Annotated in this window: 387 protein-coding genes, 19 tRNA genes and 7 pseudogenes (2 of these 413 only partly in view); 223 read left to right on the plus strand and 190 right to left on the minus strand. The window is 67.0% G+C overall.

Features of this window, described 5'->3' with window-relative positions:
* Positions 1–146: the beginning of a sensor domain-containing diguanylate cyclase gene (locus tag IEQ11_RS08100; protein ID WP_191821884.1), read on the minus strand. It extends 1,579 nt beyond the left edge of the window; only the first 146 of its 1,725 coding nucleotides appear in the window; its start codon is at positions 144–146; the stop codon falls past the left edge of the window.
* A 309-nt stretch (positions 147–455) separates the two neighbouring features.
* On the opposite strand from IEQ11_RS08100, the gene leuS reads away from it, so the two are divergent.
* The 6 genes from leuS to rsfS all read left to right on the plus strand — a co-directional run bounded on the left by leuS (position 456) and on the right by rsfS (position 7,114).
* A complete protein-coding gene (gene leuS / locus IEQ11_RS08105; protein WP_228464637.1) occupies positions 456–3,158 on the plus strand; it encodes a leucine--tRNA ligase in 2,703 nt (900 codons plus the stop codon).
* A gap of 416 nt (positions 3,159–3,574) precedes the next feature.
* Positions 3,575–4,228, plus strand: coding sequence for a glutathione S-transferase family protein (locus tag IEQ11_RS08110; protein ID WP_191821886.1), 654 nt, complete (start codon positions 3,575–3,577; stop codon positions 4,226–4,228).
* Between the two features lie 174 nt (positions 4,229–4,402).
* Complete coding sequence (locus tag IEQ11_RS08115) at positions 4,403–4,867, plus strand: LPS-assembly lipoprotein LptE (protein ID WP_232526338.1); 465 nt, start codon at positions 4,403–4,405, stop codon at positions 4,865–4,867.
* Positions 4,868–4,892: 25 nt separating this feature from the next.
* Positions 4,893–5,939 (plus strand): DNA polymerase III subunit delta, encoded by a 1,047-nt coding sequence (gene holA, locus IEQ11_RS08120; protein WP_036109881.1) that lies wholly within the window; start codon positions 4,893–4,895, stop codon positions 5,937–5,939.
* 34 nt (positions 5,940–5,973) lie between these two features.
* Positions 5,974–6,627 (plus strand): nicotinate-nucleotide adenylyltransferase, encoded by a 654-nt coding sequence (gene nadD / locus IEQ11_RS08125; RefSeq protein ID WP_191821887.1) that lies wholly within the window; start codon positions 5,974–5,976, stop codon positions 6,625–6,627.
* Positions 6,628–6,679: 52 nt separating this feature from the next.
* Positions 6,680–7,114: a ribosome silencing factor gene (gene rsfS, locus IEQ11_RS08130; protein ID WP_036109887.1), complete on the plus strand. Its 435-nt coding sequence runs from the start codon at positions 6,680–6,682 to the stop codon at positions 7,112–7,114.
* 209 nt (positions 7,115–7,323) lie between these two features.
* Here rsfS and IEQ11_RS08135 read toward each other — a convergent pair whose 3' ends face one another.
* Entirely contained in the window at positions 7,324–8,085 is a 762-nt protein-coding gene (locus tag IEQ11_RS08135) for a Bax inhibitor-1/YccA family protein (RefSeq protein WP_157753884.1), read from the minus strand.
* A 224-nt stretch (positions 8,086–8,309) separates the two neighbouring features.
* Between IEQ11_RS08135 and IEQ11_RS08140 the strand changes: the two genes are divergently transcribed.
* The 4 genes from IEQ11_RS08140 to IEQ11_RS08155 all read left to right on the plus strand — a co-directional run bounded on the left by IEQ11_RS08140 (position 8,310) and on the right by IEQ11_RS08155 (position 8,751).
* Positions 8,310–8,386 (plus strand) — tRNA-Pro (locus IEQ11_RS08140).
* A 41-nt stretch (positions 8,387–8,427) separates the two neighbouring features.
* Positions 8,428–8,504: transfer RNA gene (locus IEQ11_RS08145), tRNA-Arg, on the plus strand.
* 39 nt (positions 8,505–8,543) lie between these two features.
* Positions 8,544–8,620: transfer RNA gene (locus tag IEQ11_RS08150), tRNA-His, on the plus strand.
* A gap of 55 nt (positions 8,621–8,675) precedes the next feature.
* Positions 8,676–8,751, plus strand: a tRNA-Lys gene (locus IEQ11_RS08155).
* A gap of 66 nt (positions 8,752–8,817) precedes the next feature.
* Here IEQ11_RS08155 and IEQ11_RS08160 read toward each other — a convergent pair.
* Positions 8,818–9,555, minus strand: coding sequence for a hypothetical protein (locus tag IEQ11_RS08160; RefSeq protein WP_191821888.1), 738 nt, complete (start codon positions 9,553–9,555; stop codon positions 8,818–8,820).
* Positions 9,556–9,565: 10 nt separating this feature from the next.
* Between IEQ11_RS08160 and IEQ11_RS08165 the strand changes: the two genes are divergently transcribed.
* A complete protein-coding gene (locus IEQ11_RS08165) occupies positions 9,566–9,856 on the plus strand; it encodes a hypothetical protein (protein WP_191821889.1) in 291 nt (96 codons plus the stop codon).
* On the opposite strand, the gene IEQ11_RS08170 is transcribed toward IEQ11_RS08165, so the two are convergent.
* Complete coding sequence (locus tag IEQ11_RS08170; protein ID WP_191821890.1) at positions 9,853–10,596, minus strand: hypothetical protein; 744 nt, start codon at positions 10,594–10,596, stop codon at positions 9,853–9,855. The genes IEQ11_RS08165 and IEQ11_RS08170 overlap by 4 nt on opposite strands.
* A gap of 17 nt (positions 10,597–10,613) precedes the next feature.
* The gene (locus tag IEQ11_RS08175) at positions 10,614–10,877 is read right to left on the minus strand and encodes a hypothetical protein (protein WP_191821891.1); all 264 of its coding nucleotides are present in this window, start codon (positions 10,875–10,877) and stop codon (positions 10,614–10,616) included.
* Between the two features lie 81 nt (positions 10,878–10,958).
* Between IEQ11_RS08175 and IEQ11_RS08180 the strand changes: the two genes are divergently transcribed.
* The 4 genes from IEQ11_RS08180 (at position 10,959) to IEQ11_RS08195 (ending at position 13,429) form a co-directional block, all read left to right on the plus strand.
* Entirely contained in the window at positions 10,959–11,618 is a 660-nt protein-coding gene (locus IEQ11_RS08180; RefSeq protein WP_191821892.1) for a hypothetical protein, read from the plus strand.
* A gap of 204 nt (positions 11,619–11,822) precedes the next feature.
* Complete coding sequence (locus tag IEQ11_RS08185; protein ID WP_191821893.1) at positions 11,823–12,530, plus strand: hypothetical protein; 708 nt, start codon at positions 11,823–11,825, stop codon at positions 12,528–12,530.
* Positions 12,531–12,617: 87 nt separating this feature from the next.
* Positions 12,618–13,292 carry a hypothetical protein gene (locus IEQ11_RS08190; RefSeq protein WP_191821894.1) on the plus strand — a complete coding sequence of 225 codons (675 nt, stop codon included), beginning with the start codon at positions 12,618–12,620 and terminating at the stop codon, positions 13,290–13,292.
* 55 nt (positions 13,293–13,347) lie between these two features.
* A tRNA-Ser gene (locus IEQ11_RS08195) sits at positions 13,348–13,429 on the plus strand.
* 182 nt (positions 13,430–13,611) lie between these two features.
* Here the strand turns inward: IEQ11_RS08195 and IEQ11_RS08200 are convergent.
* A complete protein-coding gene (locus IEQ11_RS08200) occupies positions 13,612–13,878 on the minus strand; it encodes a hypothetical protein (protein ID WP_191821895.1) in 267 nt (88 codons plus the stop codon).
* Between the two features lie 230 nt (positions 13,879–14,108).
* Between IEQ11_RS08200 and IEQ11_RS08205 the strand changes: the two genes are divergently transcribed.
* Positions 14,109–14,552, plus strand: coding sequence for an SRPBCC family protein (locus tag IEQ11_RS08205; protein ID WP_191821896.1), 444 nt, complete (start codon positions 14,109–14,111; stop codon positions 14,550–14,552).
* A gap of 330 nt (positions 14,553–14,882) precedes the next feature.
* Here IEQ11_RS08205 and IEQ11_RS08210 read toward each other — a convergent pair whose 3' ends face one another.
* On the minus strand, positions 14,883–15,113 hold the full coding sequence (locus IEQ11_RS08210) for a hypothetical protein (RefSeq protein ID WP_148650280.1): 231 nt from the start codon (positions 15,111–15,113) through the stop codon (positions 14,883–14,885).
* A 977-nt stretch (positions 15,114–16,090) separates the two neighbouring features.
* Here IEQ11_RS08210 and IEQ11_RS08215 point away from each other — a divergent pair.
* Positions 16,091–16,318 (plus strand): hypothetical protein, encoded by a 228-nt coding sequence (locus IEQ11_RS08215; RefSeq protein ID WP_157753886.1) that lies wholly within the window; start codon positions 16,091–16,093, stop codon positions 16,316–16,318.
* A gap of 298 nt (positions 16,319–16,616) precedes the next feature.
* Here the strand turns inward: IEQ11_RS08215 and pip are convergent, their stop codons facing one another.
* Positions 16,617–17,579, minus strand: coding sequence for a prolyl aminopeptidase (pip, locus tag IEQ11_RS08220; protein WP_191821897.1), 963 nt, complete (start codon positions 17,577–17,579; stop codon positions 16,617–16,619).
* Positions 17,580–17,839: 260 nt separating this feature from the next.
* Between pip and IEQ11_RS08225 the strand changes: the two genes are divergently transcribed.
* The 12 genes from IEQ11_RS08225 (at position 17,840) to rlmH (ending at position 29,516) form a co-directional block, all read left to right on the plus strand.
* Positions 17,840–17,925, plus strand: a tRNA-Leu gene (locus IEQ11_RS08225).
* 406 nt (positions 17,926–18,331) lie between these two features.
* Positions 18,332–19,633, plus strand: coding sequence for a trigger factor (tig, locus tag IEQ11_RS08230; protein WP_191821898.1), 1,302 nt, complete (start codon positions 18,332–18,334; stop codon positions 19,631–19,633).
* A 203-nt stretch (positions 19,634–19,836) separates the two neighbouring features.
* On the plus strand, positions 19,837–20,463 hold the full coding sequence (gene clpP / locus IEQ11_RS08235; protein WP_036110091.1) for an ATP-dependent Clp endopeptidase proteolytic subunit ClpP: 627 nt from the start codon (positions 19,837–19,839) through the stop codon (positions 20,461–20,463).
* Between the two features lie 204 nt (positions 20,464–20,667).
* Complete coding sequence (gene clpX / locus IEQ11_RS08240; RefSeq protein ID WP_036109996.1) at positions 20,668–21,957, plus strand: ATP-dependent Clp protease ATP-binding subunit ClpX; 1,290 nt, start codon at positions 20,668–20,670, stop codon at positions 21,955–21,957.
* Between the two features lie 660 nt (positions 21,958–22,617).
* Positions 22,618–25,050 (plus strand): endopeptidase La, encoded by a 2,433-nt coding sequence (lon, locus tag IEQ11_RS08245; RefSeq protein WP_036109999.1) that lies wholly within the window; start codon positions 22,618–22,620, stop codon positions 25,048–25,050.
* Between the two features lie 239 nt (positions 25,051–25,289).
* On the plus strand, positions 25,290–25,562 hold the full coding sequence (locus tag IEQ11_RS08250; protein WP_036110003.1) for an HU family DNA-binding protein: 273 nt from the start codon (positions 25,290–25,292) through the stop codon (positions 25,560–25,562).
* A gap of 61 nt (positions 25,563–25,623) precedes the next feature.
* Positions 25,624–25,698: transfer RNA gene (locus tag IEQ11_RS08255), tRNA-Val, on the plus strand.
* A gap of 91 nt (positions 25,699–25,789) precedes the next feature.
* Positions 25,790–25,866, plus strand: a tRNA-Asp gene (locus IEQ11_RS08260).
* A 115-nt stretch (positions 25,867–25,981) separates the two neighbouring features.
* A tRNA-Asp gene (locus tag IEQ11_RS08265) sits at positions 25,982–26,058 on the plus strand.
* A gap of 384 nt (positions 26,059–26,442) precedes the next feature.
* Positions 26,443–28,434, plus strand: a complete 1,992-nt coding sequence (locus IEQ11_RS08270; RefSeq protein WP_096414068.1) for a SurA N-terminal domain-containing protein — start codon at positions 26,443–26,445, stop codon at positions 28,432–28,434.
* A 138-nt stretch (positions 28,435–28,572) separates the two neighbouring features.
* Positions 28,573–28,869 carry a hypothetical protein gene (locus IEQ11_RS08275; protein WP_191821899.1) on the plus strand — a complete coding sequence of 99 codons (297 nt, stop codon included), beginning with the start codon at positions 28,573–28,575 and terminating at the stop codon, positions 28,867–28,869.
* Between the two features lie 176 nt (positions 28,870–29,045).
* Positions 29,046–29,516 (plus strand): 23S rRNA (pseudouridine(1915)-N(3))-methyltransferase RlmH, encoded by a 471-nt coding sequence (gene rlmH, locus IEQ11_RS08280; protein ID WP_056109240.1) that lies wholly within the window; start codon positions 29,046–29,048, stop codon positions 29,514–29,516.
* A gap of 600 nt (positions 29,517–30,116) precedes the next feature.
* Here the strand turns inward: rlmH and IEQ11_RS08285 are convergent.
* The 3 genes from IEQ11_RS08285 to IEQ11_RS08295 all read right to left on the minus strand — a co-directional run bounded on the left by IEQ11_RS08285 (position 30,117) and on the right by IEQ11_RS08295 (position 32,160).
* Positions 30,117–30,782 carry an energy transducer TonB gene (locus tag IEQ11_RS08285; protein ID WP_051547814.1) on the minus strand — a complete coding sequence of 222 codons (666 nt, stop codon included), beginning with the start codon at positions 30,780–30,782 and terminating at the stop codon, positions 30,117–30,119.
* Positions 30,783–31,222: 440 nt separating this feature from the next.
* Positions 31,223–31,411 carry a hypothetical protein gene (locus IEQ11_RS08290; protein WP_036113626.1) on the minus strand — a complete coding sequence of 63 codons (189 nt, stop codon included), beginning with the start codon at positions 31,409–31,411 and terminating at the stop codon, positions 31,223–31,225.
* A gap of 2 nt (positions 31,412–31,413) precedes the next feature.
* Complete coding sequence (locus tag IEQ11_RS08295; protein WP_036113752.1) at positions 31,414–32,160, minus strand: SIMPL domain-containing protein; 747 nt, start codon at positions 32,158–32,160, stop codon at positions 31,414–31,416.
* A gap of 184 nt (positions 32,161–32,344) precedes the next feature.
* Here IEQ11_RS08295 and IEQ11_RS08300 point away from each other — a divergent pair, with 184 nt between their 5' ends.
* The 4 genes from IEQ11_RS08300 to tldD all read left to right on the plus strand — a co-directional run bounded on the left by IEQ11_RS08300 (position 32,345) and on the right by tldD (position 40,641).
* Positions 32,345–32,914 carry a Maf family protein gene (locus IEQ11_RS08300; protein WP_281439923.1) on the plus strand — a complete coding sequence of 190 codons (570 nt, stop codon included), beginning with the start codon at positions 32,345–32,347 and terminating at the stop codon, positions 32,912–32,914.
* Positions 32,915–33,026: 112 nt separating this feature from the next.
* A complete protein-coding gene (gene rng, locus IEQ11_RS08305) occupies positions 33,027–34,520 on the plus strand; it encodes a ribonuclease G (RefSeq protein WP_036113641.1) in 1,494 nt (497 codons plus the stop codon).
* A gap of 162 nt (positions 34,521–34,682) precedes the next feature.
* Positions 34,683–38,789 carry a YhdP family protein gene (locus IEQ11_RS08310; RefSeq protein WP_191821901.1) on the plus strand — a complete coding sequence of 1,369 codons (4,107 nt, stop codon included), beginning with the start codon at positions 34,683–34,685 and terminating at the stop codon, positions 38,787–38,789.
* Positions 38,790–39,198: 409 nt separating this feature from the next.
* The gene (gene tldD, locus IEQ11_RS08315; RefSeq protein ID WP_036113658.1) at positions 39,199–40,641 is read left to right on the plus strand and encodes a metalloprotease TldD; all 1,443 of its coding nucleotides are present in this window, start codon (positions 39,199–39,201) and stop codon (positions 40,639–40,641) included.
* Between the two features lie 233 nt (positions 40,642–40,874).
* On the opposite strand, the gene yjgA is transcribed toward tldD, so the two are convergent.
* Positions 40,875–41,447, minus strand: coding sequence for a ribosome biogenesis factor YjgA (gene yjgA, locus IEQ11_RS08320; protein WP_036113661.1), 573 nt, complete (start codon positions 41,445–41,447; stop codon positions 40,875–40,877).
* A 131-nt stretch (positions 41,448–41,578) separates the two neighbouring features.
* On the opposite strand from yjgA, the gene pmbA reads away from it, so the two are divergent.
* From pmbA to IEQ11_RS08340, 4 genes are all read left to right on the plus strand, one after another.
* Positions 41,579–42,976, plus strand: coding sequence for a metalloprotease PmbA (gene pmbA / locus IEQ11_RS08325; protein WP_425479594.1), 1,398 nt, complete (start codon positions 41,579–41,581; stop codon positions 42,974–42,976).
* Between the two features lie 322 nt (positions 42,977–43,298).
* Positions 43,299–44,852 (plus strand): DUF1800 domain-containing protein, encoded by a 1,554-nt coding sequence (locus IEQ11_RS08330; protein ID WP_191821903.1) that lies wholly within the window; start codon positions 43,299–43,301, stop codon positions 44,850–44,852.
* Position 44,853: 1 nt separating this feature from the next.
* On the plus strand, positions 44,854–45,990 hold the full coding sequence (locus IEQ11_RS08335; RefSeq protein WP_191821904.1) for a DUF1501 domain-containing protein: 1,137 nt from the start codon (positions 44,854–44,856) through the stop codon (positions 45,988–45,990).
* A 324-nt stretch (positions 45,991–46,314) separates the two neighbouring features.
* The gene (locus IEQ11_RS08340) at positions 46,315–46,674 is read left to right on the plus strand and encodes a DUF4870 domain-containing protein (protein ID WP_096414077.1); all 360 of its coding nucleotides are present in this window, start codon (positions 46,315–46,317) and stop codon (positions 46,672–46,674) included.
* A gap of 260 nt (positions 46,675–46,934) precedes the next feature.
* On the opposite strand, the gene ispA is transcribed toward IEQ11_RS08340, so the two are convergent.
* From ispA to tilS, 3 genes are all read right to left on the minus strand, one after another.
* Positions 46,935–47,831 carry a (2E,6E)-farnesyl diphosphate synthase gene (ispA, locus tag IEQ11_RS08345; protein WP_191821905.1) on the minus strand — a complete coding sequence of 299 codons (897 nt, stop codon included), beginning with the start codon at positions 47,829–47,831 and terminating at the stop codon, positions 46,935–46,937.
* Positions 47,824–48,099 carry an exodeoxyribonuclease VII small subunit gene (locus IEQ11_RS08350; protein ID WP_191821906.1) on the minus strand — a complete coding sequence of 92 codons (276 nt, stop codon included), beginning with the start codon at positions 48,097–48,099 and terminating at the stop codon, positions 47,824–47,826. Before IEQ11_RS08350 ends, ispA begins: the two co-directional genes overlap by 8 nt.
* A 434-nt stretch (positions 48,100–48,533) precedes the next feature.
* Positions 48,534–49,838, minus strand: a complete 1,305-nt coding sequence (tilS, locus tag IEQ11_RS08355) for a tRNA lysidine(34) synthetase TilS (protein ID WP_191821907.1) — start codon at positions 49,836–49,838, stop codon at positions 48,534–48,536.
* Positions 49,839–49,945: 107 nt separating this feature from the next.
* On the opposite strand from tilS, the gene IEQ11_RS08360 reads away from it, so the two are divergent.
* Positions 49,946–51,007, plus strand: a complete 1,062-nt coding sequence (locus tag IEQ11_RS08360) for an NADH:flavin oxidoreductase/NADH oxidase (protein WP_191821908.1) — start codon at positions 49,946–49,948, stop codon at positions 51,005–51,007.
* A gap of 60 nt (positions 51,008–51,067) precedes the next feature.
* Here IEQ11_RS08360 and IEQ11_RS08365 read toward each other — a convergent pair whose 3' ends face one another.
* The 17 genes from IEQ11_RS08365 to IEQ11_RS08445 all read right to left on the minus strand — a co-directional run bounded on the left by IEQ11_RS08365 (position 51,068) and on the right by IEQ11_RS08445 (position 72,620).
* Positions 51,068–51,889: a transglycosylase domain-containing protein gene (locus tag IEQ11_RS08365; RefSeq protein ID WP_096414081.1), complete on the minus strand. Its 822-nt coding sequence runs from the start codon at positions 51,887–51,889 to the stop codon at positions 51,068–51,070.
* Between the two features lie 18 nt (positions 51,890–51,907).
* Positions 51,908–52,867: an acetyl-CoA carboxylase carboxyltransferase subunit alpha gene (locus IEQ11_RS08370; RefSeq protein ID WP_036113689.1), complete on the minus strand. Its 960-nt coding sequence runs from the start codon at positions 52,865–52,867 to the stop codon at positions 51,908–51,910.
* 210 nt (positions 52,868–53,077) lie between these two features.
* On the minus strand, positions 53,078–56,596 hold the full coding sequence (dnaE, locus tag IEQ11_RS08375) for a DNA polymerase III subunit alpha (protein ID WP_191821909.1): 3,519 nt from the start codon (positions 56,594–56,596) through the stop codon (positions 53,078–53,080).
* Between the two features lie 871 nt (positions 56,597–57,467).
* Complete coding sequence (locus IEQ11_RS08380; RefSeq protein WP_148650284.1) at positions 57,468–58,097, minus strand: hypothetical protein; 630 nt, start codon at positions 58,095–58,097, stop codon at positions 57,468–57,470.
* Positions 58,098–58,373: 276 nt separating this feature from the next.
* Positions 58,374–58,949: a ribonuclease HII gene (gene rnhB / locus IEQ11_RS08385; RefSeq protein WP_057923489.1), complete on the minus strand. Its 576-nt coding sequence runs from the start codon at positions 58,947–58,949 to the stop codon at positions 58,374–58,376.
* A 112-nt stretch (positions 58,950–59,061) separates the two neighbouring features.
* Complete coding sequence (gene lpxB / locus IEQ11_RS08390; protein ID WP_228464635.1) at positions 59,062–60,294, minus strand: lipid-A-disaccharide synthase; 1,233 nt, start codon at positions 60,292–60,294, stop codon at positions 59,062–59,064.
* An 8-nt stretch (positions 60,295–60,302) separates the two neighbouring features.
* Positions 60,303–60,797: a hypothetical protein gene (locus IEQ11_RS08395; protein ID WP_191821911.1), complete on the minus strand. Its 495-nt coding sequence runs from the start codon at positions 60,795–60,797 to the stop codon at positions 60,303–60,305.
* Between the two features lie 10 nt (positions 60,798–60,807).
* Positions 60,808–61,596 carry an acyl-ACP--UDP-N-acetylglucosamine O-acyltransferase gene (gene lpxA / locus IEQ11_RS08400; RefSeq protein WP_191821912.1) on the minus strand — a complete coding sequence of 263 codons (789 nt, stop codon included), beginning with the start codon at positions 61,594–61,596 and terminating at the stop codon, positions 60,808–60,810.
* A gap of 19 nt (positions 61,597–61,615) precedes the next feature.
* Positions 61,616–62,071, minus strand: coding sequence for a 3-hydroxyacyl-ACP dehydratase FabZ (gene fabZ / locus IEQ11_RS08405; RefSeq protein WP_036113701.1), 456 nt, complete (start codon positions 62,069–62,071; stop codon positions 61,616–61,618).
* Positions 62,072–62,258: 187 nt separating this feature from the next.
* A complete protein-coding gene (gene lpxD, locus IEQ11_RS08410; protein WP_191821913.1) occupies positions 62,259–63,287 on the minus strand; it encodes a UDP-3-O-(3-hydroxymyristoyl)glucosamine N-acyltransferase in 1,029 nt (342 codons plus the stop codon).
* A gap of 26 nt (positions 63,288–63,313) precedes the next feature.
* Positions 63,314–65,788, minus strand: coding sequence for an outer membrane protein assembly factor BamA (gene bamA, locus IEQ11_RS08415; protein ID WP_036113770.1), 2,475 nt, complete (start codon positions 65,786–65,788; stop codon positions 63,314–63,316).
* A 128-nt stretch (positions 65,789–65,916) separates the two neighbouring features.
* Positions 65,917–67,281, minus strand: a complete 1,365-nt coding sequence (gene rseP / locus IEQ11_RS08420) for an RIP metalloprotease RseP (RefSeq protein ID WP_191821914.1) — start codon at positions 67,279–67,281, stop codon at positions 65,917–65,919.
* A gap of 7 nt (positions 67,282–67,288) precedes the next feature.
* Complete coding sequence (gene dxr / locus IEQ11_RS08425) at positions 67,289–68,527, minus strand: 1-deoxy-D-xylulose-5-phosphate reductoisomerase (RefSeq protein WP_191821915.1); 1,239 nt, start codon at positions 68,525–68,527, stop codon at positions 67,289–67,291.
* A 286-nt stretch (positions 68,528–68,813) separates the two neighbouring features.
* Positions 68,814–69,686 (minus strand): phosphatidate cytidylyltransferase, encoded by an 873-nt coding sequence (locus tag IEQ11_RS08430; protein ID WP_036113709.1) that lies wholly within the window; start codon positions 69,684–69,686, stop codon positions 68,814–68,816.
* On the minus strand, positions 69,683–70,453 hold the full coding sequence (gene uppS / locus IEQ11_RS08435) for a polyprenyl diphosphate synthase (RefSeq protein ID WP_191821916.1): 771 nt from the start codon (positions 70,451–70,453) through the stop codon (positions 69,683–69,685). The genes IEQ11_RS08430 and uppS overlap by 4 nt, the downstream gene beginning before the upstream one ends.
* A 171-nt stretch (positions 70,454–70,624) precedes the next feature.
* Complete coding sequence (gene frr / locus IEQ11_RS08440; protein WP_036113716.1) at positions 70,625–71,182, minus strand: ribosome recycling factor; 558 nt, start codon at positions 71,180–71,182, stop codon at positions 70,625–70,627.
* A gap of 286 nt (positions 71,183–71,468) precedes the next feature.
* Positions 71,469–72,620 (minus strand): cation diffusion facilitator family transporter, encoded by a 1,152-nt coding sequence (locus IEQ11_RS08445; RefSeq protein ID WP_281439925.1) that lies wholly within the window; start codon positions 72,618–72,620, stop codon positions 71,469–71,471.
* Between the two features lie 193 nt (positions 72,621–72,813).
* On the opposite strand from IEQ11_RS08445, the gene IEQ11_RS08450 reads away from it, so the two are divergent.
* On the plus strand, positions 72,814–73,200 hold the full coding sequence (locus IEQ11_RS08450) for a BlaI/MecI/CopY family transcriptional regulator (protein ID WP_036113719.1): 387 nt from the start codon (positions 72,814–72,816) through the stop codon (positions 73,198–73,200).
* A 1-nt stretch (position 73,201) separates the two neighbouring features.
* Positions 73,202–75,436 carry a M56 family metallopeptidase gene (locus tag IEQ11_RS08455; protein ID WP_247024762.1) on the plus strand — a complete coding sequence of 745 codons (2,235 nt, stop codon included), beginning with the start codon at positions 73,202–73,204 and terminating at the stop codon, positions 75,434–75,436.
* 228 nt (positions 75,437–75,664) lie between these two features.
* Here IEQ11_RS08455 and pyrH read toward each other — a convergent pair whose 3' ends face one another.
* Positions 75,665–76,387, minus strand: a complete 723-nt coding sequence (gene pyrH, locus IEQ11_RS08460; RefSeq protein ID WP_036113722.1) for a UMP kinase — start codon at positions 76,385–76,387, stop codon at positions 75,665–75,667.
* 338 nt (positions 76,388–76,725) lie between these two features.
* On the opposite strand from pyrH, the gene IEQ11_RS08465 reads away from it, so the two are divergent.
* From IEQ11_RS08465 to IEQ11_RS08475, 3 genes are all read left to right on the plus strand, one after another.
* Positions 76,726–77,418 carry an AIM24 family protein gene (locus IEQ11_RS08465; protein WP_036113729.1) on the plus strand — a complete coding sequence of 231 codons (693 nt, stop codon included), beginning with the start codon at positions 76,726–76,728 and terminating at the stop codon, positions 77,416–77,418.
* Positions 77,419–77,506: 88 nt separating this feature from the next.
* Complete coding sequence (locus IEQ11_RS08470; protein ID WP_191821918.1) at positions 77,507–77,902, plus strand: SH3 domain-containing protein; 396 nt, start codon at positions 77,507–77,509, stop codon at positions 77,900–77,902.
* Positions 77,903–77,944: 42 nt separating this feature from the next.
* Positions 77,945–78,352 carry an integron gene (locus IEQ11_RS08475; RefSeq protein WP_191821919.1) on the plus strand — a complete coding sequence of 136 codons (408 nt, stop codon included), beginning with the start codon at positions 77,945–77,947 and terminating at the stop codon, positions 78,350–78,352.
* 494 nt (positions 78,353–78,846) lie between these two features.
* On the opposite strand, the gene tsf is transcribed toward IEQ11_RS08475, so the two are convergent.
* The 3 genes from tsf to IEQ11_RS08490 form a co-directional block, all read right to left on the minus strand.
* Positions 78,847–79,728: a translation elongation factor Ts gene (tsf, locus tag IEQ11_RS08480; protein ID WP_046656141.1), complete on the minus strand. Its 882-nt coding sequence runs from the start codon at positions 79,726–79,728 to the stop codon at positions 78,847–78,849.
* A 173-nt stretch (positions 79,729–79,901) separates the two neighbouring features.
* Complete coding sequence (rpsB, locus tag IEQ11_RS08485) at positions 79,902–80,753, minus strand: 30S ribosomal protein S2 (protein ID WP_036113735.1); 852 nt, start codon at positions 80,751–80,753, stop codon at positions 79,902–79,904.
* A gap of 481 nt (positions 80,754–81,234) precedes the next feature.
* Positions 81,235–82,149: an MBL fold metallo-hydrolase gene (locus IEQ11_RS08490; protein WP_191821920.1), complete on the minus strand. Its 915-nt coding sequence runs from the start codon at positions 82,147–82,149 to the stop codon at positions 81,235–81,237.
* Positions 82,150–82,248: 99 nt separating this feature from the next.
* Here IEQ11_RS08490 and map point away from each other — a divergent pair, with 99 nt between their 5' ends.
* The 8 genes and pseudogenes from map to IEQ11_RS08530 all read left to right on the plus strand — a co-directional run bounded on the left by map (position 82,249) and on the right by IEQ11_RS08530 (position 90,038).
* Positions 82,249–83,025 (plus strand): type I methionyl aminopeptidase, encoded by a 777-nt coding sequence (gene map, locus IEQ11_RS08495; RefSeq protein WP_036113789.1) that lies wholly within the window; start codon positions 82,249–82,251, stop codon positions 83,023–83,025.
* Entirely contained in the window at positions 83,022–85,724 is a 2,703-nt protein-coding gene (gene glnD / locus IEQ11_RS08500; RefSeq protein ID WP_191821921.1) for a [protein-PII] uridylyltransferase, read from the plus strand. Before map ends, glnD begins: the two co-directional genes overlap by 4 nt.
* Before the next feature lie 53 nt (positions 85,725–85,777).
* Positions 85,778–86,614: pseudogene (gene dapD / locus IEQ11_RS08505) on the plus strand (2,3,4,5-tetrahydropyridine-2,6-dicarboxylate N-succinyltransferase); the annotation flags it as partial.
* Positions 86,615–86,681: 67 nt separating this feature from the next.
* Complete coding sequence (locus IEQ11_RS08510; RefSeq protein ID WP_191821922.1) at positions 86,682–87,137, plus strand: hypothetical protein; 456 nt, start codon at positions 86,682–86,684, stop codon at positions 87,135–87,137.
* The gene (locus IEQ11_RS08515) at positions 87,134–87,622 is read left to right on the plus strand and encodes a hypothetical protein (RefSeq protein ID WP_191821923.1); all 489 of its coding nucleotides are present in this window, start codon (positions 87,134–87,136) and stop codon (positions 87,620–87,622) included. Before IEQ11_RS08510 ends, IEQ11_RS08515 begins: the two co-directional genes overlap by 4 nt.
* Positions 87,623–87,675: 53 nt before the next feature.
* Positions 87,676–88,035: a Spx/MgsR family RNA polymerase-binding regulatory protein gene (locus IEQ11_RS08520; RefSeq protein ID WP_191821924.1), complete on the plus strand. Its 360-nt coding sequence runs from the start codon at positions 87,676–87,678 to the stop codon at positions 88,033–88,035.
* Positions 88,032–89,192, plus strand: coding sequence for a succinyl-diaminopimelate desuccinylase (gene dapE, locus IEQ11_RS08525; RefSeq protein WP_247024764.1), 1,161 nt, complete (start codon positions 88,032–88,034; stop codon positions 89,190–89,192). Before IEQ11_RS08520 ends, dapE begins: the two co-directional genes overlap by 4 nt.
* A gap of 519 nt (positions 89,193–89,711) precedes the next feature.
* Positions 89,712–90,038, plus strand: coding sequence for a hypothetical protein (locus tag IEQ11_RS08530; protein WP_247024766.1), 327 nt, complete (start codon positions 89,712–89,714; stop codon positions 90,036–90,038).
* Here IEQ11_RS08530 and IEQ11_RS08535 read toward each other — a convergent pair.
* Entirely contained in the window at positions 90,014–92,425 is a 2,412-nt protein-coding gene (locus tag IEQ11_RS08535; RefSeq protein WP_191822799.1) for a penicillin acylase family protein, read from the minus strand. The two genes, IEQ11_RS08530 and IEQ11_RS08535, sit on opposite strands and share 25 nt — an antisense overlap.
* A 326-nt stretch (positions 92,426–92,751) precedes the next feature.
* Between IEQ11_RS08535 and IEQ11_RS25870 the strand changes: the two genes are divergently transcribed.
* Both IEQ11_RS25870 and asnB read left to right on the plus strand, forming a co-directional pair.
* Positions 92,752–92,877, plus strand: coding sequence for a hypothetical protein (locus IEQ11_RS25870; RefSeq protein ID WP_281439926.1), 126 nt, complete (start codon positions 92,752–92,754; stop codon positions 92,875–92,877).
* A 165-nt stretch (positions 92,878–93,042) separates the two neighbouring features.
* On the plus strand, positions 93,043–94,728 hold the full coding sequence (gene asnB / locus IEQ11_RS08540; protein WP_046656150.1) for an asparagine synthase B: 1,686 nt from the start codon (positions 93,043–93,045) through the stop codon (positions 94,726–94,728).
* An 85-nt stretch (positions 94,729–94,813) separates the two neighbouring features.
* On the opposite strand, the gene IEQ11_RS08545 is transcribed toward asnB, so the two are convergent.
* The 4 genes from IEQ11_RS08545 to IEQ11_RS08560 all read right to left on the minus strand — a co-directional run bounded on the left by IEQ11_RS08545 (position 94,814) and on the right by IEQ11_RS08560 (position 98,860).
* Positions 94,814–95,281, minus strand: coding sequence for a hypothetical protein (locus IEQ11_RS08545; RefSeq protein ID WP_191822800.1), 468 nt, complete (start codon positions 95,279–95,281; stop codon positions 94,814–94,816).
* 538 nt (positions 95,282–95,819) lie between these two features.
* Positions 95,820–96,296 carry a hypothetical protein gene (locus IEQ11_RS08550; protein WP_036113923.1) on the minus strand — a complete coding sequence of 159 codons (477 nt, stop codon included), beginning with the start codon at positions 96,294–96,296 and terminating at the stop codon, positions 95,820–95,822.
* 232 nt (positions 96,297–96,528) lie between these two features.
* Positions 96,529–97,656 (minus strand): polysaccharide deacetylase family protein, encoded by a 1,128-nt coding sequence (locus tag IEQ11_RS08555; RefSeq protein ID WP_191822801.1) that lies wholly within the window; start codon positions 97,654–97,656, stop codon positions 96,529–96,531.
* Between the two features lie 37 nt (positions 97,657–97,693).
* Positions 97,694–98,860, minus strand: coding sequence for a tetratricopeptide repeat protein (locus tag IEQ11_RS08560; protein ID WP_191822802.1), 1,167 nt, complete (start codon positions 98,858–98,860; stop codon positions 97,694–97,696).
* Positions 98,861–99,119: 259 nt separating this feature from the next.
* Here IEQ11_RS08560 and IEQ11_RS08565 point away from each other — a divergent pair, with 259 nt between their 5' ends.
* Genes IEQ11_RS08565 through IEQ11_RS08575 form a run of 3 tightly spaced genes read left to right on the plus strand, consistent with a single transcriptional unit; the run spans position 99,120 to position 101,522 of the window.
* Positions 99,120–100,937, plus strand: coding sequence for a monovalent cation:proton antiporter-2 (CPA2) family protein (locus IEQ11_RS08565; RefSeq protein WP_096414105.1), 1,818 nt, complete (start codon positions 99,120–99,122; stop codon positions 100,935–100,937).
* Positions 100,938–100,980: 43 nt separating this feature from the next.
* Positions 100,981–101,382 (plus strand): hypothetical protein, encoded by a 402-nt coding sequence (locus IEQ11_RS08570; protein WP_191822803.1) that lies wholly within the window; start codon positions 100,981–100,983, stop codon positions 101,380–101,382.
* Positions 101,379–101,522, plus strand: coding sequence for a hypothetical protein (locus IEQ11_RS08575; RefSeq protein WP_191822804.1), 144 nt, complete (start codon positions 101,379–101,381; stop codon positions 101,520–101,522). Before IEQ11_RS08570 ends, IEQ11_RS08575 begins: the two co-directional genes overlap by 4 nt.
* Positions 101,523–101,542: 20 nt before the next feature.
* Here the strand turns inward: IEQ11_RS08575 and IEQ11_RS08580 are convergent, their stop codons facing one another.
* A complete protein-coding gene (locus tag IEQ11_RS08580; RefSeq protein ID WP_191822805.1) occupies positions 101,543–102,478 on the minus strand; it encodes a TolB family protein in 936 nt (311 codons plus the stop codon).
* Positions 102,479–102,503: 25 nt separating this feature from the next.
* Positions 102,504–103,124 (minus strand): CGNR zinc finger domain-containing protein, encoded by a 621-nt coding sequence (locus IEQ11_RS08585; protein WP_191822806.1) that lies wholly within the window; start codon positions 103,122–103,124, stop codon positions 102,504–102,506.
* Positions 103,125–103,301: 177 nt separating this feature from the next.
* On the opposite strand from IEQ11_RS08585, the gene IEQ11_RS08590 reads away from it, so the two are divergent.
* Entirely contained in the window at positions 103,302–104,261 is a 960-nt protein-coding gene (locus tag IEQ11_RS08590; protein WP_191822807.1) for an MBL fold metallo-hydrolase, read from the plus strand.
* 84 nt (positions 104,262–104,345) lie between these two features.
* On the opposite strand, the gene IEQ11_RS08595 is transcribed toward IEQ11_RS08590, so the two are convergent.
* Together IEQ11_RS08595 and IEQ11_RS08600 are read right to left on the minus strand one after the other, a co-directional pair.
* The gene (locus IEQ11_RS08595) at positions 104,346–105,722 is read right to left on the minus strand and encodes a trypsin-like serine peptidase (protein ID WP_191822808.1); all 1,377 of its coding nucleotides are present in this window, start codon (positions 105,720–105,722) and stop codon (positions 104,346–104,348) included.
* A 474-nt stretch (positions 105,723–106,196) separates the two neighbouring features.
* Positions 106,197–107,576, minus strand: a complete 1,380-nt coding sequence (locus IEQ11_RS08600) for a trypsin-like serine peptidase (protein ID WP_191822809.1) — start codon at positions 107,574–107,576, stop codon at positions 106,197–106,199.
* Positions 107,577–108,029: 453 nt separating this feature from the next.
* Here IEQ11_RS08600 and rnr point away from each other — a divergent pair, with 453 nt between their 5' ends.
* The 5 genes from rnr to IEQ11_RS08625 all read left to right on the plus strand — a co-directional run bounded on the left by rnr (position 108,030) and on the right by IEQ11_RS08625 (position 113,648).
* Positions 108,030–110,513, plus strand: coding sequence for a ribonuclease R (gene rnr, locus IEQ11_RS08605; protein WP_191822810.1), 2,484 nt, complete (start codon positions 108,030–108,032; stop codon positions 110,511–110,513).
* 575 nt (positions 110,514–111,088) lie between these two features.
* The gene (gene rlmB / locus IEQ11_RS08610) at positions 111,089–111,850 is read left to right on the plus strand and encodes a 23S rRNA (guanosine(2251)-2'-O)-methyltransferase RlmB (protein WP_191822811.1); all 762 of its coding nucleotides are present in this window, start codon (positions 111,089–111,091) and stop codon (positions 111,848–111,850) included.
* A 1-nt stretch (position 111,851) separates the two neighbouring features.
* Positions 111,852–112,571 carry a DUF3592 domain-containing protein gene (locus tag IEQ11_RS08615; RefSeq protein ID WP_191822812.1) on the plus strand — a complete coding sequence of 240 codons (720 nt, stop codon included), beginning with the start codon at positions 111,852–111,854 and terminating at the stop codon, positions 112,569–112,571.
* 153 nt (positions 112,572–112,724) lie between these two features.
* Positions 112,725–113,036 (plus strand): quaternary ammonium compound efflux SMR transporter SugE, encoded by a 312-nt coding sequence (gene sugE / locus IEQ11_RS08620; protein ID WP_036113894.1) that lies wholly within the window; start codon positions 112,725–112,727, stop codon positions 113,034–113,036.
* 168 nt (positions 113,037–113,204) lie between these two features.
* Positions 113,205–113,648 carry an acetyltransferase gene (locus IEQ11_RS08625; protein WP_036113891.1) on the plus strand — a complete coding sequence of 148 codons (444 nt, stop codon included), beginning with the start codon at positions 113,205–113,207 and terminating at the stop codon, positions 113,646–113,648.
* A gap of 81 nt (positions 113,649–113,729) precedes the next feature.
* Here the strand turns inward: IEQ11_RS08625 and IEQ11_RS08630 are convergent, their stop codons facing one another.
* The 17 genes from IEQ11_RS08630 to IEQ11_RS08710 all read right to left on the minus strand — a co-directional run bounded on the left by IEQ11_RS08630 (position 113,730) and on the right by IEQ11_RS08710 (position 130,359).
* A complete protein-coding gene (locus tag IEQ11_RS08630; RefSeq protein ID WP_036113979.1) occupies positions 113,730–114,341 on the minus strand; it encodes a glycoside hydrolase family 19 protein in 612 nt (203 codons plus the stop codon).
* Positions 114,342–114,514: 173 nt separating this feature from the next.
* Positions 114,515–115,390, minus strand: coding sequence for a hypothetical protein (locus IEQ11_RS08635; RefSeq protein ID WP_191822813.1), 876 nt, complete (start codon positions 115,388–115,390; stop codon positions 114,515–114,517).
* A gap of 178 nt (positions 115,391–115,568) precedes the next feature.
* Positions 115,569–116,216: a ribonuclease T gene (gene rnt / locus IEQ11_RS08640; protein ID WP_191822814.1), complete on the minus strand. Its 648-nt coding sequence runs from the start codon at positions 116,214–116,216 to the stop codon at positions 115,569–115,571.
* A gap of 217 nt (positions 116,217–116,433) precedes the next feature.
* The gene (locus tag IEQ11_RS08645) at positions 116,434–117,213 is read right to left on the minus strand and encodes an HvfC family RiPP maturation protein (protein ID WP_191822815.1); all 780 of its coding nucleotides are present in this window, start codon (positions 117,211–117,213) and stop codon (positions 116,434–116,436) included.
* A 3-nt stretch (positions 117,214–117,216) separates the two neighbouring features.
* Positions 117,217–118,086, minus strand: coding sequence for an HvfB family MNIO-type RiPP peptide maturase (locus IEQ11_RS08650; protein WP_191822816.1), 870 nt, complete (start codon positions 118,084–118,086; stop codon positions 117,217–117,219).
* Between the two features lie 49 nt (positions 118,087–118,135).
* Entirely contained in the window at positions 118,136–118,570 is a 435-nt protein-coding gene (locus IEQ11_RS08655) for an HvfA family oxazolone/thioamide-modified RiPP metallophore (RefSeq protein WP_191822817.1), read from the minus strand.
* 227 nt (positions 118,571–118,797) lie between these two features.
* On the minus strand, positions 118,798–119,301 hold the full coding sequence (locus IEQ11_RS08660; RefSeq protein ID WP_200899887.1) for an RNA polymerase sigma factor: 504 nt from the start codon (positions 119,299–119,301) through the stop codon (positions 118,798–118,800).
* 520 nt (positions 119,302–119,821) lie between these two features.
* Complete coding sequence (gene phoU / locus IEQ11_RS08665; RefSeq protein ID WP_046656171.1) at positions 119,822–120,532, minus strand: phosphate signaling complex protein PhoU; 711 nt, start codon at positions 120,530–120,532, stop codon at positions 119,822–119,824.
* 148 nt (positions 120,533–120,680) lie between these two features.
* Positions 120,681–121,496: a phosphate ABC transporter ATP-binding protein PstB gene (gene pstB, locus IEQ11_RS08670; protein ID WP_046656172.1), complete on the minus strand. Its 816-nt coding sequence runs from the start codon at positions 121,494–121,496 to the stop codon at positions 120,681–120,683.
* Between the two features lie 34 nt (positions 121,497–121,530).
* Entirely contained in the window at positions 121,531–122,436 is a 906-nt protein-coding gene (gene pstA, locus IEQ11_RS08675) for a phosphate ABC transporter permease PstA (RefSeq protein ID WP_191822818.1), read from the minus strand.
* Entirely contained in the window at positions 122,436–123,407 is a 972-nt protein-coding gene (gene pstC, locus IEQ11_RS08680) for a phosphate ABC transporter permease subunit PstC (RefSeq protein WP_036113863.1), read from the minus strand. The genes pstA and pstC overlap by 1 nt, the downstream gene beginning before the upstream one ends.
* A 436-nt stretch (positions 123,408–123,843) precedes the next feature.
* On the minus strand, positions 123,844–124,929 hold the full coding sequence (pstS, locus tag IEQ11_RS08685; protein ID WP_046658918.1) for a phosphate ABC transporter substrate-binding protein PstS: 1,086 nt from the start codon (positions 124,927–124,929) through the stop codon (positions 123,844–123,846).
* 527 nt (positions 124,930–125,456) lie between these two features.
* A complete protein-coding gene (pstS, locus tag IEQ11_RS08690) occupies positions 125,457–126,476 on the minus strand; it encodes a phosphate ABC transporter substrate-binding protein PstS (protein ID WP_425494665.1) in 1,020 nt (339 codons plus the stop codon).
* Positions 126,477–126,739: 263 nt separating this feature from the next.
* The gene (locus IEQ11_RS08695; protein ID WP_191822820.1) at positions 126,740–128,032 is read right to left on the minus strand and encodes an OprO/OprP family phosphate-selective porin; all 1,293 of its coding nucleotides are present in this window, start codon (positions 128,030–128,032) and stop codon (positions 126,740–126,742) included.
* Between the two features lie 146 nt (positions 128,033–128,178).
* Positions 128,179–128,811, minus strand: coding sequence for an endonuclease III (nth, locus tag IEQ11_RS08700; protein WP_228464855.1), 633 nt, complete (start codon positions 128,809–128,811; stop codon positions 128,179–128,181).
* A 307-nt stretch (positions 128,812–129,118) separates the two neighbouring features.
* Positions 129,119–129,502, minus strand: coding sequence for a hypothetical protein (locus IEQ11_RS08705; RefSeq protein ID WP_425494680.1), 384 nt, complete (start codon positions 129,500–129,502; stop codon positions 129,119–129,121).
* A 74-nt stretch (positions 129,503–129,576) separates the two neighbouring features.
* On the minus strand, positions 129,577–130,359 hold the full coding sequence (locus tag IEQ11_RS08710; RefSeq protein WP_046656175.1) for an enoyl-CoA hydratase/isomerase family protein: 783 nt from the start codon (positions 130,357–130,359) through the stop codon (positions 129,577–129,579).
* Positions 130,360–130,593: 234 nt separating this feature from the next.
* Between IEQ11_RS08710 and IEQ11_RS08715 the strand changes: the two genes are divergently transcribed.
* From IEQ11_RS08715 to IEQ11_RS08730, 4 genes and pseudogenes are all read left to right on the plus strand, one after another.
* The gene (locus IEQ11_RS08715; RefSeq protein ID WP_046656177.1) at positions 130,594–131,280 is read left to right on the plus strand and encodes an FKBP-type peptidyl-prolyl cis-trans isomerase N-terminal domain-containing protein; all 687 of its coding nucleotides are present in this window, start codon (positions 130,594–130,596) and stop codon (positions 131,278–131,280) included.
* A 193-nt stretch (positions 131,281–131,473) separates the two neighbouring features.
* A pseudogene (locus tag IEQ11_RS08720) lies at positions 131,474–132,330 on the plus strand (NUDIX hydrolase).
* Positions 132,327–133,178, plus strand: coding sequence for a sulfurtransferase (locus tag IEQ11_RS08725; RefSeq protein WP_191822822.1), 852 nt, complete (start codon positions 132,327–132,329; stop codon positions 133,176–133,178). The pseudogene IEQ11_RS08720 and the gene IEQ11_RS08725 overlap by 4 nt, the downstream one beginning before the upstream one ends.
* Before the next feature lie 377 nt (positions 133,179–133,555).
* The gene (locus IEQ11_RS08730; protein ID WP_191822823.1) at positions 133,556–134,902 is read left to right on the plus strand and encodes a substrate-binding domain-containing protein; all 1,347 of its coding nucleotides are present in this window, start codon (positions 133,556–133,558) and stop codon (positions 134,900–134,902) included.
* A 158-nt stretch (positions 134,903–135,060) separates the two neighbouring features.
* On the opposite strand, the gene IEQ11_RS08735 is transcribed toward IEQ11_RS08730, so the two are convergent.
* Together IEQ11_RS08735 and IEQ11_RS08740 are read right to left on the minus strand one after the other, a co-directional pair.
* Positions 135,061–135,819: an enoyl-CoA hydratase/isomerase family protein gene (locus tag IEQ11_RS08735; RefSeq protein WP_191822824.1), complete on the minus strand. Its 759-nt coding sequence runs from the start codon at positions 135,817–135,819 to the stop codon at positions 135,061–135,063.
* Positions 135,816–137,378 (minus strand): DUF4139 domain-containing protein, encoded by a 1,563-nt coding sequence (locus IEQ11_RS08740; protein WP_191822825.1) that lies wholly within the window; start codon positions 137,376–137,378, stop codon positions 135,816–135,818. The genes IEQ11_RS08735 and IEQ11_RS08740 overlap by 4 nt, the downstream gene beginning before the upstream one ends.
* Before the next feature lie 37 nt (positions 137,379–137,415).
* Here IEQ11_RS08740 and IEQ11_RS08745 point away from each other — a divergent pair, with 37 nt between their 5' ends.
* Positions 137,416–137,916: a copper chaperone PCu(A)C gene (locus IEQ11_RS08745; protein ID WP_082723851.1), complete on the plus strand. Its 501-nt coding sequence runs from the start codon at positions 137,416–137,418 to the stop codon at positions 137,914–137,916.
* Positions 137,917–138,260: 344 nt separating this feature from the next.
* On the opposite strand, the gene IEQ11_RS08750 is transcribed toward IEQ11_RS08745, so the two are convergent.
* The 4 genes from IEQ11_RS08750 to IEQ11_RS08765 form a co-directional block, all read right to left on the minus strand.
* Positions 138,261–138,653 carry an acyl-CoA thioesterase gene (locus IEQ11_RS08750; RefSeq protein ID WP_228464857.1) on the minus strand — a complete coding sequence of 131 codons (393 nt, stop codon included), beginning with the start codon at positions 138,651–138,653 and terminating at the stop codon, positions 138,261–138,263.
* A gap of 347 nt (positions 138,654–139,000) precedes the next feature.
* Positions 139,001–141,928: an excinuclease ABC subunit UvrA gene (gene uvrA / locus IEQ11_RS08755; RefSeq protein WP_046656183.1), complete on the minus strand. Its 2,928-nt coding sequence runs from the start codon at positions 141,926–141,928 to the stop codon at positions 139,001–139,003.
* A gap of 414 nt (positions 141,929–142,342) precedes the next feature.
* Complete coding sequence (locus IEQ11_RS08760) at positions 142,343–143,266, minus strand: OmpA family protein (protein WP_191822827.1); 924 nt, start codon at positions 143,264–143,266, stop codon at positions 142,343–142,345.
* A 509-nt stretch (positions 143,267–143,775) separates the two neighbouring features.
* Positions 143,776–145,854 (minus strand): S8 family peptidase, encoded by a 2,079-nt coding sequence (locus IEQ11_RS08765; RefSeq protein ID WP_191822828.1) that lies wholly within the window; start codon positions 145,852–145,854, stop codon positions 143,776–143,778.
* A gap of 1,317 nt (positions 145,855–147,171) precedes the next feature.
* Here IEQ11_RS08765 and rplU point away from each other — a divergent pair.
* From rplU to cgtA, 3 genes are all read left to right on the plus strand, one after another.
* The gene (gene rplU / locus IEQ11_RS08770) at positions 147,172–147,492 is read left to right on the plus strand and encodes a 50S ribosomal protein L21 (RefSeq protein ID WP_036113830.1); all 321 of its coding nucleotides are present in this window, start codon (positions 147,172–147,174) and stop codon (positions 147,490–147,492) included.
* Positions 147,493–147,504: 12 nt separating this feature from the next.
* The gene (rpmA, locus tag IEQ11_RS08775; protein ID WP_036113826.1) at positions 147,505–147,765 is read left to right on the plus strand and encodes a 50S ribosomal protein L27; all 261 of its coding nucleotides are present in this window, start codon (positions 147,505–147,507) and stop codon (positions 147,763–147,765) included.
* Between the two features lie 187 nt (positions 147,766–147,952).
* Positions 147,953–149,020, plus strand: a complete 1,068-nt coding sequence (gene cgtA / locus IEQ11_RS08780) for an Obg family GTPase CgtA (protein ID WP_036113824.1) — start codon at positions 147,953–147,955, stop codon at positions 149,018–149,020.
* Positions 149,021–149,336: 316 nt separating this feature from the next.
* On the opposite strand, the gene rpsT is transcribed toward cgtA, so the two are convergent.
* Positions 149,337–149,606: a 30S ribosomal protein S20 gene (rpsT, locus tag IEQ11_RS08785; RefSeq protein WP_036113822.1), complete on the minus strand. Its 270-nt coding sequence runs from the start codon at positions 149,604–149,606 to the stop codon at positions 149,337–149,339.
* Between the two features lie 137 nt (positions 149,607–149,743).
* Between rpsT and murJ the strand changes: the two genes are divergently transcribed.
* The 6 genes from murJ (at position 149,744) to IEQ11_RS08815 (ending at position 157,257) form a co-directional block, all read left to right on the plus strand.
* Entirely contained in the window at positions 149,744–151,372 is a 1,629-nt protein-coding gene (gene murJ / locus IEQ11_RS08790; RefSeq protein WP_096414131.1) for a murein biosynthesis integral membrane protein MurJ, read from the plus strand.
* Between the two features lie 164 nt (positions 151,373–151,536).
* Positions 151,537–152,523: a bifunctional riboflavin kinase/FAD synthetase gene (locus IEQ11_RS08795; RefSeq protein WP_191822829.1), complete on the plus strand. Its 987-nt coding sequence runs from the start codon at positions 151,537–151,539 to the stop codon at positions 152,521–152,523.
* A gap of 86 nt (positions 152,524–152,609) precedes the next feature.
* Positions 152,610–155,423, plus strand: a complete 2,814-nt coding sequence (ileS, locus tag IEQ11_RS08800) for an isoleucine--tRNA ligase (protein ID WP_228464859.1) — start codon at positions 152,610–152,612, stop codon at positions 155,421–155,423.
* A gap of 96 nt (positions 155,424–155,519) precedes the next feature.
* Entirely contained in the window at positions 155,520–156,032 is a 513-nt protein-coding gene (gene lspA / locus IEQ11_RS08805) for a signal peptidase II (RefSeq protein ID WP_191822836.1), read from the plus strand.
* 121 nt (positions 156,033–156,153) lie between these two features.
* Positions 156,154–157,104 carry a 4-hydroxy-3-methylbut-2-enyl diphosphate reductase gene (ispH, locus tag IEQ11_RS08810; RefSeq protein ID WP_036113812.1) on the plus strand — a complete coding sequence of 317 codons (951 nt, stop codon included), beginning with the start codon at positions 156,154–156,156 and terminating at the stop codon, positions 157,102–157,104.
* Positions 157,105–157,181: 77 nt separating this feature from the next.
* Positions 157,182–157,257, plus strand: a tRNA-Thr gene (locus IEQ11_RS08815).
* A gap of 255 nt (positions 157,258–157,512) precedes the next feature.
* Here IEQ11_RS08815 and IEQ11_RS08820 read toward each other — a convergent pair.
* Entirely contained in the window at positions 157,513–158,169 is a 657-nt protein-coding gene (locus tag IEQ11_RS08820; protein ID WP_191822831.1) for a hypothetical protein, read from the minus strand.
* A gap of 11 nt (positions 158,170–158,180) precedes the next feature.
* On the opposite strand from IEQ11_RS08820, the gene IEQ11_RS08825 reads away from it, so the two are divergent.
* The 6 genes from IEQ11_RS08825 (at position 158,181) to IEQ11_RS08845 (ending at position 162,948) form a co-directional block, all read left to right on the plus strand.
* Positions 158,181–159,026, plus strand: coding sequence for an LOTUS domain-containing protein (locus tag IEQ11_RS08825; protein ID WP_228464853.1), 846 nt, complete (start codon positions 158,181–158,183; stop codon positions 159,024–159,026).
* A gap of 162 nt (positions 159,027–159,188) precedes the next feature.
* Positions 159,189–159,389: a RebB family R body protein gene (locus tag IEQ11_RS25980; protein WP_425494666.1), complete on the plus strand. Its 201-nt coding sequence runs from the start codon at positions 159,189–159,191 to the stop codon at positions 159,387–159,389.
* 8 nt (positions 159,390–159,397) lie between these two features.
* On the plus strand, positions 159,398–159,613 hold the full coding sequence (locus IEQ11_RS08830) for a hypothetical protein (RefSeq protein WP_191822833.1): 216 nt from the start codon (positions 159,398–159,400) through the stop codon (positions 159,611–159,613).
* A 300-nt stretch (positions 159,614–159,913) separates the two neighbouring features.
* Positions 159,914–160,201: a hypothetical protein gene (locus tag IEQ11_RS08835; protein WP_148650303.1), complete on the plus strand. Its 288-nt coding sequence runs from the start codon at positions 159,914–159,916 to the stop codon at positions 160,199–160,201.
* A gap of 600 nt (positions 160,202–160,801) precedes the next feature.
* Positions 160,802–162,214, plus strand: a complete 1,413-nt coding sequence (gene radA / locus IEQ11_RS08840) for a DNA repair protein RadA (RefSeq protein ID WP_036113938.1) — start codon at positions 160,802–160,804, stop codon at positions 162,212–162,214.
* A 125-nt stretch (positions 162,215–162,339) separates the two neighbouring features.
* The gene (locus IEQ11_RS08845) at positions 162,340–162,948 is read left to right on the plus strand and encodes a hypothetical protein (protein ID WP_191822834.1); all 609 of its coding nucleotides are present in this window, start codon (positions 162,340–162,342) and stop codon (positions 162,946–162,948) included.
* A gap of 427 nt (positions 162,949–163,375) precedes the next feature.
* On the opposite strand, the gene IEQ11_RS08850 is transcribed toward IEQ11_RS08845, so the two are convergent.
* The 4 genes from IEQ11_RS08850 to IEQ11_RS08865 form a co-directional block, all read right to left on the minus strand.
* Complete coding sequence (locus tag IEQ11_RS08850) at positions 163,376–163,804, minus strand: glutaredoxin family protein (protein WP_052756164.1); 429 nt, start codon at positions 163,802–163,804, stop codon at positions 163,376–163,378.
* 77 nt (positions 163,805–163,881) lie between these two features.
* A complete protein-coding gene (locus IEQ11_RS08855) occupies positions 163,882–164,103 on the minus strand; it encodes a hypothetical protein (protein WP_046656193.1) in 222 nt (73 codons plus the stop codon).
* Positions 164,104–164,371: 268 nt separating this feature from the next.
* On the minus strand, positions 164,372–164,581 hold the full coding sequence (locus IEQ11_RS08860) for a hypothetical protein (protein ID WP_096414138.1): 210 nt from the start codon (positions 164,579–164,581) through the stop codon (positions 164,372–164,374).
* Positions 164,582–164,629: 48 nt separating this feature from the next.
* Positions 164,630–164,842, minus strand: coding sequence for a hypothetical protein (locus IEQ11_RS08865; RefSeq protein ID WP_046656196.1), 213 nt, complete (start codon positions 164,840–164,842; stop codon positions 164,630–164,632).
* A gap of 348 nt (positions 164,843–165,190) precedes the next feature.
* Between IEQ11_RS08865 and IEQ11_RS08870 the strand changes: the two genes are divergently transcribed.
* A complete protein-coding gene (locus IEQ11_RS08870) occupies positions 165,191–166,915 on the plus strand; it encodes a hydrogenase maturation protein (RefSeq protein ID WP_200899821.1) in 1,725 nt (574 codons plus the stop codon).
* Between the two features lie 125 nt (positions 166,916–167,040).
* Here the strand turns inward: IEQ11_RS08870 and IEQ11_RS08875 are convergent, their stop codons facing one another.
* The 7 genes from IEQ11_RS08875 to IEQ11_RS08905 all read right to left on the minus strand — a co-directional run bounded on the left by IEQ11_RS08875 (position 167,041) and on the right by IEQ11_RS08905 (position 174,503).
* A complete protein-coding gene (locus tag IEQ11_RS08875) occupies positions 167,041–167,415 on the minus strand; it encodes a hypothetical protein (protein ID WP_247024770.1) in 375 nt (124 codons plus the stop codon).
* 425 nt (positions 167,416–167,840) lie between these two features.
* Complete coding sequence (locus IEQ11_RS08880) at positions 167,841–168,059, minus strand: hypothetical protein (protein ID WP_148650305.1); 219 nt, start codon at positions 168,057–168,059, stop codon at positions 167,841–167,843.
* A 274-nt stretch (positions 168,060–168,333) separates the two neighbouring features.
* Entirely contained in the window at positions 168,334–169,908 is a 1,575-nt protein-coding gene (locus IEQ11_RS08885) for a DHA2 family efflux MFS transporter permease subunit (RefSeq protein WP_096414139.1), read from the minus strand.
* Between the two features lie 349 nt (positions 169,909–170,257).
* Complete coding sequence (locus tag IEQ11_RS08890; protein WP_036111613.1) at positions 170,258–171,451, minus strand: HlyD/EmrA/EmrK family protein; 1,194 nt, start codon at positions 171,449–171,451, stop codon at positions 170,258–170,260.
* Positions 171,448–172,962, minus strand: a complete 1,515-nt coding sequence (locus tag IEQ11_RS08895) for an efflux transporter outer membrane subunit (RefSeq protein WP_191822869.1) — start codon at positions 172,960–172,962, stop codon at positions 171,448–171,450. The genes IEQ11_RS08890 and IEQ11_RS08895 overlap by 4 nt, the downstream gene beginning before the upstream one ends.
* A 3-nt stretch (positions 172,963–172,965) precedes the next feature.
* Positions 172,966–173,424 carry a MarR family winged helix-turn-helix transcriptional regulator gene (locus IEQ11_RS08900; RefSeq protein ID WP_036111610.1) on the minus strand — a complete coding sequence of 153 codons (459 nt, stop codon included), beginning with the start codon at positions 173,422–173,424 and terminating at the stop codon, positions 172,966–172,968.
* A gap of 287 nt (positions 173,425–173,711) precedes the next feature.
* Positions 173,712–174,503, minus strand: a complete 792-nt coding sequence (locus IEQ11_RS08905) for a cytochrome C assembly family protein (RefSeq protein WP_036111606.1) — start codon at positions 174,501–174,503, stop codon at positions 173,712–173,714.
* Positions 174,504–174,673: 170 nt separating this feature from the next.
* Between IEQ11_RS08905 and ffh the strand changes: the two genes are divergently transcribed.
* The 7 genes from ffh (at position 174,674) to IEQ11_RS08940 (ending at position 180,590) form a co-directional block, all read left to right on the plus strand.
* Positions 174,674–176,041 carry a signal recognition particle protein gene (gene ffh / locus IEQ11_RS08910; RefSeq protein WP_191822868.1) on the plus strand — a complete coding sequence of 456 codons (1,368 nt, stop codon included), beginning with the start codon at positions 174,674–174,676 and terminating at the stop codon, positions 176,039–176,041.
* Positions 176,042–177,238: 1,197 nt separating this feature from the next.
* Positions 177,239–177,496: a 30S ribosomal protein S16 gene (gene rpsP, locus IEQ11_RS08915; RefSeq protein WP_036111600.1), complete on the plus strand. Its 258-nt coding sequence runs from the start codon at positions 177,239–177,241 to the stop codon at positions 177,494–177,496.
* Between the two features lie 47 nt (positions 177,497–177,543).
* Complete coding sequence (rimM, locus tag IEQ11_RS08920; protein ID WP_191822867.1) at positions 177,544–178,059, plus strand: ribosome maturation factor RimM; 516 nt, start codon at positions 177,544–177,546, stop codon at positions 178,057–178,059.
* Between the two features lie 78 nt (positions 178,060–178,137).
* Entirely contained in the window at positions 178,138–178,974 is an 837-nt protein-coding gene (trmD, locus tag IEQ11_RS08925) for a tRNA (guanosine(37)-N1)-methyltransferase TrmD (RefSeq protein WP_191822866.1), read from the plus strand.
* A 125-nt stretch (positions 178,975–179,099) separates the two neighbouring features.
* On the plus strand, positions 179,100–179,504 hold the full coding sequence (rplS, locus tag IEQ11_RS08930; RefSeq protein WP_036111591.1) for a 50S ribosomal protein L19: 405 nt from the start codon (positions 179,100–179,102) through the stop codon (positions 179,502–179,504).
* Between the two features lie 261 nt (positions 179,505–179,765).
* Positions 179,766–180,092 (plus strand): hypothetical protein, encoded by a 327-nt coding sequence (locus IEQ11_RS08935; RefSeq protein WP_191822865.1) that lies wholly within the window; start codon positions 179,766–179,768, stop codon positions 180,090–180,092.
* A 132-nt stretch (positions 180,093–180,224) separates the two neighbouring features.
* Positions 180,225–180,590 (plus strand): hypothetical protein, encoded by a 366-nt coding sequence (locus tag IEQ11_RS08940; protein ID WP_148650307.1) that lies wholly within the window; start codon positions 180,225–180,227, stop codon positions 180,588–180,590.
* A gap of 60 nt (positions 180,591–180,650) precedes the next feature.
* Here IEQ11_RS08940 and IEQ11_RS08945 read toward each other — a convergent pair whose 3' ends face one another.
* Positions 180,651–182,189: an MATE family efflux transporter gene (locus IEQ11_RS08945; RefSeq protein WP_191822864.1), complete on the minus strand. Its 1,539-nt coding sequence runs from the start codon at positions 182,187–182,189 to the stop codon at positions 180,651–180,653.
* A gap of 1,282 nt (positions 182,190–183,471) precedes the next feature.
* On the opposite strand from IEQ11_RS08945, the gene IEQ11_RS08950 reads away from it, so the two are divergent.
* Positions 183,472–183,894, plus strand: coding sequence for an RNA-binding S4 domain-containing protein (locus tag IEQ11_RS08950; RefSeq protein ID WP_191822863.1), 423 nt, complete (start codon positions 183,472–183,474; stop codon positions 183,892–183,894).
* Positions 183,895–184,276: 382 nt separating this feature from the next.
* On the opposite strand, the gene IEQ11_RS08955 is transcribed toward IEQ11_RS08950, so the two are convergent.
* Together IEQ11_RS08955 and katG are read right to left on the minus strand one after the other, a co-directional pair.
* Positions 184,277–184,912, minus strand: coding sequence for a DUF937 domain-containing protein (locus IEQ11_RS08955; protein ID WP_191822862.1), 636 nt, complete (start codon positions 184,910–184,912; stop codon positions 184,277–184,279).
* A gap of 348 nt (positions 184,913–185,260) precedes the next feature.
* Entirely contained in the window at positions 185,261–187,441 is a 2,181-nt protein-coding gene (katG, locus tag IEQ11_RS08960; protein ID WP_191822861.1) for a catalase/peroxidase HPI, read from the minus strand.
* 536 nt (positions 187,442–187,977) lie between these two features.
* Here katG and IEQ11_RS08965 point away from each other — a divergent pair.
* Both IEQ11_RS08965 and IEQ11_RS08970 read left to right on the plus strand, forming a co-directional pair.
* Entirely contained in the window at positions 187,978–188,193 is a 216-nt protein-coding gene (locus IEQ11_RS08965; RefSeq protein WP_148650308.1) for a hypothetical protein, read from the plus strand.
* Positions 188,194–188,407: 214 nt separating this feature from the next.
* Complete coding sequence (locus IEQ11_RS08970) at positions 188,408–188,629, plus strand: hypothetical protein (protein ID WP_191822860.1); 222 nt, start codon at positions 188,408–188,410, stop codon at positions 188,627–188,629.
* A gap of 184 nt (positions 188,630–188,813) precedes the next feature.
* Here IEQ11_RS08970 and IEQ11_RS08975 read toward each other — a convergent pair whose 3' ends face one another.
* Both IEQ11_RS08975 and mutS read right to left on the minus strand, forming a co-directional pair.
* A complete protein-coding gene (locus tag IEQ11_RS08975; protein WP_247024772.1) occupies positions 188,814–192,179 on the minus strand; it encodes an AAA family ATPase in 3,366 nt (1,121 codons plus the stop codon).
* A gap of 346 nt (positions 192,180–192,525) precedes the next feature.
* Complete coding sequence (gene mutS / locus IEQ11_RS08980) at positions 192,526–195,087, minus strand: DNA mismatch repair protein MutS (protein ID WP_191822872.1); 2,562 nt, start codon at positions 195,085–195,087, stop codon at positions 192,526–192,528.
* A 274-nt stretch (positions 195,088–195,361) separates the two neighbouring features.
* Between mutS and IEQ11_RS08985 the strand changes: the two genes are divergently transcribed.
* Both IEQ11_RS08985 and IEQ11_RS08990 read left to right on the plus strand, forming a co-directional pair.
* Positions 195,362–196,045 carry a hypothetical protein gene (locus IEQ11_RS08985; RefSeq protein ID WP_191822858.1) on the plus strand — a complete coding sequence of 228 codons (684 nt, stop codon included), beginning with the start codon at positions 195,362–195,364 and terminating at the stop codon, positions 196,043–196,045.
* Positions 196,042–196,824, plus strand: coding sequence for a hypothetical protein (locus IEQ11_RS08990; protein ID WP_191822857.1), 783 nt, complete (start codon positions 196,042–196,044; stop codon positions 196,822–196,824). The genes IEQ11_RS08985 and IEQ11_RS08990 overlap by 4 nt, the downstream gene beginning before the upstream one ends.
* Before the next feature lie 47 nt (positions 196,825–196,871).
* Here the strand turns inward: IEQ11_RS08990 and IEQ11_RS08995 are convergent, their stop codons facing one another.
* Positions 196,872–197,669 (minus strand): hypothetical protein, encoded by a 798-nt coding sequence (locus tag IEQ11_RS08995; RefSeq protein WP_191822856.1) that lies wholly within the window; start codon positions 197,667–197,669, stop codon positions 196,872–196,874.
* Between the two features lie 442 nt (positions 197,670–198,111).
* On the opposite strand from IEQ11_RS08995, the gene IEQ11_RS09000 reads away from it, so the two are divergent.
* The 3 genes from IEQ11_RS09000 to lnt all read left to right on the plus strand — a co-directional run bounded on the left by IEQ11_RS09000 (position 198,112) and on the right by lnt (position 202,399).
* On the plus strand, positions 198,112–199,200 hold the full coding sequence (locus IEQ11_RS09000; RefSeq protein ID WP_191822855.1) for an SGNH/GDSL hydrolase family protein: 1,089 nt from the start codon (positions 198,112–198,114) through the stop codon (positions 199,198–199,200).
* Between the two features lie 316 nt (positions 199,201–199,516).
* Positions 199,517–199,894 carry a hypothetical protein gene (locus tag IEQ11_RS09005; protein ID WP_228464865.1) on the plus strand — a complete coding sequence of 126 codons (378 nt, stop codon included), beginning with the start codon at positions 199,517–199,519 and terminating at the stop codon, positions 199,892–199,894.
* Between the two features lie 36 nt (positions 199,895–199,930).
* Positions 199,931–202,399 (plus strand): apolipoprotein N-acyltransferase, encoded by a 2,469-nt coding sequence (lnt, locus tag IEQ11_RS09010; protein ID WP_228464863.1) that lies wholly within the window; start codon positions 199,931–199,933, stop codon positions 202,397–202,399.
* 129 nt (positions 202,400–202,528) lie between these two features.
* Here lnt and IEQ11_RS09015 read toward each other — a convergent pair whose 3' ends face one another.
* The gene (locus IEQ11_RS09015) at positions 202,529–203,968 is read right to left on the minus strand and encodes a serine hydrolase domain-containing protein (protein WP_191822853.1); all 1,440 of its coding nucleotides are present in this window, start codon (positions 203,966–203,968) and stop codon (positions 202,529–202,531) included.
* 289 nt (positions 203,969–204,257) lie between these two features.
* On the opposite strand from IEQ11_RS09015, the gene IEQ11_RS09020 reads away from it, so the two are divergent.
* Entirely contained in the window at positions 204,258–205,676 is a 1,419-nt protein-coding gene (locus tag IEQ11_RS09020; RefSeq protein ID WP_057921295.1) for an amino acid permease, read from the plus strand.
* A gap of 24 nt (positions 205,677–205,700) precedes the next feature.
* Here the strand turns inward: IEQ11_RS09020 and IEQ11_RS09025 are convergent, their stop codons facing one another.
* The 9 genes from IEQ11_RS09025 to IEQ11_RS09065 form a co-directional block, all read right to left on the minus strand.
* Positions 205,701–206,006, minus strand: coding sequence for a hypothetical protein (locus IEQ11_RS09025; RefSeq protein ID WP_148650310.1), 306 nt, complete (start codon positions 206,004–206,006; stop codon positions 205,701–205,703).
* A 343-nt stretch (positions 206,007–206,349) separates the two neighbouring features.
* On the minus strand, positions 206,350–207,972 hold the full coding sequence (locus IEQ11_RS09030) for an MFS transporter (protein ID WP_191822852.1): 1,623 nt from the start codon (positions 207,970–207,972) through the stop codon (positions 206,350–206,352).
* Positions 207,973–208,078: 106 nt separating this feature from the next.
* Complete coding sequence (locus tag IEQ11_RS09035) at positions 208,079–209,134, minus strand: MDR family NADP-dependent oxidoreductase (RefSeq protein ID WP_191822851.1); 1,056 nt, start codon at positions 209,132–209,134, stop codon at positions 208,079–208,081.
* Positions 209,131–210,864: a phytoene desaturase family protein gene (locus tag IEQ11_RS09040; protein WP_191822850.1), complete on the minus strand. Its 1,734-nt coding sequence runs from the start codon at positions 210,862–210,864 to the stop codon at positions 209,131–209,133. Before IEQ11_RS09040 ends, IEQ11_RS09035 begins: the two co-directional genes overlap by 4 nt.
* A 20-nt stretch (positions 210,865–210,884) precedes the next feature.
* Complete coding sequence (locus tag IEQ11_RS09045; protein WP_191822849.1) at positions 210,885–212,612, minus strand: phytoene desaturase family protein; 1,728 nt, start codon at positions 212,610–212,612, stop codon at positions 210,885–210,887.
* A gap of 102 nt (positions 212,613–212,714) precedes the next feature.
* Positions 212,715–214,475: a phytoene desaturase family protein gene (locus tag IEQ11_RS09050; RefSeq protein ID WP_191822848.1), complete on the minus strand. Its 1,761-nt coding sequence runs from the start codon at positions 214,473–214,475 to the stop codon at positions 212,715–212,717.
* Positions 214,465–223,953, minus strand: a complete 9,489-nt coding sequence (locus IEQ11_RS09055) for an HSAF biosynthetic non-ribosomal peptide synthetase/polyketide synthase (RefSeq protein ID WP_191822847.1) — start codon at positions 223,951–223,953, stop codon at positions 214,465–214,467. The genes IEQ11_RS09050 and IEQ11_RS09055 overlap by 11 nt, the downstream gene beginning before the upstream one ends.
* Positions 223,954–224,053: 100 nt before the next feature.
* On the minus strand, positions 224,054–224,908 hold the full coding sequence (locus IEQ11_RS09060; protein WP_228464861.1) for a sterol desaturase family protein: 855 nt from the start codon (positions 224,906–224,908) through the stop codon (positions 224,054–224,056).
* A 146-nt stretch (positions 224,909–225,054) separates the two neighbouring features.
* A complete protein-coding gene (locus tag IEQ11_RS09065; protein WP_191822845.1) occupies positions 225,055–225,216 on the minus strand; it encodes a hypothetical protein in 162 nt (53 codons plus the stop codon).
* Positions 225,217–225,574: 358 nt separating this feature from the next.
* Here IEQ11_RS09065 and IEQ11_RS09070 point away from each other — a divergent pair, with 358 nt between their 5' ends.
* From IEQ11_RS09070 to IEQ11_RS09090, 5 genes are all read left to right on the plus strand, one after another.
* Entirely contained in the window at positions 225,575–226,348 is a 774-nt protein-coding gene (locus tag IEQ11_RS09070) for a ferredoxin--NADP reductase (RefSeq protein WP_036111532.1), read from the plus strand.
* A gap of 156 nt (positions 226,349–226,504) precedes the next feature.
* The gene (gene rocF, locus IEQ11_RS09075; protein ID WP_036111529.1) at positions 226,505–227,428 is read left to right on the plus strand and encodes an arginase; all 924 of its coding nucleotides are present in this window, start codon (positions 226,505–226,507) and stop codon (positions 227,426–227,428) included.
* Between the two features lie 765 nt (positions 227,429–228,193).
* Positions 228,194–230,722, plus strand: a complete 2,529-nt coding sequence (locus IEQ11_RS09080; RefSeq protein WP_191822844.1) for a TonB-dependent receptor — start codon at positions 228,194–228,196, stop codon at positions 230,720–230,722.
* 115 nt (positions 230,723–230,837) lie between these two features.
* Positions 230,838–231,044, plus strand: a complete 207-nt coding sequence (locus tag IEQ11_RS09085) for a hypothetical protein (protein WP_191822843.1) — start codon at positions 230,838–230,840, stop codon at positions 231,042–231,044.
* Between the two features lie 208 nt (positions 231,045–231,252).
* Positions 231,253–231,753, plus strand: coding sequence for a CinA family protein (locus tag IEQ11_RS09090; RefSeq protein WP_036111625.1), 501 nt, complete (start codon positions 231,253–231,255; stop codon positions 231,751–231,753).
* 289 nt (positions 231,754–232,042) lie between these two features.
* On the opposite strand, the gene IEQ11_RS09095 is transcribed toward IEQ11_RS09090, so the two are convergent.
* Complete coding sequence (locus IEQ11_RS09095) at positions 232,043–232,984, minus strand: bifunctional helix-turn-helix transcriptional regulator/GNAT family N-acetyltransferase (protein WP_191822842.1); 942 nt, start codon at positions 232,982–232,984, stop codon at positions 232,043–232,045.
* Positions 232,985–233,134: 150 nt separating this feature from the next.
* On the opposite strand from IEQ11_RS09095, the gene lexA reads away from it, so the two are divergent.
* The 8 genes and pseudogenes from lexA to IEQ11_RS09135 all read left to right on the plus strand — a co-directional run bounded on the left by lexA (position 233,135) and on the right by IEQ11_RS09135 (position 239,657).
* The gene (gene lexA, locus IEQ11_RS09100) at positions 233,135–233,782 is read left to right on the plus strand and encodes a transcriptional repressor LexA (RefSeq protein WP_191822841.1); all 648 of its coding nucleotides are present in this window, start codon (positions 233,135–233,137) and stop codon (positions 233,780–233,782) included.
* A gap of 16 nt (positions 233,783–233,798) precedes the next feature.
* The gene (locus IEQ11_RS09105) at positions 233,799–234,047 is read left to right on the plus strand and encodes a hypothetical protein (protein ID WP_153018912.1); all 249 of its coding nucleotides are present in this window, start codon (positions 233,799–233,801) and stop codon (positions 234,045–234,047) included.
* A gap of 37 nt (positions 234,048–234,084) precedes the next feature.
* Complete coding sequence (recA, locus tag IEQ11_RS09110; RefSeq protein ID WP_036111514.1) at positions 234,085–235,110, plus strand: recombinase RecA; 1,026 nt, start codon at positions 234,085–234,087, stop codon at positions 235,108–235,110.
* A gap of 548 nt (positions 235,111–235,658) precedes the next feature.
* A pseudogene (recX, locus tag IEQ11_RS09115) lies at positions 235,659–236,135 on the plus strand (recombination regulator RecX); the annotation flags it as partial.
* A 163-nt stretch (positions 236,136–236,298) separates the two neighbouring features.
* Positions 236,299–238,932 (plus strand): alanine--tRNA ligase, encoded by a 2,634-nt coding sequence (gene alaS, locus IEQ11_RS09120; RefSeq protein WP_191822840.1) that lies wholly within the window; start codon positions 236,299–236,301, stop codon positions 238,930–238,932.
* Positions 238,933–239,076: 144 nt separating this feature from the next.
* Positions 239,077–239,280 carry a carbon storage regulator CsrA gene (gene csrA, locus IEQ11_RS09125; RefSeq protein WP_036111509.1) on the plus strand — a complete coding sequence of 68 codons (204 nt, stop codon included), beginning with the start codon at positions 239,077–239,079 and terminating at the stop codon, positions 239,278–239,280.
* A 77-nt stretch (positions 239,281–239,357) separates the two neighbouring features.
* Positions 239,358–239,450 (plus strand) — tRNA-Ser (locus tag IEQ11_RS09130).
* A 130-nt stretch (positions 239,451–239,580) separates the two neighbouring features.
* A tRNA-Arg gene (locus tag IEQ11_RS09135) sits at positions 239,581–239,657 on the plus strand.
* 934 nt (positions 239,658–240,591) lie between these two features.
* On the opposite strand, the gene IEQ11_RS09140 is transcribed toward IEQ11_RS09135, so the two are convergent.
* The 13 genes from IEQ11_RS09140 to IEQ11_RS09200 all read right to left on the minus strand — a co-directional run bounded on the left by IEQ11_RS09140 (position 240,592) and on the right by IEQ11_RS09200 (position 256,988).
* On the minus strand, positions 240,592–241,323 hold the full coding sequence (locus IEQ11_RS09140) for a response regulator (RefSeq protein ID WP_191822839.1): 732 nt from the start codon (positions 241,321–241,323) through the stop codon (positions 240,592–240,594).
* Positions 241,320–244,031 (minus strand): sensor histidine kinase, encoded by a 2,712-nt coding sequence (locus IEQ11_RS09145; RefSeq protein ID WP_046656230.1) that lies wholly within the window; start codon positions 244,029–244,031, stop codon positions 241,320–241,322. The genes IEQ11_RS09140 and IEQ11_RS09145 overlap by 4 nt, the downstream gene beginning before the upstream one ends.
* Before the next feature lie 887 nt (positions 244,032–244,918).
* Positions 244,919–245,518: a potassium-transporting ATPase subunit KdpC gene (gene kdpC, locus IEQ11_RS09150; protein WP_191823897.1), complete on the minus strand. Its 600-nt coding sequence runs from the start codon at positions 245,516–245,518 to the stop codon at positions 244,919–244,921.
* A gap of 87 nt (positions 245,519–245,605) precedes the next feature.
* Entirely contained in the window at positions 245,606–247,621 is a 2,016-nt protein-coding gene (gene kdpB, locus IEQ11_RS09155; RefSeq protein WP_191823900.1) for a potassium-transporting ATPase subunit KdpB, read from the minus strand.
* Positions 247,622–247,677: 56 nt separating this feature from the next.
* Entirely contained in the window at positions 247,678–249,423 is a 1,746-nt protein-coding gene (kdpA, locus tag IEQ11_RS09160) for a potassium-transporting ATPase subunit KdpA (protein ID WP_191823898.1), read from the minus strand.
* Between the two features lie 137 nt (positions 249,424–249,560).
* Positions 249,561–249,653 (minus strand): potassium-transporting ATPase subunit F, encoded by a 93-nt coding sequence (locus IEQ11_RS09165; protein ID WP_036115829.1) that lies wholly within the window; start codon positions 249,651–249,653, stop codon positions 249,561–249,563.
* A gap of 14 nt (positions 249,654–249,667) precedes the next feature.
* Complete coding sequence (locus IEQ11_RS09170) at positions 249,668–250,414, minus strand: TorF family putative porin (RefSeq protein WP_191823899.1); 747 nt, start codon at positions 250,412–250,414, stop codon at positions 249,668–249,670.
* 1,339 nt (positions 250,415–251,753) lie between these two features.
* A complete protein-coding gene (locus IEQ11_RS09175) occupies positions 251,754–252,614 on the minus strand; it encodes an alpha/beta hydrolase family protein (RefSeq protein WP_247024775.1) in 861 nt (286 codons plus the stop codon).
* Complete coding sequence (gene thiD, locus IEQ11_RS09180; RefSeq protein WP_191823627.1) at positions 252,607–253,425, minus strand: bifunctional hydroxymethylpyrimidine kinase/phosphomethylpyrimidine kinase; 819 nt, start codon at positions 253,423–253,425, stop codon at positions 252,607–252,609. The genes IEQ11_RS09175 and thiD overlap by 8 nt, the downstream gene beginning before the upstream one ends.
* 178 nt (positions 253,426–253,603) lie before the next feature.
* Positions 253,604–254,284 carry a DUF5625 family protein gene (locus IEQ11_RS09185; RefSeq protein WP_191823628.1) on the minus strand — a complete coding sequence of 227 codons (681 nt, stop codon included), beginning with the start codon at positions 254,282–254,284 and terminating at the stop codon, positions 253,604–253,606.
* A 10-nt stretch (positions 254,285–254,294) separates the two neighbouring features.
* Positions 254,295–255,692, minus strand: a complete 1,398-nt coding sequence (locus IEQ11_RS09190; RefSeq protein WP_036115039.1) for a PhoH family protein — start codon at positions 255,690–255,692, stop codon at positions 254,295–254,297.
* A 247-nt stretch (positions 255,693–255,939) separates the two neighbouring features.
* Entirely contained in the window at positions 255,940–256,425 is a 486-nt protein-coding gene (locus tag IEQ11_RS09195) for a peroxiredoxin (RefSeq protein ID WP_046656239.1), read from the minus strand.
* Between the two features lie 2 nt (positions 256,426–256,427).
* On the minus strand, positions 256,428–256,988 hold the full coding sequence (locus IEQ11_RS09200) for a glycine cleavage system transcriptional repressor (protein ID WP_036115042.1): 561 nt from the start codon (positions 256,986–256,988) through the stop codon (positions 256,428–256,430).
* A gap of 293 nt (positions 256,989–257,281) precedes the next feature.
* On the opposite strand from IEQ11_RS09200, the gene dapA reads away from it, so the two are divergent.
* Both dapA and IEQ11_RS09210 read left to right on the plus strand, forming a co-directional pair.
* On the plus strand, positions 257,282–258,187 hold the full coding sequence (gene dapA, locus IEQ11_RS09205; RefSeq protein WP_046656240.1) for a 4-hydroxy-tetrahydrodipicolinate synthase: 906 nt from the start codon (positions 257,282–257,284) through the stop codon (positions 258,185–258,187).
* 19 nt (positions 258,188–258,206) lie between these two features.
* Positions 258,207–258,743 (plus strand): outer membrane protein assembly factor BamC, encoded by a 537-nt coding sequence (locus IEQ11_RS09210; protein WP_036115082.1) that lies wholly within the window; start codon positions 258,207–258,209, stop codon positions 258,741–258,743.
* Positions 258,744–258,841: 98 nt separating this feature from the next.
* Here the strand turns inward: IEQ11_RS09210 and IEQ11_RS09215 are convergent, their stop codons facing one another.
* From IEQ11_RS09215 to IEQ11_RS09225, 3 genes are all read right to left on the minus strand, one after another.
* Positions 258,842–259,486 carry a hypothetical protein gene (locus tag IEQ11_RS09215; RefSeq protein WP_191823629.1) on the minus strand — a complete coding sequence of 215 codons (645 nt, stop codon included), beginning with the start codon at positions 259,484–259,486 and terminating at the stop codon, positions 258,842–258,844.
* Between the two features lie 391 nt (positions 259,487–259,877).
* The gene (gene fdxA / locus IEQ11_RS09220; RefSeq protein ID WP_036115051.1) at positions 259,878–260,201 is read right to left on the minus strand and encodes a ferredoxin FdxA; all 324 of its coding nucleotides are present in this window, start codon (positions 260,199–260,201) and stop codon (positions 259,878–259,880) included.
* Positions 260,202–260,449: 248 nt separating this feature from the next.
* Positions 260,450–260,525, minus strand: a tRNA-Glu gene (locus IEQ11_RS09225).
* Positions 260,526–260,677: 152 nt separating this feature from the next.
* Between IEQ11_RS09225 and pcnB the strand changes: the two genes are divergently transcribed.
* From pcnB to pgi, 6 genes are all read left to right on the plus strand, one after another.
* The gene (gene pcnB / locus IEQ11_RS09230) at positions 260,678–262,021 is read left to right on the plus strand and encodes a polynucleotide adenylyltransferase PcnB (RefSeq protein WP_191823630.1); all 1,344 of its coding nucleotides are present in this window, start codon (positions 260,678–260,680) and stop codon (positions 262,019–262,021) included.
* 193 nt (positions 262,022–262,214) lie between these two features.
* Positions 262,215–262,733: a 2-amino-4-hydroxy-6-hydroxymethyldihydropteridine diphosphokinase gene (gene folK, locus IEQ11_RS09235; protein ID WP_191823631.1), complete on the plus strand. Its 519-nt coding sequence runs from the start codon at positions 262,215–262,217 to the stop codon at positions 262,731–262,733.
* A 172-nt stretch (positions 262,734–262,905) separates the two neighbouring features.
* Positions 262,906–263,751 (plus strand): 3-methyl-2-oxobutanoate hydroxymethyltransferase, encoded by an 846-nt coding sequence (panB, locus tag IEQ11_RS09240; protein WP_191823632.1) that lies wholly within the window; start codon positions 262,906–262,908, stop codon positions 263,749–263,751.
* Between the two features lie 139 nt (positions 263,752–263,890).
* Positions 263,891–264,742, plus strand: coding sequence for a pantoate--beta-alanine ligase (gene panC / locus IEQ11_RS09245; protein WP_191823633.1), 852 nt, complete (start codon positions 263,891–263,893; stop codon positions 264,740–264,742).
* A gap of 182 nt (positions 264,743–264,924) precedes the next feature.
* Positions 264,925–265,305, plus strand: coding sequence for an aspartate 1-decarboxylase (gene panD / locus IEQ11_RS09250; protein WP_036115061.1), 381 nt, complete (start codon positions 264,925–264,927; stop codon positions 265,303–265,305).
* Between the two features lie 42 nt (positions 265,306–265,347).
* Entirely contained in the window at positions 265,348–266,859 is a 1,512-nt protein-coding gene (gene pgi, locus IEQ11_RS09255) for a glucose-6-phosphate isomerase (protein WP_096414176.1), read from the plus strand.
* Between the two features lie 318 nt (positions 266,860–267,177).
* Here pgi and queG read toward each other — a convergent pair whose 3' ends face one another.
* Complete coding sequence (gene queG, locus IEQ11_RS09260) at positions 267,178–268,212, minus strand: tRNA epoxyqueuosine(34) reductase QueG (RefSeq protein WP_036115086.1); 1,035 nt, start codon at positions 268,210–268,212, stop codon at positions 267,178–267,180.
* Positions 268,213–268,303: 91 nt separating this feature from the next.
* Here queG and IEQ11_RS09265 point away from each other — a divergent pair, with 91 nt between their 5' ends.
* The 7 genes from IEQ11_RS09265 (at position 268,304) to IEQ11_RS09300 (ending at position 276,972) form a co-directional block, all read left to right on the plus strand.
* Positions 268,304–269,818 carry an NAD(P)H-hydrate dehydratase gene (locus IEQ11_RS09265; protein WP_191823634.1) on the plus strand — a complete coding sequence of 505 codons (1,515 nt, stop codon included), beginning with the start codon at positions 268,304–268,306 and terminating at the stop codon, positions 269,816–269,818.
* Positions 269,819–269,867: 49 nt separating this feature from the next.
* Positions 269,868–270,380: a tRNA (adenosine(37)-N6)-threonylcarbamoyltransferase complex ATPase subunit type 1 TsaE gene (tsaE, locus tag IEQ11_RS09270; RefSeq protein ID WP_191823635.1), complete on the plus strand. Its 513-nt coding sequence runs from the start codon at positions 269,868–269,870 to the stop codon at positions 270,378–270,380.
* Between the two features lie 87 nt (positions 270,381–270,467).
* A complete protein-coding gene (locus IEQ11_RS25875) occupies positions 270,468–272,240 on the plus strand; it encodes an N-acetylmuramoyl-L-alanine amidase (RefSeq protein ID WP_191823636.1) in 1,773 nt (590 codons plus the stop codon).
* Positions 272,241–272,320: 80 nt separating this feature from the next.
* Positions 272,321–272,641, plus strand: coding sequence for a hypothetical protein (locus tag IEQ11_RS09285; RefSeq protein WP_191823637.1), 321 nt, complete (start codon positions 272,321–272,323; stop codon positions 272,639–272,641).
* Positions 272,642–272,908: 267 nt separating this feature from the next.
* Positions 272,909–274,786, plus strand: coding sequence for a DNA mismatch repair endonuclease MutL (mutL, locus tag IEQ11_RS09290; RefSeq protein WP_191823638.1), 1,878 nt, complete (start codon positions 272,909–272,911; stop codon positions 274,784–274,786).
* A gap of 1 nt (position 274,787) precedes the next feature.
* A complete protein-coding gene (locus IEQ11_RS09295; protein WP_191823639.1) occupies positions 274,788–275,828 on the plus strand; it encodes a DUF1684 domain-containing protein in 1,041 nt (346 codons plus the stop codon).
* Positions 275,829–275,892: 64 nt separating this feature from the next.
* Complete coding sequence (locus IEQ11_RS09300) at positions 275,893–276,972, plus strand: TraB/GumN family protein (RefSeq protein ID WP_191823640.1); 1,080 nt, start codon at positions 275,893–275,895, stop codon at positions 276,970–276,972.
* A gap of 104 nt (positions 276,973–277,076) precedes the next feature.
* On the opposite strand, the gene IEQ11_RS09305 is transcribed toward IEQ11_RS09300, so the two are convergent.
* The 3 genes from IEQ11_RS09305 to metG form a co-directional block, all read right to left on the minus strand.
* Entirely contained in the window at positions 277,077–277,472 is a 396-nt protein-coding gene (locus tag IEQ11_RS09305; RefSeq protein ID WP_247024777.1) for a hypothetical protein, read from the minus strand.
* A gap of 293 nt (positions 277,473–277,765) precedes the next feature.
* Positions 277,766–278,191, minus strand: coding sequence for an Rnf electron transport complex subunit RnfB (gene rnfB, locus IEQ11_RS09310; RefSeq protein ID WP_191822955.1), 426 nt, complete (start codon positions 278,189–278,191; stop codon positions 277,766–277,768).
* Between the two features lie 109 nt (positions 278,192–278,300).
* On the minus strand, positions 278,301–280,385 hold the full coding sequence (gene metG / locus IEQ11_RS09315; RefSeq protein ID WP_191822954.1) for a methionine--tRNA ligase: 2,085 nt from the start codon (positions 280,383–280,385) through the stop codon (positions 278,301–278,303).
* Between metG and IEQ11_RS09320 the strand changes: the two genes are divergently transcribed.
* Positions 280,384–280,644 (plus strand): hypothetical protein, encoded by a 261-nt coding sequence (locus tag IEQ11_RS09320; protein ID WP_191822953.1) that lies wholly within the window; start codon positions 280,384–280,386, stop codon positions 280,642–280,644. The two genes, metG and IEQ11_RS09320, sit on opposite strands and share 2 nt — an antisense overlap.
* Positions 280,645–280,856: 212 nt before the next feature.
* Here IEQ11_RS09320 and IEQ11_RS09325 read toward each other — a convergent pair whose 3' ends face one another.
* Both IEQ11_RS09325 and IEQ11_RS09330 read right to left on the minus strand, forming a co-directional pair.
* Positions 280,857–281,294, minus strand: a complete 438-nt coding sequence (locus IEQ11_RS09325) for a DUF2147 domain-containing protein (protein ID WP_096414185.1) — start codon at positions 281,292–281,294, stop codon at positions 280,857–280,859.
* A 165-nt stretch (positions 281,295–281,459) separates the two neighbouring features.
* Positions 281,460–284,288, minus strand: a complete 2,829-nt coding sequence (locus tag IEQ11_RS09330) for a TonB-dependent receptor plug domain-containing protein (protein WP_191823846.1) — start codon at positions 284,286–284,288, stop codon at positions 281,460–281,462.
* Between the two features lie 554 nt (positions 284,289–284,842).
* On the opposite strand from IEQ11_RS09330, the gene apbC reads away from it, so the two are divergent.
* From apbC to IEQ11_RS09345, 3 genes are all read left to right on the plus strand, one after another.
* Positions 284,843–285,910: an iron-sulfur cluster carrier protein ApbC gene (gene apbC / locus IEQ11_RS09335; RefSeq protein WP_228465056.1), complete on the plus strand. Its 1,068-nt coding sequence runs from the start codon at positions 284,843–284,845 to the stop codon at positions 285,908–285,910.
* 103 nt (positions 285,911–286,013) lie between these two features.
* On the plus strand, positions 286,014–286,586 hold the full coding sequence (gene dcd / locus IEQ11_RS09340; protein WP_036115729.1) for a dCTP deaminase: 573 nt from the start codon (positions 286,014–286,016) through the stop codon (positions 286,584–286,586).
* A gap of 237 nt (positions 286,587–286,823) precedes the next feature.
* The gene (locus IEQ11_RS09345) at positions 286,824–287,345 is read left to right on the plus strand and encodes an RDD family protein (RefSeq protein ID WP_191823847.1); all 522 of its coding nucleotides are present in this window, start codon (positions 286,824–286,826) and stop codon (positions 287,343–287,345) included.
* A 1,047-nt stretch (positions 287,346–288,392) separates the two neighbouring features.
* Here IEQ11_RS09345 and IEQ11_RS09350 read toward each other — a convergent pair.
* The 14 genes from IEQ11_RS09350 to IEQ11_RS09415 all read right to left on the minus strand — a co-directional run bounded on the left by IEQ11_RS09350 (position 288,393) and on the right by IEQ11_RS09415 (position 305,285).
* Positions 288,393–288,698, minus strand: a complete 306-nt coding sequence (locus IEQ11_RS09350) for a hypothetical protein (RefSeq protein WP_051547949.1) — start codon at positions 288,696–288,698, stop codon at positions 288,393–288,395.
* Between the two features lie 32 nt (positions 288,699–288,730).
* A complete protein-coding gene (gene pcp, locus IEQ11_RS09355) occupies positions 288,731–289,507 on the minus strand; it encodes a pyroglutamyl-peptidase I (RefSeq protein WP_191823848.1) in 777 nt (258 codons plus the stop codon).
* The gene (locus IEQ11_RS09360; protein ID WP_191823849.1) at positions 289,504–290,457 is read right to left on the minus strand and encodes a DUF979 domain-containing protein; all 954 of its coding nucleotides are present in this window, start codon (positions 290,455–290,457) and stop codon (positions 289,504–289,506) included. Before IEQ11_RS09360 ends, pcp begins: the two co-directional genes overlap by 4 nt.
* On the minus strand, positions 290,454–291,182 hold the full coding sequence (locus IEQ11_RS09365) for a DUF969 domain-containing protein (protein WP_191823850.1): 729 nt from the start codon (positions 291,180–291,182) through the stop codon (positions 290,454–290,456). Before IEQ11_RS09365 ends, IEQ11_RS09360 begins: the two co-directional genes overlap by 4 nt.
* Positions 291,183–291,329: 147 nt before the next feature.
* Entirely contained in the window at positions 291,330–292,073 is a 744-nt protein-coding gene (locus IEQ11_RS09370; protein WP_191823851.1) for a LamB/YcsF family protein, read from the minus strand.
* Positions 292,074–292,087: 14 nt separating this feature from the next.
* Positions 292,088–292,252: a LiaI-LiaF-like domain-containing protein gene (locus tag IEQ11_RS09375; RefSeq protein WP_036115697.1), complete on the minus strand. Its 165-nt coding sequence runs from the start codon at positions 292,250–292,252 to the stop codon at positions 292,088–292,090.
* 1,166 nt (positions 292,253–293,418) lie between these two features.
* On the minus strand, positions 293,419–295,275 hold the full coding sequence (locus IEQ11_RS09380; RefSeq protein WP_191823442.1) for a DUF885 domain-containing protein: 1,857 nt from the start codon (positions 295,273–295,275) through the stop codon (positions 293,419–293,421).
* A gap of 157 nt (positions 295,276–295,432) precedes the next feature.
* Positions 295,433–298,456, minus strand: a complete 3,024-nt coding sequence (locus IEQ11_RS09385; protein ID WP_191823443.1) for a serine/threonine protein kinase — start codon at positions 298,454–298,456, stop codon at positions 295,433–295,435.
* A 100-nt stretch (positions 298,457–298,556) separates the two neighbouring features.
* On the minus strand, positions 298,557–301,571 hold the full coding sequence (locus tag IEQ11_RS09390; protein ID WP_191823444.1) for a serine/threonine protein kinase: 3,015 nt from the start codon (positions 301,569–301,571) through the stop codon (positions 298,557–298,559).
* Between the two features lie 28 nt (positions 301,572–301,599).
* Positions 301,600–302,265 carry an ECF-type sigma factor gene (locus tag IEQ11_RS09395; RefSeq protein WP_082124245.1) on the minus strand — a complete coding sequence of 222 codons (666 nt, stop codon included), beginning with the start codon at positions 302,263–302,265 and terminating at the stop codon, positions 301,600–301,602.
* Between the two features lie 266 nt (positions 302,266–302,531).
* The gene (locus tag IEQ11_RS09400; protein ID WP_191823445.1) at positions 302,532–303,494 is read right to left on the minus strand and encodes a 5-oxoprolinase subunit C family protein; all 963 of its coding nucleotides are present in this window, start codon (positions 303,492–303,494) and stop codon (positions 302,532–302,534) included.
* Positions 303,491–304,219 (minus strand): 5-oxoprolinase subunit PxpB, encoded by a 729-nt coding sequence (pxpB, locus tag IEQ11_RS09405; protein WP_247024779.1) that lies wholly within the window; start codon positions 304,217–304,219, stop codon positions 303,491–303,493. Before pxpB ends, IEQ11_RS09400 begins: the two co-directional genes overlap by 4 nt.
* Positions 304,216–304,626: an HIT family protein gene (locus tag IEQ11_RS09410; RefSeq protein WP_036112729.1), complete on the minus strand. Its 411-nt coding sequence runs from the start codon at positions 304,624–304,626 to the stop codon at positions 304,216–304,218. The genes pxpB and IEQ11_RS09410 overlap by 4 nt, the downstream gene beginning before the upstream one ends.
* A complete protein-coding gene (locus IEQ11_RS09415; RefSeq protein WP_191823446.1) occupies positions 304,623–305,285 on the minus strand; it encodes a dienelactone hydrolase family protein in 663 nt (220 codons plus the stop codon). The genes IEQ11_RS09410 and IEQ11_RS09415 overlap by 4 nt, the downstream gene beginning before the upstream one ends.
* Before the next feature lie 151 nt (positions 305,286–305,436).
* On the opposite strand from IEQ11_RS09415, the gene rimO reads away from it, so the two are divergent.
* On the plus strand, positions 305,437–306,798 hold the full coding sequence (gene rimO / locus IEQ11_RS09420) for a 30S ribosomal protein S12 methylthiotransferase RimO (RefSeq protein ID WP_191823447.1): 1,362 nt from the start codon (positions 305,437–305,439) through the stop codon (positions 306,796–306,798).
* A gap of 346 nt (positions 306,799–307,144) precedes the next feature.
* On the opposite strand, the gene IEQ11_RS09425 is transcribed toward rimO, so the two are convergent.
* Both IEQ11_RS09425 and IEQ11_RS09430 read right to left on the minus strand, forming a co-directional pair.
* Complete coding sequence (locus IEQ11_RS09425) at positions 307,145–308,332, minus strand: BaiN/RdsA family NAD(P)/FAD-dependent oxidoreductase (RefSeq protein WP_281439931.1); 1,188 nt, start codon at positions 308,330–308,332, stop codon at positions 307,145–307,147.
* Between the two features lies 1 nt (position 308,333).
* Positions 308,334–308,891, minus strand: a complete 558-nt coding sequence (locus IEQ11_RS09430; protein WP_036112719.1) for a YaeQ family protein — start codon at positions 308,889–308,891, stop codon at positions 308,334–308,336.
* Positions 308,892–309,169: 278 nt separating this feature from the next.
* Here IEQ11_RS09430 and IEQ11_RS09435 point away from each other — a divergent pair, with 278 nt between their 5' ends.
* Positions 309,170–310,057 carry a pseudouridine synthase gene (locus tag IEQ11_RS09435; RefSeq protein WP_191823448.1) on the plus strand — a complete coding sequence of 296 codons (888 nt, stop codon included), beginning with the start codon at positions 309,170–309,172 and terminating at the stop codon, positions 310,055–310,057.
* Between the two features lie 33 nt (positions 310,058–310,090).
* Here the strand turns inward: IEQ11_RS09435 and IEQ11_RS09440 are convergent, their stop codons facing one another.
* Both IEQ11_RS09440 and IEQ11_RS09445 read right to left on the minus strand, forming a co-directional pair.
* Positions 310,091–310,846, minus strand: a complete 756-nt coding sequence (locus tag IEQ11_RS09440; protein WP_191823449.1) for a type 1 glutamine amidotransferase — start codon at positions 310,844–310,846, stop codon at positions 310,091–310,093.
* Between the two features lie 343 nt (positions 310,847–311,189).
* Positions 311,190–313,280, minus strand: a complete 2,091-nt coding sequence (locus tag IEQ11_RS09445; RefSeq protein WP_191823450.1) for a DEAD/DEAH box helicase — start codon at positions 313,278–313,280, stop codon at positions 311,190–311,192.
* A 476-nt stretch (positions 313,281–313,756) separates the two neighbouring features.
* Between IEQ11_RS09445 and IEQ11_RS09450 the strand changes: the two genes are divergently transcribed.
* Both IEQ11_RS09450 and IEQ11_RS09455 read left to right on the plus strand, forming a co-directional pair.
* On the plus strand, positions 313,757–314,539 hold the full coding sequence (locus IEQ11_RS09450) for a DeoR/GlpR family DNA-binding transcription regulator (protein ID WP_191823451.1): 783 nt from the start codon (positions 313,757–313,759) through the stop codon (positions 314,537–314,539).
* Positions 314,540–314,798: 259 nt separating this feature from the next.
* Positions 314,799–316,013 carry an MFS transporter gene (locus IEQ11_RS09455; RefSeq protein ID WP_082648441.1) on the plus strand — a complete coding sequence of 405 codons (1,215 nt, stop codon included), beginning with the start codon at positions 314,799–314,801 and terminating at the stop codon, positions 316,011–316,013.
* 18 nt (positions 316,014–316,031) lie between these two features.
* Here IEQ11_RS09455 and IEQ11_RS09460 read toward each other — a convergent pair whose 3' ends face one another.
* Positions 316,032–316,499, minus strand: coding sequence for a YaiI/YqxD family protein (locus IEQ11_RS09460; RefSeq protein WP_191823452.1), 468 nt, complete (start codon positions 316,497–316,499; stop codon positions 316,032–316,034).
* 139 nt (positions 316,500–316,638) lie between these two features.
* Here IEQ11_RS09460 and IEQ11_RS09465 point away from each other — a divergent pair, with 139 nt between their 5' ends.
* The 12 genes and pseudogenes from IEQ11_RS09465 to IEQ11_RS09515 all read left to right on the plus strand — a co-directional run bounded on the left by IEQ11_RS09465 (position 316,639) and on the right by IEQ11_RS09515 (position 327,597).
* Positions 316,639–317,319, plus strand: a complete 681-nt coding sequence (locus IEQ11_RS09465) for a glutathione S-transferase (RefSeq protein ID WP_096414204.1) — start codon at positions 316,639–316,641, stop codon at positions 317,317–317,319.
* 126 nt (positions 317,320–317,445) lie between these two features.
* Complete coding sequence (locus IEQ11_RS09470; protein ID WP_191823453.1) at positions 317,446–319,008, plus strand: protein adenylyltransferase SelO; 1,563 nt, start codon at positions 317,446–317,448, stop codon at positions 319,006–319,008.
* Between the two features lie 190 nt (positions 319,009–319,198).
* Positions 319,199–319,435: a hypothetical protein gene (locus IEQ11_RS09475; protein WP_228464999.1), complete on the plus strand. Its 237-nt coding sequence runs from the start codon at positions 319,199–319,201 to the stop codon at positions 319,433–319,435.
* Positions 319,436–319,456: 21 nt separating this feature from the next.
* The gene (locus IEQ11_RS09480) at positions 319,457–320,068 is read left to right on the plus strand and encodes a GNAT family N-acetyltransferase (RefSeq protein WP_343226541.1); all 612 of its coding nucleotides are present in this window, start codon (positions 319,457–319,459) and stop codon (positions 320,066–320,068) included.
* 348 nt (positions 320,069–320,416) lie between these two features.
* Positions 320,417–320,941, plus strand: a complete 525-nt coding sequence (locus tag IEQ11_RS09485; protein ID WP_191823454.1) for a hypothetical protein — start codon at positions 320,417–320,419, stop codon at positions 320,939–320,941.
* 97 nt (positions 320,942–321,038) lie between these two features.
* Positions 321,039–322,617, plus strand: a pseudogene (locus tag IEQ11_RS09490) (ATP-binding cassette domain-containing protein); the annotation flags it as partial.
* 89 nt (positions 322,618–322,706) lie between these two features.
* Positions 322,707–322,940, plus strand: a pseudogene (locus tag IEQ11_RS25985) (ABC transporter ATP-binding protein); the annotation flags it as partial.
* Between the two features lie 670 nt (positions 322,941–323,610).
* The gene (locus IEQ11_RS09495; RefSeq protein WP_191823456.1) at positions 323,611–324,186 is read left to right on the plus strand and encodes an SRPBCC family protein; all 576 of its coding nucleotides are present in this window, start codon (positions 323,611–323,613) and stop codon (positions 324,184–324,186) included.
* Positions 324,183–324,887 (plus strand): helix-turn-helix domain-containing protein, encoded by a 705-nt coding sequence (locus IEQ11_RS09500; protein ID WP_191823457.1) that lies wholly within the window; start codon positions 324,183–324,185, stop codon positions 324,885–324,887. Before IEQ11_RS09495 ends, IEQ11_RS09500 begins: the two co-directional genes overlap by 4 nt.
* 40 nt (positions 324,888–324,927) lie before the next feature.
* Positions 324,928–326,043, plus strand: coding sequence for a hypothetical protein (locus tag IEQ11_RS09505; RefSeq protein ID WP_191823458.1), 1,116 nt, complete (start codon positions 324,928–324,930; stop codon positions 326,041–326,043).
* A gap of 255 nt (positions 326,044–326,298) precedes the next feature.
* Complete coding sequence (gene thpR, locus IEQ11_RS09510; RefSeq protein ID WP_191823459.1) at positions 326,299–326,886, plus strand: RNA 2',3'-cyclic phosphodiesterase; 588 nt, start codon at positions 326,299–326,301, stop codon at positions 326,884–326,886.
* Positions 326,887–326,925: 39 nt separating this feature from the next.
* Entirely contained in the window at positions 326,926–327,597 is a 672-nt protein-coding gene (locus IEQ11_RS09515) for a YdeI/OmpD-associated family protein (RefSeq protein ID WP_191823460.1), read from the plus strand.
* 465 nt (positions 327,598–328,062) lie between these two features.
* Here IEQ11_RS09515 and IEQ11_RS09520 read toward each other — a convergent pair whose 3' ends face one another.
* From IEQ11_RS09520 to IEQ11_RS09540, 5 genes are all read right to left on the minus strand, one after another.
* The gene (locus IEQ11_RS09520; protein WP_191823682.1) at positions 328,063–329,442 is read right to left on the minus strand and encodes an esterase-like activity of phytase family protein; all 1,380 of its coding nucleotides are present in this window, start codon (positions 329,440–329,442) and stop codon (positions 328,063–328,065) included.
* Positions 329,443–329,477: 35 nt separating this feature from the next.
* A complete protein-coding gene (locus IEQ11_RS09525) occupies positions 329,478–330,479 on the minus strand; it encodes an endonuclease/exonuclease/phosphatase family protein (RefSeq protein WP_191823681.1) in 1,002 nt (333 codons plus the stop codon).
* Positions 330,476–330,895 (minus strand): hypothetical protein, encoded by a 420-nt coding sequence (locus tag IEQ11_RS09530; RefSeq protein ID WP_191823680.1) that lies wholly within the window; start codon positions 330,893–330,895, stop codon positions 330,476–330,478. The genes IEQ11_RS09525 and IEQ11_RS09530 overlap by 4 nt, the downstream gene beginning before the upstream one ends.
* Before the next feature lie 419 nt (positions 330,896–331,314).
* Positions 331,315–333,123, minus strand: coding sequence for a M14 family metallopeptidase (locus IEQ11_RS09535; RefSeq protein WP_191823679.1), 1,809 nt, complete (start codon positions 333,121–333,123; stop codon positions 331,315–331,317).
* A 32-nt stretch (positions 333,124–333,155) separates the two neighbouring features.
* On the minus strand, positions 333,156–333,800 hold the full coding sequence (locus tag IEQ11_RS09540) for a hypothetical protein (protein ID WP_191823678.1): 645 nt from the start codon (positions 333,798–333,800) through the stop codon (positions 333,156–333,158).
* Positions 333,801–334,013: 213 nt separating this feature from the next.
* Here IEQ11_RS09540 and IEQ11_RS09545 point away from each other — a divergent pair, with 213 nt between their 5' ends.
* From IEQ11_RS09545 to IEQ11_RS09560, 4 genes are all read left to right on the plus strand, one after another.
* Positions 334,014–334,640 (plus strand): glutathione S-transferase family protein, encoded by a 627-nt coding sequence (locus tag IEQ11_RS09545; RefSeq protein ID WP_191823677.1) that lies wholly within the window; start codon positions 334,014–334,016, stop codon positions 334,638–334,640.
* Positions 334,641–334,690: 50 nt separating this feature from the next.
* The gene (locus tag IEQ11_RS09550; RefSeq protein ID WP_191823676.1) at positions 334,691–335,482 is read left to right on the plus strand and encodes a hypothetical protein; all 792 of its coding nucleotides are present in this window, start codon (positions 334,691–334,693) and stop codon (positions 335,480–335,482) included.
* A gap of 194 nt (positions 335,483–335,676) precedes the next feature.
* On the plus strand, positions 335,677–337,305 hold the full coding sequence (locus tag IEQ11_RS09555; protein ID WP_057921356.1) for a POT-type proton-dependent oligopeptide transporter: 1,629 nt from the start codon (positions 335,677–335,679) through the stop codon (positions 337,303–337,305).
* 54 nt (positions 337,306–337,359) lie between these two features.
* The gene (locus IEQ11_RS09560; RefSeq protein WP_046656287.1) at positions 337,360–337,977 is read left to right on the plus strand and encodes a rhomboid family intramembrane serine protease; all 618 of its coding nucleotides are present in this window, start codon (positions 337,360–337,362) and stop codon (positions 337,975–337,977) included.
* A gap of 118 nt (positions 337,978–338,095) precedes the next feature.
* Here IEQ11_RS09560 and IEQ11_RS09565 read toward each other — a convergent pair whose 3' ends face one another.
* Positions 338,096–338,287, minus strand: a complete 192-nt coding sequence (locus IEQ11_RS09565; protein WP_046656288.1) for a hypothetical protein — start codon at positions 338,285–338,287, stop codon at positions 338,096–338,098.
* A gap of 280 nt (positions 338,288–338,567) precedes the next feature.
* On the opposite strand from IEQ11_RS09565, the gene IEQ11_RS09570 reads away from it, so the two are divergent.
* From IEQ11_RS09570 to cfa, 5 genes are all read left to right on the plus strand, one after another.
* Positions 338,568–340,259 carry a hypothetical protein gene (locus tag IEQ11_RS09570; protein WP_191823675.1) on the plus strand — a complete coding sequence of 564 codons (1,692 nt, stop codon included), beginning with the start codon at positions 338,568–338,570 and terminating at the stop codon, positions 340,257–340,259.
* 219 nt (positions 340,260–340,478) lie between these two features.
* Positions 340,479–340,754 (plus strand): GNAT family N-acetyltransferase, encoded by a 276-nt coding sequence (locus IEQ11_RS09575; protein ID WP_191823674.1) that lies wholly within the window; start codon positions 340,479–340,481, stop codon positions 340,752–340,754.
* Between the two features lie 937 nt (positions 340,755–341,691).
* Complete coding sequence (locus IEQ11_RS09580) at positions 341,692–342,405, plus strand: pseudouridine synthase (RefSeq protein WP_036112674.1); 714 nt, start codon at positions 341,692–341,694, stop codon at positions 342,403–342,405.
* A 131-nt stretch (positions 342,406–342,536) separates the two neighbouring features.
* On the plus strand, positions 342,537–343,367 hold the full coding sequence (locus IEQ11_RS09585; RefSeq protein ID WP_036112671.1) for a DUF3298 and DUF4163 domain-containing protein: 831 nt from the start codon (positions 342,537–342,539) through the stop codon (positions 343,365–343,367).
* 402 nt (positions 343,368–343,769) lie between these two features.
* The gene (cfa, locus tag IEQ11_RS09590) at positions 343,770–344,930 is read left to right on the plus strand and encodes a cyclopropane fatty acyl phospholipid synthase (RefSeq protein ID WP_191823673.1); all 1,161 of its coding nucleotides are present in this window, start codon (positions 343,770–343,772) and stop codon (positions 344,928–344,930) included.
* Between the two features lie 197 nt (positions 344,931–345,127).
* Here the strand turns inward: cfa and IEQ11_RS09595 are convergent, their stop codons facing one another.
* Positions 345,128–346,570, minus strand: coding sequence for an amino acid permease (locus IEQ11_RS09595; protein ID WP_191823672.1), 1,443 nt, complete (start codon positions 346,568–346,570; stop codon positions 345,128–345,130).
* A gap of 143 nt (positions 346,571–346,713) precedes the next feature.
* Between IEQ11_RS09595 and IEQ11_RS09600 the strand changes: the two genes are divergently transcribed.
* From IEQ11_RS09600 to IEQ11_RS09610, 3 genes are all read left to right on the plus strand, one after another.
* Positions 346,714–347,790: a hypothetical protein gene (locus IEQ11_RS09600; RefSeq protein WP_057921358.1), complete on the plus strand. Its 1,077-nt coding sequence runs from the start codon at positions 346,714–346,716 to the stop codon at positions 347,788–347,790.
* Between the two features lie 60 nt (positions 347,791–347,850).
* Positions 347,851–348,156 (plus strand): hypothetical protein, encoded by a 306-nt coding sequence (locus IEQ11_RS09605; RefSeq protein ID WP_036112661.1) that lies wholly within the window; start codon positions 347,851–347,853, stop codon positions 348,154–348,156.
* Positions 348,157–348,475: 319 nt separating this feature from the next.
* On the plus strand, positions 348,476–349,786 hold the full coding sequence (locus tag IEQ11_RS09610) for a glycerophosphodiester phosphodiesterase family protein (protein ID WP_191823671.1): 1,311 nt from the start codon (positions 348,476–348,478) through the stop codon (positions 349,784–349,786).
* A gap of 968 nt (positions 349,787–350,754) precedes the next feature.
* Here the strand turns inward: IEQ11_RS09610 and IEQ11_RS09615 are convergent.
* From IEQ11_RS09615 to IEQ11_RS09635, 5 genes are all read right to left on the minus strand, one after another.
* Positions 350,755–351,600, minus strand: coding sequence for an NAD-dependent protein deacetylase (locus tag IEQ11_RS09615; protein ID WP_191823660.1), 846 nt, complete (start codon positions 351,598–351,600; stop codon positions 350,755–350,757).
* Positions 351,601–351,724: 124 nt separating this feature from the next.
* Complete coding sequence (locus tag IEQ11_RS09620) at positions 351,725–352,162, minus strand: hypothetical protein (RefSeq protein WP_191823659.1); 438 nt, start codon at positions 352,160–352,162, stop codon at positions 351,725–351,727.
* Positions 352,163–352,375: 213 nt separating this feature from the next.
* Positions 352,376–355,717 carry a YadA family autotransporter adhesin gene (locus tag IEQ11_RS09625; RefSeq protein WP_191823658.1) on the minus strand — a complete coding sequence of 1,114 codons (3,342 nt, stop codon included), beginning with the start codon at positions 355,715–355,717 and terminating at the stop codon, positions 352,376–352,378.
* Positions 355,718–356,019: 302 nt separating this feature from the next.
* A complete protein-coding gene (locus IEQ11_RS09630) occupies positions 356,020–356,799 on the minus strand; it encodes a response regulator transcription factor (RefSeq protein WP_052756177.1) in 780 nt (259 codons plus the stop codon).
* 277 nt (positions 356,800–357,076) lie between these two features.
* On the minus strand, positions 357,077–359,296 hold the full coding sequence (locus IEQ11_RS09635; RefSeq protein WP_191823657.1) for a M3 family metallopeptidase: 2,220 nt from the start codon (positions 359,294–359,296) through the stop codon (positions 357,077–357,079).
* Positions 359,297–359,544: 248 nt separating this feature from the next.
* Between IEQ11_RS09635 and IEQ11_RS09640 the strand changes: the two genes are divergently transcribed.
* From IEQ11_RS09640 to IEQ11_RS09655, 4 genes are all read left to right on the plus strand, one after another.
* On the plus strand, positions 359,545–359,928 hold the full coding sequence (locus tag IEQ11_RS09640) for a VOC family protein (RefSeq protein ID WP_191823656.1): 384 nt from the start codon (positions 359,545–359,547) through the stop codon (positions 359,926–359,928).
* A 49-nt stretch (positions 359,929–359,977) separates the two neighbouring features.
* Entirely contained in the window at positions 359,978–362,044 is a 2,067-nt protein-coding gene (locus IEQ11_RS09645; RefSeq protein WP_191823655.1) for an amidohydrolase family protein, read from the plus strand.
* A 378-nt stretch (positions 362,045–362,422) separates the two neighbouring features.
* The gene (locus IEQ11_RS09650) at positions 362,423–364,720 is read left to right on the plus strand and encodes a TonB-dependent receptor (RefSeq protein WP_191823654.1); all 2,298 of its coding nucleotides are present in this window, start codon (positions 362,423–362,425) and stop codon (positions 364,718–364,720) included.
* A 615-nt stretch (positions 364,721–365,335) separates the two neighbouring features.
* Positions 365,336–365,818, plus strand: a complete 483-nt coding sequence (locus tag IEQ11_RS09655; protein WP_191823653.1) for a glutathione peroxidase — start codon at positions 365,336–365,338, stop codon at positions 365,816–365,818.
* 266 nt (positions 365,819–366,084) lie between these two features.
* Here the strand turns inward: IEQ11_RS09655 and IEQ11_RS09660 are convergent, their stop codons facing one another.
* Positions 366,085–367,317 (minus strand): acyltransferase family protein, encoded by a 1,233-nt coding sequence (locus IEQ11_RS09660; RefSeq protein ID WP_191823652.1) that lies wholly within the window; start codon positions 367,315–367,317, stop codon positions 366,085–366,087.
* A gap of 155 nt (positions 367,318–367,472) precedes the next feature.
* Here IEQ11_RS09660 and IEQ11_RS09665 point away from each other — a divergent pair, with 155 nt between their 5' ends.
* Positions 367,473–368,399, plus strand: coding sequence for a LytTR family DNA-binding domain-containing protein (locus IEQ11_RS09665; RefSeq protein WP_191823651.1), 927 nt, complete (start codon positions 367,473–367,475; stop codon positions 368,397–368,399).
* A 137-nt stretch (positions 368,400–368,536) separates the two neighbouring features.
* Here the strand turns inward: IEQ11_RS09665 and IEQ11_RS09670 are convergent, their stop codons facing one another.
* Both IEQ11_RS09670 and IEQ11_RS09675 read right to left on the minus strand, forming a co-directional pair.
* Entirely contained in the window at positions 368,537–369,244 is a 708-nt protein-coding gene (locus IEQ11_RS09670; RefSeq protein ID WP_191823650.1) for a TlpA family protein disulfide reductase, read from the minus strand.
* 67 nt (positions 369,245–369,311) lie between these two features.
* Positions 369,312–370,121 carry a ferredoxin--NADP reductase gene (locus IEQ11_RS09675; protein WP_036112642.1) on the minus strand — a complete coding sequence of 270 codons (810 nt, stop codon included), beginning with the start codon at positions 370,119–370,121 and terminating at the stop codon, positions 369,312–369,314.
* A 276-nt stretch (positions 370,122–370,397) separates the two neighbouring features.
* Between IEQ11_RS09675 and IEQ11_RS09680 the strand changes: the two genes are divergently transcribed.
* Positions 370,398–372,815: a Tex family protein gene (locus IEQ11_RS09680; RefSeq protein WP_191823649.1), complete on the plus strand. Its 2,418-nt coding sequence runs from the start codon at positions 370,398–370,400 to the stop codon at positions 372,813–372,815.
* Positions 372,816–373,141: 326 nt separating this feature from the next.
* On the opposite strand, the gene IEQ11_RS09685 is transcribed toward IEQ11_RS09680, so the two are convergent.
* Positions 373,142–373,408 (minus strand): hypothetical protein, encoded by a 267-nt coding sequence (locus IEQ11_RS09685; RefSeq protein WP_247024782.1) that lies wholly within the window; start codon positions 373,406–373,408, stop codon positions 373,142–373,144.
* A gap of 303 nt (positions 373,409–373,711) precedes the next feature.
* Complete coding sequence (locus IEQ11_RS09690) at positions 373,712–374,908, minus strand: PQQ-dependent sugar dehydrogenase (protein ID WP_191823894.1); 1,197 nt, start codon at positions 374,906–374,908, stop codon at positions 373,712–373,714.
* 243 nt (positions 374,909–375,151) lie between these two features.
* Here IEQ11_RS09690 and IEQ11_RS09695 point away from each other — a divergent pair, with 243 nt between their 5' ends.
* Positions 375,152–375,619: a hypothetical protein gene (locus IEQ11_RS09695; protein WP_191823893.1), complete on the plus strand. Its 468-nt coding sequence runs from the start codon at positions 375,152–375,154 to the stop codon at positions 375,617–375,619.
* A 17-nt stretch (positions 375,620–375,636) separates the two neighbouring features.
* Here IEQ11_RS09695 and IEQ11_RS09700 read toward each other — a convergent pair whose 3' ends face one another.
* Together IEQ11_RS09700 and IEQ11_RS09705 are read right to left on the minus strand one after the other, a co-directional pair.
* The gene (locus IEQ11_RS09700) at positions 375,637–377,529 is read right to left on the minus strand and encodes an ABC transporter ATP-binding protein (protein WP_191823892.1); all 1,893 of its coding nucleotides are present in this window, start codon (positions 377,527–377,529) and stop codon (positions 375,637–375,639) included.
* Between the two features lie 90 nt (positions 377,530–377,619).
* Complete coding sequence (locus tag IEQ11_RS09705; RefSeq protein WP_191823891.1) at positions 377,620–377,931, minus strand: NIPSNAP family protein; 312 nt, start codon at positions 377,929–377,931, stop codon at positions 377,620–377,622.
* A 228-nt stretch (positions 377,932–378,159) separates the two neighbouring features.
* On the opposite strand from IEQ11_RS09705, the gene IEQ11_RS09710 reads away from it, so the two are divergent.
* Positions 378,160–378,396 (plus strand): hypothetical protein, encoded by a 237-nt coding sequence (locus IEQ11_RS09710; protein ID WP_046656306.1) that lies wholly within the window; start codon positions 378,160–378,162, stop codon positions 378,394–378,396.
* 102 nt (positions 378,397–378,498) lie between these two features.
* Here IEQ11_RS09710 and IEQ11_RS09715 read toward each other — a convergent pair whose 3' ends face one another.
* Positions 378,499–378,867: a hypothetical protein gene (locus tag IEQ11_RS09715; protein WP_191823890.1), complete on the minus strand. Its 369-nt coding sequence runs from the start codon at positions 378,865–378,867 to the stop codon at positions 378,499–378,501.
* Positions 378,868–379,005: 138 nt separating this feature from the next.
* On the opposite strand from IEQ11_RS09715, the gene IEQ11_RS09720 reads away from it, so the two are divergent.
* Positions 379,006–380,568, plus strand: a complete 1,563-nt coding sequence (locus tag IEQ11_RS09720; RefSeq protein WP_046656310.1) for a fumarate hydratase — start codon at positions 379,006–379,008, stop codon at positions 380,566–380,568.
* A 197-nt stretch (positions 380,569–380,765) separates the two neighbouring features.
* Here IEQ11_RS09720 and IEQ11_RS09725 read toward each other — a convergent pair whose 3' ends face one another.
* The 3 genes from IEQ11_RS09725 to IEQ11_RS09735 all read right to left on the minus strand — a co-directional run bounded on the left by IEQ11_RS09725 (position 380,766) and on the right by IEQ11_RS09735 (position 383,638).
* Positions 380,766–381,722, minus strand: a complete 957-nt coding sequence (locus tag IEQ11_RS09725) for a patatin-like phospholipase family protein (RefSeq protein ID WP_191823886.1) — start codon at positions 381,720–381,722, stop codon at positions 380,766–380,768.
* An 81-nt stretch (positions 381,723–381,803) separates the two neighbouring features.
* Positions 381,804–382,985, minus strand: a complete 1,182-nt coding sequence (locus IEQ11_RS09730; RefSeq protein WP_191823887.1) for a phospholipase A — start codon at positions 382,983–382,985, stop codon at positions 381,804–381,806.
* 167 nt (positions 382,986–383,152) lie between these two features.
* A complete protein-coding gene (locus IEQ11_RS09735) occupies positions 383,153–383,638 on the minus strand; it encodes a DUF456 domain-containing protein (RefSeq protein ID WP_036109555.1) in 486 nt (161 codons plus the stop codon).
* A gap of 213 nt (positions 383,639–383,851) precedes the next feature.
* Here IEQ11_RS09735 and IEQ11_RS09740 point away from each other — a divergent pair, with 213 nt between their 5' ends.
* Positions 383,852–384,058, plus strand: a complete 207-nt coding sequence (locus IEQ11_RS09740) for a cold-shock protein (protein ID WP_036109558.1) — start codon at positions 383,852–383,854, stop codon at positions 384,056–384,058.
* A gap of 822 nt (positions 384,059–384,880) precedes the next feature.
* On the opposite strand, the gene IEQ11_RS09745 is transcribed toward IEQ11_RS09740, so the two are convergent.
* The 3 genes from IEQ11_RS09745 to IEQ11_RS09755 all read right to left on the minus strand — a co-directional run bounded on the left by IEQ11_RS09745 (position 384,881) and on the right by IEQ11_RS09755 (position 387,504).
* Positions 384,881–385,987, minus strand: a complete 1,107-nt coding sequence (locus tag IEQ11_RS09745; protein ID WP_191823888.1) for a M35 family metalloendopeptidase — start codon at positions 385,985–385,987, stop codon at positions 384,881–384,883.
* Between the two features lie 240 nt (positions 385,988–386,227).
* Positions 386,228–386,734, minus strand: coding sequence for a glycine zipper 2TM domain-containing protein (locus IEQ11_RS09750; RefSeq protein WP_036109562.1), 507 nt, complete (start codon positions 386,732–386,734; stop codon positions 386,228–386,230).
* Between the two features lie 317 nt (positions 386,735–387,051).
* Complete coding sequence (locus tag IEQ11_RS09755) at positions 387,052–387,504, minus strand: hypothetical protein (RefSeq protein WP_056108261.1); 453 nt, start codon at positions 387,502–387,504, stop codon at positions 387,052–387,054.
* Positions 387,505–387,776: 272 nt separating this feature from the next.
* Between IEQ11_RS09755 and IEQ11_RS09760 the strand changes: the two genes are divergently transcribed.
* Positions 387,777–388,592: a tRNA threonylcarbamoyladenosine dehydratase gene (locus IEQ11_RS09760; protein ID WP_191823889.1), complete on the plus strand. Its 816-nt coding sequence runs from the start codon at positions 387,777–387,779 to the stop codon at positions 388,590–388,592.
* A 797-nt stretch (positions 388,593–389,389) separates the two neighbouring features.
* Here the strand turns inward: IEQ11_RS09760 and IEQ11_RS09765 are convergent.
* Both IEQ11_RS09765 and IEQ11_RS09770 read right to left on the minus strand, forming a co-directional pair.
* Positions 389,390–390,160, minus strand: coding sequence for a TatD family hydrolase (locus tag IEQ11_RS09765; RefSeq protein ID WP_191820912.1), 771 nt, complete (start codon positions 390,158–390,160; stop codon positions 389,390–389,392).
* Between the two features lie 4 nt (positions 390,161–390,164).
* On the minus strand, positions 390,165–390,386 hold the full coding sequence (locus IEQ11_RS09770) for a DUF6116 family protein (protein WP_191820913.1): 222 nt from the start codon (positions 390,384–390,386) through the stop codon (positions 390,165–390,167).
* A 222-nt stretch (positions 390,387–390,608) separates the two neighbouring features.
* Here IEQ11_RS09770 and IEQ11_RS09775 point away from each other — a divergent pair, with 222 nt between their 5' ends.
* The 5 genes from IEQ11_RS09775 (at position 390,609) to IEQ11_RS09795 (ending at position 396,581) form a co-directional block, all read left to right on the plus strand.
* Positions 390,609–391,439, plus strand: coding sequence for a glycine zipper 2TM domain-containing protein (locus IEQ11_RS09775; protein ID WP_191820914.1), 831 nt, complete (start codon positions 390,609–390,611; stop codon positions 391,437–391,439).
* Between the two features lie 185 nt (positions 391,440–391,624).
* Positions 391,625–392,788 (plus strand): acyl-CoA dehydrogenase family protein, encoded by a 1,164-nt coding sequence (locus IEQ11_RS09780; RefSeq protein WP_057921377.1) that lies wholly within the window; start codon positions 391,625–391,627, stop codon positions 392,786–392,788.
* A gap of 216 nt (positions 392,789–393,004) precedes the next feature.
* On the plus strand, positions 393,005–393,565 hold the full coding sequence (locus tag IEQ11_RS09785) for a GNAT family N-acetyltransferase (protein WP_191820915.1): 561 nt from the start codon (positions 393,005–393,007) through the stop codon (positions 393,563–393,565).
* Positions 393,565–394,203: a glutathione S-transferase family protein gene (locus IEQ11_RS09790; RefSeq protein WP_247024837.1), complete on the plus strand. Its 639-nt coding sequence runs from the start codon at positions 393,565–393,567 to the stop codon at positions 394,201–394,203. Before IEQ11_RS09785 ends, IEQ11_RS09790 begins: the two co-directional genes overlap by 1 nt.
* A gap of 125 nt (positions 394,204–394,328) precedes the next feature.
* The gene (locus IEQ11_RS09795; protein WP_228464459.1) at positions 394,329–396,581 is read left to right on the plus strand and encodes a thiamine pyrophosphate-dependent enzyme; all 2,253 of its coding nucleotides are present in this window, start codon (positions 394,329–394,331) and stop codon (positions 396,579–396,581) included.
* Positions 396,582–397,461: 880 nt separating this feature from the next.
* Here IEQ11_RS09795 and ygfZ read toward each other — a convergent pair.
* The gene (gene ygfZ, locus IEQ11_RS09800; protein ID WP_228464448.1) at positions 397,462–398,334 is read right to left on the minus strand and encodes a CAF17-like 4Fe-4S cluster assembly/insertion protein YgfZ; all 873 of its coding nucleotides are present in this window, start codon (positions 398,332–398,334) and stop codon (positions 397,462–397,464) included.
* A 30-nt stretch (positions 398,335–398,364) separates the two neighbouring features.
* Here ygfZ and IEQ11_RS09805 point away from each other — a divergent pair, with 30 nt between their 5' ends.
* From IEQ11_RS09805 to IEQ11_RS09935, 27 genes and pseudogenes are all read left to right on the plus strand, one after another.
* Complete coding sequence (locus IEQ11_RS09805) at positions 398,365–398,553, plus strand: DUF1674 domain-containing protein (protein ID WP_082124256.1); 189 nt, start codon at positions 398,365–398,367, stop codon at positions 398,551–398,553.
* Between the two features lie 145 nt (positions 398,554–398,698).
* The gene (gene sdhC / locus IEQ11_RS09810; RefSeq protein WP_191820918.1) at positions 398,699–399,094 is read left to right on the plus strand and encodes a succinate dehydrogenase, cytochrome b556 subunit; all 396 of its coding nucleotides are present in this window, start codon (positions 398,699–398,701) and stop codon (positions 399,092–399,094) included.
* Positions 399,091–399,489: a succinate dehydrogenase, hydrophobic membrane anchor protein gene (sdhD, locus tag IEQ11_RS09815; RefSeq protein ID WP_036109588.1), complete on the plus strand. Its 399-nt coding sequence runs from the start codon at positions 399,091–399,093 to the stop codon at positions 399,487–399,489. The genes sdhC and sdhD overlap by 4 nt, the downstream gene beginning before the upstream one ends.
* 42 nt (positions 399,490–399,531) lie before the next feature.
* Positions 399,532–401,286, plus strand: coding sequence for a succinate dehydrogenase flavoprotein subunit (sdhA, locus tag IEQ11_RS09820; protein WP_194735068.1), 1,755 nt, complete (start codon positions 399,532–399,534; stop codon positions 401,284–401,286).
* A gap of 79 nt (positions 401,287–401,365) precedes the next feature.
* Complete coding sequence (locus tag IEQ11_RS09825; RefSeq protein ID WP_036109593.1) at positions 401,366–402,154, plus strand: succinate dehydrogenase iron-sulfur subunit; 789 nt, start codon at positions 401,366–401,368, stop codon at positions 402,152–402,154.
* Between the two features lie 117 nt (positions 402,155–402,271).
* Positions 402,272–402,613: a hypothetical protein gene (locus IEQ11_RS09830; protein ID WP_191820920.1), complete on the plus strand. Its 342-nt coding sequence runs from the start codon at positions 402,272–402,274 to the stop codon at positions 402,611–402,613.
* Positions 402,614–402,754: 141 nt separating this feature from the next.
* Entirely contained in the window at positions 402,755–403,174 is a 420-nt protein-coding gene (locus IEQ11_RS09835; RefSeq protein WP_096414253.1) for an MAPEG family protein, read from the plus strand.
* Between the two features lie 71 nt (positions 403,175–403,245).
* Complete coding sequence (locus IEQ11_RS09840) at positions 403,246–403,866, plus strand: hypothetical protein (RefSeq protein WP_191820921.1); 621 nt, start codon at positions 403,246–403,248, stop codon at positions 403,864–403,866.
* Positions 403,863–404,135, plus strand: a complete 273-nt coding sequence (locus tag IEQ11_RS09845) for an FAD assembly factor SdhE (protein WP_036109604.1) — start codon at positions 403,863–403,865, stop codon at positions 404,133–404,135. Before IEQ11_RS09840 ends, IEQ11_RS09845 begins: the two co-directional genes overlap by 4 nt.
* Positions 404,086–404,667 (plus strand): hypothetical protein, encoded by a 582-nt coding sequence (locus IEQ11_RS09850; protein WP_191820922.1) that lies wholly within the window; start codon positions 404,086–404,088, stop codon positions 404,665–404,667. The genes IEQ11_RS09845 and IEQ11_RS09850 overlap by 50 nt, the downstream gene beginning before the upstream one ends.
* Before the next feature lie 142 nt (positions 404,668–404,809).
* The gene (locus IEQ11_RS09855) at positions 404,810–406,054 is read left to right on the plus strand and encodes a lipoprotein-releasing ABC transporter permease subunit (RefSeq protein WP_191820923.1); all 1,245 of its coding nucleotides are present in this window, start codon (positions 404,810–404,812) and stop codon (positions 406,052–406,054) included.
* An 85-nt stretch (positions 406,055–406,139) separates the two neighbouring features.
* Positions 406,140–406,919: pseudogene (locus IEQ11_RS09860) on the plus strand (ATP-binding cassette domain-containing protein); the annotation flags it as partial.
* A gap of 2 nt (positions 406,920–406,921) precedes the next feature.
* Positions 406,922–409,306 (plus strand): DNA internalization-related competence protein ComEC/Rec2, encoded by a 2,385-nt coding sequence (locus IEQ11_RS09865; RefSeq protein WP_191820924.1) that lies wholly within the window; start codon positions 406,922–406,924, stop codon positions 409,304–409,306.
* A 27-nt stretch (positions 409,307–409,333) separates the two neighbouring features.
* Positions 409,334–409,999: a MotA/TolQ/ExbB proton channel family protein gene (locus IEQ11_RS09870; RefSeq protein WP_036109612.1), complete on the plus strand. Its 666-nt coding sequence runs from the start codon at positions 409,334–409,336 to the stop codon at positions 409,997–409,999.
* 10 nt (positions 410,000–410,009) lie between these two features.
* A complete protein-coding gene (locus IEQ11_RS09875; protein WP_191820925.1) occupies positions 410,010–410,486 on the plus strand; it encodes an ExbD/TolR family protein in 477 nt (158 codons plus the stop codon).
* Positions 410,483–412,237, plus strand: a complete 1,755-nt coding sequence (gene msbA / locus IEQ11_RS09880) for a lipid A export permease/ATP-binding protein MsbA (protein ID WP_191820926.1) — start codon at positions 410,483–410,485, stop codon at positions 412,235–412,237. The genes IEQ11_RS09875 and msbA overlap by 4 nt, the downstream gene beginning before the upstream one ends.
* 82 nt (positions 412,238–412,319) lie before the next feature.
* Positions 412,320–413,363: a tetraacyldisaccharide 4'-kinase gene (lpxK, locus tag IEQ11_RS09885; protein WP_191820927.1), complete on the plus strand. Its 1,044-nt coding sequence runs from the start codon at positions 412,320–412,322 to the stop codon at positions 413,361–413,363.
* A gap of 171 nt (positions 413,364–413,534) precedes the next feature.
* On the plus strand, positions 413,535–414,335 hold the full coding sequence (kdsB, locus tag IEQ11_RS09890; protein WP_036109623.1) for a 3-deoxy-manno-octulosonate cytidylyltransferase: 801 nt from the start codon (positions 413,535–413,537) through the stop codon (positions 414,333–414,335).
* 3 nt (positions 414,336–414,338) lie between these two features.
* Positions 414,339–414,818, plus strand: a complete 480-nt coding sequence (locus IEQ11_RS09895; protein ID WP_046656339.1) for a low molecular weight protein-tyrosine-phosphatase — start codon at positions 414,339–414,341, stop codon at positions 414,816–414,818.
* A 1,152-nt stretch (positions 414,819–415,970) separates the two neighbouring features.
* Positions 415,971–417,806, plus strand: a pseudogene (uvrC, locus tag IEQ11_RS09900) (excinuclease ABC subunit UvrC); the annotation flags it as partial.
* Positions 417,807–417,925: 119 nt separating this feature from the next.
* Complete coding sequence (gene pgsA / locus IEQ11_RS09905; RefSeq protein ID WP_057921391.1) at positions 417,926–418,501, plus strand: CDP-diacylglycerol--glycerol-3-phosphate 3-phosphatidyltransferase; 576 nt, start codon at positions 417,926–417,928, stop codon at positions 418,499–418,501.
* A gap of 170 nt (positions 418,502–418,671) precedes the next feature.
* A tRNA-Gly gene (locus tag IEQ11_RS09910) sits at positions 418,672–418,747 on the plus strand.
* Between the two features lie 143 nt (positions 418,748–418,890).
* Positions 418,891–418,964: transfer RNA gene (locus tag IEQ11_RS09915), tRNA-Cys, on the plus strand.
* Between the two features lie 53 nt (positions 418,965–419,017).
* Positions 419,018–419,093 (plus strand) — tRNA-Gly (locus IEQ11_RS09920).
* Positions 419,094–419,238: 145 nt separating this feature from the next.
* A tRNA-Cys gene (locus IEQ11_RS09925) sits at positions 419,239–419,312 on the plus strand.
* Between the two features lie 129 nt (positions 419,313–419,441).
* On the plus strand, positions 419,442–419,780 hold the full coding sequence (locus IEQ11_RS09930; protein WP_191820929.1) for a DUF5713 family protein: 339 nt from the start codon (positions 419,442–419,444) through the stop codon (positions 419,778–419,780).
* Positions 419,781–419,894: 114 nt separating this feature from the next.
* A tRNA-Leu gene (locus IEQ11_RS09935) sits at positions 419,895–419,981 on the plus strand.
* Between the two features lie 490 nt (positions 419,982–420,471).
* Here the strand turns inward: IEQ11_RS09935 and IEQ11_RS09940 are convergent.
* Positions 420,472–421,803 (minus strand): sensor histidine kinase, encoded by a 1,332-nt coding sequence (locus IEQ11_RS09940; protein ID WP_247024784.1) that lies wholly within the window; start codon positions 421,801–421,803, stop codon positions 420,472–420,474.
* Between the two features lie 233 nt (positions 421,804–422,036).
* Here IEQ11_RS09940 and IEQ11_RS09945 point away from each other — a divergent pair, with 233 nt between their 5' ends.
* The 3 genes from IEQ11_RS09945 to IEQ11_RS09955 all read left to right on the plus strand — a co-directional run bounded on the left by IEQ11_RS09945 (position 422,037) and on the right by IEQ11_RS09955 (position 424,978).
* Positions 422,037–423,587 (plus strand): Tle-like phospholipase domain-containing protein, encoded by a 1,551-nt coding sequence (locus IEQ11_RS09945; RefSeq protein WP_191820930.1) that lies wholly within the window; start codon positions 422,037–422,039, stop codon positions 423,585–423,587.
* Between the two features lie 137 nt (positions 423,588–423,724).
* Positions 423,725–424,387: an ankyrin repeat domain-containing protein gene (locus IEQ11_RS09950; RefSeq protein WP_191820931.1), complete on the plus strand. Its 663-nt coding sequence runs from the start codon at positions 423,725–423,727 to the stop codon at positions 424,385–424,387.
* Between the two features lie 387 nt (positions 424,388–424,774).
* Positions 424,775–424,978, plus strand: coding sequence for a hypothetical protein (locus IEQ11_RS09955; protein WP_191820932.1), 204 nt, complete (start codon positions 424,775–424,777; stop codon positions 424,976–424,978).
* A gap of 89 nt (positions 424,979–425,067) precedes the next feature.
* Here IEQ11_RS09955 and IEQ11_RS09960 read toward each other — a convergent pair whose 3' ends face one another.
* The gene (locus tag IEQ11_RS09960) at positions 425,068–426,255 is read right to left on the minus strand and encodes a hypothetical protein (protein ID WP_247024786.1); all 1,188 of its coding nucleotides are present in this window, start codon (positions 426,253–426,255) and stop codon (positions 425,068–425,070) included.
* Between the two features lie 367 nt (positions 426,256–426,622).
* Between IEQ11_RS09960 and IEQ11_RS09965 the strand changes: the two genes are divergently transcribed.
* From IEQ11_RS09965 to IEQ11_RS09975, 3 genes are read left to right on the plus strand one after another with little or no spacing between them, the layout of a single operon-like run.
* Entirely contained in the window at positions 426,623–427,630 is a 1,008-nt protein-coding gene (locus IEQ11_RS09965) for a methionine ABC transporter ATP-binding protein (protein WP_191820934.1), read from the plus strand.
* Positions 427,627–428,310: a methionine ABC transporter permease gene (locus IEQ11_RS09970; protein ID WP_191820935.1), complete on the plus strand. Its 684-nt coding sequence runs from the start codon at positions 427,627–427,629 to the stop codon at positions 428,308–428,310. Before IEQ11_RS09965 ends, IEQ11_RS09970 begins: the two co-directional genes overlap by 4 nt.
* Positions 428,311–428,344: 34 nt before the next feature.
* Positions 428,345–429,136: a MetQ/NlpA family ABC transporter substrate-binding protein gene (locus IEQ11_RS09975; protein ID WP_191820936.1), complete on the plus strand. Its 792-nt coding sequence runs from the start codon at positions 428,345–428,347 to the stop codon at positions 429,134–429,136.
* Between the two features lie 125 nt (positions 429,137–429,261).
* Here the strand turns inward: IEQ11_RS09975 and IEQ11_RS09980 are convergent, their stop codons facing one another.
* The gene (locus IEQ11_RS09980; RefSeq protein WP_036109637.1) at positions 429,262–429,672 is read right to left on the minus strand and encodes a VOC family protein; all 411 of its coding nucleotides are present in this window, start codon (positions 429,670–429,672) and stop codon (positions 429,262–429,264) included.
* Between the two features lie 37 nt (positions 429,673–429,709).
* Positions 429,710–430,153 (minus strand): helix-turn-helix transcriptional regulator, encoded by a 444-nt coding sequence (locus IEQ11_RS09985; RefSeq protein WP_191820937.1) that lies wholly within the window; start codon positions 430,151–430,153, stop codon positions 429,710–429,712.
* A 215-nt stretch (positions 430,154–430,368) separates the two neighbouring features.
* On the opposite strand from IEQ11_RS09985, the gene IEQ11_RS09990 reads away from it, so the two are divergent.
* The gene (locus IEQ11_RS09990) at positions 430,369–431,181 is read left to right on the plus strand and encodes a hypothetical protein (RefSeq protein WP_191820938.1); all 813 of its coding nucleotides are present in this window, start codon (positions 430,369–430,371) and stop codon (positions 431,179–431,181) included.
* 114 nt (positions 431,182–431,295) lie between these two features.
* Here the strand turns inward: IEQ11_RS09990 and IEQ11_RS09995 are convergent, their stop codons facing one another.
* The 6 genes from IEQ11_RS09995 to IEQ11_RS10020 form a co-directional block, all read right to left on the minus strand.
* Complete coding sequence (locus tag IEQ11_RS09995) at positions 431,296–431,637, minus strand: hypothetical protein (protein WP_191820939.1); 342 nt, start codon at positions 431,635–431,637, stop codon at positions 431,296–431,298.
* A 54-nt stretch (positions 431,638–431,691) separates the two neighbouring features.
* Complete coding sequence (locus IEQ11_RS10000) at positions 431,692–432,105, minus strand: hypothetical protein (RefSeq protein WP_191820940.1); 414 nt, start codon at positions 432,103–432,105, stop codon at positions 431,692–431,694.
* 182 nt (positions 432,106–432,287) lie between these two features.
* Positions 432,288–432,530, minus strand: coding sequence for a hypothetical protein (locus IEQ11_RS10005; protein WP_036109650.1), 243 nt, complete (start codon positions 432,528–432,530; stop codon positions 432,288–432,290).
* Between the two features lie 36 nt (positions 432,531–432,566).
* Complete coding sequence (locus IEQ11_RS10010; RefSeq protein ID WP_191820941.1) at positions 432,567–432,845, minus strand: hypothetical protein; 279 nt, start codon at positions 432,843–432,845, stop codon at positions 432,567–432,569.
* Positions 432,846–433,228: 383 nt separating this feature from the next.
* Positions 433,229–433,561 carry a DMT family transporter gene (locus IEQ11_RS10015; RefSeq protein WP_191820942.1) on the minus strand — a complete coding sequence of 111 codons (333 nt, stop codon included), beginning with the start codon at positions 433,559–433,561 and terminating at the stop codon, positions 433,229–433,231.
* 325 nt (positions 433,562–433,886) lie between these two features.
* Positions 433,887–434,246: a hypothetical protein gene (locus IEQ11_RS10020; RefSeq protein WP_191820943.1), complete on the minus strand. Its 360-nt coding sequence runs from the start codon at positions 434,244–434,246 to the stop codon at positions 433,887–433,889.
* Positions 434,247–434,488: 242 nt separating this feature from the next.
* Here IEQ11_RS10020 and IEQ11_RS10025 point away from each other — a divergent pair, with 242 nt between their 5' ends.
* A complete protein-coding gene (locus IEQ11_RS10025; RefSeq protein ID WP_191820944.1) occupies positions 434,489–435,769 on the plus strand; it encodes a cation:proton antiporter in 1,281 nt (426 codons plus the stop codon).
* Between the two features lie 114 nt (positions 435,770–435,883).
* Entirely contained in the window at positions 435,884–436,339 is a 456-nt protein-coding gene (locus IEQ11_RS10030; protein ID WP_191820945.1) for a hemerythrin domain-containing protein, read from the plus strand.
* Positions 436,340–436,400: 61 nt separating this feature from the next.
* Here IEQ11_RS10030 and IEQ11_RS10035 read toward each other — a convergent pair whose 3' ends face one another.
* Together IEQ11_RS10035 and IEQ11_RS10040 are read right to left on the minus strand one after the other, a co-directional pair.
* On the minus strand, positions 436,401–436,886 hold the full coding sequence (locus tag IEQ11_RS10035) for a pyridoxamine 5'-phosphate oxidase family protein (RefSeq protein ID WP_057921408.1): 486 nt from the start codon (positions 436,884–436,886) through the stop codon (positions 436,401–436,403).
* 68 nt (positions 436,887–436,954) lie between these two features.
* Complete coding sequence (locus tag IEQ11_RS10040) at positions 436,955–437,227, minus strand: GlsB/YeaQ/YmgE family stress response membrane protein (RefSeq protein WP_036109670.1); 273 nt, start codon at positions 437,225–437,227, stop codon at positions 436,955–436,957.
* 575 nt (positions 437,228–437,802) lie between these two features.
* Between IEQ11_RS10040 and IEQ11_RS10045 the strand changes: the two genes are divergently transcribed.
* The 6 genes from IEQ11_RS10045 (at position 437,803) to IEQ11_RS10070 (ending at position 441,742) form a co-directional block, all read left to right on the plus strand.
* Entirely contained in the window at positions 437,803–438,786 is a 984-nt protein-coding gene (locus tag IEQ11_RS10045) for an NAD-dependent epimerase/dehydratase family protein (RefSeq protein ID WP_191820946.1), read from the plus strand.
* 60 nt (positions 438,787–438,846) lie between these two features.
* Complete coding sequence (locus tag IEQ11_RS10050; RefSeq protein WP_191820947.1) at positions 438,847–439,314, plus strand: DUF6194 family protein; 468 nt, start codon at positions 438,847–438,849, stop codon at positions 439,312–439,314.
* Positions 439,315–439,501: 187 nt separating this feature from the next.
* Positions 439,502–440,059, plus strand: coding sequence for a 2-amino-4-hydroxy-6-hydroxymethyldihydropteridine diphosphokinase (locus IEQ11_RS10055; protein WP_191820948.1), 558 nt, complete (start codon positions 439,502–439,504; stop codon positions 440,057–440,059).
* Positions 440,056–440,757: an SDR family oxidoreductase gene (locus IEQ11_RS10060; RefSeq protein ID WP_191820949.1), complete on the plus strand. Its 702-nt coding sequence runs from the start codon at positions 440,056–440,058 to the stop codon at positions 440,755–440,757. Before IEQ11_RS10055 ends, IEQ11_RS10060 begins: the two co-directional genes overlap by 4 nt.
* Positions 440,758–440,812: 55 nt before the next feature.
* A complete protein-coding gene (locus IEQ11_RS10065) occupies positions 440,813–441,268 on the plus strand; it encodes a macro domain-containing protein (protein ID WP_191820950.1) in 456 nt (151 codons plus the stop codon).
* An 18-nt stretch (positions 441,269–441,286) separates the two neighbouring features.
* On the plus strand, positions 441,287–441,742 hold the full coding sequence (locus IEQ11_RS10070) for a macro domain-containing protein (protein ID WP_191820951.1): 456 nt from the start codon (positions 441,287–441,289) through the stop codon (positions 441,740–441,742).
* A gap of 114 nt (positions 441,743–441,856) precedes the next feature.
* Here IEQ11_RS10070 and IEQ11_RS10075 read toward each other — a convergent pair whose 3' ends face one another.
* Positions 441,857–442,204 carry a hypothetical protein gene (locus IEQ11_RS10075; protein ID WP_191820952.1) on the minus strand — a complete coding sequence of 116 codons (348 nt, stop codon included), beginning with the start codon at positions 442,202–442,204 and terminating at the stop codon, positions 441,857–441,859.
* A 268-nt stretch (positions 442,205–442,472) separates the two neighbouring features.
* On the opposite strand from IEQ11_RS10075, the gene IEQ11_RS10080 reads away from it, so the two are divergent.
* Positions 442,473–443,540 (plus strand): diguanylate cyclase, encoded by a 1,068-nt coding sequence (locus IEQ11_RS10080; RefSeq protein WP_152669970.1) that lies wholly within the window; start codon positions 442,473–442,475, stop codon positions 443,538–443,540.
* The gene (locus tag IEQ11_RS10085; RefSeq protein ID WP_191820953.1) at positions 443,540–443,887 is read left to right on the plus strand and encodes a hypothetical protein; all 348 of its coding nucleotides are present in this window, start codon (positions 443,540–443,542) and stop codon (positions 443,885–443,887) included. Before IEQ11_RS10080 ends, IEQ11_RS10085 begins: the two co-directional genes overlap by 1 nt.
* A 126-nt stretch (positions 443,888–444,013) precedes the next feature.
* Here the strand turns inward: IEQ11_RS10085 and IEQ11_RS25990 are convergent, their stop codons facing one another.
* A complete protein-coding gene (locus tag IEQ11_RS25990) occupies positions 444,014–444,115 on the minus strand; it encodes a hypothetical protein (RefSeq protein WP_425494667.1) in 102 nt (33 codons plus the stop codon).
* Between the two features lie 12 nt (positions 444,116–444,127).
* Between IEQ11_RS25990 and IEQ11_RS10090 the strand changes: the two genes are divergently transcribed.
* Together IEQ11_RS10090 and IEQ11_RS10095 are read left to right on the plus strand one after the other, a co-directional pair.
* Positions 444,128–445,375, plus strand: a complete 1,248-nt coding sequence (locus IEQ11_RS10090; protein WP_425494668.1) for a nucleotide sugar dehydrogenase — start codon at positions 444,128–444,130, stop codon at positions 445,373–445,375.
* 493 nt (positions 445,376–445,868) lie between these two features.
* Positions 445,869–447,491 carry an FMN-binding glutamate synthase family protein gene (locus IEQ11_RS10095; protein ID WP_191820955.1) on the plus strand — a complete coding sequence of 541 codons (1,623 nt, stop codon included), beginning with the start codon at positions 445,869–445,871 and terminating at the stop codon, positions 447,489–447,491.
* A gap of 108 nt (positions 447,492–447,599) precedes the next feature.
* Here the strand turns inward: IEQ11_RS10095 and arsC are convergent, their stop codons facing one another.
* From arsC to IEQ11_RS10110, 3 genes are all read right to left on the minus strand, one after another.
* Positions 447,600–447,965 (minus strand): arsenate reductase (glutaredoxin), encoded by a 366-nt coding sequence (gene arsC, locus IEQ11_RS10100; protein ID WP_191820956.1) that lies wholly within the window; start codon positions 447,963–447,965, stop codon positions 447,600–447,602.
* A gap of 240 nt (positions 447,966–448,205) precedes the next feature.
* A tRNA-Val gene (locus IEQ11_RS10105) sits at positions 448,206–448,280 on the minus strand.
* 613 nt (positions 448,281–448,893) lie between these two features.
* On the minus strand, positions 448,894–449,748 hold the full coding sequence (locus IEQ11_RS10110; protein WP_191820957.1) for a tetratricopeptide repeat protein: 855 nt from the start codon (positions 449,746–449,748) through the stop codon (positions 448,894–448,896).
* 172 nt (positions 449,749–449,920) lie between these two features.
* On the opposite strand from IEQ11_RS10110, the gene IEQ11_RS10115 reads away from it, so the two are divergent.
* Positions 449,921–450,334: a hypothetical protein gene (locus tag IEQ11_RS10115; protein ID WP_148650325.1), complete on the plus strand. Its 414-nt coding sequence runs from the start codon at positions 449,921–449,923 to the stop codon at positions 450,332–450,334.
* Positions 450,335–450,461: 127 nt separating this feature from the next.
* Here the strand turns inward: IEQ11_RS10115 and IEQ11_RS10120 are convergent, their stop codons facing one another.
* The 4 genes from IEQ11_RS10120 to IEQ11_RS10135 form a co-directional block, all read right to left on the minus strand.
* On the minus strand, positions 450,462–450,653 hold the full coding sequence (locus IEQ11_RS10120) for a hypothetical protein (protein ID WP_191820958.1): 192 nt from the start codon (positions 450,651–450,653) through the stop codon (positions 450,462–450,464).
* A 206-nt stretch (positions 450,654–450,859) separates the two neighbouring features.
* Positions 450,860–451,060, minus strand: coding sequence for a hypothetical protein (locus IEQ11_RS10125; RefSeq protein WP_191820959.1), 201 nt, complete (start codon positions 451,058–451,060; stop codon positions 450,860–450,862).
* Positions 451,061–451,262: 202 nt separating this feature from the next.
* Entirely contained in the window at positions 451,263–451,889 is a 627-nt protein-coding gene (locus IEQ11_RS10130; protein WP_036109716.1) for a TetR/AcrR family transcriptional regulator, read from the minus strand.
* Between the two features lie 30 nt (positions 451,890–451,919).
* Positions 451,920–452,177, minus strand: a complete 258-nt coding sequence (locus IEQ11_RS10135) for an acyl-CoA-binding protein (protein WP_046656383.1) — start codon at positions 452,175–452,177, stop codon at positions 451,920–451,922.
* A gap of 151 nt (positions 452,178–452,328) precedes the next feature.
* Between IEQ11_RS10135 and IEQ11_RS10140 the strand changes: the two genes are divergently transcribed.
* Positions 452,329–454,317, plus strand: coding sequence for an SDR family oxidoreductase (locus IEQ11_RS10140; protein WP_036109724.1), 1,989 nt, complete (start codon positions 452,329–452,331; stop codon positions 454,315–454,317).
* Between the two features lie 588 nt (positions 454,318–454,905).
* Here IEQ11_RS10140 and IEQ11_RS10145 read toward each other — a convergent pair.
* Positions 454,906–455,874 carry the 3' portion of a restriction endonuclease gene (locus tag IEQ11_RS10145; RefSeq protein WP_191820960.1) on the minus strand. 114 nt of this gene lie beyond the right edge of the window, so only the last 969 of its 1,083 coding nucleotides appear in the window; its start codon lies beyond the right edge, outside the window; the stop codon is at positions 454,906–454,908.

Below are 455,874 nucleotides of genomic sequence, written 5' to 3' on the forward strand. Positions count from 1 at the left end.
TCGACCCACTGCGAACTGCTGGCGAATTCGCGCAGACCCCACACCGTGGCCACGCCGACGGCGGCCAGCAGCAGCGCCGACAGCAGGAACGCTGGCAGGCGGTAGGCGCGATAGGGCTGCGGGCGGGTGGGCTGAGACGGGAGCAAGGCGGGCTCGGGCGACGTTTCGGCGCAGGCATCATCCCATACGGTGGCCTGGCTGCCGCGGATTCGGCCGATAACGCACGCCGATGGGCTCAGTTAACGTGCCAGCCTGAGTGGTTACGGGGATTGTTCGATTCGACGACCGCGCCGCCGCGACCGATCGATCCAGGCCGTCGCGGCCCGAATGGCGGGCTTTTGTGCGCTGCGGTAGGCTTGCCGGTCCTGTCCTCTCGCCATTGCCCACCCGTGTCCGACGCCGCCCCCGCCCCGCACGACCCCAAGAACGAACACCACGGCTTCGATCCCAGCGCCCTGGAAGCCGCCGCCCAACGCTATTGGGACGCCACGCGCGCGTTCGAGGTGGACGAGCGCTCCGACAAGCCCAAGTACTACTGCCTGTCGATGCTGCCGTATCCGTCCGGCGCGCTGCACATGGGCCACGTGCGCAACTACACCATCGGCGACGTGATCAGCCGCTACAAGCGCATGACCGGGTTCAACGTGCTGCAGCCGATGGGCTGGGACGCGTTCGGCCTGCCGGCCGAGAACGCCGCGATCAAGAACAAGACCGCGCCGGCCAAGTGGACCTACGCCAACATCGCCCACATGAAGGCGCAGCTCAAGACCATGGGCTACGCGATCGACTGGTCGCGCGAATTCGCCACCTGCACGCCGGACTACTACGTCCACGAGCAGCGCATGTTCGTGCGGCTGATGAAGAAGGGCCTGGCCTATCGCAAGAACTCGGTGGTGAACTGGGATCCGATCGATCAGACCGTGCTGGCCAACGAGCAGGTCATCGACGGCCGCGGCTGGCGCACCGGCGCGTTGGTGGAGAAGCGCGAGATTCCGCAGTGGTTCCTCAAGATCACCGACTACGCGCAGGAACTGCTCGACGGCCTGGACACGCTGCCGGGCTGGCCCGAGGCGGTCAAGACGATGCAGCGCAACTGGATCGGCCGCAGCGAGGGCCTGGAGATCCGCTTCGACGTGCGCGACGAAGCCGGCAACCCGGTTGATCCGCTGACCGTGTTCACGACCCGTCCGGACACCTTGATGGGCGTGACCTACGTATCGATCGCCGCCGAACATCCGCTGGCCGCGCACGCCGCCAAGACCGACGCCGATCTGGCCGCGTTCATCGCCGAACTGCGCAAGGGCGGCGTGTCCGAAGCCGAACTGGAAACCCAGGAAAAGCGCGGCCGCGACACCGGCCTGCGCGCGATCCATCCGGTCACCGGCGAACAAGTGCCGGTGTTCGTCGCCAACTTCGTGCTGATGAACTACGGCACCGGCGCGGTCATGGCCGTGCCCGGCCACGATCAGCGCGACTGGGAATTCGCCAAGCGCTACCACCTGCCGATCAAGACCGTGATCGTGCCCGACGCGGTGCGCGATGCGCTGGCCGAGATCGGCCGCGACGTCGCCCGTCATCCCGACGCGATGAGCAGCGCGCTCGGCGGCGGCCCGTCGATCGACGTGTACGACACCGGCGCGGCGGTGCAGGTGGTCGAACAGTTCCAAAGCGCGATACAGGAACAGGGTCCGTGGACCGAGCGCGGCTGGCTGGTCAATTCCGGCGAGTACGACGGCATGGATTTCCAGCAGTCGCTCGACGCGCTGGCGACCCGCTTCGAAGCGCAAGGTCGCGGCAACCGCCGGGTCAACTACCGCCTGCGCGACTGGGGCGTGAGCCGTCAGCGTTATTGGGGTTGTCCGATCCCGGTGATCCTGTGCGCCAAGTGCGGCGACGTGCCGGTGCCGGAAGATCAGTTGCCGGTGGTGCTGCCGGAAGACGTCGAATTCAGCGGCGTCGCCTCGCCGATCAAGTCCGACCCGCAGTGGCGCAAGACCACCTGCCCGAGCTGCGGCGGCGATGCCGAGCGCGAGACCGACACCTTCGACACCTTCATGGAGTCGAGCTGGTACTACGCGCGCTACACCTCGCCGGGCGCGGCCGATCAGGTCGACGAGCGCGCCAAGTACTGGACGCCGGTCGACCAGTACATCGGCGGCATCGAGCACGCGATCTTGCATCTGATGTATTTCCGCTTCTATCACAAGCTCATGCGCGACCAGGGCCTGGTCAACAGCGACGAGCCGGCGACCAACCTGATGACGCAGGGCATGGTGATCGCCGATACCTTCTACCGCACGCAGGCCGATGGCCGGCCGGACTGGATCAATCCGGCCGATGTGGAGATCCAGCGCGACGAGCGCGGCCGCATCACCGGCGCGCTGCTCAAGGCCGATGGCCAGCCGGTGGAGATCGGCGGCACCGAGAAAATGTCGAAGTCGAAGAACAACGGCGTCGATCCGCAGCTGATGGTCGGCAAGTTCGGCGCCGACACGGTGCGCCTGTTCTCGATGTTCGCCGCGCCGCCGGACCAGTCGCTGGAATGGAACGAGGCCGGCGTGGAAGGCATGGCGCGGTTCCTGCGCCGGGTGTGGGTATCGGTGCACAAGCACGTCGCCGACGGCGCCGCGCCGGCGCTGGACCTGGCCTCGCTCGACGCCGCGCAGAAGACCCTGCGCCGCCAGCTGCACGAAGCGATCCAGAAGGTCGGCGACGATTACGGCCGCCGCCACAGCTTCAACACCGCGATCGCCGTGGTGATGGAGCTGCACAACCACCTGTCCAAGTTCGACGACCTCAGCGACAACGGTCGCGCGTTGCGTCAGGAAGTCCTGGCGTCGATCGTGCTGCTGCTCAACCCGATCACCCCGCACACCAGCCATGCGTTGTGGCAGGTGCTGGGCCATGCCGAGACCCTGATCGAAGACCTGCCGTTCCCGCAGGCCGACAAGTCCGCGCTGACCCGCGACACGGTGACCCTGGCGGTGCAGGTCAACGGCAAGCTGCGCGGCACGATCGAGGTTCCGGTCGGCATCGCCAAGGAGGACGCCGAGCGCCTGGCCCTGGCCGAGCCGAACGTGGTCAAGTTCATGGAAGGCCTGAGCGTGCGCAAGGTGATCGTGGTGCCGGGCAAGATCGTCAATATCGTCGCGTCGTAAGTTGCGCGGCGGGGCGGGGGACGGCGAAAAGCGAAAAGCGAAAAGCGAAAAGCGAAAAGCGAAAAGCGAAAAGCGAAAAGCGAATCCCCCCTCGGTCCCCCTTTTGCAAAGGGGGAAGACGAGCACGGGCTTTGCCGAGAGGTGAAGCGATTGAGGTAGTTGCAAAGCCAAGGCAGCAGTAGCGAAGCCCCGCGAGTTGCCGAGCGAGGCGTTGCGAAACGAAGCGGTGCTTTCAGCCCCGTCGGCACCGCCGCAACGGCCGCCACCCGACGCCATCACTCTCGCTTTCCCCTATGGAAAAGAATCGCTGTTGCTTTCCCCCCCTTTGGAAAAGCGGGGCAGGGGATTCGCTTTTGCCTCTGCCTTTGCCTCAGCCCTCCCAGCCCCACCAGCACCCAATTCCCCAAGCCGCCTCCATGACCCCCATCCTCTACTGCCACCCCGACTCCGGCTTCAGCTACAAAGTCGCGCTGGTCCTGCGCCTGCTCGGCATCGAATTCGAACAACGCCAGGTCAACATCCGCATCCCGCGCGACCAGCGCTCGCAGGAATTCCGCGACCTCGCCGTCCACGGCGAAATCCCGGTGCTGCGCATCGACGGCCTGGTGCTGTGCCAATCGAATGTGATCCTCGACTATCTCGCCGTGCGCGAAAGCCGCCTCGACGGTGCCGATCTCGAACATCGCCTGCACGTGCGCGAATGGCTGGCCTGGGAAGCCAACCGGATCAGCCTCAACCTCGCCCACTCGCGCTACGGCCGCCAGATCGGCCACTACGACCCGGCCGTGCTGGCCTGGTACGACCGCCGCTCGATCGCCGACCTCGACCGCCTGCAGGCGCAGCTGAGCCAGACCGCGTGGCTGGCCGGCGCCGCGCCGACCATCGCCGACGTCGCCTGCAGCGGTTACCTGCTGTACGCGATCGAGCCCTGGGCCGACGCGGCCGGTTTCCCGCGGCGGCTGTGGAGCGAACGCTGGCCGGCGGTCGATGCTTGGCTCGAACGCCTGCTCGCGTTGCCGGGCGCGCAATCGCCGCAGGCGCTGTTCGCCGGGCACGAGATTCGCTACTGAATCGAGCCGGATCGATCGCGCCGTGCATCAGAACCGCATCGCGCACACCACCCAGGCCCGCGCGGTTCAGCCTTGCTATTGATGCCCGCAGCCGCGTCGTCCAGACTTCGCCCCATGACGCCTCGCTCTCCCTTCCTGTTCAAAGCGGCTGCCCGCACGTCGCTTTTGGCCCTCGTGCTGGCTTTGTCGGCCTGTGGATTCCAGCTGCGCCAGGCCCTGACCCTGCCGCCCGACCTCGGTCCGGTGCGGGTGGTCTCGGCCGATCGCTACAGCCCGCTGGCCGAATCGCTGGCCCAGGCGCTGACCCGCGCCGGCGCGGTGCCGGCGCAGCCCGATTCCAGCGAGGTCGCGGTGCTCGACCTGATCTCCGAGCGCTGGGGCGACAGCCCGGCCGCGCTCGACGAACTTGGCCGCGTGCAGGAATACAGCCTGCGCTACGCGGTGGTGTTCGAACTGCGCAAGGCCGACGGCAAGGCGCTGGTGCCGCGCCAGACCATCGAACTGTCGCGCGACTACGTGTCCAACCCGACCAACGCCATCGGCACCGAGGGCGAGCGCGAAATCCTGATGCGCGAAATGCGCCGCGACATGAGCGCCGCGGTGCTGCGCCGGATCGGCGCGGTCAGCGAGCGGCGCTGAGCCGCCCGCGCCGCCGACCCTCGCGATGGAACTGACCCCCGAGCGCCTGCTCGGTCAACTCGACAACGAAGCGCTGCGGCCGGTCTATCTGATCGCCGGCCCCGAACCGTTGCGCGTGCTCGAAGCCGCCGACGCGGTGCGCGCCGCCGCGCGCAAGCAGGGCATCGCCGAACGCGAAATCTTCGAAGCCGAAGGCAACCAGCGCGAACCCGACTGGAACGCGATGTCGGCCTCGTTCCGCGCGCCCAGCCTGTTCGCCAGCCGGCGCCTGCTGGAACTGCGCCTGCCCAGCGGCAAGCCGGGCAAGGAAGGCGCCGAAGTCATCAGCGATTTCTGCGCCGATCCGCCGCACGACGTCAGCCTGCTGATCACCGCAGGCGACTGGAGCAAGCAGCACGGCGGCAAATGGAGCGAAGCGGTCGGCCGGATCGGCCACATCGCGGTCGCCTGGGCGATCAAGCCGCACGAACTGCCCGACTGGATCGAACGCCGCCTGCGCGCGCGCGGCCTGCGCGCCGACCGCGACGCGGTGCAGAGCCTGGCCGATCGGGTCGAGGGCAACCTGCTCGCCGCCGCGCAGGAAGTCGACAAGCTCGCCTTGCTGTCCGACGGCGAAACCCTGGACCTCGAACGCATGCAGGCGCTGGTCGCCGACGCCGCGCGCTTCGACGTGTTCCGCGTGCTCGACGCGGCCATGAACGGGCAGGGCGCGCAGGTCTCGCGCATGCTCGCCGGCTTGCGCGCCGAGGGCGAGGCGGTGCCGGCCCTGCTCGGCATGGTGGTGATGGAACTGCAGCGCACCGCCGCGCTGGCGCGGGTCAGCGCGCGCGGCGGCAATATCGCCTCGGAATTCAAGGCGCAGCGGATCTGGGATTCGAAGCAGCCGATGTACCGCCGCGCCCTGCAGCGTCACGACGCGCGGCGTTGGGAACTGCTGCTGGCCCAGGCCGGCCGGGTCGACCGCATGGCCAAGGGCCGCGAGGCCGGCGACGCCTGGGTCGCGCTGGAACGCCTGCTGCTGGCGGTCGCCGAGCCGCGCGCGCTGCGCCTGCTCAGCGTCTCGGCCGGCTGAGCCGGGACATGAGCCGGCGACACGGAGTCCGCGCATGAGCCTGCTGGTCTTCTACGGCGGCACCTTCGATCCGATCCACGACGGCCACCTGGCGATCGCCTGCGCCGCCCGCGACGCCCTGCGCGCGCGGGTGCGGCTGATGCCGGCCGCCGACCCGCCGCATCGCGCGCCGCCCGGCGCCAGCGCCGAGCACCGCGCGCGCATGCTCGATCTGGCCGTGGCCGGCGAACGCGACCTGGTCGTCGACCGCCGCGAGCTGGGTCGTGAAGGCCGCTCCTACACGGTCGAAACCCTGCGCGAGGTCCGCGCCGAGGTCGGCCCGGAGCAGCCGCTGGCCCTGCTGGTCGGCGCCGACAGCTTTCTCGACCTGCCGCAGTGGCGCGAATGGCAGGCGCTGTTCGATCTGGCCCATTTCGTCGTCGCCGAGCGCCCGGGCAGCCCGCTCGACCCGGCCCGCATAGAATTCGCAGCAGGCCGTGAGACGACCGACGTCGAGGCCCTGCGCGGCACCCCGGCCGGCCGGGTCTACCGCCTGCACCAGCCGCTGCACGCCGAATCGGCCAGCCAGGTGCGCTCGCTGATCGCCGCCGGGCAGGCCTGGCGCCAGTACGTCCCGGCGCCGGTGGCCGCCTACATCGAGCGCCACGGCCTGTACGGCGTCCCGGCCGTGCGCGGCGCGCCGGTATAGGCCTCCGGTATAATCCCGGCACACATTCCCGATAACGCAGAGCCGCATTCTCTTGACCAGCCAAGCCCAAGTCATCAAGACCCAGTTGCCGAACCCGCCGCCGCCGACCGAGCTGATCCTCAAGACGGTCCACGCCGCGGTCGAAGAACTCAAGGCCAAGGATGTCGTCGAGATCGACGTACGCGGCAAGAGCAGCGTTACCGACTACATGATCGTCGCGTCCGGCACCTCCACCCGCCACGTCAAGTCGATCGCCGACGAAGTGGTCAAGTTCGCCAAGAACCTCGACGTCATGCCGCTGGGCGTGGAAGGCGAGCGCGAAGCCGAATGGGTGCTGGTCGACCTCGGCGACGTCGTCGTCCACGTCATGCTGCCGCGCGTGCGCGAGTTCTACGCGCTCGAGCGCCTGTGGACGGTCGGCGACCAGCCGCCGCCGCCGGAAGGCTACGAAGGCAAGTTCGAGACCGACGACGAAGACCGCTTCTGATAGCGGCTACGAGCGGAACGTTTCGCAACGAATAACGACGGCGCCCACGGGCGCCGTCGTCGTTTCAAGCCCCGTCGATTCAAGCCCCGTCGATTCAAGCCCCTCTCCCGCAAGCGGGAGAGGGGTTGGGGTGAGGGGCTCTCACGATCGCCAGACAAAGAAAAAGGGCGCCCAAGGCGCCCTTTCTCGTCAACCGCAACCCGACCGAATCAGTTACGCGACTGAATCTTCGACAGCAAGCGCAGGAACTCGATATACAGCCACACCAAGGTGACCATCAGCCCGAACGCGCCGTACCACTCCATGTACTTCGGCGCGCCCTGCTCGACGCCGGTCTCGATGAAATCGAAGTCCAGCACCAGGTTAAGCGCAGCCACCACGACCACGAACAGGCTGAAACCGATCCCGATGATCCCCGACTGGTGGATATACGGCACCTGGATGTTGAAGAAGCTCAGCGCGAAGCTGACCAGATAGAGCAGGGCGATGCCGCCGGTGGCCGCGACCACCCCGAGCTTGAAGTTCTCGGTCGCCTTGATCAGGCCCGAACGGTAGGCGAACAGCAGCGCGAACAGGGTGCCGAAGGTCAGCATCACCGCCTGGATCACGATGCCCGGGAAGCGTGCCTCGAACAGCGAGGAGATCGCGCCGAGGAAGAAGCCCTCGACCAGCGCGTACAGCGGCGCCGTCACCGGCGACCAGGTCTTCTTGAAGGTGGTGACCAGGGCCAGCACCAGGCCGCCGATCGCGCCGCCCCAGATGTACGGACCGGCGCCGATCACGCCCTGCTCGGTGATCTGCACCTGGCTCCAGGCGAAGGCCGCGGTGAGCACGGTCAGCAGCAGCAGGAAACCGGTCTTGTTGACCGTGCCGTTCAGGGTCATCACCTGATCGCCGCCGCGCACGACCGCGCCGCTGCCCAGGTCGAGGAAAGTCGATTCCTTCAATGCGGGATTGCCGCTGCGCATCATGGTCTTGCTCCTTGAAAACGTACCGCGCACAGGCCGCGATACTTGAGAATGAATATCTACTTGGGGCCGAAGCATACACGGCGCAAGCGTCGCCGCGCCTGGGCGCAAGCGGCCGGCGCGCGAGCCGCCCGAATCGATCGCATCGGCCTCATTGACAGCGGCGAAAGCGCCCACCACACTATGCGGCCTTTCGCGGGGTTGGCGTGCCGCGGGAGTCCCGGCTTCGGGGTATAGCTCAGCCTGGTAGAGCGCCAGCTTTGGGAGCTGGATGTCGTGGGTTCGAATCCCTCTGCCCCGACCATCCGTCGAACAGGCCGAGCGTCAGTTAAGATTCTCCGACTGGCGCCCGTAGCTCAACCGGATAGAGCACCGGCCTTCTAAGCCGGTGGTTGCAGGTTCGATTCCTGCCGGGCGCGCCACGTCGTAAAGCGTTAAGATGTAGCTTGTAGATGCATATGGTGGATGTAGCTCAGTTGGTTAGAGCACCGGATTGTGATTCCGGGGGTCGCGGGTTCAAATCCCGTCTTCCACCCCAAATTTTAGTTGTGCGGCACCACGTAGTTCGGTTATAGTGTCGCTCCGGTTTTATCGGGCTGTTAGCTCAGTTGGTAGAGCAGTTGACTCTTAATCAATAGGTCCAAGGTTCGAATCCTTGACAGCCCACCAAATAAACAAGGACTTAGCGGAAACGCTAGGTCCTTTTTTATTGCCTCCTGACAATTCTCCTGACAATTAGGGCGTTTTTTGGCGGCTCGCGCCAGTTTGTCGATCGGATGGACTGGTGCAGGAACCAGCTTGATTTCGTCGTCGTAGATTGCGAACGACTGCTCCGTGGCGTGGCCCGACGCGTCCTTTTTCTCGGCGCGGGTGCCCTCGGTGTTGCTGATGCCGCGGCGCTTCAATCCATGCATCGCGAACGTGTCTTCCCTCTGCGATAACGCCGGCGACGACCGCCGCGGCCACTAGCCGCTTCCATGCCGAGTGCAGACTGGATCTCGCCAAGGGCGCGCCGTCTTCGCCGTACAGTAGCGGTCGATTCTCCGCACGCATCGGCGTCACGCCCTTCTTGGCGCTGATCAGCGCACTGCGTCGCGCCTGCAGCTCGGCAACAGCCGCGAGCAGGCGAGGGTTCCAGGCGGTGATGTTGGTCAAGCTGCCTTTCCGGCGCCTGTTCTGCAGCCCCTCCTTGAGGATGTCGGCGTCATTGAGATCGCAGACCTCAACGCCTCGCAGGCGGCAACTGAACGCGATTTCGGCCACCGCGGCGAGGTAAGGCGGTTGGCTGCCCTTGGAATGGGGCTTGAGCTGGCCGCGCTCGCGCGCGAAAGCGACAAGCGAGACGTACGCCTGGTCTTTCGGGAACTGCCGCTTCTTCCGCTCTTTGGTTTGCTTCACGCCGCGGCCGGGATTGTTTTGGCAGTGACCGTGGCGTATGCCCCAGGCGCACAAGCGCCGCAGGTACCGCAGCACGTGGTTCGCCTTGGACGAATATCAGCGCAACAACGCGCTCAAGAACTATGAGCAGGCATTGCTCGATCGCCGCGGCTACCTGATGGACAGCCTGGCCATGGCGATCCGCACCGGTGCCGACGTCGAGGCGGTGCAGGCGAAGATCCGCGCGTTCACTCAGACGAACCCCGAGATCGCCATCACCGCCAAATCGATCGAGCGGAGCCTTGGCGCCTGCGCGCGGTACAGCTCGCGCGCTGAGGGCGGCGTGGTGCTCAACGCCCGCCTAGCCGCGCGGGTACGCCAAGCCGTCGGCGACTAGTCGGGCCGAGCGGCCTGCCCTAAGGCTGCTTTGATTTGTCGGACTGCAGGGCCCAAGAGAGCTGTGCCGGACTCGTCACGACGGCCGTCATCGATGGCGTTAAGCGTTTGCGCCATCGTGCTAAGGCCGTAGTCGATGAGCTCCAGGTCTTCGGCCTCAAATTCCCAGAAAAGCTGGTCCAGGCTTTGCGGCTTACCCTTGGCGTACATTTCGGGCAGTTTCTCGATAGCCACGGTCGCAATCTGATGGAGTTCGATCAGTCCCGCAAGGCGATCCGGAGGCAAATTCACGAGCACGTCTTGAACGCTGGCCCAGTGGGCCACGGCGTTTTTCGCCATGACAATGCTGATTTTTACAGCATCGGGCAGGGTCTTCTGCTGAAACAGCGCGAGTTCATAGGGCAGAAGTTTCGGCGCAGGCTCTTCGATCGGAAGCTTGTCGGCGATCTGATCCATCGTCGCCTCAGTTCCGGCGCCTGTTGCCAATTGTCTGACGAATACGATGTTTTCGTAGAGCGGTTGGAAGATGGGAATGTAGATTCTCTCGAGCTGAGCTTGTTTCACGCGCATCTGGTAAATCCACAGCCCGAAGGCTCCGATGACTGCTAGCACGGTAGACGATAGTGCCGCGACTACCGCCGCCGTGTTGGTCTCGAATGGGCGGAGCCAGGGCTGGTTGAGCAGCAGCATGAAAAGGCAGCCGGCGGCGGCGCCCGCGAGCGCTGTGAGGACGTATTTCAAGGCGATCTCCTTTCGCTTTATTCGTCGTTGAGGCCTTTGGCCACGGCGTGGTTGTAGTAGGGACGCTCGCGGTCTTCCAGGATGTCGTAGAACCTGGCTAAGTCGTGCGGCGCCGGCTGCCGCCAGATCTGCGCCACTTCGGTGCCTTTCATCTTGAGCTGGTAGATGACCGAGTTCGCCGGCGGATCGAAGGGGCCGCGGCCGTTCGGGTTACGGTATGGCGCCCACCGGTCCCAGCGGAATCGCTTCGACGGTGGGGGGATGTGGACGGGCTCGGGCATGCCGAAATACTAGCGCCGGGCGTCTCAATTAGTAAGAATACTCACAAAGCCGACGTCCGCCGACGGCACAAGGGGCAGGGTATGGATACCGATGAATTCCTCAAACTGCTGGGGCAGCCATTTGGACTGGGGGCCGGGGCAGTCGTCGCCGTTTATGTAGTTCAATGGGTTCTAAGGCGGCTCGGCGCCGGCGGCGACGCGTATGCGGCGAAGAAGGGGCAAAACCTTGCCACCAAAGAAGACCTAGCGGATGCAGTCAAGCAGCTCAAAGAATTCGAGGAGACAAGAGCCGCGGTCGCTCACGAGGATTGGGTTGCGCGGGAGTGGAAAGCAGTTCGGGCACGACATCTAGAAGCGTTCGAAGGTGGGTTACAGGAGAGCTACGACTACGCTCAGGACCTGATGCAAGCTGCCATTTTTACCGCCAAGGAGGGGCTTGCCCGGAACGACGGCGGCGTCGCAATACGCTTGCGAACTCTGCAAAAGCTTTACTACCCAGAGCTTGCGGAAACATTAACGAAGTTCCAAGGCATTGCCGAAAGACTTCGAATTTTAGGCGCTCAGTACGAGTTCTTGAGGCGTCAGGAGCCACCGCCGCTTGATCGCATCGAGAAGGTTCTGTCGACCATAGAAATTGGGGATGCCGACCTTCGAGTAGCGCTTGAAGAGTGCTCCAGCGCTCTCGCTGAGGTGGCAAAGATCGTCTTCAACGTAACGCGCGGGGACGCCAGGCAGCGATGACACCCCAGCCCGCTGGCCCGGGGTGTCATCAAGGTGGCATCGGCGGGGTGTGTAAGTGATTGATCCGTTTGACGCGCGCTGTCGTGCTGTGTCGCGCTATGTCCCTGAAAACGCTCTACTTACGAGACCTTGACATGGTTGAGCGTAAGGCCTTGACTGACATTTAGGCGTGGCGGCGCAAGCCCGAGACAGAAAGGAGAAGGTGTGAACAAGGAAATGGTTGCCGAGATCGCCAAGTTACAGGCTGGGCAGTGGACGACCATCGACACTGCTCTGGTTCTGACGATGGTCCTGACGGCCGTGGTCTGTACCGTCGCCGCTTTTGCCGCGCCTTACCTTGCGAAAAGGGGGGAGATCCAGGCGACAAAGGACAGGTTCGAGGAAATCTTAGGTCAGCTGCGCAAGAACACAGAAGCCACCGAGCAAATTCGAACGGAGATCGCACATCAAGACTGGACGGCGCGGGAATGGAAGGCAACGCGCGGTAAGAAGCTTGAGGAACTGCTTTTGTTGGTCAGCGCGATGGACCGCTGGCACGATGAGCTTTGGAGCCTAACCATCCGGCGCGACTATGGGCAGCCGCCTGGTGTCGACCCCTCTGATCATGTGATCGCATTGCAGCTTATGTACTTCCCCGAGCTCCGAGATGTTGTACCACCCTGTGTCGGATTGTTTGCGAAGGTGAGGGCCGAGATTTTCGAGTTTCGGGCTCGTAACACAAGGATTTCGCAGAGCGACTGGGAAGCTGGCATTGACCGGGTAATGCTCCGAATGGCCAAACACTTTGACGAGGCCAGCATTGCGAGGCGCACACTCCAAGAAAGAGTGGTTGACGTGATGGTGGCGACCTTTGGCGATCAAGCGAAACCACCATCGCCTGCCGCAGCGATTTCCGCAGACGATGCGCGATAATGTCTGCGCCATCGGGGCGCGTGTATGGTCAACGCATCATCGGAATAGTGTGTAAGTGCCAGATTCAACTGATGATGGGGGGAGGATATGGATAAGGCGCTGGCGGAGGAAATCGCCCAGATCGTGCTGAGAGGGCTTTGGGCAAGCAAGGGCGAGTTCTTCCTCGCAATGACTATCTGGGCGCTCGTCAGTGGCTTATTCGCTTTCTTCGGCGCGTACTTGGCCAAGCTGGCGGAGGGGCGGGTCGCGGACAGGCGGTTCGAGACCCTCACCGCCCAGCTCGCAGTGACGACCACGACGGTCCAACGGATTCAGACTGAAGTGGCCCACGGTGAGTGGGCGCAGCGCGAATGGAAGTCGATTCGGCAGCGGAAGCTGGAGGAATTGCTCGGCGAAGCCGGGGCCGTCGAGGCCTTCTTGGATCATTGTCGTAACCAGCTGCCGCAAGCTCAGCCCCCGACACCCCCGCCCTTGCCGCTGGACAAGTTCGAGGTGCTGGTACACCTGTACTTCCCCGAGTTGCTCGATACTGGGCGCGCTTTCGCCACGTCGGCTAGGGCTGCGGTAATCACCCTGCATGAGTTCTGCATAGCCAACGGGGAGGCTGGCGGCCAAGATCCAATCGGCCTCTTTAACCAACACAACATTGCGATCATGGCGGCGCGAAGATCGGTTATAGATCGGCGCGCTGCTCTGGATGTGGCCGCCGTCCAGGTCGTACGCACCATCTTTGCTGGGCCGCCCGATGCTCCTGAAAATTAACTTGACTGATCCTTGCGCGCAGGCTTGCGGTGAGCGGTGCTCCTGAAAAATAACAGGGCTAACCTATTGATTTTCAAGTTGCAGCAAGTTGACTCTTAATCAATAGGTCCAAGGTTCGAATCCTTGACAGCCCACCAAATAAGAAAAGGGACTTGGCCGCAACGCCAAGTCCCTTTTTCTTTGTCCGGAGTTTCTTCGCCTGCAATTTCTTGGTCTGGAAATTCCTTCTGAATTTACGGCTCTGTTCGGCACCGCCGCGCACTGCGCATCGCGCAATACGGAGGCCGCATCACTGCCGGCCTCCCGTCGGTTGTATCGCTCAGTCGAAAACCTGTTCCTTGGCGAGCGCGATCAGCCGGTCGTACTGCTCGAGGAAGCCCGCGGGCGCTTTTCCGCCCTGGGTGAATGCCGCTCGCATGCTGTCGGCCACGGCCGTGTATTCGCTGGCGATGCGCCGGCGATAGTCGGTATCGGCCGTTCTGATCATGGCCTTGAGCAAGACGTCGTGGGCCGCCAAGGTGGCGAAAATCTTGTCCATGAGGTTGATCTCATGAGCCGAGGGGGCGTTGCGGTCGTTGCCGGACATGGGAACTCCAATTGCCGTGACGGGAAGGCGCGCCGTGATGGGCGAGCCTGAAGGACTCTGCAGGTTCCCGTCAGTTTACGGTTCCCGTGCCGAGCCCGGCCATGCCGGGTCCCGCGGCCGATTCCGACCACGCCGCGCAGACCTTCGTTTGTGTAAGAACGCGATGTCGATTCGCGCCCTGCTGGTTCGTCGGACTCAGTGAGGGCTTCACCTCGCTTAGGAGATCACCCATGAGTGGCACCGTCCGCCTGCATCGCGTCTTTACCGCCCCGGCCGAGCGCGTCTACCGCGCCTTCCTCGACGCCGCCGCCCTGTCCAAATGGCTGCCGCCGGACGGCTTCACCTGCACCGTGCATGAGCTGGAGGCGCGGGTCGGCGGCAAATACCGCATGACCTTCACCAATCTGTCGTCCGGCAACGGCCACAGCTTCGGCGGCACGTATCTGGAACTGGTGCCGAACGAACGCATCGTCCACGACGACCGCTTCGACGATCCCAATCTGCCGGGCACGATGGTCACCACGATCAGCTTGCGCGCGGTCTCGTGCGGCACCGAAGTGCAGATCGTGCAGGAGGGCATTCCCGACGTGATTCCGGTCGAGCAGTGCTATCTCGGTTGGCAGGAATCGTTGACCCTGCTGGAGCGCCTGGTCGAGCCGACGATTCCGGATTGATGCTCGCTTGTGCGCGAGCGCGCGGTCCGGGATTCGGGTCCTGAGTTGCGCATCCCGTCGAACGGCATCGGCACGAGGCGTGACGAACTTGCCGTGATGAGGATCGAGGACGTCGCGATCGCGCGAGTCCGATCACGACCATGGGCGCCGGCACCCGATCAGCCGGCGCGCATCCCGGTGCGAGTCTTCACCGATCAACTGCCGCGATGGATCGCCGGATGCGACGCAACGAAAAGGCCCGGCATATCCGCCGGGCCTTTTCCGTTCAGTGGGTCGCCCAGGATTGCGGCGACGTGCCATCGCCGCGGCGGCGGCTGAACGCTTGCGGGATCATGGGGTGTAGCAGGGGCCGCCGCCGATCGGGCACGACTTGACGAACACCCATTTGTAATTGGTGCAGGTGTAGTAGTTACGCCGTCCGTTCTGCACGACGGTCGTCGTGGCGCCGTTGGGACTGCACGACTGTCCCGCCACCTGCGCGCTTGCGGTACCGCCAGCGCCGATCATCAGCCCCGCCGCGAACACCGCGGCCGCCACCTTCTTCATCATCGTCGAATTCATCACTTGCTCCATGTGCATAACAATGTCGCTGGATTGGTTCGCGGACATTCGCGGGACATGCGACATGCAACCTGGATCCGCGTATGCCGGCACGGGCAGCCAGCGCTTCTGTCCGTTGTCGGGTATCGCGCTTCGCGCATCGGATGCAGTCGGCGAAGCTCGAGCCGGGACACGTGACGAATCAGGGATAACCTATTTTTCATTCGCTGTCAGACGTTCGCGTGCACGGCGCAAAACGAAAGCGTGATCTTCATCGGCACTTCGCGTCCGTGGACATGTCGATCGCGTATCCGCTCGCGATTGCTTGCGCGCCGATTGCGCTCTTCGCATTTCGCGGCTGAATGTTCGATCGATAGACGCATGTGTCATCGCATCGGCGCAGTCATGCGGCGGCTGATCGTCGAAATGGAAAGACGCTTGGCTTACTGCGGTCGCTTTTTTCTTTGTTCGCTGCGGGCAAGTGGCGATGCGTATTGCTGCATTTCTGACGAATCGGAATCGGCCGCAGAAGACCGGTTTTGTTCGCAGCGATGAGGCAGTGATGATCGATCCGAAGGTCGAGCGGACTCGGTCAGAACCCATCGATCATTCGATCCGCCGCCATCGCCAACGCATCCACGATAGCCGGAGCAGCCGATGGCCTCGTCGAATGTGTGGGTGTCGCAAGCGTGATGGTCCGCGAATATCCATTCGATGGAGCTACGGATAAAAGTGTCGATGAGCATCACGCTTTGGACGTGATCGACAGACGCCAACCGCGCACAACGGCCGAAAAATCGGCTATCCCTGTTCGTCACGTGTCCAGGTCTGAACTCCGCCGATTCATTCGTCGCCCCCACGACAGCACCGGTACCCGACTACGGACAGAATCGCTGGCTGTCCGTGCTGCCATTCGCGGTCGCGAGTTTCATTCGCATGCGGCCGCGAATGCCCGCGAATCGTTCCAGCGACATCATGTTATGCAAAGGGAGCAAGGAATGAATCGGACTATGATGAAGAAGATGGCGGCCGTGGTGTTCGCGGCGGGTCTGGCGATCGGCGCCGGCGGCACCGCGAGCGCGCAGGTGGGCGGCCAGTACTGCAATCCCAACGGCGCCACCACGACCATCGTGCAGGGCAGCTGGAGGTACTACTACACCTGCAGCAGCCACAAGTGGGTGTTCGTCAAGGCATGCCCGATCGGCGGCGGGCACTGCATCTTCTGATCGTAATCATGCGGGCCGTTCCGGTCGGTGCGTGGCGACAGTCATGTCGCCGCGAATCCTGGACGGTCCCATGAATCGAAAAGGCCCGGCACAGATGCCGGGCCTTTTTGTTTGCGCCAACTCATCGTGCTGTCGGAGCGAGCGATTGGTTGCATGGGGCGGAATGCATCAGTTCGATCGAGCCGTCGGCGCCGCACGATCGGCGCCGCGATTCCATTCACTCGATCGCGACGCTCTGGGATTTCGCGCAAATACTGACGTTGCGTTTCATTGCGCGCCTGACCTGGCGGCACTTCACCTATCGCGCGGTAGCGAAGCGATCCGCGAGCGCATCGGTCGCGGTGACCAGCGCATCCACGATCGCCGGATCCGCCGCGCTGTGTCCGGCCAGGACGATCTTGAGTTCGGCTTCCGGCCACGCCGCGGCCAGGTCGATCGCGCTCTTCGCCGGACAGATGATGTCGTAGCGACCTTGCACGATCGTCGCCGGAATCTGGCGGATGCGATCGACATCGCGCAGCAGCTGATCGGGCTGCAGGAACACCTGATGACGGAAGTAATGCGCCTCGGCGCGCGCGACGCTGATCGCCACCTGCGGCTGTTCGAAATTGCCCGCTTCGTTCGGATCGTGGATCAAGGTGGTGCTGCCGCCTTCCCAGTACCCCCACGCCTGCGCCGCGGCCAGGCGCACCTCCGGATCGTCGCTGTCGAGCCGGCGCCAATAGGCTTCGGTCAGATTGTCGTGTTCGGCTTCGGGAATGTGGGCGAGGTAGTGCGCCCAGCGTTCCGGGAAGATCCAGCGCGCGCCGCCGTCGAGTTCGTTGAACCAGCGCAGTTCGCCCGGCCGTCCCAGGAAAATGCCGCGCAGCACCAGGCCGAGCGTGCGTTCGGGATGGGCCTGGCTGTAGGCGAGGGCGAGGGTGGAGCCCCACGAACCGCCGAACACTACCCAGCGCTCGATGCCGAAATGCTCGCGGATCGTTTCGATGTCCGCGACCAGATGCTGGGTGGTGTTGTCGCGCAATTCCGCGTGCGGCGTCGACTTGCCCGCGCCGCGCTGATCGAACAGCACGATCCGATAGCGCCTCGGGTCGAAAAAGCGGCGGTGATACGGCGACACGCCCGCGCCCGGCCCGCCGTGCAGGAACACGACCGGCAGGCCGTCGGGATTGCCGCATTCTTCGATATGCAGCTCGTGCAGGTCGTCCACGGCCAGACGGTGAGTGCGGTAGGGCTCGATCTCGGGAAACAGTTCGCGCACGGGAAGGGATTCCGTTGGGTTTCGCCGAGCATAGCCGCGCGGTCGCGCGGGTGTCTTTGCGGGCTCGGTGGCGATCACGCACGAGTGCGCGGCGGTGTCGGACCAGGGCGGCGGCCGGCGGGTGCGGTGGGCTGCGGCGTTTGTGGTCGCAGCGTAGGCCGGGGGCGCGCCGATCGTCCCGGCCACCGCGATCGCGGGGCGATTTTTCGCCGCGCGCCGGCTAGAATGCGCCGGCCGCCTCGTTTCGATGCCGGCGCTGCGCGAAAGTGGCGGAATTGGTAGACGCACTGGATTTAGGTTCCAGCGGGTAACCCCCGTGCGGGTTCGAGTCCCGCCTTTCGCACCAAGGCGTCTGGCCTGAAGGCCATCCGCCTCGAACGCCCCAATGGCAGGCGATTCCGGCCGGGGCTTTCCCCGTTGTGGCATCAGGGCCGCTCGTTGCGGCGAATCCCGCGGTCAGTCTCAGCCTCCAGCGCCCCACCGAGACAGGATTGGCCCTGCCAGGGCCGCGCCGCCGCCCGCCTGCGTCCCACCCAAAGCGTCCGTACCCCCATCCCGATCGCCAAAACGCGACCAATCGCCCGCAAAACCCCGCCCAAGGCCGATCCGGCGGCCGTTGACGCTGGCAGCGGCGGCCTTTATCGGCCAAACTAGCAAGTTCCGCTGACCGGGACTGCTGCCGCCCAGGCCAGCGGCCGGACAGGATCATCAACATCGTCGCCGCGGCAGGTGCCGCGGTCGCAGGAGTGGATATGCAAGTTTCGCTCGAATCGCTGGGCTCGCTGGAACGCCGTCTGACCTTCAGCCTCCCCGCCGAAAATCTGGAAACCCAGGTCGGTGGCCGCCTGCGCGAAATCGCGCGCGACGCCAAGATCAAGGGCTTCCGTCCCGGCAAAGTGCCGACCAAGGTGATCGAGCAGCGCTTCGGCGCCCAGGTCCGCGCCGAAATCCTCGACGGCCTGCTGCGCGAAAGCTTCAGCAACGCCGTGCGCGAGGAAAAGCTGCAGATCGCCGGTAACCCGCGCATCGAGCCGGCCGCCGAGGGCGGCGAAACGCTGTCGTACATCGCCACCTTCGAAGTCGTGCCGGATTTCGGCGACATCGACGTGAGCAAGCTGCAGGTCCTTCGCCACACCGCCGAAGTGACCGACACCGACATCGACGCGATGATCGAGAACCTGCGCCTGCAGCGCCGCACCCTGACCACGGTCGAGCGCCCGGCCCAGGCCGGCGACGTGGTCGAGCTGGAAACCTGGAGCCAGGTCGGCGACGAACGCCTGCCGGCCGAGGGCGCCGAGTACGGCAGCACCCAGATCGGCTCGGAATCGATGTTCAAGCCGCTCGAAGACGCCATGATCGGGGTCAAGGCCGGCGAGGAAACCGTCGCCGAGGTCGAATTCCCGGCCGACTGGCGCGCGCCGCAGCTGGCCGGCCAGAAGGCCAGCGTGCATCTCAAGCTCAACCACGTGTCCGAGCCGGTGCTGCCGGAGGTCGATGCGGCCTTCATCAAGAGCTTCGGCGTGAAGAGCGGCGATGTCGAGCAGTTCCGCAACGACATCCGCACCAACCTGGAGCGCGAGCTCAAGGGCGCGCTGATGACCCGCCTGCGCCGCGAAGTCGGCGAGCAGCTCATCGCCGCCTACGAGTCGGTCGAAATGCCGCCCAAGCTGGTCGAGAACGAAGCCCGCGACATGGTCTGGCAGACCGTCGAGCAGGCCCGTCGCCAAGGCCGTCAGATCGAAGCCCCGGCCGATGCGCACCTGAACTACATGGACGCCGCCCGCAAGCGCGTGCTGGTCGGCCTGCTGGTCGGCGAGATCGCGCGCCGCAACGAGCTGCGTCTGGAGCCCAAGCGCGTCAACGAGACCCTGCGCCTGATCGCCTCGACCTACGAGGAGCCGCAGCAGGTGATCGACCTGTACCGCAACGACCAGCAGCTGATGGCCGGCCTGCAGAACCGGGTGATGGAAGAGCAGGTGATCGATTGGATCGCCGAGCGCGCCCAGCACACCGAGCAGCCGCTGTCGTTCAGCGAGGCGATCCGCCCGAACTGAGCGGCGTCGCGCACGGCCGGCGCGATCGCTCGCGCCGGCGCTTCCGGACCCGTTGCGGACGCTGTCCGGAACGGGCGCGGGGAACCGCCAAAACGTTTTTAGCAATCGCGCCTCTTGCGCTGCGGTCCGGCCGGCCCCAAGTTGGCCGGACCGCGCTGCGTTTATCAGCGCACTTCTACGTCAGCCAATAGGTGCCGTTGAACATGGACAACCGAACCAAAGCCTTGAACCTGGTGCCGATGGTGGTCGAACAGACCAGCCGCGGCGAGCGCGCGTACGACATCTACTCGCGCCTGCTCAAGGAACGCATCATCTTCCTGGTCGGCGGCGTCGACGACCACGTCGCCAACGTCATCGTGGCGCAGATGCTGTTCCTGGAAGCCGAAAATCCCGAAAAGGACATCAGCCTCTACATCAACTCGCCCGGTGGCGTGGTCACCGCCGGCATGGCGATCTACGACACCATGCAGTACATCAAGCCCGACGTGAGCACGATCTGCATCGGCCAGGCCGCCAGCATGGGCGCCTTGCTGCTGGCCTCGGGCGCCAAGGGCAAGCGTCTGGCGCTGCCGAATTCGCGCGTGATGATCCATCAGCCGCTCGGCGGCTTCCAGGGTCAGGCGACCGATATCGACATCCACGCCCGCGAGATCCTGACCCTGCGTCAGCGCCTCAACGAGATTCTGGCCAAGCACACCGGCCAGGACCTGGAGACGATCGCCCGCGATACCGAGCGCGACAACTTCAAGAGCGCCCAAGCCGCACTCGAATACGGCCTGATCGATCAGGTCGTGGACCGTCGCCCCGAAGAGTCGGTGCAGCCGTCCTGAGTCAGGCCGCGGACCCGGTAATGACGCAAACCCTTGATCGCGCTGGGAATCCAGGGCGAGGCCCACGCGACAGGGTAGGCCGGGGACGCTGTGTTATTCTCGGGTCGGCATAACTGAATCAGCGTTGGCGGCGCTTGCCGCCAAGGCTTTTTGGGCATATTAAGAACCAGGCTTCACACTGAGCAGCAACGGACCCCACCAAGCATGACCGACGATCGACAAGGACGCAGCACGGGCGACAGCAACAAGATCCTGTATTGCTCGTTCTGCGGTAAAAGCCAGCACGAAGTCCGCAAGCTGATTGCGGGTCCGAGCGTCTTCATCTGCGATGAATGCGTCGAGCTTTGCAACGACATCATCCGTGAGGAGCTCGAGGAAAAGGCGCAGTCGGCACGCAGTCATCTGCCCAAGCCGCGCGAGATCCTCGAGGTGCTGGACCAATACGTGATCGGCCAGCTGCGCGCCAAGCGCACGCTTGCTGTGGCCGTGTACAACCACTACAAGCGCATCGAGAGCCGGCAGAGGAACGACGACGTCGAATTGTCGAAGTCGAACATCCTGCTGGTCGGCCCGACCGGTTCGGGCAAGACGCTGCTGGCCGAAACGCTGGCGCGGCTGCTCAACGTGCCGTTCACGATCGCCGACGCCACCACCCTGACCGAAGCCGGTTATGTGGGCGAAGACGTCGAGAACATCATCCAGAAGCTGTTGCAGAAGTGCGATTACGATGTCGAGAAGGCCCAGCAGGGCATCGTCTACATCGACGAAATCGACAAGATCTCGCGCAAGAGCGACAACCCCTCGATCACCCGCGACGTGTCCGGCGAAGGCGTGCAGCAGGCGCTGCTCAAGCTGATCGAAGGCACTGTAGCCAGCGTGCCGCCGCAGGGCGGGCGCAAGCATCCGCAGCAGGAATTCCTGCAGGTCGACACGCGCAACATCTTGTTCGTGGTCGGCGGCGCGTTCGCGGGCCTGGACAAGATCATCCAGCAGCGCAGCACCGAAGCCGGCGGCATCGGTTTCGGCGCCAAGGTCAAGAGCAGCGAGCGCAAGGTCGAGATCGGCAAGATCCTGGCCGAAGTCGAGCCCGAGGACCTGATCAAGTTCGGCCTGATCCCCGAGTTCGTCGGCCGCCTGCCGGTGGTCGCCACGCTCGAGGAACTCGACGAAGCGGCGCTGATCTCGATCCTGACCGAGCCCAAGAACGCGATCACCAAGCAGTTCCGCAAGCTGTTCGAGATGGAGAGCGTCGAGCTCGAGTTCCGTCCCGACGCGCTCGCGGCGATCGCGCGCAAGGCGCTCAAGCGCAAGACCGGCGCGCGCGGCCTGCGCACCATCGTCGAATCGGTGCTGCTGGACACGATGTATGAACTGCCGTCGCTGGAAAACGTCAGCAAGGTGGTCGTCGACGAGTCGGTGATCGAGCACAAGTCCGAGCCGTATCTGATCTATCAGACGCCGCCGGCGCAGCCGAAGGTCGCCGCGGCCGAGTAAGCGGCGGCAGCGCGAGGCTGCGGCCATCGCGGGCGATAACGAAAAGACCAGACGCTCGCGTCTGGTCTTTTTCGTTGTGGGGACGCGCGATCAGGGACGCGTTGAGGCGGTGGTTGGCCCGCAAGGCAGTCTCGGGCTCGGATTTCATCACCCAGGCCGCGGCAAACACCCGGCGCTTTTCAGCTTGCGCTGACCTGGGCCGAAAACATCGGCGGTGAGGCGCTTTACGGAGCCTCGAATGCCGCGATTCATCGGGTCTGCGCGACCGCTGGCGGCGCCACTGGCATGGGCGAAGCAGGGAAGCCCCGAAACCATCCCGGCACCGCCGGCAGAGGCAGCCAGGCCCGGGGATGAATGGTGGGCCGCGGCATCCCGCCGACCTGTCCGATCCGCGCCCGGATCGGCGTGTGTTCAGTCAAGAACGGCGTAAGGTGCGAATCAGGCGCCCGCGTTACCGGCCGCGTGCCGGTCCGCGCTTGCCGACTGTGGACAAGGCTGGAGCTTTGCATGCCGAAAACGCTTCAATCCACTGATTAACAACGGTTTTAAAGGACAACGGACCGCCGCTGCACACGCCGCGCTTGCATCGCTCAGGCGGCAACCCCATAAATCGGTCATGGCGGCCGTAGTGGCCGCAGATCGTATTCATCTGGAGTCCGCATGTCAGACCATACCGAACACGAAATCCTGCAATTGCCGGTGTTGCCGCTGCGCGACGTGGTCGTGTTCCCGCACATGGTGATCCCGCTGTTCGTCGGACGCGACAAGTCCATTCGCGCGCTCGATCAGGCGATGGAATCCGACAAGCGCATCCTGCTGGTCGCGCAGAAGTCCGCCGAGACCGACGACCCCGCCGCCGAGGATCTGTACGAGATCGGCACGCTCGCGCAGGTGCTGCAATTGCTCAAGCTGCCCGACGGCACGATCAAGGTGCTGGTCGAGGGCGTTTCGCGCGTCGCCGTCAGCGAAGTGATCGAGCGCGACGGCGCCTTGTCGGGGCAGGCCGTCATCGTCGAGCCGAACCTCGATCGCGAAGAACGCGAGATCGAGGCGATCGCGCGTTCGCTGATGGGCTTGTTCGAACAGTACGTCAAGACCAATCGCAAGCTGCCGCCGGAGCTGATGCAGACGCTCGCCGGCATCGACGAACCCGGCCGTCTGGCCGACACTGTCGCCGCCCACCTGGGCGTGCGCATCGGCGACAAGCAAAAGCTCCTGGAGACCCACGCCATCGGCGCGCGCCTGGAGCAGCTGGTCGGCCTAGTCGACGGCGAGATCGACGTGCAGCAGCTGGAAAAGCGCATCCGCGGCCGCGTCAAGTCGCAGATGGAGAAGAGCCAGCGCGAGTACTACCTCAACGAGCAGATGAAGGCGATCCAGAAGGAGCTCGGCGAGATCGACGATGCGCCCAACGACATCGACGAACTCACGCGCAAGATCGCCGAGGCCGGCATGCCCAAGCCGGTCGAGACCAAGGCCAAGGCCGAACTCAACAAGCTCAAGCAGATGTCGCCGATGTCGGCCGAAGCCGCGGTCGTGCGCAACTATCTGGACTGGCTGCTCGGCGTGCCGTGGAAGAAGCGCAGCAAGATCCGCAAGGACCTCAAGGCCGCGCAGGACGTGCTCGACGCCGATCACTTCGGCCTGGAGAAGGTCAAGGAGCGCATCCTTGAATACCTCGCCGTGCAGACGCGCGTGAAAAACATGAAGGGCGCGATCCTGTGCCTGGTCGGCCCGCCCGGCGTGGGCAAGACCTCGCTGGGTCAGTCGATCGCCAAGGCCACCAATCGCAAGTTCGTGCGCATGTCGCTCGGCGGCGTGCGCGACGAGGCCGAAATCCGCGGTCACCGTCGTACCTATGTGGGTTCGATGCCGGGCCGCATCGTCCAGAACCTCAACAAGATCGGCACCAAGAACCCGCTGTTCGTGCTCGACGAAATCGACAAGATGTCGATGGACTTCCGCGGCGATCCGTCCTCGGCGCTGCTGGAAGTGCTCGATCCCGAGCAGAACCATTCGTTCAACGACCACTACCTCGAAGTCGATCTGGACTTGAGCGAAGTGATGTTCGTGGCGACCTCCAACTCGCTCAATATTCCCGGCCCCTTGCTCGACCGCATGGAAGTGATCCGCATCCCGGGTTACACCGAGGAGGAGAAGCTCAGCATCGCCATGCGTTATCTGCTGCCCAAGCAGATCAAGGCCAACGGCTTGAAGGTCGAGGAGATCAAGATCGCCGAGTCGGCGGTGCGCGATATCGTGCGCTACTACACGCGCGAGTCGGGCGTGCGCAATCTCGAGCGCGAGATCTCCAAGATCTGCCGCAAGGTGGTCAAGGAAATCGCGCTGGCCGGTCCGAAGCCGAAGAAGGGCAAGGACGGCGTGCATACGATCAGCTCGAAGAACCTCGAGAAGTATCTGGGCGTGCGCCGCTTCGATTTCGGCCGCGCCGAAGAGCAGAACGAAGTCGGTCTGGTCACTGGCCTGGCCTGGACCGAAGTCGGCGGCGATCTGTTGCAGGTCGAAGCCACGCTGGTGCCGGGCAAGGGCCAGTTGATCCTCACCGGCCAGCTCGGCGACGTGATGAAGGAATCGGCGTCGGCGGCGTTGTCGGTGGTGCGTTCGCGCGCCGAACACCTCGGCATCGACGTGGAGTTCCTGCAGAAGCACGACGTGCACGTGCATGTGCCCGAAGGCGCGACGCCGAAGGACGGCCCGAGCGCGGGCATCGGCATGGCCACCGCGCTGGTGTCGATGCTGACCAAGAATCCGGTCAAGGCCGATGTGGCGATGACCGGCGAGATCACCTTGCGCGGTCGCGTGCTGCCGATCGGCGGCTTGAAGGAAAAATTGCTGGCGGCGCTGCGTGGCGGCATCCGCACCGTGATCATTCCCGAAGAGAACCGCAAGGATCTGGTCGATCTGCCCAAGAGCGTGACCCAGGGTTTGAACATCGTGCCCGCGCGCTGGATCGACGAGGTGCTCGGCCTCGCGCTCGAGCGTCCGATCACGCCGACGCCGCCCGCCGGCGAAGGCGAACTTCCGGTTCGCGAAAACAACAAGAGCAATTCGCAGCCCGACGTCAAGCACTGACTCGGGCCGCTGGTCGGAATCCATCGTCCCGGGGCAATAAAAATCGCTGAAAGCCGCGCCACAGCTAGCTTTCAAGCTTGCGCCCCCAAAATGCCGCTGGTATAACGACCGCAACCGCGCTGCAGCATCCCCACAACAAATCTGCAGAACGGCACACTTGATCGGAACGTTCGCCTCCTGCGGCGTTCGTTCCGATTCTCAGAACACGCGGTCACACCGCACAGGGAGTCAAGAAACTAATGAACAAGGCCGAACTCGTAGGCGCCGTTGCCGAAACCGCCGAGCTGTCGAAGACCGACGCTACCGCCGCCGTCGATGCACTGATCGACGTCGTCACCAAGGCGCTCAAGAAGGGCGACACTGTCACGCTCGTAGGCTTCGGCACCTTCCAGGTGCGCCAGCGCGCCGCGCGCCAGGGCCGCAACCCGAAGACCGGCGAGACCATCAAGATCGCGGCTTCGCAGAATCCTTCCTTCAAGGCTGGCAAGGCGCTGAAGGATGCTGTAAACTAAGCAGCTCGCCGACGATGCCAACGCATCGAAGGCAGAATCGAAGCAACGAACCCAGATGCTCGGGTGCTTAGCTCAGCGGTAGAGCGTCTCCTTTACACGGAGAGGGTCGGGGGTTCGAAACCCTCAGCACCCACCAGACTCTGGTCTTTCTGCCGCCCAGTCCGCCTGAACACGGATTGCCCAGCAAGACGCGAGTCGGGTTCGTACTTCGAAAGTTTCAAAGCAGCGGAGTGGTAGTTCAGTCGGTTAGAATGCTGGCCTGTCACGCCGGAGGTCGCGGGTTCGAGTCCCGTCCACTCCGCCAGTTTTGCCAGAGGCGCCGGGAACGGCGCCTTTGTTTTTATATAAGTGAGAGCCCTGTATTTTCGGTCGCGACCCGGCCGGCGGATTCGGGGTTAACTGCAAAAGTTTCAAAGCGCGGAGTGGTAGTTCAGTCGGTTAGAATGCTGGCCTGTCACGCCGGAGGTCGCGGGTTCGAGTCCCGTCCACTCCGCCAGTTTCTCCAAAGGCATCGGCAACGATGCCTTTGTTTTTTCCAGGTTTTGCGCGGCACCGGCAACGGCGCCTGCGTTTTAAAAAGGCGCCCCGCAACGGGCGCCTTTTTTCTTGCTTCGAGATTGTGGTGGCGGCGTTTGTCCGGATCGCGATGGCGCCTGGTCTGAATCCGGCCGGGGCCGGCGAGGATCGGGCAGGGCAGCAGCGGCGACCGATTCGCCGGACGGAACCCCGGCGCATCGCCCCCTGGCCCTTAGCCTCTGGCGTCCGTCCTGGCGTGGCGGTCCCCGACCGTCCCCGCGAATGCGACCGACGTCGCCCCCTCCCGCCCACGGCCCGGAACCGCGCTAAACTGTCCGGCTTACGACTGAACGCGACCCGGACAATGCTGCAGACACTTCGCGACAAGACCTCTGGCTGGATCGCCACGGTGATCCTGGGACTGCTGATCATTCCCTTCGCCTTCGTCGGCATCGAGCAATACCTCGTGCAGCGCGTCGACAGCGCGGTCGCGCGCATCGAGATCGCGCCGACGTGGTGGCGTTCGGCGCCGTCGTGGTGGCCCGCTTCGATGCTGTGGAAGCACGAGTCGATCGATCGCTCGCAGTTCGACGAGCGTTTCCAGCAAGAACGCGAACGTCGCCGCGCCCAGCAGGGCGAGCAGTTCGACGCGCGCGAGTTCGAGACCCTGGAAAGCAAGCGCGAAGTGCTGGAGCTGTTGATCGACGAACGCGTGCGCAAGCTCGCCGCCGACGTCGACGGCCTGGCGGTCAGCGACGCGCTGGTGGTCAAGACCATCCAGAGCATTCCCGACTTCCAGGACGGCAACGGCAAGTTCAGTCAGGAACGCTACGTGCTCGGCCTGCAGATGCGCCAGCCGGCGCAGACGCCGGCGCAGTTCGAACAGTTCGTGCGCGAACGGCTGATGGAAGGCCTGCTGACCAGCAGCGTCGGCCAGAGCAACTTCCTCACCCACAGCGAGATCGATCGACTGGTCAAGCTGATGGGCGAAAAGCGCGACGTCAGCCTGGTGATGCTGCCGGCGCCGGCCGCGGACACCTCCGAAGTCGCCGCCGCCGATATCCAGAAGTGGTACGACAGCCACGCCAAGGATTTCCGCGCGCCCGAGAGCGTCAACATCGAATACGTCGAAGTGATCGGCGCGAACCTGCCGCCGCCGGCGCCGCCGACCGAACAGGCGCTGCAAGAGCGTTACAAGAACGAGCAAAAGCGCTTCCTCGCCGAAGAACAGCGGCAGATCTCGCACATCCAGATCAACGTGCCCGAAGGCGCCGATGCCGCCGCGCAGAAGGCCGCCGAAACCAAGGCCAACCAGATCGCCGCGCAGGCCAAGGCGCCGGGCGCCGATTTCGCCGCGCTGGCGCGCGCCAACAGCGACGACCTGGGTTCCAAGGCCGCCGGCGGCGACCTGGGCTGGGTCGGCAAGGGCGCGATTCCCGGTGCGTTCGACACCGCCGCGTTCAAGCTCAAGGCCGGCGAAGTCAGCGCGCCGGTGAAAGACGAAAGCGGTTGGCACGTGATCCTGGTGCGCGAGATCAAGAGCGGCCAGCAGCAGCCGTTCGAACAGGTGCGCGAGGCGCTGGTGCGCGAGGAAACCGAGTCGCTGCGCGAGAACGCGTTCAAGGACGTCTCGGGCAAGCTGGTCGATCTGGTCTACAAGAACCCGACCACGCTCGAAGGTCCGGCCAAGCAGATGAATCTGCCGCTGCTCAAGCTCGGCCCGATCACCCGCGACGCCGCCAGCAACACCGGCATCGCCAAGAATCCGGCGGTGATCCGCGCGGCGTTCTCCGAGGCGCGCATCCAGGACAACACGGTCAGCGATCCGATCGATATCGGCCAGGACCACAGCGTGCTGATCCGGGTCGTGGCGCACACGCCCGAGCGCGCGCTGCCGTTGGCTCAGGTCCGCGACAAGGTGATCGCCGCGGTGCGCGCCGATCGCACCGCCAAGGCCGCCGAGAAGGAAGCCGACGCGCTGGTCGCGCGCATCAACGGCGGCGAGACCATCGCCGCGGTCGCCGCGTCCAAGCAGTTGCCGGCGCCGGAAACGCTGCCCGACGTCGCCCGCGGCATGCCGCTGCCGACGCCCGAAGTCAGCGAGGCGATCTTCCTGGTCAAGGCACCGGCCGCGGGCAAGGTCGCGGCCGGCAAGGCCGGGCTGCCCGATGGCCGCATGGTGCTGTTCGCGATCAACAAGGTCGTGCCGGGCAAGGCGTCGGATATTCCGGCGACGCAGATGGACATGCTGCGCACCCAGATCACCCAGATGGGCGGTATCGACGAAAGCCGCGAGCTGACCTCGGCGCTGCGCAAGCGCATGCAGATCAAGGTGATGGACGACAACTTGCGCTGAGCGCGGGCGGGCTGCGAGCCGTCGCGGATGACGGTGATCGCGGGCACCATCTGGCCTTTCACGCAGGTTCGCACGGTCCGCCGCGGGGCGTTTTCATAACGCTCCGCGGTGCGCGCGACGCATTCGAGGAGATAAGCCGTGGATTACGGCGAGGGCTTGGCCTACGTCTTCTTCCTGGTTGAGGGCCTGTGTGTGCTGGGCGCCTTGTTGCTGGTCTGGCACCGGTTTCGTCCCTTGCCCCGATGGGCGGCCGCGTTGGGTATCGCGCGCTGGTTGATCGTCGCGATCGGTGGATTGGCGGGCGGCTGGGTGATGTATCTGGCGATGACGGCCGTGGATTCATGGGCACGCTTGATGGCCTATGTCGCGGCCCTGACGTTTTCGCCGGCGATCGCCTCGGCGCTGGTCGCCCTTGCAGTCAGGCCGCGGCGCTGAGGACGGCGTAGTCGATCGGCTGGTTTCGGCATGGCTCGGATTTACACGACGAAAGGCCTGGCATCCGTCGGGCTTTTTTTATGCGCCGGCGAAGGCCGGTCCTTCACGGATGTTGGCCGGTCGGCCCGACCTCGCGGCCGTCAGCGCGATCGCGGTGGCTTGGCTACCATGCGCGCATGAAAAGCAGACTGATCGCCGTCGGCGAACGCGCGCCGCGCTGGGTCGCCGAGGGTTTCGGCGAGTACCAGAAGCGTTTGTCGCATTGGTTGCCGCTGGAACTGGTCGAGATCGAACCGGGCCTGCGCGGCAAGGGCCGCGACGCGGTGCGCGCGACCCAGGACGAAGGCGCGCGCGTGCTCGCCGCGCTGCCGAAAAACGCTTGCGTGGTCGCGCTGGAAGGCCGTGGGCGCTTGTGGACCTCGGAACAGCTCGCGCAGCGTCTGGAGCATTGGCGCGGGCAGGGGCGCGACCTCGCGTTCCTGATCGGCGGACCGGAAGGGCACGCGCCCGAGGTGCTGGCGCGCGCCGATGAGCAATGGTCGCTGGGTCCGCTGACCTTGCCGCATATGTTGGTGCGGCTGGTGGCGGCGGAGCAGTTGTATCGGGCGGCGGCGTTGCTGGTGAATCATCCGTATCACCGGGCCTGAGGGCTGGGGTTTGGGATTTGGGAATCGGGATTTGGGAATCGGGAATCGGGAGTCGGGAGTCGGGAATCGGGAATCGGGAGTTGGGAGTTGGGAGTTGGGAGTTGGGAGTCGGTTTGCCGAGTCTGTTTTTGCTCGTCATCCCCGCGAAGGCGGGGATCCAGGGCTTTATCCAGGCATGACTCTGAAGTCTCTGGATCCCCGCTTTCGCGGGGATGACGAGCAAATGCGAGGATGCTTCGTCGTCGGTCGTCGGTCGTCCGTCATTCGTCATCCGTCATCCGTGATCTGTGATCTGTAATGCTTTATCGGTCATCGGTCATCGGTCATCGGTGATCGGTCATCCGTCATCCGTCATCTGTTGATTGTTAGCTGCTAACTTTTCGTCATCAGGCATCAGGCATCAGGCATCAGGCATCAGGCAACACCAACAGCCAACACCAACAGCCCTACGCACCTTCGACTGTCATGCGAGAACACATCGTTGTCGCCGCGCTGCCGCAAACATCGACGCCCGATTCCCAATTCTCGATTCCCCATTCCCGAACCAAAAAAAGCCCGGGCCAAGGCCCGGGCTTTTTGGTTCAACGCGCGAAAGAAACCTTACTGCTCCAGCTTGAACTCGATCGGCACGCGGCCGCGGGCCTGGACCGGCTGGCCGTTGCTCATCGCCGCCTGGAACTTCCAGCGCGACTTGACCACCCGGATCGCGGCCTGGTCGAGCAGGCGATGGCCGCTGCTGCGCACCACGGTCACGTCGATCGGCTTGCCGTCGATGCCGACCAGGATCTCCAGTTCGACCACGCCGGTGAGGTTTTCGCGCACCGCCTGCGGCGGGTAGGTCGGCGGCGGGCTGCTGAGCGCCTGCAGCGATGCGCCGGTGAGCACCTGCGGGCCGACGTCGATCGACGGCGGAGTGAACGCGGCCACGGTGTCGGAGCCGAGCACGTCGCCGATCTGCGGGGTGTCGTTGACCACGATCGGCGGCGGTTCGACCGTCTGGGTCTGCTGGATCGTCGGCCGCGGCTTGGGATCGCGGACGACCTGCTGCACCGGCAGCGGCGGAGGCGGCGGCACGATGATCTTTTTCTCGGGTTTGACCAGGATGACCTGGATGGCCTCGCTGATCGGTTCTTGAATCAGCCTGGGCGCGCTCAGCGGAACCAGCATCAACATCAGCATGGCCGCGTTGAAGGCGATGGCGCCGGCGTTGGCGGCGATGCGGGTGCCGTCGAGCTGGGTGGAGTGGGAAGGGATCGCGCGAACCATGTGCTGCCTCCTTGGATTGTCTACACATCACAGACAACGACTGGATACCGCCAACGGGGTCGAATCAGAAAGCGGTCTCGTGTCACAAAGTTGCGCCGGCGCGGGGCGGTAATGCAAGCGGTTCTCGTTTGCGACTTTGGTCGCTGGCGATACCCGGGCAATCGCCACGGCCGCTGGCATCGGCGCGGCGGCGATGCGGGATTTCGCCAGGGTTTTTCGAGAGTCGGCGGAGTGGGCGAGCCTCGCCGATGTGCAATCCGCATGTGGCGTATCGCTGAACGGATGGCAACGAAGCTCGCCTCGGCATGCGCTTGGCCACTTGCGCGAGCCCGACCGCCGCGATCGTTGCGGCGGTAACTTTCATCGCCCGGGCCACAAAAACGAAGACCCGCTTGCGCGGGTCTCGTCTTCGATCATCGATGGCGTCGTCCCCGGCGCGACTATTCGCCGGCCGGGTCCTGATCGGCGCCGGGCTTGCGCTCCAGGCCGCCCTCGTCGGGATTGGGCGGTTTGCGCGGATGCGGCTGGCGCGCGTCGTCGGGGTCGCGCGGCTGCGGTTCCGGGTAGCCGGGGTTGCGCCCCGGCTTGGGGTCGGACGCCGGCGGCGTGGTCTTGTCGGGGCCGGCCATGCTTACTTGCCCAGCTCGAACACCACGTCGAGGCTCATCGACAAGGTGTTTTCGCCCGGCGACACCGAGGTGTCGGCGGCGGCGCCGGCCTTCTCCATGCGCATGGCCATCATCGGCATCGGCATCGGCGGGGCGAAGCGGCCGCCTTCGCTGACGCTGACGATGCGGCGCACCTTCATGCCGAGGGTCTTGGCGTACATCTCGGCGCGGGCCTGGGCCTTCTCGATCGCGCCGCGGCGCGCTTCGTCGAAGGCGACGTCCTTTTCCTTGTCGTCGATGTCGAAGGTCGGGCCGTTGATCTGGTTGGCGCCGGTGGCGACCAGCGAATCGAGGATCTTGCCGAGCTTGGACAGATCGCGCACGACCAGGTTGACGTTGTTGTTGGCCTGGTAGCCGGTGATCGCCGGCGGCTGGTTCTCGACGTAGCGGTACTGCGGGCTGAGGTTGATGCCGCTGGTCTGGATGTCGCGCTCGGCGATGCCGGCGGCCTTGATCGCGGCGACGACCTTGGCCATCTGCTCGGCGTTCGCGCGCATCGCGGCGTTGGCGTCGGCCGCCTGGGTCACCACGCCGGTCGAGATCGTGGCGATGTTCGGGGTGCGCTTGGCGTCGGAGGTCGCCGATACCGACAGCAGGGTGCTGTCGTTGGCGACATAGCCGGACGGGGTCTGGGCGGAAGCGGTCATGGCGGTTGCGGCTCCGAAGGCGAGGGCGGCGGCGAGCGCCAGCGGGCGCAGCGAGTTGCGGATGGATGCGTTGCCGATGGAGCGGGAACGGGCAACGGTGTACGTGGACGACGACCGGGTCATGTGCAACTCCTTGGTGGACGAGGCTAGGGTCTTGCTGAACAGGTTAACGAACCGTGATTCGGTGCGGGGTTTGCTCCAAATGGCGTGGGCTGGCGCTCAGTCAGCCCGGGTTATGCTTTTGCGCATGCTCTATCTCGCCTCCCAGTCGCCGCGGCGACGCGAATTGCTCGGCCGCCTCGGCCTGGAATTCGGCCTGCTCGAACTCGATGTCCCCGAACACCGTCAGCCCGGCGAGCCGGCGTTCGACTATGTGCGCCGTGTCGCCCGCGAGAAGGCCGGCGCCGGCCTGCTCAAGGTCATGGGCAATCCCAACGCGGTGGTGCTGGGTTCGGACACCGAGGTCGTGCTCGACGATGAAGTGTTCGGCAAGCCGCGCGATCCGGCCGATGCCGCGGCCATGCTGCGGCGCCTGTCCGGGCGCACCCATCAGGTGATTTCGGCGGTCTCGCTGGTGTCGCCTTCGCGCGAAGCGCAGGCGGTGTCGATCTCGGACGTGACGTTCGCCGAACTCGACGAGGCCACGATCGCGCGCTACGTCGCCAGCGGCGAACCCGACGGCAAGGCCGGCGCGTATGCGATCCAGGGCGGCGCGGAGGTGTTCGTGACCCGCCTGGCCGGCAGCTATTCCGGGGTGATGGGGCTGCCGCTGCACGAAACCGCGCGCCTGCTGCGCGAGTTCGGTTACGGCGCCTGACGGCACGGGCGCGGCGTGGGCGCCGTGCATGACAATACTTCGACGGCGTGGAACTTAAGGTGCCGCGCCCCCTTCCCATCCAGTACGTCTGACTTAGGACCCGCGCCGCCTCATGACTGAAGAGATCCTGGTCAACGTCACTCCGCGCGAAACCCGCGTCGCCGTCGTCGAGAACGGCATGCTGCAGGAACTGCACATCGAGCGCGGCTGGCGCCGGGGCGTGGTCGGCAACATCTACAAGGGCAAGGTGCAGCGGGTGATGCCGGGCATGCAGGCGGCGTTCGTCGAGATCGGCCTGGAGCGCGCGGCGTTCCTGCACGCGGCCGACATCGTCAAGTTCAATCAGCTCAGCGAAGGCGAGGGCGAAGGCGATGCCGCGCCGCTGCCGCCGACCCCGACTCGGCCGATCGCCGAACTGCTGCGCGAGGGCCAGGACATCATCGTGCAGGTGGTCAAGGACCCGATCGGCAGCAAGGGCGCGCGCCTGACCACCCAGCTCAGCATTCCCTCGCGCTATCTGGTGCTGCTGCCGCGCACCCGCGTGGTCGGGGTGTCGGCGCGGATCGAGGACGAGGCCGAACGCGCGCGTCTGAAGTCGCTGGTCACCACCCTGGCGCCGAGCGGCGACCATCACGGTTACATCGTGCGCACCAACGCCGAGGGCCAGCCCGAGGAAGCGCTGGCCGAGGACATCGGTTACCTGAGCCGGGCCTGGGCCTTGATCGCCGAGAAGTCCGGCAGCTGCAAGGTCGGCGAGCGCGTCTACGAGGACCTGAGCCTGCCGCTGCGCGCGGTGCGCGACCTGATCCGCCGCGACGTGGAGAAGGTCAAGGTCGACTCGCGCGAGACCTGCGAACGCCTGCGCAGCTTCGCCGCCCAGTACATGCCGGGCCTGGCCGAGAAGATCGAGCACTACACCGGCGCGCGGCCGATCTTCGACCTGTACGGGGTCGAGGACGAGATCCAGCGCGCGCTCGACAAGGAGGTGCCGCTGAAGTCCGGCGGCTATCTGGTCATCGACCAGACCGAGGCGATGACGACCATCGACGTGAACACCGGTTCGTTCCTGGGTCAACGCAATCTGGAGGAAACCGTTTACCGCACCAACCTCGAGGCGGCCCAGTCGGTCGCCCGGCAACTGCGGCTGCGCAACCTGGGCGGAATCATCATCATCGACTTCATCGACATGACCGACCAGGAGCACCGCCGGCAGGTGCTGCGCCAGTTGGAAAAGGCGTTGACCCGCGATCATGCCAAGACCACGGTGTACGAGTTCTCGCCGCTGGGTCTGGTCGAGATGACCCGCAAGCGCACCACCGAGAGCCTGGAGCGCCAGCTCAGCGAGGCCTGCCACGAATGCGGCGGCCGCGGCACCTTGAAGACCCCGGAGACGGTGACCTATGAAATCTTCCGCGACATCGTCCGCCAGGTGCGCCAGTTCGACGCCGCGCGCCTGCTGGTGATCGCCTCGCCGAAAGTGGTGGCGCGCATCACCGACGAAGAGTCCGCGGCGGTGGCCGAGCTGGAGGAATTCCTCGGCAAGTCGATCCGTTTTCAGCCGGACGATCAGTATGCGCAGGAGCAGTTTGATGTTGTGCTGCTATAAAAACACGCTCCTGTCGATTTCCCTTCTCCCGCGAGCGGGAGAAGGTGGTCCGAAGGACCGGATGAGGGCGCGCGAAAGTCTGCCTGCGTCGGTTCCTGCGATCTCGCATGCCCTCACCCCAACCCTCTCCCGCGCGCGGGAGAGGGAGCGTAGTCGCGTCTGATGCCCACCCCGCTGCGCCGCCGCTTGCGCATGGCCCGTCGTGGCGCCTTCTATGGCGCCGCGCTCGTGCTCGTGCTGGTGGCGTTGCTGCTCGCCGCGGCCAGCCAGGTGCTGCCGCTGGCCGAAAGCCATCCCGAGCAGGTCGCGCAGTGGCTGAGCAAGCGCGCCGGGCGGCCGGTCGCGTTCGACAAGGTCGAGACCCAGTGGACCCGGCGCGGTCCGCTGCTGCGCCTGGACGGGCTGCGGGTCGGCGAGGGCGCGCAGGCGTTCACCATCGGCGATGCCGAGATGCTGGTGTCGATCTACGCCGGTCTGCTGCCGGGGCAATCGTTTTCCGAATTGCGGCTCAAGGGCCTGGACCTGACCCTGGAGCGCGCCGACGACGGGCGCTGGAAGGTGCGCGGGCTGCCGGGGCAGACCCAGACCGACAACAGCGATCCGCTGTCGGCGCTGGAAGGGCTGGGCGAATTGCAGGTGATCGACGGCAAGCTGGCGGTGATCGCGCCGTCGCTCGGGATCGATGCGCGCATTCCCAAGATCGACCTGCGCCTGCGCGTGGACGGTTCGCGCCTGCGCGCGGGCGTGCGCGCCTGGCCGAGCGTCGGCGTTGCCGGAGCACCGTCTACGCCGCTGGACGCGGTGCTGGATTTCGATCGGCGCCGCGGCGACGGCCGCGCCTACGCCGGCGCGACACGCGCCGATCTGGCCGGCTGGGCGCCGCTGCTCAAGATCGTCGGCATCCGGGTCGAATCCGGGCAGGGGCGCGCCGAAGCCTGGGCCGATCTGCGCGGGCACCGGGTCGCCGCGGTCACGGTGTCGGCCGCGTTGGATCGGGTCGGGCTGCGCGGTGAGCGTCCGCTGCCGGTGCCGGTCAGCAGTGGCGCCGCGCCTGTAAATGCGGCGCCCGCGAACGCGACATCCGCGACCGCTGCGACGGCCACCGGCACGACTTCGAACACCGCTTCGAACACTGCTGCTGCATCCTCCGCGCCGGCCGCAACCGCGACCCCCATTCCCAGCGGCCCCGACCGGGTCGAATTCGAACACGTCGAAACCCTCGCGCACTGGCGCCTGACCGACAACGGTTGGCGCTTCGACGCGCCCAGGCTGCGCATCGGCAGCGGCGCCAACGTGCAGACCCTCGACGGTCTGGCCGTGGCCGGCGGCGAACGTTATGCATTGCGCGCCGATCGCATCGACGCCGGCCCGCTGATCGCGGTCGCCGCGCTCAGCGATGCCGTGCCCGAACGGCTGCGGCATTGGTTCGAAACCGCCAAGCCGCGCGTGTCGCTCAGCGCGATCGCGCTCAACGGGCGCCGCGGCGGGCCGATGTTCGCCAGCGCGCGGATCGAGGCGCTGGGCTTCGATGCGGTCGGCACCTCGCCGGGTCTGCAGGGCCTGGCCGGCACGATCGAAGCCGATGCCGACGGCTTCGCGATCCAACTCGACGAAAACTCGCCGATGCGCTTCGACTGGCCGACCGGGTTCGGCGTGGTCCACACGGTCAAGCTGCAGGGCCGCGTTGGTGGCTGGCGCGAAGGCGGCGGCTGGCGCGTGGGCACCACCTCGCTGCGCCTGCGCGGCATCGACACCGACTTCGGCCTGGTCGCGCGCGGCGGGCTGTGGTTCCAGAACGACGGCACCCGGCCGTGGATCGACATCGCCACCGATATCGACGACACCCCGATACCGGTCGCGAAGGGCTTCTGGATCCGCAATCGGATGTCGCCGAACCTGATCCATTGGCTCGACACCGCGCTGGCCGGCGGCAAGCTGCGCAATGCTCACGCGGTGGTGTCGGGCGATCTCGACGACTGGCCGTTCAACCGCAACAACGGCCTGTTCGAAGCCAGCGCGCATCTCGATGGCGCGGTGGTGAAATTCCAGCCCGAGTGGCCGGCGGTCGACAGCTTGAACGCCGACGTGCGTTTCGTCGCCGACGGTTTCAGTGTCGAAGGCGTGGGCAAGATCGCCGGGGTCGGCATTCGCCGCATCGGCGCCGGCATCGATCACTACAAGGACGGCACCCTCAGCGTCGCCGCCGACACCAGCGCCGATGCCGCGCAATTGCAGGCGCTGCTCAAGCAAAGCCCGCTGTACAAGGATCAGGCCGACACCCTCGACAACCTGCGCGCGAGCGGCGCGGCGAAAGTCGCGTTCGACATGAAACTGCCGCTGATCCATGGCAGCACCACCCAGATCACCGGCACGGTCGACCTGGACAACGCCAAGCTCGCCGATCCGCGCTGGAAGATCGCGTTCGAACAAGTGCGCGGCCGCGCCGAGTACGGGCGCGGCGGGTTCCGCGCCGAGGATCTGGCGGTGATGCACGACGGCGCGCCGGGCAAGTTGTCGCTGCGCGCGGGCGAGAATTTCGTGCGCGATCGCGGCAACGCGTTCGAGGCCGGGCTGGATGCGATGTCCGGCGCCGACGAATTGATCGCGCGCGGGCCGGATGAGTTGGCCTGGTTGAAGTCGTATCTCGACGGGCGTTCGTTGTGGACGGTCGGGATTTCGATTCCGAAGGCGGCGCACGCGGCGGCTGGCGCCGTCGGCAAGGCTGCGGCGATAAAGCCCGGCGTATCGGCGCCGGTGCCGGCCTTGTTGCAGCTGCGGTCCAATTTGGTCGGCACCACCCTGACCCTGCCGCCGCCGTTGAACAAGGCGGCCGGCGCGGCGCTCGCGACCACCATCGAAACGCCGTTGCCGCTGGGCAGCGGCGACGTGCGCGTGGCCTTGGGCAACACCCTGGCGCTGCGCGCGCGCACCACCAACGGCAAGACCGGCGTGCGGGTGGTGCTCGGCGCCAACCGGGTCGACGACCTGCCGCCGGCCAGCGGCCTGGTCGCGACCGGCCGCGCCGACACGCTCGAAGCGATCGACTGGATCGCGATCGCGCGCGGCGGCAGCGGTTCGGGCGAAGGCGTGGCCTTGCAGCGCATCGACGTGACCGCGCAGAAACTGCAATTGCTCGGCGGCGTGTTTCCCAACACCCGGGTGATCGTCGCGCCGGCGCCGCAGGGCGCGACCGCGGTGCGCACCGAGGGCGCGGCGCTGGAAGGCGCGTTGCTGATTCCCGGCGACGGCGCCATCGCCGGCCGTTTCGCGCGCGTGCATTGGCGCGCGCCGGCCGGTCCGGCCGCGGCGAATCCGACCACGATTACCCCCGGCAGCAACGGCGTCCATGCGTCCACCGCGGCCGCGGCCAATACCGTGCAGGCGGCGACCAAGCCGGCGCTCGACGACAGCATCGACCCGGCCAAGATTCCGGCGCTGACCCTCGACATCGCCGACCTGCACATCGGCGACGCCGCGCTCGGCAACGCCAGCCTGCGCACCCGGCCGACGCCGGCCGGCATGCGCATCGACCAATTCACCACCCGCGCCGACAAGCAGTCGATCGACGTCAGCGGCGACTGGACCGGCCGCGGCACCGGCGCGCGCACCCATCTGAGCGCCGCGCTCGACAGCGGCGATGTCGGCGCGCTGCTCGGCGGCTTCGGCATCGGCGGCCAGGTCGGCGGCGGCAAGGGCAAGCTCAAGCTCGACGCCGGCTGGCCCGGCAGCCCGGCCGGTTTCGCCCTGGGCACCTTGGAAGGCAGCCTGGTCGTGGACCTGCGCGACGGCCGCCTGATCGAAGTCGATCCCGGCGCCGGCCGCGTGCTCGGCCTGCTCAGCGTGGCGCAGTTGCCGCGCCGGCTGACCCTGGATTTCCGCGACCTGTTCGCCAAGGGCTTCGCCTTCGACCGCGTCGCCGGCACCGTGCGCTTCGGCAACGGCAGCGCGCGCAGCGACAATCTGGTGATCGACGGCCCGGCCGCGGCGATCGCGATCCGCGGCGCCGCCGATCTGCGCGCGCAAAGCTACGACCAGACCATCGAAGTGCGGCCCAAGGCCGCCAACGTGCTTACCGCGGTCGGCGCGCTGGCCGCCGGTCCCGTCGGCGCGGCGATCGGCGCGGCCGCCAATGCGGTGCTGCAGAAGCCGCTGGGCAGCCTGGCGTCGAAAACCTATCGGGTCACCGGGCCGTGGAAAGAACCCAAGGTCGAAGTGCTGAGCCGGCAGGAGACGCGCGCGGCGAAGCCGCCAGGGCCGCCGGCGGGTTAGGCGCGGGCGGCGATATCCCGATGGGGTTTCCAGGGTTCGGGTGGTCGGCGTTGAGGCTCCCTTGCAGAAAAACTCGCGATCCCATCGCCTACGGTCACCGCGCGGCCTGAAGTCTTTTGTGAGCGGCCTTGAAGCCCGATTCGACAACTGGACGCGGGCTCGCAAGCGAAGCCCAAGCGCGAATCCGGCGCCGCCCCGCGCCTGAATCGCCCGCGAGCCCGCCGGATTGCGCAAGCCTTCGCCATTGATCGCCGGCCCGCGCGCCACTATTTCCTGAGCATGGGCGCTCGCCGCGCCGCTCCGCATGCCACGGCCGCAAGCCGCCGGAATCGGGCGCGCGGCCCACCCAAGCGCCGCCGGCCCGCCTAAGATGGGCTTTCCGAGTGTTCACCTCTTGCCTGGTTCCCACATGACCCTTCCCCTGCAGATCGCCGAAACCCGCCTCCTCCTGCCCGCCGGGCTGGACGCCGACGGCCTGGAACGCAGCTTCGGCACCTTGCTCGGGCCGGGCATCGATTTCGGCGACCTGTATTTCCAGCATTCGCGCCGCGAGAGCTGGACGGTCGAGGACGGCATCGTCAAGGACGGCTCGCATTCGATCGAGCAGGGCGTGGGCGTGCGCGCGATCAGCGGCGAGAAGACCGGCTTCGCCTATTCCGACGAAATCAACAGCGACGCGCTGCTCGGCGCGGCCAAGTCGGCGCGCGCGATCGCCCGCGACGGCCGCTCGCAGAACGCGCGCAGCCTGGTCCGCGGCGGCGGACGTTCGCTGTATCCCAGCGACGACCCGATCGATTCGATCGGCAACGAAAGCAAGGTCGAAGCGCTGCGCAAGCTGGACAAGCTGCTGCGCGCGGCCGATCCGCGCGTGCAGCAGGTGGTGGTGAGCCTCAGCGGCACCATGGACACCGTCCTGGTCGCGCGCAGCGACGGCGTGCTCGCCGCCGACGTGCGCCCGCTGGTGCGCTTGAACGTGCAGGTGATCGTCGAACACAACGGCCGCCGCGAAAGCGGCTACTCCGGCGGCGGCGGCCGTTACAGCTACGCCGACCTGCTCGGCGGCGACAAACCCGAACAGTTCGCGCGCGAAGCGCTGCGCCAGGCGCTGGTGAATCTCGACGCGGTCGACGCGCCGGCCGGGATCATGCCGGTGGTGCTCGGCTCGGGCTGGCCGGGCGTGCTGCTGCACGAAGCGGTCGGTCACGGCCTGGAAGGCGATTTCAACCGCAAGGGCACCTCGACCTACGCCGGCCGCATGGGCCAGCGCGTGGCCTCGCCCGGCGTCACCATCGTCGACGACGGCACCCTGGAAGGCCGGCGCGGTTCGCTCAACGTCGACGACGAAGGCACGCCGACCAACTGCACCACCCTGATCGAGGACGGCGTGCTGGTCGGTTACATGCAGGACACCCTCAACGCGCGTCTGATGGGCATGACGCCGACCGGCAACGGTCGCCGCGAATCCTTCGCCCATCTGCCGATGCCGCGCATGACCAACACCTACATGCTGGCCGGCAAGGACGATCCCGAAGACATGATCCGCTCGGTCAAGAAGGGCTTGTACGCGGTCAATTTCGGCGGCGGCCAGGTCGACATCACCAGCGGCAAATATGTGTTCTCGGCGACCGAGGCCTATCTGATCGAGGACGGCAAGATCACCGCGCCGGTCAAGGGCGCGACCCTGATCGGCAACGGCCCGGAGACCATGCAGAAGGTGCGCATGATCGGCCACGATCTGGCGCTGGACGAAGGCGTGGGCGTGTGCGGCAAGGACGGGCAGAGCGTCCCGGTCGGCGTCGGCCAGCCGTCGTTGTTGATCGATGGACTGACGGTGGGCGGCACCAGCGCGTGATGGCGGCTGGTGCGCGAGCATCCCTTCTCCCGCGAGCGGGAGAAGGTGGCCCGAAGGGCCGGATGAGGGCGCGCGCGGTCGCAGGCAACGACGCGATCCGCGACTTCCTCACCCCAACCCTGGCCCGGCCCAAACGCATGGCGTTTGGGCGTTCGCGGGCGCGCGAGCCGGTGGCTCGCAAGCGGCGCCCACTCACCCCGCGAGCGGGAGAGGGGCTTCAAAAGCAATCGAATTCAGTCCTGGCTGTCGTCGGCGAATTCGCCGTCGTCATCGTCGCCCGCATCGCCCGGCCCAGCCAACACCGTGCGCAACTCGCGATACAGCTCGCGGAACGAGTGCGGCGGCTTGTTGCGCTTGCGTTCTTCCAGGGTGTTGCGCACCAGTTGGCGCAGGCGTTGCCGGTCGGCGCCGGGGTATTCGTCGAGCAATTCGGCCAGCGCCGCGTCGCCGTTGTCGAGCAGGCGTTCGCGCCAGGTCTCGATGCGGTGCATCGCGGCGATCTCGCGCCGCGCGGTCTCGCCGTTTTCGTCGAGCGCGTCGCGCAGCGCGTCCATAGCCGCATCGTCCTCGCGGCGCATCTGCTTGGCCAGGAACGCCAGCTGGCGCTTGTGGGCGACGTGCGCGGTGATGCGCTTGCAGTCGCGGATATGCGGCAGCAACGCCTCGGGCACCGGCAGCTTGGCCAGCTGGGCCTCGGTCAGGGACACCAGTTTTTCGCCCAGGGCCAATGTTTCCAGCGCCTCGCGCCGGTTCTGGCTCCGGCTGGGGCTCAGGAATTCGCCGGTTTCCTCATCTCTGCCGCGCATCGCAAAACACCTCGTGTACCGTCAAACTGAACAATATCGCGTCGCAACGACGCCGCTTGCGTTTCCAGCGGCGCCTGCGCGCCACCGCCAACTCGGCGGCGCCCACGCGCCGCGGCACCAAGGATAAGCCATTGAACGTGTTAGCCCCCAGCTCCGGCATCGCGGCCGCCCCGGCCCACACCTTCGCCGACCCCGAAGCGCGCCTGGACGCGCTCGTGGATCTGTCGCAGCGGCTGCTCGCCGCAGCGCGCGCGCGCGGCGCCACCCAGGCCGAAGTGTCGTGCTCGGAAGAGGCCGGCCTCAACGTCAACGTGCGCATGGGCGAGGTCGAAACGGTCGAGTCCACCCGCGACCGCGGCATCGCCATGACCGTCTACTTCGGCCAGCGCAAGGGCAGCGCCAGCACCGCCGACCTGCGCGAGGAAAGCCTGGAGGCCACGGTCGAACAGGCCTGCGCGCTGGCGCGTTACACCGAAGACGACAGCGCCGCCGGCTTGGCCGACGCGGCCTTGATGGCGACCGACCTGCGCGATTTCGACACCTGGCATCCCTGGAACATCGACCCCGACCGCGCGATCGAACTGGCGCTGGCCTGCGAAAGCGCCGGCCGCGATTTCGACAAGCGCATCGAGAACAGCGACGGCGCCTCGGTCGGCACCGGCGCGAGCCTGGGCGTCTACGCCAATTCGCACGGCTTCGTCGGGCGCGAGCGCAGCACCCAGCACAGCCTGGGCGTCGCCTTGATCGGCGGCCGCGGCGACAGCATGCAGCGCGACGGCTGGTATACCTCGGCGATGGCCGCCGACGAACTCGAATCGGCCGCCAGCGTCGGCCGCAAGGCCGCCGAGCGCACCGTCGCGCGCTTGGCCCCGCGGCAGATCGCGACCGGCGAATACCCGGTGCTGTACGCGGCCGAAAGCGCGCGTTCGCTGATCGGCCATCTGCTCGGCGGCATCAGCGGCGGCGCCTTGTACCGGCGCGCGAGTTTCCTGGTCGACAGCGCCGGCACCCAGTTGTTTCCGTCGTGGTTCCGCATCGACGAACAACCGTTCCTGCATCGCGGCTACCGTTCGACCTCGTACGACGCCGAAGGCGTGGCCACCCGCGAATCGGCCTTGATCGACGCCGGCGTGTTGCAGCATTACGTGCTCAGCAGTTACTCGGCGCGCAAGCTGGGCCTGCAGACCACCGGCAACGCCGGCGGCGTGCACAACCTGCAGGTCGCGGCCAACGCCGGCGACTACGCCTCGCTGCTCAAGCAGATGGGGCGCGGCCTGGTGGTGACCGAGCTGATGGGGCAGGGCGTCAATGCGGTGACCGGCGATTACTCGCGCGGCGCGGCCGGTTTCTGGGTCGAGAACGGCGAACTGCAATACCCGGTCGACGGCATCACCATCGCCGGCAACCTGCGCGCGATGTTCTCGGCGATCGAAGCGGTCGGCACCGACGTCGACGAGCGCTCGCATGTGCGCACCGGTTCGATCCTGATCGGGCGGATGACGGTGGCGGGCGAAAGCGCCGAGGAATAAGACGCGGCGCGATGTACTGGCCGGCCGCCTGATCGCGCGGTCGCATCGCCGGATTTTCGTTGCTGCGGTCTTTGTCGGGTCTGCCGCGGCAGGCCCGTTGCGTCCGCCTTCGTCCGATCGCCGCGACGCATCGACGAGGCGATCAAACGACCCGGCATCGTCGCGGCAATACGCCGGTAACCGGCGTCGCGGTCCTGCCCATGCGCGCCGTTCCTTGACCGCGGTTGCGAATCCGCGCATCGCCGACTGAACAGGCCCCGCGGCCTGTCAACCCGAAGCATGGCCACCCGTTCTCTGGCGTAGTTCCCGCCCGGAGAGCCGGATGAGCGCAAGCAAGGCCACGGCCGCCAATCGATTCGGACTCGGCGCACGCCCCGGCGAGCTCGACCGCGCCGGCGACGGCCGCCAGATTCTGCTCGCGCAATTGCGCGAACCGCCGTCGCTGGCGGAATTCCGCGACCTGCCGGGCAGCGCCGCGACCTTGCAGCGCGAGTACGAGCAACAGCGCGCGAATCGCGCGAACCGAAGCGTTGAGGCAGCGCCGAAATCCTCCAAGCCACTCATGGCCGCGTCGTCCGAATCCATATCGGAATCGACGACGACCGCGCCCGGCATGGATGGAGCATCCGCGCGTCGCGGCCGCACCGCCGGCGCGCGCATCGCCGACGCGCCGAACGACTCCGCCGAACGCGAACCCGCAACGCCCGCCGAAGCCCTGCGCCGCGAACTGCGCCGCCAGCAACTGGCCGAATTCGCCGCGCGCTATCGCCATGCCGCGTCCACCGACGCGCCGTTCGTCGAACGCCTGACCCAATTCTGGTCGAACCATTTCGCCGTCTCCATCGACAAGGGCAACGCGCGCCTGTACGCCGGATCGATGGAGCGCGAGGCGATCCGGCCGCATGTGCTCGGCCGCTTCGAGGACCTGCTGGTGGCGGTGGAAAGCCACCCGGCGATGCTGCGCTATCTCGACAACGCGGTGTCGATCGGCGACGACTCGCGCGCGGCGCGGCGCGCGCAACGCATGAGCGGGGGCAACGGCGACAAGCCGCGGCGCGGGCTCAACGAAAACCTCGCGCGCGAGATTCTCGAACTGCACACCGTCGGCGTCGATGGCGGCTATCGCCAGGACGATGTGATCGAGCTCGCGCGCGCGATCACCGGCTGGAGCACGCCGGGCCCGCGCGACGCGCAGGAAGCCGATGCCTCGTTCGTGTTCCGCGCCAACGCCCACGAACCCGGCGCGCGCCGCGTGCTCGGCCGCGACTATGCCGAAGGCGGGGTCGAACAGGGCCGCGCGGTGCTGGCCGATCTGGCCCGGCATCCGGCCACCGCGCGCCATCTGAGTTTCAAGCTCGCGCGCCATTTCGTCGCAGACGAGCCGCCTCCGGCGCTGGTCGAACGCATGGCCCAGGCCTATCTGCGCAGCGACGGCGACCTGCGCGCGCTGTACCGCAGCCTGATCGAAAGCGACCAGGCGTGGTCGCCGGCCGCGCGCAAGTTCAAGACCCCCAACGATTTCGTGATCTCGGCCTTGCGCGCGGGCGAGCTGCCGGTCGGCAACGAAGCGCGCGCGCTGATCGGACTGCTCGCCAGCCTCGGCCAACCGGTGTTCACGCCGCGCTCGCCGGCCGGGTTTCCCGATACCGCGGCCGACTGGAGCAATCCCGACGGCCTGTTCAAGCGCATCCAGGCCGCGCAGTTGTTCGCCGCGCGCGTCGATGCGTATTCGTCCACGCCTTATCAGCGCGCGTTGTCGGTGCTCGGCAGCGACGCGGTCAACGGCGATTTCGCGATCGGCCTGCGCCGCGCCGGTTCGGCCAGCGAAGGCTATGCGCTGCTGTTCGCCAGCCCCGCGTTTCAGTGGAGAAGCTGAGATGGACGCGCAACGACGAGGTTTGCTCGCCGCGTTCGGCGCCAGCGCGCTGCTGACGCTGTTTCCCGGCGCGACCCGCGCCGCGACCGGGCACGACACGCGCTTTCTGCTGGTGTTGTTGCGCGGCGGCCTGGACGGCTTGCATCTGCTGCCGCCGTACGCCGATCCGGCCTGCGCGCGCCTGCGCGGCGAGGGCGCGGTGGACGATCCGATCCGCATCGACGCGAGCTTCGGCCTGCATCCGGCGCTGCAGCAGGCAGCGATGATGTACCGCGCACGCGAGTTGCTGCCGATCGTGGCGATCGCGCCGCCGTATCGCGAACGCTCGCATTTCGACGCGCAGGATTGCCTGGAAAACGGCACCGCTTCGCCGACCGGCGCGCGCGACGGCTGGCTCGGCCGCTGCGTGCAGGCGATGCCGGGCGGCGCGGGTTTCGCGGTCGCCGCGGTGATGCCGCTGGCCTTGCGCGGCAGCGACCGCGCCAGCAATTGGTGGCCGCCGTTGCCCAAGGACGTCGATCCGCAGTTGTTGCAGCGATTGCAGCCGCTGTACGCGGCCGATCCGCGCCTGAGCGAGACCTTCGAGCGCTCCACCCATGCCGCGACGATGGCGCGCGACGGCAAGGGCGCGTTCGCGCTGCCCGAGGCGATGCGCATCGCCGCGCAACGCATGAGCGCCGTCGACGGCCCGCGCATCGGCTTCGTCGAGGACAGCGGTTGGGATACGCACCGCAATCAGGCCCAGGTGTTGCAGCGCAAGCTGGCCGAACTCGATCAAGGCCTGGCCGCGGCGCGCGCGGGCTTCGGCGCGGCGTGGCCGCGCACGGTGATCGCGGTGGTCACCGAGTTCGGCCGCACCGCGGCGATCAACGGCACCGGCGGCACCGATCACGGCACCGGCGGCATGGCCTTGCTGTGCGGCGGCGCGGTGCGCGGCGGCCGCATCGGCGGCGATTGGCCGGGACTGGCGCCGGCGCAGCTCAACCAGGGCCGCGATCTGCGCGCGACCAGCGACCTGCGCGGGCTGTTCAAGAGCGTGCTGACCGAGCACATCGGTCTGGCCGAATCGGCGGTCGAGTCGCGGGTGTTTCCAGGCAGCCGCGCGGTCGCGCCGATGGCGGGCTGGCGGGCGGCCTAGCCCGCTTTGCGACGTGGGTGACGCGAATCCTGCGGTTCGATGACCCTATATCGGCGATTCGCGCCACAAGCTGCGGCATGGCCGTCGGCACCTATTTCGCGCGTTCGATCATTTCGAGCGGCGGCGACTGTGACAGCCCGATTGCAGGCGGCATGGCCACGCCGCCGGTCACGGCCGTCTGAGCATGCCGGACACAGATAAAGTGCGGCAGCCATACCCTATTTACCTTGACAGCATGGACGCTCACGGCCGACAGTGACGCGGTTGGGCAGCCCGGTGCTGGCCCATCGGACTCACATCACGAACAGGAAAGGGGAACAAGGAATGAACGATTTGAACGAACAAGCGTCCGGCAACAGCGAGGATCGCACCCTGGCGATGATCACCCACCTCTCGGCGATCATCTTCGGCTTCATCGTCCCGCTGATCATCTGGTTGATCAACAAGGACAAGCCGGAGAAGGAATTCCTGACCGATCAGTCCAAGGAAGCGCTGAATTTCACCATCTCGCTGTTCATCGTGTACGTCGCGCTGACGGTGCTGTCGTTCGTGACCTTCGGTCTGGCCGGCCTGCTGACGCCGGTGGTGTGGCTGGTGTCGGTGGTGTTCTTCATCATCGCCGGCCTCAAGGCGAAGGACGGCGTGCGTTACCGCTATCCGCTGACCCTGCGTCTGATCGCCTGAGTCGGTATTAGCTATTCGGGCCGGCCGTTCGCGGTCGGTCAGGGGAAAACGAAAAGGGCGGACTTCGGTCTGCCCTTTTTCGTGGTCGCGTCGAACGTATCGGCGGCAAATGCGCCTGCTGCAAACGTGCGGTTTCGGACCTGTGTGGTTTCAAACGTATCGGTTCGAAACAGATTCGACGCAGGCGCGACGGCTTCCAGGCCAGCGCGCGAATCGTGGCGTCGAAGCCGCGAGGCCGGATCGGCGTCGCGGCTCAGGGCTCAGCGATCGCGTTCGATCGCCAGCCGTCCCAGCGCGCGCAGGGCCTCGGCGCCGGGGCCGAACGGTTCCAGCGCGGCGTCCATCGCGCGCGCCAGTTCGTCCAGGCGCGCGCGCGAGGCGTCCAGGCCGATCAGCGCCGGGAAGGTCGATTTGTCCTGGGCCGCGTCCTTGCCGGCGGTCTTGCCGAGGGTCTGGCTGTCGCCTTCGACATCGAGGATGTCGTCGCGGACCTGGAAGGCCAGCCCCAGCGCCTGCGCGTAGCGGTCCAGGGCGTCCAGCGCGGCGCCGTCGGCGTGGCCGCACAGCGCGCCCATGCGCACGCTGGCGCGGATCAGCGCGCCGGTCTTGAGCGAATGCAGATGCTCCAGCGCGGTCACATCGAGCTGCACGCCGGTGCCGGTGGCGTCGATGTCGAGCGCCTGGCCGCCGCACATGCCGGCCACGCCCGCGGCCTGGGCCAGGGTGCGCAGCAGGGCGACGCGGGTGGCGTCGTCGGTGTCGGTATCGGCCAATACCGCGAACGCGAGCGATTGCAGCGCGTCGCCGGCGAGGATCGCGGTGGCTTCGTCGAAGGCCACGTGCACGGTCGGCTGGCCGCGACGCAGCGCGTCGTCGTCCATAGCCGGCAGGTCGTCGTGGATCAGCGAATAGGCGTGGATCAGTTCGAGCGCGGTGGCCGGCGCGTCGAGCACCGCCGGCGCGACCTCGAACAGTGCGCCGGCGGCATGCACCAGCAGCGGGCGCATGCGCTTGCCGCCGAGCAGCACCGCATGGCGCATCGCCTGGTGCAGGCGCTGCGGCGGCGCGTCGGAAGCGGGCAGTGCGTGGGTGAGGGCGCGGTCGGCGCGCTCGCGCCACTGACTCAGCCGGTCGTCCAGCCCGGCCGCATCACGCATCGACTTCGCTGCCCGGCGGGCCGGCATTGCCGAACGCCTCGGCGCTGGCCGGTTCCTGCGGGTCGGTGAGCAGGCGCACGCGCAGCTCGGCCTCTTCCAGCGCGGACTGGCAGCGGCGGTACAGACCGACGCCGCGCTCATAGGCGGCGAGCGAATCTTCCAGGCTCATCTCGCCGTGTTCCATCTTCTCGACCAGTTGCTCCAGGGCATCGAGCGACTGCTCGAAATCGGCGACCGGCGAGGCTTCGGTGGGGGTTTTACGAGGCATATGGGAAGTGTGCGGCGGGGGCGGGGCGGGGTCAATGCGGCGTGGGGACGCGGCGGGTGGGGCGCTTGGGTTGCTGTGTTTTCTTTTTGGGGGCTTGGCTTGCTTGGAGTCGCCGTTGCCGTTGGAAGGCTTCGTCTGATTGAAGTCGTCATTGCTGCCAAGGCGGTTCCGCGGAACTGCGCATGCAGGGACTTCAGCGCCATCTTTCCAGGCCGTCATTCCCGCGAAGGCGGGAATCCAGGGCCTTTCGTGCAAGAGCGCTTGAAGTCTCTGGATTCCCGCCTTCGCGGGAATGACGGTCTTGGGGAGAACGACGAAACGAGGCCGCTGCGGTGCTTGTCGTAATCGCGGAGCGCGACGCACGTAGGAACACCGCAGCGCGATGTGCGCAGTGACTGAGTAAGCAGCGAGCAACCCCGCTCGCCGCGGCAGACTCACCCCGCCACCAACGTCAACCGCCCCCCACACCCCCGCAACCACGCATCCATCCGCGCCGATACCGCCACATCGCCCACCGCCAGCACTTCGCCCTGCGGCGAGCTCAGCAGCGGCAGCCGGCGCCGCTCCCACGGCGGCACGCCCAGGTCCTGCAGCACCTTGCGCAGCATGTGGCCGTGCGCGCGCCCGGGCAGCACGATGCGTTCGCCGCCGCGACGCGCATGCGCCACGCCGGGCACATCGAAGGCATCGGCGCCTTCGAGCCGCCACTCGCCGCCGTCGGGCAGGGCCAGCGGCGCGCGCCCGTCCCACGGCGTCTGCCAGTCATCGGCCAAGGGCGGCCTGTGCATCTGCGCGTGCAGCAGATCGCGCCAGGCGTGCACCACCGCGCCCTGCCAGGCGAATTCGGCTTCGGCGTCGGCGCGCGCGTCGAGCAATTGCGATTCGATCTGGATCACGCCCTGGGTCGGCAGCGGCGGCAGGCCCAGGCCGGCGATCCAGCGCCGCAGCACCCGCGCGCGCCGCGCCACCGGCAGCTTGCGCAGGGCGGAGCGCGATAACGCCTGCGGATCGAGACTGCGCACCGCGGCCAGCGCCAGTGCGTCTTCCTCGTCGAGCAGGCGTTCGGACTCGCCGGCCAGCCGCGCCGACAGGGCGAAGCTCGCATCGGCCTGCGGCCAGCGTTCGCGCAACAAGGGCATGACCCGATTGCGCAGGAAATTGCGGTCGTAGCGATCGTCGTCGTTGCTGGGGTCGTCGATCCAGCGCAGGCCGTGGCTGTGCGCATAGGCGAGCAACGCGGCGCGCGGCACCGACAACAACGGCCGCCACAGCCGGCCTTCGCCGCAGGCTCGCCACGGCGTCATCGACGCCAGCCCGGTCGAACCCGAGCCGCGCAGCAGCCGCAGCAGCAGGGTTTCGGCCTGATCGTCGCGATGATGGGCCAGGATCAGGGTTTCGCCGGCGTCCAGTCCGGCCTCGAACGCGGCATGCCGCGCGCGCCGCGCCGCCGCTTCCGGACCGTCGCCGGCGTCGCGCGCAACCGACACCCGCGAAACGGTCAATTCCAGTTCGTTCGAACGGCAAAATTCCTCGCAATGCCGCGCCCAATCGTCGGCCTGCGCATGCAAGCCGTGATGCACATGCCACGCCCGCAGACCTTGCCGCCGCGCCCGCGGCGAAGCCGCCAGGGCATGCAGCAGCACGCTCGAATCCAGCCCGCCGCTGTAGCCCACGCACAGCGGCGTGGCCGGCAGTTCGCGCAGCGCGGCGGCGATCGCATCGGAGTTTGATACCAACATGTCGGCATGGTGCCACGACCGCGGGACGCAGCAACCCATGGATGATGCTGCGCACGCGCGGGGCCGCCATTACCTTGACTTCTCCTTGGTAATGCAGAGAACGCGTCGTGTCCCGGCTTTTCGCTCCGCTGTCGCAACGCTCCTTGACCTTGCGCAACCGCCTGGTGGTTTCGCCGATGTGCCAGTACTCGGCCGTGGATGGCGTGCCGAACAACTGGCATCTGGTCCACCTGGGCAGCCGCGCGGTCGGCGGCGCCGGCCTGGTCATGACCGAGGCCTGCGCGGTCTCGCCGCAGGCGCGTATTTCCCCGGCCGACACCGGCCTGTGGAACGCCGCGCAGGCCGAGGCCTGGCATCGCATCAGTTGCTTCCTGCGCTCGCGCGAAGCCGCGGTCGGCGTGCAGCTGTCGCATGCCGGGCGCAAGGCCAGCGTCGAAGCGCCGTGGCTCGGCGGCAAGGGCGTAACCGCCGATGCCGGCGGCTGGACCCCGGTGGCGCCGTCGGCGCTCGCGTTCCGCGAGGATTCGCCGCAACCGCGCGCGCTGGAACCGATCGACATCCGCAACGTGATCGACGATTTCGCCGCGGCCGCGCAACGCGCGCTCGATGCGTGTTTCCAGTTGGTCGAGATCCACGCCGCCCACGGCTATCTGCTGCATCAGTTCCTGTCGCCGTTGTCGAACCAACGCGAGGACCGCTACGGCGGCAGTTTCGAAAATCGCACCCGCCTGCTGCGCGAAGTGCTGGTCGCCGTGCGCGAGGTTTGGCCCGAGCGCCTGCCGTTGTGGCTGCGCATTTCCGCGACCGACTGGGCCGACGGCGGCTGGGATATCGAACAGAGCGTCGAGCTGGCGCGGATCGTCAAGGACCTCGGCGTCGACCTGATCGATGTGTCCAGCGGCGGCCTGGTGCCGCATGCGCGCATTCCGGTCGAGCCGGGCTATCAGGTGCCGTTCTCGGCGCGAATCCGTCGCGAGGCCGGCATCGCCACCGGCGCGGTCGGTCTGATCACCCGCGCCGCGCAGGCCGAGAAGATCGTCGCCGACGAAGAGGCCGACGTGGTGCTGCTCGCGCGCGAGTTGCTGCGCGATCCGTATTTTCCGCTGCGCGCCGCGCACGAGTTGGGCGCGAACGTGCATGTGCCGGAGCAGTATCAGCGGGCGTGGTGAGTGCGGAGGTGTCGGGCGAGTCGGTGCATGCGCCGATCGCCGCGCAAAGACGCGACTCGCTCAATCGGGCTTCGGGCAGGTTCCCGGCTTCAGTCGCGCAGCCGCGGGGCAGGCCCATCGCTTCATTCGCGACAGATCGGCGTCGGGATCGCTCAGCGTGACCCGATAGCCGCGGTCGAGCATCAAGCGCAGGTGACCGTTACGGAAGTGCTCGGGCTCGCACGCCGGGTCGTAGTAACGGGGGCCTCGCGAGAACACGATCAGCGCGACCAGTTCTGCCTCGCGCAGCTCATCGGCCGGGACGCCGAAGTAGGTCTGCGCCGCCTGCTCCAGGCCCATCGCGCCTTGGCCGTAATCGGAATTGTCCAAAATCCAATCGATGACCCGCTCGGCCGGCCATTCGCGACTCAGGCGGCTGGCGACGGCATAGGTGACCGGACGCAGCCGCTTGGGCCAGGGGCGATAGCCGTCCCGATTCCGGCCATATTTCAGGTTGGGCCCCAGTCGCGGATCGGCCTGGGCCAGGTTCAAGAACGCGATGTCGTCGGCGGCACGCGACAGCACCTCTTCGTCCGCGCCGGCGGCGCATGCGGCTTCTTGCGTGGCCCAGTCGGACCAGGCATGCGACCAGCACCGCAGCCCATGCCCCAGCTCGGTGAGCGGCAATCCGACGCTGCTGAAGCGGCGGATGCGCAGTTCGCCCTTGCCGCCCAGATCGGTCCACATCAGGGCACGCGCCTGCGCCGAGTATTGCTGACGCGGCAACGGCAAGGTTTGCGGCAGATCGTACGCGCCGTACCAATAGATGCCCTGGAGCACGAGTACGACCGTGAGCGCGATCGCCAGGATCGCGGCGACGATCGATTTGATCAGGACGTCCATGTCCTTGCGCGCGGTGCCTTACGCGGCTTCGTACGCGCCGTAACCGCGCAAGCGCTCATACCGGCGCTGCAGCAGTTCGTCGACCGGAACGTTTTCCAGCGCGTCGATCTCGTTGATCAACACCGCCTTCAAGCGCGTGGCCATCTGCTTGGGGTTGCGATGCGCGCCGCCGATCGGCTCGCGCACGATCTTGTCGATCAGGCCTAGCTCGTGCAGGCGCTTGGCGGTCAGGCCGAGCTGTTCGGCCGCGTCCTTGGCCTTGTCGGCGGTCTTCCACAGGATCGAGGCGCAGCCTTCGGGGGTGATCACCGAGTAGGTGCTGTATTCGAGCATCAAGGTGCGATCGCCCACGCCGATCGCCAGCGCGCCGCCGGAGCCGCCTTCGCCGATCACGGTGCAGATCACCGGGATCTTCAGCTCGGCCATTTCCAGCAGATTGCGCGCGATCGCCTCGGACTGGCCGCGTTCCTCGGCGTCGATGCCGGGCCAGGCGCCGGCGGTGTCGATGAAGGTGATCAGCGGCAGGCCGAAGCGCTCGGCCAGTTTCATCAGGCGCAGCGCCTTGCGGTAGCCCTCCGGACGCGGCATGCCGAAGTTGCGCTTGATCTTGCTCTTGGTGTCGCGGCCTTTCTGGTGGCCGACGATGACCACGCTGCGACCGGCGATGCGGCCCAGGCCGCCGACGATGGCTTTGTCGTCGGCGAAGGCGCGGTCGCCGGCCAGTTCCTGAAACTCGTCGCACATCACCCGGATGTAGTCGAGGGTGTACGGACGTGCCGGATGGCGCGCCAACTGCGAAATCTGCCAGGACGAGAGGTCGCGGAAAATCTGCGCCGTGCGCAGGCGCAGCTTGTCCTGCAGGGCATGGATTTCGGCGTCGATGTCGACGGCCGGGCCGCTGCTGGCGTGGCGCAGCTCCTGGATCTTGGCTTCCAGGTCGGCGATGGGCTGCTCGAAGTCGAGGTAATTCGGATTCATTCGGGGGCCGTGGGCCTTGGTCGATGGACAGTCTAGCCCAGAGGGGGGGACCGTACCGAGGGGGATGGGCAGGGTGGGGCGAGGAACGAGTTCAGAGGAGTGAGGAGTGAGTAAAGGCGCGCGCTCGATCTCTGAACGGGTGCGCAAAAGCGGAGAGTGAGCGAAAGCACGCTTTTACTCACTCCTCACTCCTCTGAACTCACTCCTGCCTCAAGCCCAGGGCTTGCCCAAGGTCAACCGCACCGCCTTCACCCCCGGCTGCGAGCGCAGCAGGCCGACCAGGTCCGCGTCCACGCGCACCGACTGCGGGCCGTTGAGGTCGAGCATGCCGGCCGCGCCCTGGCGCAGCAGGTCCAGGCGGATCGGGGTCGGGCCGGGGCGCTGCTTGGCCAGCAGCGCGTCCACCCGCTGCCAGGTGCCCGGCACCCGCAGGTCCAGGCGCAGGGCCAGGCGCTGGGCGTGCTTGGCGCAGATCTGCGCGTAGTCCCAGCAGCGCGCCGCGCGCAGGGCGAAGCCGCCGCTGAAGGCGTCCTCGCGCAGGCCGCCCTGGATCACCAGCAGGCGGTCGCGCGCCAGCATCGAGGCGAATTCGCTGTAGGTCTCGGAGAAGAACGCGCACTCCAGGCGGCCGCGGCCGTCCTCGATCTGCACGAACATCTGGCTGTCGCCTTTCTTGCGGAAGCCGACGACCTGCCCGGCGACGATGATGTCCAACTCCGGACGCCAGCCGCTGCGCGCGCTTTCCGGACGTTTTTCCCAGATCGTTTCCAGCTCGCCCAGATCGATGCCGACCAGGCCGCGCAACTCGTCGCGATACGGATCGAAGGGATGGCCGCTGAGGTAGTGGCCCAGGGTTTCGCGCTCGCCATGCAGGATCTGGCTCAGCGGCCACTCGTTGGCCTGCGGCAGGTCCAGATGCAGCGCCGGCGCGGCGGTTTCGAACCCGCCGAACAGCGAGACCTGGCCGGCGGCGCGCTCCTTGGCCAACTGGTCGGTGACCTTGAGCACCTCCGGCAATTGCAGCATCAGGCTGGCGCGGTTGGGACCCAGGCCGTCGAGCGCACCGGCGTGGGTCAACGCTTCCATCGCCCGACGATTGAGCTTGCCGGTGTCCACGCGCTTGCAGAAATCCAGCAGGTCCACGAACGGACCGGCGCGGCGCGCGTCGACGATCGCCTCGCACACGCCACGGCCGACGCCCTTCACCGCGCCGATGCCGTAGCGGATGGTGTTGGCGTCGATCGCCTCGAACATGTACTCGGATTCGTTGACGTGCGGCGGCAGCACGGTGATGCCCATGACCCGCGCTTCGTCGAGGAAATTGACCACCTTGTCGGTGTTGTCCATGTCCGACGAACACGTCGCGGCCATGAACTCGGCGCCGTAGTGGCGCTTGAGCCAGCCGGTCTGGTACGCGACCAGCGCGTACGCGGCCGAGTGCGACTTGTTGAAGCCGTACTCGGCGAACTTCTCCATCAAGTCGAAGATCGGGCTGGCCTGCTTGGCCGGGATGTTGCGCTCGGCGCAGCCGGCCTCGAACTTGGCCCGCTCCTTGGCCATTTCCTCGGGCTTTTTCTTGCCCATCGCGCGGCGCAGCATGTCCGCGCCGCCGAGCGAATAACCGGCCAGGACCTGGGCGATCTGCATCACCTGTTCCTGGTACACGATCACGCCGTAGGTCGGCCCCAGCACCGGCTCGAGCGATTCGTGCGGATAGGTGACCTCGGCATTGCCGTGCTTGCGGTCGACCCAGTCCTTGTCCATCCCCGAGCCCAGCGGGCCGGGACGGAACAACGCGGCCAGCGCGATGATGTCTTCGAAGGTGTCGGGCTTGGCGCGCTTGAGCAGCTCGCGCATGCCGCGCGATTCGAACTGGAACACCGCGACCGTGTCGCCGCGCGCGAACAGTTCGTAGGTGGGCTTGTCGGTCAGCTCCAGCGCGGTGATGTCGAGCGGTTCGTGACCTTCCCTGGCGCGGCGCTTGTTGATCGCGCGCACCGCCCAATCGATGATCGTGAGCGTGCGCAGGCCGAGGAAGTCGAACTTGACCAGGCCGACGGCTTCGACGTCGTCCTTGTCGAATTGCGTGACGGGACTTTTGCCGCGGCCTTCGCCGTCGTGTTCGGCGAACAGCGGGCAGAAGTCCGACAGCGGGCTCGGCGCGATCACCACGCCGCCGGCGTGCTTGCCGGCGTTGCGGGTCAGGTCCTCGAGTTCGCGCGCCAGATCCAGCAGGTCGCGCACGTCGTCTTCGCTGCGATAGCGCGCGATCAGTTCGCTGGACGCCAGTTCCGGGTTCTTGATCGCCGCCTCGGATTCGCCGAGCGCGTCGTCGAGGCAGATGCCCAGGGTCAGCGGAATCAGCTTGGCGATGCCGTCGACGAAACCGTAGGGATGGCCGAGCACGCGGCCGGCGTCGCGCACCACCGCCTTGGCCGCCATGGTGCCGTAGGTGATGATCTGCGAGACGCGGTCGCGGCCGTACTTGCGCGCGACGTAGTCGATGACTTCGTCGCGGCGGTCCATGCAGAAGTCGATGTCGAAGTCGGGCATCGACACGCGTTCGGGATTGAGGAATCGCTCGAACAGCAGGTCGTACGGCAACGGGTCCAGATCGGTGATGCCCAGCGCCCAGGCCACCAGCGAGCCGGCGCCCGAACCGCGGCCCGGGCCGACCGGGATCTCGTGGTCCTTGGCCCAGTTGATGAAGTCCGCGACGATCAGGAAGTAACCCGGGAACCCCATCTTGATGATGACGTCGAGTTCGGTTTCCAGGCGTTCGTCGTAGATCTGCCGGGTCTTGCCCGGCGCGATCGGATTTTTTTCCAGCCGCTTGATCAGGCCCTCGCGCGATTGCGCGCGCAGCCACGATTCGATGGTGTGTTCGGCCGGCACCGGGAAATCCGGCAGCGCGTATTCGCCGAGCTTGAGCTCGACGTTGCAGCGCGTCGCCAGCGCCAGCGCGTTGTCGATCGCGTCGGGCACGTCGGCGAACAGCTCGCGCATTTCCTCGCTGGACTTGAGGTATTGCTCGGCGCTGTAGTCGCGCGGGCGCTTGGGATCGTCGAGCACGCGGCCGGAGGCGATGCACACGCGCGCCTCGTGCGCCTCGAAACCTTCGGCGTCGAGAAAGCGCGCGTCGTTGCTGGCGATCAGCGGCAGGCCGCGCTTGCCCGCGGCCTGGATGGCGAAGGCGTTGAACAGTTCCTCGCCGTCGCGCTGGGTGCGGGTGATTTCCAGATGCAGGCGGTCGCCGAACACGCCCTGCCAGTCGACCAGCCAGGCGTGGGCGAGTTCGTGGCGGTTGGTCGCGGCCAGGCGTCCGCCCAGGCTGTGGCGGCCGGCGAGACAGAACAGGCCGGCGTTGTCCTCGCGCAGCCATTCCGGCCGCAGCACCACGCCTTCGGTGCGGTGGCCTTCCATCCAGGCGCGGCTGAGCAGGCGCGACAGGGTCAGGTAGCCGCCGCGGTCGCGGCACAGCAGGGTCAGGCGCGAGGCGGTTTCGTTGCCGTCGGCCAGATGCACGTCGGCGCCGATGATCGGCTTGATCCCGGCGCCCTCGCAGGTCTTGTAGAACTTGACCGCGGCGAACAGATTGTCGAAGTCGGTCAGCGCGACGGCCGGCTGGCCGAGCGCGACGCAGCGTTTGACCAGATCGCCGATGCGGATCGTCGAGTCGGCCAGCGAGTACTCGCTGTGCAGATGGAGATGAACGAATGGAGCGGACATGCGTACCGGTTCTGCGGCCGTGCCGGAGGAGACTCAAGCCGTGATCGGCAAGCGGCGTGCGAGCCGGCTTGCAGGGTATCAGCCCGGCGGCCCGGGACAAGCCTTGACAGGTCGGGATTGGCGCCGGGGCGGCGATTCGGGCTCGTGGCGAAAAGCCGCGGAGCGCATGGTTGCGCGGATATGGGGTTGCGCGGATGCCGTTGCGACGGCACGCCAAGCCGCAACGGATCAGTTCTCCTCCCAGATTGCGACGGCACATCAACCCGCAGCGAATCTGTTTCCCCCTTTGAAAAAGGGGGGAAGGGGGGATTTGCTTTTGCCCGCGCAGCCGTAGAGCCAAAGCAAATCCCCCGCGCCGCGAGAACGGTTCAGACATCAGGCAGGCGCCGGGCGCTGGCCCCCTTTGTCAAAGGGGGCGAATTGACGTGGTTTCGGGCGGGCGATGTTTCCGACGCGAGTGCAACGCATCGACGTCACATGCCGTTGCGACGGCACGCCAAGCCGCAGCGAATCTGTTCCCCCCTTTGAAAAAGGGGGGCTAGGGGGGATTTGCTTTTGCCCGCGCTGCTGCGGAGCCAAAGCAAATCCCCCGTGCTGCAACGACGGTTCAGACATCGGGCAGACGCTGGGCGCTGGCCCCCTTTATCAAAGGGGGCGAATTGACGCGATTTCGAGCGGGCGATGTTTTCGACGCGACCGCGACGGATCGATGTCGGCGCTCAATCCCTTCGCTTCGCGCGCGATCAACGCCTGGCGCGACAGAACCGCGGTGAGACAGCTGCATGGTTCCGCCGATACGACCGGGACGGCTGCTCTCATTAACGCGTTCCTCTTTTTTTTGAAAAAAAGCCAACGGATTCGCCCTTGCGTTTCACGCCACCCGAAACACCGGTTCCGGCGTGCGTCCATTGACGTAATGGCTGTCGCTGACACGCGCCTGGTGCTGCAGCAAGGCCAGCTCGGCCAGACGATCGCGCACCCAGGCCGCGCGCTGCTGCGCCGCATCGCCAACGGGATGTTCGATCCGCCGGTACGCGCAGAAATCGCGGAAATCCTCGGCTTCGGCGGCGAACGCCGGCCACGCCAGTTCGATCAGCAGCACGTCGTCGAGCAGGCCGAGCAAGGGCACGCGGTCGGGAATCAGGTCGTCGCCGTCGTCGACATAAGCGAACAGTCGGTCCAGGCGGCGCCGCAGGGCCGGGTCGCAATCCCAGGCCTCGTCGGCGGCCATCGCGCGCAGGTCCTGCAGGCATTGCAGGCGCTCGTCGATCGCCCGCCGCGCCTCGCTGGCGGGCAGCGCGGTCAACCAGCTGGCCAGGCGGTGCAGACGCGTGGCGTCGACGCGCGCGGCATCCGGGTTGAGTTCGTGGACCAGGGCGTCGAACGCGGCGATCGCCGCCGGGGTGATCGCCATCGCCGGTTCGAACGGCGGCAGATGCCGCGGCAGCGCGCTGTCGCGTTCGAACGGCAGCGGTTCGGGTGTGGGAGTGGGGTGAGGCATGCGCATGGAACACCTCGCGTCCGGCCGATGGATGGCGGCGGTGCGTGTCGCGGGCCGGGAGGGCGACGCGGACCGGGGCGCAGTCGAGCCGCGACTGCGATGCTGCGACTATGGGCCTGATCGAAGTGTGAGCGCGAGCGCTTGAAGTCGCTGTGACCCATGGCACGGGTAGCGCGTTCAGCCGGCCGCGGGTCGCCGCGAAGGGAACTCGGCGGCCGCGCGCGCCGCGGAACTGGCGCTCGGAACATCGGCGGCGCGCAGGCCGCGGCCCGGCGCTCAGAACAGCGGCAGGTTTTCCATCGCGACCCGCACCGGGGTGAAACTGCGGCGGTGATGCGGGCAGGGGCCGTGCTGGCTCAGCGCGGCCAGGTGGGCGGCGGTCGGGTAGCCCTTGTGCTGGTCGAAGCCGTAGTGCGGGAAGCGTTCGTGCAGGCTGCACATGGCGCGGTCGCGCGCGACCTTGGCCAGAATCGAGGCGGCCATGATCGACGGCTCCAGCGCGTCGCCGCCGACCAGGGCTTCGCCGCGGCAGGGCAGGCCCTTGGGCAGGTGGTTGCCGTCGACCCGGACCAGATCGGCCTGCGGCGCCAGCGCCACCACCGCGCGGCACATGCCGAGCATGGTCGCCTGGAAGATGTTGACCCGGTCGATCTCCTCGACCTCGACGAATTCGATCCGCCAGGCCAGCGCGCGTTCGAGGATCAGCGGGTACAGCGCCTCGCGCCGGGCGTGGCTGAGTTTCTTGGAATCGTCCAGGCCGTCGATCTTGCGGCGCGGGTTCAAGATCACCGCCGCGACCGAGACCGGGCCGGCCAAGGGCCCGCGTCCGGCTTCGTCGACGCCGGCGATCAGGCGCGGCTTGGCCCGCGCCGGGCGTACCGCGGCCTCGGCCGGGCGCTGCGGCTCGGCGGGCGGTGCATCCGGAGCTGGCGGCGGAAACAGGCTGTCCACGGAAGGCTCGGGTTCAAGGCGCCGGCGAGGCGGCAGCCGCATTCTCGCCGATCAGCTCGATGATCGCGTCGGCCGCGCGCGCCGAGGCGTCGCGCTTGAGTTCCAGGTGGATGCGCTGGAATTTGGGCAGCAGCGCCGCGCTCGCGGCCGGGTCGCGCAGCCAGCGCAGGCAGGCGCCGGCCAGATTTTCCGGGGTGCAGTCGTGCTGCATCAGCTCGGGCACCAGCACCTCGCCGGCCAGCACGTTCGGCAGCGCGTAGTGATCGACCTTGAGCATGCCCATGCGCTTGGCCATGAAATAGGTCGCGCCCGACAGCTTGTAGGCGACCACCATCGGCCGCTTGGCCAGCATCGCTTCCAGGGTGGCGGTGCCCGAGGCGAGCAGGACCACGTCGCTGGCGACCATCACCGTGCGCGCGCCGCGATCGACGATGCGCAGCGCCCGGCGCAGGCGTTCGCCGTCGGGATGGGCGGCGAGGATGCGTTCGAACGCCGCGCGCGAGGCCGCGTTGGCCATCGGCGCGACCACGCCCAGGCGCGGTTCGGCCGCGACCATCAGCGCGGCGGCGGCGATGAAGTCGCCGGCCAGACGCTCGATTTCGCCGACCCGCGAACCCGGCAGCATCGCCAGCACCGGCGCTTCGTCGTCCAGGCCGAGGTTCATGCGTGCTTCGTCGCGGTCGGGATGGATCGGCATCGCGTCGGCGAGCGGATGGCCGATGAAACGCGCATCGACGTTGTGCCTGGCGTAGATCGGCGGCTCCATCGGAAACAGGCACAGCACCCGGTCGGCGCTCAGGCCGATGTTCTGCGCGCGTTTCTCGCGCCAGGCCCACACCGACGGGCTGACGTAATGCACGGTGCGCACGCCGCGCTGCTTGAGCCAGCGCTCGACGCCGAGATTGAAGTCCGGCGCGTCGATGCCGATGAAGGCGTCGGGTTTCCAGTCGAGCACGCGCTGGCGCACGTCGCGGCGCAGGCGCAGCAGGCGCGGCAGATGCTTGAGCACTTCGGCCAGCCCCATCACCGCCAGTTCGCCGGCGTCGAACCAGGTGTCCATGCCGGCCGCGCGCATCTGCTCGCCGCCGATGCCGACGAATTCCGCGCCGGGATAACGGCGCTTGAGTTCCTCGATCAGGCCGGCGCCGAGCAGGTCGCCGGAGGCCTCGCCGGCGATCAGGGCGAAGCGCGGCGGCGGCGGGGGCGCGGCCGGGAAGATGTCGTCGATCGGATTGGTCGTGGTCATGGGGCTCGTCATGGGGCGTAGTGACGTTCCAGTTCGGTTTGGTACTGCGCGCGATCGAACACGAATCGCAGCGGCGCGCCCGGGGGGAAGGCGCTTTGTGCCGGATTTTCGCCCGGATGAGGGGCGAGCATGGGGCCTTGATCGTCCTCGAAGGTGATCTGCCGCCACACGACGTGATCGCCGTCGAATTCCAGCACGCAGGAAATCACGCCGCAGTAGTCGCTGCCGCAGTGGCAACGGTAGAGCACGTGGCGGCCGCTGCCGTTCTGGTTGCACGAGGGGTCGCGGCCGAGAAACAGCGCCAGGCCGCGCGCGCGCAGCGCTGGCGACTGGGCCGGATCGAGATCGCTGCCGTAGTTGCCCAGGTCGCGTTTGATCCCGAGCCAGTGCGCGAGCGGACGATCGTCGATGAAGATCTCGGTCACGTCCCAGCGATGCGGGACCTTGTCGATCAGGTCCTCGGCGACGGATTGCCCGATGCGCAGCCGATGGACCGCAGTCATCGCAGCGTGCTCAGCGCAGCAGCGGCCGGTCGCCGTTGCCGATGAAGTCCAGCAACGCGCGCACGTCCGGGCTGTCGGCGGCCATGTCCTCGAGCTTGGCGCGCGCCTCGTCCAGCGGCGCGCCGGATACGTACAAGGTGCGGTACGCGCGCTTGATCGCGCTGATGCGCTCGGCGTCGAAACCGCGGCGCTTGAGCCCTTCGCTGTTGATCCCGCGCGGCCGGCCGTAGCCGTCCTGGGCGACCATGACGAACGGCGGCACGTCGCCGTTGACCAGCGCGCCCATGCCGATGAAGGCGTGCGCGCCGATCCGGCAGAACTGATGGATGCCGGAGAAGCCGCTCATGATCACCTGATCCTCGACCACGACGTGGCCGGCCAGGGTCGAGTTGTTGGAGAACACGCAGCCGTTGCCGACCTGACAGTCGTGGGCGACATGGGTGTAGGCCAGCAGCCAGTTGCCGTTGCCGATGCGGGTGACGCTGCCGCCGTTGCCGGTGCCGCGGTTGACGGTGACGAACTCGCGGAACACGTTGTCGTCGCCGATCTGCAACGCGGTGCGTTCGCCGGCGAACTTCTTGTCCTGCGGGTCGCCGCCGATCGCGCACTGGGCGTAGAAGCGGTTGTTGCGGCCGATCGTGGTCGGGCCGTGGACCACGCAATGCGGGCCGAACACGGTGCCGTCGCCGACTTCGACCTCCGCGCCGATGTAGACGAACGCGCCCACCACGACGCCGTCGCCGAGTCTGGCGCCGGGTTCGACGAAAGCGGTGGGATGGACGCTCGCGTTCGTGTTCATCGAGTGGGCACTCATCGAATCAGTCCTTGGCCTCGGCGCACATGATGTCGGCGCAGGCGGCGACCTGGCCGTCGACGCGGGCCACGCCGGTGAACATGGCCATGTTGCGGATCATGCGCTTAAGCGTGACCTCCAGCTCCAGCCGGTCGCCCGGCACGACCATGCGCGAGAACCGCGCGCCGTCGATCTTGACCAGGTAGAACGAGCGCCCGGCGGCGACGCCGCCGTGCGAAATCTGGGTCAGCAGGCCGCCGGCCTGGGCCAGCGCCTCGACCACCAGCACGCCGGGCATGACCGGGTTGCCGGGGAAATGGCCGTTGAAGAAGGGCTCGTTGCAGCTCACGTTCTTGTAGGCCAGCACGCGCTTGTGCGGCTCGAGTTCGACCACCCGGTCGATCAGCAGGAACGGATAGCGGTGCGGCAGCAGCTTCTGGATCGCCGGCACATCGAGCGGGAGTTGCAGGGTCTGGCTCATCTTCAATTCGTCCTATGTCGCATCTGTTGCAGCACCGCGCCGTGCATTGATTCCGGCGTCGGCGTGCGGCCCCATCGTCGGTTGCGCGCGCCGGGTCGAAGCGCGCGTATGCCTATTGTCCCGCAGATTTCCCGACGGGTGGGGCGGCACCGTATGGAGCGCCGTCCCTCAACTGTCGACCGGCCCCCTAGCCGGCGTCGCCGTCTTCGCGCGCGCGCGCGGTGCGCCGCGCGATCGCGTCGAGCTGTTTGAAACGCGCGGCGTTCTTGCGCCAGCTGCGGTTGTCCATCAGCGGCGTGCCCGAGGAATATTCGCCGGGCTCGCGGATCGAGCTGGTGACCAGGCTCATCGCGGTGATGGTGACCTTGTCGCAGATTTCCAGATGGCCGAGCACGCCGGCCGCGCCGCCGATCAGGCAGTAGCGGCCGATCCTGGCGCTGCCCGCGGCGGCCGAACAGCCGGCCATGGCGCTGTGGGCGCCGATGTGGACGTTGTGGCCGATCTGGATCTGGTTGTCGAGGCGGACGTCCTCTTCGAGCACGGTGTCCTCGATCGCGCCGCGGTCGATGGTGGTGTTGGCGCCGATCTCGCAATCGTCGCCGATCGACACGCCGCCGAGCTGCGGCACCTTGAGCCAGCGGCCGGCCTCCATCGCCAGGCCGAAGCCGTCGGCGCCGAGCACCGCGCCGGGATGGATCAGCACGCGCTGGCCCAGGCGCACCCGGGTCACCAGGGTCACCCGCGCGATTAGCTCGCTGCCGGCGCCGACCACGCAGTCCTCGCCGATCACGCAGCCCGGGCCGATCATCGCGCCGGCCTCGATGCGGCTGCGCGCGCCGATGCTGACGAACGGGCCGATGTGCGCCTCGGGCGACACCTGCGCGCTGGGATCGATCACGGCGGAGGCATGGATGCCGGGTTCGCGCACCGGCTTGGGTTCGAACAGCGCCGAGATCTTGGCGAAGGCGGCGTAGGGATCGCGCGCGATCAGCGCGGTGCCGGCATGCTCGCGGGCGTCGTCTTCGCGCATGACCACGATGCTCGCCTGGCTGGCGAGCAGTTGCGCGCGGTATTTGGGATTGGCCAGGAACGCGAGCTGGCCGGGGCCGGCCTTGGCCAGCGTGCCGACGCCGCTTACCCGCGCGTCGGCGTTGCCGTGCAGGCCGAGCGCATAGCGCTCGGCCAATTCGCCTGCTGAGTAACTGAGTTCGTCCACGTCGCCTTGCGGTCCGCAGACCGCGCTCAGAACGTACCGCCGAAGGTGAATTGCAGGCGCTCGAGTTCGTCGCCGCGGTCGAGCTTGGTGGCGCCGTCGGCGCTGTAGATCGGACCCTGCTTCTTGAACGGGAACGCGTAGCTGATCGAGATCGGGCCCATCGGCGAACGCCACATCAGCGCGATACCGGCCGAGGCGCGCAGTTCGCCGGCGTCGAAGGAATCGTAGTCCTTGTAGACGTTGCCGAAGTCGACGAACGCGGACACGCGCGCGGCCGGCGTATCGAGCAGGGTCGGGAAGTACATTTCCAGCGAGCCGGTGGTCTTGAACGCGCCGCCCAGCGGCTGGGCGAAGGTGCTGCCCACGCCCGGCGATTCGCGCGGACCCAGGGTGTTGTCGGTGAAGCCGCGCACCGAGCGCACGCCGCCGGCGTAGAAGTTCTCGAAGAACGGCAGGCCGGTGGCGGTGATCGTTTCCGGCGGAAGCGGGCCGGTGGGACCGTCGCGGTCGATCACGCGGCTGGTGTCGCTGCCGTAGCTGTCGCCGTAACCGAGTTCGGCGCGGGTGTTGAGCACCAGATGGCGCGACAGCGGCCAGAACTTGGAGAAGTTGTAGTTGATCTTGTAGTACTCGACCGTCGAGCCGGGCAGGGTCGCTTCCAGCCAGATGCGCTGCTGGGTGCCGGCGGTCGGGGTCAGCGCGTGGTTGAGGCTGTTGCGGCCCCAGCCGATCTGCGCGCGCCATGCGTGGAAGGTGCGGTGGCCCAGCGCATCGAGGTAATCGATGATGCTGGCCGGCGCGGTGCCTTCGAAGGCCAGGATTTCGTTGCTGTCGATGCCGATCAGGCCGGTCACCGAGTCGGTCTCGGTCAGCGGAATGCCGAGCACGACCTGACCGGTGCCGCTGGTGGTCGAGTACTGCGCGGTGTTGAAGTCGGAGTAGTCCAACTCGCGCCACGACAGGTTGTAGCCCAGCGACACGCCGTCGTCGGTGAAGTAGGGGTTGGTGTAGGAGAAGTCGTAGCGCGACTGGTAGTAGCTGCGCTGCGCCTGCACCGACACGCGGTTGCCGCTGCCGAGGAAGTTGTTCTGCGACAGCTGCACCTGGGTGGTGAGCTTGCCGAGCTGCGAATAGCCCAGGCCGAACACGAAGCTGCCCGAGGTGGTTTCCTTCAGGTTGTAGACGATGTCGACCTGATCGTTGGTGCCCGGGACCGGCTTGCTCTCGACGTCGACCGTCTCGAAATAGCCCAGGCCCTGCAGGCGGATCTTGGAACGGTCGATCGCGGCCTGCGAGTACCAGGTGCCTTCGAACTGGCGCATTTCGCGGCGCAAGACTTCGTCGCCGGTGCGGGTGTTGCCCTTGAACACCACCCGGCGCACGTTGACGCGCGGGCCGGGCACGACCTGCATGTTGATGCCGACGGTCTTGTTTTCGCGGTTCACGTCCGGAATCGGATTGACCTGCGCGAACGCGTAACCGACGTTGCCGAGCGCGGCGGTGATCGATTCGGAACTGACCTCGAGCAGGCGGCGCGAGAAAATCTGTTCGGGCTTGACGATGACCAGCTTCTCGACCTGGTCCTTCGGCAGCACCGTGTCGCCGGTGACCTGCACGCTGGAAACCTTGTACTGCTCGCCCTCGGTGATGCCGGCCGACAGGAACATGTCCTGACGGTCCGGGCTGATCGAGACCTGGGTCGAGTCGATGCTGAAATCGACGTAGCCGCGGTCGAGGTAATAGGAGTTGAGCTTTTCCAGGTCGCCGGAGAGCTTCTCGCGCGAGTACTGGTCGTCGCGGCGGTACCAGCTGAGCCAGTTGTGCTCGCGCGATTCCCAGCCGTTGACGATGTCCTTCTGCTCGAACTTGTCGTTGCCGATCAGGTTGATGTGGCGGATCTTGGCCGCCTTGCCTTCCTTGACGTTGATCGTGATGTCGACGCGGTTGCGGTCGAGGCGGTTCACCGACGGGGTGATCTCGACGTTGTACTTGCCGCGGTTGTTGTACTGGCGCGCAAGATCCTGGGTGACCTTGTCGAGCGCGAGGCGGTCGAAGGTGTCGCCTTCGGCCAGGCCGATTTCCTTCAGACCCTTGAGCAGGTCCTCGGACTTGATGTCCTTGTTGCCGGTCAGGGTCAGCTTGTTGATCGCCGGACGCTCGCTGACGGTGACCACCAGGATGTTGCCCTGGCGGTCGAGCTGCACGTCTTCGAAGAAGCCGGTCTTGTACAGCGCGCGGATGGCGTCGCCGGCCTTGGCCGTGTCCATGGTGTCGCCGCGCTCGACCGGCAGGTAGGTGAACACCGTGCCGGCGGAAATGCGTTGCAGGCCGTCGATGCGGATGTCGCTGACGGTGAACGAACCCGGGCCGGGCGCGTTCGGCGCGGCGCCCCCGAGGGAGAACGGATCGGCCGACTGGGCCAACGCGGGAATCGCCGGGGCCGAGGTCATTGCCGTGGCAAGGGCGAGGGCGAGCAGGCGGCGATTAGGAATTCGCGTCATCATTACGTCCGTTGGGGGCTGGTCTGCCAGCGTGAATGCACGCGGGCATGGGGCGAAGCGGGCCGGTTAGGCGGGGTAGATTAAGGCAGGCGTTGTAGCAAAGCGTTCGTTCGAGCGTCGGGCCGGCATCAGCGCACCAGGTTGTTCAAGATGTCGTTGTAGAACGCCAGGCCCATCAGGCTCGCGATCAACGCCAGGCCGACGAAATGTCCGGCCGCCATGACGCGTTCGCTGACCGGGCTGCCTTTGACCAGCTCGATAAGGTAATACAGCAGGTGTCCGCCGTCCAAGATCGGGATCGGCAGCAGGTTCAGGATTCCCAGGCTCAGCGACAGCATCGCCAGCAGCTGCAGGTACCAGGCCGGGCCGTTGCTGGCATAGGCGTTGGCGGCGCGGCCGATGGTCACCGGGCCGGCGACGGTGTTCTGGATCGAGACCCGGCCGGTGAAGGCGCGGCCGATCATCGCGAACAGCTCGCGGGCCTGGTGGATGCTTTCGCGAAACGCCGCCGGCACCGCGTCGATCGGGCCGTAGCGCAGGACCGCGTCGCGCTTGGGCTCGCCGATGGTGGCCGGCGGCGCCACGCCCAGGCCCCAGAATTCCTCGCCGTTTTCGCGCTTCATGCGCTTGGGCGCGATTTCCAGCGCCAAGCGGTCGCCGTTGCGGGCCACTTCGATCATCGCGTTGCCGCCGCGTTCGCCCAGGCGGCCGACGGCCGGCGCGATGTCGTTCCAGCTGGCGATCGGGTCGCCGTCGATGGCGGTGATGCGGTCGCCCTCGGCGAGCACGCCCCAGGCCGCTTCGCCGGGGCTGACCCGGCCGATCACCGCCGGAATCAGCTGATGGCGGCCGCTCAGGCCCATGACTTCGACCGCGCGGCGCTCGTCGAACGAGGCCGGCAGCTTGGACAGGCGCAGGTGGCGGGTCAGCTGGCTGCCGTTTTCGCTGCGCACCTGCACCGCGACGTCGTCGCGGTCGAGCGCGTGCGGGATCAGCGCCATCTGCACCTCGCTCCAGGTCGGGGTGACGCGGTCGCCGATCTGCAGCACGGTGTCGCCGCGGCGCATTCCCGATTCGGCGGCGATGCCGTTGACGCTGCCGACCACCGGCGCGAAGTCGGGGCGGCCGATCACGAACATGCCCCACAGGAACAGCACGCACAGGATCAGGTTGGCGACCGGGCCGGCGGCGGTGATGGCGATGCGCTGCCACACCGACTTGCGGTTGAACGCCTGCTGCGCGAGCGCTTCGCCGACTTCGTACTCGCGCTCGTCGAGCATCTTGACGTAGCCGCCCAGCGGAATGCGGCCGATCGCGTATTCGGTTCCGTCCTTGCCCACGCGCATCCACAGCGGCTTGCCGAAGCCGACCGAGAAGCGCAGCACCTTGACCCCGCAGCGGCGCGCGACCCAGAAGTGGCCGAATTCGTGCAGGGTGACCAGCACGCCGAGGCTGATGATCAGCCACCACAACGAGCCCAGGATTTCGCTCATGGCTGCCTCAGGCTCTTTGACCGATCGCCTGCTCGGCGTGGCGGCGGGCCAGGGCATCGGCCTCGCGCAGCGCCGCCAGCGAGCTGGCCGGGGTGGACGGGAGCGCGGCGAGGGTGTCCTCGACCAGCGCGGGTATCGCTAGGAAACCGATGCGCCGCTGAAGAAAGGCTGAAACGGCCACTTCGTTGGCGGCGTTGAGCACCGCCGGGGCGGTGCCGCCGGCGGCCAGGGCCTCGAAGGCCAGGCGCAGGCAGGGGAAGGCGTCGAGGTCGGGGCGTTCGAAATCGAGCCGGCCATGGGCCAGCAGGTCGAGCCCGGCGACCCCGGATTCGATCCGCTCCGGCCAGCCGAAGCCCACCGCCAGCGCGGTGCGCATGTCGGGCAGGCCGAGCTGGGCGAGGGTCGAGCCGTCGACGAATTCGACCAGCGAATGGACCAGGCTTTGCGGATGCACCAGCACTTCGATGCGATCGCCGCCGACCCCGAACAGGTGGTGCGCCTCGATGACTTCCAGGCCTTTGTTCATCAGCGTGGCCGAGTCGACCGAGATCTTCGGGCCCATCGACCACTTCGGGTGCGCGACCGCCTGTTCGGGCGTGACCTGGCCCAGGTCCGAACGTGTACGGCCGCGGAACGGCCCGCCCGACGCGGTCAGCAGGATCCGCTTCAGACCGGGCTGCGAGGCCGGGTGGACGGGCTGCGCGCCGCCGGTTTGCGCGGCGCCGTGCTGCGCCACGCGCGATTGCGCCGCCGGCAGGCATTGGAAGATCGCGTTGTGTTCGCTGTCGATCGGCACGATGCAGGCGCCCGATTCGTGCGCGGTCTGCATCAGCAGTTCGCCGGCCAGGACCAGCGATTCCTTGTTGGCCAGCAGCAGGCGCTTGCCGGCGCGCGCCGCGGCCAGGGTCGAGGACAGCCCGGCCGCGCCGACGATCGCCGCGACCACGGTGTCGCAGGCGTCGGACGACACCAGATCGACCAGGGCCTCGTCGCCGCAATGGGCCACGGTGGCAAGACCGCGTTCGCGCAGGCCGTCGCGCAATGCCGCGAAGCCGGCCGGGTCGGCGATCACCGCGTGATCGGGGCGATGGCGTTCGCACAGCGTCAGCAGCGCATCGACCTTGCCGCCGGCGGCGAGCACGGTGGCGCGCAGGGCGTCGCTGTGGCGGGCGATCACGTCCAACGCCGAGGTGCCGATGGAGCCGGTGGCGCCCAGGACGGCGACGTTGCGGGCTGGGGTGGTCATGCGGGGGCCTTGTTCGTGCTTACGACCGAGGCCGGGAACTGACGATGAGGAGCAAAAGCGAACTCCCCTCGGTCCCCCTTCTGCAAAGGGACGGGTCGCCGCGTATCAACCGCGCGCGGCTTATCAGAAGCACGCCAATTACTCGCTGCGTCTGCGTGGTGCAGGCTTTGCAAATACGTCCCGTCCTTTTGCAAAAGGGGGACAGGAGGATTCGCTTTTTTCGCAACTGCGAGCGCCGCGGCGCCAGCAGTCAACGAAAAACCATCGGCTTCGACAAGGCTCATCATCAAAACCCAAAAATCGCCTTGCCCAGCGCGAACACCGGCAGCGCCGCGAGCACGCCGTCGATGCGATCGAGAATGCCGCCGTGCCCCGGAATCAGATGCCCGGAATCCTTCACCCCGACATGCCGCTTGAGCAGGCTCTCGAACAGGTCGCCGACCACCGAGAACAGCATCGCCACCAGCGACACCAGCGCAACCCACGGCAGCTGCGCGGTGGTCGCGCCGGCCAGCATCGAGAAACCCACGCCGGCCGCGACGCCGGCGATGGCGCCGCCGACCAGGCCTTCGACGGTCTTGTTGGGGCTCACCCGCGGCGCGAGCTTGAGCATGCCAAACTTGCGTCCGGCGAAATACGCGCCCGAATCGGCCGCCCACACCACCGCCAGCGCGGTCAGCAGCCACCAATGGCCGACCGGCAGGCCGCCCAGGCCGATCGGGCCCTCGGCGTGGATCCAGGCCATCGCGCACCAGGCCGGGATCACGCTCAACGCGGCCGCGGCGAGCTTGAACATGCGCGCATAGGTGCGGTGATCGCTGGCGAAGTTAAAGCGCTGCAGCCACAGCAGCGCCAGCAGCCACCAGACCACGCCGACCAGCGAGGCGATCTTGAACAGCACCATCGACGGCGCCTGCGCCGCGCCCAGGCCGCTGGTGCGCGAGGCCCACACGATCGCCACCATCAGCGCCATGTGCACCACCAGCAGCACGGTGCGCGACAGGGTGTCCTCGATCTCGGCCAGATCGAACCATTCCCACAGCCCGATCAGGAACAGCACCGCGGTCAGCGCGATCACCCACGGCGTCGACAACAGCAGGATCGCCGCGATCGCGACAGGCGCCATGACCAGCGCGGCAAGCAGGCGGGTTCGGGTCATTTAACAGTCTCGTTGGGCTGGGCGAGAGCGATCTGCGCCCCGGTCAGGCCGAAGCGGCGTTCGCGGCTGGCGAAATCGTCCAGCGCGGTCTGCAGCAAGCCGGCGTCGAGCTCGGGCCACAGCGCTTCGGTGAACCACAGTTCGGTATAGGCCAGCTGCCACAGCAGGAAATTGCTGATTCGGGTGTCGCCGCCGGTACGAATGAACAGGTCCGGCGCCGGCAGCTCGGCCAGCGACATGCGCGAGGCCAGCAGGCGTTCGTCGATCGCTTCCACCGCCAAGGTGCCGGCCGCGACCTCCGCGGCCAGCGAGCGCGCGGCCTGGGCGATGTCCCAGCGGCCGCCGTAACTGGCGGCGATGCTCAGGTGCAAGACGGTGTTGTTGCGGGTCTGGCGCTCGGCCGCGGCCATGCGCTCGCGGATCTTTTCGGAAAAGCGCTCGCGTTCGCCGATGAAGCGCACCCGTACCCCGCGCCGGTCGAGTTCCTCGACCTCGCGCTCGAGCGCATTGAGGAACAGCTTCATCAGCGCGCCGACCTCGTCCTCGGGCCGGCCCCAGTTTTCGCTGGAGAACGCGAACAGGGTCAGCGCCTGGACGCCGCGCGCGATGCAGAAGTCGATACAGACGTTGACCGCGCGCGCGCCGGCGCGGTGGCCGATGATGCGCGGCCGGCGCCGCCGTTCGGCCCAGCGGCCGTTGCCGTCCATGATGACGGCCAGGTGGCGCGGGATGCGTGCGGGCGCGGCGTTGGCGGGCTCGGAAGGCATGGCGCCGATGATGAAGACCTCAGGCTGCGGATGGGACGGCGGAATCGGCGGGATTGGGGCGGGTCGGGCGGCACGGTCCGGGGGCGGGCTCGATCCAGGCAGCCCAGTGCTGGACCCGCACGCCGCGCAGAAGTTCAGTGATCCGAACTCGGCGGGCGCGGGCCCGGCGGTTCACACCGCCATCAGTTCCTGTTCCTTGGCCTTGACCACGCCGTCCACGTCCTTGATCGCGCTGTCGGTGATCTTCTGGATCTCGCCTTCGAAGCTGCGCAGCTCGTCTTCGGTGACCTTCTTGTCCTTGAGCAGTTCCTTGGCCTGATGGTTGGCATCGCGGCGGATGTTGCGGATCGCGACCTTGGCGTCCTCGCTCTGGGCGTGCACGACCTTGGTCAGTTCCTTGCGGCGTTCCTCGGTCAGCGCCGGCAGGTTGATGCGGATCACGGTGCCGGCGGTGTTCGGGGTCAGGCCCAGGTCGGAGGCGAGGATGGCCTTCTCGACCGCGCCGACGATCTGCTTTTCCCACGGGGTGATGGTCAGGGTGCGCGCGTCGCTGACCTGCACGCTGGCGACCTGGCCCAGCGGCATTTCGGAGCCGTGGTAGTTCACTTTCAGATGATCGACCAGCGCGGTGGACGCGCGCCCGGTGCGGATCTTGGTCAGGTCGTGGCGAAAGGCTTCGACACTCTTGGTCATGCGGTTCTGAGAGTCTTTCTTGATGTCGTTGAGCATCGCCGGCTCCGTTCCAGTAGCGGTAATCGCGGGATTATATGGGCTCGGGCGGGTTTTGCGGGCCACGGGGTCCCGGCGCGGACGCCCACGGCGGCCCGGATCGGCGAAATTGACGAGCGTTCGCGGTCGTTCGAGGGGATGCGGCGCGGCACGATGCGCATCGCGAATGCAGGCGATGCGTCGCCGGGGATCACGTTTTGCGCGGAATCGTAGCGGCTGCGTTCAGGCCCGGCCGGGTGAGCGGTGCGATGGGCCGGCATTTTCGCTGCGATGCAGCATGCGGCGCTCAGGGGCGATGGGCGTGCTGGCGCGGGTGGTCGTGCGGGTGCTCGTCGTGGGGCCGGTCGTCGTGAGGATGGCCGTCGTGACCATGACCGCAGTCATGGTCACGGTGCGCTTGATGACCGAGGTCATGGTCATGCCGCGGACCATGGCTGTAGTCATGGTCATGGTGCGCATGGCCGTGATCGTGCGAATGATCCGACCCATGCGCATCGTGCCCATGCCCCTCGTGCCCATGCGCGTGCCCGCCGTGCGGCGCGCGGTCGTGGCGATCGTGCTCGCAGGCGCGGCCGTGTTCGACCTGCAGGGTCGGGTGATTGATGCCGAAGCGACGGTCGAGTTCGCGGTTGAGGCGATCGATGAAGGCGTCGTGGTCGTGGTCGTCGGGCCGCACGATGTGCGCGGTCATGGCGATTTCGCCCGCGCCCAGCGACCAGATGTGCAGATGGTGGATCGCCTGCACCCCCGACTGCTGGCGCAACAGGGCTTCGACTTCGCCGCGGTCGATGCCGCGCGGCACCGCGTCCATCGCCGCGTTGAAGGCTTCGCGCAGCAGGCCGAAGGCGCCGACCGCGACCACCGCGCCGATCAGCAAGGCGATCGCCGGGTCCAGCCATTCCCAGCCGGTCAGCCACATGCCGGCGCCGGCCAGCACCGCGGCCAGCGACACTGCCGCGTCGGCCATCAGGTGCAGGAAAGCGCCGCGGCGGTTGAGGTCGTGATCGTGCCCGTCGCGCACCAGCCAGGCCGCGCCGAGATTGACCGCGATGCCGAGCGCGGCGACCACGATCACCGGCAGCGCGGGAATTTCCGGCGGCGCGTTGAAGCGGCGGATCGCCTCCCAGGCCAAGGCGCCGGAGAAACCCACCAGCAACAGCGAATTGGCCAGCGGCGACAGCAAGGTCGCGCGCCGCCAGCCGTAGGTGTGGCGCGCGGTCGGGGCGCGCTTGGCCAGCACCGCCGCGCCCCAGGCCAGCGCCAGGCCGAGTACGTCGCCGAAGTTGTGCAGCGCGTCCGACAGCAGCGCCAGCGAATTGGTCATGAAGCCGTAGCCGGCTTCCAGCGCGGTATAGGCCAGATTGATCAGGGTCACCGCGGCGAATGCGCGGGTGCCGCTGACGCCGTGGTGGTGGCCGTGGTGACTGTGCGAGTGCATGGGCGAATGCTGTCACGGCCGCGCCCGCGAACACTATTACAGGCCACCGCGCGACCGGTTTAAACCATGACCGGCGTCGGCGAATCCCAATGCCGGGTGTCGCCGCGCGGGCGAGGGCGGCATGACTTCAGGCACGTTGACTACGTTTGTAGTCAAAGCAACTATGACTACAGCTGTAGCCATGAGGGGCGACATGAACCGCAAATCCATCGGCGACCAGGAACTGGCGCTGCTGCAATACCTGGCCGAACAGGGCGACGCCTCGGTCGGCGAAGTCGCAAGCGGCTACGGCGAGCCGCGCGGGCTGGCGCGTTCGACCGTGCTGACCATGATGGAGCGCCTGCGCGCCAAGGCCTACCTGCGCCGGCGCAAGGTCGGCGGTGTGTACCGCTATTCCACCGCCACCCAGCCCGACGACGTGATGCGCTCGGCGGTCGGCAAGTTCGTCGCCAACACCCTGCAGGGCTCGGTCTCGCCGTTCGTGGCGTGGATGTCGCAGCGCGCGCAGGTCAGCGACGACGAACTGGCCGAACTGGAAAGTCTGGTCGCCGATCTGCAATCGCGGCGCAAGGAGGATTGAGATGACTCTGGACTGGATCGGTGATGTCCTGCTGCCGCGTTTGCTCGCGGCCGGATTGCAATCGCTGCTGGTGGTCGCGGCGGTATGGCTGCTGTGCCGTTATCTGCGTCTGAGCGCCGCGTTGCGCTGCTGGTTGTGGTGGTGCGCCGCGTTGCAGTTGTTGCTCGGCGCGTTGTGGCCCACGCCGTTGAGCCTGCCGCTGTTGCCGGCGTCGTGGGATCGGGCGAGCCAGGCCGCGAGCGTCGCGGCGGCGGCGCCGCAGTTGTCGTCGGCGGCGCAATTGCCGTTCTTCGTGACGAAGGGCGCGACGGACGCCACGGTCGCCGCCGCAACCGCGCCCACCGCGCATTACTTGACCCCCGACTGGCTGTCGTGGCCGCTGGTGTTCGCCGCCCTGTGGCTGTCCGGATTTCTGCTGGTCGCCTTCGCCAGCGTGCGCGGCTATGCCGCCGCGTGCCGCCGCATCGCCGCATCGCGGCCGTGCGAACAACCGCAAGTGCTCTCCACTTATCGCGCGCTCGGCGCCAGCCTGGGTTTGAATCGCCTGCCGCCGCTGCGGGTGTCGACGCAGATCGATTCGCCGCAATTGATCGGCCCGCCGGCGACGGTGCTGTTGCCGCGCGAACGCCTGGCGCATCTGAGCGGCGACGAACTGGCGATGGCGCTGCATCACGAACTGGTCCACGTCCGCCGCCGCGACCTGTGGTGGGGCTGGGTGCCGGCGCTGGTCCAGCACCTGTTCTTCTTTCATCCGCTCGCGCATGTGATCGCCCGCGAGTACTCGATCGCGCGCGAAGCGGCCTGCGACGCGGCCGTGCTCGACACCCGTCGCTATGCCGCGCACGACTACGGGCGCCTGTTGCTGCGTCTTGGCGTCGCGCCGCGTCCGGCGGCCGGTGTCGCCAGCGCATCCCCCACTTACACGATTTTGAAGAGGAGACTCATCATGTTGCAGAACGCGACTCCGTCCTCGCACCTGGGCGGTTTGATCCTGACTGCCGCCATCGTCCTGGTCGGCTTGGTGCCGTATCGGGTGACCGCCGCGGCCGGCGAGCGCGCGCCGCAATCGCAATCGCGCAGCGTGTCGATCCATTCCTCGGACAAGAACGGCGAAACCCGCATTACCGAGATCAACAACGGCGGCGATCCGCAGGTCTGGGCGATCAAGGGCGATCAGTACTACAAGGTGAGCGCCGACGGCGGCTATCAGCCGGTGACCGACGCGGCGACCCGCGCGCGCTTGCGGCAACGCATGGACGAGTCGCGCCGGGCGGCGGTGGACGCGGAGAAAGCCGGGCGCGCGGCCGAGCAGGCCGGTCGCGAGGCCGAACGCGCCGGACGCGAAGCCGAGCGCCATGCGCAGGCGGCCGGTGTCGCGGCGGAGCGCGCGGCGCGCGATGCCGAACGCGCCGGGCGCGACGCAGAACGTCAGGCGCAGACGGCCAGCATCGCCGCCGAGCGCGCGGCGCGCGACGCGGGACAGCAAGCCCGGCTCGATGGCGAACAGGCCCGGCGCGATGCAGATCAGGCCAAGCGCGATGGCGAACAGGCGCGACGCGATGCCGCTCAGGCGCGCCGCGACGTCGAGCAGGCCCAGCGCGATGCCGAACAGGCCAGGCGCGACGCCAGTCAGCACGGGCTCGACAGCGCGCAGCATCGACGCGACATCGAACAGGCCCGCCGCGATGCCGCTCAGGCGCGTCGCGACGCGCTGCTCTCCGCGCCGGAAGCAGCGCAGATCCGCCGTATCGCCGAGCAAGCCCGGCGCGATGCCGGTCGCCATGCGATGAGCAAGGCCGAGATCGCGCGCATCTCCGAACAGGCCCGGCGCGACGCGAGCCGTTACGCGATGAGCCCGGCCGAGATCGCGCGCATCTCCGAACAGGCCCGGCGCGACGCGAGCCGTTACGCGATGAGCCCGGCCGAGATCGCGCGCATCACCGAGCAGGCCAAGCGCGACGCGAGCCGTTACGCGATGAGCCCGGCCGAGATTGCCCGCATCACCGAGCAAGCCAAGCGCGATGCGAGCCGTTACGCGATGAGCCCGGCCGAGATCGCGCGCATCACCGAGCAAGCCAAGCGCGATGCGAGCCGCTATGCGATGAGCCCGGCCGAGATCGCTCGCATTACCGAACAGGCCAAGCGCGACGCGAGCCGTTACGCGATGAGCCCGGCCGAGATCGCGCGCATCACCGAGCAGGCCAAGCGCGAAGCGCAGGTCGAGGTGTGGCGCTGACGGTGTCGGGTGGCCGCGCGGCGACGCGATGAGCGCGCCAGCGCAATGTCGTCGAGCGCGCGAGCGTACAAGCGACGCCACCACGACGGAATAATCGGACCTGGTAAATAAAAAGACCCGCCAATGGCGGGTCTTTTCGTTCCGGCATGAGACGCAAGCGGTCGATGATCGAGCGCCGGACCGCGAAAGCGATGTTCCGGGCGATGCCCGTTCGTCGCCGCTGCGCGATCAGCCGCGGCCCTGCACTAGCGTGCCGATGTTCTCGCCGCGCAGGATCTTCAGCAGCACGCCCGGCTGGCCCATGTCGAAGATGCGCAGCGGCAGTTCGCTGTCGCGGCACAGCGCGAACGCGGCGGTGTCCATGACCTGCAGGTCGCGGGTGATCACCTCGTCGTAGCTGAGCTTGTCGAAGCGCACCGCGTCGCTGTGCTTCTTCGGGTCCTTGTCGTACACGCCGTCGACCTTGGTCGCCTTGAGCAGCAGGTCCGCGCCGATCTCGATCGCGCGCAGCGCGGCGCCCGAGTCGGTGGTGAAGAACGGGCTGCCGACGCCGGCGGCGAAGATCGCCAGACGGCCTTTTTCCAGATGACGGATGGCGCGGCGGCGGATGTAGTCCTCGCACACGTCGTTGATCTTGATCGCGCTCATCACCCGCACCTTGGCGCCGAGCTTTTCCAGCGAATCCTGCATCGCCAGCGCGTTGATCACGGTGGCCAGCATGCCCATCTGGTCGCCGGTGACCCGGTCCATGCCGCCGGCCGCCAAGCCCGCGCCGCGGAAGATGTTGCCGCCGCCGATCACCAGCGCGATTTCGGCGCCGGCCTGCTGCACTTCGATGACTTCGCGCGCGAGCCGGCCGATCACCTTGGGGTCGATGCCGTAGTCCTCATCGCCCATCAATGCTTCGCCGGAGAGTTTCAACAGGACACGGCGATACACGAGCTGGGACATGGGCGGTCTCGGGGGAGGCGGAAAACGTGGCGGATTGTAGCTCAAGCGCCGCGCGCGCAGGCATGCGCGAACGGGCCGCTACGCGATGGCCGGGTCGGCGCCGCACCTGTCCAGGCCGTCGCCGGGCGCGGATCGGCCGGGTGGAGCGAGGCGGGACGCCGCGGTCGCGCCGATTTGCGCCATGCGGCGGTCGGGCGCGCGCGGCGTTCGAAAACCGTGATGTAAAAGGCGGACACGGGAGGACCGGGTATGATCCGGCCGCCGGTCCAGCCACTGGAACCGCCGCCGCGCGCGCCCACCGTGAGGTCGCCGCCGCGCATTACCCAAGGAGATGGAAAGTGTCGATCAAGAACCTCAACGAATTCGTCGAAGCGTCCAAGCAGAAGGATCTGAGCCAGGAAGCCTTCGAACTGGAAAGCTCGCACCTGCTGGAAGTCAAGCTCAACGGCCGCGTCTGGGCCAAGTCCGGCTCGATGGTCGCCTACCGCGGCGGCGTCAAGTTCGTCCGCCAGGGCATGCTCGAACAGGGCCTGGGCAACCTGCTGAAGAAGGCGATCAGCGGCGAAGGCACCCAGCTGATGAAGATGGAAGGCCAGGGCCGGGTCTACATCGCCGATGCCGGCAAGAAGATCACCCTGCTGCGCCTGGCCGGCGAGTCGATCTTCGTCAACGGCAACGACGTGCTCGCCTATGAAGACGGCGTGCAATCGGACATCAAGATGATGCGCAAGGTCTCGGGCATGATGTCCGGCGGCCTGTTCAACATCAAACTCAGCGGCAGCGGCGTGGTCGCGATCACCTCGCACTACGAGCCGCTGACCCTGGCGGTGACCCCGGACCAGCCGGTGTTCACCGACCCGAACGCGACCGTCGCCTGGTCCGGCGGCCTGAGCCCGGACATCGTCACCGATATCTCGCTGGGCACGCTGTTCGGCCGCGGCTCGGGCGAGAGCATCCAGCTCAAGTTCTCCGGCACCGGCTGGGTGGTGGTGCAGCCGTACGAAGAAGTGTATTTCCAGCAGACCAGCTGATCGCGACAGCGTGAACCGGCGCGCGTCGTTTCGGCGGCGCGCGCTTCGGGAGTCGTGGCCCGTGTTTGAATCTGCAAGGAGTGCACGGATGAAGACAGCGATGCGCTTGTGCCTCGGCGGCGCGTGGGTGTTGCTGGCGGCTTCGGCCGCCGCCGGACCGCCGTCCTCGACGCCGGTCGGCGACATCGGGGCGGGAAGCCCTTGCGAATCGATCGGCGAAGTTCGCGGGCTCAAGCTGGGCGGCGACGGTTTTCTCGCCGTGCGCGCCGGGCCCGGTAGCGAGCATGCGCTGCTCGACAAGCTCGGCAACGGCCGCCGGGTTTACCTGTGCCGCGGCGAGGGACGATGGGTGTCGGTGTTGTATCCCGACCCGGGTTCGAAGGACGCGCGCTGCCTCGCGGAGTCGGCCGATATCGGCAAGTATCGCGGCCCGTGCAAATCCGGCTGGGTTCATTGGAACTGGATCGGGATCATCGCCGGCTGAGGCTGCGCGCGCTCGACTGCGGGCGACGACAGGAGATTGAACATGAGTAAACGCATGTGGACGGGATCGATGCTGGCCGTGGCGCTGCTTGCGCCGGTCGCGCAGGCGAGGGCGCCCGCGGCGGTGCCGGTGCGGGTCGGAGGCGACGAGGTGCTGGATGCCTGCGGTTCGCTCGCGCAGGTCACCGGTCTGAGGGCCGACGGCGACGGGTTTCTCGCGGTGCGCGCCGGGCCGGGCGCTGCGTACGCGATGCTCGACAAGCTCGGCAACGGCCGCGAGGTGTATCTGTGCGATAGCGCAGACGGCGATCGGTGGCTTGCGATCGTCTATCCCACCGCGCCCGGGATGAAGTGCGAGGTCGGCGCGCCGATCGCCCGCAAGCAGGTGTATCGGGGGCCTTGCAAGGCGGGGTGGGTCAGGTCGGCTTGGGTTGTGGTGATGGCGGGTTGAGGTTTCAGCGCTATCGCGCCAGAACTTCATGCCCGCAAAGGCGGGCTCGGCTTTATTTCGGCGTAGCCGAATATTCAGCGGCTTCAGCGCCATCCCTCAAGAACGTCATTCCCGCGAAGGCGGGCGTTGCTTTACTTCGGCGAAGCCGAACATCCAGAGACTTCAGCGCCATCTCTCAAGAACGTCATTCCCGCGAACGCGGGAATCCAGTGCCTTTCGTGCGAGAACGCTTGAAGTCACTGGATTCCCGCGTTCGCGGGAATGACGGTAGGGAAGTGCGTTGGAACGTGGGAGTTCGTCGCTTCGGACAACTTGCGCAACCCGCAGCGATAGAGCGTCACGCTCTACTCGACCCTCGACCCTCGACCCTCGACTCCCAAACCCCAAACCCCAAACCCCAAACCCCAAACCCCGATTCCCAAATCCCACCCAAAGAAAAAGGCCGCGAACTTCGCGGCCTTTCTCGTACTGCAGCTTGAAACCCGCGGAATGGCTTACGCCAGACCCGCCTGCTTCATGACTTCGGCGGCGAAGTCGTCGACCTGCTTCTCGATGCCTTCGCCGACCGCGATGCGCTGCATGCTGACCACGTCGGCGCCGGCGGCCTTGAGCACCTGCTCGACGGTCTGATCGGTGTTCAGCACGTACGGCTGGCCGTACAGGGTGACTTCGTTGACGATCTTGGCGATCTTGCCGCCGATGATCTTCTCCAGGATGTCGGCCGGCTTGGACTTGTCCTTGTCGGACATCTTCGCCAGTTCGATTTCCTTTTCCTTCGCCACGAAGTCGGCTGGCACGTCGCTGGCCTTGATGTGCGGCGGGTTCATCGCCGCGACATGCATCGCCAGGCCGCGCGCCAGGTCGGCATCGCCGCCCTTGAGCTCGATCAGCACGCCGATGCGGCCGCCGTGCACATACGCGGCGACGTTGTTGGCGCTGTCGATCTGGATCAGGCGACGCACCTGCAGGTTCTCGCCGACCTTGGCGATGACCGCGGCGCGGGTTTCTTCGACGGTCTCGCCGGAGGCCAGCTTGACCGCCTTGAGCGCCTCGGCATCGGCCGCGCCCGAGGACAGCGCGGCTTGCGCCACGGTCTCGGTGAAGGTCAGGAAGTTCGCGTCCTTGGCGACGAAGTCGGTCTCGGAGTTGATCTCGACCAGCACGGCCTTGCCGCCGTCCTGGGCGACCGCGATGCGGCCTTCGGCGGCCACGCGGCCGGCCTTCTTGTCGGCCTTGGCCAGGCCCGACTTGCGCAGCCATTCGGCCGCGGCGTCGATGTCGCCGTTGTTTTCGACCAGCGCCTTCTTGCACTCCATCATGCCGGCGCCGGTGCGCTCGCGGAGTTCCTTGACCAGGGAAGCGGAAATATCAGCCATTGGGGTTACCTCAGGTATACGTGTTGCCCCGCAGAAGCGGCGCAAGCCGCGACTGGCATCGCCGGGATGCGGCGACGATCGCGGCTTGCGCCGCTTCTGCGAGGTTGGATGGTGCGTATCGCAGCCGCGCACTATGACGCGGCTGCGTTACCGGGCGCTGACGACGGCCGCGATTACTCGGCGGCCGGAGCCGGAGCTTCGCCGTCGGCCTTCTTGGCGGCGGCCGGAGCCGGGCCCTTCTTGGCCGGAGCGCGGCCGCGCGGGGCGCCCTTGCGGTCGTCCTTGCCGGCTTCGCCTTCGGCTTCGGCGAAATCTTCTTCGCGCACGTTGCCGACCTGCGGAGCGGCGGCCTTGCCTTCGAGCACGGCGTCGGCGGCGGCGCGGGCGTACAGCTGCACCGCGCGGATGGCGTCGTCGTTGCCCGGGATGGCGTAGTCGACCAGTTCCGGATCGTAGTTGGTGTCGACCACCGCGATCACCGGGATGCCGAGCTTCTTGGCTTCCTTGATCGCGATGTCTTCATGACCGATGTCGATCACGAACAGCGCGTCGGGCAGACGGTTCATTTCCTTGATGCCGCCCAGCGAGGCTTCCAGCTTGTCGCGCTCGCGGCGCAGGCCCAGCACTTCGTGCTTGACCATCTTCTGGAAGGTGCCGTCGGTTTCGCCGGCTTCCAGTTCCTTCAGGCGCGAGACCGACTGCTTGACGGTGCGGAAGTTGGTCAGGGTGCCGCCGAGCCAGCGCTGGGTCATGAACGGCATGCCGCAACGCTCGGCTTCTTCGCGGATCGACTCGCGCGCCGAACGCTTGGTGCCCAGGAACAGGATGGTGCCGCGCTTCTGCGCGATCGCCGAGATGAAGTTCATCGCGTCGTTGAACAGCGGAACGGTCTTCTCGAGGTTGATGATGTGGATCTTGCCGCGGGCGCCGAAGATGTACGGACCCATCTTGGGATTCCAGTAGCGCGTCTGGTGGCCGAAATGGACGCCGGCTTCCAGCATCTGGCGCATGGTGATCTGGGGCATTGCATTACTCCGAAGGCAGTGGAACCGACGCCGCATGAGTGATGGCGTTTCGACCCGGAGCAGGGCTCCGAGGCGAGGGGTTCCGGGGTTGGGCCTCCCTGTCGCTTCCGTGTCCGAACCGCTTGTCCGGTCGTGGAGCCTGGGCTCCCGACTGATCGCGCGGCACCCCGGCACGGGCTGTGGCGGCAGGTGTGTATTCGCCGGTGACGCCCGGCGTGGGCGGCCGCGGAAGGGGTTCGAAGAACGAACGGTCCAGCCGCAAAGCCGGCGAAGTGTAGCCGGGACGGGGGTTTTGGGCAACTGGCGGGGACTTGACGGGCAGGGGCCGGCGGTCTTCGCTGGCTGAAGGCCTTTGCTGGGCGGGTGTCCAGCCCGTGTGGTCCGCTCAGCGGCGATCGAACCGCGGTGGATGAACAGCGTAGGGCCCGAGGACCGGCCCACGAAGACCTCGGGCTAGCTTCGACCGGGCCTGTCGACCGCCCTAAGGCCGGGCAGGCAGCGAATCGTAGACCGAGCCCACGATCTGCGCGGGTTTGACCCAGTCCTGGCCCCAGATCGCGTCGAGGTCGCGGGTTGGCGCCGCCGCCAGGGTCTGCTCGCGGGTCTTGCCGGCGCGCTTGAGCCGGGCGACCCGGTCGCGAACCTCGACCAGCATGTCTCGCGCTTTCTTGAGATCGGCCCGGTCGCCGACCGGCCCGTGCCCGGCGACGATCCGGGTCCCCGCATCGGACAGCGCCAGCCCGCGATCCAGTGCCGCGATCAGCCCATCGACGGTCCCGCCGGTGCCGGTGTCGATGATCGGGTACAGGCCGTTGAAGAAGCAGTCGCCCATGTGCAGCACGTTGGCGGCCGGGAAATGCACCAGCAGGTCGCCGTCGGTATGCGCGGCCGGCACATGGATCAGCCGCGCTTCCAGCTCGCCCAGGCGCAGGCGAGCGTCGCCGAGCACGGTCACGCTCGGGCGCCCGGCCGGCGGCAGGGCCGGCATCATCCGGTCGAGGTGCTTGAGGTAGGTGTCCTGGGCCATGCGCCGATAGGCATTTTCGTGCGCCACCACGCTGGCGCCGCGGCCGGCCAGGGCCTCGTTGCCGCCGACATGGTCGAGGTGCCAATGGGTGTTGACCACGTAGCGCAGCGGTTTGTGGCCCTGCAACGCCTGCTGCAGCGCCGGCGCGGTCTTGCCCAGCTCGCTGTCGACCAGCAGCGCGGCGTCGGCCGATTCGGCCAGCAGCACGGTGGTCGCCGGTCCCTTGAACACCGACAGGCCCGGGGCGAGTTCGACGAAGGCCGGCGCGGGCGGCGCAGGTGGCGAGGCCGCAGCCTGCGCCGCGATGGCCGGGCTCAGCAGAAACGACCCGGCCAGGCCGGCGGCGATCGCGATAGCGCGCGGATTCATCGGATTCTCCCGGGACGGGCCGACCCAAGCCTGCCGGCCGATACGCAGCGATGCGTTCGGCGCGATGATAGGCGAACGTGAATGAGCGATAATGCGGCCATGGCCATTTCCATCAAAACCCCCGAAGAGATCGAAAAGATGCGCGTCGCCGGCCGCCTGGCCGCCGAGGTGCTGCAGGTCGTCGCGCCCTACGTGAAGCCGGGCGTCAGCACCGGCGAGCTGGACCGCATCTGCAACGAGCACATCGTCAACGTGCAGAAGGCGATCCCCGCCAACGTCGGCTACAAAGGCTTTCCGAAGACCGTGTGCACCTCGGTCAACAACGTGATCTGCCACGGCATCCCCAGCGACAGCAAGATCCTCAAGGACGGCGACATCGTCAACATCGACGTCACCGTGATCAAGGACGGCTGGCACGGCGATACCAGCCGCATGTATTACGCCGGCACGCCGTCGGTCATGGCCAAGCGCCTGGTCGAGGTGACCCGCGAGGCGATGTTCCGCGCGATCCGCATCGTCAAGCCGGGCATGACCCTGGGCGACATCGGCCACGCGATCCAGACCTACGCCGAAGCCGAGCGCTTCAGCGTGGTGCGCGATTACTGCGGCCACGGCATCGGCCGGATCTACCACGAGGATCCGCAGGTGCTGCATGTCGGCCATCCGGGCGAGGGCCTCAAGCTGGTGCCCGGCATGACCTTCACCATCGAGCCGATGATCAACGAAGGCACCTATCGCCATAAGACCCTGCCCGACGGCTGGACCGTGGTCACCAAGGACCGCAAGTTGTCGGCGCAGTGGGAGCACACCATCGCCGTCACCGACGACGGAGTCGAGATCCTGACCCGCGTGCCGGGCGACGACAACGACCTATGACCGGCCCCGTCGCCGATAACCCATCGGCGACGCCCCCGGCGCCGCCCAGCGCGGCGCTCGATCCGGCGGCCGATGCGCCGCCGCCCGGCAGCCCCGCGGCGATCCGCGCCGCGCTCGCCGCGGTCGATGCCGCGCTCGCCGAACGTTTCGACCGCGATGCCGAAGCCGACATCGATCGATTGCTGCGCGCGCGCACCGACGCGGTCGACACTCAGGTGCGCGCCGCGTGGCGCGCCTGCATCGACGACGGCGCGCCGCTGGCCTTGTTCGCGGTCGGCGGCTACGGCCGCGGCGAACTGTTTCCGCAGTCCGATATCGACCTGCTGATCCTGGCCGAGCCGCAGGCGCAGACCGCGCAGGCCGAACAGCTCGGCTGTTTCTTCGCTTCGTTGTGGGACGCTGGCCTGCCGGTCGGCCACGCGGTGCGTTCGGCCGCGCAATGCACCGAGGCCGCCGCCGACCTGACCGTGCTCACCGCGATGCTGGAAGCGCGCCCGATCGTCGCCGACGCGATCGCGCAGATGGCCTTGCAGGTGGCGGTATCGCCATCGCAGGTGTGGCCGGCGCGCGACTTCTTCATCGCCAAGCGCGACGAACTGCGCCAGCGCCACGCGCGCTACGGCGACACCGCCGACAACCTCGAGCCCAATCTCAAGGAAGGCCCGGGCGGCATGCGCGATGTGCAGACCCTGCACTGGATGGCGCTGCGCATCATCGGCACCTCCGACCTGGAATCGCTGGTCTCGATCGGCCAACTCGGCCCGGACGAATTGACCTCGCTGGAACGCGAACGCCGCGCGCTGTCGCGCTTGCGCTTCGGCCTGCATCTGGTCGCGCGCAAGCGCGAAGAGCGCCTGCGCTTCGACTACCAGAAGCTGCTCGCCGAACGCCTGGGCCATGTCGACAACGCCGACAACCTCGCGGTCGAACAGATGATGCAGGGCTTCTACCGCAGCGCCGCGCTGGTGCTGCGGATCGGCGAGCGCCTGCTGCAACGTTTCGAGGAACAGATCGAAGGCGAAGCGGTGCCGGTGCCGCTGTCCTCGCCGTACGACGCGTTCGAACTGCGTCGCGATTACATCGCCGCGCGCGACGCCGAGTGGCCGCGCGACGCCGCCGACGTGTTCGCGCTGTTCGCGGCCTGGGCCAGCCACGACGAAATCCGCGGCCTGCATTCGCAGACCGCGCGTACCCTGGCCGAAGCGCTGGGTAAGATTCCGAGCTTCGACCAGGCCGAACCGGCGTTGCGCGAACGTTTCCTCAAGATCCTGCGCGGCCCGCATCCGGTGCATGCGCTCGAACGCATGGCGCGCCTGGGCGTGCTCGGTCGCTGGATTCCGGCGTTCTCGAAAGTCTCCGGGCGCATGCAGTTCGATCTGTTCCATGTCTACACGGTCGACCAGCACACGCTTGCGGTGCTGCGCAATCTGGCGCGCTTCGCTTCGGGCGTGGCCGACGAGCGTTTCAGCATCGCCCACGAAGTCTGGCCGCGCCTGCGTAAACCCGAGCTGCTATTGCTGGCCGGCCTGTTCCACGACATCGCCAAGGGCCGCGGCGGCGATCATTCCGAACTCGGTGGCGAAGACGCGCGCGTGTTCGGCGCCACCATGGGCCTGAGCGAGTCCGACACCGCGCTGGTCGAGTGGCTGGTGCGCCAGCATCTGCTGATGTCGGTGACCGCGCAGAAGCAGGACATCGCCGATCCCGAGGTGATCCACCGGTTCGCCAGCAAGGTCGCCGATCGCGAACACCTCGATCACCTGTACCTGCTGACCTGCGCCGACATCGCCGGCACTTCGCCGAAGTTGTGGAACGCGTGGAAGGACCGGCTGCTCGCCGACCTGTACACCGCGACCCGGCTTGCGCTGCGGCGCGGCCTGGAGCATCCGGTGGCCGGCGCCGAACGCGCCGCGGAAACCCGCGAAGCCGCGCAGGCCATGCTGGCCGCGTTCGGCGCGCGCGACGAAGAAATCGCCGCCTTGTTCGCGCGCATGCCGGAAATCGCGTTCCAGCGCGGACGCCCCGATCAGATCGCCTGGCAGGCAGCGTCGCTGCGTGGCGTGGCCTTGGGCGACACACGCGTGCGCGCGCGACCGGTCAGCGCCCACGGCGGCGCCCATGCCGGCGCGCTGGAAGTGTTCGTGCATTCGCCCGATCGCGACGGCCTGTTCGCCGCGATCGTGGCCACGCTCGATCGTCTCGGCCTGGCGATCCAGCAGGCGCGCGTGCTCGACGGTCCGCTCGGCGCGATCTTCGACACCTTCGAAGTGGTGCCGACCGATCCGCGTCAGCCCGCGAGCGCCGAAGAGGTCGAACGCCGACTGGAAGCCGCGCTGTCCGGATCGCTGGAACGGATCAAGCCGGCGCGCCGCGCGCAACCGCGGCATCTGCGCCATTTCCGCATCGCGCCGCAGATCGAATTCGCCGCCTATTCCAAGCCCGATGCGCTGAGCCCGCGCAGCGTGCTGAGCCTGGTCTGCACCGACCGCCCCGGCCTGCTCGCCGACGTCGCCCAGACCTTGCGCAAACAACGCCTGCGCGTGCACGACGCGCGCATCGCCACCTTCGGCGAACGCGCCGAGGACGTGTTCCAGATCACCAGTGTCAACAGCGACGGGCACGATAGCCCGCTCGATCAAACGCAACAGCAGGCCCTGCGCGACGCGCTGCTGGCCTGCCTCGAAGGAGACAGTCGATGAGCCCCGCAAAGAAGACCACCAAGAAGACCGCGAAGAAGAAGAGCAACGAGGCGCCGGGCATCGACGAACTCAAGTTCATGATCGACAGCGCCTTCGAGCGCCGCAGCATGCTGACCCCGGACGAGATCGAAGGCTCGACCCGACCGACCGTCGAACGCGTGATCGACGGCCTGGAGCAGGGCGAATTCCGCGTCGCCGAGCCCGACGGCAAGGGCGGCTGGAGCGTCAACGAATGGCTCAAGAAAGCCGTGCTGCTGTACTTCCGGGTCAACGAGATGCAGGTGGTCGAAGCCGACCCGGCGCCGTTCTGGGACAAGGTGCCGGCGCGTTTCGACGGCTATGGCGAAGCCGATTTCCGCAAGCTCGGCGCGCGCATCGTGCCCGGCGCGATCGCCCGCCGCGGCGCCTACATCGGCAAGGACGTGGTGCTGATGCCGAGCTTCGTCAACATCGGCGCGCACGTCGGCGAAGGCACGATGGTCGACACCTGGGCCACGGTCGGTTCGTGCGCGCAGATCGGCAAGCACTGCCACCTGTCCGGCGGCGCCGGCATCGGCGGCGTGCTCGAACCGCTGCAGGCCTCGCCGACCATCATCGAAGACCATTGCTTCATCGGCGCGCGTTCGGAAGTGGTCGAAGGCTTCGTCGTCGGCCACCACAGCGTGATCGGAATGGGCGTGTTCCTGGGCCAGAGCACCCGCGTCTACAACCGCGCCACCGGCGAGATCAGCTACGGCTCGGTGCCGCCGTACAGCGTGGTCGTGTCCGGTCAGCTGCCGGCCAAGGACGGATCGCATTCGCTGTACTGCGCGGTGATCGTCAAGCAGGTCGACGCGAAGACGCGTTCGAAGACCAGCATCAACGATCTGCTGCGCGGGTTGGCCGACTGAGGTCGCGGCGGGCCGGATCAACGGCCCGCCGAGTTCAGCGATTCGGAAAGGACGGTGACCTCGAGTGATGAGCGCGAACCTTCGAACCCGGGGCGAGGTGATCTCGCAAAGTCCGTACTTGAATAAGCGCATATTCCCCGCGCTGATGCTTGTGCCCGGCGCGGTGATTTTCTTCGGCGGTTTTTCCTTGTTCGAGATGCTCGTCGTGCTCTTGCCGCTGCTGTTCTCGGCTGGCGTGGTGTTTGTTTTTTTCAGGGGCTATGCCGACGAGGTCACGGATTTCGGCGACATGCTGCGAGTGCGTCGCGGCGACATGGTCGAGCTGATGCGCATCGAGGAGATCGCCCGCGCGCGGCGGCACTGGCGATCGATCAGCCTGCGCATCTGCCGCCGTACCCGCCTGGGTACGGACATCATTTTCTTCAGCAACTTCGCCACCAGCGCGGACCAGATCGAGCGCCGCGCCGCAGCCGGCGCAGCGAGGCCGCGTCACGACGCGGATTTGCCCAGGGCGGATCGATGATCCGAATTTCGGCCCGCATGATGGTGGTCTACAAATGGATTGCGCCGGCGATGAGTCTGCTGATTCTGGCGGCTGCTTCGTTGCAGTGGAGCAAGTCAGATGGCGCGTGGCCCTGGTATTTCTGGGTCTTCTTCGCGCTCGCCATCATCGCCGCCGCCGCGCACGGCGTGAAGATGGGAAGGCTGGCGGACGAGGTCGTCGATCACGGCGATTACCTGCGGGTGCGGCGTGGGAGCATCGAAGAGAGCATTCCGATCGCCGACATCGAAAAAATATCGTCGAGCCATGCGTTTCGGCCGGCCCGGGTGACATTGCTGCTGCGTCGGCCAGGGCGCTTGGGCGACCGCGTCTCGTTCATTGCGCGCGAGAACTGGCTGGGATTCTACGTCGAGAGCACGGCGGTGGTCGAACTCAGACAGCGTATCGCGCTGAAGAAAATCCATGATGAGTTCGTCGGTGCCGACGGTATGCATGGTTCCGGCTGAGCGCCGGAATCGAACACGAAATGTATCGGCTTAAAACAATAACCGAGGTCGAGATGACGACGCTTTACGGCTTGAACAACTGCGACACCTGCAAGAAAGCGCGCAAGTGGCTGGACCGCTTCGAGATCGCGCACGGCTTCGTCGATTACCGCGATAACCGGCAGGCGCCGGAGACGCTGATCGAGTGGAAGAATCAGCTCGGCGGGTGGGAATCGTTGATCAACAAGTCTTCGACCACTTGGCGCACCTTGCCGCCCAATCGCAAGGAGCCGGCGTCGGATGCGGAGTGGAAGCTGTTGTTGAAGGAATACCCGCAACTGATCCGCCGGCCGGTGGTGGTGACCGACGACGGCAAGGTCAGTCAGGGCTTCAGCAACAACGGCTTCAAGCAGCGGTTCGGGATCGGCTCGTGAGCGCGGCCGGTCATGCCGATGGGCGCAGCGCGGTGCTCGCGCTGACCTGCGATCTGATCGCGCGGCCGTCGGTGACGCCGGAGGATCTGGGGTGTCAGACCTTGATCGCCGAGCGCTTGCGCCGCGCCGGATTCGCCTGCGAACACCTGCGCTACGGCGAGGTCGACAATCTGTGGGCGGTGCATGGCGACGGCGATGGGCCGACTCTGGTGCTGCTCGGCCATACCGACGTGGTGCCGTCGGGGCCGGTCGACAGTTGGGCCAGCGATCCGTACCTGCCGGAGATCCGCGACGGCGTGTTGTATGGGCGCGGCGCGGCCGACATGAAGGGCAGCGTGGCGGCGTTCGTGGTGGCGTTGGAGCAATTCGCGGCCAAGCATCCGCGCCATCGCGGTCGCGTCGCCTTGTTGCTGACTTCGGATGAGGAAGGCGATGCGATCGACGGCGTGCGCCGGGTCGCCGACACCTTCCGCGCGCGCGGCGAGCGCATCGACTGGTGCATCACCGGCGAGCCGTCCTCGACCGCGAAGCTCGGCGATCTGTTGCGGGTGGGGCGGCGCGGCACCTTGTCGGCGACGCTCAAGGTGATCGGCGTGCAGGGCCATGTCGCCTATCCGGAAAAGGCGCGCAACCCTATCCATCAGGCCATGCCGGCGCTGTCGGAACTGGCCGGACGGCGATGGGACGATGGTTACGAAACCTTTCCGCCGACTTCGCTGCAGATCAGCAATGTCCATGCCGGGACCGGCGCCAACAATGTGATTCCGGGCGAGCTGCAGGTGTTGTTCAACCTGCGCTTCAATCCGAGCTGGAATGCCGAACGGCTCGAGCGCGAGTGCGAGGCGGTGTTGCAGGCGCACGGGCTCGAGTACGAAATCCGTTGGTTTCGCGGTGGCGAACCGTTCTACACGCCGGAAGGTCCGCTGCGCGCGGCGGCGCGTGAGGTGCTGGCGCGGTTTGCCGGCGCGGCGCCGTTGGAGAGCACGGGCGGTGGGACTTCGGATGCGCGCTTCATCGCGCCGCTGGGAGCGCAGTGCATCGAGATCGGGCCGGTGAATGCGAGCATTCACAAGGTCGATGAGAATGTGTCGGTGGCGGATCTTGAGGCGTTGCCGGGGTTGTATCTGGCGCTGATTGAGCGGTTGATGGTTGGTTGATCGGTTCGCTTGTATCTCGCGTCTGCTCGAAGCCTTCGCCGTAGTTGGGTTTTCGCGGTCGCGGCTTGCGCCGCTCCTACAGGTAGGCAATGCGGCTTCTGCTTGAGCCTGAAGTCCCAGTGCACCACCAGCGCTGCGAGGCTTGTAACTCGCGTTAGCAAAAGCACACCCGAAGGGCGACGCGCATGGATGCGCGTCGCGCGCCACCGGGACATGGATGTCCCGTGTGGCGCGTGCCCGCGTAAGCTCCGCGCTTGCGGGCCTTTGATTCACAAAAAAGCATTTTTCTTTGGTTACCTTTCTTTTGTTGCTTTAGACAAAAGAAAGTGACCCGCCGCTTCAGCGGCGGAAGCTTTTGATCCTGCTTGCAGCTTTAAAGGCTTTAAAGCTTATAAGCTTTGAAGCTCTAGAGCTTTTGAAGCCAAAGGCAAGATCAACAGCTTTCGTCCGCAAGCGGCCGAGTTACTTTCTTTTGTCAAAAGCGACAAAAGAAAGGTAACCAAAGAAAAACGCTTTTTTGTGAATCAAGTGCCCGCAAGTGCGGGGCTTCCGCAGGCATGCGCCACACGGGACATCCATGTCCCGGTGGCGCACGGCGTGCATCCTGCACGCCGCCCTTCGGGTGTGCTTTTGCTAACGCGAGTTCCGGGCTTCGCAGCGCTGGATGAGCTGCGCGGCTTCGGACTCAAGCCAAAGCCAAAGCCAAAGCTGAGGCTATCCTTCAACGGCAACGGCAACGGCAACGGCAACGGCAACGGCAACGGCAGTCGCAAGCATGATGCGCGCGCCCGTCGCCCGTCGCCACGACGCCTAAGCGATCGCTACGGCTTCAACGTCAAGGTATAACGCGCCTGCCCCGGCAAGAACGGCGTCGGCCGGCCGTGTACCCAATCGTCGTGACCCGCGCCCCAGAACGGCGATAGCGGATGCCCGCTCTGGCCGCCGGGCATATGGATGATGCCGTCGACCTCGTGACCGGGCGAGACCACCATGCGTTCGGAGGCACCGAAATCCGGCCGCTGCACGCGCGGCATCGCGGCGTCGCCGGGGAGTTGCTCGAACGGCATGCACAGCGCGCGCTTGGCGAAGCCGGGCAGGGCCGAGGCGAGCGGGTGGCAGATGCGCGCGGTGTTGTGCTCGCCCCACGTGTGCTTGGCCAAGGCCGCGGCGGCGTTCGCGCCGGGCGCGATGCCGAAATCGTCGAGCACGTCGCGCGCGGCGTGTTCGAGCAGGTCGTCCCACGACGCTTCGTTGCGCGGCAGCAGATTCGCCGGGCGCTGCTCCAGCAATGGCCAGACCACGCCCTCGAGCTGCTTGAATTCGGGCATCTCGAATTGCTTGCCCAAGGCGACCTGCGCCGGCGCGGTCAGGCCGTTGGCGATACGCGTATGCACGGCGCGACGCCAGTTGCGGACCAAGCGATAACTGACCGAACCGGGTTCGGCGCGGCCTTCCCATTGCTTTGCGGCGGTGGCGAGCGCGCCCAGCGCGGTGCCGTCGCCGTTCTTGCCGGTGCGCGCGGCCTGATCCTGCAGCAGCTTCCACCAGCGCTGCAGGAACAAGGCGCGATCGTCGAGCTGGATCGCCAGCAGATCGCGTTCGTTGAAACGCTGCTTGGCGAACAGGCCGTCGCGGATCTGTCCGGCGCGCGCGCCGAGTACGTAGTTGCCGTCGCCGATGCGTTCGAGTTCCAGGCCGTCGAGAGTGCGGGTGTTCGCGGTCCACAGCCGGCCCGAGGGCGGCGCGATCAGATGCGGTGCGTCCTGGGTCTGGATCGTCCACGGGGGGCAGGTCGGCGGCGCGAGCGCTTGCCCGCGCGGGTCTGCGTTCTCGACCGCCAGGGTGGTGGCGCAATCGCCTTCGCGTTCGGGAATCGGGCCGAGCAGGCGCCAGCCGATCTTGCCGTTGCGGTCGCCGACGACCAGGTTCTGCACCGGCAGCGCGACCTCGCGCGCGATGCTCATCGCATCGTCGACCGATTGCGCGCGGGTCAGTTCCGACAGGCCCATATTGAGCGCGCCGGGCAGGTGCGCCGACCAGCGCAGCGCCAGCGCGCTGCCGTCGGCGTTGTCGTGCATCAGCGGGCCCCAGGCGGTTTCGCGCACGAGGAATTTCCGCGCCGCGCCGCCTTTGACCGCGATGAGTTCCTCGTGCTCGATCAGGCCGGCGCAGCCGCCGGGCTTGGCCGTGCTCGCGCAACCCGGTTCCAGCGACCAGTCGGCCCAGTCGCCGTAGCTGTTGGTGAACGCCCAGGCGACCTGGCCGTTGCTGCCGACCACCAGCGCCGGCAGGCCGGGCAGGGTGAAGCCGTTGGCGTCGATGCGGCCGCCGGGCACGCGCGCGTCGGCGTAGCGCAGGCGCGCGCGGAACCACAGGTTGGGCGCGCGCAGGCCCAGGTGCATGTCGTCGGCGACGATCGCGCGCCGGTCGGCGGTGAGGCTGCCGGCGACGGCGAAGTTGTTGCTGCCGATCTCGTCGGGAAACGGCAGTTGCAGCAGGCCGCCGGGCGCCGGCGTGGGCAGTTTGCGCAGGTCGACCTGATCGGCGCCGGGCAGGACCGCATCGCCGATCGGCGCGCCGAACAGCGGCGCATCCCAGCTGGTGCCGGCGTGGCTCAGCAACCGGTACAGCGGCGCGGGCAGCGAATGGCCCAGTTGCCAGTCGCCGAATTCGCGCGCATTGGCGCCGTCCTGCAGGTCGAAATACATGGCGTAACCGACCAGGGCCGAGTCGGTCACCGTCCAGGCCTCGGGCTGCGCCTGCAGCAGCAAATAAGGCCAGGGCTTGCGCGACAGCCCCCGCAGGCCGGCATTGACGCCGTCGCTATAGGCTTGCAGCAGCGCGGTCTTGTCGTTGGCGAAAGCGGCCAGTTCGCGCTGCACGCGGCTGCGCAGGCGATGCACGCGATGGCGGCGGTCGTAATCGAGCGCGCGTTCGCCGAACAGCGCCGACAACTCGCCGGCGGCGGTGCGGCGCAGCAGGTCCATTTCGAAATAGCGCTCCTGGCCGTGGACATAGCCCAGCGCGCGCATCGCATCGGTCTGGTTGGCGGCGTCGACGGTAACCACGCCGAGCGCGTCGCGCTGGATCGTCACCGGTGCCGACAGGCCGGGCAGGGCGAGCTCGCCCTGCAATTGCGGCAGGCTGCCGCGCAGCAACCACCAGGCGCCGACAGCGGCGATCGCGAACAGGCAAAGCAGCGCGAGCACACCGCGCTTGATCCATTTGGCCATGAAGGTCCTCCGTAGGGCGAGCTTAGCCGAAGTCTGCGGCGGCCCGGCGAAGCTGGGATGAAGTGGCGGGTTGGTCGAAGAACGGTTTTGCCCGGGCGGCCACGGAATCTGGCGGCCTGTCATGGAGGGGCGGCGGACGGCGGCTTTGCGGCCCGTTGCGAACGATCCGTTGCCTGAGCGAATAGCGGCGGCAGCGATAGCCCTTCCACGCCAGATGCCGCGACGCGTGGGGCGGACGGGGTGAAATGGCGGGACCGCGACGGCCGTCGCGCTGGCCCGCATCCGGGGCGCTTGCATCCGGCGCCGTCCTCAAGCAGGATCGGTCCATGAGCTTGCATTCCGCCATCGCCATCGCCCGCAGCGCCGCCTTCGCCGGCCGCGCGCGCGCGGCCGCGGTACGGGGCAACAATAATAATCGCAATAACGCCAGCCTCCCGCGGGCCGGCGATTAGCGCGCGCAACACACGCTCAATCGCTCAGGAAGCCCGCACTGCGAAGTGCGGGTTTTTTTGTTTTTGGGGTGTGTGTTAGAGCAGGTGTTCGTCCTTGAACAAAAGCCCGGCCATCCATGGCTGGGGATTCAGAAAAGAGCCGTATAACCCCACCGGAGATTTTCGATGTGCTCGATCCTAGGTTTGTTCGACCTGCGCCCCGGCGCCGATCTGCGGCCGCTGCGGCCGCTGGCCCTGTCCCTGTCGGCGAAGCAGCGCCATCGCGGCCCCGACTGGTCCGGCGTCAGCGTCGAGGCGCGCGCGATCCTGGTGCATGAGCGCCTGGCCATCGTCGATCCCACCGGCGGCTCGCAGCCGCTGCGTTCGGCCGACGGCGAGCTGGCGCTGGCGGTCAACGGCGAGATCTACAACCATCGCGAACTTGAGCAGCAGCTCGCGCAACCGTATGCGTTCCAGACCAAGTCCGATTGCGAAGTCATCAACGCGCTGTACCGCGAAAGCGCCGACCTGGGCGAACTGCTCAACCGCCTCAACGGCATCTTCGCCTTTGCCCTGTGGGATGCGGCGCGCGGCCGCTACGTGATCGCGCGCGATCCGTTCGGCGTGTGTCCCTTGTACTGGGGCCACGACGCCGACGGCCGCCTGTGGGTCGCGTCGGAAATGAAGGCGCTGGCGCGGCTGTGCGACGACGTCGCGCCGTTCCCGGCCGGGCATTACTACGACAGCGACGTCGGCGTGCCGGTGAAGTATTACCAGCGTCCGTGGCGCGACTACGCGGCGACCGAAGGCGTGGAGGTGTCCAAGCAGGAACTGCGCGAGGCGTTCGAGCGCGCGGTGCATCGGCAGATGATGAGCGACGTGCCGTACGGGGTGCTGCTGTCGGGCGGTCTGGATTCATCGCTGGTCGCGGCCTGCGCGGCGCGTTTCGCGCGTCGGCGCATCGAAGAGGACGATCAGGCCGAAGCCTGGTGGCCGCGCCTGCATTCCTTCGCGATCGGCCTGGAAGGCTCGCCCGATCTGGCCGCGGCCGAGATCGCCGCGGCCGCGCTCGGCACCGTCCATCACGGCTTCACCTACACCTTCGAAGAAGGCCTGGACGTACTGCCCGATGTGATCGCGCACATCGAAACCTACGACGTCACCACCATCCGCGCCTCCACGCCGATGTTCCTGCTCGCGCGCCGGATCAAGGCGATGGGCGTGAAGATGGTGCTGTCGGGCGAAGGCTCGGACGAAATCTTCGGCGGCTATCTGTATTTCCACAAAGCGCCGAACGCGCGCGAGTTCCACGAAGAACTGGTGCGCAAGCTCGATGCGCTGCACAGCTTCGACTGCCTGCGCGCCAACAAGTCGATGATGGCCTGGGGCGTGGAGCCGCGGGTGCCGTTCCTGGACGTGGAGTTCATCGAAGTGGCGATGCGCATGGACGCGCAGGCCAAGATGGTCGACAAGGCCACCGGCCGGATCGAGAAAGCGGTGCTGCGCGAAGCCTTCGAAGGCTATCTGCCCGATTCGATCCTGTGGCGGCAGAAGGAGCAGTTCAGCGACGGCGTGGGCTACGGCTGGATCGACGGACTCAAGGCGCACGCCGAGGCGCAGGTTGGCGATCGCGAATTCGCCACCGCCGCCAGCCGCTTCCCGATCAACACGCCGCAGACCAAGGAGGCCTATTACTACCGCGGCCTGTTCGAGCGCCACTTCCCGGGCACCGCCTGCGCCGAGACCGTGCCCGGCGGCAAGTCGATCGCCTGTTCCTCGCCGGCGGCGATCGCCTGGGACGCGGCCTTCGCCAATGCCGCCGATCCGTCGGGCCGCGCGGTGGCGGGGGTGCATCAGGCGGCGTTGGTCTGACTCGATTCCGCGCGGTGGCGGAGCGCGAAAAAACCGGATGCCGCGATCACGGCATCCGGTTTGCGGTCAGACGTTCGCCGAGCGATCAAAGCCCGCAACCGATCCAGTTCTGTTGCTTGCTGCGATTGTCGACCGTGCCGTTCGGGCAAACCACGTCGATGATGGCGAATGCGTTCAGTTCGCACGTCGAGCTGCGGCCGACGAACTTGATCGCCTCGGCCGGCGCCGGCGGATATTGATTTTCTCCTTGACGCTGAGTCGTCTCGAAGGTCCACGGATCGCTCGGGCTGTTGCGATGCCCCGCCTGCGAACGCAAGGTGTAGCGCGGAACCGGCGGACTGACGGCGTTGTTCGCAAGAACGGTGGTGTTGACCACGACGGTCGCGGTGGAGGTGGTGTTGCCGAAGTCGAAGGTGAAGCGGCCGGTGTAGGCACCGTTGCACAGCGGTACCAAGGTGTCGACATCGGGCGGCGGCGTGGCGACGGCGGATAGCGAAGCGAGCAAACACGCGGTCAGGGTGCCGAACAGGCCGATCGAACGAATCTTGTGCATGGAACGTTCCTTGTCTGAGGGTTGAATCGATGAAAGCGACGGCGTGGGCGTGGCCGGCGTCGTCGGCTCCGACACAACGCCGAAAGCGTCGGTGCGTCGGCTACGGTCGCCGACCCGTAGGCAGGCGGGGGGCTGCGCCGGCGGACGATGCGGTTTGTTGATGGCTCCTCCTTGAAGTGAGTGACTCGAGCGCGCGAAATCCTTCGTGCGCCTACGGTTACTCGCAATCCGCGGGAGCAACGGCTCATCGTCAGCAATCTCGTGGCGGACTTGCATGGCGGCAAGTTCAAGGCCACAGGCCGTGCGCGGCGTTGAGCGCGCGCAGTCGAGGTAGTCCAGTTCGGACGGGCGCAATCGATCTGCGCTGTAGTCGGTCGATCCAGGCCGCGCAATCGCGACGCCGTGGCCGGCTGGGTATTCAGCCGACCACGGTTGGACTATTCAACGCGGTAATCAACGCCGGGTATCGCATCGCAATAGCGGCCGATGCGTTATCGGGCGCGCGGCCACGCGTCAGCGCGCGCGGCCGCCGAGTCGCTTACAGGCCGCAGCCGACCCAGTTGCGCGTGAGCTGCTTGGTCTCCCAGCTGCCATCGGGGCAGTGCACGTTGACGATGGCGCTGGCGACCAATTCGCAGCCCGCGTCCTTGAACAACATGCCGTTCGCGGTGACCGGCGAGGTCGAGAAGGCGCCGTAGACTTCGCTGCTGTGGGTGTCGCTGGTCCAGTTCGGGTTGACCGAGTTGCGCCGCATCACCGTGCTTTCGGCGACGAAATAGCTGGGGTACGGGATCGACCCGTGGACGAAGGGATGACGCACCAAGCTGGCTTCGGCGTGGGCGCTGGCGGTGGTGCCGGTCTGGCCGAAATCCAGTTGCAGTCGAGCCGAGTATCTGCCGCCGCAGGCGGACTGGTTTTCCAGGACGCTGGGCGGATCGGACGCGAACGCGGCCAACGGCAGGATCAGCGAGAGCAATCCGGCGGCGAGCGCCGAGGCGGTGTGGGTCTTGAGCATGGCGAGTCTTCCTTGGATGACGATGGACTGAAGTCCGCGCAGTCGTGTCCCCTTGAGCGTCCCATCCGGTCGGACGTACGCTCGGACTGCGCGAACGACACCGCTCAGGCGGCGTCGCGCCGAATGTGGCGCAGGCGGCATCCGGCGTGAATACGCCAGCGATGGGTTTGCGATGAAGCGCGGATCGGGCCGACGAAACCGCGCGAGAGACGAACGAAATTATCGGCGCCGATCAACCGCGCGCCGGATAATCCTTGCAGTCGACCCAGTGCACGCCGGCGCCGCGCGTGTGCTGCAGCACCCATGGCAGCGCAATGCGTGCCTTGTCGTGTATGTCGTGGAACAGGATCGTGCCGTGTCGCCACAACAGCATCAGGCTCAGCAGCCGGCCTTGCATATCGGTCGGCGTCATCTTCGCGTTCCAGTCCTGCGAATCGATGCCCCACAGCACCACGCGCTGGCCGTGTTCGCGGAAGAAACCGCCGCTGTCGGCCAGACGCTGGCCGTAGGGCGGACGGAACAAGGGTACGTACAGCGGGTCAGCCTGGGCCTTGATCAACGCGGCGCTGCGCAGGACCGAATCCTGCCATTGCGGCCAGCGCGAATGCGACTGGTGCTCCCAGCCATGCGAGGCCACGCACATGCCGGCATAGCGCTGCGCGGTGCTCAGCTTCGGATTCGCCGCGACCTGTTGCTGCAAGGACTGTCCGAGCACGAAGAAGGTCGCGTCGAGCTTGTGCTCGCGCAACACGCGCAGCAGCTTGTCGGTGTTGCCGCCGGCCGCGCTGGGGCCATCGTCGAAGGTCAGCAGGAACTGCCGGTCGGGCAGTTCGCTGCCGTCGACTTCGTCGGGCGAATAGGTGTCGATCTCGCTGCTGGTGCGCGGGAACAGCGCGGCCAGGCGCAGTTGTTCGTCGAGATAGATGCGATGGAAGCGCGCCGCGTCGCCGCGCCAGGCGGCGTAGGCGTTGTCGGGTGCGGCGTTGAAGGCAAGCGCGAGCGCGCGCAGCGCGGCGGTGTCGGCGGCGGGTTGGCAGAACGCCTCGCGCGGCGCGCAGGCGCGCGAGGCGAGGCGGTAGTTCGCGCTCAGCCGCTGCCAGAAACGCGCGCGTATCTTGTCGACCGATGCGCGATCGATCTGCTTGAGCTTGAGCCGTTGCGCCAAGGCCGCGTCGTCGATGGCTTCGCTGAGCGCCAGTTCGTGGCCGAAGGCGAGGATCTCGGCGCGCGAGGCGCGATCGAACGCGGCCGGCGAATTCAATGCGTGCGGCCAGGTCGCGCGATCGGCGCTGGCGACTTCGGACGGGCCGGCGGCCTGCGCGTTCGTCATGCACGCCAGCAGCGACAGCGCGAAAGACATCGAGTGGCGCAGGCGCGCGCGCTTGCGAGGCGGATGTTCAATAGCCACTGACACGCTCCAATGCCTGATCGTAGGTCTTGTCCGGCTTTTCGCGCTTGGCCGCCAGATAGTTCGACATGGCCCGTTCGTACTGGCCGTCTTCTTCGTACAGTTTGCCGATGTTGTAGTACGCGCCGGCGCGGATGGTCGCCGCGCCCGCGCCCTTGGCCAGGGCGATGGCCTTGCGCGAGGCCCAGATCGCCTCGGCGGCGCGGCCGAGCTTTACGTAAGCCAGGCCGAGATTGCTGTAGCTCAGCGCATGCGCGGGATCGAGTTCGATCGCCTGCTGGTACAGTGCCACCGCGCCGCGCAGATCGCCGCTGCGATACGCCGCCTCGCCGCGCAGGTTGGTCGCGACCGCGGCGTCGCCGGCTTCGCTGCCGACCGGCTCGTCGCCGCCGCGGCCGCCGATGCGCGCGATCTCGTCGCCGATGCGTTCGGCGCCGAGCGCGACGGTGCTGATCGCGTTGAGGTCGTCGAAGCGGCCTTCGCCGTCGACCCGGAACACCGTCCACAGATTGCCGGTTTGACCTTGCGGCACCCGATAGCTGCGCACCAGCGATTCGCCGATGTACACGAACACCTGCGCCTGGCTGCGCGCGAGCGCGCGGCTGTCGGCCTGGTCGCGATGACCGAAGTCGTGGACCGCGAAGGTATAGCTCTGGCCCGGATGACGGCGCTGCACGGTGATGGTTTCCGGGCCGCGCTGGCCGCTGTGGTCCAAGTCCAGGCTGGCGTCGCGTCCGCTCTTGCGTTCGAAATAGACGTGGTTACCGGGGTAGCTCAGATGCGCGTCCAGGTCGGCCGGGGTGTCGCCCCAGTTGAGCACCACGCGCATGCCGTCGAGGTTGTGCATCACCGGGCTGAGCGCATACGCGGGGACCTCGCAGGGGCATTGCACGATCAGCTCGGCATAGCCGGGCTTGGCGATCACCAGTCGCGATTGCGGGTCGCGCGCCAGCACCGGATCGAGCGTGGCGCGGCCTTGCGCGTCGGTGGTCGCGACCAGCGAGGGACGGTCGACGCGCTGCAGGCTGACCGTGGCGCCGTCGATGGGACGATCGGCGAGGATCGCGCTGACCACCTGCACGCGCTCGCTTTGCGCATGCGCCGGCCCGGCGGTCGAGACGAGGCCGATCACACAGGCGAGGGCGGGCGCGGCCATGCGGCGAAACATCCTGATTGCGTTCCTGGGGCAGCGGATCGGGGGCGAGATGATGGCGATGATACGCAATGCCGACGCCGGGTTGGGCGGCTTTCCCCGCCTGGAACGTGCATTGCGCGGCGGTCCGCGCCACCGCGCCTGTTAGGCTGTAGCGGCGCGGCGGCGGTGGTCCGGCATGGCTCGCGGCTTCGGCTAACGACCCGGCCATTGCCCCGTCCGCGCGATCGATCAACGGCAAACGCAACACGGGAGACGCGCGATGGCAGCTCAAGCGCAGGGCAGCGAACTGGTCAATGTGGTGGTGCTGCTGGCGGCGGGCGTGATCGCGGTCCCGGTGTTCAAGCGGATCGGCCTGGGCTCGGTGCTCGGCTATCTGGCCGCGGGCCTGGCGATCGGGCCGTTCGGACTGGGGTTCTTCGCCGATCCGCAGGCGATCCTGCATGTGGCCGAACTCGGCGTGGTGATGTTCTTGTTCATCATCGGCCTGGAGATGCGGCCCTCGCACCTGTGGAGCCTGCGCCGCGAGATCTTCGGCCTGGGCACCGCGCAGATCGCGCTGTGCTCGGCGGCGATGACCGGGGTCGGGCTGCTGTTCGGTTTTCCGCCGGTGGTCGCTTTCATCGGCGCGATGGGTTTCGTGCTCACCTCGACCGCGATCGTGATGCAGATCCTCGGCGAACGCGGCGACCTGGCGTTGCCGCGCGGGCAGCGGATCGTCTCGATCCTGCTGTTCGAGGACCTGCTGATCGTGCCGCTGCTGGCCCTGGTCGCGCTGATGGCGCCGCCGGACGCGAGCGGCGCGACCCATTCGCGCTGGCTCGACATCGGCATCGCCATGGCTTCGCTGGCGACTCTGCTCGCGGCCGGCATCTGGCTGCTGAACCCGCTGTTCCGCGTGCTCGCCGCGGCCAAGGCGCGCGAGGTGATGACCGCGGCGGCGCTGCTGGTGGTGCTCGGCGCGGCGCTGCTGATGCAGATCGGTGGCCTGTCGATGGCGATGGGCGCGTTCCTGGCCGGGGTGCTGCTGTCGGAATCGACCTTCCGCCATCAGCTCGAGGCCGATGTCGAACCCTTCCGCGGCATCCTGCTGGGCCTGTTCTTCCTCAGCGTGGGCATGTCGCTGAACCTGACCGTGGTCGCGGCGAACTGGCCGCTGATCGTCGGCGGCGTGCTGGCGCTGATGGTGGTCAAGGCGGTATGCATCTACATCGTCGCGCGGCTGCTCAAGTCCTGCCATACCGAGTCGCTGGACCGCGCGGTGTTGATGGCGCAGGGCGGCGAATTCGCCTTCGTGCTGTTTTCCGCCGCGGCCGCGGCCAAGCTGATCGACGCCGAGATCAACGCCAACCTGACCGCGATCGTGGTGCTGTCGATGACCTTGACCCCGCTGGCGATCATCGCCTTGCGCAAGCTGTCGCCGAAGATCGCGCTGTCGCTGGAAGGCGTGGACGAACCCAACGGGCTCAGCGGCAGCGTGCTGCTGATCGGCTTCGGCCGTTTCGGTCAGGTCGTGTCGCAATCGCTGCTCGCGCGCGGGGTCGAGGTGTCGATCATCGACACCGACGTGGAGATGATCGAAAGCGCGCAGACCTTCGGTTTCAAGGTTTATTACGGCGACGGCACGCGCCTGGACGTGCTGCACGCCTCCGGCGCCGACAGCGCCCAGCTGATCGCGATCTGCATCGACGACCGCGCCGCGGCGACGGTCACCGCACAGCTGATCAAGCACGAATTTCCGCAGGCGCGCTTGCTGGCGCGCAGTTTCGACCGCGAACACGCGCTGGATCTGGTGCATGCCGGGGTCGATCTGCAGGTGCGCGAGACCTTCGAATCGGCGATGCGCTTCGGCGAAGCGGCGCTGGTCGAACTCGGCGTGCCGGTCGACGAAGCCGCCGAGGTGGTGGCCGATATCCGCCGCCGCGACGCGGAACGTTTCGAACTCGAACTGGTCGGCGGCGTGCGCGCGGGGACTTCGCTGTTGTACGGCAACATGCAGCAGACCCCGTTGATCGCGCCCAAGCCGCGGCCGTCGCGGCGGGACCACGAGGAAGAGCACGCGCCCGGCATTTCGGCTTGAATCGAGCCGAAGGCGTTCCGCGCGCACACAGGAGGAATCGTCGATGGCATGGACGCTTTGGCATTTCGCGTTTCCGGCGGCGGCCGCGCTCGGCGTCGTGTTCATGCTCCTCGCGTTCAAGTACGGCATGCACGTGCATGCCAGCGCGACCCTGGCGCGGCTGCGTCCGTTGCCGCGGCAGCGGCTGGAATTGCCCGGCACGGCGTACTGCAACGTGTCGATCGAGCGCGGCGATTACCGCGACTGCTTCGACGATGCGCGCTTCGTGCTGCGCGACGCGAACGGCGCCGAACTCGAGCAGTACGGCAAGTGGCTGCGGGTGCGCTACAACCACCAGCCGCCTCGGACCGGGTCGTCACCAGTTTCATCACGCCCGACGATGGCGTGGTCGAACTATCGATCGAAAACCCCGCGCCCGAGGCCGAAACCGCGACTTGGGTGGTGATCCAGCGCGATGTCGAGCAGGTGGTGGCGATATGGGTGGCGCTGGGCATCACCGGCGCGGCGATGGCGATGTTCGGATCGGCGTTCGCGGCGATGCTGTGGAGCAGCGCCTTACTGCAGGGCGGCGCTGCTGGCGGTTGAGGCTGCTGTCGCGGGCGTAGTCAGCGTTTGACGCTGGCGCAATCCGGCGGCCAGCGTTTGTCGGGCGACGCCGCCAGATCGATCACGAAGAATTCGCCGGAGCGTTCGCCATCGGCCTGGGCGAACAGCAGCCGGTCGCCGCCTGGCGACAACAGCGGGCCGACCTGGAACACGTCGCCGCGCGCCTTGATGCGCTCGCGCTCGATCCATCGGTCGCCGCTGCGTTCGAAACGGTACAGATGCGAGCGGTCGCCGCGGTCGATCACCGCGATCATGCGCCGGCCGTCGCGCGAGACCTCGGCTTCGTACTCGTTCGCCGCGGTGCTGACCGGCGCGCCGAGATTGCGCACCTGCCAGGCGCCGCCCGCCTGCGGCGTGGCCAGGTAGATATCGCCGCTGCCGTGGCCGCCGTCGCGGCTGGAGCCGAAGTAGAGGCGACCGTCGGCCATCGCGCGCGGCAGCAGCTCGGACGCTTTCGAATTGACCGGTTCGGGCAGGCGTTGCGGCTGGCTCCATTCGCCATCGCGCATGCGTTCGACGACGTAGATATCGAGGTCTTCGCCCTTGGGGTCGTGGCGCGTGGATACGAAATACAGGCGGCGGCCGTCGGCGCTTACGAACGGATCGGCATCCAGGCCCGGTTTGGACGCGGCGAACGCGGGCGCTTTCGGCGTCGACCAGACGCCGGCCTCGCAACGTGAATGCAGCAGCCGCCAGTTGGCGAATTGGCGGTCGCTGCGCATGAAGTAAATCTCGCGGCCGTCCGGTGTGAAGGTCGGCGAGGATTCGTACTGGTCGCTGCTGATATTCGGTGGCGCCCAGCGTAGCGGCTCGGGCGCACGCGCCGCGGGCCGGTGGTAGGCCATGGCGTAGGCGGTCGCGCAGGTCGCGGCGAGCAGCGCGCTGGCCAACCAGTACACGGCGGGTTCGGGATGACGCGGAGTAGTTGGGTTCACGGTGGCGTCCTGTGCGCGCGGGGCGCTAGTCGTCGCGTTGCCGCTGCTGGAACCGCCGCGCCTTGGCCACGTTGCCGCAGGTGGCCATGTCGCACCAGCGCCTGCGGCCGTTCTTGGAGGTGTCGATGAACACCCAGCCGCAATCGTTGCCGTCGCACACGCGCAGCCGGTCCAGGCGCGCGTCCTTGAGCAGTTCGATCGCATACGCGGTGATGACGTGCGCGATCAGGTCGAGACCGGAGCGTTCGACCGACCACTGGGTCTGCAATCGCGAATCGCGCGAGACCAGCCGCGCGGCGCGCGAGGCGGCGAGCCGCGCCTGATCCAGGCTGTCGAGCGCCGCATCGTCCGGTTGCCGGCCGTGGGCGAGGGCGTACAAGGCTTCGCACAGCGCTTCGCGCAAGTTCTTGCAGCGCGCCAGCGCGGCGGCGGCCTTGGCCGGCGATTCGGCGGCGAGCGCGTCCAGCGCATTGAGATCGCCGCGCGCGAACAACTCGCTCTGGCGCGCCCAGCGCAGCAGCCCGGCATAGTCGTCGAGCCAGTCGCGCGGCTGGGTGTCGCGCGCGGTGACAGTGTTGACCAGGTCCAAAGCCGGGTCGCCGCCGACCAGATCGGCCGGTTTGAAGACATGGAATTCCAGCTGCATGATTCACCTTTAAAATTGATTTGAAAGGTTATAGCGATTCGCGCCCGCGCCGCAATGCGGCATCGGTGGATTTCCGATGGGCGGCATGCGCACGCGCGCGCGCCGTCACGCGATCTGCGCCGGATCTGGTTCACCCTGACCGCCCCTTGGTCCGCCCCATCGTCGGAGAACCCCGTCATGCCCTCCTCCGGATTGTCTGTCGCCGTTTCGCTGGCCTGCCTGACCCTGGGCCTGGCCGCTTGCACTCGGCACGATGCGCCAGCGCCGGCTGCCGCCGAACCGGCCGCGTCCGCCGCCAGTGCCCCGGCCCCGCCCGCCGAACCGGCCGCGCAGCCGTTGCAAACCCAGGTCTACAACCCCGGCAAGAACGGCCTGTTCCAGGTCAGCTCGGTGCTGGTCACCGGCGCGCGCGAGGCGGTGTTGATCGACGCGCAGTTCGGCGCGGCGCAGGCGCGCGAACTGGTCGAGCGGATCAAGGCCTCCGGCAAGACCCTCACCACCATCTACATCAGCCACGGCGACCCGGATTACTACTTCGGCCTGGACACGCTGCAAGATGCCTTCCCGCAGGCGAAGATCCTGGCGACGCCGCAGACGGTCGCACACATTCGCGCGAGCCAGGCGGCAAAACTCGCCTACTGGGGCCCCAAGCTCGGCGCCGATGCGCCCAAGCGCATCGTGATCCCCGAGCCCTTGCAAGGCGACCGCATCGAGCTGGAAGGGCAGGCCTTGCGGATCGTCGGCCTCGACGGGCCGACGCCGGACCGCAGCGTGGTCTGGATTCCCTCGATCCGCACCGTGGCCGGCGGCGTGCCGGTGGTGGCCGGCGAACATCTGTTCATGGCCGATACGCCCACGCCGCAATCGCATCTGGATTGGCTGGCGACGTTGCAAAAGATCGAAACGCTCAAGCCCGAAGTCGTCGTGCCCGGTCACTTCGCGCCCGGTTCGGCGCAGACCCTGGACGCGGTGCGTTTCAGCGCCGATTACATTCGCGCGTTCGACGAAGAGGCGGCCAAGGCCAAGGATTCCAAAGCGTTGATCGCGGCGATGAAGCGACGTTATCCGGCGCTGGAAGGCGAGTTGTCCCTGGATATCAGCGCCAAGGTCGCCAAGGGCGAAATACCCTGGCCGTAAGCATTCGATGGTCGCCGTGCCCAAAAAAACGGGCCGCTGCATCAGCAGCGGCCCGCGTTTTTCAACCGGGTCCAGACCGAGTGATCAGGGATTGAAATAGCTCGACACGCTCGAATAGATGTCGGCGAAGCGCGAGTAGTAATCCGGATCGCGCGGCGCGCTGCAGTACGAGGTGCCGCCGTACAGGCCGCCGCGCAGCTGATAACCGCCGCTGCTGGTCACGGTGAACAGGCCCGAGCCCGAGGAGCCGCCTTCGGTGACGCCGGTGTTCCAGACCACGCGATACAGCGGCGACTTGCCGTCGATCGAGGTCGACAGGCCGGTCACCGAACCCAGCGAGTACTTCTTGACGTCGCCGGCCGGGTGATGGATGCCTTCGATGGCGGTGCCGGTGGAGGCGATCGCCGAGCTCGACCAGCCCGCATACACCGCGCCCGACGGCGGCGCGGTCTTGAGTTCCAGCAGCGAGGTGTCGCGGGTGGTGTTGGCATGACGCAGATACGCGCCGCCGCTGAGCGTGGTGTAGGCCGAGTTAACCACCGAGCCGTTGCAGGTGGTGGCGTCGTAGAACCAGTACGTCTGCAGGGTGTTGGCGACGGTCTGGGTGCTGATGCAATGCGCGGCGGTCCAGAACAGGCGCTTCTTCGGCGAGTAGTTGTTGTTGAGCAGGGTGCCGGTGCACAGGTAGGTGCCGCCGCCGGTGGTGAAGGTCATGCGCGCGACCGACTTGGCGGTCGACACGAAACCCGACGGCGGGCTGACCCGGCACACGATGTCCTTCTCGCACGAATCGCTGTCGCCGATCGCCTTCTGCAGAGTCTTCTCGCTGGCCGCCGGGCTGACGTCCAGGTGCGACAGCTGCGGGATGTTGAGCGACAGCGACTTGGCGCTGACGCCCTTGGGCAGCACGATTTCGACCGTGGCGGTGTCGCCGGCGACCACCGGCGACCAGACCAGCTCGTTGCCGGCGAAATCCGCGCCGTTTTGTTCGAACACGCGACCGTCGTTGCCGGCGAAATGCAGCACCGCCGACCTGGCGCCGGCGCCGCGCAGCGACAGGCCCGCGCGCAGCGCGACCGCGCCGGCCGAGGACACTTCGAAGCGCGCGGCGCTGCCGCCGTTGGCCAGCGGCAGCCAGTTGAGCGTCTTCAGATCGATCCGGCTGCGCGCGATGTCGCGCGCGTAGCCGATTTCCAGCGGTTCGCCGTTCTTGTCCTGGCGGACCCGACGGTCCTTGAGCGCGGACACGTCCAGGCTGGTCGGCTGGCCCAGGCTGACCAGACGCGGCGCGGCGGCCTTGGCGGAGATCGCGAAATCGGCGGCGCCCATGGCGCCGGCCAACGGGGTTTCGGTGACCGGCGCCGAATCCATTTCGGCGTTGGCGGTCTTGGCGGACGCCTGGATCGAGAAGCAGGACAGGCCGGCGACGAGCGCCAGGCAAAGTGCGTTCTTGCGGATCATCGTGCGTTTCCTTGGGTGGCTGTGGGGATGTCGGCGCAGTGGCCGAAAGCTCCGCGTGACTAGCGCGGAGTGAGCACGCTATGCCGCATCGATGTGGCTTTTTTGTGCGCTTATTCGGGCTTCTCGGAAGCCGGCGAAGTGCAAGCCGTTACCGATGAAACGGTTTCGGTCAAGCGTGGTTGCGATCACAGATGCGGCGATCGGCGCGAAGTGCGCACATGCGTTGACGGTTGTTCGATCGATGCATGAGGCTTGCAGCTGCGGCGTTGCAACACGCGCGTGTTGCGCGATCGCTGCCGATGATGCGCGATGCCGTGGGCGGTTCGCGCCGGTATTGGTTTCGACTCGTTATTGCCGCTAAGGCGCGCAACTGCTCTTGAGTCGAATTTCGAAAAATCGAAACACGCACGGCAAAAAAAAACCGGCCGCTGCTTGCGCAGCGACCGGTGGCGAAAACCAAACCTGTGTCGGCGATCAGGGATTGAAATAGCTCGACACGCTCGCGTAGATGTCGGCGAAGCGCGAGTAGTAATCCGGCGCCTGCGGATTGCTGCAGAACGAACTGCCGCCCCACAAACCGCCCCGCAGCTGATAACCGCCGCTGCTGGTGATGGTGAACAGGCCCGAGCCCGAGGAGCCGCCTTCGGTCACGCCGGTGTTCCAGACCACGCGGTACAGCGGCGATACGCCGCCGGCCGAGGTCGACAGGCCGGTCACCGAACCCAGCGAGTACTTCTTGACGTCGCCTGCCGGGTGATGGATGCCCTCGATCTTGGTGCCGGTGGCGGTGATGGCCGCATTCGACCAGCCCGCATACACCGCGCCCGCTGGCGGCGCGGTCTTGAGTTCCAGCAGCGAGGTGTCGCGGCTGGTGTTGGCGTGACGCAGGAACGCGCCGCCGCTGAGCGTGGTGTAGGCCGAATTCACGGTCGAGCCGCCGCAGGAGGTCACCTCGTAGAACCAATAGGTCTGCAGCGTGTCGGCTTCGGCCTGGGTGCTGATGCAATGCGCCGCGGTCCAGAACAAGCGCTTTTTCGGCGAATGGTTGTTGTTGAGCAAGGTGCCGGTGCACAGCCACGAGCCTTGCGCGTTGGTGTAGGTCATGCGCGCCACCGATTTGGCGGTGGACACGAAGCCGGCCGACGGATTGGCGCGGCACACGATGTCCTTCTCGCACACATCGCTGTCGCCGATCGCCTTCTGGATGTCCTTGTCGCTGGCGACCGGGCTCAGATCCAGGTGCGAGAGCTGCGGGACGTTCAACGACAGCGACTTCGGATTGACGCCCTTGGGCAGGACCAGTTCGACGGTGAGCGTGTCGCCCGACACCATCGGCGACCAGGCCTGGGTGTTGCCGGCGAAATCGGCGCCGCCTTGCTCGAACACGCGGCCGTCGTTGCCGGCGAAATGCAACCGGGCCGACTTGGCGCCGCTACCGCGCAAGGACAGCGCGGCGCGCAGCGCGCTGGCGTTTTCGGAGGTCAGGGTGAAGCGCGCCGAGCGGCCGCCGTCGGCCAGCGGTTGCCAGGCCAGGGTGTTGAGATCGATGCGGCTGCGCTCGACCTTGCGGTTGACGCCGATTTGCAGCGGCAGGCCGTCGCGATCCTGCTTGATGCGGCGCGATCGCAGCGCGGCCACGTCGCTGCGGGTGAGCGAGGGCAGGCTGAGCACGCGCGCCGGGGCGGTTTTCGCCACGGAGGCGAACTCGGCCGCGCCCATGGCCGCGGCCGAGGGCGCCTCGGTAACCGGCGCCGAATCCATTTCGACCACGGCGGGCGGCGCCGCGACGGCGGCGGTCGAGGCGACGGACAGGCTGGCGAGCAGGGCGAGGCGAAGGGCGTGATTCTGGGTCATCGTGCGTTTCCTTGCGTTGCTGAAGGGAATGCGTGCGGGCAGGGCAAGCGGACGCCGGTTGGTTGGCGGAGCCGTCCGCCGCGGGCCGACGCCTGGACCCTAGGCGGCGGTCGAACGGCGGTTTTGTGCGCCCGTGCCGGCTTCGCGAAAATCCGGCCGGCGCAAGGGGCCGTGGCCGAGGCCATGGCGGAAAAGCGTGATTGCGATTGCAACTGACGATCGATGGGGCGGGTGCAGAACATCCACAAAATGGCTGGATCAGCCGACTATTTGCGTTGAACCGCGCTCAACTGCGCGGAACTCCCGGCGCGCTGGCCGCCGCATGCGTGCCATGCCGGCGTCTCGTGACCACATCGATGGGGCCGTCAGCGCGGTGCCGGTCCGGTCCGGCCGGCGTCTGCGCGGGCCGCGGCTGCGACGCCGCGTTCATGGCGATGTGAGACCATGTAAGCCATGACCAAAAAAACGAAGAGTACGAAGACCGGTAAGCCCGGCAGCAGCAAGACGTCCCCCACCGGTGCCGGCGCGGCTCCCAGCAAGAAAGGCGGCGCCAAGCCGCCCGCGGCGCGCCCGCCCTGGTTGCCCGACAATCTCCAGCACGGCGCCAGCAAGACCCCGCGCAAGAAGGCCGCGTCCGGCCCCGCCAGCTTCCTCCCGCAGGTTCCCGGCCCGGCCGTCAAAGGCCCCGCGGCCAAAGCGCCGCCTTTTCACGATCCCTACGCCGACCGCGAAGCCTCGCGCTACGAGCAGCCGATCGCCAGCCGCGAGCTGATCCTGCAGACCCTGGCCGCGGCCGACGGCCCGATGTCGGCCGAGACCCTGGCCGAACAGCTCAAACTCAGCGAACCCGACCGCGCCGACGCGCTGGGCAAGCGCCTGGGCGCGATGATTCGCGACGGCCAGCTGATCCGTAACCGCAAGGGCGATTTCGCCCCCGCCGCGCAGATGGACCTGATCCCCGGCGTGGTGATCGCCAACCCCGACGGCTTCGGCTTCCTGCGCCCGGAAAGCGGCGTGGGCGACGACCTGTTCCTGCCGCCGTACGAAATGCGCAAGGCCATGCACGGCGACCGCGTGCTGGTCAGCGTCACCGGCATGGACCGCCGCGGCCGCCGCGAAGGCGCGATCGTGGAAGTGCTCGAACGCCGGCTCAACCGCCTGATCGGCCGCTTCACGGTCGAGCAGGGCATCAGCTACGTCGTGCCCGACGATCGCCGCATCCAGCGCAACGTGCAGATCCCGCCGGACGCGCGCATGGATGCCCAGAACGGCCAACTGGTCGTGTGCGAACTGGTCCAGGCGCCCGACCACAAGCGTCCGCCGATCGGCCGCGTGCTCGCGGTGCTCGGCGACAAGCTCACCGCCTCGCTGGCGGTGCAGGCCGCGATCCACGGCCACGAAATTCCCGACGTGTTCCCGCAGGAAACCCTCGACGAAGCCGCCGCGGTGCCGCTGACCGTGCCCGAGTCGGTGGCCGCGCAACGCGTTGACCTGCGCAAGCTGCCGCTGGTCACCATCGACGGCGAGGACGCGAAGGATTTCGACGACGCGGTGTACTGCGAAAGCAACCGCGACGGTTTCCGCCTGGTGGTCGCGATCGCCGACGTATCGCATTACGTCCGCCCGGGCACGCCGCTGGACGACGAGGCGCAAAAGCGCGCGACCTCGGTGTATTTCCCCGGCTTCGTCGTGCCGATGCTGCCGGAGACCTTGTCCAACGGCATCTGCTCCTTGAACCCGAAGGTCGACCGCCTGTGCTTCGTCTGCGACATGCAGATCGATCGCGAGGGGCAGGTGACCGAATCGAAGTTCTACGAGGCGGTGATGAACTCGCACGCGCGTCTGACCTACACCACGGTGTGGAACGCGGTCGGCGACGTGCCCGAGGAATTGAAGAGCGAGGCGCATGCGCAGATCGGCTCGCTGCTGCCGAACATCGAGCGCCTGCACCAGTTGTTCCATGTGCTGCTCAAGGCGCGGCAGAAGCGCGGCGCGATCGAATTCGAATCCAGCGAAGTGCGCTTCGTGCTGGGCAGCAACGGCGAAGTGACCCAGGCCGGCATGCTCCAGCGCAACGACGCGCACAAGTTGATCGAGGAATGCATGATCGCGGCCAATGTCGAGGCCGCGAAGTACCTGATCGCGCAGGAAGTGCCGGCGCCGTACCGCATCCACGACCGCCCGCCGGAACAGAAGTACGCCGATCTGCAGGAGTTCCTCAAGGAATTCAAGCTGCGCATGCCGGCCTGGAACCAGGTCGAACCGCGCGATTTCACCGCGTTGCTGAAGAAGATCCGCGAGCGTCCCGACGCGGCGTTGATCGAATCGGTGCTGCTGCGCAGCCAGAGCCTGGCGGTGTACGCGCCGGAGAACGTCGGCCACTTCGGCCTGGCGCTGCATGCTTACGCCCACTTCACCTCGCCGATCCGGCGTTATCCCGACTTGCTGGTGCATCGCGCGATCAAGCACGCGCTCAGCGGCGCCAAGCCCAGCGCGTACGGTTATTCGCCGCGGCAGATGAGCGCGCTGGCGCTGCAGTGCTCCGAACGCGAGCGCCGCGCCGACGAGGCCGAGCGCGAGGTCGACGAGCGCTACCGCGCCGCGTGGATGGAACAGCATGTCGGCGGCGAGTTCGAAGGCACTATCAGCGGCGTGACCAGCTTCGGCTTGTTCATCGAACTCGACGAATCCAAGGTCAACGGCCTGGTGCATGTCACCCAGTTGCCGCACGACTATTACCACTTCGATCCGATCCGCAAGACGCTCAAGGGCGAGCGCACCGCGCGCGAGTTCCGGCTCGGCGACCGGGTCGCGATCGTCGTGCTCAAGGCCAGCGTGGAAGACCGCAAGATCGACTTCCGCCTGGTCGAGGAGCGCGGCGCCAAGCCCTTGCCGCCGCGCGGGCAACCGGCGAAGCGGCCCAAGCAGAAGTATTGAGGCAGCGTGGCCGGCGTCGATCGGAGTTGACCGATCGCGCCGGTGACCACCCAGGCAGGATGTGTGTTGGACGCTAGCGGTGGCGCTTCGTCGCCCGGTGACTGCGCCCGCGTTACTCGTAAGCACGCCCCGGGTTTCGTGTGGCTAAGACTTCGTAACCACGATCCAGCTTGCCCGTGACTGCGGCTGCGGCGCGCTAATCAGTCGCCCCCTTTGACAAAGGGGGCGAGCGCCCGGCGCAGATGCCATTAGAGCCAGCGACTCCAGCGCGGGGGATTTGCTCTTCCATCGGCGGGTTGCGTTGCTGCGGGCGGGTAAGAGCAAATCCCCCTGGCCCCCCTTTTTCAAAGGGGGGAATCCTTCGGGTAGGTTTCAAGGGGCAGCCGGGAGTTCGGGGCCGGGCCGCAGTGGCTGCCCGCTGTCGGCCGCCGCCGCAAGAAACCACCGCAAACCGCCGCCGGGTCCCCGCCGACCGCCCCAACCGTGGCGGTAGCTTAGAATTCATCCCCCAGATCCAGCCCTGGCCTCGCGCGCCCGCGCGGGCGCCCCGGCCACGACCGCCCCACGGAATCCCCATGAGCCAGAAACAATGGATCGCCGGCATCAACGCCGTCGCCGCTTCGATCGAACACGATGCGTCCAACGTGCGCGAGGTGCTGATCGAGGCCGGCGCCAAGAACCCGCGTCTGACCGAGATCGAGACCGCCGCGCGCCGCGCCGATATCGACGTGCGCCGGGTCGCGACCAATGCGCTCGAAGGCGTGGTCGGCAATCTGCGCCATCAGGGCGTGGTCGCGCGCTACGCCGCGGCCAAGACCTGGAACGAGAACGAGCTCGAGGGGCTGGTCGAAGCCGCGCAGGGCAAGGCGCTGATCCTGATCCTCGACGGCGTGCAGGACCCGCACAACCTCGGCGCCTGTCTGCGCAGCGCGGCGGCCGCCAACGCGACCGCGGTGGTCATCCCGAAGGACAAGTCGGTGCAGGTCAACGCGACCGTGCGCAAGACCTCGGCCGGCGCGGCCGACAGCATCCCGGTGATCCCGGTGACGAATCTGGCCCGCGCGATGCGCGACCTGCAACAACTCGGCGTATGGATTTACGGCCTGGCCGGCGAAGCCGATGCATCGCTGTATTCGATCGACCTCAAAGGCAACGTCGCCCTGGTCCTGGGCGGCGAAGCCGACGGCCTGCGCCGCCTGACCCGCGAGAACTGCGACCAGTTGGTCAAGATCCCGATGCCCGGCGGCAACGCGGCCACCGGCGTGGAAAGCCTCAACGTGTCGGTCGCCTCGGGCGTGACCTTGTTCGAAGCGGTGCGTCAGCGCGGCGCGGCATGAGATGAACCTGTCGCTGGGCCGCGGCATGAACTGGCTGTGGCTGTTCCCGGCCATCGGCGCGGCGATGCTGCTCGGCGCGCTCGCGATCGCGGTGACGCAGCAGCGGTTCCGGACGCAGGCGCTGCATGCGAAGGGCGTGGTCGTCGAGCACAGCTTCAGTCGTTCCGATTCCAGCGATTCCGGCAGCGGCGGCACCTACTGCCCGATCGTGCATTTCACCGCCGCCGACGGCCGGCAGATCGAATTCGTCGGCGGGGTGTGTTCGCAGCCGCCCGCCGAAAATGTCGGCGAGACGGTGGCGGTGCTGTATCGCGAAAGCGATCCGCACGACGCCAGGATCGATTCGTTCCTGACCCGCTGGCTCGCGGTGATGGTCGTGGGCGGCCTCGGCGGCGTGTTTCTCGCGATCGGCCTGCTGGCGGTGCTGCCGGGCCTGCGTGGACGCCGCATCGCGGCCGAGTTGCGGGCGACCGGCGTGGCGGTGCAGGCCGACGTGGTCGAGGTGGCGCGCGAGAGTTCGATCAAGGTCAACGGCCGCTCGCCGTGGCGGATCCACGCGCAATGGCGGGACCCGGCCAGCGGCAAGATCCATCTGTTTCGCAGCGACCCGCTCTGGTTCGATCCGAGCGACTACGTCGGCGAACACGTCAGCGTGCTGATCCGGCCCGGCCGGCCCAAGCGCTATTGGCTGGACACGCGTTTCCTGCCCGAGCTGGCCTGAGCGAGGCGGCGGCGCGGTCAGAGCGGTCGCGGGGTTACACCCCGGTCATCGACGGGCCCGAGGCGCGTGAGAAACTGCGCATCACGAGGCGGGGACGACCCCGCTGCTTCAATCGCATCCGGGGACGGCCCCATCGTCAATCTGGAGTCAGTCATGCCCTGGATCTTGCTCGTACTCGCCGGCCTGTTCGAAGTGGGCTGGGCGATCGGTCTGAAATACACCGAAGGTTTCACCAAACTGTGGCCCTCGCTCGGCACGGCCGCGGCGATGATCGTCAGCCTGGGCCTGCTCGGCCTGGCGATGAAGTCGCTGCCGGTCGGCACCGCTTACGCGATCTGGGTCGGCGTCGGCGCGGTCGGCACGGTCATTCTCGGCATCGTGCTGTTCAACGAACCGGTCAATGCCCTGCGCATCGGCAGCATCGTGTTGATCATCGCCGGGCTGGTCGGTTTGAAGCTGGCCTGAGATCGGGCTTGAAGTTCGACCCGACGCGGCGCGATGGATTCTTCGCGCCGTCGTTCGATCATGCGGTCGCTATCGCAATGATGAAAACCCGGCCGCCGGCTGGATCGACGATCCGGCCGGCGGTTACTTTGTCCAGACACTCAGGCCGTTTCCATCCAGGAGGGATGAATGCGCATCCGTGCCCGCGTCCGTGCCGACAATCCGGTCCTGCTCGATCTGTGGCATCGATCGGTGCGCGCGACCCACGATTTCCTCAACGAGGACGACATCGCGCAATTGCTGCCGCAGGTGCGCGACCTGTATCTCGATGCGGTCGATGTCTGGGTCTACGAGGACACGGACGGTCGGCTGCTCGGTTTTATCGGCCTGTCGGGCGCGCAGGTCGAGATGCTGTTTCTGGACCCGCGCTGGCGCGGGCAGGGCATCGGCACGCGTTTGCTCGATCATGCGCGCGAGTTGCGAGGCGCCTTGACCGTCGACGTCAACGAACAAAACCCGCGGGCGCATGGGTTCTATCGGCGCTACGGGTTCGCCGATGTCGGCCGTTCGCCGACCGACGGCCAGGGGCGGCCGTTTCCCTTGATCCACATGGCGCTGCGCGGCGCGGACTGAGCCGGGTCCTTCGATCCGATTCGTCGCTTATCGCCGCGACGGCGGCCTCATCGAGGCCACCGATTGCGTCGGCGCGTCGGCTCACTGCAAGGCGTTGACCAGCAACTCATCGAACCGGCGCGCGATGTCGGCGATGGTCTGCGCCTTGTCCTGGCCGTTGATGATGCGCCGCGCTTCCTCGTAGTTCGGCAATTGCCCGGGCTTGAAGTAGTTGTCGAGTTTCTTGCCGGTGAACCAGCCCTTCTTCATGCCCTCCATCGCGATCGCGTAGGCGATCTCGGGCTTCTTGGCGTCGTCGGGCTTGTTCAGCAGATCGATGCCGAGGAGCTTGCCGGCGCGTTCGTAGTTGGCGCGGCCGGTCAGCTGCACGTAGCCGCGGCCGTGGAAGCGCGCGCCGTCGCCCGCGCGGGTGTTGCCGAGCATCCTGCCCACGCGGGTGTCCGGGCCGTACAGGCGGTTGAAGCGCGCGTCGTCGCCGAACTCGTCGATCGGCCGCAGGGTGTGCGCGGTTTCCCACTTGAACGTCGCCAGGCAATAGGCGATCTGGTTGCGATGCACCGGGTTGGAACTGAAACTGGCGTCCTGCTCGATGCGTCCGATCAAGAAGCGCAGCGCCTGCGCGAGGTCGTCGCGCAACGGTCCGAAGCGCTTGCGGTAGCCATCGAGAAACTGCTCGTCGTCGAAAGCGAACATCCTGTCCTCCTGCATGCGCAGCGCCACGGCTGCGCGAAAGCGGTCGCGCGTCGGGCCGATCCTGACCGCGACGTGCCGCTCGATGTCTAATCAACGCGGGGGCCGCGCATGCACGGTCAGCGCGGGCTGTTTCATGGCTGAAACATCCCCGGACGGACTGGGTCGACGCCAGATCAGCTCAGGCCGTAGCGTTCGATTACGCGCTCGGCGGCGGTTTCGTATTGCCGGCGCGCGTACTCAGAGCCGTGCCGCGGGCCGCTTGACGCGGTCAATTCCTCTCGCCAACGACCCAGGCGGCTGCGATCGAGTTGACGCCGCAGCGAAGAGACGAAGGCATGGCGACGCTGCGAGTCGATAAACGAAGTTTCCGCGTCGTCCAATGTCAATGGCGACGCAGGCGCGTGGATCAGATGATGGTGTTGCCAAGTCGCCGGATACAGCTCGCTGTGGCTTAACTGGTCCGGATACGCCCCGTCCACGATCAGCGGCGCCGATCCGGCGAGCCAGACGACGAAGGCGGCCCGCCAGTTGGGGTCCGAGATGCCGAGCGCGCTGACAAGCCAGCCGTCGATCAGTTCGGCATCCAGGTATTTCAAAACCAGCAGACACGAGGCCGCCAGCGCGTCGCCCCCGTCGAAATACAAGCCGTGATGCGGGCTGTCGCCTAGCGGCTCGAAAAAATTGTTGGCCGCAACGCGCCCTTGATTCCAGCGCTGCGCCGCGAACAAGGTCCTCGCCAAGGTATCGAGCAGGTCGCGTCGGACATGGGGCGGCAGATTCGGAAGGCTGGGGTCGGGACAATGTACGAACGTCGCCGTCGTCAACGCACCGTGCAGCCAGCGCCCGAAGAAATACGGTTGTTGGCCGTCGCCGATCAGGGTTTGGGCGCGTGGCAGCAAAAATCCGAACCACACGAGCCACTCACGTCTGGCGCCGAACGAGCCAGGACCCGAGGACAGTTCGAATAACGCGCAGTCGAGCTCGTCTTGCCGCCATCGCAGTGGGTCTTCGTCCATCAATCCCGAGAACAGGCGGCGTTCCTCGCTCATGAACCAGGCTTCGCCCATGGCTCGCCGAGGCAAGCGTACAAGCGCGCGCAGACGCTGCATTGCCTGAGCCGATGGGCCGATGCCTGGCGCCCAAAAATAAGGCGGCGTCGCAAGATTTTCGGTCATAAAGCGATGGCGGGTTGATGCGCGAGGACCACGAAGGCTGGTCGCAAAAAGCTCAGCCGCCGCGTGGCCACATGTTGACGATCTTGCAAAACAGCTCGGCCGTGCGCTGTGTGTCGTAGACGGCCGAGTGCGCTTCCTGCGCGTTCCACGACAGGCCTGCGGCCTGGACCGCGCGCGCGAGCACGGTCTGGCCGTAGGCGACGCCGGCCAGGGTCACCGTGTCGAACACGCTGAAGGGGTGGAAAGGATTGCGCTTGTGGCCGCTGCGGGCGACCGCGGCGTTGAGGAAATTGAGGTCGAAATGGGCGTTGTGGCCGACCAGGATCGCGCGCTGGCAGCCGTGGCGCTTGACCGCCTCGCGCACCGGCCCGAACACCGCTTCCAGCGCCTGACGCTCGGGCTTGGCGTCGCGGAACGGGTGATCGATGTCGATGCCGGTGATTTCCAGCGACTTAGGGTCGATCAGGGTGCCGGGCGCGGGCACCACGTGGGCGCTGGCGATCTCGCCGGGCACGATCCGGCCGTCGGCGTCCAGCTCCAGCGGCAGCACCGCGATTTCCAGCAGCGCGTGCTTGTTCCAGTCGAAGCCGCCGGTTTCGACGTCGACGACCACCGGCAGGTAGCCGCGGAAACGGTTGGCGAGGGTGGTGGGGAAGGGCGCCGCGGTGGTCGCGGGCGCGGTCGGGCCGGTTTCGGTCATCGCGAAAGCCTAGCAGGTTGGGGCGATGGCTTTGGCGTGTGCGGGCTGAACCGGCGTTGCGGGACTGTCTGCTCGTCGTGGGCAGGGCCGCGACCTCGGTCTGAGATCGCGATCAGGGCTTCAGTGGCGTCGTGGTCGCGGTGGCGCGGTCGCGGCTCGCGCCGCTCCTACAGTCTGGGACGATCCGACGCGGGACGGCGTGGATGCACGGTTGCGATCAAGCCGGCGGATTCTCGGCGCGGGCAAAGAAGATCACCCCGCTTGCGCGCATCTGCCGCAACAGGCCGTCGCCGAGCGCGAGGAAGGCGGCGCTGTCGTCGCTGCCGGCTTCCTGCGCCAGGGCCTGCAGTTGTTCGCGCGCGGTCAGTTCCGGCGATTCGCCGATGCGTTCGACCAGGCGATAGGCCAGCGGGCTGAGTTCGGAAAAACGCACGTCGCCGCCGGCTTCGCGGCGCAGCAGGACCAGGGTCGGGGTCGCCGGCGGCTGTTCGGGCTGGTGGTCGGGGCCGAGCCGATGCACCGGCCAGGCATAGGCCAGGGGCCAGGCCAGCGGCGAGAGCCGCGGATGGTGCTCCAGCAGTTCGTCGTCGCCGATCGCGGCATCGTCTTGCGGCGCGGCCGCGTCGCTGAGTTGCAGCGCCAGTTCGACCCACTCGTAATGCGCGAGTTCGGGCAGGAACGGCGGGATGGCGTCGCCGTCGAGACCGTCCAGATAGCGCAGGAACTCGCGCGCGATCTCGGCGAACAGCGGGGTGCGGCAGCGATAGTCGCGGTAGAAATCGCGCACGAGCCGTTGCCAGCGTTCCTCGCCCAGCAGTTGGCTGATGACCGGGAAATTTCCCGACAGCAGGCCCAGGATGTTGTTGAACAGCAGTTCGCGATAAATCCCCAGGCGCCGGTCCTCGATGCCTTGCGGCGCGGGGCTGGCCTGCGGATCGCGCAGATGCCGGGTCAGTTCGAACTGCTGCGCGCGCAGGCGCGAGGGTGCGTCGTTCATGGCTCAGGCGCGCGCGCGGCGGGCCGGGCTTGCCGAGGCCTGGCTCGATTCGCTCAGCACCCGGCGCACGATTCGCAACTCGTCGACCAGTTCTTCGTAGGGCGGGAAATTGAAATCGCGTTCGAGCAGGGTCGGGCGCGGGCCGAACATGCGGTAGGCGTCGCCGAGCAGCGACCACACTTCGTTCTTCACCGGCGCGCCGTGGGTGTCGACCTTGAGGTCGTCGGCCTCGTCGTAATGGCCGGCGACATGGATATAGGCGATGCGTTCGTGCGGCATCGCCTGGATGAATTCGCGTGCGTCGTAACGATGGTTGATCGAATTGACGTAGACATTGTTGACGTCGAGCAGCAAGTCGCAATCGGCCTCGGCCAGGATCGCGCGGGTGAATTCGATCTCGCTCATCTGCTGGTGCGGAGCGGCGTAGTAGGACGCGTTTTCCACCGCGATGCGGCGGCCGACGATGTCCTGGGTGCGGCGGATGCGCGCGGCGACGTGATGCACGGCTTCCTCGGTGAACGGAATCGGCAGCAGGTCGTACAGATGGCCGTCGTCGCTGCAGTAACTCAGGTGTTCGCTGTAGCAGGCCACGCGGTGTTCGTCGAGGAAGCGACGCACCCGGGCCAGGAAGGTTTCGTCGAGCGGCTCGGTGCCGCCCAGCGACAGGGACAGGCCGTGGCAGACCAGCCGATGGCGCGAGGACAACTCGCGCAAGGCTTCGCCGAAACGGCCGCCGATGCCGATCCAGTTTTCCGGCGCGCATTCGAGAAAATCGAAATCGCGTTCGTCTTCGGCGGTCGGCGCGGACTGCAGCGGGCTCAGCAGAGCCCGCCGCAGGCCTAGACCGACGGCATCGGATTTCAGACTGCGCATGCCGTCCATCGGGTCAGCTCAGTGGCATATCGGACCGATTCGAAACGAATCAGACCGAACCGCCGCACTTGCCTTCGCCGCACTTGCCTTCACCGGCCTTCTTGGCCGCCGCTTCGCCGGTCTTGACCGGCTTGGCCGCGTCGGCCTTCTTTTCGCCGCCGCACTTGCCTTCGCCGGCCTTCTTCTTGTCGGCGCCGCACTTGCCTTCGCCGCACTTGCCCTCGGCGGCCTTCTTCTTGTCGGCGCCGCAGCTGCCTTCCTTCGCCTTCTTGTCGGCGCCACAGCTGCCTTCGGCCGTCTTGGCGGTGTCGGCGGCGGCCTTGGCGTCGGCGGCCTTTTCGGCGGCCGGCGGAGCCTGCTGAGCGCCGAGCAGGTAGCCCTGCGACAGATCGCTCATCGCGAACGCGGAAGCCGACAGGCTCAGACCACCGATCAGGGTGGCGCCGAGGGCGAGGGCGAGGGGCTTCTTGATTTGCTTGGACATGGATGACTCCTGTGGCGATGAGGGCGGAGGATGGTCCGCCGTTGGAATAACGGCCCAGTGTGCCGGGTTCCGTCAGATCGGGTTGTGCTTGAAACGCGATGGATGCGTTCGAGCTGTTGGGTGATACGACTTCGATACGAACTTGGATGCAACGGGCCGGCGGCGATCGACAGCGCCACCGTCAACAGGCGCGGCCTTCGACGAGCGTGCTTTCAACAAGCGCGCCGTCAACAAGCCAGGTACTCGCGGGCGAGCAGCCGCGCCCTGTGCAAACGCGATTTCACCGCTTCGCGGGTCAGGCCGAGCTGTTCGCCGATTTCGGCGATGGTCAGCCCTTCCAGATCGCGCAGCAGGATGATGCGGCGGTAATGCGCGGGCAAGGATTCCAGCGCGGCGGCGACATCATGCCGCCACTCGGCCGGTTCGTGGCTCACCATCGGCGCGATGTCGTCGCTGATGGCGTCGCCACTGAGCATGCGCCGGCCGCGCTTGAGCCGGTTGCATTCGCGCTTGACGATGCGGAAGGTCCACGACACGAAGCATTCGAGTACCCGCAGGTCGCGCAGCTTGCGCGATACGGTGAACAGGCTTTCCTGGACCGCGTCCTCGACGTCGTTGATGACGCAGTGGTACTCGGCGTATCGGCGCAGGTCCTGGCGCGAATGCACCAGCACCCGTTCCAATGCGGCCGTGTCGCCCGAGCGGGCGGCTGCCAGATCATCGTGGGCCATCGATAGCGTCATGCCGGGCTGTCCTCCTGAGTTCCCAAAAATACACTGCAGCGTGGGGCTGCGGACATGTACCAAGAGTTTAGGAGGAGGCGAACGGATTCGCGCTTCGGCGGCGATGCGCCGAAATTGTTTAGAACGGGTTAAGCCGGATTGGGCTGTAACCGTTTGCAGCCTTGAGCTGCAAGGGCCGGACGTGTCGAGGTCGATGCTGCGCGGTGGAGTGCGCGAACCTCGCTGGACATTAGGTGCGGGGAAGGTTGCGGTCGGTCGGAGCGGGCACCTTGGCGATGCTGCACTGCAACGTGCGCGAAAACGGTCGCTTCGGCCGGTCGTTCGCTACGGGGACGAGCGGTGTCGCCCGGCGGGGAGTCACCGCGAACGGGAGGGCCAGGGGGTTTCGCACGAGGGGTTCAGGCCCGACGCCCCGGGCGCCGATGGCGTCGATTCCCGCGGCGCCGGATCAAACAACGACGGGGCCGAAGCCCCGTCGATACCACCACCAACAGCCGGCGACGCGGGCTTACAGCGCGCCGGTGGTGTTGGTGTCATCGCGCTTCTCGCGCGGCGGCAGCAGCTCTTCGCCCTTGACCAGGAACCACACGTTCTCGGCGATGTTGGTGGCGTGGTCGCCGATGCGTTCGATGTTCTTGGCCATGAACAGCAGATGGGTGCAGGCGGTGATGCTGCGCGCGTCCTCCATCATGTAGGTCAGCAGCTCGCGGAACAGGCCGGTGTAGGCGGTGTCGATCTCGGCATCGCGCGCGCGCACCTTCTGCGCCAGCTCGATGTCGTTGTCGCGATAGGCGCTGAGCACATCGCGCAGCTGCTTGACCGCGAGCGTGCCCAGCGCATGCAGCCCGGCGACGTGCGGCAGCGGCGGCGACAGGTTCAGCGCGGTGGAACGCTTGGCGACGTTGGCGGCGTAATCGCCGACGCGTTCGATGTCCGAGGCGATGCGGATCGCGGCGAGGATCTCGCGCAGGTCGCGCGCCATCGGCCCGCGCAGCGCCAGCTTCATCACGTCGTGGCTGATTTCCTGCTCGAGCGCGTCGATCGCTTCATCGTTGGCGATGATGCGCTCGGCGGCCTTGTCGTCGCGACGCTGGACCACGTCGAGCGCGGCTTCCAGCTGCGAAGCGGCCATCTCGCCCATGCGCAGGGTTTCGTCGAGCAGGCGGCGCTGCTCGTCGTCGTAGCTTTTGACGATGTGGTCGTGCATTTGGGTGCTCATGGGCGTAAGGCCGGGAATCGGGAATGGGGATTCGGGAATCGTTGAAGGCAACAGCAATGGCGGCGACAGTACGGCTGGGGCAGGTAACGAGGGAACCGGCGTTCGCTTTTGACGATTCCCGATTCCCCATTCCCGATTCCCGGCCGCTTCAGCCGAAGCGGCCAGTGATGTAATCCTCGGTCTGCTGCTTGGTCGGCTGCGAGAAGATCTGTTCGGTCGGGCCGTGTTCGATCAGATCGCCCAGGTACATGAAGGCGGTGAAGTCGGACACGCGCGCGGCCTGCTGCATGTTGTGGGTAACGATTGCGATGGTGTAGTCCTTCTTCAGCTCTTCGACCAGTTGTTCGATGCGGCTGGTCGAGATCGGGTCGAGCGCCGAGGTCGGTTCGTCGAGCAACAGCACCGACGGCTTGAGCGCCACCGCGCGCGCGATGCACAGGCGCTGCTGCTGGCCGCCGGACAGGCCCAGCGCGCTCTGGCCCAGCTTGTCCTTGACCTCGTCCCACAGCGCGCCCTGGCGCAGCGCGTGTTCGACGCGATCGTTCATTTCCGACTTCGACAATTTCTCGTGGTGACGGATGCCGTAGGCCACGTTCTCGAAGATCGTCATCGGGAACGGCACGGGCTTTTGGAACACCATGCCGACCTTGCTGCGCAACCGGTTCATCGGATAGCGCGGGTCGAGGATGTTCTCGCCGTCGAGGATCACCTCGCCGCGCGCTTCCAGTTTCGGGTACAGCGCGTAGATGCGGTTGAAGATGCGCAGCAAGGTCGACTTGCCGCAACCCGACGGGCCGATCAGCGCGGTGACCTGCTTTTCCGGGATGTCCAGGTTGATCGACTTGAGGGCGTGGAACTTGTCGTAATAGAAGTCCAGGCCGCGCGCGGCGAGCTTGACCGGCGAAGCGCCGACCACGGCCGCGGCGCGGTCGGGGGTGGCGACGGAGAGACGTGCATCGTTCATGGCCGGGGTCCGGGCAACGGGTTGGTTCGAGAGGTCAGTCATTGGCGATCCGATTGCGCAACACGAGGGCGCGGGCGAGCAGGCTGACGACGAGGACGAAGAAGGTGAGCACCAGGGCGCCGGCCCAGGCCAGGGTCTGCCAGGTTTCGTACGGGCTGCCGGCGAACTGGTTCATCACCACCGGCACGCTGGCCATCGGCTGCAGCACGTTGTGGCTCCAGTACTGGTTGCCGAACGCGGTGAACAGCAGCGGCGCGGTTTCGCCGCTGATCCGCGCCAGCGCGAGCAGCACGCCGGTGACGATGCCGGCCGAGGCGCTGCGGTACAGCACCTGCACGATCACCTTCCACTGCGGCACGCCCAGCGACAGCGCTGCTTCGCGCATCTGTGCCGGCACCAGCCGCAGCATTTCGTCGGTGGTGCGCACCACCACCGGCAGCACGATGAAGGCCAGCGAGATCGCGCCGGCCAGGGCCGAGAAATTGCCGCCGCTCTGCATCACCACCAGGGTGTAGACGAACAGGCCCAGCACGATCGACGGCGCCGACAGCAGGATGTCGTTGACGAAGCGCACCACCGTGCCGATCTTGCGCCCGGCGCCGTATTCGGCCAGCCAGGTGCCGGCGGCGATGCCGAGCGGCGTGCCGATCACGATCGCGATCAGGCACATCACCGCGCTGCCGAAGAAGGCGTTGAGCAGGCCGCCTTCCTGCATCGGCGGCGGCGTGTTCTGGGTAAACAGCGCGACGTTGATGCCGCCCAGGCCCTTGGCGAGCAGGGTGTAGAGAATCCAGCCCAGGAAGAACAGGCCGAACGCGGCCGCGGCGCAGGCGAGCACGACCGCGACGGTGTTGACGATGCGGCGGCGGCCGTACAGCGAATCGGCGACGCGATGGCGGCGCTGGGTGTCGGCATCGACGGTCTTGGCGACGGTATTCATCAGTTGCCCTCCTTGCGCGAGAGCTGCATCAGCATGAAGCGCGCCGCGGCGAGCACGACGAAGGTCACGATGAACAAGACGAAGCCGAGCAGCAGCAGCGCCGAGCGGTAGGTTTCGGTGGCTTCGCCGAAGTCGTTGGCAATCAGCGCGGCGATGGTGGTGCCCGGTTCCAGCAGCGAGGTCGAGAAGTTGACCGAGTTGCCGATCACGAACGCGACCGCCATGGTTTCGCCCAGCGCGCGGCCCAGGCCGAGGAATACGCCGCCGATCACCGCCGAGCGGGTGTAGGGCAGGACGATGTCCCAGCTGACTTCCCACTTGGTCGAACCCAGCGCGTAGGCCGATTCCTTCAGCCGGGTCGGCACGGTCAGGAACACTTCGCGCATGACCGAGGAAATGAACGGGATCACCATGATCGCCAGGACGATGCCGGCGGTGAGCATGCCGATGCCGAGCGGCGGTCCCTGGAACAGCGTGCCGATCACCGGCAGGGTGCCGACGTGATCGTTGAGCCAGGGCGTGACGTACTCGGTCATCACCGGCACCAGCACGAACAGGCCCCACATGCCGTAGATGATCGAGGGAATGCCGGCCAGCAGCTCGATCGCGGTGCCGATCGGACCGCGCGCCCAACGCGGCGCGACTTCGGTCAGGAAGAAGGCGATGCCGAAGCTGATCGGCACGGCGATGATCATCGCGATCATCGCGGTGACGATGGTGCCGTAGATCGGCACCAGCGCGCCGTAATGGTTCTCGACCGGGTTCCATTCGGTGGTGATGAAGAAATCGATGCCTTCTTCGGCCAGTACGTGGCGGCCGCCCCACAGCATCGACAGCGCCGCGCTGGCCAGCGCGATCAACACGAAGACGACGGTGGCGGTCAGTACGTAGCGGAACAGGCGATCGTTGCGCGCATCTTTGCCGTCGCGGCTGTTGCTGCCGGTATGGGCGGGTAGGGCGGTCGCGTTCATTGCGAGATGGGGTCCGTCGTGGCCGGGCTTGCGGTGGCGGGCTTGGTTCTGCGCGTTTTGTGCTTTGATTCGGAGATGCTGCGAACTAGCGTTGCGGCGCTGCGAGCGGCGTTTGCTTTTGCTCGTCATTCCCGCGAACGCGGGAATCCAGCGACTTGAAGCTTTCGTGGTGTTGCCGTTGCTGCTGTTGTTGCTGTTGCTTTCGTTTCTGCTTTTGCCGTCATCCCCGCGAAGGCGGGGATCCAGGGCTTCATCGCGACGTCTCTTTCAATAGGCGGTATCGCACTTGATTCACTGGCGACCCCGGCCAGGGCTGGTCGCCCTGGCGTTCGCGGATGCGCGAGCCAGTAGCTCGCAAACGCATCCGCTCACCCCACCCCGCCGGGATGACGTCCTGGCAAAGCCGCGTCCGCAAAAGCGGACGCGGGCCAGAACATCACTTGAACTCAGCCGCCCAGTACGCCTCGATCTGCTTGACCAGTTCCGGCGGCAGCGGCACGTAATCCAGCGCCTGCGCCTGGGTCTGGCCGTTCTCGAACGCCCACTTGAAGAAGCCGCGCGTATCGGCGCTGCGCTTGGCGTCCTTGGGCTGCTTGTACATCAGGATGAAATTGGTCGCGGTGATCGGCCAGGACTTCTCGCCCGAGGCGTTGGTGATCACCAGGTTGAAGTCCTTCGCGCTCGCCCAGTCGGCGGTCGAGGCCGCGGCCTGGAAGGCTTCGGCGCTGGGCTGCACGAACTGGCCGGCCGCGTTCTGCAACTGGGTGTGGGCCATCTTGTTCTGCAGCGCGTAGGCCAGTTCGACGTAGCCGATCGAGCCCTTGATCTGCTTCACGTACGAAGCCACGCCTTCGTTGCCCTTGCCGCCGACGCCGCCGGGCCACTGCACCGAGGTGCCTTCGCCGACCTTGGCCTTCCACTCCGGGCTGACCTTGGACAGGTAGTTGGAGAAGTTGAAGGTCGTGCCCGAACCGTCGGAGCGGTGCACGATGTTGATCTTCACGTCCGGCAGGGTGGTGCCCGGGTTCGCCGCGGCGATCTTGGGATCGTTCCACTTCGACACGGTGCCCAGGAAGATGTCGGCCAGCAGCGGGCCGGTCAGGCGCAGCTTGCCCGCTTCGATGCCGTCGACGTTGACCACTGGCACCACGCCGCCGATCGCCGAGGGGAACTGGCCCAGGCCGGCGGCGGCGAGTTCTTCGCTCGGCAGCGGCTTGTCGGAGGAGCCGAAGTCGACCGTGCCGGCCTTGATCTGGGCGATGCCGCCGCCCGAACCGATCGACTGGTAGTTGACCTTGGCGCCGGTCGACTTGTTGTAGTCATCGGACCACTTCGACAGCAGCGGGTAGATGAAGGTGGCGCCGGCGCCGGTGATCTGCACGGCGACCTGGTCGCCCGCGGGCGCGGCCGCGTCGGTCTTGGCTTCACCGGCCGGGGCCGGGTTCTGCTTGCCGCCGCACGCGGCGGCGGCCAGCGCGATGGCGAGGGAGAGGACGGCGATACGGGCCGGCGACGATTTCATGCGGTGCTCCATCAAGGGGGCCGGCATGGGCGCCGGCTGGGCTGGCGCCATTTGATGATCTTTTTGTTACACGGCTATGACACGGATTCGTCACGAATCTGTAGTGAAAGGCCGGGCGGGGTGCTGGAGGTCGCGGTTTCGCGGGGTTTCGGCGGGGCGGACGGTAACAAATGCGCGATCAGCGGGGTCGGGGGCGGCCCTCATCCGGCCCTTCGGGCCACCTTCTCCCGCAGGCGGGAGAAGGATTCCGTCGGCCGGAATCGCAAGATCGGCCGGATCGCAAGACCGGCCGAAGTCGCAAGATCGGTCGAAGTCGCAAGAATCGATTCCGACGACGCGCACTGAGCCCCTCTCCCGCTTGCGGGAGAGGGGTTGGGGTGAGGGCGCGATGCGAGGCAAAGCCACCGCTTCCTCGCCTCCTGCAAAAAAACAAAACGGGCCCGAAGGCCCGTTTCGTCCGATCACTGCAATGGAAAACCGATCTCCCCCGATCTGAAGGATCCCCCCGGACCCGACGATCGGTCGGATCAGTAATTCATGCTCGTGGTCCAGTAGCTCTCGATCTGCTTGACCAGCGCGTCGGGCAGCGGGACGTAGTCCAGCGTCTTGGCCTGCGCGTCGCCGTTGGCGTACACCCAGCGGAAGAATTCCTTGGCGTTCTTGGCGCCTTCGGCGTTCTTGGGCTGCTTGTACATCAGGATGAAGTTGGTCGCGGTGATCGGCCAGGAGTTCTCGCCCGGCGCATTGGTCATCACCAGGTAGAAGTCCTTGGCATCGCCCCACTGCGCGCTGGCGGCGGCCGCGGCGAAGGTCTCGTCGGTCGGCAGCACGAACTTGCCGTCGGCGTTCTTCAGACGCGAATACGCCATCTTGTTCTGCAGCGCGTACGACAGCTCGACATAGCCGATGCCGCCCTGGATCTGCTTGACGTAAGCGGCCACGCCCTCGTTGCCCTTGCCGCCGATGCCGATCGGCCACTTGACCGCGGTGCCTTCGCCGACCGAGCTCTTCCACTCGCCGCTGACCTTGGACAGGTAGTTGACGAAGTTGAAGGTGGTGCCCGAACCGTCGGAGCGGTGCACGACGGTGATCTTCTTCGCCGGCAGCGGCACGCCGCCGTTGAGCGCGACGATCGCCGGATCGTTCCACATGGTGATCTTGCCGAGGAAGATGTTGGCGAGGGTCTCGCCGTCGAGCTTCATCGCGCCGGAGACCACGCCGGGCACATTGAGCACCGGCACCACGCCGCCGATCACCGACGGGAACTGGGCCAGACCGAACTTGGCCAGTTCATCGGGCTTGAGCGGCGCATCGGACGAGCCGAAGTCGACCGTGCCGGCCTTGATCTGGGCGATGCCGCCGCCGGAACCGATCGACTGGTAGTTGACCTTCTTGTTGGTGGCCTTGGCGTAGTCGGCCGACCACTTGGACATCACCGGATAAACGAAGGAAGCGCCGGCGCCAGTCACGTCGGCGGCCTGCGCGTTGAACGCGAAGGCGGCAGCCAGTGCAAGCGCGGTCACGCGGAACGAACGGGTATTGAACACGATGAGGCTCCTGAAGAGAGACGGCTGGCACGAATCCGTTGTGGCGCATTGCATAACGGTTCGATGACAGTCGCGAGTCGGAAACATGACAAACGCGTGACTTGCTCCCCGATCCGGTTTCGGCCGTCGCGCGATCGGCGGCGGACGGGCCCGGCGATCGCCGCGATCGGAAAAATAAGGGCGCGGCACCGGCCGCGCCCTTGAACGATCGGTGCCGATCGAGGGGGAGAGATGTACGGTTTGATGCGGTATGGCGGTGCGGCTTACCAGTAGAACTGGAAGCGGGCCGACAGGATGTTCGGGCTGTCGTCGACGACGCGGTTGAAGGTGCGGTTGTTGTAGACCGGGTTCTGCGAGTAGGTCGCGCTGGTCTTGCCGATGTAGCGCGAGCTGTCGACGACCGAGTAGTCGAGCATGAACTTGAAGTTCGAGCGCCAGTACCAGTTCACGCCGACGGTCCAGGCGTCCATCTCGCCGCCGAGCACGCCGTCGACGATCGGAGCGGCGGTCGGGGTCGCGCCCGGACGCAGGCCGCCGTCGTTCAGATCGATCTTGTCGTAGCGCACGGCGAGCTGCCACATGCCGCTGGAGGGCTCATCGGGCAGCGGGGTGGTCGGCACGCCGGCCTTGTAGCCCCAGGTCTCGCCGGTGATGTTCCACACGCCGCTGACGTAGAAGCTGTCGGTGGTGTAGTCCTGGCCGGTCAGGGTGGCGGTCTTGTAGCGGCCGATCTTGCTCTGCATGTACTCGGCCTGCAGCTTGAACGGGCCGTGCACGTACATCGCTTCGGCGCCGATGATGGCCTGGCGATCGAGGTTGGTCAGGGTGCCGCTGTCGACCAGGCGGCCGCCGGCCAGGTCGGCCTGCGGACGGGTGCGGATGCGCAGGCTGTCCTTGGTCACGCCGGTGTTGCCTTCCAGCTCCGCTTCCAGGTTCACGTACGACAGACCCAGGTGCAGGATGTTGCCCTTCTCGTTGATCGGGGCGAAGGTGCCGCGCAGGCCGTAGCCGTCGCCGCGCTTGAGGTTGCGGGTCAGCTCGTCGCCGAAGTAGCTGGCGGTGATGCTCCAGTTGTTGCTGCCGTAGCTGTAGGCGGCGCCGACGCGGCGGGCGATGCCGAAGGTGTTGGTCACCATCGCCTTGGAGATGAAGTCGTTGTTCTTGGTCGAGGACAGCTCTTCCAGGCTGTTGGGCTGCTTGAACTGACCGAACTGAACGTAGTGGTTGGCGTCGCCGCCGAGCTTGTACTTGAGGTTGACGTCGAGGAACTTGTCGGCCTTGGCGTCGTAGCCGGCGACCCATTCGAAGTTGCCCGGGCCCTTGCCCTTGAGCACCAGTTCGGCGCGGCGCAATTCGTTGTCGGAATCCTTGCCGTCGGGCAGGTCGCCGTTGAGGTTCAGCACGTCGCTGTTGAAGTCGTTGTAGTCGCCCTGGAGCAGACCTTCGAAGGTGACTTCCGAGTCGCCGATGACGTCGAGTGCGATTTCAGCATGCGCGGCGGGCGCCGACAGAGCGGCGAACAACGCGACGGCAAGGGTGGTGCGGGAGAGTTTCATTGGTCTAGCCCTGAGGCGTGGAGAGATGCCGCGCAGGCTAGGGTGTGAAAGTTGCGTAAATGTGACAGAACTGACTTATTTCGCGGGCATGACGTTGCGATGACGCTCGCGCAACCGCGGCGTGTCGGTTCGAAACGCTTTGAAAATCAAGCCGCTACGGGCTCGGGATCGCCTGGCGTCTTGTCCTGGAAGCGACAAAGATCACGGATGACACAATGCGGGCAATCGGGTTTTCGTGCCTTGCAAACGTAACGTCCGTGCAGAATCAGCCAGTGATGCGCGTCCTGCAGGTAGCGTTGCGGGACGACTTTGAGCAGTCCTTGTTCGACCGCGACCACATCTTTGCCGGGCGCCAGGCCGGTCCGGTTGGACACCCGGAAGATGTGCGTGTCGACCGCGATGGTGGGTTCGCCGAACGCGGTGTTGAGCACGACGTTGGCGGTCTTGCGGCCGACCCCGGGCAGCGCTTCGAGCGCGGCGCGATCGCGCGGCACTTCGCCGCCGTGCAGGTCGATGAGTTGTTGCGACAGCGCGACCACGTTCGCGGCCTTGGTGTTGAACAGGCCGATCGTGGCGATGTAGGGCTTGAGGCCGTCGACGCCGAGCGCGGCGATCTGCCGCGGCGTATTGGCGATCGGAAACAACTTGCGCGTGGCCTTGTTGACGCCGACATCGGTGGCCTGCGCCGACAGCGCGACCGCGACCAGCAGTTCGTACGGCGTGCTGTATTCGAGTTCGGTGGTCGGATGCGGGTTGAGCGATTGCAGGCGCGCGAACATTTCCTCGATTTCGGGCGGGCTCAGGCGCGCGCTGCGTTTTTCGGCTTTGGCGGTGGTCTTGGCCGCTGGCTTGCTTGCAGGTTTGCCGGTCTTAGCGTTGCCGCGGCCAGGCGCCGGCTTTTTCAAAGCTGATTTCTTGGCCGCGGATTTGCCTGCGCCGGGCTTGCCCGCCGCCTTGGATGCAGCGTCAGCCGCCGCCGCGGATTTTTTCGCCGCGACGTTCTTGCTGGCCGTGCGTGCGGTGGCGGAAGCGGGCTTGGCTGGCGACTTGGCTGGCGGGGTCTTGGGCATGCGTTCGATGAGGGGATCAGGTCGGTCCGCGTTGCGCGGCTTTGGCCTTGGCGCGCGCGAGCGCGGCCGCGGCCGCGGAGGGCAGGGCCGGACGCGGCGGCGTTGGCGCGTCGTCGGCCGCATTAATAAGGTTGCTGGCGGGTGCGGTGCTCGCGGACGCGACCGCCGCCGGCGCGCCCGCGCGTTGCGCGGCGCGTTCGTCGGCGCGGCGTCGCAGGCGCGCATCGCGCGCGCGATAGCGTTCGCGCGCGGCCAAGGCGCGCAGGCGTTGCTCGCGCGCGTCGCGCGTGGCCTGCCTGCAGTGCGCGCTGCACTGCGGGCAGATCGGCGCGTGCTCGTCCTGCAACAGGCCGAGCGTGATCGCGCGATCCAGATCGTCCACCGCCAGCGCCAATGCGATCGCATGCGCCGCCGCGCCGCTCGGGTCGGCGCAGCCGCAGGCACAGATCGGATCGGCGCTGCTCACGACGCGACTCAGGTGCCGTTGAAGGCCGGCTTGCGCCGTTCCAGGAACGCGGTGGTGCCTTCGCGCATGTCGTCGGTCGAGAACATCAGGCCGAACTGCGCGGTTTCGTATTCGAGCCCTTCCTCGATCCCGCATTCGCCGCCGACCGCGACGCAGTCGAGCACGCCGCGCAGCGCCAGCGGCGCCGAAGCGGCGAACTGCTCGGCCAACTTATAGGTCTCGGCTTCCAGCTCGGCCGCGGGCACCACGCGATTGACGATGCCCAGTTCCTTGGCGCGCGCGGCATCGATCGGCGTACCGACCAGGCATAGCTCCAAAGTCGCGGCGCGGCCGGCCAGGCGCAGCAGGCGCTGGGTGCCGCCGAAGCCGGGAATCAGCCCGAGGTTGATCTCCGGCTGACCGATCTTGGCGCTGTCCGCGGCGATGCGCAGGTGGCAGCCCATCGCCAGTTCCAGGCCACCGCCCAGGGCGAAACCGTTGATCATGCCGATCACCGGCTTGGGCATTTTCTCGATCCGGCGCATCAGTTTCTGCCCGCGCAGGGAGAAATCGCGGCCCTGGACCGGGCTGAGGGTGTTCATTTCCGAGATGTCGGCGCCGGCCACGAAAGCCTTCGGGCCGGCCCCGGTGAGGATCACCGCGCGCACCGACGGGTCGTTGGCGGCGGCTTCGAACGCCGCCAGCAAGGCGTCCAGGGTCGCGGCATTTAGCGCGTTCAGCTTGTCCGGACGGTTGACGGTGATCTGGCGCACGGCGCCGCGATCGGCGACGAGTAGGGGCGATTCGGTCATGTGATGGCCGTAGGATGTCTGGGAAAGGGGATGTGATCGCCGTGGAACTCCAGGCCTGGGGCGCGGTCAGATCCGGGGGCGTCAGTGGCGGTTAAGCGCTGCCGCCGGTATCCTAACCCGTCCTGTTGCGGCCTTACGACCGAACAGGGCTTTACCTATCGGGGCTTTGGAAACTGCCCCCAGCTGATCGGAACGGCTTCGCGCCTTCCGTGCCACCACCGGAGATTCCACCGAATGAAGTTGCGTTTGATTGCTGCCGCCGTCGCAGCCCTGGCACTGACCGCCGGCAACGCCGTCGCGCAGGACACTTCGTCCGAGAAGGGCAAGCTGAGCTACGCGCTCGGTTACGACCTCGGCCGCAACGCCGTGGAGAGCGGCGAACAAGTCGATGTGAACACGATCGTCAAGGGCCTGCAGGACGGCTATGCGAAGAAGCAGCCGTCGGTGCCGGTCGACCAGCTGCGCACCGCGGTGCAGAACATGCAGAAGCGCCAGCAGGACAAGGCCAAGGCCGAGTGGGACAAGGCCGCCGCCGAGAACAAGACCAAGAGCGACACCTTCATCAACGCCAACAAGGCCAAGGCCGGCGTGAAGGTGCTGCCGAGCGGCGTGCAGTACCGCGTGATCGACGCGGGCAGCGGCGCCAAGCCGACCCAGGCCAGCACCGTCGCGCTTGAAGTCGCGGGCCCGTTCCCGTTCGGCGAGCGTCCGGCGCAGGCGCGTCCGGCCAATGCGATTCCGTCGATCAAGGTCAGCGAGATCGAAATGGCGGCGATGCGCGAAGTGCTGCTGCAGATGCCGACCGGCGCGAAGTGGGAAGTGACCCTGCCGTCGGCGCAGGCCTACGGCGCCGATCCGCGTACCCCGTATCCGCCGAACGTGGCGGTGCAGTTCGAAATCAAGCTGGTCAGCGTCAAGTAAGACCGGCGCGAACGAAAGTGTGATGCGCTTGCGCCGGCTTGTCCGGCGCAAGTCGTTTCTGGGATCTGTCGGCGCGCGGACGGTCAGCCGCTCGCGCGCCGCGCCGATATTCCGATCTGCTTGCCGGCCTGCCGGTAAGGCTTTATCCCGCCATGACGCCAGGCACAATGGCGGCATGGCCTCGGTGGACGATATGACGACTTTTCGCGCGGTGCTGAGCCCGTGCATCGGCATTTGCCAACTCGGCGACGACGGCCTGTGCGAGGGCTGCCTGCGCACCACCGCGGAAATCGCGCGCTGGTCGCAGATGAACGACGACGAGCGCCTGCGCCTGATGGAGGATGTGTTGCCGCTGCGCGAGTCGAGGGTTCGATGAGCGACGCCGCATCCGGTGCCGGCTTCGGCGGAGCTTTTTTTGACAAGAATTTCCTCGACGGCGATTCGCGCGCGCGCACCCGCCTGATCGCCGCGCTGCATCCGCTCGACGCCGCGCCCGAAAGCGACGGCTGGAATCTCGACGATCTGACCGACCTGCTGCCGGCCGACGCGCTACGCGCGCAAGCCGCGGTGCTGGTCGGCCTGGTGCCGCGCAGCGACGGCGTGCAGGTGCTGCTGACCCGCCGCACCGACGGCCTGCGCCAGCACGGCGGCCAGGTCAGCTTTCCCGGCGGCCGCATCGAGCCCGACGACGAGGACGCGGTCGCCGCGGCCTTGCGCGAGACCGAGGAAGAGATCGGCGTGCCGGCGGCGTTGATCGCGCCGCTGGGTTTTCTCGATCCGCTGGTGACCATCACCGGGTTCCGGGTGCTGCCGCTGGTCGCGGTGATCGATGCGGACTATGTCGCGAGGCCCGATCCCAACGAGGTGGCGCAGGTGTTCGAAGTGCCGCTCGATTTCCTGCTCGATCCGGCCAACCTGACCACCCGTACCCTTGATTACAAGGGCCGCGCACGGCATGTATTGGAGTACCGCTATCCGACCCAGCGCATCTGGGGCGCGACGGCTTCGATGCTGTTGAATCTGCGACAACGACTGGAGGCGACGCGATGAGCGACTGGACCACGCTGGTATCGGCCGAGGATCTGGCCGCCGCGCTGGGCAACGACGACCTGATCGTCGTCGACACGCGCACCTCGCTGACCGATCGCGCCGCGAGCGAGCAGGCTTATCGCCAGGCGCATATCCCCGGCGCGCGTTACGCCGATCTGGATCGCGACCTGTCCGATCACCGCAAGACCACCGGCGGCCGCCATCCGTGGCCGGACGCGGCCGATTTCACCGCCACCCTGGGCCGCTGGGGCATCACCCCTCAGCACCAGGTCGTCGTCTACGACAGCGCCGACGGTGCCCTGGCCGCCTCGCGGCTGTGGTTCCTGCTACGTGTGCTCGGTCATCGCCGCGTGGCCGTGCTCGACGGCGGCTGGCAGCGTTGGAGCGCGCTCGGTCTGCCGAGCGATGCCGAGATTCCCATGCCGCAACCGACGCAGTACGAAGCCAGTTTCGATGCGCGCCGCCTGCTCGACGCGCAGGACGTGCGCGGCCTGCTCGATTCGGGCGGGTTGTTGATCGATGCGCGCGCGGGCGAGCGCTTTCGCGGCGAAGTCGAGCCGCTGGACCGCGTCGCCGGCCACGTGCCCGGCGCGCGCAACCGCGCCTACGCGCTCAATCTCGCCGACGGCCGCTTCAAGTCGCCGGAGCTGCTGGCGGCGGAATTCGCGCCCTTGTTCGACGGCCGCGAACCGTCGCAGGTCGCGGCGATGTGCGGGTCGGGCGTCACCGCCTGCCACCATCTGCTGGCGATGTCGCATGCCGGCTTCGATGGCGCGGCGTTGTACACCGGGTCGTGGAGCGGATGGATCGAGGATCCGCGGCGGCCGATTGCGACCGGCGACGATTGAGCGGGCTTGGTAACGCACCGCGATCCGATCGAAAACAATCTTCCAGACCCATCGTTGCGACGAACGCTCCCTGTAGGAGCGGCGCAAGCCGCGACCGCCATGCGGCCGTTCGCGTCGTCGTTGATCGAGGGGTAATTGCCGCGACTGCGCGATAGCGATTTGCGCCGTGATTGCGGGTTCGCGGTCGCGGCTTGCGCCGCTCCTACAGCGTGGAGTCGGACATGCGTCGGGTTCGAGTTGCGAGCTTGGCCATCGCTCATGCGATTTGCGCAATGTGCTAATTCCATTGCGTTACTGAAGTGACGCGCATCGCGTAATGGCGCCGTCACAGGCCGCACCCATCCTTGCGCGAAATTCGCACAGGGGGAGTGCGCACCATGTTGCGTGCCGTGGTTTTGCCGTTGTTGTTGCTTGCGTCGCTGTCGTCCCTGTTCGCCGCGCCCGCCCGGGCCCAGGATGCCGAACGCGTACGCATCCATGGTTCCAACACGCTCGCGCATGCGCTCGTGCCCGCCGTGGCCGAAGCCTGGCTGCGCGATATCGGCTACACCGGCATCCGCGGCTCGCATCCGCGCGCGACATTGACCGAAATCCACGCCAGCCGCGATGGTCTGCCCTTGGTGGTGGAGATCGACGCCAGCGATTCGGCGCAGGGTTTCGCCGATCTGGTCGAGGGCGAAGCGCAGATCGCGATGATGACGCGGCGACCCAGCGCGGCCGAACTCGATGCGGGCTGGCAACTCGGCGATCTGGGGTCGCAGGATCAGGAGTTCGTGGTCGCGCTCGACGGCGTCGCGGTGGTGGTCAATCGCCGCAACCCGCTGCTGCGCCTGGATCTGGAGCAACTGCGCAAGCTGTTTTCCGGGCAGTCGCGCGACTGGAGCGAGCTCGGCGGCGCGGCCGGCGAAGTGCGCGTGCATCTGGACCCGAACGCAGGTGCGGTGCGCGACCTGATGAACGAGCGGGTGATGCGCGGCGCGGCGTTCGCCGAAGCGCAACTGCACGCCAGCGCGCGCGAACTGGTCGCCGCGGTCGCGGCCGATCCGCTGGCGATCGGTCTGATCCCGATCGGCGAGCATTACGGCGACGGCACCCGGCCGCTGGCGATCGCCGACGGCGGCCGCGCGATCGTGCCGACCCGCACCGAGGTGCTTGGCGAGGACTATCCGCTGAGCCGGCGTCTGTATCTGTACGGCGGCCAGATGATGGGCGCGCTGAGCCGCAGCTTCGCGCTGTACGCGATGACCCGCGCCGGCCAGCGCGCGGTCGCGCGCAGCGGCCATGTCGCGGTGACCCTGGTGCCGGGCCGCGCGCGCGCGGCGACCGCCGGGCCGGTCGAGTACCGGCAGCTGGTCGAAGGCGCGGTGCGCCTGCCGCTGAGCCTGCGTTTCAACTTCAACGGCGCAGGCGAAGCCGGCGTCGCCGCGAGCGTCTACGACAGCCGCGCGGTGCGCGATCTCGACCGCCTGCGCGCGTTCATGCAGTTGCGGCCCAATCGCGGCCGCCGTCTGCTGGTGATCGGTTTCGCCGACGCCAGCGCGGGTTCGAGCATGGCCGCGATGATGATGAGCAACGACCGCGCCGACCTGGTCGCGCAGGAACTGATGTCGCGCGGGCTGAAAGTACAACAGGCGCGCGGCATGGGCACGGCGCTGCCGCTGACTTCGAGCCGAAATGCGGGAGCGCGTTACCGCAATGAACGCGTCGAGGTGTGGTTGTTGTGATGCGGGCTGTGCCGACGTGTCGGGTTCGTCGTTCCTGAAACTACGCGGTCGCGGCTCGCGCCGCTCCTACAGGGAGCTTATGTAGGAGCGGCGCGAGCCGCGACCGTGAATCAACAACGACGACGCAAGTCGCTAATCCGAGCGACGGTATCGGCGGCTTACTTCCCGAGCTTGGCCACCAAGGCTTTCAACGCTCCCTGGGTATCAGGCGAATACCACGCATCGATGAAACGATCGAGTTCGATGTGCTCCGGACGCAACGCTTCGACCAGATCCGCGCGCGCCAGCAAGCGCGTCTGCAGCATCGCGCTGCGCGGCAGGGTCAGCAGTTGCGCCAGCCAGGCGCGCGCGCGTTCGCTGACCGCGTCGATTTCGACCAGTTCGTCGACCAGGCCGATCCGCAGCGCGATGTCGGCGTCGACCATCTCGCCGGCGATCAACAGGCGCTCGGCGCGGTAATGGCCGATCACTCGGCGCATCAGGCGCTGGATGCCTTCGGGCGCGACCAGGCCGACCTGGGTTTCGTTGAGGCCGATGCGGTAATTGCCCGCGGCCATGACCCGGTAATCGCAGCACAGGGTCAGCACGCAGCCGCCGGCCGGGGCGTGGCCGGCGATCGCCGCGACCACCGGCACCGGCGAGGACGCCAACGCGCGCGCCAGACCGAAGAACGACTGCCACGCCAGCAGCAGATGATCGCGTTGCTCGCCGAGCGACAGCAGGTAGGGCACGTCGAGGCCGGCCGAGAATACCTTCGGCCCGCCGCTGAGCACGATGCCGTGCGCGCCGTGATGGATCGCGCTTTCCAGCGCCTCGCGCGCGGCGTTGCACAGCTTGGGATCGAGCGCGTTGACCGGCGCGCGCGCCAGCTTGATTTCGACGATGTCGCCGTGGTGTTGGGTTTCTACGCAATTCATGGTTTGACGTCCTGGGGCCAGCGATAACGCACGGTGTAGGTCAGCTTGGTTTCGCCGTCGGCCGGCACCGCCACGTCGAACTCGGCATGGCGCGCGTCCTTCTTCTTCGACGGCAGACTGGACGACACGATCTCCCAATCGGCCCAGCGCGGCAAGGGCTCGGTGACTCGAACCGTGGCCGGATGCTTCTTCGCATTCTTGAGCGTGATCGCGAACGATTCGGTGATGGTGCGTCCGGTACGGTCCAGCTTGAACGCGGTCGCCTCGCGCTTGCCGCTCAGGTCGAACACTTTGCCGAGTTCGAGCTTGATCGGGGCGTTGGCCGGGGTGTGGCCGAGCGCCGACTCGCCGAGGAAATCGCCGCCGTCGAACACCCGCACGCGCCCGGCCGGCAATGGCAAGCCCAGCCCGGAGGCCTTGTCGTTGGTGAACTCGACCTTGGACATCACCGGCAGTTCGCCGGTCGGGCCGTGGTATTCGCGGTCGATCAGCGGCCTGGGCGGCTGCCAGTCGTTGTCGGCGCTGGCGAAGGAATAAATGCGTTCGCAGGCGACCGCGCCGTTGCGCGGAAACAGCGCGATGCGCTCGGTGCTGCCGTCGGCCAGGGTGACCGTCTGCGGCAGATCATAGGCGTGGTATTCGCCGGCGGCGCGTTCGACCGGCATCGGCGGCGGCGCGGCCGCGATTCCGGCGTAGCTGTCGGACTGGACCCTCGCGGCGGTCAGCTGAATTTGATCGAGACCGGCGTTGCCGCTGCGGTTAGGCTCGCCCGCGACCAGACTCAGACGCGCGCCGTTGAACGCGCCGCCGGAGCGATTGGCGATCAGCGCGGCGCCGTCGAGCGCGAGCTTGCAGCCGCCGCCCGGCGCCAGCGTGGCGAGGTATTCCGCGCGCCAGGCCATGCCGCCCATCGGGTACGACAGCAGGAATTCGGCGTCGCCGGCCTGGTCGGCGTTGACTGTCCATTGCAGCGAGGACTGGCGCGGCAACAGGTTGTCGTTGTCGATCAGGCTGAAGCTGTCGTAGCTGCGGATCACCTTGATCCGGCCGTCGTCGAGGGCGAGGGTGAGGCCGTTGTTGGCCGAGATCAGCACGCCGCTGTCGGTCTGCTTGGCGCCGCCGGCGGTGTGTTCGACCGAGACCTTGCGCCCGATCGCGACCACGATGACGTTCTGCGCGCCCGCGACCGCGGAGACGTAACGCTGGCCGATCACGCTCACGCCGCTGCCTTGCGGTTGCAGCAGCGCCGCTTCGATGTCCATCGCTGGCGGCAGCGATTGTTCCGACACGTCGTTGCGGCCGTTCTTGAGCTTGAAGCGCAGCGGCCGTTCGACCAGCGCATAACCGGGCATGCCGACGCTGGCGCCCTGGGTGTTGGCCAGGGCTTCGTAGCCGCCGCTGTAGACGGTGAGCTTGGTGCTGGCGCCGTTGGCGGCGCTGCCGGACTTGTCGGATGGCGCATCGGCGCCCGCGGATTTGGCGCTGCCGGTGCCCGAAGGCGCGGCGGAGCAGGCGGCCAATGCGCAGGCCAGGGCGAGCAGGCTCAGTGACTGTTTCATCGTCAACTCCGTGAAGGCTCGGGGGTATGATAAGGCGATGAACGTATCCGCCATCCGAATGGGGTTGACGCTCGCCGCCGCGCTGGGCGCGGCGTGCGCATTTCACGCATCGGCGAAGGACCGGCCCGCGCCGCCGGCCGCGACCGCCACGAGCGCGTGCATCGCCAAGGGCCAGATCGCGGTGCGCGATGCGTGGGTGCGATTGCCGCCGATGCAGATGCCGATGATGGCCGGCTTCGGCCGGATCGAGAACCGCTGCGCGGCGCCGGTGGTGATCGTCGCGGCCAAGAGCGCGGCATTCGCCGACGTGTCGTTGCACGAGACCCGTATCGTCGACGGCGTCAGCAAGATGCGCGCGTTGCCGGAACTGCGCATCGCGCCCGACGGCGCGGCGGTGCTGAAGCCCGGCGGCATGCATCTGATGCTGATGCAGCCGCATGCGCCGCTCAAGCAGGGCAGCCGGGTGGCGATCGAGTTCGAACTCAAGGGTGGCGGTTCGCTGCTGGGCGAGTTCGAGGTGCGCAAGGCCGCGCCGTGATCGTGGCGTTTCGATGAAGGCGACCTTGAGGTAAGCCGCGGCGGATATCGCGTTGGCTCCCTGTAGGAGCGGCGTGAGCCGCGACCGCGCAATTTCGTTTATGACGCGGGCCGCGATGTCCTGCATGCAAATGATGCGTACGACGTATTCGCGGTTTCTCGCGGTCGCGGCTTACGCCGCTCCTACATGGGGACGGCGTGCGAGCGTGCGGTAGGCGACATTCGCATCCGCGACGCCGCGCTTGCGTCGTCAGCGTAGTTTCGCGGTCGCGGCTCGCGCCGCTCCTACAGGGGCTGCGTGTAAGAGCGCCGACGCGTCAGGCGATGCGCGTCGGTTGTTGACGTTCAGCCGGCCGAACAGGCCGAGCGCACCGGTTCGGGCAGGGCCGCCGGCTGGCCGGTTTCGCGATGAATCCACACCAGCACCACGTTGCCGTCGCAGTACAGCGCGCCGGGATCGTTCGCGCCGACGATGCGATGGCCGATGCTCAGGCTGGTGGTGCCGAGGCGTTCGACGAACAGTTCGATGTCGAGTTCGTTCGGCCATTCGATCGGGCGGCGATAGTTCAGATGCGCGGCGGCGACCACCGGCGCGACATGATCGTCCATGCCGTGGCCGGGCAGGGTCACCATCCAGCGCAGGCGCGCTTCCTCGAGGTAACTGAGGAACTTGGAATTGTTGACGTGGTTGAACGCGTCGAGATCGCGCCAGCGTACCGATAGCGGCACGCGGATCAAGGCGGGGTTCGGCGCCGGTTCGGGTGTTGCCGGCGCTTGCGGCGCGGTGGCGTTTTGGCTGCCGGCCGGGCCGTGGTCCTGCGTCGCGATGGTCTGCTGCTTCACTGCGCCGGATTTCGCGAGTGCATGCTGCGAAGCGGACGGCTTCGAACCACGGCCTTTCGAAGCAGCAGGTTTCGAATCGGCTGGCTTTGAGTCGGCATGTGTGGCCGATGCGGCCGACGCATCATTGGCGCCAGTCGCGGCGCCTGCGGCCTTGCGCGAACGCGGCTTGCGCTTGCGCGACGCCGGCGTGGCCTCGCCGGCAGTGGTTTCCACTGCCGGCGTCTTCTTCTTGCTGCGATCGGTCATGCGGCGGATTTCTTCTTGGCGCGCGCGGCCGGCGCGGCGGCCTTGGCGGCGGGTTTCTTCTTCGCCGGCTCGGCGTCGGTCTTGGCTTTCTTCGGCGTGCCGAGCAGCGGCGCGAGGAAGTGGCCGGTGTGTGAGTGCGGCAGCGCGGCGATCTCTTCCGGCGTGCCGGTGGCGAGGATGGTGCCGCCGCGATGGCCGCCCTCCGGACCCAGGTCGATGACCCAGTCGGCGGTCTTGATCACGTCGAGGTTGTGTTCGATCACCACCACGGTGTTGCCGTCGTCGCGCAGGCGATGCAGCACGGCGAGCAGGTGTTCGATGTCGTGGAAGTGCAGGCCGGTGGTCGGCTCGTCGAGGATGTACAGCGTGCGCCCGGTGTCGCGGCGCGAGAGTTCCTTCGACAGCTTCACGCGCTGCGCTTCGCCGCCCGACAAGGTGGTCGCGCTCTGGCCCAGCTTGATATAGCTCAGGCCCACGTCCATCAGCGTTTCGAGCTTGCGCGCGATGGTCGGCACCACTTCGAACAGGTTCAGCGCCGCCTCGACCGTCATTTCGAGCACGTCGTTGATGTTGTAGCCCTTGTACAACACCTCCAGCGTCTCGCGGTTGTAGCGCTTGCCGTGGCAGACGTCGCAGGGCACGTACACGTCCGGCAGGAAGTGCATCTCGACCTTGATCAGGCCGTCGCCCTGGCAGGCTTCGCAACGCCCGCCGCGCACGTTGAAGCTGAAGCGGCCCGGCGAATAGCCGCGCGCGCGCGCTTCGGGCACCTGCGCGAACAACTCGCGCAGCGGCGTGAACAGGCCGGTGTAGGTGGCCGGGTTCGAACGCGGCGTGCGGCCGATCGGCGACTGGTCGATGTCGACGACCTTGTCGAACAGTTCGATGTTCTCCACCGACTTGTACGGCGCCGGCGTCTGCGAGGCGCCGTTCAATTCGTTGGCCGCGATCACGTACAAGGTGTCGTTGATCAGGGTCGACTTGCCCGAACCCGACACGCCGGTGACGCAGGTCAACAACCCGGCGGGAATGGCGAGATCGACATTCTTGAGGTTGTTGCCGGTCGCGCCGCGCAGGTGCAGGGTGGTCTTCGGATTCGGCTTGTGCCGGGTCTTCGGGATTTCGATCTTGCGCTTGCCGCTGAGGTACTGGCCGGTCAGCGAACGCGGCGCCTTGAGGATGTCGGCGAACTGGCCCTGGGCGACGATTTCGCCGCCGTGCACGCCGGCGCCGGGGCCGATGTCGACGATGTAGTCGGCCAGGCGCATTGCGTCTTCGTCATGCTCGACCACGATCACCGTATTGCCCAGATCGCGCAGACGCGTGAGCGTGCCGAGCAGACGTTCGTTGTCGCGCTGGTGCAGGCCGATCGACGGCTCATCGAGCACGTACATGACGCCGACCAGGCCCGCGCCGATCTGGCTGGCCAGACGGATGCGCTGCGCTTCGCCGCCCGACAGCGAGTCGGCCTTGCGTTCCAGAGTGAGGTAATCCAGGCCGACGTCGACCAGGAAGCGCAGGCGATCGACGATTTCCTTGACGATCTTGACCGCGATCTCGCCGCGCCAGCCCGGCATTTCCAGGGTCTTGAAGAAGTTCAGCGCTTCGTCGACCGGCAGCACCACCAGTTCCGGCAGCGGACGCTCGGCCACGAACACGTTGCGCGCGGCGCGGTTCAAACGCGCGCCGCCGCAATCGGGGCAGGGGCGCTGGCTGATGAACTTGGCCAGTTCCTCGCGCACCGCGGCCGATTCGGTCTCGCGGTAACGCCGTTCCAGGTTCGGCACGATGCCTTCGAAGCGATGCTTGCGCTGGCTGCGGCCGCCGCTTTCGGTGATGTAGTTGAAGCTGATCTGCTCGTCGCCGCTGCCGTACAGCACGGCCTTCTGCTGCGCCGCGGTCAATGCCTGCCACGGGGTGTCGACGTTGAACTTGTAGTGCTTGGCCAGCGACTGGATCAGCTGGAAGTAATACGCGTTGCGCCGGTCCCAGCCGCGCACCGCGCCGGCCGAGAGCGACAGCTCCGGATGCACGACCACGCGCGCGGGATCGAAGAACTCGGCCACGCCCAGGCCGTCGCAGGTCGGGCAGGCGCCGACCGGCGAGTTGAACGAGAACAATCGCGGTTCGAGCTCGGGCAGCGAGTAGTCGCAGACCGGGCAGCTGTACTTGGACGAGAACAGCAGCGGCGCGGTCTCGGCGTTGTCCAGCGACTGCACCTGGGCCATGCCGTCGCCGAGCTTGAGCGCGGTCTCGAACGATTCGGCCATGCGCTGCTTGATGTCTTCGCGCGGGCGGAAGCGGTCGACCACCGCCTCGATGGTGTGCTTGACCCGCAGCGCCAGCGGCGGCACCGCGTCGATCTCGTACAGCTCGCCGTCCACGCGCACGCGCACGAAGCCCTGCGCGCGCAGTTGTTCGAACACTTGCGCGTGCTCGCCCTTGCGTTCGCGGATCACCGGCGCGAGCAGCATGTAGCGCTGTTCGGGATCGAGGGTCATCACCTGGTCGACCATCTGGCTGACGGTCTGCGCTTCCAGCGGGTAGTGATGGTCCGGGCAGCGCGGCGAGCCCACCCGCGCGTACAGCAGGCGCAGGTAGTCGTAGACCTCGGTGATGGTGCCGACGGTCGAACGCGGGTTGTGCGAGGTGGATTTCTGCTCGATCGAAATCGCCGGCGACAGGCCTTCGATGTGATCGACCTCGGGCTTCTCCATCACCGACAGGAACTGGCGGGCGTAGGCCGAGAGCGACTCGACGTAACGACGCTGGCCCTCGGCGTAGATGGTGTCGAAGGCGAGCGAGGATTTGCCCGACCCGGACAGGCCGGTGATCACGATCAGCTTGTCGCGCGGCAGATCGAGATCGATGTTCTTGAGGTTGTGCGTCCGCGCGCCGCGGATGCGGATGTAGTCCAGCGCCATCGGGTGCCTGCAAGGGGGGAGTAGAGCCGCCGGCGCGAAACGCGACGGCGAACAGGGGAGCGTATCGAGTGGGGAAGGTGGGGGCAAATCCCGGAAACGAAAGCGCCCGCGGCGGGCATGAGGGATGTCATCCCAGGCCCGTGGCGCTTGGGGTTCAGGCGATCGCGGGGATTGCGGCCGGGCCGGGGCTCGAGGCCATCGCCCGCTTCGGCAAAGCCGAGTGCGCGAACCCGCTGTGGGGCCACGGCGCATCGGGGTGCGACAGGCCTCGCCGATGTAGCGAGAGGCGACGCGGGCGACGCGATTGTGGCCAGAGCGACTGTGGGTGGGCCTTCAGCGTCGGCGCTGAAGCCCCACCCACATCGAAAGAAGCACAACTTGTTCAGGTTCGGACGCGTTACCGCGCCCGGATGCTCATTTGACCGTGTTGAACTGCAGTGGCGTGGTCGCCGCGCCGCTCGCGGCCTTGGTGTCGAGCGCGCCCGGATTGACCCCGGCGACGATCAGCTGGACCTTGACCGCTTCGGCGCGCTGGCGCGACAGGGTTTCGTTGTCGCTGGGCTGGCCGGCGCCGCCGCCGGGACCGACGATCTCGTAGCGCGCGTCGGCCGGGCCGGCCTGGATCGCCTTGGCCGCGCGGCTGAGGATGTCGAGGCTGGCCGGGGCGATGCGGGCGCCGCCGTCGTCGAAGCGCAGATTGATCTGATTGAGCGCCTTGACGATCTCGGCCGGACCGGCCTTGCCCGGCTCCAGCGCCGCCAGCGCCTGCGCGGCGGCATCGGTGGACGCCGCCGCGCCGCCGACGCCTTCGAACAGGCCGCCGTATTGGTAACCCGGGAACAGGGTCTTGGCTTTTTCCAGCAGGATCGCGCGGTCGGCGTCGGAGGCCTGGCCGCTGAGTTCGATCTTCTCGCCTTCGAAACTCACCGCCGCGCCGGACATGCTCAGCGCGGCGGCGAACTGCGGCAGCTTGTCCAGCCACGGCGCCGGCTTGGCGGCCTTGTCGACGTTGAGGTTGCCGCTGATCTGGCCGCTGTAGGCCTGGGCCAGGGCGATGCTCAGCGCCTTGCGGTTGGCCTCGCTGTCGAGGGTGCCGTCGTAGCGGATCGCGCCGTTGTTGTTGACCAGGCTGAGCCTGGCGTCGAAGCGCGCGACCGGCGCCGGCGTGGCGGTGGCGGCGGGATTGGCGGCCGCGGCATCGGGCGATGCGGCGTCGCGCTTGCAGGCGCTCAGGCCGGCGCTGAGCGCCACAGCGAGGGCCAGCGAGGGCAGGCCGATGCGGCGGCCGAAGGCGAGGGCGGGCGGGTTGGCGCGGGCGGCGGGCGGGATGGTGCGCATGGATTCTCCGCTGGGTGGGAACCGGGGTCGTGAGTGTGCGGCGCTGGTCGAGATCGGGCAAAGCGTGTTGGAGCAGGCGATGGATCGAGGCCAGGCGACGGATTGCGGGGCATCGCGATGCGTCGGTGGCTAATGGAGTGCGGTTGTCCGGTGGAGTTCCCGGTTGGGATGGTTGCGGTGGTTGTCGATGCGTCGCTCAAGCTCTTGAGCATGCTGCGACAAGATCGTGATCCCACCAGAACGTCATTCCCGCGAACGCGGGAATCCAGTGACTTTGAACGTCGCTGCAAGAAAGCTGAAAACTTCCCCGCGTCGCTGTAACGACTTCGTCAGGCATCAGTCGCGATTGAACCTTGCGCCAAAGTCACTGGATTCCCGCGTTCGCGGGAATGACGAGCAAAAAAGCGCCAAGCGAAAATCGTAAGTCGTAGTCGTAAGTCGCATCGTCGAGTCCCACAAAAACGAAGGGCCCGGCAACCGGGCCCCTCGTGGTTACGCGAACGCTGCGATCAGCGGCTGGAGTTGTACGTGATCGAAACCGGATCAGCACATTCCTGCGTACCGTTGTTGCACAGCTTGTAGCTCATGGTGCCGCTGCCGATGATGCGGAAGGTATCGGTGTTGGCGCCGGTGTTGCGCACGGTCTTGAGGATCGCGCCGTTGCGGTAGATGTCGATGTTCTTCTTGCCCTTCTCCCACGACAGGTTCACCGAGGTGCGGTGATTCGGCAGCGCGCTGGCCTTGGCTTCGACGCGACGCGGATAGTTGGCGTCGACGAAGCTCGGGTACAGCGACATGCCGGCGGAAGCGCGGTAGCCCTTGACCTGGACGTACCACACGCCGCCCTGCGGGGCCGGGAAGAAGCAGGTCTCGTTGTTGGACGAGGTGAACGGACGGCAGTCGTAGGACGTGCTGGTCGGCTCGGCGCCGTACTTGACGTAGATGTCCGAATCGCCGGTGCCGCCGTACAGCGCGAACAGCAGGTTGGACGCGCCGTTCGGAACCAGCAGCTGGTACTTGATCACGCCGTTGGCGGCGACTTCGATGTTGGTGACGGTGACGCCGTTCTCCAGCTCGATCGCCGGCTCGGGTTCCGGCGCCTGCGGATCCGGCGGCAGCGCTTCGGTGCCCTTGGCCACGGCGACGGCATAACGCGCGTCGACGATGCCCGAGCCGCACCAGTTGCTGAAGCTGCAACCGCCCGGCTGGCCGCCGACATGCGCGGTGTTGACCAGGATCTTTTCGATCTGGGCCGGCGTCAGCGGGCTCGGCGCGGCGGACTGCATCAGCGCGGCGACCGCGGCCACGTGCGGCGCCGCCATCGAGGTGCCGGCCATCCACGCATAGCCTTCGCCTTCCTGGCCCTGCAGGCCCAGGTTGAGGGTCGACAGGATGTTGTCGGCCGCCGGCGTCACGCCCGAACCGCCGGGCGCGGCCACGTCGACCTTGTCGCCGAAGTTGGAGTAATCGGCCAGCGTGCCGGTCGGGCCCACCGCGGACACCGCGATCACGCCGTCGCAGTTCGCCGGCGAGAAGCCGGACACGTCGGCGCTGGAGTTGCCGGCGGCGATGACCACGGTGGTGCCGCGGTCGCGCGCGCCGGTGAAGGCGAGCTGTTCGGCCGCGCTGCACGCGCCGCTGCCGCCGAGGCTGAGGTTGATGACCTCGGCCGGGGTCGCGTTGGCCGGCACGCCGGTGACGGTGCCGCCCGAGGCCCAGGTCACCGCGTCGATGATGTCGGACTCGTAACCGCCGCACTTGCCGAGCACGCGCACCGGCTGGACCTTGGCGCCGAACGCGACGCCGGCCACGCCCTTGGCGTTGTTGGCGACCGCGGCGATGGTGCCGGCCACGTGGGTGCCGTGCCAGCTGCTGTCCTCGGGAATGCCGAAGATGTTGCATTCGCCGTCGTGCCAGTCGCCCGGATCGTTCGGATCCGCATCGCGGCCGTCGCCGTCGACGCTGACGTCCGTATCGACGATGAAGTCGTAGCCCGCGACGATGTTGGCGTCGAGGTCGCTGTGCGGGGTGATGCCGGTGTCGAGCACGGCGACCACGATGCCGTCGCCGTTGGCGATGTCCCAGGCCGGTTCGACGTTGAGGCCGCCCGGGCCGTTCTTGTAGTGCCACTGCTGGGCGTAGCCGGGATCGTTGGGAACCAGCAGCGGCTTGTAGAAGCGGTCGGTGCTGACTTCGACGATGCTCGGGTCGAGCTTCATCAGCTCGATCGCCAGCTCTTTCTGGGCGGCCTTGTCGAGCGCGGTGTCGGTCTTGATCAGGCTCGAGCCGGTGGCCAGCGTGCGCAGCGGCAGAATGCCGACGCCGAGGGTGGTCGCCGCCTTGGCGTACTGCTGATTGAGCGCGGCCGGAGCCGGCTTGGCCGCGGCGCCGGGCGCGCGGGTGATGATGAAGCGGTTGCTCTTCTCGGCCGCGGCCGCCTTCACCGCCTTGGGCGAGGTCGTGGCGTTGGCGGTGTGTACTTTCGAGAACGTCTGCAATTTGCTGCCCGAATAGGCCACCGGCGCGACGACTACGGCCGTCGCGAGGGCCAGTGCGGTCCATTTCAATGAACGTGCTTTGCGAGTCATGACAAACATCCTTGATCCTTCGTTGCGCATGATCCCCTTCGCATCCCCTGTTTAGCGTCGGGCCTTAGGTCCGCGACGGCTGTGTCGTCGTGCCGTCGCGGGACTTCCTTGCGCAGTCCGCCGCGTGCGTATCGCGACGCGCTCGAACTGCAGGGTGCTGTGACAGACGCGCGCCGCCGTCGCCGCGCGCGAAGCGCTGCACGGACGAGAAGAGGAGTGCGGCTGATGCGCGAGGGCGAACCCTGTGCGCCGAAAACCGATGTGAACTGACGACTGCGAACCACATGCACGGAGCCCCCGGATACAACGCGACCGCTGCATCGTTGCGCGTATGCGTCGCACGCGTTGCGCTTCGATGTCGCCGTTCCTTGTCGCGCGACCCCCTGCAAGTCGCTCACAACCGAAGCTAAATGAGCGCACCCATCGCATGCAAGTGTCATCAAAGCTGTGATAACGACATGAATGCGACTGAGCGCACAAACACGCGCGATGCGCATCGATGGTGAGGGTAGGGTGGCGGGCGCCAAGGCCCGCGAATACAGGGATTTTCAGTCCTTATCGCGATCGCCGAAAGCGGCGCGGTTATTTTCGCTTCGAATCGAGTTTCTTCCGGAACTGTGAACTGAGTCGATCTATATTTCGCCGCGCCACGCGCGATTTGTATGAACTGCCGCACGATTCTTCGCCGCGCATGCGACGCGGCGCGACTTCGCGCCGATGGCGGTTCGATCGTTTTCGTGCGTTTTCGCTGTTGCAGGTTCGCAACATCGGCGGTGAACCGCGTGTTCGCGATGGGGTTGCGCGAATGCGCGCGGATATTTGCGTTCGCGCAAATCGTTTTGATCCGCGGCGTATTGGCGTATTCAAGCCGCGTAGCGCCGAGATTGTTTGATGGCTGTTGTCTCGTCGGGTCTGGCGAGTCGACGAGTCGCCAGGCATGCGGAAGATCGGCGAAGAATCCGGTGGTGCGATGCCGTCCAGCGCGGGACTCGGGCTAGCCCCTGTAGGAGCGGCGCGAGCCGCGACCGCGACCTCACGGGGGCGACGTCGGCGTGGGTTCGCGGTCGCGGCTCGCGCCGCTCCTACAGGGGGCACGGGACGGCGCGGCAGGCCAAGATTCGCCTAAATTATTAATTTTTATGGAAAAATGACCTGTTGGCGCCGGATTCGACCGGGATGCTTCACCGCCCCGGGGTCTCCAAGCCGGTCCGGTCAGGGGCCATAGTTGCCGTAACCCGCTGAATCCCCTAAAATTCCGCTTCTGTCCGCCCGGTTCGGGTGCGGCAGGACCAAAAATAACTACAGAGGAATCTGGTCATGTACGCAGTACTGGTCACCGGCGGTAAGCAATACCGCGTGATGCAAGGCGAGACGCTCCGCGTCGAGCTGCTCGATGTCGAAGCCGGCAGCGAAATCAAGTTTGACACCGTCCTGATGCTCGGCGACGGCGAAGGCGTGAAGCTCGGCGACGCGCTCAAGGGCGCCAGCGTCACCGCCAAGGTCGTCGGCCACGGCCGCGCTGACAAGGTGCGCATCGTCAAGTTCCGCCGCCGCAAGCACCACCGCAAGCAGATGGGTCACCGTCAGCACTACACCGAAATCGAAATCACCGGCATCGCCGGTGGTGACAACAAGTAAGGAGCAGCAGCCATGGCACATAAAAAGGGCGTAGGTTCCACCCGCAACGGCCGCGACTCCAACCCGAAGTACCTGGGCGTGAAGATCTACGGCGGCCAGTCGATCGAGGCCGGCAACATCATCGTGCGTCAGCGCGGCACCCAGTTCCATCCGGGCGCCGGCGTCGGCCTCGGCCGCGACCACACCCTGTTCGCGCTGGTCGACGGCAAGGTCGAGTTCTCGACCAAGGGCCTGAAGAAGCGTCGCACCGTCAGCGTCGTCGTCGCCGAGTAATCGCGCCGCCACGCTGTACGAGGAGCCCCGCTTCGGCGGGGCTTTTCGTTTGGGGCCGGGATTCGGGATTGGTGATTCGGGATTCGCAACAGCGAAAACCCGATTCGCCACTCCCGCTACAATCCTCGGTGGCCCCGTTTTTCAGCTTTTGCCAATCCCAAATCCCGAATCCCAAATCCCGGCTCTTATGAAACTCGTAGACGAAGCAGAAATCAAAGTGATCGCCGGCAATGGCGGCAACGGCTGCATCGGCTTCCGTCGCGAGAAGTTCATTCCGCTCGGCGGGCCGGACGGCGGCGATGGCGGCGCGGGCGGCAGCGTATGGCTGGTCGCCGACGAAAACGTCAATACCCTGGTCGACTTCCGCCATCAGAAGCAGTTCCGCGCCCAGCGCGGCGAGAACGGCATGGGCCGGCAGGCCTACGGCAAGGGCGGCGAGGACATGGTCATCGTGGTGCCGGTCGGGACCGTGGTGACCAACGTCGAGACCGACGAAGTCATCGGCGACCTGGTCGCGCACGGCGACCGCCTGCTGGTCGCGCACGGCGGCAAGGGCGGCCTGGGCAACATGCATTTCAAGAGCTCGGTCAACCGCACCCCGCGCAAGGCCCTGCCGGGTCTGCCGGGCGAGGAGCGCGAGCTCAAGCTGGAACTCAAGCTGCTGGCCGACGTCGGCCTGCTCGGGTTCCCGAACGCCGGCAAGAGCACCCTGATCCGCGCGGTCTCGGCGGCGACGCCGAAGGTCGCGGACTATCCGTTCACGACGCTGTATCCGAACCTCGGCGTGGTCAGCGTGGAAGCGCACCGCAGCTTCGTGATCGCCGACATCCCGGGCCTGATCGAGGGCGCCGCCGACGGCGCAGGCCTGGGCGCGCAGTTCCTGCGCCATCTGCAGCGCACCCGTCTGTTGCTGCACTTGGTCGATATCGCGCCGATGGAAGGCGGGGTCGACGGGGTGAGCCCGGCCGAGCAGGTGCGCGCGATCGAGCGCGAGCTGCTCAAGCACGATCCCGAGCTGCTGGCCAAGCCGCGCTGGCTGGTGCTCAACAAGGCCGACCTGCTGCTGGAAGAAGAGCAGCAGGCCGCCGCGCAGGCGATCATCGACGAACTGGGCTGGAAGGACCGCTGGTACCTGGTGTCGGCTATCGGCCGCGACGGCACCTTTCCGATCATGCAGGACGTGATGGCCTTCTTCGACCGTCAGCGCGCCGAGGCGCTGGAAGCCGCGCATGCCGCCGGCGACCATGTGCCCTGAGCCGCGGGCTCGCCGGTCTTCGAATGCAATCCCCGGGCGCCGCGCGATGCGGCGCGGCCGGCGTTTGCGCGCCAGTTCGCATGCCAACGCGCGCGCCTGTTTGCGCGTCGACTTCAAGCTGACTTCACCGGTCGCCTCGATGATGCGCGGCATGCCCTGCGCGCGCGCCAGCGACCGTGTGTCCGCCGATGTCTTTCGCGGCGATGGCTTCGGCGAGGTTTCCCTTCGCCCAAACAAAAGCCCGGCCGAAGCCGGGCTTTTGCATGTCGCCGCGAACGATCTTGCAATCGTGCGCGACGCTATGTCGTCGCAAGACTCAGGCCGCGGCCAGCGCCTTGATGCGGGCCGACAGGCGGCTCTTGTGACGGGCGGCCTTGTTCTTGTGGATCAGGCCACGGGAGCTGAAACGGTCGAGGATCGGCTGAGCGACGTCGAACGCGGACTTGGCACTCGCGGCGTCGTTCTCGCCGAGGGCCTTCAGCACCTTCTTGACGGCGGTACGCAGCATCGAACGCTGGCTGGCGTTGCGGGCGTTACGCACGACAGTCTGCTTGGCGCGCTTCTTGGCGGACTTGATGTTTGCCACGGTGGATTCCTGGAATTTTGGTTGAAAGCGTTAATGGAACTGGACGAAGAGATGCTGCTAGAAACGAAATTACGGAAAATCAGACCGAAAAGTATGGCCGATTCAGTGGGTTGCGTCAACTGGCTGGGGACGCGCCGATGAGCAAGGGCGGTTTGCTGCGTTCATCGGTGATTTTCAGCGCCATGACCCTGATTTCCCGGGTCACCGGCCTGGTCCGCGATCAGGTCTACGCCTGGCAGTTCGGCGCCAGCCCGGCCATGGACGCGTTCTTCATCGCGTTCAGGATTCCGAACTTCATGCGCCGGATCTCCGCCGAGGGCTCGTTCTCGATGGCGTTCGTGCCGGTGCTGGCCGAGTACAAGGAAAAACAGGACCACGCCGCGGTCAAGGCGCTGGTCGACCGGGTCACCGGCACCCTGATGGCCGCGCTGCTGGCGATGACCGCGGCGGTGGTGATCGCCGCGCCGTGGATCATGCAGTTGTTCGCGCCGGGCTGGGACCCGTTGAGCGAGCAATACGCGCTGGCGACGCAGATGCTGCGGATCACCTTCCCGTACGCCTTGTTCATTTCGCTGGCCTCGCTGGCCGGCGGCATCCTCAACAGCTACGAGAAATTCGCGATTCCGGCCTTGTCGCCGGTGCTGCTGAACGTGTCGATGATCGCCGCGGCGGCGTGTGCGACCCCGCTGATGGAGCCGCTGAACCTCAATCCGGTGCTGGCCCTGGCCTGGGGCGTGTTCTTCGCCGGCATCCTGCAACTGGCGTTCCAGTTGCCGGCGCTGAAAAAGCTCGGCCTGTTGCCGCGGCCGCGCTGGGGCGGGGCGCATCCGGGCGTGCGCAAGATCATGCGGCTGATGGTGCCGACCCTGTTCGGCTCGTCGGTGGCGCAGGTCAATCTGCTGCTGAACACCGCGCTGGCTTCGTTCCTGATCGTCGGCAGCGTGAGCTGGCTGTACCTGACCGACCGTCTGCTCGAATTCCCGCTGGGCATGTTCGGGGTGGCGATCGGCACGGTGATCCTGCCGCATCTGTCCAAGCGCCATGCCGCGACCGATGTCGAGGGCTATTCCAAGGGCCTGGATTGGGGCTTCCGCCTGTGCCTGCTGATCGGTATTCCGGCCTGCCTGGGCCTGGTGCTGTGCGCCGAAGCCTTGATCGCGGCTTTGTTCCAGTACGGCAAGCTGACCCCCAACGACACCGCGATGATCCGCCTGAGCCTGATGGCGCAGTCGACCGCGGTGCCGGCCTTCTTGCTGGTGAAAGTGCTGGCGCCGGCGTTCTATTCGCGCCAGGACACCAAGACCCCGGTCAAGTCGGCGGTGGTGTCGGTGGTGGTCAACCTGGTCGCGACGGTGGCCCTGCTGCTGGCGGCGTTGTACCTGACCGATGTCGGCCGGGCCGCGTTGGCGCGCACCGGCGACCTGCGCGAAGCGCTCGGCGAAGTGCCCGGCGCGCATGCCTGTCTGGCGCTGGCGATCGCGATCGCCGGCTGGACCAACGCGCTGCAACTGGCCTGGTATCTGCGCCGGGCCAAGGTCTATCGGCGCCAGCCCGGCTGGGGCCGGTTCCTGCGTCAGATCGCGGTCGCCAGCGTGGCGATGGCGGCGGTGGTGCTGAGCCTGCTGTGGCTGTGGCAGGGCTGGACCGGCTGGCCGTGGTGGGAGCGTCTGCTCAAGCTGGCGGTGGTGGTCGGCGCCGGTGGCGCGGTCTACGGCGCGGCGCTGTGGCTGCAGGGCATCCGTCCGCGCGATCTGCGCGGGCATTGACGGCCGGGCCGCGCGGCAAACGCGAGGCCCGGCGGTCGCCATCGCCACGGCAACGGCATCGAACCGGCGGGGTTGGATGCCGTTGAGACGCGCGCGCGGCGGCTATACTTCCTTATTCATCCTTTCAGCAGGCCCGGCCCGTCCGGGTTTCCATTACCGACCCAATGAGCAGGCTGTTTCGTGACGTCGAGGGCGGGCCGCGGTGCCCGCACGGCAGTGTGGTCTGCATCGGCGCCTTCGATGGCCTGCATCTCGGGCATCGCGCGCTGGTGCGCCATACGGTGGAGCGCGCTCGCGCGCTGGATCTGCCCGCGGTGGCGCTGAGTTTCGAGCCCTTGCCGCGCGAATTCTTCGCCCCGCAGGCGCCGCCGCCGCGGTTGCTGTTGCCGCGGGCCAAGGCCGAAGGGCTGCTGGCGCTGGACGCCGATCAGGTCGGCCTGCTGCGTTTCAACGGCCGGCTCAGCGGACTGAGCGCGGAGGATTTCGTGCAGCGCGTGCTGGTCGAGCGGCTGGCCGCGCGCGAGGTCTGGGTCGGCCCGGAATTCCGTTTCGGCAAGGCGCGCGGCGGCGACATCGCGCTGCTGCGCCGGCTCGGCGAACAGGCCGGTTTCAGCGCGCACGAAATCGAACCGGTGCATCTGGACGGGCAGCGCGTATCGAGCACGCGCATTCGCGAAGCGCTGCTGGCCGGCGATTTCGCCAGCGCCGGGCGCTTGCTCGGCCGGCGTTACGCGATCGGCGGCCACGTCGTGCATGGCAAGCAACTCGGCCGCACCCTGGGCTTTCCGACCGCCAATCTGCGTTTCGGCGGCAAGACCCCGGCCTTGTCCGGGATCTACGCGACCTGGGTTCACGGCATCGGCGAGCAGCCGCGCGCCTCGGTGTCGAGCCTGGGCACGCGTCCGACCGTCGCCGGCGTGGAACCGCTGCTCGAAGCGCATCTGTTCGATTTCGACGGCGACCTGTACGGTCGCCGCATCGAGGTCGAATTCGTCGCCCATCTGCGCGCCGAACTCAAGTTCCCCGATCTGGATTCACTGACCGTGCAAATGCATCGCGACGCCGAACAGGCGCGCGAACTGCTGCAACTCGATCCGCGACGCCCGACCGCGTCGCCAGCCCTGGGCGCCGACGCGACCCAAACTGCCTGAGACCCGCTGTGACCAACGATTCGAGCCAATCCGCACCCGCCAATCCGTACAAGGCCACCCTGCTGCTGCCGGCCACCGATTTCCCGATGCGCGGCGATCTGCCCAAGCGCGAGCCGGAAACCCTGGCGCGCTGGGAGAGCGAGGGCCTGTACCAGCGAATTCGCGAGAAGGTCGGTCAACGCGAGCGCAGCTTCATCCTGCACGACGGCCCGCCGTATGCGAACGGCGAGATCCACATCGGCCATGCGCTCAACAAGGTGCTCAAGGACATCGTGGTCAAGTCCAAGCTGCTGGCCGGCTTCGACGCGCCCTACGTGCCGGGCTGGGATTGCCACGGCCTGCCGATCGAGACCAAGGTCGAGAAGGCCTACGGCAAGGTCGGCGACAAGCTCGACGCCGCCCAGTTCCGCGCCAAGTGCCGCGAATACGCCGCCAGCCAGGTCGACCTGCAGCGCCGCGATTTCAAGCGCCTGGGCGTGATCGGCGATTGGGAAAATCCGTACCTGACCATGGATTTCCGCTACGAGGCGGACATCATCCGTTCGCTGGCGAAGATCGTCGAGCGCGGCCATCTGGTGCGCGGCTCCAAGCCGGTGCATTGGTGCTTCGATTGCGGCTCGGCGCTGGCCGAGGCGGAGATCGAATACCAGGACAAGGAATCGACCCAGATCGACGTGGGCTATGTCGCCAAGCATGCGCGCGGGCTCGCGGCGCTGTTCGGCGCGGCGATCGACGACGACACCCTGATCGCGATGCCGATCTGGACCACCACGCCGTGGACGCTGCCGGCCAGCCTGTCGGTGACGGTCGGTCCCGAATTCGATTACGTGCTGGTCGAAGGCCCCAAGCGCGCCGACGGCGGACGTCGCCTGCTGGTGATCGCCGAATCGCTGGCCGAGAAGGCGCTCAAGCGCTACGGCGTCGATGAAGTAGTGGTGCATGGCCGCGCGCGCGGCGTCGAACTCGAAGGCCAGCGCCTGCAGCATCCGTTCTACGCCGAACGCGAACTGCCGGTGCTGGTCGACAGCTACGTGTCGGCCGAGGACGGCACCGGCATCGTCCACAACGCGCCCGGCCACGGCCAGGAAGACTATGCGGTCGGCCTGAAGTACGGCCTGCTCGATCAGTACACCGCGGCGCAGATCAATCCGGTCGACGGACGCGGCCTGTACCTGCCGTCGACGCCGCCGGCCGATCAGCACACCCTGGCCGGCGTGCATATCTTCAAGGTCGATCCGATCATCCTCGAGGTGTTGAAGGCGCACGACGTGCTGCTGGCTTCGGGCCGGCTCAAGCACAGCTACCCGCATTGCTGGCGGCACAAGTCGCCGGTGGTGTTCCGCGCCACGCCGCAGTGGTTCATCTCGATGGAGAAGGCCGGCCTGCGCCGCGACGCGCTGGCCGCGATCGGCGGCGTCACCTGGATCCCGGGCTGGGGCGAGGCGCGCATCTACAACATGATCGAGAGCCGCCCGGACTGGACGATCTCGCGCCAGCGTTACTGGGGCGTGCCGATCGCGCTGTTCTTCAGCCGCGAAACCGGCGAGCCGCATCCGCGCTCGGTCGAGATCATGCGTCAGGTCGCCGATGTGGTCGAACGCGAAGGCGTCGACGCCTGGTACGCGATGACCGCCGAACAACTGCTCGGCGACGAAGCCGCGCAGTACGAAAAGGCCACCGACATTCTCGATGTGTGGTTCGACTCGGGCGTCAGCCACGAATGCGTGCTCGCGCAGCGTCCACAGGATGGGCTGCGCAAGCCGGCCGACCTGTACCTGGAAGGCTCCGACCAGCATCGCGGCTGGTTCCACAGCGCGCTGCTCAGCGGCGTGGCGATGGACGGCGCGGCGCCGTACCGGCAGGTGCTGACCCACGGCTTCACTGTCGACGAAAACGGCAAGAAGCAGTCCAAGTCGCTCGGCAACGTGGTGGTGCCGCAGACCGTGATCGACGCGATGGGCGCCGACGTGCTGCGCCTGTGGGTCGCCTCGACCGACTTCAGCGCCGAAATGTCGGTGTCCGACAAGATCCTCAAGCAAAACGGCGAGGGCTACCGCCGCATCCGCAACACCGCGCGCTTCCTGCTCGGCAACCTGAGCGGGTTCGACCCGGCGCGCGATCTGGTCGCATTGGACGACATGGTCGCGCTCGATCGCTGGATCGTGCATCGCGCCGCCGAACTGCAGGACCGCATCGCCTCGGCGTATGAGCGTTACGACTTCGCCGAAATCGTGCAGCTGCTGAGCAACTTCTGCAGCGTCGACCTGGGCTCGTTGTACCTCGACGTGACCAAGGACCGCCTGTACACGATGCAGGAGAACTCGCGCGGCCGACGTTCGGCGCAGAGCGCGATGTACCGCATCGCCGAAGCCTTCGTGCGCTGGATCGCGCCGATCCTGAGCTACACCGCCGACGAAATGTGGCGGCATCTGCCGGCCGGCACCGACAGCGGTCCGCGCGAGGGCAATGTGCTGTTCGCGACCTGGTACGACGGCCTGGCCCTGTTGCCGCCCGACGCGGCCTTGTCGCCCGAAGACTTCAAGCGGCTGCTGGCGCTGCGCGACGACGTGGCCAAGACCCTGGAACCGATGCGCGCGGCCGGCCAGATCGGCGCCGCGCTCGAGGCCGAGATCTCGCTGCGCTGCGGCGTCGCCGATCAGAACTGGCTGGCGCCGCTGGCCGACGAACTGCGTTTCCTGTTCATCAGCGGCGACGTCGAAGTGATCGCCGACGACGCGATCCAGGACATCGCCGTGCTCGCGGTCAAGACCGGCAAGCGCAAGTGCGTGCGCTGCTGGCATTACCGCGCCGACATCGGCGTCAGCGCCGAGCATCCGGACCTGTGCGGCCGCTGCGTCGACAACATCGCCGGCGAGGGCGAGGACCGTCGCTGGTTCTGATGCCTTGATCGCTGCGTGCGGCATCGCGCCGCGCGCAGCGATCCGCTTCTCGCGCCATCCCTTTCGCAAGTACAGATCCGAGCCACGATGACCGATATCGCAAGCAAACCCGGCCGCAACGCGCTGCCCTGGCTGATCGTCTCGGTCGTGGTGATCGCACTCGACCAGCTCAGCAAGGCCTGGGTGCTGGCCTCGCTGCCCGAGTACACCGCGGTGCCGGTGATCGACGGCGTGTGGAACTGGTATCGCAGCTACAACACCGGCGCGGCCTTCAGCTTCCTCAGCGACGCCGGCGGCTGGCAGAAGTATTTCTTCCTGGTGCTCGCGGTCGGGATCAGCGGCCTGCTGGCCACCTGGCTGGCGCGCACCGAGCGCGGCGACTGGAAGACCGCGCTGCCGTACGCGCTGGTGATCGGCGGGGCGATCGGCAACGTCATCGACCGCATGGTCCACGGCCACGTGGTCGACTTCATCCAGTGGTACTGGCGCGATTACCACTGGCCCTCGTTCAACATCGCCGACTCGGCGATCGTGGCCGGGGCGGTCGGGATCGCGGTGTATGGGCTGTTCAGCGGCAAGTCTGAGGAACGTTCGAGGCCCGGTGGATGAGGGCAGGAACGAGTTCAGAGGAGTGAGGAGTGAGTTAAAGCGGCTTTTTACTCATTTTTCACTCCTCTGAACTCATTTCTCCGCATCAGCCAGCCGTCCACCACGAGAGTACAATCCCCCCATGGACGTCCTGCTCGCCAACCCCCGCGGCTTCTGCGCCGGCGTCGATCGCGCGATCGAAATCGTCAAGCGCGCCATCGAAACCCTCGGCGCGCCGATCTACGTGCGCCACGAAGTCGTGCATAACCGTTTCGTCGTCGACGACCTCAAGCGTCGCGGCGCTATCTTCGTCGAGGAACTCGACGAGGTCCCCGACGGCGCGACCGTGATCTTCAGCGCCCACGGCGTGTCCAAGGCGGTGCGTCAGGAAGCCGAACGGCGCGCGCTCAAGGTGTTCGACGCGACCTGTCCGCTGGTCACCAAGGTGCATCTGGAAGTCTCGCGCCACTGCCGCGCCGGCCGCGACGTGATCCTGATCGGCCACGAAGGCCACCCCGAGGTCGAAGGCACCATGGGCCAGTGGCGGCGCGAAGCCGGCACCGGCCGCATCTACCTGGTCGAGGACGCCGCGGACGTCGCCGCCCTGCAGGTGGATCAGCCGGAAAACCTGGCCTACACCACCCAGACGACCCTGTCGGTGGACGACACCCGCAGCGTGATCGAGGCCATGCGCGCCAAGTTCCCGGCGATCCAGGGCCCGCGCCACGACGACATCTGCTACGCCACCCAGAACCGCCAGGACGCCGTACGCGAACTGGCCGCGCAGTGCGACCTGGTGCTGGTGGTGGGCTCGATCAACAGCTCCAACTCCAACCGCCTGCGCGAGCTGTCCGAGCGCGAGGGCGTGGAAGCCCACCTGATCGACGGCGCGGTCGAAATCGACCCCGAGTGGGTGCGCGGCCGCAAGCGCATCGGCGTCACCGCCGGCGCCTCCGCGCCCGAGGTGCTGGTGCGCGGGGTGATCGACCGCCTGCACGAACTGGGCGCCCAGGGCGTGCGCGAACTCGAGGGCGAGCGCGAAGACATGGTCTTCGCCCTGCCCAAGGAACTGCGCCTGCAGCTGGTCGGCTGAGCATTGGTCGGCTGAGCCCGCGCCGGACCGGATCGAATTGACCGCCCGGCCCCGTCCCGCCTAGAATTGCCGTCCTCGCCGGAATAGCTCAGTTGGTAGAGCGGCGCATTCGTAATGCGTAGGTCGTAGGTTCGATTCCTATTTCCGGCACCACGTAACCCCGAGAAGAAACAACCGCCCGGCCACCGATCCAACGGCCGGCAAGCTTCCCGGAAAAGAAAGGCCTCGCATCCGCGAGGCCTTTTTGTTTTTGTTTGCCGCTCAACCGCTTCCGCTCACCCCATCGCGCCGCACTCGCCTCGCGCACACGACAACACCTCGCCCAACCTCGTCAGCGACGTTCCACCACGCGCCGCGATGCCCGCGCACCGATCATTCGCCGACCTGACCAGACTTAAGGCGAGGTCCTCAAGGCGAGGCCTTGGTTTCGATCTTCTCGTACCCCGGCAAGTAATACCCGCCGCCGCCATCCGTCCCCGTCAGTGTCCGGCCTTTGCACGCGTACCGTTTCTCGTTGTACGAGTAATTGGTCTGGATGTAGCCGCGTTCCTCGTCGCGGCTGCGGATCTGCGCGCCAACTCGCGAGGAATAGGTCGCTTGCTCCGGGCCGGCTTCGACCACGCCGTCGGTTTCCACCAGCATCTGTCGAGTCACGCCTGGGCGGATTTCCTCGGGTGTGTCGGTAGCGGTGGCCAGGTCGCCGCGATGCAATTCCTGCAGATGCGCCTTGCAGGCGGCGAAGTCGGCGAAGTCGCGTGGCGGTACCGGCATGCCGGGCAGGTGGCCGCTAGCTTGCGCGGCGCTTGTCGCCAGGAACAGCGCGATCAGCGCGACGCGCGCGCCGATTGCTCGCGTGCCGATGCGAACGGCGGCGTACAAATAACGTTCTTCCATAACCATCGTTCCCGGTTCGACAGGCGCGTGCGCACCGCTTGGCCTGCAATGTAACTCCGACGCGACGCCAATGCATGCCTCTGGCCGGATGCGAGTAAAGCGCCGCGGTATTAAAGCCCCTGGTGCCGGTTGCGACGGCCCTGAGGTAGAGTCGGCGCGGGAATAGCGCATCGGGTTCGGGGATGGACGAGCATACGGATATCGCGGCGGCGCAATGGGAAGTCCAGCGATGGTTGGGGCGCTGCGTGCTGGTGCTGCAGCAATACGAAGGTTTGATGAAGAGCGTCATTGCCCACCATGAGCTCTCAGGTCCCGCGTCCGAGCTTTCACGGCTAAAGCAGACGCGCGTCGAGGCAGTGGCGGCGAATACGCTAGGTCAATCTGTGGGCAAGTTTGTCGGTTCATTTCTGGTCAACGGCGACCGTGCTTCGGTGGAGCCGGCCATCTGTTCTGGAACGAGCGATGTCGTTTCGATCAGCTTTCGAATCAATGTGTCCATGTCCGAAACGGATTACGTCCAGACTCAAGCCTCATTGAAGGAACTTGTCGACCTGCGCAATGGGCTTGTGCATCACTTCATCGAGCGCTTCGACCTGTGGTCCATCGAAGGGTGTGAAAAAGCGCGCGCTTATTTACAGGGGGTGTATGCGCGCATCGTCGAGCATTTCGAGCAACTGCGTGTCTTCGCCGGTGACATGAAAGAAGCGGTGGATCAGGCGATATCCTTCATGCAGTCAGACGCGGGCATCGATTTATTCGTCAACGGAATTTCTCCCGATGGACAAATTCGCTGGCCCACCTCCGGTATCGTGCGAGCATTGCGCGATGCGGCGCATGCGTTGGCCATTGATGGTTGGACCGCGCTCGTCGCCGCGAAGTCTTGGCTCGCTGAACATCATCCAGAGCAACAGCCCGTCAAGTACCGCTGCCGCAGTTGGCCGCAGGTATTGCACGAGTCGCGGTGCTTCGAATTGCGTTATCGCATCGCTGAGGATGGCGCGCGTATAGCCTGGTTCAGGCCAAGGTAGCAACGACTTCAGTCCCGCGTGTCGCGCATGGCCACGCTGAGGCTTGATCCGCGTAATGCTCGTGAGAGCTGCCGCTCCGCATCGAATTCGATCGTTGGTTCGTATGGCGCAGTCGTGCTCGGATAAACGCTCGGCCGGCTTTCATTGCCTGCCGTGCAAGCCATGCCCATATCCAGGAGCGCCGTTGCGACCAAGCCGGTTACCGTCAACGATAAAGTCGTGGATTCAGTCACCATCACCAGCGGCAAAGTGCTGGTAGAAGCACCGAGCATGGCGTTGGGGTCGATCTTCCAAAGGCAGGCGCATTCCCTCGGCATAGTGCATGCGAATGCCCCGTCGCGTAGCAACAGCGGAACACCGTAGCCCTAGCGGTGGTGCACCGCTGCGTCACCCAACTTATCGATATCGGCCGGCCGCTGACTGCATCGGTTGCGGCATCGGCGAAGACCGACACGTCATCCGTCGACCTGACCGCCGCGCTCAGCCGCCTGGCCGATGCGATGGGCGATGCGCGCGATCGTCCCGATGACGCGGATCAGGCCCCGGTCTTTACCCAGTTGCTGGCCGAGATACAAAGCCCGGTTTGACGGCGATTCGATGATGCGATCGCGCCAGGATCATGTTGCGTCGCAGCGAAAGGCGTCGGGCGCGATCGGGATTTCACGCGTGCCGATGCGTGAATCCGGCCTCTCGGTCGCAGGCCTTGCGACCGTCGCTGTGCAAACTGTGCTCAATGCGGCGCTTGTCATCCGCGTGCATAGAACGTGAACCCACACTGCGCATCGGCGGCGTCTTCACCAATCCGCCATCCCTTTTTCACTATTTTTTATCGGGCCGGTCGCCACCATGCGCCGGCTTGCGGATCAACAGCGAAGGCACTGACGAAAATGCGCGTAGACGTATTCGTGGTAGGGAACGAGGAAGGGTATGTGGTGGCGCCGGCGGACAGCTGGCTGCCGCTGGACGAAATGAAGGCGCTCGGCGCGCTGCGCTTCGGCTGGACCATCGATACCGCGATGGCCATGCCGAAGCTGGACTGGCATGCGATCGCCAAGGACATCGACGCGCGCGGCTACAGCATCGTGGCCAGCGACGATGTCGGCGGGCTGCTGGCGCAGCCGCAGCAGACGCTGTATGCGATCTATCCCGAGCAGCATCGGCCGATTGCGGCGTGATGGCTGGCATCTAGGGTGCGCCGACGCCAGCGAGGCGGCGGGCCTGGCGTTCCGCGGAAATTATCTTGGTCATAAGCCGCGATGGTGGACTCGGCCTGCACGGCAGGCGTGTTTCACGATCGCGGCTTATCCGATGGTTTGAACGGATGCGACGCGGCTTCGGTGCGTGCCTGCGCAGGTCGGTTCGCGGTCTGGCCAAAGCCCTGTAGGAGCGGCGTGAGCCGCGATCGCGACCTCTCACCCACGACGGCAAGCCTGTTTCGCGGTCGCGGCTTGCGCCGCTCCTACAGGTAGCGGGCGAGGAGCGGCGGTGGCTGATGGCCGACTTTGCCGCGATCACGTACTCGCATTTCGCACGATGCAGCGGTTGCTCGGTGGCCCCCTGTAGGAGCGGCGCGAGCCGCGACCGCGACCTGTCGCCCACGACGCAAGCCTGTTTCGCGGTCGCGGCTCGCGCCGCTCCTACAGGTAGCCGAAAGGGGATAGCCGCGACTCGTGGTCGGACTTTGCCGCGATCGGCGGCGGCGTCTCGCACGATGCGACCGGCAGCCGCTACAGTGCGGTTCCGTTCCGTTCGCAGTGCCCGCACCCGTGTCCAATCTGTCCAAATCCCCCGGCAAGTCCGCCGCGTCCAAGGCCCGCACCGCCTACGTGTGCTCCGAATGCGGCGCCGATTACAGCAAGTGGCAAGGGCAGTGCGGCGAGTGCGGGGCCTGGAACACGCTCAGCGAGTTCGTGGTCGAGCCGGCCGCCAAGGCCGGGGCGGGTGGGGTCGCGGCCAGTCGCCGCAGCAGTTGGGCCGGGCGCGCCGACGCGCCGGCGGTGACCGCGCTCAAGGACGTCAGCCACAGCGAGGAGTCGCGGGTCAGCACCGGCATCGGCGAATTCGACCGGGTGCTCGGCGGCGGTCTCGTGCATGGCGCAGTGGTGCTGGTCGGCGGCGACCCGGGCATCGGCAAGTCGACCCTGCTGTTGCAGGCGATCACCCGCATGGCCCAGACCTTGCCCGGCCTGTACGTGACCGGCGAGGAATCGCTGTCGCAGGTCGCCGGCCGCGCCTCGCGCCTGGGCTTGCCGCTGGACGGCGTGCATGCGCTGGCCGAGACCGGGGTCGAACGCATTCTCGAACACGCCTCACGGATGAAGCCGGCGCTGATCGTCGCCGACTCGGTGCAGACCTTGTGGACCGAACAACTCGCCGCCGCGCCGGGCTCGGTCAGCCAGGTGCGCGAGAGCGCGGCGCGGTTGGTGCGTTACGCCAAGGAGACCGGCACGGCCGTGTTCCTGGTCGGTCACGTCACCAAGGAAGGCGGCATCGCCGGCCCGCGCGTGCTCGAGCACATGGTCGACGCGGTGCTGTATTTCGAAGGCGAGAGCGGCAGCCGCTTCCGCGTGCTGCGCGCGTTCAAGAACCGCTTCGGCGCGGTCAACGAGCTCGGCGTGTTCGCGATGAGCGACAAGGGCTTGCGCGAAGTGCCCAACCCGTCGGCGATCTTCCTGTCCGGCAGCCGCAGCCCGCAGCCGGGCAGTTGCGTGATGGTGACCCGCGAAGGCACCCGGCCGCTGTTGGTCGAAGTGCAGGCGCTGGTCGATTCCTCGCCGCTGTCGAACCCGCGCCGGGTCGCGGTCGGCATGGAACAGAACCGCCTGGCGATGTTGCTGGCGGTGCTGCATCGGCATGGCGGCATCTCGGTCGGCGACCAGGACGTGTTCGTCAACGTGGTCGGCGGCATCCGCGTGCAGGAAACCGCGGTCGACCTGCCGCTGCTGCTGGCGGTGCTGTCGTCGCTGCGCGATCAGCCGCTGGCCGAGCAGACCGTGGCGTTCGGCGAGGTCGGCCTGTCGGGCGAGATCCGCCCGGTGCCCAACGGCGAGGATCGTTTGAAAGAGGCCGCGACCCATGGTTTCAAGCGTGCCATCGTGCCCAAGGGCAATGCGCCGCGCGGCGGCAAGATCGGCGAGATGGAAGTGATCGCGGTCGAGCGCTTGTCGGAAGCGCTGGAGGCGGCGTGATCGGGCTGAGCGCGCTCAATGCAGGATGGCCGGTTCGGCGCCACGTTACGGCCGATGGCGCCTGCGCAAGCGAAACCACGATGCGGCCGCGAAGATCCTCGACCGGCACGGGGCGGTAAGCGCGAATGTTGAATCTTTCGCCGCGCGAACCGGGCGCCGCGCCGACGACGACGGGCCGTGCGTTCGCGCGCTGGGTCTCGATCGCGCTGCATCCGTTCGCGGTTTTCATCGCGCTGACCCTGGTCAGCGTGCGGATGCTCGCGCCGCAGGCGCTGGGGCATGCGTTGATCGGTGTGTCGGCGGCGGTGCTGGCGTGCTGGGCGTTCGTGCTGCAGCGGCGCCGGGCCGGGCATTGGTCGACGGTCGATGCGTCCAAGGCCAGCGAGCGGCCGCTGTTGTACGCGGTGCTGCTGGCGATTCTGGCGATCTGTTGGTGGTGGATGCGCGGACAGGCGGCGCCGCTGGCGCAGGGCATCGTCGCGGTCGCGGCGATGCTGGTGGCGGCGGCGGTGCTCAATCGCTGGATCAAGCTGTCGCTGCATATGGCCAGCCTGGCGTTCGCGGCGGTGTCGTTGTTGGCGTTGTGGCGGGTGGCCGGGATCGCGGCCGCCTGCGCGTTGCCGCTGCTGGCCTGGGCGCGCTTGCGCATGGCGCGGCATGCGCCGGCCGAGGTGATCGGCGGCACGGTGTTGGGGGCGTTGTTCGCGTTGGCGCTGCGGGTGTGGGCGGGGTGAATCGGTGTCGCAGGCAGGTTAGCCGATTGCAAGTCGATGCCGAATTGCATGGCGACTTTGATTGCGCTGCAGGAAGTCTGTGTGGGAAGGCTTCAGTCCCGACACTTTTCGCTCAGGCGCCGGCGAACGTCCCATCTATCTGATCGAAGACCGTCGGGGCTGAAGCCCCTCCCACAAAAGACTTCGTGGCGTTCGATCAGGTTGTTTCCACAACCGCGATTCGACCCAGGCTCGCAAGCTTGTTGTCGGTCGACATTCAACGAACGACCGGCGTCGCGTTGGAACGCAGCGCCGGTCGTGGAGTTGGCTCGGCCCAATCCGGTCTTGCTGGATGCAGCAAGACCGGATCGTGAAAGCCGATAGAAACGATGCAGGTCCGATAAGACCTGAAAACGCGGTGGGACCCGAAAGCTCCGGAAAACCCGCGTTACGCCGCCGGCTTGCCCGCCTTGGCATGCGCATTGAGCAGTTCGACCAACTTGGCTTCGTCAAAGCCCTGCATGCTCTTGTCGCCGATGTAGATCACCGGGACGCTGTTGATCTTCAAGCCGTCGGCTTCCTTGCGCGCGGTCTTGTCCTTGTCGATCACGCGCTCGACGAAGCGCACGTTCTGCTTTTCCAGCAGCGCCTTGGCCTTCACGCAGAACGGGCAGGTCGACAGGGTGTACATCACCACTTCGCCGCCGCTGGCCTTGGCGTTGGCGTACACCGCCGAGTAGTCGCCTTGCGTCACTTGCGCGCCGCCACCGCCGCCGCCGATCAGTCCGCTGTTGCGGACCAGATAGCCCGCGCCTACGCCCAGGCCCAAGGCCAGGGCCACGACCAGGATGGTGGTCAGGATCGACTTGAAATTCATTCCTTGTCCTCTTTGAGTGGTGCGCCATGAATCATCGCGACCGCCCGTGCCAGGCGGTCGCGATGATGGAATCGGGTTCAGCCCCGGCAGCCGCAGCGGTTGACGCAGGCCTGGCGTTCGCGGAAGCACGCGGTTCCGCCGCCTTCGGCGCGGCATTGTTCGAAGATCGCGATGCAATCGTCCCAGCAGCGGGCGCATTCTTCGGGCGTGCCGCCGCTGGAGAAGGCGCTGAGCGACATCGCCAGGCCGAAGCAGAACGCGGCGCCGATCGACAGCCGGCGCGTGGTTAGTCTCAACATCACTGTTCCTCCTTGTGCCCGTCACTGGGCCGCTAGGGTTATATCACCGGCGCGGTGCCGGGCCACTGCTGTGAAGTCATGGCGGATGTGACCGGCGTTGCGGAATCCGGCGCCGCGGGTCGATGCGACGGCGCTTGCGAAGTCGCCCGGGTGTCGTCGGCGGTGCGGCCATGCATGCGGACTGCCGGTTCGCTGCACTGCGGCACGAATCTGCGCGATTGCGCGAGGTCCGGAGGAGCCTGCGCTCCTCCGGATGCGCCCGATCGGATCAGGGAATCGGACAGCCGCAGATATTGCCGCAGAAGTTGAAATTCTCCTGGCACACGCTGGCCGGTTGTCCCGACGCGCGACAGGCGCGGCGCTCGGCGAAGCAGCCGTCCCAGCAGTCCGCGCAGCTTGCCGCGAATGCGTTCATCGAAAAGGCCAGGCCGAAACAGAAGGCGACGGTGGCGGAAATGCGGTTGCGCTTATCGAACATGGCGATGCTCTCCTTTGATGGATCGGTGACGATCGGTTATCGGCGGTATCACGGAATCTGGCAGCCGCAGCGACGCCCGCAGGCGTTGTAGTTGGCCGTGCACACCGACGGCGGGTTGCCCGCCGCGCGGCAGATCTGACGTTGGGCGAAGCAGCCTTGCCAGCACTCTTCGCAGGTGGCGGCGAACGCGCTCATCGAAAATGCGAGGCCGAAACAGAACGCACAGGCGGCCATTACGCGGTTGCTCTTGCTGATCGACATCAGACTTCTCCTTGGTCTGGTGACACCCACGCTCGTCATGAGCGCGTGGCGATGGACGCCGATGCGATGCGCGAGGCCTGCGTCCAGAGGCGCCGCGATGGGCGATGCATCGTGCCGCGAGCATGCCCGGCTTGCGTCGGCGGCTCGATCCAACGCAGTACAGCGCACTCAACGGCCACCGAAATCGGATTGGAATCGGCTGCGTTGACGGAACGGCGATAGCCGTCGAAGAAATGCAATTCCGCTGCGGTGCAGCAGGAATTTGTGATCTCCGCTCAGGTTTATGAACACGCCTTGGCACACATTCGAGGCCTTGGCCGTAACAACCTTCGTGACAAGGAGCGTGCGATGGCGCTGCGTATCCTGTTCCTGTGCACCGCCTACAACGGACTGGCGCAGCGCGCCTGGGCCGAGTTGAGCGAACTGGGCCACCAGATCGCGGTGCAGGTCGCTTCCGATGCGGACACCATGCGCGCCGCGGTCGCGCGCGAACGGCCGCAACTGATCGTCGCGCCGATGCTGAAGTCGGCGATCCCGGACGACATCTGGACCCGACACACCTGCCTGATCGTGCATCCGGGCATCGTCGGCGATCGCGGCCCCTCGTCATTGGACTGGGCGATCCTCGAAGGCGAACCCGATTGGGGCGTAACCGTGCTGCAGGCGGCGGCGGAAATGGACGCCGGCGACATCTGGGCCAGCGCCGGCTTCGCCATGCGCGGCGCGTCCAAGAGCCAGCTGTACCGGCACGAGGTCACCGACGCGGCGGTGCGCGCTTTGTTGCAGGCGGTGGAGCGCTTCGAATCCGGCGATTACCGACCGCAACCGCTGGACTACACGCGCGCCGACGTGCGCGGCCGTCTGCGCGCGAGCATGCGTCCGGCCGATCGCAGCCTGGACTGGGCGATGGACGACGCGACCTTGCTCGCGCGCATCCGCAGCGGCGACAGTTCGCCCGGCGCGCGCGGCGAAATCGCCGGCCTGCGCTGCCATGTGTTCGGCGCGCATGTCGAACCGTCGCTGCGCGGTCGCCCCGGCGAATTGCTCGGACAGCGCGACGGCGCGGTCTGCATCGCCACCGGCGACGGCGCGCTATGGCTCAGCCATCTGCGCGAGAAAGACGGAATCAAGCTGCCGGCGACGCGGGTGCTGGGCGAACAGCGCCTGCACGGCATCGTGGCGCGGGCGTCGAAACCGGCGACCTCGGTGGCCGGACGGCGCGACCACGGCTATCGGCAGATCCGTTACCGCGAAATCGGCGCGGTGGGTTATCTGCATTTCGATTTCTACAACGGCGCGATGTCGACTGCGCAATGCGATCGCCTGCGCACCGCGTTCCTGCAGGCGCGCCGGCGGCCGACCCGGACCATCGTGTTGATGGGCGGCAGTGATATCTGGTCCAACGGCATCCACCTCAACACCATCCAGGCGGCGGCCGACCCAGCGCTGGAATCGTGGCGCAACATCCTGGCGATGAATGCCTTGGTGCGCGAGATCGTGCTGACCGATTCGCATCTGGTGATCTCGGCGATGCAGGGCAACTCGGGCGCGGGCGGGGTGATCCTCGCGCTGGCCGCCGACCAGGTGTGGGCGCGACGCGGCGCGGTCATGAACCCGCATTACAAGGGCATGGGCGGCTTGTACGGTTCGGAGTATTGGACCTATCTGCTGCCGCGCCGCGTCGGCGAGACGCTGGCGCAGGAACTGACCGAAGGCCTGCGCCCGATTGGCACCGCCGGCGCCGAGCGCATCGGCCTGATCGACGCCGCTTTCGGCGCCAGCGGCGCGGATTTCGTCGCCCACGTCGAACAGCGCGCCGAGCGCGCGTCCGATCCGGCCAGCGTGCGCAAGGCGCTGGCGAGCAAGCGTCGGCGCCGCGCGATCGACGAGCGTCGCAAGCCGTTGGAGAGTTATGGGGCGGAGGAGTTGGCGCATATGTATCGCAACTTCTTCGGGACCGATCGCAGTTATCACGAGGCGCGGCATCGGTTCGTCCACAAGTGTTGTGTGGCGCCGAGTTGTGAAGTTGCGCCGGTCGAGGCGGTGGTCGATCGGGATCGGGCTACCGCCTGAGGCGAATCGGTCGATTCTGGAATCGATTTAGATCTCGATGCCAGTCGAGGTCTTGCTTTGCCATGACTGTGACTGTGCTGTGGCTTGGCCTGTCCAGCTTTTGCTCAAGCCTAAATTCGCGCAGTTCACCCAGCGCTGCGAAGCCCCTGACTCGCGTTAGCAAAAGCACACCCGTAGGGCGGCGTGCAGGATGCACGCCGTGCGCCACCGGGACATGGATGTCCCGTGTGGCGCATGCCTGCGTCAGCACCGATCTTGCGGGCACTTGATTCACAAAAAAGCATTTTTCTTTGGTTACCTTTCTTTTGTTGCTTTAGACAAAAGAAAGTGACCCGCCGCTTCAGCGGCGGAACGCTTTTGATCCTGCTTGCAGCTTTAAAGGCTTCAAAGCTTTTTTGAAGCTCCAGAGCTTTTGAAGCCAGAGGCAAGATCAACAGCTTTCGTCCGCAAGCGGCCGAGTTACTTTCTTTTGTCAAAAGCGACAAAAGAAAGGTAACCAAAGAAAAACGCTTTTTTGTGAATCAAGGGCCCGCAAGATCGTTGCCGACGCGGGCATGCGCCACACGAGACATCCTGTCTCGGTGGCGCACGGCGCACATCCATGTGCGCCGCCCTACGGGTGTCCTTTTGTTCTCGCGAGTTACAAGCCTCGCAGCGCTGGATGAACTGCGCGGCTTCAAGCGAAAGCGGCATGGCCTACCTGTAGGAGCGGCGCAAGCCGCGACCGTGGAAATACAACTACGAGGTGAGCCACGACGCTGTCGAAATGCCGCGGTCGCGGCTTGCGCCGCTCCTACAGGCGGGCCATGGCGCCGCGCTGTCTCGTGCCCAGCTTGGCTGATGATGTCGGGAATCAGGCGAAGGACAACCGCCAAAGCGAAGCCAACGCCAAGCGCTGGCCACGCCCTCGATCATCCTGTCGCGATCAGGGAATTTCGCAACCACAGGAGATGCCGCAGGACCGATAGGTCGTGCCGCAGGTGTACTCATTGCCGACCACCTGCATGCACTCGGCGTACTCGATCTCGCAGGTACGCCAGCACTGGTCGCATGATCCGCCGGCCGTCGCGCTCAGCGACAACGCAAAGCCGAAACACGCCGCGACCAGTGCGCCGATGCCGAGCTTCCTTGATTTCCTGCTCATGATGTCGTCCTCATCGCCCCGGAGCGGGGCGCGTGCATCATGCGAAGCATCGCGTATCCGGGTCAATGCGCCGGCGAGGGGCGTGCGACGACGACGCGCACGGACGAGCGGGGCGTGTGCGCGAAAAGCATCGGGCCTGGAAGTCCCCACAAGAGACCTCGTCGACGCGAAGTGCCCTGCAGGGGCTTGCAGGCCCGATGTTGTCTGGTCTGATGCGACGGACCCCGCATCCGATCCCGATCCGACCGAACCGGGATCGAACGCCGCGCCAGGATCAGTGCCCGCCCGCCGCCGCCGCGCCGCCGCCCGCCTTGGCGCTGAACGGGGGTTTGGCGAACCACACGAACACGGTCACCACCAGGAACAGGATGCCGATCAGATGCAGCATCTCGTTGAAGCCGAGCTGCGCGGCCTGCTGCGAAATCATCTGGTTCAAGGCCAGCGCGCCACGGGTGGCGTCGCCGTTGCCGAGCGTGTTGACGGTCTGCTGGATCGCCGGATCGTTGGCGGCGATGTGTTCGGTCAATTGCGCGTGGTGGATGGTGCTGCGCTGGCTCCAGGCCCAGGTGGTCAGCGAGGCGGCGAAGCTGCCGCCGAGCGTTCGCACGAAGGTGGCAAGGCCGGAGCCCGCGGCGATCTCGTGCGGCTCAAGATCGGACAGCAGGATCGTCAACACCGGCATGAAGAACAGCGCCACGCCCAGGCCTTGCCACAGCTGCACCATGGCGACGTGGTGGAAGTCGACGTCGAGGTTGAAACCCGATCGTATGAAGCTGGTGAAGGCCATCACGATGAAGGCGGCGCTGGCGACCAGGCGTAGGTCGAAGCGCGCCGCGTACAGGCCCACGAACGGCGTCAGCAAGACCGGCAATATGCCGATCGGCGCGGTCGCCAGGCCCGCCCAGATCGAGGTGTAGCCCAGATTGCGTTGCAGCCACAGCGGCACCAGCAGGCTGATCGAGAAGAACGCCGCATAGGCCAGCACCATCGCCGCGGTGCCGGCGGCGAAGTTGCGGTGACGGAACAGGCGCAGGTTGACGATCGGATCGCGCTCGGTCAGTTCCCAGATCACGAACACGGTCAGCGCGACCACCGCGACGAGGGTCAGCACCACGATCTTGGTCGAGTTGAACCAGTCTTCGTCGTTGCCCAGGTCGAGCATGATCTGCAGCGCGGCCACGCCGAGCACCAGCATCGCCAGGCCCATGTAGTCCATCTTCGGGTTTTCCAGCCGCTCCGGCCGGCCGCGCAGCTGATTGCCGACCACCAGGCAGGCGAAGATGCCGATGGGGATGTTGATGAAGAAGATCCATTCCCAGCTGTAGTTGTCGGTGATCCAGCCGCCGAGAATCGGGCCGGCGATTGGCGCGACCACGGTCACCATCGCCAGCAAGGCGATGGCCTGTCCGCGTTTATGCGGTGGGTAGATCGAAATCAGCAGCGCCTGGGTGACCGGGTACATCGGTCCGGCGACGAAACCCTGCAACGCTCGCGCGGTGACCAGCAGGCCCATGGAGTTGGCCAGGCCGCACAGGAACGAGGCGATCACGAACAGCATCGTCGCCCACATGAACAACCGGCGTTCGCCGAACTTGCGGGTGAAGAAACCCGTCAACGGCAGCGCGATGGCGTTGCTGACCGCGAACGAGGTGATCACCCAGGTCGCCTGGCTGCTGCTGCCGCCGAGGTTGCCGGAGATGGTCGGCAAGGACACGTTGGCGATGGTGGTGTCGAGCACCTGCATGAACGAGGCGAGCGCGAGGCCCAGCGTGGTCAATGCGAGATTGGGTGGCCGGAAGCCGGCTTGCGGCGCGGGCGCGGCGGCGGCATTGGCGGTGGTGGCGGACATCGATCGGCCTGTCGGTTCGGGTGAGCCGCGCGTGGGCGCGGAACCAAGAGCGGAGGTGAAGCCTTCCGGTCCCCGTCATTGCGGCTTGCGCCGCAATGACGGTTTCGGAGTTCGCGCTGCATCGCGGGGGGAGGGGAGGCGGCGCGCAAAGCGCGGCCGCTTCGAAACGATGCAGGACGAACGACAGACGAAGAACGACGTGGGGGAGGTGCTTCGTCTTTGCTGCGCGGTGTCGCTGAAACGATTGAATCGGATAAAGCCGAAATCGGTGGAACTCAAACCGGTGAAACGGATCGGACGGATGCGACAGCGATCTGCGATCAAACCGACCGGCCCGATCGCCGCTCGATCAGCCGTGCTGCATGCCCGGCAGGTTGTCGCGCACGATCTTCTCGATCATCGCGTCGGCCTCGTGCAACTGCTTGGCGTAGGCGTCGGTGACCAGCACCGGCTTGGCCGGCGGCGCCGCGGCCAGGACCGCGCCGGTCTGCTCGCGGATGCCGACGTCGACGTGCATGCTCAGGCCCAGGCGCAGCGGGTGTTCGACCAGTTGCTTGGGTTCGATCTCGATCCGCACCGGCACGCGCTGGATGATCTTGATCCAGTTGCCGCTGGCGTTCTGCGCCGGCAACAGCGAGAACGCGCTGCCGGTGCCCATGCCGAGGCTGACGACCTTGCCCTGATAGGTCACGTCGCCGCCGTACAGATCCGAGTGCACGTCCACCGACTGGCCGATGCGCATCTTGGCGAGCTGGGTTTCCTTGAAGTTGGCTTCGACCCAGACCTGATCGAGCGGAATGATCGTCATCAGCGCGGCGCCGGGCTGCACGCGCTGGCCGAGCTGCACGTTGCGCTTGCCGACATAGCCGCTGACCGGCGCGACGATGGCCGAGCGTTGCAGGTTCAAATACGCCTGACGCAGCTGCGCGGCGGCGGCGGCGACCTGCGGCTGCTTGGCGACGGTGGTCGCGTCGACCAGCGCGCGATTGCGCGCCAGCGAGCCGCGCGAGGACGACATCGCCGCTTCGGCCGAAGCCAGTTCGTCGCGCGCATGCGCCAGTTCCTCGGCCGACACCGCGCCGCTGGCGACCAGGCCTTCGCGGCGCTTGACGTCGGCGCGGGCCTTCTGCACCGCGACTTCGCGCGCCGACAGATCGGCCTGACCGGCGTCGACCGCGCTGAACAGACCGCGCACCTGACGCACGGTGTTGGCGAGATTCGCGGTGGCCTGGTCGTAGGCGACCTGCGCATCGTTCGGATCGAGCTGCACCAGCACCTGGCCGGCGTTGACCTTCATGCCGTCGTCGGCGCCGATGCTGACCACGGTGCCGGTCACCTGCGGGGTGATGTTGACCACGTTGCCCTGCACGTAGGCGTCGTCGGTGTCCTGATGCCAGCGCAGCACGAGCATGTAATACGCGGTCCACGCGATCGCGGCGATCACGATCACGGCGAGCAGGATCGTCAGCGCCTTGCGGCGGTTGTTGTTCTTCGGCGGCGCGGCCGGCGCGACCGCGGCTTGTGGATTGACTTCGGTGGTCATGGCGTCGGGGCCTTCGCGATAACTTGGGTATTGGAGGATTCGTTGGGAACGGTGGACGCGACCGGGTCGGGCGAACTGAGTTCGAGTCCGCCGCCGAGCGCGCGGTCCAGGTCGATCTGCGCGGCGTAGCGCTGCGCGCGCAGGCCGGCGAGTTGTTGGTCGAGTTGCAGCAGCGGGCGCTGCGCCGAGAGCACGTCGAGCTGGGTGCCCAGGCCGGCGCGGTAGCGGCTGCTGGCGATCTGCCAGGCCTGCTGCGCGGCATCGCGCGCCTGCTGCGCCGAGGCGATCTGGCCGTCGAGCGAACGCGAGCTCTGCACCGCGTCGGCGACTTCGCGCAACGCGCCGATCAGGCTCTGGTTGTAGTTCGCGACCGCGAGGTCGTATTCGGCATCGGTCTCGGCCAGGTTGTTGCGCAGACGGCCGCCGTCGAAGATCGGCATGCTGAAGGCCGGTCCGCCCTGCAGCAGTTTGGCTTCGCTGGTGAACAGGTCCGACAGGTGGCCGGTGGCCAGGCCGACGATCGCGCTGAGGTTCACGGTCGGATAGAACTCGGCCTTGGCCGCCTTGATTCCATGCGAACTGGCTTCGACCCGCCAGCGCGCGGCGACCACGTCGGGACGATGGCCCAGCAATTCGCTCGGCAGCACCGACGGCACCGCCGGGTTCTTCGCCGCGAGCAGGGTCGGGCGGGCGATCTCGAGGCCGCGATCGGGGCCCTTGCCCAGCAGCGCGGCGAGCGCGTTGCGGGTGGCGTCGATCTGCTGCTGCGCGGCCTGGATCTGCTGATCGGCGCTGGCGCTGGCGCTCTGCGCGTTGCGGATCTGCAGTTGGTTATCCAGTCCCGCCTTGACCCGCTGCTGGCCGAGGCCGAGCAGGCGATCGGAGCGCTGCTTTTCCGAACTCGCCACGTCCAGTGCTTCGAACGACTGCGCCAGCGACACATAGGCGCGGGCGATGTTCGACGACAAGGTCAGGCGCGCGGCCTGCGCTTCGACTTCGGCCGCGCGAGTCTGGCCGAGCGCGGCCTGCCAGCGCGCGCGCTTGCCGCCCCACAGGTCCGGGCTGTACTTGAATTCGAGCATCAGCACGTGCGCACCGAGGTACTTGCCGCCGATCGGATCGGGGGCGAGGGTCTCGGGCAGTTCCACCCCGGAGTACTGGGCGGCGGCGCCGACGGTCGGCTTACGCGCGGCATCGGCCAATCCGGCCTGGGCGACCGCCTGGCGCACGCGCGCGTCGGCGGCGTCGAGGCTGGGCGTGCCGGTCAGGGCTTCGTCGATCAGCGCATTGAGCTGGGCGTCGCCGAGCGAGGTCCACCAGTCGCGCTTGGGAAATTCGGCCGCCGAGACCTGGGCGAGGCTGCGGGTGGCCTGCAGGCCGTCGGCGTCGAGCGCGTGGCCGGACGGCTCCAGGCCGCGGGTGCTGGCGCAACCGGCGAGGATCAGCGCGGCGGCCAGCGGCGTGAGCACGTAAAGCAGCCCGCGGCGCGGGCGAGGGTCGAGAGAGGACATGGCTCAGGAACCGGAGAGTGAGAGGTTGTCGCGAACTTGTTCGAGCAGGCGATACAGCTGATCGCGATCGCTGTCGCTCAGGCCGGCCATGGCGCGCTCGCGCACGCGCTTGCCGCACTGGTCGATGTCTTCCCAGATCGCGGTGCCGGTTTCGGTCAGGTGGATGTTGAGCGCGCGGCGATCGTCGGGATCGGCCACGCGCACGACGAAGCCGCGGCTTTCCAGCTTGTCGAGCAGGCGGGTCATGGCGCCGGGATTGAGCTGGGCGGCGCGCGCCAGTTCGGTGACCCCGGCGGTACCGATCGCCAGTTCCTTGAGGGTGATGAACTGGCTGAAGGTGAGGTCGTGGCCGGCCTGCGCCAGCTCGCGTTCCATCTGCGCCCACATCGCGTCGCGCACCTGGCGGAACAGCAGGCCGAGGTTGGAGGTCGAGCAGGGCTGGTTGGGGGTCGAGGTCGTCATGGCGCGGCATGGTGCTCGCCCGCGCAATAGTTGTCAAGGCAAATATTGTTCTAGCAAGGACCTATTCAGGCAGTCGCCAGCGACGTGTGGAAAGTGTGTAGAGCGTTGCCTGGCCTGGGTTGCAGGCGATCGGGCCGGACCTTCAGGGCGCGGGCGCCGGACACGGCTTGCGCTTGCGCGAGCGGCCAGAAGTGGCCGCTGCGGGGCAAGGACGCGGATTCAAGGTCGGCTTTTTGGTGCCGGGACGACCATTCAGTCGTCCCCGGCAACGGCGCCCGAGGCGCCGCTCAGACCCGCCGCAGGATCACTTCGAGCACGAACTTGCTGCCGAAAAAGGCCAGGATCAGCAAGGCCATCGCGGCCAGGGTCCAGCGCACCGCGACCACGCCGCGCCAGCCGTAGCGCCAGCGGCCCAGCAGCAGGCCGCCGAAGGCCAGCCACGACAGCACGCTGAGCACGGTCTTGTGCACCAGGTGCTGGGCCAGCAGGTTCTCGACGAACAGCACGCCGGTCAGCAAGGTCGCGGTCAACAGAATGAAACCGACCGCGATGGTGCGAAACAACAGGCTTTCCAGCTCGACCAGCGGCGGCAGCGCGCGCAGCCAGCCGTGGAATTCGCGCCGGCGCAGCGCGCGTTCCTGCAGCCACAGCATCAGCGCGAACAGCGCCGCTACCGCCAGCGTGGCGTAGGCGAGCAGGGCGAACCACGCGTGCAGCTGCAGGCGCCAGTCCAGCGGCTCGGGGTGCTGGACGTGGCCGTACAACTGGTACGCCACCAGCATCAGCGCGGCCAGCGGAAACACCACCACGCCGAGCGCGGCCATGCGCCCGGCCGCGCCGAAGATCGCGGTCAGCACCGCCATGCCCAGCCCGACCAGGGACAGGGCGGCGAAGAAATGCAGGTCGGCGCCGCCGGCGATGCGCCAGGCGATGAAGTGCGCCGCACCGTGCAGCAGCACCGCCAGATTGGCCGGCAACAGCCACAAACGCGCCTCGCGTCCGCGCTCGCGGCGCACCGCGGCGACCAGCAGACCGGTCGCGGTCAGGTAGAGAACGACGGCGATGAGAACGATTGTCATCGACGAAGTGTGGCATAGGCGAGGAATGAGTGGAGAGGAGTGAGGAACGAGTAAGAGCCGGGACCGACGCAGTTTTTTTACTCACTCCTCACTCCTCTCCACTCGTTCCTGCCCTCCCGCCCCTGCCGCTATACTTGCCGCCCCTGTCGTTTCGCCCTGCCGACCACGCCATGTTCGAATCCCTGACCCAACGCCTGTCCGGCACCATCGAGCGCCTGCGCGGCCGCGGCCGTCTGACCGAAGAGAACATCCGCGAGTCGCTGCGCGAAGTGCGCATCGCCCTGCTCGAGGCCGACGTCGCCCTGCCGGTGGTGCAGGCGCTGATCGAACGCATCAAGGTGCGCGCGGTCGGCCAGGAAGTGCTTAAGTCGCTGACCCCGGGCCAGGCCCTGATCAAGGTCGTGCGCGACGAGCTGACCACGGTCATGGGCTCGCAGGCCACCGACCTGAACCTCAACGTGCCGGCGCCGGCGGTGATCCTGATGGCCGGCCTGCAAGGCGCCGGCAAGACCACCACGGTCGGCAAGCTCGCCAAGCACCTGAAGGAACGGCGCAAGAAGAAGGTGATGGTGGTCTCGGCCGACGTCTACCGTCCGGCCGCGATCGAACAGCTCAAGCAACTGGCCGGACAGATCGACGTGCTGTTCTTCGCCTCCGACGCCTCGCAAAAGCCGGTCGACATCGCCCGCGCCGCGATCGCCGATGCGCGCAAGTCCTACGTCGACGTGTTGCTGATCGATACCGCCGGCCGCCTCGCCATCGACGAAGCGATGATGAGCGAGATCAAGGCGCTGCACGCCGCGGTGTCGCCGGTCGAAACCTTGTTCGTGGTCGACTCGATGACCGGCCAGGACGCGGCGACCACCGCCAAGGCCTTCAGCGAGGCATTGCCGCTGACCGGCGTGGTGCTGACCAAGACCGACGGCGACGCGCGCGGCGGCGCCGCGTTGTCGGTGCGTTACGTCACCGGTCGCCCGATCAAGTTCATCGGCGTCGGCGAAAAGCCCGACGGCCTGGACGTGTTCCATCCCGACCGCGTCGCCAGCCGTATTCTCGACATGGGCGACGTGCTGTCGCTGGTCGAGCAGGTCGAGCAGCAGGTCGACAAGGACAAGGCGCAGAAGCTCGCCGAGAAGGTCGCCAAGGGCAAGAAGTTCGACCTCAACGACATGAAGGACCAGCTTGAGCAAATGCAGAACATGGGCGGCCTGCACGGCCTCATGGACAAGCTGCCGGGCATGGGCCAGATTCCCGACGCGGTCAAGAACCAGGTCACCGGCAAGGAAGTGCCGCGCATGGTCGCGATCATCAATTCGATGACCAAGAAAGAGCGCCGCAACCCGGCGCTGCTCAACGGCTCGCGCCGCGCGCGCATCGCCAAGGGCTCGGGCCTCACGCCGGCCGACGTCAACAAGCTGATGAAGCAGTATCAGCAGATGGAGAAGATGATGAGCAAGCTCTCCGGCGGCGGCATGAAGGGCCTGATGCGCGGCATGAAGGGCATGATGGGCGGACGCGGCGGCATGCCGTTCCGCTGAGCGCGGCGAGTCTGAGCGTAACCATCGAACGGCGGCCACTGGCCGCCGTTTTCGTTTGTTTGCAACAGATCGCACAGACTTGCAGGTCGCGCAGGCTTCACGCCATGCCGAGGTGAAGCCCGGGATCCCCACCTTCGCGGGGATGACGAGCAAGAGCAAAAGCGTTTTTCCTCGCGGCCGCGCGCAGCCGCTCCACCCACTGCGACCTTCCGATTGCTCCCTGTAGGAGCGACGCGAGTCGCGACCGCGCAATCCCGAAAGCCGCGAGGCCATCTTTTCCAGCGGCTCGTCCAGTAGCGGCGCAAGAAGCCCGCAGATACGTCGAGGCATTTTTAATCGACGCATGCCACGCGATACCGCGTACACCGTCGAACCCTATTTGTACTTGTGCCGTCGAATACTCGAACCTCGTGTGTCTCAACAGATCGCACAGACCTCACGCCGCACCGAGGTGAAGCCCTGGATCCCCGCCTTCGCGGGGATGACGAGCAAAAGCAAAAGCGTGTTCCTCGCGGCCACAAAAAGTATCGCCACCCACCGCGCGCGCTCAATCGCCCCTGATCCTCCCCTGTAGGAGCGACGTAAGTCGCGACCGCGCAACCACGCCAATCGCACAGCCGCTTTCCCGACAAATCATCCCGCCACAACTCACAAAACCCACCCACACGCCCGTGCCCGTTTTTCAAGCACCGCCACTCGCCGACCAACGGCGTCGCGCGTTCTCGGGCTGAGAGACGGCGCCGGGCGATTCTGTATTCACGCAGCGGCGAGGCACGGGGCGAACAGACGGAAAGGCACGCAATCCAATCCAGGGGGGGGGCAGGGCCTCACCCAGGCGACGGTCATCAGGACGGACCTGCCGTCCCCCGCAAGTGGCCGCAAGCGACAGCAACAGTCCGCAGACTCGAGGCCACGGCGGAAGGCCAAGCGGGCAGAAGGCCGCGGGCAACAAGGTTCGGGGAAGACCGGTTCCGGGGGGCGGAACCGGCGCAAGGGCGGGCGGCGACAGGACGGCGCCGCCCGCCAGGCGGCATCCGAGGGAAGCGGGTGCCGGCGCCAGGGACGGCGCGGCAGGGCAGGGAAGCGCGGGAATCCGGGCCCGTCAGGGGCCCGGGTTTGCCCAAGCCACGGAATCGGTTAAACTTTCCGGCTTACCCCGTCATTCCGACGGCTGGGCAACACAGGAAAACAGACCCCATGGTCAAGATTCGACTGACCCGCGGCGGCGCCAAGAAGCGTCCGTTCTACCACATCATCGTCACCGACAGCCGTAGCGCCCGCGATGGCCGCAACATCGAGCGCGTCGGTTTCTATAACCCGGTCGCCGCCGGCGCCGAGAAGCGCGTCGAGCTGAACATCGATCGCGTCAAGCATTGGGTCGCCAACGGCGCCCAGCTGACCGACAAGGTCGCCGACCTGTACAAGCAGGCCGTCAAGGCCGCTCCGGCCGCCTGAGCCGGCGGGCCGCGCAGGTTCGCCTGCGTGGCCCTTCCAACGCACCCATGAGCGATTCCTCGCGCCGCCTCCTGCTGGGCAGGGTGCTCGGCGCTTTCGGCATTCGCGGCGAAGCCAAGCTCGAGTCCTGGACCCAGCCGCGCGCCTCGATCTTCCGCTACCAGCCCTGGATCGTCCGCGACCCGCAGGGCCGCGAGCGCGAGCTGTCGGGCGTGCGTGGCCGCGAAAGCGGCAAATTCCTGATCGCCACGTTTCCCGATGTCAGCGACCGCGACACGGTCGAAGCCATGCGTGGCACCGAAATCTACGTTCCGCGTTCGGCCCTGCCGCCGCCGAGAGACGGCGAGTACTACTGGGTCGATCTGGAAGGCTTGCGCGTGGCCACCGTCGACGGCGTATCGCTGGGCACGGTCTCGCACCTGTTCTCCACCGGCGCCAACGATGTGCTGGTCGCCCGCGACGACGAACGCGAGCGCATGATTCCGTTCGTGATTCCGCAGTACGTGCTGTCGGTCGACTTCGAGGCCAACCTCGTGACGGTCGATTGGGACCCTGATTTCTAGAAAAGAGCCAAGAGGAGTGAGAAACGAGTAAAAAACCAGCTTTACTCGTTTCTCACTCCTCTCAACTCACTCCTGCATATGCGTATCGACCTGATCAGCCTGTTCCCCGAATTCGTCGCGCAATGCGCGGCGTTCGGCGTGGTCGGCCGGGCCGGCGAGCGTGGGCTGCTGTCTTTGCATGGCTGGAATCCGCGCGATTACGCCGAGGGCAATTACCGCCGGGTCGACGAGCGTCCGTTCGGCGGCGGGCCGGGCATGGTCATGCTGATCGATCCCTTGCGCGCGGCGATCCGCGCCGCGCGCAAGGCCGATCCGGCGCCGGCCCGGGTGATCTACATGAGCCCGCAGGGCGCGCGTCTGGATCAGGCCAAGGTCCGCGAACTGGCCGGGCACGAACGGCTGATCCTGCTGTGCGGCCGCTACGAAGGCGTCGATGAGCGGTTGATCCAGGCCGAGGTCGACGAGGAAATCTCGATCGGCGACTACGTGCTGTCCGGCGGCGAGCTGGCCGCGGCGGTGATCGTCGACGCGGTCGCGCGGCTGCAGGACGGCGCGCTGGGCGATGCCGAGTCGGCGGTCCAGGACAGTTTCCAGGACGGCCTGCTCGATTGCCCGCATTACACCCGCCCGGTCGAGCACGAACTGGGTTCGGTGCCGCCGGTGCTGATGTCGGGCAACCATGCCGAAATCGCCAAATGGCGCCGCCAGCAGTCGCTGGGACGGACCTGGCAGCGGCGCCCGGACCTGTTCGACGAGGCCGCGCTGTCCAAGGCCGACCGCAAGCTGATCGCGGCCTACCGGGCCGAATTGGCCGCGGCCCAGGCAGCTGAGCAAGGTGCCCAGGCGGCGGCTGGAAGCGTTTCCAGCCCGCAATCGCCCGTTCAGCCAGCCCCGCAGGCTGGCGAAACGCCCTGAGCCTCTAGCGCCGCGGGGAAAAAGCTCGTTATAATTAGTCGCTTAGCTGTACCCCTTTGCTGTACCGATGCCATGACGCGGGTCCACGTGCACTCGCGCAACAACTAATCCAACAGGCCGTAACCATGAACAAGCCCTCGCTCCACACCCTGCTGCAGAATTTCGAAGCCGAGCAGATCACCCGCAAGCTGCCCGACTTCAGCCCCGGCGACACCATCGTCGTCAACGTCAAGGTCAAGGAAGGCACGCGCGAGCGCGTCCAGGCCTATGAAGGCGTGGTCATCGCGATCAAGAACGGCGGCCTGAACTCCTCGTTCACCGTGCGCAAGATCTCGCACGGCTTCGGCGTCGAGCGCGTGTTCCAGACCCACAGCGCGATCATCGACTCGGTCGACGTCAAGCGCCGCGGCAAGGTCCGCGCCGGCAAGCTGTACTACCTGCGTGGTCTGCAGGGCAAGAAGGCGCGCATCAAGGAAGATCTGGCCGCGTACGCGCGCGCCAAGAACGCTTCGGGCGCCGCCGCCGAGTAATTCCCGCATCGCGCGCCCGGCGCGCAATGCCACGAACGGCCGCCGCGAGGCGGCCGTTTGCGTTTATGGCCGGGTTGATCGAATGGACCGGATGGTTCGAACCCGGCGGGTCGAATCGGATTCGCCCAATTTCTTGATTGCGCCGATCCTTACCCGCGCGGAGACAGCGGCATGCGCAATCTGTACCGATTCGCCGCGCTGCGCGCCTGCGCCGATAGCGCGCTCGTATCCGACGAAACGGCGAGCGCGCGTTTCTTCGCCATGCTCGCGATCATCCACCAAGCAAACACGAACCGCTCGCCTCGAACGCTCGATGCGCTGGCGGCCGAACTCGCGGACGGGCGCTACTGGCTCGCGCAAAAACTGGTCGTCGCCAAGGGCCGCACGCGCCGGTTCGCCGGTGCGTTCGCGATCGCGCGCAAACCGGAGTTGATCGAATTTCTCGCCGGCGCGATCGACCAGGGCGACTTGCGTGAAATGCTGATCGCCGCCGAATGGACCGACGGCGAGCCGAACCTTGTCGTGCATGTCGGCGAGGACGGAAGTTTCGCTATCCATACGCCGGCGTCGGCGCGCATCGGCCCGTAGCGACGAGGGGATGACCGCGATCGCCCCGGTATCTGGCCGCATCCGGCGCTGTGCGCCGCGCCCGGTTCGCGCTAGATTCCCGACGCGGCGTAGGCCGCCGGCAGTGCCGCCCCCGCGGCAGGAGAGCGCAACGTGAATCCGGGTTTGTCCGAAGGCGATATCTGCACCTATCAGCGCAGCGACGGCGCGTGGGGCTTTTTCTGGGTCCAGCGCATCGACGCCTTGCCCGACGGCCGCGACGCGCTGTCGCTGCGCAAGTTCGACACCCATACCGCCGAGGAAGTGCTGCGCGAGCATGTCGCCGACGTCAACGAGCTCAAGGCGCTGCGCCTGCTGGGCCACTTCCCGATCGTCGGCACGCGCGTGGCCGAAGTCGAGCCGCGCGTGATCGGCCACATGCCGGTGCGCGACGCCGACCTGGAGGGCTACCGGATCTGGCGCGAGGCCTTCGACAAGGGCGAGGCCGGCGTGTTCACCGTGGCGCTGCAGGACATCTGAGCGCTCCGATGGCCGCGCAACGCGGCCGCACGGCTGGCCTGTCTCGAAGCCGGCGACGTATCAGCGCGGCGGCTGTTCGCTCCCGTCGTCGTCGATGTCGCGCGCCATCTCGGCGATCTGTTCCGGACTCGCATCGGCCACCGGCGCCGGCGGCTGCGCGCCGATTTCCGCCGGCGTGGCGATGGTTTGCGTGGCGATCGGCGCGACCGCGCGCTCGACCGGGCTCATCATCCGCGAACGCCGCCAACCGCCCCAGCGGTAATACGCCAGCGACATCAACATCGCGCAGAACGCGCTGACCGGGAAACTCCACCACAGCGCGTCGGTGCCGATCACCGGCTGCAGCAAGGTCGCGAACGGCACGCGCACGCCCCACAGCGCGAAGCCCAGGATCAGCAGCGGCGGCACCACCGCGCCGGTCGCGCGGACCACGCCGGAAATCACGAAGGTCACCCCGAAGAACAGGAACGACCAGATCGAAATATGGTTGAGGTGGCGCGCGATTTCGAACGACGCGCTGCCCTCGGGCAGGAACAGCGCGAGCGTGTAGCGGTCGAAAAAAATCAGCGGCGCGATCAGGGCGCCGGTCATCAGGAAATTGAAGCCGGTGCCGGTGCGCGCGGTCGCGTCGACCCGGTCCCAGCGACCGGCGCCGACGCTCTGCGCGGCGATCGAGGAACACGCCGCGCCGATCGCCATCGCCGGCATCTGCACGTAAGTCCACAGTTGCAGCGCCGCGCCGTAACCGGCGGCGGTGCCGGTGCCGTGGGCGTTGACCAGGCTGATCATCGCGATCATCGCCAGCGAGATCAGCACCATCTGCAGGCCCATCGGCACGCCCTTGACGATCAGCGCGCGCAGCACCGCCGGATCGATCTTGAGCAGATGCGCGTCCTGCCGGCCGAGCCACAGCACGTGACGCTTGCGCCGCAGGTACAGCAGCATCGCCAGCAGGCTCAGGCCCTGGGCGAAGAAGGTCGACGCGGCCGAACCGGCGATGCCCATCGCCGGCACCGGGCCCCAGCCGAAGATCAGCAGTGGATTGAGCACGATGTCGAGCGCCACCGACATCAACAGGAACCGGAACGGCGTGCGCGAATCGCCGGCGCCGCGCAGCGCCGCGGAGAAGAACGCGAACGCGTACAGGAACGGCATCGACAGGAAGATCACCCGCAGGTAGCTCTCGGCCAGCGCGAGCGCGGGCGCCGGCGTGCCCATCGCGCGCAGCACGGTGTCGGCCGTGAACCAGCCGGCGATCGCGATCAGCGCCGACAAGGCGATGAAGAAGCTCGCGCTGGTACCCATGACCCGGCGCGCGCGGGCGGTGTCGCGCGCGCCGATCGCCTGGCCGATCAGGATCGTCGCGGCCATGCCGATGCCGAAGATCGAGCCGATCAGGAAGAACATGATGTTGTTGGCGTTGGCCGTCGCGGTCAGCGCCGCCTCGCCGAGGTAGCGGCCGACCCAGATCGAATTGATCGAACCGTTGAGCGACTGCGCCGCGTTGCCGGCCATGATCGGTAGGGCGAAGGAAATCATGGTGCGGCCGATCGGGCCTTCGGTCAGCAGGTGGCTGCCGCGCGGGGTGCTGGGGGCCATGGCGGGGTCCGGACGGGGATGGCGCAGTATGCCGCCGCGCGGGGTGAGCGGGCCGTGGCCGAGTGGTGTGAGGCTTGGCGGGAGCGGTGTCGGGTCTGGCGGGAGTGGTCGGTTATTGCACGGGTTGGGTTGCGCGGGCGCGGGAAAGGGGCCTGGGACTGAACAAGCATTTGGTCGGAATGGAAGAGGTGTTCGCCGGAAAGGCGGGGCTCTTTTTCAAAGTGGACATGATCTTCGAAGGGCGCGACGCAATGCTTTTCCCCCCTTTGGAAAAGGGGGGTAGGGGGATTCGCTTTTGCCTAAGGCACGTGGCGATCTGTACACAAAAAGCGAATCCCCCGCGCGAAAGCGACGCGATGACTGCGTGGCTGTGCCGGGCGCTTGCCCCCTTTTACAAAGTGGGCATGATTTTCGCGGGCGCGATGCGGTGCATTCCCTCTTTCCCAAAGTGGAGATGATCTTCGGTGGGCGCGACGCAATGCTTTTCCCCCCTTTGGAAAAGGGGGGGAGGGGGGATTCGCTTTTGCCTACGGTACGCGGCGATCTGCACCAAAAAGCGAATCCCCCGCGCGATAGCGACGCGATGACTGCGTGGGTGCGCCGGGCGCTCGCCCCCTTTTACAAAGTGGGCATGATTTTCGCGGGCCGCGATGCGCTGCATTCCCTCTTTCCCACAGTGGACATGATCTTCGGTGGGCGCGACGCAATGCTTTTCCCCCCTTTGGAAAAGGGGGGCAGGGGGGATTCGCTTTGCCTTCGGTACGCGGCGATCTGTACCCAAAAAGCAAATCCCCCGCGCGAAAGCGACGCGATAGCTGCATGGCTGCACCAGGCGCTTGCCCCCTTTTACAAAGTGGGCATGATTTTCGCGGGCCGCGATGCGGTGAATTCCCTCTTTCCCAAAGTGGACATGATCTTCAGTGGGCGCGACGCAATGCTTTTCCCCCCTTTGGAAAAGGGGGGCAGGGGGGGATTCGCTTTGCCTTCGGTACGCGGCGATCTGTACCCAAAAAGCGAATCCCCCGCGCGAAAGCGACGCGATAGCTGCATGGCTGCGCTGGGCGCTTGCCCCCTTTTACAAAGTGGGCATGATTTTCGCGGGCCGCGATGCGCTGCATTCCCTCGCCCCCACAGTGGACATGGTCTTCGGTAGGCGCGAAGCAATGCTTTTCCCCCTTTGGAAAAGGGGGGGCGGGGGGATTCGCTTTTGCCTTCACCGCATCGCGCCCAGTTCGCGCCTCCCGTCGTATCCTTCGACAACGCACCGCTATCTTCCGTATCGATGAGCAAGCAAGCCGAAACACCCGTTGCGTCGCCGACCGCTTCGGTCCGCCTGGACCTGTGGCTGTGGGCCGCGCGGTTCTTCAAGACCCGCAGTCTCGCGCGGCAGGCGGTCGACACCGGCAAGGTCGAGGTCGGCGGTCAGCACGCCAAGGCCTCGCGCGCGGTGCGGGTCGGCGACGGCCTGCGCATCGTGCGCGGCGAGGAAGTGTTCGAGGTCACGGTGCTGGCGCTCAGCGACGATCGCGGGCCGGCGAGCGTGGCGCAGACGCTGTACGCCGAAACCGAAGCCTCGCGCCTGGCGCGCGAACAGCTGCGCGCGACGCGCATCGCCGAACGCAACGGCTACCGCGCGCCGGAAGGCAAGCCGGACAAGCGCGCGCGGCGCCTGATCAAGGCCTTGGGCGATATCGACGCGTTGTAATCGCTGCCGCGTCGCTCATCGCTTTCACGCGTGTGTGCCGGCAGTCCGGGATTACAGCGCAGCTGGAAGATTCAGCCACGGCTGAGGCTGCACGGCACGCGTTGGCGGCATCGTCATTTCGTATACCGGCGCTCGTGTTCGCGGATACGTGCTCGCGACTTGCGATGTCCGATCACGCCGCGACGCATTCGCACTGGGGTAGGAGCGGCGTAAGCCGCGACCGCGCATCCGCGTGCCGCTGCGCAAGTCCCGCCGTACCTGCGCTCATCCGAATATCCCCTGCCGAGATCGCCAAAAACGACGACGGCCGCGCCGAAGCGCAGCCGTCATCCACGAACCTGGCAAACGCCGCATCCGGCCGAAGCCGAACGCGGACGCAACCTCAGCGCTGACCGCCGAGCAGGCCGCCGCCGATCTTGAGCAGGTCGCCCAGGCCGAGCTGGCCGTCGCCGTCCTGGTCGAGCACCGAGCTCAGCAGGCCGCCGGCCGAACCCTGTTGCTGGATGCGCTGGTGTTCCTGACCGAGCACGTTGCCGAGCTGCTGCGGCGAGGCCGCGGCCTGGCCGCCGCCGGAAAACATGCGCTGGGCCAGATACGACAGCACGATCGGCGCGAGCATTTTCAGCAGCGCGTTGGCCTGGCCGCCTTCCAGGCCGGTCGCCTGGCCCAGGCCCTGCGCCGCGGTTTCCTGACGGCCGCCGAAGATGTGGCCGAGGATGCCGGCGCCGTCGGTCTGCGGGCTGCCGCCACCGCCGCCGAGCACCGCGCCGAGCACGCTGCCCAGGTCCAGGCCGCTGCTGGCCGCGGGCGCGGCATGGTCGCGCTGCAGCGCGCCGAACAGCGCTTCGGCGCCCTGCGGCTGGCTGGCGTTGCGGCCGAGCGCGCCGAGCAGCAACGGCAGCGCCGCGCTGACCGCGTTCTGCGTCTGCGGCTGCGACAGGCCGAGCTGGCTGCCCAGTTGCGCCAGCGGCTGGCCCTGAAGTTGGTTGAGAAGATCGTCGGTCAGCGAGGCGCTCATGGCGGGGATTCCGGGTGCGAGGAAAGCAGATGCTAGCGCCGAATCGTGAGTGGCGGGTGATGCTGGCGGCCGCCAATTGCGCGATGGCATCGCGGTCGTGCAGGCGATGTGGGCGCGCGGTGCGATTGAGGCACTTGGGCGTTCGTGGCGCGGGTCTGAAGCGCCCGCCCGCGAACGGCGCGCCGCGCCGGGGCGGTCGGGCCCGCCGTGATGGGCCTGACTGTGTATCGAGACCCCGGCTTTCCCGGCGCGGTGGCGGCAAGGGCGGGCGCCGAAAAAAAGCCCGGCTGAGGTCGCCGGGCATAAAGTCACACAGGGTCTGTTGTCGGCGAACGTTTCGCCGGCCGATCAGTTCAGATCGAAGCGGTCCGCGTTCATCACCTTGTTCCAGGCCGCGACGAAGTCGTTGACGAATTTTTCCTGTGCGTCGGAACTGGCATAGACCTCGGCCAGCGCGCGCAACTGCGAGTGCGAGCCGAAGATCAGATCGGCGCGGGTGCCGGTCCACTTGAGTTCGCCGGTCTTGCGGTCGCGTCCTTCGAACACGTCCTTCGCATCGGAGTTCGCCTTCCACACCGTGCCCATGTCGAGCAGGTTGACGAAGAAGTCGTTGCTGAGCGCGTCGGCCTTGCGGGTGAACACGCCGTGCTTGCTCTGGCCGGCGTTGGCGCCGAGCACGCGCAGGCCGCCGACCAGCACGGTCAGTTCCGGCGCGCTGAGGTTCAACAACTGCGCGCGGTCGATCAGCAGCGATTCGGCGGTGACGTCCAGCTTGCCCTTGACGTAATTGCGGAAGCCGTCGGCGATCGGTTCGAGCACCGCGAACGAATGCACATCGGTCTGTTCGGCCGACGCGTCGGTGCGGCCCGGAACGAACGGCACCGTGACCGGGAAACCGGCGTTCTTCGCCGCCTGTTCGACCCCGGCGGCGCCGGCCAGCACGATCAGGTCGGCCAGCGACACTTTCTTGCCGCCGCTTTGCGCGTCGTTGAATTCCTTCTGGATGGCTTCGAGCGCGGCCAACACCTTGGCCAGTTGATCGGGCTGGTTGACCTCCCAGTCCTTCTGCGGGGCCAGACGGATGCGCGCGCCGTTGGCGCCGCCGCGCTTGTCGGAACCGCGGAAGGTCGAGGCCGAGGCCCAGGCGGTGGACACCAGCTGCGACACCGGCAGGCCCGAGGCGAGGACCTTGGCCTTGAGCGCGGCGATGTCCTGCTCGTCGATCAGCGCGTGGTCGACGGCCGGCACCGGGTCCTGCCAGATCAGCACTTCGGCAGGTACTTCCGGGCCGAGGTAGCGCGCGCGCGGGCCCATGTCGCGGTGGGTCAGCTTGAACCAGGCGCGGGCGAAGGCGTCGGCGAACTGATCGGGGTTTTCGAGGAAGCGGCGCGAGATCTTTTCGTAGGCCGGATCGAAGCGCAGCGACAGGTCGGTGGTGAGCATGGTCGGCGCGTGGCGCTTGTTGGGATCGTGCGCGTCGGGGATCTTGCCCGCGCCGGCGCCGTCCTTTGCGATCCACTGATGGGCCCCGGCCGGGCTCTTGCTCAGTTCCCACTCGAAACCGAACAGGTTGGCGAAGAACTCGTTGCCCCAACGCGTCGGCGTGCTGGTCCAGGTGACTTCCAGGCCGCTGGTGATCGCATGGCCGCCGACGCCGCTTTCGAAGCTGCTGGCCCAGCCCAGGCCCTGTTCGGCGATGTCGGCGCCTTCGGGTTCGCGGCCGACGTGCGATTCGGGACCGGCGCCGTGGGTCTTGCCGAAGGTGTGGCCGCCGGCGATCAGCGCCACGGTCTCTTCGTCGTCCATGGCCATGCGGGCGAAGGTTTCGCGGATGTCGCGGGCCGCCGCGATCGGGTCGGGGTTGCCGTTCGGGCCCTGCGGATTGACGTAGATCAGGCCCATCTGCACCGCGCCGAGCGGATTTTCCAGCACCCGGTCGCCGCTGTAGCGCTTGTCGCCGAGCCAGGTGGTTTCGCTGCCCCAGTACACGGCTTCCTCGGGTTCCCACACGTCGGCGCGGCCGCCGGCGAAACCGAAGGTCTTGAAGCCCATCGACTCCAGCGCGACGTTGCCGGTGAGGATCATCAGATCGGCCCAGGAAATCTTGTTGCCGTACTTTTGCTTGATCGGCCACAGCAGGCGGCGCGCCTTGTCGAGGTTGCCGTTGTCCGGCCAGCTGTTGAGCGGGGCGAAGCGCTGCTGGCCGGCACCGGCGCCGCCGCGGCCGTCGAAGGTGCGATAGGTGCCGGCGCTATGCCAGGCCATGCGGATGAAGAGCGGGCCGTAATGGCCGAAGTCGGCCGGCCACCACTCCTGCGAGTCGGTCATCAGCGCGTGCAGGTCGCGCTTCACCGCGGCCAGGTCGAGGGTTTTGAACGCCTGTGCGTAGTCGAAGTCGGGGTCCGGATTGGACGGCGGCGCCTGCTGGTGCAGGACCTTGAGGTTGAGCTGGTTCGGCCACCAGTCGCGGTTCGATGTGCCGCCGCCGGCGGTGTGGTTGAACGGACACTTCGATTCGGTGTTTGACATGGGTTCTTTGCCTTGTTGTTGACGGTACGGATTCAACGACTGGGTATCCGGACGAGTGCGCGGATCGATGCATGCACGGTGGCGATACTGTCGCGCAGAGCGTTTGTGGTGACGTGACGCATTGCCCGCACTGATGACGCGTGGCGCCGTCGGCGAGGGCGATTGAGGCAGGTGGCGAGGGCGGCGGGTCGGTCCTTGCGATCGAGTGTCGTTGAGGGAGCGTCGGTTGCGGTATCGGTACCCAGGGACGATAAGTCGGATCGAACCGCAAGTTAAATCGATCCTTTCGACGTAACCGATAGGATTGGGCTATGGAAGCGGCTTCGTCGCGATTCGGGCCGCGCGGCTCATCGCAGCGGCCCGAGACCGTGATGCGGCCGCGCCGTGATCGAGTCGACCTTGCGCGTCTGGTGCTGCTTTGCAGCACGGCGCAGGGTGTTCGCATCGCTTTTTATACTGACGGCGAGCGCCGGCCGCATGGCCGCCGCTCACACGACGATGCAGGAGTTGTCCGCGCACTTTCAGGGAGAGATGGAATGAAACGGATCGATCTACGTTGGGCGGCGATGGCCGCGCTGGTGTTCGGCCTGGGCTTCGGCGCTTCGGCGGCGGCTTCGGACCCGGGCTGCTACAGCACCTGCCAGGAGCTCATGAACGACTGCCGCGCTCAGGCGCCTCCGGGCAATCCGGGCGACACCCAGCATTGCAATCGTCTGTATCGCGAGTGCCTGGCGGGTTGCGAAGTGAACTGACCCGAGTCGTTGCAGGGTGGGGGCGCGGCGGCATGCCCGTGGCCGATTCGTGATCGATGTAACAAACGCGCCGGTCGGGCGTCGCGGCTTGCCGATCCGCGCGCGGATGCTGCTTTGCAGCAGCGTTTGTGCATGCCGGCACCGGCCCATACTCGCCGCGAGCGCCGGCCGCAGCGCCGTGGCGCTCATCCATTCGACCAAGGAGGGAAACACGATGAAGGCAAACACGATGGGCAAGAGCGCGGGCCTGCGGATCGCCGCGGCGACGGCATTGGTGTTCGGTCTGGGCCTGGGCGCCTCGGCGTTCGCGGCGGATCCCGATTGCATCAACACCTGCCTGGAGATCAAGCGCGACTGCATCGCCCAGGCCGGCGGCGGTTCGATCCAGCACTGCAATCGCGCCTACCGCGAGTGCGCCGCGGATTGCGAGTTCTAAGCGAAGTGCATTGCGACGCGACAGGCGCCCGAGAGGCGCCTGTCGTTTTTTTATGCGGGGACCGGTTTGGCGCGCTTGCATCGCGCAGCGCGACGGGCGCAGATGGCCGGCGCGCGCGGGTGGATCATCAAACCGCCGCGTGCGCGCGGCGATGGACCGGCGACGACGCCAGTCGAGGGGCGACTTAACCGCCCTGGATCACGTCGAATTCGCCGCCGAGCACGCGATCGAGCCGGCCGCTGCGCCAGCCGCGCACGCCGTCGCGCACCAACGGCGACGGCGATTCGCGGTAGCGACGGCAGATCCGGCGTTCGCCGTCCGGCGCGGCCTGGGCCACGCGCGCGCGGCCGGGCAGGTCGGCGGCGACCTGCACCGACAGCGAGGCGCGACGGGTGACGCCGTCGTCGAGTTCCTCGAACACATGCAGGCCCGATTCGCCCTGCAGCAGGTCCAGCGCGCCGAAGCCGCTCACCGCCAGCCACGCCTTGCAGTGTTCCGGGTCCTGGCGCAGCACGTCGACGCGCATGTTGCGGCGTTGCGCCCAGGCCAGGTACATCGCCAGCAACTGTTGCCACCACAGGCGCAGGTCGGCGCCCGAACGCAGCGGATCGGCGTCGCCGGTGTCGATCTGGATCAGCGCGTCCTGCGGGCGTTGCTCGCGCACCGCGTCGATCGCCAGCCCGAGCAGGAACAGCAGTTGCGCGATGCGGCCGGCGAACTCGCCGTTGCCGCGTTCCTGACGCAGGCGCTGCTGCATGCGCTGGGCGGTATCGAGCGCGCTTTCGATGCGGTCGCGGCGTTCGATCCGGTCGAGCACGCCGTGACGGTCGCCGGCCGACCAGAAGTCGGACTCGCTCATGCGCGCGTAGTCGGCTTCGCGCGCCCGCACCCAGTCGGCCGATTCGATCGACGTGTCGAGTTCGCGCAGGCGCGCGTCCAGGCGCGCGATCGCCTCGGCGTCGGCCGAGGGCGCGTAGACCAGGTCGCGCAAATCGCCGGCCGCCGCGGGCGCGGCGGCATCGGCAGTCGCGGCTTCATCGGTCGGCGTGACTTCGCGCGCCTGCGTCGCATCGGGGTCGATGAACACCACATCGAGCTTGTCGCCGGCGCTGCGCACGAACAGGAACTGATCGCCGCGCGGCGCGCGGTGTTCGACGATGCTGCGCGCGAGCGGCGCGAGCAGGTAGTGCTCGATGGCGCGGCGCAGCGGACGCGCGCCCAGGTCCGGGGTGAAGCCGCGGTCGAGCAGGAACTCGATCGCCGAGGGCTCCCATTCCACCGCCCAGTCGCGATTGCGCAGGCCGCGCCGGGTCAGCACGCGGCCCAGCTCCTTGTGCAGGATCTCGCGCATCAGGTTGCGGTCGAGCGGGTTGAACAGCACCACCCGGTCCAGGCGATTGATGAATTCGCGGCGGAAGGTTTCGTACAGCGCCTTCTCGACCGCGCTGCGCGAATAGCCGCCGCTGACCGAGTTGAAGCCCGGCCCGGCGGTGCGCGAAATGGTCGAGCCGACGTTGCTGGTCAGGATGATGATGCTGTGGCGGAAGTCGGCGGTGTGGCCGCTGCGGTCGCTCAGGCGCGCGTCGTCGAACACCTGCAGAAACAGGTCCCACACCTTCGGATGGGCTTTTTCGAATTCGTCCAGCAGCACCACCGAGAACGGTTGCTCACGGATGCGCGAGGTCAGCGAACGCACGCCGCCTTGGCCGCCTTCGTCGGCGGTCAGGCGCCAGGCCGAGTCCTCGGACTGGAACTCGCTCATGTCCAGGCGCAGCAGGCGTTCGTCGCTGCCGAACAGCAATTCGCCCAGCGCCTTGGCCAGTTCGGTCTTGCCGGTGCCGGTGGGGCCGGCGAACAGGAACACGCCGATCGGCCGGCCGTTGTCGGTCAGGCCGGCCTTGAGCATGGCGATGCGGTCGAGCAGGGCATCGACGGCTTCGTCCTGGCCGATCACGCGCTGGCGGAAGAATGCGCGCAGGCGATCCAGGTCCAGGCTCTGGCGATCGTCGATCACGTCCAGCGGCAGGCCGCTGCGCTGGGCGATGGTCGCCAGCAGGCCTTCGGCGTCCAGCGGCAGGGCCGGCGGCTCTTGCGCGCTCGCGCTTTGCAGGCTGTCGCCGAGCAGGCGCAGCAGGCGGCCGGGTTCCTGTTGTTCGGGAAAATACTGCGCGGCCATGCGCGCGGCCTCGGCCAGCACGCGCGTGTCGGCGACCGGGCGGCCGAGGCGTTCGGCTTCGATCCGCGCCCATTCGGCCGCGATCGGTTCCAGCGCGAGCGGGTCGACCGGGGCGAGGTTGAGGATTTCGAAATGGTGCTTGACCACCGGCCGCGCGATCAGCAACTGCGCCAGCTGGCGCGGGGTGATTTCGCCGATCACCCGCAACTGGCCGCGTTCGATCGCCGGCAGCATCAGGTCGAGCAAGCCGCGCGGATCGCGCGAGTGCGAGCCCTTGGCCAGCAGGTCGAAGAAATCGGGCGCGCGCCACAGCGCCTGCTTGCGATCGAGCACGGCGAGCATTTCGCGCACGCGTTCCTCGAGTTCGCCGATGTAGCTCTGCCCGGACAGGATTTCCGCGGCGCTGGCTTCGAACACCAGCCAGCCTTCGCTTTGCAGGCGCTGGCTGAGCAGATCGATCAGCACGCTCTTGCCGACGCCGTGTTCGCCGGCGACCAGGACCGAGGTCGTCGCCTCGTTGCTCAGCAACTCATGCATGCGTTCGAGCTGTCGCGCCAAGGTGTCATGCACGATCCGCGTCTGCGGCTTGATCGCCGCGTTGACCCGGCCGAACGCGCCGAGCACGCGGCCTTCGCGGCGCGCGTTGGCGGCGCGTTCGACCTGCGCCAGCAGCGGATCGAGCAACGGCGAGGCGAAGCGCTTGAGGGTGTCGCGCAGCTGGCTGGCCTGGGCTTCTTCGAGTTCGTCCAGCGCCGGCGCGGCCGGCGCCTCGCCGAACTGCTGCGCCCATTGCAGGTAGTCGCGCAATTGCTGGCGCACCGGCGCGAAATCCCACCACCACGGCTGCGCGTGCCGCATCAGATGCGGCAGCGCCTGCGCGTCGCCGCGGGTGCGCAGGTAGTCGATCAGGAAATGCAGCGGGTAGCCGCCGAACTGGGCGGCGTGTTCGAGCACCGGGGCGAGCGCGATGTCGCCGCGTCGCGGCAGCACCCGGGTGATCATCGACTGCTGCACGTAGCCGGTGCCGCCGAGCTGGCGGACCAGTTCCTCGGCGCTGAAGGCCTCGCCGGCGAGCAGGTCCACGCCCTGATGGAATTCGGGCAGGGCCAGTAGGTCCTGCGGGCGCTGGATGCGTTCGTCGACCGCGTCGATCGCGCGGATCAACCGCAGCAGTTGATCGGCGGGCGTTTCGTCGGTGGCCGCAGAGGTTTCAATCGGCGCCTTGGCTTCGCTGTTGTCCGCTTCATCGGCCGCTGAATCGACCTGCGGCGGAGAAGCATCGGCAATAGCGGCCGGGGCCACCGGCGTGGCCCGATAAAGACGGGCGAGGATCAGACCGGCGACCACGCCGACGACGAATAGCAAGGCTTCCACGGGGGCTCCGGTGTCCATTCCGGGCGACAGTTTAGCGGGTCGGTCGCCGTGGGCAGTGCGATGCGGGTAGCGCACTGCGATCTCGGCCGTCGTTTCAGCGGCCGTCATCCCCGCGAAGGCGGGGATCCAGAGACTTCACAGTCCTGTCGCGGTGAAGCCCTGGATCCCCGCCTTCGCGGGGATGACGAGCATGGGCAAACACCGGGATGACGAGTACCGGCAAATGCAGGCGTGACGAACAGCAGCTGTTACGAGCAAAGCAAACGTGGGATGGCGAGTACAGGTTTCGTATCGGTCAGCTATTTGCGCGGACTTTGCGAAACCCGGCCCGTTTCCAGGCTTCGCATCAAACCAGCGCCTTGATCCGATACAAGGCTTCCAGCGCCTGCTTCGGCGTCAACTCGTCCGGGTCGACCTCGGCCAGCGCATCGAGCGCGGCCGACGACGGCGGCGCGAACAGGCCGAACTGTTGCGGCGCGTCCAGCGCGGCCTTGGCGAACGACGGCTTGGGCGTGTCGCGGCCTTGTTGCTCCAGTTCGATCAGCCGCCCGCGCGCCTGCTTGACCACCGACTTGGGCAGGCCGGCCAGCGCCGCCACCTGCAGACCGAAGCTGCGATCGGCCGGGCCGTCCTTGACCGCGTGCATGAACACCAACTGCTCGCCGCCGTTCTTGTCGTGATGCTCGACCGCGTCCAGATGCACGTTGGCGATGCCGTTGCCCGGTTCGGCCAACGCGGTCAGCTCGAAGTAATGCGTCGCGAACAAGGTGTAGGCGCGGTTGTTGTGGGCGAGGTGGCGCGCGCAGGCCTCGGCCAGGGCCAGGCCGTCGTAGGTCGAGGTGCCGCGGCCGATTTCGTCCATCAGCACCAGCGACTGGTGGGTGGCGTGATGCAGGATGTAGCTCGTCTCGCTCATCTCGACCATGAAGGTCGATTGGCCGCGGGCGAGGTCGTCGCCGGCGCCGATGCGGGTCAGGATGCGGTCGATCGGGCCGATCACCGCGCGCGAGGCCGGCACGAAGCTGCCGATGTGGGCCAGCAGCACGATCAGCGCGTTCTGGCGCATGTAGGTCGACTTACCGCCCATGTTCGGGCCGGTGATGACCAGCATGCGGCGGCCGTTGTCCTCGTCGAGAATCAGGTCGTTGGGTTCGAACGGTTCCTTGCGCACCGCCTCGACCACCGGATGCCGGCCGCGTTCGATCCGCAGCCCCGGCGCGTCCGACAGTTCCGGCCGCGACCAGTCCAGCGCGGCGGCGCGTTCGGCGAAACCGCACAGCACGTCGAGCTCGGACAAGGCCGCGGCGCAGCGCTTGAGCGGTTCCAGGCGCTCGTTGAGCGCGTCGAGCAATTGCTCGTACAGCAGCCGCTCGCGCGCCAGCGAACGTTCGCGCGCCGACAGCACCTTGTCTTCGAACTGCTTGAGTTCTTCGGTGATGTAGCGCTCGGCGTTGCTCAGGGTCTGGCGGCGGGTGTAGTGGGTCGGCGCCTTTTCCGCCTGCGCCTTGCTGATTTCCAGGTAATAGCCGTGGACGCGGTTGTAGCCGACCTTCAGCGTCGCGATGCCGCTGCTGGCGCGTTCGCGCGCTTCCAGGTCGACCAGGAACTGATCGGCGTTGGTCGACAGCGTGCGCAGTTCGTCGAGCTCGGCGTCGTAACCGGTCGCGAACACGCCGCCGTCGCGCGCGAGCACTGGCGGCTGGGTGACGATGGCCTGGGCCAGCAGGTGCGCGTGTTCGTCGTGTTCGCCGAGCGAAGCGCACAGCGCGTTGAGCCGCGGCGAATCCAGCGGGCGCAGGATCGTGCCGACGTCGGGCAGCAGGCCCAGGCCGTCGCGCAAGGTCGACAGGTCGCGCGGACGCGCGCTGCGCAGGGCGATGCGCGAGAGAATGCGTTCGAGATCGCCGAGCGCCCGGAAGCGTTCGCGCACCTCGTCGCCGCCGCCGCTGTCGATCAGGGTCGACACGGCGTGATGGCGATGGCGCAGCACGTCGCGGTCGCGCAGCGGCCGGTGCAGCCAGCGCCGCAGCAGGCGTCCGCCCATCGGCGTGACCGTGCTGTCGAGCACGCCGAGCAGGGTGGTGCGGCTGTCGCCGTCGACGCGGCTGTCGAGTTCCAGATGCCGGCGGGTGGCCGCGTTCATCGCGATCGCGCCGTCGCCGGATTCGACCGCGATCGAGGTCAGATGCGGCAGGCGCTGCTTCTGGGTTTCTTCGACATAACCCAGCAACGCGGCGGCCGCGGCGATCGCCAGCGGCTTGTCTTCCAGGCCGAAACCGCTCAGATCGTGCAACGCGAAGAAGCGCAGCAACTGACGCCGGCCGCTGTCGACATCGAACAACCACGGCGGCCGCCGGCGCATGCCGTTGCGTTCGGCCACGAACGGCGCCCAGCCGTCTTCGTCGGCGACCAGCACCTCGGCCGGCTCCAGGCGCGCGATCTCGGCTTCGAGCGCGTCTTCGGTCGCGACTTCGTTGACCAGGAAACGGCCGGCGGCCAGATCGGCCCAGGCCACGCCGTAACCATGCTTGCCGCGCGAGATCGCCAGCAGCAAGGTGTCGCGGCGTTCGTTGAGCAGGGCCTCGTCGGTGACCGTGCCCGGGGTGATCACGCGCACCACCTTGCGTTCGACGATGCCCTTGGCCAGGGCCGGGTCGCCGATCTGTTCGCAGATCGCCACCGATTCGCCCAGCGCGACCAGCCGCGCCAGATAGCCTTCGGCCGAATGGTGCGGCACGCCGGCCATCGGGATCGGTTGACCGGCCGAATTGCCGCGCTGGGTCAGGGTGATGTCGAGCAGTCGCGCCGCCTTGCGGGCGTCGTCGTAAAACAGCTCGTAGAAATCGCCCATGCGGAAGAACAGCAGCACGTCCGGGTGCTCGGCCTTGGCGGCGAAGAACTGACGCATCAGCGGGGTGTGCTCCGGCACGTCTTTGTCGATACCGGATTTGTCCTTCGTATTCAAAATATATACGCCAAATTCAGGGGCGGCATGTTTGCCGAGTGAGGAGAGATTAGGGGGGCTTGAGCGCCTGGTATAGCGCCTGCGTAGTCTACTGCGTTATTTTCCGCCGACGTAGCCAGGACGGGCTCGGCGAGCGAAGTAGCCGCGCAACTGCCTGGGCGGCTCGATTTCGCGATGCGGGCCGGCACAGGATTTCGATGAACGCAAGGAGCGAGCGGTGGGGAGAATCACCAGGATCCAGTACAAACCCGAGAAGGGCAGGTACTGGATATTCATCGACGGAAACTACTGTTGCAGCATCCGCGAGCGCACCTTCCCGGCCATGGAACTATCGGTCGGGATGGCCTTCACTTGCGATGAATTGCAAGAGCGGGAGAAGTTCTTCTGGAAACGGCACTACGATCGAGCCGCCTGGGAAAAGGAAGCAGTGCGGCTCGGCAAGGTCAAGGGCTTGATCGACGCCATCGATCCGCGCGCCGCGGCTCAGGTCGTGGGCTTCGGCGCGGGCAGCACCGAGTTCATCGCGGAGCATCCAAAAGAAGCCGGACGGCCCGACATCGAAGTGGTTACGACGGATGCACGTCAACTGCCCTTGCTTGCGGTGGAAGTCACCGGCACCGAGCAGATGCGCGGCAGCAGCTATTGGGTCAGGCCCGACAAGCTCGAGTACGTGCGGGCGCATCCCGAGCAGGAGGTCTGGCTGATCCTCCATTATGCCGAGCCGCAGGAGCGATTCGTGTTCATTCGTCCGTCTCGAAGCAAACACTACCAACCCGTGGAAAAAGTGATTCGCGGCGCCAAGGAGCACTACGTGGAGTTCACCGACGACAGCCCCGAGGTCGTCCCGTGCGAACTGTTCGGCAGAAGCGTGATCGAGCAGATCGAAGCCGCGACGAGTTGATCGCGTACGCCATTCACCCAACCGCGCCGCTCCAGGCGGCAAGGGACATCATGACGACTGCACGCAAGCGCGTTGCCGATGCCGCACTGAAAATAATCACGGCCACGCCCACCGGCATCCGCTGGGCGGATCTGTCGCGGGCGGTGGCCGCGGCGCTTCCGGACGAGAACAGGAACACCATCACCGGTTCGCTCCACCACTTCCGCAACCACCTGCCGCCCGGCGTCACGCGGCCCGATCGGGGCGTTTACGCCCTGGGCGACAGCGGCAACCGCGAGCCTGCGCCGACGGTCGCGGTCGCCAAGCATCGCGAGGCCGACTTCTACCAGCCGTTCGCGGAATGGCTGGAAGTCGAGCTGGAGGAAGTCACCGTCGCCAAGCCCATCGGCGGCAACGGCGCGGGCGGGAAGTGGGGGACGCCGGATGTGATCGGTCTTTACGCGGCCAAGCCCAGCGACCCGATCAAGTTCACGACCGAGGTGCTCGCGGTCGAAATCAAGATCGACACTCAGAATCTGATCGTCGCCTTCGGTCAAGCCTGCGCTTACAAACTTTTCGCGCATCGGGTTTATATCGCGGTGCCGCGCAACTCCAATCCGTCCGACCTCAAGCGCCTGGATGCGCTGGCCGGAGTGGTCGGGATCGGCCTGGTGAAGTTCAACTCCGAAGACCCCGAGGCTCCGGACTTCCAGGTGATGGTCCGCGCGGCCAAGCACGAGCCGGACTACTACTACACCAACGAGGTTCTCTCCAACTTCAAGCGCGAGTTCGGGCTGTAATCCACCACGGGACGGCGGCTTGTCGCGAGGCCCTCGTTCGCACTCGCTCACGATTTTCCGACGGGCACCTCGCGTCCATGCAAGGCCCGGTAATCGTCCGACATCGAGGCGAGGTATTCGCTGACGATGATCCGGCCCAGCCGATCGATTTCAATCAGGCCGCAGTCCAAGGCGGCGTGCAGGTCGCGGCGCAGCAGCACGCCATGATGGGCTTGGTTGTCGGTGCGCCAGTCGGCCCAGGGAAAATGGGCCGCGTCGCAAACCTCTTGCGGCGCGCCGGACAGGGCGCAACGGTTGCCGGTCTTGGCGGCGACACGCTGGCGGAATTTGCCTTGTTCGGGACGGGTTTCGCGAAGCGCGAACGAAGGCGGGCGAGACGGCATGGGCTGGCCGTCGACGGAGACGTCGCGGCGGCCCGGCAGCGAACCGCGCTGCAGCAGCACGGTGTCGCCTTCGACGAGGGGATACCAGGCAACCGGGTCCAGGCCGCGCGCCTGCGACAGGCCCGAGCGCCACTTGGAGCGGTCCGCCTTGCGTTTCTGCAGGATCACCCGCACCGGCCGACCGGAATAGCGCACCAGGATCGAATACAACTCGGCGGCTCGGGACCCGCGCTGGCCCGCGAGGTCGTCCCTGAGCGAGGGGTCGCTCTGGCTCCACTTCGGAATGCCGTGGGGATCGTGGATGTCGTGCATCCACAGCGTCACATAGGCCGATGTCCCGTCGTCCCAGCCCCAGTTCGAGGCGAACGCGCGGTGATGCTGTATCGACTGCGGGGCCATGCCGGCGCGCTGCAGGAACGAGACGACGCTTCCTTGTTCCAGGTATTGCTCAAGGTTGGGCATGGGGCCGTAGGGTCCGAGTGCTCGTTGCGATCGTGGCCAATCGTAGCGCCGAACCGGTGGCGTCGATCCCTTGCCCGGGCGACAGGCCTGATTCTCGCGAAACCGGCGCATCGAACAGGCGCGCGACCTGGTCTTCGCAGCGCCGACCGCCTTTTGCGCTCGTGCATGGATCGTTGCTTGCTGCTGCCCGCATGCGGCGTTCGTCCCGCCCAAGTGCGAAAACGTGATGCAGCCCCCCGTGGCTGTTGCAGCGCACATTGCGTGCCACCGGAACCGTACGCTAGCGTCCGGGGGCGTTGGCAGGGGGAGCCATGCCGGAAACTCAGGGCGTGCTCGCCGTCAGTCGGACTTCGCGTTTTTATCGACTCATTACATCGCACGACATTCTCATCGGACACCAGCAGGTGTTCGCAGCGCACATCATCTCGAAGGGGAATTAAGGATGAAGACTCTGTTCCGCAACAAGGCGGGGCGGTTGCTTTCGGCTGTGGCGCTGATCGCGCTCGCGGCCCCCGCGATGGCCAATACCCTCAACCAGAACGTGTCGTGGACCATCGACCGGGCCGGCACCACCGCCAAATACCGGACCGTCGCCTACGGCGATTCGATCTTCGCCGGCTACAACGGCTCGATCAGCAACGCGGGCAAATACTCGGCGCCGACGGTGGACGCCGAATACCTGTCGGCGCGCTGGAACGCCGATATCGAAAGCGTGCGTCGGGCCAAGTCCGGCGCGGTGGCGCGCGACGTCTACGAAAACAAGATCGTGGCCGAGCGTTCCTACATGCAGGCCGCCTCGACCCGGGTGGTGAGCTTCGAGATGTGCGGCAACGACGGCCTGCAGGCGCGTTCGGCGTTCAAGGCGCAGACCGGCACCTGCGATTACAGCGGGCTGGATGCGGCGATCAATTCGTGCAAGACCTACGTCGCGGCGGCGATGGATTACATCAACACCAACGCGCACGCCAACACCCGGCTCAAGGTGATTTCCAATCTGCACTATCCCGGCTACAACACCGACAACGTGCAGAGCGCCTGCCGCGACGCCGGCACCGGCCAGACGGTGAACATGCGCGACCGCTTCCTGCCGGCGATCGCCAAGATGAACTACTGGATGTGCGAATACGCCCGCCAGAAGGGCTTCCAGTGCGCGGACAGCTTCGCCCAGTACATGGCCGCGGATTACGACAGCAACGGCGACGGCCTGATCGATTCCGACGCGCTGCGTTACGTGTCCGGGGAGAGCGAAGCCAGCTATGTCACCCGCACCTCGGTGACCCTGCGCGCGACCTTGCGCGATGCGAACACCAAGTTCGTTTCGTCGTCGAGTTCGTTCGACTACATCCAGTCCGACGACACCCATCCGACCTACACCGGCGGCACCGTGTCGGCGGGTCTGTGGGGCGGCACCACCGGCACCGGCGCGCCGCGCTATTCCAGCTTCACCAACGGCCGTAACCCGATCTGGAACCAGTACGGGCACGAGCGCATGGGTTGGGCGTTGTCGGTCTATCAGCCGGCCAATCCTTGATCGCGATTCGCGCGGATAAGCGACCGTGAGCAAGCATGGTCATGGCGATGCCCCGTCGTCCCGAGCGGACGGCGAGGGCATGCGCGTGATCGCGAAACCCGCCACGCGCGGCGGCAGGCTGCCGTGGGTGGTGGGTGTCCTCGCGGCCGCGGTCGCGCTGATCGGGTGGTGGTGCCTGCGTGAACCTGCGCTCGGTTCGAATAGCCCCGCCGCGCAGGCCGGCGGGGATCGCGCCACGATGGCCGCGGCGATGGACGATCGGTCCGCAGCCACCCATCCCGCACGACGAGTCGCATCGCCACCAGCAGCGCAGGACATGCCGAGCAACGATCCCGACGATCTGGCCGCTTACTTCCAGCCCGGCGATCCGGAGCCCACCGGCGCGCAGGTGATCGAGGCCTTGCAGCAGGCCGGCGTGCGCACCGGCCTGGGCGCGTTCAATCCGCCCGGCACCAGTCCGCCGCTGGTCGGGCTGGCGGTGCCGGAAGGCTATGAACTGCCGCCAGGCTATGTTCGCCATCATCAGGTGACCGACGAGGGCGTTGCGATCGAACCGATCCTGATGTTCTCGCCCGATTTCGTCTTGCACGACGCCCAGGGCCGGCCGATCGCGATGCCGGCCGACCGGGTGGTGCCGCCGGAACTCGCGCCACCCGGCATGCCGCGACGGCAGATCCAGATTCCCCCGCGCTGATTTCCCGCGCTCACCCCGCGACACGGAGTGTTCGACTTGACCCATGAGCGGTTGTCCCGCTGGCGCAGCCTCGCCGGCATTCTCGCCACCGCCGCGTTGCTCGGCGTGTACGCGCTCGGCGGCTTCGCCTGGATGCTGGGCTTCGTCGCGCTGGTGCCGTGGCTGCTGACGCTCAATACCGACAGGACGACGCCGCGCGTGCTGATGAACGCCGCGCTGATGAGCGTCGCCTTCGTCGCGGCGGTTTTCTACTGGTTCGGCGCGGCGATCGGCGCCTACACCGGCGTGGGCGCGTCGACGGCGACGCTGGTGCTGCTTGTGTTCGCGCCGCTGGTGCAACCGCAATTCATCGCCTTCGCGCTGGTGCGCCAGTGGGCCGGACGCCGTTACGGACCGGTGCTGCGCGCGCTCGCAGCGACCTGCGCGTGGGTGGCCTGCGAATGGCTGGTGGCCAAGCCCTTGGGCGATACCTTGGGGCACGGCTTGTTTCCGTCCGCGGTGCTGCGTCAGGTCGCCGATCTCGGCGGTGCCGCGGGCATCACTGTGTTGCTGTTGCTGGTCAACGAAGCGATCGCCTTCGCCATCGTCAAATATCGCGAGCCAGATCGCAGCATGCGCGTGCTGCTGCGGCCGCTCGCGCTGGCGGCTGGCATCGTGGTCTGCATGGCCGGTTACGGCGGGTTGCGGCGCGCGGCCTTGCAGGCGCCCGCGCTCGCCGACGCGCCGACACTGCGCGTGACTATGGTCCAGGCCAACATCACCGACTACGAGCGGCTGCGCAAGGAAATCGGCGCATACGGCGTGGTCCGGCATGTGCTCGACACCCATTACGCCCTATCGTGGTCGGCGATCCGCGATCATCGGGCGGACGTGCTGCTGTGGTCGGAAACCGTGTATCCCACCACCTTCGGCCATCCGCGCAGCGAGGACGGCGCGGCGCTGGACCGAGAGATCCAGGGCTTCGTCGATGCGGCCGGCGTGCCCTTGGTGTTCGGCACCTACGACCGCGATGCGCAGGGCGAGTACAACGCGGCGGTGTTTCTCGAACCCGGCAAGGGCCTGCTCGGCGTCTATCGCAAGACCTATCCATTCCCGTTGACAGAACACGTGCCGCGCTGGCTGGACGGCCCGCGCTTGCGCAGCGTGTTGCCGTGGACCGGCAGCTGGAGCCCCGGCGACGGCGCGCGCGTGCTGCCGCTGCGCAGCGCGGACGGGCGCGAGGTCAACGTGGTGCCGCTGATCTGCCTGGACGACGTGCATCCGGTCCTGGCCATCGACGGCGCGCGGCTCGGCGCCCAGGCCATCCTTGGTATCTCCAACGATTCGTGGTTCACCGCGTACCCGGTCGGCGCGCGCCTGCATCTGGCGGTCGCCGCGTTTCGCAGCATCGAAACCCGATTGCCGCAGGTGCGCGTCACCACCAACGGCTTCAGCGCGATCATCGACGACACCGGCGAGGTGCTCGCGAACACCGCGATCGGCGATCAGGCCGTGCTGACGGCCTTCATCAGCGCGCGCGATCCGTCGCCGACCTTGATGGTGCGCTGGGGCGATTGGGTGGGCCGCGCGGGTGCGGTGTTTGTGCTGGCCTTGGCCGCGCTGGCGGCATGGCAGGCCTTGCGTCGGCGTGCTTCGGCCGCGCCGCGGGTGGAAACGGTCGTCGAAGTGGCGATGCTCACGCCGCTGTGGCGCGCAGTGACCGGCGCGCTGCGACTATTAGCGGGCATGGGGCTGCTGTGGCTGGCCTACGACATGCTGGCGCGCACGGGCCTGCAGATTCAGTCCTTGTCGCAACTGTGGCTGTTCGCCGCGGCCGTGTTGGCGCCGGCCGTGGCCGCGTGGGCGATCGAGCGCGCGTTCGTCGCGCAGGCGCGCGTCGAAGCTTCGCTGCTGGTGCTGGACCAGCGCCGGCGCAAGATCGAACTTCCGGTCGCGTCGATCGCCGCGCTGCGGCCCTGGCGCATTCGGTTGCCGGGCAGCGGCGTCGATGTGCGCCTGGCCGCAGGCCCGTGCTGGACCTGGAGTCTGGCGTCGACCCGTCCGCGCGCATTGCAGCGCATGTTGGCCGCGACCGGCGTACCGATCCGGCTGGAAGGAAGCTTCGCGAACGCTCTGGCCGATCTGGCCCAGAGCCGCGCCGACGCGCGCCGGCGCCGGCTCGATCACCCGCTGGTGAAATTCGCCTTGTTCGCGCTACTGCTGGCGCTGGTCGCGTTCCGTTTGCACCAGATCATTGCGTTCGGCGGTGTGTTCGGCGAGTACTACAGCTATGGCCTGGGTGCTTATCTCGCCGGTTTGCTGATCTGGTGGGCGTCGTGGTCGATCGGTTTGATGCTGTTCGACGCGGTGCTGCGGGTCGCGATCGAAACCGTCGTGATACTGGCCCTTGTGTTGCGCTCGGTGCACGTTGCCGCGGTGCGCGATGCGCTGGAATGGCTGGGCCGTTTGGCGTTTTATATCGGCGTGCCGGCTTGGCTGGCGATGCGGTTGTTGGCTGCGGGATGACGGCGGATGACGCTAAAGCTTGTGCCGGTGCCGGTGCCGCGGCTGCCCGGCCGCGTGTATCAGGCAATCGACTTCGCATGAACTGATTCGCCGCCCGAGGACAATGCCTGCCGCGTGCGCTCGCGACGCTCAACGCGACGGGGTCGACAGCGCCTGTTGCTTGCGCCTGGCGGCTTTCGCATCGGCGAGGTCGCCCTTGGCCTCGTAGGTTTCGGCCAGGCTGTCCCAGGCATTCGCCGATTTCGGGAACAGCCGCGTATTGAGCAGGAAGGCGCGCAAGGCGACATCCGCGCCGTGGCTTTCGCGTAAGGCGTAACCGGTGTTGTTGATCGTTCGCTCGAGCTGCTGTTTTTCGACGCTGCGATCCGCGCGCAGGCTGTCGGCGAATGCCTGCATCCGCGCATCGTCCGGCGCGCGCAGCGCGAATGCGGCGATGCGGTCGGCCAGGGCCTGCGCCGGGAAACGCTGCGGCGCCAGCACGCCCATCAGATCGTCCACCAGGGTGCGCGACCACACGTTGCGGGCGCTGCCGTTGGTCAGGTAGACGATGGTGTAGACGTTGCGGTCCAGCGAGTCGTTGAACAGGATGCGCGCGCGCACCACGGTGCCGCCGTCGTGGCCGACGTTGCGATAGCTGCCGCTGTCGCCGCTCTCCCAGCCGCTGAGGAATTCGCCGCGTTGGCCGCCCGACAGCGTCAGCGGTTGCCACAACTGCATCAGCGTGGCCTTCGACACCAACTCGCCGGCGGCGACCGCGCGCAGGAACGCGGACAGGTCGCCGCGGCTCATGTACAGCGCGCTGTGGCCCACGGCATACGCGGGCCAGGCCACATCCGGCATCGGCTGCGCTTTGCCGTCCTGGCCGCGATAAGCGAAGACCACGCCGCGCGCGGGCAGGCCGTCGCGGCCCAGCCAGGTGCGTTGCAGCCCCAGCGGGACCAGGATGCGTTCGCGCGCGATCCGCGGATAGGGCTGGCCGTAGTGGGTTTCCAGCAACTGCGTGAGCACCAGGTAGTTGGTCTGGGTGTAGCGCGTGCGGCTGCCGGGCGCGAACTGCATCGGTCGGGCGGCGGCGACGGCCAGGGCCGCCGGCAGGCTCGCGGGGAAGGAGGCGTTGGCTTCGGCGGTGCCGGCCATCTGCTCGGGCGTGTAGTACTCGGCGACGCCGGAGGTGTGATTGAGGAACTGGCGCACGCTGATCGCCTTCCAGGGTTCGGGCAGGTCGCGCAGGTAGGCGCTCGCGGGCCGGTCCAGGTCGACCTTGCCTTGTTCGACCAATTGCATGAGCAAGGTGGAGACGAACAGTTTGGCGAGCGAGTACACCGGGAAGATGTCGTCCGCGGCCACGCGTTGGCCGCTGTCGAGGTCGGACGCCCCGTCCACGCCCTGGAACAGCGGCTTGCCGTCGTGGCTGATTTCGACCGACTGGCCGACGATGCCGTAGCGCTGCTGTTCGATCCGCAATTGCTGTTGCAGGCGTTCGGCCGGGTCGCGCCGGACGGTGGCGTCGCACAGGCCGGGCGCGAAGGCGAGCAGGCAGAGCAGTGCGTGGCGGAAGCGTCGATTCATCGCGGTGCGGCTCGAAGGCGTGGGCGGAACGGCGCGGTGCGCCGGGCTGTCGAACAGGCGCGAACCCAGGCGCGAACCGGCCGGGACGCATGGTAGTCGATGCCGTATCGCGGTCGCGCTGTCGCGCCGCGGGCGGGCCCGGTCAGGACGCGACGATACCCGGGCACACAGGCCGCGATGCCCCGATTGTGCGGACTTCCGCGTCCAAGCCGGGCAAGCGCGACTAGTCCGGCGCGCCGCGCCGGTGCGAGCATCGGCGAGGTCTGCCGACTTCGCCGCTGGAGCTTCGATGAACCTCACCGCCCGCATGTTGCGCCGCAAGTCCGTCGAGCAATTGCAGCGCGAGGCGCTGACCCGCGGCGAACTGCGCCGGGTGTTGGGGTTGTGGCATCTGACCGCGATCGGCCTGGGCGGGATCATCGGCGTGGGCATCTTCGTGTTGACCGGCACGGTCGCGGCCGGCACCGCCGGGCCGGCGGTGGTGCTGTCGTTCGTGCTGGCCGGCATCGCCAGCGCGGCGGCGGCGCTGTGCTACGCCGAGTTCGCCGGGCTGATTCCGGTGTCGGGCAGCGCCTATACCTACGGCTATGCGGTGCTCGGCGAGTTCGCCGGTTGGTTGATCGGCTGGGATCTGCTGCTGGAGTTCGCGCTGATCGCGGCGGTGGTCGCGGTGGGCTGGTCCGGTTACGTGCAGGCCTTGCTCGACGCGGCCGGGGTGGCGCTGCCGGTGTGGGCGCAGGGCGGCTGGTTCGGCGGCAAGGCCGGGCAGGTGGTGAATGTGCCGGCGGTGTTCGTGTCGCTGGCGATCACCGCGCTGCTGGCGTTCAAGACCGAATGGGGCGCGCGCTTCAACACCGTGGTGGTGGCGATCAAGATCGGCGCGGCGGTGCTGATCATCGTCGCCGGCGTGGCCTATGTGGACCCGGCGCGCTGGCAGCCGTTCATGCCGTTCGGCGTTCACGGCGTGGTGGCCGGCGCCTCGATCGTGTTCTTCGCGGTGTTCGGCTACGAGATGATGACCACCGCGGCCGAGGAAGCGATCGACCCGCAACGCGACCTGCCGCGCGCGGTGGTGCTGTCGCTGGCGATCGCGATGACCCTGTACATCGGCATCTGCCTGGTGCTGACCGGGATCGTGTCCTACACCACGCTCGGCAACGATGCGCCGGTCGCCAACGCGTTCGCGGCGATCGGCATGCCCAAGGTGATGGTGGCGATTTCGCTGGCCTCGATCTGCGGCATCACCAGCGTGATCTTCGCCAATCTGCTGGCCGGCGCGCGGATCTGGTTCGCGCTGTCGCGCGACGGGCTGCTGCCGGGCTGGTTCGGAAAGGCGCATCCGCGCTGGCGCACGCCGTGGCGCACGACCTGGCTGGTCGGCGCGGTCGCGGCGGTGGCGGCCGGGCTGTTTTCGCTGGAGGAACTGGCCAAGCTGGTCAACATCGGGGTGCTGTGCGCGTTCGTGGTGATCTGCAGCGCGGTGCTGGTTCTGCGTTACCGCTCGCCCGAACTGCCGCGTCCGTTCCGTACCCCGTGGTCGCCGCTGGTGCCGCTGATCGGCATCGGTTTCTCGCTGTGGCTGATCAGCGGATTGCCGTACCTGACTTTCGAGCGGTTCGCGATCTGGCTGCTGATCGGCTGCGCGGTGTATTTCGGTTACGGCATTCGCCACAGCAAGCTGGCGCGGGACCCGGCCGAGCCGGCCTGAGCCGACCCGGCGCGTCGTCGCGGGTCAGCGCTGGCCGCGCGCGCTGTTGCCGGGCTCGGGCGTGGCCGCCGCGCGCGAGGGCTCGGCCCCGGCGATCGCGCTGGCGGCGGGCTTGGCCTGGATGGCTTTCAGGCCGGCCGCCCGGGCCGGTATCGCATGCGGTTTGGGCAGTTCGATCGCGGGCGGATTGGCCACGATCGGAGGAATGCGCGTCTGGTCGGGCACGCAGGCGTGGTAGGTAGGCAGGAACGCGGCCGCGAGCACACACGCGCCGGCGATCAACGCAGCCGCTGTCGGAGGCGTAAGCGCTACGCCGAGTGTCGTTTTCATGAAGTCCCGAATCAATCTGCCGCACACGGCGGCGGTGCGCGCGTAGGCGCTAATCGTTATGTGGTGCGTACCGCGGGTGCTGCCGACCGGGCGAACCGGTCCGTCTGGCGCCGTCCTCGCGCTAACTCGGTCACGATGCGTCGCGGCATTGCACGATACCGCAGCGTCCGGCGCTAGCTAGTGGTGACCCTAGCAAGGTCCGGGCCGTGACGCTGTATCCAAAATTGTGAAATTGTATTTTTGCGTGACGCACGTCTACATCGAAGCGCCGCGCGGGAGGCCGCGGTCGGGGCAATCGGTGATCGCGCGGCTCGCGCGGCCGTCGGGACGCGGCCGCCTGGGCTCAGGCCTCCGCCGCGGCCGCGCGTTGCGGCTCGGTGCTGACCCGCAGATGGCGCGAGCGGATGCTCATGAACACGATCGCCGCCAGCAACAGCCCCGCGGCCGCCGCATAGAACAATCCGCCGAACGCGGCGCGGAACAGTTCGCGCGCCGACGGCGACAGGGCCTGCGCGGCCAGCTCGCTGAGGCTGCGCGCGCTCGCGCCGTCGTGGGCGGTGCCGATGCCGGCCTGGGCCAAGCGCAGCAGGATCAAGGCCGAGCCGGCGGTGGCGACCACCGCTGTCCCGAGCGTGCGCACGAAGGCCATGGCGCCGGTGACGCTGCCGAGTTGGCGCGCCGGCGCGGCGTTCTGGGCGACGACGTTGATGATCGCCGTGCTCGGGCCGATGCCGAAGCCGACCGCGCCCAGCAGCAGCGACGCGCTCAACGCAGTCAGCTGTTCGGCGAACAGACCCATCGCGAACAAGGCCGCGATCGCGATCGGAAAGCCCAGCAGCACCGGCCCCTTGAAGTCGCCGCTGCGCGCGGCGTGGCGGCCGCCGAGCAAGGCGCTGATCGCGCCGCCGACCAGGGCCGGGATCAACAACACGCCGGCGTGCGAGGCGCTCAGGCCCAGGCCGATCTGGTAATAGGCCGGCATCAGCACCGCCACCGCGATGTAGAAACCGTAGGTCAGCAGACCGACCAGCAGGGCCGGGCCGATCACCGCGTGGCGCAGGAACATCGGCGGCAGCACCGGATCGGCGACCCGGGTCTGGCGCAGCGCGAACGCGAACCCGACCACCGCGGCGAACGCGAACAGGCCCAGCACCTGCGACGAGGTCCAGGCGTAGCGCACGCCGCCCCAGGTCAGCGCGAACAGGAAGGCGGTGGTCGCGATCGCGAACAACAGCGTGCTCAGGTAATCGATGCGGCCGCTGTGGCCGGCGGCGACGAAGGCGCGCATGCCGGGCCAGGCGATGGCCAATGCGAGCAGACCGATCGGCAGGTTGATCCAGAAGATCGCGCGCCAGCCCAGCCAGTCGGTCAGCGCGCCGCCCAGCAGCGGACCGATCAGTCCGGCCACCGCCCAGACGATGGCGAAGTAGCCGGCGAAGCGGCTTCGATCGCGCGGCCCGGCGATTTCCGCGACCGCGGCCTGGGCGACGATGATCAGGCCGGCGCCGCCGACGCCCTGCAAGGCGCGCGCGGCGACCAGCATCGGCATGCTGCTCGCCAGCGCGCACAGCACCGAACCGAGCAGGAAGCCGCCCATGCACACCAGCAGCATGATCCGGCGTCCATGCAGATCGCCGAGCTTGCCGATCACCGGCGTCGCCGCCGCGCTCGCGAGCAGATAGGCCGACACCGCCCAGCCCATCAGGTCGAAGCGTTGCAGGTCGCCGACGATCGCGGGCAGGGCGGTGGCGACGACGGTTTGTTCGATCGCGCCGAGGAACAGCGCCAGCATCAGGCCGGTCAGTACGCGCCTGGAGCCACGTGAGTTCGCAGCCAGTTGGGTGACGGTGGACCGATCAGGATTGGACTGATGAGGGGTGGCTTGATTGAAGCCGGCTTTATCGATGCCCGCTTTTTCGGTGCTGGATTGATCGAAGCCGGAACGATCGGACGGAGCAGGGGACATGAGCATTCTCGTGGCGCGCGCCGTCCATGCGCGCCGCCCATGGCTCGGGCGGCGCGCGCGACTGTCGCAATCGATGGGCTTGCGATGCAACGTGGCGAACGAGCGACTACAGCTTGACCAGCACCTTGCCGCGGTTGTCGGCGCCGCCGACGAACAGGCTTTGGTAAGCCTGCGGGATCTCGTCGAAGCCGTGGCGGATGGTGTGGGCCGAACTCAGTTCCTGACGGCGGATCATCCCGCCCAGATCGCTGTGCAGGGCCTGCCAGTTGGAATCGGTGAACCACTCCAGCGAGAAGATCCCGCGGATGGTCGCGCGCGGAAACATGATGTACGGCAGCAGCCGCGGCCCGGTGTAGTCCTGCTCGACCTGGCTCGCCCACTGCCAGCACACCGCGACCTGGCTGTCGACGTTGAGCATCGAGAACACCACGTCGGTGACCATGCCGCCGATGCTGTCGAAGTATTTGTCGACGCCGTCGGGCGCGGCCTGTTGCAGCGCCTCGCGCATCTTGTCGGCGGTGTCGTTGGCCTTGTAGTCGACGATCGCATCGAAGCCCAACTCGGTGAGGTACTGCGCCTTCGCCGGCGAGCCGGCGGTGCCGACCACGCGCGCGCCGGCGCGCTTGGCCATCTGCCCGACCAGGCTGCCGATCATGCCCGAGGCGCCACTGATGACGATGGTGTCGCCGGGCTTGACCGCCATGAACTTGGTCAAGGTGCCCCAGGCGGTCATGCCCGGGCCGCCCATCACGCCGAGCGCGGTCGACAGCGGCAGGGTGTCGTCGTAATTGGCCGGATCGAGTTTTCGATAGGCCGGAAACACCATCGGAAACGTACCGGTCTGCCACAGCGCCGGCTTGCCGTCGCTGACCAAATGCGTGCGCCAGCCGCCGAATCCCTGCACCAGATCGCCCGGCTTGAACGGCGCATCGGGGCCCGCGTCGAGCACCTCCATGATCGAATCGGCGCCCATGTGGTTGCCGATCGGCGTGTCCAGGCAAATGCCTTGCAGATAGGGATCGACCGACACGTACAGCGTCTTGAGCAGCATCTGCCCGTCGCCGAGATTCACGTCGAGCTCTTCCTCGACCTTTTCGTAGATGCGGCCGGCATCGGGCACGCCTTCGACATGCTCGCGCACTACCCATTTTTCGATCTTCATGTGCTCAAGGTCCTGGTGGTGATCAATTGCGGGTAAGCGCCGGCGGGTCGATACGCGGGCGCGGCCGGGCCGACCGGATGGATCAGATGGGTCGGCAGCGGCTTGTGGTTGTCGATGCTGGCGGTGAAATCCTTGCCGTCGTCCTTGCAGATGAACTGCATGACATGACGGCCCGCGGCGGCGGCGCGGATCAGCCCGCCGGTGGTGGCCCATACGCCGGATACGTAGAAATTCGACAGGCCTTCGAGCACCGGGCCGTTCTTCTTGATTTCCTCTTCCAAGGTCTCGCCGCTTTCGACGAACGGCTGCCAGCCGAGCACGGTACCGTCGTAGTTGCCGGTGTAGCGCACCTGGGTCAGCGGGCTGGACACGTCGCGCACGGTGATCGAATCCTTCAGCCCCGGATAGCGTTTTTCCAGGAACCGGATCATCGCGTTGCTGACCTTGCGCTTGGCCGCGTGATACTCATGGCCGCGTCGCACCGGCAGGGTGTGGAACTCCTCGCCCTTGCGCTTGCGGCTGACCTGTTCGGGGCCTTCGTTGAGCGCGCGCCACGGCGCGATATCGCAGAAATAAGTCGCGTAGACGATGGTGGTCTCGCCCGGCGCGAGTTCGGGATAGTGCTGGCTGCGGAACTGCACGTTGATGCTCGGATGACGGATGCCGACCATCTCGGCGGCTTCTTCCTCATCCAGCAGATACGTGGTGCACGGTTCGCCTTCGGGGAAGGGCTTGTCCAGGCCGAGGAAGGTGATGAAGTACCCCGGGAACACCATGTGCGGTTCGGTGATCGTCTCGGTGTAGAGCTTGCGATAGGTCTCGCTGAGGTACTTGCCCTTGAGGAACTTCATCATCGTGGTGTGGCCGTCGGCGGCCGAGACCACGATGTCGGAGAACACCTCGCGCCCGTCGCTCAGGCGGATGCCGATCGCGCGATCGTTCTGGACCAGGATCTCCTCGACCTTGGCGTTGTAATTCACCTCGCCGCCCAGGCGGCGGAAGCGTTCCTCGATCGACTTGGCCAGGCCCAGCGAGCCGCCCTCGGGCACGCCGGCCGACAGATTGGCGTGCGAGGCGAGCTGGAAGTAGAACGGCAGCACCGGGAAGTTCTGATGCTTTTCGTACAGGATGAAATTGAACGCCTCGCGCAGGAACGGGTCCTTGAACTGCGCCGAGTAGTCGGTCATCAACACGCTGATCGACTTGCGGATGGTGTTGAAGTAGGGGATGAACGATGCCAGCATCTTCCAGCGTTCCCAGCGGCCCATCAGCCCGACCGGCTTGAGGAAGGGATACACGTTCAAGGCCTTGCGGAACTTGCGCAGGCCGCCGACGAATTCGCGGATCAGCTTGGTGTCGGCCGGCGAGATCTCGATCAGATGAGCCTCGAGCCGATCGGGATCGGAATAGAAGTACACCTCGCGGCCGTTGGCGCCGCGCACGATGTTGAACACGTCGAAGTGGCGCATCTGCTTGCCTTGCAGCGCGCCGAGTTCCAGCCAGATCTGGTGCATCTCGTTGCCCGGGCCGTTGCCGAGCAGCCAGCTGATGCAGCAGTCGAAGGTGAAGTCGCCGCGTTCCCAGGCGGTGCAGCAGCCGCCGGGGATTTCGTGCATCTCGAAGATCTGCGTCTTGTATCCGTTCATTTGCGCGTAGCAGCCGGTCGACAAACCGCCCAGCCCCGCGCCGATGATGATCATGCTTTCTCTGTTGCCCAGCGTATGCGACATGGTCCTGGCTTCCTTGGAGGTCAGACGGCGGTGGCTTGTTCGAGCGCGACGGGCGCATCGACGAGGCGCAGCTTTGCGGGCCGTTCCGATGGGGTTTTATCGAGTTGCGGGAAATGGCCGAGCTTGCCGGTGTGCCAGGGCGCGGCGCCGCCGCTTTCCCAGGCCTTGAATTCGCGGCCGAGCTCCTTGCAGATGAACTGCATGACGAAGCGGCCCGACGAGGCGGCGCGGATCAAGCCGCCCAGGCCGACCCATTGCCCGGCCATGTAGAAACCGCCCAGCCCCGGCAATTGCATGCGGCCCTTGTTGACCAGCTTGTTGGCGAGGTCTTCGGCATCGCTGAAGGCTTTCCAGGCCAGGATGCTGCCGTTGCTGTTGCCGGTGTAGCGCTTGGTCGTGGCCGGCGAGGCCACGTCGACCAGTTCGATCCGCTCGCCGATGCCCGGATAGAGTTTTTCCAGGAAACCGCGCACGAATTCGCCGACCTGCTTCTTCTCCGCCCAATAGCGTTTGCGATCTTCGCTGCGCAGCTTGCGCCAGTAATTGAAGTCGCTGAAGTAGGTGCAGTGGATCACCGAGCGTCCGGCCGGGGCGAAGCCGTCGGAATAGCGCGAGCGCAGTTGCACCACGATGCTGGCCTGCAGGGCGCCTGGCAGTTGCTTGGCTTCCTCTTCGCTCAGCATGTAGGTGGTGCTGTGCGAATCGTTCGGGTCGAGATCGCCTTCCAGGCCGACGAAGGCCGAGACCACCGCCGGGAACAGAATGCCCGGTTTGTTGAGCATCTCGTCGTACAAGGTGTCGATGGTCTTGTTCTTGTACTTGCCTTCGAGCATGCCGTAGATGGTGGTGTAACCGTCGGCGGCCGAGACCACGAAGTCGGCGTAATGGCGCGCGCCGCCCTTGAGTTCGACCCCGACCGCGCGTCCGTCCTCGACCAGGATGCGGTCGACGCGGGCGCGGTAGGTCAGGATGCCGCCGAGGGCGGTGTAGCGCTCCTCGATCGAACGCGACAGGCCTAGCGAGCCGCCCTGCGGAAAGCCGGCGTTGTTGTTGTAGGCGCAGGCCATGTTGTACAGGTACGGCAGCAGCGGGAAGCATTCCGGATCTTGATAGAAGATGTTGCGGAAAGCGCGCTTGAGCAGCGGGTCGCGGAACTTGTCGGCGAAGTCGTGCATCGGCGTGGCCGCGTTGCGCCAGAACAGCCGGAACGCGGGCAGGATCTCGAGCATGGTCTTGATCTTTTCGCCGGCGCTCTTGAGCGGATCGGGCTTGAGGAACGGATACAGCTCGATCTTGATGAAGCGGCGCAGGTCGGCGCAGAACGAACGGATCAGCGCTTCGTCGGCCGGCGAAATCTCCAGCAGATGGCGTTCGAGCCGGTCGGGATCGTTGTAGAAGGTGACCGAGCGGCCGTGTTCGTCGACGACCTTGTTGAACATGTCGAAGTCGCGCACGGACTTGCCGTCGAGCGCGCCGAGTTCGCGCCAGATCCGGTTGGCGTCGTTGCCGGCGCCGGTGCCGATCAGCCATTCGATGCAGTAGTCGAAGATGTAGCCCTTGCGGGACCACGCGGTGCAGCAGCCGCCGGGCAGTACGTGGGTTTCGAAGATGCGCGTGTCCATGCCGTTCATCTGGCCGTAGACGCCGGTGGCCATGCCGCTGACGCCGCCGCCGATGACGATCACGCGTGGTCGGCCGTTCGCGCGCGGTGCGCGGTCGCTCCAGTCCGGGCCGGTGTCACGCGACATAGGCGGCCTCCGCGGATGGCTGCGCGTATAGCCGCGCTGCGATGGCGTGGGTGTTTGCTGTGTAGCCCGAGTCAGTCGTCATGGTCGTGGCTTCCTTGCGGCTCAGGCGGCGGGCGCCGGCGACAGCGTCGACAGCGGTGGGGTTTCGACCAGGCGCAACGGTCGGGCGGGGCGTTCCAGCGGCGGGTCTTTGTCGAGCTGCGGCAGCTGGCCGAGCTTGTCGCGGTGCCAGGGCTCGCGGTTGCCGCTTTCCCAGGCCTTGAACGGCACGCCGAGTTCCTCGCACAGGTATTGCGCGGCGAAGCGTCCGCTCGATGCGGCCTTGATCAGGCTGCCGCCGTTGATCCAGTGGCCGGCCATCGAAAAACCGCTGAGCCCTTTGAGGCGCATGCGGTCCTTGTTGACCAGGGCGGCGAGCAGGTCGTCGGCATCGGGCGATTTCCAGGCGAGGATCGCGCCCTTGTGATTGCCGGTGTAACGCTCGGTGGTGGCCGGCGTGCCCACGTCGACCAGTTCGATCCGCTCGCCGATGCCCGGATAGAGCTTCTCCAGGAACCCGCGCACGAACTCGGCCACTTCGCGTTTCTTCGCCCAGTACTGCTTGCGGTCGGTGCTGCGCAGGGTCTTCCAGTAATCGAAGTCGCTGAAGTAGGTGCAATGGATCACCGACTTGCCTTCCGGCGCGAAGCCGTCGGAATAGCGCGAGCGCAGTTGCACCACCAGGCTGCCCTGATCCGCGCCCGGCAGCCTGGCCGCATCGGCCGCGCTGAGCAGATAGGTCGTGCTGTGCGATTCGCTGGCCGGTACGTCGCCTTCGAAACCGACGAAGGCCGAGACCACGCCGGGATAACGTTCGCCGGGCCGGTGCAGCACGTCGTTGAACAATTTGTCCAGGCGCGGATTGGTGTACTTGCCGTCGAGCAATCCATGCAGGGTGAACATGCCGTCGCAGGCGGCGACCACATGATCGGCGTAATGCTTCTCGCCGTTCTTGAGTTCGACCCCGACCGCGCGTCCGTCCTCGATCAAAATGCGATCGACCCGGGTGCGGTAGTTGATGATCCCGCCCAGGCCGAGGTAACGCTCCTCGACCGAACGCGACAGCCCCAGCGAGCCGCCCTGCGGAAAGCCGACGTTGTCGTTGTGCGCCTCGGCCAGGTTGTACAGATACGGCAGCACCGCGAAGTTCTGCGGGTCCTGGAAGAACATGTTGCGAAAGCCGCGGCGCAGCAGCGGATCGGCGAAGCGATCCGCGTACGGACCCATCTGCGCCGCGCCGGTGCGCCAGAACAATCGGAACGCCGGCAACACCTGACGCATCATCGCCAGCTTCTCGCGCCAGTTCTCCAGCGGCGCCGGTTTCAGGAACGGATGCAGGGCGAGCTTGGTGAAGCGGCGCAAGTCATCGCAAAACGCCTTGATCAAGGGCGCGTCGACCGGCGAGACCTCGATCAGGTGCTTTTCCAGGCGATCGGGATCGTTGTAAAAGCGCACCTCGCGGCCGTGCTCGTCGACCACTTTGTTGAACAGCTCGAAATTCTTGACCGTCTTGCCGTCGAGCGCGCCGAGTTCGCGCCAGACCTGGTTGGCGTTGTTGCCCGGCGCGGTGCCGTTGAGCCACTCGATGCAGTAATCGAAGATGTAGCCCTTGCGCGACCACGCCGTGCAGCAGCCGCCCGGCAGCACGTGCTTTTCGAAGATGCGGGTTTCCAGGCCGCTCATCTGCGCGTAGCTGCCGGTGGCCATGCCGGCCACGCCGGCGCCGATGATGATCACCCGCGGCTTGGCCCCTGCAGCGCGCTCGCGCGCGCTCCAGTCCGGGCCCGACTTCGACGGTCTGGCCGCATCGAGGTCAGGCGACATTGGTCTCGTCTCCCACCAGGATGCCGCGCGCCAAGGCCGCGTTGAGCGCGATGTAGTCGTGGTCGAGCATGTCGGCGTGCTTGCCGAAGCCCTTGAACACCTTGGTGTGGGTGGTCGAGCTGCCATGCCAGGTGCCGCGGTGGCCGGTGCCGTAGAACACCAGCTTGTCTTCGTCGGAAATCACGCTCACCGGCGCGGCGATCTTGCCGACGTTCGGGGTCTGGCTGCAGAAGCGGATGTAGTCCTTGGCCTGCTCCATGGTTTCCTGGGCCACGATCGCCGAGCCGGTGTGCTTGCGCAGATGCTCGGTGAGTTCGCGTTCGAAGGCTTCGAAGTGCTCGTTGCCCAGCTCGAAGGATTCCGGAATGCGGTAGGAATCCATGATGACCACGTTGGGCACTTCGCGGCCGCGGCGTTCGAGTTCCTTGGCCACTTCGAAGGCGAGATTGCCGCCGAGCGAATAACCGAACAGGGTGCAATGGCCGTCGGGCGCGTGGATGCTCTCGATCAGGTCGGCGTAGTTGGCCACCTTCTCGTCGCCGAGGATGTAGTTGAACGAAACGAACTCGTACTCGGGCATATGCACCGCGAGCTGGCGATAGACCAGGCCGTGGCCGCCCGCGGGCGGGAAGCAGAAGATGGTCTGCTCGTGCTGCTTGCCCTGGTTGAAGCGCAGATAGGGTTGCGCGCCGGCCACGCGACCCAGGCTGATCGCCTCGACCGTCTTGGCCATGCCGTGCAGGGTGGTGACCTTGAACAACTGGCTCACCGCGATGGCGATGTTGAACTCGGTCTGCAGGTTGTAGATCAGTTCGATCAGCTTGATCGAGCTTCCGCCGACTTCGAAGAAATCGTGCTGCAGGCCCACCTGTTCCAGTCCGAGCAACTGCTTCCAGTGTTCGGCCATGCGCACTTCGTACAAGGTCACCGGTGCTTCGAACTCGGCCTGGCCGGCGTCGAAGTCCGGCGCCGGCAACGCGGCCAGATCGACCTTGCCGTTGGCCGACAGCGGCAGCGCGTCGAGCTGAACGTAGTGAGCCGGGATCATGAAGGTCGGCAGGTACGCGGCCAAGTGTTCGCGCAGCGCGCGCCAGTTCAGGCGTTCGCCTTCCTCGGCCGCCACGCAGTAAGCGCACAGCGCCGCTTCGCCGCGCGCATCCTCGCGCACGGTCAGCACCGCCTGCCTGACCGGTTCCCAACCGGCGAGCTGGGATTCGATCTCGCCGATCTCGACCCGATGGCCGCGCACCTTGACCTGGGTGTCGACGCGGCCGATCAGCTGCACTTCGCCGTCGCCGCTCCAGCGTGCGAGATCGCCGGTGCGGTAGAGGCGTTGCGGTTTCGCGCCGGGGCTGAGGGTGAGCGAGACGAAACGCTGCGCGGTCTGTTCCTCGTCGCCGACATAACCGGCGCTGACGCCGCCGCCGCCGATCCACAATTCGCCGGGCACGCCGGCCGGCAGCGGCTGCCTGTGTTCGTCGAGGATGTACAGCGCGCTGTTCGGGAACGGCCGGCCGATCGGCACCATGCGGCTGGGTTCGAGGTGTTCGGTCGCGCCTTCGAAGTAGGTGCTGTCGATGGTCGCTTCGCTCAGGCCATAGGAATTGATCACCCGGCTGCGCGGCCCGGCCAGCGCGCGCAGGCGCTGGTATTCCTCGACCTTCCACACGTCCGAACCGACCACCAGCAAGCGCATGAAGTCCAGGCGCTTGCCCTCGCGATCGCAATAGTCCATGACCCCGCGCACCACCGCCGGCACGAACTCGGCCGCGTCGACCTGTTCGTCGAGCATCACCTGGTACAGGCGCGCGGTATTGAACAGCAGTTCGCGGGTGACCAGCACCAGCTTGCCGCCTGAGCACAGGGCGCGGACCAGGTCGCCTGCGAACACGTCGAACGAGAAGCTCGCCATCTGCAGATGCGCATTGGCTTCGTCGAGCCGGTATTCGCGCTCCCAGCCGGCATAGGCCGAGGCGAGATTGGCGTGGGTGACGCGCACCGCCTTGGGCTTGCCGGTCGAGCCGGAGGTGTAGATCACGTAGGCGCTGTCGTCCAGAAGCACCGGGAAATCGACCGGCGAGGCATCGGTTTCGGCATCGGCGATCAGATGCAGTTCGTCCAGGGTCAGCACTTCGCCCGACCACGAGGCCAGACGTTCGCGCCGGTCTTCGTCGATTACCGCGAACTTCGCATCGGCGTGGCCGACCATGTAGGCGAGACGTTCGGCCGGGTATTCGGGATCGAGCGGCAGATACGCGCCGCCGGCCTTGAGCACCGCGAGCAGGGTGACGATCAGTTCCGGCGACTTGTCCAGGCACAGCGCGACCACCGCGCCGTCGCGCACGCCCAGTTCGCGCAGTTTGCGGGCCAGGCGATTGGAACGGCGTTCGAGTTCGCCATAACTCAGCTGCATGGCCGGGCCGGTTTCGCCCGGCGCCGCCACCGCGATCGCATCGGGCTTGGCCCGGGCTATGTCGGCGATCAGCTGATGCACCGGGCGCGTGGCCTGCGCGGTTTCGCTGGCGCCGCTCCACTGTTCCAGCACTGACACGCGCTCATCAACGCCGAGCAGTTGCAACTGCGCGATCGACTGCGTCGACGGCACCCGGGTCAGTTCGTCGAGCAGGTTGACGTAGTACGAAGCCAGCCGCTGCATGGTCTGCGGCAGGAACAGGTCGGTGTTGTACTTGAACACGCAGTGGAAACGCTGGTCGGCTTCGTCCTCGTACGCCGACAAGGTCAGATCGAACTGGCCTTCCTCCTCGGGCAGTTCGATGTATTCCAGACGGTAGCCGTACTTCTCGGTCGCGACTTTGTGCGCGAGCAGGATGAACATCGCCTGGAACACCGCCGAGCGGCTCGGGTCGTGCTGCAGGCCGAGCTTCTCGACCAGCAGCACGAACGGATACTCCTGATTGTCCAGGCCGTTGAGCACGATCTGCTGCACCTGCGCGAGCATCTGCGCGATGCTCGGCTGCTGCGACAGATTGACGTGCAGCGGCAGCGGGTTGACGAAGTAGCCGTAAACCTGGGCGAACTCCTCCTGGGTGCGGCCCATTACCGGGCTGCCGACGATCACGTCGTCCTGGCCGGTGTAGCGGTGCAGCAGGATGTAGTACGCGCTAAGCAGCACCATGAACACGGTGACGCCGTTTTCGCGCGCCAGCGAGTGGATGCGCGCGCTCAGTTCGGGTTCGAGCACGAAGAACTGCGAGGCGCCGTTGTGGGTCTGCACGATCGGCCGCGGCTTGTCGGTCGGCAGATTGAGGATCGGCACTTCCTCGGGCAGCGCCGACTGCCAGTAGTCGAGCATCTTGTCGGCGTCGCGGCTGGCCAGGAACTTGTTCTGCCAGTTGAGGAAGTCCAGATAGCGCGCGCGGATCGGCCCCAGCTCGGTCTTCTCGCCGCGGCGCAGGCCTTCGTAGATCGACAGCAGTTCTTCGATGAAGGTGAAGGTCGAGATCGCGTCCGAGATGATGTGGTGGACGGCCTTCATGATCACCCAGCGATCCTTGCCGCGCTTGTACAGGCGGAAGCGCACCAGCGCGTCGTGTTCCAGGTCGTAGGGCTTGCGGTACTCGCGGATGATGTGCTGGTAGATCTCGTCCCAGCTCTTGTCCTGCGCATCGATCAGGGCGATGTCGTGCTTGCCCTCGGCCGAGATCTTCTGCACCGCATGGCCTTCGTCAAGCATGAAGTTGGCGCGAAGGCTCGGGTGGCGCGCGATCAGCGCGCGCACCGCCTCGAACATCAGCTCGGGTTCCAGTTCGGCCCGCACCTCGACCGCGCCGCCGATGTTGTAGGCGAAGCCGTCGGGATTGAGCTGCTTGAGGAACCACAGCGCGTTCTGGTTCTGGGTCAGCGGGTAGCGGGTGTCGTCGGTGTGGGCGATGAACTGCGCGCCGCCGTCGTCTTCGCCTTCGGCCGCGACCAGGTCGATCAGCGCGGCATGCAGTTGCTCGCTCAGGGTACCGATCGAGGAACTGCTCAGCAGCGTGACGACTGGCAGCGCGACCTTCAACTCGGTATGGATGCGCGCACGCAGCTCCATCGCCAGCAGCGAATCCAGGCCCAGCGCGTTGAGGCTGGCGTCGGTGTCGATCTGCTCGTGCTTGATCCGCATGACCTGGGCGATCAGGCCGTGGAAACGTTCATTGAGCAGGTTCCAGCGGGTCTGCGCGTCGCCGTCGCGGAAGGCGTCGACGAAGCTGCCGTGTTCGGCATTGCCCGCGCCGGCGTTGTGCTTGGCCAGCTCGACCACCAGCGGCGGCGGCGAGGCGTACCAGGCCAGGAAGATCGGCCAGTCGACCACGGTCGCGACCAACAACTGCGCACGATCCTGCCCGATCACTCGTTCGAGCACGTCCATGCCCGCATCGGGCGACAGCGAACTCATGCCGCGGCTGTTGCGGTAGTGATCGATCAGGCCGAGTTCCTCGATCATGCCGGTCGCCCACGGGCCCCAGTCCAGTGCGAGCGCGGGCAGGCCGCGCGCGCGGCGGTGATGGGCGAGGGCATCGAGGAAGGCGTTGCCGGCGGCGTAGTTGGTCTGGCCGGCGGTGGTGACCAAGGAGGCGATCGAAGCGAACAGCACGAAGTGTTCGAGCGGCTGATCGGCGAGGTACTTGTGCAGCAGCCAGCCGCCGACCACCTTGGGTTCGTACACCGGATCGAAGCTGTCGCGCTCCATCTCGGCCAGCAAGGTGTCGCGCACTTGGCCTGCGAGGTGGAAGGCGCCGCGGATCGGCGGCAGTTCGCGCTGGCGATAGTCCGACAGCCAGCCGTTGAGCGCGCCTTCGTCGGTGATGTCGAGCTGGGCCAGGATCGGCTCGGCGCCGAGGGTTTCCAACTCTTTCAGAAAACGCACGTTGCGGCCGACCGGGCTGTTCGGGTCGGTGTCGCGCCATTGCGCGCGTGGCGGCAGCTTGCTGCGGCCGACCAGGATCAGCTTGCGCGCGCCGCGCTTGACTAGGGTGCGGCAGAGCAGGCGGCCGAGCGCGCCGAAGGCGCCGGTCACCAGGTAAGCGCCATCGGCGCGCAAACGCAGCGGTAACGGCTTGGTCAGCCCGGTCGCCGGCATCAAGCGGCTGGTGTAGCGCTTGCCGTCGCGCAGGGCGATTTCGTCTTCATCGACCAGCAGCACTTCGCGGCGCAATGCGAGCGCTTCGGCGCGCAATGCGGCGGCATCGTAATGGCCCGACGATTGCAGATCGATCAGCTTGCCGCGCTGCGCGACCAGTTCCTGATACCACAGCACCCGGCCGATGCCCCAGGCCGGCGCGCCGAGCGGTTCGACCGCGTCAAAGCGCCGCACCGCCTGGGTGCCGCGGGTGACGATGTGCAGCTTGCCGTGCGGATGCGCGCTCTGCAGCGCCTGACTCAGCGCGATCAGCGCATACGCGCCGCGGCTGTTGCCGGACTGCAGGCCGGGCGCGTCGATTTGATCGAGGGTGGGATGGTCGAGATTCCACAGATGCACGACCGAGCCGAAGCGGCCCTGATCGTGCTTGGCCAGATCGGCGAACAGACGCTGCAAGTCCTTGACCGAACCGGGAGCGACGGTGGATTCGCGCAGGTCCTTTTCCAGCTTGTAGCGCTTGCCCGGACGCACCAGATGCACGCGCTCGCCGCGATGGGCCGCCAGCGCGGCCAGTTCGTCGCCCACGCCTTGCGCGTCGGCGAAGATCAGCCAGCCCTCGCTTTCGCCGGCCAGCCCCGGTTCGGCGATCGCCAGACCGGTTTCGACCTGCGCGGCTTCCTCGGCCTTTTCGACCCAGGTGGTTTCGGCCAGCCAATTGTCGATCGTGTTCAAGCCGACCTTGGCGCTGGCGTTTTCGACGTTGGCCGCGCGGAAGCCGCCGACCCGGCCCAGCGGCGCGCCGTGTTCGTCGTAGACGAAGATGTCGCCGATCAATTCGTCGCCGCCGTCGAAGGTGATCACCGCATGCACCCACAGCGCGCGGTCGCCGATCGCGTCGGTGCGCACTTCCTGGATCGACAGCGGCAGGCGGATGCCGGTGTCGCTGGCGTCGTCGCTTTGCTGCTTGAGGATCTGCGGCGTCAGCAGCGCCTGGAAACAGGCATCGAGCATGGCCGGATGGAAATGGTGATCGGCGGCGCCGCCGAGCAACTGCGCAGTCGGCGCGATCCGCGCCAGCGCTTCGCCGGGCGCGACCCAGACTTCCTCGATGCCCTGGAACGCCGGGCCGTAGTGGTAGCCCATCGACGCCAGCGCGTCGTAGCAGGCCGAGCGCGCCAGATACAGCGGGCTGCGTTCGCGCACCGCGGCCACGTCCAGCTTCGGACCGCTGCGGCGGCCCTGGCTGGCGCGGATGCTGCCGCTGGCGTGCACGGTGCGGTCGTTGCCGTCGGCCGACACGGTCGAGACGTTGAAGGTCGCGCCGTCGGAGGCGAACGACAGCTGCACCGTCGCCGCTTCGGCGTCGGGCAGGAACAGCGCCTTGCGCAGTTCGATGTCGGCGATCGCGGCCGACGCGCCGCCGGTCATCGCGCGCACCGCCTGGGTCGCCATTTCGATGTAGCCCGCGGCCGGGAACAGCACATTGCCCTGGATGCGATGGTCTTCGAGATACGGCTGATGCTCGACGTCGAGCTTGGCTTCCCAGGTCGGTTCGGCATTGGCCATGCGCCGGCCCAGCAGCGGGTGATCGAGCTGGCCCAGGCGAATCTGTTCCACCGGACGCGGTTCGATCCAGTAGCGATCGCGCTTGAACGGATAGCGCGGCAGGGTGACGTGGCGGCCGCGCGGATGCAGCGAGGTCCAGTCGATCGCCAGGCCGAGGTTGTGCAGGCTCGCCAGCGAGGCGGTGAAGCGCGCGGCTTCGTCTTCCTGGCGGCGGATCGACGGAACGCTCTTGGCGCTGCCGCCGCGCGCGGCGAAGCATTCCTGGATCGAGTGGCCCAGCACCGGATGCGGGCCGATTTCCAGGAACAGATCGTAGCCGTCGTCCATCAGCTGATCGATCGCGGCGCGGAAGCCGACGCTGTTGCGCACGTTCTCCCACCAATAATTCGCGTCGAGCTCATGGCCCTGGGCGATGCCGGGACGCGCGGTCATGTACAGCGGCACCCGCGCCGGATGCGGCGCCAGGCCGTCGAGGCATTGCAGCAACTCGTCCTTGATCAGGTCCATCTTGGCGCTGTGATAGGGCACGCGCACGGTCAGGAACTTGGCGAACAGTTGTTCGGCCTGCAGCTTGGCGGCGAGTTCGGCCAGTGCGTCCTGATCGCCGGCCAGGGTGATCGCGGTCGGGCTGTTGACCGCCGCCACCGAGACCCGATTGCCGTAAGGCTTCACCCGCTTGAGCGCTTCGGCTTCGCTCAGGCTGACCGCGAGCATGGTCCCGGTGTCGACCAGCTTCTGCTGCAGGCGGCTGCGATGCACCACCACCTTGACCGCCTGTTCCAATGTGTACACGCCGGCGGCGTAAAAGGCGGCGACCTCGCCGGTGCTGTGGCCGACGATCGCATCGGGCACGATGCCGCGCGCGCGCCACATCGCCGCCAGCGCGATCTGCACCGCGAAGTTGGCCGGCTGCGCCAGCCAGGTGTCGCTCATCTTCGAATCGGCTTCGGCCGCGTTCATTTCCTCGATCAGCGACCAGTCCACATGCTTGGACAACTCGCGGTCGCATTGCTCGATCACCTCGCGGTAGATCGGATCGTGTTCGAACAATTGCCGGCCCATCGCCCACCACTGCGGGCCCATGCCGGTGAACACCCAGGCCAGTTTCGGCGCGGCGGTGCCGCGGCGTTCGTCGGCAAGGATGTGCGGATGCGCTTCGCCGGCGGCGTAGGCGCTCAGGCGTTCGAGCAGCGCTTCGCGGCTGTCGTAGACGAACGACAGCCGCGCTTCCAGATGCTGGCGGCGGTGGGCGAGGGTGTAGGCGAGGTCCTTCAGCGACACCGCGTCGTCGCCGCCGCGTTCGAGCTCCTTGCGGATGCCCTCGACCAGATCCGGGAACGCGGCCGAATCGCGCGCGGTCAGCGGCAGGATGTTGTAGCGCGGCGCGGCCTCATCGGCATCGTCGGCCTGCACATGCGCGTCCTCGCGCGGCGGCGCTTCTTCCAGCAGCACGTGCGCGTTGGTGCCGCCGAAGCCGAACGAATTGACGCCGGCGCGCGCCGGGCCGTCGTGCGCCGGCCACGGCGTGACCTGGGTCGGGATCTCGTACGGCATCGAGGCCAGATCGATGTCCGGATTGACGGTGTTGAGGTTGATGTGCGGCGGGATCAACTTGTGCTTGAGCGCCAGCGCGGTCTTGATCAGGCCGGCGACGCCCGCGGCGGCTTCGGTATGGCCGATATTGGTCTTGACCGAACCTACGAAGCATTTGTCGCCGGGCTTGCGGCCGATGCCCAGCGCGCGGCCGAGCGCCTTGGCTTCGATCGGATCGCCGACCGGGGTCGAGGTGCCGTGTGCTTCCATGTACTGCAGGCTGCCCGGTTCGATTCCCGCTTCGGCGCACACCCGCTTGATCAAGGTCACCTGCGCATCGGGATTGGGCACGGTGATGCCGTTGCTGTGGCCGTCCTGATTGACGCCGGTGCCGACGATCACCGCGTAGATCGGATCGCCGTCGCGCAGCGCATCGTCCAGGCGCTTGAGCGCGACGATGCCGACGCCCTCTGCGCGCACGTAACCGTTTGCGGCGGCGTCGAAGGTGCGCGACTTGCCTTCCGGCGACAGGAACCCGCCCTTGGTTTCGGCGATGGTGTACTGCGGCGTCATGTGCAGCAGGGTGCCGCCGGCCAGCGCCAGGCTGGTCTCGCGCCGGCGCAGGCTGTGGCAGGCCAGATGCACGGCGACCAGCGAAGAGCTGCAAGCGGTGTCGATCGACAGGCTGGGGCCGCGGAAGTCGAAGCAGTACGAGATGCGGTTCGACGCCATCGTCATCATCGTGCCGGTCGCGGTGTGCGCGGCCAGGGTCTCGAAGCTCAGATCGGCGAACTGCACGATCTTGTAGTCCAGAGTGAAGGCGCCGACGAATACGCCGATCTCCTGGCCGGCGAGTTCGGCGGGCTTGAGGCCGCCGTCCTCGAGCGCCTCCCACGACACCTCCAGCAACTTGCGCTGCTGCGGGTCCATGTAGTCGGCTTCGCGCGGGCTGATGCCGAAGAAGGCCGGATCGAATTCGTCGAAGCCGTCGATGTAGCCGCCGCGTCCGCCGACCAGGCGGCCGGGCTTGCTCTTGTCCTTGCTGCCGAGCGTGCCGACGTCGTAGCGATTGGCCGGGGTCGCGGTCAGGCAGTCCTTGCCCTCGATCAGGTTCTGCCAGAACGCGCGGTGATCCGAGGCGCCGCCGGGCAGACGGCAACCGATGCCGACGATGGCGATGCGGTCGTCGCCCACGCCCGCGGCCGATGGCGTGGATGCGGCGTGCGCGCTGGCGGCGTGGTGGGCCGCCTCGTCGCTCGGAGTCTCGCGGGTCGAGGCCTTGCTGCTGGAATCCGTCATGATCGAGTCCTTGTTGTTACATCGCCGGTACGTGGATGTGGATTGCGAGGGGAGGCTTGCGATAAGTGCGAGGCTTCGGCTCCGAAGCCCGGGGAAAGGCTCAGGGCGGCGTCGGCGCGGGTTTCTTGCGCGGCCGCAGCGGGTGGACGAGGGTCGAGAAGATCGCGCCGTTGCGCGGGAACGAGCCCGGATCGAACAGGCCGATCGCGCGCGGCTTGCGATCGGGCCGCCAGGTATAGCTGCCGAACAGGCGGTCCCAGATCGACAGGTCCGAGCCGAAATGCCCGGCCTCGGCCTTGTCGGCGCTGTGATGCATGCGGTGCAGCTCGGGGCTGGCGAGGATGTGGTTGAGCCAGCCCAGGCGCACGTCGATGTTGGCGTGGACGAAATAGCCCTGGGCGATGATGAAGATGCCGACGGCGAACACCGCGTGCTCGGAAAAGCCGATCAGCGCCAGCGACACCTGCACCAGGAACTGGGCCAGGACGATGTCGAACACGTGGTTGACGCCGTTGTTGCCGACGTTGACCTTGTCGGGCACGTGATGCACGCCGTGCAGCCGCCACAGCAGCGGGATGTCGTGGCCGGCGCGATGCACCGCATAGCTCGCCAGCGAGCTCAGCAGCAGCGCGAGCGGGATCTGCGCCCACAGCGGCAACAGCGGATGCAGCGGGGCGACCATCGACACCACCGCCATCACCGGCAGCTGCGCCAGCGCGCCGCCGATCATCGTGATCACGAAGTAGACCGCGTACAGGCCCCACTCGCGCCGCGAGGGCAGCCATGCGCGCTCGTACGGAATGATTAATTCGAGCATCGCCAGATAGAAGACGGTGGCGAGCACGAAGCCGAGGCTGGCGGCGCCCGGATCCCAGTCCAGGCCGATCGCGGCAATTACGTAGATAACCACGGAAATTAATAACAGCGGGTGCGCGATATAACTAATAAAGCTCAATGGATTTATCCGGGCGGGCGTGACCTGGGTTGGGTTTTCAACCCCGTCGGCGGCGCCGAAAGATAATCCGGCGATATTAAGCGGGTCGGGGTCACGGTCGGATTGAGCAGTGTCCGTCAGGTTTGAACTGCGACCGGCGTCCGTGTTCATGGCCGGCCCCGGCGAATATTTACGCGCGCGCGGATATTTTCCGGATCGGCGCGGCCCGGGCGGATCTGGAAAATGGCCCGCGGCGATAGCCAGACGCCGTTCGCGGCCGCGCCAAGCCTTGCGGTTGTTGACGCGCAGAAGAAGACCGAATCGTCCATGCGACCCTCGTGAGTGACGTGGTTGGTCAGCTGACATAATGCGTCACCGCATCCATGCCGGCGGATGAAAAACGCTTGGCGGCGTCTTCGAATATCTCGGCGCTAATATTCGGGGCAGGCGGAGGCCGCAGTCAAAGGCGCAAGCCCGATTTGGCAGTGACGCGGATCATTCTTCCGAACATTGATTCCCATGCGGGAAAGATAATGTGCTGGTATTGGCGCGCCATTCCGCCGCCCGCCACGGCGAGCCGCGACGCGATGGCACTTATTAATTACAGGCGCGCGTCGGCCGGATGACGAATATCCCCGGCCGGCGCGCGCGAACGGAATAAGCCCATAACTACTAGGAGTCACGACGATGCAGTTGGCGACCGAGCGCGTCATCGAAGTCAGGCACTGGAACGACAGCCTTTTCAGCTTCCGCACCACCCGCGACCCCGGCTTCCGCTTCGACAGCGGACACTTCGTCATGGTCGGGCTGGAGGTCGACGGCAGGCCGCTGATGCGCGCCTACTCGATCGCCAGCGCGCACTACGAAGACCATCTGGAGTTCTTCAGCATCAAGGTGCCCGACGGCCCGCTGACCTCGCGCCTGCGCCACATCAACAACGGCGACCCGGTGCTGGTCAGCCGGCGGCCGACCGGCACGCTGGTACTCAACGATCTCAATCCGGGCAAGCGGCTGTACCTGCTCGGCACCGGCACCGGCCTCGCGCCGTTCCTGAGCATCATCCGCGACCCGGCGACCTACGAGCGCTTCGAAACCGTGGTCCTGGCCCACGGCGTGCGCCACGTCAGCGATCTGGCGTACGCGCAGTTCCTGCAGGAAGAACTGCCGAAGCACGAGTTCCTCGGTGAGTCGATCCGCAGCCAGTTGATCTACTACCCCAGCGTGACCCGCGAGCCGTTCCGCAATCAGGGCCGGATCACCGATGCGATCGCCGACGGCCTGATGGCGCAGACCCTCGGCCTGCCGCCGCTGGATCCGCGCGAGGACCGGGTGATGCTGTGCGGCAGCCCGCAGATGCTCGAAGACACCGCCGCGCTGCTAGAAGGCCGCGGCTTCAAGCCGTCGCCGCGCACGCGCGAACCGGGCGATTACGTGATCGAGCGGGCGTTCGTGGAGAAGTGAGCGGGGACTGCCGGGAATCGGGAACAGGGAGTCGGGAATCGGAAAGCGCAGCGCTGTCGCTTCGTTGCCGCCGGTCCCGTCGCATCGCTTTTCCGGTTCCCCATTCCCGATTCCCCATTCCCGATTCCCCATTCCCGCAATTCAAAGAGACCACACATGAGCACCTGTCAAACGGCCGTAACGCTGATCGGCGCACCGACCGACATCGGTGCGGGCTACCGCGGCGCGCGCCTGGGACCCGAAGCGCTGCGCATCGCCGGACTCACCGAATCGCTGAGCGCGCTCGGCCTGGACGTCGCCGATCGCGGCAATCTGGAAGGCCCGCCCAATCCCTGGACCGAACCGGTCGACGGCTATCGTCATCTCGACGAAGTCGTGGTCTGGAACCAGCGGGTGATGGAAGCGGTCGGCAAGGAACTGCGCGGCGGCCGCATGCCGATCCTGCTCGGCGGCGATCACTGCCTCGGCCTGGGCTCGATCACCGCGGTCGCCAGGCATTGCCGCGAGCAGGGCAAGAAGCTGCGGGTGATCTGGCTGGACGCGCACGCCGATTTCAACACCCACGACATCACCCCGACCGGCAACATGCACGGCATGCCGGTGGCCTGCCTGATCGGGCTGGGGCCGCAATCGCTGACCCATCTGGGCGGCTCGGCGCCGGCGATGCAGGTCGACGAGATGCGCCAGATCGGCACGCGCTCGGTCGACGCCGGCGAGAAGCAGTTGATCAAGCGCCACGGCCTGCCGGTGTACGACATGCGCAAGATCGGCGACATCGGCATCAAGAAGGTCATGGAGCACGCGCTGGAAGGGGTCGACGAAAACACCCACATCCACGTCAGCTTCGATGTCGACTTCCTCGATCCGAGCATCGCGCCCGGCGTGGGCACGGTGGTCTCGGGCGGGCCGAATTATCGCGAGGCGCAACTGGCGATGGAGATGATCGCCGAGAGCGGCCGCATGGGCTCGCTGGACATCGTCGAACTCAATCCGATCCTCGATCGCGACAACGGCACCGCGCTGGTGGCGATCGATCTGGTCGAAAGCCTGTTCGGCAAGTCGACCTTGGTGCGCGAGTGAAGTGGATCGCTGTTGTTGTTGTCCGGCCGGGCTGATCGGCTGGATCGGCGAGTGAGGTGATGGACGTCTGATGTTCTCAACGATCGATGCGTATCGTTCCGGCATTGTCGGGGCGATACGCATGGGTTGTGTTTGCGTGCGCGAATCGATGGATGGTTCGTCGCGTGCGGTCGTGCCGCAGCCTGATCGCTCGGGTTGACGCGAAGTCTCGTGGCGGGGCTTTCAGCGCCGGCCTCATGCGCTCGCCTTGTACCTGCAGGTCGATTCGCCGCTTCGACCGCCGAGGTTGAAGTCGCGTCCACAAAAACCTCGCGGCGCTGCACCGGCTTTCGGCTCGCAGTTGTCGGTTATCGGCTGGCGGTGAGGCGGATACAAGTCCGCAGCCAACAGCCGACGAACGAATCGTATCGAACTAAAACCCGAACGTTCGTTCGTTTATCGCCCGCGCATCGGCGAGGTAATTGCTTGCCCGCACAAAGGTGCTGCGACGCCGCATGACGTGTGCAAATGGCGTGTTAAGTTCCGACGGACGATTCACAAGCTCACACGCCAAGGCCGCAATCGTTCCCGTATTGCGTATCGAATCAGGATGCGTCGCGCACAGGGGAAGTGCGCGCGACGCCGACACCGGCCGCAGGCAGCACCACGCGTCGCCCTTGCACCGCCCAGCCGCATGCCGCATCGGTTCGGGTTCGCCATCGCCGCAGCAGACATTGACGTCAGCCACGTTGCAACGAAACGCTTCAATACAAAGGGGGAAATCACATGATCGCTCGCCAGTCGAGTCGTAAAGCGTTGTCCTGGGCCATCGCATTGAGCCTGGCCTCGCTCGCCGCGAGCGCGCAGGCGCAACAAGCCGCCGCACCCGCGCAGGAAGAGGAAGCCAAGACCCTGGCCGGCCTCACCGTCACCGCGCAAAAGCGCGAGGAGGCGATGCAGGACGTGCCGATCTCGATCACCGCCTTGCCGCAGCAGTTGCTGCAGGACAGCGGCGTGCGCGACGTCAAGGACGTGCAGGTGCTGGTGCCCGGCCTGACCGTCAGCAGCACCCAGAGCGAAGTGCAGACCGTCGCGCGCATCCGCGGCATCGGCACGGTCGGCGACAACGCCGGCCTGGAATCCTCGGTCGGCGTGGTCGTCGACGGCGTCTACCGTCCGCGCAATGGTGTGGGCTTCGGCGACCTGGGCGAGATCGAACGCATCGAAGTGCTCAAGGGCCCGCAGGGCACGGTGTTCGGCAAGAACACCTCGGCCGGCGTGATCAACGTGATCACCCGCCGCCCGACCTACGACACCACGGTCGAGGGCGAATTCACCATCGGCAATTACGGCGCGCTCGGCGCGGCCGGCTCGCTCAACACCACCATCGGCGAGAACGCCGCGTTCCGCATCTATGGCGCCAAGCGCAAGCGCGACGGTTTCACCGATGTCGAGATCGGCCGCGGCCCGCGCGCCGAACGCGAAGACGGCGACCAGAACTTCCACACCCTGCGCGGCCAGTTGCTGTTCGAGCCGACCGAAAACCTCGACATCAACCTGATCGCCGACTTCACCAGCCGCGAAGAAAACTGCTGCGTCGGCCTGACCACGGTGCGCGGCCCGACCTCGGCGATCATCAACGGCCTGGTCGGCGGCATCGGCGTGGCGCCGGTCGCCGATCCGTTCGCGCGCCGCGCCTGGAGCAACCGTCCGACCACCCAGGACATCAAGGACAAGGGCCTGTCGGCCGAGGTCAACTGGATCACGCCGTGGTTCAACGGCGCGACCCTGACCTCGATCACCGCCTCGCGCGACTGGCAGGCGATCAACGGCCTGGATTTCGACTTCACCACCGCCGACATCATCTACCGCAATCCGAACCCGAACGAATCGTTCACCGGCTTCAAGCAGTTCAGCCAGGAATTCCGCCTGACCGGCTCGACCGACAAGGTCGACTGGATGTTCGGCCTGTTCTATGCCGACGAAGACCTCAAGCGCAACGATTCCTACAGCATCGGCGCGGCCTACGAGCCGTATCTGTCGACCGCGGTGCTCGGCCAGATCGCCTCGCGCTTCCCGGCCGGCACGGTCAACATGGCCAACGCCGCGACCTTCCTGTCGCAAGCCGCCGGCCGTCCGTTCGGCAGCAGCTTCGCCGGGCTCGGCGCGCTCGATCGCTACAAGCAGAACAGCAACAGCGTCGCCTTGTTCACCAACAACACCTGGCATGCGACCGACAAACTCGACCTGACCTTGGGCCTGCGCTACACCAAGGAAAACAAGGAACTCGATTCGGTCTACAGCAATCCCAACGGCGGCCTGGGCTGCGGCGCGGCATTGGGCAATCCGGCCCGGGTCGGCCAGGCGCTGGCCGCGCGCGGCGTGCCGGTCGCGGCGCTGGGCGCGCTGGTGCCGCAGGTGGTCGGCTTCATGTGTCTGCCGTGGGCCAACAGGCTGCATAACGGCCGGGTGACCAACCAGGAACGCGACGAGAAGGAATGGTCGGGCACGATCAAGGCCGCGTACCGCTGGAACGAACACGTCATGGGCTACGCCTCGGCCGCGCGCGGCTACAAGGCCGGCGGCTTCAACCTCGATCGCGTGCAGTCGTCGAACGGTTTGTCGGCCGGCACCGCCGGCATCACTCCGGTCAACGACACCTCGTTCCCGGGCGAGTTCGTCGACAGCTACGAGCTGGGCGCCAAGACCACCTGGGCCGGCGGCAACCTGCTGCTCAACGCGACCTTGTTCCATCAGACCTACAGCGACTTCCAGCTCAACAGCTTCCTGGGCACCAGCTTCGTGGTGCGCTCGATTCCGGAAGTGGTCTCGCAGGGCATCGACACCGAAATCCTGTGGCAGCCCGGCATCAAGGGCCTGATGCTGCAGGGCGGGGTGATGTACGCCGACACCAAGTACGGCAACGATCCGCTGCCCGATGCGGACCTGGCGAAATTGCCGGGCGCGCGCGCGAGCTTCGCGCCGTTGTGGTCGGCCTCGGCGTCGGTGACCTATCAGTGGGATTTCGGTTCCAGCCTGATCGGCCGCGCCAACATCGGTGCGAAGTATTCCTCCGACTACAACACCGGCTCGGACCTGGACCCGGAGAAGGGCCAGGAGGCCTACACCGTGGTCAACGCGCGCGTCGGCATCGGCGCCAAGAGCCGTCGCTGGATGGTCGAGGCCTGGGCCTTGAACCTGTTCGACGAGGAGTACAAGCAGGTCGGTTTCGACGCGCCGCTGCAGACCGGTTCGTGGAACGCGTTCCTCGGCGCGCCGCGCACCTATGGCGTGACCTTGCGGGTGATGTACTGACCGATACGGTTCGCGCTTGCGTCTTCGCCGCATCGCCAGATGCGGCGCAGAGCGGGTGGCGTGATGCTCGTTATCTCCTACGGGAGTGGGGCAGAGACTTCACAGTGATGTCACGGTGAAGCCCTGGATCCCCGCCTTCGCGGGGATGACGGGTAAGCGTTTGTATTTGCCTTCGGTGGACAAGCTCGGCGTAAGCCGCAATCGAGCAGCCGCGGCATCATCGAAGCACCCGACAACGCGCATCTTCGCCAAGGCAGCCCCTGATCTTGCTCGTCATCCCCGCGAAGGCGGGGATGACGGCCCTGGCAACGTCGCCGCGTGAGCCTGATCAACGCTTGAGCCCGATTAACGCGTGAGTTCGATCAACTGGGTATCCAGGCGCCCGATTTTCCGCCAGGCCCGAGCCGACGGTTCCAGCGACGACCGATGCCAAGGTCGCCAAACCCAAACCCAAACCGGCTGAGCGAGGTCCCCCTCATCCCGACCACCCATGCAAAGCCCGCCCCCCGTCGCCGGCTATCATGGGCGCCATGATCGAAGACACCTCCGACTCCGCCCTGCAGCGGCTCGCCCAGCAGATCGGCGAATCCGCCCGGCTCAACCACCACATGCTGGTCACCGCCGAAAGCTGCACCGGCGGCTGGATCGCCAAGACCCTGACCGACATCGCCGGCTCCTCGGCCTGGTTCGAATGCGGACTGGTCGCCTACAGCTACGAGGCCAAGCAGGCGCTGCTGAGCGTACGCCCGCAGACCCTGGAGCAATTCGGCGCGGTCAGCCGCGAGACCGTGATCGAGATGGTCTCCGGCGCGCTGGCCAATACCGGCGCCACCATCGCGGTCGCGGTGACCGGCATCGCCGGCCCCGGCGGCGGCACCGATGACAAGCCGGTCGGCACGGTCTGGATCGCGTGGAAACGCCGCAACGGCTACCCGCGCGCCGAGGTCTTCCACTTCGACGGCGACCGCGAGGCGGTGCGCCGGCACAGCGTGGCCGCGGCGCTGCGCGGGATGCAGGCGCTGACGGCCTGAGTTCCGGCGGCGGCGAGTGCGTTCGCGCCCTGCGCGCCGTGCGTGGTGAGGTTGCGTTACCTCGAAGCTGTCGCGTCGTGATCCGTCCCCCGCGATCCCCAATCCGCCGCACACCGCTTTTCCCCCCTTTGGAAAAGGGGGGCAGGGGGGATTCGCTTTTGCTCTTGCCCTGAAAGCGCCGGCAACAAACACCATCGCCAAATCAGGTGTATCGGCGCGCGCCCCGCAATCGCCGAGCATCAAGCCCGAAGCTCGCTCGAATAAGCCATCCGCGCGCGCCAAGCCAAGCTCAATCGAACTCGCGCCGCCAGACCTGCCCAACCAGATCCTGCCCGAAGCTGTGATGGCGCTCTTCCTCGGTCAGGACGAAACCGCAGCGCTCATAGATCCTGCGCGCCGTGACCAGCACATCGTTGGTCCACAGCATCATCCGCCGGTAACCGGCCTCGCGCGCGAACTCGATGCAGGTCTCGACCAGGCGCCGCCCCAGGCCCAGCCCGCGCGCGCGCGGATCGATCAGCAGGCAACGCAGCTGCGCCGCCTGCGCATCGTCCTGATTGCGCACCACGAACACGCAGCCGACCCGTTCGCCGTCGAGCTCGGCGATCCAGCAACGTTCAATCCGCGGATCGTGCTCGCTGGCGAAACGCGCGAACAAACCCGCCACCAGCGCCTCGAATTCCTCGTTCAAACCGTATTCGTCGGCATACAGGCGAGCGTGGCGCTCGATCGCCCAGCCGATGTCGCCGATCCGGTGGGTGCGCACCAGCAGCCGCTGCGCCGCCGGCAGGGCAGGCGGCGACAGCGCCTGTTCGGCCTCGCCGAGCGCCCGCAGCAGGCGCTCGCGCTGCAGCGGCGGCAGCGCCGCCAGCAGCTCGGCGGTGGCCTGGTGCGAGGTGCGGTCGAGCCCGGCGAAGGTCGCGCGCCCGGCCTCGGTCAGGCTCAGGGCGAAACTGCGCCCGTCGTGTGCCGAGCGGGTTTTCTCGACCAGTCCGGTGTTGACGAAGCCCAGCAGAATGCGGCTCAGATAGCCCGGGTCCAGCCCCAGCGCATCGCCGATGGTGCGCGCCGAGACCGGTTCGCGCTGGGCCAGCTCGAACAGCACGCGGCCCTGGGTCAGGGTGAACGGGCTGTCCAGCAAGCCCTCCTGCAACACCCCGATCCGGCGGGTATAGAAACGGTTGAAGGCGCGGACGGCATCGACCTGGGCGGTCTGAATTTCGGTGGCCATGGGCGGCATCGGCGATCGCGGTGGGCTCAGCCGCAGCCTCGGGCAATTATTTGACTTAGTCAAACAAATTCCGGACGAGCGGCCTTGCCGGTCCGGCGTCTTAGTAGTATTACTACTAACTTCGAACATGACGTAGTAATACTACTAACCATGAACCTGACCGACACCCAGCAAGCCATCCTCGCGCTGATCGCCGAGCGGATCGACGCCGAAGGCCTCCCGCCGTCTCAGGCCGAGATCGCCAAGGCCTTCGGGTTCAGGGGCGTGCGCGCGGCGCAGTACCACCTCGACGCGCTGGAGACCGCCGGCGCGATCGAGCGCATGCCGGGCCGCGCCCGCGGCATCCGCGTGCTGCAGCCGCCGCCGCAGGCCCAGCGCGAGCTGGGGCTGGCCTCGGCCAACGAGGACGCGATCCGTCTGCCGGTGCTGGGCCGGGTCGCGGCCGGCTCGCCGATCGGCTCGGGCGCCGGGGTGGAGCCCGACAACTACGTCCTGCTCGATCGCAACATGTTCTTCCCGTCGCCGGACTACCTGCTCAAGGTCAAGGGCGACTCGATGCGCGACGAAGGCATCTTCGACGGCGACCTGATCGGCGTGCACCGCACCCACGATGCGCGTTCGGGCCAGATCGTGGTCGCGCGCATCGACGACGAGATCACCGTCAAGCTGCTCAAGATCGGCAAGGACCGTATCCGCCTGCTGCCGCGCAACCCCGACTACGCGCCGATCGAGGTCCAGCCCGATCAGGATTTCGCGATCGAGGGCCTGTATTGCGGCCTGGTCCGGCCCAATCGCTGAGATGGGCCGCCGACTCATGGATCGCACCAATCGCGCGCAAGTACAGCTCGACCGCTACGGATCGGTGCGCAGCTGCGCGCCGGTCCACGCCGCGCAGGCGGCTTTGCAGGGATTGGCCGCTGCGGTGCTCGGGGCGGTTTCCGCGCCGCCGACAGGGAAAAATCCGACACCGGCGCAGGCCGTCGCCCGGCTTTCGCGATCCGCCGGCGCAGATAATTTGATTCCAGGCGCGACGGTCTCAACCTCTGCGATCCGCGTCCTCTAACTTCCCCTCACCACGACACGACTTAAGGAACACCACGATGGACGAGAACAAGAAGCGCGCCCTTACCGCCGCTCTGAGCCAGATCGACAAGCAATTCGGCAAGGGCTCGGTGATGCGCATGGGCGACCGCGCGGTCGAGATCACCGAAGTCATCGGTACCGGCTCGCTGATGCTCGACATCGCGCTGGGCATCGGCGGCCTGCCCAAGGGCCGCGTGGTCGAGATCTACGGTCCGGAATCCTCGGGCAAGACCACCTTGACCCTGCAGGCCATCGCCGAATGCCAGAAGAAGGGCGGCACCGCCGCCTTCATCGACGCCGAGCACGCGCTCGACCCGATCTATGCCGCCAAGCTCGGCGTCAATGTCGACGACCTGCTGCTGTCGCAGCCCGACACCGGCGAACAGGCGCTGGAAATCGCCGACATGCTGGTGCGTTCGGCCGCGGTCGACATCGTCGTGATCGACTCGGTCGCCGCGCTGACCCCGAAGGCCGAAATCGAAGGCGAAATGGGCGACCAGCTGCCGGGCCTGCAGGCCCGTCTGATGAGCCAGGCGCTGCGCAAGCTGACCGGCAACATCAAGCGCTCGGGCACCCTGGTGGTGTTCATCAACCAGCTGCGCATGAAGATCGGCGTGATGATGCCGGGCCAGAGCCCGGAAGTGACCACCGGCGGCAACGCGCTCAAGTTCTACGCCTCGGTGCGCCTGGACATCCGCCGCATCGGCGCGATCAAGAAGGGCGACGAGATCATCGGCAACCAGACCAAGATCAAGGTCGTCAAGAACAAGCTCGCCCCGCCGTTCAAGCAGGTCGTCACCGAAATCCTCTATGGCGAAGGCATCTCGCGCGAAGGCGAACTTATCGACATGGGCGTGGAAGCCAAGCTGGTCGAGAAGTCCGGCGCCTGGTACAGCTGCGGCGACGAGCGCATCGGCCAGGGCAAGGAAAACGCCCGCCAGTACCTCAAGGAAAATCCCGAGATGGCGGCCCGCCTGGAAGCGACGCTGCGCGAGAAGTTCGTGCCCAGCGACGCCCCGCGCGAAGAAGTCATCGAGGACTGATCCTCCGCAAGCGGCGATGACCGATGAGTTCCGATCGGGACGAACGCAAGCGCCGCGATCGCGGCGCCGACGACACGACCGGGCCGGGCGGCGAACCGTCCGCCGGTCGTGCCGGCGATCGTCTGGCCGAATTGCGGGCAAGGATGCTCGCGATCGAAGCCGGGGCGAAATCGGCATCGTCTTCGGACGATGGCGTCATGGACGGCGACGTCGTCGGAAATGCGTCTGGGCAGCCAGACTGGCGCGACCGTTCCGGGACTGGCGACGCCGGTGATCGCGGCGACGCGGTCCAGCGTGGGGGGCAGGGTGCGGAGCGGTCCGCGGCACGCACAGGCTCCGACGCCCGGGCCAGCCAACGGCAGCGCCCCGTGCCGGATACCGGGTCATCGGCGGGTCCAGAACGCCTCATGGCAGCCCATTTCGCCGAAGCAACGCCCACGGCCAACCCGGCCGACGATCGCGCCAGCGCCGGCCCGTTCACCGGCCCGGACAGCGATCCGCCCGCCGAAGACGACGACAGCCCGCTATTCGAAGACGGTCGGGTAAGCCCGGCCCGACGCGAGCGCCGCCGTGGACGCCCCGAACAAACCCCGACCCAGCGCGCGCTCGGCCTGCTGACCCGGCGCGAGCATTCGCGCAAGGAACTGACCCGGAAACTCACCTCGCGCGGTCTGGATCGCGAGGAGGTCGTGGCTGCCGTCGATCGGCTCGCCGATGCCGGCTGGCAGAATGACCACCGCTTCGCCGAAAGCCTGATCCGCAGCCGGGCCGGCAACGGCTATGGCCCGGTGCATATCCGCGCCGAACTGAACATGCATGGCCTCGACAGCGAGGCCATCGCCCAGGCGTTGGCCGCCTATGAAGGAAATTGGCTGGAAAACGCCCGGGATTTGCTCCGGCGCCGCTTCGGCGAGGACTTCGCCAGCGACCCGGCGCTGCGCCGCAAGGCCGCCGACCTGCTGATGCGGCGCGGCTTCGACGGCGATACCGCGCGTAATGCGAATCGTTTTTGCGCCGAGGACTGAACGGACGGGCACTTTTACCGCATGGCCTTGCGCATAAGACCCCGGGGCCTGCTAGGCTACGCGGCTTTCGGGTCCCGGGTTGCCTGTTCCAGTCGATGCCCCCATCTGGTGGCATGGGTTCGGTCGAGCGCTCCGCTCCCGACCAGGCAAATCAATCCCAGGCATGAAGACCACCACTGAAATCCGCAGCGATTTCCTCGAGTTTTTTCGGGGCAAAGGCCACACCATCGTGCCGTCGGCACCGTTGGTGCCTGCCAACGACCCGACGTTGCTGTTCACCAACTCGGGCATGGTGCAGTTCAAGAACGTATTCCTCGGCAGCGAAAAGCCGGGCTACGTGCGCGCGTCCGACGTGCAGCGCTGCTTGCGCGCCGGCGGTAAGCACAACGACCTCGACCAGGTCGGCTACACCGCGCGTCACCACACCTTCTTCGAAATGCTGGGCAACTGGTCGTTCGGCGACTACTTCAAGGACGACGCGATCGTCTGGGCCTGGGAGCTGCTGACCAAGGTCTGGGGTCTGGCACCCGAGCGCCTGCTGGTCACGGTCTACCAGACCGACGACGAAGCCTTCGAGATCTGGAACAAGAAGATCGGCGTGCCGGCCGAACGCATCGTTCGCATCGGCGACAACAAGGGCGCGCCGTTCGCTTCCGACAACTTCTGGCAGATGGCCGACACCGGCCCCTGCGGTCCGTGCACCGAGATCTTCTACGACCACGGCGATCACATCGCCGGCGGCCCGCCGGGTTCGCCCGACGAGGACGGCGATCGTTTCATCGAGATCTGGAACCTGGTGTTCATGCAGTTCGATCGCCAGCCCGACGGCACCCTGCTGCCGTTGCCGGCGCCGTGCGTCGACACCGGCATGGGCCTGGAACGTCTGGCGGCGGTGCTGCAGGGCGTGCACGGCAACTACGAGATCGACCTGTTCCGGCATCTGATCGCCGCGGCGGCCAAGTACACCCACACCGACGACCTGGACAACAAATCGCTGCGCGTGATCGCCGATCACATCCGCGCGTGTTCGTTCCTGATCGTCGACGGCGTGCTGCCGTCGAACGACGGCCGCGGCTACGTGCTGCGCCGGATCATTCGCCGCGCCTTGCGCCACGGCTGGATGCTCGGCCAGAAGGGCGTGTTCTTCCACAAGCTGGTGCCGGCGCTGGTCGAGGTGATGGGCGACGCCTATCCCGAACTGACCGCCAAGCGCGAGTTCGTCGAAGCCGCGCTGGCCGCCGAAGAGGAGCGCTTCGCCGCGACCCTGGATTCGGGCATGCGCATCTTCGATGAGATCGCCGCGCGCTCGCAGGGCGTCATCGCCGGCGCCGACGCGTTCAAGCTCTACGACACCTACGGTTTCCCGGCCGACCTGACCGCCGACATCGCGCGCGAGCGCGGCCTGTCGGTCGACATGGCCGGTTTCGAAGTCGAGATGGAAGAGCAGCGACGCAGAGCGCGCGAAGCCGGCACATTCGGCAACAAGACCTCGATGCCGGCCGAACTGGCCGCGCAGCTCGCCCCGACCGAGTTCCTCGGCTACGACCGCCTGACCGACGGCGGCCTGCAAGTGGTCGCGCTGTTGCGCGACGGCGTGCCGGTCGACGAGTTCCGGGTCGGCGACGAAGGCGTGGTGATTCTCGACCGCACCCCGTTCTACGCCGAAAGCGGCGGCCAGGTCGGCGACAGCGGCGAGCTCGACGAAGCCGGCACCCGCTTCGTGGTCGACGACACCCAGAAATTCGCCGGCCAGTTCCACGGCCACATCGGCAGGCTCACCGCCGGCATCCTCAAGCGCGGCGACCGCGTCCTGGGCGCCGTCGACGAAGCCCGCCGCAGCGCGACCGTGCTCAACCATTCGGCGACCCACCTGCTGCACGCGGCCCTGCGCCGCCTGCTCGGCGACCACGTGACCCAGAAGGGCTCGCTGGTCGCACCGGACCGCCTGCGTTTCGATTTCTCGCACTTCAACCCGCTGACCGACGCCGAGCTCGCCCAGATCGAGCGCCAGGTCAACGCCGACGTGCGGCGCAATTACGAAGCCGAAGTCCACCAGATGGGCATGCAGGAAGCCATCGACTTCGGCGCCATGGCCTTGTTCGGCGAGAAGTACGGCGACCGCGTGCGCGTGCTGCGCATGGGCGAGGCCTCGACCGAGCTGTGCGGCGGCACCCACGTGTCCCGCACCGGCGACATCGGCCTGTTCAAGATCGTCGCCGAAAGCGGCGTCCAGGCCGGCGTGCGCCGGATCGAGGCGCTGACCGGGCAGGGCGCGCTGGACTACGTCACCCAGGAGGAGCAGCGCCTGGAGCAGGCCGCGCGCCTGCTGGGCGGCAATGCCGGCGACGTGGCCGACAAGCTGCGCGCGCTGCTGGACCGGCAGAAGAAGCTCGAGCGCGAGCTCGAGTCGATCAAGGCCAAGGCCGCCTCAGGCGCCGCCTCGGACTTGGCCGGCTCGGCGGCGGACATCGGCGGGGTCAAGCTGGTAGCGACCCGGCTGGAAGGATTTGATGCCAAGGCGTTGCGCGAGGCGGTGGATCGCCTCAAGCAGCAGCTTGGCGACGCGGTGATCGTGCTGGCGGGTGCCAGCGACGGTAAGGCGGCCCTGGTCGCCGGAGTGAACGGAAGCGCGGTTGGCAAGGTCAAAGCGGGAGAACTACTCGCGCATGTGGCCGGTCAGATCAATGGTAAAGGCGGCGGCCGCCCGGACATGGCGCAGGGCGGTGGCGATGACGGCCCGGCCCTGGTCCAGGCTCTTGCGGGCGTTGCGCAGTGGGTTGAGAGTAAGCTTGTGTGAATGGCGAACAGTGACTTCTATCGCTTGCGACCGGGTTTGACCGGTCGCTAAGATGGTTCACGTTTGTGTACAAATTGAAGCATTCTTCCTGATGGAAAAGAATGCCAACGCCGGTACTACGGTCCCGGCTCGAGGAGGTTTTCAATGCTGATCCTGACGCGTCGCGTCGGCGAAACCCTGATGATCGGCGACTCGGTGACCGTCACCGTGCTCGGCGTCAAGGGCAACCAGGTGCGTATCGGTATTACCGCGCCCAAAGATGTCGCAGTCCATCGCGAAGAGATCTATCAGCGCATCCAGCGGGGTGAGGACGCGTCGGACGATTCTGGTAAAAACGCGGGCGGCTGATAAAAAAAGTTGGCCGCAAGCGTTGCTGTAAAACGGGTGAGCCGTTATGCTTCCCGCCCGCATTGCTTCATCGATGCGGAGAGTTGCCCGAGAGGCTGAAGGGGCTCCCCTGCTAAGGGAGTATAGGGTCAAAAGCTCTATCGAGGGTTCGAATCCCTCACTCTCCGCCAGTTGTAAAAGAAGCCGCCAACGGCGGCTTTTCTTTGCGGATTCGTCGAATTCGGTACCGACGGAAAAGCAAAAAAACGGTTTGAAAAATGTTGACGATGTGCGGTTTTATCGTCATAATTTTCCAACTAGGCGCCCGTAGCTCAGCTGGATAGAGCACCAGGCTACGAACTTGGGGGTCGGAGGTTCGAATCCTTCCGGGCGCGCCATTACAAAGAAACCCGGCAATCGAAAGATTGTCGGGTTTTTCTTTGCGTCGAGTCCTTATCCAGGACAGCCGTTCTTTGTTTGCGCCGGGTTTCTCCGCGCCGGGTTTCTGTGCGCGTCCGCGGGATCCGCGCGTCGGCCGAGCATCGCGGTCGCGGGACTTCGACGCCGTATCGCACGCGTGTTCATCCTCTGTCGTTCTCGCGCGTTTGTCGTTCTCGTGCGTTCGTTGCGATGGTGACCGTTTGATCTCACTGCCTCGAACGTTTGTCGCAGCCGGGAATTCGCGGTCGCGGCTCGCGCCGCTCCTACAGTCGCCCCCTGTAGGAGCGGCGCGAGCCGCGACCGCGCTGCTGCGATGACGTCGAAAATCTGTCGTGGCTGCGGCTTGGCGATTCCAGCGCATCGAGTGTTCGTCGCGGTCGTGAGTTCGTGGTCGCAGCTCACGCCGCTCCTACAGTCGCACCCTGTAGGAGCGGCGTGAGCCGCGACCGCGCTGCTGCAATGACGTCGAAAATCTGTCATGGCTGCGGCTGGGCGATTCCAGTGCATCGAGTGTTCGTCGCGGTCGTGAGTCCGTGGTCGCAGCTCGCGCAGCTCCTACAGTCGCCCCCTGTAGGAGCGGCGTGAGCCGCGACCGCGCTGCTGCGATAACGTCGAAAATCTGTCGTAGCCGCGGCTTGGCGATTCCAGCGTATCGAGTGTTCGTCGCGGTCGTGAGTCCGTGGTCGCAGCTTGCGCAGCTCCTACAGTCGCCCCCTGTAGGAGCGGCGCGAGCCGCGACCGCGTTGTTGCGATTACGTCGAACAGCCGTCGCGGCCAGGTGATTTCAACCGCATCGACGATGCGTCGTAGTCGCGCACTCGTGAATGCGGCCGCTGTTGCGGCGGCCGCAGGTACAAAACAAGGCGACAGCTCACGCCGCGCCGCCACCGCTCACCTGGTCTCGATAAACCGCAATCCCACCCCAGGCTCGGTCGCGATATAGCGCGGCGCGGCCGCGTCGTCGCCGAGTTTGTGGCGCAGTTTGCCGACCAGGATGCGCAGGTAGTGGGTGTCTTCCTGATGGGTCGGACCCCATAGCTCGCGCAGCAGTTGCGGCTGGGTGACCACGCGGCCGGCGTGCTGGACCAGCATCGCCAGCAGCGCGTATTCCTTGCGCGCGAGCACGACCGGTTCGCCGTGCAGGTGGACTTCGCGCCGGGCCAGGTCGATGCGCAGCTGGCCATCGTCGAACACCGGCAGGATTTCGCCCTGCGGGCCGTGCGCGCGCAGCAGGGCACGCACCCGCGCCATCAGCTCCTGCACGCCGAAGGGTTTGGTCACGTAGTCGTTGGCGCCGCCGTCGAGCGCGGCGACCTTCTCGGCTTCGCTGGAACGCACGGTCAGCAGGATCACCGGCACGCTCGACCACTGGCGCAGTTCGCGCAACACGTCGAAGCCGTCGCGATCGGGCAGGCCCAGGTCGAGGATCACCAGGTCGGCGCCGCGCGTGGCCAGGCTCTCCAGGCCGCCGTTGCCGTGCTCGGCCAGCTCGACCGCGTAGCCCTGCGCGCGCAAGGCGATGTCGAGGAACTTGCGGATCTGCGGTTCGTCGTCGATCACCAGCACGCGCGCGGGCGGCGTGCTCGCCGGCGGTTGCGGGTGCGGAGCGTGGTCTTCGATCATGGGGTGGCCGCGACGGGTTCGATGGGCGGCAGGGTAATGCGGATCGTGGTGCCGCGGCGACCTTGCTCGTCGGCCAGGCCAGGCAGGGCGACCACGCTGCCGCCGTGCGCGCCGATCATGCCCTGGCAGATCGCCAGGCCCAGGCCGGTGCCCTGGCGGCCGCGATCGCCGCGTTCGACGCTGTAGAACATGTCGAAGATGCGCGCGCGTTCGTCCTCGGGAATGCCAGGGCCGCGATCGCTGACGTCGATGCGCAGGACCTGCTCGGTGGCCGCGCCGGGCTCGGCGTCGACCCGGCGCGCGTCGATCACCACCGCCGCATCGGGCGGCGAGAACTTCACCGCGTTCTCGAGCACGTTGAACAGCGCTTGTTCGATCAGCGCCGGATGCACCCAGATCGGGCCGAGCCCGGCCTGCAGGCGCACGTCGAAGCGCGCGTGGGGTTCGTAGCGTTGCAGGCGCGTCACCGCCGAGCCGATCAGTTCGTCCACGCCGATCCAGTCGCGATTGAGCGCCAGCCCGCCGTGGCCGAGCCGGGTCATGTCGAGCAGGTTCTGGATGTAGCGGTCCAGCCGCTCGCCTTCGATGCGGATGGTTTCCAGCAGGCTGTGGCGGTCCTCGCGCGGCATCGCCTCGGCGTAGTGATCCAGGCTGCTGGCCGCGCCGATGATCGAGGCCAGCGGCGAGCGCAGATCGTGCGAGACCGACGACAGCAGCGCCGAGCGCAGCCGCTCGGTCTCGCCGCTGACCCGCGAGTCCTCCAGGTCGGCGACCAGGCGAGTGCGCAGAATCGCCTGCGCGATATCGTCGGTCATCGCTTCGGCCAGGCGGCGCTGTTCCGCGCCCAGTCGCGTCAACGAAGCCGGAAAGCGCAGGCCGACCACGCCGGCGGCCGGCGCGTCGGCCGAGCTGTCGCCTTTAAGCGGCAGCAGCCACCACTCCGATCCGGCCAGAGTGTCGGTATAGCGGCCGGCGGATTGGCGATGTTTCAAGCTCCAGTCGGCCGCGGCGCGATCCTTGTCGCTCATCTCCGGCAACTGCTCGCCGCGCAGCGGCGCGGCGCCGATGTAGACGAAGGCTTCCACGCCGAGCGAACGCTTGAGCGCTTTGCGTCCGGCATGCACGACCTGGCCCACGTCGGCGGCCGTCGCCAGTTCGCGGCCGAGGGTCTGCAACTCGGTCGCGTGCGCGTTGGACGCACGCAGCGCCAGCACCTGCATGCGCAGCTTCGAGGCCAGGCGTCCTGCGACCAGCGCCGCGGCCAGGAACAGCAGCACCGTCGCCACGCCCTGGCGCGCGCCGATCAGCAAGGTGTAGCGCGGTTCGATGAAGAAGAAGTTGTAGGCCAGAAAGCACAGCACCGAGGCGATCACCGCCGCGGTCATGCGGGTGCGCGCGGCGACCACCACCACCGCGACGATGAAGATCAGCGACAGATCGCCCAGGCCGATCCAGCGTTCGGCGACCCAGGCCAGCGCGGTGGCGAAGGTCGCCGCGACCACGGCCAGGCCCGCGTCGCTGCGGGTCAGCAGGCCGCGCAGCCGGCCGCCGCTGTCGCGCAGCGAGCGGCGCGCACGCGCGCGCGCTTCCGGGGTGCTGACGATGGTGAGTTCGTAATGCGCGCCGCGCTGGATCAATTGCTGGGTCAGGGTGCGGTTGACCATGCGCGCGAGCGGGCGCTCGCGGGTGCGGCCGAGCACGATGGTCGACACGCCGGCGCGTTCGGCATGATCGAGCAGGGCATCGACCACGCTGTTGCCGTGCAGCACCACGGCCTCGCCGCCGAGCCGGCGCGCGAGCGCGAAGGCGCGGTCGAGTTCGGACTGGCGCGCTTCGGCGGGCGCATTGCCGGCCTGCACCGTCGCCACGATCCACGGCGAATCGCGGCGTTCGGCGATGCGGCGCGCGACCCGCACCAGGTATTCGGATTGGCCCAGGCCGTCGATCGCCACCAGCACCGCGCGCCGCAACGGCACCCCGGGCAGGCCGCGCGCGGTCTGCGCCTCGCGTAGATCGCTGTCGACGCGATCTGCGGCGGTTTGCATCGCCAGTTCGCGCAAGGCGGTCAGGTTCGATGGCGAGAAGAATGCCTGCAGCGCATGCGCGGCCTGTTCGGGAACGTAGACCTTGCCCTGTTGCAGGCGTTCGATCAGTTCGCGCGGCGGCAGATCGACCAGCACGATGTCGCGCAGCCGATCGAACAGCGCATCGGGCACGGTCTCGCTGACCCGCACGCCGGTGATGCGGTGGATGACGTCGTTGAGGCTTTCCAGGTGCTGGATGTTGATCGTGGTGTAGACATCGATGCCGGCGTCGAGCAGTTCGAGCACATCCTGCCAGCGCCGTTCGTGGCGGCTGCCGGGCGCATTACGGTGGGCGAGTTCGTCGACCAGGGCGACCTTGGGCTTGCGCGCCAGCAGCGCGTCGAGGTCCATTTCCTCGAGCGTGCGATCCTGGTACTCCAGCCGCTTGCGCGGCAGTACGTCGAGGCCTTCGACCAGGGCGAGGGTTTCGGCACGGCCGTGGGTTTCGACGATGCCGACCACCACGTCGATGCCGCGGCGCTGCAGTTCGCGGGCGCGGCCGAGCATGGTGTAGGTCTTGCCGACGCCGGGCGCGGCGCCCAGGAAAATGGTCAGGCGACCGGCGCCCTGGCGTTGCAGTTCGCCCATGAGGGCATCGGCTTGGGCGCTGCGGGGGTCGGTCATGGGGGAATTGTGCGCTGGGTGGGTGAGGGGTGTGTAGTGATGGGATGTGGGGTTTGGGGGCGGGCCTTTCGGTCGGGAACTGGAATGTCGTTGCTTGGCCTTTGGTTGGCTGCCCCGGCCAGGAAAAATGTCTTGTTGCCGTTGCCGTTGCCGTTGCCGTTGCCGTTGCCGTCGCCGTCGCTTCAGCTCTAAGCCTGAAGCCGCGCAGTTCATCCAGCGCTGCGACGCCTGGAACTCGCGAGAACAAAAGCACACCCGAAGGGCGGCGCACATGGATGTGCGCCGTGCGCCACCGAGACAGGATGTCTCGTGTGGCGCATGCCCGCGGAAGCTCCGCACTTGCGGGCCCTTGATTCAAAGAAAAGCATTTTTCTTTGGTTACCTTTCTTTTGTTGCTTTAGACAAAAGAAAGTAACTCGGCCGCTTGCGGACGAAAGCTGTTGATCTTGCCTCTGGCTTCAAAAGCTTTAGAGCTTCATAGCTTTCAAAGCTGCAAGCAGGATCAAAAGCTTCCGCCGCTGAAGCGGCGGGTCACTTTCTTTTGTCTAAAGCAACAAAAGAAAAGTAACCAAAGAAAAATGCTTTTTTGTGAATCAAGGGCCCGCGTGTGCGGTGCTTGCGCGGGCATGCGCCACACGGGACATCCTGTCCCGGTGGCGCACGGCGCACATCCATGTGCGCCGCCCTTCGGGTGTCCTGTTGTTCTCGCGAGTTACAAGCCTCACAGCGCTGGATGAACTGCGTGGCTTCAGGCTCGAGCCAAAGGCCGAAGCAAAAGCCGTTATGAAAGCCGTAACAAAAACTGCCATTGGAACCGGTTGTGAGTCGCAATGATTAAAACAGCAACGCCCCGCATCGAAGCGGGGCCTGCCGAAACCCATCGAAACTCAACGCGCCGCGTCCAACGCCAGATTGAGTTTGAGCACGTTCACGCGCTCCATGCCGAGCACACCGAACTGCGGCGCCTCGGTATTGGCCGCGATCAGGGCTTCGACCTGCGCCACACTGAGACCACGCGCCTTGGCCACGCGCGCCGCCTGGATCAGCGCCGCGCGCGGAGACAGGTGCGGGTCCAGACCGCCGCCGGATTGGGTGGCCAGTTCGGCGGGGACGTCGGCGATGGCGATGCCTTCGCGCTGCGCGATCGCCGCGGTGTCCTCGGCGATGCGCTTGCGCAGGTCGGGATTGCTGCGCGCCTGATTGCTGCCGGACGCGGCCGTCGGGTCGTACTTGGCCGCCGACGGGCGCGGCTGGAAATACTTGGCATCGGCGAACGGTTGCGCGATCAATTCCGATCCGACCGCATGGCCGTCGTGCTGGATGATCGAGCCGACGGCTTGCGCGGGAAACGCGAGGCGGCCCAGCGCGGTGCCGGCGAGCGAGTAGAGCAGGCCGAAGCCGAGCAGGGAGATCGCGGCGAACAGCAATGGGGCGCGTATGGAAACGCGGTCGTCGAGGGTTAGCGGTTGAGTGGTTTGGGTGGTCATTGGCGTGTCCTGTGAGGTCGGTGCGGGCGGTGGCCCTCACCCAACCCTCTCCCGCAGGCGGGAGAGGGCTTCGTTGCGCGGGCGGTGTTAGAAAATCGCGACCAGCGCCATGTCGATCAGCTTGATCGCGACGAACGGCAGCAGCACGCCGCCCAGGCCGTAGACCAGCATGTTCCGGCGCAGCAGCGCGACCGCGGTGGCGGGCTTGAAGCGCACGCCGGCCAGGGCCAGCGGAATCAGCGCGGGGATGATCAGGGCGTTGAAGATCAACGCCGCGAGCACCGCGTTGCTCGGGCTCGACAGATGCATGACGTTGAGCGCGGCCATCTGCGGAATCGCCGCGGCGAACAGCGCCGGCAGGATCGCGAAGTACTTCGACACGTCGTTGGCGAGCGAGAACGTGGTCAGCGCGCCGCGGGTGATCAGCTGTTGCTTGCCGACCTCGACCACCGCCAGCAGCTTGGCCGGATCGGAATCCAGATCGACCATGTTGCCGGCTTCCTTGGCCGCTTGCGTACCCGAGTTCATCGCCAGACCGACGTCGGCCTGGGCCAGCGCCGGGGCGTCGTTGGTGCCGTCGCCGACCATCGCCACCAGGCGGCCGCCGGCCTGCTCGGCGCGGATGCGCGCGAGTTTGTCCTCGGGCCGCGCTTCGGCGATGTAGTCGTCGACGCCGGCTTCGGCCGCGATCGCCGCGGCAGTCAGCGGGTTGTCGCCGGTGATCATCACCGTGCGCACGCCCATCGCCCGCAACCGCGCGAAACGTTCCTTGACCCCGTGCTTGACCACGTCGGACAACTCGACCACGCCGAGCACATGGCGACCTTCGGCCACCACCAGCGGGGTGGCGCCGTTGCGCGCGACCTGTTCGATGCGCGCGTTGAGTTCGGGCAGCACTTCGCCGCCGAGCGCGCGCACGTACTGAGTGATCGCATCGCCCGCGCCCTTGCGGATGGCGCGCGCGCCGCCGGGGTAGTCGGCCGGCAGGTCGACGCCGGACATGCGCGTCTGCGCGGTGAACTGCAGATAATCAGCGCGTTCGGGTTCCGGCGTGGTGCTGTGCTGCTCGCGCGCCAAGCGCACGATCGATTTGCCTTCGGGGGTGGGATCGGCGAGCGAGGACAGCAGTGCCGCATCGCGCAACTGCGAATGGTCGATACCGGCGATCGGATGGAACGCGGTCGCCTGACGGTCGCCGAAGGTGATGGTGCCGGTCTTGTCGAGCAGCAGCACGTCGACGTCGCCGGCCACTTCCACCGCCTTGCCAGATTTCGCCAGCACGTTCGCCGACAGCGCGCGGTTCATGCCGGCGATGCCGATCGCCGGCAACAGGCCGCCGATGGTGGTCGGGATCAGGCAGACCAGCAGCGCGATCAACAGCAATGGATCGAGTTTGGCGCCGACGAAACCGGCGAACAGCGGCAAGGTCGCGACCACGATCAGGAAGGTCAGGGTCATCGCCGCGAGCAGCATCGTCAGCGCGATTTCGTTCGGCGTCTTCTGCCGGTTGGCGCCTTCGACCAGGGCGATCATGCGGTCGAGGAAGCTGTGGCCGGGTTCGGCGCTGACTTCGATCACGATCTCGTCGGACAACACCTTGGTGCCGCCGATCACGCCGGAGCGGTCGGTGCCGGCTTCGCGCAGCACCGGCGCGGATTCGCCGGTGACCGCCGATTCGTTGATCGTGGCCATGCCCTTGACGATTTCGCCGTCGGCCGGGATCAGCTCGTTGGCCGAGACGATCACCCGGTCGCCGGGCTTCAAGGTCGACGCGGCGACGCGGGTTTCGTTCTTGCCGACCGTATCGAGCTTGCGCGCGACCAGATCGCGCCGCGCCGCGCGCAACGAAGCTGCCTGACCGCGGCCGCGCGCTTCGGCGACCGCTTCGGCGAAGTTGGCGAACAACACCGTCACCAGCAGGATCACGGTGACCGCGATACCGAACACGGCGTTGCCGGGAACGAAGATCGTGATCAGCGCGGCCAGCACCGTGCCGAGCAGGACGATGGCCATGATCGGGCTGCGCAGGGCATGCCGCGGCGAGAGCTTGACGAAGGATTCGAGCATCGCCGCGCGCAGGCCGGCGGCGTCGAGGCCGGCCATTGCGGTGTTGCGGCGTTGCACGCGCGGATGAGTTTGTTCGGTCACGTGGGCGTACCTCAAAGAGCGGGGCTGCTGAGCGCCGGGGCGCTCGCAGACAGCGTCAGGTGATCGGCGATCGGGCCGAGCACCAGCGCGGGCATGAATTGCAGGACGGTTAGGATCACGATCACCGCGATCAAGGTCATGGCGAAGGTCGGCGTTTCGGCGTGCAGGGTGCCGGCGCTTTCCGGCGCGACCCGCTTGCGCGCGAGCAAGCCGGCGACCGCGAGCGGAATCAGCAGCGCCGGATAGCGGCCCAGGGCGAGCACCGCGGCGCAGCTGAGGTTCCACCAGTAGGTCGCATCGCCCAGGCCTTCAAAACCCGAACCGTTGTTGGCGAACGCCGAGGTGTACTCGTAGAACACCTGGCTGATGCCATGGAAGCCGGGATTGGAATTGCCGGTGATCGAGGGAACGCCCAAGGTGATCGCGCTGAAGCCGAGCACCACCAGCGGTTGCAGCAGGATCAGCAGCGCCAGCAGTCGCACTTCGGGCGCTTCGATCTTGCGGCCGAACAGCTCCGGCGTGCGTCCGGTCATCAGCCCGGCCAAAAACACCGACAGCAGCAGATACACCAGGAACTGCTGCAGACCGCAGCCGATGCCGCCCCAGATCGCGTTGATCAGCATGTTGATCATCGCCATCGCGCCGGTCAGCGGCGCCAGCGAATCGTGCATGCCGTTGACCGAGCCGTTGCTGCTCTGGGTGGTCAGCGCGGTCCACAAGGCCGTGTCGCTGGCGCCGAAGCGGGTTTCCTTGCCTTCCATCAACGCGGCGTCCGTGCGGGTGGACGAATACGCTTCCGAACCCACGGTCAGGCCGGTCGACAGCACCGACATCAACAGCATGCTGCCGAACACCAGCGCGGTGAGTTTGCGCCGGCCGGTGAACGGACCGACCATGAAGGTCACCGCGACCGGAATCAGGATCAGCGCGAGGGTTTCGAGCAGGTTCGCGAACGGCGTCGGGTTTTCCAGCGGCACCGCGCTGTTGGGGCCGTACCAGCCGCCGCCGTTGGTGCCGAGTTGCTTGGCTGCGACCATGGCCGCGACCGGGCCGATCGGAATCTTCTGTTCCTTCATCTCGACGCTGTGGTCGAGCGGCGTGGCGCTGACCGCGCCTTGCAAGGTCGACGGTACGCCCTGCGAGGTCAGCAGCACCGCCCACACCAGGCACAGCGGCAGCATGAAACGCAGCGTGGCGCGGGTGACGTCGACCCAGTAGTTGCCCAGGTCGCGCGGCGCGCCTTCGGCTTGAACACCGGCGTCGCCGGTATGCGCCAACGCTTGACGGCCGCCGAACAGACCGCGCAGGGTCGCGACCACGATCGCCAGCCCCATCATCGGCGTCACCACCTGCAGGCCGACGATGCCGACCATCTGCGACAGATAACTCAACTGCGCCTGGCCGGAGTAATGCTGCTGGTTGGTATTGGTCAGGAACGACACCATCGTGTGCAGCGCGGTGTCCCAGCGCATATTGGGAATGGCGTCGGGATTGAACGGCAGCCAGGCCTGGGTCATGAACAACACCCAGACCAGCACCGCGAGCACGAGGTTGCTGAGCGCGAACGCCAGCGCGTAACCGCGCCAGCTCATGCCGCGCGCGGGGTCGACGCCGAGCACGCGGTAGATCGCGCCTTCGACCGGTGCGAACACCGCGTCCAAGCGCGAGCGATCGCCGCGCATGACCCGCGCCAGGTACAGGCCGAGCGGCCATCCCAGGCCGACGGCGAGCGCGAATACGAGAAAGATTTCGATCATGGTGAAGCACCGGGCGGTGAGAGATCCGCACTGGCGCGTCCGGCGCCGTTACGGATCGCGCGGCGACGAGAGGATCGTCGACGCGCTGGGGGAAGTTGGCGCGGATCGTTCCGTGATCCGCGGTGCGGCTGCGCGGACTAGAAGTCCTCGGGGCGCAGCACGACGTAGAGCAGGTAGGCGGCGGCCACCAGGACCGAGATCGCGCACACCAATGAAAGCCAGCCGGGCATAGTCGTTGCTCCTGTCAGAAGGACGCCTGCACGGCCGCTTCGATGCGCGAGCCGGCAAGCGAGTCGCCGAAGATCCGTTCGGCGTTGTGATCGGTGGCGTGCGCGCTCAGGCGCAGCTCGAACGGCGCTTTCACCGCCCAGATCGCGCTGAGCTGACCGTGGCTGTAGCTGCGGTCGTAGACGTCGTCGAGAAAGTAGTGGCCGAGCGCGGCTTCGAAACGCAGCGCATCGTTGACCGGCAAGCGCGCGCCGATCTGCGAGTAGATGCCGCGATCCTTGCTGCCGAGCGCTTCGTTCGAATAGCCCAGCGACAACCAGTAGTTGTCGCGCCAGGTCAGCGTGCCGTTGAGCTCGGTCCAGTTCAGATCGGTGGTCGTGGACGGATAGCGGTAATGCAGGACGTTGACGTCCAGGGCCCAATCCTGGGCGATCTTTCCGGCCCAGCCGACGGTGAAATCGAGTTCGCTGCTGGCATGAGTTTCGGGGGCGAACTCGACGTTCGAGCCCCAGATCGAGCCGTAGAAGCCATTGCCGGCGGCGGCCTTGAAACCGACCTGCACGGCCGGGTCGCCCTGGGTCTGCGAGCTGCCGCGCCAGACGTAATCGCTGGTCAGCGCGGCCGAGCCGGTGAAGCTCGCGCCGGTGGATTCGGCCGCGTGCGCGCGGGTGCCCAGCGCGAGCAGGCCGATGCCGGCGCAGACCGCCAGGACCAGCGGAAGGGCGGCCTCGCGGCTGCGGAACAGGTGATGCGACGACGACATGTGAGGTATCCGGGAATGGGCAACGAGGCCGGTCTGGCCACGGCGTCATTCTCGGAAGATGGGGCGTAAAGCCGCTATTTCGTGCGGGCGGTCACGGCGTAAATTTGTCGTAAACAATTGGCGCTGGGGCGTAAAGCGCCGTTGCCCGGCGCCATCGCCATCGCGAAAGCGTCGTGCTTTTTTTGCCGGAATCGTGCAGTTCATCCAGCGCTGCGAGGCTTGTAACTCGCGTTAGCAAAAGCACACCCGTAGGGCGGCGCACATGGATGTGCGCCGTGCGCCACCGAGACAGGATGTCTCGTGTGGCGCATGCCTGCGAATGCACCGATCGCGCGGGCCCTTGATTCACAACAAAGCATTTTTCTTTGGTTACCTTTCTTTTGTTGCTTTAGACAAAAGAAAGTGACCCGCCGCTTCAGCGGCGGAAGCCTTTGATCTTGCTTCAAGCTTTGAAAGCCTTCAAAGCTTTAAAGCTCTGGAGCTTTTGAAGCCGAAAGCAAGATCAACAGCTTTCGTCCGCAAGCGGCCGAGTTACTTTCTTTTGTCAAAAGCGACAAAAGAAAGGTAACCAAAGAAAAACGCTTTTCTTTGAATCAAGGGCCCGCGCGTGCGGTGCTGACGCGGGCATGCGCCACACGGGACATCCATGTCCCGGTGGCGCACGGCGTGCATCCTGCACGCCGCCCTTCGGGTGTGCTTTTGCTAACGCGAGTTACAGGCCTCGCAGCGCTGGATGAACTGCGCGGCTTCAAGCCCGAGCAAAAACGACATGGCCTACCTGTAGGAGCGGCGCAAGCCGCGACCGCGTCGTGGCCGATTGCGTCGCCACTGCGAGGTGATTGTGATGTCACGCTAGCCGCGACGATTTGCGCCGTGGTCGCCGTGGTCGCGGTGTCGCGATGTCGCGGTCGCGGCTTGCGCCGCTCCTACAGGGGGATACGCGACATAGCGGACGTGTTGGTGGCGCGCGGGCGCGGCCCCGCGGGAAACGACGGCTCACGCGGAACGACGCTCATCCTGCACGCCGCCCTTCGGGTGTGGCGTTGCTAACGCGAGTTACAAGCCTCGCAGCGCTGGATGAACTGCCCGGCTTCAAGCCCGAGCAAAAGCGACATGATCTACCTGTAGGAGCGGCGCAAGCCGCGACCGCGCTGTGGCCGATTGCGTCGTCGCTGCGAGGTGGTGGTGATGTCACGCTAGCCGCGACGATTTGCGTCGTGGTCGCTCTGTCGCGGTCGCGGCTTGCGCCGCTCCTACAGGGGGATACGCGACATAGCGGACGTGTTGGTGGCGCGCGGGCGCGGTCCCGCGGGAACCGGCGGCTCACGCGGGACGGCGATCAGTCGCGCAGCAACGCCTTCACCACCGCCTCGGGCTGTTTCATCCAGGCGAAATGATCGGCTCGCACGCCCAGGTCGTTCGCGCCCAGTTCGATCGCTTCGACCTGCGCGCGCGGCAGTTTCGACAGCAGGAAGTCCTGCGAAGCGCGCGGTACCAGCCAGTCGTTGACCATGCGCACGACGCGCAGATCGACCTCGACCTGGGCCATGCCGGCTTCCATGTCGGCGTCGATGCCGGGCGCGGCGTAGCGGCCGCTCAAGGCGGTGCGGGCCCAGTCCGCGATCAGGCTGCGCGCTTCGTTGCCGCCGAAGCCGATGCGGCGGCCGGGCAGGGTGCCGTTGACCTGCGACAGCCACGGCAGGAAGCGGTAGATCATCGGCATCGCCAGGCGCCGCGGCATCGGCCAGGTCGGCCAGTACGGCGCGCCGCTGGCGGTCAGCCACAGGCGGGTCGGGATCGTCGGGTCGTTCTGCAGCTTCGCCAAGCCGAGCCGCATGCAGGCCATCTGCCCGCCGAGACTGTGGCCGCCGATGATGCGCGGCACGCCGGGCAGCGCGCGCGCGACCGCGGCCTCGCTGACCGGCAGATCGTCCAGCAGCAAGTTGCGATAGCCCCAGTCGCTGCGGCGGCTAGCGCGCTGGTTGCTGCTGCCGTTGCCGCGCCATTCGTGGACGAACACAGCGATGCCGCGCGCCGCCAATGCGTGCGCGAACGGCAGGTAGTGGCGCGCGGCGACGCCGAGCGCGGGCAACCACAGCAGGCTCGCGCTGGGACGCGGCGGGATCGAAGCGATCAGCGACCAACGATGGCCGTCGGCCGCGCGCAGCGAGCGTTCTTCGGCGACGGTCGACTCAAGCACGCGGCGCGGCTCCGAAGTGATCGAGCACCAGCACCTCGCTGCGGCCGGGTCGATAGCCCAGGCGTAATGCGTCATGCACATAGTCGGCCGCGGCGACGCAACTGTCGGCGAGCGTGCGGCCCAGGCATAGATTCGCGGCCACCGCCGAAGCCAGGGTGCAGCCGGTGCCGTGCGCGTCGAGTTGCAGGCGCGGATGCGCGATCTCGCGCGCTTCGCCGGGGATGGCGAACAGGTCGACCACGTCGGCCACATCGTCGCGGTCGGGCAGGTGCCCGCCCTTGAGCAGCACCGCGCGCGCGCCGAGCGCGAACAGGCCGTCGAGCGCGCCGTGCATGGCCGCGCGATCGGCGATGGCGCGGCCGAGCAGCAACTCCGCTTCGGGCAGGTTCGGCGTGATCACGCTGGCCAGCGGCAGCAGCCGCGTGCGCAGCGCGTCCAGTGCGGACGGTTCCAGCAGGCGCGCGCCGGAGGTCGCGACCATCACCGGGTCGAGCACGATATGCGCGGGCCGGTAGTGCTCCAGCGCATCGGCCACCGCTTCGATCACCTCGGCGGTGGCGAGCATGCCCAGCTTGACCGCGCCGATCTCGAAGTCGTCGAAACACGCGTCGATCTGCGCGCGCAGGAAGCCGGTGTCGGGCACATGCACCGCGCTGACTCCGCGGGTGTTCTGCGCGGTCAGCGCCGCGAACGCGCTGAGCCCGTGCACGCGATGCGCAGCGAAGGTCTTCAGATCGGCCTGGACCCCGGCGCCGCCGCCGGAATCGGAACCGGCGATGGTGAGGGCGGAGAGAACGGGGATGCGATTCATCGCGCAAGCCTAACCAAAACGGCCTTATATGGAAGTCTTGACGTTTTTGCGCCGTCGATGGGCTTGCGCCGCGCGGCTCAGGATCGTTGCGCGCTCGCAGGCGCGGCGCTTTCGCCGGCACGATCGGTATTCGCCGCGGTGGCCGCGGCCGACCGGCCGCGACCATCGCAGCGCACGCTCATGCCTGTGCTTGCGCCTGCATGCGCCAGCGCGAACGGCCCAGCGCGAACGCGCGCCACAACAGGAACAAGCCCAGCAGCACCAGGCCCGGATCGATCAGGAAGAACGACAGCAGACGCCCGTCCCAGACCCGGGAGGTCTGCCAGCTGCCGACCGACTTCGGATGCAGGCGCGCGACCATGTGGGCCTGGATACCGGCGAATTCAGGAACTGCGCGGGTGATCCGCGCCTGGAAACGGTATTCGCCGGGCGGTACGCCGAAGCGGTCGAAGTCGCGGCTGATTTCGCCGCTGGACCAGCTCGACGAGCCGAAGGTCTCGGTATCGCCCTGAGCCACGATCTTCCCGCTGTCGGCCTCGCTCAACGACCACCGCACCGGGATGGGCACGCCGCTGGGAATGCGCTTGTGCTGAGCATCGTAGCTGCCGTCGCCGACCAATCCGCGCAGGTGATCCATGCCGCGCGCATCGGCGCGGAAGGACAGATCCAGGCCATAGCGGTCGGGCGCGCGGATGCGGATGCGCTGGTCGAGGCCGCCGCCGGACGACACCGCGATCGGCGCGTCCAGCGGCGGCGCGCTGATGCCATCGGCCCACTGGTCGAATCCGATCCGCGCCAGCACCACGACGATCAAGGTGACCAGCGCGAATCGGTTGTCGCGAACGAACTGTTTGAGCATGGCGACCGGGTTACAGCACTTCCGACGCGTAGTCGGCCAGACGCGAACGCTCGCCGCGGCGCAAGGTCACGTGCGCGCTGTGCGCCCAGCCCTTGAAACGATCCACCGCATAGGTCAGGCCCGACGTCGTCTCGGTCAGATACGGCGTATCGATCTGCTCGACGTTGCCCAGACAGACGATCTTGGTGCCGGGACCGGCGCGGGTGATCAGCGTCTTCATCTGCTTCGGCGTCAGGTTCTGCGCCTCGTCGAGGATCAGCCAGCGGCTCAGGAAGGTGCGGCCGCGCATGAAGTTCATCGAGCGGATCTTGATCCGCGAGGCGAGCAGGTCGTTGGTCGCCGCGCGGCCCCAGGCACCGCCGTCCTGGTTGTGGGTCAGCACTTCCAGGTTGTCGGTCAGCGCGCCCATCCACGGGGTCATCTTTTCTTCTTCGGTGCCGGGCAGGAAACCGATGTCCTCGCCGACGCTGACCGTGGCGCGGGTCATGATGATCTCGCGATAGCGCTGCTGATCCATCGTTTGCGCCAGGCCCGCGGCGAGCGCGAGCAAGGTCTTGCCGGTGCCGGCGGTGCCGAGCAGGGTGACGAAGTCGATCTCCGGGTCCATCAGCGCGTTGAGGGCGAAGTTCTGCTCGCGGTTGCGCGCGATGATGCCCCACACCGCGTGCTGGTTATGGCGGAAATCGTCGACGATCTGCAGGGTGACGCGTTCTTCGCCGACCTTGGTGACCTTGAGTTCGGATTCGTCGTCGCCGGGCAGGTACAGGAACTGATTCGGGTACCAGTCGTCTTCTTCGGTGCGGGCGATTTCGTAATAGGTGCGGCCCTTCTCGGTCCACGACTTGAGGTCCTTGCCGTGCAGGGTCCAGAAATCGTCCGGCAGCGCGGTCGCGCCGGTGTAGAGCAGGCTGAAATCGTCGAGCGCGCGATCGTTTTCGTAGTCCTCCGACACGATCCCGGCGATCGAGGCCTTGATCCGCAGGTTGATGTCCTTGGACACGAACACCACCGGCACGCCGGGTTCCTGCTCCTGCAGCGCCAGGATCGCGCCGAGGATCTGGTTGTCCGGGATCACCGCGCTGAAGCGCTTGCCCGCGTCGAACGAGTTGGTCTGGAAACGCAGCTTGCCGATGCTCTGCGCGCCGCGCAGCTGCAAGCCCTGCGGACGGTTGAGGGTGATGCCGGTGCTGATCTTGTCGGTGCCTTCGATCTGGATCAGCTCGTTGAGGAAGCGGCTGACCTGACGGGCGTTGCGGCTGGCTTCGGAGGTGCCTTTCTTGCCGTTGTCGAGTTCTTCGATGACCTGCATCGGCAGGTAGACGTCGTGTTCCTGGAACTTGAACAGCGCGGTCGGGTCGTGCATGAGCACATTGGTGTCGAGCACGTAGATCCGCTTGCTTCTGGTCATTGAGAAGTCTCGTCTCGGATGGGGGTGACGTCGTTACGTTGCGGCGCGAACACAACAGCGGGCAAGCCGTGCGTTCGCGGTCTTGAAAGCCACGATCGCGCACGACTCGATAGTGCGGAACTCGATGGTGAAATCCGCGTGGGCGCGATCGGCGCCAGCGCAACCGGCGATTGCGCCAAACGCATCCACCGCAGCGCCGCCGTGGCCCGCGGGGCGGGACGGCGAGGGGACGGGGCGGGTGGGCGCCTCACTGAGCGGCGGAATCCTTGAGGGCGTCGAGAACGGCTTGGGCATGCCCGGCGACTTTCACCGGACGCCATGACTGCACGATGACGCCCTTAGGGTCGATCAGGAAGGTGCTGCGCTCGATGCCGAGGTACTTGCGGCCGTACAGGCTCTTTTCCTTGATCACGCCGAAGGCGTTGCACAGCGTTTCGTCCTTGTCGCTGACCAGGTCGAATTTGAAGCCCTGCTTGGCGCAGAAGTTCTGGTGCGACTTGATCGAGTCGCGCGATACGCCCAGCACGGTGGCGCCGAGCTTCTTGAATTTCGGCAGCAGCGCGTTGAAGTCCAGACCCTCGGTGGTGCAGCCGGGCGTGCTGTCCTTCGGGTAGAAGTACAGCACCAGCCATTGGCCGGCGTAGTCCTTCAGCGCGACCGTCTCGCCGCTGGACAGCGCCAGACTCAGCGCGGGCGCTTTCTTGCCGTATGCGTGATCGCCGGTATCGAGCATGGTCAGAACTTCATCGGGTCCATGATGGCGTCCAGGTTCAGATGGTCGCAGAACTCGAGGAAATCGTCGCGCAGCGCGGCGATGTGCATGCTCGAGGGGACGCCGATCGTGATCTGGGCGGAGAACATATCCGCGCCGGTCTGCATCGCGCGGTAGCGCGAGCAGTGCAGGCTTTCGATGGTGATGCCCTGGCGGTCGAAGAAGTCGGCCAGCTGGAACAAGATGCCGGGCTTGTCGGCGGCGACCACTTCGACGATGTAGGGCAGCAGGTTGGACTGCACCTGCTTGGCGCCGGTGCGGTACCACACCAGCTTGAGCCCTTCTTCGCGCTCCAGGCGCGTGAGCATGGCTTCGAGCTTGGCGACCGCGTCCCAGGAGCCGACCGCCAGCGCGGTCACCGAGACGTCGCGGCCGACCGTGGACAGGCGCGCATCGACCAGATTGCAGCCCGAGTCGGCGATCCGGCGGGTCACCGACAACAGCGGCGACTCCGGATGCGTCGTATAGGCGTTGATCAGGAGGTGGTTTTCGTTCGGCGACGGCCGGGAAGCGGAATCGGTCAAGGCGGCGCCTGCAAGGGGAGCGTAATGCTCGGAAATGAACGGCGGCCCGGGCCCGGGCCGCGCTGTGAGTCAGCATACTTGCCCGCGCTTTCGGGCCGCAAGTAACATCGTCCCCTGCGTATAGGCGGCAAAGCGCGTTTCCGTGTCCTGCCGCCCGCTTTAGAATTCACGCATCCAAGGTTCCGCGATCCAACCGGCATTCCCGCTAAGCGTTCCACAGGTTCCACGTTCCTCTCGGCCACGACCGCTCCGCAACCGCTGCGGCGGCGACTTCTCACTCAATAGGTCTTCACTTGCGACTTTCCGGCAGCATCACCGCGCTGGCGACGCCATTCACCGCGTCCGGCGAACTCGATCTGGACGCCTGGCGCAGCTTGCTGGCGCGACAGCTGGAAGGCGGCACCCAGGCGGTCGTGGTAGCCGGTTCCACCGGCGAAGCCGCGGCGCTTTACGACGCCGAATACGACGCCTTGCTGCGCAGCGCGGTCGAACTGATCGCCGGCAGGATCCCGGTATTGGCCGGCACCGGCCTGTCGAACACCGCCAAAACCATCGAACTGACCCGCCACGTGGCCGCCCTCGGCGCCGACGCGGCGCTGGTCGTGACCCCGCCTTACGTCCGCCCGACCCAGGCCGGCCTGATCGCGCATTACCAGGCGATCGCCGACGACGGCGCGCTGCCGCTGGTGCTGTACAACGTGCCCGGCCGCACCGGCGGCGACCTGTTGCCCGACACGGTGGCGCAGCTGGCCGCGCATCCGCGCATCGTCGGGATCAAGGAAGCTGTATCCGAACCCGAGCGCATGAATGCGCTGCTGGCGCTGAAGGCCGAGGGCTTCTGCGTGCTCAGCGGCGACGACCCGACCGCCTGCCGGGCCATGCTGGCCGGCGCCGACGGCATCGTTTCGGTCGGCTCCAACGTGGCGCCGGGCGCGTTCCGTCGTCTGGCCGACCTCGCCCGTGGCGGACGCCGCGCCGAGGCCGAGGCCTGGGACGCGCGTCTGCGTCCGGCCTACGATTTTCTCGCCCTGGAACCCAACCCGATCCCGGTCAAGGCGCTGCTCGCCGCGCAGGGGCTGGGCCATGGCCTGCGCCTGCCGTTGCAGTCGCTCTCGGCGCCCCACCATGAGGCCGCGCGGCATGCCGCCGGCCTGATTGTCGAACTCGAACACCTCTGCCGCGATACGCTCGCGGCCTGAACCCCTGCAGGAGATGCTCATGCGTTCCAACGTTACCCTGTCCCGTGCGGTTGTCGCCGGTCTGTTGTTGGCCGTGGTCGCCACGTCGGGCTGCAGCTGGTTCCGCAAGGGCAATAAGCTGTATGCCGAAACCCCGGAAAACCGTCCGCTGGAAGTCCCGCCGGACCTCGATCAGCCGCGTACCGACGGCGCCATGGCGGTGCCTGCCGGCGGTTCGGTGACCGCTTCGGGCCTGGCCGCGTCGCGTCCGACCCAGGCCGCTCCGGGCACCCCGGCGTCCTCGGCCAACGGGTTCACCGTCAGCGGCAACCGCGACGACGTGTTCACCAAGGTCGGCGACGCGCTGGGCAAGGTCGAAGGCCTGACCATCGCCAGCCGCGCGCAGCTGCTCGGCGCGTACGACGTCAATTACGAAGGCGGCAACTTCCTGGTCCGGATCAGCACCTCCGAAGCCGGCGCCTACGTGTCGGCGGTCGATCCGCGCGGTCTGCCGGCGACCGGCGCCGCGCCGGCCAAGCTGATCGCCAGCCTCAAGAGCACGCTCGGCGGGCGTTGATCGGCGACAAGGCCGGGGCCAGTTTCGACCGGTCCTGGCGAGCGAAAACGGGCGCCTGGGCGCCCGTTTTTCGTTGCGGTGGTTGAGAAAGCTCGCGCTCAGCGCGAGAAGCCGCGCGCCAGGCCTTCGTTCAACAGCAGCCGGGTCGCGGCCGCGCGCTGCGCCAGTGGCAGATCGGCGAGCGCATCGAGCATCCAGCCCAGCGAGCGGCAGCGCGCCTGGCGCGCGTTCGGGTCGCTGGCCTCGGCGTTGAGGCCGGCGGCGAAGCCGTCGTGCAGCAGCATCGCGGTGGTGCCGGCCGACTTCAGGGTTTGCCTGGCCGCCGCCGCGTCGTAGGGCTGGCGCGGGTTCTGCAGGCCGGTCGCGGCGATCGTGATCAATGCATTGCTGAAGCCCTGGCGGCTGTCCGGGCTGAGCCGCTGCGCCGCCGCGGCCAGCGCCTGCGGGCTGCGGTCGGCGTCGGGATCGAACAGCCCGCACAGCACGTCGGCATCGCGCCGCGCGCGCGAGGCCCGATGCACGGCCTGGAACAGCGGGTCGATCGAGCTGTCCGGCGCGCGCATCAAGGTGTCGCTGGCGCCGGCGGCGATCGCCGCGGGGTCGAGTTGGGACAGGTCCAGCTGCGACAGATCGATTTGCGACAAGTCCAGCTGCGACAGATCGAAACTGGACGACTGCGCCGACACCGTCAGCGGCGCCAGGCACAGCGCGAGCAAGCCTGCGAGTGAAGCCGGATGCGGCATGGTGAGCGGTCCGAAGCGGGCAGGCCTGGAGTTTAGGCGCGGGCGGATGAACCGTTTCGGGACTGGCGGACAGCGCGCTTCCAGACTGCGCCGATTCGGATTGTGGCGAATTCGTTCGCGCTTCCGCCTGCGCTTGCTCCCTCTCCCGCTTGCGGCAGAGGGCCGGGGTGAGGGCGCTTATGTCGCGATGCACTCGATCCCCGCGCCCCTCATCCTCAGTCTGCGCGGCAAGGGCAAACAATCCGCCAGTGAATCAACGCCTGGCGCGCTCGCCAAAAACGCCTGCGAACCCCGCGTATCAAGCCGTGTCCACCGGAGCCGCGCGGACGCCACGCCGATGCCGGACTCGATATGCGTCGCTCAAGCGCCGCGCGGCCTCAGGCGCGCGGCCTCAACGTTCCAGCTGATCGATCTTGCCGGTCTTGCCTTCCCAGTCCTTGGCGTCGGGCAGGGCGTCTTTGCGCGTGGTGATCACCGGCCAGGCCTTGGCCAGCTCGGCGTTGAGCGCGACGAAGCTTTCCTGCCCGGCCGGGACGTCGTCCTCGGGGTAGATCGCATTGATCGGGCACTCGGGCTCGCACAGGGTGCAGTCGATGCATTCGTCCGGGTCGATCACCAGGAAGTTCGGGCCTTCATGGAAACAGTCGACCGGGCACACCTCGACGCAATCGGTGTACTTGCACTTGATGCAGTTCTCGGTGACGACGAAGGGCATTGGCTGGGTCCTGGAGGTGGTCCGGTACGAAACAGGCCGGGCGGGCGATAGTGTAGCCATACGCATCGTCGCGACCCAAGACGAAGCTTGGCCTCTGCGACGCGGGTAACGGCGAAAACGGAACCGGCGCGGCCGCCGCGGCCGCCCATGACAGGACGGCAACAGGCCGGCGACAGCGCCCGCGGCATGCCGCGGACAAGAAAAAGCCCGCGGTTGCGCGGGCTCTTTCGTGCGACGGATCGCGTGTTTGGCGCTCCCTACGGGATTCGAACCCGTGTTTTAGCCTTGAGAGGGCCACGTCCTGGGCCTCTAGACGAAGGGAGCAAGTTGTACGACTCTGTCCGATTGAAAGACCCTGGACGGGGCCTGGACAGACCGCTCAAGCTCTCAACTCGACGCGGCCTGCTAGTATATGCGCCGCCGTTGCGCTGGGCAACGGCTGTATTCACGAACTCATAAGGCGGCACGCCCGCTCGATGCAATCCGATAACCTTTCTTCCATCCAAACCTCGCTGCGGGTCATTCCGCGCGACCAGCACAATGTCTCGCGCAAGGAGATCAGCCCCAACGCGTTACGGGTGCTGTACCGGCTGCGCGACAGCGGCTTCGGCGCCTATCTGGTCGGCGGCGCGGTGCGCGACATCCTGGTCGGCGGCCATCCCAAGGACTTCGACGTCGCCACCGACGCCACGCCCGAGCAGGTCAAGGGGCTGTTCCGCAACTGCCGCCTGATCGGCCGGCGCTTCCGCCTGGCCCATGTGGTCTACGGTCGCGAGATCATCGAAGTGGCCACGTTCCGCGCCAATATCGACGACGGCAGCGGCGACCGCGAGACCGACACCGGCGGCCGCCTGGTCCGCGACAACGTCTACGGCAGCATCGAGGACGACGCGGTCCGCCGCGACTTCACCGCCAACGCGCTGTATTACGCGGTCGAGGATTTCTCGGTGCGCGACTACGTCGGCGGCTTCGAGGACGTGCAGAACCGGCTGATGCGGCTGATCGGCGATCCGGTCACCCGCTACCGCGAGGACCCGGTGCGCATGCTGCGCGCGGTGCGCCTGGCGGCGAAGCTGGATTTCGAGATCGAAGCGGCCACCGCCGCGCCGATCCCGCAGCTGGCGCCGTTGCTCGCCGAAGCCGCGCCGGCGCGATTGTTCGAGGAATGCCTGAAGCTGTTCCTGTCCGGGCATGCGGTGCAGAGCTTCCTCGGCCTGGAACGCTACGGCCTGCTCGGCGCCTTGTTGCCCGAAAGCGCCAAGGCGCTCAAGTCCAACCGCAGCGGCGCGTTGCGCCGGATGCTGCTGGAAGGGCTCAAGGGCACCGACACGCGCGTGGCCAACGACGAGCCGGTGTCGCCGGCGTTCCTGTTCGCGCTGCTGCTGTGGCCGGCGTATTGCCGCGAGCTGATGAGCCTGCAGGCGCAGGGCACCCACACCGTCGAGGCGCAGCGTCGCGCCGCCGACCGGGTGACCTTGCACCAGTTGTCGATGATCGCGCTGCCGCGCCGGTTCTCGCTGCCGATGCAGGAAATCTGGCTGCTGCAGTCGCGGTTCCAGCAGCGCCAGCGCAAGCGGGTGATGCGATTGCTGTCGCATCCGCGTTTCCGCGCCGCCTTCGATTTCCTGTGCCTGCGCACCGCGGCGTCGGAAGAGCATATGGCCGACGTGGAATTCTGGTTCGAGGCGCAGCAGCATCCCGATGCGATCGCCCATCAGGAAGCCAACGCGCATTCGGAAGACGGCGAAGATGGCGGCGACGAACGCGCGCCGCGCAAGCGCCGTCGCCGTCGCCGTGGCGCGCCGGTGGCCGAGGGCTGAAGCCCGGGCATTGAAGAACGCATGACGGGTCTGCGTCCGCGACGCAGGCCCGTTGGTTTTTCTCGATCCTCTGTTCGCTTGCCCGCAAGGTCGGCAGATGCGCGGATGGCCGACGAACGCGAATCGCCGCGCATCCTCGACTGCTCGCTGCATGGCCCGATTTCCGACTCTTTCATCCGCGCATTCGCATTCAATGTCCGCGTCCACCGCCATCACCACCTACATCGGCCTGGGCAGCAACCTCGGCGACAGCGTCGCGGTGTTGCGCGCGGCGCTGCGTGCGCTCGACAGCCTGCCGCGGTCGCGCTTGTTGCGCGCTTCGCGGCTGTACCGCACCCCCGCCTGGGGCGTGCGCGAGCAACCCGATTTCGTCAACGCGGTGGCGATGCTCGAGACCGACTTGCCGGCGCGCGAACTGCTAACGGCGATGCTGGAGATCGAGCGCGAAGCCGGACGCGCGCGCCGCGCCGACGGCAGCGACCGCTGGGGTCCGCGCACGCTGGATCTGGACCTGCTGCTGTATGGCGAAGCGAGGATCGACGAACCCGGCCTGCACGTGCCGCATCCGCATCTGCACGAGCGCGCCTTCGCCCTGGTGCCGTTGCTGGAGATCGCCCCGGATGCGCGCATCGCCGGCATGGGCGCGGCGAGTCAGGCGCTGGCGCGAATCGCCCCGGCCGAGATCGAGGCGCTGGTCGCGGTCGATAATTGACCGACGCGGCGTGCTGACAGGCCGCGATCATGATGTGAACGGGCGAAACGACGATCGTCGCGTGGCGAACCGACCGCGTTGCGCGCGCGGCGCTGGCGGGGCGGGGGCAACCTGCTAAGTTATGGCGCCCTCCCCAAGAGCGTCCGTTCGCCACCGCTCGGACGAATCCATCATGTACACCTCGGCCCCCACCGACGCGCAAGCCAATGACAAACGGGCTGCCAAAGCCTGGACCGTGCCCATGCTCGCCGACGCCAAGCGCGACGGCCGCAAGCTGGTGATGTTGACCGCGTACGACGCGAGTTTCGCCCGCACCATGGACACCGCGGGTATCGACCTGATCTTGGTCGGCGATTCGCTCGGCATGGTTTCGCAAGGCCACAACAGCACCTTGCCGGTGACGGTCGCCGACATGGCGTATCACACCGCCTGCGTCGCGCGCGGCCTGTCCAAGCCGCTGCTGATCGCCGATCTGCCGTTCCAGTCCGACGCCACGCCCGAGCGCGCGCTCGATGCGGCCACGCGGCTGCTGCAGGCCGGCGCGGCGATGGTCAAGCTCGAAGGCGCCGGGCATAAGCTGGAAGTGATCGAATTCCTGGTCGCGCGCGAGATCCCGGTCTGCGCGCACCTGGGCCTGACCCCGCAGTCGGTGCTGCGCCTGGGCGGCTACAAATTGCAGGGCCGCGACGACGCCACCGCGAGCAAGCTGCGCGCCGACGCGCGCGCGGTCGCGCAGGCCGGCGCCGCGCTGCTGGTGCTCGAATGCGTGCCCACGCCGCTGGCCGCGGCGATCACCGCCGATCTGGAAATTCCGACCATCGGCATCGGCGCCGGCCCGCAATGCGACGGCCAGGTGCTGGTGCTGCACGACCTGCTCGGGGTCAACTCGGGCCATCGCCGGCCCAAGTTCGTCAAGGATTTCCTGGTCGAAGGCGGCTCGGTCGAAGGCGCGTTCCGGGCCTACGCGACGGCGGTGCGCGACGGCAGTTTCCCCGGCGAAGAGCACAGTTACGCCTGAACCCGTTCTGCTGCGCGCGGCTGCGGCGCCTGTCCGGCGCGCGGCCGGCCGCGTCGTTTAAGATGCCGCGCACCTTCTTCAGCCGATGCCCGGGCCGCCGACGCGGCCGGCATCGAGCGCTTTCTTTCGAGGTAAGCCCATGATCGAGATCGTCAGCGACCTGGCCGCATTGCGCGCGCGGGTCCAGGCCTGGACGCGCGAGGGCCTGCGCGTGGGCTTCGTGCCGACCATGGGCAATCTGCACGCCGGCCATCATTCGCTGATCGAACTGGCGCGCCGCCATGCCGATCGCGTGGTCGCCAGCGTGTTCGTCAATCCGACCCAGTTCGGCCCGAACGAAGACTTCGCGCGCTACCCGCGCACGCCCGAGGCCGACGCCGCCGGCCTGCACGCGGCCGGCTGCGATCTGCTGTGGTTGCCGACGGTGGAGACGATGTATCCCTTTGGTGTCGACGGCACCGTGCAGATCCGCGTGCCGCGGGTCACCGAAACCCTGGAAGGCGCGCACCGTCCCGGCCATTTCGACGGCGTGGCGACCGTGGTCGCGCGTCTGTTCCATCAGGTCCGGCCCGATGTCGCGGTGTTCGGGCGCAAGGATTATCAGCAGCTGGCGGTGATCCGTTATCTGGTGCGCGATCTGGCGTTCCCGATCGAGATCGTGGCCGCGCCGACCTTGCGCGAAAGCGACGGTCTGGCGATGAGTTCGCGCAATCAGTATTTGTCGGAAAGCGAGCGCCCGCAGGCCGCGCGGATCCAGCAATGCCTGCAATGGATGCGCGAGGCCTTGCGCGCCGGCGAGGCGCGCGAGGTGGTCGAGGCGCAGGCCGCCGCGCGCCTGACCGAAGCCGGTTTCGCGGTCGATTACGCCGTCGTGCGCGCGCCCGACCTGAGCCTGCCCGAGGCCGGCGCCGACGGCGCGGCGCGGGTGGCCCTGATCGCGGCCAAGCTCGGCCGCACCCGCCTGATCGACAACCTTGAATTCGAGCTGTGAAGGCCGCACGAACGGCCAGGTGCCCGGCCCGAATCTGACCCGGAACCCGACATGCAAGCGGGCCGCTGAACGGGAAAGCTCCGTTCCGCCCGCCACGCCGCCGGACCATGTTGCAGCGCGCCATGCGCTGCTAGACTTCAGCTCTTTCGCGCCCGCGCGTCTGCGGACGGAGTAACCCGACCATGCAACTGAACCTGCTCAAGGCCAAGATCCACCGCGCCACCGTGACCCACGCCGAGCTTCATTACGAAGGCTCCTGCGCGATCGACGGCCGTCTGCTCGATATCTCGGGCATTCGCGAGTACGAGATGGTCCACATCTACAACATCAACAGCGGTCACCGCTTCTCCACCTACGCCATCCGCGGCGAAGAGGGCAGCGGGGTGATCTCGGTCAACGGCGCGGCCGCGCACAAGGCGCAGCCGGGCGATCTGGTGATCATCTGCGCGTACGGCATCTGCGACGAAGCCGAGGCGGCCAAGTACAAGCCGACCCTGGTCTACGTGGATCGCAACAACCAGCTCACCCACACCAACACCTCGATGTCGGCCCAGGCCGCCTGAGTCCGATCGCCCGAGCGCCAACCCCTTGAGAGCCGCCCCCCGATGAGCGATGACGTCCGACTTCACGAGCTGCGCGCCGAGGTCGGGCGCGTCGTCGTCACCCCGCTGGCGCAACTGATCGCAACCGATCCGTCGCGCGCGGCGGATTTCGCGCTTCAGGTCGGCCCGCTCTACGCCAGTTTCGCGCGTCAGCATTACGATCGCGACGCGCTGATCTGGCTGCGCAAGGCGGCCGAGGCCGCCGGTAGCGTGCAGCGCCTGCGCGCATTGTTCGACGGCGAGATCGTCAACGTCACCGAAGGCCGCCCGGCGCTGCACACCGCGCTGCGCGGCGACTTGTCGCCGACCCAGATCGCGCGCGACGCGCACCAGCAGGCCTTGGCCGCGCGCAAGCGCATGCGCGAGGTGATCGAACGGCTGAGCGCGAGCGAAGTCACCGACATCGTCAGCGTCGGCATCGGCGGGTCCGATCTGGGTCCGCGCCTGGCCGTGGATGCGCTCAGCGGCGCCAGCCCGGGCCGGTTCCGCGTGCATTTCCTGTCCAACGTCGACGGCCACGCCGCCCAGCGCACTCTCGCCGGGCTCGATCCCAAGCGCACCGCCGCGCTGCTGATCTCCAAGACCTTCGGCACCCAGGAAACCCTGCTCAACGGCGGCATCCTGCGCGACTGGCTCGGCGACGACTCGCGTCTGTACGCGATCAGCGCCAACGTCGAACGCGCCGCCAGTGCCTTCAATATTCCCGACGAACGCATCCTGCCGATGTGGGACTGGGTCGGCGGCCGTTACTCGCTGTGGTCGGCGGTCGGCCTGCCGATCGCGCTGGCGATCGGTATGGACGCGTTCGAAGACTTCCTCGCCGGCGCCGCGCGGATGGACGCGCATGTGCTGGAAACGCCGCTGGAACGCAACCTCGCCGCCTGGCACGCGCTGACCGCGATCTGGAACCGCAACGGTCTGGGTTACGCGACCCAAGCCGTGCTGGCCTACGACGATCGCCTCAAGCTGTTGTCGAATTATCTTCAGCAGTTGGTGATGGAAAGCCTCGGCAAGTCGGTGCGTCTGGACGGCTCGCCGGTGGTCGGCGACACCGTGCCGGTGTGGTGGGGCGGTGTCGGCACCGACACCCAGCACAGCTTCTTCCAGGCGCTGCATCAGGGCACCTCGATCATTCCGGCCGACTTCATCGGCGTGATCCACTCCGACGCGCCGTACCCGCAGAACCATCGCGCGCTGCACGCCAATCTGCTCGCGCAGACCGAAGCCTTCGCCAACGGCCAGCGCAGCGACGACCCGCACCGCGCTTATGCCGGCGGACGGCCGAGCACCACGATCCTGCTCGATTCCTTGACCCCGCAATCGCTCGGCGCATTGCTGGCGATGTACGAGCACAGCGTGTATCTGCAATCGGTGTTCTGGGGCATCAACGCCTTCGATCAGTTCGGCGTGGAGCTCGGCAAGCAGGTCGCCAGCACCTTGCTGCCGGCGCTGGCGGGCGAGGCGCAGGCCGACGACCCGGTGACGCGCGAGCTGTTGCGCAAGTTGCGCGGCTGAGCGCGCGGACCGAGCGATGAGTCGAGTGCGAACGGCGCCGCGGCGCCGTTCGCTTTTTCTGCGGCGGGTTGCGATCGACGGCTGCGATGGCGCGGCCAGATCGCGGCTGTCTTGGTCGTTATCGGGATTTCGCGGTCGCGGCTTGCGCCGCTCCTGCACACGGATGCGCGGCATTCGCGGATCGGCTGGGTGAAGCCGTTGCAGGAGCGGCGCAAGCCGCGACCGCGTAGCGACCGTTCGCGCCGCCATTGCGAGGTCGCAATCGGCTTGAAAATCGTCGTGATTGCCAGATTCCGTCGCTTCGTCGCGAACGGAGATTCACGCCGCGTCGTGCCGCGCCAACGCCCACGCCACATGCTCGCGCACGACTTCGCTCGCATGCTCGCTGCGCGTGCGCAGCGCCGCGATCACTTCCGGCGTGGCCGGCGCATTGCCCAGCGCCACCGCGATATTGCGCAGCCAGCGTTCGTGCCCGCTGCGGCGGATCGCCGAGCCTTCGGTGCGTTGCAGGAATTCGGCCTCGTCCCAGGCGAACAACTGGCTCAGGCTGGCGCGGTCGAGGTCGTTGCGGGCGCGGAAATCCGGCTCGTCGGTGCGCTGGGCGAACTTGTTCCAGGGGCAGACCAGCTGGCAGTCGTCGCAACCGAAGATGCGGTTGCCGATCGCCGGACGCAGTTCGATCGGGATCGCGCCCTCGTGTTCGATGGTGAGGTAGGCGATGCAGCGGCGCGCATCGAGCCGATGCGGGGCGATGATCGCCTGGGTCGGGCAGATGTCGATGCAGCGCGTGCAGGTGCCGCAATGCGCGGTCGCTGGCGTGTCCACCGGCAGCGGCAGGTCGACGTAGATTTCGCCGAGGAAGAACCACGAGCCGCCGTCCTTGTCGATCAGGCAGGTGTGCTTGCCGATCCAGCCCAGCCCGGCGTTGCGCGCCAATGCGCGTTCCAGCACCGGCGCGGAATCGACGAACACGCGATGGCCGAACGGGCCAACCACTTCGGCCAGGCGCTCGGCCAGCCGTTGCAGGCGCTGGCGCATCAGCTTGTGGTAATCGCGACCCAGCGCATAACGCGCGACGTAGGCGCGTTCGCCGTCGGCCAGGGTGATCCAGGCGTCCTCGTCGTCGCGGCGGCCGTAGTCCAGGCCGACCGAAATCACCCGCACCGTGCCCGGCAGCAGATCGTTCGGACGCGCGCGCAGTTCGCCGTGGCGGGCCATCCAGTCCATCGAACCGTGCAGGCCCTGCGCCAGCCAGTCGAGCAGATGCGCTTCGTCCTGGGCCAGTTCGATCCCGGAAATGCCGCAGCGCTGAAAGCCGAACTCGCGCGCGATCGCGCGGATGCGCGCGGCCAGCGCGACGTAGTCGGGCGCGGCCGGCGGCGGATCGGGCGGGGTGGGGCGGGCGGTTGGCGGGCTCACGATGCGGCAAGTATAGAATCGACCCATGTCTGCGACCGCTGAAACTTCCACGCCCGCGCCGCCGCGCGGCCTGTTCGACGCGGCCGGGCTGCGTGCGATCGAAACCGCGGCCGCGGCCGAACTGGGCGACAGCTACGCGCTGATGCGCCGCGCGGGCGAAGCGGCCTGGCGCGAATTGCTGAATCACTGGACCCGCGCCTTCCATCTGCTGGTCGTGTGCGGCCCCGGCAACAACGGCGGCGACGGCTACGTGCTGGCCACCCACGCGCTGTTGTCCGGACGCCAGGCGACGGTGGTGCGATTGCGCGACCACGCGCCGCGCGGCGAACTGGCCCAGCGCGCGGCCGCGGCGTACGCGGCGGCCGGCGGCAGCACGCTCGAATTCGACGGCGAGCTGCCCAAGGCCGATGTGATCGTCGACGCGCTGTTCGGCATCGGCCTGTCGCGCGCGCCCGATGCCGCGGCTGTGGCGCTGATCGAAGCGGTCAACGCGCACGCCGCGCCGGTGCTCGCGCTGGACGTGCCCAGCGGCGTCGACGCCGATCGCGGCTTTGCGTATCCATCGGCGATCCTCGCCCAGCGCACGCTCGAATTCATCGCGCCCAAGGCCGGTCTGGTGACCGGCGCGGCGCTCGATCATGCCGGCGTGTTGGCGCTGGCGAGTCTGGATCTGCCGCAGACGCTGTATCACACCCCGCCGGTCGCCGAACTGCTGCGCGCCGAGGATCTGCCGCGTTGGCTGCGACCGCGCCGACGCGACAGTCACAAAGGCCGCAACGGCCGGGTGATGTGCATCGGCGGCGATCACGGCCACGGCGGTGCGCTGTTGCTGTGCGCGCAAGCCGCGTTGCGCAGCGGCGCGGGCTTGCTGGATGCGGCGACGCGGCTGGCGCATGTCGCGCCGATGCTCGCGCGTCTGCCCGAGGCGATGCCGCGCGCGATCGAGCATGCCGACGAATTGCACGACGCGATCGACAGCGCGAGCGTGATCGCGATCGGTCCCGGCCTGGGCCAGGAAACCTGGGGAAAACAGCTGTTCGAGCGCGCGATCGCCAGCGCGAAACCGTTGTTGCTCGACGCCGACGCGCTCAATCTGCTCGCCATCGATCCGCGGCCGTTGCCGGCCGATTGCATCCTGACTCCGCATCCGGGCGAGGCCGCGCGTCTGCTCGGCAGCGACAGCGCGCGCGTGCAGGCCGATCGTTTCGCCGCGGTGCGCGCCTTGGTCGAACGTTATCGCTGCGTGGTCGTGCTCAAGGGCGCCGGCACTTTGGTTGCCGCGCACGGTCGCGGCGTGCAGGTGATCGGCGCGGGCAATCCCGGCATGGCGGTCGGCGGCATGGGCGATGTGCTCAGCGGCGTGATCGCGGCGTTGCGCGCGCAAGGTCTCGATGCCTTCGACGCGGCCTGCGCCGGTGCGTTGCTGCATTCGGTGGCCGGCGACGAGGCCGCGCGCGAGGGCGGCGAACGCGGCCTGTTGCCCAGCGATCTGATGCCGTGGCTGCGACGCCGCGCCAATCCCGTCAACGGCGCGCGTTGAATACGCGCGCTGTGATCCGATGAACTCTGATTTCGTAACCGCGTCCACGATGCCCAACGATTCGATCCAACTTCATCTCGGCGACGCCGACGCCACCGACGCGCTCGGCGCCGCGCTCGCCGCGGCGCGCGCGAACGCAGCGCAGGCCGGCGTTTTGATCGTGCATCTGCATGGCGATCTGGGCGCCGGCAAATCCACCCTGGCGCGCGCCTTGCTGCGCGCGCTCGGCGTGCAGGGCGCGATCCGCAGCCCGACCTACACCCTGGTCGAGCGTTATCCGCTCAGCGACGGCGGCGAAGCCTGGCATCTGGACCTGTACCGGATCGGCGATGCCGGCGAGCTGGAGTTCCTCGGCCTGGACGGCGGCGAGGCCTCGTTGTGGCTGATCGAGTGGCCCGAGCGTGGGCTGGGCTGGCTGCCGGCACCGGATTTGCGCATCGATCTGGCCCAGGACGGCGCCGGCCGACAGGCCCGCCTGAATGCGCTCAGCGAGGGCGGGCGGGCCTGGCTGGTCGCGCTGGCCGACGCGACGGGTGCCCGTGAGGTTGCGGCCGACTCCTGAACGATTCCATAGGAAGTCGCCCCAGGTCCCGGATTTGCAAGGGAAAAATGCTTGCAATTCGGGTGGTCCGGTGCTTGACTTACGCCCATGCGAGTCAAAGGGGCCACTGTCCAGAAATTCCTGCTCGGCCTGGCGCTGCTCGCGGCGCTGGCCTGGAATCTCGCGCACGCCAGTGAAATCAAGGGCTTGGAGCTGCGCAACGGCGCCACCGGGACCCGCGCCGAAATCGCCCTCGATGGCGCCGGCGAATACAAAGTCATCAGCCTCAAGGGCCCGGATCGGCTGGTCGTCGACCTGCCGGCCTCGCGCCTGGGCAAGAATCTCAAGCTGCCGGCCGCGACCGGCATCGTCAAAGCCGTCCGCACCGGCGAGCCGCAGCCCGGCACCGCCCGTGTGGTGTTCGACCTCGCTCAGCCGATCGCGGTGCTCAAGCCGCATATCGAGCAGGGCACCTCCGGTCCGCGCCTGATCCTGGAATGGCCGGGCGACGGGTCCGAGCCGGCGCGCGTCGTTGCGCCGGCGGCCGTGGCCGCCGCGGCTGCGGCGAATGTGCCGCCGCCCGCTGCATCCAATCCGGCGCCCGCGCCTGCCGCGACTTCCGCCGAGCCGGCGGTCGCTTCCAACGCCGCGACCCAGCGCCTGATCGCCGAACTCGCCGCGCGTGGCGCCGCGGGCAGCGCGCCTGCGCAGACCAACGCGGCGTTGCCGGCGGTGCGTCCGCCGCAGAATTCGGTGCCGTCGGTGCCGGCCGCGAACGCGCCCGCTCAGACCACGACCGCGCAGACCGCGTCGGCGCTCGCCGCCGCCGCGCCAGCCGCTACCCATCCCGTGTCGCCGCCGCCGAGCGCCACCCAGCAGGCCGCCAATCAAGCCGCCAGCCAGGCCGTGTTCGAACAGGCAGCACAGGCACCGGTGGCGACCACGGTCGCGACCGGCGTGCCGACCCGCATCGCCACCGGCGTTCCGACCCGGGTAGCGACCGGAGTGCCGGCGCCGATGCCCGGCGCCAGCGCCGCCGTGCCCGAGTCGGCGCCCGAAACGATGCCGCCGCCGGGCGCGACCAAGACTTTGAAAGACGTGATGCGCGGCCGCGGCATGCGGCCGTTGATCATCGCCATCGATCCCGGCCACGGCGGCCAGGATCCGGGCGCGATCGGCTTGACCGGCAAGCGCGAAAAAGACGTGACCCTGGCGATCGGCCGCGAACTGGCGCGCCAGATCAACGCCACGCCCGGCCTCAAGGCCTACATGACCCGCGACAGCGACGTGTTCATCCCGCTGCCGCGCCGTGCCCAGCTGGCGCGTCAGGCCAAGGCCGACATGTTCATCTCGATCCATGCCGACGCTGCCGAAAACCGCGCCGCCAAGGGCTCCTCGGTGTACGTGCTGTCGCTCAAGGGCGCGTCCTCGCAACGCGCGCGCTGGCTGGCCGACAAGGAAAACTCCGCCGACCTGATCGGCGGCGTGCGCCTGCAGCAGACCGACAACACCCTGGCTTCGGTGCTGCTCGATCTGACCCAGAGCGGCCACATGAAGGCGTCCGAAGACGCCGCCGGGCATGTGCTCGACGGCCTCAAGGATGTCGGCAACAACCACAAGCCGCATATCGAGCGCGCCAACTTCGCGGTGCTGCGCACCTCGGACATGCCAGCGATGCTGGTCGAGACCGCGTTCATTTCCAACCCGGAAGAAGAGCGCCGCTTGACCGATCCCTCGCACCAGCGCGCCCTGGCGCGCGCGGTGCTGTCCGGGGTCAACACCTATTTCACCCGCCAGCCGCCGCCGGGCACGATGTACGCGGCGCGCGCCGAGGCCCAGCAGGCGCCGTCGGGCGGGTTCGGCGGCGGCGGAAGCCCCTGATCGCTCACGCGGGGGTTCGGGCTGATTCGATCGCCGCGTGTTTGCTTCGTCTGCCTGTTCGGCGCCTTGAGTTTGATTCGATGAATACCGCTGCCGTGCCCGGTGCCGAGCTGGTGGCCGCGGTGCGTCGCTGGCTGGCAGAGCGACGCGCGTTGTGGATCAATCTGGCGTATCTGCACGAGGGCGAGCCGGCGCAGCGCGAATATTTTCTCAAGCCGCTCGGCGGCGGCGCGATCCAGCTCGGTTTCGACGATTGGCTGGATCGGTACGAGGACGCGACCGACCTGTATTTTCGTCATGAGCGGCGGGGCTTCGACAGTCTGGAGCGGGCCTTGGCCTATACCTTCGAGCAGTTGCCGTTGGGGGTTGGGGATTTCGGTCGCGCGATGGGGTTGCGCTAGTCCAGGCTGGCCCTCACCCCGGCCCTCTCCCGCAAGCGGGAGAGGGAGTAGGGGCGGAGTCCTTCTCCCGCTTGCGGCGACCGCAGGCAGTGCAAGGCTGAGAAGGCGCCCGCAGGGCGGATGAGGGCTGCCGCCCGCAGGCCCGGAAACGGCCCCCTCCAAACCGCAACCCCTCAAACCGCAAGCTCCGGATCGCGGCGACCCGCACCCAGCGGCTATCATCGATCCCCATCCCCCAACGGTGCCGCGCGCACCGAAACGCCGCCTGTGAGCATCCGCCAACTCCCCGATACCCTCATCAACCAGATCGCTGCCGGCGAAGTGGTCGAGCGGCCCGCGTCCGTGGTCAAGGAACTGGTCGAAAACGCGCTCGACGCCGGCGCGCGCCGGGTCGACATCGACCTGGAAGAAGGCGGCGTGCGCCTGATCCGCATCCGCGACGACGGCAACGGCATCACCCCCGAGGAACTGCCGCTGGCGGTGTCGCGCCACGCCACCAGCAAGATCGCCTCGCTGGACGATCTCGAAGGCGTCACCACCCTCGGGTTTCGCGGCGAAGCGCTGCCCTCGATCGCCTCGGTCAGCCGCTTCGCGCTGTCCTCGCGCCGGATCGGCGAAGACCGCGGCGCGGTGCTGGAGATCGACGGCGGCCGGCTCGGCGAAGTCACGCCCAAGTCGCATCCGCAAGGCACCACGGTCGAAGTGCGCGATCTGTTTTTCAACGTGCCGGCGCGGCGCAAATTCCTGAAGGCCGAGCGCACCGAACTGGGCCATATCGAAGAATGGCTGCGCCAGCTCGCGCTCGCGCGGCCGGACGTCGAACTGCGCGTGTCGCACAACGGCAAGGCGACCCGGCGCTGGAAAGGCGAGGGCGACCTGATCGACATGGGCCTGTCGGACGTGCGCATCGGCGAGGCGCTGGGCGAGGAATTCGCCAAGAACGCATTGCGCGTGGATCACAGCGGCGCCGGGCTGCGCCTGCACGGCTGGATCGCGCAACCTGCGTACAACCGCGCCAGCGCCGATCAGCAGTATCTGTATTGCAACGGCCGCTCGGTGCGCGATCGCAGCATCGCCCATGCGGTCAAACAGGCGTATGCCGACGTGCTGTTCCATGGCCGCCAGCCGGCGTACGTGCTGTTTCTCGAACTCGATCCGCGCCGGGTCGACGTCAACGTGCATCCGGCCAAGCACGAGGTGCGCTTCCGCGATGCGCGGCTGATCCACGACTTCGTCTACCGCACCCTCAACGATGCGCTGGCGCAGACCCGCGCCGGCAGCCTGCCGTCGGCGCAGGTGCCCGGCGGCGGCGATCCGTTCGCTGCGGCCAACGGCGAAGTCGCCGCGCCGTCGAATATGTACCAATACCGGCCGACCGCGCCGTTGGGCCTGCAGGTCAGCGAAACCCGCGCCGGGTATGCGGCCTTGTACGGCAGCGGTGGCGGTTCGGTGTCCGGTCCGGCGCCAGGCGCCGGGCTGTATGCCGGCGCCGGCAGCGCTTATGCCGGCCCCGCGCCGGGGATACCGCGACCGGCGCTGCCGCACAGCGACGACGACACCCTGCCGCCGCTGGGTTACGCGATCGCGCAACTGCACGGCATCTACGTGCTGGCTGAAAGCGCCGAAGGCCTGATCGTGGTCGATATGCACGCCGCGCACGAGCGCATCGGTTACGAAAAACTCAAGAGCGCGCACGACGGCGAAGGCCTGCGCACCCAGCCGCTGCTGGTGCCGGCGACCCTGGCGGTGTCCGAACGCGAGGCCGAGGTCGCCGAGCGCGAGGAGGCCACGCTGATCGCGCTGGGTTTCGAAGTCACCCGTAGCGGCCCGCAGTCGCTGACCCTGCGCGCGGTGCCGGCGCTGCTCGCCCACGGCGACGTCGAGGCGCTGCTGCGCGACGTGCTGGCCGACCTGCGCGAACACGGCGAATCGCGCCGGGTCGCCGCCGCGCGCGACGAACTGCTGTCGACCATGGCCTGCCACGGCGCGGTGCGCGCCAATCGCCGTCTCACTTTGCCCGAAATGAATGCCTTGCTGCGCGAGATGGAAGCCACCGAACGCTCCGGTCAATGCAATCATGGGCGTCCCACCTGGGCACGCTTCAGCCTGCCCGAAATCGACCGCTGGTTCCTGCGAGGGCGTTGAGATGGCTGCTGCTTGTGCGTTGTTGCGACTGATCCCCAGGCCGCTGTTGTGCGCGGCCTTGTTGTTGCCGGCGCTGGCCGCCTGCGATTCGCCGCAGCAGCAGGCGCAGGCCAAGCGCGAGGCCGAGCAGGTCGCCGCGGCCAGCGAAACCTTCGCCCGCGACGAACAGCTGTGGCGCGAACACCGCCGCGAGGAACTGCTCAAGCCCGACGGGTGGACCAGCCTGATCGGCCTGCATCCGATCGACGAGGGCTCGCATTATTTCGGCAGCGATCCCGACAACGGCATCCGCGTCGGCGCCGGCCCGGAGCATTTCGGCATGCTGACCCTGACCCGGGGCAAGCTGCGTTTCGTGCCCGAGCGCGGCGCGCAGTTCACCCTCAACGATCAGCCGCTCAAGGGCGCGGCCACGCTGCTGGCCGACGACTACCCGGCCGGGCCGAGCAAGATCGGCTTCGACGACGGCAAGGGCGTGCTGACCGTGATCAAGCGCGGCGACCGGTATCTGCTGCGGGTGCGTCATTCCGAAGCGCCGACCCTGACCGGATTCAAGGGCATCGACTACTGGCCGGCGCAGGAGGACTGGAAGATCAGCGGCAAGTTCGTCGCCCATCCGGCCGGCAAGACCATCGACATCGCCAACATCATCGGCACGATCGAGGCCACGCCCAACCCCGGCGCGATCGAGTTCGAGCGCGACGGCCAGACCTACCGCATCGAAGCGCTGGACCAGGGCGGCGACGAACTGATGCTGGTGTTCGCCGATCGCACCAGCGGCCATACCAGCTACAGCGCCGGGCGTTTCCTCGACGTGGCGCGGCCGAACCTGCAGGGCAAGGTCATCCTGGATTTCAACAAGGCCTACAACCCGCCGTGCGCGTTCACCGCGTACGCGACCTGTCCGCTGCCGCCGCCGGAAAATCGCCTGAACCTGGAAGTGCTGGCCGGCGAGAAGACCTACAAGCCCAGCGCCGCCGCGGCGCCGGGCGGCGATACGCAGCACGGCGCCAAGCCCGAAACCGCCGCCGCGCCCGCGTCGTAACGAATCTTTCTTATCCTCGGGCGTTGTCGCTCGAGTCCACCGAGACACTCTGCCGATGCGGTTCATGAAGTTGTTCGTCCTGCCCTTGTTCGTCGCCAGCGCCCTGAGCGTGTCGCTGACCTCCGCCACCGCGATCGCCGGCGATGAGCAGGCCGCGGTCGCGGCGACCAAGACGCCGCCGGTGCCGCTGCTGTGGAAGGTGTCCGACGCCGACAACGCGGTGTACCTGCTGGGCTCGTTCCATCTGCTGCGCGCCGACGACTACCCGCTGTCGCCCGACATCGATCAGGCCTTCGCCGGTTCCGACAAGCTGATCTTCGAGGTCTCGCCGCAGGAGATGTTCGATCCGGGCGTGCCGCAGCGTTTCATGCAGCGCGCACGCTACGACGACGGCCGCACCCTCAGCCAGGTGCTGCCGGGCGATCTGCGCGAAAAACTCAACCGCGTGCTGGCCAAGAACGGCCGCTCGCTGAGCCAGGTCGACGCGCTCGAGCCGTGGTTCGTCAATCTGTCGCTGGTGCTGGGCGTGTCGCAGTCGATGGGCTTCAGCCCGCAGCTCGGCCTGGACCAATACCTGATGCGGCAGGCGGCCGAAGCCGGCAAGCCGGCGCTGGGCCTGGAGAGCATGGACAGTCAGCTGCAGATCATGGACTCGGGCCCGCTGCCCGAGCAGATCAAGGCGCTGCGCGAATTCCTCGACAAGCCCGAGGACGTGCCGGGCATGCTCGACGACATCCACAGCGCCTGGCGCAATGCCGACATCGCCAAGCTCGACGAAAAAGCGCGCGTGGAGATGAAGGAGAAGACGCCCGAGACCTACCGCATGGTCAATCTCGAGCGCAACGAAGCCTGGATTCCACAGATCCAGAAACTGCTCGACGAATCCAAGAAAGGCGACAGCCTGGTGGTGGTCGGCACCATGCACCTGCTCGGCGACGACGGCCTGATCGAACGTCTGCGCGGCAAGGGTTACAAGATCGAGCGTATCTGCTCGGCCTGCGCGATCGGTACGCCGGATGTGGCGTTGCCGATTGAGGTTCCGACGTCGGAGGGCACGCCCGCGCCGAAGTCCGAAAAGCCGGCTTCCGACAAGCCGGCCTCTGAAAAGCCGGCATCAGGCAAATCCGTTCCGGCCAAGGCATAACCGCCATGATGCAGGTTGCGATGTTGCCGCGATGGCGTGGTCGCGGCTTGCGCCGCTCCTACAGGTAGGCCATGCAACTTTGCTTGACCTTGAAGCCGCGCAGTTCATCCAGCGCTGCGAGGCTTGTAACTCGCGTTAGCAAACGCACACCCGAAGGGCGGCGTGCAGGATGCACGCCGTGCGCCACCGGGACATGGATGTCCCGTGTGGCGCATGCCCGCGGAAGCACCGAGCTTGCGGGCACTTGATTCACAAAAAAGCATTTTTCTTTGGTTACCTTTCTTTTGTTGCTTTAGACAAAAGAAAGTGACCCGCCGCTTCAGCGGCGGAACGCTTTTGATCCTGCTTGCAGCTTTAAAGGCTTCAAAGCTTTGAAGCTCTAGAGCTTTTGAAGCCAGAGGCAAGATCAACAGCTTTCGTCCGCAAGCGGCCGAGTTACTTTCTTTTGTCAAAAGCGACAAAAGAAAGGTAACCAAAGAAAAACGCTTTTTTTGAATCAAGTGCCCGCAAGTGCGGTGCAGACGCGGGCATGCGCCACACGGGACATCCATGTCCCGGTGGCGCACGGCGTGCATCCTGCACGCCGCCCTTCGGGTGTGCTTTTGCTAACGCGAGTTACAGGCCTCGCAGCGCTGGATGAACTGCGCGGCTTCGTGCCCAGGCAAAAGCGGCTTGGCCTACCTGTAGGAGCGGCGCAAGCCGCGACCGCGCCACTACGACAGCAGCGAAACCCACGTCAGGCCCGCAGCATCGCCGGGACCGCGCGAACTTAAATCTCAAACAAAAAACGGTTCTAAACCGAAGCCCCAGCCGACGCAGTCGCCGGCACCAGCACGATGCAATCCACCGGACACGCCGGAACGCACAACTCGCAGCCGGTGCACAGCGGCTCGATCACCGTATGCATGTGCTTGGCCGCGCCGATGATCGCGTCGACCGGACAGGCCTGGATGCACTTGGTGCAGCCGATGCAATCGGCTTCGACGATCAAGGCCACCGGCGCGGGCTTGTGCTCGCCGCGACCGCGGTCGTAGGGCCGCGCCGGCACGCCGAGCAAGCGCGCCAACGCGCGCGCGCCGGCGTCGCCGCCGGGCGGGCAATGATCGACACCGGCCTCGCCCCGCGCCATCGCTTCCGCATACGGACGACAACCCGCGTAGCCGCACTGGCCGCATTGGGTTTGCGGCAGCAGGCGGTCGAGGCGTTCGGTCAGGTCCATGCGGGGTAGGAGTGAGTTCAGAGGAGTGAGGAGTGAGTAAAAGCGAAGGAGCGGCAGTGCGTGCTTGAGCTCTTACTCGTTCCTCACTTTTCTACACTCGTTTCTCGTCTCACCGAACCGGCATGCCCGGCGCGGCACCGTCGTCCGCATCGAGCAGAGCCAGCGCGCCGCCGTCGAAACCGGCCGACAAAATCATGCCTTCGCTCAGGCCGAAGCGCATCTTGCGCGGGGCGAGGTTGGCGATGAAGACGACTTTGCGACCGACCAGTTTTTCCGGCTCGGCGTAGGAACCGCGGATGCCGGAGAAAATCTGGCGCGTGCCCAGGTCGCCGGCATCGAGTTCGAAACGCAGCAGCTTGTCGGAGCCTTCGACGAATTCGCAGGCCAGCACCTTGCCGATGCGCAGGTCGAGCTTGGCGAAGTCGTCGATACCGATCGTCGCCGCGCCAGCGGTTTCGGACTTCGCGGCCTCGGGCTTCACCGCGGCAGCCGGCGCGGCTTTCGCGGTCTCGGTCGCGACTACGGCGGTCGGTGCGGTCGGGGCGAGGGATTCTTTGCTGGCTTCGATCATGGCGTCGATGAGTTTGGTGTCGATACGGGTGAACAGCGGCGTGTAAGCGCCGATGGTGTGGGCGGTCAGCGGCGCGGCGAGATCGCCCCAAAGCGCGACCGGCGCGGCGAGGAAGGCTTCGGCTTCCGAGGCGACCCGCGGCAGCACCGGCTTGAGCGCGGCGGCGAGTACGCGGAACAGATTCAGGCCCTGGGTGCACACGGCCTGCAACTGCGCCTCGGCGCCTTCTTCCTTGGCCAGCACCCACGGTTTGTGTTCGTCGATGTACTTGTTGGCTTCGTCGGCCAGCGCCATGGTCATGCGCACCGCGGCCGCGGCTTCGTTGCGGTCGTAGGCGTCGGCGATCGGGCCGAGCTGGGCGACGAAGCGCTCGTACATCGCCGCGTCCGGCAAGTGCGCGGCGAGCTGGCCGCCGAAGCGCTTCTCGATGAAACCGGCGCAGCGGCTGGCGAGGTTGACGAACTTGCCGACCACGTCGGAATTCACCCGCGCGACGAAGTCGGCGAGGTTTAGGTCGATGTCCTCGACGCCGCCGTTGGTCTTGGTGGCGAAGTAGTAGCGCAGCGCTTCGGGGTCCAGGCCGACGTCGAGGTAGGTGCGGGCCTGGATGAAGGTGCCGCGCGCCTTGGACATTTTTTGTCCATCGACCATCAGGTAACCGTTGACGTGCAGCCTGGTCGGCGCGCGGAAACCGGCGCCGTGCAGCACCGCCGGCCAGAACAGGCCGTGGAAGGTGACGATGTCCTTGCCGATGAAGTGGTGCAGTTCGGCCTGGCTGTCGCGCGCGAGGTAGGACCAGAAATCCAGGCCCTGGCGCTCGGCCAGCGCCTGGAAGCTGCTGAGGTAACCGATCGGCGCATCCAGCCACACGTACAGGAACTTGCCCGGATGGCCGGGAATCTCGAAGCCGAAGTAGGGCGCGTCGCGCGAGATGTCCCAGGCGCGCAGGCCGCCTTCGACATTCAGCCATTCGTGCAGCTTGGCCTTGACGCCCGGGGTGGCGACATCGCCGGCCATCCACTCGCGCAGGAACGCGTCGAAGTGGCCGACTTCGAAGAAGAAGTGCTCCGACTCGCGCAGCTCCGGCGTCGCGCCGCTGACCACCGAACGCGGTTCCTTGAGCTCGGTCGGCGCGTAGGTCGCGCCGCAGTGTTCGCAGTTGTCGCCGTACTGGTCGGGCGTGCCACAGTTCGGGCAGATGCCCTTGACGTAGCGGTCGGGCAGGAACATGCCTTTGACCGGGTCGTACAGCTGCGCGACCGAGCGGCGGCTGATGTGGCCGGCGTTGTCCAGGCGCGCGTAGAAGCCTTCGGTCAGACCGCGGTTGCCGGCCGAGTGGGTCGAGTCGTAGTGATCGAAGGCCACGCCGAACGCGGCGAAGTCGCGCTCGTGGCTGACCTGGATCGCGGCGATGAAGGCTTCCGGGGTGACCCCGGCCTTTTCCGCGGCCAGCATGATCGGCGTGCCGTGGGTGTCGTCGGCGCAGATGTAGTGGACCGTGTTCGCGCTCATGCGCTGCGCGCGGCACCAGATGTCGGCTTGCATGTAGCCGACCAGGTGGCCCAGATGCAGGTGACCGTTGGCGTAGGGCAGGGCGTTGGAGACGACGATTTCGCGAGACATGGGCGGGGTGGCCGTGGGTGGTCGTGAATTATGGCATGGGGCTGCGCGGGGGCTGGCGCAGGGGATGGGGGACTGGGACTTGCTGGGCTTTGTCTTGCTTTGTCTTGCTTTGGTCTTGCTTTGGCTTTTCTTTGGTTTTGCTTTGCTTTGGTTTTGCCTTGCTTTCGCGCTTGCTTTTGCTCGTCATTCCCGCGAACGCGGGCTCTGCTTCACTTCGGCGCAGCCGAACATCCAGGGCCTTTCGTGCGAGAACGTTTGAAGTCGCTGGATTCCCGCGTTCGCGGGAATGACGTTCTGGAGGGAGGACTCTGAAGTCTCTGGATGTCCGGCGTCGCCTAAGTGAAGCGGAGCCCGCCTTCGCGGGAATGACGAATCGAAGATGACGCGCGAGGCCGGTACGTACGGGTGGCTAAAAACAAGAAACCCGGCCAAGGCCGGGTCTCCGTGTAACCACACCGGACCGGCCCAGGCTTATTCGTGGCGCATCCAGGTCTGGGTGCGGCCGATCAGCGAGAAGCCCATGAAGCCGCGCACGTCGAGCTTCTTGCCGCTGTCGGTGGGGGTGACCTTGACCGAATAGACCTTGCCGCTGACCGGATCGAGGATCTGGCCGCCGTCCCAGGTGTCGCCGTCCTTGCGGATGCCCCACAGGATGACCATGCCCTTGACCGGCTTGTTCTTGCGCTCGCCCGAGCACTTGTCGCACAGCGGGTTCGGGCCGCGCTCGGATTGCAGGATTTCGGTGACCCGGCCGGCGAGGCTGCCGTCCTTGGCTTCGTAGATTTCGACCACCGACTTCGGCTTGCCGGTCTTGTCGTCGATCGTGGTCCATGAGCCGACCGGCGTGGACTGGGCGAACGCCGCGGTCGGCAGCGCCAGCAACAGCAATGCAAGCAGTTTGATACGCATGTGTCCCCTCCCAGGGATAAGGCGTGATTCGGACCGCGCCGGCCGGGCCGGGTGGCGGTTGTGATCTTTATACCGCATCCGCCGGGGTATGGAAGTCGCGGCGCGGTGGAGCGCGGGCAAAAAGAAGCCCGGCTTGCGCCGGGCTTCGGGTGCTCGATGAACGGCTCAGTTGAAGTTGTATTCCAACTGCGCCGAGATCTCGCGGCCGATCGGGCTGTAGGCGCGATAGAAGTACGGATACGAGTCGTAGCCGTCGTCGCTCGGATGGAACTTGTTGAACACGTTGTTGACGAACACGGTGACCTTGGCCCGGTCGGTGATCTGCTTGCCGAGGTTCAGGTTCCACTGGAAGTACGGGGCGATGCGGCCGGTTTCCTGCCAGTTCGGCAGGCTGCCGTAGCGGGTCATGAACACGGTGGCGTTCCAGGCGTCCTTCTGCCACGACACCGAGCCGCGCACGCGGCTGCGGAAGTCGAAGTTGCCCGGATCGTCGCGCCAGTCCTTGTCGACCGGATCGGTCGCCAGCAGCTGGCGTTCGCTCTTGAGCGTGTGGGTCCAGCCCAGCTCCATGCGGTAGTCGCCGAAGCGCTGCGTGCTAAAGCGCCAGTTCATCGCCGCGTCCAGGCCGGCCACGTGCAGCAGCGACTGGTTGACCGGGCCGCTGCGGATGTTGGTCACGCGGTCGGTCAGTTCGCCCGGCGCGGCCACGCGGGTGACGCGGCTGGTGATCTCGCGGCAGAACGCCGAATCGGCGGCGAACTGGAACGGCTGGCGGGTACGGGTCAGGCCGGTGCGGCAGCCGCCCTCGTTGTCGAGGATGTAGGTGCTGCTCAGGGTGGTCACCGCGTCGTCGAGCTTGATGTCGTAGTAGTCCACCGACATCGACAGGCCGTCGGTGAGGTCCCAGACCAGGCCCGCGCCCCACGACTCGCCGGTTTCCTCGGTCAATCCCGGCTCGCCCTTGCTGGTGGCGAACATCGAGTAGTTGTAGACCGAGCCCGTGCACGACGCCGCCGTCAGGTTGGCGTTGAGGCAGCGGTAGGTGTCGAGCGGGCTGCTGAAGCTGCCGCTGCCTTCGTTGAACACGAAGTGCATGTCCGGCGCCTTGAAGCTGGTCGAGTAGTTGGCGCGCAGCAGCAGGCTGTCGAGCGGACGCCACTCCAGGCCGGCGCCCCAGGTCTTGGCGTCGTCGACCGCGGTGATGTCGTCGTACTTGTCGAAGCGGCCGGCCAGGCTGGCCTTCAACGACGGCAGGATGGGAATGCTGAACTCCAGGCCCGCGGCGTAGCGGTCGCGATCGCCGCCGCCGTTGGTGCCGGTCAGGCCGTAGGCCTCCATCACCGTGGGCAGGATGGCCGGCGGCGATTCCAGGTCGTAGCCCTGCGAGGTCAAGTCCAGCACTGCGGCGAAGCCGAGCGGGCCGGCCGGCAGGTCGAACAGTTCGCCCGACAGGGTCGCGCTGCCCTGGTTGACCCAGGACTTGGACTGGTACTTGAGGATGGTCGACATCGACTGGTACTGCGCCGGCGTCAGCGGCGTGTACAGGCGATCGAGGTTGATCCTGTAGCGCGGCGTGCCGGTGGTGTTCAGACGCGGGCCGAAGAACCAGTCGGTGACCTTCGAGCCGTCCAGGCGCGGACGGGTGCGGTCGGCGCGGTATTCGGCGCGGCCGACGGTCACGTCCCAGTCGAAGCGGTCGCCGATGGTGCCGCGCAGGCCGAAGGCGACGTCGAGCGACTTCTCGGTGAAGCGCTGGTACATCGCATCCAGGCCGCCGACTTCCGCCGGGGTGAAGATGCGCTGCATGTTCATGTTGGCGTTGAGGCCGGTGTCGAACCAGGTGGTGACCCGGCCGGTGCCGTCGATGTGCGGGCCGCTGATCGCCTCGGTGCCGCCGGACAGCTTGGACTTGGAGTAGAAGCCCTGCAGGCTGGTCCAGGCCTCGATGCCGTTGGCGAAATCGTAGGTGGCGTACAGATAACCCGACCAGTCGCTGTTGCCGTTGGCGATGGTCTGGTAGCCCACGTCCTTCCACGAGCCGCAGCCCTGGCCGAGGTTGACCACGGCGCGCGTGCCGGCGGAGACCGAACGGAAGTTGAAGGGCACCAGCTCGCCGCCGAAGCGGTCGCAGGCGCCCGGCGGCGGCGCGATGTAGGAGTTGGCCGCGCCGCCCGGACGATTCAGGCGGATCGAGGCGCTGGGCTGGTTGACGCCCAGCTCGGGCACCGGACGCGGGTTGTCGTCGGTGGAATCCATGAAGTCGCGCTGGAACGCGAACACCGGTTCGTCGGCGAAGTATTCCAATGCATAGGTCACGCTCCAGTTGTCGCCGGAACGGCCGCCCACCCACTGCAGGTTGCCGAAGTCGCCGCCGCCGGTGGTCGAGGTGCCGCCGCGCAGGGTGACCTTGTCGCCGCTGAAGTTGGTCTTGAGCACCACGTTGATCACGCCGGCGACCGCGTCGGAGCCGTAGATCGCCGAGGCGCCGCCGGACAGGATCTCGATCCGGTCGACCGCGGCCGATGGGATGTTGCCGAAATTCTGGAAGTTGCTCTGGCCGTTGTACGGGAACGGGTAGTCGGCGGCGCGGCGGCCGTTGATCAGCAGCAGGGTGCGGCCCGGGCCGAGCCCGCGCAGGTTGACCGGGCTGCCGTTCGGGGTGAAGCCGCCGGCCGAGTTGAGTTCGTTCTGGGTCACGCCGCCGTTCTGGGTCAGGGTGGTCAGCGCATCGAACACGGTGACGAAGCCTTCGCGCTGGATCTGCGCCGAGCTGATCACGGTGACCGGCGAGGGCCCTTCGATCTGGGTGCGCTTGATGCGCGAGCCGGTAACCACCACGCCGCCGATGTCGGTGGTCTTCTTGTTGCTGGTGGACAGCTCGTCGACCGAAGCCGGCGTCTGGGCGAACGCCGCCCCCGCGGCGCTTACGAAAATCGCGGCGACAAGCGCCCGCGACAGCCTGCTCGGGCGCAGGCCGCTGTGATGGTGTGGCATCGGTTTGAATCCCCTGGAAGCGTCGAAACGTGCGTGGCTGGTTTCAGCCTGTTTGCCGATCCTGGCGGTTGATCATTCCTTTCGAGCTGGAACTTAACATGCAGTTAACCGAAATGTCATCCAAATCCAATCTGTTCGTGTGTCGGTCTTGTCAACCGACTGTAGGTGATTGATTTTTATTGTTTAAATTTCGAATTTCAGGTCGATTTGCGTGTTTTTATCGTCTAATAGACCTGTTAAGCATGTCGTTCTGCGCCGTAAATACGTCGTTTGGTCGGAAAATTTGCCAATTTCAGATTGTATTTTGTTCGGAGCCAGAGGCCCGACTCGAGCGGCTCGCGCCCGCGACGGATCGCGGGCGCGCCGCCGGGTCCGGATCGGCGATCGCGCCGCGCGCGGACCGCGCCGGACTGCGTCGGCCGGGCGGGTCGCCAAGCCGACGCGGGACGCGCGAACCGGCAGGCTTTACCATGTGGTCCGGCCGCCCCGCGGCGCGTTTCCCCTATCAGAGCTTCCATGCGCAACCACACCCCGCGCCCGGCCGGATCGCCGGCATGAGCGACAGTCTGCAAGCCGCGATCGCGGCGATTTTTCTTCCCGATACCGAACTGAGCCTGGCCGACAGCGAGGCGCGCGTGCGCGCTGGCGCGGCCGAGGGCCGGGTCGCGGTGTCGATCACCGCCGGCTACGCGCTCGAAGGCATGCGCGCCGCGCTCGAAGCGGCGATCGGCGCGGTGCTGGCGCCGCAGGGCCTGAGCCTGGCCAGCCTGGAACTGATTTCCCGCATCGTCTCGCACGCGGTGCAGGCGAAGCTGTCGCCGCTGCCGAACGTGCGCAACCTGATCGCGATCGGCTCGGGCAAGGGCGGCGTCGGTAAATCCACCACCGCGGTCAATCTGGCCTTGGCGCTGGCCGCCGACGGCGCCCGCGTCGGCGTGCTCGATGCCGACATCTACGGCCCCAGCGTGCCGATGATGCTCGGCCTGCACGGCCGCCCCGACAGCCCCGATGGCAAGAGCATAGAGCCGCTGCGCGCGCACGGCATCGAGGCGATGTCGATCGGCCCGCTGGTCGAGCAGGACACGCCGATGATCTGGCGCGGCCCGATGGCGACCTCGGCGCTGACCACCTTGCTCAATGACACCCAATGGAGCGAGCTGGACTACCTGATCGTCGACTTGCCGCCGGGCACCGGCGACATCCAGCTGACCTTGTCGCAGAAGATCCCGGTCGCCGGCGCGGTGATCGTGACCACGCCGCAGGACGTGGCCACCCTGGACGCGCGCAAGGCGCTGCGGATGTTCGAAAAGGTCGAGGTGCCGGTGCTGGGCCTGATCGAAAACATGGCGGTGCACGTGTGTTCGAACTGCGGCCACGCCGAGCATCTGTTCGGCGAAGGCGGCGGCGCGCGCATGGCCGCGCAGTACGGCGTGCCGCTGCTCGGCAGCCTGCCGCTGCAGATCGCGATCCGCGAGCAGGGCGACGCCGGCGTGCCGGTGGTCGTCGCCCAGCCCGATTCGGCCGCGGCCCGCGCCTACCGCGGCGCGGCGCGGCGGCTGGCCGTGCAGCTGGCGCGGCGGCCGCGGGTCAGCCCGTCGATCTCGGCGTCGTTGCTGGGCTGAGTCGTCGGGTGGAAATCAGCCGATAGAACAACCGGGTAGAAGCGGGTCGCCGCATCCACCTCTTACAATGCGCGGCTACGGCCGCCTACCACTGGAACACCGCATGAGCATCAAGTCCGACCGTTGGATCCGCCGCATGTCCGAGCAACCCGGCGGCATGATCGAGCCGTTCGAAGCCGGCCAGGTCAAGCACGCCGCCGACGGCCAGCGCATCGTCAGCTACGGCACCTCCAGCTACGGCTACGACGTGCGCTGCTCGCGCGAGTTCAAGGTGTTCACCAACATCAACTCGACCATCGTCGACCCGAAGCATTTCGATCCGGGCAGCTTCGTCGACATCGAGAACGACGTGTGCATCATCCCGCCGAACTCGTTCGCGCTGGCGCGCACGGTCGAGTACTTCCGCATCCCGCGCGACGTGCTGGTGGTCTGCCTGGGCAAGAGCACCTACGCGCGCTGCGGCATCATCGTCAACGTGACCCCGCTGGAACCGGAGTGGGAAGGCCACGTGACCCTGGAATTCAGCAACACCACGCCGTTGCCGGCGCGCATCTACGCCAACGAAGGCGTGGCGCAGATGCTGTTCTTCCAGTCCGACGAAGTCTGCGAGACCTCCTACAAGGACCGCGGCGGCAAGTACCAGGGCCAGACCGGCGTGACCCTGCCGCGGACCTGATCGCGGCGCCGGGCCGGTCGGCGACGACGCGGCCGGCACGGCGGCGCGCGGCGTGGCGCCGGGCGATTCGACCCGTGCCACGGCGGTGATCGCGCGTTCGCGGACGAGCGGGCGCCTGCGCGTGCGCAGCGGTGTGCGGCTGGCACGTCCGGCCTGATATCGTCTCGCGGCAACTCTTCTCAACGGTGCGTCGCGGCGGGGAGCCGCGAGCGTCGCCCTTTCGCGTACGGAGCAGGCATGGACCCGCAGCAGAACCCTTATCAGACGCCGCAATCGGCCTTGAACGAATTTCAGTACAGCGGCGGCGGCGACGAGCCGGCCGACCGCGGCATCCGCCTGGTCGCCTCGCTGATCGACGCGGCGATCATGTTCGCGGTGATGGTGCCGATCATGCTGGTCGGCGGTTACATCGACCAGGTGATACAGGCCTACCAGACGGGCGAGAGCACCTTGGGCCTGCAGTTCATGTGGGGCTTGATCGGGATCATCGTGTCGTTCCTGATCCAGGCGTATCCGCTCAACGCGACCGGGCAGACCTGGGGCAAGAAGGTCATGCGGATCAAGATCGTCGACATGGACGGTCTGCAGCCGAGTCTGGCCGAGTTGCTGGGCAAGCGTTATGGGTTCGCGCAGGGGATCGGGTTGATTCCTTGTCTGGGCGCGGTGGTGCAGTTGGTCGATGTGCTGATGATCTTTCGCGACGATCGGCGTTGTTTGCACGATCATGTTGCGGGCACCAAGGTGGTGGTGGCGCGCTGATCGGGTGGTTTGGTTTGGTTGTTGGATTTGGTTGTTGGATGAGGACGCGTCGGTGCTGAGCATCGGCGCGTTTTCTTTTTTGGGGCGATGAGACAATGCGATAAGGCGATAACGCAATTGCGCAATGGTGCAATTGCGCCGTGGCACATCGCGGAGCGATGACCGTGCTGAGCGGCCGGAGTGCTTTACCTGGTTCCATCGGACAAACGCGCGGCTTTTGCTGTTCCCCCCTTTGGAAAAGGGGGTAGGGGGATTCGCTTTTACCCGACCCCATGTTCCGCGGCGCAGCCGTAGGTTTTGAAGCTCCTAAAGCTCCTAAAGCTCCTAAAGCTCCTAAAGCTCCTGAAGCTCCTGAAGCTCCTGAAGCTCCTGAAGCTCCTGAAGCTCTTAAAGCCTGAAGCAGGATCAAAAGCTTCCGCCGCTGAAGCGGCGGGTCACTTTCTTTTGTCTAAAGCAACAAAAGAAAGGTAACCAAAGAAAAATGCTTTTTTGTGAATCAAGAGCCCGCGCGATCGGTGCAGACGCAGGCATGCGCCACACGGGACATCCATGTCCCGGTGACGCACGGCGTGCATCCTGCACGCCGCCCTTCGGGTGTGCTTTTGCTAACGCGAGTCAGTGGCTTCGCAGCGCTGGATGGACTGCGCGGCTTCAAGCTCAAGCAGCCTGGGCCTACCTGTAGGAGCGGCGTAAGCCGCGACCGCGTCATTGCGACAACCTCGAAACCTTCATCGCAACTGCATTCCCGCGGTCGCGGCTCGCGCCGCTCCTACAGGGTTACGGCGAACCATGCGTATACGGACGTGCTGTTGCTAACGCGAGCTGCAAGCCTCGCAGCGCTGGATGTGACGAATGGAATGCGGCACAAGACCGCGCGGCTGGGTTTTTTGCTGTTCCCCTTGGAAAAGGGGCGAGATTCACTTACGCGACAAAACGTCCCGTGGCGTAGTCATGAGCCCAAGCGGCCTTTGCTGTTCCCCCCTTTGGAAAAGGGGAGGGCAGGGGGATTCGCTTTTACGCGACCCATCAACTTGCAGCGCGGCCGCCTCAACGTCCCTGCGGCTTCTGATACGTCACGAAGAATCCCTGCAGATCGCCGTTTTCGATATACGGCGCCACGCTGAGCACGTCATAGCCCCGTGTGGTGAACGCTTGATGCGCGCGGCTGAGTGCGTTGGCCGCGCCCTGGTTGCGGAAGCCCCAGCTGGCGTCGACCCACACAGTGACCGCGCGCAGGCGCTGGGTCACGGCTTCGTCGGCGACTTTGTCGGGGTTCTTGTCGAACAGGCCGGCGTGGGCGGGCGCGGTGACGGCGGCGGCGGTGAGCAGGGCGGCGAGCAGCAGGCGGTGCATGGGGGGCTCCGGGATTGGGCGAAAACGAGGTGTCAGTGTTCGGCGCCGGCGGCGATGCGGCGGTCGGTGTGGGTGGTCAGCGCGGCTTCCAGCGCCACGCGCAAGCCTTGCGCGACCGTTTCGATCGCCAGGCTCGCCACGCCGGGATGGCGCGCGGCCTGCGCCGGCGAATACGGGATATGCACGAAGCCGCCGCGCACGCCGACGGTGTCGTCGCGTTCGTGCAGCCGATGCATCAGGCCGTAGAAAACGTGATTGCACACATAGGTGCCGGCGGTCTGCGAAATCTCCGCGGGGATGCCGGCCGCGCGTACCGCGGCGAGCATGGCCTTGATCGGCAGGTCGCTGAAATAGGCGGCCGGGCCGTCGGCGGCGATCGCGCGGTCGATCGGTTGCGCGCCGAGGTTGTCGGGAATGCGCGCGTCGTCGACGTTGATCGCGATGCGCTCGATCGACAACTGGGCACGGCCGCCGGCCTGGCCGACGCACAGCACCAAGGCGGGACGCAGCGCGCTGATGGCGTCGTCGAGTTCGCGCAAGGACTGATCGAAGGTCACCGACAGGCAGCGCGTGGCGATGCGATGGCCGGCGATGATTTCGCCGTCCAGCAGGCGCACCGCGTCCCAGCTGGGGTTGCCCGACTCGCCGCCGAACGGCGCGAAGCCGGTCAGCAACACCGTGCGCGGCGCGTCGCGTCGGCGCGTCGATTCGGTCGCGCTCGAAGTCGGTTTCGAGGCCGATTTCGTCGTTTTCTTGGTCGCGGCGCGCTTGCGCGTTGCCGCGGATCCGGCAGCGGTCGGCTTGTTCATCGCAGTGCGATCCAGTACATCAGCGCGACATTGCAGGCCAGCAATACCAGCCCGGTCGGCCATTGCGCGCGGATCACGCCGTAGGGGTCCTTCAACTCCAGCAAGGCCGCCGGCACCAGGTTGAAATTCGCCGCCATCGGCGTCATCAGCGAGCCGCAATAGCCCGAGAGCATGCCGATCGCGGCCAGCGGCGCGGCATCGGCGCCGTGGTGCTGGACCAGCAACGGCAGCGCGATGCCGCCGGTCATCACCGGGAACGCGGCGAAGGCGTTGCCCATGATCGCCGCGAACAAGGCCATGCCCAGCGCGTAGGCCATGACCACGACGAAGGCGTTGTCGACCGGAATCACCGCGCGCACCACGCCGGCCACGGCTTGGCCGACACCGCCGGCTTCGAACACGCTACCGAGCGCGGCGAGCAGCAGCGGCAGCAACGCGGCCCAGCCGATCGAATCGACCAGACGGCGCGATTGCTCGACCCCGCTCCACGGCGTCTGCCGGGTCAGCCGGCATGCGGCGACCAAGGCGACGATGCAGGCGATGGTCAGCGCGATCAGGGTGATGTTCTTGGTTTCCAGCAACGGCTGCTCGCCGATCGATACATATTTCAATCCCAGCGCGCCGATCAGGGTCACCGCCGGGATCAGCAGCGCGGGCCAGAACAAGCGATTGCCGAGCCGCAGCGATTCGGCCTGTTTCTCCTCGCCGGTGGTTTCGGCGTAGCGGCCCTTGCCGAGCCCGCCGAAACCGGCGAGCACCGCGAGCACCACCACGCAGCCGCCGACGACTTTGTTCGGCAGGTGTTCGGCGGCGAACATCAGTAGCGCGATCAAGCCCCAGAACAGCGCGGTGGTGTAGCGGCGCGGGTTGGCGGCATCGCGCAGGCCACGCCAGGCGAGCGCGGCGAAGTACGCGCCCATCAGCCAATAGACGAAGGTCAGGGTGATCATGGCGACGGCGGTTCCGCGTTCGCGTCGGCCGGTTCGGTTTGCGCGTGTCCGGCGGCCTGGTGATCGCGCGCCAGCTTTCGTTCGAACCGCAGGATGCGCACGGCGTGGATGACGAACGCACAGATCGCGGTCGGAATGCCCCACAAGGCGATATGCCATGGATCGAGCGCGATCCCGTGCTCGGTGAAGAAGCTCTGGATCAACAGCACCGCGCCGAAGGCGATGAAGATGTCTTCGCCGAAGAACAGGCCGACGTTATCGGTGCCGGCGGCCATCGCGCGGATGCGCTGGCGTTCGTCGTCGTCGAGTTCGCCATGAGTGGTCTGCGCCGCGCCCTCGGCCATCGGCGCGAGCAGCGGACGCACGGTCTGCGGATGGCCGCCCAGGCTGGTCAGGCCGACCGCCGAAGCGAGCTGGCGCATCAGCAGATAGGCGATCAGCAGCCGGCCCATGGTCGCGCCGCGCAATCGCGCGATCCAGTGCTGCGCGTGCTCCTTCAGGCCGTGGCGTTCGAGCAGGCCGATCACCGGCAGGGTCAGCAGGAACAGCAGCAGGAAACGTTTTTCGGTATAGGCCTTGCCGAGCACTTCCAGCACATCCAGCGGCGACAGTTGCGCGGCCAGTCCGGTGATGAAGCCGGCCACGACCACCACCAGCGCCGGATTGAGCCGCAGCGCGAAACCGAGCACGACCGCCGCGACGCCGATCAATGGCCAATAGTTCATATCGCCTCCTCGAAGAAACGTGGCGGGGTCGTGGGTGTCATGTGCGGGACTTCATGCGGTTCAAATTCCGCCGCGCAGGCGGATCGCGGAGGACCGTATCGAAGCCGTTGCGAGCTGGCGCAGCGAACGCGTCGATGCGATGCGTCCTCACAACGCCGCGATCCGTATCCCATCGGCTTGCAGCGCCTCATGCACCGCGCGCGCGAACGCCGGCGCATCGCTGCGGTCGCCGTGCAGGCACAAGGTGTCGGCGCGCAGCGCGATCTTTCCGCCGCCGGCGACGGCGACTTCGCCGTGCAACACCAGGTCGCGCACTTGCTGGATCGACTGCTCCAGCGATTCGATCACCGCGCCGGCTTGTCCGCGCGGCAGCAGGCGGCCGTTGGCGGCGTAACCGCGTTCGGCGAACACTTCGTGGGCGACGCGCAGCCCGGCGGATTCGGCCGCGTCGGTGAGTTGCGACTGGGCCAGGCCGTACACGATCAGGTTCGGATCGAACGCCGCGACCGCAGCGACGATGGCGTCGGCGACGATGCGGTCGTCGGCGGCCAGGTTGTACAGCGCGCCGTGCGGCTTGACGTGAGTGAGCCGCACGCCTTCGTCGGCGGCGATCGCGGCCAGCCGCGCCATCTGCCCGAGCATCAGCATGCCGATCTCGTCGCGGCTCAGCGGCAGGGTGCGGCGGCCGAAATGTTCGGGGTCCTCGAAGCCTGGATGCGCGCCGGCGGCGACGCCGTGCTGGCGGCACAGGCGCAGGGTCGCGCGCATGCTCGCATCGTCGCCGGCGTGGCCGCCGCAGGCGATGTTGGCCGAACTGACGTAGGGCAGGATCGCCGCGTCGTCGCCGCAGCCTTCGCCCAGATCGCAGTTGAAGTCGATGCGGTCGCGCATGGGCCGGCGCGGGGCTAGTTGCGCTTGAACAGCAGGCCCAGGCCGACCACGACCAGCGCCGCCGGCCACCAGGTCACCAGGACCTTGGTCAGGCTGAGGTTGGTGTAGCCCAGGTTGTTGAGCAGGAACAAGGTGCCGATGACGATCAGGATCAGGGCGCCGACAACGTGGGATTTCATCTGGGACGGGTCTCGGTTCGAAGCGGTGGGCGACGCGGGTGGGCGTCGTCGGGACAGGGGGTGAGTCTAGTCGGGTTGGGTGGGTTTGCCCAAGGGGATGGGGGGCGCCTGAGGTGGGGCGATCGTGGGTGGGGATGTTGCGCTGCGGCGTTGTGGTGGGTGTCGGTAGTTCGCCTGTTCAGGCAGTCTTTCGAGGTATTTGATTTTTTCCCGCGTCGCCGTTGGCGGGGCGCATGGATTCACGTCGTGAAGCCCGAGGCAACGTAGCGACATCGCAGCCCCTGTAGGAGCGACGCGAGTCGCGACCGCGCCAGTTCGACGACGCCGAAACCTGCGCCGTGGTTGTGTTTCCGCGGTCGCGGCTTGCGCCGCTCCTACAGGTAGGCCATGCCGCTTTCGCTTGAAGCTGCGCAGTTCATCCAGCGCTGCGACGCTAGTAACTCGCGAGAACAAAAGCACACCCGAAGGGCGGCGCACATGGATGTGCGCCGTGCGCCACCGAGACAGGATGTCTCGTGTGGCGCATGCCCGCGTCAGCAACGCACGTGCGGGCCCTTGATTCAAAGAAAAGCGTTTTTCTTTGGTTACCTTTCTTTTGTCGCTTTTGACAAAAGAAAGTAACTCGGCCGCTTGCGGACGAAAGCTGTTGATCTTGCCTTTGGCTTCAAAAGCTCTAGAGCTTCAAAGCTTCAAAGCTTTGAAGCTTTGAAGCTTTGAAGCTTTGAAGCCTTTAAAGCTGCAAGCAGGATCAAAAGCGTTCCGCCGCTGAAGCGGCGGGTCACTTTCTTTTGTCTAAAGCAACAAAAGAAAGGTAACCAAAGAAAAATGCTTTTTGTGAATCAAGTGCCCGCAAGATCGAGGCTGACGCGGGCATGCGCCACACGGGACATCCATGTCCCGGTGGCGCACGGCGTGCATCCTGCACGCCGCCCTTCGGGTGTGCTTTTGCTAACGCGAGTTACTAGCCTCGCAGCGCTGGATGAACTGCGCGACTTCAGGCTCGAGTCAAGTCAGAGTCAAAGCCCAAGCCCAAGCCCAAGCCCAAGCCCAAGCCCAAGCCAGGTTCGAATGGTAGTCACTGCCGCACGCGCACAAAAAAACGGGGCCGCGAACGGCCCCGTTTTTTGGCGAATCTTCGTTCGCGAATCAATTCGCAATGGTACGAATCACATCGCGCTCCTGGGCGCCGCCTTGTCCGGCGAACCGGTCGCCGGCGGCAACGCGGTGTTTGCCGCCGGCGCGGGCGCCGCGGCCGGCTTGGGCGCCGTCCACAGCTTGGCCTGCGCCGGAACGTTCATCATCTGCCCATATACCAGCGGAATCGGCGGGCCGCCGTAGCTCAGGAACTGATCGTGGAACGCCTTCCAGCCGCCGCGGCCGCCATGGCCCGCGGTCCAGTCCTCGCGCAGCTGCATGATCATCAGCTTGCCCAGGGTGTAGTTCAGATACGCCGGGTCGTAGGTGCCGCGCGCGGCCTGCTGGCGCGCGTTGCCCGGGTCCTGGAAGGCCTTGTCCTTGAACATCTGCTCGGACTGCGCGACGGTCATGCCGCCGGTGTGCAGGCCGATCGCCGACAGATAACGCACGTTGCGCAGCAACGCATTGGTCAGCTGGCCGATGTGGATTTCCGGGCCGGCGCCGTCGAGGCCGGCGTCGAACATCATCTCTTCGGTGTAATGCGCCCAACCCTCGGCATAGGCGTAACCGACGAACAGCTGGGCGAACTTCCACTGCGAACGGTTGGCGTGCAGGAACTGCAGGAAATGCCCCGGCCAGACTTCATGCGCCGAGGTGAACAACAAGTCGGCCTTGCCCGGCACGTAGGCGTCCTGCTCGGCCTTGGGCCACTTCGGATCGGGCGGGGCGATGTAGTAGACCGAGGGCAGGTTCTTCTCGTACGGGCCGGGGATTTCGATGTAGGCGAAGTTGTTGCGGTTGAACGGCGGCGCTTCCTCGACCAGCGCCTGCTCGGTGCCGGGGATCGACACCAGATCCTTGTCGACGATGAACTGACGCAGCCCGGCCAGTTGCTCGCGCGCGCCTTCGACCGCGCCGCCCTTGGGCTTGTCGGCGTTGGCCTTTTCGATGCATTCGACGATCGGCCGGCCCTTGGCGTATTGGTCGCAGGCGGATTTCAACGCGGCCAGGTTGCGTTCCAGGTCGGCTTCGCCGGCGGCCTTGAGCTGATCCAGCGGCAGGTCCACGCCCTCGGTGGCCTTGAGCATCTTCGAGAATTTTTCCGCGCCCAGGGCGAAGTCCTGGGTCGCCTGCGGCTTCTGCGCGGCCAGATAGTCCGACAAGCCCTGCATGGCCTCGATCGCCTTGGCGTTGGAGGCCTTGAACCGCGCCTGCAGCGCTTCGTCCTTGACCTCGGCGAAGGCCTTGGGCACGTCGTTCTTGAAGAATTCGGCGAAGCCGCCGAACACCATCGTGCCCAGGTCGATGTAGCTCGCCGGCAGCGGGCCCTTGAGATTGGCGCGGATCTGCTCGGCGGCCTTGGGCAGGTTGTCCTGATAGCTCACGAACGCGGCCATGCGCTGCGGCAGCGGCGCGTACGGGCGGGTCAGGTACATGCTCGGCGACAGGTCGCTGGCGTAGAAAGCCGGGTTCTTGCTGGCGAAGCCGGAGTCCTCCAGCCAGAACAACTGGCCGTCGATCACCGCGCGCACGTAGTCGCGCTGGTAACGCTGCGGCGCGGTCAGGCGATCGTCGCCGAAGGCGTTGATTGCATCGCGCTGCTGGTGCAGCCACTGGATGTTGCGCTGCAGGCCTTCGGGCGAGTAATCGGGCAGGCGGCCGTCGAATTCGTGCTTGCCGGCATTGGCGCCGGCGACCGGGAAGTGTTCGAAGAAACCTTGCAGGAAGCCGTCGACGGCGGCGTCCCATTGCGCGCCGGCCGGCTGCGCGGCGGCGGCCGGCGCGGGATCGGCCGACGCGGCGGGCGGCGCGGTTTCGGACTTGCAGCCGGCGGCGAGCGCGGCGGCGACACAGGCGGACAACGACAGCAGACGCAGGCTACGCATTGCGTTTTCTCCGGGAAGCGGCGAGGACGTGCATGGCCGCGACGACGAGACTGGGGCGGCCCGACCGACGATCCTGAGTCGGGCCGCGACGGCTGACCAGTGCCTTTTGCCCTATGGCTCGCGGCCGCTCCACTCGCGCGCCGCGGCCGCGGCCCGCTCAGCCCGACCCGGCCGCGCAGGCCTGCGCGCGGCGGTTGGTCTGCTCGATCGACAGGTGATTCGCGAACAGGTTCGGCGCGAGGGCGTCGAGCGGCAAATTCCGTCGGGTCTGTTCGCGGTACTCGCGCACCACGCCGATCAGGCCGGCGTCCGCGGGCGAGGCGGTCTCGGCGAGTTGCTGCGCCTGGTCCAGCAGCGATCGGGCTTGTTCGCGCCGGCAGGTCTGGAGCGCATACAGGGCGCGATAGACCAGGGCCTGCGCCGCCATGATCGAATGCGCGCGGCGATTGCGGTCGTACTTCGCCTGATCCGCCGCGCCCGCGCCGGTGCGCGCCAACTCGGCTTGCGCCAGCTCGGCGAATCCGCGGTCGGCCTGGGGCTGGTCGTCGCGCCGGAACCGCAGGACGTTGCGGTAGAACTCCGCCTGCGCGGGCGGGATATCGCCTTTCGCGTAGTACAGGCGGGCATCGGCGGTGCTTTCCTCGATCAGGCGCGCGGCCTGATCCAACTGCGCCTCGCCGCCGTAGCGCAGCAGCGCCTGGATCAGATTGATCCGGTCGCCCGGCGCGGGCACGCCGATCCTGCGTTTGTCGTCGATGATTTTTTCCAGCAGGGCGATGCCCTCGGCGATATCGGCCGCGGTGCGATAGGCGTCGGGCAGTTGCAGCAGGTCCTTGCCCAGATTGCCCTTGGCGCTGAGCGCGAGCGGCCCGAGCGGGCCCTGGTTGCGTTCGAGGATGGCGACGGCTTCGCGAAGCAGGCGCACGTTCTCGCGCGGATCGCGCGCGATCGCCCACGAGGACACCGACAGCGCCCAGCCGTAGTCCGGATGCTCGCGGCCGTAGGCCGCGGTGATCGCGTCGAGCGCCTGTTTGATCTTCTGCGGCGAATCCGCGCGTGGGTATTCGCTCAGCGCGAGCAGCACGCGGGCGCGCGCGGTGACCGGATGGGTCGGGCCCAGGCTGGCCTCGCGTCCGCGCAGAAGTTGCTGCGCCAGCGCATGCTCGATCGGGCTGCGCCGGCGGCCGTGAATCCAGACCAGCAGTTCCAGCGCGTCGTCGGCGAGCACCGGATTGGTCCGGCGTATCAGCGCGATGGCTTCGCGCGTATCGGCTTCGGCCGCGGCGAAGCGGAACAGGCGGGTGAGAAATCCCGCGCGCAGGATCAGGACTTGCGCCAGCAGATCGGTATCGACCGGGCGCAGATCGCGGGTGCGGCGCAATAATTTATCCGCGGTGTCCAGCGCGGTCAGGGTGTCGCCCATGTTCCATTGCGCCTTGGCGAGTTCGGCGCCGAAGGTCACCCGCGCCAGTTGCGCGGGCCGGTCCTCGCGCTCGCCCAGGCGCTCGAGTTGCTCGCGCGCGCTGCGCTCGGCCTGGGCATGGTGGTTCTGGGTGTTGAGCATCGCCACCCGGGTGGCGGCCACGAAACTGTATTCGTCCTCGGCCGAACCCAGCACCCGCTGCGCCTGCACGGCCAGACGCTCGGCATTGCGGTAGTCGCCGATGATCGCGTAGCCGCGCGCCAGGGTCGCCAGACTGCGCGCGTGCAGGCCGGGTTGCTCGTCCAGCGGCAGGCGCTGCAATTCGTGTTCGGTCTTTTCCAGCAAGGTGCGCGAGGAAAACCGCGAGCTGCCCAGTCCGGATAGGGTCGCGGTGCCGAGCGTGGTGGCGAACAGGTTGCCGACCGTATGGGTCGCCTGGGCTTCGCGCGCCGCGCGGCTTTGCTGCCACAGCGACACGCCCAGCGTCGCGCACAGGGCCAGCACCAGCGCGGCGGCGAGCAGCGCCGCGGCCGGGCTGCGCCGATGCCATTTGCGCGCGCGCGACAGCCAATGGCCGGGGTTGACGCTGACCGGACGGTGCTCGCACCAGCGTCGCAGGTCGTCGGCGAATTCGTTGACGCTGGGATAGCGGTCCTGCGGCCGCGTCGCCACCGCCTTGAGCGCGATCGCGCTCAGGTCGCCGGCCAGTTGCCTGCGCAGCGCGCTCGCGTCGGCTGCGCCGCGTTGGCGGGCGATGAGGTCGGCGCTGTCGCCGGTCGCATCGGTGGCGTTGTCGCGGGCGTCGAGCAATCGGTCCATCGGCACCGGTTCGCCGGACGCGGCGATCGGGATCAGATTGCGCAGGCTGTGCAGCGGCGCCGGCCATTGCGCGCACAGCAGGCGATAAGTGAGCACGCCCAGCGCGTACAGATCGGTGGCCGGGCCGTGCGCGCCGTACTCGCGCGCTTCCGGCGCGGCATAGTCGGGGGTGATCGCGATCTGCTCGCGCGGCGCGGCCTCTTGCGCGGTGAAATAGGAGGAGATGCCGAAGTCGACCAACTGCACGCGGCCGTCCTGGGTCACCAGCAGATTGGACGGCTTGATATCGCGATGCACGATGCCTTGCGCATGCGCATACGCCAGCGCTTCGCAGACCTGGATCAGCAGGCCGACGCGTTCGCGCACGCTGGCGCGGCGGTGGTCGCACCACGCATCCAGGGCGATGCCGTCGACGAAGCGCATCGCGAACCAGGGGTGCCCGTCCTCGTCGACACCGCCGTCGACCAGCGCGGCGATGCCGGCATGGTCCAGGCGCGCGAGCAGATTGCGTTCGTCGCGGAAGGCGGCCTGCAGCTGCGGCGTGGCCAGTTCGGTGCGGATGCATTTGAGCGCGACGCGTTGCTGATATTCGCCGTCGTCGCGATGGGCTTCATAGACCGTGCCCATGCCGCCGTGGCCGATCACCCGATCGATCCGCCACGGCCCCAGACGGGTGCCGAGGCGGACGTCGGCGCGTTCGTCCTGCTCGGCCTCGGATTCGTCGGCGTCGCCGCGTTTGCCGGCCAGAACCTGCGCCGGCGAACGGTCGAGCAGGTGGTCGTCGTCGTGGCGTGCGTCGGCGTCGAGCAAGGCGCACAGCGCGGCGTGCAGTTCGGGTTCGCGCGCGGCCAGCGCGGCCAGGGCGCGTTTGCGCTCGGCTGCGGGCAGGTCGACGTAATCGTCGAACAGGACAAGTGCGCGCGCGACCGGGTCGTTCATGCGCGCTCCCGTCGTGTCTGCCGATGACTGCGCGCATGGCCGTGGCCTCGGCGGCATGGGCCGATCGAATCAGAGCCGGTCGAAACCGGGCCGGTCGGAGCTAGCGCGAGCGATGCGATCGGCATGTCTGCTGCACCTGTCGGTTGAAGCGTTCGAGTTCTTCGGGCGGTAATCCGGTCGAGCCGGCGCTATCGATCATCCGGCCGTGCCTGCGCAGCTGCTCCAGATTGGCGGTCGCGCTTTTGGCCGCCGGGCTATCGGCGCCCAAGGCGCGTCGGCTGAAGCTGACGGCTTGTTGCAGAAAGACTTCCGTCTGTGCGTTGTCGCACTGCTGATAAGCGTAGAGCGCGCGAAACAGCAGCGATTGGCTCAGAAAGCTGCTGCGCAGCAGTTCGAAGCTGGATTGGCCAGGATGCGCCGTGCGCATGAACTCGCTGCTGGCCTCGATGCGTCGGGCGAAATTGCGATCGGCCTGAGCGTAATGGCCTTGACGGTAGAGCAGCCAGTCGGCGGCGTATTCCAGATACTTCACCTGGTAGTCGTCGGGGCTGTAGTAGCGCAGCGCGTCGCCGCGATTGTTGTCCACCAGGGTTTGCACCAGCGCCAATTGGCGAGCGTCGCCATGGGCCAGCAGGCCGCCGATCAGATCGTTGCGCTCAAGCACCGACGGAATGCCGCTTTTGCTTCGTCCGTCCACCGCCTGCCGCACCAGCGCTACGCCTTCGGCGAATTCCGCCTCGGTGCGCGCGTCCTCGGGCAGATACATCAGTTCCTTTCCGAGGATGAATTGGGCCGTCATGGTCGGTTCGGCGTGCGGCCCCATCGTGCGTTGCAGGGTCGCCAGGGCCTGTCGCAACAGGACGATCCTTTCAGTCGGATCGGGGGCGGCCGCCCAGGCGCCGGCGCTCAAGGCCATGGCGTAGGCCGGATTGTCGCTGCCGTAGCTGGCCTTGAGCACGGCCAGGGCCTTGGACACGTCGTCGTTGGAAATGCTCGGGTAACGCGCCAGCGCCAGTCGCAACTTCGCCTGCGCGGTTTTCGGATGCGATTCGCCCAGGGTATTGCGGCGATTGCGCAGCAGTTCCTGCGCGAGCGGCAACACCTCGGGCGAACCGCGCCGCGAGACCAGGTTGATCAGGGCGACCAGTCCGTCGTCGGCCAATATGGGATTGGATGTCCGCACCAGCGCGATCGCCCGGCGAGTGTCGGCTTCGGCCTGCTCGGAGCGCAGCAATCGGTTGAGGAAACCGGCGCGCAGCATCAGCACCTGGGCGACGATTTCCTGATGTTCGCTCCCCAGTGCGCGGGTCTGCTCGACCAGCGCATTCGCCGTGCGCGTGGCTTCCTCGGTGCGGCCCATGCCCCATTGCGCCCTGGCCAACTCGGTGGTGTAGGCGATGCGGGTCAGCCGGGTCGGTTCGTCGTCGCGGTCGCCGAGCGCTTGGAGCTGTTTCGCGACCAGCGCGCCGGCTTCGCGGTAGCGGTTGCTGAGGTTGAGGATCGACACCCGCGCGCTGGTCACGAAGGCATCGTTTTCGCCGGCGCGGTCGAGCACGCGCTGGGCCTCGTCGGTCAGGCGATTGGCATGCGGATAGTCGCCGGTGAGGGTGTAGCTGCGCGCCAGCGTCGCCAGGCCGCGCGCCAGCAATCGGGGCTGATCGCGCAGCGGCAGCTGGCGCAGTTCGCGCTCGGTCTGGTCCAGCAGCGCTTTCGACGAAAACGCGGTGGTGCTCAGTCCGGACAGGGTGGCGGTGCCCAGGGTGGAGGCGAACAACTGGCTGACCGCGGCGGTGGCCGCCGCTTCGCGCTGGGCGCGTCGTTGCTGCCACAGCGTCACGCTCAGGCCGAGGACCAGCACCAGCAACAGGCCCGCGCCGATCGCCACCGCGCCGGGATTGCGGCGCTGCCATTTGCGCGCGCGCGACCAACGGCTGCCGGGATTGACGCTGACCGGCCGGTGCTCGCACCAGCGTCGCAGGTCGCTGGCGAATTCGCTGGCGCTGGAATAACGATCCTGCGGCCGCGTCGCCACCGCCTTGAGCGCGATCGCCGACAGGTCGCCGGCCAGTTGCCTGCGCAACGCGGCCGCATCGGCAGCGCCGCGTTGGCGGGCGATGAAGTCGGCGCTGTCGTCGGCCGCATCGGCGTTGCCGTTGCGATCGTCGAGCAGGCGGTCCATCGGCACCGGTTCGCCGGAGGCGGCGATCGGGATGAGATTGCGCAGGCTGTGCAGCGGCGCCGGCCATTGCGCGCACAGCAGGCGATAGGTGAGCACGCCTAGCGCGTACAAGTCGGTGGCCGGGCCGTGCGCGCCGTATTCGCGCGCTTCCGGCGCGGCGTAGTCGGGGGTGATCGCGATCTGCTCGCGCGGGGTGACGCCCTGCGCGGCGAAATGCGAGGAGATGCCGAAGTCGACCAGTTGCACGCGGCCGTCGTCGCTCACCAGCAGATTGGACGGCTTGATGTCGCGATGCACGATGCCCTGCGCATGCGCATAAGCCAGCGCTTCACAGACCTGGATCAGCAGGCCGACGCGTTCGCGCACACTGGCGCGGCGATGGTCGCACCACGCATCCAGCGCAATGCCGTCGACGAAACGCATCGCGAACCAGGGCTGGCCGTCCTCGCCGACGCCGCCGTCGACCAGCGCGGCGATGCCGGCATGGTCCAGCCGCGCGAGCAGATTGCGTTCGTCGCGGAACGCGGCCTGCAGCTGCGGCGTGGCCAGCTCGGTGCGGATGCATTTGAGCGCGACGCGCTGTTGGTATTCGCCGTCGTCGCGATGGGCTTGGTAGACCGTGCCCATGCCGCCGTGGCCGATTACCCGGTCGATCCGCCATGGGCCCAGGCGGGTGCCGATGCGGGCGTCGGCGCGTTCGTCCTGCTCGGCCGCGGTCTGCGCGGTGTCGCGGTGTTTGTCGGCCAGCAGGTCGGCCGGCGAGCGATCGAGCAGGTGATCGTTGGCCTGCGCATCGGCGTCGAGCAGCGCGCGCAAGGCGTCGTGCAGCGCCGGTTCGCGCGCGGCGAGTTCGTCCAGTTTGCGTTCGCGTTCGCTCGCCGGCAGTTCGACGTAGTCGTCGAACAAGGACATTGCACGCGCAGCCAGGTCGTTCATGAGGCGCCGCGATGGCTGGACCTGAGGGTCAGGGCGAGCTCGGACCCGGCTCAGGCCCGGCGATGCCGGGCGCGTGGCGCAGGTGCGCGGCCAGGAAGGCGCGCGCCTTGCGCCAGTCGCGGCGGATGGTGCGGTCGGTCAGGCCGAGCACTTCGCCGATCTCGATGTCGCTCATGCCGGCGAAGTAGCGCATTTCGACCAGCTGGATCAGCCGCGGTTCGACCGCGCCGAGCGCATTGAGCGCATGGTCGATCGAGATCAGTTGCTCCAGATCCGGGTCGTAGCTCGGCTCGGCATGCTCGGCGCCGTAACTTTCCTCGAGCTTGAGCTGGTTGAGCCGGCGCGCTTCGTCGATCAGCGCATAGCGCATCGCCCGCGACAGCACGGCCAGCAGGTGCTGGCGGTTGTTCAAACTGAGCTTGTCCTGGTTCAGACGCAGCCAGGTGCGATTGATCAGCGAGGTCGGCGAGCGCTTGCCGCGGCCCCAGCGGCGGCGGATCTGCAAGGACGCCGCGTCGTGGAGTTCCTTGTAGAGCAGCGCGTAGACTTTGTCCCAGGCGCCGGTCTGGCCGCCTTGAGCGGCCACGATCAATTCTGTGACCGAATCCAGGGTGTATTGGCCGAATTCAAACTCCGCCGGACCGATGGCCGGGACGGGAGCGGGAGACTCGAGGCGGGAACTGTCGTGAGTCATGTCCGGGAGGCAGCGGTCTCTACGATATAACCAGATTAAGCGTTTGATACGTCAAACGGTACGGCTTGTCGATTGGTCTGGGTGCCTTGGACGGTGGCGCTATTCACGTTGCGCAGAATATTTACCTATAAATAGCATGTATTTCGGGTATTAACTCCCTCACGCTGTCTCACCCGGCACGGTTTTTCCGCTGCGACGCCGGTTCGGTATCGGGCGCCGCCGGAGCCACGGCCAAGCGCTTTGAGCTAGTCCGATCCTGACGACCGTCAACGCCGCAGGCGCGCGTCGATCGCCAGCCGCAAGCGCGCGATTTCGGCCCGCGCGGTGCGCGCCGCCATCGCCGCCTCGGCCGCGTCGCAGGCGCGAAAGCGCAGGCCGGCGTTCGGCCCGGCCTGGGCCAGTCGCGGCAGGTCCGCGGCGATCACATGGCCCAGCCGCGGATAACCGCCGACGGTCTGCGCGTCGGCCAGCAACACGATCGGCTGGCCGTCGGGCGGCAGTTGGATGGTGCCGGGCGCGACGGGTTCGGACAGACCGCTGCCAGCCGCATCGGCCAGCGCCGCGCCGGACAGGCGCAGGCCCTGGCGATTGCTCGCCGCATGCACGCGCCAGACTTGTTCGCCCAATTGCCGCGCGGCCTCGCGCACCGTCGGCGCCTGGCTGGCGCGGTAACGGATCGGCGCTTGCGGCTCGTGTTCGCAATACGGGTCGATCCACCAACGCGGCACCTGTGGCGTCGTCGCGTCGATGCGCGTATGCGGACCCAGCGGCAGTCGATCGCCGGCGCGCAACGCGCGGCCGTCGAGCCCGCCGAAGCCGCCGCGCAGATCGGTGGCGCGGCTGCCGAGCACGCGCGGCAGATCGAAACCGCCTTGCACCGCGAGCCAGGCGTACACGCCGTCGCGCATGCCGCCCAGGCGCAGATCGCCGGCCGGCAGATCGATCGGCCGCGCCTGCGGCAGCGCCTGGCCTTCGAAGCGCACATCGCAAGCCGCGCCCATCACCGCGATGCGCAGCGGCCGCGGCAGGCGCAGGCTCGGGCCTTGCAGGGTGAATTCCAGCACTGCGGCCTCGTCGTCGTTGCCGACCAGGGCGTTGGCGAGCGCGGCGCAGCCCGGGTCGAGCGCGCCGCCGCGGGCGATGCCGAGGTGTCGCCAACCGTCGCGGCCCAGGTCCTGCACATGGCTCAGCGGGCCGGGTGCGATCACTTCGATGTAACCGGCGCTCATGCGCGCGCCTGCAAACGCGCGAATTGCGCCGCGTCGATCGCGAGCAAGCGCACGCGGTCGCCGGGCAACAGCAGGCTCGGCTGCGCGCGCGACGGATCGAACAAGGTCAGCGGCGTGCGGCCGAGCAATCGCCAGCCGCCCGGGCCGGGCCGCGGATAGATGCCGGTCTGGGCGCCGCCGATGGCGACGCTGCCGGCCGCCACCTGGGTGCGCGGCGTGGCCAGGCGCGGCAACGTCAGTTCGGGATCCAGGCCGGACAAATACGGAAAGCCCGGGGCGAAGCCGATCATCGCCACGGTGTAGACCGCGTCGCTGTGACGCTGGATCAGCGCCGCCGGCGACAGGCCGAGTTCGGCCGCGCCGCTCGCCAGATCGGGACCGAACTCGCCGCCGTAGGCGACCGGGATTTCCACCGTGCGCGCTTCGAGCGATGCGAGAGGATCGACGACTTCAGGCGTCTGCGCGCAACGCGCCTGCAACCAGTCGCGCACCGCATCGGCATCGATCGCGCGGCTGTCGAAGAACACCGCCAGGCTCGCGTACGCGGGCACCAGATCGCGCAGCCATGCCGGCGCCTGCGCGCGCAAACGCGCGGCCAGCGCATGGATGCGCGCGTTGAGCGCATCGTCGATGACCTCGCCCAGGCGCAGCAGCCAGGCGTCGTCGGCCAGCGTTTCGAACTCGATCGCCGCGTTCGCCGCGGCCGATTGCGCGCCCGGCTTCACGCGTTGAGCGCGTCCTGCAATCGGCGGATGCGTTGCACCAGCGCATCGGGCGAATACGGCTGGGCGGTCGCCATGCCCCAGACCGGGCGCGGCCAGGCGATGTCCTCGCGATAGCGCGCGATCACATGCACGTGCAACTGCGGCACCAGATTGCCGAGCGCGGCGACATTGAGCTTGTGCGGCGCGAAGGCGGCCTGCAGCGCGCGGCTGGTACGGGCGATTTCGCGGGTCAGGGTGAGTTGCTGATCCTCGTCGAGATCGATCAGCTCGACCGCGCCGTCGACCCGCGGCACCAGGATCAGCCACGGATGGTTGGCGTCGTCCATCAGCCGCAGTTCGCTCAAGTCGAATTGCGCCAGCGGATGGGTGTCGTCGGCGAGTTGCGGGTGCAGGTGCCAGGGGTTCATTTGAGGCTGTCCGCGAGAAAGGCGAGGGTGCGGGTCCAGGCCAGCGCGGCGCTGTCGGCGTCGTAGTCGGCGCGCAGATCGCAGCTGAAACCGTGGCCGGCGTCGTACACGTAGATCGGCGCGTGCGGCAGCGCCTGGCGATGCTGTTCGATCGCTTCGGGCGGAATGCTGCCGTCGTGGCGGCCGAAGTGGAACATGATCGGCGCGCGCGCCGGCTCGCCCAGGAACGGCAGGGTGCGCGCGCCGTAGTAACTCACCGCCGGCAGGCCGTGGCGGGTATTGGCCAGAAACGCCAGCGACCCGCCCCAGCAGAAACCGACCGCGCCGGTGCGCAGCCCTTCGTGTTGCAGCAACTGCGCGGCCGCGCCGACGATCTCGCTGGCGCGGTCGAACCCCACCGCGTTGCGCAGTTCGACCCCGCGCGCGGAGGCCGACTGGTCGTAGCCCAGTTCGACCTTGCGTTCGACCGGATCGAACAAGGCCGGCGCCAGCGCGACGTAACCGGCCCGGGCGAAGCGCTCGGCGATATCGCGGATATGCGCGTTGACACCGAAGATCTCCTGAATGACCACCACGCCGCCCAGCGGCACGCCGGTCGGGTCGGCGCGCCAGGCCTGGACGGGGCCGGCGGGGGTGTCGAGATCGATCCAGCGAGCCATCGGCTACTCCTCATCTGCGAAAAACCCGCGGCATTCACCCGCAAGGCAGGGTCAGTTTAGCCCCGGAGGCTATAATTCGCGCCCCCGGCCGCTTCGCCGGTTCCCGGCTCGCGTTTCGCGGCCGGATTCCCTTGTTCAGGTCTCTTCCCGCATGTCTTCCGCCAGCAGCGTCTCGCCAGCCAATCCCAAAGTCGGTTTCGTCAGCCTCGGTTGCCCGAAGGCCCTGGTCGATTCCGAGCGCATCCTCACCCAGTTGCGCGTGGAGGGCTACGACATCGTCCAGACCTACGACGATGCCGACGTGGTGGTGGTCAACACCTGCGGCTTCATCGATTCGGCGGTGACCGAATCGCTGGACGCGATCGGCGAGGCGATCGCCGAGAACGGCAAGGTCATCGTCACCGGTTGCCTGGGCAAGCGCTCGGAACTGATCCGCGAAGCGCACCCGGGCGTGCTGTCGATCAGCGGCCCGCAGGACTACGGCAGCGTGATGAGCGCGGTGCACAAGGTGCTGCCGCCCAAGCACGATCCGTTTATCGACCTGGTGCCGCGTCGCGACGACGGCATCGGGGTCAAGCTCACCCCGAAGCATTATGCGTATCTGAAGATTTCCGAAGGCTGCAATCACCGCTGCAGCTTCTGCATCATTCCGTCGATGCGCGGCGATCTGGTCTCGCGTCCGGTCGATCAGGTGCTGCGCGAAGCCGAAAAGCTGGCGATGGGCGGGGTCAAGGAACTGCTGGTGATCTCGCAGGACACCTCGGCCTACGGCGTCGACGTGAAGTACGCGCAGCACGAATGGCGCGGCAAGCCGTACCAGACCCGGATGAAGGCGCTGTGCGAGGGCCTGAGCGAACTGGGCATCTGGACGCGCCTGCATTACGTGTATCCGTACCCGCATGTCGACGAGATCATTCCGTTGATGGCCGACGGCAAGCTGCTGCCGTACCTGGACATCCCGTTCCAGCACGCCAGCCCGCGCGTGCTCAAGCTGATGAAGCGTCCCGGCGCGGTCGACAAGACCCTGGAACGCATCCAGCGCTGGCGCTCGATCGCCCCGGACATCGCGATCCGCAGCACCTTCATCGTCGGTTTCCCGGGCGAGACCGAGGACGAATTCGAAGAACTGCTGGATTTCCTCGACGAAGCCCAGCTCGACCGGGTCGGCGCATTCGCCTATTCGCCGGTCGACGGCGCCCGCGCCAACGATCTGCCCGATCCGGTCGACGAGGACGTCAAGCAGGAGCGGCTGGCGCGTTTCATGGAGCGTCAGGCCGAGATTTCGGCGAACAAGCTCGAAGCCAAGGTTGGCAGCGTGCAGCGCTGCATCGTCGACGCGCTCGACGGCGACCTGGCGATCGCGCGTTCGATGGCCGACGCGCCGGAGATCGACGGTCTGGTGCAGATCCAGAACGGGTTAGAAGCGCAGTTGCGCGTCGGCCAGTTCGTCGACGTCGAGATCATGGGCAGCGATGAGCATGATCTGTTCGGCGAGGCGGTGCTCGAGGATTGAGTTGGTGTCGGTGTCGCGGCACCGGATGGTGCCGGCCCGATCGCCTCGCAACTGCGTGCGCCGACTGTAGGAGCGCCGCAAGTCGCGACCGCGTGATTTCAGTTGCGTCGAAACTTTCGCAATCGGTGCGGACTCGCGGTCGCAGCTTGCGCAGCTCCTACAGGGGCTTCGGGATGATGCGTCGAAGGTGGCGAGAACGCGCTGATCGCAGCGCAGGTGGGTGTACCGACTGTAGGAGCGCCGCAAGCCGCGACCACGTCATTTCGGCTGCGTCGAAAGGTTTGCATGCCTGCGTTCCTTCAGACGAGCAAAAGCAAAACAGCACCAGCAGCGCCGCACCCTGACCCTAAACCGCCACCCCAGCCGCATGCCCCGACGCCCAGGCCCACTGGAAGTTGTAGCCGCCCAGCCAGCCGGTCACGTCGATCACCTCGCCGATGAAATACAGCCCCGGCACGCGCTTGGACATCATCGTGCTCGACGACACTTCGTCGGTGTCGACCCCGCCCAGGGTGACCTCGGCGGTGCGATAGCCTTCGGTGCCGCTGGCGACCAGCGGCCATGCGCTCAAGGTCGCCGCCAGTTGCTTGAGCTCCGGCGCGTTGTACTGCTTCATCGGTTTGTTGCTCAGCCACAGCTCGCACAGCCGCTGCGCGAAACGCTTCGGCATCGCGTCGCCGAGCACGGTCTTGAGCTCCGCCGCGGGCCGTTCGCGCTGCTGCGTCAGCAGCCAGTCCATCGCGTCGCGTCCGGGCAGCAGATCCAGGCGCAGATCGTCGCCGGGTTGCCAGAACGAGGAAATCTGCAGGATCGACGGGCCGCTCACGCCGCGATGGGTGATCAGCAGCTGATTGCTGAAACTGCGCCCGTTGCAGCTCGCGGTGACCGGCAGCGCCACGCCGCTGAGGTCCTGCAAACGTTCTTGATGCTTGCCACTCAGGGTCAACGGCACCAGCCCGGCGCGGGTCGGCAACACGGTGTGGCCGTAGCCGCGCGCCAGTTCGTAACCGAAGCCGCTCGCGCCCATGCTCGGAATCGACAGGCCGCCACTGGCGACGACCAGGGATGCCGAGGACACCGCGCCCTGGGTGGTATGCACGCGAAACCCGCTGTCGCCTTCGCCACGCACGATGCGCTCGATCGAACAGCCGGTATTGATACGCACGCCGGCCGCCGTGCATTCGTCGACCAGCATCTTGACGATCAGCTTGGACGACTCGTCGCAAAACAGCTGGCCCAGTTCTTTCTCGTGGTAGGCGATGCGATGGCGTTCGACCATCGCGATGAAATCCCACGGCGTGTAGCGCGCCAGCGCCGACTTGCAGAAATGCGGATTGGCCGACAGGTAGTTCGCCGGGGTGGTGCCGGTGTTGGTGAAATTGCAGCGCCCGCCGCCGGACATCAGGATTTTCTTGCCGACCTTGTTGGCGTGCTCGATCACCAGCACGCGCCGGCCGCGCTGGCCGGCGGTCAAGGCGCACATCAGGCCGGCGGCGCCGCCGCCGACGATCACCGCGTCGAACGTTTCGGCCACTTCAGGCCGCCCGCGCGTCCGCGCTCTGACGCACCGTCGGGGTGAAGGTCAGGGCGAATTTGTCGTTGCTGAGCGCGACTTCCTCGTCGGCGATCTGGCAGTCCAGGCGGAAACTGCGCTCGACCATCGCCGCCATCGCCTCGACCGAGGCCGGGTCGATATCGAGCACAGTGAGGTTCTTGAGCCGGCGCAGGATCGCGACGTTCTTGTCCCACCAAATGTTCGCCGCGTTGCCGCCGTAATTGACCACCACGACTTGCCGCGCCCGCCCGCAGGCCTTGCGAATGCGAGATTCGTCCGGCTGTCCCACATCGATCCACAACTCGATATCGCCGGTGTAATCGCGCAGGGCGATGTCCGGTTCGTCCTCGCTGCTCAGGCCGGGGCCGAATTCCAGGCGTTCGTGCGCGTTCAAGGCGAACGCCAGCATGCGCACCATCAGCCGCTGCGGGGTTTCCGACGGATGCTGGGCCAGGGTCAGCTGGTGCGCGGCGTAGTAGTGCCGGTCCATGTCGCTGATTTGCAGTTCGATCTTGACGATGGTGGCATTGGGCGCCATGGGGGATGCCTGCAGGAAAACAGCGCGCATTCTAGACTTTGCCGGCGCGCGCTGCCGGTTCGGGCGGATTTGAGTTGATTCGCGCCGATTTGAGCCGATTGGGGTCGATCGCCGAAGTCCCATTCACACCGGCTGCGCGACCCGCGCTGCGATTCACAGCGGCAAACGACGGCGACGGACCCCGCATCAAAGCCGTTCCTGCCGCCATGACCGAGCCGACGCGGACGCGATCGCCATGGCTGCGTTCGCAACAGGCAACGATCGGCGAAGATAGGCCTATGTCCGCCGCCGATACCCAGCCCGCGCCCGCCGCGGTCCCGCCGAGCCGCCTGCAACTGCCGCCCGGGCCGTGGACGAGCTTGCTGGACGGGCTGTGCGCGCGGTTTCCGGCGATCGATCGCGCGACCTGGCTCGATCGCTTCGCGCGCGGACGCGTCCACGACGCGCAGGGCCGGCCCTTGGCCGCGGATACGGCCTATCGCGCCGGCATGGAGATCCGCTATTTCCGCGAGGTCGCGCGCGAGCCGGCGATCCCGTTCGCCGAACGCGTGCTGTACCGCGATGCGCGCTTGCTGGTGGTCGACAAGCCGCATTTCCTGCCGGTCGCGCCGACCGGCGCGTTCGTCCAGGAAACCCTGCTGGGACGTCTGCAGCGGCAGTTCGGCGAACCCGCGCTGGCGCCGTTGCATCGGCTCGATCGCGGCACCGCCGGCGTGGTGATGTTTTCGCGCGAGCCGGCGACTCGCGACGCCTATCAGGCCTTGTTCCGCGAACGCCGCATTTTCAAGCGTTACGAAGCCTTGGCGGCGCCGTTGCCGGGGCTGCGGTTCCCGTTGCTGCATCGCTCGCGATTGGTGCCGGGCGAGCCGTTCTTCCTGATGCGCGAGGTCGAGGGCGAGGCCAACAGCGAAACCCGGATCGAGGTGATCGCGCGCGACGGGCCGCTGTGGCGGTATGGGCTGGAGCCGCTGAGCGGGCGCAAGCACCAGTTGCGGGTGCATATGGCTTCGCTGGGCGCGCCGATCGCGAACGACGGGTTTTATCCGTTGGCGGCGCAGGCGCAGGACGATTTCGAGCGGCCGTTGAAGTTGCTGGCGCGGTCGTTGCGGTTCGTCGATCCGCTAGATGCAGTGGAGCGGTGTTTCGTCAGCGGCTTCGAGCTTTGAGCTCCGGCGCGCGTGGCCAGACCGCGCTTTGGGCTAGACCCATTCCCGCGAGGGCAGGGTGTAGCGACGCTGCGGCCGCCCGATCAGGTCGAGGAAGTTGTTGAACACCGCATCGGCGCGCAGCTGCATGGCCTGGATGTGCTCGGCCGTCTGCGCGCGGATCACCGCCTCGCTGGTGTCGTGGCCGAGTTCGGCCAGTTCTTCGCGGTAGACCGGATTGGCCAGCCAGCGTTCGATCAGCGGCACGTCCATTTCCAGGTGGAACTGGAAACCGTAGGCGTTGTCGCCCCAGCGGAAGGCCTGCTGTTCGCAGCTGTCGGTGCAGGCCAGGTGCCGCGCGCCCTGCGGGATCTCGAAGCTGTAGCGATGCCACTGGAACACCGGCGCGGTTTGCGCGAGCGGCGCGAGCACCGGGTCGTCGCGGCTGGCGTCGGTGGTGCGCAGCGGGTACCAGCCGATCTCGGGCCGATGGTGCTTGCGCACCGGCGCGCCGAGCACGTGCGCGAGCAACTGCGCGCCCAGGCAGATGCCGAGCACCGGCTTGCCTTGCTGCAGCATGCGTTCGATCGCCAGCAGCTCGGTGCGCAGATGCGGGCGCGCGGCCTGGTCCTCGACGTTCATCGGCCCGCCGAGCACGATCAGCCCGCGGTAGCGGTCGACATTGGGCTGGGCGTCGGGGTCGCGGTCGAAATTGGTGAAGCGAATGCGATGGCCGCGCCGCCGGATCAACGGATCCAGCGTACCCAGCGGTTCGGCGGCGACGTGTTGGAAGACCAGAATGCGGGACATGAGGGGCGGCGTTGCGGCTTGCGCTCACGACTATGCCAAACCGCGGCGCGCCTGTGGGTGCCGGGGCTTATGAATTTCGGTGTGATTGTTTCTGTGCCGATAGGATGCGGCGATCAGGCTCCCTCTCCCGCTTGCGGGGTGAGCGGATGCCGCTTGCGAGCCATCGGCTCGCGCATCCGCGAACGCCCAAGCGCTGGTCGCTTGGGCCGGGGCGGGTTGGGGTGAGGGTGTGCGTGGTGGCGACGTAGTCACGAGGCCGCGCGCCCTCATCCGGTCCTTCGGACCACCTTCTCCCGCGAGCGGGAGAAGGATTCATCATCGAACTTGAATCTCTAATCCCGACTCACCGCGGCTTGAACGGCTTCCTCGGCCCGGTATGCGCACCGCGCGGACCACCGGGACCACCCGGGCGCGGGCCGCCATGCGGCTTGTGGCCGCCCGGACGCGGTGCGCCGGGGCCACCCGGACGACGCGAACGGCCGCCTTCGAGGTCGCCCGGCGCGGCACGCTGGATGCGCAGCGGATGACCGGACACGCGCACCTTCTTGAGGTGCTCCATCAATTCGCGCGGCATGCCCTCGGGCAGGTCGACCAGGGTGTAGTCGTCGCGGATGTCGATGCGGCCGATGTAGCGGCTTTCCAGATCGGCCTCGTTGGCGATCGCGCCGACGATGTTGCCCGGCTGCACGCCGTGGCTGTGGCCGACTTCGATGCGGAAGGTCTCCATGCCGACATCGGACTCGCCGCGCGGCGCGCGCTCTTGCGAGCGTTCGTGCGAACGCTCCTGGCGCGGCGCCGGTGCTTCGTCGTCGAAGAAGGCTTCGGCGGCGTTGGCCGGGCGCGTGGCCGAGGGCGGGGTGTACTGGCGCTGCTCATGGCGCGGCGTCGGCGCGGCGCGCTCGTATTCGCGCGGCGGACGCGGGTCGGCGCGGCGCGCATCCGGGCGCGCTGCGTCCTGACGGTAGTCCTGGCGATGCGCGCCGGAGTTCGAGGCGTTGTCGCGCTCGTTGAACTTGCGCGTGGCCTGGCCGCGATGTTCGCGCGGGCCGTCGCGCTCTTCGCGCGCGTACTTCGGCGGCGCCGGCGGCGGGGTCAGCAGCAGCGGGTTATCGCCCTGCACCAGCTTGGCCAGGGCCGCGGCGATCTCGACCGCGGGCACGTTCTTCTCGCGCTCGTAGCGTTCGACCATGTCGCGGAACAGGCTCAGGTCGCTGCTTTCCAGCGCGTCGCTGATCTTGCCGAGGAAGCGCGAAACGCGCTGCTCGTTGACCGTCTCCACGCTCGGCAGCTCCATCGGCTCGATCGGCTGACGGGTGGCGCGTTCGATCGCGCGCAGCATGCCGCGCTCGCGCGGAGTGACGAACAAGATCGCCTCGCCCTTGCGCCCGGCGCGGCCGGTGCGGCCGATGCGGTGGACGTAGCTTTCGGTGTCGTAGGGAATGTCGTAGTTCAGCACGTGGCTGATGCGGTCCACGTCGAGGCCGCGCGCGGCGACGTCGGTGGCGACCAGCACGTCGATCTTGCCGTCCTTGAGGTTCTGGATGGTCTTCTCGCGCTGCTGCTGCTGCACGTCGCCGTTGATCGCGGCGGCCGAAATGCCACGCGCCGACAGCTTCTCGGCCAGTTCGTCGGTGCCCAGCTTGGTGCGCGCGAACACGATCATCGCGTCGAAGGATTCGGCTTCCAGGATGCGGGTCAGCGCATCGAGCTTGTGCACGCCGCTGACCGACCAGTAACGCTGGCGGATGTTGGCGGCGGTGGTCGTGGTCGACTTGATCGCGATCTCGACAGGGTCTTTCAGATAGGTCTGGGCGATGCGCTTGATCTGCGAGGGCATGGTCGCCGAGAACAACGCGACCTGACGCGTTTCCGGGGTCTTCTTGAGCACGTTCTCGACGTCGTCGATGAAGCCCATGCGCAGCATTTCGTCGGCTTCGTCGAGCACCAGGCAACGCAGCTCCGACAGGTCCAGGGTGCCGCGGTCGAGGTGATCGATCACCCGGCCCGGGGTGCCGACGACCACATGCACGCCGCGCTTGAGCGCCTGCAGCTGCGGGTAATAGCTCTGGCCGCCGTAGATCGGCAGCACGTGGAAGCCGGGCAGATGCACGGCGTACTTCTGGAACGCCTCGGCGACCTGGATCGCCAGTTCGCGGGTCGGCGCCAGCACCAGCGCCTGCGGCTTGAACTGCTTGGGATCGATCTGGGCCAGGATCGGCAGCGCGAACGCGGCGGTCTTGCCGGTGCCGGTCTGGGCCTGACCGAGCAGGTCGCGGCCTTCGAGCAGCGGCGGAATGGTCGCGGCCTGGATCGGCGAGGGCGACTCGTAGCCGACGTCGGCCAGCGCGCGCAGCAGCGGCGCGGACAGGGCGAGGTCGGTGAATTTCGTGGTGGCGGGGGAGTCGGTGGGGGTATTGGGCATGTCGGCGCTCATGACGAGGCTCCAGCAGCGCCGGCAGGGCCGGTCGGGAAGACCGACCAGTTTACTCGCATGCGTGTGGAGCGAAGGCTCTTGCGGTCGGGGGAGTTCAGGCAGACAGCGGAATCGGACGGTGGATTGAGGCGATCTGGCGGGTTTCGGGCCATCGCGGGCGCGGCGGCCGGGGCGTCATGCGCGCTGTACGGTCATCGCGCCTGCTGACTGCTTGCGCGCGGCAGGCGTGCCCTTTGTGGCGATGATCGGCAAAAAACAGCTTGATTAACGCGACCGGCGCGGTGCTTTTCGGATGCCGCGAGGGCATGCCGAATCGGCCCGCCGACGCCTGTTCATCATTTTGGCCAAGTGTTCGTGCTGATCCCGCCGGCGCTTATGTGCCGCATCGGGCCGTTAAGCCACGGGCCGTATTCGTGCTTGCAGCATTTGCACGATTATGCACAATTGCACTCAATCACTAACGATTGAGCCCGGTCATGTCCGCCGAAGAACTGCTGCCGCAGCAGCGCCACCGCCTGATCCTCGAGCGATTGCTGGCCCAGGGCCGGGTGATCGCGGTCGATCTGGCGCGCGAACTGGAGGTCTCGCACGACACCATCCGCCGCGATCTGCGCGAAATGGCGGCCGCCGGGCAATGCCGGCGCGTCTACGGCGGGGCCTTGCCGCTGGCGCCGGACAACGGCCCCATCGCGCTGCGCCAGACCCAGGCGCCGGGCCGCAAGGCCGCGCTGGCGCGCGCCGCGATCGGGCTGATCGAACGCGGGCAGGTGATCTTTCTCGACGCCGGTTCGACCAACATCGCCATCGCCCAGGCCTTGCCGCAGGGCTACGGCCTGACCGTGGCGACCAATGCGCCGGCGATCGCGGCCGTGCTGGCCTTGCGCGAGGACCTGCAACTGATCGTGATCGGCGGCCGGGTCGATGCGCGGATCGGCGCCAGCCTGGGCCGGGTCGCGATCCGCGATGCGCAGGCGATCCGCAGCGACCTGTATTTCGTCGGCGTATGCGGCGTCGATGCGCAGGCCGGCATCAGCGCGCTCGATTACGAGGACGCGCAGTTCAAGCAGGCGGTCGCGGCGGCCAGTCGCGCGGTGGTGGCGGTGGCGGCCGACGAAAAGCTCGGTACCGCCGCGCCGTTCGCGGTGGCGGCGACCGACGATCTGCATGCGCTGGTGATCGAGCACGGCGCCGACGCGGCGCAGGCGCGCGCGTTCGAGGGCCTGGGCGTGCGGGTGGTGCGGGCGGAGGCGGTGGCGTGAGGTCGCTGTTGTCGGATTCGGCGGCGCCGAGGTCGAAGTCGCTCCCAAAAAAGCCGAAGCCTTTTCGAAACATCCCGGACTGAAGCCTTCTGCCAATAAATGACTATTTGGTTGAAGCCATGTCGAAAAAGTGGCTTCGCATTCTTCAACTCAACTCAACTCAATTCGAATCTGGTGATTCGATTCGATCCGATATCGCGGCGCACGCGGTTGTTTCCGCCTGATCCCCACCTGTCTGTCTCCGGAGTCCCGACCCCTCATGAGCGAATCCGAGTCCCGCGCCGCCGTCGCCACGGCCGCCGCATCCGGTCTTCCACCCAGCGCCGCGTCGCAGCGCGCAGCGATCGGCGCGGTCGAGCGCCTGTCGACCCGCGTCGCCTTCTTCATCGCCGGGCTGGCGATGGCCGCGTGGGCGCCGCTGGTGCCGTACGCCAAGGCGCGCACCGGCGTCGACGACGGCACCCTGGGCCTGTTGCTGCTCGCGCTGGGCGCCGGTTCGCTGGTGACCATGCCGCTGACCGGTGCGATCGCCGGCCGCTACGGTTGCCGGCGGGTGATCCTGCTGGCCAGCGCGGTGGTCTGCGCGACCTTGCCGCTGCTCGCGCATTTCTCCGGCGTGCCGGCGATGGCGCTGACCTTGTTCGTGTTCGGCGCGGCGATCGGCACCATCGACGTGGCGATCAACATCCAGGCGGTAATCGTCGAAAAGGCCAGCGGCCGCGCGTTGATGTCGGGCTTCCACGGCTTCTTCAGCGTCGGCGGCATCGCCGGCGCGGGCCTGGTCAGCGCGATGCTGTGGTGGCAGGTCTCGCCGTTGAACGCGGCGCTGAGCGTGGCGGTGTTGCTCGCGCTGCTGATGCTGTTCGGTGGCCGCGGCCTGCTGCGCTACGGCGACGACAGCCACGGCGGCGGCTCGATGTTCGTGTTGCCGCACGGCATCGTGATCCTGCTCGGCGCGCTGTGTTTCATCGTGTTCCTGGCCGAGGGCGCGATGCTCGACTGGAGCGCGCTGCTGCTGGTGTCGCAGCGCGCGGTCGACGCCAGCGTGGCCGGCATCGGCTATGCGGTGTTCGCCGCGGCGATGACCATCGGCCGCTTCAACGGCGATCGCATCGTGCAACGATTCGGTCCGCGGCCGATCCTGGCGGTGGGTGGTGCTTGCGCCGCGGCCGGGTTCCTGTTGGCCGCGCTGATTCCATCGGCGGCCACTACGTTGATCGGTTTCGCGCTCGTGGGCTTCGGCTGCTCCAACATCGTGCCGGTGCTGTTCACCGCCGCCGGCAATCAGAAAGCGATGCCGTCGGGTCCGGCGATCTCGGCGATCAGCACCTTGGGTTATGCCGGCATCCTGACCGGCCCGGCCGGGATCGGCTGGATCGCCAAGATCAGCAGCCTGCCGCTGGCGTTCGTGGTGCTGGGCCTGGCCTTGATCGCGGTCGCGGCCAGCGCGCGGATCGTCGCGGCCAGGCGCTGAACTGGTCTGGCGCGGCGCTCAGCGCGGGCGTCGCGCCAGCCAGCGATCGAGCTGCGCGGCGAAGGCTTGCCGGTCGCGCGCGTGAAACGCCGGCGGGCCGCCGGTCTGGATGCCGGCGCCGCGCAGTTCGTCCATGAAATTGCGCACCGACAAACGTTCGGCGATGTTGTCGCGGGTATACAGATCGCCGCGCGGATTGAGCGCGAGCGCGCCTTTTTCCAGCGCCAGCGAGGCCAGGGGAATGTCCTGGGTCACCACCAGATCGCCGGCCGCGAGCCGCTGCACGATTTCGTTGTCGGCGCTGTCCAATCCGCCGAGCACCTGGATGGCGCGAATGAAACGCGACGGCGGCGTGCGCAGCCACTGATTCGCGACCAGGGTCAACGGCAGTTGCGCGCGTTCGGCGGCGCGGAACAGGATTTCCTTGATCACGACCGGGCAGGCGTCGGCGTCGACCCAGATCTGCGGCGAAGCGGTGGCGGTCATGGCGTGGCGAAGCCGGTCCTGGCGGGCGAAGCCGGCAGTGTGACCGCGTTGGCCGGGCGCGTCATCGGCTGGAGTCGCGGGCCGACTGCCGCCGCGAATCCCCGCTACCATGCCGCATCGCCCACGCCGGACGCGCCTGATGATCAAGGTCCATCACCTCAACAATTCCCGCTCGCAGCGCGTGCTGTGGCTGCTGGAGGAGCTCGAGCTGCCGTACGAGGTGATCCGCTACCAGCGCGATCCCAAGACCATGCTGGCGCCGAAGGAATTGCGCGCGATCCATCCGTTGGGCAAATCGCCGGTGGTCGAACTCGATGGCCAGGTGCTGGCCGAATCGGCCGCGATCATCGAAACCCTGACCGAGCGCTACGACAGCGAACACCGGGTGTCGCCGCCGCTGCAGCCGCTGGAGGGCGAGGAGCGCATGCGCTATCGCTATTGGCTGCATTACGCCGAGGGTTCGGCGATGCCGCCGTTGCTGCTCAGTCTGGTGTTCTCGCGCCTGAAGCAGGCGCCGATGCCGTTCTTCGTCAAGCCGGTCGCGCGCGGCATCGCCGACAAGGCGCTGTCCTCGTTCGTCGGGCCGCAGTTGAAGCTGCATCTGGACTACATCGAAAGCGAACTGGGCCAGCGCGCGTGGTTCGCCGGCGAGCGCTTCACCGCGGCCGACATCCAGATGAGCTTTCCGGTCGAAGCGGCGATGGCGCGGGCGAAGGACGGCCAGCGTCCGCGCATGCAGGCTTTCGTCGAGCGCATCCAGGCCCGGCCGGCCTATCAGCGCGCGCTGGAGAAGGGCGGGCCGTATTCGTTGCTGAGCTGAGCCGGGTTCAGCAGCGATCGATCCATGGGCGACCGCTGCGGGCGGCGACTTGGATTGCCGGGTCCGCGCACCCATTAAACCGGTGCCGTCGCTTCGACGGGTTTCGCCATCGGCTTTCAGGTCAGCATGCACGCACTGCGATTCGACAACGCCTTCGTCCGCGAACTGCCCGGCGACCCGGACATCGCGTCGGGCATCCGTCAGGTGCACGGCGCCTTGTACTCGCGGGTCGAACCCACGCCGGTGCAGGCGCCGCGGGTGCTGGCGTATTCGGCCGAAATGGCCGCGACCCTCGGCCTCGACGCCGCCGACGTCGCCAGCGAAACCTTCGCCGCGGTGTTCGGCGGTAATGCGCTGCTGGACGGAATGGAGCCGTACGCGGCCAATTACGGCGGCCATCAGTTCGGCCAGTGGGCCGGACAACTCGGCGACGGCCGCGCGATCTCGCTCGGCGAAACCGTCAACGCCGCCGGCGAGCGCTGGGAACTGCAACTCAAGGGCGCCGGCCCGACCCCGTACTCGCGCAGCGCCGACGGCCGCGCGGTGCTGCGTTCGTCGATACGCGAATTTTTGTGCAGCGAGGCCATGCATCACCTCGGCGTGCCGACCACGCGCGCGCTGAGCCTGGTCGGCACCGGCGAGTCGGTGGTCCGCGACATGTTCTACGACGGCCATCCGCAGGCTGAGCCGGGCGCGATCGTGTGCCGGGTCGCTCCGTCGTTCATCCGCTTCGGCAATTTCGAACTGCCGGCCTCGCGCGGCGAAAACGAGTTGCTGCGGCAATTGCTCGATTTCTGCATCCGTCGCGATTTCCCGCATCTGTCGGGCGAGGGCGAGGCGCTGTATGCGCGCTGGTTCGTTGAGGTGTGCGAACGCACCGCGGCGCTGATGGCGCACTGGCAGCGGGTCGGTTTCGTGCATGGGGTGATGAACACCGACAACCTGTCGATTCTCGGCCTGACCATCGATTACGGTCCGTATGGCTGGGTTGACAATTACGATCCGGACTGGACCCCGAACACCACCGACGCCGGCCGTCGCCGCTATCGCTTTGGTCAGCAGCCGCAGGTTGCGTACTGGAATCTGAGCCGGTTGGCCGGTGCCTTGTCGCCATTGATCGCGGTCGAGCTGTTGCAGGACGGGCTGCGCCGTTTCGTCGAGGCCTATAACCAGGCCGAGCGCGACAGCATCGCGCGCAAGCTCGGCCTGCGCGATTGCGGCGACGAGGATGTCGCGCTGATTCAGGAATTGCGCGAGTGGCTGCAGGCCTATGAGGTCGATATGACGATCTTCTTCCGTGCGCTGGCGTCGGTTGAGATCGAGCGCGAGGCGCCCGATCCGGGCGTATTCGCCGATGCGTATTACGACCCGGACAAGGCAAGCGCCGGCGAGTCGGCCTTGCGCGCGTGGCTGACGCGTTATGCCGCGCGTGTACGCGAGGATGCGACGCCGGCGGCGCAGCGGGTCGAGCGCATGAACGCGGTGAACCCGCGCTATGTGCTGCGCAACTATCTGGCCCAGCAGGCGATCGATCGGGCCGAGCAGGGCGATTTCGATGGCATCGCCGAATTGCTGGAGGTGATGCGGCGGCCTTATCAGGATCAGCCCGGACGCGAGGCGTTCGCGGCGAAGCGGCCGGATTGGGCGCGGGAGAAGGCGGGGTGTTCGATGTTGTCTTGCAGTTCTTGAGTCGGGTTGCGGGGTGCGGCGTTTCTACGGGCGCCGGGCGCTGTCGTTCTGGTGGGGTGCGTCGTGGTTGGGGGTTCGCGGTCGCGGCTTGCGCCGCTCCTACAGTCGCTTTCGTGGTGCGCGCTTTAGAACGGATTTCGAGGCGGCGACTCGAGCACACTGAGCCATCTCAACTGTCTGCGATCGCTGCATGAATCCCGCACCGAGCCTGCGCGTGCTCACCCACCGCGATACCGATCTTCACGCCGCGTACTGCGATTATGTCGCGCAGGTCTTCACCCAGGCCGACTTCCGTCGCTGGTGCGAATGGGGGCAGTGGAGCGAGGACTATCTCGCGTTCTGCCTGTTCCAGGACGGGCGCGTGGTCGCCAATGCCTCGGCGATGCGCATGCGGCTGGTGATCGAGGGCGCGCAGGTCGACGGTTGACAGTTCGGCGCGGTCGGGTGTCTGCCGGAATTGCGTGGGCGCGGTCTGGCGCGCGCGGCGATGCAGGCGGCGTTGGCGCATTGCGGCGACGCGCCGATACTGCTGTTCGCCAACGAGCGGGTGCTCGATTTCTATCCGCGCTTCGGTTTCGCGCCCGCGCCGCAGAGTCTGTTCGCGCTCGACTGGTTGGCGCATCCCGAGCCCACGCAAGCGCCGGCGCTGGATCTGGCCGATCCGTCGGTGCGCGCGGCGTTCCTGCGCGCCGCCGCGTCGGCGCGGCCGGTCAGCCAGCGCTTCGGCGCGCGCGACTACGGCCGCACCGCGACCTGGTATGCCGCCAACGGTTACGCCAGCCCGCTGCACCGGCTGGACGAGGATGTCTGGGTGTTCGCCCAGACCGAGGACGGGGTGTTGACGATCGAGGACGTGTTCGCCGCGGCGCCGGTCGATTGGCCGGCCGCGATCGGGCGATTGATCGACCAGCCGATTCGCGAGCTGCGCTTCGGCTTTACTCCGCAACGCGACTGGCCGCGGGCGCGGGTGCTGGGCGAGGAGGCCGATGCCGGCCTGTTCGTGCGCAATCTGACGACAGGCTCGTTGCCGAGCCGATTTCCGCTGCTGGCGCGGACCTGAGTCCGGCCGGCGCGGTGGTTGCCGCGGCCGCGGTCCCGGTGGTTGCGGCCGTCGCGGCAACCGCCGGGCAGGGCGCTCAGACCGGGGCGAAGCCCTTGGTGGTCTTCTTTTCGTTCTTCTCGGTGCGCTTTTCCTTCATGGTCTTGGCCGGTTTCTTCTTGGTTTCCTTCTTGCGGTCCATGCCCTTGCTCATGACGTTTTCCTCGCTGGATGACGGTGCGGCGCGGCGGATGCCGGGCGCCTGGGCGCAGTATGCGCCCGCGCAGGCGTTCGTGTGAGTGGACGACGGTCGCCGGCCTGCGCGGCGCGGGCTAATCTGCCGGCTCGGCGGCAAGCCAGGGCGAGGGCATGAGCAAGAACACGGTGATCAAGAACAGAGTCGTCGATTTCGAGTCGTTGTCCGCCCGGATCGAGAAAGTCCGGGCCGCGCCGGACAGTCGCCATTTCATAATCGATCTGGTCGCGATCACCCGTCCGTCCGGGCAGCGGGGTTGTTTCGTGTGCGGCTTTCCGTTGTGGGACAGCGGCGGGTTGGCCGAGGACGCGACAGCGATCTGTATCGATTGCTCGTACTCGTACGTAACCGCGCCCGATTACGGACCGTCGCTCGCGCAGTTCAGGCTGCGCGTGGAAAACGCCAATCGGCAGGCGCAGATGCTGTCGGTCAGGATGAATAACCGGCAAGCCATCGATGCCGCGACGCTTTCGGCCTTGGTCGTGGGCCTGCCCTTGAGTGAGGTGGAGTTCTATCTCGGGCTACCGAAGGAAGACCTCACCAGTCTCGATTACGGCCTGGAAGTGGCCCGTTGGCGGGTGGCCGGCGCCGAATTCGAGCTTTGGTTTCAAACCCAGGTCTGCATATCGGTGAAGTAGTTTCACCGTTGCGCCGCCGGGCCGGTGGGTCGTGGCCGCGGCGTCCGCCCTGGAATCGGCCCGACGCCGGAGCGGCAGCGCCTGATACCATGGGCGGATGCCTTTGATCACTGTCCAAAACGTCGACTACAGCGTCGGCGGCCCGCTCCTGCTCGAAAACGTCGAATTGTCCATCGAACCGGGCGAACGCATCGCCCTGATCGGTCGCAACGGCGCGGGCAAGTCCACGCTCATGAAACTGCTCGCTGGCGAAATTCACGCCGACGACGGCGAGATTCGCCGCGAAGGCAACGTCCGCATCGCCCGGCTCGAACAGGAGGTCCCGCCCGGCGCGACCGGCACCGTGTTCGACGTGGTCGCCGACGGCCTGGGCGAACTCGGCCACTGGCTGGCCGAATACCACCACCTCACCCACGCCGACACCTACGACGCCGATGCGGTCGCCGACGTGCAGACCAAGATCGAGGCCGCCAACGGCTGGGGCCTGGATCAGCGCGTCACCGAGACCCTGGAACGCCTGAGCCTGGACGGCGAAGGCCTGTTCTCCGGCCTGTCCGGCGGCATGAAGCGGCGCGTGCTGCTGGCGCGCGCGCTGGTGTCGTCGCCGGACCTGCTGCTGCTCGACGAACCGACCAACCACCTCGACATCGAAGCCATCGACTGGCTCGAACAGTTCCTCAAGTCCTGGCAGGGCGCGCTGCTGTTCGTGACCCACGACCGGCGCTTCCTGCGCGCGCTGGCGACCCGCATCGTCGAAATCGACCGCGGCCAGGTCACCAGCTGGCCCGGCGACTGGAACAACTACGTGCGTCGCCGCGAGGAGCGGCTGCACGCCGAGTCGCAGGAGAACGCGCGTTTCGACAAACTGCTGGCGCAGGAAGAAGTGTGGATCCGCCAGGGCATCAAGGCCCGACGCACCCGCGACGAAGGCCGCGTGCGCCGGCTCAAGGCGATGCGCAACGAACGCCAGGCGCGGCGCGACACGGTCGGCAACGTGCGCATGGAATTCGCGCAGTCCGAAGCCTCCGGCCGCAAGGTCGTGGAAGCCAAGGAGGTGTCGTTCGATTACGGCGGGCGGATCATGCTCGACAACATCTCGACCACGATCTTCCGCGGCGACCGGATCGGCCTGATCGGCCCCAACGGCAGCGGCAAGACCACCTTGCTCAAGGTCCTGCTGGGCGACCTGCAGCCGACCGCCGGCGAAGTGCGCGAAGGCAGCAAGCTGCAGATCGCGTATTTCGACCAATACCGCGCGACCTTACGCGAGGACTGGAACGCGATCGAGAACGTCGCCGAGGGCCGCGAATTCGTCGAGGTCGGCGGCAAGCAGAAGCACATCATCGGCTATCTGCAGGATTTCCTGTTCACGCCCGAACGCGCGCGCGCGCCGATCACCCGCCTGTCCGGCGGCGAGCGCAACCGCCTGCTGCTGGCCAAGCTGTTCGCCCAGCCGTCGAACCTGATGGTGATGGACGAACCGACCAACGACCTGGACGTGGAAACGCTGGAGCTGCTCGAAGAGTTGCTCGGCGACTATCCGGGCACCTTGTTGCTGGTGAGCCACGACCGCGACTTCCTCGACAACGTGGTCACCTCGACCCTGGTGATGGAAGGCAACGGCCGGGTCGGCGAATACGTCGGCGGTTACAGCGACTGGTTGCGGCAGCGGCCGGTGGCGTCGATCGGCGCCAGCAAGGGCAGCCTGGTCGCCAAGGGCGCGGGGGCGAAATCCGAGCCCGAACCGGCGGCGCCGACGCCGGTGGTGCCGGCGGCGCCCAAGCGCAAGCTCAGCTACAAGGACGCGCGCGAACTGGAGCAACTGCCGCTGAAGATCGAACAACTGGAAACCCGGTTGGCCGAACTGACCGCGCAGATGAACCAGCCGGCGTTCTATCAACGCGACGCGGCGGCGATCAATGCGCACAACGCGACCTTGGCGCAGACGCAGGTCGAGCTGGATGCGGCGTTTGCGCGCTGGGCGGAGTTGGATGGGTGAGGGTTGCGGCGCGGCTTTGTTTGCGCCGCGTTGCCATAGATCGCCATTTTCGTGAAAGGGGCGGCGGAATGAAGGTCGCGTCGGCCATGGTTCATTCCGGACTGCGTCCTCACCAGCCGTCATCCCCGCGAAGGCGGGGATCCAGGGCTTCACCGATGCATTGCTCTGAAGTCTCTGGATCCCCGCCTTCGCGGGGATGACGGAATGGAAGTTGCGTTGATCTTCCGTCCGCGCTCTACGTACTAAACCGCCAGCACTTCTTGATCTTCCAGAACGTCATTCCCGCGAACGCGGGAATCCAGTGACTTTAGAGTAGGCACCCGCGCTACGTATCATCTAGAAGTGACGGACAAAGTCACTGGATTCCCGCGTTCGCGGGGATGACGGGGGTAATAGGCGGCCTGCGGTCTGGTTGCGCTCTGTCCGCGGTCAATCCTTCAGCCCGCAAGCCACCGCGAACAACGTTCACTGATATCGCTTCGATGCGCCGCGATCAGATCGGGTGGTTACGACCCCGGCCAGGGCTGGTCGCCCTGGCGTTCGCGGACGCGCGAGCCTGTGGCTCGCGAGCGCGTCCGCTCACCCCAACTTCCTTCCCTTGCGGCTCTCGCGGCCACGGTCCCTAATCGCGCCATGAGGCCCCGGACCGGGCCGGCGCGGGAGAACGGCGATGGCTCGAATCACAACCACGGTGGCCCTGGCGGCCGGTCTGTTCGCGGTGTGCACGGCCGCCCCGGCCGCGGTCAAGGACGTCGCCGCGAACGGCTTCACCATCGAGAACGAACAGACGGTGCCGGTCGATCCGGCCACCGCCTGGAAAGCCCTGGTCGGCGAGGTCGATCGCTGGTGGCCCAAGGACCACACCTGGTGGGGCGCGGGGTCCACCCTGAGCATCGACCCGCGCGCCGGCGGCTGTTTCTGCGAGATCGGCCGCGACGGCAAGCAGCAGGCGCTGCACATGACCGTGGCCTTCGTCGATCCCGGCAAGACCCTGCGCCTGCTCGGCGGGCTCGGCCCGCTGCAGGGCATGGGCCTGAGCGGGGCGATGGAATTCCGGCTCGCGCCGGCCCCGCAAGGCGGTACCCGCATCGCCTTGTACTACCGCGCCGGCGGTTACACCCCCGACGATCTGAGCAAGTTCGTACCGGTGATCGACAAGGTCCAGGGCCTGCAACTGGCCGGGCTCGCCGATTACCTGCGCAAGCCGGCGGACACGGCCAAACCAAAGGCGGACGCGACCCCATGAGCGACGGCGGCGCCTACCGCACCCGCCATGCGCGCGGCGCGACCCTGGCGACCCATCGCCACCGCGCGCCGTACGCGGCGTTGGTGCTGGACGGCGATTACACCGAATCCAGTCTCGACGGCCCGCTGCCGTGCCGGCCCGGCACGCTGGTATTGCATCCGGCCTATCACGCCCACGGCGATCGCTTCGGCCGGCTCGGCGCGAGCGCGCTGAACATCGAACTGCCCGAGACCACGCTCCAACTCGCCGCCAGCGCCTGGCAGGTGCACGACCTGCGCGAGGCCAGCGAAGTGTTCGCGCGCTGTCCGCAGCGCCTGCCCGAATTGCTCGCCGTCGCCGTTCCGCAGGCCGCCGCGGAACAACCCGACTGGCAGCCCGCGCTGCTGCGCGCGATGGCCGACAGCGACGACGACATCGCCGTGCTCGCGCGGCGCCTGGGCGTGTCGGCCGAGCACGCCAGCCGCGCGCTCAGCCGCAGCTACGGCATGTCGCCGCGCGCCTTGCGTCGCGAAGCGCGCTGGCGCCGCGCATTGCATCTGCTCGCCGGCGCGCAGTCGCTGGCCGAGGTCGCCGCCGCGGCCGGTTTCGCCGACCAGAGCCATCTGCATCGCGTCGTCGTCGCCCATGCCGGCTGCACGCCGATGCAATTGCGGCGGCAGATCAAGTACGTACAAGACCGGCGCCCCGCGCTCGCCGCCTAATGACTCCAACGCGCCGCCCGGCGCCCACGGAGCCTTCCCCATGAATCGCTTGTTGCCCGTTGTCACCACATTGCCGGTGCTGATGGCCTGGGTCGTCGGCGGTTCGGCCGCGACCCTGCCGCCGCCGCGCGACAGTGGCCCCGAAGCCGCCAAGGCGGTCAGCGATGCGCTCGGCGCGGTGCTGCGCGCCGATGTGCCGACCGCGCTGACCGTGTTGAAAGCCGCGCCGGTCGAACAATTCAACCAGAAGGACGCGACCTTCCGCGGTTGCATGCTGGCCCGCCACGACCGTCGCGCGCCGCCGTACCTGGCCGATACCACCACCGATCCGCTGGCGCGTCAGGTGCTGGAGATCTACCAGCGCTATTGGTGGAATGCGGTTCGCGATCCGGCCGCGCGTCCGGCCTTCGATGCGAAACTCAAGGCCGAACTGGCCGCATTGACCGGCCAGCCGCCGCCGGCCGATGGCGACGACGCCTTCGATGCGATGATCGAACCGCTCAACGTCGAACTGCGCAAGCGCGGCTTCCATCCGCTGCAGGGCCGCACGCCGCCGTTGTACGACCTGTTCCTGTGGGGCAAGCAGGAGGAGCGCGATTACACCGTCGACCTGCCTGGCGGCGAGAAACAACCGGTGCGGGTGTTCCTGATGGACGACTGGCTCAGCCGCGGCTGGAGCCATCACAGCGCCTGCGGCGCCACCGGCGCGGCCGGTTGGGCCAAACCCGAGGGCCTGTATGCGGTGCGTTCGTCCTACGGCGACCTCAAGGGCGAGGATTTCCGGGTCAGTTTTCTCGGCCACGAGGCCCAGCATTTCGCCGACATGAAACGCTGGCCGGACATGCCGTCGTGGACCTTGGAATACCGCGCCAAACTGGTCGAACTGGCCAAGGCCGATGAAACCCGGATCAAGCTGCTGGACAAGTTCTACCGCAGCCAGGACGACGAACCCGATCATCCGCATCCCTACGCCAACAAGCGAGTGATCGCGGCGGTGACCAGCCGGCTCGGCCTGGCCGCGGATGCCGACTTGCGCAAGGCTGATCCTGACGCGGTGCGCAAGGCGGCGAGCGAGGTGTTGATCGAGGACACGCGCAAGCGCGAGGCGGAAACACCGCCGGTGAGTGGAGCCGGGACAGGCAAGCCAGCGGGGTGAGTTCGGAGGTTTCCGGCCTCGCCGACTTGGAGCGGAACCTGGCCGCCGATAGCGTCGGCGTTTGGTTGATCGCGGTTGAAGTTTCTTATATCGAGCGTGGTGCCACATGTCTGGAAGCGGCATCGCGATCTTTTGATTGAGGAGCTTCAGCCGCGACGCACTTCGCTGCGATCGGGGCGCAGCCGGCCATGGATCGGTCGACAAAAAGTTGCAGCGGCCGCGCGGGCTGCCCGTCCGCGCGGGTAAACTTCGCCCATGCATCAGGACTCTCTGTTCGGCGCCGCGCCGCCCGTTTCGACCGACATCCACCGCCTGTTCTTCGCGCTGTTGCCCGACGACGCGACGCGCCAGCGCATGGCGGGCGCGGCCGCCGACATCCACGCGCGTCACGACGGCGGCGGCCGCCTGATCGGCGCGCATCGCTATCACCTGACCTTGCAGTTCCTCGGCGACGCCCACGAATTCCAGGCCGAGCGCGCGCAGGCGGCGCAGGCCGCGGCCGCCGAGGTGGTCGCGAACGCATTCGAACTGCGCCTGGATCGCGCCGGCAGTTTCCGCAATCGTTCGATCCCGTGGTGGCTGGGTTGCGAACACACGCCGGCCGGATTGCAGGCCTTGTTCGATCGGCTCGGCGTCGCCCTGGCCAAGCGCGGCGTGCGGGTCGAAGGCGGCCACAGCCTGACCCCGCACGTGACCATCGTGCGCGATGCCGCCGCGGCGCTGCATCCGCCGATCGCGATCGAGGCGATCGACTGGTGGGTCGCCGACTTCGCCTTGATCCACAGCCAACTCGGCGCACGCAACGCCTACACCGTGCTGGGGCAGTGGTCGCTGCGCGAGTGAGCGGAGCACAATAGGCCGGTATCCGTCCCGGAGGCCGCCATGAGCCAGACCGATCCGCGCATCGATGCCTATATCGCCCAGGCCGCGCCGTTCGCGCAGCCGATCCTCGAACACTTGCGCGCCGTCGTCCACGCGGCCTGTCCGCAGGTCGAGGAAACGATCAAGTGGGGCATGCCGAGTTTCGTCTACGGCGGCAAGATCCTGTGCGGCATGGGCGCGTTCAAGCAGCATGCGACCTTCGGTTTCTGGCAGGGCGCGAGCGTGGTCGGCGCATCGCAGGAACGCAGCCGCGAGGCGATGGGCCAGTTTGGCCGCTTGACCAAAGTCGGCGACCTGCCGGGCAAGCGCGAGCTGTCGAAACTGCTCAAGCAGGCGATGGTCTTGATCGATGCTCGGGGCAAGAAAACCGCCGGCAAGCCCGCGGCGAATAAGGCGCCAGCGGGTCGGACTGCGACGAGCGATGTGCCCGCGAGCAAGACCCGCGCGCCCAAGCCACCGGTGGTGATTCCCGACGACTTGGCCGCGGCCTTCAAGAAAAATGCCAAGGCGCGCGCTACGTACGCCGCGTTTCCGGTCAGCCAGCAGCGCGAGTACGTGGAGTGGATCGAAAGCGCCAAGCGCGAACAGACCCGCAGCAGTCGCGTCGCTCAGGCGGTGGAGTGGATGGCGGGGGGCAAGATTCGCAATTGGAAGTATGTGGCGAAGAAGTAGGTTGTCAGGTGTTTGATGAGTTGTTGCGTGTCGTGTGCTTGCAATCGTTTTGGCGCAACGATTGTGGGTGATTGCGATGAAGCATGTCGCTCATGCGGGTTCGCTGAGAGCCGCATGCCGCCGATGATGCCGCGCAGACTCGATCCCGATTCCCGATTCCCGATTCCCGATTCCCGATTCCCGAATCCCGAATCCCGAATCCCGAATCCCGAAGCTTAATTTCGATTCCGCTAAGAAGCGCCGTCAATTCGCCCCCTTTGAAAAAGGGGGCTGGCGCCCGGCGTCGCTTGTAGAAGCGTAATAGGTGCGTGCGCCGGGGGATTTGCTGTTGCTTTTGCTTTTGCTGGTTTCGTTGCGCTAGCCGAAGAGCAAAAGCAAATCCCCCCTAGCCTCCCTTTTTCAAAGGGGGGAACTGTTGCGCGGAGGCTGGGGCCATACGCTCGATGCCAGCGTAAGCGCCTCGCCTCAGCGCCTAAAATCCACCGCGAACGCAATCAACGTACCCGGAATGCGATTCATGCCGCTCGGGCAATCGCCATCCAACGGCACCTGCGCGCGTTCGCCGCTGCCGCGGTTCACGCAGACTTCGAACTGCTCGCCGGCGCCGGTCTGGGTCACGCTGTAGTCGTTGTCGCTGCCGATCAGCACCAGGTGCTTGCCGTTGCGCAGGCGCGGGCCGATCGCCAGGCCTTCCAGTTTCTCCGGGATATCGCGCGCGCCCGCGTCGCGCAGCGCGGCGAGGATGTCGAGCTCGGGCGCCTTGGCGACCGGGCGCACATCGGCGGGCAAGTCGTTGCTGCCGGCCAGCGAACGCTGGGCGACATTGCTCGCGCCGCGCAGCGAGATGCGGTACACGCGCTTGTGCAGCGGCGCGGCGGTGACCTCGACGCCGAGGCCGCGGTTGTCGCGTTCGAGCACCAGGAACTCGCGATCGCTGAGCGCATGGATCGCGCTCAGGCCGATGCTGCGGCCCTGATTGGTCGCGGAGAAATCGTCGTCGCTGGACGGGTCGATCGCGTTCAAGGCGGCGATCGGTTCGAGCTGGTACACGTACTGCGCCTGCGAACGGCCGCTGCGCGCATCGAACTCGACGATGCGCACGTTGCGGCCGCGGCGGCCGTCGTTGCTCGCGCCGTCCTGGGTCAGCGGGTCCTGCATCACCGCGTACAGCTTGTCGCCCGAGGCGTTGAAGCTCAGGCCTTCGAAACCGCGGTTGTCCTGACGGCCGCTCACCACCGACTTGCGGTCGCCGACGTAATCGAGCGCACCGGTCGCGTTGCGCGGTAACAGGTTGTCGGGCGTGGCGAACGCGCGCAGGAAACGGCCGTTCGGGGCGAACTCGTACACGCTCGGCCCGTATTCGTCGGCGACGTAGAAATGGCCGTTGCGGCCGATCGCGAAGCCTTCCGGATCGAAGCTCATGCCGAGTTTGGACGCATCGCCGTTGAGCAGCAGCGGATTGAGGCCGTTGAAGGTCTCGCCGCGACCTGCTGTGAACAAGATGGTCTTGTCGACGACGGGCTGGCCGATCCGGCCGCTGCGGCGGTCAAACGGAATACGCAGACGCTGCACGCGGGTGGCGTAATCGATCACGCCACCGCCGGGGCCGCGGTCGGACAACGCATACCAATAGCCGTCGCGCGGGTTGTAGGTGAGGTCGGAGTAGAAGCCGAAGCGGTTGAGATTGGCCTGGTCGGGCGTGCCCGGCGGCAGACGCACCGCGTCGCGGGTGGTCGCCGGGGTTTCTTCGATATCGGTCAAGGTCCACTGCGCCGCGGACGCGTGGCCGGCGAAAGCGGGCGCGGCGCAGGCGAGCAGCACGGCGGTGAGGGCGGAACGGATCATGCGGGGCTCCAGGCGCGACGGGGGAACCCGCCACGCTAGGGCTGGCGTATTTCAGTTCGGTGACGGCGCCGGTCAAACCCTGGAATCGGGCGCAGCCGGACGTACAGTCCGAAATGGTCCGACGCCCAGATTCCGTCGCGCGGGTGGTTGAGCACGATGCGCGCTTCGAGCAGATCGAACCCCGCCGGATCGTAGAAAACGTGGTCGATGCGTTGTGCGGGCAGATACGCCGGGTTGAGCGTGGTGCTGCGCGCCGCATCCTTGGCGAGGTCGGGGTGCGCCTGTGCGTAGGCATCGCGATAGCGCGCGGCGAGCGCCTTGAGTTCGGGCGAATCGGCATCGCTGTTGAAATCGCCGGCGATGATGACGTCGCTCGGGGGGCGGGTGCCGTCGAGGGTATCGTTTGGGGGGCTGGTGCCGTCGATGAAGTCGAGCAGGCTGGCGATCTGGCGCTGGCGGATCGCGCCGCCGTCGCGCTCGTTATGCAGATGGGTGGCGTAGAACGCCACGCCGTTGTGCATCGTATCGAATATGAACCGCGCATACGCGGCGGTGCGGTAATCGTTCAAGGGTTCGAGCTTGCGCATGTCGCGCGTCATGGTCGGATCTTTGGACAGGATCGCATTGCCGTAGCGGCGCTCGGCCTGCGGCGGATCGACCGAAACGAAGCGGACGTGGTAACCGGTCGCCTCGGCGAGATCCTCGGCCTGATTGCGCAGGCCCGGACGTTGCAGCACTTCCTGCAGGGCGATCAGGTCGGGTTTCAGGCGCTGGATCTCTTCGACGATCAGCGCGCGGCGTTTCGGCCAGTCGCCCTTGTCGTGCCACAGGTTGAGGGTGAGCACGCCGATTTGCGCGCCTGAGTCCTTGCTTGCTGGCGGGGATTGCGGCGAGGGCGGCGCGGCCATCGCGAAAGTGGCGAACGCGAACAGCGTCGCGGCCAGCATGGTGCGCATCGGCGCAGTACGAGCCAGCGCGGCAAAGGCCGGCCAACGCGCGGTGCTCGCCGCCGCGCATCGCGATTGGGTCGCGGTCATGGCGTCGGAAACTCCGCGCAGCCCAGATACTGCTGATCGCCGACCTGCAGGGTCACGCTGGCCGGGTAATCGCGATCGCTCATGCCGTCGCTGCATTGTTCGCGCTTGTAGGTCAGCGAGACCGCGGTGCCGTCGGCCGTGTCGCCGGCGAAGCCGTTGCTTTCCTCGATCACCGTGGCCTGGGGAACCTCGAGCTTGCGCTGGCCGTAGTCGAGCTGCAGCGAGATCTTCGGTTGCGCGCCGGCGCCGACTTCGGCGACCCAGCCGGGCTCGGTGCCGATGGCGCGCAAGGCCAGGCCGGTTGGGGCGGGGGCCGCGGCGGCGGGTTTCGGTGTCGCGGTCGGTGCGGTTTTATCGGCGCAGGCGGCGAGCAGCAGCGCGGGCAGGGTACACAGCAGGATCAGGCGCGAACGCATGCGGTGTCTCTCGGTGGTTGGACGCTTGAGGCAGGATAACGCGCGGAAGGTTAGTGGCGTGTAGGGCGATGTCCGTGAGTTGCGCGACGTTGCGCAGTGGTTCGTCGTGGGCGCAGGTTCGCGGTCGCGGCTTGCGCCGCTCCTACAGGGGGCGACCGATGAAGCGCGGCGGCGTGTATCGGACCCGCCGAAAGCGACTGTAGGAGCGGCGCAAGCCGCGACCGCGAAGCCTCGCCCGCGTCGACAGCGCGAGGTCGCGTTCGCCATTTGTAATCGAAGAAAATCTCCGTGGGACGTCGCTTCTACAGCAGGCGCTTACGTGATTTGTCGTTCCGAAAACAAAAACACGCGCGAAGTCGGAGCTTCGCGCGTTCGAGGTGTGCAGGGCTCGCCTCGTAGAAATCAGCGCGGCGTCGATCTCAGCGCGGAACCGACTCGATACGCAGCACCGGATACTGGTTGTAACGCGTATCCCACGCCGAATGCTTGCGATAGAAGAAATCCAGACGCTGCTGCGGGCTCTTGGCGAAGGCCGGATCTTGCAGTCTGGCGTCGAATTCGGCCTTGACCTTCGGGTCCTTGAGCATCTCGCGGGCCACGTCTTCGGCGACATAGTCCTCCATGTATTCCTTGCGTTCGAAGGCGTTGTTGAACTCGCCCCACGCGGCCAGCGAGTCGGGCGCCAGCGGTTCCAGGATCGCCATCGCCAGCCGCGCCTTGGGCTGGGCGATCGGCACGAACAGCGCGCCGGCGACCAAATCCTGCGGTTCGGATTTCCAGGCGCCGGTCAAAGTCGCGCGCTGATGGCCTTCGACCGAGGTCGCCGCGAATTCGGCCTTGTCGGCGCGGAAGCTCTGCACCGGCGCCTGCTTGAGGGCGTGATCGAGGCGGCGATAGCTCACCCCGTGTTGATCGAGCTTGGTCGCGACCCAGGCGGCCTGCGCGGCCGGCACCAGATAGCCGCCGCGCGGCGCGTCGACCACCCGGCTGGGCTGGATGTCGTACTTCAGCGGGATGTTCCAGATCTGCGGCTTGGTTTCGTCGTAACGGGTCATCAGCGCGCCGGACACGTCCGACGGCGTGCGCGTGTAGGCGTAACCGCGGAAGGCGACGGTGCGGGTCTTGTCGCTGGCCTTGTAGTCCAGCGCGACCGGCTGGCCGCCGAGCGACTGCGCGCGCTGGTCGGCGGCGAGCGCCTGTTCGCGCCATTGCGCGCCGTGGGCGGCGATCAGTTCGAGCAGGTCGACGATGGTGTTGCGGGTGATCCGCACGCGGGTCGGGTAGTCCTTCCACGAATGGGTCTCGACCAGCATGCCCAGGCGATTGCGCAGCAGGAAATAGCCGTGCGAGAAACGCGGCGGCGGCACGCTGTCCTCGAAACCGGAGGTCGGATCGTCGGATTCGACGAAGGAGGGGTAGTACGACAGCGGCAGCGAACCCTGGGTCGACAGGCGTTCGATCACGCCGTCGCGCCATGCGGTGCCGGCCGCGCGCAGCGCTTCGTCGCCGGCATGCACCGGTTCGACCTGGATCGAGACGTCGTGTTCGAACTTGGCGCCGTCGGTGACGTGCAGGTCGACGTAGGCCAGCGGGTCCCAGCGCTGGACCAGCTTGAGCATGGCCTGCATCTCGGGCGCATCGGCCTTGAGGTAATCGCGGTTGAGGTTGTAGTTCTGCGCGGTGGTGCGCCAGCCCATTTCCTCCGGGCCGCGTTGGTTGGGGCGATTCCAGCGGCCGAAGCGCTCATGACCATCGATGTTGAACACCGGCACGAACAGCAACACCTGCTTGTCGAGCGCGTCCTTCGCCGCTTCGCCGTCGAGGATCTGGCGCAGGGCCAGGAAGCCCGCGTCCTTGCCGTCGATTTCGCCCGAATGGATGCCGCCCTGGATCAGCGTCACCGGCAATTGCTTGGCCTGCGCCTGTTGCGGGGTGAACGCGCCGCTGCGGGTCGCGATCAGCATCTTCATCGGCCGGCCTTCGGGCGTGGTGCCGAAGTCCTCGCAGCGCACCGCGTCGGGATAGCGCTGGGCGAAAGCTTTGCACAGCGCGACGACTTCGTCGTAGCGGCCGGTTTTCACGAACCCGCTGCGTTCGGACACGGTGCTCAGCGCCTGCGGCGCGGCGGCGGTCGCGACGGGCGCGATGAGTGCGGTGGTCAGCGCGAGACACAACGCGGCGGTGGCGTGCGGTAGAGCGAGGGGCAGGGACGAGCGGGTGTGGGTCATTACGGACATCCAGCGAGCGGAAGGGGAGGCGATCAATCGAGATTGCAGGGCAGGCCGGCGCAGGTGCGGGTGTTGAAGTCGTAGATCACCGAGTGGCCGAGTTCGCCGGTCGGACGCGGCACCCCGCGCGGCACGTAGAACGTGGCCGAATGCGCGCCGTACAGGCCGCTCGGGACTCGATACGGTTTGAGCACCACGTAGGCGTTATGCATCGCGAACGCGGACGAACCACCGCGCGCGTCGCCGGGTTTCTGAGTGGCCAGCCATTCGTTCCGGTCGCTGTTGCGCGCTTCGCGCAGATAGCCCTCGCGCACGCCGAGCGCGAGCCCGGCTTCGCCGCCGGGGCGGGTGTCGGGCGCTTCGACCGGGACGACCGGAACGATCGGCACCACTGGCTCGACGCCCCGCGGCGGCGTCGCGCGGCGCGCACCGGCGATCGGTTGCGTCGGTGCGGATGCGCCTGTGTCGGGCGCACCGGTGTTCTGCGCGGTCGGCCGCTGCGCGGCCGGCGTCGAGCGGTCGGGCGCGGCCATGGTGTCGGCGGGCGGCGGCGTCTGCGCGGACTTGTCGTCGGCGGGACGCGAGGCGTATTCGAATGCGCGGTTGATCGAATCGCAGCCGGCGATCGCCAGGCTCAGACCGATGATCAGCAGCAAGCGGGAAAGGCGTGGCGACATGGGAGCGGTTCCTGAGCGAGGGCAGGCGCGCCGTCGGCGATGGGCGCGTGGCGTGGGCTAATTTACGGGATCGCGCCCGGCCGCGCCTGTGCAGCTCTAGCGCTGCCGCCAACAGGTGACAGCAGTCATGCCGCGTCGCCTCGCCGCCGCGCCGCCGGCGATGGCCTAAACTTGCGCATCGCCTCGTGCTTCGAATCGTCCGGACGGCCCCGCATGTATGCTTTGTATTACTCACCCGGCACCGCCAGCCTCGTGGTGCATTGGTTGCTGATCGAGATGGACCTGGCACACGAACTGCGAACGGTCGATATCGACGCGCGTGACCACAAGCGCGCCGAGTACCTCGCGCTCAATCCCAACGGCGTGGTGCCGACCCTGATCGTCGACGGCGAGCCGCGCTACGAAGCCGCGGCGCTGGCCATGTACCTGGCCGATCGCCACCCCGAGGCCGGTCTGGCGCCGGGCGTCGCCGATCCGCGGCGCGCGCAGTACAACCAGTGGATGTTCAACCTGACCAACACCCTGCAGGCACCGCTGCGGCTGTGGTGGTATCCCTCCGACCTGCAGGCCGACGACGAGGCCGTGCGGCTCGGCGCGCAGGCGCGGATCGAGGCCGCCTGCGAGCGGTTCGACGCGCAACTGGCGCAGCACGGGCCGTACCTGCTCGGCGAGCGTCTGAGCGTCGCCGATTTCTACCTGACCATGCTGATGCGCTGGACCCGCAAGATGCCCAGGCCGGCGCACGACTGGCCGCATCTGGGCGCGTTCGCCCAGCGCATGAAGGCGCGTCCGGGGTTCGCCACGCTGTATCAGCGCGAAGGCTTGAGCGAGTGGGCGTGAGCGGGGCGCGGATGCCCGGCGGAACCCGCGCGGACAAGGACACCGATCGGATGGACGCCAACACAACCGATGCGTCGTCGCGTGCGAACGCCGTGATCGCGCCGCGCGACGGCGGCGTCAGACGCCGAATGGCCGCGTTCGCGATCGCCGTGGCGGTCGCCTGCGCGGCGAGCCTGCCGATGGCCGTTGCAGCCGGCGCGTCCGCCGAGGCGACGCCCGCGAAGGCCCGCGTGGTGGCGGTCGGCGCCGCGGTCGGCGGCCTCAGCCCGGCCGAATGGACCGTGCGCTGGTGGCGTTGGGCCCACAGCTTCGACGATGGCGCGCGGCCGTATCAGGACCCCGACGGCAGCCGTTGCGCCTTGGGCCAGGACGAAGACGGCCCGGTCTGGTTCCTGGCCGGCACCGACGGTCGCTCCGAGGTCCGGCGCCGCTGTCAGATACCGGCGGGCAAGCACCTGCTGGTGCCGGTCATCAACATGTACTTCCACGCGCCGCGCATCGGCGAGTACGCGCACGACTGCGATCAGGTCAAGGCGCAGGTCATGGTCAACAACGACGCGCTGGTCAGCGCGGTGGCCGTGCTCGACGGCAAGGCGCTGCCGCGGCCCGCGCGGCTGACCTCGCGTTGTTTCGACCCCTTTCCCGACGGTGACGAAGACCGCAAGCATCCCGGCCCCTATCACGCCGCCGCCGACGGCTACTGGCTGCTGCTGCCGCCGCTGGCGCCGGGCAAGCACCGGCTGGTGATCGGCGCCAACTACGGCAACGACACGGATGCGGACTTCGGCCGGATGATCCAGAACTTCGAATACGAGCTGCAGATCGGCGAGCCGGCGATTTAATCGGCTGAATGGGCGGGCCCACCCTGGCGCCTGTCCGGGCCAAGCCGGGCGCGCGGTCGATCGGTTAGGCTGTCGGGCTGGACCGCCCCGGCCCTGTTGCGTCCGCGCCTTGCGCGGGGCGATGCCGCGACGGCTCCAGGCCGCGCGCCTGACGACGCGCCCGACCGCCCCCGACACACCGCCGAGGACCGTAGATGAGCCAAGCCGCCACCGCCACCGTCGATTCGCAGGGCCGCATGCCCCGCCAGATCGGTTTCATCATCGGCAACGAGGCGGCCGAGCGCTTCAGTTTCTACGGCATGCGCAACATCCTGACCTCGTTCCTGGTCGGGACCTTGCTGCTGGCGTCCACCTCCGACCTGGCCGAGCGCGAACACCTGGCCAAGGAGGTGTTCCACAGCTTCATGATCGGCACCTACTTCTTCCCGCTGCTCGGCGGCTGGCTGGCCGACCGCTACTTCGGCAAGTACAACACCGTCATCTGGTTCTCGCTGATCTATTGCGCCGGTCATGCCTGCCTGGCGCTGTTCGAGCACAACCAGACCGGCTTCTACACCGGCCTGTTTTTGATCGCGTTCGGTGCCGGCGGGATAAAACCGCTGGTGGTGTCGTTCTGCGGCGACCAGTTCGACCAGAGCAACAAGCACAAGGCCAAGCTGGTCTTCGACGCGTTCTACTGGACGATCAACTTCGGCTCGCTGTTCGCGTCGCTGTTGATGCCGATCTTCCTGCGCGAGTACGGCCCCAGCGTCGCCTTCGGCATTCCCGGCGCGCTGATGTTCCTGGCCACCTTCATCTTCTGGCTGGGCCGCAATCGCTACGTGCGGGTGCCGCCGACCCGTTACGCGCCCGATCCGGATTCGTTCTTCAACGTCGCCCGCACCGCGCTGACCGCCCAGGCGCCGGGGCAGGGCAATCCGGGCCTGATCGTGGCCGCGCTCGGCGTGGTGCTGGCGGTGGCGGCGCTGTCGCTGACCGTGCTGCCGGCGATGGGCTTCGTCAAAAGCGCCTGCCTGGCGCTGGGGCTGCTGATCGGTTTCGGCGGCTACGGCATCTCGCTGCAGCTCGACCGCGCCCGTGGCAAGCACCCTGACGCCGCGGTCGACGGCGTGCGCGCGGTGCTGCGCATCCTGATCGTGTTCGCCTTCGTGACCCCGTTCTGGTCGCTGTTCGACCAGAAGGCGTCGACCTGGGTGCTGCAGGGCCAGAAGATGGTGGTGCCGACCGACCTGTGGTGGTGGCCGACCTGGCTGATTTCCGGCGAAGGCGGCGCGCGCGCGGCGGCCTCGCAGATGCAGGCGATCAACCCCTTGCTGGTGATGCTGCTGATCCCGTTCAACAACCTGCTGCTGTACCCGGCGCTGCGCCGGATCGGCCTGAACCCCACGCCGCTGCGGCGCATGGGTTTCGGCATCGTGATGGCCGGCCTGTCGTGGGTGATCGCCGCGGTGCTGCAGTTGTATATGGACGCCGGCCACCCCATGTCGCTGGCATGGCAGATCCTTCCCTACATCCTGCTGACCCTCGGCGAGGTTCTGGTCTCGGCCACCGCGCTGGAGTTCGCCTACAGCCAGGCGCCGCCGGCGATGAAGGGCGTGATCATGGCCATGTGGTACCTCACCAGCACCTTCGGCAACCTGTGGGTGATGCTGACCAACGCGGCGGTGCGCAACGAGACGGTGATCGGCCATATCGCCGCCACCGGCCTGAGCGAGAACGCGTTCCTGATGTTCTTCTTCGCCGGTTTCGCCTTCGCCGCGGCGGCCGCGTTCGGCCTGTACGCGCGCAATTATCCGATGCAGGACCATTACCGCGCGGTCTGACCGCCGCCGTCCACGATTGATGCCCCGATCCGATAACAAGAGCCCGACCCGACCATGATCACCTATGTCCTGATCGCCGTGACCGTGCTGGTGTCGTGGCAGGCGTTCGAGAAGCGCCGCCTGTACGAACGCCTGGTGCTGTGGCCCCCGGGCGTGGAGCGCTTCCGCCAGTACGACCGCCTGCTGACCCACGGCTTCGTGCACGCCGACTGGATGCACCTGCTGTTCAACATGATCACGCTGTATTTCTTCGGCCGCGCGGTCGAGAGCGTGTTCAGCCAGCTGGTCGGGCCGGTGGTGTTCGCGTTCTTCTACCTGTCGGCGATCGTGGTCGCGATCCTGCCCAGCTACCTGCGTCACCGCAAGGACAGCGGCTACGTCAGCCTGGGCGCGTCCGGCGCGGTCTCGGCGGTGCTGTTCGCGTTCGTGCTGGTGTCGCCGTGGAGCTGGATCATCGTGTTCGTGATCCCGGTGCCGGCGGTGGTCTATGCGATCGCCTACGTCGCCTATTCGTACTGGATGGACAAGCGCGGCGGCGACAACATCAACCACAGCGCGCATCTGTCCGGCGCGATCTACGGCCTGCTGTTCATGCTGCTGATGGAGCCGCGCATGGGCCTGGTGTTTCTGGAGAAGCTGGCCAGTCCGAGCCTGCCGAGCTTCTTCGGCTGAGGCTCGCGGCCACGCGGCCGCGGCCGGGTGACGTCTTGAATGCGAAAACGGCGGCCAGAGGCCGCCGTTTTTCGTGGCGCGCGCGCTGTCGCGGCGCGGCCGGATCGGTTGCAGCGGCTCAGGCGGCCATCGAGTGCTCGGGCAGCGGCTCGCTTTCGCCGTAGGCGGCGGCCAGGCCGGCCTGGATCTCGGCATCGAGTTCGCGCAGTTCGCTGCCATCGGTGTCGCCGTTGCGGGCGATGTCGTAAAGACGGGCAATCACCGCCTGGGCATGGACGTTGTCGCTGTATTGGTCGATGTGGCGAGTCATCTGGAATCCCCTTCTCTGTTTCCATGTGGACTTACTCACAGTTCTACGCATCTTTCATGCCAGCGGTTTCGGCGGTTTTCGAGGGGTCGAAGTGACGCACGGCGTCAACAGCGGTCGGGCAGGATCAGGCGCGTGACGCGATGCGGCGACTCTCACCGTCGCTCACCCGCCATGAAGGTGATGCGTGCTAACACGACACTGCGTACGCACGCAGGCTGATGTGTTGATGGGGGCAGCCGCTATCATTCGCGCATTCGTAAGACTCGATGAGGAGTGAAGTATGGCGACCAAGAAAACCGGCAAGTCAGTAGCCAAATCAGTTGCAAAATCCGCGGCATCCACGAGCAAGCGCGCCGCGGTCGGCAAGACCGCGCGCAGCGCCGCCGGCAAGGCCGCGAGCAAGAAGACCGTGGCCAAGGCCGCGGGCAAGAAGGCTGTGACCAAGAAGGCTGTGGCCGAGAAAGCTGTGACCAAGCCGGCGCTGAAGAAGACCGTCGCCAAGGCGGCGGGCAAGAAGGCCGCGGCCAAGAAAATCACCGGTAAAAAGGCCGTGGCGAAGAAGTCGCCGGCCAAGAAGCCCGTCGCCGGCAAGGCCGCGGCTGGCAAGAAGACCGTCGCCAAGGCGGCAGGCAAGAAGGTCGCGGGCAATAAGGTCGTCGCCAAGAAGGTCGCGCCGGCCAAGAAGGGGATCGCCAAGACCGTCGCTTCGAGCAAGGCGGTCGCCAAGAAGGCGGTCGCCAAGAAGCCCGCAGCGAAAAAGATCGCGGTGAAGAAGGCCGCGCCGAGCAAGGCGACCGCCAGCAAAGCCGCGCCGCGAAAGGCTGCCGGTGGTAAAGCGGCGTCCAGCAAGCTCGTCAGCAAGCCGATCGCCGGCAAGAAGCCGTCGAGCAGGCAGGCCGCGCCGCAGAAGGCGGTACGCACCGCGAAGCCCGCCGTCGCGCGCAAGCCGGCCGCGGCGCTGGTAATCGTCAAACCCGCGGCGGCCAAGAAGTCGACCGCGCCGGTGAGCAAGCCGGCGGTTTCCAAGCAGGCCGCCTCCAAGCCCGCGGTCGCCAAGCAAGCCGCGCCCAAACAAACCGCAGCGAAGCCTGCGGGCAAGCCGGCGACGACCCCGTCCACGGCGAGCGCGCCCAAGCCGGCCGCACCGGCCAAGCCGCAGCGCGCGAGCGCGCCGGCCGCCGAGTCCGCGCCGAAGGCTGCGACGCCGGCTGTCGCGGCGCCCAAGTCGGATTCGATCTCCGAATCGAAGCCGAAGGCCGCGCCCAAGCGCGCAGCCGCCAAGCCGGCTGCCGCCGCGGTGACCGCGGCGCCGGAGGCTCAGGCGCCGGCCGAGACGAAGGCACCGGCCGCGGCGAAGCCCAAGGCCGAACGCAAGCCGAAGGCCGCGCCGAGCGTGGAAGCGCCGTCGACGGTGCCGGCCGGTTCGCTGGTCGCCGCCGCATCGGCCAGCGAAGCCGCCGCGCCCGCGTTGCAATCCGAACGTCATCAGACTCAGTCGTCGGGTGCCGCCGGCAGCGTCGCCGCGCAGGGCGCCGCCCAAACCGCGGTCGAGGCCGAGACCGCGGCGTCCGAGCGCGACACCGCCACGCCGCCGCAGCGCGAAGACGAGGCCGCCAGCGACGCCGCCGATGAGGCCGCGCCGGCCGCTTCGAGCGACGACTCCGACGATGAAGATTCCGGCGAAGGCGATGCGGGCCAGGCCGAGCGCGAGGGCCACATCAGCGCCGAGCAGGCGCTGGAAAACACCCGCCGCCTGCTCGAAGCCAAGCAGGAGCAGGCGCGCACCCCGCAGCCGTGGCAGCAACTCGACGGCAGCCACGGTGGCCACGTCCCGCAGCCCGGTCCGCAGTCCGACAGCGCCGCGCAGAAGGCCGGCGAACTGCATGCCGCCGAGAGCCGGATGGATGCGATCCAGGGCTCCAACAGCACCCAGGACCGCCACAACCAGGGCAAGCGCGACAATCGCGGATAAGCCGTGCGGCCGGGATCGTCGCCTCGCGGCGATTCCGGCGACCGCGGGCCTCGTCATGGCGAGGCCCGATGCCCGCGGGCTTCGCAATCTTTTGGTGTGGTGCCCGATGCATGCCGGTTTCGCCGCCTTGCAGCGATCTGCGCGCATGCGGACATCGCCAACCGCGGCACGCGCCGACAGCCGCGTGTTTCGCCGTCTCTTACCGCACAGGACCGTCCGATGACCGCCTCCGTACAGCACGAATCCCGCCAGCAGCGCTTCACCGTCGTCGTCGACGGCGTGCAGGCCCTGCTCGAATACCAGATGCGCGACGACCAGCTCGTCATCACCCACACCGGCGTGCCCGAAGCGATCGGCGGCCGCGGCATCGCCGGCGACCTGGTCAAGGCCGCGTTCGAGTACGCGCGCAGCAACGGCTACAAGGTGCGTCCGGCCTGTTCGTACGCCGCCGCCTGGGCCGAGCGGCATCCTGAGTATTCGCAGCTGTTGGCGTAACGGCTCGGTTCGGCTTGGCTTGGCTCGACTCGACTTGGCGAGAGCAGTGTTGAAGACGGGGGGCTGCGAGCGCCCTGGTCCAAACGCCTTCGATTTCAAATTCCGATGCTGATCCCGCCACACCCAAGCACGTTAACCGTCGCCCACTTTGAAAAAGGGGGCGAGCGCCCGGGGTCAATCGAGGTGGCGCAGTGCTTCAGCGCGGGGGATTTGCTTTTGGCGAATTGCGTTGCGATCCGAGGCTAAGAGCAAATCCCCCCTGGCCCCCCTTTTTTCAAAGGGGGGGGAACGCTTCGGGGTAGCGGCATCTTGAGCGGGCAGGGCAGCGCTCGGTGAAATTCCGGTACTTGATCCCGCCACACCCAAGCGCGCCAACCGTCGCCCACTTTGAAAAAGGGGGCGAGCGCCCGGGGTCAATCGAGGTGGCGCAGTGCTTCAGCGCGGGGGATTTGCTTTTAGCTATCGCCGCGATCCGAGGCTAAGAGCAAATCCCCCCTGGCCCCCCTTTTTCAAAGGGGGGGGGACGCTTCGGGGTAGCGGCATCTTGAGCGGGCAGGGCAGCGCTCGGTGAAATTCCGGTACTTGATCCCGCCACACCCAAGCGCGCCAACCGTCGCCCACTTTGAAAAAGGGGGCGAGCGCCCGGCGTCAATCGAGGTTGCGCAGTGCCTCAGCGCGGGGGATTTGCTTTTGGCGAATTGCGGTGCGATCCCAGGCTAAGAGCAAATCCCCCCTGGCTCGCCTTTTTCAAAGGGGGGAATGCTTCGGGGAAGGGCATCGGAAGCGGGTAGGACCATGCCCACAGCCGCGAAGTTTGCTGAATCGGACAAGGCGCCAGCGCCCCGGCCCGACCCGCCGCGCTCGCCAATCCGCGGCGTCTGTGCCAGCCTACGCGCCCCTCGTCACCCGCCAGCCGGTTTTCCGGCATGCTTGCCTCATGCGTCTGAACAAACACATCAGCGACACCGGTTTCTGCTCGCGCCGCGAGGCCGACGGGCTGATCGCCGAAGGCCGGGTTACCGTCAACGGGATCCGCGGCCGGGTCGGCAGCGAGGTCGGCGAGGGCGACGAGGTCCGCATCGACGGCGAGATCGTGCGCGCGCGCGTCGCGGTCAAGGGCAAGCGCCAGCATGTCTACATCGCCTTGAACAAGCCGGTCGGCGTGGTCTGCACCACTGAGTCCGGGGTCAAGGACAACATCGTCGACTTCGTCGGCCACGACCGGCGCATCTTCCCGATCGGCCGCCTCGACAAGGACTCCGAGGGCCTGATCCTGCTGACCAGCAACGGCGATATCGTCAACGAGATCCTGCGCGCCGAGAACAAGCTGGAAAAGGAATACTTGGTCGCGGTGAACCACGAGGTCACCCCCGAATTCCTGCGCGGCATGGCCCGTGGCGTGCCGATCCACGGCCAGACCACCCTGCCGTGCAAGACCGGCAAGCTCGGCCGTTTCGGTTTCCGGATCGTGCTGGTGCAGGGCCTCAACCGGCAGATCCGGTTGATGGCCTCGCACTTCGGTTTCCGGGTCAAGCAGCTGCTGCGCGCGCGCATCGGCAACGTCAAGCTCGGCCACCTCAAGCCCGGCCAATGGCGCAACCTGACCGATCCGGAACTGCAGGGGCTGCTGCCGCACCGCACCGAGTGGTGAACCGGCGCACAACCGCCACCGGCGCGCGCGCGACCTGAGCGAATTCGCTCGGCGATCTAGATGTCGGCGTCACGCTTTGCGCGATAATGTCGCGCGAAACATCCATGGACGTCAGTCAAAAGGATTGCTGCATGAAGCGCGTCACCGCCGTCTGTCTGCTTGCTCTGGCCCTGGCGGCCTGCAAGAAGGAAGCCACGCCGCCGCCGGCCGCCGACGCGCCGGCCACCCCAGGAACGACGCTGCCCGCGCCGGTCGCGACCGACGACGGCGCGGTCGAACTCAAGGAAGTGGTCGAGACCACGCCCAATTACGTGGTCGGCATCACCTACGACACCCAGGCCGCCAAGTACCCGGGTCTGGCGCGCGAGCTCAAGCGTTTCGCCGACGGCGCGCGCGCCGAGCTGGTCGAATCGGCCAACGGCCGCACCGCCAAGGAAAACCCCTCGCCGTACGAACTGTCGCTGACCTTCAACGACGTGCTCGACTCGCCCGAGATGGTCGCGGTGTCCGCCGACGGCAGCAGCTACACCGGCGGCGCCCATGCCGCGCCGCTGATCGCGCGCTTCGTCTGGCTGCCCAAGCAGAACAAGCTGCTCAAGGCCAACGAACTGGTGCCGCAGAAGGCCGGCTGGGACGCGATCTCGCGCTACGTGCGCGAGCAGCTGCATTCGGCGCTGTCGCAGCGCATCGACGCCGACGATCCGGAGCCGGCGGTGCGCGCCGAGCAGATGGAAACCGGCGCGCGCATGATCGACGACGGCACCGGCGCCGACGCGGCCAATTTCGCCATGTTCGAGCCGATCAAGGCCGCCGACGGCAAGCTCAGCGGCTTGAAGTTCGTGTTCGCGCCGTACGAAGTCGGCCCGTACTCGGACGGCACCCAGATGGTCGAAGTGCCGGCGGCGGTGTTGCTGCCGCATGTGGCGCCGGAGTACCGGGCCCTGTTCGTCGGCGGGGTTTGAGCGGCCCTCACCCCGGCCCTCTCCCGTGAACGGGAGAGGGAGAACAGCGAAAAACCGCGTCACCGCCATGGCCTGCCTGTAGCAGCGGCGCGAGCCGCGACCGCGGCAACGCGCCCACCGCGACACTTGCATCGGTCTCGAAACCGGCCGCCAAACCAGCCCCGTAGCGACACTGCGCAAGGCTCGTCCCACGCAACTCAGTGTTCAGCCCAAACAGCGCGATCGGGCACATCGCGCGAGCAGCGGTTTGCTATCGTGCCGGCAAGCGCGACGCACCCGCGCCACTCGGGCGAACTGCCCGGAAAACCGTCTCAGGATGAGCCCCGGCGCGCCGCGCGCGGTTTCACGCAGGGCGCCGCGAAACGTTGACCGACCGAGCCCACCACGCCGAACGAGGCCGAAATGTCCGTTGCGTCGCTGCGTAAACGAGTCGAAGGCTTGCTGGCGCTGGCCGATGTGCGCATCGGCGGCGACCGGCCCTGGGATATCCAGGTCGAAGACGACGAATTCTATGCGCGGGTGATCGCGCAGGGCTCGCTCGGCCTGGGCGAAACCTATATGGACGGCAGCTGGCATGCGGCCTCGCTCGACGGGATGCTGGTGCGGCTGCTGCGCGCCCACGTCGACGAGCAGGTGCACGGCTGGGCCGCGATCCTCGACGGCCTGCGCGCGCACCTGATCAACCTGCAGAGCCACCGCCGCAGCTTCACCGTCGGCGAGCGCCACTACGACCTCGGCAACGACCTGTATCGCGCCATGCTCGGCAAGCGCCTGGTTTACAGCTGCGGCTATTGGCGCGACCGCGACGGCCGGCCGTTGGCGGACCTGGACTCGGCCCAGGAAGCCAAGCTGGATCTGGTCTGCCGCAAGCTCGGCCTGAAACCCGGCATGCGCGTGCTCGACATCGGCAGCGGCTGGGGCGAGGCCTTGAAGTTCGCCGCCGAGCGCTACGGCATCGTCGGCGTCGGCGTGACCGTGTCGCGCGAGCAGGCCGACTTCGCCCGCGAGCTGTGCCAGGGCCTGCCGATCGAATTTCGCCTGCAGGATTATCGCGACCTGAGCGGCGATCACGCCGACGAACGCTTCGACCGGATCTTTTCGCTCGGCATGTTCGAGCACGTCGGCTACAAGAACTACGCGACCTATTTCGACGTCGCGTTGCGCTGCCTGGACCGCGACAGCGACGACGGCGGCCTGTTCCTGCTGCACACCATCGGCGGCAATAAATCGGTGACCCACACCGACCCGTGGATCGCCAAGTACATCTTCCCCAATTCGATGCTGCCCTCGGCCCAGCAGATCGCCGAGCAGGTCGAAGGCCGTTTCGTGATCGAGGACTGGCATAACTTCAGCGCCGACTACGACCTGACCCTGCAGGCGTGGCGCGACAACATCGAAGCGGCCTGGGAGCGGTTGGACGCGCGTTACGACGAGCGCTTCCGGCGCATGTGGCGGTTCTACCTGGCCGCGTCGATGGCGACGTTCCGCAGCCGCCATGCGCAGCTGTGGCAGGTGGTGTTGTCGCCCGAGGGCGTGCCGGGCGGGTATGTCGCACCGCGGTGAGCGGATGTGCGCAAGGATCAGGGTTTCGCGGTGAGTGAGGTATGGCGGTCGCGGCTCGCGCCGCTCCTACAGGGGCGAGCCCGCAACGACATGGCCTACCTGTAGGAGCGGCGCAAGCCGCGACCGCGAATTCACGATAACGACGATCGCTTCACGAAGGCGACGACGGCCTCAGCGCCGCCACCGTCGCGTCGATCTCAGGTCTGCTGTTCCTGCGCCAGCTTGCTATGGCGAATGCCATACCCGAAATACACCAGCAGCCCCAGGCTCAGCCAGATCAGGAAGATCAGCCAGGTGATCGCGGCCAGCTCGGACAGCAGCCAGATCGAGAAGCCGATACCGATGATCGGGATCAGCGGCACCAGCGGGGTGCGGAAGGAACGGAACAGGTCCGGCTTGCGCACGCGCAGTACCCACACCGACGCGCAGATGATGATGAAGGCCGACAGCACGCCGATGTTGACCAGCTTGGCGACCTCGCCGATCGGCAGGAAGCCGGCGACCAGCGCGGTGAACACGCCCAGCACGATGGTCGGGCGGTGCGGAGTGCCGTACTTCGGATGGATCTTGGCGAACCAGCCCGGCAGCAGGCCGTCGCGCGACAGCGAGAACCAGATCCGCGCCGCGCCCAGCATGAAGGCGAACAACACGCTGGCGATGCCGATCACCGCCGAGAACGCGATCGCCTTGGCGATCCACGGCAGGCCGAGCGCGGCGAACGCGTCCGACACCGGCGCGTCGCCGCCGAGGGTGGAGTAGTGGGCGATGCCGGTCAGCACCAGCGACACCGCCAGGTACAGCACCATCGACACGCCCAGCGACAGCAGCACCGCGCGCGGCAGGTCGCGTTGCGGGTTCTTGGATTCCTCGGCCGCGGTGGTCAGGGTGTCGTAACCGAACACCGCGAAGAACACCACCGCCGCGGCGGTGCCGACGCCGGCGAAGCCGAAGTGGCCCACGCCGTTCGCGTCGATCACGCGCTCGGGAATGAACGGCGTCCAGTTGGCGGTGTTGATGTAGAACACGCCCACGCCGATCACCAGCAGCACGGCGAGGACCTTGATCGCCACGATCAGGGTGTTGAAGCGCGCGCCCCATTCGGTGCGGAACACCAGCAGCCCGGAGACCGCCAGGGTCACGCCGGCGGCGATCACGTTGAACACCCGGCCTTCGCCGGTGCCGATCGCGCCTTGCGCCCACACCGGCAGATGGATGCCGACGCCTTCGAGCAAGACCTGCACATAGCCCGACCAGCCGATCGCCACCACCGCGACGATCAATGCGTATTCCAGTAACAGGTCCCAGCCGATCAGCCAGGCCGCCAGTTCGCCCAGGGTCGCGTAGCTGTAGGTGTAGGCGCTGCCGGTGACCGGGATCATCCCGGCGAACTCGGCGTAGCACAGCGCCGCCGCGGCGCTGGCGATGCCGGCGATCAGGAACGCCAGCGCGACCGCCGGGCCGGCGTTCTCCGCGGCCTGCTGGCCGGCGAGCACGAACACGCCCACGCCGATGATGCCGCCGATGCCGATCGCGGTGAGCTGCCACAGCCCCAGCACGCGGCGGAAGTCCGAGCGCTTGCCGGCCTCCGCCTGCAATTGTTCAACCGATTTGTGCCGCAGGATCTTCGCGACCAGGCTCATCGAATGCTCTCCCCGAGTGACGCCGCATCATAGCCGCTGCCGGGCCGGACGGTGGCGCATGGTCCGCAGGTCGCGACGCTCACAGTTTCGAAGTCGGTTCGTTTTGTACCTCGCAAGTCCAATCAACATCACAGGAGCGAGTAATGAACGAAAAATGGAACCGATCTTTTTCCGAGCTGATCCGGCGCAGCCGCCCGGCCTATTGGGGCAATTGGGCGCTCAACGCGCAGGTCCAGCCCGGCGCGATCGGCATCGTCGACCCGCACTCGGGCGACTTCCGCCTGGTGGCCGAGACCTTGCCGAACCTCAAGGTCAAGCGTCTGCCGGTGTCCAACTCCTGGCAGCTGCTGTCGGAAAAGGTCTCGCGCACCGAGGCCAAGACCGACGTCAGCGGTGAAATCACCGATCCCGAGTCCGGCGTCAAGGGCGAGGCGGGCGTCGAGGTCAGCTGGTCGATGTCGCAGGAAGGCTCGATCGCGTCGGAGTTCTCGCTGCGCGAAGAGGCGTATCTGGAAGAGCTGACCCAGGTCGAGAAGAACCAGGCCTGGCTGGCCCAGCAGGCGGCCGGCGTGGGGTTCGGCGGCAACGGCGAGATCGCCCAGGGCTTCGGCGTGATCACCGGTGTGCTGTACGCCAACAGCGGACTCAACGTGGGTTCGCAGTCGAAGGACTCGGCGTTCGCGATCGCCGGCCGCGCCAGCGCGGTGCATGAAATGCTCGGCGGCGCGACCGCCAAGGGCTCGTTCACTTCGGTGCGCAAAGCCAAGAGCATCGACAAGCACCTGTGGCCGGATCACGCCAACACGGTGGCGTCGGGCCCGGTGCCGATCGCGTATACCTTCGCCTCGTTCGAAGGCAAGCTGCTGATCCCGAACTGGGTCAGCAAGATCGGCGGGTTCGAGATCTTCTTCAGCAACCAGCTCGGCAGCACCTACATCGTCGCGATCGAGCTGAGCTACAAGGTCGGCGACAAGACCCACAACGACTCGTTCGAAATCAGCGGCGGCCTGTCGCGCACGGTCGGCAACATTCCGTTGAACGCGACCGACATCAAGGTCAAGGCGCGTTTCAAGGGCGTGATCAACAGCGACACCTACGAACGCAGCTGGGCGCGTCCGCTGGGCCAGTGGCTGACCGGGCAGCGCCATATCGACATGTACGGCGTGTGGCCGGGCGCGACGCATTTCTCGGTGCGCGAAGAGCCGCAGAGCGGCGGCTGACACCACCTCAACCACGTAGTGCCCCGGCGCGCGACGCGCCGGGGCTGGGAGTCGACATTCATGCCGTACGAATACGTAACCAGTTTCAACCCGAAGAAGCTGCAGAAAATGCAGGACCCCGAGGCCACTCAAGCGGTGCTGCAGGAGATCGAGACCCTGGCCGGCCAGACCGCGCCGGTGGCGGGCGATCAGATCAATCAGTGGCTGGGCCTGCTCGCCCAGAGCGAGATCATGGCGCAGAAGTGGAAGGGCGGCGGCAACCTGATCGAGGTCTATCCCAGCGGCAAGAAGAACGAGGACCGGATCATGATGTCGGTGTCCAACGGCGTGGTGGACATCCAGGACGTCGGCATCAGCCGGCACTGACCGGTTCGGTCCGTATGCCGCACCGCGCGCGGATGCTGGGTAGCCGCGGCGCGTAAACCATAAGCAGGGCGATGCATCCTCAAGATCGCTCAGATCGGCTCCCCTCTTTGTAAAAGAGGGGTTGGGGGAGATTCGCTTTTCAAGCGCCGACACAGTTCCGATAACCCCCGGCTCATCGCGTGAGCCCGCATCGGAAACTCCACGGCGACAACGTCACCGGCGCATCCCGTCGATGCGCCGATTGTCATCCAACCCGGCCAAACTGGACGCGCGGCGCCGTCGCCGCGCGTCCTTCGCCTGTCCGAGTTAGGATTCCCGCATGCCGCTTTCCCATGCACCGCGCCGGGCCCTGGCCGCGTTGGCGCTGTTGACCGCCAGCCTGGCCGCCGTCGCCCTCGACCGGACCCCCGCCATGACCGACGCTCCGCCGTCCGCCGCCGCGCTCGGCCAGCACGGACTGATCGTGATCGCCCACCGCGGCGCCAGCGGCTATCGGCCTGAGCACACGCTGGAGGCCTACCGCCTGGCGATCCAGATGGGCGCCGACTTCATCGAACCCGACCTGGTCGCCACTCGCGACGGCGAACTGGTGGTGCGTCACGAGAACGAAATCTCCGGCACCACCGACGTCGCCGACCATCGCGAATTCGCCGCGCGCAAGACCACCAAGCTCATCGACGGCGAAACCCTGACCGGCTGGTTCACCGAGGACTTCACCCTCGCCGAACTCAAGACCCTGCGCGCCAAGGAACGCATCCCGCAGATCCGCCCGGGCAATACCCGCTTCGACGGGCAATTCCAGATCGCCACGTTCAAGGAAGTGATCGCGCTGGCGCGGCAGGAAAGCCGCAACGGCCGCACGATCGGCATCTACCCGGAAACCAAGCATCCGACCTGGTTCGCCAGCGAAGGCAAGCATCTTGACGGCACGCGGATCGGGATCTCGCTCGGCGAGAAACTGGTGGCGACGCTGGTCAGCGAAGGCTTCACCGATCCGCGGCGCGTGTACATCCAGAGTTTCGAAGTCGCCAACCTGATCGAACTCAAGCAGCGCATCCTGCCCAAGGCCGGCATCGACCTGCCGCTGGTGCAGTTGTACGGCGATTTCCAGCGCGACCGGCCCTACGACTTCGTCTACAACGCGCGCCGCCATGCCGATCTGAAGGCGATCTATGGCGGCCTGATCCAGGCGATCCCGGGCGGCGTCGACGACAAAACGCCGTTCGCGGCGCTGACCGAAGCCGATGCGCTGGCGTGGATGAAGCAGCACTACGTTTCGGGCCTGGGCCCGTCGACCGCCAGCCTGATGCCGCGCGCGCCGCTGCCGGCCAAGCGCGACGCCGACGGCGACGGCCGCGCGCTGCTGAGCACGCGCAACACCGGCTTCATCCATCCCGTGCTCGGCCGCGCGCTGGCGCTGGGATTGCAGGTGCATCCCTACACGGTGCGCGCCGAAGAGCCGTTCCTGACCCAGACCGCCAACGGCGTCGACCAGAGCGCGCTGGCGCAGGCTTTGCAGTTGTATGGTCTGGGCGTGCAGGGATTCTTTATCGACCAGCCCGATATCGGGGTTGAGGCGCGCAAATTATTTCTGCAGCAGAATCGGATCGTCGCACCGGCATCGCATTGATCGCGGCGTGATCGCCACGCCTTACCGAAAGTCGCGCTCGCCCCCTGTAGGAGCGGCGCAAGCCGCGACCGCGTACAGACACGTTCGCTGCGCTCGCTGGATGCGCGGTCGCGGCTCGCGCCGCTCCTACAGGGAGCCGATGTCGCTATCGCCGCGATGTGGCGTCCGGCGCGGACGAGAGTTGGCTGGGTATCGCATTGATCGCGGTGTGACCGTCACGCCTTAGCGAACGTCGCATATGCCCCCTGTAGGAGCGGCGCAAGCCGCGACCGCGTACTGACACGTTCGCGGCGCCTGCTGGATGCGCGGTCGCGGCTCACGCCGCTCCTACAGGGAGCTGATGTCGCTATCGTCGCGATGTGGCGTCCGGCGCGGACGAGAGTTGGCTGGGTATCGCATTGATCGCGGCGTGACCGTAACGCCTTAGCGAACGTCGCGCTCGCCCCCTGTAGGAGCGGCGCAAGCCGCGACCGCGTACTGACACGTTCGAGGCGCCTGCTGGATGCGCGGTCGCGGCTCACGCCGCTCCTACAGGGAGCCAATGTCGCTGTCGCCGCGATGTGGCGTCCAGCGCGGACGAGAGTTGGCTGGGCATCGCATTGATCGCGGCGTGACCGTCACGCCTTAGCGAACGTCGCATACGCCCCCTGTAGGAGCGGCGTAAGCCGCGACCGCGTACCCACACGTTCGCGGCGCCTGCTGGATGCGCGGTCGCGGCTCGCGCCGCTCCTACAGGGAGCCAGTGTCGCTGTCGCCGCGATGTGGCGTCCGGCGCGGACGAAAGTTGGCTGGACATCGCATTGATCGCAGCGTGATCGCCACGCCTTAGCGAAAGTCGCGCTCGCCCCCTGTAGGAGCGGCGCAAGCCGCGACCGCGTACCGACACGTTCGCTGCGCTCGCTGGATGCGCGGTCGCGGCTCGCGCCGCTCCTACAGTCGGCTGACGTGGCTCTGCCGCGATATGCGGCTCACCCCAACGCAGCCTGCAAGGTCGCGCCGCAATCGGCCTGCAGCTTCAAGGTGGCGATATCGTCGGCGCGGGTGACGCCGCGGTTGAGCAGGGCCAGCGGCAAACCGGCCTCGCGCGCGGCGCGGGCGAAGCGGAAGCCCGAGTAGACCATCAGCGAGGAGCCGACCACCAGCATCGCATCGGCCTGGGCCAAGGCCTGTTGCGCCGCGGCGACGCGCGCGCGCGGTACGTTTTCGCCGAAGAACACCACGTCGGGTTTGATCAGCCCGCCGCAGTGTTCGCACACCGGCGTGGAGAAGCGTTCGAACGCCAGGCCTTCCAGATCGGCGTCGCCGTCGGGCAGCGCGGCGGCGCCCAGGTCGCGCCAGTCGGGATTGCGCTGCGCCAGTTCGGCCTGCAAGGACTCGCGCGCGCGTCGCGCGCCGCAATCCAGGCAAACCACTTCGTCGAGCCGGCCGTGCAGGTCGACCACATCGCGGCTGCCGGCGCGCGCGTGCAGGCCGTCGACGTTCTGGGTCACCAGGGTGTGGGCGTCGTCGCGTTGCTGCCAGCGCGCCAGCGCGGTGTGTCCGGCATTGGGCCGCGCGCTGGCGAAGCCGGGCCAGCCGACGAAACTGCGCGCCCAGTAGCGGGCGCGGGCGCGCGCATCGCCGACGAAGGCGCGAAAGTCGATCGGCGGCTTGCGCTGCCAGGCACCGCTTTCGTCGCGGTAATGCGGAATGCCCGAATCGGTGCTGATGCCGGCGCCGGTCAGCACGAACACCCGCCGATGCGGACGCAGCCACTCGCGCAGCGCCTGCGCGGCGTCGGTGTCGATGGGTAAAGCGGATGCGTCGGTGTTCATGCGCGGGACGGCCGGATCGTGGCGGGGGGCTGTGTCCGAAATGGTGGCGTTCCCGACCAATCCAAGCCATCTGGACCTGGCGCGGCCTGGGACTCGGCCATTGCCGGTGGCCGCGCGCGGCCGCTTACAGGTCGAGCGGACGAATCAGCTTCACCGGTCCCAAGCGACTGCGTTCGTCTTCGCTGTCGTCGTCGCTGTGATCGAAGAACACGCTGCCGTAGTCGTCGCCGAGGAAGGCACGGCCTTCGATCCAGACGATGCACCAGCCGGGCGCCTGGCTCGGACCGTGGAGGGTTCCGTCGCAGACGGTCGAGCACTGCAGGGCGATCGACAGCTCGCGCGCCAGTTGCAGGCCCAATTCGTAGGCATCGCGGCCGGACATGTCGTGGATGTCGAGGCGGAACGGGAACTCGCTGGGGTTGGACCGCACCGTCAGGAATACGTCGGCGGCATCGTTCTCGCCCAGGCGCTCCCATGCGGGCTCGCCCCATTGCAGCCGCGCATCCGGCGCATGCCGCGCGAACGCGGCCTCGACCGCGGCGCGGTCCGCGGGCTTGGACAATCCGACGTACATCATGGGCTGAACATGGCGGTCGCGATGCCGTCGATCATAGCTCGGCGACACCGGGCGATAAAAAGGCCGCCCGGATCGCTCCGGGCGGCCTGGCGACCGCAAAGGGGTGTTCGCGGATCGCCGGGGGGAGGTCCCGCGCCGGGCGCGCACCAGGCGCGTGCCGGCGCTCACCGGTCCATATCGCTTACTGCACTACGTCGCTCACCACACCAGGCCCGCGCCTATCGTCACGCCGACATCGCCGCGCGAGTTGCTGTTGCCCGACAGCTTGTACACATAGCGGCCGTCCTCGGTGATGGTCGAGATGCCGATCGCGAAGCCGCTTTCGCCGCGGAACGAACTGGCCGCGATCGCCGCCATGCTCTTGCCGGGCATGTACGACTGCGGCAAGCCCGCGACCGCCATCGCCGACGCCACGCCGGCGCTGGCTTTATCGTCGAGCTGGCCGATCTCGCGACGCAGGGTGTTGCCCCAGTTGTCGGTGTACTGGTTGGAGGTGTTGATCGCCCGGTTCACGCCCTCGTTGAGCTGCTGCACGTTGACCGCGTCGGTGTTGGCGGTGCCGGCGCGGACGTTGCGGATGTTGACCGACGCGCCGCCGTTGTTGAGCGTGACCTGGGTGTTGTTGACGCTGCCGTCGACGTTGGTGTCGTAGCGCACGGTGCCCGACTGCGAGGCCTTGAGCTGGGCGACGTTGACCGCATCGTTGTCCTGCGCGCCAGCGGCGACGTTGACGATCTGCCGTTGCTGCCCGGCATTGCCGACCGAGACGGTGTTGGCGCGATCGGCGAGGGCGCCCTGGCCGAGCGCGACCGCGCCCGATGCGGTGACGCTGGCGCTTTCGCCGACCGCGACCGCGTTGGTCGCGCCGGCGGCGATGTTGCTGTTGGCGCCGACCGCGGTGCTGCCGTCGGCTTCGACCCGCGCATTGCCGCCGATCGCGGTGTCGTTGGCGCCGGCGGCGTAGCTGTCGCCGCCGATCGCGGTGGCGTGGCTGCCGCCGGCGTTGGCGCTGGCGCCGACCGCGACGCCGCGCGAGCCGGCCGCGACCGAGGCATTGCCGGTGCCGTCGATGGCGATGCGCGGATCGGCGGCGGGATTGCCCGGCGGCAGGTTGTCGATGCGGTTGTTGATGTTGGTCAAGCTGGCATCGACCGCGGCGAAGGCGGCGCCGACATTGCTGTAGTTGCCGCCCTGGACGGTGAAGCTCGGCGCGCCGAACACGCCGCCGTTGAACAGCGAACCGCCGCCGAAGATCGAGGCGACGGCCGCGCCGATATCGTGGATCTGGCCGCCGTTGACCGCCTGCAGGCTGCCGGCCGCTATCTGGCCGTTGGCGAGATTATCGAGCGTGGTGCCGGTGCCGGCCGGCCCGCGCAGGGTGATCGCGCCGTAGTCGGGATTGCCGGTGCCGTCGTCGTCGTACTGCACGGCGAAGGCGTTTCCGGCGTTGATGTTGCCGTCCAGCGCGCTCAATGCCGAACCCACGTCGTTGTAGGTGTTGCCGCCGATCAGATAATTCGGCGCGGTGAAGCTGCCGCCGGCGTTGAACACCGAGCCGCCGCCGAACAGGTTGGCGATCGAGGTGCCCAGGCCGAATATCTGCCCGCCGTTGACGCCCTGCAGACTGCCGGCGGCGATCTGGCCGGCGGCGAGGTTGTCGAGCACGGTGCCGGTGCCGGCCGGGCCGGCGAGGGTGATGTTGCCGTAGTCGGGATTGCCGGTGCCGTCGTCGTCGTAGCGCACGGCGAAGGCGTTGGCGCCGCTGACGCCGCCGTCGAGCGCGGCCAGCGCGGCGCCGACGTTGTTATAGCCGGTGCCGTCGATGATGTAGTTCGGCGCGGTGAAGGTACCGCCGGCGTTGAACGCCGCGCCGCCGCCGAACACCGCCGCGGTGGCGCTGCCGACCGCGAAGATCTGCCCGCCGTTGACCGCTTCCAGGCTGCCGGCCGCGATCTGGCCGGCGGCGAGGTTGCCGATCAAGGTGCCGGTGCCGGCCGGGCCGCGCAGGGTGATCGCGCCGTAGTTCGGATTGCCGGCGCCGTCGTCGTTGTACTGCACCGCGAACGCGTCCGCCGTGGCCAGGCCGGTGTTGATCGCCGCCAGCGCGGAACCCACGTTGTTGTAGCCGTTGCCGTCGATGACGTAGTTCGGCGCGGTCACGGTGCCGTCCGCGGCGACGCCCGCGCCGCCGCCGAGGCGCTGCGCGTTGGACTGGCTGATCGTGAACACCTGGGCGCCGTTGATCGCCTGGGTGCTGCCGGCGTTGACCAGGCCGGCGCGCACGTTCGAAATCGTCGTGCCGCCCGCGCCTTGCAGGGTGACGTTGGCGAAGTCCGGGGTACCGCCGAGGTCGTCGTACTTGACCGCGAACGGATCGGCCGCCGCGGTCGACAACGCGCCCTGCAACTGGGCCAGATTGACCGCGTCGGTGCCGTTGCTGCCGGCGGCGACGTTGGTGAGCTTGCGGGTCGCGCCGGCCGCGCCGATCGAGACTTCGCCCGAGGACGTCTGCGGCGCGACCAGGCCGAACGCGGTGTAGCCGGTCTGCGCGCCGACCGCCGTGCTCGAACCGGCGCCGAGCGCGACGCTGTTGGCGTGGGTGGAGGTCGCGCCGAAGCCGAGGATGGTCTGGCGATTGGCGTTGCCGAAGCTGTTGTCGCCGATCACCACCGAATTGCCCAGGCGCGCGGCGTAGTTGGTGTCGGGACCGCCGGTGAAGCCGGCCGCGGCCGCGGTGATGGTGGGCAGTTGATGGCGCGCGTTGGTGCCCATCACGATGGTGTTGGAGCCGTTGGCGTAGCTGCCGTCGCCGATGATGGTCTGGTTGTTCTGCGCGGCGTTGGTGCGCCAGGTGCAGGCCAGGCCGATGATCACGCACGAGGCGCTGTTGTTGTTGCCGGTGTAGTTGCTGTCCTGGAACTGGATGTAGCTGTCGGACTGCACCGCGCCGATCAGGGTCAGATGATTGGCCGGCTGGTTGCCGTCCAGGTCGAGCACGTTCGGCGCCTGCACCAGGTTGAGGATCAGCGACAGATACGAGTAATTGAAGTTCGCCCGGTCGATGGTCAGGCAGCCGCTGCCGAGCAGGCCGCAGGCTTGATAGTCGTTGCCCAGCAGCCAGTTGCTCAGATAGGCGCTGATGCCGGGCAGGGTGTTGTTCAACGCCGGCGGCGGTTCGATCACGCTCATCGGCGAGACCATGCCGCCGTCGTCGAATGCGCTGGCCGAACTCCAGGTGGAGCGGTTCGGCATGCCGTCGAAGACCAAGGGCAGCAGCGGCGCTTCGCTGTCGAGGACCGCGTCGCTGGTGCTCGCTTCGGACGTGGCCGCGTCGTCGGCCGCGATCTTGGACGCGGAGGTTTCGACCTCGGCCTTGACCGCGGATTCGGGTTCGGCCGCGCTCGCGGCGATGGGCAACAACCCCATCAGTCCCACGGCGATGCATCCGCTCAACAGACAGATGCGCATGTGTCGCGCGCGTTCCGGCGCCGGGTAGGCGAGGGGCGTTTGCTTGCCGTGGTTCGGGTTGCGTCTGGTCATGACAGCCTCCGTCATTCGATTGCGGTAGGCCGATCGACATCCGGGGCGGAACGGGTGGTGGTCGAAGCGGTGCAAGCGTGCCGTGAGGCCGCGATGATGTTCCCCTTTCCCCCTGATGCCGTGACTGCCGTGTTCGCTGGCACGGTCGGTACGTCGGCGAATTCAGGCTAGGCGCGGCTCGGGGTGCAACACACTCACCTCCGCTCACGCTTCAGCTTGATGCTCAGACAACGAAAAACGGCGGCCGTAATGGCCGCCGTTCCGCGTTGCGCGCGTCGCGATCGACGCGATGCGATGTCAACTCAGTTGTTCGATCTCACGATCGTGCACAGATAGCCCATGCCGCGCACCGCGCGCAGCGGCAACGGCAACGGGCTCATCAACGCGACCTTCTTGCGCAGGCGATAGATCAGCATTTCCAGCCGGTGCGGATCGAAGTCGTAGACGTCGCTGGTCAGCGAACCGATCAGGCTGTCGTGCGAAACCGGATGCCCGCCCGCGCCGGTGTTGACCAGTCGCAGCAGCACGTTGCGTTCGGGCGCGCTCAGGTCGATCGACGCGCCCTCGGGCGTGCGCAGGGTCCAGCCGTCCAGCGCCAGTTCCCATTCGGGTTGGCCGGCGCCGGCGCGCGCCGGCATCGCGCGCATGTGGTGCTGCAGGCTGTGCATGGCGGTGACGACGGCGGCGAGTCCGTCCAGGTCGACCGGCTTGGCGAAACAGGCGTCGGCGATCTCGTGGTACGAATCGGCTTCGCCATGGCAGCCGGCTTCGGCGTCGAGCACGATGATGCCGATGTCGGAGTGCTGGCGCAGATGCAGCGCGACCGAGCGCGGGTTGTCGTCGGGCAGGTCGCTGGCGATCACCGCGATGTCGCACGGCGCGGTCAGCAGGTTTCGGTACAGCGCGGTCGCGTTGGCGCATTCGACGATCGCGAACTGGCGCGTCTGCAGCGAATGCAGGATCTGCTGGCGAAGGTCGGGATCGCGCTCGACCACGGCGATGCGCCGGGCGTTGCGGTTATCGGCGCCGGCGGCGCCTGAACTGGTGGAACTGCTGGCCTGAAACGCGCTGATTGCGGCCATCCTGGTGTCCCCTGTTTTGATCGAACTACCAACTGTTTCTTATGTAGAAACAGTGCCGGTCGATGTCCAATATCAGGTTACGGGCTCCCTCGAAATCTAATGTGACATAGATCGGGGTTTATACAAAGTATTGAATTAATGAGGAAATGAGTCCTCATATTTAGATCGAGATAACAGATTTTATGTGCCTTGTTGAGCCCTGAAACGCAGAAAAGGCCGCCCACCGGACAGGTGGACGGCCTTTGGGGTTATTACCGTCGCAGCGGGGCTGAACTATTTACTCTTTCGAGCCCTTGGCCGGAGCGACCGGGGCGGTCAGGCCGCGGCGTTCGAGCAGCGGCTGGATCTGCGGATCGTGGCCGGAGAAGTCGCGGAACAGCTGCAGCGCATCCTTGCTGCCGCCGCGCGAGAGCAAGGTGGCGCGGAAGCGGTCGCCGTTTTCGCGGGTCAGGCCGCCGTGCTGCTTGATCCACTCCACGGTGTTGGCGTCGAGCACCTCGGACCAGATATAGGCGTAATAACCGGCCGCGTAGCCGCCCATGATGTGGCTGAAGTACGGGGTGCGGTAACGCGGCGGGACCGGCGGGTAGAAAATGCCGTCTTTCTTCAGCGAGGCGGTTTCGAACGCCATCACGTCCTTGGGCGCCGGGACCTTGGAGGCGTCGCCGATCTGGTGGTAGTTCTGGTCCAGCATCGCCGCGCCGAGGTATTCGGTGGTGGTGAAGCCCTGGTTGAACTTGGACGCGGCCAGGACCTTGTCCAGCAGTTCCTTCGGCATCGCCTCGCCGGTCTGGTAGTGCTTGGCGTAGTTGGCCAGCACCGACGGCCAGTCGGCCCACATCTCGTTGACCTGCGAGGGGAACTCGACGAAGTCGCGCGGCACGCTGGTGCCGGAGAAGTAGGGGTACTTCACGTTAGAGAACATGCCGTGCAGGGCATGGCCGAACTCATGGAACATGGTGGTGACCTCGTCCCAGGTCATCAGCGTCGGCTTGCCGGCCGGCGGCTTGGGGATGTTGAGGTGGTTGGCCACGACCGGCAGCGTGCCGAACAGTTCGGACTGGTCGACGTAGGAGTTCATCCACGCGCCGCCGCGCTTGGAATCGCGCGCGTACATGTCGGCGATGAAGATCGCCAGCTGCTTGCCGTTGGCGTCGAACACGTCGTAGGCGGTGACGTCGTCGCGGTACAGCGGCAGGTCGGTGCGCTGCTTGAACTTCAGGCCGTACAGCTGGCCGGCGGCGTAGAACACGCCGTTCTCGAGCACGTTCTTCATTTCGAAGTAGGGCTTGAGCTGCGCCTCGTCGAACGCGAACTTTTCCTTGCGCACCTTCTCGGCGTAGAACGCCCAGTCCCACGGCTCGAGCTGGAAGCTCTTCTCGCCCTTGGCGGCCTGTTCCTTGTCGATCATCGCCTGCAGGTCGGCCGCTTCGCGCTTGGCGTTGGCGACCGCGGCCGGGGCGAGCTGGCCGAGCATGTTGTTGACTGCTTCGGGGGTCTTGGCGGTTTCGTCGTCGAGCACGAACGCGGCGTAGTTCGGGAAGCCCATCATCTTGGCGCGCTCGGCGCGCAGGGCGACGACCTTGGACACGATCGCGGTGTTGTCGTAGGCGTTGCCGCGGCTGCCGCGCGCGACCGAGGTCTTGTGCAGCTTCTCGCGCAGGGCGCGGTTGGTCAGGTCGGTTTCCGGCGGCTGGCCGGTGGTGTTGAGCAGGGTCAGCAGGTACTTGCCTTCGAGCTTGCGCGCCTTGGCCGCTTCGGCCGCGGCGGCGATGCGCTCGTCGGACAGGCCGGCCAGCTCTTCCTTGGTGTCGACCACGATCGCCGAATCCTTGACCTCGGCGAGCACGTTCTTGCTGAACTTCGCGCCCAGTTCGGCCAGTTCGGAGTTGATCGCCTTGACCCGGGTCTTCTGCGCTTCGGTCAGGTTGGCGCCGGCGCGGACGAAGTCGGCGTGGTAGCGCTCGATCAGGCGCACGCCCTCGGCGTCCAGGCCCAGCGTGTCGCGCTTTTCGTACAGCGCCTTGATCCGCGCGAACAGCTTCGGGTTCAGCGAGATCGCATCGCGGTGCGCCGACAGCTTGGGCGCGTATTCCTGCTGCAGGTTCTCGCGGGTCGGGTTGGTGTCGGTGCCGGTCAGGTTGAAGAAGGTCGACACCGAACGGCTGAGGATCTGGCCCGAACGCTCCATCGCGACGATGGTGTTGTCGAAGGTCGGCGCCTCGGGGTTGTTGGCGATCGCGTCGATTTCCTTGATCTGGTCGGCCATGCCGCGATCGAAGGCCGGGGCGAAGTCGCTGTCCTTGATCTTGTCGAACTGCGGGAACTGCAGCGGCAGCGGGCTTTGCTGGAAGAACGGGTTCGAAGTCGATGGGGCGTTGGTCACGGCTTTATCGGTCTTGGCGGCTTGGGGAGCCTGGGCCTGGGCATTGTGGGCCAGGCCGGGAACGGTGGCGATCAGGGCCACGGCCAGCGCCAGCGCGAGCGGATGCTTCATCGGTACGAACCTCGTCAAAAGGAATCCCGAAGCCTACCCGATGGGGCCGTGGCCAGCCCATGACGAAAGGCATGGGACGGCGAAGCCGGGTTTGGCGAGGACGCGCGGCCCGATGCTGGGCGGATATGCGCGGACCGGGGCATGACCATTCACCCACGGATACGCCGCCGCGAGCGGTTTACACTCCGGCGACCTTCACCCGGGGAGCGGGCGATGCGAATCCTTCACCGCCGATCCGCGAAGCGCTCATGACCACGCCGGTCGCGCGCGCCTTCGTGCCGATGCTGCACGTCGCCAGCCTGCCGCGGGCGATCGCGTTCTACGCGGCGCTGGATTTCCACGCGACCGAGCTGCACCAGCAGCCCGATCTAGACGACCCGACCTGGGCCTGGATGCAAAGCCCCGGCGGCGCCGAATTCATGCTGGTCCAGGCCGGCGCGCCGATCGACGACGGCGTCCAGGGCGTGCTGTTCTACGTCTATTGCGACGACGTGGTGGCGATGCGCGAGCGCGTGCTCGCCGCCGGCCTGGCCGCCGGCGAACTGACCTATCCGTTCTACCGTCCCAACGGCGAATTCCGCCTCAGCGATCCGGACGGTTACGTCCTGATGGTCACACACGCCGGCGATTGACCGTCCCCTTTCACACCCGTTCCTTTATCCGACACCGGAGCCGCACCCGATGAAATCCCCGCGTCCGCAGTCCGTTACCCGTTTCGCGCTCGCGCTGTGCCTGGTTCCCGGCCTGTCGGTGGCCTTCGCCGCGACCGCGCTGGCGGCGCAGACCACGCGTTACCTGGCCCTGGTCGACGGCGGCAAGCAGGCCGGCCAGCAGGTCGTGACCCGCGCCGACGACGGCACCACCACGGTCGAGTTCGTGTTCAAGGACAACGGCCGCGGGCCCGAGCTCAAGGAAAGCTACACCCTGGCCGACGACGGCACCTACCGCACCTACGCGGTGCAGGGCACCTCGACCTTCGGCGCCAAGGTCGACGAAAGCTTCCAGCGCAACGGCGATCAGGTCAGCTGGAAATCCAAGTCCGACGCCGGCCAGGAGACAGTGCCGGGCGTCGGTCTGTACGCGCCGCTTGGGGGCACCCCGGCCGGGATCTCGGTCGCGCTCGGCGCGTTGGCCAAGCACAACGGCAAGCTGCCGTTGCTGCCCAACGGCACCTTGAGCTCGAGCAAGCTCGGCCAAGCGCAGGTGCAGCGCGACGGCAAGACCCAGACCGTGCAGCTGCTGGCGCTGACCGGGCAGGGCTTCACCCCGAATTTCGTCTGGGCCACCAACGACGCGCAGCCGCGCCTGTTCGCCTTGATCTATCCGGGCTATCTGCAGTTGATCGAGGAAGGCTGGCAGGCCAACGCCGCGGCCCTGGAAACCCAGCAGAAAGCCGCCGAAGGCAAGCTGCTGGTCGACCTGCGCAAGAAGCTCGGCCATCGTTTCGCCGGCACCACGGTGTTGCGCGACGTGCGCGTGTTCGACAGCGAACACGCCACCCTCGGCGCGGCCACCGACGTGGTGATCGCCGACGGCAAGATCGTTTCGGTCGGCAAGGCCGATCCCAAGCTCAAGGCCGATCGCGTCGTCGACGGCGGCGGCAAGGTGCTGATGCCGGGCCTGTTCGACATGCACGGGCATGTCTCGCGCTGGGACGGCGGCCTCAACATCGCCGCGGGCGTCACCACCGTGCGCGACATGGGCAACGACAACGCGACCTTGCAGCAGATGATCGGCGAGATCGAAGACGGCACGCTGATGTCGCCGGGCGTGGTGCCGGCCGGTTTCATCGAAGGCGAAAGCCAGTACTCGGCGCGCAACGGCTTCGTGATCAAGAACCTCGACGAAGCCAAGAAGGCGGTCGACTGGTATTCCGAACACGGGTACCCGCAGATCAAGATCTACAACTCGTTCCCGAAGGCGGTGCTGGGCGACACCGTCGCCTACGCGCACAGCAAGGGCATGCGGGTGAGCGGCCACGTGCCGGCGTTCCTGCGCGCGCAGGACGTGGTCGATCAGGGTTTCGACGAGATCCAGCACATCAATCAGCTGATGCTGAATTTCTTCGTCGACGACAAGACCGATACGCGCACCTTGCAGCGGTTTTACCTGGTCGCCGACAAGACCGCCGACCTGGATTTCGATTCCAAGCCGGTGCAGGACTTCATCGCGACCCTGGCCAAGAAGCAGATCGCGATCGATCCGACCCTGGCGACGTTCGAGTTCCTGCACCAGCGCGACGGCGAGTTGTCGCCGATCGTGGCCGGCATCGAGGACCATCTGCCGCCGGACGTGCAGCGCGGCCGGCGTTCGGCCGAGATGAACATCCCCGACGACGCCACCGCGGCGCGTTACACCAAGTCCTACGACAAGCTGGTCGAATTCGTCGGCCGCGCCTACAAGGCCGGCGTGCCGCTGCTGGCCGGCACCGACGAAGTCCCGGGTTTCACCCTGCAGCACGAACTGGCCTTGTACGTACGCGCCGGCCTGACCCCGGCGCAGGCCTTGCAGGTCGCGACCTGGAACGCGGCGAAGGTCGCGCGCGTGCTCGACAACCGCGGCTCGGTGACGGTCGGCAAGCGCTCGGACCTGATCCTGATCGACGGCGACCCGACCAAGGACATCGGCGACATCCGCAAGGTCTCGCTGGTGCTGCGCGGCGACACCGCGTACTACCCGAGCGAGGTGCATGAGGCGCTCGGGGTGAAGCCGTTTGCTGCGGCGGCGAAGGTGACGGTCGCCAAGTAAGCGATGCAAAAGCCCCTCTCCCGCTTGCGGGAGAGGGGTTGGGGTGAGGGAACAATTGAGTCGCGGTGCAATTCGGCCGGACCGCGTGCCCTCACCCCGGCCCTCTCCCGCAAGCGGGAGAGGGAGAGGGCGGTGCCAGTGATGGAGGGCCGGGGCGATAGTTAGCGCCACCGCCCATTCGAGCACCGACTCTTTAATGATTTGGTAACATTCGCCGGTCAATGAGCCGACCACGGCGCGGGCAGCTCCGCGCCAGAACCGCCAAGGGGCGGTCCGATCGCCCATCGCCGTCAGCCCATGCCCGAGGGGAGCATGACGCCGCGGCGGTTTCCCAAGCACTGGCGCCCCACGCGCCGCGTCCACCGAGAAACCCCGACCATGTCCCAGCACGCCCGTGCTCCCCGTCGTCTTGCCCCGCGCAGCCACGCTCTCGCGCTCGCCATCGGCCTGACCCTCGTTTCCACCGCTGTGTTTGCCCAGGACGCCGCGCCCGCCGCGCCCGCCGAAGGCGACGCCAAGACCCTCGACGCGCTGATGGTGACCGCGCAGCGCAAGGTCGAACGCGCCAAGGACGTGCCGGTCGCGCTCACCACCGTCGATCGCGAGAAGCTGCACGTGCTCGGCTCCGGCGGCGGCGATATCCGCTTCCTGTCCGGCCGCCTGCCGAGCCTCAACATCGAGTCCTCGTTCGGCCGCGCCTTCCCGCGCTTCTACATCCGCGGCCTGGGCAACACCGATTTCGACTTGAACGCCTCGCAGCCGGTGTCGCTGGTGTACGACGACATCGTGCTCGAGAACCCGCTGCTCAAGGGCTTCCCGGTGTTCGACCTGGAAAATGTCGAACTGCTGCGCGGCCCGCAGGGCACGCTGTTCGGCCGCAACACGCCGGCCGGCGTGGTCAAGTTCGAATCGGCCAAGCCGACCCGCGAACTGGAAGGCTACGGCCAGATTTCCTACGGCACCTACGGCACCACCAACTTCGAAGGCGCGGTCAGCGGCCCGCTCGGCCCGAACTGGTCGGCGCGCGCTTCGGCGATGTACCAGCGCCGCGACGACTGGGTCGACAACACCAACCCGAACGCGCGCACCAACCCCAAGCTCGAAGGCTATGACGAGTCGGCCGCGCGCCTGCAACTGCAGTACGACGGCAGCGACACCTTCCACGCCTTGTTCAACGTGCACGCGCGCCATCTCAACGGCACCGCGCGCCTGTTCCGGGCGATGCTGTTCAAAAAGGGCACGAATGATCTGGTCGACGGCTTCGACGTCGACAAGGTCGGCATCGACGGACGCAACTTCCAGAAGCTCGACACCTGGGGCGCGAGCGCGCGCCTGAGCTGGGACCTGTCGAACGATCTGACCCTGTACTCGATCACCGGTTACGAAACCGCCGATTCGCTCAGCCGCGGCGACATCGACGGCGGCGTCGGCGCGGTGTTCCTGCCCGGCGGCAGCACCCCGGCCGGCATTCCGTTCACCGCCGAATCGGCCGACGGTCTGCCCGACCATCGCCAGATCACCCAGGAATTCCGCCTGGAATCGAACTACAGCGGCCCGTTGAACTGGCAGGCCGGCCTGTTCTATTTCGACGAAGACATCACCGTCGACAGCTTGAACTACGACACCCTGGCCGGCGGCGTGCAGGCCGGTCACGCCCAGCAGAAGCAGCGCAACAAGGCCTGGGCGGCGTTCGGTTCGCTCGAGTACGCGGTCACCGACCGCTTCAAGCTGCGCGGCGGCCTGCGCTACACCCAGGACAAGAAGGACTTCAGCGCCAGCGTGCTGCAGAGCGCGCCGTTCGGCGCGCCGGTGTCGGGCCCGTTCAAGGTCAACACCGATGTCGACGACGTCAGCTGGGATATCAGCGGCGTGTTCCAGGCCACCGACGATATCAACCTGTACGCCCGCGTCGCCAAGGGCTTCCGCGCGCCCAGCATCCAGGGCCGTTTGCTGTTCCAGGTGCCGCCGCAGCCGTCGGTCGCCGACGCCGAGAAGGTGATCTCGTACGAAGCCGGCCTCAAGGCCGACCTGTGGGACAAGCGCGCGCGCCTGGGCTTCGCGTTGTTCCGCTACAACGTCGACAACCAGCAGCTCAACGCGGTCGGCGGCGCGCTCAACCAGACCATCCTGGTCAACGCCGACAAGACCGTAGGCCAGGGCTTCGAAGTCGATCTCGACGCCTACCTGACCGACAACCTGATGGTCACCTTCGGCGCCAGCTACAACGACACCGAAATCAAGGACGCCAATCTGTTCGTCGCGCCCTGCGGCGGCGGCTGCACCGTGACCGACCCGACCGTGGTCCGCAACGGCGTGACCCTGGCGGCGATCGACGGCAACCCGTTGCCGCAGGCGCCGAAGTGGGTCTACAACGTGACCGCGCGCTACACCCTGCCGCTGGCCAACGGCAACGAGTTCTACGTCTACACCGACTGGGCCTACCGCAGCGGCGTCAACTTCTTCCTGTACGAGTCGAAGGAATTCCGCGGCAAGCCGCTGCTCGAAGGCGGCCTGCGCGTGGGTTACAGCTGGGACAACGGCCGCTACGACGTGGCCTTGTACGGCCGCAACATCCTCGACGAAGTGCGCGCGGTCGGCGGCATCGACTTCAACAACCTGGTCGGCTTCGTCAACGACCCGCGCATCGTGGGCGCGGAGTTCAAGGCGTCGTTCTGATTTGCGAGTGGGTTGCGATTTGACGGACGGCCCGCCTTGTGCGGGCCGTTTGTTTTTTCGGGATTGGGGATTGGGGATTGGGGATTGGGGATTGGGGATTGGGGATTCGAGATTTGGGAATCGGGAATTGGGAATTGGGAATGGCGGGCGCGCGGGGGCTGCGGCGCGATCGTTCGAACGTAAGTACGACGTGCGCCAGAGTGCGGCAGATCCGCTTTGGCTCGTCATCCCCGCGAAGGCGGGGATCCAGGGCTTCACCGCGACAAGACTCTGAAGTCTCTTGATCCCCGCCTTCGCGGGGATGACGGCAACAGCACAGGCCGAATCAACGTCGACGCCAAGGCCTGCCAACGCCAGTGCCAGTGCCAGCGTCAGCGACGACAACTGCGACGACAACAGGGGCCGAAGCCGCATTTAAACCGCTACCAACTCGAGCTCGCGCCCAAACCCGCACCCGACCCCACAACAACCGAGTCCGCCACCGCATATCCAAACCGTGACGGCCCCGCGAATCTTCGAACCCGGGGTGCGACGCCGGCCACCGATCCGGTCCCCTTGACGCCCGCCGTCACCGCCGACGCGCTATCGTTCGCCCAACCCACACCGAGCGCCGCCATGACCACCGCCTACGATTTTTCCGCCACCGACATCGACGGCCAGTCCCAGTCGCTGGACCGTTACAAGGGCAAGGTGCTGCTGATCGTCAACGTCGCGTCCAAGTGCGGCTTCACCCCGCAGTACACCGGCCTGGAGAAGCTCGAGCGCGAGTATCAGGCGCGCGGTTTCGAGGTGCTGGGCTTTCCCTGCGACCAGTTCGGCCACCAGGAACCCGGCGACGAGAACGAGATCAAGGAGTTCTGTTCGCTGGCCTACGACGTGACCTTCCCGATGTACGCCAAGGTCGACGTCAACGGCGACAAGGCGCACCCGCTGTGGAAATGGCTCAAGGACGAGAAGGGCGGTTTCCTCGGCATCGATGCGATCAAGTGGAACTTCACCAAGTTCCTGGTCGGCCGCGACGGCAAGGTGATCAAGCGCTATGCGCCGACGGATAAGCCCGAATCGATCGCGGGGGATATCGAGAAGGCGTTGGCTTGAGTGGTTTGAGCGGCTTGGATGGCTCGAAAGTTCAGCGTTGAAAGAAAGGCTTCGGCTCAAACAGCCGAAGCCTTTTTGTTTCAGTTCTGGTCGAACCCACCTACCGTCATTCCCGCGAACGCGGGAATCCAGTGACTTCAAACGTTCTCGCACGAAAGGCCCTGAATGTTCGGCTACGCCGAAGTAAAGCGGAGCCCGCGTTCGCGGGAACGACGGCCTGGAGAGAGCGCTGAAGCCTGTGGTGGCGTCACGAATCAAGCCCCGACTCAAGCCCCATCCGCAGCCGCAGGCCGAGCAACACCCATCGCCACACCCGCTGCATCAGTCGCGGCCCGCTCAGCACCACCGCGCGCCGTGCCACTGCGCTTGCCCTTTAACCCAAACACCGGCCGCAACAGCGGCACCCGCCGAATGATCTCGTGCAGCACGAAGCACCCCGCCACCGTTCCGAACAACACGATCGCCGGTTCGCCGATCGGGCCGAAATGCAGCGGCAGGATCCAGTACGCGATCAGCACGATCAGGCTCTGATGCAGCACGTACCACGGGTACACCGCCTCGGTCGCCCACGGCAGCCAGCGGAAAGGCCGGTTGAGCAGGGCGTGGCCCCAGCCCAGGATCGCGGTCAGCGCGAACCACACATACAGATTGCGCAGCAGCCACACGCTGTTCTGCAGCCAGTCGGGAATCTCCTCGGGAATCAGCAGCACCAGGCTCAGGTAGAAGCCGAACAGGCCCAGCGCCAGACTCAGGCTCCACTTGCGCAGCCGGGTCAGCTCGGCCCACAGGCCGGCGTCGTTGCCGATCCAATAGCCGTACAGAAACACGGTGAAGTACATCGCGTGGCGGTACCAGTCGTGGATCAGGTCGCCGGTTTCGTCGAACAGCGGCGCCAGGGTCATGGTGTACGCGGCCAGCGGCAGCGCCGGCAGGATCAGCAGCTTCCAGCCGCGCAGGCCGGTGAACAAGGCCAGCAGGCGCCGGCCCAAGCCGTTGCGGAACAGCGGAAGCAAGGCCGCGAAGGCGATCGTGTACACCCACAGGTAGGCCAGGTACCACAGGTGGTTCCAGGTGAAGCCGTATTCCCAGCCGTCGAACGCGCCCTTGGGCCACGGCTGGAACTGGTAATAGCGCAGCAGGAAATCGACGAAGCCCGGCTCGACCAAGCCGTTGGCCACGCCCTGCGCATACGGCTGGATCGGCACGATCACCAGGCAGCCGAAAGTCAGCGGCAGCAGCAGGCGCCAGCTGCGCTGGACCACGAAGCGGCCCAGCGAGGTGCCGCGCAGCAGGAAATGCACCGACAGGCCCGAGATCAGGAAGATCAGGTCCATGCGCCAGCGGTTCACGAACAGCATCGGGATCTGCAGCGGCTCGGACAGGTGGCTGCTCTTGAGGTGCCAGCCCCAGTCGGCGACGTACAACATGGCGCAGTGATAGAGGATCAGAAGGACGAAGGCGAGGGCGCGCAGGGCGTCGATGTCGTACCGGCGTTGCATGGGCGGGTCCGTGGCGGTGAGGTGGCGCAAAGCCTGTGGCGGCGCGCGTTTGCGCGACACCGCGGGGTGACCGGCGGCGGTCCGGCGGGGACGAATCGCGGCCCCCGGGGACGATCGGTTGCCGCCGACGGCGCCGCGCAGGCGAGAATGCGCGCATGAGCCACGACGTTTCCTCGCCCCCCTCGATCGCGCCCGCCAACGACCCCAGCGTCGCCGCCCCGGCCAGCGCCTGGGACCGCTACCAGCCCTGGCGCCGCACCGTCGAAGTGCTGGCCTGGGTGATCCTGTTCGCGGTCAACGCGATCGCCGGCACCCTGACCACGGTGATCGACATCCACCGCTTCGACCTGGACATCCCCCACTGGGCGCCGGCGGTGTGGGAGACCAGCAGCTGCGTGACCGCGCTGGCGCTGGCGCCGCTGCTGGTCTGGTACACCCGCAAGGTCCCGTTCCATATCGACACCTGGCGCCGCGCGCTGGCCCTGCACCTGCTCGGCAGCGTGGTCTGGTCGGTCGCGCACGTGGTCGGCATGGTCACGATCCGTAAGCTGGTCTACGTCGGCCTGGGCGAAAGCTACGATTTCGGCTCGTGGGGCATGAACCTGGTCTACGAGTACCTCAAGGACGTGCGCTCCTATACCTATATGGTGTTGTGGATCGAGGGCTACCGCCTGCTGATGCGGCGTTGGCAGGGCGAGGCCAGCGTGCTGACGACCCCGGACGACGTTCCCGAACCGGCCGTGCCCGAACGGCCCGAACGTTTCCTGGTGCGCAAGCTCGGCAAGGAATTCCTGATCGCCGCCAGCGAGGTGGAATGGCTGCAGGCCTCGTCGAACTACGTGAACCTGCACCTGCGCGGCCGCGACTACCCGCTGCGCACCACCATGGCCGCGATCGAGACCCAGCTCGACCCGGCGCGCTTCGTGCGCGTGCATCGCAGCTACATGGTCAACCTGGACTGCGTGGGCGAAATCGAACCGCTGGAAAGCGGCGACGCGCGCATCACCATGCACGACGGCAGCAAGATCCCGTGCAGCCGGCGTTATCGCGGCGCCTTGCGGCAGGAGCGGCGGGCGGCTTGAGTGCTGACGGGGTTGCGGTGCTCCCTGTAGGAGCGGCGCGAGCCGCGACCGCGAAACTTGCTTGCGTCGTGGCCGAGAGGTCGCGGTCGCGGCTCGCGCCGCTCCTACAGGTAGGCCAGGCCGGCCTGTCGCTCGGGCTACTGAGCTTGCTTGTCGGTAGCGGCCGGGCGCTTCAACGCCTCGGGCGGCAACAAGCCCGCGATCTCCTCGGCGAACTGCCGCAACTGCTGCGGCGAATATCCCCGATGCACTTGCGCGATCGCGCCGCGCTGATCGATCACGAACAGATTCGGCACCGCGGTGACGCCGTAATGGCGGGCGACGGTGCCGCTGTCGCGGATATGGCTCATCGCCAGCGAGGGATTGAGCTTCAGGAAGGCTTCGAAATCGCGCCTGGGTTCGTTGAGATTGATCGCGATTACTTGCAGATGTTCGCGACCGACCCCGGCCTGCAGCGCCGACAGCATCGGCAGTTCGCGCCGGCACGGCGCGCACCAACTGGCCCAGAAGCTGATCACCACCAGCTTGCCGCGGTAATCGCTGACCTTGACCGGACGCCCATCGCGATCCAGCCCGAGAAAATCCGGCGGAATATCGCCACGCTGCGGCGCGGCGCGGGCGGCGCGTCCGGATTTCGAATCGGGCGTTGCGGCCGCGGACGCACCGGAGGTCGCAGTCGGCGCAGCGGCCTGGGCGCTGGCGGTCTGCTGCGTTGCGGATCGATCGGCCGACCGCGCCGGCGCTGGGTCGGCGGCGAAGGCCGAAGACGTCGCGATCAGACTCAGCGACGCCAGCACGAATGCAGCCACCGCCGCGCCCGCGCGATACCGCGTCGACAACGCCATGACGATCCTCGCTCGCACCGCCCGCATCGCTCGCGGCCCGCTCACGCCCGGCCGCCGGCCACAGCGCTCATTTCTCGACGAACGCCCGTTCGAACACATACTGGCCCGGCGTGCCGATGCGCGGCGCGGCGGTGAAGCCGCGGGCGTCGAGGATCTCGCGGAAATCGGCCAGCATCTGCGGGCTGCCGCAGATCATCGCGCGGTCGTGCTCGGCGTCGAGCGGGGCGATGCCCAACTGCTCCATCATCCGGCCGCTGGCCATCATCTCGGTCAGGCGGCCGCGCTGGTCGCGCCCGGCGAATTCGAACGCCTGCCGCGACACCGCCGGGTAGTACTTGAGCTTGGCCGCGATCTGCTCGCCGAGGAACTCGTGATGCGGCAGCTCGTTGACGATGTAGTCGCGATAGGCCAGATCCTGCTCGTTGCGCACGCCGTGGCAGAGCACCACGTTCTCGAAGCGCTCGTAGGTTTCCGGATCCTTGATCACCGACAGCCACGGCGCGAAGCCGGTGCCGGTGCCGAGCAGGTACAGATTGCGGCCCGGGTGCAGGTCGTGGATCAGCAAGGTGCCGGTCGGCTTGCGCCCGATCAGCACGCTGTCGCCGGGCTGGATCGATTTCAGCTTCGATGTCAGCGGCCCGTTGGGCACCTTGATGCTGAAGAACTCGAGCTGCTCCTCCCAGTTCGCGCTGGCGATCGAATACGCGCGCAGCAGCGGCTTGGACGACCCGTCCGCCTGCTCGACCTGCAGCCCGATCATCACGAACTGGCCGTTCTCGAAGCGGAATCCGTCGTCGCGGGTGGTGGTGAAGCTGAAGTAGTCGTCGGTCCAGTGACGGACGTCCAGCACCGTCTCGGTGCCAAAAGCGGAGGACATTGCCGGAGTTTTCGGGTGGAGCGGGGCGGCTATTGTACCTGAGGGATGAGAGCGGTTCTTATCTGGGGGGCCGGGAATCGGGAGTGGGGAATCGGGAATCGGAAAAGCAGTCATGCCGCCTTCGAAGTCCCGTGAGACTCGACCGCGACGCCGCCGCTTTGCCGATTCCCGATTCCCCATTCCCGATTCCCGCCCCGTGTCAACGGGTTCCCCCTTCACCTCAGCATTGCGACAATCCCCACGTCCCCCGCCTGCGGGGCTAAACGATTGGAAACGATGCAAGTCAAGAACACGCAGTCCGCGCACATCGCGCAGAAGATCGCCCAACTCATCGCCGTCGAGATCGGCGCCCAGACCGCCCAGGCCCTGTCCGCGATCGCCTTGCTCGACGAAGGCTCGACCGTGCCGTTCATCGCGCGCTACCGCAAGGAAGTCACCGGCGGCCTCGACGACATCCAGTTGCGCGACCTCGAAACGCGCCTGCACTACCTGCGCGAACTCGAGGACCGCCGCGCCGCGGTGCTCGAAAGCATCGCCGAGCAGGGCAAGCTGAGCGACGAACTGCGCGCCGACATCGAAGCGGCCGAGACCAAGTCGCGGCTGGAAGATCTGTACCTGCCGTACAAGCCCAAGCGCCGGACCAAGGCGCAGATCGCGCGCGAAGCCGGCCTGGAGCCGCTGGCCGACGGCCTGCTCGCCGATCCCACGCGCAAGCCCGAGGAGTTCGCGGCCGCTTTCGTCAGCGAGGAAAAACAGGTCGCCGACGTCAAGGCCGCGCTCGAGGGCGCGCGCGCGATCCTGATGGAACGCTGGGGCGAAGACGCCCGCCTGGTCGGCGAGTTGCGCACCTGGCTCAGCGAAGTCGGGGTGATCCGCGCGCGCGTGGCCGAGGGCAAGGAGACCGAAGGCGCGAAATACCGCGACTATTTCGATCACAGCGAATCGCTGGCCAAGATTCCCTCGCATCGCCTGCTCGCGCTGTTCCGCGCGCGCCGCGAGGAAATCCTGTTCCTCGAACTCGACCCGGGCAGCGACGCCGAAGCCGGCCACGCCTACGGCGAAGGCCGGGTCGCGCTCAACGCCGGCATCAGCGATCAGGGCCGTCCGGCCGATCGCTGGCTGCTCGACGCCTGCCGCCTGACCTGGCGCGCGAAACTGCATCTGCATCTGCTGCTCGATCTGTTCGGCCAGGCGCGCGAAAAGGCCGAGGCCGAGGCGATCGACGTGTTCGGCGACAACCTCAAGGACTTGCTGCTGGCCGCGCCGGCCGGTCCGCGCGCGGTGCTCGGGCTCGATCCGGGCCTGCGCACCGGGGTCAAGGTCGCGGTGGTCGACGCCACCGGCAAGCTGGTCGCGCACGACACCATCTACCCGCACGAACCGCGCAAGCAGTGGGACCAGTCGCTGCACACGCTGCGCGCGCTGTGCGCGAAGCATCAGGTCGAACTGATCGCGATCGGCAACGGCACCGCCTCGCGCGAAACCGACAAGCTGGCCGGCGATCTGATCAAGCTGATGCCCGAAACCAAACTGACCAAGGCCGTGGTCAGCGAAGCCGGCGCGTCGGTGTATTCCGCGTCCGAATTCGCGTCGAAGGAATTCCCCGATCTGGACGTGAGCATCCGCGGCGCGGTCTCGATCGCGCGGCGCCTGCAGGACCCGCTGGCCGAACTGGTCAAGATCGAACCCAAGGCGATCGGCGTGGGCCAGTACCAGCACGATGTCGATCAATACCGCCTGGCGCGCGCGCTCGACGCGCGGGTCGAGGACTGCGTGAACGCGGTCGGCGTCTACGTCAACACCGCCTCGGCGGCGTTGCTGGCGCGGGTGTCGGGCCTGTCGAGCACGGTCGCCGAGAACATCGTCCGCCATCGCGACGAAAACGGCCCGTTCGCTTCGCGCAAGGCACTGTTGAAAGTGCCGCGCCTGGGCGACAAGACCTTCGAACAATGCGCCGGCTTCCTGCGCATCGTCGACGGCGAACAGCCGCTGGACGCCTCGGCGGTCCATCCCGAGGCCTACCCGGTGGTCGAGCGCATCGTCCAGCAGTGCGGCCGCGAGGTGAAGCAGTTGCTCGGCGATCCGCAATTCGTGCGCGGCCTCAAGCCTGAGCAGTTCACCGACGAAAAATTCGGCGTGCCGACCGTGCGCGACATCCTCAAGGAAATGGAAAAACCCGGCCGCGACCCGCGTCCGGAGTTCAAGGCCGCCAAGTTCGCCGACGGCGTGGAGGAACTGCGCGACCTCAAGGTCGGCATGATCCTGGAAGGCGTGATCAGCAACGTCGCCGCGTTCGGCGCCTTCGTCGACATCGGCGTGCATCAGGACGGCCTGATCCACATCTCGGCCTTGTCGGACAAGTACGTCAAGGACCCGCGCGACGTGGTCAAAGCCGGCGACGTGGTCAAGGTGCGGGTGTTGGAAGTCGACCTGCCGCGCAAGCGCATTGCCTTGACCCGCCGTCTCGACGACCCGGTGCCGGCGCCGCGTCCGCCGGGCGAAGCCGCGTCCCGTGGCAGCGACCGTGGCGATCGCAACGATCGCGGTGGCGCGCGTGGCAACGACGGCAATCGCGGTGGACGTCGCGACCAGCCGCCGCAGCGTGGTGGTTCGTTCGCGCCGCAGGGCAAGGCGGCGGCGCCGATCGGCGGGGCGTTGGCCGATGCGTTCGCTCGCGCGAAGCAGAAGTCTTGATGGTCGGCTGATCGGTTCAGCCGGATAAAGAAAGCCGCTTGCTCCGAGGAGCAAGCGGCTTTTTTATTGTCTGGCCCCTTACCGCAGCGACTTTATGTTGTTGCCATCGCCATCGCCATCGCCATCGCTTTCAGCTCTAAGCCTGAAGCCGCGCAGTTCATCCAGCGCCGCGAAGCGACTATCTCGCGAGAACAACAGCACACCCGAAGGGCGGCGCACATGGATGTGCGCCGTGCGCCACCGAGACAGGATGTCTCGTGTGGCGCATGCCCGCGGAAACACCGCACGCGCGGGCTCTTGATTCAAAGAAAAGCGTTTTTCTTTGGTTACCTTTCTTTTGTCGCTTTTGACAAAAGAAAGTAACTCGGCCGCTTGCGGACGAAAGCTGTTGATCTTGCTTTTGGCTTCAAGGGCTCTAGAGCCTCAAAGCTTTGAAGCTTTGAAGCTGCTAGCAGGATCAAAAGCGTTCCGCCGCTGAAGCGGCGGGTCACTTTCTTTTGTCTAAAGCAACAAAAGAAAGGTAACCAAAGAAAAATGCTTTTTTGTGAATCAAGTGCCCGCAAGATCGGTGCTTCCGCAGGCATGCGCCACACGGGACATCCTGTCCCGGTGGCGCACGGCGCACATCCATGTGCGCCGCCCTACGGGTGTCCTTTTGATCTCGCGAGTTACAAGCCTCGCAGCGCTGGATGGACTGCGCGGCTTCGGGCTCAAGCAAAAGCGGCATGGCCTACCTGTAGGAGCGGCGCGAGCCGCGACCGCGACAACACAACCACAGCGCAGGTTTCGGCGTTGTCGAAATACCGCGGTCGCGACTCGCGTCGCTCCTACAGGGCTGCAATGCCACTACGTCGTCTCGTGCATCAACGCCGAGTGACGTCGCGAAACTCGAACCCTCACTTCCCCGCAGGCGGATCGAGCCGCAATAACTTGCCCTGATCCTCATCGGTCAACACAAACACCTTGCCATCGCCGGACACCCGCACATCGCGAATCCGCCACCCCAGCGACCGCAGCAGCCGTTCCTCCTTGACCACCTTGTCCCCGTCCAGGGTCAGCCGGATCAGGCTGCCATCGGCCAAGGCCCCCAGAAACAGACTGTCGTTCCACGGCGACCCGGCATGACCGGTGTAGAACGCCATGCCCGACAAGGCCGGCGATACTTCCCAGACGTGATACGGCGACTCCAGGCCCGGCTTCTCCTTGCCCTGCGCCTCGGCGATCTTCAGCCCGCTGTAATCGATGCCGTTGGTGATCAACGGCCAACCGTAATTCTTGCCCGGCTGCGGCAGATTGATTTCGTCGCCGCCGCGCGGGCCGTGCTCGGCCTCCCACAGCGTGCCGGTGCGCGGGTCGACCGCCAGCGATTGCATGTTGCGATGGCCGTAGCTCCAGATCTCCGGGCGCGCGTCCTTGCGGCCGACGAAGGGATTGTCGGCCGGCACGCTGCCGTCGAGATTGAGCCGCACCAGCTTGCCCTGCAGTTTGTCGAGTTCCTGCGAGGCCATGCGCTGCTGGCGCTCGCCCTGGGTGATGAAGATATGTCCGTTCTTGTCGAAGGCCAGACGCGAGCCGAAGTGATTGGGGCCGACCAGTTTGGGCTGCTGCTGATAGATCACCTTGACGTCCGACAACGCGGCATCGCCCAGGGTCGCCGACGCCACCGCGGTGCCGGCGCTGCCGTCCGGGCCGGGTTCGGCGTAGCTCAGGTAGATGCGTTTGCTGGCGGCGAAATCCGGCGCGAGCACCACGTCGAGCAGGCCGCCCTGGCCCTTGGCCCATACCGCCGGCACGCCGGCGATCGGCGCGGAGATCGCGCCGTCGGCGCCGACGCGGCGCAGGCGTCCGGGACGTTCGGTGACCAGGAACGCGCCGTCGGGCAGCAATGCCACCGACCACGGATGATCGAGCCCCGAGGCGATCTCGTGCACGCGCACCGGCCCGGCCTCGCTGGGAACTTCGTGGGACGCGCGTTGCGCCGGCGCCGGCACGGGTTGAGCGGCGGCGGCTTCGGCCTGGCCGCCGCGCTGGCAGGCGCACAGGCCGAGCAGCAGAACCAGGGCCGGAATCGTGCGGGTGAGGGCAGTCGTCATGCGGTCGCTCCTGTGAGGGAAAAGCTTCGGCGAGCCACACCATAGCCGCTGGCCGCGGGTCGGACAAACGCATCGCGCGATGCGCGGGCTTGCGCGGCGACGCCGGCGAAAACGTGATCGCGCGCGGCGGCGGCTTGCCAGCCGCGGGCATGCGGCGGCATGCTCCGATCCGCGCCGGCAGCCGGCGCGGCCGCAATGATGCGTCGCCATCCGCACGGCGGTCCAACGAAAAGGAGTTCACCGATGCCGATGCCTATGCCGGCTCACCCCGTCGCGCGCGGTCTCGCCGCGAGCCTTGCGATCGCACTGACCGCGATCGCGACGCCGGTGCATGGCGCCGGGCATTCCTGCTTCATCGACCGGGTCGAGTCCGTGCCCGAGGGCGTGCGGGTGTATTTCGATACGGCGGCGGATTCGACCGTGTCGGTCCGGCTCAAGGGCGAGACCGCATACACCCGGAGCTACCGCACCCGCGACGGCAAGCTGCGTCCGGGCGACGACGATCAGGCGGTCGAACAGGCGTTCGTGCCGCTGGCCGAAGGCGACGGCATGAGCATGCTCAACGGCCCCTATGATCGCTGCACGGTCGAGGTGGCCCGGCATGGCGGCTACATCGGCGTGCTCGCGGCGAACGTCGTCAGCGAGCCAAGCGCGTCGCGCGTGCAGGAAGAATTCATTCCCGCGCTGGTGTCGGCGACCGCGCCCCACTGAGCGGCGCGGGTGATCGCTCAGCGATAACCGGCGGCCTGCAGTTCGAACAATTCGGCGTAGCGGCCGCCCTGCGCGAGCAGTTCGGTGTGGGTGCCGCTGGCTTCGAGCCGGCCCTCGGCCAGCACCAGGATGCGGTCGGCCATGCGCACGCTGGAGAAGCGGTGCGAGATCAATACCGCGGTGGTGTCGGCCGACAATTCCTTGAAGCGCTGGAACACTTCGAACTCCGCGCGCGCATCCAGCGCCGCGGTGGGTTCGTCGAGGATCATCACCTGCGCGTCGCGCATATAGGCGCGCGCGATCGCGATTTTCTGCCACTGCCCGCCCGACAAATCCACGCCGGTCTTGAAACGCCGGCCGATCAGTTGGTCGTAACCGCGCGGCAGGCTTTCGATCACTTCATCGGCCGACGAACGCCGCGCCGCGTTGCGGATGCGGTCGAGGTCGGTCATCGCATCGATCTGGCCGACGCCGATGTTTTCGCCGGCGGTCAGGTGATAACGCACGAAGTCCTGGAAGATCACGCCGATGCTCGCGCGCAACTCGTCCAGGTCGTACTCGCGCAGGTCGCGGCCGTCGAGCAGGATGCGGCCTTCGTCCGGGTCGTACAGACGCGCGAGCAGCTTGACCAGGGTGGTCTTGCCGGCGCCGTTCTCGCCGACCAAGGCCAGGACTTCACCAGCCCGCAGTTCAAAATCGAGACCGCGCAAAGCCCAACGCTCCGCATCGGGATAACGAAAGCCCACGTTCTCGAACACGAAGCCGCGCACGATCGGCTTCGGCACCGCGACCGGGTTGGCCGGCGAGGTGATCTCGGGCTGGATTTCGAAGAACGAGAACAGGTCTTCCAGGTACAGCGCTTGCCCCGCGACCTGCGAGAAACCGACCAACAGCCCCTCCAGCAACTGGCGCAGGCGGCGGAAGCTGCCTGCCAGGAAGGTGAGATCGCCGATGCTGAAATCGCCGCGCACCGTGCGCCAGGCGATATAGCCGTACGCGATGTAGTAACCCAGCGTGCCCAGCCCGGCGAGCACGGTTCCCCATAGCGCGCGCCGACGGGCGAGGGCGCGGTTGGCGGCGAAGAACTTGTCGGCCAGCTCGCGGTACTTGGCGATCAGGAAGCGGTGCAGATTGAAGATCTTCACCTCCTTCGCGGTCTCGACGCTGGCGCCCATCTGGCGCACGTATTCGAGCTGGCGCCGCTCCGGCGTCCAGGCGAAGTTGAGCGAATAGCCCAAGGCGTTGAAATGCGCTTCGCCGATGAAGGCCGGGATCAGCGCCACCGCCAGCAACAGGATCAGCCACGGCGCATACACCAGCAGGCCGACCGCGAAGCTGACCACGGTGATGGTGTCCTGCAACTGGCCGAACAACTGGCTCATCAGGCTCATGCGGCCCATGGTCTGGCGGCGCGCGCGGTCGAGCTTGTCCTGCAGGTCGGGGTCTTCGAAGTCCTCCAGGTCCAGGGTCGCGGCATGTTCCATCAGGCGCACGCTGGTGGCGTTGGTGAACAGCTCCGACAGCAGCGAGTCGCCGTAGTTGACGATGCGGCCGAGCAGGTCGGACCCGATCGCCAGGCCGAACTCCAACGCGAGCAGCGCCAATAACGTGTCGAGCTGGCCGCTGGCCCACGCTTCGGACAACGAACCGAAGCCATGCCCGCTCGCGACCAGCCGTACCGCTTCGTCGATGATCAGCTTGCCGACGTACAAGGTCGCGATCGGCAGCAGCGCGCGGATCAGGCGCAGCCCGAGCGTGAGCAGGGTCAGCGACGGACTGGTCGCCCAGATCTGCTTGAGGAACGGACGCAGATTGCGCAGCGCGTCGAAGCGCTCGCGCAGGGACGGTTTGCCGCCGTTGCCGGGGCTTGCGTTACGGGACGGCTTGGCGGCGTCGCTGGGAGTGCTCATGCGGCGATTGTGCCCAAGTCGCGGGTCAAGGTCGTGTTTCGGCGGTGGCCGTCGCCGCTCGGCCGGCGCCGGTGTCGCGCACGCTCGTGCTTATTGGCCGGCGAACACCGGCCGGAAGAAGCTGCGCTCGTAGCTGAGGATGCAACGGTTTTCGCGGGCGTAGGCGAATGCGGCCTGGCAGTCGGGATCTTCGAGCGAGCGCGTGCGGTAGTCCTCGTACGCGGCCAGGCTGGGGAAGGAGAACATCGCCAATGCGATGTTGCTGGCGCCTTCCGAGGGCATGAAATAGCCGTGATGGGTGCCGCCGAATTTCTCGACCAGTGGCATCCACAGGCGGCCATAGTGTTCGAATTCGGCCAGTTGATAGGGGTCGATGACATAGCGCAGATAACAGGTGATCACGGCGTGCTCCGCATTGAGGTTCGGATCAATCTAACCGGGGCCGCCGACGGCGCAAGTGATGTTTGAAACCCGCGCGCGCCGGCGGCCTCGGCGAGGAACTGCCCAGTGGCGCACAAACCGCCGCAACGACGCTGTCGCCAGCGCGGGCGCTCGCGTACCGTGGCCCGGCTCCGCGAGGAGCCCATGGAACTTGCAGTGCTGATCCATCCATCGAAAAGGAGAGTTCGAATGAAGATCCAGCCGTTGAAAGGCAAGCTGTCGAACCGTCGCTTCACCGTGGCCCTGGCCGCGTTCGCCTTTGCGTTCGCGTTCGGCGCCAGCGCGGCGCCGCGCGATCTGATCGTGTGCGCGGGCGGTGTCTACTGTTATTACGATGTCCTCGAGACCTGCCGCGAGTCCGGCCAGGACGAGCATTACTGCCAGATGCTGTGGCGCGGCTGCGTGCTGGACGCTTGCCCGCAGTAAGGCGTTGATGCCGGCCATCGGCGCCGGCGCGATCGCGGCCCGCGGTTCCCAGGCACGGGGCAGCGGGCCGCGCTCGCTCAGCGGGCTCGCCCGACCGGCTCGTCAGACCGTCGCGGCCAGCTTGAAGATCGGCAGGTACAGCGCCACCGCCATCAGCGCGAGCATGCCCAGCCCGCCGACCACGCCGAACACGCAGGCGGCCAGATCGCGCCGCGGCCGCGGCCACAGCCACCACAGCGCCAGCACCAGCAAGGGCAGCGCGCAGCCCAGCCAGGGCCGGGCGATCAGCAGCGCGGTCGCCCAGGGCAGGTCGGCGCCGAAGGCGGTGAAGGTCTGCGCGAACGCGGGCACCACCAGCAGCGGCAGCAGCCCGCACAAGGCCGATACGATCAGGCCGATCGCCAGCAGCAGCGGGCGCGATCGGCTCGCCGGCGGCGCCGGCAGTTCGGAACGAGGCGCGGTGTAGGGCATGGCGTCGGGCTCGCAAGCGCTGGGCAATGACGGCCTGGGCCGTGGGCGAGGCAGCTTAACCGGCGGCGCCTCGCCCGTCCGCGCAAGGGCCGGGAGCGGGCCGGGCGGGTAGAATGGCGATCCCCACCGCCAGCCTTGATGCCCGCCGTGACCGCCAGCCCGTCCCACGCCGCTTCCAGCGGCCCCGTCGTCATCCGCCAGGACGACCTGATCCAGTCCGTCGCCGATGCCCTGCAGTACATCAGCTATTACCACCCGGTCGACTACATCAAGAACCTCGCCGCTGCCTACGAGCGCGAGGAAAGCGCCGCGGCCAAGGACGCGATCGCGCAGATCCTGATCAATTCGCGCATGTGCGCCGAAGGCCACCGGCCGATCTGCCAGGACACCGGCATCGTCACCGTGTTCCTGGAAATCGGCATGGACGTGCGCTGGGACGGCGCGACCATGGGCGTGGAAGACATGGTCAACGAAGGCGTGCGCCGCGCCTACCTGCACCCGGACAACAAGCTGCGCGCCAGCGTGCTCGCCGATCCGGCCGGCAAGCGCGGCAACACCAAGGACAACACGCCCGCGGTGATCAACGTCAAGGTCGTGCCGGGCAACAAGCTCGACGTGATCGTCGCGGCCAAGGGCGGCGGTTCGGAAGCCAAGTCGAAATTCGCGATGCTCAACCCGTCCGACTCGATCGTCGACTGGGTGCTCAAGACCGTGCCGACGATGGGCGCGGGCTGGTGCCCGCCGGGCATGCTCGGCATCGGCATCGGCGGCACCGCCGAGAAGGCGATGCTGCTGGCGAAGGAATCGCTGATGGAGCCGATCGACATCACCGACCTGCAGGCGCGCGGCGCCAGCAATCGCGCCGAAGAGCTGCGTCTTGAGCTGTACGAAAAGGTCAACGCGCTCGGCATCGGCGCGCAGGGCCTGGGCGGCCTGACCACGGTGCTCGACATCAAGGTCAAGGATTACCCGACCCACGCCGCCAATCTGCCGGTGGCGATGATCCCCAACTGCGCCGCGACCCGGCATGCGCATTTCACCCTCGACGGCAGCGGCCCGGTGATGCTCGATCCGCCGTCGCTGGAAGACTGGCCGACGCTGACCTACGACGCCTCCAAGGGCCGCCGCGTCGATCTCGACACGGTCACGCCCGAAGAAGTGGCCAGCTGGAAGCCCGGCGAAGTGCTGCTGCTCAACGGCAAGCTGCTGACCGGTCGCGACGCCGCGCACAAGCGCATGGTCGAGATGCTCAACAAGGGCGAGGCGCTGCCGGTCGATTTCAAGGGCCGCTTCATCTATTACGTCGGCCCGGTCGATCCGGTGCGCGACGAAGTGGTCGGCCCGGCCGGTCCCACGACCGCCACGCGCATGGACAAGTTCACCGAACAGGTGTTGGCGCAGACCGGCCTGCTCGGCATGGTCGGCAAGGCCGAGCGCGGCCCGGCCGGTATCGATGCGATCAAGAAGCATCGCTCGGTGTATCTGATGGCCGTCGGTGGCGCGGCGTACCTGGTGTCGAAGGCGATCAAGGCCTCGCGCGTGGTCGGTTTCGCCGATCTGGGCATGGAAGCGATCTACGAATTCACCGTGCAGGACATGCCGGTGACGGTCGCGGTCGACAGCACCGGTGAGTCGGTGCACAAGACCGGGCCGAAGGAATGGCAGACGCGGATCGGCAAGATTCCGGTGGTGGTGGAATAAATCGCGTCGCCGCAAACAAAACGCCCGGTTATCCGGGCGTTTTTGTTTATAGCGAATGTTTCGATGCCTGCCTGTAGGAGCGGCGCGAGCCGCGACCGCGACATCGCGCTTGCGTCGTAACCGTGATGTCGCGGTCGCGGCTCGCGCCGCTCCTGCAGTGGGTTATCGCGGCTTTGATCGCGATCACGCAAGCGCGATCAAAGCCGCTTGACCAACTGCGCCAGCATCTTCTTGGTCGCCGGCCGGGTCAGATACTCCTTGGCCAAGGTCTCCAACCCCAGCACGTTGGTCTCGCTGGTGTCGTCCAGGTCGTCCAGCCCGATCAGCAACTCGGCCTGCATCCGGTAATAGCCGTCGCCGACCAATTGCCGCGCGATGTAATCGACCGAATCGGTATTGCCGTCGAACAACACGTCGATGATCGGCACCGCCCATTCCAGCGCGCCCCACGAGCGCGCCGAGTCCAGGTCGATGCTGCGCGTGCGTTCGCCGGTGCCGACCGACAGCACCACCAGATCGCGGCTGTTGTCGACCCGGGCGTCCTTGCGCAGCGCCTCGGCGATCGCGCACGCGGTCGGATTGTTGGCGACCACGCCGCCGTCGATCAGCGCGCAATCCTTGCCCTCGACCTTCATCGCATGCGCCGGGAAATACGTCGGCGCGGCGCTGGAGGCGCGGCAGACCTCCCACACCAGCAGGTCGCGGTGCTTCGCATCGAAGCTCTTGAAGATCACCGGCGTGCGCGAAATCGTGTCGTAGCTGGTGATCAGCACCGGCGCCTTGAGCTGCCCCAGCGTGGTCTTGCCGAACACCTTGCGCAGCACCTTCTCGATACCGACGCCGTCGTAGCGCGGCGCCGACATGCCGTCGCTGATCAAGCGATTGGCGCGCGACCACAAGCGTCCGGCGAGATCGGGGAAGATCACGTGGCGCTGCGCGCGATACAGCTGCGCCAGCGCGTCGGGGCTGATGCCGTGGGCGAGCCCGCACGCGACCAAGGCGCCGGTCGAACTGCCGGCGATCAGGTCGAAATGTTTCAGCAAGCCGGGTTTTCCGGCGCTGGCCAGCGCGCGTTCCACGCCGGCCAACCAATGGCAACTCACCAGGCCGCGGATGCCTCCGCCGTCCAGCGAGAGGATGCGCTGCATCTTCATCGGGTTCTCCGTCGAACCGGCGCAGGTTAACGCAGCCGGTCGACGTCGCGGGTCACACCCGGTCGCAGTTTCGCGTCGCGATCAATACCACTCCAGCAGCGACACGCCCAGGCCGATATAGGTCGCGCGATGGTTGTAGTCGATCAGGCTTTCGCCGTAGCCGTCGAACACCTGCAGATGGCCGCGCAACTGGTTGTAGATCGGAAAACCCCAGTCGAACTGCAGCGCGCCGTGCGAGCGATCGCCGCTGCGCAGCGAATGCCGCGCCATCAGCGAAAACTCGTGGCCGCCGCGGCGATGCACGATGGTGAGATCGCCGCGGCCCATGTAGTCCTCGATGTCCGGATTGTCGTCGTCGTTGCCGTCGGAGATGCGCCACCACGGACGCGCGAGGATCGACCAGTTTTCGCGGTCCAGGCCGACCTGGCCGATCACCCGGTTCCAGCTGCGCGACAGCGGATCGGCGCGGCCGTTGGACTGATGGTTGAGGCCGATCGCGGCCATGCGGCCGCTCCAGCCGCCGATGTGGTAGTTGTTGCGGAACACCAGCATCGCTTCGGGTTCGTAATTGGTTTCGCGGAACGGGCGCGAGTTGTCGCCGTTGTAGACCTGCCAGCGCGAGGACTGGGTGTAACCCAGCCACACATCGCCGTTGTCGCCGAACAGGTTTTCCACCGCCTTGGTCTTGAAGCTGATCTGGAACTTGGCTTCCACGCTCTGCAGCGACTGCGGTTCGGTCACGGTATTGCGCGGGTTGGGCGAATGCGGCAATTCGTTGGGGTCGCTGTTCCAGAACGCCGGCAACAGGTACACCGGCTTGTAGGCGCGGAAGTTGAACAGGCCCAGCTTGGAATCCTTGGCCAGCTCCCAGCGGCTGTCGAGCAGGCCACCCTTGCCGGCGTTGGCGATCGCATCGGCCAGCGGTTCTTCGTGACTGAACAGGTTGCCGGCCACCGCGCGGCGCGCGCGTTCGCGCACGCTCGGCTTGGCTTCGCCGGCGAGCTCATCGCTTACTTCCAGATTCTTGCGGATCGCCTTGGCCTCCTTGGCGGCGATATCGGCCTGGCGCGCGTCGCCGGCCTGGCGGCCGAGCGCGGTGTCGTAACAGGCCAGGCGGTCGGCATCGACGTTGATCGCCAGACAGGCTTCGGGCGTGGCCGGTTGCACGCCGGTCTGCGCGAACGCGAGCAGGGGCGTCGCGGTCGCGGCCAAGACCAGCGCGGCGCGGATGCGTAGCGAGGGAGCGGTGGGGGAATAGGGCATCAGGGCGACTCGTTGGTGAAGCCGAAGGCGGGTGGTTCGAAGCCGCAGCAGTCTTGCATTGCGCCGCGAACGAAGCGTGAATCGTGATCGGCGCGATCGGACTCCGGCCTGTGTGGCCGGAGCCGGCGTCGATCAGGGGCCGGTGTCGATCAGGAGCGGGGCGTCGATCAGAAGAACCAGGAGATCGCGAACAGGCCGAGCATCGCGAACGCCAGGCCGAGCTTGAGCACGGTGCCGACCAGGATGCCGACCCAGGTGCCGACCCCGACCTTGGTGGCCTGGTCGAGCTTGCGGGTATGGATCCATTCGCCGATCAGCGCGCCGACGAACGGGCCGATGAATACGCCGATGAAGCCGAACATCAGGCCGGCGAAGGTGCCGATGATCGAGCCGATGATCGCCAGCTTGCTCGCCCCGACCCGTTTGGCCCCCATCGCGGTGGCGGCGAAATCGATCACCATCGACAGCGCGGTCAGCAGGCCCAGCACGACCAGGGTGACCCAGCCCACTTTCTCGAATCCCGACGCCCACGAGGCCAGCAGCATGCCGCCGAAAACCAGGGGCAGGCCGGGCAGGGCGGGCAGCACCGTGCCGACGATTCCGAGCACCACCAGTACGCCCGCCAAGATGTAATAAAACGTAGTCAAATCCATGCGTAATCCCCGTCCGGACAGGCTGTCCGGGCTGTTTGCATTTTGGCCCATGTCGGGGTACGTTGCGGGCGCTTGGTTTGCCAAGGGTCACCGTGAATCGTGGCCCGATGCGGTTGATCCATCGATCTGCTACATCGTTGCACCTCGCTTCCTCCTTGCAACCAGCACGCGATGCTCGCGTTAACAACACCTCGTTCCAAGGAGAGAGTAACGATGTCCAAAGAAACCGGAACCGTTAAGTGGTTCAACGATGCCAAGGGTTTTGGCTTTATCAGCCGTGAAAATGGCGAAGACGTATTCGTGCATTTCCGTGCTATCCAGTCCCAGGGCTTCAAAAGCTTGAAGGAAGGCCAGAAGGTTTCCTTCACCGTCGTGCAGGGCCAGAAGGGCCTGCAGGCGGACGCGGTCGAACCGCTGTAATACGACACGGACAAGCCCGATCGCGACGCTTCGCCGCGCCGCATCCGCGTCAGAAGAACCCGGCTCAGGCCGGGTTTTTCTTTTGTGTATTTTTGATGCTTGTCACACTTCGAAATACTCATCCGCCGGCCGTCGCAAAAACGCTACGAAACGTGCCTGTGCGTCCCGCCGCCGGGCGCGAGCCAACCGATGTGCGTCGCGGCATCGGCGGCATATGAATTTATATCGATTTAAATTTTATCGATGAGCGGCGGCGGCCGATCCAGATCCCGACAGTCCGGTTGATTCGAACGATTTCGGCGTGGCCGGCGCGATCCGGACGCCATGACGAAAAAGGCCGGGGACTCCATGCCCCCGGCCATCCCGATCGCCTCGCCCGGCCGTCGCGCGTCCTTGCCGCGGCGGCGCTGTCCATGGCGATGCGGCTGCCGGCGCCCCGATCCGCCTCGCGCCGGTCCCGCGCTTGCGCCCGTCCGGGCGCAAGGAGCCTGCTTGCGCGGTACACGACGGGCCTCGTCTCCCATCGCGCGCCGCCGCGTCCTGTCTTGCGATCGCATCCTGCGCCAGGCTCGTGGGTATTCAACGCGTGGATCGCGGCGATGGGGTTGAGTTGCGCGGACGGATGATCGGCGGTGTCGATGCCGATGGCGGGCGCCGGGGCATGAGTAGCCGGAATCCGCGCCCAAGACAGGTACGCAACTCAGTCAGGCGAACCGTCGCGCAAAACCTCGCACGCAAAAATCGACGCGCAAAAAAACGGCCCGCCGAAGCGGGCCGTCGTCATCTGCCGTGTTGCGACGCGCGAGCGTCGCGCCGCGCCGATCAGTTCTGGAACGGCGTGTTTTCGGCGAAGTACTCGTGGTTGTCGGCGTTGTCGAGCGCGTTGGTCGGGTTGCTGATCGCCAGATTCTTCGCGCCGGTCTGGCCGTAGACATGATCGTCGGTGCCGGCGACCACGGTGAAGTGGCTCATTTCGTGGATCAGCGTGCCGGCCTTGGAGTCGGTGCCGGTCAGCGGCGCATTCCAGAACGCATTGCAGACATAGATCTGATACGGCTGGTTGGCGTAGACATACGCGTAAGCGCTGCTGGTGCAGCCGCAGTTGATGGTGATCTGGCCGTTGCTCTGGTCGATCGCCGAATCGATGTTGACGAAGTGGCTGCGCGCGGTGTTGAGGCGGCTGGAGGTGTAAGCGCCGAACCAGGTGGTGTAGCGCGGGCCGATGGTGCCGGTGTTGAGATAACCCTTGGCGTTTTCGGCGTAGGTGCGCGCGGCGTTGACCGCCTGGCCGGCGGTGCTGGTGCGCGCGGTGGTGCAGCCGACGTAGTTGACGCCGTTGACCACGGCGGTGGGGCCGACCGGCTTCTTCGCCACGGCGGACATCTTTTCGCCGCCGAGCTGATCCAGGCCGTCGACCCACAGGCTCAGCGGCGCGCTCTGCGCCGACATCGGCAGGCCGTTGTTCTGATGCAGCATCACCCGATCCGAAGTCGAGGCATGTTGCAGCGGGGTGTTGAAGGCGACCACGTACTGGCCGGTCTTGGACAGGTCGTAACCCGCCGACAGATCGATCACCCGGCGATAGGTTTCACCCGGCTGCAGGATCGCGAAGTCCTCGGCCTGCGGCAGGCCGCGCTTGACCATCGCGCCTTCGTACGCGACCGGCTGGCCGTTGTAGCTGATGGTGAACAGCTTGGAATCGAACTGGTCCGAAGGCAGTTGCCACTTCGGCAGGCGCACCGCCTTGCGGCTGGTGTTGGTGATGCTGACCTCGACCGAGCCGAGGAAATCGTCGGCGGCGCCGTTGACGGCGACCATGCCGACCCGCAGCGGATTGTTCTGCGCCGCGCCGGGCGCGGCGATGGCGGCGGCGATGGCGCCGGTCAGTACGGCACCCGCGGACACCACATGCACGAAGCGAAGGTTCATTCCACGATCTCCTGATCTTGCGTTGACGAGGCCCGCGAGGCGGACGCGAATGACCCTAGCGCAACGTCTTCGTCATGAAGACCCCAATAAGTGCTCCAGTTCCGTGGCTAATCGTGATGTGCGTTGTGGACTCGGATCGTGCTGGCGACAAACGAAAAACGGCCCGCGTGGGCGGGCCGTTTTTCTTCGTTACATTGTTTCAATAATGCCGGCGTCGCGAACGCCGCGATGCGTCGCGGATCAGCGCACGTAGGCGCGACCGTTGGTGACGCGCACGTAGGTGTTCTCGCGAATGCCGCCGAGGTCCTTCTGGGTGACGACCTGGGTGCGGCCATCGTCCATGCGCACATACACGTTGTAGCTCGGTGCGCCGACCCGGTTCTGGATCGCGTTGCCGGCGATGGCGCCGGCGACCGCGCCGCCGACGGTGGCGGTGTTCTTGCGGCCCTTGCTGTCGGTGTGATCGTCGGCGATCTTGCGACCGGCGACGGCGCCGACCAGGCCGCCCAACACCGCGCCGGTGGCGCTCGGGGCATTGCTCTGGGTGCTGATCTGTTCGATCCGGGTTACCACGCCGCAGTCGTAGCAGCTGTTGTTCTGGTTGCCGTAGCCGGACGGGGGCGGGTTGTTGTAACCGCCGTTGTTGTAGCCACCGCCGCCGCCGTAACCCGGCGAGGTCGCGCAACCGGCGAGCGCCAGCGAAGCCGCGGCGGCTACGGCCAGCAATCGGAAATTCTTGGTATTCATTCGAGGCTCCTGCGCTGTGAGCGAGTGGCGGAAGTCGCCACACGCTGGACACGCTATAAGCCGGTGCGTGAACACGTGTTCAATTTATGTGGCTGGCTGCGCTTTGTTTGCAGGCGCGTTCAGGTTGGGGCAGGGGCTGCGAACACCGCGATGGGACGCGGCGACGCAGCGGGTTCGCGTTTAACCCGCGATTCGCAGCCGGTTGCGTCGAACGCGATCGGAGCGCGAAGCGAGCAAGGAGCCGGCCCGCCGTTCGTCAGTGACGAACCGACACGATCGCCGCGGCGATTTCCGACTCCCGATTCCCCATTCCCGCCTTAGCCGCGGAAATCCTGATGACAGGCCTTGCACGCCTCGCCGATCTGATTGGACACCTCGGTGACCCCGGCGCAGCTCACCGGCGGACTGGCCAGCGCGCTGTCGAGGGCGGCGCGCATCTTGGCCGAATGCTGGGCGAAGCGCGTGTCGTCCTTGAGGTCGGGGAAGGCCGGGTCGAGGTCGTCGGCCAGCATGCGCAGCGACTTCAGATGCGGCAGGGTGTCGGTGGCGGCGCAACGGTTCTGCTCGGCCTTGCCCTTGAGCTGGCCCAGGTGCCATTGCTGCAGGTGCATGACGCTGTCGGGGAAATGGTCCTTGCGCTGCTCGAGCGCGCGTACGGCCATGACCGTGGCGACCGCGCCGCCGACCAGACCGAACAGAAACAGGAACAGGTACTTCGAACCATTGCCTTTGCGTTTGACTGCGGCATTGGTGGGCTGGGTTTCGCTCATTGCCTGGCCTCCATCCAAGATCGCGGAACCATAGCACGCAGCGATGTGAGGCCGGGGTCAGCGGCGCGGCGCGCGGGCGGCGGGCGAGGGCGCTGCCGGTCGGTGCATGGCGACCGGTTTGAATCGGCGTTGGTGGGGGTGGTTTCGGCGGATGTGACCGGGCCGCGGCCACTCGCTGCCGCGTTCGACCGCGCTTCTCGGTTGCGGCCATGAGCCGCTGCTTTCCATCGCCGCGGCCGGAATCGCCGGCCTTCGCCACTACAATAGGCGCGATGAGCGAATCCACTTCCGATACCGTCTGGCAAGAGCGTTTTGCCGGCATCGACCGACTGTACGGCCAGGGCGCCGTGACCCGTTTCCGCCAATGCCGCGTCGCCGTGGTCGGCATGGGCGGGGTCGGCTCCTGGGCGGTGGAGGCCCTGGCCCGCACCGGCATCGGCCACCTGACCCTGATCGACGCCGACGATCTGTGCGTGTCCAACACCAATCGCCAGTTGCCGGCGCTGGATGGAAATTACGGCCGCGCCAAGGTCGAGGCGATGGCCGAACGCTGCCGCGCGATCAGTCCGGCGATCGAGGTCGACGCGATCCAGAGTTTCCTGACTCCGTCCAATCTCGACGAGCTGCTCGACCGCGGCTTCGACCTGGTGCTGGACGCCTGCGACAGTTTCCGCAGCAAGGTCGAGCTGATCGCCTGGTGCCGGCGGCGCAAGCTGCCGGTGATCGCGGTCGGTTCGGCCGGCGGGCGCACCGATCCGACCCTGGTGCGGGTGCGCGATCTGTCGCGCACCGAGCACGACGCGATGCTGGCGCTGATCCGCAAGAAGTTGCGCGGCGAGTTCAATTTTCCGAAGAATCCGGATCGGTATTTCGGCGTGTCGGCGATTTATTCGCTGGAGAACGTGAAGTATCCGCAGGCCGATGGCACGGTGTGTGGGGTGCGGCCGAAGGTCGATGGGGATGCTTCGCTCAAGCTCGATTGTGGAGCGGGGCTGGGGGCGGCTACGCATATCACGGGGGTGTTTGCGTTTGCGGCGGTGGCGCGGGCGTTGGAGATTTTGCTTAAGCCGAAGGTGCCGGTGGCTTGATCGGGCTTTGTTGCTTCGTGAATTCCTTGCCTTGTTCTAACAGGTTTTAGCAAGTCGAAGCTCTGAGGCTCTGAGGCTTTTAGAAGCTTTAAGCAGGATCAAAAGCAAGCAGGATCAAAAGCTTCCGCCGCTGAAGCGGCGGGTTACTTTCTTTTGTCTAAAGCAACAAAAGAAAGGTAACCAAAGAAAAATGCTTTGTTGTGAATCAAGGGCCCGCAAGTGCGGGGCTTACGCGGGCATGCGCCACACGGGACGTCCTGTCCCGGTGGCGCACGGCGTGCATCCTGCACGCCGCCCTACGGGTGTGCGTTTGCTAACGCGAGTTACAAGCCTCGCAGCGCTGGATGAACTGCGCGGCTTCAAGCCCAAGCAAAGTCACATGGCCTACCTGTAGGAGCGGCGCAAGCCGCGACCGCGCCATTTCAACTACGTCGAATGCAGCTGTGTCGAATTCAGTCGCGCCGAATTCAACTGCGTCGAATTTGGCCGCGCCGAAGTTTTTTTTGCCGGAGCTTTCGCGACCTTCGCCAGAAAATCACATCGGCAAAATCAGCAAGCCGCGTCAAAACGCATCGACACCGTCCACGCATCCTCAAACCGTCATCCCCGCGAAGGCGGGGATCCAGGGCTCCATCGCGACATATCTATGAGGTCGAGCGAAGCGCGAGATCGCGTCGTCACGACGCGGTCGATTGCTCGCCACCGCAGCTGTAAAGGCCTTGCGATTCGCTGCATAGCCAAAAGTCTTTCGTAAGCGGGGTTTCGACCTCGACGTTTTTCGTTCCGTCGCCGCTCGCTCAATCCGCCAGAGCGAACAACCGTCGCGCATTGGCCGAAGTCGCCTCGGCGACTTGTTCGGCCGCTACCCCGCGCAATTGCGCGATGACCTCGCACACGCCGGCCAGACGCGCCGGTTCGTTGCGTTGTCCGCGAATGTCGGCGTCGGGCTGGTCCGGGGCGTCGGTTTCCAGCAGCAGGAATTCGATCGGCATCGCCGCGACGATGCGGCGCAGGCGCTTGGCGCGGTCGTAGGTGACCGGGCCGCCGAGGCCGATCAGGAAGCTGAGTTTCCACAACTGCTCGGCCTGTTCTTCGCTGCCGGAATAGCTATGCACCACGCCGCGCAGGCCGCCGACGCGGCGGATCGCGGCGATGGTCGCTTCGACCGCATGACGCGCATGCACGATCACCGGCAAGTCGAACTCGCGCGCGAGTCGCAACTGGCCGTCGAAATAACGCGACTGTTCGTCGCGATCCAGGCCCTCGACGAAGTAGTCCAGTCCGCACTCGCCGACCGCGCACGGACGTTCGCGCGCGAGCCATTCGCGCAGGTCATCCAGATGCTCCGGCCGATGCGAGGACAGATACATCGGATGCAGGCCGTAGGCCGGATGCAGGCCCGGGTCGGCCGCGCAGACCTCGCGCAGTTTCGGCCAGCCCGCGGCGTCGATCGCCGGCACGACCTGCCGGGTCACCCCGGCCTGGCGCGCGCGCGCGATCACCTGCGCGCGATCGGGATCGAATTCGGGCGCGTCGAGGTGGCAGTGGCTGTCGATCAGCGCGGACATGCGCTCAGCGCGACGGCGGCAGCACGGTCGGCGGCTGCGGTTCCTTGCGCTTCTTGAAGTTGGCCAGCAGCAAGGTGCCCAGGCCGAGCAGGATCTCGTCGGCGAACGGCACGATGTCCGGAATCACCAGATCGAACGCGAACAGGGCCGCGGTGAGCATGAACAGACGCGGATAGATCAGGCGTCCGAGAAAACCCATCAGGGGAGCGAGCAGCGGATTGGCCATGGCGATTGAGGTGTGACCGGGTTGGCAAACACGCTAGCACGTAGCCGCGTGACGGTTCAGACAGGGGACAGATTAGCGAAAATCAATAGGCACCGGTTCAGCATTCCGGTGGTGCAATGGCGACGTCCACAACGCGGTCCTGCATTGTCCGGCGACGCCTCGTTCGCGGCCGCTGTCGGGACCGAATCATCACCGCGGTGACCCCGCTGCAGGAGGCTCCAAATGAACAAGAACTTGATTGCAGTCGCGATTGCGTCGCTGCTGGTAGGCGGCGTGGCCGTCGCCGCGTTCCAGAGCTTCCGCGGCAACGATGCCGCCAACGCGCAGGCCGGCCTGGCGCCGAACGCGCAGTCGCCGATCAACGGCGCCACCGCCGAGGGCGACAACATCGCCGCCAACGGCGCGATCAACGCTCCGGCGCCGCAGCTCGATTACGCCGACGTGGTCAACGTCAAGCCGATCAACCAGAAGGAAAAGCTCTACGCGACCGTGATCGGCACCGATCCGGTGCGCGAGACCAATACCGTGTCGACCCCGCGCGAAGTCTGCAACGACGTGGTCGTGCAGGAACGCCTGCCCGAGCGCGACGGCAACGTCGGCGGCACCGTCGCCGGCGCGGTCATCGGCGGTCTGCTCGGCAACCAGGTCGGCGGCGGCAACGGCAAGAAGGCCGCGACCGCGGCCGGCGCCGTGGCCGGCGGCTTCATCGGCAACCGGGTCGACCGCAATCATGTCGGCGGCCGGGTCGTGAACCGCACCGAGCGCCAGTGCCACACCGTGTCCGACAGCTCGCAGTCCTCGCGCGTGGTCGCCTACAACGTGACCTTCCGCAACCCGGACGGCACCACCGGCACGATGCGCACCGAGACCAAGCCGGGCAGCCGCATCGCCCTGGGCAACGAGAACAAGGTGGTCGGCTACGACGTGACCTACCGCTATCAGGGTCAGGAACAGACCATCCGCATGGACGAGCGTCCGGCCCAGCGCCTGCCGGTCATCGACGGCCAGGTCGTGACCCAGACCGCGACCGCGTCGGTGCCCAGCCGCGGCTGATCCTTGCCTCGCATGCAGTTCCCGAACGGGGCCGGATCATCCGGCCCCGTTCTTTTTTGCGCGCGCCACCGCCCGGATGCGGGAAACTTGCGTAATGCGACGGGCCGGTCCGATAGGGCTACTCCGGCCCGGTCCGGCCATTACAATGGCGGTCTTTCTGCCCCACAGGTCTCCCAAAGCGCGCCATGGCCCTGAATCCCTACGATCTGTTCGACGTCCGTTCCCTGCTCAGCGAAGAGGAGCGCGCCGTACAGGACACCGTCGCCCGTTTCACCGACGAGCGCGTGATCCCGATCATCGGCGATGCCTTCGATCAGGGTCGTTTCCCCAAGGAACTGGTGCCCGAGATCGCCGAGCTGGGCCTGCTGGGCTCCTCGCTGCCGGAAAAGTACGGCTGCGCCGGCCTCAACGCGGTCAGCTACGGCCTGATCTGCCAGGAACTCGAGCGCGGCGACAGCGGCATCCGCAGCTTCGTCAGCGTGCAGTCCTCGCTGTGCATGTACCCGATCTTCGCCTACGGCACTGAAGAGCAGCGCGAGCGCTGGCTGCCCGGCATGGCCAAGGGTCAGATCATCGGCTGCTTCGGCCTGACCGAACCGCACGGCGGCTCCGATCCGGCCAACATGAAGACCAACGCCAAGAAGGACGGCGGCGACTGGGTCCTCAACGGCTCCAAGATGTGGATCACCAACGGCAACCTGGCCGACATCGCGATCGTCTGGGCGCAGACCGAGGACGGCATCCAGGGCTTCGTGGTCGAGAAGGGCATGCCCGGTTTCGCCGCCCAGGAAATCAAGCACAAGATGAGCCTGCGCGCGTCGGTGACCTCGTCGCTGTTCTTCGACAACGTGCGCGTGCCCGAGGCCAACCGCCTGCCGAACGTCAAAGGCCTCAAGGGCCCGCTGGGCTGTCTGACCCAGGCGCGCTACGGCATCACCTGGGGCCCGATCGGCGCGGCCATCGCCTGCCTCGACGAAGTGCTGGGTTACACCAAGGAACGCATCCTGTTCGATCGTCCGGTCGCGGCGACCCAGTCGGCGCAGATCAAGATGGCCGAGATGGCGCGCCGGATCACCCTGGCGCAGATGCTGGTGGTGCAGCTCGGCCGCCTGAAGGACGCCGGCACCATGCAGCCGACCCAGGTGTCGCTGGCGAAGTGGAACAACTGCCGCATGGCCATCGACATCGCGCGCGAATGCCGCGACCTGCTCGGCGGCGCCGGCATCACCACCGAGCATGCGGCGATCCGTCATGCGCTGAATCTGGAATCGGTGATCACGTACGAGGGCACCGAGACGATTCACCAGTTGGTGGTCGGACGTGAGTTGACGGGCATCAACGCTTTTTAAGTTTTGCTGCCGCGGGCAGCAGCAACTTTCTTCTCCCGCCTGCGGGAGAAGGTGGCCCGAAGGGCCGGATGAGGGCGCGCGGCCGCTAGTGGTCTGCGCAATGTGCGCATTCTCGCGTGCCCTCACCCCAACCCCTCTCCCGCAAGCGGGAGAGGGGCTTTCATCGGCGGAGAGAGGGGGGCTTCGAATGCGCAGCAGCAGGAGTACGCGACCTTGATGACGATCCCCGACATCCAACTGGAAACGCCGCGCCTGATCCTGCGTCCGCCGCGGCTGGAGGATTTCGACGCCTGGGCCGAATTCATGGCCGATGCCGAGCATGTGCGCTACGTCGGCGGCGCGCAGTCGCGGCCGCTGGCCTGGCGCGCGATGATGTCGGTGATCGGTTCGTGGGCGGTGCAGGGCTTCGCGTTCTTCTCGGTGATCGAAAAGAGCAGCGGCCGCTGGATCGGCCGACTCGGTCCATGGTGTCCGGAAGGCTGGCCCGGCACCGAAGTCGGCTGGGGCATCGTCGCCTCGGAAAACGGCAAGGGCTATGCGAGCGAAGGCTCGGCCGCGGCGATGGAATGGGCGTTCGAGCACCTGGGTTGGCGCGAGATCATCCACACCATCGATGTGGAGAATATGGGTTCCAAGGCTGTCGCCGCCAAGCTCGGCTCGCGTTACCTGCGTCAAGGGCGTTTCTTGCCCGAACCCCACAACGAGAAGGAAGTCGAGGTCTGGGGCCAGACGGTCGAACAATGGCGCGCGCGGCGCAAGGCCGGAGCGTCGGCGTGATCACCGTGCACGGCTTTTCCCCGTCGGGCAATTGCCACAAGCTGCGCCTGCTGCTGGAGCAGCTGGGCGAGCGCTACCGCTGGGTCGAAGTCGACAGCAGCCAGGGCCAGACCCGCACGCCGCAATTCCTCGCGCTCAATCCCAACGGCAAGGTGCCCGTGGTCGAGTTCGACGACGGCCGCACGCTCAGCGAATCCAACGCGATCCTGTATTACCTCGCCGACGGCAGCGAGTTCCTGCCCGCCGACCTGTGGCAGCGCGCGCAGGCGCTGAGCTGGATGAACTTCGAGCAGTACAGCCACGAGCCCTGCATCGCGGTGGCGCGCTTCATCGCCGGCTGGACCGAACTGGATTCGCCGCGCCGCGCCGAACTGCCGCGCTTGCGCGAACGCGGCCATCAAGCCCTGGGGGTGATGCAGCGGCATCTGCGCGACAATCCGTGGTTCACCGGCGAACGCTACGGCATCGCCGATATCGCGCTGTTCGCTTACACCGATGTGGCCGAACACGGCGGCATCGGTCTGTCTGCCTATCCGGCGGTGCAGGCCTGGCTGGCGCGCGTGCGCGCGACACCCGGCTTCGTCGCCTTGCCCGAGCCCGATGCGCAAGCCGCGCAGCGGATCGCTCTCACGTCCTGATCTTTCCTACCGATGAGCCGACCCGCATGCGGGCGGCGGAGCTTGCAATGTCAGCGCAACCGCAGTCTTCGATTTTCAGCAGCGTGCCCAACTTCAATCCCGTCGCGAGCCCGATTCCGGCGCGCATGAAGGGCCTCAACCGGGCCGAGATCTGCGACGTCAATTTCGTCGAGTTCGTGCAGGCCTGGAACGGCCGCGCCGATGCGCGTCCGGCGGCGGACGAGGCCATCCTCGACGGCAGCGCGCTGGATGCGCGCGGCTTTCGCGAGCTGTTCGAATCGCAGTTGATCAGCCGCCATCTCGACTTGATGGCGCGCGTGCTGCGAGTGCAGAACAAGGTCTTCTACACCATCGGTTCCAGCGGCCACGAAGGCAATGCGATGGTCGCGCGGCTCGCGCGCCACACCGATCCGGCGTTCCTGCATTACCGCAGCGGCGGCTTCATGGCCGAGCGTTTCCGCAAGCTGCCGGGCATGGACCCGGTGATGGATTCGGGGCTGTCGTTCGCGGCGAGCAAGGACGACCCGGCCTCGGGCGGCCGCCACAAGGTATGGGGCAGCAAACCGTTGTGGGTGCTGCCGCAGACTTCGACCATCGCCTCGCACCTGCCCAAGGCGCTGGGCACCGCGGTCGCGATCGAGACCGGTCGGCGTCTGGGCCATGCCTTGCCGATTCCGGACGACAGCATCGCGATCTGTTCGTTCGGCGACGCTTCGGCCAATCACGCTACCGCGCAGACCGCGTTCAACGCCGCCGCCTGGACCGCGTACCAGAAGCTGCCGGCGCCGGTGTTGTTCGTGTGCGAGGACAACGGCATCGGCATCTCGGTGAAGACCCCGGGCGGTTGGATCGGCAATCGTTTCCGCAACATGGACGGACTGGACTACTTCGCCGCCGATGGCCTCGACCTGGCCAACGGCTACGGCGACGTGCAGCGCGCGGTCGAGCATTGCCGCCGCACCCGTCGTCCGACTTTCCTGCATCTGCGCACCACCCGCATCATGGGTCACGCCGGCACCGATTTCGAAATCGAATGGCGTTCGGTCGAAGAGCTGTGCGCGGTCGAGGCCAGCGATCCCTTGCTGCGCTCGGCGGCGATCGCGCTGGAGTCGGGGCTGATGTCGAAGGCCGACGTGCTCGATCTGTACGAAGCCACGCGCAAGCGCTGTTTCGCCGCGGCCGAGGAGGCCGATCGCCGGCCCAAGCTCGACGACCTGGCTGAAGTGATCGCGCCGCTGGCGCCGTACACGCCCGCGGCGGTCGCCAAGGAAGCGGCGCGAGCCGATTTCGCCGAGCGTCGCCTGGAGGTGTTCGGTGGCGAAGCCAAATTGCCCGAGAATCAGCCGCCGCGGCATCTGGCGATCCAGATCAACAACGCGCTGCACGATATTTTCGCCAAGTACCCTGAAACGCTGCTGTTCGGCGAAGACGTCGCCCAGAAGGGCGGTGTGTACACGGTGACCAAGGGCCTGCAGAAAGCCTTCGGCCCGCGCCGCGTGTTCAACACCTTGCTCGACGAAACCATGATCCTGGGCATGGCCCAGGGTTTCGCCAATGTCGGCCTGCTGCCGATTCCGGAAATCCAGTACCTGGCGTATTTCCACAACGCCTGCGACCAGATTCGCGGCGAAGCGGCGTCGCTGCAGTTCTTCAGCAACAACCAGTACCGCAATCCGATGGTGGTGCGCATCGCCGGGCTGGGCTATCAGCGCGGCTTCGGCGGGCATTTCCACAACGACAACTCGATCACCGCGCTGCGCGATATTCCCGGCCTGGTGGTCGGCTGTCCCTCGCGCGGCGACGACGCGGCGACGATGCTGCGCACGCTGACCGCGCTGGCCAAGGTCGACGGCCGGGTGGCGGTGTTGCTGGAGCCGATCGCGCTGTACATGACCAAGGACTTGTACGAAGCCGGCGATGGTCGTTGGCTGACCCAGTATCCGTCGCCCGATCAGGCAATGACCTTGGGCGAGGGACGCGCGTATCTGCCGGAAAGCGGCGGCGACGGCGACGATCTGGTCATCTTCACCTATGGCAACGGCGTGCCGATGAGTCTGCGCGCGGCTCGGCAGATCGAGCAGTCGCTGGGCTGGAAAGCGCGGGTGATCGACCTGCGCTGGCTGGTGCCGCTCAACGACGCCTACATCGCGCAGCAGGCCGGCAGCGCCAAGCGCATCATCGTGGTCGACGAAGGCCGGCGCAGCGCCGGGGTGGGCGAGGGCGTGATCACCGCGCTGGCCGAAGCCGGATTCGGCGGTGTGCCGATGCAGCGCGTGGTCGGCGTGGACACCTACACCCCGCTGGCGGGCGCCGCGTTTCTGGTGATTCCGGGTGAAGAGGACATCGTCCGTGCGGCCGAGGTGTTGGCGAAGGGCTGAGTTGGTCGTGTTCGGACTGGGCTTGCGGGAGTCACGAGCCGCGCAAGCTGCGACCGTGTAGCGCCCAGATCGCTTCGTCACAGTTTGTGGTGTCGCGGTCGCGGCTCACGCCGCTCCTACAGTCGGCAATGATGCGTCGGTCGCTTGCTGTAGGAGCTGCGCGAGCTGCGACTGCGTAGCGCCCAGATTGCTTCGTCGCGGTTCGTGGTGTCGTGGTCGCGGCTCACGCCGCTCCTACAGTCGGGAACGATGCTTCGGTCGCTCGCTGTAGGAGCTGCGTAAGCTGCGACCGCGTAGCGTTCAGATCGCTTCGTCGCGGTTCGTGGTGTCGTGGTCGCGGCTCACGGCGCTCCTACAGTCGGGAACGATGCTTCGGTCGCTCGCTGTAGGAGCTGCGTAAGCTGCGACCGCGTAGCGTTCAGATCGCTTCGTCGCGGTTCGTGGTGTCGTGGTCGCGGCTTGCGCCGCTCCTACGGTCGGGAACGATGCTTCGGTCGCTTGCTGTAGGAGCTGCGCGAGCTGCGACTGCCTAGCGTTCAGATCGCTTCGTTGCGGTTCGAGCTGTCGTGGTCGCGGCTTGCGCCGCTCTTACAGTCGGGAACGATGCTTCGGTCGCTCGCTGTAGGAGCTGCGCAAGCTGCGACCGTGTAGCACCCAGATCGCTTCGTCGCGGTTCGTGGTGTCGTGGTCGCGGCTTGCGCCGCCCCTACAGTCGGGAACGATGCTTCGGTCGCTCGCTGTAGGAGCTGCGTAAGCTGCGACCGCGTAGCGCCCAGATCGCTTCGTCACGGTTCGTGGTGTCGCGGTCGCGGCTTGCGCCGCTCCTACAGTCGGGGATGATGCTTCGGTCGCTCCCGCAAGCGGCGCGGCGCAGTCGGACTCAGCGCGCCAATCCATCCAGCAGCGGCGTTTCCACCACCGCGTGCCCGTCGATGCTCGTCGCCGTCTCGTTGCGCTCCAAAGGCAGCACCGCCAGCGCGAGATGGGTCGCGTCGTGGCTTGCGCTCGCGGCGACCGTGCCCAGCACCGCCGCTTCGCCGCGCACGTCCGCGCCCGCGGCGATCGCCGCCGGACTTTCGAACAAGGCCAGGCCGCGCTTGGCCTTGCCGAGGAAATGCGTGCGCGCGACGATTTCCTGCCCGGGGTAGCAGCCCTTCTTGACGCTGAAGGCGCGCAGCCGATCCAGCGAAAGCTGCTGCGGCGTCCATTGCTCGGCCTGGCTCGCCGGCAGACGCGGCAGGCCGTGGCGCAGGTCGGCCTGGGCCCACAGCGCCACCGCGGCGGGATTTTCGGCTGCGGCCGGGCCGGCGTGGATGCGCACGCTGCGCGGGGATTCCGCGCTACTGAGGTCCAATTCGAGCCCGGACGCCTCGTCGCCGCCGATCGCGGCGTCGCGCGCCGAGGCCGGCGCGGCGAAACGTCCCTCGATCACGAGGTCTTCACGCAGCCCGATCGCGACCTTGCTGCGAAACACGAATCGCTTCAAGGATTCGGCCAAGGCGGCCGCGTCGGCGTCGGGCACGAGCAGCCAGATTCGCTGCTCAGACAGGCGCAGCAAGGCGAACAGCGCGATCACCCGGCCCTTGGGCGTCAGCCAGCCGTTCCATTGCCAGTGGCCGTCGGCCAGCGCCTTGACCTCGTTCATGAACTGCGAATGGGCAAAAGCGGCCGCGTCGCGGCCTTCCAGGGCGATCAGTTGTTGACCGGACAGGGCGAATGCTTGTCCGTACAAGGCTTGCGGGTTGTCAGGCATGGGGGGCGGGACTTAATATTTAACGCTGTGATGATAGGCGAAACCACCCCGGAAGCACGTTCGGACCTCGCGTCCGAGAACCCGGCGACTCCCGTTACCGAAACGGGAGGCCATTCGCCTTCCGCCAAGGACGCTCCGAAAGAGCACGGTGGTCGCGAGGGTCTCGAACCGACCCGCTACGGCGATTGGGAAAAGAACGGCCGCTGCATCGACTTCTAGTCCGGCTTGCATGATGTGTCTTGTACGAGGCGTGTCCTGCATGAGTGTCTAGATCCGATCCCCGGTCCCGCTTTTCAACACCCCACCCAGCGCTCCCACGCTTCCCGCCACGCGGCGCCGCCGCCCAGCCGAGATTGCCACGCTAATGGCGAACCGCGAACGACCCAAGTCACCGCATCTGCAGGTATATCGCTGGCAGATACAGATGGTGACCTCGATCCTGCACCGGACCACCGGTGTAATCCTTTCCGTCGGCGCCTTGCTGATCGCCTGGGCGCTGCTCGCCCTGGCGGCCGGTCCGCAGGCCTGGGCGAATTTCACCGCCTGCGCGCGTTCGCCGCTGGGCTTCCTGGTCCTGTTCGGCTGGACCTGGGCGTTCGCCTATCACCTGATCAACGGCATCCGCCATCTGGTCCAGGACGCGGGCTACGCCTACAAGGTCGATACCTTTGTGCGCAACGGCTGGATCAGCGTCATCGGCAGCCTCGTGCTGACCGCGCTGATCTGGATCGTGGCGATGATGTCGCGAGGTGGCGCATGAGCACGGCCAACAACAAGAACCTGCGCAACCCGCTCAAGACCGCGCGCGGCCTGGGCTCGGCGAAGGACGGCACCCACCACTTCATCGTCCAGCGCGTCACCGCGATCGCCTTGATCGGCCTGACCCTGTATGTGCTGGGCCTGATCGTGTCGTGGATCGGCGGCGATTACGCCAGCGTGCGCGCCTCGGTGCATAACCCCTGCAACGCCGTGCTGCTCAGCGCGTTCGTGATCGCGATGTTCTGGCACGCCAAGCTCGGCCTGCAGGTGATCATCGAGGACTACGTGCACACCCCGGGCCTGGCGGCCGCCTCGCAGATCGCCGTCGTTTTCGTTTGCGTACTCGCGGCTCTCGCCAGCGTGCTCGCCATCATCCGCATCGCGTTGGGAGCCTGAGTCGTGGCCTCTGCCTACAAGATTCAAGAACACAAGTTCGACATGATCGTGGTCGGCGCCGGCGGCGCTGGTCTGCGCGCCACCTTCGGTCTGGCCCAGAAGGGCCTGAAGACCGCGTGCATCACCAAGGTCTTCCCGACCCGTTCGCACACCGTGGCCGCGCAGGGCGGCATCTCCGCCGCGCTCGGCAACATGGGCGAGGACGACTGGCGTTACCACTTCTTCGATACCGTCAAGGGTTCGGACTGGCTGGGCGACCAGGACGCGATCGAGTACATGTGCAAGGAGGCCATCCCGGCCATCATCGAACTCGAACACCAGGGCGTGCCGTTCTCGCGCACCGACGAGGGCAAGATCTATCAGCGCCCGTTCGGCGGCATGACCACCAAGTACGGCGAAGGCCCGCCGGCGCAGCGCACCTGCGCCGCCGCCGACCGCACCGGCCACGCGATTCTGCACACGCTGTATCAGCAGTCGCTGGCGCACGACGCGCAGTTCTTCATCGAATACTTCGCCCTCGACCTGATCATGGACGAGACCGGCGCCTGCCGCGGCGTGCTCGCGCTCGACATGGCCGAAGGCACCCTGCACCTGTTCCGCGCCCAGGGCACGGTGCTGGCGACCGGCGGCTACGGCCGCGCCTATTTCTCCGCGACCTCGGCCCACACCTGCACCGGCGACGGCGGCGGCATGGCGCTGCGCGCCGGGCTGGGCCTGCAGGACATGGAATTCGTGCAGTTCCATCCGACCGGCATCTACGGCGCCGGCTGCCTGATCACCGAAGGCGTGCGAGGCGAGGGCGGCATCCTGCGCAACAGCAACGGCGAGCGCTTCATGGAGCGCTACGCGCCGAGCGTGAAGGACCTCGCCCCGCGCGACATGGTCAGCCGTTCGATGACCATCGAAATCCGCGAAGGCCGCGGCGTCGGCGAGCACAAGGATCACATCCTGCTCGACCTGACCCACCTCGGCCCGGAAGTGATCCACGAAAAACTCCCCGGCATCGCCGAGTCGGCGCGCATCTTCGCCAACGTCGACGTCGAGAAGGAGCCGATCCCGGTCATTCCGACCGTGCACTACAACATGGGCGGCATTCCGACCAACTACCACGGCGAAGTCGTGCAGTTGAAGGACGGCAACCCGGACGCGGTGGTCGAAGGCCTGTACGCGATCGGCGAAGCGGCCTGCGTGTCGGTGCATGGCGCCAACCGCCTGGGTTCGAACTCGCTGCTCGATCTGGTGGTGTTCGGTCGCGCGGTGGCCAACCGCTGCGCCGAGACGATCAAGCCCGGCGGCCCGCACGCCAAGCTGCCGGCCGACGCCTGCGACGCGGCGCTCGCGCGCCTGGACAAGCTGCGCAACGCCAGCGGCAGCACCCCGACCTCGGTGATCCGCGACAAGATGCAGCGCACCATGCAGGCCGACGCGGCGGTGTTCCGCACCGGCGAAACGCTGAGTGACGGCGTGCGCAAGATGCGCGAGATCCACGCGCTGTTCGCCGACGTCAAGGTCAGCGACCGTTCGCTGATCTGGAACTCGGACCTGATCGAGACCTACGAGCTGTCGAACCTGCTCAGCCAGGCGCTGGCGACGATCGTCTCGGCCGAGAACCGCACCGAGTCGCGCGGCGCGCATGCGCGCGAGGATTTCCCGACGCGCAACGACGACGAGTGGCAGAAGCACACCCTGTGCTATGTCGACGAGAAGGGCAGCACCAACATCGACTACCGTCCGGTGCACAACTACACCCTGACCGACGACGTGGCCTACGTGCCGCCCAAAGAACGCAAGTACTGACCTTTCGATCATGGCGCGCGGTTCGCCGCGCGCCGGCACGAGCCCAACTCAGTACAACGCAAGCCGAGAGATCGCCAGCATGGCTGAATTCGCCCTACCCAAGAACTCCCAGATCCAGAAGGGCCGCCACTGGCCGACCCCGGGCGCCAAGCAGCCGCGCACCTTCAAGGTCTACCGCTGGAACCCCGACGACGGCATGAACCCGCGCGTGGACACCTACGAGGTGGATCTCGCCGCCTGCGGTCCGATGGTTCTCGACGCGCTGATCAAGATCAAGAACGAAATCGATCCCACGCTCACCTTCCGCCGCTCCTGCCGCGAAGGCATCTGCGGTTCGTGCGCGATGAATATCGACGGCACCAACACCCTGGCCTGCACGCGCGCGATCGCCGATTGCGGCGACGCCAAGAACGACGTGCCGGTGTATCCGCTGCCGAGCATGCAGGTGGTCAAGGATCTGGTTCCCGACCTGACCCACTTCTACGCCCAGTACGCCTCGATCAAGCCGTGGCTGCGCACCCAGAGCGCGACCCCGTCCGACCGCGAGCGCCTGCAGTCGCCGGAAGACCGCAAGAAGCTCGACGGCCTGTACGAATGCATCCTGTGCGCATGCTGCTCGACCAGCTGCCCGAGCTACTGGTGGAACGGCGACCGCTACCTCGGCCCGGCGATCCTGCTGCAGGCCTACCGCTGGATCATCGATTCGCGCGATGAAGACACCGGCGCGCGCCTGGACGATCTGGAAGACCCGTTCAAGCTGTACCGCTGCCACACCATCATGAATTGCGCCCGCACCTGCCCGAAGGGGCTGAACCCGGCGCAGGCGATCGGCGAGATCAAGAAGCTGATGCTGGCGCGGCGGGTCTGATCCACAGCTCGCGTCACGGCCGCGGCCTCCCGCGTGGAGACGTCGGCCGGCGAGCGGGCATGGGTCTGGCGTAGTCCGGGTCGATTGGGTTGCCACGCAGAGGTGAAAACCGGTCGCATGAACAAGAAATCGCTGCTGCTCGTGCTGGCCGGCCTGCTTGTGTTCGTGATCGGTGGCTGGCTGAAATTCTCCGGCGGTCCGGCCGACGCGGACATCGCGGTGGTCGAAAAATGCCGCGCGGAAATGGACAAGCGCAACGCCGATGCGGCCATGCGCGACAAGTGCGAGGAGGCCGCGTTCGCGCATGCGATCACCGCGACCGATGCGGCCAGCGCGGCGCGGGCGATCAGCGCCGCGAACGAGAACGAAATCGGCGGCAACGGCCTGGCGATGTTCCTGTTGGGGCTCGGCGCCGCGTTGACGGTCGGCGGTGTGCTGGTGGGGCGTCGGCGCGGCTGAGGCCGCGGCGGCCGGCTCGGACGGGTTGCGCCGACGAATAGCGCAAGCGATTGCGATACCGCCGACGCCGCGAGCCGCGGAGTCGGATCGGCAGTCGAACCGCCGCGCGGGCGCGCGGCCTGCTCAGGAGCGAGGCGATCGATGGATTCGAAGGCGATATTCCTTCCCGCGTTGGCTATGGTCGGGTTGACCCTGGTCGTGTGGCTGCGCATGTACGTGGTCCGCATCGGCCAGATGCGCCGCGACCGCATCCATCCGCAGGCGGTGGCGACCTCGGCCCAGGCCAGCGCGCGGCTGACCCAGAGCAGCGCGGCCGACAATTTCCGCAATCTGTTCGAACTGCCGGTGTTGTTCTATCTGGGGCTGATCGTGGCCGCGTTCGCAAACTTGGCCGATGCGCTGACCCTCGGCCTGGCCTGGCTGTTCGTGATCACGCGCATCGTCCACAGCGCGATCCAGTGCGGCTACAACAAGGTCATGCATCGATTTTTCGCTTACGTCAGCGGCGCGTTCGCGCTGTGGGCGCTATGGATACGTCTGGGAACAGGACTGCTCGCATGATCACCTTGCTTGGAAATCGGCTTCGACCCTCGTCGTCGCTTCGCGTCGTTGGCGTATTGGCGCTGCTTGCCTTGGCCACGGGGGCGAATGCGCGCCCGGCCGAAGAGACCGCGGCCGCCGCGCCGCCCGCGGCCGACACGGCCAGCGTCGCGCAAGCCAGCAGCCTGCTCGAAACGATGGGCTTCGAGGACGTGCTGCGGCAGATGATGGTGCTGGTCAACGATCAGACCCTGCCGGAAGAGCCGCGCGAAGACGGCGACAAGGCCCTGCTGCAGCGCTGGATGGCGGCGACGAAGCTGCAGGCGGTCGCGGCGCAGACCGCGCAACGCCTGGCCGGCCAGGCCAGCACCGCGCAGCTCGACGAAGCACTGCGCTATTTCCGCAGCCCGGCCGGCCAGACCGAGTTGAGCTGCGTGCGCGATTCCGCCGCTACGCCGGCGGTGTCGACCTGCATCGAACAGCGCGGCGGCCAGGCGCAGTTGCAGGCGCATCGGGCCTTCGCCGAAAGCGCGATCGAGAACACCATCGGCGACGTGCTCGGCGATTCGTTCGGCCCCGAACTGTTCGCCGCCGCGTCCGCGGCGCTGGACGGCGATGCCGCGCTCAAGCGCGACGTGGCGCGGTACTGCAAGCGCCGTCCCACCGGTTTGTGCGCGATGGTCGGTGCCGCGCCGGCCGAGGCCGGCTCATGAGCGAGCCACTGTCGGCCGAGCAACGCGACGAAATCGAACTGCGCCGCCTGCGCTGGCGCTGCCGGCGCGGCATGCGCGAACTCGATCAATTGCTCGGTCGCTATCTGGACCGCGAATGGAAGCAGGCTTCCGAATCGCAGCGCGGGGTTTTCCTACGGCTGCTGGAAACCGAGGACGATAAGCTCTGGCACTGGTTCATGGGCCACGAGACCTCCGGCGATGCACAGCTTCAGCAACTGGTTGAGTCGATTCGCCAACTGCCGCCTTGAGCGGCCGTCGCAGAAATCTGGCAGCGGTGAGCGGCAGTTGGAGAACGCTCGCAGTCTTCGGTGGCGATCGACAACCTCGCCGTTGAAAACGAGCACATCCTTCCGCGGCCACGCCGTGGCCGATTGCGAACTGCAATGGCGGCCGTCGCGCTGGCTCGCATCGGCATTGGTCGTATTGGGCCTGCTCGGCGGCGTATCCGCGTGGGCGTGCGAACTGCCGCGGTCGCTGTCCCTGCCGATCGCCGGGCTCGCGCTGCTGTGGGCGATCGCGAGCGCGCGCCGGGAATTGCGGCGGCCGGCGCGGCCCCTGACCATCCGCGGCGGCCGCGCCACGCTGGCCGGCGAGGCGATCGCCGACCTGCGCCTGCACTGGCGCGGTTGGCTGGCCCGGCTGGATTTCACCGGTCCCGACGGGCGCCGGCAGCGGCTGTTGTGGTGGCCCGACACCCTGGACGCGGCCGCTCGCCGTGAACTGCGGCTGGCCGTCGCGGTCACAGCCCCTGCGCGCGATACGCGTTCGGTGGCACCATGAGACGAGGCCGGGATTCGGGATTGGAGATTCGGGATTCGCGCACAGCGAACCCACTTCCGACCGATCCGCCAACCCTTCCCGACACAGGCCCAAGACGATGAACCCGATCCCGAATCCCGAATCCCGAATCCCGGCTGCATAAATGTTCAAACCCATTTCAGTCGCCATCGGCCTGCGCTATCTGCGCGCCAAACGGCGCAACGGCTTCATCTCCTTCATCTCGCTCGCCTCGATCGGCGGCATCGCCCTGGGCGTGACCGCGCTGATCACGACCCTGGCGGTCATGAGCGGGTTCCAGCGCGAGATCCGCGACCGCATGCTGCAGATGGCCGCGCATGCCACGGTCAGCGCCTACGGCGAACCGATGACCGAATGGCGGGTCGCGGTCGACAAGGCCATGGCCGATCCGCGCGTCGCCGGCGCCGCGCCCTACGTCGACAAGGAAGCGCTGCTGTCGGCCACCCGCCAGCAACCGGCGATCGTGCGCGGCGTCGATCCGATCGAAGACCACAAGGTCTCGGTGCTCGCCGACAAGATGGTCGAGGGCAAGCTGAGCTCGCTCACGCCCGGCAGTTTCAACATCGTGCTCGGCAAGGAACTCGCCTTGTGGATGGGCGCGCAGGTCGGCGACAGCGTGGTGGTGATGACCGCCGACGGCCGCAGCACGCCGATGGGCGCGATGCCGCAGCTCAAGCGCTTCACCGTCAGCGGCATCTTCGAAGCCGGCTACAACGAATTCGACAAGGGCCTGGCGGTGGTCAACATCCGCGACATGCAGCGGGTGTTGCGCATGGGCGACGGCGTGACCGGCGTGCGCCTGCGCCTGCACGACATGGATCAGGCCTGGAACGTGGCGCGCGATCTGGCGCTGAGCCTCGGCGGGCCGTACCGGGTCACCGACTGGAGCAGCGACAACGCCAACATGTTCCGCGCGTTGAAGATGGAGAAGGTGGTGATGGCGGTGCTGCTGTCGCTGATCATCGCGATGGGCGCGTTCAACCTGGTGTCCTCGCAGGTGATGCTGGTCACCGACAAGCAGGCCGACATCGCGATCCAGCGCACGCTCGGTCTGACCCCGATGAGCGTGATGGCCGTGTTCGTCGTGCAGGGCACCTTGATCGGCATCATCGGCACCGTGCTGGGCGTCATCGGCGGCATCACCCTGACCTTGAATCTGGAACACATCCTCAAGGCCATCGAGACCGTGCTCGGCGTGCAGCTGCTGCCCGAGGACGTGTACTACATCACCGGCCTGCCGACCGACCTGCGCAGCAGCGACGTGATCGTCATCGCCTGTGTGGCGCTGGCGATGGCGTTCCTGGCCACTATCTATCCCGCCTGGCGCGCCGCGCGTACGGCTCCGGCGGAGGCGTTGCGTTATGAGTGAGGCTCACAAATCGAACATGGAACAGCGCGATCCCGCCAGTCACGGCGCCGACGATGTGGTGTTGAGCTGCACCGGCCTGACCATGATCTATTCGGAAGGCAAGCTGCGCACGCCGGTGTTCGACGGGCTCGATTTCTCGGTCAAGCGCGGCGAGACCGTGGCGATCCTCGGCGCTTCGGGCGCGGGTAAAAGCACCTTGCTGCACTTGCTCGGCGGCCTGGACACGCCGACCAGGGGCGAGGTCTATGTCGACGGCCATCGCATGAGCGCGCTGTCGAACCGGGCGCGCGGCATCGTGCGCAACAAGTCGCTGGGCTTCGTCTATCAGTTCCACCATCTGCTGCCGGAGTTCACCGCGCTGGAAAACGTGATGCTGCCGATCCTGTTGAGCGGACGCTCGATGCAGCTGCGGCAAGTGCTCTCGGGCGGCAGCCTGGTGTTCGGCCTGGCCCATTTCCTTTTCGTGGATATACCGCTGGCGATATTTCATTCGGTGGTCGATGAGATGTTCCAGGCGCCGTCGGTGGCGGAGGCGCGCGAGCGCGCGACCGTGTTGCTGGAATCGGTCGGGCTGGGGCATCGGCTGCACCACAAGCCCGGCGAATTGTCCGGCGGCGAGCGCCAGCGCGCCGCGGTGGCGCGCGCGCTGATCAATCGCCCGGCCTGCGTGCTCGGCGACGAACCCACCGGCAATCTCGACGAAAAAACCGCCGCGACCGTGTTCGAGCTGATGCTCGCGCTCAATCGCGAGCAGGGCACCAGCCTGGTGCTGGTGACCCACGACCGCCGCCTCGCGCGGCGCCTGGACCGCGTGCTGGAATTGCACGAGGGCAAACTGCGGCAACTGGACGCCGCCGAGGTGTAGACATGCTCGACGCGGCAAGGACGCCGCCCTTCGGAAAACTCATCGCGATCGCCTTGTTGGCCGGCATCGGTGCCGGTCTGGCCTTGCCGCGTGCGTGTCCGTGGGGACTTTCGTTACCGATTCTGATTCTGGCCGCGCTGATGTGGTGGCGCTCGCCGCGTTGGCGCGCGTTCGCCGCGGCCGGGTTCGGTTTCGCCCTGGTCAGTCTGCACGCGGCCTATGCGCTCAGCCTGCAACTGCCGCCGGAGTGGGAAAAGCGCGACGTGGCCGTGACCGGCCGCATCGTCGAACTGCCGGTGCACGAGCCGCGCCGCACCCGTTTCGAATTCCGCGTCGACGACGATGCCGCGCAACCGCCGCCGCTGCGCGGGCGTCTGCTGCGGCTGGCCTGGTACGACGAACGCATCGAGCCTCGGCAGGTGCTCGCCGCCGGTCAGCATTGGCGATTCGTGGCCCGCGTGCGCGCGCCGCGCGGCCTGCGCAATCCGGGCGGACCGGATGCGGAAAAATACGCGCTGATGCAGCGGCTCAGCGCGACCGGTTATCTGCGCGATCCTGAAAATGCCCAACGCTTGGCCGAAGCCCGTGGCCTGCAAGCCTGGCGCGAATCGATCAGCAATCGCATCGCCGCGCGGGTGAGCTCGGATGCCTCGCGCTTCGTGCGAGCACTCGCGCTGGGCGACACCCGCGCGCTTGGCGAACGCGACTGGAGCGTGTTGCGCGCGAACGGGCTGACCCATCTGATCGCGATTTCGGGGTTCCACGTCGGGCTGGTGGCGGGGTTTTTCGCCTTGTTCGTGCGCGGGTTGTGGTGGCTGTGGCCGGGGTTGGGACGGCGTCTGCCGGCCGCGGTCGCCGCTTCGGTCGCGGCGATGCTTGGCGGCTTGTTATATGCGGCTTCGGTGGGCTTCGCCCTGCCGACCGTGCGCACCTGGCTAATGATCGCGGTGATCGCCGGGCTGCGTCTGTCGCGGCGTCCCTTTCATGCCTTCGATGCCTTGGCCTTGGCGGCGATCGCGGTCTTGCTCGCCGATCCGCTGGCGGTGCTCGGGGCCGGGTTCTGGCTGAGTTTCCTCGGCGTGGCCTGGTTGCTGTGGTGCCTGCCGGACCAAACGGACACCCGCGGTTGGCGCGAACGGCTGCGCGCGTTCGTGTCGGCGCAGGGCGTCGCCAGCCTGGGATTGCTGCCGCTGGGCGTGCTGCTGTTCGGTCAGGCCTCGTTGGCGGGACCGTTCGCGAACCTGGTCGCGGTGCCGTGGTGGAGCCTGCTGGTGGTGCCGCTGGCGTTGATCGGTACCGGGCTGGAGGCATTGCATGCCGGCACGGGCGAATTCGCCTGGCGCTGGGCCGCGGCCTGCTTCGAGCCGGGCTGGCCGTGGTTCGAAGCGCTGGCCGACAGCGGCCTGGCCTTGTGGTGGCTGCCCGAAGCGCGCTGGTTTGCTTTGCCGCTGGCCCTGATCGGCGCGTTCTGGCTGCTGCTGCCGCGCGGCGTGCCGGGCAAGGCGCTGGCCATGCTGCTGTGGTTGCCGTTGCTGTGGCCGGATCGCCATCTGCCCGCGCACGGCGAGGCCGAGCTGGTGGTGGTCGATGTGGGGCAGGGGCTGTCGGTGCTGGTGCGTACCGCGCATCACGCTTTGTTGTTCGACGCCGGTCCGGCGGTGCGCGACGGCTTCGACGCCGGCGAACGCGCGGTGGTGCCGGCCTTGCATGCCCTGGGCGTGCGCAGGCTCGACCGCGCGGTCGCCAGCCATGCCGACAACGACCACGCCGGCGGCCTGGCCGCGGTGTTGCGGGCGTTTCCGGCCGGCGAGGTGTCGGCGCCGCCGGAGGTCGAGGGCGAGGCGCTGCAACACATCGCGACCCGGCCCTGCGAGGCCGGGCGCAGTTGGACCTGGGACGGCGTGCGCCTGCGCTGGCTGCATCCGCCGCGGCATTTCCCTTACCTGGGCAACGAGTCGAGCTGCGTGCTGCGGATCGACAGCCGCCATGGTTCGGCGCTGCTGACCGGCGACATCGGCGAGGTGATCGAACGCGATCTGGTCCGCCGCGCCGCGGTTTCGGCCGAGGACGACTTGCGCGCCGACGTGGTGCTGGTGGGCCATCACGGCAGCGGCGGCTCGTCCGATCCGGCCTTCGTCCAGGCCACCGGCGCCCGCCATGCGCTGGTCTCCAGCGGCCACGGCAACCGTTTCGGCCATCCGCGCGCGGACGTGCTCGAACGCTGGGCCCGCGCCGGCGCGCAAACCCGCGACACCGCGGCCGATGGCGCGCTGCGGGTCGGCCTGCGCGCCGGCGGCACCACGGTCGAAACGCGACGCCAGGCACACCCGCGTCTGTGGGATGCGACCCGGCGCACGGACCCTGGGCTATCCTATCGGCCGGATTGAAGTCGGCCACAGGCCGGAGGTTCGCGAGTGCTGGAACTGGTCAAGGCCGGCGGTTGGCCGATGATTCCGTTGTTGATCCTGTCGGCGCTGGCGCTGGCGATCATCATCGAGCGGCTGTGGACCCTGCGCCGGCGCGCCGTATTGCCGCCGCAACTGGGCCAGGAAGTGCGGGCCTGGGCGGCGACCGGAAAGCTCGACCCGGCGCATATCGAGTCCCTGCGCGCGACCGCGCCGCTGGGCGCGCTGCTGGCCGCCGCGCTGGACGTGCGCAACCGCCCGCGCGAGGAAATCCGCGAACGCATCGAGGACGTGGGCCGGCATCTGGTCCACCGCATGGAGCGTTACCTGAACACGCTCGGCACCATCGCCGCCGCCGGTCCCTTGCTGGGCCTGTTCGGCACCGTGGTCGGCATGATCCAGATGTTCATGGTCATCAACGACCACGGCATCGGCGACGTCAACCAGCTCGCCGGCGGCATCGGCAAGGCGCTGGTGTGCACCGCGACCGGCATGATCGTGGCGATTCCGGCGCTGATGGCGCACCGTTGGTTCCGCGGCCGCATCTCCGAATACATCGTCGCGATGGAGCACGAGGCCATCGCCCTGATCGACGTGTTGACCCCGGGCACCGCCGAAGCGCGCCAGGCCGAAGCGGCGCGCGCGCCGGTGCGGCTGGCCGGTCAGGCCGGCTGAGGCGCGCTCGATGCGTATCCGCGACCATCGCGCCGACGATGAGCCCGAGATCAACCTGGTTCCGTTGATCGACGTGATCCTGGTGCTGATCATCTTCTTCGTGGTCACCGCGACCTTCGACGCGCGCTCGGTGCTCAAGCTCGAGTTGCCGCGCGCCACCGGCGAACCGTCGGGTGACGCGAGCAAGGCGCTGATCGTGCTGGTCAACGCCGAAGGCCGCTATTTCGTCGGCGACCGCGAGGTCCTGCGCGACGATCTGGAATCGCTCAAGGCCACCATCGCCGAAGTCGCCGGCAGCGACCGCGACCGCAGCGTGATGCTGCGCGCCGATGCGCGCACGCCGTATCAGGCCGTGGTCACCGTCTACGACGCGCTCGGCCAGTTGGGTTTCCGCAAGATCATGAGCGCGACCGCGCCGCCGCAGAACACCGGCGGCGCCAGTAACGCCAGCGGCGGCGGCAAGCCCGCGGCGGGGCCGGCGCGGTGAGCGCGAGCGCAACCGCCTCGCCCTGGCAGACCTACCGCCGGCTGCTCCGATTCGCCCTGCCGTACCGCAACCTGCTGTGGCTGGCGGTGATCGGCATGCTGATCGAAGCCGCCGCCGGCGCCGGTTTCACCAAGTTGATGGAACCGGTCATCAACCAGACCTTCATCGTCAAGAACACCCGGATCGCGGTGTGGTTGCCGCTGGCGATCGTCGGCCTGTTCGTGCTGCGCGGCATCGCCGGTTACGTGACCGACTACTACATGGCCAAATCCGGGCGCGGCGTCGCCCGCGATCTGCGCGTGCAGGTGCTCGGCAAGTACCTGCGCCTGCCGGGCGCGCGCTTCGATACCGAACCGGTGCCGTCGATGCTGGTGCGGCTGGGCTCGGACAGCGATCAGGTCGCGCAGGCCTCGGTCGATGCGCTCAAGGTCATGGTCCAGCAGTCGACCCAGGCGATCGCCTTGCTCGCGGTGATGATTTGGACCAGCTGGCAGGTGACGTTCGCGGTGCTGATCATGGCGCCGCCGCTGGCCTGGGTGATGGACAAGGTCGGCCGCCGTTACCGCCGCATCAGCCATCGCATCCAGGAAAGCGGCGCGCAGTTGCTGCTGGCCGCCGATCAGGCGCTGTCGAACCAGCAGGAAGTGAAGGTCTACGGCGCGCAGACCTCCGAACTGGGCCGTTATCGCGAGATCGCCGACAACTACCTCAAGCTCAGCCTCAAGGTCGAATCCACCCGCAGCATCGCCTCGGCGATGGTGCAGTTGATGGGTTCGGTCGGTCTGGCGCTGCTGCTGTTCGTCGCCGGCTACGAGGCCTTCAACGGCCGTCTGGACGCCGGCGGTTTCGTAGTGCTGATGGTGTCGATGATGGCGATCATCCCGAACCTGCGTCAGCTCACCAACGTGCAGAACATGCTTCAGCGCGGCGTGGCCTCGGCCGAGCGCTTGTTCGAAGTGCTCGATGCGGTCGAGGAGCCCGACACCGGCACGCGCGAACTCGCGCGCAGCCAGGGCCTGATCGAATTCCGCGACGTCACCGCGCGTTATCCAGGACAGGCCTTGCCGGCCTTGTCGAACATCAGCTTCACCGCGCGGCCCGGCACGGTCACCGCGATCATCGGCCGCTCCGGCAGCGGCAAGTCGACCCTGATCAAGCTTATTCCGCGCTTCTACGATCCCGAGTCCGGACAGATCCTGCTCGACGGCCATCCGCTCGACGAGTACAAGCTGCTCGACCTGCGCCGCCAGATCGCCCTGGTCGGCCAGCAGGTGATGCTGTTCGACGGCACCGTCGCGGCCAACGTCGCCTACGGCGAAATGCAGCAGGCCGACGCCGCCGCGCTCGACAACGCGGTGCGCGGCGCCAACGCGGCCGAGTTCATCGAACGCCTGCCCGAAGGCGTCGACACTTCGATCGGCGCCAAGGGCGGCAAGCTCTCCGGCGGCCAGCGTCAACGCCTGGCGATCGCGCGCGCGATGCTCAAGGACGCGCCGATCCTGATTCTCGACGAAGCCACCGCGGCGCTGGATACCGAATCCGAACGCCTGGTGCAGGACGCGCTGGAACGGCTGATGCCCGACCGTACCACCTTGGTGATCGCGCATCGTCTGTCGACCATCGAACACGCCGATCAGGTGCTGGTGCTGGATCAGGGCCGCATCGTCGAGCGCGGTTCGCATGCCGAACTGCTGGCGCAGGGCGGCCTGTACGCGCACCTGCACCGCATGCAGTTCCGGGACGCCGAGTGAGCGCTGCGATGCAGGCGATCGCGATCGCGGCGATGATCGGCCGCGGCCCGATGCAAGGCCGGCGCGATCGCGGGAGCGCGCGATGAGCGGCGCGCCCGATCGTCGCGGCGGCGTGCCGGCGTACTGGTACGACGACAGCGCGGTGCCGATGCATGCGCGGCTGTTGTCGGGCGTATACGCCGCGGTCACCTCGTTTCGCCGCGCGCTCTACCGCAAGGGCCTCAAGCGCCGCCGCCATCCCGGCGTGCCGGTGATCGTGGTCGGCAACATCACCGTCGGCGGCGCCGGCAAGACCCCGTTGACCATCGCCCTGGTGCAGCGGCTCAAGCAGGAAGGCTGGACCCCCGGCGTCGCCAGCCGCGGCTACGGCCGCGACGACATCGCCACGCCGCTGTGGGTCGATCGCGATACCGATCCGCGTGTCGGCGGCGACGAACCGGTGCTGATGGCGCGCCGCACCGGGGTCAAGCTGCGCGCCGACCGAGATCGCGCCGCCGCGGCCAAGGCGCTGGCCGAGGCCGGCTGCGACATCGTCATCTGCGACGACGGCTTGCAGCATTACCGGCTGGCGCGCGACATCGAGATCGAAGTGGTCGACGGCCGCCGCCGTTACGGCAACGGCCAGCTGCTGCCGGCCGGTCCGCTGCGCGAGCCGCCCGAGCGCGCCGCCGATTGCGATTTCCGCGTGGTCAACATGCCGCAGGCCGCGTCCGGCGATCCCGCCGCGAGCAGCGGTTTCGGCGAGTGGCCGATGCGCCTGGTCGCCGATCAGGCACTGCCGCTGGTCGGCGCGCGCGCGCTCAAGCTCGAAGCCTTCGTCGGCCAGCGGGTGCACGCGGTCGCCGGCATCGGCGATCCCGAGCGTTATTTCGCCATGCTGCGCGGCCTGGGCATCGCGATCGTGCCGCACGCCTTTCCCGATCATCACCGCTACAGCGAGGCCGATTTCGCCTTCGGCAGCAAATTGCCGGTGCTGATGACCGAGAAGGACGCGGTCAAGATCCCGCTGACCGGCGAGGGCGCGTTCGCCTCGGAGTCGTATTACAGCGTGCCGGTGCGCGCGGAGTTGCCGGAAGCGTTCTGGGTGTCGTTGCTGGATAAATTGCAGGCGTTCGCCAAGCGCTGAGTCGCTGGCGTCGTAGTCGTAGTGACGCGGTCGCGGCTCGCGCCGCTCGTACAGGGAGCGATTGTAGGAGCGGCGCGAGCCGCGACCGCGAACCCGCACCCACCGCGTCCGCCGCGCAAGCCGTCGTCCTCACCAAATCCGCACCCGCATCACCTGTTTCGGAGCCCAACCATGAGCCAGGATTTCGTCGTCGCCATCCCCGCCCGCTACGCCGCCTCGCGTCTTCCCGGCAAGCCCCTGCGCGAAATCGGCGGCGAACCGCTGGTGCTGCACGTCGCGCGCCGCGCGCTCGCGGCCGGTGCGCGCGAGGTCTGGGTCGCGGCCGACGACGAACGCATCGCCCAGGCGCTCAAGGACAGCGGCGTGCAGGTCGCGATGACCTCGCCCGACCACGCCTCCGGCACCGACCGCCTCGCCGAATGCGCCGACCTGGCCGGTTGGCGCGACGACACCGTGGTGGTGAATCTGCAAGGCGACGAACCGTTCGCGCCGGCCGCCGGCATCGTCGCCACCGCGCAGACCCTGCGCGACAGCGGCGCGGAGATGTCGACCCTGGCCGTGCCGATCACGCAGGTCGAGGTGTTGTTCGATCCCAACGCGGTCAAGCTGGTGCGCGCCGGCAACGGCGATGCGCTGTATTTCAGCCGCGCGCCGATTCCGTGGCCGCGCGACGCCTTCGCCAAGGACCGCGAGCGCATGCCCGGCGGCGACGAATGGCTGCGGCATATCGGCATCTACGGTTATCGCGCCGGGTTCCTGCGCAAGTTCGCCAAGCTGCGCCCGGGCCGGCTGGAGCAGATCGAATCGCTGGAACAACTGCGCGCGCTCGAGGCCGGTTATCGCATCGCGGTCGGGATCACGCCCGAGCCGTTCCCGCCCGGCGTCGACACGCCCGAGGACTTGGTCCGCGCCGAAGCGTATCTGGCGCAGACGCGCCAAGGCGAAGCGCCGGCGAGCGGCGAGGGCGCCTGAGCCATGCGCCTGCTCGTGGTCTGTCTGGGCAACATCTGTCGTTCGCCGGTCGCCGAGGGTGTGCTGCGCGCGCGCATCGAGGCTTCCTCGCTGGCCGGTCGGATCGAACTCGACTCGGCCGGCACCGGCGACTGGCATGTCGGCGATCCGCCGGACCGGCGCGCGATCGCCAACGCGGCCGAACACGGCGTGGATATTTCCGGCCTGCGCGCGCGCCAGCTGGCCGCGTCGGATTACCGCGATTTCGACTGGCTGCTGTGCGCCGACAAGGCCAACCTGCGCGACGTGCGCGCGCGTGCGCCGAAGGGCGCCCGCGCGCGCAGCGCCCTGCTGCTGGATTGGTGCAATACCGTCACCGACGGCGAAGTGCCCGATCCCTACACCGGCGGACCGGCCCAGTTCGAGCATGTGTTCCAGTTGCTCGATCGGGCGGCGGATGGGGCGATCGCGCGCTTGCGCGAGGAACTGGGGTTGCGCGGGTAGGGCGTTGCCGGATCGCTGCGTGGGTTCGGCGCCCGACTGTAGGAGCTGCGCAAGCTGCGACCGCGCCACCACATGCAGCGGCGCAGCTTTCGGCGCGATCGGACACAGCGCGGTCGCGGCTCGCGCCGCTCCTACAGGGGGCCGCTGCACAGCGCGATGCCGGATCGCTTCGCACAATCGGAATCCGACTGTAGGAGCTGCGCAAGCTGCGACCGCGCCACCACATACCGCGGCGCAACGTTCGGCGCGACCGGACACAGCGCGGTCGCGGCTCGCGGCGCTCCTACAGGGTGCCGCCGTACAGCGCGATGCCGGATCGCTTCGCACAACCGGAATCCGACTGTAGGAGCTGCGTAAGCTGCGACCGCGACATCACACACCGCGGCGCAACGTTCGGCGCGACCGGACACAGCGCAGTCGCGGCTCACGCCGCTCCTACAGGGGTCGACGTACAGATCGACATCGGATCGCTTCGCACAGCCGGAATCCGACTGTAGGAGCTGCGCAAGCTGCGACCGAGCCACCGCACGCCGCGGCGCAAACTTCGGCGCGATCGGACACAGCGCAGTCGCGGCTCACGCCGCTCCTACAGGGGTCGACGTACAGACGGATATCGGATCGCTTCGCACAGCCGGAATCCGACTGTAGGAGCTGCGTAAGCTTCGACCGCGCCACCGCACGCCACGGCGCAACGTTCGGCGCGACCGGACACAGCGTGGTCGCGGCTCGCGCCGCTCCTACAGGGTGCCGCTGCACAGCGCGATGCCGGATCGCTACGCACAATCGGAATCCGACTGTAGGAGCTGCGCAAGCTGCGACCGCGACATCACACACCGCGGCGCAACGTTCGGCGCGACCGGACACAGCGCAGTCGCGGCCCACGTCGCTCCTACAGGGAGCTACCGTAGCAACGCGTTATCGGCCGGCTTCGCGGGTTTTACGCCGCATTCGGCCCCCGATCCCGGCCGCAAGCCTTGCGCTCGCGCATAATCAGCCCAATTCAAGCCTGGTCCCTCCATTTCGCCGGCCTCCGGGCCGAGAGCCGCCCAGCCGACCGATGCCCGTGACCGCGACGCCCGCCCTTTCGCCAGCCCGCCCACCTGATTCCGTCGTCGCCCCGGTGCATCCGCGGCGCATGGGAGGCCCGCGCGCATGACCGCCGCCGCGCCCACGCCCGCGCCGTTCGACGGCAAGGCCTTCGTCAAGAAGCTCAGCACCGCGCCGGGCGTCTACCGCATGATCGGCGCCGACGACAACGCCCTGTACGTGGGCAAGGCCGGCGCGCTGCGCAACCGGGTGTCGAGCTATTTCAACGCCACGCCCAAGTCGGCGCGGATCATGTCGATGCTGTCGCAGACCGTGCGCATGGAAGTCACGGTCACCCGCACCGAGGCCGAAGCGCTGATCCTGGAAAACCAGCTGATCAAGTCGCTCAAGCCGCGCTACAACGTGCTGCTGCGCGACGACAAGAGCTATCCCTACGTGCTGATGACCAGCGAGGCCTGGCCGCGCATCGCCATGCACCGCGGCCCGCGCGCGGTGCCGGGCCGTTACTTCGGCCCCTACGCCAGCGTCGGCGCGGTGCGCGACACGCTCAACCTCATGCACAAGCTGTTCCGCCTGCGCAGCTGCGAGGACAGCGTGTTCCGCAACCGCTCGCGGCCGTGCCTGCAGCACCAGATCGGTCGCTGCAGCGCGCCGTGCGTGGGCCTGGTGCCGGCGCGCGACTACGCCGAGAGCGTGCGCCGCGCCGGCCTGCTGCTCGACGGCCGCAGCGACGAGCTCACCGACGAACTCGGCCGCGACATGGAAGCGGCCAGCGCGCGCCTGGATTTCGAGGACGCCGCGCGCCTGCGCGACCTGATCACCGGCATTCGCACCCTGCAGGCGCGCCAGTACGTCGACGGCCGCGCCGCCGACCTGGACGTGCTCGCGGTGGCGATGCAGGGCGTGTCGGCTTGCGTGCTGCTGCTGGCGTTCCGCGACGGCCGCAACCTGGGCACCCGCGCGTTCTTCCCGAAGACCAACGGCAGCGACAGCCCCGAGGAAGTGCTGACCGCCTTCATTTCGCAGTACTACGGCGAACAGACCCCGCCGCGCGAGATCGTGCTCGACCGCGATCTGCCCGATCGCGAGCTGTTCGAGCAGGCGTTCTCGGCTTCGGGCGAACGCCGCGTGCAGATCAAGAGCAACGTGCGCGGCGAACGCGCCGGTTACGTCGACATGGCGCGACGCAACGCCGAACTCTCGCTCGGCACCGAGCTGACCAGCCACGCCGCGCAGCTGGCGCGCGCCGAGTCGCTGCGCGATCTGCTGCGCATGCCGGCGCTGCCGCAACGCATCGAGTGCTTCGACATCAGCCACACCATGGGCGAGGCCACCGTGGCTTCGTGCGTGGTGTTCGATGCCGAAGGCCCGGTGCGCGGCCAGTACCGCCGCTACAACATCACCGGGATCACCGAGGGCGACGACTACGCCGCGATGAACCAGGCGATCGCGCGCCGCTTCCGCCGCGCGGTCGAGGAGAACGGGGTCATGCCCGACATCCTGCTGATCGACGGCGGCGCGGGGCAGGTGGCCCAGGCGCGCGCGGCGCTGGCCGAGCTCGGGGTCGAGGGGCTGATCCTGGTCGGCGTCGCCAAGGGCCCGGCCCGGCGCCCCGGCGACGAGGAACTGCTGCTGCCCGACGGCCGGGTCGAGCGCCCCGGCGCGCAGTCGCCGGCGCTGCAATTGGTCCAGCAGGTTCGCGACGAGGCGCACCGTTTCGCCATTACCGGCCATCGGGGGCGTCGTCAGAAGACGCGCAACAGCAGTAGGCTGGAAGATATTCCGGGCATCGGCCCGCGTCGACGCGCTAGTCTGTTGAAGCATTTCGGCGGTCTGGGCGGCCTCAAGGCCGCCGGGATCGAGGAAATCTCCCGGGTCGAGGGCGTCAACGCGGCCCTGGCCGAGCGCATCTACGCCGCCCTGCACGGGCTGGATGCGCCGGCCGAGCCGTCCGTCGCACCGAGTACCCTTCCCAAGGCCGTGGCCGCGGGCAGCAAGAAAGCCGGCAACGGCCCAGCCGGCGCCGCCGAAACGGCGCCCGATCGCAAGCGGAGTGAAGGATGAAGTTGACCATACCCACCATGCTGACCCTGGCGCGGATCGTCCTGATCCCGGTGCTGGTGGTGGTGTTCTTCCTCGATTACCCCTGGACCAACTTCGCCGCCGCGTTCATCTTCGCCTTCGCCTCGGTCACCGACTGGCTCGACGGCTGGATCGCCCGCCGCTACAACCAGTATTCGGCGTTCGGCGCCTTCCTCGACCCGGTCGCCGACAAGCTGATGGTGGCCGTCGCCCTGCTGCTGATCGTGCAGAAACACCCGACCGTGTGGATGACCCTGTGGGCGGCGGTCATTGTCGGCCGCGAGATCGCCGTGTCCGCCTTGCGCGAATGGATGGCCGAACTGGGCCAGCGCGCGGCGGTGAAGGTCGCCTCGATCGGCAAGATCAAGACCATCGTGCAGATGGTCGCGCTGGTCTGCCTGCTGTATCAGGAACCCGCGTTCGGCCTGCCGGTGTTCACCATCGGCGAATGGCTGCTCGCCGCCGCGGCCCTGCTGACCCTGTGGTCGGGGCTGGCCTATCTGCGCGCCGCCTGGCCTATAATGCGCGCCGACGCGGACAAGCCCTCGACCTGATCGGCGACGAAACGGTCCACGCGAACCCAGCCTTCAACGGCGAGGAACGCAAGCGCGAATGTCGCGTAAGGGCCTGTTTCCGGCGCATTCACGGCCGGTTTTGCGAGGGCCCGGGTGTGAAGAAAAGAGTTGACACTTTTCTTTCGATGCCTAAAATATCGCTTCCCTCAGCGGGAATAGCTCAGTTGGTAGAGCACTACCTTGCCAAGGTAGATGTCGCGAGTTCGAGTCTCGTTTCCCGCTCCAGATTCCAGGCGCTTCGGCAACGAAGCCGCTTACGGACAAAACCCCCGTCGCGGGGTTTTGTTTTTTAAGACGAAGACCGCGATGCATTCGCAAGTCGACGTTGCAGTAGATGGGCAGTACCAAGTAAGGTTGTAGCAGTCATCGGCCGGGTGGCAGAGTGGTTATGCAGCGGACTGCAAATCCGCGTACGCCGGTTCAATTCCGACCTCGGCCTCCAATTTCGATAGCGGTGCAACAGGTCGCCATCGTCAGTTTCAAGCAGTGGTTCCAGCGGGAATAGCTCAGTTGGTAGAGCACTACCTTGCCAAGGTAGATGTCGCGAGTTCGAGTCTCGTTTCCCGCTCCAATTCCGCATGCGGCGCCACGCGCGGCATGACCGACGAACCCCGCGCAAGCGGGGTTTCGTTTTTTCGCCGCGGCGTGCGGCTCGGCACCATGCTCGTGCAGCGTGTTGCAAGCATGCGGCGGCGCGGTAAAGTAAGTGCGTCACCGGCCTGGTGGCAGATAGGTTATGCACCGGATTGCAAATCCGTAGAGATGGGTTCGATTCCCGTCCAGGCCTCCATCGATACTTCTTGTGATACCGCATGACGGTCGGCGCGAGCCGGCCGTTTTTGTTTGCGCGTGAGCGCGGCAACGGAGGAGCGATCGACGGCGCGCTACCCTCCGCGCATCCCACCCAGGAAGGCAAGGCATGGCCATCGCGAACGAACAACTGCAAGCCCACCGCTTCCTCGACGAAATGCAGCACGACAGCTACTTCCCGGCGCATCTGGTGCAAAAGGGCCAGCAGATCCTGATCCGCCTGTGCAAAACCATCGAAGCGCGGCGTCCCGACAACCTGGACGCGCTGTACGCGCTGACCCACGCCGCGACCGACGAATTCAACGCGCTCGCCGGCGAATTCGAAGACAACGACAGCGAAATCGAGACCGCCGCGCGCGAGAACATCGGCGCGGATTTTCGCGCCATTGCCGCCGCCTACGGCTTCCAGGCCGACAGCGAGGAACTGATCGCCACGCGCGATTGGTAAGCGCCGGCTGCTGCGGCCGGAGTACGGCCCCACGGCCTCTCGACGTCGGCCCGGAAGGCCGCTGAGGCGCCAGCGAAACCCGGATGCGGTAAGCTGATGCGGTCACCGCATCCTGCCCGGATGGCGAAATCGGTAGACGCAGCGGACTTAAAATCCGCCGGGGGCAACCCCTTGCCGGTTCGAGTCCGGCTCCGGGCACCACGGTCGAGTTCGCGCGAGTTCGCAGCAGTCCGCAGATGACTGATAAAGCCCCTGCCTACGGGGCTTTTTTGTTGCCTGCTGTTCGTCCGCGTCGACGACATGCCGCGGCGCAAGCACATCTGGGGCACGCGTTTCGAACGCGGCATCGTCTGCATGACCGGATGATGTGAAAGTTTCCGAATGCTATCGCCGCTGCAGCGGTCGAGCGTCACGAGGCGCCGATGAAGCGCCGATCGCGGGTCTGGAAGAGGATGCTGTGGCGCGCATGGAGTCGCACGCCAAACGGCTGGCTGGATGTTCGACCCGATGAGGCGAGCGATGACTCGGGCTTTGGTCCATGCGACACCGGCTGCTTAACTTCGCTGCGCCGACGGCGTATCCGGAGGCATTGCGGCAGAGAAGAGAAGGGCTCGATGTTCGTGGCGTTGCAGATCGCGAGATCGTCCCATCTGCGCCGATCACGCACACGCCATCGCGCCTGCGCCGCGTCTCAGGCCGCGATGTGCTTCTCGGGCAGCGAGTGCCGCGGCAAATCGATGGTGAAAATGCAGCCCGAGCCGGGCTTGTTGCGGGCGCTGAGCGTTCCGCTGTTGGCTTCGACGCTGCGCCGCGCGATGGACAGCCCCAGTCCCAGTCCGCTGCGGTTCTCGGCGCCCTGGGTAAACGGAACGAACATTTCCTCGGCCAGTCCGGGCGGCAGTCCGCCGCAGTGATCCTGCACGTCGATCAGGATGCGGTCCGCCAAGGCGTAGGCGTTGAGGATGACTTCGCTGCGCGGATGGGTGAACTTGAAGGCGTTCTGCAACAGGTTGCCCGCGGCGGACAGCAGCAGATCGCGATCCACGTCCACCGCCAGCAACGGGTCGACCTCCGATACGGTCAGCGTGCATCCCGATACCTGCGCTTCCAACGACGCGGACAGCTTGAGTTCGGCGATGAAATCGGCCAGCGAGAACAGGCGATGCTGGATCGGCATGCCGGCCTGCATGCGCACCTCGGCCAACGAACGGTCGATCAGGTTGCCCAGGCCCAGCAGCGCGCGATCGAGCACGCCGCCGGTCGCGCCAGACAGGCCGACGTTGCCTTCCTTGATGATCGAAAGCGCGAGCGTCGCGGTGCAAAGTTGATTGCGCAGCTCATGCGCGAAAAAGCCCAGGCGCTCGTTCAAGTGCATCGCCTGCTTGTCGGCGACGACGAAATCGCGCTGGTAGCCGAACTCGGTGACCGCGCTGGCGATGGCGTTGTCCAGGCAACGATTGAGGGTTCTGAATTCATCCACCTCGATGGCCTGGCCGCGCTCGACCGCCAGGTCCGAAATGGCCTGGCACAGATCGCCGTAGTCATGCACGACCTGTTCGGCGGTGAAGCCGTGCAGTTGCAGTTCGCGACCGTGCTGGGTCGCCGATTCGCCGATTTCGGAAAGATTGGGCTTGCCGCCGCCCGAGGGGCCGGAGACCTGACGGCTCTGCATCGGCGTCTCGGTGGTCTCCACGATCAAGGTCTTGATCAGCTGGTCTAGGAACTTGCTGATGCCGTGCTCGAGTTCCTCCTCGTTGGCGCCCGGCGCGCCGCGCTGCGCCACCTTCTCGCGACAGCGAGCGATCAGCTCGGTTCGGTTCGCCGTGAGAAATTGATGCATCATCGCCGCACCATACGCTATTGACAGCGGCGCTCTGTGTGGTCGGGGCTTATGCCTGACCCCATGCAAGGTCCGGTACAGGCCGGATCGGCCGCCTTCGGCTCGCACAGGGTGTTTCTGCCCGCGATGGGCGTGCGCAGTCGTGCCGGTGCAGGTATTTATCGCGATATAAATCAATGGCATGGGCGTGGAGTGCCGGCCGGCCATCGCAAAGGGGCAGGTCGTTCAGCCCGCGCACCAAGCCCTGCGAGTCTGAGTGGAGCAGCGAGACTCGGATGGCGATTCGCCACTCATACCCTGCGGACAGGCGCGATATCCGGCGCCGAGCGCCCACGCCCCTAGGGCACCCCCCAGTTGTTTCGCCGTGGCGCGGGGTTAGAGTCCAAACGATCTTGCATGCTGCGGAGTCTGGGGCCATGGGCATCTCTCCCGTCAACGACGCCGGTGCGGCCCGCTATTGGCAGCCACCGCCGCCGACGACCACCGCCACGCCGGCGCAGCTGCCGACCGGGCCGCTGCCGGGCCCGTATCGGCTCGAGCCGTCGTATCACCCGCAGTTGCCGGTCCCCAGCGCGCCGTCGCAGAGCCCGGGCGGTCCGTATGCCTTGCCGCCGGGCAGCACGCTGGCGCAGACCATCGGCGGAACCCAGGCGCAGCCGTTCGACGTGACCATGTCGCAATTGGCGACCGCGGTGTACGGCACGCGCGGCGATCCGCCGCCGGGCTGGAGCGCGGTGAGCGATCAGGACCTGAGCGCGCGCGGCATCCAGGACCCGCAGGCCTGGCGCCTGCAGTTCCTCGGCGCCAACGACGCGGTCGCGACCAATTCGCAGGAATACCGCGCCGAAATCTATCAGGACGGCGCCGGCAACTTCGTCCTGTCCTACCGCGGCACCGCCGAGGGCGCGGACGACTGGATGAACAACTTCGAGCAGGGCACCGGTTTCAAGACCGACCCCGCGGACAAGTTCAGCGAAACCTCGGTCAACACCGCGACCGAGTTCGCGGCGGTGTTCGGCGAACCCGGCGCGGACGGCACGTCGAGCAATCTGGCGATCACCGGGCACTCGCAGGGCGGCGGTCTGGCCACCGTGGGCTCGCTGGCCACCGGCATTCCGGCGGTGACCTTCGACGCCTCGGGCATCCATCCCAACACCCTGGAGCGCATGGGCTTCGCCGATCCGCAAAAGGCGCGCGACATCGCCGAGGGCGGGCAAATCCGCGCCTATTCGCTCGATTCCGATCTGCTGACCCAGACCCAGGAAGGCGGCCCGCTGGGCCTGCTCGCGCCCGATGCGCTGGGCACCAGCATCGTGGTCGAGCCCGGTCCGATCAGCGAGCACACCTTGCTGGCTCGCGCCGCGGCGGTCGAATTCCCTAATCTGCCGCCGGCCGCCTTAGCGGCCTTGAACGCGGTGGGCGAAGCCGCCCGCCATAGCCCGGTGCCGCTGTTCAACGGCGTCGGCGATCTGGCCTACAGCGCCTTGAGCCACAACCCCAACGTGCTGACCTCGGCGATGATCGAGCAGCAGCCGTGGCAGGCGGGGTATGAAAATCCGTCCGACTTCGGCAAGGATCTGCAGAACCTGGTGCCCGATCCGCTCAAGGACGATTTCGCCATCAACACCCACGATCTGATTTCCGATATCGGCGAGGTGGTCGATACCGACTTCAAGAACGGCGACTACGTGCAAGGCGGCTTCAGCATCTTCGGCGACCTCGGCGAGGGCGCGTGGAATTCGGTCGGCGATACCGCCAACCGCACCACCGAGGCCCTGGCGCAGACGGTCGACGACCATGTCGGCGGTCCGCTCGGCGATGTATTGTCCGGCGCGATCTCCGGCACCGGCGATGTCGCGCAGGTGGCTTCCGACGTTGCCGGGCAGGGCGTGGAAATCCTGGCCGACGGCGCCGGCGCGGTTGTGCAGACGGGCTCGGATTTCGTCGGCTGGCTGACCGGACGTTGATCCGGACATTCGCGCGCATCCGGTCGCTTCGTGGCGATCCCGCTGCGGCGACGCCGCGGCGCGCGGGTATGCGTTATCGTGCGGCTGTTCTTATCGGCCTTTGGGTCATCGGTCTTCCAGCATGCACACGGTCCTCCATGAGCAATGAGCCGTTCGCCAGTCCGACGCTTGCGCCCTTGGCCGATGCCGTGCGCAGCGGCGACGCCGCCGAGATTCGCCGCCAGTTGCAGAGCGTCGCGCCCGATACGCCGGGCGCCGACGGCACGACCCTGCTGATGCTGGCGATCGCGCAGGGCCACGCGGACAGCGCGCGCGCCTTGCTCGAAGGCGGCGCGGACCCGAATCGCGCCGGCCCCGACGGCAAGACCCCGGTGCATCTGGCCGCGTTCGCCGACGATCCCGAGTTGCTGCGTATCGTGCTGGCGCACGGCGGCAAGCCGGACGCGCGCAACACCCAGACCGACGCCACGCCGCTGGAATCGGCCTTGCTGGGCGGCAACCCGACCCAGTTGCGGATCCTGCTCGATGCCGGCGCCGATCCGAATCAGGTCGATCGCAACGGCGACACCGCGCTGCATGTGGCGGCGCGCACCAATGCCGGCGCCGCGCTGTTGCTGCTGCTCGAACGCGGTGCGAATCCGTTGGCGAACAATTCGCGCGGCGCGTCGTTCCAGTCGTATTACTTCAAGTTCCCGCGCAACGCGCTCAACGAGCGCGCGCTGGCCGAACGGCGCGCCATCGTGGCCTGGCTGAAGTCGCATGACGTGCCGTTGGAAGCGTCGGTTCAGGCCGATTATTGATCGGCGGAAACGCGGGCGCCGCTGCTTGCGCGGTCATCGGCGATTGCCGGTTGCGATGGCGAGCGGCGATAAGCCGATCACGGTGATTCCTGTCCCCCCGCGCCGCACGGGTAAGCGGCGTCGCGGGCTTTGGCCGCTATCGGCCGATGCGCTTTTAGAGAAAGTCCTACGTCGCCGCTGCGCGGCTTGTTAAACGCGTCTTCGCACGATGACGACATCGCATACATGGCGCCGAGCGCAACTGTGTGCGTGGACGCCGCGGATTGTTCCGCTGCGCTGCAGCGGGCATCGACACGAGCGGTACGACGGCGTGGAACGACGCGGACGCGCGTTTGTCCGGTCCGAACGCGGCCCGAGCGCCTTCAATCACGAGCAAGGGGCATCAGCATGGAAACCACCATCACCCACTATCGATGCGGCGACTGCGGTAGCGAACAACTCATCCAGCCCCAGGATCCGCATCCCGACGACATCATCACCTGCGCCCACTGCGGCGCGACCTGGACGGTGCGCGAGGTTCAGGAGGCCAGCCTGGAAGCGGGAACCCTGGCGGCCATCGACAAGATCGATGAAACCTTCGGCAAGGACTGATTGCCGGCGGCGTAGCTTGGACTACGCATGGCCGTATCGATCCAGTTGCGGCCGAGCCGCGCTCGCGCGATCGCGCGGCGCCGAATCATTCAGGCGACCGACACGCGCCTGATTCGCCGGGGCTTCACGTCCAGCAGTTCCTTGCGTCGCCGGTGGTGGTGAGTGGCCTGGAACTCATGCAGCACTTCGGTGCAATCGCCGCTGTCGATCGACCAGACCGAAGTGTCGGGCCCATGCGCGGCGAAGATCGATCGGCCGTCCGAGAACAAGGCGTGCGGCGCGGCGCTCATCGGCAGTTTGCGGTCGGGCGTCGCGCCTGGCTGGCTCAGGTCGATGATGCGTACGCCGGGCGGTGCCGGGTCGCTGGCGAATTCCTCGTCGTTCCAGTTGCTCATGTGGCCCAGCACGACGCGGTCGTCATCGATCCAGCAGGCCGGAAAATTCCAGTCGTCGCAGTAACTGAGCCAGCGCACGGACGGCCCGTCTTCGGACTCCCAGACATTTTCGATTAACCAAGCCGCGGCATCGAACACGCGCGGGATGCCGACCGGTTGCCAGGCCCAGCCGTCGTCGAACAGGCGCGATCCGGAGGGATTGGGCTGCAGCCGCCCGTGGAAATAATCGAGGTAATGCGGCGGCGCTTGGCCGTCGACGTAGGTGGTCGGCCCGCGTTGCGTCAGCAGGGCGCCGGTGCGTGGGTCCGATGCGTCGAGGCGATTCCAGGCGGTGCGATGGACCACGACCGCGGCGCCGCGCAGCGACAGGAAGCACAGCGAGAACGCAACCGTGTCCGGGTAATAGTCGCCGCCGTCGAGTTTCAGGGTGATCCTGAAATCGTCGAGATCGAGCACGAAGCCGTCGCTTCCGCCATCGAAGACGATCGCCGCGAACGCGCCGTCGGCGGACGCGTGCAGCCGCCAGCGCGAAGCGACGCCGTACCGGCCGTCATCTTCGATCGTCTGCTCGCGCAGAATCACCGTGCCGAGCAAGGCGATCGCGCCCGATTCCAGGTCGATGCATGAAATGCCGCCGGCGGCGTCGAGGACCAACAGATCGCCGTCCTCGCGTCGGACCTCGACGGCATCGAGCAGATCGGGGCCGGTCCAATCGAGGATCGTTTCAGTTACGGTCATCCTGTCCATTCGTCTTGCCCGATCGCCGGCAAGCCTATACGGAAAAATCGGATTCGTGCCGTGCGTGAACGTGAATGTTTGCCGCGACGCGGCGCATAGGATCGCCATGCCGGGCGGGAGATTCGCGCGGCGCGGTCGCGTCATGCAGGCGGATCATTGGGGCCATCGCCATTGAGCTTCACGATACGAATACAGAACGAAGCTCACCCGGCGGCTGTCGTTGCTTATTCGGTCTCAGCGAAGCCTCACATCAGCCAGTCACGAGTGGTCCGCGACCGCGTTCGGCCGCCGCGTCTAAATCCGATCCGGCATAAGCACATAACCGCCGGGCGGTCCGCCGCCGGCCGGCGCGCCTTACAATGCCCACGGCCCGCGATCGCACAGGCGATCCGCACAGGCGAATCGCGCCGGTGATAGGCTGGCGGCGCTGCATTCCCGCCCAGGTCCGACCTCGCGCCACGGCCCGTAGGGCGTTGTCCTTCCCCGCACCCAAGTGCTTACGCGACGGTCCATGATCGAATTCCAGCAGGTCCACAAATCGTTCCGCGTCGGCGGCAACGAGGTTTCGGCGTTGCAACCGCTCGATCTGCGGATCGTCGAAGGCGAGGTGTTCGGCATCATCGGCCATTCGGGCGCCGGCAAATCCACCCTGATCCGGATGATCAACGGCCTGGAGCGCCCCAGCGGCGGCCGCCTGCTGGTCGACGGCGAGGACCCGAGCGTGCTCGACCCCGCCGGGCTGCGCGCGCTGCGCCGGCGCATCGGCATGATCTTCCAGCATTTCAATCTGCTGTCCTCGCGCACGGTCGCGGCGAACGTGGCGTTTCCGCTCGAACTGGCCGGCACGCCGCAGGGCGAAATCGCCAGCCGCGTCGCCGAGCTGCTGGCGCGCGTGGGCCTGAACGATCACGCCAACAAATACCCCGCGCAATTGTCCGGCGGGCAGAAACAACGCGTCGGCATCGCCCGCGCGCTGGCCTGCCGGCCGCGCATCCTGCTGTGCGACGAAGCCACCAGCGCGCTCGATCCGCAGACCACCGCCTCGGTGCTGGCGCTGCTGGCGCAGATCAACCGCGAGCTCGGGCTCACCATCGTGCTGATCACCCACGAGATGGAAGTCATCCGCCGGGTCTGCGACCGCGTCGCCGTGCTCGACGCCGGCCATCTGGTCGAAAGCGGCACGGTCGCCGACGTGTTCCTGCATCCGCGCCATCCGACCACGCGCCGCTTCGTGTCCGAAGCCGAGCACGTCAACGAAGGCGCGCTGCACAGCGATTTCGCCGCGGTCGCCGGGCGCCTGTTGCGCCTGACCTTCCTCGGCCAGCACACCTACGAGCCGCTGCTCGGCCGCATCGCGCGCGAGACCGGGGTCGACTACAACATCCTCGCCGGCCGCATCGACCGCATCAAGGACATGCCGTATGGGCAACTCACCATCTCCCTGGTCGGCGGCGACAGCGACGCGGCGATCGCGGCGTTGAACGCGGCCGGCGTGCATATCGAGGAGATCGCGCGATGACGCCGAACACCGGTTGGTTCGCCCATCTCGACGCGGGCAAGTGGGCCGAGATCGGCCAGGCCACGCTCGACACCTTGCTGATGCTGGCCGGCGCGTTGCCGCTGACCCTGGCGATCGGCCTGCCGCTGGGCATCGCCTTGTTCCTGACCGCGCCGCGTCAGTTGCGCGCGCAGCCGCGCCTATACGCCGCGCTGTCGTTGGTCATCAATATTCTGCGCTCGGTGCCGTTCATCATCTTGATGATCGTGATGATCCCGTTGACCTTGTCGGTCATGGGCACCTCGCTCGGCGTGCGCGGCGCGATCCTGCCGCTGGTCATCGGCGCGGCGCCGTTCTACGCGCGCCTGGTCGAGACCGCGCTGCGCGAAGTCGATCGCGGCATCATCGAGGCCTGCCAGGCGATGGGCGCGACCACCCGCCAGATCGTGCTGCGCGCGTTGTTGCCCGAGGCCTTGCCGGGGTTGATCGCCGGCGCCACCGTCACCACCGTGGCCTTGATCGGTTATACCGCCATGGGCGGCGCGATCGGCTCCGGCGGGCTGGGCGATCTGGCCTACCGCGACGGCTATCTGCGCTCGCATACCGACGTGGCGTTCGTGACGGTGCTGTTGTTGCTGCTGCTGGTGCAGGCGCTGCAGACCCTGGGCGACAAGCTGGTCGCGCGTTTCAGCCGCCGCTGAGCCCGCATCACATCATTCGAAAGAGGATTACCCGATGAAAAAGCTTCTTGCGCTGTTGCTGCTCGCCACCGTCGGGCTCGGCGGCTGCGGTTCGTCCGGCACGGCGTCGTCGAAACTCACCGTCGCGGCCACCGCGGTGCCGCACGCGGAGATCCTCGAAGTGGTCAAGCCGTTGCTGGCCAAGGAGGGCGTCGAGCTCGACGTGCGCGTGTTCAACGACTATGTGCAGCCCAACGACCAGGTCGCGCAGAAGCTCATCGACGTGAGCTATTTCGAGACCGAGCCGTATCTGAACGCTTACAACAAGAGCCGCGGCACCCAGCTGACCACCATCGTCGGCGTGCATATCGAGCCGTTCGGCGCGTACTCGCGCAAGTTCAAGTCGCTGCAGGAGCTGCCCAGCGGCGCCGACGTGGCGATCCCGAACGACCCGAGCAACAACAGCCGCGCGCTGATCCTGCTGCACAAGGCCGGGGTGATCCAGTTGCGCGATCCGACCGATTCGCTGGCGACGCTGCGCGACATCACCTCCAACCCGAAGCAGCTCAAGTTCCGCGAACTCGACTCGGCGATGCTGCCGCGCGTGCTCAGCCAGGTCGACCTGGCCTTGATCAATACCAACTACGCGCTCGACGCGGGCCTGGACCCTACCAAGGATGCGCTGGCGATCGAGGGCTCCGATTCGCCGTACGTGAACTTCCTGGTCGGCCGTCCCGACAACCTCAAGGACCCGCGCGTGCTCAAGCTGGCGGCCGCGCTGACCAGCCCGCAGGTCAAGGACTTCATCACCAAGAAATACCGCGGCGCGGTGTTGCCGGCGTTCTGAGCCGCGGCGTTGTTGGTGGTGCCGATGTCAGTTTCAACCGCGATGCGGTTGGCGATATCGGGAGCAGCGCGAAGCTCCGAGGTTTTTTGTGGGCGGGGCCGAAGCCCCGCCCACACAAGCAAGCCTCAGCGCAGCTGATTGATGCGGATCAGATTGCCCGAGGGATCGCGCACCGCGCAGTCGCGCACGCCGTAGGGCTGGTCGATCGGCTCCTGCACGATCTCGGCGCCGCCGGCTTGCAGGCGGGCGAACGCGCCGTCGAGGTCGGGCGTGGCGAGGGTGATGATGGCGTAGGTGCCCTTGGCCATCATCTCGGCGATGGTGCGGCGTTCCTCGTCGGTGATGCCGGGGCTGGCCGCCGGCGGATGCAGCACGATCGAGGTGGCCGGCTGGTTGACCGGGCCGACCGTGATCCAGCGCATGCCGCCGAAGGCGACGTCCTTGCGGACCTCGAAACCGAGAATGTCGCGATAGAACGCCAGCGCGGCGTCGGCGTCGTTGTGGGGGAGAAAACTCGCGTGAATGCTGATGTCCATGGTCGTCGTCCTGTGTGTGGTGGGGCGAGACGTCATGCTAGGTCGAGCCGCCGCCGGGCGCTTCTCGATTCCTGATCGGTCGCGCCACCTGCTTCGCCACGCACGGCGGCAGGCCCTCGCTCGCGCGTTCCGCCCGCTGTTTGTAGACGCTGGGCGCCACCCCGACCAGTTCGGTGAAGCGGGTGCTGAAAGTGCCCAGCGATGAGCAGCCGACTTCGAAGCAGACCTCGGTGACGCTGAGGTCGCCGCGGTCGAGCAGCGCCATCGCGCGCTCGATGCGCCGGGTCATCAGATAGGAATAGGGCGATTCGCCGTAGGCGAGGCGGAACTGGCGGCTCAGATGCCCGGCCGACATGCCCACGCCGCTGGCGAGCGCCTCGACGTCCAGCGGTTGCGCGTAGTCGCGGTCGATCCGGTCGCGGACGCGGCGCAGCCGCGCGAGATCGCGCAGGTACACGGCTTCGGTGGGCGGGCAGGTCATCGGCGCGATCGTGCCATGTCGCGCCACAGGTGCCTAGCACCGTGGCGATACGCGCTCGTGCTTTGCCGGTTGCGTTTCACAAGTCGGTCGGCGCGCGCGTTATCCCGGGCAAGCCGTTGCGCGCTCGCCGATTCGCATCCGTCGATGCGTGGTGTTGCGCGGCGTCTTCGATCGCCGACTTCATCACCCGACCCACGCCTCGACAAGGAACCCGTATGAGCAGAATCATCTACACCGGCGCGCCCGGCAATCCTCGCTGGAGCACGGACCAGCCGATGTTCACCACCACCCAATACCAGGCCGGCGCGCTGGCGGTCCGGCAGGCCACCACCTTCGCCGGCACCTGCGCGTCGGCGGTGCTCGGGCCGGATCTGATCATGCCGGGACAGCAGGGCAGCAATGTGCCGACCGCGACGGGCGCGCCGTGGGATCGCCTGCTCAACGGCGGGCCGCCGGTCACGTTCGTGCAGGACGGCACGTACGTCTGGATTCGCGGCCATCTGGTCAACGGACGCTGGGCCGGGCCCGGCGGCTCCTGGAACAACCTGGTGCCGCTCACCGGCGTGGCCAACTCCAATCACGCGACGGTCGAAAGCTATATCGACGCCTATCTCGCGGCGAGCCATCAGTACGAGCACAGCGGCCAGCGCGACGCGTGGTACGGCGTCTACTACTGCGTGCAGGCCTCGGCGAGCCCGTTCTCGCACCCGGCGACGACCAACAACCAGAACCTGTATTCGTACGCGCCGGAATTCATCCGCATCCGCTGGCGCGCGGTGCGGATAGCCAAGCCGGTCAATGTGTCGCCTCAGGTCGCCGCGGCGAACATCGGCAATTACCCGCGACTGGCGGTGCCGGCCTTCCCGCCGGGTTTCGTGCGCCCCGCGTTGCCGCCGGCCATGAACGGCCGCCAGGCGCTGCCCGCCGGCAACGTCGCCGGAGGCGCGGTGCTCGGCGCGCCGCCGGCCACTTTCCCGGGCGCGCAGGGCAATGGCTTCGACGGCGAGATCGAGATCCATCAAAGTTGAGTCCGGGCGCGCGGCGGCGATGCGTGGAGCGAAGCGGCGATGCGAGGTCGCGGGCGCGAATGCCCGCGCGTTTGCCGGGCTGGCGCAGATACCGATACTTGATTGGATGAATCGCTACTTCTCGACAGCGCCATCCTCGATGAAGGATCGATCCGGCTGGATCGGAACGACGCATTCGTACCGTGGAAGATCGAGCCGGCCGAACACGGCTTGCAGGCCAGCCGCATCCTGTTCGACTTCAGCCTTGGCTTCGACCGCGCCGTCAACAACGCCGTTCGCCGTCGCATCGTCTTCAAGGCGAACTTCGATGGATTGATCGCCGATGTGATTCTGCGCTCGGGCAAGTGCCGTGAAGTGGAGCGCGCGGAGTTCGAGCGGGTCCAGGCCTGCCTGGACGACAAATCGCTGCAGCTGGAAAAGATCAAGCGGCGCAGGCGCGTTGTCGAAATCGAACACGGGATGGGCGAGGCACCGTTGCCCTGGCGCTTGGCGCCGATCGCGGCGAATCGCTTAAGCGCTGTCTTGCGAAGGCTGCCGCCGATGTTTCAGTTTCAGCGCCCAGGTGGCTCCGAGCCAGCCTTGCAGCGGCAGGCTAAGCAGCAGACCGATGCAGAACCATCGCGGAAAGTCGCCGCCCAGTTGCGTCACCGCATACACGGCGGCGAGCAGCAAGGCCGCGAAACAGACCAGCGCATGGCGTCGCGGGGCCGTGGGCGCACAGCAGGTCGCGGCCGCGATCGCGGCGGTGCCGCCGGCGATCGTCCAGGCCATATCCCAGGCCAGGCGACCGGTGCCGCCCGCCGGAAAACCGAGCCACGGCGCCAGCGCGCCGCCGATGAGGTTGACCGATATCAGCGCGAGCACGGCCGCGCCCATGGCCAGCAACGAGCCCAGGATCAGCCACGCGAAACGTTTGAACGACATGCCACCTCGATGAGAGTTCGGTTGCCGCGGGCGATGGCGCGGACGGCCGCGCTCGGCCCGCGAGCGCTCGCTGCGCGGTGAACTCTATCGCAACGCAAGGCCGGTGGAACCGGTCCGGCGGCCTGGCTCAAGGCGTCGGGCGAGTACGGCGATCGTTGCGTCGTGCTTGCGGCTCGACGCAGCTAGGGCGCATACACATCCATCGACCAGTAGGTCACCGCTTCGAAATCGTTGACGTACACGCCGGCCGATTTGGGCCGCAGCACCACGCCGCGGGTATCGCGAATCTGCAGCGACAGCTGCCTGATCTGTTCGCTGCCGTCGGGCAGGGTGGTGACATCGACCTGACGGATGCAGGTGAGCTGGCAAGGCCAGCCGTTCGAGTTCACCGCCGAGATGGTCCAGCCTGAGTTCCTGATGGCCATGGGCCTCCGGGATGCAGCTGTGTGTGGGTTGGGAGGCTAGGCGCGAGCTTGGCCCAGCCGCAGGAACGCCGAGAAACCGACATACGACCAGAACACGACGACCACGCCGAGCCAGGCGAAACCCCAGGCGAAGCAATCGCCGGCGAACGCGAGGAAGGGAAACGAATTGCCCGGGTATTGTTGCTGGAGCAGGGTCGGCCAGACTTCCTTGGTCCAGAACGAAAGACAGGTCGAAACCCCGAGCCACATCGGAAACAGCCATCCCGCCGACAGCAATGCGACCACGGCGCTGACGATGGTGGTTCGCGTCTTCATGGCGAAGCTCCTGGTGGCGATGCGCGTTGCCCGGCAGGCGCGCGATGCGCCGGGTCCGGATCGCTTCGACGGCGCGCGCCCGCCGGTCGAAGCGTCGGCGATCGCTCGCTTGCGCAGAGCGTAAACCCCAGGCCGACGGCTTGGAAGGTCGTCAACGATCCACCGCTGTGACCGGCGTCGCTGTAGCCATCGGCGACGGCGCGGCAGTGTCGTCGACGGACCGGTCGCGGCCCGCGTTTGCGCGTTCGGCGGGGCGCGCAGCGGTCGCGTTCGCGACGTTCCGCGGGTCGAGCACCGTGCAACGGATGGCGGCGGCGGTGGCTAGCACGGCGATGCGCCCGGCACGGGCCGCGAACGCGGTCGCGGCATTGGCGAGCGCGGCTTCAATGCGCGATCGACTTCGAGAACAGATTCATGACCATCACGCCGGACACGATCAAGGCCATGCCGACGCCGGCGGCGGCATCGAGTTTCTGGCCGTAATGGAACCAGGCGAGAGCGCTGACGAGCACCACTCCGAGGCCGGCCCAGATCGCATAGGCCACGCCGACCGGAATCGACCTCAACGCGAGGGAGAGAAAGTAGAAGGCCGCGATATAACCGGCCGCGACGATCAGCGATGCAACCGGCCTGGTGAACCCATCGCTGGCCTTGAGCGCGGACGTTGCCACTACTTCTCCGACAATTGCAATACCCAGGAAAATCCAATGTTTCATGAGGTTTCGCTCCGCACGGGGAGCTGGATTGTGTGGCTCGAAATCCGATAAAGACAGTCTTGTTGCGGCGCGGTTTTTCTGAGCACTCGCCGTTGTTTTTCATGATTCGGGCCGATGCGAGGGTGGTCGGCGATTCGACAAGGCCGAGTCGGGGCGACGGTGTCCGGATCGCCTTGCGTTGCGCGCACAGGCCGAACGCTTCTTGCAAAGAGCGAGGTGTTTCTTCCCGGCCATTCGCGAAACCTCGGGCTTGGTTCGACACGCGGCTTCGGATGCGCATTGCGACGATGGTTGCGTCCGGTTTCGATAACGATCGCTATTCGGATCAGTCTTCGTCGCGATCTCGATGATCCGCTTCGAACGAAAACGTCCGCGCGCCGCCTACAAGTTCTGTCATGGCCGGTTCGGGTACCACCGGGTAGAGCGAGCGCCGTGCGCTCGAGCCGTCGTGGGCGAGCGGCGTCGACGACGCAGCTTGGGACGCTCGCGGCGTCGAGCCGGATCGGGCCGGGATCGCCGCCGCTCGCTCGGGTACCAGCCTGTCCGCCGCGGCGACGGGATCGGCGTCGAAAAAGAAACGATCGTGAATGGCGCTGCCTTTGACGATGATGGCGGCCATGACCAGCGCGGACAGCGCGAAGGTCGTGGCTATCGCCACCATCACGATGCGATCGTCGCGGGTCATGCCTCGTGCCTTCGTCGCGCAGTCGTCCCTGCGCGGCCAGACTACCCGGGAGTCACCAAACTGAAACACGACCTGGCCGGCAAAAAAGCACGGCCGATGGCGCCGGTCGTGGCGCGGCGGTGAGCTTGCGTGAGTCTGTGGCGCCGTCCGCGGCGCGGCGGAGGCATCGCCCCGCGGCGACAGCGAGTGTCGAATCCGGTGCATGGCTGCCACCCGCCGCCAACGCCGATATCATGCCGCGCATGCAGCCCATCCTCGCCGCCCTAGCCGATGCCCTGATCTTCATTGCGCTGTCGTGGGGGATCTGGCGCGCGCTCGGGCGTTCGATCCCGCTGGCGGTGGTGCCGATCGTGATCGGACTGGTGTTGGCCGCGACCGGGTCGCTGCCCGCGGGCCTGGGCGTGCCGTCGAAGATCGGCGATCAGATCGGCTGGATCGGCGTGCTGCTGCTCGCCTTCACCGCCGGATTGGAGACGCGCCACAGCCCGGCCACGCCGACGCCCGAACTCGATTCCCGATCCGGCAGCGAGTCCGCCAGCGAACCACCGCACCGGCGCAGCGCGCTGTCACTGTCGAGGTTCACCCTCAGCGCCGCGCTCGCGCTGGTGCTGCCGTTCGTGGTCGGCACCGTTGCCGCGTACTGGCATTTCATCGGCCTGCCGGGCTGGGCCGCGCCGCGTGCGCCGGGTTGGCTCGGCGCGGTCGCGATCGGCCTGTGCGTGGCGGTCAGCGCCTTGCCGGTGTTGATCGGGATCGTGCGCGAGCTCGGTTCGCTGCATCGGCCGCTGACCCAGACCGCGGTCGCCATCGCCGTGGTCGACGACGCGGTGTTGTGGATCGGTCTGGCGGCCTTGTTGTTGCTCGCCGACGGCGGCGCCGGTCTGGCCGGCTGGTCGGGCCTGGACGGCGTGGCCATCGCGCTGCCGCTGTTGCTCGGCGCGTTGGGCGTGATGGCCGAACGTCGCGGCGTCGCCCCGCCTGTCGCGCTGGTGTGGCTGGCCTTGCCGGTCGCGCTGGCCGCCTGCGCCTGGGCGAGTTCGCAATTGGGGCTGCATGCCTTGCTCGGCGCGTATTTCGCCGGCGCGATCATCCCGCCGAGCTGGACGCGGCGGCTGCCGCTGCAGGGCATGGGTCAGTTCGCATTGATCGGCCTGGCGCCGCTGTTCTTCGGCCACAGCGGTCTGCGCATCGACGGCGACGCGCTGGGCTGGGCGTCGTTGCAGGCGGCGTTCGCGCTGCTCGCCTTGTCGGTATTGGCCAAGCTGGCCGCGCTGGTGCTGTGTCCGCCGTCGCCGCGGTTCAGCCGCAGGCAGGCGCTGGCGATCGGCGCGCTGTTGCAATGCAAGGGGCTGATGGAAATCGTCGCGGCCACCATTCTTCGCGACAAGGGTCTGTTGTCGGAGTACGCGTTCGCCGCGCTGGTCACGTTGGCGGTGCTGTCGACGGTGCTGACCGGGCCGTTGTTCCGCCTGATCCTGCGCGGCCGCGCGGCGGAGCGGCGAGTGGGTTACGAGTACAGCTGAAGCGGTTTATCGCGATACGTCGCGGTTGCGCGAGGTCAGGGCCTCGCCAAGCAGGCTCACGGCGTCGCCACGTTCGGCAGGCGATGCTCGCGGCAGCCTGCCCAGGAGCCCGCCATGCCCGACACCATCTACGACGCGCTGCGTGAAAGCCACGAAGTGCAACGCTCGCTATGCAGGAAACTGCTGCGTTCCAAGCCCGGCGAGGGGCGCCAGCAACTGTTCACCGCGCTGCGCATCGAACTGGCCGCGCACGAGGCCGCCGAAGAACGCTATCTGTACGTGCCGATGCTGATGAACGACGCCGGCCTGGATTCGTCGCGGCACGCCTTGCACGAGCATCACGAACTGGACGAACTGGTCGAGGACCTGCGCGAGCGTCCGCCGGGCGATCGCGGCTGGATGAACATCATGCGCAAGCTGTCGAAGAAGGTCCACCATCATCTCAAGGAAGAGGAAAGCAAGTTCTTCCAGGTGTCGGGCAAGCTGATCGGCGCGGGAGACAAGCTCAAGCTGGGCAAGCAGTACCGGCGCGATTACCAGCGCATGGTCGACAAGCTGCAAGCGGAGTAGGCCGCATACACGACACCCGCCATGGCGGCGGGTGTCGTTGGTTGCGGGCAGGCCCGCGAGGTCAACGAAGGTCGACGTTCGCGACCTTGTCCTCGTAGCTTTTCTTCGGGTCGATGCCGAGCAGCATCTTGACCCCGGCCAGCAGATTGTTCTCGTTGAGCCAGATCTCCGCGTGCTCCGCATCCAGCCGCAACAACGCGAGTTTCGGGTCGGTCTTGCCGCCCTCGTACCAGGCGGCGATGAACGGGTTCCACAGGCGCTCGATCACCGCGCGGTCGGTGTCCACGGTCAGGCGTCCGGACAGGCTGGCGAACAAGTCGTGGCCCTTGGACGCAAACGCGGCGATCGCGCGGCTGCCGGGTTTCACCGCCTGCACCAGGGCGTTATCGGTCGAAGTGAAAAACCAGATGATGCGGCTGCCGTCCTCGACGTTGGCCGTCATCGGCCGGGTGTGGCCCTCGTCGACGCCGTGCAGGCCCAGCATCAGGGTGCGGTCGGATTGCAGCGACTTCCACAGCTTGGTTTCGAGCTCTTGCGGTGTATGCATTACTTTCTCCAGAAAGCGGGTACGGACGAACGCGGCGCCGGCCTCGGCGCGGTGCGGGCATCAATGCGTCAACGCACGCGTCCGCGGCGGAACAGGTTGACGATGCCGAGCAGCACGATGGCGCCGAGCAGCGACACGATCAGGCCGCCGAGGCTGAAATTGCCGTCGTTGATGTCCGAGCCCCCCATGCCGAGCAGCGAACCGAGCCAGCCGCCGATGAAGGCGCCGACGATGCCGACGACAATATTGAGGAAGATGCCTTGCTGTCCGTCGGTGCGCATCAGCAAGCTGGCGATCCAGCCGATGATGCCGCCGACGACCAGCCAGATGATGATGCCCATCATGAGCGGGTCTCCGCGATGCGCCGCGTCGTTGCGGCAGGCCGACGTTGCGGTGCGCGGCGTGACGGCGACGTCTGATCCGCGGCGACGGCCGCGATCGCGCGAGCGGCCGTTAGGTTTTGTGTGCAGTTCGTAATAAGCCTGTTGTCGCGGTGTGTAGAGCGGTCGCGTCGTCGTCGAAGCATCGGCGCTGAGGTTGCCGCGTGCGTGACTCGTTGTTCACGCCGTTTGCGTTATCGCCTTGATGCGTTTCCACAACAGCGCCGTCAGGGTTCGCCCTAGAACGCGGCCGGCACTACGCGCTGCCCCGCGGCATCTCGACCTCGACGATCCCCACCGGTTGGTCGGCACGCAGGAACATCTGCCGGCGTAGCTAGCCGAAGCCACGACGGCCATCGCTGGATGACCACGCCGCGCACGGCGCGTTCGCATGCGCACGTCGCTGGCATCACCCGCGTCCGCGCGCCAGCAGGGATGACGCCACGCCCGCGCGCTTGCTAATCTGCGCGCCATCCACGCACGCGTTCGCCGACGTCGATCGACCTCGGCTCGTCACACTTTGCGGAGCCGCTCGAATGACCGTTCTCGTTACCGGCAGCGCCGGCCACCTCGGCGAAGGGCTGATGCGCCGTCTGCGCGCGCAGTCGCGCGCGGCGCGCGGCGTCGACATCAAGCCGTCCGCATTCACCGACCGGGTCGGTTCGATCGCCGATCGCGGCTTCGTCGACGAGGCGATGCACGGCGTGCGCTGCGTGATCCACTCGGCGACCCTGCACAAGCCGCATGTGGCGACCCACTCCTATCAAGACTTCGTCGACACCAATATCTCGGGCAGCCTGAACCTGCTCGAGGCGGCGTTGAACGCCGGGGTCGAATCGTTCGTGTTCACCAGCACCACCAGCACGTTCGGCGCGGCGCTGAAGCCGCCGCCGGGCGGCCCGGCGACCTGGATCACCGAGCAGGTCGCGCCCATCCCCAAGAACATCTACGGCACCACCAAGGTCGCCGCCGAAGGCCTGTGCGAATTGTTCCATCGCAAGCATGGCTTGCCCGTGCTGGTGCTGCGCACCTCGCGCTTCTTCCCCGAGGACGACGACGATGCCGCGGTGCGCAGCGTGTACGCGCCGGCCAATGTCCAGGCCAACGAACTGCTGTACCGGCGCGCCGACATCGACGACGTGGTCCAGGCGCATCTGTGCGCGATCGAGCGCGCGCCCGCGCTGGGCTTCGGCCGCTACATCGTCTCGGCGACCACGCCGTTCGCGCAGGCCGATCTGCAGGCGCTGCACGACGATGCCGCCGGCGTGGTCGAGCGCTTGTTCCCGCAGTGCCGTGAGTTGTACGCGTCCAAGGGCTGGACCTTGTTCCCGCGACTGGACCGGGTCTACGTCAACGACGCGGCCCGGCGCGACCTGCACTGGGAGCCGCGCTACGGCTTCGGCTACGTGCTCGACTGCCTGCGCGCGGGCCTGGATTTCCGCAGCCCGCTCGCGCACGAGGTCGGGATCAAGGGTTATCACGCCACCGCGTTCGAAGGCATGCCCTATCCGGTGGAATAGGCGCTCGCGCCGGGGCCTTGCGTTAAGGTATCGGCCCGGTTTTCACCCGCAGGCAATGCCATGCAGCCGATCGATCCCGCAGCCGAACCGATGACCCAGCAGCAGGTGATCGACGGCATCGTCGCGGCCTTCGATGCGGTCGAAGCGGTTCAATCGGCCGACAGCGGGGGCGGCGGCGACTGGTTCCTGTTTTTCGGCGCGGAGCGCCACTTTCCGTTCGCCACCGTGGTCGCGCGCGATAACGACTTCGATCACCTTTCCCGGCTCGACCGCGACGGCGTGTTCCGCCTGAATCTCGGCCTGAGCAAGCCCGGCTTCGCGGCCGTGTTCGAGACCGCGCGGGACGAGGCCTGGGACTACACCGCGCTCGACCGGCTGATGCCGCATCCGATGTATGCGCGCATGCACTGGGTCAGCGTGCTCAACCCGAGCCGGCTCACCTTCGAACGCCTGCAGCCTTTGCTGGCCGAAGCCTACGAGCTGGCGCAGCGGCAGGCGGCGCGGCGGCCGTCGCCGGAACGGCACTGACGCCGTCCGCGTCGCGGGCGATCGCCGGTTTGCCGGCTAGAATGCGGCCATCCCCGCGGCGATCGTGGCCGCGACGGCACGGCAGGCGAGTCATCAGAGGCGAAGCGTTGACGATCACGACCGACACGAGCACGCACGGCGGCGTCCACGCCGGGCCCGGCCGCACTGTCCGCGCGGCGGGCGGCGCATGAACTGGATCGCGCTGATCTGCCTGGGCGCGAGCGACGGCGCGCGGGTGGAGAATCTGCTGGATTCGGCGACCCAGTTGCTCGCTCTGCCGCAAGCGCGCGCGCTGCGTGGCTGCTCGGAATTGTTCGGCGATCGTCATCGCCCGCATCGCGGCGGCGCGACGGTCAATCTGATGCTGGCGCTGGAAGTCGAGGCGGGGCTCACGATCGAAGCGCTGGAACGCGAGTTCAAACGCATCGAAGCCGCCTTCGGCCGCCAACGCGATCCGCGCCGGGCGATGCCGGTGCCGCTGGACATCGATCTGCTCGGCCGCATCGGCGACGGCGTGCAATGGCAGCCGCGCTACGATCCCGGCCGGGCGTACCTTTATCACGGCCTGCAGCAGTTGCTGTTGCCGGTTCTGCAGCGCGAACTCGATCGCGTCGCCGCGAAGCGCGGCTTCGCGCCGGAACAAAACGCGAGCGGGTTCTATGGGCTGGCGAGCGCGGCGTTCGTCGAGCGCTATCTGGCCGCCTCGGCGACGCGGCGGTCCATGCAAACGGAGATGCAGCGATGACCCAACGCACGACCCTGGTGACCGGCGCCTCGCGCCGCATCGGCCGCGCGATCGCCGAAGCCTGCCTGGTCCGCGGCGAAACCGTGGTGGCGCATCGGCGCAGCGCGACCAGCGAATGCGCGCCGTATTCGGCGCCGGTGATCGACTGGTGCTGGGACATGACCCAGCCGTTACCGGGCTTGCCGGCGGCGCAGATCACCGACGTGGTGCTCAACGCCTCGCTGTTCGAGCGCGGCTATGCCTGGGGCGCGCTCGGCGCGGCCGAGGTCGGCGACGAGCGCGAGCGCTTGGAGCGTCACCTGCGGGTCAATCTGCTCGCGCCGTGGGAACTGGTGGTGCGCCTGCACGCGCAGCATCCGCTGCGTTCGGTGGTGATGCTGCTCGATACCTATCTCGACCGTTCCTTCGCCGGGCATGCGGCCTATCAGGTCAGCCGCGCCGCCGGCGCCGGCATGGTTCGCGCGCTCGCCGCCGAACTCGCGCCGGCCTGCGTCAACGCGGTCGCGCCCGGCACGGTGCTGCCGTCGGTGCGCGATCCCGCCGAGCGCGCCGAGCAGGAGGAAGCGATCGCCGCGCGCACCGTGCTCGGCCGCATGGGCTCGGTCGACGACGTGGTGCAGGCGGTGCTGTACCTGCGCGACGCGGCCTACATCACCGGCGAGATCCTGCGGGTCGACGGCGGGCGTTTCAAACTCTGAGCGGTCCGCGCCGGCATGTTGGCGGCGCGCATCGCATTCAACGACAAGGACGCACATGAAGATCGTCAAGGGCGACTTGCTGCAACTCGCGGCCGACGGGCATTTCGACGTGATCGTGCAGGGCTGCAACTGCCAGTGCCGGATGCGTCGCGGCATCGCCCTGAGCATCAGCGAACGCTTCCCGGCCGCGCGCGACGCCGACCTGCGCACCGAACCGGGTTCGCGCGCCAAGCTCGGCGGCTACAGCCAGGCGACCGTCAGCGAGAACGGCCACGAATTCGTGGTGGTCAACGCCTACACCCAGTTCGACTGGCAGGGCGAGGGCGTGCTCGCCGACTACGATGCGATCGAGCGGGCGATGCGCGCGATCGCGCGCGAGTTCCACGGGCGCCGGATCGGCTACCCGCTGATCGGCGCGGGGCTGGCGCGCGGCGATTGGGGCCGGATATCCGCGATCATCGACGCGGCCTTGGCCGGCGAGGATCACACCTTGGTCGAGTTCAACGGCTGAACCACTCTCGGGACACAGATGAAGATCATCCAGGGCGATTTGCTGCAGCTGGCGGCCGACGGCCATTTCGACGTGATCGTGCATGGCTGCAATTGCCAGTGCCAGATGGGCAAGGGCATTGCCTTGAGCATCAAGCGCCGGTTTCCCGCGGCGTATCGGGCCGATCTGCAGACCGAAAAAGCCTCGCGCGAGAAACTGGGCACCTACAGTCAGGCCAGGGTGAGCGAGAACGGGCACGAGTTCGTCGTCGTCAACGCTTATACCCAGTTTCATTGGCGCGGCGCCGGCGTGCGCGCCGACTACGATGCGATCGGGCAGGTAATGGCGTCGATCGCCAGGCAGTTTCATGGACAGCGAATCGGCTATCCCTTGATCGGCGCGGGCCTTGCCGGCGGCGACTGGGTGCGGATCGCGGCGATCATCGACGCGGCCTTGGCCGGCGAGGATCACACCTTGGTCGAGTTCAACGGTTGATTCGACAGGTCGGGCATCGCGCCTGATCGACTGGCGAACCGGACGAAACCCACGATCGATGCACAATCATGCCCGCGGCATTGCGCCGCGGGCGTCGGCTGTCGCGACGCGCGCTCAGGGCTGCGCGGCCAGTTCGGCCATGTGCCGCTGGATGCGGATGTGCGCGGCTTCGGCGTTGTCGCGCGCGCGCCGCCAGGCCGAGCGGGCGGCGTGTTCGGCGTGTTCCCAGTCCAGCGCCGAGCCCAGGCGCATGCGCTGGTAGCGGTCGCGCAGGTCCAGGCGCGGGTCGTCGAAATCGCGGTCGGGGTGTTCCAGTTGCGCGGAGATGCCGACGTAGAACGCCGGCGCGTAATCGCTGAAGCGCAGTCCGTCGCGGTAGAACTCGGCATCGCGGAAATGACTTGCCCAGTAGCTCAATCCGGGCGTGGTCGGGGCGGGGCGGCCTTGCAAGCGGGTCGTCATCACACAGGCTCCACTCGGGAACCCCCTGTGGCCGAATGGTGCCAAATTTTGGCGTTAGCGATTTGTGTAGGGAATGTTCAAGTCCCGCTATGCGCCGCAGCCCGCGCATGCCGACTCGGGCGGTTGGCGCGGCGCTGCGGAAACTGCGATGCAGGTCGTATGCCGACGCCCCGGCCGACCCCGTCCGGCCGGACGGAGGCGGGGTATGCTGTGCTCGCCGCAGGCCTTGCGGCACCTGCATTGTTGATCCAGCCCGTGGGGAGTGAGCGTGACGGGAATCGCCGACGGCCCGCTCGGACCGGACTCGTCCGGCGAGCACCTGCGCTTCGTGCGCCGCATCTACCAGATGCGCACTCTGGGCCTGGGGGTCGGATTCTTCGCCGTGGCCGGCGTGCTGCACGAACAGGGCGCCTCGCCGTGGTTGTGGGCGGCGCTGGTCTGCAACGGTTTCCTGTGGCCGCCGATCGCCTACCTGCTGGCCACGCGCAGCCGCGATCCCGAATACGCCGAGTACCGCAATCTGCTGATCGACTCCGCCCTGGGCGGGGTCTGGATCGCGGTCATGCAATTCAACGCGGTGCCCAGCGCGCTGCTCGCGGTGATGCTGTCGGCCGACAAGATCGGGGTCGGCGGCTGGCGCTTCTTCGCCCGTACCGCGGCCGCCCAGGTGGTGACCTGCCTGGCGACCTGGGCGGTGCTGGGCTTCGGCTTCCAGCCGCACAGTTCGATGCCGGTGATCCTGGCCAGCCTGCCTTTCATGTTCGTCTACCCGATGGCGATCAGCAGCGCCGCCTACGGCCTGGCGCGCAAGGTCGTGCGCCAGAACAAACAACTTGCCCATATCAGCCGCACCGACCCGCTGACCGGTCTGCAGAACCGCCTGCACTGGGACGATTCGGCGACCGCGACCATGACCTATTGCGCGCGTTCGTCCAAGCACGCGGCGCTGATCGTGATCGACGTGGACCGGTTCAAGGAGATCAACGATTTCCACGGCCATCTGGTCGGCGACGCGGTGTTGCGCCGGGTCGCCGGCACCTTGCGCACCGCGACCCGGATGACCGACACCGCCAGTCGCCTGGGCGGCGACGAATTCGTGCTGATCCTGATGGACCTGGATCTCGACGGCGCGCTGGCGATCGCCGAACGCGTGCGCCGCGCGGTCGAGGATGCGCGTTTCGAGGAAGCGCCGGCCTTGCGTTGCACGGTGAGCATCGGCGTGGCGAGAATGGGGCCGAAGACCATCAGCGCGGCGATGTGGATGCGCCATGCCGACGCGGCGCTGTATCGGGCCAAGCAACTCGGGCGCAACCAGGTCGCGGTGGCGGAGGATTGATGAGCGAGGAACCATCGCGGCCGACACAGTGGACCCAGTGGACACCGGCGCGGCCCTGGGCCGATTTCGACGCCCACCAGGCGCTGTCGGATGCGATCTGGGACAGCGTGTCCGAGCCAGAATGGCATTACCTCAATCCGGCCGGCGGCCTGTCGATCTGGGAAGCGCGCACGGACGGCAGCGCGATCGTGATCGAATACCGTGACGATCGCATCGTCGCCGTGCAGACCAGCGGTGGCGATGCGCAGCGGCATCTGCTCGACGTCACCGCGCCGTTCGGGTTGATCGCCGCGGCGCATGCCGATGCGTCGGCGCGAATTGCGACGACGGGCACGCGGCCGACCTGAGACCGCGTTCGCCCGGACAGGGCGCGAGCCTGGGCGAACTGCGCCGCCGGTATTTGCCAGTGCGCGACGCGGCTGCCTAGAATCCCCGCACCGGGGGTCCGGCCGCCCCGGCGCCCGATCCCGACATCAGGGCAGGGCATGACACAGCACGGCGACACCATTGCGGAAGCGCGCACCGCGCAAGCGAGCACCGCTCAAGCCAGCACCGCTCAAGCCGGCATCGCGCAAGCGCGCATCGGCGTGATCGGCCTGGGCTATGTCGGCCTGCCGCTGGCGCTGGAGTTCGGCAAGCAGTACGACACGGTCGGCTACGACATCAACGCCGTGCGCGTGGCCCAGCTCAGCGTCGGCGAGGATCATCATCGCGAGAACGATCCCGAGGAGATCGCCGCCGCGACCCGGCTGCGTTTCAGCGCGAGCATCGAGGACCTGACCGATCGCGACGTATACGTGATCACCGTGCCGACCCCGATCGACGAACACAAACGGCCCGATTTCACCCCGCTGATCGAGGCCAGCCGCGCGCTGGCGGGCTTGCTCGAACCCGGCGACACGGTGATCTACGAATCGACCGTATACCCCGGCGCGACCGAGGAAATCTGCATTCCCGAACTCGAGCGCGTCTCCGGCCTGCGCTGCAACGAGGATTTCTTCGTCGGCTACAGCCCCGAGCGCATCAACCCGGGCGATCGCAAGCGTCGTCTGGTCGATATTCCGAAGGTGACCTCCGGCTCGAATCCCGCGACCGCCGACCGGGTCGACGCCTTGTACCGCAGCATCATTCCGGCCGGCACCCACAAGGCCTCCAGCCTGCGCGTGGCCGAGGCGGCCAAGGTCATCGAGAACACTCAGCGCGATGCCAATATCGCCTTGATCAACGAGTTCGCGCTGATCTTCCAAAGGCTCGGCATCGACACCACCGAAGTGCTAGAAGCGGCCGGCAGCAAGTGGAACTTCCTGCCGTTCCGGCCGGGCCTGGTCGGCGGCCATTGCATCGGCGTGGACCCGTACTACCTGATCCAGAAAGCGCAGAGCGCCGGCTATTACCCCGACATCCTGCTCGCCTGCCGGCGCATCAACGATTCGATGGGCAGCCACGTCGCCGGTGAAGTGGTCAAGCGGATGATCCAGCGCGGCACCGCGGTGGCCGGCGCGCGGATCCTGATCCTGGGCATCACCTTCAAGGAAAACTGCGCCGACCTGCGCAACACTCGCGTGGTCGATCTGGCGCGCGAATTCGGCGAGTACCGCGCGCAGGTCGACATCCACGACCCCTGGGCCAACCACGAGGAAGCGCGGCGAGAGTACGGCGTGAGCATGGTCGAACACCCGCAGGCCGGCGCCTACGACGCGATCGTGCTGGCGGTGGCGCACGAACAGTTCCGCGCGCTCGGCGCGGGCGGCGCGCGCGCTTACGGCAAGCCGGGCGCGTTGTTGTACGACATCAAGAGTCTGTATCCGCGCGATGAGGTGGATGCGCGGCTTTAGTGGCGTCTTTTTTACACCCTTATTCCCGTGAAGGCGGGCTCTGCTTCACTTCGGCGTAGCCGAATATCAAGTGACTTCAGTTTCATCTTTAAAGCTCGTCATTCCCGCGAAGGCGGGAGTCCAGAGACTTCAGCGCAATCTTTCAGGTCGTCATTCCCGCGAACGCGGGAATCCAGTGACTTCAAGCGTTCTTGCACGAAAGGCACTGGATTCCCGCCTGCGCGGGAATGACGGTAGGAGAGGGCGTCGATGCTTGCTGTTACGAACCGCTTTGCTTCGTCGCAGCCGAATATCCAGCGACTTCAACCGTTCTCGCACGAAAGACAATGGATATTCGCCTGCGCCGAAGCAGGGCGGAGCCCGCCTGCGCGGAAATGACGGTAGGAAAGGGAGGCATCGTTTGCCGTTGCGGGCCAGCCACCCACCCCCGTACAGCCAATCCACCCCCGCAAGGGTATGCTCGGCCTCAGCTCGTGAACCCATTCCGATCGCCATGCGCTACGCCGCTTACCTCGCCAGTGTGATCCTGACCCTGATTTCCATCGTGCTGGTGTTTACCCACCACGTCGATTGGTGGTGGGGCGTGGCCGTGTTCGGCGCCATCGCCGCCCTGGGCACGGTCGACCTGCTGCAGACCCGCAGCACCCTGCGCCGCAATTATCCGGTGCTCGCGCATTTTCGTTACGGCCTGGAATCGATCGGCCCGGAGATGCGCCAGTACTTCATCGAGGCCGATACCGCCGAGGTGCCGTTCTCGCGCCAGCAGCGCGCGCTGGTCTATCAGCGCTCCAAGTCGGTCAACGACGTGCGCCCGTTCGGCAGCCAGGCCGATGTCTACAGCCTGGACTACGAATGGATCAACCATTCGCTCGCGCCGACCGCGCACCTCTCGCACGATTTCCGCGTGGTGATCGGCGAGAACAGCGCGCAGCCGTATTCGGCCAGCGTGTTCAACATCTCGGCGATGAGCTTCGGCTCGCTCTCGGCCAACGCGATCCGCGCCTTGAACAAGGGCGCCAAGCTCGGCAACTTCTATCACGACACCGGCGAAGGCTCGATTTCGCCGTATCACCGCGAAAACGGCGGCGATCTGGTCTGGGAAATCGGCTCGGGCTACTTCGGTTGCCGCGACGACAAGGGCATGTTCAGCGAAGAACGTTTCATCGCCAACGCGCGCGATGCGCAGGTCAAGATGATCGAGATCAAGCTGTCGCAAGGCGCCAAGCCCGGCCACGGCGGGGTGTTGCCGGCGGCCAAGGTCAGCGCCGAAATCTCGGCGACCCGCGGCGTGCCGATGGGCCAGGACTGCGTATCGCCGGCCGCGCACACCGCGTTCAATTCGCCGCAGGGGCTGCTGCAGTTCGTCGCCAGGTTGCGCGAGTTGTCCGGCGGCAAGCCGACCGGTTTCAAGCTCGCCATCGGCCATCCCTGGGAATGGTTCGGCATCGCCAAGGCGATGCAGGAAACCGGGGTGCTGCCGGATTTCATCGTCGTCGACGGCGCCGAAGGCGGCACCGGCGCGGCGCCGGCGGAGTTCATCGACCACGTCGGCGTGCCGATGCACGAGGCGCTGATGCTGGTCCACAACACCCTGGTCGGGTTGGAACTGCGCGACAAGATCCGCATCGGCGCGGCCGGGCGGGTGACCAGCGCGTTCGATATCGCCCGCACCCTGGCGATGGGCGCGGACTGGTGCAACGCGGGGCGCGGCTACATGTTCGCGCTGGGCTGCATCCAGGCGCAGAGCTGCCACACCGACCGTTGCCCGACCGGCATCGCCACCCAGGACCCGAGCCGCTGGCGCAAGCTCGACGTGCCGGACAAGTCGACCCGCGTGTTCCATTTCCACGACAACACGCTCAAGGCCCTGCGCGATCTGCTGTGCGCCGCCGGCCTGAGCCATCCCGGCGAAATCGGCCCCGAGCACATCCTGCGCCGGGTGTCGCCGACCGAAGTGCGCTCGCTGGGCGCGCTGTACAACTTCCTCGCGCCCGGCGACCTGCTCGGCAAGGTGCCCGACCACGCGGTGTTCAAGTCGTTCTGGGCGAACGCGCGCAGCGATTCGTTCGCCGCGCCGGAGCGCTTGCTGGCGATGCGGGCGAGCAAGTCGTTCTGATCGCGGTTGCGGCCTGGGATAAGACGGGAATCTTCCGGAGCCTTTCGGGCTGGATCGCGATACGCGGCGGCGGGTGCCGCTGACGCGAACTGGCGTCGTTCGCCGGCTTCAGAGCAGTTCGAGCACCCGTTCCGGCGGCCGCCCGATCACCGCGCGGCCGCCGTGCACGAAGATCGGCCGTTCGATCAGGCGCGGATGCTCGGCCATCGCGGCGATCAGCGCCTCGTCATCGAGGCTAGTGTCGTCCAGGCCCAGCTGACGGTACTCGTCCTCGCCAGTGCGCAGCAGCTCGCGCGCGGGCAAACCCAGCAGCGCGAGCAGGTCGCGCAATTGCGCCGCGTCGGGCGGGGAGTCCAGGTAGGCGACGATCGCCGGCTGCAGGCCGCGTGCGTGCAGCAGTTCCAGCGCGCCGCGCGATTTGGAGCAGCGCGGGTTGTGGTACAGCCGGGTCGGGGCGAGATGGGCGTCGGTCATCCAGCGATCTCCTGTGCGGTTTCGGCGGTGCGGGGACGGCCGATGAGGTGTTCGCGGCGCGGGTGCCGTCGGGGGCCGCGGGCTGGCGTATTCGGTCGGGCCCGGGCTTGCGGTGATCCCGTCCAGACGGCGCGGCGCCGGCAATCCGTTCGCGGCGTGCGTGTCGACAGTCGCCCAGCCGTCTCGAACGGCACCGCCCGAAACGAAAAAAGCCGGCTTTCGCCGGCCTTTCCGTGAAACTGGTGGGCGGTGCAGGGTTCGAACCTGCGACCCTCGCCGTGTGAAGGCGATGCTCTACCGCTGAGCTAACCGCCCGATGTTGAATCGGGCCGCAGATTCTAATGGGCCTGCGGGGAACAGGCAAGCCTTGTTCGGGATTCGGGATTCGGGATTTGGGATTTGGGAATCGGGAATCGGGAATCGGGAATCGGGCGGGATTGGGGATTGGGGATTGGGTCTGGGCGTCGCCTGCGGATCCAGCGCTCAGTCGTCGTGACAGGCGAAATGGGTGGGGTGTGCCTCTGATGGCTTTGACCTCGTCCATCTGATCCGTTCGCGCTTGAAGGCGGCTGCGCGCTTGCCCTTGCCGAGGAACGAGGCGTAGCTGTCGATGCCTCGGCCCTTCCCCATTCCTCGCGGAAGTCGGCGAACGCTTCGTGGTGGACATCGAAGATGCGCGGTCGCCCGATGTCTGCCGTCCGCCCCAGGCGTGGTCGTGCAGCGAGGCGTGATGGGCGCGGTTGGTGCAACGACGATGCCCGCGAGAGGTCGGGCGTACGGGCCGGGCGAGGGACGCGCCCCGATTCGGGCGGCTTTGGCGCAATGCGGCGGCAGGCCGCGTCGATCGCGGCCCGCCGGTTGTCAGCACGCGCAGCTTGTGCGAACGCGAGCGTCTCGCGTGCGCGCGTTTGCGTTTACCGCGCCGCGATCATTCCAGCTGTTCCTTCGCGTACGCCGCATCGAGCGCTTCCATCGCATCGAGCGGCTTGAGCTTGGCGGCTTTTTCGTACGCCGCGGCCGCCGCCGCTTCCTGCTTGTCGCCGTGCAACAGCATCAGCACGTTGCCGTGTTCGATGTGGGCGATCGGCGAATCGGGGGTCAGCTTGACCGCGTTCTTGATGTGCTTTTCCGCTTCGGCGGCCTTGGCGCCGTAAGTCAGCCCGCCGATCATGCCGCCGATCTTGTTGATGATCTCGGCGTGATACAGCGCCATCGCGGTATGCGCTTCGGCATGCTTGGGTTCGAGTTCCAGGGTGGTGTCGAGCGCGCTGCGTACCTTGCCGGCGATGCCGGCCTTGAGCGCCTTGGCGATGCTGATGCCCTGGCTGTAGCGGCCCAGCGCGAAGGCGTGGCGATAGTGGCTGTTGGCTTCGTCGGGCAGCGCCGCGACCGCGGCTTCAGCCAGCTTGGCGGCTTGTTCGTAGCGCTTGAGCTGTTCGGCTTCGTCGTCGACCAGGTAGGTCGCGTGGATGCCCAGGGCCTTGACCGCGACCGAGGCGCCGGCCGGACCGAGCGCCTGACCGGCATCGAACGCGGCCTTGAAATCGCCGCGATGGAACGCGCGCCAGGCGTCCTGCAGCGCGGTGGCGAGCGCGTCGGCGTCCAGGCCCTTGGGCGCGGCCTTGCCGGCGGCCTTGATCAGCGCGGCGGCGCGCTTGGCGTCGGGGTAGGGCTCGGCATCGCCCGCGTGCAGCTTGGGCCAGGCTTTCTTGAGGGCGTCGCCGGCGTAGGCGTAGCCCTTGGCATCGTGGGGAAAGGCGGCCCAAGCGGTTTTGGCGGCCATCTGCGGTCCTTGTCGACAGGTCGGGAAGGCAGCATCCCGCCGCGGCCGCGCGATGGCAAGGGGCAGCGCGAAGCTGTTGCCCGGCTGAAGCGCTTAGTGTGATTGCTCGATGGGGCGCGGCCACAGTGGCCTGGTGAAACCGCCCAGTCCCGGGCGGTCAGCGGAGCAAACGATGGCAGCTGTGAAACGCAAGAAGCAGGCGGCGGCGAGCGAAACCACGCTGCGTCATTTTTGGCTGGCCGGTCTGGGCCTGGCCGTGATCGCGCGCCGCGAGGCGATCGCCTCGGCCGGCCGCGCCGCCGGCAGCGTGCAGTCGCTGCAGCAGCGGGTACGCGATCTGGCCGTGGATGCGCGCAGCAATGTGCGCGGCGGCATCGAGACCGTGCGCGATCAGGTCGAGCCCAAGGTGGTGAAGTTCAGCGCCGACGTCGAGGCGCGTCTGGCCCCGGTGCTCGACAAGCTGGGCCTGAAGAAGGACGGCAAGGGCCGCGGCCAGCGCAAGTCGCGCAAGCCGGCGGCGAAGGCCAAGCCGCAGTCGCGCCGCGTCGTGCGCAAGCCGGCCGCGCGCCGCGCGCGCAAGGCCTGAGCGGCCCGGTCCTCGCGACCGCGGCGGCAGATCGAAACAAGGGGCGCCGATGGCGCCCCTTGTCGTTTCCCGCCCTGGGCGATGAGGATCGTCGCCGGCCCTCCGCGCCGACGGTGTCCTCGACCCGTTACGGGATATCGCAGCCGTTGGCGTACAGGCAGTCGTAGTACGCGAGCTCGCAATGGCTGCCGCCGCTGGCGCGGCACTCGTCGCGCGCGTTGATGCAATCGTTCGGCCGGCACTGCGCGTAGACAACGCTGGAACAGGCCAGCAGGGCGAGCGCGGCGAGCAGGGCGGTGCGGGTACGGGCGATGTTCATGCGGAACTCCTTTTCGTTGGATGTCGGTGGGGCGTGAGCGGCGGGGCGTGTGGCCCAAGGCCGTGCCCGGCGCGCGCCGTCGATTGGCCGTCATGCGCGCCGGGTGGACCGGCCTGCGCAGGTTGCGGCCGGCCACGACGGTTCACCCGCTGCGATCGCGGCGATCGTCGTGCCGCGCGTCGCCGCGAACCGCGGATTGCCCGGGATTACTTGTTGAAACCGCACAGTTCCTCGCAACGCTGCCGGCGTACCTCGCAGACCGGCACGTCGCCCAGGGTGCTGATGCAGTAGTTGTAGACCCGCTGGCATTGATTGACGTCGCAGCCGGCCGCGTCGGCGATCGAGGCGTAGGACAGGCAGACGGCAAGCACGGCGAACAACGGCAGTTTGTCGGCGATGGCGCGCATAGGTCGCTTCCTTGTGTGGTTGGCAGCCCGCCGCGGCGCGGTGGGCGTGCCCAGGCTAGCGCGAGTGGCTGTCAGCGTTGCTGGATCGGCGGCGCAGGCGCGCCAACCGTGATCGCTATCGCGCAACCGCGCCGCCAGGACGGCGTGCCGCCGGGATTTTTGATGCGCCGAAGCAGAGCGTTGCGCATGCGCGCCGATACGATCAGTCCAGGTAAGCCCGGATCAGCGTATTGAGATGCATCCGCTCGGCGTCGCGCAGGAACGGCGCCAGCAGCATCATCACCTGGACGATGCCGTCGCGGATCGCGGCGTGCTCGTCCTTGTCGCCGCGCGCGGCGGCGTAGTTGAGCCAGAAGGTCGCGATCACCAGCACGTTGGTCGCGGTCGCGGCCAGTTCGTCCCCGGACGCGCGCATGACCCCGGCCTGCGACAGCCCGCGCATGACCATGTGCGCCTGTTCATCGGCGCGCTTGAGGATGCGCGCGAAGCGCAGGCGCAGGCGGCGGTTGCGGCTGAGGATCTCGACCAGATCGCGGTACAGGAAGCGGTAGTCCCAGATGCACTCGAACACCAGGTGCAGCTGCAGCCAGATGTCCTCGAGCCCCGGCAGGCGGCCCTGCGGCGCGGCGAGCGCGATGTCCATGCGCTCTTCGTAGCGCGCGAACAGCTGCTCGATGATGTCGTCCTTGTTGCGGAAGTGGTAGTACAGATTGCCCGGGCTGATCTCCAGCTCGTCGGCGATATGGTTGGTGGTTACATTGGGCTCGCCTTGCGCGTTGAACATGGTCAACGCGGCATCGAGGATGCGCTGGCGGGTCTGTTTCGCCATTGAGCGGGCCGGGTCCGGAGGCGGCGCGGCTTAGCCGCGCAGCTTCTTGACCATGTCGACGTATTTCTTCTTCGCCTCGTCCTGGCTGGTGCCCTTGAGCTTTTCCCAGGCCTCGTACTTGGCCGTGCCGACGAAATCGAAGAACCCCGGCTTGGGGCCGCTGACGTCGCCGTCGGCGCCCTGCTTGTACAGCGCGTACAGGCGCAGCAGGGTGTCGTTGTCCGGGCGCTCGGGCAGGGCCTGGACGTCTTTTGCGGCTTGTTCGAATGCGGATTGAATATCGGACACGGGCTTCTCCTGGCGCCGGGCTGAGGCGGCATCACAGCATGCGCCCTCAGGACCGGTCAATACGGAAAGGAATTGTTACTCGGCGTGGGCTCTGGCACCGTAGAGGCTCGCCGCCGCACGTGGCGGCCGATCGGCCATCCAGGAGAGGGGTATGAGCTATTTCGTCACCGGCGCGACAGGTTTCATCGGTCGCTTCCTTGTCAGTAATCTCCTGAAACGCAAGGGCACGATCCACGTGCTGGTGCGCAAGGATTCGCAAAAGAAGTTCGACGCCACAGCCAAGAAGATGGGCTGGGATCTCAAGCGCGTGATTCCGGTCGCGGGCGACATGACCCAGGCCAAGTGCGGCCTGACCGCCGCGCAGATCCGCGCGTTGAGCGGAAAAATCAAGCATTTCTTCCATCTCGCCGCGATCTACGACCTCACCGCCAGCGCCGCCGCGCAGCGCGAGGCCAACATCGACGGCACCCAGCACGCGCTGGACCTGGCCGCCGCGCTCAACGCCGGCTGCTTCCACCACACCAGCTCGATCGCCGCCGCCGGCCTGTACTCGGGCGTTTTCCGCGAGGACATGTTCGACGAGGCCGAGGGCCTGGACGATCCCTACCTGCGCACCAAGCACGATTCCGAGGGCCTGGTCCGCAACGAGAAGCGGATCAAGTGGCGGATCTACCGCCCGGGCATGGTGGTCGGCCACTCGCAGACCGGCGAGATGGACAAGATCGACGGCCCGTACTACTTCTTCACCTTCCTCAAGAAGCTGCGCGAAATGCTGCCGCCGTGGATGCCGATGCTCGGCCTGGAAGGCGGCCGCATCAACATCATCCCGGTCGACTACGTGGTCGACGCGATGGACCACATCGCGCACAAGCCCAAGCTCGACGGCCACTGTTTCCATCTGACCGATCCGGAGCCGCAGCGCGTCGGCGAGGTGCTCAACACCTTCGCCCGCGCCGGCCACACGCCGGAGATGACCATGCGCATCGATGCGCGCATGTTCGCCTTCGTCCCGGCCGGCATCCGCGGCGCGGTGACCAACCTGCCGCCGGTCAAGCGCTTCATCGGCATGTTGCTGCGCGACTTCAAGATCCCCAAGGAGGTCATGAAGTTCATCACCTATCCGACCCGTTTCGACAACCGCGAAACCGAACGCGCGCTGCGCGGCAGCGGGATCAAGGTGCCGAACCTGGACAGCTACGCCTGGCGGCTGTGGGACTACTGGGAACGCCATCTGGACCCGGACCTGTTCATCGACCGCACCCTCAAGGGCAAGGTCCGCAACAAGGTCGTGGTGATCACCGGCGGTTCCTCGGGCATTGGCCTTGCGACCGCGGAGAAGGTCGCCGCGGCCGGCGCGGTCACGGTCATCGTCGCGCGCGGCGAGGACGAGTTGTTCAAGGCGCGCGACGCGATGAAGGCGCAGGGCGGCAAGGTTTTCGCCTACACCGCCGATCTGGCCGACATGGCCGACTGCGACCGCCTGGTCAAGCAGATCCTGACCGAGCACGGCCACGTCGACATCCTGGTCAACAACGCCGGCCGCTCGATCCGCCGTTCGATCGAACTGAGCTACGACCGCTTCCACGATTTCGAACGCACCATGCAGCTGAATTATTTCGGCAGCCTGCGTCTGATCATGGGCTTCATGCCGAAGATGACCGAGCGCCGCAAGGGCCACATCATCAACATCAGCTCGATCGGCGTGCTGGCCAATTCGCCGCGGTTCTCGGCGTACGTGGCGTCGAAAGCGGCGCTGGACGCGTTCAGCCGCTGCGCCCAGGGCGAACTGTCGGGCAAGGGCATCAGCTTCACCACGATCAATATGCCGTTGGTGAAGACCCCGATGATCGCGCCGACCAAGATGTACGACAGCATCCCGACCCTGAGCCCGGACGAGGCCGCCGATCTGGTGGTCAAGGGCATCATCGAAAAGCCCAGCCGCATCGCCACCCGCCTGGGCATCTTCGCCTCGGTGGTCAACGCGCTGGCGCCCAAGGCCTACGAGGTGGTGATGAGCACCGCGTTCGAACTGTTCCCCGATTCGGCCGCCGCCAAGGGCGATCGCAAGGGGCTCAAGGACGAACACGCGAGCAACGAGCAGATCGCGTTCGCGGCGTTGATGCGTGGCGTGCATTGGTGAGTTCGCGGCGGATGTCCGCTTGAGTCCGCTGCGGTAAGGGCATGCGTTCGGCTTCCTTGGTGGAAGCCGGACGGTGGATGCCCCGCGGATTTCGATCGCGCGGCCTTTTGCGGTCGCGCGACTTTCCCATTCGGCCGAAGCCGCGCAGCGGCTCGACCCTGCGATCCTTCGAGATGTTCCCCCCCCTTTGAAAAAGGGGGCCGGGGGGATTTGCTTTTGCTTTTGCCTTCGCGCGATTCCAGCTAAGAGCAAATCCCTCCGGCCCCGCTTTTTCAAAGGGGGGAGACTTCGAGGTTGCGTAGTGGCTCGTTTTGCCGGCGCGCAATCGTGCTTGTGGCGCCGGGCAGGGCGCATGCGTGCCGTGAGCGCGCGCGCGATCGCTGCGGCCTAAGCCGCGTATCTCATCCAAGGCTTGCGTCGCAAGCGGGTTTCGCGGTCGCGGCTTGCGCCGCTCCTACATTGAGCGTTCGGGCGTCGGAGGGATGACGCAGCAGGCTGTCGAAGCGATTTCTGATTGCCAGACGAATGCGGCGTCAATGCACGGAATTGGCCGAACCCAGCAAACCGGTCGAACTCGATACGCGCGATTTAGTACGCCCGACACTGGAAGAACCGCACCCGCGTCGTGCTGCCCGGCGGCGGCTGCAGCTGCACGCGCGAGGAGCGTAATTCCGGATAGCCGTCGAGCACCTGGCAGATACGGTCGACGTCCTGTTTGCTGGCCTCGGTCAAGCGATAGATCAGCAGATTCGACGGCGTCGACCACAGCGCGCGTTCGACCCCGTCCAGGGTCGCGATGGCGCGGATGACATGAGCGCGATCGGCGGAAGGATTGCCCGATGCGGCGTTTGCCGGCGTCGCTGTGGTGGGCGCCGGAGTCGCGGCTGGAACGGTCTCGCCGGTATTGGCCGCGGGCGCGGCGGGTTCGACGGCGGGGGGCGCAGTGGGTGCAGGCGCGGGCGCCGGCGCCGGCGCCGCAGCTGTCGGATTCACCGGTGCGCGAGTCGGCGCGGTGTCGTTGGGCGTGGCCGGAGCCGTGTGAGTCGCGGCCGGTACTGGTTCGGCCGGAGCGCGTGAGCTCAGCAGCGGCACCACGAAGCCCACGATCAGGGCCAGCGCGATCGCCCCGGCCCATGCCGCGACGATGGTCTGGATGCTGCGCTTCTGCGCGGCGGCGATGACTTCGTGCCGGGTCGAGGCCGGCAACTGCGGTTCGACCAGTTCCCACAGCGTCTCGCCGCTGTACAGGTCCAGGCCGTCGGCGACGCGTTCGGAGTGGCTGTCGAACCGGCCGGTGGTGACCAGCAGGCCGCCGGCGGCGCCGTTGAAGCGCACCGCGTCGGCCAGTTCGGCCACGGTCGCGGCGGAGACTTTGTAATCCGCGTCGCCGAGCTTGCAGGCCAGCAGCCAGGGCTTGCCGGCGCGTAGCAGGCGCAGCTCGGCCTGGGTGCCGCGGGCCAGCGATTCCTCCACCGATTCGGCCTCGAAACCGCGTTCGCGCAAGGCCTCGACGATCAGGCGCGCGAATTCGCGCCAGCGCATCTTGGACAGACCGGC

It is taken from the genome of Lysobacter capsici (assembly GCF_014779555.2).
Classification (GTDB): Bacteria; Pseudomonadota; Gammaproteobacteria; order Xanthomonadales; family Xanthomonadaceae; genus Lysobacter; species Lysobacter capsici.

Excerpts from the sequence above, each read along its gene's own strand:
- IEQ11_RS08110 (WP_191821886.1), top strand. The coding sequence starts at position 3,575 with ATGACCCCCATCCTCTACTGCCACCCCGACTCCGGCTTCAGCTACAAA.
- holA (WP_036109881.1), top strand. The coding sequence starts at position 4,893 with ATGGAACTGACCCCCGAGCGCCTGCTCGGTCAACTCGACAACGAAGCG.
- nadD (WP_191821887.1), top strand. The coding sequence starts at position 5,974 with ATGAGCCTGCTGGTCTTCTACGGCGGCACCTTCGATCCGATCCACGAC.
- IEQ11_RS08135 (WP_157753884.1), bottom strand. The coding sequence starts at position 8,085 with ATGATGCGCAGCGGCAATCCCGCATTGAAGGAATCGACTTTCCTCGAC.
- IEQ11_RS08175 (WP_191821891.1), bottom strand. The coding sequence starts at position 10,877 with ATGCCCGAGCCCGTCCACATCCCCCCACCGTCGAAGCGATTCCGCTGG.
- IEQ11_RS08180 (WP_191821892.1), top strand. The coding sequence starts at position 10,959 with ATGGATACCGATGAATTCCTCAAACTGCTGGGGCAGCCATTTGGACTG.
- IEQ11_RS08190 (WP_191821894.1), top strand. The coding sequence starts at position 12,618 with ATGGATAAGGCGCTGGCGGAGGAAATCGCCCAGATCGTGCTGAGAGGG.
- IEQ11_RS08200 (WP_191821895.1), bottom strand. The coding sequence starts at position 13,878 with ATGTCCGGCAACGACCGCAACGCCCCCTCGGCTCATGAGATCAACCTC.
- IEQ11_RS08205 (WP_191821896.1), top strand. The coding sequence starts at position 14,109 with ATGAGTGGCACCGTCCGCCTGCATCGCGTCTTTACCGCCCCGGCCGAG.
- IEQ11_RS08210 (WP_148650280.1), bottom strand. The coding sequence starts at position 15,113 with ATGAATTCGACGATGATGAAGAAGGTGGCGGCCGCGGTGTTCGCGGCG.
- IEQ11_RS08215 (WP_157753886.1), top strand. The coding sequence starts at position 16,091 with ATGAATCGGACTATGATGAAGAAGATGGCGGCCGTGGTGTTCGCGGCG.
- tig (WP_191821898.1), top strand. The coding sequence starts at position 18,332 with ATGCAAGTTTCGCTCGAATCGCTGGGCTCGCTGGAACGCCGTCTGACC.
- clpP (WP_036110091.1), top strand. The coding sequence starts at position 19,837 with ATGGACAACCGAACCAAAGCCTTGAACCTGGTGCCGATGGTGGTCGAA.
- clpX (WP_036109996.1), top strand. The coding sequence starts at position 20,668 with ATGACCGACGATCGACAAGGACGCAGCACGGGCGACAGCAACAAGATC.
- lon (WP_036109999.1), top strand. The coding sequence starts at position 22,618 with ATGTCAGACCATACCGAACACGAAATCCTGCAATTGCCGGTGTTGCCG.
- IEQ11_RS08250 (WP_036110003.1), top strand. The coding sequence starts at position 25,290 with ATGAACAAGGCCGAACTCGTAGGCGCCGTTGCCGAAACCGCCGAGCTG.
- IEQ11_RS08270 (WP_096414068.1), top strand. The coding sequence starts at position 26,443 with ATGCTGCAGACACTTCGCGACAAGACCTCTGGCTGGATCGCCACGGTG.
- rlmH (WP_056109240.1), top strand. The coding sequence starts at position 29,046 with ATGAAAAGCAGACTGATCGCCGTCGGCGAACGCGCGCCGCGCTGGGTC.
- IEQ11_RS08285 (WP_051547814.1), bottom strand. The coding sequence starts at position 30,782 with ATGGTTCGCGCGATCCCTTCCCACTCCACCCAGCTCGACGGCACCCGC.
- IEQ11_RS08290 (WP_036113626.1), bottom strand. The coding sequence starts at position 31,411 with ATGGCCGGCCCCGACAAGACCACGCCGCCGGCGTCCGACCCCAAGCCG.
- IEQ11_RS08300 (WP_281439923.1), top strand. The coding sequence starts at position 32,345 with ATGCTCTATCTCGCCTCCCAGTCGCCGCGGCGACGCGAATTGCTCGGC.
- rng (WP_036113641.1), top strand. The coding sequence starts at position 33,027 with ATGACTGAAGAGATCCTGGTCAACGTCACTCCGCGCGAAACCCGCGTC.
- IEQ11_RS08310 (WP_191821901.1), top strand. The coding sequence starts at position 34,683 with ATGCCCACCCCGCTGCGCCGCCGCTTGCGCATGGCCCGTCGTGGCGCC.
- tldD (WP_036113658.1), top strand. The coding sequence starts at position 39,199 with ATGACCCTTCCCCTGCAGATCGCCGAAACCCGCCTCCTCCTGCCCGCC.
- yjgA (WP_036113661.1), bottom strand. The coding sequence starts at position 41,447 with ATGCGCGGCAGAGATGAGGAAACCGGCGAATTCCTGAGCCCCAGCCGG.
- IEQ11_RS08330 (WP_191821903.1), top strand. The coding sequence starts at position 43,299 with ATGAGCGCAAGCAAGGCCACGGCCGCCAATCGATTCGGACTCGGCGCA.
- IEQ11_RS08335 (WP_191821904.1), top strand. The coding sequence starts at position 44,854 with ATGGACGCGCAACGACGAGGTTTGCTCGCCGCGTTCGGCGCCAGCGCG.
- IEQ11_RS08340 (WP_096414077.1), top strand. The coding sequence starts at position 46,315 with ATGAACGATTTGAACGAACAAGCGTCCGGCAACAGCGAGGATCGCACC.
- ispA (WP_191821905.1), bottom strand. The coding sequence starts at position 47,831 with ATGCGTGATGCGGCCGGGCTGGACGACCGGCTGAGTCAGTGGCGCGAG.
- IEQ11_RS08350 (WP_191821906.1), bottom strand. The coding sequence starts at position 48,099 with ATGCCTCGTAAAACCCCCACCGAAGCCTCGCCGGTCGCCGATTTCGAG.
- tilS (WP_191821907.1), bottom strand. The coding sequence starts at position 49,838 with ATGTTGGTATCAAACTCCGATGCGATCGCCGCCGCGCTGCGCGAACTG.
- IEQ11_RS08365 (WP_096414081.1), bottom strand. The coding sequence starts at position 51,889 with ATGGACGTCCTGATCAAATCGATCGTCGCCGCGATCCTGGCGATCGCG.
- IEQ11_RS08370 (WP_036113689.1), bottom strand. The coding sequence starts at position 52,867 with ATGAATCCGAATTACCTCGACTTCGAGCAGCCCATCGCCGACCTGGAA.
- dnaE (WP_191821909.1), bottom strand. The coding sequence starts at position 56,596 with ATGTCCGCTCCATTCGTTCATCTCCATCTGCACAGCGAGTACTCGCTG.
- IEQ11_RS08380 (WP_148650284.1), bottom strand. The coding sequence starts at position 58,097 with ATGCCTCACCCCACTCCCACACCCGAACCGCTGCCGTTCGAACGCGAC.
- lpxB (WP_228464635.1), bottom strand. The coding sequence starts at position 60,294 with ATGACCACGACCAATCCGATCGACGACATCTTCCCGGCCGCGCCCCCG.
- IEQ11_RS08395 (WP_191821911.1), bottom strand. The coding sequence starts at position 60,797 with ATGACTGCGGTCCATCGGCTGCGCATCGGGCAATCCGTCGCCGAGGAC.
- lpxA (WP_191821912.1), bottom strand. The coding sequence starts at position 61,596 with ATGAACACGAACGCGAGCGTCCATCCCACCGCTTTCGTCGAACCCGGC.
- fabZ (WP_036113701.1), bottom strand. The coding sequence starts at position 62,071 with ATGAGCCAGACCCTGCAACTCCCGCTCGATGTGCCGGCGATCCAGAAG.
- bamA (WP_036113770.1), bottom strand. The coding sequence starts at position 65,788 with ATGACGCGAATTCCTAATCGCCGCCTGCTCGCCCTCGCCCTTGCCACG.
- rseP (WP_191821914.1), bottom strand. The coding sequence starts at position 67,281 with ATGAGCGAAATCCTGGGCTCGTTGTGGTGGCTGATCATCAGCCTCGGC.
- dxr (WP_191821915.1), bottom strand. The coding sequence starts at position 68,527 with ATGACCACCCCAGCCCGCAACGTCGCCGTCCTGGGCGCCACCGGCTCC.
- IEQ11_RS08430 (WP_036113709.1), bottom strand. The coding sequence starts at position 69,686 with ATGACCCGAACCCGCCTGCTTGCCGCGCTGGTCATGGCGCCTGTCGCG.
- uppS (WP_191821916.1), bottom strand. The coding sequence starts at position 70,453 with ATGCCTTCCGAGCCCGCCAACGCCGCGCCCGCACGCATCCCGCGCCAC.
- frr (WP_036113716.1), bottom strand. The coding sequence starts at position 71,182 with ATGCTCAACGACATCAAGAAAGACTCTCAGAACCGCATGACCAAGAGT.
- IEQ11_RS08445 (WP_281439925.1), bottom strand. The coding sequence starts at position 72,620 with ATGCACTCGCACAGTCACCACGGCCACCACCACGGCGTCAGCGGCACC.
- IEQ11_RS08450 (WP_036113719.1), top strand. The coding sequence starts at position 72,814 with ATGAACCGCAAATCCATCGGCGACCAGGAACTGGCGCTGCTGCAATAC.
- IEQ11_RS08455 (WP_247024762.1), top strand. The coding sequence starts at position 73,202 with ATGACTCTGGACTGGATCGGTGATGTCCTGCTGCCGCGTTTGCTCGCG.
- pyrH (WP_036113722.1), bottom strand. The coding sequence starts at position 76,387 with ATGTCCCAGCTCGTGTATCGCCGTGTCCTGTTGAAACTCTCCGGCGAA.
- IEQ11_RS08470 (WP_191821918.1), top strand. The coding sequence starts at position 77,507 with ATGAAGACAGCGATGCGCTTGTGCCTCGGCGGCGCGTGGGTGTTGCTG.
- IEQ11_RS08475 (WP_191821919.1), top strand. The coding sequence starts at position 77,945 with ATGAGTAAACGCATGTGGACGGGATCGATGCTGGCCGTGGCGCTGCTT.
- tsf (WP_046656141.1), bottom strand. The coding sequence starts at position 79,728 with ATGGCTGATATTTCCGCTTCCCTGGTCAAGGAACTCCGCGAGCGCACC.
- rpsB (WP_036113735.1), bottom strand. The coding sequence starts at position 80,753 with ATGCCCCAGATCACCATGCGCCAGATGCTGGAAGCCGGCGTCCATTTC.
- IEQ11_RS08490 (WP_191821920.1), bottom strand. The coding sequence starts at position 82,149 with ATGAATCCGCGCGCTATCGCGATCGCCGCCGGCCTGGCCGGGTCGTTT.
- map (WP_036113789.1), top strand. The coding sequence starts at position 82,249 with ATGGCCATTTCCATCAAAACCCCCGAAGAGATCGAAAAGATGCGCGTC.
- glnD (WP_191821921.1), top strand. The coding sequence starts at position 83,022 with ATGACCGGCCCCGTCGCCGATAACCCATCGGCGACGCCCCCGGCGCCG.
- IEQ11_RS08510 (WP_191821922.1), top strand. The coding sequence starts at position 86,682 with ATGAGCGCGAACCTTCGAACCCGGGGCGAGGTGATCTCGCAAAGTCCG.
- IEQ11_RS08515 (WP_191821923.1), top strand. The coding sequence starts at position 87,134 with ATGATCCGAATTTCGGCCCGCATGATGGTGGTCTACAAATGGATTGCG.
- IEQ11_RS08520 (WP_191821924.1), top strand. The coding sequence starts at position 87,676 with ATGACGACGCTTTACGGCTTGAACAACTGCGACACCTGCAAGAAAGCG.
- IEQ11_RS08535 (WP_191822799.1), bottom strand. The coding sequence starts at position 92,425 with ATGGCCAAATGGATCAAGCGCGGTGTGCTCGCGCTGCTTTGCCTGTTC.
- IEQ11_RS25870 (WP_281439926.1), top strand. The coding sequence starts at position 92,752 with ATGAGCTTGCATTCCGCCATCGCCATCGCCCGCAGCGCCGCCTTCGCC.
- asnB (WP_046656150.1), top strand. The coding sequence starts at position 93,043 with ATGTGCTCGATCCTAGGTTTGTTCGACCTGCGCCCCGGCGCCGATCTG.
- IEQ11_RS08545 (WP_191822800.1), bottom strand. The coding sequence starts at position 95,281 with ATGCACAAGATTCGTTCGATCGGCCTGTTCGGCACCCTGACCGCGTGT.
- IEQ11_RS08550 (WP_036113923.1), bottom strand. The coding sequence starts at position 96,296 with ATGCTCAAGACCCACACCGCCTCGGCGCTCGCCGCCGGATTGCTCTCG.
- IEQ11_RS08555 (WP_191822801.1), bottom strand. The coding sequence starts at position 97,656 with ATGTCTTTCGCGCTGTCGCTGCTGGCGTGCATGACGAACGCGCAGGCC.
- IEQ11_RS08560 (WP_191822802.1), bottom strand. The coding sequence starts at position 98,860 with ATGGCCGCGCCCGCCCTCGCCTGTGTGATCGGCCTCGTCTCGACCGCC.
- IEQ11_RS08565 (WP_096414105.1), top strand. The coding sequence starts at position 99,120 with ATGGCAGCTCAAGCGCAGGGCAGCGAACTGGTCAATGTGGTGGTGCTG.
- IEQ11_RS08570 (WP_191822803.1), top strand. The coding sequence starts at position 100,981 with ATGGCATGGACGCTTTGGCATTTCGCGTTTCCGGCGGCGGCCGCGCTC.
- IEQ11_RS08585 (WP_191822806.1), bottom strand. The coding sequence starts at position 103,124 with ATGCAGCTGGAATTCCATGTCTTCAAACCGGCCGATCTGGTCGGCGGC.
- IEQ11_RS08590 (WP_191822807.1), top strand. The coding sequence starts at position 103,302 with ATGCCCTCCTCCGGATTGTCTGTCGCCGTTTCGCTGGCCTGCCTGACC.
- IEQ11_RS08595 (WP_191822808.1), bottom strand. The coding sequence starts at position 105,722 with ATGATCCGCAAGAACGCACTTTGCCTGGCGCTCGTCGCCGGCCTGTCC.
- IEQ11_RS08600 (WP_191822809.1), bottom strand. The coding sequence starts at position 107,576 with ATGACCCAGAATCACGCCCTTCGCCTCGCCCTGCTCGCCAGCCTGTCC.
- rnr (WP_191822810.1), top strand. The coding sequence starts at position 108,030 with ATGACCAAAAAAACGAAGAGTACGAAGACCGGTAAGCCCGGCAGCAGC.
- rlmB (WP_191822811.1), top strand. The coding sequence starts at position 111,089 with ATGAGCCAGAAACAATGGATCGCCGGCATCAACGCCGTCGCCGCTTCG.
- IEQ11_RS08615 (WP_191822812.1), top strand. The coding sequence starts at position 111,852 with ATGAACCTGTCGCTGGGCCGCGGCATGAACTGGCTGTGGCTGTTCCCG.
- sugE (WP_036113894.1), top strand. The coding sequence starts at position 112,725 with ATGCCCTGGATCTTGCTCGTACTCGCCGGCCTGTTCGAAGTGGGCTGG.
- IEQ11_RS08625 (WP_036113891.1), top strand. The coding sequence starts at position 113,205 with ATGCGCATCCGTGCCCGCGTCCGTGCCGACAATCCGGTCCTGCTCGAT.
- IEQ11_RS08630 (WP_036113979.1), bottom strand. The coding sequence starts at position 114,341 with ATGTTCGCTTTCGACGACGAGCAGTTTCTCGATGGCTACCGCAAGCGC.
- IEQ11_RS08635 (WP_191822813.1), bottom strand. The coding sequence starts at position 115,390 with ATGAGCGAGGAACGCCGCCTGTTCTCGGGATTGATGGACGAAGACCCA.
- rnt (WP_191822814.1), bottom strand. The coding sequence starts at position 116,216 with ATGACCGAAACCGGCCCGACCGCGCCCGCGACCACCGCGGCGCCCTTC.
- IEQ11_RS08645 (WP_191822815.1), bottom strand. The coding sequence starts at position 117,213 with ATGAACGACGCACCCTCGCGCCTGCGCGCGCAGCAGTTCGAACTGACC.
- IEQ11_RS08650 (WP_191822816.1), bottom strand. The coding sequence starts at position 118,086 with ATGCGCAGTCTGAAATCCGATGCCGTCGGTCTAGGCCTGCGGCGGGCT.
- IEQ11_RS08655 (WP_191822817.1), bottom strand. The coding sequence starts at position 118,570 with ATGTCCAAGCAAATCAAGAAGCCCCTCGCCCTCGCCCTCGGCGCCACC.
- IEQ11_RS08660 (WP_200899887.1), bottom strand. The coding sequence starts at position 119,301 with ATGGCCCACGATGATCTGGCAGCCGCCCGCTCGGGCGACACGGCCGCA.
- phoU (WP_046656171.1), bottom strand. The coding sequence starts at position 120,532 with ATGAGCACCCAAATGCACGACCACATCGTCAAAAGCTACGACGACGAG.
- pstB (WP_046656172.1), bottom strand. The coding sequence starts at position 121,496 with ATGAACGATGCACGTCTCTCCGTCGCCACCCCCGACCGCGCCGCGGCC.
- pstA (WP_191822818.1), bottom strand. The coding sequence starts at position 122,436 with ATGAATACCGTCGCCAAGACCGTCGATGCCGACACCCAGCGCCGCCAT.
- pstC (WP_036113863.1), bottom strand. The coding sequence starts at position 123,407 with ATGAACGCGACCGCCCTACCCGCCCATACCGGCAGCAACAGCCGCGAC.
- pstS (WP_046658918.1), bottom strand. The coding sequence starts at position 124,929 with ATGAAATCGTCGCCGGCCCGTATCGCCGTCCTCTCCCTCGCCATCGCG.
- IEQ11_RS08695 (WP_191822820.1), bottom strand. The coding sequence starts at position 128,032 with ATGAAACTCTCCCGCACCACCCTTGCCGTCGCGTTGTTCGCCGCTCTG.
- nth (WP_228464855.1), bottom strand. The coding sequence starts at position 128,811 with ATGTTCGCGCGCCTGCAATCGCTCAACCCGCATCCGACCACCGAACTC.
- IEQ11_RS08710 (WP_046656175.1), bottom strand. The coding sequence starts at position 130,359 with ATGACCGAATCGCCCCTACTCGTCGCCGATCGCGGCGCCGTGCGCCAG.
- IEQ11_RS08715 (WP_046656177.1), top strand. The coding sequence starts at position 130,594 with ATGAAGTTGCGTTTGATTGCTGCCGCCGTCGCAGCCCTGGCACTGACC.
- IEQ11_RS08725 (WP_191822822.1), top strand. The coding sequence starts at position 132,327 with ATGAGCGACTGGACCACGCTGGTATCGGCCGAGGATCTGGCCGCCGCG.
- IEQ11_RS08730 (WP_191822823.1), top strand. The coding sequence starts at position 133,556 with ATGTTGCGTGCCGTGGTTTTGCCGTTGTTGTTGCTTGCGTCGCTGTCG.
- IEQ11_RS08735 (WP_191822824.1), bottom strand. The coding sequence starts at position 135,819 with ATGAATTGCGTAGAAACCCAACACCACGGCGACATCGTCGAAATCAAG.
- IEQ11_RS08740 (WP_191822825.1), bottom strand. The coding sequence starts at position 137,378 with ATGAAACAGTCACTGAGCCTGCTCGCCCTGGCCTGCGCATTGGCCGCC.
- IEQ11_RS08745 (WP_082723851.1), top strand. The coding sequence starts at position 137,416 with ATGAACGTATCCGCCATCCGAATGGGGTTGACGCTCGCCGCCGCGCTG.
- uvrA (WP_046656183.1), bottom strand. The coding sequence starts at position 141,928 with ATGGCGCTGGACTACATCCGCATCCGCGGCGCGCGGACGCACAACCTC.
- IEQ11_RS08760 (WP_191822827.1), bottom strand. The coding sequence starts at position 143,266 with ATGCGCACCATCCCGCCCGCCGCCCGCGCCAACCCGCCCGCCCTCGCC.
- IEQ11_RS08765 (WP_191822828.1), bottom strand. The coding sequence starts at position 145,854 with ATGACTCGCAAAGCACGTTCATTGAAATGGACCGCACTGGCCCTCGCG.
- rplU (WP_036113830.1), top strand. The coding sequence starts at position 147,172 with ATGTACGCAGTACTGGTCACCGGCGGTAAGCAATACCGCGTGATGCAA.
- rpmA (WP_036113826.1), top strand. The coding sequence starts at position 147,505 with ATGGCACATAAAAAGGGCGTAGGTTCCACCCGCAACGGCCGCGACTCC.
- cgtA (WP_036113824.1), top strand. The coding sequence starts at position 147,953 with ATGAAACTCGTAGACGAAGCAGAAATCAAAGTGATCGCCGGCAATGGC.
- murJ (WP_096414131.1), top strand. The coding sequence starts at position 149,744 with ATGAGCAAGGGCGGTTTGCTGCGTTCATCGGTGATTTTCAGCGCCATG.
- IEQ11_RS08795 (WP_191822829.1), top strand. The coding sequence starts at position 151,537 with ATGAGCAGGCTGTTTCGTGACGTCGAGGGCGGGCCGCGGTGCCCGCAC.
- ileS (WP_228464859.1), top strand. The coding sequence starts at position 152,610 with ATGCGCGGCGATCTGCCCAAGCGCGAGCCGGAAACCCTGGCGCGCTGG.
- ispH (WP_036113812.1), top strand. The coding sequence starts at position 156,154 with ATGGACGTCCTGCTCGCCAACCCCCGCGGCTTCTGCGCCGGCGTCGAT.
- IEQ11_RS08820 (WP_191822831.1), bottom strand. The coding sequence starts at position 158,169 with ATGCGCTATTCCCGCGCCGACTCTACCTCAGGGCCGTCGCAACCGGCA.
- IEQ11_RS08825 (WP_228464853.1), top strand. The coding sequence starts at position 158,181 with ATGGACGAGCATACGGATATCGCGGCGGCGCAATGGGAAGTCCAGCGA.
- IEQ11_RS25980 (WP_425494666.1), top strand. The coding sequence starts at position 159,189 with ATGCCCATATCCAGGAGCGCCGTTGCGACCAAGCCGGTTACCGTCAAC.
- IEQ11_RS08835 (WP_148650303.1), top strand. The coding sequence starts at position 159,914 with ATGCGCGTAGACGTATTCGTGGTAGGGAACGAGGAAGGGTATGTGGTG.
- IEQ11_RS08845 (WP_191822834.1), top strand. The coding sequence starts at position 162,340 with ATGTTGAATCTTTCGCCGCGCGAACCGGGCGCCGCGCCGACGACGACG.
- IEQ11_RS08850 (WP_052756164.1), bottom strand. The coding sequence starts at position 163,804 with ATGAATTTCAAGTCGATCCTGACCACCATCCTGGTCGTGGCCCTGGCC.
- IEQ11_RS08855 (WP_046656193.1), bottom strand. The coding sequence starts at position 164,103 with ATGTTGAGACTAACCACGCGCCGGCTGTCGATCGGCGCCGCGTTCTGC.
- IEQ11_RS08860 (WP_096414138.1), bottom strand. The coding sequence starts at position 164,581 with ATGTTCGATAAGCGCAACCGCATTTCCGCCACCGTCGCCTTCTGTTTC.
- IEQ11_RS08865 (WP_046656196.1), bottom strand. The coding sequence starts at position 164,842 with ATGTCGATCAGCAAGAGCAACCGCGTAATGGCCGCCTGTGCGTTCTGT.
- IEQ11_RS08870 (WP_200899821.1), top strand. The coding sequence starts at position 165,191 with ATGGCGCTGCGTATCCTGTTCCTGTGCACCGCCTACAACGGACTGGCG.
- IEQ11_RS08880 (WP_148650305.1), bottom strand. The coding sequence starts at position 168,059 with ATGAGCAGGAAATCAAGGAAGCTCGGCATCGGCGCACTGGTCGCGGCG.
- IEQ11_RS08885 (WP_096414139.1), bottom strand. The coding sequence starts at position 169,908 with ATGTCCGCCACCACCGCCAATGCCGCCGCCGCGCCCGCGCCGCAAGCC.
- IEQ11_RS08890 (WP_036111613.1), bottom strand. The coding sequence starts at position 171,451 with ATGACCACCGAAGTCAATCCACAAGCCGCGGTCGCGCCGGCCGCGCCG.
- IEQ11_RS08895 (WP_191822869.1), bottom strand. The coding sequence starts at position 172,962 with ATGTCCTCTCTCGACCCTCGCCCGCGCCGCGGGCTGCTTTACGTGCTC.
- IEQ11_RS08900 (WP_036111610.1), bottom strand. The coding sequence starts at position 173,424 with ATGACGACCTCGACCCCCAACCAGCCCTGCTCGACCTCCAACCTCGGC.
- IEQ11_RS08905 (WP_036111606.1), bottom strand. The coding sequence starts at position 174,503 with ATGACAATCGTTCTCATCGCCGTCGTTCTCTACCTGACCGCGACCGGT.
- ffh (WP_191822868.1), top strand. The coding sequence starts at position 174,674 with ATGTTCGAATCCCTGACCCAACGCCTGTCCGGCACCATCGAGCGCCTG.
- rpsP (WP_036111600.1), top strand. The coding sequence starts at position 177,239 with ATGGTCAAGATTCGACTGACCCGCGGCGGCGCCAAGAAGCGTCCGTTC.
- rimM (WP_191822867.1), top strand. The coding sequence starts at position 177,544 with ATGAGCGATTCCTCGCGCCGCCTCCTGCTGGGCAGGGTGCTCGGCGCT.
- trmD (WP_191822866.1), top strand. The coding sequence starts at position 178,138 with ATGCGTATCGACCTGATCAGCCTGTTCCCCGAATTCGTCGCGCAATGC.
- rplS (WP_036111591.1), top strand. The coding sequence starts at position 179,100 with ATGAACAAGCCCTCGCTCCACACCCTGCTGCAGAATTTCGAAGCCGAG.
- IEQ11_RS08935 (WP_191822865.1), top strand. The coding sequence starts at position 179,766 with ATGCTCGCGATCATCCACCAAGCAAACACGAACCGCTCGCCTCGAACG.
- IEQ11_RS08945 (WP_191822864.1), bottom strand. The coding sequence starts at position 182,189 with ATGGCCCCCAGCACCCCGCGCGGCAGCCACCTGCTGACCGAAGGCCCG.
- IEQ11_RS08950 (WP_191822863.1), top strand. The coding sequence starts at position 183,472 with ATGAGCAAGCAAGCCGAAACACCCGTTGCGTCGCCGACCGCTTCGGTC.
- IEQ11_RS08955 (WP_191822862.1), bottom strand. The coding sequence starts at position 184,912 with ATGAGCGCCTCGCTGACCGACGATCTTCTCAACCAACTTCAGGGCCAG.
- katG (WP_191822861.1), bottom strand. The coding sequence starts at position 187,441 with ATGTCAAACACCGAATCGAAGTGTCCGTTCAACCACACCGCCGGCGGC.
- IEQ11_RS08965 (WP_148650308.1), top strand. The coding sequence starts at position 187,978 with ATGAAACGGATCGATCTACGTTGGGCGGCGATGGCCGCGCTGGTGTTC.
- IEQ11_RS08970 (WP_191822860.1), top strand. The coding sequence starts at position 188,408 with ATGAAGGCAAACACGATGGGCAAGAGCGCGGGCCTGCGGATCGCCGCG.
- mutS (WP_191822872.1), bottom strand. The coding sequence starts at position 195,087 with ATGCGTCAGTTCTTCGCCGCCAAGGCCGAGCACCCGGACGTGCTGCTG.
- IEQ11_RS08995 (WP_191822856.1), bottom strand. The coding sequence starts at position 197,669 with ATGCCCAACCTTGAGCAATACCTGGAACAAGGAAGCGTCGTCTCGTTC.
- IEQ11_RS09000 (WP_191822855.1), top strand. The coding sequence starts at position 198,112 with ATGAAGACTCTGTTCCGCAACAAGGCGGGGCGGTTGCTTTCGGCTGTG.
- IEQ11_RS09005 (WP_228464865.1), top strand. The coding sequence starts at position 199,517 with ATGCCGAGCAACGATCCCGACGATCTGGCCGCTTACTTCCAGCCCGGC.
- IEQ11_RS09015 (WP_191822853.1), bottom strand. The coding sequence starts at position 203,968 with ATGAATCGACGCTTCCGCCACGCACTGCTCTGCCTGCTCGCCTTCGCG.
- IEQ11_RS09020 (WP_057921295.1), top strand. The coding sequence starts at position 204,258 with ATGAACCTCACCGCCCGCATGTTGCGCCGCAAGTCCGTCGAGCAATTG.
- IEQ11_RS09025 (WP_148650310.1), bottom strand. The coding sequence starts at position 206,006 with ATGAAAACGACACTCGGCGTAGCGCTTACGCCTCCGACAGCGGCTGCG.
- IEQ11_RS09030 (WP_191822852.1), bottom strand. The coding sequence starts at position 207,972 with ATGTCCCCTGCTCCGTCCGATCGTTCCGGCTTCGATCAATCCAGCACC.
- IEQ11_RS09035 (WP_191822851.1), bottom strand. The coding sequence starts at position 209,134 with ATGAAGATCGAAAAATGGGTAGTGCGCGAGCATGTCGAAGGCGTGCCC.
- IEQ11_RS09040 (WP_191822850.1), bottom strand. The coding sequence starts at position 210,864 with ATGTCGCATACGCTGGGCAACAGAGAAAGCATGATCATCATCGGCGCG.
- IEQ11_RS09045 (WP_191822849.1), bottom strand. The coding sequence starts at position 212,612 with ATGTCGCGTGACACCGGCCCGGACTGGAGCGACCGCGCACCGCGCGCG.
- IEQ11_RS09050 (WP_191822848.1), bottom strand. The coding sequence starts at position 214,475 with ATGTCGCCTGACCTCGATGCGGCCAGACCGTCGAAGTCGGGCCCGGAC.
- IEQ11_RS09055 (WP_191822847.1), bottom strand. The coding sequence starts at position 223,953 with ATGACGGATTCCAGCAGCAAGGCCTCGACCCGCGAGACTCCGAGCGAC.
- IEQ11_RS09065 (WP_191822845.1), bottom strand. The coding sequence starts at position 225,216 with ATGGACGATTCGGTCTTCTTCTGCGCGTCAACAACCGCAAGGCTTGGC.
- IEQ11_RS09070 (WP_036111532.1), top strand. The coding sequence starts at position 225,575 with ATGCAGTTGGCGACCGAGCGCGTCATCGAAGTCAGGCACTGGAACGAC.
- rocF (WP_036111529.1), top strand. The coding sequence starts at position 226,505 with ATGAGCACCTGTCAAACGGCCGTAACGCTGATCGGCGCACCGACCGAC.
- IEQ11_RS09080 (WP_191822844.1), top strand. The coding sequence starts at position 228,194 with ATGATCGCTCGCCAGTCGAGTCGTAAAGCGTTGTCCTGGGCCATCGCA.
- IEQ11_RS09090 (WP_036111625.1), top strand. The coding sequence starts at position 231,253 with ATGATCGAAGACACCTCCGACTCCGCCCTGCAGCGGCTCGCCCAGCAG.
- IEQ11_RS09095 (WP_191822842.1), bottom strand. The coding sequence starts at position 232,984 with ATGGCCACCGAAATTCAGACCGCCCAGGTCGATGCCGTCCGCGCCTTC.
- lexA (WP_191822841.1), top strand. The coding sequence starts at position 233,135 with ATGAACCTGACCGACACCCAGCAAGCCATCCTCGCGCTGATCGCCGAG.
- IEQ11_RS09105 (WP_153018912.1), top strand. The coding sequence starts at position 233,799 with ATGGATCGCACCAATCGCGCGCAAGTACAGCTCGACCGCTACGGATCG.
- recA (WP_036111514.1), top strand. The coding sequence starts at position 234,085 with ATGGACGAGAACAAGAAGCGCGCCCTTACCGCCGCTCTGAGCCAGATC.
- alaS (WP_191822840.1), top strand. The coding sequence starts at position 236,299 with ATGAAGACCACCACTGAAATCCGCAGCGATTTCCTCGAGTTTTTTCGG.
- csrA (WP_036111509.1), top strand. The coding sequence starts at position 239,077 with ATGCTGATCCTGACGCGTCGCGTCGGCGAAACCCTGATGATCGGCGAC.
- IEQ11_RS09140 (WP_191822839.1), bottom strand. The coding sequence starts at position 241,323 with ATGATCGAAGACCACGCTCCGCACCCGCAACCGCCGGCGAGCACGCCG.
- IEQ11_RS09145 (WP_046656230.1), bottom strand. The coding sequence starts at position 244,031 with ATGACCGACCCCCGCAGCGCCCAAGCCGATGCCCTCATGGGCGAACTG.
- kdpC (WP_191823897.1), bottom strand. The coding sequence starts at position 245,518 with ATGACCACCCAAACCACTCAACCGCTAACCCTCGACGACCGCGTTTCC.
- kdpB (WP_191823900.1), bottom strand. The coding sequence starts at position 247,621 with ATGGCCGGCCTCGACGCCGCCGGCCTGCGCGCGGCGATGCTCGAATCC.
- kdpA (WP_191823898.1), bottom strand. The coding sequence starts at position 249,423 with ATGATCGAAATCTTTCTCGTATTCGCGCTCGCCGTCGGCCTGGGATGG.
- IEQ11_RS09165 (WP_036115829.1), bottom strand. The coding sequence starts at position 249,653 with ATGCCCGGCTGGCTTTCATTGGTGTGCGCGATCTCGGTCCTGGTGGCC.
- IEQ11_RS09170 (WP_191823899.1), bottom strand. The coding sequence starts at position 250,414 with ATGTCGTCGTCGCATCACCTGTTCCGCAGCCGCGAGGCCGCCCTTCCG.
- thiD (WP_191823627.1), bottom strand. The coding sequence starts at position 253,425 with ATGAATCGCATCCCCGTTCTCTCCGCCCTCACCATCGCCGGTTCCGAT.
- IEQ11_RS09185 (WP_191823628.1), bottom strand. The coding sequence starts at position 254,284 with ATGCTCAAACAGTTCGTTCGCGACAACCGATTCGCGCTGGTCACCTTG.
- IEQ11_RS09190 (WP_036115039.1), bottom strand. The coding sequence starts at position 255,692 with ATGACCAGAAGCAAGCGGATCTACGTGCTCGACACCAATGTGCTCATG.
- IEQ11_RS09195 (WP_046656239.1), bottom strand. The coding sequence starts at position 256,425 with ATGCTCGATACCGGCGATCACGCATACGGCAAGAAAGCGCCCGCGCTG.
- IEQ11_RS09210 (WP_036115082.1), top strand. The coding sequence starts at position 258,207 with ATGCGTTCCAACGTTACCCTGTCCCGTGCGGTTGTCGCCGGTCTGTTG.
- IEQ11_RS09215 (WP_191823629.1), bottom strand. The coding sequence starts at position 259,486 with ATGCCGCATCCGGCTTCACTCGCAGGCTTGCTCGCGCTGTGCCTGGCG.
- fdxA (WP_036115051.1), bottom strand. The coding sequence starts at position 260,201 with ATGCCCTTCGTCGTCACCGAGAACTGCATCAAGTGCAAGTACACCGAT.
- pcnB (WP_191823630.1), top strand. The coding sequence starts at position 260,678 with ATGCAATCCGATAACCTTTCTTCCATCCAAACCTCGCTGCGGGTCATT.
- folK (WP_191823631.1), top strand. The coding sequence starts at position 262,215 with ATGTCCGCGTCCACCGCCATCACCACCTACATCGGCCTGGGCAGCAAC.
- panB (WP_191823632.1), top strand. The coding sequence starts at position 262,906 with ATGTACACCTCGGCCCCCACCGACGCGCAAGCCAATGACAAACGGGCT.
- panC (WP_191823633.1), top strand. The coding sequence starts at position 263,891 with ATGATCGAGATCGTCAGCGACCTGGCCGCATTGCGCGCGCGGGTCCAG.
- panD (WP_036115061.1), top strand. The coding sequence starts at position 264,925 with ATGCAACTGAACCTGCTCAAGGCCAAGATCCACCGCGCCACCGTGACC.
- pgi (WP_096414176.1), top strand. The coding sequence starts at position 265,348 with ATGAGCGATGACGTCCGACTTCACGAGCTGCGCGCCGAGGTCGGGCGC.
- IEQ11_RS09265 (WP_191823634.1), top strand. The coding sequence starts at position 268,304 with ATGTCTGCGACCGCTGAAACTTCCACGCCCGCGCCGCCGCGCGGCCTG.
- tsaE (WP_191823635.1), top strand. The coding sequence starts at position 269,868 with ATGCCCAACGATTCGATCCAACTTCATCTCGGCGACGCCGACGCCACC.
- IEQ11_RS25875 (WP_191823636.1), top strand. The coding sequence starts at position 270,468 with ATGCGAGTCAAAGGGGCCACTGTCCAGAAATTCCTGCTCGGCCTGGCG.
- IEQ11_RS09285 (WP_191823637.1), top strand. The coding sequence starts at position 272,321 with ATGAATACCGCTGCCGTGCCCGGTGCCGAGCTGGTGGCCGCGGTGCGT.
- IEQ11_RS09295 (WP_191823639.1), top strand. The coding sequence starts at position 274,788 with ATGGCTGCTGCTTGTGCGTTGTTGCGACTGATCCCCAGGCCGCTGTTG.
- IEQ11_RS09300 (WP_191823640.1), top strand. The coding sequence starts at position 275,893 with ATGAAGTTGTTCGTCCTGCCCTTGTTCGTCGCCAGCGCCCTGAGCGTG.
- rnfB (WP_191822955.1), bottom strand. The coding sequence starts at position 278,191 with ATGGACCTGACCGAACGCCTCGACCGCCTGCTGCCGCAAACCCAATGC.
- IEQ11_RS09320 (WP_191822953.1), top strand. The coding sequence starts at position 280,384 with ATGGGCGGGGTGGCCGTGGGTGGTCGTGAATTATGGCATGGGGCTGCG.
- metG (WP_191822954.1), bottom strand. The coding sequence starts at position 280,385 with ATGTCTCGCGAAATCGTCGTCTCCAACGCCCTGCCCTACGCCAACGGT.
- IEQ11_RS09325 (WP_096414185.1), bottom strand. The coding sequence starts at position 281,294 with ATGCGTATCAAACTGCTTGCATTGCTGTTGCTGGCGCTGCCGACCGCG.
- IEQ11_RS09330 (WP_191823846.1), bottom strand. The coding sequence starts at position 284,288 with ATGCCACACCATCACAGCGGCCTGCGCCCGAGCAGGCTGTCGCGGGCG.
- apbC (WP_228465056.1), top strand. The coding sequence starts at position 284,843 with ATGAGCGACAGTCTGCAAGCCGCGATCGCGGCGATTTTTCTTCCCGAT.
- dcd (WP_036115729.1), top strand. The coding sequence starts at position 286,014 with ATGAGCATCAAGTCCGACCGTTGGATCCGCCGCATGTCCGAGCAACCC.
- IEQ11_RS09345 (WP_191823847.1), top strand. The coding sequence starts at position 286,824 with ATGGACCCGCAGCAGAACCCTTATCAGACGCCGCAATCGGCCTTGAAC.
- IEQ11_RS09350 (WP_051547949.1), bottom strand. The coding sequence starts at position 288,698 with ATGCACCGCCTGCTGCTCGCCGCCCTGCTCACCGCCGCCGCCGTCACC.
- pcp (WP_191823848.1), bottom strand. The coding sequence starts at position 289,507 with ATGAACAAGCCGACCGCTGCCGGATCCGCGGCAACGCGCAAGCGCGCC.
- IEQ11_RS09360 (WP_191823849.1), bottom strand. The coding sequence starts at position 290,457 with ATGATCACCCTGACCTTCGTCTATTGGCTGATGGGCGCGTACTTCGCC.
- IEQ11_RS09365 (WP_191823850.1), bottom strand. The coding sequence starts at position 291,182 with ATGAACTATTGGCCATTGATCGGCGTCGCGGCGGTCGTGCTCGGTTTC.
- IEQ11_RS09370 (WP_191823851.1), bottom strand. The coding sequence starts at position 292,073 with ATGCGCGACCGCATCGACTTCAACTGCGATCTGGGCGAAGGCTGCGGC.
- IEQ11_RS09375 (WP_036115697.1), bottom strand. The coding sequence starts at position 292,252 with ATGAAATCCCACGTTGTCGGCGCCCTGATCCTGATCGTCATCGGCACC.
- IEQ11_RS09380 (WP_191823442.1), bottom strand. The coding sequence starts at position 295,275 with ATGCGTAGCCTGCGTCTGCTGTCGTTGTCCGCCTGTGTCGCCGCCGCG.
- IEQ11_RS09385 (WP_191823443.1), bottom strand. The coding sequence starts at position 298,456 with ATGAACGACCCGGTCGCGCGCGCACTTGTCCTGTTCGACGATTACGTC.
- IEQ11_RS09390 (WP_191823444.1), bottom strand. The coding sequence starts at position 301,571 with ATGAACGACCTGGCTGCGCGTGCAATGTCCTTGTTCGACGACTACGTC.
- IEQ11_RS09395 (WP_082124245.1), bottom strand. The coding sequence starts at position 302,265 with ATGACTCACGACAGTTCCCGCCTCGAGTCTCCCGCTCCCGTCCCGGCC.
- IEQ11_RS09400 (WP_191823445.1), bottom strand. The coding sequence starts at position 303,494 with ATGAGCGCCGGTTACATCGAAGTGATCGCACCCGGCCCGCTGAGCCAT.
- IEQ11_RS09410 (WP_036112729.1), bottom strand. The coding sequence starts at position 304,626 with ATGAACCCCTGGCACCTGCACCCGCAACTCGCCGACGACACCCATCCG.
- IEQ11_RS09415 (WP_191823446.1), bottom strand. The coding sequence starts at position 305,285 with ATGGCTCGCTGGATCGATCTCGACACCCCCGCCGGCCCCGTCCAGGCC.
- rimO (WP_191823447.1), top strand. The coding sequence starts at position 305,437 with ATGTCTTCCGCCAGCAGCGTCTCGCCAGCCAATCCCAAAGTCGGTTTC.
- IEQ11_RS09430 (WP_036112719.1), bottom strand. The coding sequence starts at position 308,891 with ATGGCGCCCAATGCCACCATCGTCAAGATCGAACTGCAAATCAGCGAC.
- IEQ11_RS09435 (WP_191823448.1), top strand. The coding sequence starts at position 309,170 with ATGTCCGCCGCCGATACCCAGCCCGCGCCCGCCGCGGTCCCGCCGAGC.
- IEQ11_RS09440 (WP_191823449.1), bottom strand. The coding sequence starts at position 310,846 with ATGTCCCGCATTCTGGTCTTCCAACACGTCGCCGCCGAACCGCTGGGT.
- IEQ11_RS09445 (WP_191823450.1), bottom strand. The coding sequence starts at position 313,280 with ATGAGCGCCGACATGCCCAATACCCCCACCGACTCCCCCGCCACCACG.
- IEQ11_RS09450 (WP_191823451.1), top strand. The coding sequence starts at position 313,757 with ATGTCCGCCGAAGAACTGCTGCCGCAGCAGCGCCACCGCCTGATCCTC.
- IEQ11_RS09455 (WP_082648441.1), top strand. The coding sequence starts at position 314,799 with ATGAGCGAATCCGAGTCCCGCGCCGCCGTCGCCACGGCCGCCGCATCC.
- IEQ11_RS09460 (WP_191823452.1), bottom strand. The coding sequence starts at position 316,499 with ATGACCGCCACCGCTTCGCCGCAGATCTGGGTCGACGCCGACGCCTGC.
- IEQ11_RS09465 (WP_096414204.1), top strand. The coding sequence starts at position 316,639 with ATGATCAAGGTCCATCACCTCAACAATTCCCGCTCGCAGCGCGTGCTG.
- IEQ11_RS09470 (WP_191823453.1), top strand. The coding sequence starts at position 317,446 with ATGCACGCACTGCGATTCGACAACGCCTTCGTCCGCGAACTGCCCGGC.
- IEQ11_RS09475 (WP_228464999.1), top strand. The coding sequence starts at position 319,199 with ATGAATCCCGCACCGAGCCTGCGCGTGCTCACCCACCGCGATACCGAT.
- IEQ11_RS09485 (WP_191823454.1), top strand. The coding sequence starts at position 320,417 with ATGAGCAAGAACACGGTGATCAAGAACAGAGTCGTCGATTTCGAGTCG.
- IEQ11_RS09495 (WP_191823456.1), top strand. The coding sequence starts at position 323,611 with ATGGCTCGAATCACAACCACGGTGGCCCTGGCGGCCGGTCTGTTCGCG.
- IEQ11_RS09500 (WP_191823457.1), top strand. The coding sequence starts at position 324,183 with ATGAGCGACGGCGGCGCCTACCGCACCCGCCATGCGCGCGGCGCGACC.
- IEQ11_RS09505 (WP_191823458.1), top strand. The coding sequence starts at position 324,928 with ATGAATCGCTTGTTGCCCGTTGTCACCACATTGCCGGTGCTGATGGCC.
- thpR (WP_191823459.1), top strand. The coding sequence starts at position 326,299 with ATGCATCAGGACTCTCTGTTCGGCGCCGCGCCGCCCGTTTCGACCGAC.
- IEQ11_RS09515 (WP_191823460.1), top strand. The coding sequence starts at position 326,926 with ATGAGCCAGACCGATCCGCGCATCGATGCCTATATCGCCCAGGCCGCG.
- IEQ11_RS09520 (WP_191823682.1), bottom strand. The coding sequence starts at position 329,442 with ATGATCCGTTCCGCCCTCACCGCCGTGCTGCTCGCCTGCGCCGCGCCC.
- IEQ11_RS09525 (WP_191823681.1), bottom strand. The coding sequence starts at position 330,479 with ATGACCGCGACCCAATCGCGATGCGCGGCGGCGAGCACCGCGCGTTGG.
- IEQ11_RS09530 (WP_191823680.1), bottom strand. The coding sequence starts at position 330,895 with ATGCGTTCGCGCCTGATCCTGCTGTGTACCCTGCCCGCGCTGCTGCTC.
- IEQ11_RS09535 (WP_191823679.1), bottom strand. The coding sequence starts at position 333,123 with ATGACCCACACCCGCTCGTCCCTGCCCCTCGCTCTACCGCACGCCACC.
- IEQ11_RS09540 (WP_191823678.1), bottom strand. The coding sequence starts at position 333,800 with ATGTCGCCACGCCTTTCCCGCTTGCTGCTGATCATCGGTCTGAGCCTG.
- IEQ11_RS09545 (WP_191823677.1), top strand. The coding sequence starts at position 334,014 with ATGTATGCTTTGTATTACTCACCCGGCACCGCCAGCCTCGTGGTGCAT.
- IEQ11_RS09550 (WP_191823676.1), top strand. The coding sequence starts at position 334,691 with ATGGACGCCAACACAACCGATGCGTCGTCGCGTGCGAACGCCGTGATC.
- IEQ11_RS09555 (WP_057921356.1), top strand. The coding sequence starts at position 335,677 with ATGAGCCAAGCCGCCACCGCCACCGTCGATTCGCAGGGCCGCATGCCC.
- IEQ11_RS09560 (WP_046656287.1), top strand. The coding sequence starts at position 337,360 with ATGATCACCTATGTCCTGATCGCCGTGACCGTGCTGGTGTCGTGGCAG.
- IEQ11_RS09565 (WP_046656288.1), bottom strand. The coding sequence starts at position 338,287 with ATGACTCGCCACATCGACCAATACAGCGACAACGTCCATGCCCAGGCG.
- IEQ11_RS09570 (WP_191823675.1), top strand. The coding sequence starts at position 338,568 with ATGGCGACCAAGAAAACCGGCAAGTCAGTAGCCAAATCAGTTGCAAAA.
- IEQ11_RS09575 (WP_191823674.1), top strand. The coding sequence starts at position 340,479 with ATGACCGCCTCCGTACAGCACGAATCCCGCCAGCAGCGCTTCACCGTC.
- IEQ11_RS09580 (WP_036112674.1), top strand. The coding sequence starts at position 341,692 with ATGCGTCTGAACAAACACATCAGCGACACCGGTTTCTGCTCGCGCCGC.
- IEQ11_RS09585 (WP_036112671.1), top strand. The coding sequence starts at position 342,537 with ATGAAGCGCGTCACCGCCGTCTGTCTGCTTGCTCTGGCCCTGGCGGCC.
- cfa (WP_191823673.1), top strand. The coding sequence starts at position 343,770 with ATGTCCGTTGCGTCGCTGCGTAAACGAGTCGAAGGCTTGCTGGCGCTG.
- IEQ11_RS09595 (WP_191823672.1), bottom strand. The coding sequence starts at position 346,570 with ATGAGCCTGGTCGCGAAGATCCTGCGGCACAAATCGGTTGAACAATTG.
- IEQ11_RS09600 (WP_057921358.1), top strand. The coding sequence starts at position 346,714 with ATGAACGAAAAATGGAACCGATCTTTTTCCGAGCTGATCCGGCGCAGC.
- IEQ11_RS09605 (WP_036112661.1), top strand. The coding sequence starts at position 347,851 with ATGCCGTACGAATACGTAACCAGTTTCAACCCGAAGAAGCTGCAGAAA.
- IEQ11_RS09610 (WP_191823671.1), top strand. The coding sequence starts at position 348,476 with ATGCCGCTTTCCCATGCACCGCGCCGGGCCCTGGCCGCGTTGGCGCTG.
- IEQ11_RS09615 (WP_191823660.1), bottom strand. The coding sequence starts at position 351,600 with ATGAACACCGACGCATCCGCTTTACCCATCGACACCGACGCCGCGCAG.
- IEQ11_RS09625 (WP_191823658.1), bottom strand. The coding sequence starts at position 355,717 with ATGACCAGACGCAACCCGAACCACGGCAAGCAAACGCCCCTCGCCTAC.
- IEQ11_RS09630 (WP_052756177.1), bottom strand. The coding sequence starts at position 356,799 with ATGGCCGCAATCAGCGCGTTTCAGGCCAGCAGTTCCACCAGTTCAGGC.
- IEQ11_RS09635 (WP_191823657.1), bottom strand. The coding sequence starts at position 359,296 with ATGAAGCATCCGCTCGCGCTGGCGCTGGCCGTGGCCCTGATCGCCACC.
- IEQ11_RS09640 (WP_191823656.1), top strand. The coding sequence starts at position 359,545 with ATGACCACGCCGGTCGCGCGCGCCTTCGTGCCGATGCTGCACGTCGCC.
- IEQ11_RS09645 (WP_191823655.1), top strand. The coding sequence starts at position 359,978 with ATGAAATCCCCGCGTCCGCAGTCCGTTACCCGTTTCGCGCTCGCGCTG.
- IEQ11_RS09650 (WP_191823654.1), top strand. The coding sequence starts at position 362,423 with ATGTCCCAGCACGCCCGTGCTCCCCGTCGTCTTGCCCCGCGCAGCCAC.
- IEQ11_RS09655 (WP_191823653.1), top strand. The coding sequence starts at position 365,336 with ATGACCACCGCCTACGATTTTTCCGCCACCGACATCGACGGCCAGTCC.
- IEQ11_RS09660 (WP_191823652.1), bottom strand. The coding sequence starts at position 367,317 with ATGCAACGCCGGTACGACATCGACGCCCTGCGCGCCCTCGCCTTCGTC.
- IEQ11_RS09665 (WP_191823651.1), top strand. The coding sequence starts at position 367,473 with ATGAGCCACGACGTTTCCTCGCCCCCCTCGATCGCGCCCGCCAACGAC.
- IEQ11_RS09670 (WP_191823650.1), bottom strand. The coding sequence starts at position 369,244 with ATGGCGTTGTCGACGCGGTATCGCGCGGGCGCGGCGGTGGCTGCATTC.
- IEQ11_RS09675 (WP_036112642.1), bottom strand. The coding sequence starts at position 370,121 with ATGTCCTCCGCTTTTGGCACCGAGACGGTGCTGGACGTCCGTCACTGG.
- IEQ11_RS09680 (WP_191823649.1), top strand. The coding sequence starts at position 370,398 with ATGCAAGTCAAGAACACGCAGTCCGCGCACATCGCGCAGAAGATCGCC.
- IEQ11_RS09690 (WP_191823894.1), bottom strand. The coding sequence starts at position 374,908 with ATGACGACTGCCCTCACCCGCACGATTCCGGCCCTGGTTCTGCTGCTC.
- IEQ11_RS09695 (WP_191823893.1), top strand. The coding sequence starts at position 375,152 with ATGCCGATGCCTATGCCGGCTCACCCCGTCGCGCGCGGTCTCGCCGCG.
- IEQ11_RS09700 (WP_191823892.1), bottom strand. The coding sequence starts at position 377,529 with ATGAGCACTCCCAGCGACGCCGCCAAGCCGTCCCGTAACGCAAGCCCC.
- IEQ11_RS09710 (WP_046656306.1), top strand. The coding sequence starts at position 378,160 with ATGAAGATCCAGCCGTTGAAAGGCAAGCTGTCGAACCGTCGCTTCACC.
- IEQ11_RS09715 (WP_191823890.1), bottom strand. The coding sequence starts at position 378,867 with ATGCCCTACACCGCGCCTCGTTCCGAACTGCCGGCGCCGCCGGCGAGC.
- IEQ11_RS09720 (WP_046656310.1), top strand. The coding sequence starts at position 379,006 with ATGCCCGCCGTGACCGCCAGCCCGTCCCACGCCGCTTCCAGCGGCCCC.
- IEQ11_RS09725 (WP_191823886.1), bottom strand. The coding sequence starts at position 381,722 with ATGAAGATGCAGCGCATCCTCTCGCTGGACGGCGGAGGCATCCGCGGC.
- IEQ11_RS09730 (WP_191823887.1), bottom strand. The coding sequence starts at position 382,985 with ATGCCCTATTCCCCCACCGCTCCCTCGCTACGCATCCGCGCCGCGCTG.
- IEQ11_RS09735 (WP_036109555.1), bottom strand. The coding sequence starts at position 383,638 with ATGGATTTGACTACGTTTTATTACATCTTGGCGGGCGTACTGGTGGTG.
- IEQ11_RS09740 (WP_036109558.1), top strand. The coding sequence starts at position 383,852 with ATGTCCAAAGAAACCGGAACCGTTAAGTGGTTCAACGATGCCAAGGGT.
- IEQ11_RS09745 (WP_191823888.1), bottom strand. The coding sequence starts at position 385,987 with ATGAACCTTCGCTTCGTGCATGTGGTGTCCGCGGGTGCCGTACTGACC.
- IEQ11_RS09750 (WP_036109562.1), bottom strand. The coding sequence starts at position 386,734 with ATGAATACCAAGAATTTCCGATTGCTGGCCGTAGCCGCCGCGGCTTCG.
- IEQ11_RS09755 (WP_056108261.1), bottom strand. The coding sequence starts at position 387,504 with ATGAGCGAAACCCAGCCCACCAATGCCGCAGTCAAACGCAAAGGCAAT.
- IEQ11_RS09760 (WP_191823889.1), top strand. The coding sequence starts at position 387,777 with ATGAGCGAATCCACTTCCGATACCGTCTGGCAAGAGCGTTTTGCCGGC.
- IEQ11_RS09765 (WP_191820912.1), bottom strand. The coding sequence starts at position 390,160 with ATGTCCGCGCTGATCGACAGCCACTGCCACCTCGACGCGCCCGAATTC.
- IEQ11_RS09770 (WP_191820913.1), bottom strand. The coding sequence starts at position 390,386 with ATGGCCAATCCGCTGCTCGCTCCCCTGATGGGTTTTCTCGGACGCCTG.
- IEQ11_RS09775 (WP_191820914.1), top strand. The coding sequence starts at position 390,609 with ATGAACAAGAACTTGATTGCAGTCGCGATTGCGTCGCTGCTGGTAGGC.
- IEQ11_RS09780 (WP_057921377.1), top strand. The coding sequence starts at position 391,625 with ATGGCCCTGAATCCCTACGATCTGTTCGACGTCCGTTCCCTGCTCAGC.
- IEQ11_RS09785 (WP_191820915.1), top strand. The coding sequence starts at position 393,005 with ATGACGATCCCCGACATCCAACTGGAAACGCCGCGCCTGATCCTGCGT.
- IEQ11_RS09795 (WP_228464459.1), top strand. The coding sequence starts at position 394,329 with ATGAAGGGCCTCAACCGGGCCGAGATCTGCGACGTCAATTTCGTCGAG.
- ygfZ (WP_228464448.1), bottom strand. The coding sequence starts at position 398,334 with ATGCCTGACAACCCGCAAGCCTTGTACGGACAAGCATTCGCCCTGTCC.
- IEQ11_RS09805 (WP_082124256.1), top strand. The coding sequence starts at position 398,365 with ATGATAGGCGAAACCACCCCGGAAGCACGTTCGGACCTCGCGTCCGAG.
- sdhC (WP_191820918.1), top strand. The coding sequence starts at position 398,699 with ATGGCGAACCGCGAACGACCCAAGTCACCGCATCTGCAGGTATATCGC.
- sdhD (WP_036109588.1), top strand. The coding sequence starts at position 399,091 with ATGAGCACGGCCAACAACAAGAACCTGCGCAACCCGCTCAAGACCGCG.
- sdhA (WP_194735068.1), top strand. The coding sequence starts at position 399,532 with ATGATCGTGGTCGGCGCCGGCGGCGCTGGTCTGCGCGCCACCTTCGGT.
- IEQ11_RS09825 (WP_036109593.1), top strand. The coding sequence starts at position 401,366 with ATGGCTGAATTCGCCCTACCCAAGAACTCCCAGATCCAGAAGGGCCGC.
- IEQ11_RS09830 (WP_191820920.1), top strand. The coding sequence starts at position 402,272 with ATGAACAAGAAATCGCTGCTGCTCGTGCTGGCCGGCCTGCTTGTGTTC.
- IEQ11_RS09835 (WP_096414253.1), top strand. The coding sequence starts at position 402,755 with ATGGATTCGAAGGCGATATTCCTTCCCGCGTTGGCTATGGTCGGGTTG.
- IEQ11_RS09845 (WP_036109604.1), top strand. The coding sequence starts at position 403,863 with ATGAGCGAGCCACTGTCGGCCGAGCAACGCGACGAAATCGAACTGCGC.
- IEQ11_RS09850 (WP_191820922.1), top strand. The coding sequence starts at position 404,086 with ATGCACAGCTTCAGCAACTGGTTGAGTCGATTCGCCAACTGCCGCCTT.
- IEQ11_RS09855 (WP_191820923.1), top strand. The coding sequence starts at position 404,810 with ATGTTCAAACCCATTTCAGTCGCCATCGGCCTGCGCTATCTGCGCGCC.
- IEQ11_RS09865 (WP_191820924.1), top strand. The coding sequence starts at position 406,922 with ATGCTCGACGCGGCAAGGACGCCGCCCTTCGGAAAACTCATCGCGATC.
- IEQ11_RS09875 (WP_191820925.1), top strand. The coding sequence starts at position 410,010 with ATGCGTATCCGCGACCATCGCGCCGACGATGAGCCCGAGATCAACCTG.
- lpxK (WP_191820927.1), top strand. The coding sequence starts at position 412,320 with ATGAGCGGCGCGCCCGATCGTCGCGGCGGCGTGCCGGCGTACTGGTAC.
- kdsB (WP_036109623.1), top strand. The coding sequence starts at position 413,535 with ATGAGCCAGGATTTCGTCGTCGCCATCCCCGCCCGCTACGCCGCCTCG.
- IEQ11_RS09895 (WP_046656339.1), top strand. The coding sequence starts at position 414,339 with ATGCGCCTGCTCGTGGTCTGTCTGGGCAACATCTGTCGTTCGCCGGTC.
- pgsA (WP_057921391.1), top strand. The coding sequence starts at position 417,926 with ATGAAGTTGACCATACCCACCATGCTGACCCTGGCGCGGATCGTCCTG.
- IEQ11_RS09930 (WP_191820929.1), top strand. The coding sequence starts at position 419,442 with ATGGCCATCGCGAACGAACAACTGCAAGCCCACCGCTTCCTCGACGAA.
- IEQ11_RS09940 (WP_247024784.1), bottom strand. The coding sequence starts at position 421,803 with ATGCCATTGATTTATATCGCGATAAATACCTGCACCGGCACGACTGCG.
- IEQ11_RS09945 (WP_191820930.1), top strand. The coding sequence starts at position 422,037 with ATGGGCATCTCTCCCGTCAACGACGCCGGTGCGGCCCGCTATTGGCAG.
- IEQ11_RS09950 (WP_191820931.1), top strand. The coding sequence starts at position 423,725 with ATGAGCAATGAGCCGTTCGCCAGTCCGACGCTTGCGCCCTTGGCCGAT.
- IEQ11_RS09955 (WP_191820932.1), top strand. The coding sequence starts at position 424,775 with ATGGAAACCACCATCACCCACTATCGATGCGGCGACTGCGGTAGCGAA.
- IEQ11_RS09960 (WP_247024786.1), bottom strand. The coding sequence starts at position 426,255 with ATGACGCGACCGCGCCGCGCGAATCTCCCGCCCGGCATGGCGATCCTA.
- IEQ11_RS09965 (WP_191820934.1), top strand. The coding sequence starts at position 426,623 with ATGATCGAATTCCAGCAGGTCCACAAATCGTTCCGCGTCGGCGGCAAC.
- IEQ11_RS09970 (WP_191820935.1), top strand. The coding sequence starts at position 427,627 with ATGACGCCGAACACCGGTTGGTTCGCCCATCTCGACGCGGGCAAGTGG.
- IEQ11_RS09975 (WP_191820936.1), top strand. The coding sequence starts at position 428,345 with ATGAAAAAGCTTCTTGCGCTGTTGCTGCTCGCCACCGTCGGGCTCGGC.
- IEQ11_RS09980 (WP_036109637.1), bottom strand. The coding sequence starts at position 429,672 with ATGGACATCAGCATTCACGCGAGTTTTCTCCCCCACAACGACGCCGAC.
- IEQ11_RS09985 (WP_191820937.1), bottom strand. The coding sequence starts at position 430,153 with ATGACCTGCCCGCCCACCGAAGCCGTGTACCTGCGCGATCTCGCGCGG.
- IEQ11_RS09990 (WP_191820938.1), top strand. The coding sequence starts at position 430,369 with ATGAGCAGAATCATCTACACCGGCGCGCCCGGCAATCCTCGCTGGAGC.
- IEQ11_RS10000 (WP_191820940.1), bottom strand. The coding sequence starts at position 432,105 with ATGTCGTTCAAACGTTTCGCGTGGCTGATCCTGGGCTCGTTGCTGGCC.
- IEQ11_RS10005 (WP_036109650.1), bottom strand. The coding sequence starts at position 432,530 with ATGGCCATCAGGAACTCAGGCTGGACCATCTCGGCGGTGAACTCGAAC.
- IEQ11_RS10010 (WP_191820941.1), bottom strand. The coding sequence starts at position 432,845 with ATGAAGACGCGAACCACCATCGTCAGCGCCGTGGTCGCATTGCTGTCG.
- IEQ11_RS10015 (WP_191820942.1), bottom strand. The coding sequence starts at position 433,561 with ATGAAACATTGGATTTTCCTGGGTATTGCAATTGTCGGAGAAGTAGTG.
- IEQ11_RS10020 (WP_191820943.1), bottom strand. The coding sequence starts at position 434,246 with ATGACCCGCGACGATCGCATCGTGATGGTGGCGATAGCCACGACCTTC.
- IEQ11_RS10025 (WP_191820944.1), top strand. The coding sequence starts at position 434,489 with ATGCAGCCCATCCTCGCCGCCCTAGCCGATGCCCTGATCTTCATTGCG.
- IEQ11_RS10030 (WP_191820945.1), top strand. The coding sequence starts at position 435,884 with ATGCCCGACACCATCTACGACGCGCTGCGTGAAAGCCACGAAGTGCAA.
- IEQ11_RS10035 (WP_057921408.1), bottom strand. The coding sequence starts at position 436,886 with ATGCATACACCGCAAGAGCTCGAAACCAAGCTGTGGAAGTCGCTGCAA.
- IEQ11_RS10040 (WP_036109670.1), bottom strand. The coding sequence starts at position 437,227 with ATGGGCATCATCATCTGGCTGGTCGTCGGCGGCATCATCGGCTGGATC.
- IEQ11_RS10045 (WP_191820946.1), top strand. The coding sequence starts at position 437,803 with ATGACCGTTCTCGTTACCGGCAGCGCCGGCCACCTCGGCGAAGGGCTG.
- IEQ11_RS10050 (WP_191820947.1), top strand. The coding sequence starts at position 438,847 with ATGCAGCCGATCGATCCCGCAGCCGAACCGATGACCCAGCAGCAGGTG.
- IEQ11_RS10055 (WP_191820948.1), top strand. The coding sequence starts at position 439,502 with ATGAACTGGATCGCGCTGATCTGCCTGGGCGCGAGCGACGGCGCGCGG.
- IEQ11_RS10060 (WP_191820949.1), top strand. The coding sequence starts at position 440,056 with ATGACCCAACGCACGACCCTGGTGACCGGCGCCTCGCGCCGCATCGGC.
- IEQ11_RS10065 (WP_191820950.1), top strand. The coding sequence starts at position 440,813 with ATGAAGATCGTCAAGGGCGACTTGCTGCAACTCGCGGCCGACGGGCAT.
- IEQ11_RS10070 (WP_191820951.1), top strand. The coding sequence starts at position 441,287 with ATGAAGATCATCCAGGGCGATTTGCTGCAGCTGGCGGCCGACGGCCAT.
- IEQ11_RS10075 (WP_191820952.1), bottom strand. The coding sequence starts at position 442,204 with ATGACGACCCGCTTGCAAGGCCGCCCCGCCCCGACCACGCCCGGATTG.
- IEQ11_RS10085 (WP_191820953.1), top strand. The coding sequence starts at position 443,540 with ATGAGCGAGGAACCATCGCGGCCGACACAGTGGACCCAGTGGACACCG.
- IEQ11_RS10095 (WP_191820955.1), top strand. The coding sequence starts at position 445,869 with ATGCGCTACGCCGCTTACCTCGCCAGTGTGATCCTGACCCTGATTTCC.
- arsC (WP_191820956.1), bottom strand. The coding sequence starts at position 447,965 with ATGACCGACGCCCATCTCGCCCCGACCCGGCTGTACCACAACCCGCGC.
- IEQ11_RS10110 (WP_191820957.1), bottom strand. The coding sequence starts at position 449,748 with ATGGCCGCCAAAACCGCTTGGGCCGCCTTTCCCCACGATGCCAAGGGC.
- IEQ11_RS10115 (WP_148650325.1), top strand. The coding sequence starts at position 449,921 with ATGGCAGCTGTGAAACGCAAGAAGCAGGCGGCGGCGAGCGAAACCACG.
- IEQ11_RS10120 (WP_191820958.1), bottom strand. The coding sequence starts at position 450,653 with ATGAACATCGCCCGTACCCGCACCGCCCTGCTCGCCGCGCTCGCCCTG.
- IEQ11_RS10125 (WP_191820959.1), bottom strand. The coding sequence starts at position 451,060 with ATGCGCGCCATCGCCGACAAACTGCCGTTGTTCGCCGTGCTTGCCGTC.
- IEQ11_RS10130 (WP_036109716.1), bottom strand. The coding sequence starts at position 451,889 with ATGGCGAAACAGACCCGCCAGCGCATCCTCGATGCCGCGTTGACCATG.
- IEQ11_RS10140 (WP_036109724.1), top strand. The coding sequence starts at position 452,329 with ATGAGCTATTTCGTCACCGGCGCGACAGGTTTCATCGGTCGCTTCCTT.